Origin of the sequence: Lysinibacillus sp. FSL L8-0126 (assembly GCF_038630385.1) — a bacterium.
Taxonomy (GTDB): Bacteria; Bacillota; Bacilli; order Bacillales_A; family Planococcaceae; genus Lysinibacillus; species Lysinibacillus fusiformis_D.
Genome location: NZ_CP152028.1, coordinates 344,740 through 806,112, shown reverse-complemented (window position 1 = coordinate 806,112; position 461,373 = coordinate 344,740). Strand labels below are relative to the sequence as shown.

Here is a 461,373-nt window from a genome sequence, read left to right as displayed (position 1 = left end):
AAGTGATATTTATAAGGTCCTCAGCTCTGAAACACCCATTTACAATATCAAAAAAACGTATTGGAATAAAAAAAATCAAGAAGTGACCTATATAAGCAATATTTATCCGTTGCACTATGAAGGTGCTTTAGTGGGGGCTGTGGAATTTGCACGAGATATTACACAGCTTGAATATATGATGTATCAGCCATTAAGAAGATATGGCGCACCATTGACATTTGATATTATCACCGCTGTATCACCAGTCATGAAGGATGTTATTGAAAAAGCAAAGATTGTAGCGCTAAGTAGAATGCCTGTTGTCTTAATAGGGGAATCAGGTACAGGCATTGATATGGTGGCTGAGGGAATTCATCATGATCTAAAGGTTCAAAATGATATGTTTATTGCTTTAATTTGCCGTCGAGACGAAAAAACGGTTTTAAAGCAATTTGAAAAATATATTATTGAAAAGGAAAAAATCACTTTTTTTGCAGAGCGTATCGAATATTTATCGCTTGAAGCACAGGAAAAGATTGTTGAGCTTTTTAATAATCACCCAAATCATCAGCATGTTCTAATCGCTAGTGTTGGCAAAGACCCAATTGATTTAATTCAAAAGCAAGAGCTATCTAAAAAGCTGTATCGACTTTTTTCTGGCATCACAATATATGTACCACCTTTACGAGAAAGAAAAGAGGATATCATGCCCTTTATCGATGACTATTTCAAACGGCATCGTGATAGCTTTGGCTCATCAATTCAAGGGCTTTCAGAAGAAGTGCGTGAAACCTTTTTAAAATATGATTGGCCAGGTAATCTAAAGGAATTGGAAGTTCTATTGGATGAAATTACGTCGTTGATTACCAATGAAATGATTGTGGAGTCACATATGTTGCCTGTCCATTTCAAATGGAAAATCCAAAGCTCATGTGAGGAAACGGAAAAAGAAGTATCTACGAGTGACTTGTTTGTAATTAAAAATCAGCAGGATATCCGACCGTTAGACGTCTACATGAAAGAGGTAGAGGAGTACTATATTTCGAAGGCGTTAGATTTTCATCAGGGGAATATTTCTAAAACGGCTGCGGCATTGGGGATTCGTCGTCAAAGCTTACAATATCGCGTTAAAAACTATAAGCTCAATAAAAAAAGCGAAAACATTGATTAACGATGTTTTCGCTTTTATTGTTGATTTGATGGATAGACTCACTAAATTGATGGATAGAGCTATCTAACTGATGGATAGACTCCCAAAAGTGACGGATAGAACTATCTAACTGATGGATAGCATCTAGCTTGTAATGATTATTTTCCTTTTTTTGAAAGGCGACCAAGAGCAAATGCCGCAGCTCCTAAGCCGATTGCCATATTTGTTTTTTTATTAAACACTTGTTTTGTCACAAGTGCCACATTTTGTGGGCGTTCTGCTAAACGGCGCATAAAGTAACCGTACCAATCGTTACCAAATGGTAGGTATGTGCAGAAGTTATAGCCTTCACGTGCAAGATCTAGCTGCATTTCTTTACGGAAACCATATAGCATTTGGAATTCGAATTTTTCATTTGGAATATTATGTTGTTTCACAAATTGTTTTACATGGTTAATAACATTATGGTCATGTGTAGCAATCGAAGTAAATTTACCATGTAATAAATGATACTCGATTAGTTTTAAATAGTTGCGATCAATATCACCTTTTGATTGATATGCTACATTTTCTGGCTCTTTGTAGGCACCTTTAACGATTCGTAATCGGAAGTTTTTGTATTTCTCAATATTTTCTTCTGACTCGAAGAAGTAAGCTTGAATAACTGTACCTACGTTATCAAACTCTTTGTGTAGTTCCTCTAATAATTCAAAAGAGCTGTGTAAGCGTTCGTAGTTTTCCATATCGAAATTTACGAAAATGTTATATTGATGTGCCAGAGCCACGATTTCTTTTAAGTTTTCGTAGCAAAATGCATAATCAATATCTAAACCTAATTGAGAAGGTTTAAGGGAGATGTGAGCATCAAGCTTTTCATCATGAATAGCTTGAACAACAGCTAAAATATTATTTTTTGCAGCTGTTGCTTCTGATTTTTCGTAGACGAATTCGCCTAGATTATCGACTGTACATGAAATATTAGCATTGTTTAATTCTCTAATCGATTGCACAACTTCAGGTAAGCTTGTTCCAGCAACTACACTTTGAGCACCCATTTTTAGACCATATTTTTGTGCAGCGCTATTTAATAATTTGTTTTCTGATAAGTAAATGAAAAAATCACGTAATACCATCATATGCCTCCAAAATTGAAAATTTTAAATTCTTGGCGATTATAACACTTTTTTTGAAAAGTAAAATGGCTAGATTTTTAGAAAAATTTTTTTGAAGAAGCGATAAGGGGAGAAAACTATTGTATTGATTGACTTTTGAAAGTGAAAAAAACAAATAAAAAAATTTTTTCAATAAAAGGGACTTTTCAAAATAATAGTTTTGAATTATGTTGAAAGGTATGTGTATTACACAAAGCATGTAATTGTTAAGGGAATTTTCTGATATTTAATCAAGGTGCTCAATTGATTTTTGAGTCCTTTTGGTATTTTAATATAATGTTAAAAGTAATTATCTTTAGAAGAAATTCTAAGATAATTACTTTTTTATTTCCATTATAAATATCATATTAATAGTAGTTCATAGTAAAAAAAAAGTGGGTGTATTATAATAGAATGGTGTATAATCATGGATAAAATATGTACAATTTGTGAAGATATAGTTACTTTTGATTTGTAATACTGAAGGCAATATGACTACTTTAAACTAAGATAAGGTGGAAAGTATGGCAAGAGGCAGAAAATTTAATTCAAATGGAGAGCGAAGCAAACAAATCTTACTTGAAAAAGCGATAGAGCTATTTTCTGATAAAGGTTATTATCAGACAAAAATTAGTGACATTGTAAAGGCTGCCAATGTAACACAGCCTACTTTTTATCTGTATTTTAAAAGCAAGGATGCCCTTTATAATGATTTAAATATACAATTCCAAAGTGGATTTTTGGAAGCGCTGGAAAGTCAATCAACTGAAATTGTTGAAAACGGCTTAAAAGGATTTGTCACGCTGTTAGAGCAAAAGTTATTAAACTTGTTCGTTTATATTACGGAAAATCCCAAATTGACAAAAATCGGTTTTATCGAATCAGAGCAATCCCATATAGTGAAAAAACAACTGACACAGCAAATTATCCACCTAATTTATCTTCATGATTGCGACAAAGATTTGCAGATGTATAGTGTGGATATGAAAATAATGATAGACAGCTTAGTCGGATCAATGGAGCGACTCATCATAATTTATTTATTAGAGCAAAAAAGATTACCTGCTGATCTGGCAAATGATATTATACAATTATATTTTTGGAAAACAAAAAAAACGATATAAAAAATCCTCTCAACGATAAAATGTCTATCGATGAGAGGAATTTTTTTACTGGTTTATTTTTATATGCTGATAGTAGCCTTTTTGACCCTTGCTATTTGCATGAATAAGTAGCATATATTCTTGATCTGCTACTAAAGGTTTTGCTGGGGTAACGACAAGTGTTTGCCCTTCAACTTTAGCAGTTATAGATACTTCATTTGCCCCTAAAGCAACTAGTTGAACGTGATCTTTAGCAATTTGTGAAGAAAGAACTGCAGGGATTTTCACACTTACTTTTTCTTTTGTTGCATTACTCTTTGCAGTAGATAACTTTCTATATTTTGGATACTGTTCCTTTAGAGCATCAAAATGTGCTTGGAAAATAGGAGCTGATGTTGTTTGTATATTTGGCTTAACCCCTACTTCGTGAATAATCTGACTAGCAGGTCCTGTAAATTTACCGACTGTTAGCTTTAAATAACTTCCATCATGTAAGGTATAAAAGCCTTGCATAGCACCTTTTCCATAGGTTGTTTCACCATATAATATAGCCGCCTTTTGGTCTTTTAGTGAGGCGGAAAGCATTTCAGAAGCACTAGCACTATAGCGATTCACGAGAATACGAGTATTTTTTGGAAATTTTGTATTTTGGTGAACTGCTGGTATTGTGTAGGAGGCGTGTGCTTCCTCTAATAAATAGGCGATTTTAGCAGATGGGAATAATCCTGTCATTTCTTCCGCTGTTGTCACGTAACCCCCACCATTATTTTGTAAATCCAATATGAACGATGTTGCACCACGTTGTTTTAAGTCAATAAGCGCTTTTTTGACAAGCTGTGCGCCATCTTCAGAAAAGGAAGCCAACGAAATATAGCCAACATGCCCAAACAGTAATTCAGATTGTACATTTGGTAATGTGAATTTTTTTCGTGTAATAGTTTTAGTCGTTGTTGTTTCATTATTATGCTTGATTGTAACCTTCACTTGGGTCCCTTCATTACCGATTAAGAGGGAAGAGGTTTCTTGTGTAGAGCGACCAATAATAGATTCACCATTAACGGCAATGATGATATCTCCAGCCTTAATATCAGCTTCAAAGGCGCCGCTACCTTCAATTACTTGTAAAATATGAATCCCATCTTCGTGTTCTTCAATTATAACACCAATCCCAATTGTTGATAGGTTAATGCTATTCATATAATCCTCAAATTCTTGCTTTGTAAAATAAGTGGAATATGGATCAAGCATCTCCATGATTTCTGAGATGGACGTGGCTTTCTCTAAGTTTCCATCGATTGTTCCAACATAAGTATTTTTAATGATCTCCTTAATTTCCTTCATAAGCTGTTGATCATTACTTGCAGCATGAGTAGCCGTGAAAGGAATTAGAAAGAAGGCTAGAACAAATACAAACGACCACATTAATTTTTTCATTGGACACCTCTTTTCTAGAACTCGAAAAAGGAATGCACCATGCTCATTAGGTGTTTAATGGATGGATACATTTTACAATTGAGTATCTATTTTTTATTATACATGAGCTGTAGGAATTGTGGGGGGATTAAATAAGATAAAAGAATCTGCTTGTTATGAACAGCAAGCAGATTCCAATAAATTATTTTTTTATTTCGCTGAGGCGTTATTAGTTAGCTTATGAATCATAATGCCAATAAATGCGCCAACTATGGCTGGTAAAAGCCATCCTAAATTTTGCTCATACAGAGGCAATGCTTTTAGCATGTTTTCATACGGCGCGATTTCTACCTTCATTTCTTTTAAGCCACCGTAAAGGCTAACAAGGAAAGTTGGAATGAGCGCTAAAATATAAACAATTTGTCCACCTTTAAAGAAATGGTCCGCTAATGATAATACCATCAATACCATCGCCAGTGGATAAATGATTAACAGTACAGGTAAAGATGCACTAATAATTGTTGAAAGACCAACATTTGTAATAGCTGCACTAATAATAGTGAAGACAATCAAAAATGTCTTGTACGAGATTTTTGGGAAGAGCTTGTGGAAATATTGGGCATTAGCAGTTAATAAACCGACAGCCGTTGATATACAAGCTAGTAAAATAGTAGCAGACAAAATAATACTTCCAAAACTACCAAAAAGCACTTCCGCTGATTTTGCAATAATATCTCCGCCATTGGCAGAGGCACCAATTGCAGTGATACTTGTATTCCCAATATGACCGAGTGAGATATAAACAAAAGATAAACCTATAGCTGCAACCACACCAGCAAAAATCGTCGTATTAACTTGCTTTTTCTTATCTGTCATGCCCATATCACGTAAAGCTTGTAAAATAACGATACCGAAAACAAGTGCGCTTAAAACATCCATTGTTAAGTATCCTTGTACAAAGCCTTCAGCAAAAGGAGAGCTAATATATTTTCCTACCGCTTCCCCTGGTTCTCCCATTGGAGAGATAAAGCTTTTGACAGCGAGCAATAAAATAACAAGAAGCAGGGCAGGCGTTAAGATTTTTCCTACTCGATCGACAAGCTTCGAAGGGTTAATAGAAAGATAAAGAATTAAGGCAAAAAATAAAATAGATGTGATTAAAAGCGGCGCCCAATGCCCCTTCAACGCTTCAGGAAGGAACGGTACAATCCCTATTTCATAGGACACAGATCCAGTTCGCGGTACAGCGAAGAACGGTCCAATGGCTAAATAAACAATGGATGTAAAGATTACGCCAAAAGCAGGGCTAACACGATTGGCAAGCAGCTGTAAATCGCCTCCTGCTTTGGCGACAGCAACGATAGCTAATAGTGGTAAACCGACACCTGTTATTAAGAAACCGATCATAGCAACTGTGATATTTTCACCTGCTTGTTGACCTAATAACGGTGGAAAAATAATATTCCCAGCACCCAAGAATAAGGCAAATAATAGCAATCCTACTGCTAAATTTCCTTTGATGAAATGCAAGATGTTTTTCATAAGTATAAAAACTCCTTTAAGATTGAAAAGATAAAACTTTCTAAAAATTTTAAATACAGAAGTGTATGTTATCATAGGAACAAGAATCTGGCAATGAATATATTATTGCAATATAGTCGGATTTTGTCGTATTCTATAGGATTACTAAAATGTTTGAAAAATAGTCAGTATTTCCGATTTTTCATGAAGCAGTTATCTAGTATGATAGACACACAAGGAAATATTCTAGCACGAACGGAGGCAATTTGGTATGCAAAAGACAAAAAAATGGAGAATTCTTGTTTTAAGTACTATCGCAACTTCATTTTTAGCACTACAAACAGCAGAAGCAGCAACTTACACCGTACAAAAAGGCGATACTTTATCCAAAATCGCGCAACATCATCAAGTTACGATTGAGGATATTATGAAGTGGAATAATCTATCGAAAGATACGATTTTTGTAGCTCAAAAGCTTGAAATTCAAAAGCAAACAACGAGTGAGGGGACAAAACCTTCAACCCCATTAACATCTGTCAAACCTACTGCTGGCTCTCATACAGTGGCGAAAGGTGACACATTATCAAAAATTGCAAAGCAATATAATGTGTCAATTAAAGATATACAGGAATGGAACAAGCTTGAGAAAGACATAATTTACATTGGACAAGTATTAAAGATTTCTTCAGGAGCCGTGAAACCCGGGGGCGAATCTATACATAATAATGTGACTTCAGATACGGGCACACCATCCAAAGTGACAGATAAAGATCCTACAGCAAATGGACAAGCTATTTATAAAAAAACAGTTGAAGTGGCAAATACATTGGTTGGGACACCCTACCTATACGGTGGTAATACGCCAGTGGGTCTTGACTGCAGTGGATTTATTTTCTATGCCTTTAATCAAGGCGGATTAAAAATAGGAAGAACAAGTAGTGAGGGGTATTTTAATGGCAACACAACACTTGTGGAAAACCCAGTACCAGGAGATCTAATTTTCTTTGAAAATACATATAAAGAAGGTATTTCTCATATGGGCATTTATATTGGGGATAATAAATTCATCCACGCGGGCACAGATGGCGTAGAAATTTCAGATGTTACTTACACTTACTGGTCTTCTAAACTAGTAGCTTATAAACGTTTTGATAGTGTGAAATAAAAAAGGAGTGATTTTTGCTTACGCAGAAATCACTTTTTATATGACATAAACAAACCCCCTTCTTAACGAAAGAAGGGGGTTTTGATGTTATTGTGTAACACGCGCTGTCCAACGGGAGAGATCAGCATCATTTGCATCAACAAGCTCTGCTGGGAAAACAAATGTCCAAGGCTTAGTTGAGTTTGGTTGTACAGTTAAGATTGGGTCCATTTTAAATGAGCCTTTGGCAATTTGTTTGCCTGTTGCATCAATAATTTCTAATGGCAATTGTTCAAGATTAATTGCTTTATTGTGGCCATTGCGGATAAAGATCGATACATTTAAATTACCATTTTCAGCTAGCTTTGCCTGTAAACCTGTGAAGTTTACCTCTGTTTCGCCTAGCTCTGGTAATGTTTTAACGATTTTTTCAAGCTCCTCTTTTTGAGCTGCTGGTAATTGCTTTTCCCAAGATGGATCAAGCTCTAATTGGTGTCCGCGAAGGGAAACAAGGTTAAAGGCAATTTTCCAGCCTTCTTCAGGAACCTCATCAACTTTGATGGTAGACTTGTCAAATTCGAATACCCATGGACGAGCACTTTCTGCTGGAATTGTGCCAAGTGCTTTAAAATCGAATTTTTTAGATGCTACAAGCTCATCATTTTTATCCATAATGAATAGTTCGATTTCACCTAGCTCAATCGCTTGTGGTAAAGATGAACGGAAAAATGCACGTACTAACCATTTTCGACCACGACCTTCTTCAATACTAATAGAAGATAGAGATAATTGATTTGGTTTCAATGGTTCTAGCTCATTAGCAAGGAAGTTAAAGATATATTTTTGCTCCTGAGGTACGTCCCATTCTGGATGGAAAGAAAGCTTTGTTTCAACATCACGGTTTTCACCTTTATTTGTAGAAACAGTACCTAGCAAGTCTTTTGAGTCAATTGTGTTTTCTTGAACGATTTTGTCTGATTTTTTAAAGAATGAAAATAAGCCCATTATTGTTCCTCCTGCTGTGCTTCAATTGTTTTCATGAAGCTTGTAATTTCTATAATGATTGAACGACGTAGTTCTTGGAAATTTTTACCGAACAATTCCAGTCCTTCACGTTGGTAAATTCGCATCGGATCTTCTTGTTGATAATGACGTAAGCCTATTCCTTCTTTTAAATGCGCCATGGCTTCCAAATGTCTTACCCAGCCACTATCGATGTAGCTAAGCATAACTTGAGGGATAGCTTGAAGTATTTGCTCATTTTCAGAGAATTTTTCGATTTTATTGAGTAGTTCTAGTTCAGATGGTTCGATATCTGCTAGTATCTGTTTAATTCTTCCGACCTCACGATCGATTGTAACAGGCGTAATGAATAGTGAGTTTAATGTTTGCTCCATACGATCATACTCCCATTCGATAGAAGAAACATCTTCTGGTGCAGCATCACGAACAGCAAAATCAACTGTTTCACGTAGCATTTTTTTCAGCTCGCCCATTAAGTCTTCACCAGCTAAAATTTTGTCACGTAATCCATAAAGAACCGTGCGTTGATCATTAATAACATCATCTAGTTTTAAGTTGTATTCACGCATGCCGTATTGAGAACCTTCCACAATGCGCTGCGTACGATCTATAAGCTCCTGCACCTCTTTGTTTTGAATAATGCCATTTTCATCTGTGACCATTTTTGCAGAGAATTTTTCAACTTCTTCTTTTGCGTAACGACGGAACATATCATCTTCAATAGAGAGAATGAAGCGGCTTTCGCCTATGTCTCCTTGACGACCTGAACGACCACGTAACTGATTATCTACACGTCGACTTTCATGCTTTTCTGTACCCATTACATATAAACCACCAAGATCATGCACTTCTTCCCCTAGCACGATATCTGTACCACGACCAGCCATATTTGTTGCTACAGTAATACGACCTTTTTGACCTGCTTGTGAAATAAGCTCTACTTCTTGCTCTACGGTTTTTGCATTGAGTAATTGGAAAGTTAATTTTTCTTTTTTTAGATAATCAGCAACCGTTTCGGACTGTAAGATTGATGTTGTACCAATGAGAATTGGTTGACCTTTTTCATGACGTTTTTTAGTCTCAGCTGCAACATATTTATATTTTGCCTCTTGGGTGCTAAAAATAATATCAGGCTGATCGACACGTTGACGTGGACGGTTGGTTGGAATTTGCACAACTTCCATACCGTACACTTCTCGAATTTCCTTTTCCTGTGTTTTCGCTGTACCCGTCATCCCAGAAAGTCTCGGATACATACGGAAATAGTTTTGAATTGTAATTTGCGCCATTGATTTATTTTCATCCGTGATGGTAACGCCCTCTTTGGCTTCAATTGCTTGATGTAAGCCATCAGAGAGTGAGCGACCTTCTAAAATACGGCCAGTAAACATATCAACAAGCTCAATTTTGTCGTTTTTAACGATGTAATCTACATCACGTTTAAACATGACGTGTGCACGAACTGCTTGAATCACATAATGGAAAAGTGTTTGATGTTCTAAATCATACAGATTATCAATATTGAAGGCAGCCTCAACCTTTTCAATACCTTTGTCTGTTAAGGAAGTAGCTTTTGTTTCTTCATCAAAATCATAATCTTCCTCGACTTTGAAACGTTTGGCTAGCATGGCAGCAATTTGATGTAATTCGTTATTCGATGCCATTTTACCTGCGATAATGAGAGGTGTTTTGGCCTCATCAATCAGGACACTATCTACTTCATCAATAATGGCAAAGTGATATGGTCGTTGAACCTTATCTGCCAAGCTATGGGCCATATTATCACGTAAGTAATCGAAACCGAATTCAGTTCCAACACCGTATGTAATATCTGCGTTGTAAGCTAATTTTTTTTCATCTTGCTCCATCATCGGTACATTTAAACCAACAGTTAAGCCAAGGAACCGATGGATTTGACCAACTAACTCATAGTCTCGTTTTGCAAGGTAATCATTTACTGTGATAACGTGAACGCCTTTACCTTCTAATGCTCGTACATAAGAGGGAAGGGAAGCAACGAGTGTTTTACCTTCACCTGTAGGCATTTCAGCGATATTGCCTTCAGTCAATACAAGACCACCGATAAGCTGTACATCAAAATGACGCATACCTAATACACGCTTTGAGGCTTCGCGTACAACTGCAAAGGCGTCCGGGATGATTGATGTAATAGGCTCACCTTGTTCTAATTGATTTTTGAAAATAAAAGTCATTTCTCTTAATTCAGCATCTGACTTGTTAACATACGTTTCTTCAAGATTATTAATTTGATCTACTATTTTATAGTAGCGCTTTAATTGACGAGCACTAGTTTGCTCTTTGTTACTTTTGAAAATTGAGAACATGAAATATACGCTCCTTTAAAGTTGTCTACATGCTAGACACTTCATTATTTTATCAAATTTTGCGAATGGTGACTACAATTGACTGTATAGGAATCTATGAATGCTAAAATGTACAAAATATTTGTGAAATCGTGGAAAATGTTTAGAAAAAGTATATTTCAATGCTTGTTCATGCTATAATCAATTTGGATTTCAATGTAGATTATTTATTTGAGGAGGAGAGACATGCTTTACGTGTCTTTAATAGCAGCGTTCGTTGCATCCATTTTGTTAACTCCATTAGTGAAACGTTTAGCGTTTAGAATAGGTGCTGTTGATGCACCAAACTACCGAAAAGTACATGCTCGAATTATGCCAAGACTTGGCGGCTTAGCCATTTTCCTTGCGTTTATAATTGGTGTGACGATTTTATATTCATTTTTAATCCATACTAAACATGGTAGTCCCGAATCTTTGTTAGCAATCATTATAGGTGCTTGTATTATCGTTGCCACTGGTGTTATTGACGATATGCGTGAGATTTCTGCCAAGGCAAAGATGATTGGTCAGCTAGGTGCCGCACTAATTGTTGTTTTTGTAGGTGGAATTCAAATTGAAATGGTTAATTTACCATTCTTAGGTACATTAGACTTTGGTTTACTAAGTATCCCATTAACAATTATTTGGATTGTTGGGGTTACAAATGCTATTAATTTAATTGATGGCTTAGATGGCCTAGCAGCAGGTGTTTCTACAATTGCACTCATTACATTAGCAATCATGGCGTTTATTATGAGCAATATGTTTGTTTTAGCGCTAGCAGCCATTTTAGCTGTAGCTTCACTTGGTTTCTTATTTTATAATTTCCACCCAGCGAAAATTTTTATGGGTGATACAGGGGCATTGTTCCTCGGATTTATGATTTCCGTGTTGGCATTACTTGGTTTTAAAAATGTTGCATTCGTAGCTTTAATCATCCCAATTATTATTCTTGGTGTACCGATTTCTGATACATTCTTTGCGATTGTTCGTCGTGTACGCATGAAGAAGAAATGGTCTGATCCAGATAAATCTCACTTACACCACCGTTTACTGGATATGGGCTTTACACATCGTCAAACTGTATTAATTATTTATGGCATCGCGATGATGTTTGGATTAGCAGCGATCATCTTCTCTATGGCAAAATTATGGGGAGCTATTTTACTTGTAGCTGTTATTTTAACAGCCATTGAAATCTTTGTTGAGGTCATTGGGCTAGCAGGTAAAAACTATAGACCATTATTAAACTTTGTACGGATTTTCAGTAAATAAAACGAAAGCAATCATACATTTTGTATGATTGCTTAGACTGTAGATAAACTCAATTTTTTTGAGTTTATCTACAGTCTTTTTTTAATTAAAACCGTCGATTGATGCTAAAGGCGGGGGCGAGCTGCTTCCCTCGCTTTGTTATTGCCACTACTTCGCACCAATCAGCTTCTACATAAAATACTTCATCGTGAACGATTAGAGATGTTAACGATCGATTAATAAGTACCTAAGAAGCATTTAGTACGAAAATGAAAGAAATCGCAACGAATATGGCGTATTGCCAATATAAATCGAAGCCTTTGATTTGTGTTTAAGGTCCATGCATCACAATGTACAGAAAATAACTCATTCAACACCATATATTGGAATTATATTTAGAGGAAGCTGAACATTACGACATTCCTATGACAGCAAACCAATTTATGCAAAGCGCAAAGAGACGATTGAATGTGTCTTTGCGGACGCGAAGCAAAAGCATGGAATGTGATGGACAACGTTAAGAGATCTAAAAAAATTGTCTATGCAGGTGAGGCTTACTTTTGCTGCCAAAGAAACTGGCTACTTGGACGTGCAGCTTAAAAGAGCGCTTCTCAATGCCTTTCTTATTGATAAGCATAAATAGCAATTTTGAGTGAACTATTACTGACGGACATTACCATTATAATGTATAGGAAATGGAAAGGAGGAAAGCTAAAATAGGCTTGTTTAACTAGTTCATGACAGGGTAAATGAAAAGAGCAGTTTAATCTTTGGGGAAGTAATATAAAAAGCCCCTAGACAAGATGGCTTGTCTAAGGGCTTTGGAAAGTCATTACTGGTTATTCAACGGCTGAATTATCATCGCTTGCAGCACTGTCTGTTCCTGAAGTATTGCCACTTGTTAGGCTTGATGAACTTTCATTTCGTCCAAGATGGTTATTGAAGATTTCCTTCACTTCATCTACAGAATCCTGATTTAACTGATAATAATAAATACCAGTAGACATGTCATCTGTACCATCCAATGTTAAAGAGTCGATACGTGGAGCACCTTTTGATAAGTAAGATATGAAGGATTTCATTTCAGTGAATGTCATATCTGTTTTCATGTTATCACCAAGGGCTTTAATGACATCATCATACTTTGTGATGGAACCAACAGAAGCAACTTTTTTGATAATAGCTGAAAGAATTTCTTGTTGACGTTTACCACGCTCAATATCACTATCTTGCTTACGTGTTCTTGCAAGGGCAAGAGCCTCACTACCGTTTAAATGCTGTAAGCCTGGCTGTAAATTGATTGTGAATTTATCAAATTCATCTAATTCGTGTAAAGCATAAGGTACCTCTGCTTCAATACCACCGAGTGCATCGACAACGTCAATGAAGGCATTGAAGTTCATACGCACATAATAGTCGATTGGAATGTCAAATAGTTGTTCTACTGTTTCGATAGTAGTAAGTGTTCCACCCATTGCATGAGCATGAGTAATTTTATCTTTATAACCGACCTTAGGAATATAAACGTAAGAATCACGAGGAATACTTAACATTTTAATTGTATGTGTTTTGTTATTTAACGTAGCTAAAATAAGTGCATCGGAACGTGAGTTTTCAGAACCCTGTCCACGATTATCACTATCATCAACCCCGACAAATAAAATAGATACATTATCATGTACTGGCTCTACTTTTTCTTCTCGCTGAGTAGAAACCTGTCGACCTTCTAATTCCTCGTATGCTGAGTTTGCAGCATGCTCTACCTGTTTTGTAAGGTAAACACCATAAGCCGTTACACAAATCACCAAGCTGGCAACTAATAGTAGTGTAACTTTTATAATTAAGGAAGCTTTAGAAGATCTTTTTTTGTACGGTTTAACAGATCTTTTTTTCATATTAGATATATTCTCCTCTAATTATTGGGAATAATAATGCGATAAAGCTAAATTTTATTCAATTACAATAAAGCAAACGAATGGTCAATAAAAATAGCCTAACAAAAAAATTATACTATGCATATTTAGTTTCGACAATTAAAACTATTTATTTGACAATAAATTCTATAAATTGAGCATCTTCGAATGTAATGGATGCTTGTCCATTTGTGATTTCTGTAATCCAATTTCGGAACTGCTCTTCTTCCTCTTTTAACACAGAAGTAATGATTTCGACACCCTCTAAATACCGTATTTCCTCTAAAGAGTAAGATGAACCTCTTATTTCATTTTCGACTTTCCCTAGCCATGTGTAATCAATGGCTACCTTCATGAAATGATGGAGTTTACGTTCAACTACTTGTGCAGCAATGAGACCCTCTGTTGTCGCTTTCCCGTAAGCACGAATGAGACCACCGCCACCGAGCTTAATACCTCCAAAATAGCGAGTAACTACGACGACCGTATCTTTTAAGCCTTGTTTTTTTAAGACCTCTAACATAGGGACGCCAGCCGTACCACTAGGTTCCCCGTCATCATTCGCTTTTTGAATATGATCATGCTCACCAATAATATAGGCTGAGCAGTTATGTGTTGCATTATGATGCATTTTTTTTATACGATCTATAAAGGAAATTGCATCCTCTTCCGTTTCTGCACGTTCTATATAAGTGAGAAAGCGGGATTTGGAAATAACAATTTCGCTTTCACCATATCCTTTTACTGTTAAATAGTTTTCTCTCATCCGTATCAATCTCCTTTTAATTAGAGTTCTATTCTATAATTTTCGTGTAGAAAAAGCATTAAATTTTAGCATGGTAATGCTATAATGGGTGTAGACTATGGAATATATGAAATTGGTCTATTAAAATAGTGAGTAATCATAAGACATTAGACTGGGGAGTATACTATGTTTTCAAATGATACCTTCGATTTAAAGTCGCTTGATGACATTTTCAATCGAATGTTAGATACAATCATGAGCTCAAAGGATGACATCTTTATTATAAGTGAACAAAGCCGAAGAAGCTTTGAAGATATGCAAAAAGAGCTGGAAATTGTTCGAAAACAAATATCAATTGTAATTGATGAAGGCGATGCTCTGGAAAAAAGTACGCAGCTTGCTAAGCAAAGACTTGTATTAGTAAGTAAAGCTTTTGATAATTATACCGAAGAACAAGTTAGAGAAGCATATGAAACTGCACATGATTTCCAGGTAAAGCTCTCCGTTATTAGAACGCAAGAAAAACAGCTACGCGATAAAAGAGATGATCTAGAGAGAAGATTAAGAGGATTACTCGATACGATTGAACGTGCTGATCATATTGTCAATCAGGTAAATGTCATTTTGAATTACTTAACTTCAGATTTAAAAAATGTTGGTTTAGCGCTTGAACAAGCAAAAATGAAGCAAGATTTTGGGATACGTATTATTGCAGCTCAAGAAGAAGAGCGTAAGCGTTTATCAAGAGAGATTCATGATGGACCTGCTCAAATGCTTGCAAATGTACTAATGCGCACTGATTTAATAGATAGAACGTATCGTGAAAAGGGTATTGAAAATGCATTGGCTGAAATTGCTGATTTAAAGAAAACGGTGCGAAATGCTTTATCTGAGGTGCGACGTATTATTTATGATCTACGACCAATGGCACTTGATGATTTGGGAATTGTTCCGACATTAAAGAAGTATTTATCGACAGTAACTGAATATAATCCAGGTGTTGAAGTTCATTTCCAATCGAGAAGTACAGAAAAACGTATACCTTCAAATTATGAGGTATCCATTTTCCGATTAGTGCAGGAATGCGTAACAAATGCCATGAAGCATGGAAAATGTAAAGACATTTGGGTAAAGCTTGAGTGGTTAAAAGAAGCTGTCAATATCGTTGTGAAAGATGATGGCATTGGCTTTGATCCACAAGTAGTGAAAGACCATTCCTTTGGGATTTTAGGAATGAAAGAACGTATTGAAATTTTAAATGGTACAATCACGATTACTAGTGAAATCAATCGAGGGACAACGGTTTTATTTAAAATACCGTTAGAAGTAGAGTGATGCAATGTTGCAGAAATTTAGGGGGTAAAGACAAATGACAAAGATTATAATTGTAGACGATCACCAGCTATTCCGCGAAGGAGTAAAACGCATTTTAGATTTTGAAGATACGTTTGATGTAGTAGCTGAAGGTGATGATGGTACTGACGTGGTTACGTTATATGCTGAAAACGAACCAGATGTTGTATTAATGGATATTAACATGCCAGGTAAAAATGGAGTAGAAGCAACGTCAGAGTTAATCAATGATTTTCCTGATGCGAAAGTGATTATGCTGTCGATCCATGATGATGAAACATATGTGACACATGCATTAAAATCAGGTGCTCTTGGCTATATGTTAAAAGAGATGGATGCTGATGAAATCGTTGAAGCGATCAAAGTCGTTGCTAATGGTGGATCTTATTTACATCCAAAAGTAACAAAAAACCTAGTAGCTGAGTTCAAACGCCTGTCTGAACACGAAAATAAAGGGAACTTCCACCAAACAGAAATTCGTCGTCCATTCCATTTATTAACTAAACGTGAATGTGAAGTATTACAGCTATTAACAGATGGTCAATCAAACCGTACAATTGGTGAGACATTGTTTATCTCTGAAAAAACGGTTAAAAACCACGTTTCAAGTATTCTACAAAAAATGAATGTTAATGACCGTACACAAGCTGTTGTAACAGCCATTAAAAATGGTTGGGTGGAAGTACGATAAGTGCTAAAACTGTTTTTAAAGGCTACTTTCTATTGAAGTAGTTTTTAAAACAGTTTTTTATTGTTTTTTGGTAATTATTTATAAAGGTTTACGAAATCATGAAGAGGCTATTCACAATTTTGTAACATTGCTAAACGGGACTGTTTATACGTATAAACATGAAAACTAACAGAACGTGCAACATTTTACAAGCAAATGCGTCATAAGAAAGATGTAGCACCTAAATGTTGAAAAAGCACAACAAAATTCCTACTACAGCATTTATATGCTACAATATGCGCGGGAGGTTTTTTGATGTTAAAGAAAAGTTTTCTAGCAGTGTTAATCTTATTCGTATTAACTTTAACTGCATGTGGTAATAAAGAAGAGAAGATGAGTGACGAGGATCGAGAAAAAGTAATAGAAGATGGTACAGTAGGCTTTGAGATGATGGGTGGTAACGTGGAAAAAGCTGAAAATGTGCCAGCAGCAGATGAAAAGGCAATTTTAGCATCTTTCGATGAGTATATTGCTGCATTAAATGCTGAAGAAATCGAGCGTTATATGAAGACAATCTCGAAAAATCCAAAGGGTTTTAAATACGATGAAGAAAAAACATATGCAACAGAAGTATTCGATCAATTTGATATTAAGCGTGATGTAGAAAACGTAACGATTGCTAAATATGAACCAGAAGAGGCTCAGGTATTTGCCAACATGAAAATGCACTCTCTTCAGATTGAGACAAATGTTGAACACGAAAGTGCAGGACGTCAAGTAACAGTCTTTGTGAAGGAAGACGATGATTGGAAGGTTACAAGTGTCTTTTATATTGGTGATGACTCACAGTCTAGTACAGGCAACTAACAGGAGCTATCTTCATTCAATATAAGAATTGAGTGAAGATACGCCTACTATACATAGAAAATGAATGCGAAATGAATAACGAAAACGTGAATCTCACGTTCGTCATTCATTTTACATTCATTTCTTTTTGTTTTCATTCCGTATCCTGTGCGACAGCGAACAAACAACAACAATTGCACCAAGAAGAAATAGATTGTAAACTAAGAATCATAGGAGAGTGGACATGGATGAGGACGGCAATCGTAACAGATAGTACTGCATATCTTTCAGCTGAGGAACGTGCACGCTTAAACATTCACATGATACCTTTAAGTGTTAATATCTCAGGTGAACTATTTGCAGAAGAAGTAGACATCACAGCATCTGAGTTTTACGATAAGGTGCGTGGAGCAAAAGAATTCCCAAAAACAACACAGCCTCCAATCGGAGAATTTGTTGCTCTCTTTGACGAGCTAGCGAAGGATTATGACGAGGTTATTTCGATCCATTTATCAAGTGGTATTAGTGGAACATATCAAGGGGCAGTACAGGCAGGTGAAATGGTAGAAGGCATAAAAGTGCATGCCTTTGACAGTGAAATTTCCTGTGCGGTTCAGGGCTTTTATGTTTTAAAAGCTGCTGAAATGGCGAAAGAGGGCCATTCAGCGCAAGACATACTGGCGGCATTAGCGGACATGCAGCAGTATATCCGTGCTTACTTCATTGTAGACGACTTAGCTCATTTACAACGTGGTGGGCGTTTGTCTTCTGCGGCAGCCTTGATCGGCGGCTTATTACAAGTAAAGCCTGTTCTACATTTTGTAGACAAGGTGATTGTGCCTTTTGAAAAAATCCGAACACGTAAAAAAGCATTAAAACGTGTAGAGGAATTGCTAGCAGAGGATGCGAGAAAGTATGAAGCTATGGACGCTGTTGTCATACACGGCAATTGCCAAGCAGAAGCACAAGAATGGCTAGAGCAATTAGCAGAAGCGTACCCGAACGTAAGTTTTAAATTAAGCTATTTCGGCCCTGTCATTGGCACACATTTAGGTGAAGGATCGATGGGCTTAGGCTGGACAAAAAAATAAAATTTCTATGAGAAGGTCTCTACAGCAAAGTAGAGGCTTTTTTCTATGGAGGGAGAGAAATTATGAAATATAAAGGTTGGCTGTTACCACCAGCATTACGTGATTTCCATGAAGGTCGCATTTGGTTAAAAAATCATTCTCCATATTCATCAGCACATATTGATAACGCAATCGAGCGAAAATATTTTAATTTAATAGAAGGAATTCAAATGAAGCCAGTTATTCGTTGCAATCGCTGCCACAATACAAACCCGCAATTATTCACTCTATTTGATTGCTCAAAATGCCAGCAACAATGTTTATATTGTCGGCATTGTATCAAAATGGGGAGGGTGAGCAGCTGTACGAATTTGATGGTTTGGATTGGTCCTAAAGCCATTAAGACGTACAAGCATTTATTCAAATGGGCAGGGCAATTCACGGAACTTCAACAACAGGCTGCAAATGAAACTTTAGCAAGTGTGACAGCAAAGCGTTCGCATTTAATTCATGCAGTGTGTGGTGCTGGAAAAACCGAGCTGCTTTTTCCAACGGTTTATGATGCGCTAAAGCGAGGGCTACGTGTTTGTATTGCAACACCACGCACAGATGTAGTGTTGGAATTGACGCCACGCTTCCAGCAAGTATTCCCTGAAACTATTATTCATGCATTATACGGTGGTGTCTTACAACAACATGGCTATGCCCAGATGGTTATAGCAACGACCCATCAGCTTTACCGATTTGACAAGGCTTTTGATGTTATCATTGTCGATGAAGCAGATGCTTTTCCTTATACATTTGATGAAACCCTACAAAGAGCAGTAGGAAAGGCTAAAAAAGAACATGCTCCTATTGTATTTGTTACAGCAACCCCATCACCATCATTACTACATGCCTTTCAGCAAGAAAGCTACTCCTTTATTCCAAAACGCTATCACAATCATCCATTGCCAGTTCCTCAAGTGCGTGCTTTATGGGGCTATGATAAAAGCTTCCAGCGAGGTACAATCCCCAAAAGGTTAAAAAAATGGACAGAGGAACGTCTTAGCCAAAAGCAGCCATTTTTAATCTTCTTTCCAACAATCGCCTTAATGAATAGAGCAGAACCCCTTTTTCAGTTGCTAGATGAAAAGATAGTAGCTGTGCATGCAGCAGATTCGGAGCGAAAGGAAAAGGTGCTGAAGCTAAGAAATAAAGAAGTTCCAGGCTTATTAACTACAACTATATTAGAAAGAGGCATTACAATTAGCAATGTACAGGTGGCAGTAATCGGAGCAGAGTCATTGATTTTTACTGCCAGCGCTCTTATTCAAATTGCGGGTCGTGTTGGGCGGGATAGACAATTTCCTGCTGGTGAGGTCTTGTTCTTTCATCACGGCATCACAATAGAGATGGATGAGGCATGTGCAAAAATTGCTTTATATAATAGAAAGGGATTTCCCCAATGAATAAAATAGAATCGCATTGCTTAATTTGCTCGCAGCCGTTGACATCAACCATATCCTGGAAAATTCTGTTAACAAAGCAGTTTTCACCGACTATATGTGATAGGTGTGCTGCTCGCTTTGAACATTCACAGTCAGCTACAGCACTCTATCAGTATAATGACGCGATGAAAGATTACTTACATCAGTTTAAATTTCTTCAGGATGTAGCTCTTGCAAAAGTATTTCGACAGGAGCTTTATGCTCGATTTAGAAAAGAGAAAGCGATGATTCTACCAATTCCCATGCATCCCCTCAAGCAACAGGAGCGTACCTTCTCACACACAGAGGAACTATTAAAGGCAGCTTTTATTCCGTACATTCAGCTATTAGAAAAGACAACAACAGAGACACAAAGCTCCAAAAATAGAGAGCAGCGCATACATGTAGCACCTCTTTTTCGTGTAAAGGTAGGCTCACAAGTAGAGCATAAAGATTACCTTCTTTTTGACGATATTAAAACTACAGGAACAACCATTCAGCATGCCGCAGATGTGCTAATGCAGGCGGGTGCTAAAAATGTCCAATACTTCACATTAATTGAAGGATGAATTTTCCAACGTATTATGTATAATAGATGATGGGTATAGCATTCGTAGATAAGATTTCTTGAAAGAGGAGGAAAAGCAGATGGCTGAGGTTCGTAATTGTCCAAAGTGTAATGAATTTTTTAATTATACAGGGGTCCGAGAAGTATGTCATAAGTGTGCACAATCAGAGGAAGAGCTTTATCAAATCGTTTATCGCTTCCTTCGTAAACGTGAGAACCGTGCAGCAACAGTTGAGCGTATCGTAGAAGCAACTGGAGCAGAAGAGGAGCTATTGTATAAATGGGTTCGTAAAGGCCGCTTGCAGCCAGCCATGTTCCCTAACCTTGGTTATCCATGTGATAACTGTGGTCACCTGACAACCATAGGTAAGCTTTGTACAAAATGTCAAGATGAATTAAAGGCTGACTTACGTACATTTGAAGCAGCTAAGGAATTCCGCGACAGTGTAGAGCAACGCGATCGTGTAACCTATCACGCAGAGCGAAAACGCTAATAACGGGAAGTGTGTTAATTTTAAACAAAATTAGCACACTTTTTTATATGTGAAAACTTAACATTATGTGAGACAATCCGAAATAATAGGAAGATAAGATTTTTAGATGGGGGGTTTCAAAATGAAAATTACATCTTATGGAATTAATGCAGTAAACGCCTATAAAAACCAAGTACGTAACGTTAAATCAGATACAAACAAAGCATCTTTTGCTGATAAAATTGAGATTTCGAAAGCTGCTCAAGATATGAAAAGCGTATCAACATACAGTACAGAGCGAGCTGACCGCGTACAACAGCTGAAAAAAGACATTGATTCTGGTGAATACAAAGTAGATGCTCGCAAAGTAGCAGAGGATATGCTGAAATATTATCGTTTCTAGGGAACAGCAGAAAGGGTGTATAGCGATATGTCTGTAGAAGCGATTAATTCTACATTAACGATGCTAGAAAGAATGCATAAAAGTTTACTTGAACTAGCCTTGAAAAAAACAGAAATCATTAAAGCTGGTGATATCGAAGCTCTAGACCAATTGCTCAAGGATGAGCAGGCACACATAGCGGCCATCGATAAGCTCGAGCAACAGCGTCAGAAACAGGTAACGGACTACCTCGAAGCAAAGGGACTTGCTTCATCTGACAAAACGACTGTCGCAGATGTCATCGAGGCTGCTGACCAACAAGCTGACAAAGCAACCTTATCAGTAGTTCGCGATCGTTTACTGCAAATTATCACTGACCTACGAAAACAAAATGACTTAAATCAAAAACTTGTTTTCCAATCACTACAAATCGTCAACCTAACATTAGATGCTGTAAGACCTCGCACAGAGCAAATGAACTACTCTAGCAACGAGGTTCATGGCACAAATAACATAGCTAAAAAATCATATTTCGATTCACAAGCCTAAAAGGAGGAAGAAAAATGCGCTCAACATTTATGGGCCTAGAAGCAAGTAAACGCGGCCTCTTCGTACAACAAACAGCTTTATACACAACAGGACATAATATTTCCAATGCCAACACATTAGGTTACTCACGCCAACGAGTAAACATGCAGGCGACACCAGGTTTTCCAACAGCCGGCTTAAACCAACCAACTTATCCAGGACATCTTGGTACTGGGGTTGAAGCAAGTTCAATCCAACGTATTCGTAGTGAATTTATTGATCGCCAATATCGTCAAGAGACGAATAAGTTAGGTTATTGGGAATCTAGAACAAATGCCATTTCTCAAATGGAAGATGTTATGAATGAACCTTCGGAATTCGGTTTAGATAAAGCTTTCGAACAGTTTTGGAAGGGACTTGAAGATGTGGGGACGAAGCCTGCAGATGGTGCTTCACGTAAAGTAGCCATTAGTCGTGCGGAGCACTTAGCTGATTCTTTAAATTACCTTGATAAACAGTTAAAAATGATTCAGGGTAATCTTGGAAATGAACTTAATGTTTCGACAACTCAAATTAATACTATCCTTAAACAAATTGCTGCCGTTAATAAGCAAATTCAAGAGGTTGAACCTAGTGGGCATGTACCAAATGATTTATATGATGTGCGTGATACTCTAGTTGATAAACTAAATGAGTATATTCCAGTATCGATTGAACGTATTCCTTCTGGTGGTTTAGCATCAGAGGTTGCAGAAGGAAGCTTAAAAATTACTTTTAAAGGTAATGACGGTGTTATCAGAGATTTAGTAAACGGTAAAGATTTCGCTCAATTTACAGCGATGGGTACAAACGGCACGAAGGTGACTGGCGATGAAATTACAAATTCTTTCTCTGAACTACAATTAACAGGATTGGAATCTTTAGATGCGCATGAAGCGGGTGCTGTCACTAGTGCACAAACGGCAATTAAACAGCAAGACTTTGAAGCATCAAAAGGAAAATTACTTTCACTAATTAATTCGTATGGTTATCAAAGTGCGGGTGGCGATATTAAAGGATACTACACAGAAACTTTACAAAAATTAGATCAATTAGCCAATGCATTTATTAAAGAATTCAATGCGCAACATGCAAAAGGTTATACCCTTGAAGAAAAAGATGCGAATGGAAACATCATAAATCCTTCGAAACCAGGCGGCGTCTTCTTTGAAGGAACTGGTGCTGGTGGAATCAAGGTTAATGAAGATATCTTAAAAAATCCTAACCTTTTAGCAGCATCTTCTGACCCAACAGAAGAAGGAAATGGTAAGAATGCTTACGAACTTGCCAATATGCAACATAAATTATATGCAGATATAGATAATGCAAGCTTACAATCATTCTATCAAGCGATTGTTGGAAAAGTTGGTGTAGATGGTGAAGAGGCATTACGTATAGCTGCGACTTCTGAATCCCAACTTCTGATGGTATCTAATAGTCGCGATGCTGTAAGTGCGGTTTCTTTAGATGAAGAAATGACAAATATGATTACTTTCCAACAAGCGTATAATGCAAATGCACGTATGATTACGGTTGTCGATGAAACATTGGATAAAATTATTAACGGTATGGGCCGAGTTGGTTTATAACAATAGAATCAAGTAAATAATGACCAATTTATCAACCTACAAGAAGGAGGCTTTTTACAAAATGCGTGTAACACAATCAATGCTATCAAATAACATGCTACGAAATTTAAATAACAGCTATGGTAAAATGTCTAAGCTACAGGACCAAATAAATTCAGGTTCAAAAATTACTCGTCCATCCGATGATCCAGTTATTGCAGTAAAGGGTATGGGCTATCGTCGAGATTTAGCTAAGGTAGAGCAATACACTCGTAACACGATTACGGCAAGTAGCTGGTTGGATTCGACAGATGAATCTCTTAACCAGGTTGGTGAGCAAATGAAGCGAGTTCGTGAACTTGTTATTCAAGCTGCCACTGATTCAAATACATCAGAGGATCGTGACAAAATAAAAAAAGAAATTGACCAAATTCGCCAACAATTACAGGATGTAGGAAATACGAATATTGGTGGCAGTTACATATTTAGTGGAACTAGAACTAACGAGCCTTTATTTATTGGTGGAGTCATAAATCCGAATACTAATCAAGAAGGTGTAAAAATAGAAATTTATGATGGTATCCAGCTTTCTGTAAATACCCCAGGGAAAGATTTATTTAATAATATAGATGATATGATGGGGAAAATTTCGGATTTATTAGGCGACCCAACAAAAACAGGTGAAGAAATTGCTAGCATGCTTGGCGGGGTATCCTCAGCTACTACAAATGATGATATTACAGCCATGCATAATAAAGTTTTAGAAGCACAGGCAGATATCGGTGCACGGCAAAACCGTGTAGAAATGATGGAAAATCGACTAGGTATACGTGAGGTTAACGTCACAAAACAACTCAGGGATAATGAGTCTGTCGACTATGCAAAGGCCATTACTGAAATGGTTACACATGAATCTATTCATCAGGCTGCACTTTCAGTAGGTTCTAAAATCATTCAACAAACATTAGTGGATTTTATCCGTTAATATAATTTAGGCGTTTGGACACTTTGTTCAAACGCTTTTCTTGAAAGGAGAGCTAGTATTGTGAGGCTACCACAAATACAAATTCGTACAATCGATGCCAAAATTGATCTTCATATTGGTAAACCACAGCAGCATATTGAACAGCCAAAGGCGACACAGCGTATTGAACAACCAGCCGCTATTTTAGATATAAATACAACGAGAAGTGTTTTGAAAATTGACTCCTCACAGGCAAGAAGAGACATAGGAATGATTGGTCCTTTAGAATCAAGTGCAAATTACGCAGAAAAAGGAAAACAAGAGGCAATAAAAGGAATGGCACGCAGAGCACAAGAGGGACGTCAAATGATGGAGAACGCTGGAAAAGATCAAGGACGGGCAATAGTTCAAAATATAGCTAAACAAAACCACGGTCCACACCGTGTACAATTTAATGTCAAATTTGTACCATCCGTAGGATCAGTCAAAATTAATTACACACCAGGTACAACGGATGTCAATATTCAACGAAGAGAACCAGTAATTGACGCTAAAGTGAACAAACCTATACACGAATACACACCAGGAAAAGTAACTGGTACAATGATACAAAGACCAGATGTTGACATCGATGTCATCATTTAAAGGAGAGTTTATAAATGAAAATTGCTACTAAATTTTTAGGAGAAGTAGAAATTGGTGAACAAGATATCCTTACATTTGAGCATGGTTTACTAGGATTAGAAGAGGAGAAAAAATTTGTTTTGTTACCGATTGATGCAGACCTTCCACTTGCATTATTACAATCTGTTCAGAATAAAGAAATTGGTTTTGTCGTAGCCTACCCTTTTGCATTCAAACAAGATTATAGCTTTGATATTAGCGAAGAAGATCGTGAGCAATTACAAATTGAAAAGCAAGAAGATGTTCTTCCATATGCTATTGTAACATTAAAAGAAGCATTTCAAGACTCTACGATTAACTTGCTGGCACCTGTTATTTTAAATATAGAAAAAAAACGCGGTAAGCAAATCGTTCTTCAAGACAATAAAGCCTTTCCATTACGTTATCCAATGCTACCATTGGAAGGAAGTGCGAAATAATGCTAGTTCTTTCACGAAAAAAAGATGAGTCAATTATGATAGGTGATCAAGTTGAAATAAAAATATTGGCAGTTGAGGGTGACCAAATCAAACTGGGGATTGTTGCACCGAAAACGGTGAAAGTACATCGATCAGAAGTTTTTGAAGCAATCCAAGCGGAAAATAAAGAAGCCCTTTCTGTAACATCAAACTTTTTAGAGCAATTGAAGAAAAAATAATAAGAGATATATGTTTATTTTGAAATAATTACATAAAAAATAAAAAAACTTTCTAAAAAACTATTAAACATTTCCAACTAATTACGATATATAGTTTGTAAGGGGCAGGAAGTACATACATACTACCTAATCCGAAATTCCACACGGATGTGGAATAACACACTAAAAATTCAAGGAGGAATTCCAAATGAGAATTCAACACAACATTTCAGCTTTAAACACACACCGTAACCTTACTTTCAACAACACTCAAGCTTCTAAAAACCTTGAGAAACTATCTTCAGGTTACAAAGTAAACCGTGCGGGCGATGACGCTGCTGGTTTAGCAATCTCTGAAAAAATGCGCGGACAAATCCGTGGTCTTGATATGGCTACTAAAAACGCTCAAGACTCAATCTCTTTAATCCAAACTGCTGAGGGTGCTCTTAACGAAACTCACGCAATCCTACAACGTATGCGTGAATTAGCAGTACAATCTGCAAACGATACAAACGTAACTGCAGACCGTGGAGCGCTTGACAAAGAAGTTACAGCATTAAAATCAGAAATCGACCGTATCGCTAAAAACACAGAGTTCAATACTCAAAAATTATTAGATGGTACATTCTCTGGTAAAAAATTCCATATCGGTGCTAATGATGGCCAATCTATTACATTAAAAATCGGAACAATGGGTACAGCTGGTTTAAAAATTACTGGTAAAATTGATTCTCAAACAGCTGCTGACAAAGCAATTAAAAACTTCAACGAAGCTTTAGAATTAGTTTCTTCTCAACGTTCTGATTTAGGTGCTGTTCAAAACCGTTTAGAGCACACAATCAACAACTTAGGTGCTACATCTGAAAACTTAACAGCTGCTGAATCACGTATCCGTGATACAGACATGGCTAAAGAAATGATGGGCTTCACTAAGAACAACATCTTAATGCAAGCTGCTCAATCTATGTTAGCTCAAGCTAACCAACAACCACAAGGTGTACTTCAATTATTACAATAATTGATTAACTTTTAGCCTAAAATATTAAAAGCTTGAACGAAATTTCGTTCAAGCTTTTTTTAATAAAAAATTTAAAAATCCTTTTTTATACCGATATAATCAAAGAAGTAAGACACTTTTCTGTAAAACAAATATGATTTAATAACCCTTTTTTAAAAGAGAGCCTCACCAAGGTTAACCAAGGAGACGACTTTATGGAAGATTTAGATATAATTTATTTACAAACAAAAAATGATAAGCCAAATGCAAAAGTAAATGGGTATTTTTTACATAGTAATTACAATCCTGAAGCAGAAGCTGATAAATACATAGATAAGAACTATAAAGAAGGATATTTAAATATACTGTTTGGCTATGGACTAGGGTACATAGCTAATGCTATTGCAAAAAAATATGGAAACACTGATATTTTAGTGTATGACCCTTTATTTAGTAGTTTAAATATTGAGGGTAAAGATAAAATTGAAGGCGTTTTTTCTGATTTACAGGACTTTTATATGCGTTCAGAAGATTATATAGCTGATTTTGATCGTAAAGTCAATATACTGCTCTCACCTAATTATGACAAAATTTTTGACAAGGAATATAAAGAATTTCTAGACTTTATTCGTCATATACAAATTGAAGATATTGTGAATGAAAATACAATAAGATTTTTTGGCGATTTATGGCAGGAAAATTACATTATGAATTTATATTATGTTCATAAAGATCAGAGTTTAAAGGAACTTTACAATAAATATGATTGCCCAGTAATTTTAGCTTCGGGAGGTCCTTCATTAACAAAACAGTTACCACTGTTAAAAAAATTGAAAGATAAATGTTTGATAATTAGTGCAGGATCTACCATCAACTCTCTACTGGCAGCAGAAATTACACCTGACTATGTAGTAACAATGGATGGAGGAGAAAGTAATTATTTACACTTTAAAAACATTAAAAATAATGCTTTCGATTTGATTTATGGTTTAGGGAATGCATGGAAAATAGAACGAGATTTTAAAGGAAACCGCTATAGTTTTTGTTTTTATGGAGAAGATAGTATACAAAAACGTATTAAAGAAGGGCTAGGTAAGGATTTACCAATGCTATCAACTGGTGGTACAGTTGCTATAACTGCATTAGAAATAGCAAGTAAAATTAGTACAGGACCAATCGCAATTATTGGACAAGATTTAGCTTATACGAACAATAAATCCCATGCAGAAAATAATAATCATTATAGTGAGTTAACTGATGAATTTTTCAAGAAAGACATGACTTTTGAAGTAGAAGGATACTACGGGGAACCTGTAAAAACGAATCACCAATTTAACAGTATGAGGAAGAGTATAGAAAAATTATATATAATGTTGCACAAACAACATAAAATTTATAATTGTACCGAAGGTGGCGTAAAAATTAACGGTATCCCACAATTAGATTTTGCAACATTTTGTGAAAACTATATGTATCAGACAAATAATATTTCAAAATTGGAACTTAAAAATGAAATAGATAATAGCGTTGTCAATTATAAGCAATTTATGAGTCAAGAAATAGAAGTCTATTTAAAAATAAAAAAATTACTAGTAGAAGCGATTCAACTGTTAAAAGAAGAAAGAAATAATACGGTATTTTCAGCTAGTACATTAAAAAAACTAGATAAAATCGATTCTAAATTGAAAGAATATTACCCACAAGTAATTATGGAAAGAATCATTGACCCGATTACTATGGATGTGATGAGAATGACTATAGATAATAAACATTTAGAGACAGTAGAAAAATTTAAACAAATTCATAAACAAAATATGTATCTTTATGAAAATATTTTAGAGGCAACAGAAAAATCTTTAAAATATACAAGAATAGCATTAGAAGAATTCGGGGGTTGTTAAAATGGACAAAATAGAGATTGTAGATGAATATTACAAATATATAGCTAAAATTCCAGCAGGGTTACAATATATTGCTGATAGTTTAAGATCTGGCAATGTTCCGACAGCTTTAAATGAAATATTGAATTTTTCAGAGGGAATTACTTGGATAAAACAAATGGAAGAAATACTAACGGATCAAGGGGTTAATACAAATTTAAACAAACAACAATTAGAAGAGTATTTAAACCTTATAAATGAAGGTTTAGAAAAACAAGATTTTGTCCTTGTAGCTGATATTTTTGAATATGAAATGTTGCCATATTTTGAACAAATTATAGCTTGAAATTAATATCAATTAAGAGATAGTTAAAATAAGAACACTTTTTGAATGTACATTCTAATTCAAAGAGTGTTTTTTCGTCTATCTATTAAAATGAACATTTGCTAAGGAGGAAATGTGTAGAGTAAAAAGGAAAAAGTGAAATATGTACAAATAAAAAGTGGATATTGCATTAAAAATTATATTTATTTTTCAAAAGTAGAAATACGTTAAAATTATCCGATATAATATTTATATGATACATAATAAGGGGAAATACTAATGAGTGTTTTAAAAGATAAAGTGGTATTAGTAACAGGCGGTACAGGCTCTTTTGGTAAAAAATTCATCAGGAAAGCACTTACATTAGGTGTAAAAAAAATTATCGTTTTTAGTCGCGATGAGTTAAAGCAATATGAAATGAAGCAAGAGTTCCAAGATGAACGAATCCGATTCTTTATTGGTGATGTGCGGGATAAAGACCGATTATATCGTGCCTTTGATGGTGTGGATATTGTCATTCATGCAGCTGCTATGAAGCATGTTGATGCATGTGAATATAATCCTTTTGAGGCGGTAAAGACAAATATTCATGGAGCTCAAAATATTATTGAGGCAGCTATCGACCGTGGTGTAGAAAAGGTAATTGCGCTTTCAACGGATAAGGCATGTAGCCCTGTGAATTTATATGGTGCGACAAAATTAGCATCTGATAAATTATTCGTTGCTGCCAATGCTTATGTAGGAGAAAAGAAAACAAGATTTGCAGTTGTACGCTATGGCAATGTAGTAGGAAGTCGCGGTAGCGTAGTACCATTCTTTAAAAAGATTAAAGATACAGGTAAATTACCTATTACAGATGAGCGTATGACCCGTTTCTGGATTACCCTCGATCAAGGGGTACAATTCGTATTAGATAATTTGGAACGAATGTACGGTGGGGAAATCTTTGTGCCGAAAATTCCAAGTATGAAAGTTACAGATTTAGCAAAAGCGATTGCTCCTGAATGCGAAATGGAAGTTATTGGAATTCGCCCTGGTGAAAAACTTCATGAAGCAATGATTATGGAAGATGATGCTCGGCATACATTAGAGTTTGATACATATTATGTCATTCAACCTGAATTTTCTTGGTGGTATGCTGATAAGTTTGAAGGCGGTATTCCTCTACCAGACGGCTTTGCTTATACAAGTGATAATAATAAAGAATGGTTAAATGTTAAAGATCTAGTGAGAATGATAGGAGAAAAAGACATATAATGAATACTGAACCTCGGTATACAGTTGTTTATGGTATAGGTTACGCAGCAAAAGTTTTAATAAACTATTTGGATTGGTTTGAGAATATCCAAGTGGATTATGTCTTTGTAAGTCCAGGGCATAAGAAAGAACAGAAATATTGTTATCATAGTAAAAGTGGAAAAATGAGAAGTGTACCTATAGTTGAACTTAATGAAATAAGTTTACTAAAAGATAATGTTGATATTTATTTAACTGTAGTTTCCCATAATGAAGAAGTATTTAGTTCTCTTATGAAAACGGGTTATAAAAATATTGTAAATATACAGTCTATAGAGAACTATGAAGATCCATTTTTTGAAGAATATTTTAAAAAATTCAACATCGACCTTTCGAAAGAAATAATTGATTTTAATGGTATTCAAATATATAACCCTATACTATTTAATAGTGATTTAAAAGGTGCTTTTTTTGAAACAGTAGGGGATGAATTATCACCTAGCATTTTAAACGATTTTTCATTAGTAGTAGATGGTGTTTATGAGTTTGAAGATGTTCACCTCGAAGAAGGAGATTATATAATCGATGCCGGTGCAAATATAGGGTTATACTCTTGTTACGCAGCTAGTATGGGGTGCACAGTATATGCTTGTGAGCCAGGGAAAAAATCACTCGAGATATTAGAAAAGCAAAAAAAGATATATGACAATATTCAAATAATACCGTATGGTTTATCAGACCATCAAGGGTACATGGATTTATTTGAATCAGACACAGGAGTACTAGACTCTTTTTATATGAATCGTGGAAATGATCAAATAAGATCAGTTCCTATTGATACAATAGATAATTTGGTTGAAAAAAAGATGATTAAGAAAGTAGATTATATTAAGGCTGATATCGAAGGTGCAGAACGATATATGCTTATAGGGGCTCAAAAAACTTTAAAAGAAATGGAGCCAAAATTATCAATATGTACGTATCATTTCCCAGAAGATGCGCAAATTCTCGAAAAAATAATAAAAGATGCTAACCCAAAATATGTAGTTAAGCATAATTGGAGAAAACTATATGCGTATGTTCCAAAATGAATTAGTGGTGAATAATAATGAGTATGGAATTTAAATTATTAGATGAAGATAGTTTAGATTTAGTAATGAAATGGCGCACTAGTGAACACGTAACTAAATTTATGTATACGGATATCGAGCCTGATTTAAACAAGCAAAGAAAATGGTTTGAAAAGATAAACAAAGATTATACTCAATTAAATTGGGTTATCGTTTATAAAGATAGCCCTATAGGTTTAATTTCATTAAATAATATTGATTACATACATGAGAAAGCCAGTTCAGGCTTTTATATTGGTGAATTAGAATATTCTATTGTTTCAAGCCGTATCCTGCCTTATTTTCTAAATTTTTATTTCTTCGAAATGAAGTTTAACAAATTAGTAATTGAAGTTCTCTCTATAAATGAATCTATGTTGAAAATGGACTATCATTATGGATTTAGAAAAGTAGGTACGTTAACTCAGCATATAAAAAAAGATGGCGTATATTATGATGTAGAAGTTCTGGAAATCTTAAAAGATACGTGGATTAACAACTATCAAAAATATCATAAATTAAGGGCTCCATTCGAATTGAGAGGAAAAAATAGCAATGAATAATTTAAACAAGTATAACAATGTTTTTAAAGAGTGTTTTAATATTAACGAGGACCAATTAAATGAAACGTTAGTATATAACTCAATAGAAGAGTGGGATTCTGTAGGGCATATGGCAATGATTGCTGAATTAGAAGATGTGTTTGATATTATGCTTGAAACAGATGATGTGATTGAGTTTAGCTCATATACGATTGGTATAGAAATTTTAAAAAAATATGATGTTGAAGTATAAAGTAGGAGGTAGTTAGTATGCTTTTAAGCGGAAAAGTAGCGGTTATAACAGGATGTAATCGGGGAATTGGAAAAGCCATTACAACTGTATTTGCTAAACAGGGCGCTAATATAATTGCATGTGCTCGAAAAAGTACTGTGGAATTTGAAAGCTACTTAACTAATCTTCAAAACGAGACAGGTGTTCTAATAACACCTGTCTATTTTGATATTAGTAAGGAAGATGAAGTTAAATTAGCCATAAAAGAAATAAGAAATCTGTTCTCTACGATTGATATATTAGTTAATAATGCTGGGATAGCTGGGGATACAATTTATCAAATGACTACAATGGAAACACTTGAAGAAAAAATGAAAGTGAACTTTTATGGCCCTTTTTTATTGACTCAATATATTACGAAATTAATGAGAAAAAGTACAGCGGCATCTATTGTAAATATTACATCTATTGCAGCCGATGATAGTTACAAAGGGATGATTTCCTATACGGCAAGTAAGGCTGCATTTAACGCCTTTACTAAAACAATAGCGAATGAACTAGGTAATGTTAATATAAGGGTAAATGCTATTGCTCCAGGTTTTACAGAAACCGATATGGTATCAAATGCAATCACAAATAAAGAATTTTTGACACAACTACAAAGTCATTTAGCTTTAAAACGTTTAGCTAGACCTGAGGAAATTGCAAATAGTGTGTTATTTTTGGCATCTGATTTGTCATCCTATATTACTGGACAAATATTACGGGTAGATGGGGGACTTTTTAATGATTAATGCAAGCTTAGTAGAAAAATTAAAGAAACAAGCTAGTCATATGAGAATAAATGCTTTGAAATTAGCAAATGCTTCAGGGAATAATGCTGCTCACGTAGGCCCGGGCTTATCCATTATTGAAATTTTAGCTGTTTTGTACGGTCACACTATGAATATTAATAGTAAAAATTCTTTAGACGAAGGTAGAGACCGTTTTATTTTAAGTAAAGAACATGGGGTATTAGCTTACTATACTGCTTTATATGAGAATGGAATTATTACAGAGGAAGATTTAGCTAGTTTTATGAATACAGGTAGTGCCTTTTTAGGTCATCCAGTAATGAATCGTAAAAAAGGTATTGAATTTACAAGTGGTAGTTTAGGAATGGGCTTATCATTGGCTATCGGTGTTGCGATGGGATTAAAACGTAAGCAATTATCAAGTCATGTTTATGTATTATTAGGTGATGGTGAGAGTAACGAAGGGTCGATTTGGGAAGGGTTTTTATCTGCTCCACATTTTAAATTAGATAATTTAACAGTCATTATTGACCGGAATGGTATTCAGTTAGGTGGTAAAACGAACGATATTTTACCAATGAATCATTTGGAGAAAGTACTAGAAGAGATGGGCTGGGCTGTCTCCACTGTAGATGGGCATGATATTGAGGCATTAATAAGTGTATTTGATAGTGTTTCTCATAAACCTAGAGTAATAATAGCTAATACTATTAAAGGCAAAGGTGTTTCTTTTATGGAGCACAATATTGATTGGCATCATGCTGTGCTAACGGATAAATTATTTAACGAAGCGATAGAAGAGCAGGTGAAAGAAAATGAATAATACATTAAAAAATCATAAAATGTTAGCACGTTTAGGTCAACGAGGCACATTTGGAATGGTCATGTTAGAGAAGGCCAAAAAAAAGGAAGATTTATTGGTGATAACAGCAGATGTATCTATTCCAGCAGGCTTAGATCGTTATAGAAAGCAACATTCTGACAAATTTATTGATGTAGGAATTGCTGAACAAAATATGATTGGTATAGCCGCTGGTTTAGCCAGTGAAGGTTTTGATGTTTATACAACAACATATGCTCCATTCCATACGCTAAGATGTTTAGAACAAATTCGAATGGATATTGGTGAAATGAAACATCCAGTAAGAATGGTAGGATTATCTAGTGGTGTAGTATTAGGTATGATAGGTAATATGCATTGTAGTTTTGAAGATATAGCTGTTATTCGTGCTATCCCTAACATAGCAATTATTTCACCTGCAGATTCTTTTGAATTAGTAAAAGTATTAGAGGCTCTGGAAAGTTATCCCAATCCAGTATATCTTCGATTGACTAGTGGAGCGCCCTCTCCAATTATTTATAAAGAGGATTATAATTTTGAAATCGGAAAAACTATCTCAGTGAAAAATGGCGAAGATATCGCGATATTTGCTACGGGTTCCATTATAAGTGAGGCAATAAAAGCTGCAGAATTATTAGAATTAGAAGGCATTAATACTGAAGTAATTAATGTCCATACTATCAGACCTTTAGATAATGAAGGTATAAAAATGGTTATTAAAGATAAAAAGCTTCTTGTAAGTATGGAAGAGCATGTAATTGCTGGAGGGCTAGGTAGTGCCATATCCGAAGCAATAGCTATGGAGGTTAAAAAGCCTCCTCACTTAATGATAGGATTACCTAGTGATTATAGCAGAGCAGGAATATATGAAGAGATGCTAGACTATTACGGATTAACTGCTAATAAAGTTGCTAAAAGTATAAAGGAAACATTAAATAATATTTAATTATTTATTGGTGTGGTAGATGCTATCACACCTTTTCCTATAAAGAAGGAGCGAGCTTATGGAACTTTTTAATTTAGAGAGTAGTGATGTGGCGATTATTACAAATGAACAAACATATGCTTTTAGTGAAATTCCTAAAATTGAATTTCGTAGTACAAGCAAAGAGTTAATATTGATACTATGCCAAAACACAATAGATATTTTAGCTACTTATATTTCAGCTATGAATAGCAAGCATGCGGTTATGCTGATTAATGAAGGTATTAATCATGAATTACTAGCAAACATTATAAAAACATATCAGCCGAAATGGATTATTGGATTAAAGAGCCATGAAGGGTATGAAATAAATGAAAATCAATTAATAAGAACAAAAGAAATAGTAACCAATATTCATCCTGACCTTGCAATTTTATTAAGTACTTCAGGTACAACTGGTAGCCAAAAGTTTGTTCGTCTTTCCTATGACAATATTAGGGTAAATGCTGAATCTATTATAGAGTATCTAAAAATTAATCAAAATGAACGAGCAGTTATGAATCTACCACTTTCTTATTCATATGGCATGTCGATTGTGAATAGTCACCTTTTAGCAGGTGCTTCAATTTTATTGACTGATGAAAGCGTGATGGAGAAGTCATTTTGGGAACTTGTGAAAAAACATAAAGCAACTTCAATTGCAGGTGTTCCATTTACATATCAAATGTTACAGCGTATAGGCTTTACAAAAATGGAGTTACCTTATTTAAAGACAATGACACAAGCTGGGGGACGATTAAATGAAAAGCTTGTAAAGCATTTTGCAGAATATGCAAAAGAACAAAATAAGAGATTTTACATAATGTATGGTCAAACTGAAGCTGCACCACGTATTTCATATATTCCTTATGAAAAAGTATTAGAGAAGTCTAGCACAATTGGTATTGCTATTCCTGGTGGCAAACTTTCTATAGATGTAGAAACCGAGGAGTTAATTTATATGGGTGCTAATGTCATGATGGGGTACGCTGAGAATTTATCAGACTTAGCAAATGGCTATGAACTTAATGGGGTACTATATACTGGCGATACAGCAATCATTGATGAAGATGGATACTTTACAATTACAGGACGAATGAAGCGTTTTATTAAGTTATTTGGTTTGCGCATTAATTTAGATGATGTGGAGAAGAAACTTGAAGAAGAACTACAAATACCTTTAGCTTGTACTGGATCTGACGATAAATTAATTGTAGCTATTGAACAAGCTGATTATGTTGAAAAAGTAAAAGAAGCGATTGAACATTTATATAAGCTTCACAAAACGGCATTTAAAGTCAAGGTGATTGATGAAATTCCACGTTTTGTAAGTGGAAAAACCGATTATATGAAGCTAAAGGAGAGCTGTTTATGACGGTCCCTTATCATTTAGTACAGGCCGAGAAAGAAATTGAACTAGTAGTTAAATTAAATGAACTAACTAGATGGCACACTGAAAATTGTCATGAATATAAATCAATGCTAGAAAAAAGCAATGCATTACTAGAAGCAAGTTGTTTAGAAGAAGTACCATTTTTACCTGTGCAGTTGTTTAAGCTAATGAATTTAAAATCGGTTTCTCAAGAGAACGTTGTAAAAGTGCTAACATCAAGTGGGACAACGGGACAGCAAGTATCTAAAATTTACCTCGATAAAGAGACATCGATTGCACAGACAAAAGCACTTGTAGAAGTGATGAAACCTATTTTAGGTAATAGACGTTTGCCAATGATTCTGTTAGATACGAAATCTGTGCTAAAGGATCGAAAATCATTTAGTGCACGTGGAGCGGGAATTTTAGGGTTCTCTAATTTCGGTCGCAAACACTTTTATGCTTTAAATGATGATATGACATTGGATGTTGAAGGTTTACAAGCGTATTTAAAAGAATACGAAGGACAACGTATATTACTGTTTGGTTTTACATTTATGATATGGCAGTACGTTTATAAAGAAATAAGAGATAAAGGTTTAAATATTAATTTTGGTGATAGTGTACTTATTCACGGAGGTGGATGGAAAAAGCTTAAGGATGAGGCGGTTGATGCTTTGACTTTTAATCATCTTCTTAGTAAGCAATTAGGCATTCAAGAAGTACATAACTATTATGGCATGGTTGAACAGGTCGGTTCAATTTTTGTAGAGTGTAATGAAGGACATTTACATGCACCGAGCTATGCTGATGTGATTATTCGTAATCCGATTACGTTTAATGTTTTACCTGTAGGACAACAAGGTTTAATTCAGGTAGTGAGTGAATTACCAAAAAGTTATCCGGGTCATTCTTTATTGACAGAAGATTTAGGAACAATTCATGGTATTGATGATTGTCCATGTGGATGGAAAGGAAAGTATTTTAGTGTAGTTGGACGTATCCCGAAGGCAGAATTACGCGGTTGTAGTGATACTTTTCAAGGAGGTGTGCGTTTGTGAAAATATTTTGGCCAAAGAATGGGAATTTTGATAATGTACTATGCAACTTGAATAATCAAAAATTGAATCAACCTTTTGCTGAAGAAGTAATTGCTTTTACACAAAGTTTATCGAAGCGTTTTGTACGGATGCGATACATGCCTGAAGTTGTAGCACTTGGTTACTGGCTTCGAAAATCAAATATTAAGCAAATGCAAGCAGAGTTTGAAAAGGCTACTAAGGGAAAAGTAGTTCGTGGGCGAGGTACAGCTTTTCATATCGCTCCTTCAAATGTTGATACTATTTTCGTTTATTCATGGATGCTGTCACTTCTTGCAGGGAATCGCAATATCATTCGTATTTCAAGTAAAACGGAAATAAATGAGTTATTACAAGTGATTTTAGAAGAGTTACCTAATTATAAATCGTTAGCGGAACAAATAATAATTTGTACATATGGTCATGATGAGAGTGCAACAGAAATGCTCAGTCTAACATGTCATACACGTGTTATTTGGGGAGGGGATGAAACGGTAAAAGCCATTCGTAAAATTCCCCTTGCACCACTAGCAAATGAATTAGCATTTCCAGACAGATTCTCATTAGCCATATTAAACTCCGAAAAAGTTATGTTATTAGATGATGAGGCACTAGATGCATTACTTGAGCAATTTTATAACGATGTGTTTTGGTTTGACCAAATGGCATGTTCATCACCAAGACTTATCGTTTGGATAGGTGAGAAAATAGAATCTTTTTGGACGGCATTTGAACGTAAAATCCAGAAAAAGCAACATGAGTTATTAGCAGCAACGCAAGTATTGAAATATTCGACAAGTTTACAATTAGCCGCGGAAAATTATGTAGAAAAAGTAGTACCTATAACGAACTTTTCACGTATAAAGCTAAATGATGTGCCAAGAGATGTACGTGAAAAGCATTGCGGTGGTGGCTTGTTTTATGAGTATGAAGTTGAAAACTTAATAGACTTAGAACAAATTATAATCGATAAAGATCAAACAATTGCATACTTTGGTTTTGAGAAACCTGAGTTAAAGGAATTAGTAGAATCAATTTCTACACGAGGGATAGATCGAATTGTCCCAATCGGGCAAGCGCTAAATTTTGATGGTGTTTGGGATGGACAAAGTTTCTTAACATCGTTTACGAGGGAAGTAATAATTTTATAAATGGAGAGTTTAACTATGAAAACAATTGTAATTATCCAAGCAAGAATGGGCTCCTCTCGTTTGCCAGGGAAAATTTTAAAACCGCTTGGAGATGTAGATGTTTTAAGGTACGATATCACGCGCTGTCGTGCTATCAAAGGTGTTAATGAAGTTATTGTTGCGACAAGTACTTTAAAACAGGATGATGCAATTGCAAATTGGTGTGAACAGCAACAAGTTGCATATTTCAGAGGTTCTGAGGGAGATGTATTAGATCGCTATGTTCAATGTGCAAAGCAATACAAACCTGATTATGTGATGCGTGTAACATCGGATTGTCCATTTGTTGACTATGAAATGGCAAGTGATATTGTAGAATTAATTCTAAAAGAACGTAAAGATATCGTGTTAATTGACGGGCAATTACCTCGAGGATTAGCGGTAGAACTTATTTCATATGAAGCACTTTTATATATTCATAAAGTAGGGCTAGAATCTCGACATCGTGAGCATGTTACTTATTACGCCTATGAATTTGCTGAAGAATTTGAATCAGTTACATATAAAGCGCCAGCAAATCGTATTGCGCCAGAACTACGCATTACGCTAGATACAATCGAAGACTATAAACTGATTTATGAGGTGGCAAAGCATTTCAACAACCCATTAATTTCAAGTAAAGATGTGATTCAATTTTTAAAAGATAATCCTGAAGTTGCAAAACTAAATGCTCATATCGAGCAAAAGCCGGTGATTTAATGAAAGTCATTATTCGTACAGATGCATCTATTGAAATCGGTAGTGGTCATGTTATGCGTTGTTTGACAGTTGCAAAAAATTTGCGTGTGAATGGATGTGAAGTAATCTTTTGGATGCAAGATTTACCTGGAAATCTAATTGATTACGTAATCAGTGAAGGTTTTGGAAATATTTTTGAAGCAGAGCAAGCAGACATATATATCATTGATCATTATGGGATTGATAAAGAGTGGGAGTGCAAAATACGTGTATTTACAAAAAAAATTGTGGTAATTGATGATTTAGCGAACCGTAAGCATGATTGCGAGTTGCTTCTGGACCCTAATGTATTGCCAAATTTTGAATCACGATATGACGATTTAGTGTCTGATGCATGTATAAAGCTATTAGGTCCAAAATATTTAATTATGCGTGATGAGTTTATTGATGCAAGACGGCTATTGCGCAAGAGGAATGAACAAATTGAAAATTTACTCATTTTTATGGGCGGTTCGGATCCAACGAATGAGACGATGAAAATTTTGGAGGCACTTGAAGAATTTCAGTTTAAACATATTGATGTAGTTGTTGGAAATGGTAATGTTTTTAAGGAACAAATTCGGGAGATTTGTGAAGAGCGTGGGTATGACTATCACTGTCAAATTAATTATATGGCAAAGTTAATGCAACAGGCTGATTTTGCTATTGGTGCGGGGGGAAGTACAACATGGGAACGTTGTTATGTTGGACTACCTTCATCGAGTACTATTGTAGCTAATAATCAGAAAGAAGGGACAGAATTTGTTGCAGAACTTGGCATAGTTATTAATCTGGGATGGCATAAAGACGTGACATCGGAAACTTATAAACAGTTATTAAAAAATTTACAGATTAAAGATTTAAGTGAAAAAGGGCTTATTCTAACTCAAAATGAGCAACCAAATGAGTGGGTTTATAAAATATTGGAGTTGATAAAATGATTAAAATAGGAAATAGAGAAATTGGTCGTCATACGAAGCCATTTATTATTGCAGAAATGTCAGGTAACCATAATCAATCATTGGAAAGAGCATTACATTTAGTAGAGCTAGCCGCAGAAGCAGGTGTTGACGCTCTGAAATTACAAACATATACACCTGATACAATTACATTAGACGTTCATACAGGTGAGTTTTTCATCCAAGAAGATGGAAATCTCTGGAGAGGTAATTCTTTATATAATTTATATAAAGAGGCTTATACACCTTGGGAATGGCATAAGGAGATTTTTGCAAAAGCACAAGAACTTGGTCTCCTTGCTTTTAGTTCTCCATTTGATGAGACAGCAGTGGATTTCTTGGAAACATTGAATGTACCAGCATATAAAATTGCCTCATTTGAAAATGTAGATATCCCATTAATTAAAAAAGTTGCGCGAACAGGAAAACCAATGATTATTTCCACAGGTATGGCGACTGCTGCTGAACTAGATGAAGCAGTTCGTGCTGCTCGCGAAGAAGGTAATAATCAAATCATATTACTGAAATGCACTAGTACATATCCTGCTACACCTGCTAATTCAAATTTAGTAACTATACCACATTTGAAAGAAATGTTTAGTACAGAAGTAGGTTTATCAGATCATACAATGGGGGTTGGTGTATCGGTTACTGCAGTGGCACTTGGAGCAACGGTAATTGAAAAGCATTTTACAACATCTCGGGCTGAAGGAGGGGTTGATTCTGCATTTTCAATGGAACCACATGAATTAAAAATGTTAGTGGAAGAAACGGAGCGTGCATGGCAAAGTTTAGGGAATGTGAGTTATGGACCAACAAATGCGGAGAAGGAATCAGCAAAATTCCGACGTTCTTTATATATAGGCTCAGATTTAAAAGCTGGTGATATTTTAACAGAACAAAATGTTCGCAACGTTCGACCAGGCCTTGGTTTGCCAACGAAGTACTATGATTTAGTGATTGGTAAATCGATTAAGCGTGATGTAAAAAAAGGAACTCCATTAAGTTGGGATTTATTACTATGATTGATTCACCTCGATTTATCTCATATGGCAGTCAAAGTATAGATGAAGATGATATTCAAGCAGTTATTGAAACATTGCGTTCACCAAACTTAACTCAAGGACCGAAAATTGCACAGTTTGAGCAAGCTGTGGCAGCTTATGTTGGTTCAAAATATGCAGTAGCATTCTGCAATGGAACAGCAGCTTTACATGGTGCTTGTTATGCTGCTGGAATTGATGAAGGGGATGAGGTCATTACGTCTCCTATTACCTTTGCTGCAAGTGCAAACTGTGTACGCTATGTTGGCGGAACAGTTGTTTTTGCGGACATCGATGAACGTACTTATAATATTAACCCTGAACAAATACGTTCTAAAATTACATCAAAAACAAAGGCAATTATTCCAGTGGATTTTACAGGACAACCTGTTGATATAGATGTCATTATGGATATCGCAAGGAAGCATGAACTCGTCGTAATTGAAGATGGTGCTCATTCATTTGGTGCTAGTTATAAAGGGCGAAAGGTTGGAACACAGGCGGATATGACAATGTTTAGTTTTCACCCTGTAAAGCCTGTGACAACAGCAGAAGGTGGCATAGTTGTTACAAATAACGAAAATTATTATAAAAAACTAGTAAAGTTCAGAAGTCATGGAATTGAGCCAACAGCTTATGCTGAAGAACAAGGTGACTGGTATTATGAAATGACAGAATTAGGTTATAATTTTCGTATGACAGATTTACAGGCAGCCCTTGGTGTTTCACAAATGAAGAAACTTGATTATTTTATTAAGCGGAGACAAGAAATTGCTGCAAAGTACAATGAAGCATTAGGAAATGTGACTGGAATTACAATACCGAAGCAACTAGAGGATACTGAATCTGGCTGGCATTTGTACATGATTCAATTAGATGAAGCAAATCGGAAACAAGTATTTAATGCTATGCGAGCTGCAAATATTGGTGTCCATGTTCATTACATACCTGTTTATTGGCATCCGTATTATCAAAAGCTTGGTTATGAGCAAGGACTATGCCCAGTAGCAGAGGAATGGTATAAAAAAGCGTTAACATTGCCTATACATCCTCGTTTAACTGATGAAGATATTAACTATATAGTGAGTATATTAAAAGAATACATTTGATGAGGAAGTATTCTTTTAATATGAAGTTTATCATTTATATTAACTGTAGTTGAATAGAGTGAGAACAATTAATAGAAGATACCACTATCTATTTTTAAAACTATCAATAAATTATTCAAAAAAGAAAAGTAAGCATATGTTCAGATTAAAAAAATAATGTATATTAATATTAAATTATAAAAAGGGTGTAGGAAATGAGACCTATTTTAGTTCCTGAATATATAGAAGATTTTAGTTGTATAGGTAGTGCTTGTGAAGATACTTGTTGTGCTGGTTGGAATATAACAGTTGAAAAGAAAACATATCAAGCGTATCGTAAAGTGCGTCAGCCGGAGATGGCAGAAAAACTATTAAAATATGTAAAACGAAATCGTAAAGGTCATGATGACTCTAATTATGCAAAGTTCATTTTAGATGATAATAAAAACTGTCATATGATGTTAGAGGACGGGTTATGTAGTATTCATAAAGAATTAGGAGAAGAGTTTTTATGTAATACTTGTGCTGTTTATCCTCGATTCCTTACAAGTGTAGGGAATGTAACAGAAAAAAGTTTAACATTGTCTTGCCCAGAGGCAGCACGAATTGTTCTATTACGTAAAGATGGAATCGGTTTTATAGAGACAGAAGAACCAAAAAATACGCGTGGACTAATAAATAAGGACCTAAAATTAGAAAAACACCCTCATTTTTGGGATTTGCGTATTTTTACAATTCAGCTTCTTCAAAGTCGCCAACAACCTATTGAGATTCGTTTAATTATTTTAGGGCTATTCATACAAAAAATTGAACAATTAAAACCGAATGAATTGGAACAAGAATTACAAATGATAATGCAAGATTATCTAAATCGTTTAGATAACGATGAATATATTAAATCGTTAGAAGATATTAAGGGTAATTTAAATTTTCAATTGAATTTAGCACGTGCATTAATTCGCCTTCGTATTACAAGTGGTATTGCTTCAGAAAAATATATCACTATTCTTCATCAATTAATAGAAGGCTTAGCTTTGGAAGAGGATGAAGAAAAAGAATTACGTGATATGGAAGCAACAGTATTGAAATACAAAGAATCCTATACTAATATATATGAACCATTTATTAAAGAAAATGAATATATGTTTGAAAATTACATGGTGAACTATGTATTTAAAAATCTATTTCCCTATGATTGTAAGACATTCTTTGAAAGTTATATGATGCTTGTTGTCAATTTTACGTTAATTAAGTTGCATCTAATTGGTATGGCCGCTAAACAACAACAATTAACACAAGAAATGTTTATTGAATGTGTACAACAGCTTGCGAAGGTGATTGAACATACCCCATCTTATTTGCTAGATGTTCGTGAGGGTATGATGAATTTAGGTTATACAACAATGGGGCATATGTTTGTCATGATTAGTAAGTAGAGCTACCGTAATTTTTTATAAATGCTTTTTATAATAGTTAAAGATTCAAAGAAGCCCCTTATTCAGGTAAATATCATCTGAATAAGGGGTTTTTTTGAGAAAGGTATCATCTAAAGTAGTTTGCTGTAAAAAGGTGAAACATTTCTAAAAACTTCCGATACTAGATATAAGAATACGAAATGTTTGGGAGGTTACATATTATGCGTATTGCAGCTCAAGGACAATCTACAGATGTGGGAACTGCAACGTCATCAACATCTTCTAAGAAAGCTATTATAGAAGAAACTACGATGACTACTATTAAATCTCAGTTAATAACGCAATCACAAGGAGAAAAAATACCAGTTGCTGAGGGTCAAGAGGTATCTAAAGAAAAGTTGCAAAATGTAGTAGATACTGTGAATGAATTTTTGCAAATCAATCATAATGCTTCTAAATTTGTGTTACATGACGGTTTAGATCGTTATTTTGTACAAGTTGTTGATACCCAAACAGAAGAAGTCGTAAAAGAGATCCCTCCAAAAAAACTTTTAGACGCATATTATGAGATGCAAAAGTTATTAGGGATGATTGTGGACGAAAAAATATAAGAATATTTAGGAGGAAATATAATGGTAAATAGAATCGGCGGTTTAGCTTCAGGAATGGATATAGATTCAATAGTAAAAAAATTAATGAATGCGGAAAGAGCACCTTTAAACAAGTTATATCAAAAGAAACAAACGTACGAGTGGCAACGTGACGCATATCGAAGTGTTAATACAAAGCTAAAAACATTTGATACTTATATATCAGATAATCTAGTACTAAAAAGTCTTATTTCTAAAACGGCAGCTAGTTCTAATTCTAACTTAGTATCTGCAACTGCAACAGGAAGTGCTTCAGGAACACTGTCAATCGAGGGTGTTTCCCAATTAGCTACAGCAGCTCGTAAAGTTGGTGATCAAGTTAATGCTGTAGGAACTACGAAAATGTCCGATTTAGGAGCAACAGGAACTATAGAATTTAAAGCCATTCAAACCAACGGTCAATTAGCGAGTGAGGCAACAAAGATTGAAATTACTTCTGATATGACAGTTGATCAATTTATTAGTAAAGTGAATTCTAGTAATGCAGGAATTAGTGCTGTATTTGAAAATGGTCGATTCTCCTTTACTGCCAAAAACACTGGTGATGTTAAAGGTGATGATGAAATCAAAGTTGTAGGTGGTTTAGATATTTTCAACAAGTTAGGGTTTGCTGATCCTAATAAAGTTCAAAATACAGAAGGAAAAAATGCTATTTTCACTGTGAATGGTATAGCAACAGAAAGAACAACAAATACGTTTACGATTTCGGGTTATAATGTAACGTTAAAAGATACATTCAACGGCCTCCAAACGATTGCAGATAAATATAAAGCTGCTGTGGAAGAATTAAAAAATGCTACTACTAATTTAGCAAATAAACAAGCAAATCTTACTACAAAACAAAATGCTTATGGTGCTAGTGATATTAATAGCTATACAGCTAACCATGAAACTGCTTATAAAAATGCTTTTGGTAATACTTTATCTTTGTCACAACAAGTGCAATATAACAAACTTGGAAATAATGCGTGGAGAAATTTATCAACTGATGAAATAAATTACATTAAAAACCAATCATCTGCACAAGGTATTAAAGATAATCTAGATGGAAGCTCTTTAAGTGATGAAAGCAAAGCGAAATTAAAGGATTTATCTAATGATGTGTTAGATGTTTTATTTTCAAACAAAGATCAGCTTACAGATTTTAAAGCTCAAGCAGAGTACGAAAAGTATGGTGCAAAATTAAAAGATTTTGATCAAAATGCCATCGATGCATTAAAACGTTTCTCATATGACAGTAATGATTCAATTGATAAAATTCATAAAGATATAGATGATAATCCTGAATTTACAAAAGAAGTAAAAGATGCGTTAAAATCTTTAAGTAAAGATGATTTAACTAATTTAATAGCAACAGATTCAGCAACTTTAAAAACTTATCAAGAAAAAGCTCAAGCTGAGGATTTAAAACAAAAGTATAATCAATTTGGAGATGCGTTAATTAAAGGTTTGCAAGATGGATCTAAAAAGGTTGAGGATTTAACAGAAAAACAAAAAGAGGTTTGGAATAGCTTATCCCCAGAAGAAAAAGGTCAATTCTATGATTTGGCGGATCAGAATATTAAACGTTCAGAGTATTTAACTGCCGATGCTGAAGAGAAAGCAGCTCAAACTCGTTTAACAGAAGCAACTAATACCGAAAAGGCAGCAACAGCAGATGCAAATGCGGCAGGTATTTTAAAGGATGATGGTAGTGGTGGTAAAATCGTTGACGAAGATAAAGTAAATGCTGCTCAAAAAGCACAAGCAGTCACAATGACTTCCACAACAGATGTTGATGACATCATGGCTAAAATTAAGGAGTTTATCACTACTTATAACGGTTTTATCAAAGATTTAAATGATCAAACAAAAGAAACTAAATATCGTGATTATACGCCATTGACTAGTGAGCAAAGAGAAGACATGTCAGAAAATGAGATTAAGCTTTGGGAAGAAAAAGCGAAGAGTGGGTTATTAAGAGGTGATACTCTTATTCGTGAAGGGCTTTCGGGTATGCGTTCTTTAGTATATCAATCAAATCCTGGTATTGATTCAAAATATAATACCCTTTTCAGTATTGGGATTACAACATCAAAAAACTATAATGATGGCGGTACATTAGAAATTGATGAAACAAAATTACGAAAAGTATTAGAAGAAGATCCTGATGCAGTTGAAAAACTCTTTAAAAATAGTGAAGGTAAAAAAGATGATGTAGTAGATGGAAAAACAGTCGATACACGAGGTTATTTAGAAAAACTACGTGAATCGATGAAAACTTTTGAAATTACTATTGAAAAAAAAGCTGGACGTTCTACGATGACAGACGCTCAATATGCAATCGGAAATAACCTAATGGATACAGAAAGTCGAATTAGTACTTGGAAGAGAAAACTAGAGGATATAGAATCTCGCTATTGGAAGCAATTCACAGCAATGGAGCAAGCAATAAATAAAGCAAATCAACAATCCAGCATGTTCATGCAAGGCTGAGGCTTCTAATTAAGGTAGGAGAATAATATGCATCAAACAGATCAACTATTGCAAGTGTCAGCCAATTTATTTAAGCATTTAGGTGACATTCCAAATGGTGAAGAGCGTGACGAATACATCAACACAATCAATAGCATGTTGGACAAGCGTGAAACGATTATTAAAGGCTTGAAACAAGAAGGTTTTCATTTCAATGAACAAAATCGTATTCATCGTACACTGTTGGAACTAGATAATGGTATTAAAAAAAGATTAGCAGCTGTTATGGATGCAGTTAAGCAAGATATGGCAAACCTACAAAAAACGAAAAAAAGTGAACAGCAATATTTCAACCCTTACTCCAATGTTCGTGTGATGGACGGGATGTATTACGATAAAAAGAATTGACATTTTATCTTCATTTAGTGTGGTGGAAGCCGCAAGCTGAATGAAGATAAAGCTCCGGCGGACGTCAAGAATTTTAAAAGGATGAATTATGATCACACAATTCAAAATCCCGACACAATTACGCTTGGGCGTTATTGATCAAATAGCTTTTCTTCGTAAAATGGTTTAAACTAGTAAATAAGTAACCTTTCAAAGGAGTTGTCCTTTATTGGCAGCAAATTTAACAGCACAAAATGCGTATAAACAAAATAGTGTGACTACAGCTTCTCCTGGCGAATTGACGTTAATGCTTTATAATGGATGTTTAAAATTCTTGCATAAGGCGAAACAAGCTATTCAAGAGAAAAATGTCCAAGAAAAAAATACAAATCTTATAAAGGCACAGGCGATCATTGCCGAGCTAATGTCTACACTCAATATGGATATTGAGATTTCGAAACAAATGCTACCTCTTTACGAATATATGAATCATCGTTTAGTAGAGGCAAACATTCAAAATGATGTAGCGATTATTGAAGAAGTAGAAGGATTGGTGACGGAATTCCGCGATACGTGGAAGGAAGTTATTCGCATTACTCGACAACAGCAATTTGGTCAGGGAAACAGCGGACAAATTTAGACAAAATTAGAGACCATCATCAAAAGATGGTCTCTTTTCTATATGACAGGAATAATAACTAGAAATTAACACTAAATAGTCATAAATTAGGCTATTTGACGGTAAAATATGTTACTTATTCCCTCTAGCTGTAAGAAGGGCATCGTGTCATAATCAAAGCAATATAAATGTTTAACATAGTACTGGGGTGGGAATATGATCTTTAAGCGTCAAGAAGGTTTCCGATTTAAATTTGAGGAGCCTGTTCAAATAACTTTTGCTATTTATGAGAACGGAAGGGTCAATCATGGACAAACGGCTATGGCGGACTTGCTGGACATTAGTCCACGTGGGTTAAAGATGTTTACTGAAGTGGATTTAGGCGTGAATCCTCCACCATTGGATATCCATTTTGTGCTTGATACACAAGAGGTGCGGGCTTATGGTGAAGTTATTTGGAGCCGTCCGTTTGGTAGCGGCAAGCAATATGGCATTTATTTCAATGATCAGGCACGAGTAGAAGATTTGATTGTAGAAGAATTAAAGCTGCGACGTAAAAAGGAAGCGGCAGAAGCAAAAAAGCAAAGCAACCATTAATTTTATAAAATTTTTTTGTAAAAAAAAGAATTATTTTAGAGGAATTTCACACACTTGTGTAGAAAATAGATAGTATAGCAGTTATAAAGGAGGAGTTTACATGTTAAACTTTAACATTCGTGGTGAAAATATTGAGGTAACTCCAGCTATTCGTGAGTATGTTGAGAATAAAATCGAAAAAGTCGAACGTTATTTTAACGAAGATGTTAACGCCAATGCTAACGTAAATTTAAAGGTTTATAATGACAAGCAAACAAAAGTGGAAGTCACAGTTCCGATGAAGAACTTAACTCTTCGTGCTGAAGAGCGTCATAATGACATGTATGCTGCGGTTGATCTAATCGTTGATAAATTAGAGCGTCAAATTCGTAAGCATAAAACAAAAGTAAACCGTAAATTCCGTGAGCGAGAAGGTGCAGGCCTTTATTTTGCTACTACACAAGCAGCCGCTGATGCTACTACAGAGGAAGAGGAATACTCAATTGTACGTACAAAGCAATTTGATTTAAAACCGATGGATCAAGAAGAGGCTGTTTTACAAATGAATATGTTAGGGCATGATTTCTATGTCTTTACAGATGCTGAATCTAATGGCACAAATATTGTGTATAAACGTAAAGACGGTAAATATGGCTTAATCGAAACAACTTAAAACTTCATGATGACAAAGGCTCTCGCGATGGCGAGAGTCTTTTTTGTATGACTTTCTTCTGCAAGTAGGGTGACTGTTTGCATGAAACTGTTACACAATGGTAAAATGGAAGTTGAATCTATATAGGAAGTGAAAAACATTCATGGCAAACCTATTAAATAAATTATTTGATTTCAATAAACGTGAGTTAAAAAAATTAGAAAAAATCGCTGACCAAGTAGAGGGATTTGCTTCTCAAATGGAACAGCTTTCAGATGAACAATTACAAGCAAAAACAGAAGAGTTTAAAAAGCGTTATGCTGATGGAGAGCATTTAGAGTCGATTCGTGCAGAGGCTTTTGCTGTTTGTCGCGAAGCATCTAAACGTGTTTTAGAGATGTATCCTTTCCGTGTTCAAATCATGGGGGCTGCTTCACTGGATGAAGGTAATATTTCAGAGATGAAAACAGGTGAAGGTAAAACATTAACAGCTACTATGGCGGTTTATTTAAACGCGATTACTGGTAAAGGTGTACATGTTGTAACAGTCAATGAATATTTGGCTAGTCGTGATGCTGCTGAGATGGGACAGCTGTATAATTTCTTAGGTCTTACAGTAGGTTTAAATTTAAATAGCCTGTCAAAAGAAGAGAAGCGTGCGGCATATGAAGCGGATATTACTTATAGTACAAACAATGAATTAGGATTTGACTATTTACGTGACAATATGGTGCTTTATAAAGAAGAGCGTGTTCAACGACCGCTTCATTATGCTGTAATCGATGAGGTGGACTCTATTTTAATTGATGAGGCTCGTACGCCATTAATTATTTCGGGTCAAGCTGGGAAATCAGCACAGTTGTACAAACAGTCTAATGCTTTTGTACGCATGTTAAGTGCAGATACAGATTACACATACGAAGAGTCGACAAAAGGTGTTACATTAACAGATGCAGGTGTAGAAAAGGCAGAAAAAGCATTTGGGATCGACAATTTGTTTGATTTAACACATGTACGCTTAAATCATGCCATTAACCAATCGTTAAAGGCACATGTGAGTATGCATAATGATGTTGACTATGTTGTCCAAGAGGGCGAAATTGTAATTGTTGACGGCTTTACGGGCCGTTTAATGAAGGGCCGTCGATATTCTGATGGACTTCACCAAGCAATTGAAGCCAAAGAGGGCGTTGACATTCAAAATGAATCAATGACAATGGCTACCATTACGTTCCAAAACTATTTCCGTATGTACCAAAAGCTTGCGGGTATGACAGGTACAGCGAAAACAGAGGAAGAAGAGTTCCGAAATATTTACAACATGAGCGTTATTGCGATTCCAACGAATAAACCAATAGCTCGTGATGACCGTCCAGATTTAATTTTTGCTTCGATGGAAGGAAAATATAAAGCGGTGGCGGCCGATATTGCTGAGCGTCATAAGGCAGGACAACCTGTGCTTGTTGGTACAGTTGCGATTGAAACATCTGAAATTATTTCGCAGTTACTTGATAAACATAAAATTCCTCATAATGTCTTGAATGCGAAAAACCATGAACGCGAGGCAGAAATTATTGCAAATGCCGGTACTAAGGGCGCAGTAACGATTGCGACAAACATGGCGGGTCGTGGTACAGATATTAAACCAGGTGAAGGTGTACTAGAAATTGGTGGTTTAGCGGTCATCGGGACAGAGCGACATGAATCACGTCGTATCGATAACCAGCTTCGTGGACGTTCTGGTCGTCAAGGGAATCCAGGGGTTACGCAGTTCTATCTATCCCTAGAAGATGATTTAATGCGTCGTTTTGGCTCTGATAATATGAAGTCGATGATGATGCGCTTAGGCATGGATGATTCTCAGCCATTGCAATCAAAAGTTGTGTCGAGAGCTGTAGAATCAGCGCAGAAACGTGTCGAAGGTAATAACTTTGATGCACGTAAACGTTTATTACAATATGACGATGTGCTACGTCAGCAACGTGAGATTATTTATAAAGAGCGTTATGATGTATTGGAAACAGAGAATATGCGTGTACTCGTAGAGTCTATGATTCAAGAGACAATCGATAATGTTGTTGGTCTGTATACTCAGGGTGAGCAGAAAGATTGGAACTTAAAAGCAATTGAAGATTTTGTAGCGGCTAATCTGTTAGAAGAGGGTCAGCTTAAAGTAGCAGATTTCCAAGGCAAGTCTGCTGAAGACATTAATCAGTTGGTTTCGGATGCTGTTCATGCTCGTTATGATGAAAAAGAGGCAGAACTGACACCAGAGCGTATGCGTGAGTTTGAAAAGGTAATTTTATTACGTTCTATTGATACGAAATGGATTGATCATATCGATGCGATGGACCAACTTCGTCAAGGTATCCATCTACGTGCATATGGACAAAATGATCCACTTCGAGAATATCAACAAGAAGGCTTTGCTATGTTTGAGGATATGGTTGCGTCTATTCGTGAGGATGTTGCGAAATATGCAATGAAGGCAGAAATTCGCAGTAATCTTGAGCGTGAAGAGGTGGCGAAGGGCCAAGCGGTTAATCCGAAGGAAGAAGGCGGCTCAGCTCCGAAAAAACAACCTGTGCGTAAGTCTGAAAATATTGGTCGTAATGATTTATGCCCATGTGGAAGCGGCAAGAAATTTAAAAACTGTCATGGTGCAGGTCAATAATATATTAGTGAAAAAAATCATTTTAACTACATGTTGAAATGGTTTTTTTCTTTTGACATTATACTGTTTTAGGAAGAAATTTAGGAATAAAAGTCAGAATTTATAGACAATTGAAAAATATGGGTATACAATAGCTGTAATATTAGGATTTTAGTTCAGGGAAGCTCCCGTTATTATCCTAAATAAGAAGGTGCTATGAAGACTTAGACCTAGAAAGGGAAGGGGTGCTATGCATGATAATAAAGCAATTTTACGAGTCACAAACATCTGGAATGTACGAATATTGGTATATCCCTTTTTATTTTAATTGAAAAAACATAAAGTGTATAAAGGAGGACTATAGGTGCATAAAAAAGATATTATGAATAGTGAAACGATGATGTATATGCCTGTGTATGATTCCTTTGGAAATTTATGTACGCGGGTGATTGAGAAAAATAATGAATATCTATCGAAATTAGCACCAACGAAGTTAATGGACTATAACCTTCGTTATTTTGGTTCGAGTTTAAGAGGGGCATTTGATGGCTCGAAAATGATTTTAGGAAAGCTTAATAAAAATCCAATTGTAGTGGATGAACGATGTAATATTTTATGGTTTCCAAGTAAGTCTCCTCTACAACCTGAATGTATCTGGTTCGCCGTTCATCATATTGATGAATATATCGCTGTGGATAAAAAGAGAGCAAAAATAACTTTTACGAATGGCAAAGAACTGGTAGTGGATGTCAGTGTTAATGCGTTAGAATATCGTATTCAGAGAGCCTATTTATTAAAATATAGGTTAGAAAAACGAACAAAGCATTTGCTTGTTCAGTATGACCGTGTAAAGGTTTTTCAGCGTCTCGCTCTTAATATGCTAGAGGACGAGACACAGGATCATTGATTACTCCGAGAAAACAACTGCTAGATAGTATGTTTTCCTTTGTAAAAACGTTATAATGAAAAGATACGGAGCTTTGTGAGTGCAATGTTAGCTCCATTACTAACGTTCGGAGGATTTAACAATGATTGAATTAGCAGATGTACGCAATGTGTTAGACACTACAGCCAAAAAACTGGCGGACTTCAGGGGGTCTCTTTGACTTAGAAAACAAAGAGGCACGCATTCAGGAGCTAGATGAAATGATGCTAGAGCCTGGCTTTTGGGATGATCAGCAAGGGGCACAGGTGACCATCAATGAAGGCAATGGCTTAAAAGCAATCGTCAATGAATATAAAGATTTAGTGGAAACCCATGAAAATTTAGATATGACACTGGAGCTTTTACAGGAAGAGCCAGATGAAGAGTTACAGGAAGAACTAGGCAAAGAGCTAGCAGAATTCCAGCAAAAAATGGGGGATTTTGAGCTGCAATTGCTGTTAAGTGGTCCATATGATCAAAATAATGCTATTTTAGAGCTACACCCTGGTGCCGGTGGAACGGAATCTCAGGACTGGGGTTCTATGCTGTTACGTATGTATACAAGATGGGCGGAGAAGCGTGGATTTAAAGTGGAGACTGTGGACTATCTTCCTGGTGATGAAGCAGGGATTAAATCGGTAACATTGTCGATTAAAGGTCACAATGCTTTCGGTTATTTACAGGCTGAAAAAGGCGTGCATCGTCTAGTGCGTATCTCACCATTCGATTCGTCAGGTCGTCGTCATACATCATTTGTTTCTTGTGATGTTATGCCAGAGTTCGACGAAAATATTGAAATCGACATTCGCACAGAGGATTTAAAAATTGATACGTATCGTGCTACAGGTGCGGGTGGTCAGCATATTAATACGACAGATTCAGCAGTTCGTATTACACATATTCCGACTGGTACTGTTGTACAGTGTCAAGCAGAGCGTTCACAGATTAAAAACCGTGAAAAAGCGATGACGATGCTAAAAGGGAAATTATATCAATTAGAGTTAGATAAGCAGCAAGCGCAACTAGATGAAATACGTGGTGAGCAAAAGGAAATCGGCTGGGGCTCACAAATTCGTTCGTATGTATTCCACCCATACTCTATGGTGAAGGATCACCGTACGAATGAAGAAACAGGTAATGTTGGTGCAGTGATGGACGGCGATTTAGATCCGTTTATTAATGCCTATTTACGCTCGAAAATTGGCTAATACACAAATCCCCCAAGAGGTGTTCTTGGGGGATTTTCTAGTTAAAAGGGAGGGTGATATGGCGCATCTTGGCTAAGCTGCTTGCGCTCGTTCATGTAATATTTATAGAGCATCGATGCATTCAAAAACTGTTTACTAATCGAGGCATATTGAATAGGTAGTTCAATTGTTTTACCATTTTTTAATGTGACAACACACCCCGTCTGACTTGGTGTAATATTGATAATCGCGTGAAGTCCAATCCATATATTATGAATGGAGTTCGGGGAATAAGTTGGTAGAAAAATACAGGGATAGCCGTAGTCAAAGGCCACGACGATTGGTAGCTTATGTTGATTGCCAAAGAAACGTTTAGCCGATAGTTTTGCAGCTTCATAGGTTGAACCTAATGAGATACAAGATTTTCGAAGCACATGCATCGGTTTACGCGTGACGATCAGCTCATTGTGCTTATCGATAACATGAGTGAAAACCTTGGAGTTGTGCTGAATAGGTTGAAGCAAGTAAGTGTTGAATGAAATTAAGTAGCTATTGACAAAATTGCTAGTCATATAGAGAGAGCCTCCTTTTTCTGTTGATAACGGTAGTGTAGAACAAAATGAGAGTTTCAAAAAATAGACAAAGTAGCTGAAAACCCTTCAGAAAAGAATGAAATGCTTAGAGAATTCACTGCAAATGTCACGAGATTAATAGCTAATCCAAGTTATTTTCAATTCGTAAGCATTGCAATTTAATTTCAATTTTCATATAATTTAGAAAAGGATCGAGGTGAGATCGTTGGATAAATATTATTCGTACACAGATTTTCTAAAAGCCGTGGGTCAGTCGAAAAAAGTTGATGAGGCAGAGAAATTATTAAACGAGATTTATTTAGATTTATTTTTAAATCGTATCCAGCGTATGCATCGTCAAGAGCAACTCATGGTTCTGATAGACAGAGTACTCGATGAAAAAGATGAAAACGCATTTTACCAATACGCAGCCGAACTACATTCCTTGCAGCAAACAGAGGATGAATCATACTAACGAACCCGCTCTCCATGTCTATTGGAGAGCGGGATTTTTTTGTGTGCTTTGAAAACCCCCTGCTATGCAGGGGGTTCCGGAAAGCTTTTAGCTATGGACAATAAAAAAACTCCAAACGTACAATAAAGTCAGGTCTAGTCAACCGACTTCGTACGAAAGGAGCCACCATAAATGGATAACAAAAGTTTAGCACATACAACGTGGAATTGTAAGTATCATATCGTCTTTGCGCCAAAGTATAGAAGGCAGATTATTTATAGTCAAATTAAAGCAGATGTTGGAAGAATATTGCGCCAATTATGTGAAAGAAAAGATGTAGAAATCATAGAGGCAACAGCCTGTCCTGACCACATTCATATGTTGGTAAGTATTCCACCGAAATTGAGTGTATCTGCGTTCATGGGTTATTTAAAAGGGAAGAGTAGTCTAATGATTTTCGACCGACATGCGAATTTAAAGTATAAATACGGTAATCGTCAATTCTGGTGTCGAGGATACTATGTGGACACAGTCGGCCGAAATAAGAAAAAGATACAAGAGTATATAAAAAATCAATTACAAGAAGATATCCTGCAAGATCAAATGACGATGAAAGAATTCATTGACCCATTCACAGGAGAAGAAATCAAGAGAAAGAAAAAATAAGTAAGCCGCTTTAGCGGTTTGTGTGAAAACGGAGTGCGGTTGGCAGACCATTCAGAATGTCTTTAGACATGGGCCAGTACCCCAGCGTTTCACGCGCAGAGCAAACCACCAGTTATACTGGTGGTTCTGATTTGATTGAAGGAGAGCTGCTGGTTCAAAAAGTGAGAGTCTTCGCTTATAAAAGAGGGAGAGTTGCTCAGAAAGTAAGAACTCCTGCTCAGGAGTAAATCCGCTCTCAAAGCAAGAGCCCTGGCTCATAAAAGAATGCAACCCACGCCAAAAATCTGTTACCCCACTCACAAAAGCAGAAGCCCTCTACTGAAAATATTATGACTTCTACTCAAGAATCGAAATCTATTGAATAGATTAAGCTTGAAAATGTGTTGAAGCGGCTATTATGAGAGTAATAAGTATTCTTCGCTTCACGGTTATTCATTTAAATTTTAGGGATAAAAAAATTTTTACAAACATTCGTTCGTTAAATGTTCGAAATTTTAATATTGCTATGCTAAAATATATGTACAAATTGGAAGGAAAGGATGGGGACAGGTGTGCAAACATTTGATTTACAAGCGCCATATCAGCCTAACGGGGATCAGCCACAGGCAATTGCGGAATTAGTGGAGGGTGTGAAAGCGGGCAAGCGTCATCAAACATTACTTGGTGCTACGGGAACAGGTAAAACGTTTACCATTTCTAATGTCATCCAGCAAATTAAAAAACCAACACTCATTATGGCACATAATAAAACACTAGCTGGCCAGTTATATAGTGAGTTTAAAGAGTTCTTCCCGAATAACGCTGTTGAATATTTTGTCAGCTACTATGATTACTACCAACCAGAAGCCTATGTACCGCAGACAGATACCTATATAGAAAAAGATTCCAGCATTAACGATGAAATTGATAAGCTGCGTCACTCTGCTACTTCTGCATTATTTGAGCGTGATGATGTCATCATTATTGCATCTGTGTCCTGTATTTATGGTTTAGGTTCTCCTGAAGAATATCGAGAAATGGTTGTATCAATTCGCACAGGTATGGAAATTGAACGTAATCAGCTACTGCGCAAACTTGTAGATGTTCAATACGAGCGTAATGATGTCAGTTTTACTCGGGGAACATTTCGGGTACGTGGAGATGTAGTGGAAATTTTCCCAGCCTCACGTGACGAGCATTGTATTCGGGTGGAGTTTTTCGGTGATGAAATCGATCGTATTCGAGAGGTGGATGCCTTAACTGGAGAAATTTTATCGGATCGAGAGCATGTTGCTATATTCCCGGCATCCCACTTCGTTACACGAGAAGAGAAAATGCGAAAAGCGATTGAAAACATTGAAAAAGAATTAGAGGAACGTCTTGCGTTGCTACGTGCAGAGGATAAATTACTAGAGGCACAGCGCCTAGAGCAACGGACACGTTATGATTTAGAAATGATGCGTGAAATGGGCTTTTGCTCAGGGATTGAAAACTATTCACGCCATTTAACATTGCGTGGAGCAGGTGCCACTCCATATACATTGCTAGATTACTTCCCAGATGACTTTTTGCTTGTAGTAGATGAAAGTCACGTAACACTTCCTCAGGTTCGTGGTATGTACAATGGTGACCAAGCTCGTAAAGGTGTACTCGTAGAACATGGTTTCCGTTTGCCATCAGCACTTGATAACCGTCCACTACGTTTTGAAGAATACGAAAACCGAGTGCATCAGGCCATTTATGTTTCAGCCACACCAGGCCCTTATGAGCTGGAGCATACGCCGGAAATGGTTGAGCAAATTATTCGACCTACTGGATTATTGGATCCGTTAATTGAAGTGCGACCTATTGAAGGGCAAATCGATAATTTAATTGATGAAATTCAAGATCGAATTGCCCAAAATGAACGGGTTTTAGTGACAACATTAACGAAGAAAATGTCAGAAGATTTAACGGCTTACTTGAAAGAAATGGGCTTAAAGGTCGAGTACCTACATTCCGAAATTAAAACGCTAGAACGTATTGAGATTATTCGTGAGCTACGTAAAGGAACGTACGATGTACTCATCGGTATTAATCTCTTGCGTGAAGGGCTTGATATTCCTGAGGTGTCACTTGTAGCGATTCTTGATGCTGATAAAGAAGGATTTTTACGTTCGGAACGTTCATTAATTCAAACGATTGGTCGTGCTGCACGTAATGCAAATGGTCATGTCATTATGTATGCGGACCATGTAACAGATTCGATGAAAAAGGCAATTGATGAAACACAACGTCGTCGTGCATTGCAAATGGCTTACAACGAGGAGCATGGCATAACGCCTCAAACCATTATCAAGAAAATCCCAGATGTAATTCGTGCGACACAAGTGGCAGAAGAAGAAGAATCCTATGTGACAAAGGCTACGAAAGGCAAAAAGCTGACAAAGGCGGAAAGAGAACAGCTTTTGGCTTCCTTAGAGGTCGAAATGAAGGAAGCAGCAAAAGCGCTTGATTTTGAACGTGCGGCTGAGTTGCGAGATACAATATTTGAATTGAAGGTAGAAGGGTGAATGACTTGTGAAAAATACTGAAATTGTCGTGCAAGGTGCACGTGCTCATAATTTAAAAAATATCAATGTCACAATTCCACGTGACCAATTAGTCGTATTAACAGGTTTATCAGGCTCAGGAAAATCTTCTCTAGCATTTGACACAATTTATGCGGAGGGCCAACGTCGTTATGTTGAGTCCCTTTCTGCCTATGCCCGTCAATTTTTAGGACAAATGGATAAGCCAGATGTCGATGCAATAGAAGGATTATCGCCTGCTATTTCCATTGACCAAAAAACAACGAGTCGTAATCCACGTTCTACGGTTGGTACGGTAACGGAAATCTATGATTACTTACGATTACTTTATGCACGCATTGGTAAACCGATCTGTCCAAATCATGGCATAGAAATCACTTCCCAAACGATTGAGCAGATGGTAGACCGTTTATTATCATATCCAGAAAGAACAAAAATGCAGCTTCTTGCGCCGATGGTTTCTGGACGCAAGGGAACCCATGTTAAACTGCTAGAGGATTTAAAAAAGCAAGGGTTTGTTCGTGTGCGAATTGATGGGGAATTACGGGATTTAGATGATGCGATTGATCTTGATAAAAATAAAAAGCACTCGATTGAAGTAGTAGTGGACCGTGTTGTTATGAAGGAAGGTATTGCCTCACGTTTGAGTGACTCCTTAGAAACAGCTTTACGTTTGGCTGATGGTCGTGTACTTGTTGATGTGATGGAGTATGAAGAATTATTATTTAGTGAACATCATGCTTGCCCGATATGTGGTTTTTCTATAGGCGAGCTAGAGCCTCGTATGTTTTCATTTAATAGCCCGTTTGGTGCTTGCACAAGCTGCGATGGCTTAGGCTCAACACAGGAAGTGGATTTAGATTTAGTCGTTCCAGATTGGGATCGTTCCTTGTTAGAGCATGCTATTGCTCCATGGGAACCGACTAGTTCACAGTACTATCCACAATTATTAAAAGCGGTGTGTGATCACTACGATATCCCAATGGACGTGCCTGTGAAGGATTTACCAAAGGAAAAGATGGATAAGGTTTTATATGGCTCAGGAAAAGACAAAATTCACTTCCATTATGAAAATGAGTTTGGCAATGTGCGAGACCAAATGATTGAATTTGAAGGTGTTGTGCGCAATGTGGAACGCCGTTTTAAAGAAACAACATCCGATTATGTTCGTGAGCAAATGGAAAAATATATGGCACAGCAGCCATGTCCGTCCTGTAAAGGTTATCGTTTAAAGCCTGAGACGTTAGCTGTGAAAGTAGCAGATAAGCATATTGGTGAAGTCACACAATATTCGATTCAGGAAGCGGACACATTTTTCAAAGAGTTGGATTTAACTGAAAAGGATATGCAAATTGCTCGACTGGTTTTACGAGAAATTGAAGAACGATTGGGCTTCCTTGTCAACGTAGGTTTAGATTATTTGACATTGAGTCGTGCAGCAGGGACATTATCAGGCGGAGAGGCGCAACGTATTCGGCTCGCTACACAAATCGGCTCACGTTTAACAGGAGTTCTCTATATTTTAGATGAGCCTTCTATTGGTTTGCATCAACGTGATAATGATCGTTTAATTAACACGCTGCAAAATATGCGTGATATCGGCAATACGTTAATTGTGGTAGAGCATGATGAAGATACGATGTTGGCAGCCGATTATCTTATTGATGTGGGACCTGGAGCAGGTGTTCATGGCGGTCAAATTGTGGCAGCAGGCACACCACAGGAAGTTATGAAGAATGAAAACTCTCTAACAGGGCAATATTTAAGTGGTAAAAAATTCATTCCATTACCAGTGGAAAGACGTCAACCAAATGGTCGTAAGCTGTCCATTAAAGGCGCTAAGGAAAATAATTTACGTAACGTCAAAGTGGATGTGCCACTGGGTTTATTTGTAGCGGTGACAGGTGTGTCAGGCTCTGGGAAATCGACACTGATAAATGAAATTTTATATAAATCATTGGCACAGAAGCTGAATCGTTCAAAGGTTAAGCCTGGAGAACATAAAGAAGTGACGGGCCTAGATGAGCTTGAAAAAGTAATCGATATTGACCAATCACCAATTGGTCGTACGCCTCGTTCAAACCCAGCAACGTATACAGGTGTCTTTGATGATATTCGTGATGTTTTTGCGGCAACAAATGAAGCAAAGGTACGAGGCTATAAAAAAGGTCGCTTTAGCTTTAATGTTAAAGGTGGACGCTGTGAAGCATGTCGAGGAGATGGCATTATTAAAATCGAAATGCACTTCCTTCCAGATGTTTATGTTCCATGTGAGGTATGTCATGGTAAACGTTATAATCGTGAAACACTTGAAGTGAAGTATAAAGATAAGAGTATTGCAGATATACTTGATATGACGATTGAAAATGCAGTAGTGTTCTTTGAAAATATTCCTAAAATCCAGCGTAAACTACAAACGATTGTCGATGTGGGCTTGGGCTATATGAAATTGGGACAACCAGCTACCACTTTATCGGGTGGTGAGGCACAGCGCGTAAAGCTAGCCTCTGAGTTACACCGAAGATCTACAGGGAAATCCTTCTATATTTTGGATGAGCCAACGACAGGTTTACATGCCGATGATATTGCTCGATTGCTCGTCGTGTTGCAGCGGCTTGTTGAAAATGGGGACTCTGTGTTAGTCATTGAGCATAATTTAGACGTTATTAAAACCGCTGATTATATCATCGACTTAGGGCCAGAAGGTGGAGATAAAGGTGGCACTATCGTTGCAACAGGTACACCAGAAGAGGTAGTAAAAGTCGCTGGCTCTTACACAGGGAAATACTTAAAACCTATCCTGGAACGTGATCGTCTGCGAATGGATGCATTGCTAGTAGAAGCGTCTCAATCTTAACAGACCCAATTTATTCAATTTTGCAGTGAAACTTTTCATATGATGAATCGTATAAATAGTATAACGAACTGAGGGAGGCTATTTATTTATGCAAAATGAACGTCAACGAATTTTAGAACTTGTAGAAAAAGGAACGATTTCGGCACAAGAGGCGATTACATTACTAGAAGCATTAGAGCAACCTGGCAAGTCTACTCAAAATGTTATGGATGATGTGTCAAAAGAGGCGCAATCCTTTTCAACTGAAAAAGAAGAGTCACTATTTGAAGAAAAATCAAAAGATGGTGACAAGAAAAAAGATGATTTTATGAAATATTTCCAAGATGAAATGCAAGATTTTCGTAAGGATTTAACGCAAATCGGTTCTCTTTTTATGGATATGATGAATACCGCTGTTAAAAAGGTAAAGGAATTTGATGTAGCATCTCCATTTGGAGATAAAATTGAATTTACACATACAGAAGAAGTGGCAGCTGCTAACGTAGACAATGTTATTGTTGAATTGCCAAATGGTAATTTCTCATTGGAAGCAAGTGGAGGAGATACGATTCAGGTAGTTTGTAAGGTGAAAGCACCGCTGATGAATGAGAGCGAGGAAGAAACACGCAATCACTTTTTAGAGCAATTTGTTGTAAAAGAGGATGAGCGTTCACTTCGCATTTTAAGCCAATTAAAGCTTGTTCAAGTCAATGTAAAGGTGCAAGTACCTAAGGATAAACTTGAAAAATTATCTGTTCGTCTCATGAATGGTAGTGCGTCACTACAGGATATAGAATTTGAAGAATTAAAAGTTAAAACATTGAACGGAGCTATTAAAGGCACTAAGTTTAATTTTGGAAAAGCGGAAGTGGACTCTTCTAATGGTTCCATTGAATTAACGAATGTTCGTGGTAAGGATTTAGAGGCTGAAACATTGAATGGACGTGTTTATTTAGATGGAGCTTTGGATGAGGTAGAGGCGAAGTCTGTCAATGGACATGTAGTGGTAACAACTTGTTCCACAAATTCATCTAAAATAAAAGCTCAAACAGTTGCTGGAGCGGTGGAAATATATGTCCCACGTACCATTTCATTAAGTGGTAAAGTTGTGACGAATTTCGGGAAAGTAGATGTAGGCATTCAGGATGTTTCTAAAATGGAGTCACAGGACCAATTCCTATCCAAAGTAGTACGCTTTGATAAAGAAGTTGAAAGTGCAAATCGCTTATTTATCGAAGGCGAATCGAAAACTGGCGCCGTTTTAGTGCGCTACACAACAACGGACGAACAACAAATGTAACATGGGAAGCATTCAGGCGAAAGCTTGAATGCTTCTTGCGATTTCAAACAGTATTCGACTTGGTTTATCGTCGATTGCTGTTTTTATTTTTGTCATTTTTTTAATGATAATGGCAATGAAAGAACGAAATAGAAGGAACTGGCACGTATTGAAATGAAACTGTAATAAAAAAACAGAAATAGAGTGCTATAATAGTAAAAGAAATACCTCTTACATAGATGAGAGTTTTAGGTGGTTTAATCATGATAGAAATGAAAAATGTGACAAAGAAGTACCCAAACGGTGTAGTTGCGACAAATGGTATTTCCGTTAATATAAAGCAAGGCGAATTTGTGTATGTAGTTGGTCCAAGTGGAGCAGGTAAATCTACATTTATTAAATTGATGTATCGTGAAGAAAAGGCAACATCAGGGCAAATTATAGTCAATGGTATTGATTTAGCAACATTAAAAAATAAGAAGGTCCCTTTTTTGCGCCGTCAACTTGGCGTAGTTTTCCAGGACTTCAAATTACTACCTCGTTTGAATGTTTATGAGAATGTAGCATTTGCACTTGAAGTAATTGAGGAAAATCCAGATGAAATCCGACGTCGTGTGATGGAAGTATTAGAACTGGTGGGATTAAAGCATAAAGCAAGAATGTTCCCGAATGAGCTTTCAGGTGGGGAACAGCAACGAGTGTCGATTGCACGCTCAATCGTCAATGTTCCTAAAGTGGTGATTGCAGATGAACCAACAGGGAACCTCGATCCTGAAACATCGTGGGAAATCATGAATTTATTTGAGGAAATTAATGCTCGAGGGACAACCATTGTGATGGCGACCCATAACCGTGAAATTGTCAATACGATTCGTCGTCGTGTTATCGCAATTGAAGGCGGTTTAATTGTCCGTGATGAACACGGAGGTGAATACGGCTATGAAATTTAATACAGTAAAGCGCCACTTCCGAGAAAGTGTGAAATCACTTGGCCGAAATAGCTGGATGACCATTGCGTCTGTCAGTGCCGTAACAGTTACGCTTATACTAGTAGGCGTTTTTGCGCTTATTATGATGAATTTAAATAAAGTAGCGACTGATTTAGAAAACGATGTTGAGATTAAAGTTTTAATTGATGAGACAGCAGATGAAGCTGCAGAAAAAGCACTCGTCGAAAAAGTCAAAAAATTGCCTGGTGTGTCAGAGATGACCTATTCCACTAAGGAAGATGAGTTAACTAAGTTAGTAAAAGATTTTGGTGATGATTTTAAGCTATTTGAACAAAGCAACCCTTTACGTAATGTAATCTATGTAAAAGCTGCTGATCCCCAGCAAACAGCTAAAATTGCAAAAGCGATAGATAAATATGAGTATACGTATGACGTTATGTATGGCGAAGGAAAAGTTGAAAAACTATTTAACTTCTTAAATATTAGTCGTAATGTAGGCATCGTACTTATTTTAGGGTTATTATTCACGGCGATTTTCTTAATTTCGAATACAATTCGTATTACTATTATTGCTCGTAGAGATGAAATTGAAATTATGAAACTTGTAGGGGCTACGAATTCATTCGTACGTATCCCATTCCTATTGGAAGGTATGTGGCTCGGAATTTTAGGTTCGATTATTCCGATTGCGGTTGTCACAACCCTTTACCACAATGTATATAAAATTATTGCACCACGTTTACAAGGTGAGCTAATTCAATTACTTGATTTTTCTCCACTTGTGTATCAGGTGAGCGGTCTCCTGTTACTCATTGGCGTGCTTATCGGTGTTTGGGGAAGCTTTATGTCAGTGCGTAAGTTTTTAAAAATTTAGTCACAACGGATATTTGTGAAGAAGAAAAAGAATAGTCGAAGGGGAGTTCAATCGGTGAAAAGTAAGGCGAAAAAAACATTGAAAACACTTGCAGCAGCATCTGCTCTATTTCTTTTTATCCAAACTCCATCAGCATATGCAACAAGTTTATCGGATTTAAAAGAAGAAAAGAAACAAATCGAAACAAAGAAATATGATTTAAATTCATCCATTAGTAATAAGTCAAATGCCATCACGGCTAATCAAGAAAAGCAACAAAAAATCTTAGATCAAATTCAAGCATTGAACGCTGAAATCGACAAAACCAATAGTAATATTAAAAATGTTCAAGCAGATATTCATACAACAAATGAAGAAATAAAAAAATTAGAAGCTTCCATTAAAGAACTTCTGCATAAAATTGAAGAGCGAGATTTATTATTACAAGAACGTGCACGTGCGATTCAAGCTGGTGGCTCGGTAAGCTATTTAGATGTTTTGCTTGGATCTAATAGCTTTGTAGACTTCATTGATCGCTTCTCTGCAGTTAATGCACTATTAGAAGCGGATCGTCAAATTATTCAAGATCAAAAAGATGATAAACAACAGTTAGAAGAGCAAAAGCAAAGTGTAGAAGAAAAACGTCAAAAATTGGAAGGCAAGAAAGCTGAGCTTGAACAATTAAAGGCATCTTTAGATAGCCAAAAAGCTGAGAAAAATAAACTAGTTGACCAATTAGAAAAAGAGCAAGAAAAGCTCAAATCTGAAAAAGTATTACTTGAAAAAGAGTACTCAGAAGCATTAGAAGTAAGCCAAGAATTACAAGATCAAATCATTGCTGAGCAAAAACGTTTAGCTGAAATTGCTCGTCAACAAGAAGCAAAACGTAAAGCAGCTGCTGCGGCGGCAGCGGCTGCAGCAGCCAACAATGGTGGTGGTTCATCAGGTGGTACTGTGAACGCGCCTCAATCAAATGGTACTTGGATTAAACCAACGAACGGCCGCCTAACATCACCTTATGGCTGGCGTAATATTGGAGCTGGCCCTGAATTCCATTACGGTGTGGACCTTGCAAATGCAACAGGAACACCGATTTGGGCAGCGGCGGATGGTGTAGTTTCTTATGCAGCACCACTTAGTTCTTATGGTAATGTTGTCATTTTAACGCACTCAGTTGATGGACAAATTTATACAACAGTTTATGCCCATTTAAGTGCATTTAATGTTAGTGTAGGACAAGAAGTAACACAAGGTCAGCAAATTGCAGCAATGGGTAGTACAGGTCGCTCTACTGGCCCTCACTTACACTTTGAAGTGCATATTGGTCCTTGGCGAGGACAAGCTGTGGGCAGTGTAAACCCACTAAAATATATTCCATTGTAAAATAGAACAGCTATACATTAGAGAATTCTAGTGTATAGCTTTTTTTATTTCATCTATATCTTTAGAAGATAAGAACTCCCTCCTCTATGAGTAACGGCTATTATAAGATTCTATTTAATGTTATGATGAATATATACATAGTGGGGTATTTTTAACAGATGTTAATTTCTGAAGATTTTCTGAACACAGTGTGAAATATTCTTATTTTAAAAGGGTTCTATGCTATGCTGTATCTAACTTTCGGAGGAGGATTTGTTGGAGTGATTAATACAGAGTGGTACTCGATTCGAGCACTAACTTTACCAGCTACTGCAGTGGCTTTACTCATTACATTTTTTATAGTGTGGCTCATATTACGCGTGCAATTTTCAAAAAAATGGTCTGAAGTATATGCTGATGCGATTTTTACATTTCTCATTGTTTGGAAACTAAGCCTACTTGTGACTGATTTCAAAGCTGTTGTGAATAATCCAATGTCATTACTTTATTTCAATGGCGGTACAATAGGTGTTTATCTCGGCGTCATCGTAGTGTCCTTACAAATATGGAGAAAGCGGCACAATCTTCAGCTTGAAAAACAAGATATTATCCCTTGTAGCTGGGCTATTATTTTAACGCAATCTATTTACCAAATGATTGTCGTGCTACTCAATGACAACACTACATCGAGTGAAATCATTACATTAGTTGTGCTAAGTGTATTAACCATCATCATATTATGGAAACTAGCAGCGATGAAACAAGCTTTATTATTGTATACAGTTGGCTATTTGATCGTAGCTCTCTTCCAAACCCTTGGTATATGGCAAACAACTGTGGGTGTGAGTGTAGTACTACTTTGTTTGGGATTAGCCATTCAATATGAACGAATCAATGTGGGAGGTAAAGAATGAAAAAAAATATTGGGCTACTGATCGTTGTGCTATTAGTGATTGCGATGATTGGTACATATGTGAGACAACAAATTAACGAAGAACGTGCTATTGAAAAGTCTGCTCTTGGTAAGGATATGGAGGAGCTAGAAACGGGTTTAAAAAAAGGGGATATACCGCCTGATTTCACCTTAACAAGCTTAGACGGAGAAGATATCACATTAAGTGATTTGCGTGGAAAAAAGGTTGTACTAAATTTCTGGGCGACATGGTGCCCACCTTGTAAGGCGGAAATGCCGCATATGCAAAGTTTCTACGATGAGTATGCTAAAGAGAAAAACGTTGAAATTATAGCTGTCAATTTAACAAGTGCAGAACGGGATGTGACTGCCGATGCCAAAGTAGACACAGTGATGACATTTAGAGATAGCTTTGAGCTAACATTCCCCATTTTATTGGACCCAGACAATGACGCTGGCTTAGATTATCAAATCATCACCATTCCAACCACTTATTTTATTGATTCCAACGGCTATATCCAACGCGCCATCAGAGGACCAATGGATGTAGATATGTTAAATGATTATGTAGATGCACTAGATTAATTCATAAAAAATCTGTTCGTTTTCTATAGTAGAAACGAGCAGATTTTTTATTTTTATAAGAATTAAGGAAATACTCGCGGAGTCAGAGGAAATACTCGCGGAGTCAGAGGAAATACTCGCGGAGTCAGAGGAAATACTCGCGGAGTCAGAGGGAATACTCGCGAAGGCAGAGGAAATACTCGCGGAGCCAGAGGAAATACTCGCGGAGACAGAGGGAATGCTCGCGGAGGCAGAGGGAATACTCGCGGAGCAAAGGAAAATACTCTCGAAGCAACAACCAACACCCATGAGAAAAGTGAAATATTCTCTCTTCATAAATTTGAAAGGTAATCTTGTATGTTTGAAAAAATAGAGTCATACAGTAAAAGAGACGGAGGAGGGAAGAATTGCGCAAATTAACGGCCGGTGTCGGAGTCCTGCTTAGTAGTTTGGTGGTAGGTAGTGGTATTTACTTTGATTGGTTTTCTAGTGACGATAAAAAGGAGCTTGTTACGGAGGTTGATACAATTGGTGAAGCCATGACACTTATTGAAGAAAAATCAGTCTACAGCACAAAAAAGGATGCATTGGTGGAGGGGGCTCTTCGCGGTATGGCTGATGCCATTAAGGATCCTTATAGTACGTATTACTCCCAGGAAGAGGCCGAGCAACATCGGCAAATGCTGGCTGAGGAAAGGGTAGGTATTGGGATTGAACTAGCAGAAAATAAAGGGAAGTTTATTGTTGTGTCTCCAGTTCGTTCTTCACCTGCTGAGAAAGCTGGTATGCGTTCACTCGATGAAATTGTACAAGTTGATGGAGTGCGTGTAGATGGGAAAACGATGAGTGAATTAATGCATTTAATTCAAGGTGAAAAAGGGTCGAAGGTAACTATTGTTGTCTACCGTCCGAGTGAGGATAAACATATTAAGATGACAATGGAGCGTGCTGCAATCTCTAATAAAACGGTATCGAGTGAGGTTATAAAAGTAGAAGATACAACCATCGGCTATGTGGCTATCTCATTGTTTGGGGAAAAAACGGCCAATGAATGGGTTGCTGAAACGAGTAAATTGCTTCGTAAAGATGTTGAAGGTATTGTGATTGATGTACGTGATAATCCAGGTGGTTATTTACATAGCGTCGCAGCGCTACTGAGCACGGTATTGGACAATGGCAAGGTATTTGCATATATGCAAAATGCGGAAGGTGCTATGGAACCATTGAAAACGCAAACGAAAGGCTTTGATGAAAAATATGTAGCAACGATGAACAAAATCCCAATCGTTGTCTTACAAAATCAAGGTAGTGCTTCAGCGAGTGAAGTATTGAGTGGTGCTTTAAAAGGCTGGGGACGTGCTTCACTGATTGGTGTCAAGAGTTTTGGGAAAGGGACTGTGCAGGAATCTTGGGAGCTATCAAATGGTGGAGAGCTGAAATTATCAACTAATAAATGGCTGACACCAAAACGCGAATGGATTCATGGGCAAGGCATTGAAGCAAGTTTAGTAATTGAGCAAAATGAATTATTTGCTTTTCAACTACATCCACTAACAGGTAAATTTAAAGTCGGTGATATGAGTGAGGAGATCGCCTATTCACAAACTGCCTTACAGAAACTAGGCTATCAAATAGATCGTTTAGATGGCTATATGGATGAAACGACTGCAGAGGCCGTCAACCTTTATCGCAAACAGAAAAAATTAAAATTAGCAGAAGATGAATTTTATATGGATACAACTTTCTTCAATAGCTTAAATGAGACATTAAAAAATTATAAAGCGGATCGTCAAAATGACCAGCAATTCCAGATGGCCACTAGCTTTTTACTGCACACTATTGAACAATAAACCTATCTGACAGAACAAAAATAACATAATACAAAGCTTTCGATGAGTTTGTACTACGCAAGAGTGTAGTCGTTTGATACAATAAATTCATAGTATTCAAGATAGAAATGGCGGGTGTTCGTATGGTTAGTGAGATTTTAATAGAAATTGTAACAGCGATTGGCCGCTTTTTACTCAACCCATTACTGTATATAGTCATAATATTTGCTATTTTTTTAGGATATCGTCGTGTAAAACAGGAGCGTAAATATTTTAATAGACGTATTATTTGGGGCTGGACAGAGTTAATCGGACAATGGAAAGATGGATGGCTTTATGCACTGCTCATTTCTCTTATCAGTATTGTCGCAGGGCTTACTGTACCAAAAGAATTTTTAATCATTTTAATAGTAATTTCTATAGTAGCGCTAGTCCTGTACCTTATTAATGCACTATCGCCCATTGTGACAATGGGTATTGCAACACTTGTGATATGGGCCATGTCCTATTACAATTGGACATTTACTTGGTGGATATTTTCCTTGGAGGGGAGCAATTTAGAGGATGGCGCAATTGTTACGATTACCATTTTGGCAGGCCTTTGTGTTATCGCAGAGGGGCTATTAATCCGTCGTGCTGCCATGAAGGTATCAACGCCTTCCATAGAGAAAACAAAGCGGGGTATGCAGGCTATTGTCTATCGCACAAAAAATGTATGGGTATTACCTATTTTCTTTGTTATGCCTGGTGATGCTATATCGGCTGTATTGCCATATTGGCCACTGTTTACGATAGGTGATAGTAGCTTTGCACTTGTTTTATTCCCTCTTATCATTGGCTTTGCTAAGCTATCAAGAAAGGAATTACCAGTCATAAAATTACCTAAAATAGGGCGATCTGTCTTATTGCTTGGAGAGCTTATTTTAATAGGTGGCTTAGCTGCTTATTTTGAGCCGATGATCGGTTTCATCGTACTTGGTGTTGGGGCAATTATACGTATCATCATCTCTATCTACTTTGCACAGCAGGATAAAACAGATCATTATGCCGTTGCACCAAGTACAAAGGGTGCCATTATCGCAGCTGTTCTTCCTGATTCGCCAGCAGAAAAAATGGGCTTGCTTGCAGGGGAATGTATTCGTAAAGTAAATGGAAAATCTATTTTTACAGAGAATGAGCTATACGAGGCATTGCAATTAAATGCAGCACACTGTCGTCTAGAAGTGTTGGACCGCAACAATGAAATTCGTTTAACACAGCATGTGATTTACAGCAATGATCATTACCGTATTGGTTTATTACTAGCTGAGCCGAGGGAAATATAATGGATGTTTTTGGAAAAATGATATTAGCGCTATTTATACCAGCGATCCTTGTCTTATTGTTTACAAGAATTACCTATAATCGCTATGTTGCGCTGTTATTAGCGATTGCACTTATCGCAGCTTCTGTTTATGCAGGCTATACATCTTCGCCTATTATTTATGTGATGGATGCATTTTCATTAACCGTAGGCTTTTGGTTAGCTAGTAAAATGAAGAAATAAAAAGGTCAGTCCTCTCAAAGGGGATTGACCTTTTTACATGAAAAATCGAACAGCTGCCATAATGATTACGCCTGCAATGACAGTAATCGATAAACTTTTTGTGATAAGTGCAATAATAAGAGTTGGCACAAATGTAACAAAGACGGGCCAATCAAGAGTCACTACTTTCCCACTTTCAGTATCGAATAAGTTTTCAATTACAAGAGCACTTAAGATACAAACAGGTATAAAGCTGAGCCACTTGAGTGCAACATCTGGGAGTGTTACACTACGTACAAAAATAAATGGAATGACACGCGGCAGCCATGTAACAAGTGCACAGCCAATAATAAGCCAGACCATATAAGAAGTTGTTGTCATTTATCTGTCACCACCCCAATTGTTGCGACAATGACTGTTGCTAGAAGCACAGCTACATGTGAAGGCACTAGATAAGAAAGGCCATACATAATAACTGTCATATAGCCGATTAACTTGATATAATGCATGATTTTGCTTTTGCCAACACTGCTCAATTGCAGTACTAACAATGCAACAAACATGGCAATTAAAGCAAAATCTAGGCCCCATTTTTCGGGATTTGCTACCCATTGTCCTAAAAAGGCACCTGCAACACAGGAGAGAATCCAAAAAATGTAGGCTGTGATGTTAAGCCCATCCATCCATTTGCCGTATAATTTGCCTGTTTGCATTTGCTTTGTTACTGCGACACCAAAGGTTTCATCCGTTAATAATGTACCGAAACCAACATTTCTAAGCATAGAGTAGCGCGTAAAATGAGGTGCTAATGTTAAACTCATTAATAAATGGCGTAGATTAACTACAAAAATGGTTACAATGATAGCAGAGGCAGGGCTGCTTGTTAAAAGAAGTGCACAAAAAATAAATTGTGCAGATCCTGCATAAATAAGTATCGTTAACAGGGCAATTTCAAGGACAGATAATCCAGAAGCGGAACCTACAACACCGAATGCAAGTCCTATACTAATATAACCGAGTAAAGTAGGTACGCAATCTTTGACGCCCTGTAGAAAGCTGTCGTTGGAAGGGCTTATGGAATCATCATGATGAAGCTCTGTTGTACTTGTCATAAATAGGCCATCCTTTCTTAATCATTTCCATGTATACTATTGATGGAATTGTTTGATAGTTCTTGATGTTTATTAAAGTATACATATGTCTGATAAAATAAACAATAGAAATTGGTGATTAAAATGGAACAAATGAGTCGAAATTTAGCATTTCAATTAAAGAAAATTAGACAGCAGCGTCATCTAAGTCTAGATGACGTAGCTAAAGCGACAGGTGTTAGTAAAGCACAACTTGCACAAATTGAAAAGGGTGAGGCTAATCCAACTGTTTCAACAATTTGGAAAATCGCAGCTGGTATGCGCATATCATTCTCTTCATTATTACAGCCACCAACCGCTCATTACATGCGTTATAGCAGTAAGGATGTGCCGCATGTGGATGAAGATGAGGGACGCTATCGTGTCTACTCCATTATTCCGTATAATCCTGAGCGAGGCTGGGAATTTTATAAGGTTGAAATGGAGCCAGGGGCAATTAGTAAGAGTGAAGCTCATACAGAAGGGGTAGAGGAAACTGTAATGGTCATCAAAGGACAAGCAGTTATTTCTGCTGGGGATATGCATGAATTACTGGATGAAGGGGATACACTAGTATTCTCAGGGCATCAGCCCCATGAATATCGCAATACTTCGGAAGGGCTAACAATTTTTCATTTAATTTTACAGTATAAATAGAGGTGTCGATGTTGAGTGAATGGTTTACTGTAGAAAATATTGAACAGGTTGCGGCACAATATCGAACATTTGGCCCAATCATTGGTTTACTGCTACCATTTTTAGAAGCGTTTTTACCTTTTCTGCCATTAGTCGTATTTGTTGTAGCGAATGCAAGTGCATTTGGCTTATGGTTAGGGTTTTTATTATCATGGTTAGGTTCTGTAGCGGGCTCCTATGCTGTCTTCTTGCTTGTTCGCCATTTTGGCAAGCATCCAAGATTACGATTTTTAACAGGCAGTAAAAAAGTTCAGAAACTTATTAAATGGGTGGATATGAATGGCATCAGCCCACTTTTTGTCCTCCTCTGTTTCCCTTTTACACCATCTGTTATTGTCAATATTGTAGCAGGGTTGTCCCATATTCATAAAAAGTTTTACTTAGTCGTTTTATTGGCTGGAAAGTTCGTGATGATTTTAGGCATGAGTGTGTTGGGCTATGACTTAAAATCGTTATTGACAAGCCCCGTCAGATTGGTCATTGCTGCTGTAGCCATCGTAATTTTATGGTGGGTCGGCAAGCTGATAGAGAAGCGCTTGAACGCTCGTGTGGAAAGAGATTTGAAGCAAGCGCGAAAATTGACGAAAAATCAGGATCATCATGCTCGCTAACCAATTGTTTGTAGCCTCTTTAATTTTTAAAGAGGCTGTTTTTTTGTGTCATTATCTTCTCACATGAAGGTTGATAGATAGTATTTACTAGTTTTTTTCGATAGAATTTAAGATAGACGATTAAAGTTGCTGTAACATAGGTACGTTAACTAACTAGCAAAGGAAATGCTCAAAAAGAGTTTAAAATAATCAAATCATCAAAAGATTCACCCAAAATGGGCAAGTCAATGAGGAGGGGGAAAGAATATGTCATTGCGTATTGTTTCAGGACGTTCAGGAACAGGAAAATCCGCATTTATTCATCAGGAGATCATTGAACAGCTTAAAACGGAGCCATTGGGACATCCGATTTTCATAATTGTCCCCGACCAGATGTCTTATTCTACAGAATATGAGTTGACGAATAAGCATGGTTTACAAGGCTTGATCCGTGCACAAGTGATGACGTTTAAGCGTTTAGCGTGGCTGGTTTTACAGGAAACTGGCGGGATTGCTCGCAAAGAAGTGAATGGCTATGGCTATCGAATGCTCATTCGTAAACTTTTAGAGGAACAAAAAAATGAGTTTTCCTTATTTCGACAAGCAGCAGGAAAACGTGGCTTTACGGAGGAGATTGAAACACTTTTAAAAGAATTTAGCCGCTATAGCGTCAATAGCTCAGTCTTAGCAGAGGTAACGGAATCATTAAAGGCAATTGATGCTCCAAATACCCTACAGGCTAAAGCAAATGATTTACATGTAGTGTTACAGGCCTTAGAGGAACGACTAGGCACGACATATGTCGACAGTGAGGGCTATTATCCAATTTTAACAGAGCAATTGAAGTATGCTGATACGATGAAGCAAGCAACCATTTATATTGATGGATTTACCGCCTTCACTGTACGGGAGTTAGAATTAGTACGTGAGTTGTTAAAAGTAACTAAACAAGTAACAATTGTTCTTCCGTTTGATCATTCAGATGAAGCGTTTGATGAACAGGCACTATTCCATGAGGCGGCTTTAACAAATCAACGGTTGCATGACATCGCCAATGAAGAGGGCATCGATGTTGATGCACCATTACATTTTTACAATACTAAAAGGTTCCATTCTGAAGATTTGCAGCATGTGGAGGCTAAATTTACTGATTTGGTGCCTAAAACGAAAAAATCTTCTGGAGATGTGATGGTACTTGAAGCGTCTAATCGTCGAGCCGAAGTACATGCGATTGCCCGGGAAATAACAAAACTGACAAGAGAAGACGGTTATCGTTATCAGGATATAGTTCTTTTATATAGACAAGCAGAGTTATATGATCCACTTATTACAAGTATTTTCCAACAATATGAAATTCCTATTTTTACAAATACAAAAAAGACGATGTTACATCATCCACTAATCGAGCTAAGTCGTTCTGCACTAGAGGTCATGACGTCTACTTGGAAGTACGAACCTGTTTTTCGTAGTGTGAAAACAGATTTATTTTTCCCATTACATGCTGAGCTAACCATCTGGCGTGAGCGAGCAGATCGATTAGAAAACTATTGCTTGGCACAAGGCATCTATGGAGAACGGTGGTTTGAGGAGGCACGTTGGTTTTATAAAAAGTATCGTGGATTAGAATTCCATTCGCGTGTTCAAACAGATGAGGAACGTGCTATGCAGGCGGAAATCGAGGCTATTCGAGATGAAATTCGTCTACCGTTAAAGAATTTACAAGATAAGCTTGATAGTGCGAAAACGGGTAGAGATATTGCGACTGCATTATTTGAGCTAGTGGAGTCATTACAGGTTTATGATAAGCTTCAAGCAATGAAAGATCGTGAGATAGAGCGAGGTGACGCATTAGCAGCGAGTGAACATGAGCAAGCTTGGAACGAATGGATTGGTGTTCTTGACCAATTCGTCTATATGTTTGGGGAGCAAGAAATGACTTTGGAGGAAGCAGCTAAAATTCTTGATGAAGGGTTTGATACGCTAGAATTTTCTCGCATTCCGCCGACCTTAGATGAGGTCATGGTCGCTACTGTTGATTTAGCCAGATTGTCTAATATCAAAGTTACTTTTGTAGTGGGTATGAATGATGGTGTTTATCCAACTCGAATGGAATATGAGGGTTTATTGTCAGATACAGAGCGAGAATGGTTTAGCCAAATTGGCTACGAGCTTGCACCAACCTCCACCAATCGTTTATTACAGGAAAATTACTTATTCTACCGTGCTATTACAACACCATCTGACAAGCTGTATATGACATATCCTACGGCAGATGAAGAGGGAAAGGCACTGCTATCCTCTCTTTATATCAAGAAAATGATTGGCAATGATAAAACAGCTGGTCTATTAAGTGAAGTTGTCATTGAGCGAGTGGTGATGGATCCCATTGAATTACTTAACGGAGATGTTTTACCCTATTTACGCCACCCTCGTACGGCTTTAGCGCATCTGATGGTGCAGTTACGTCAAGCTGAGCATAGCCGTGAACTAGCACCAGAATGGCTAGCATTACAAAAATTTTATAAACAAGATCCGTATTGGGCACTCATTTTTGAGCGTGTCCTCTATCCGATTACCCATAAAAATGAAGCTGAGCCACTTGAAACATATATTACACAGGAATTATATGGTCAGAAGTTAACATCAAGTGTGTCACGAATCGAGAAATACTTTAGATGTCCATTTTCTCATTTCACTACGTATGGTCTACGTTTAGAAGAACGTGCTGAATACCGACTTGAAACCTTTGCGATGGGTGATTTATTCCACGAGGCATTGAAGTGGATTACAGAAGAAACACATCGCCAGCAGTTATCATGGATTCGTTTAACAACACAGCAAATTAAACAATTAGCACGACAAGCAGTAGAGCAAATTGTGCCTGTCTTTTCACATCAAATTTTATTGTCGAGTGCTCGTTATCGCTATATTCAGCGTAAGCTTATTCGCATTGTTGAGCGCACAATGACTGCACTGACACAGCATGCTAATGTATCCCACTTCAAGCCTATTGCTATTGAGGCGTCGTTTGGTCCAGGGCAGCATGAACAGCTACCACCGCTTGAAATTGATTTGACTAGCGGCAAGAAAATGTTTATGCGAGGACGTATTGATAGAGTGGATAGTGCAACAATCGATGATCGTTCTTATTTGCGGGTTGTCGACTATAAATCATCAGCTCGAGATCTGGACTTAAATGAGGTTTATTATGGATTGTCCTTACAAGTCCTTACGTATTTAGATGTAGCAATGGAAAATAGCTCTTATTGGCTACCTGGTCAAACTGAACCAGCTGGAGTACTGTATGTCCATGTCCATAATCCAATGTTAAAGCTAGATAAGGATTTAACAGATAGTGAAATAGAGGAAGATCGATTAAAGCAATATAAAATGAAGGGCCTACTGTCAGAAAATGCTGAGGCGATTTTATCGATGGACGAGCAATTAGAAGAAAGTAGTGGGTACTCAAAAATTATTCCTGTATATATGAAAAAGGATGGGACACCGTCTGAATCACAATCACGCATTGTTCCTGTCAATGATATGAAAAAGTTACAACATTTCGTTCGACGTAAACATCAGGAAGCAGGGAATGGCATTTTATCTGGTGATACAGCCATTAGCCCCTATAAATTAAAAGCCAAAACAGCATGTGATTACTGTCAATTCGCCGCAGTTTGTCAATTTGATCCTTCAGATGGTAAACAAAGCTATCGTCAGTTGGCGCAAGCGAAGCCGAATGACATTGTTGATAAAATTCGGAAGGAGATGGAGTAGCATGGCACAAACAATTCCTATTAAGCCAGCAGATGTCACATGGACAGATGATCAATGGAAGGCGATTTATGCTAGTGGTCAAGACACACTTGTTTCAGCCGCGGCAGGATCTGGGAAAACAGCAGTACTGATTAATCGGATGATTGAAAAAGTCATTGCTACCGAGAATCCTATCAATGTAGATGAACTATTGGTAGTGACCTTTACGAATGCTTCAGCCGCTGAAATGCGACATCGTATGTCAGAGGCATTAGAAAAAGCAATCGCAGAAAATCCAACATCTAATCACTTAAGACGCCAGCTTAGCCTTGTCAATAAAGCGCAAATTTCCACGTTGCACTCGTTCTGTTTAGCCATTGTGAAGCAATATGCATACTTGCTTGATATAGATCCAGGCTTTCGTATCGCCAATGAAGCAGAAATCGCTTTATTAAGAGATGATGTATTAACGGATGTTCTAGAAGATGCCTATGATGCTGAGGATGAGGCTCAAGTACAGGCTATTTATCGCCTTGTTGATAGCTTTACTTCGGATCGTGATGATCAAGCAATCGAAACGCTGATTAGTAAACTATATGATACGTCACGTGTACATGCAGAGCCTCAAAAATGGCTATGGAGTCTTCCTCAAGTATACGAGTTAGCAGAGGATGTAACGATTGATGATCTAGAGCTTTCTCAATATGTTAAATTGACCGTTCGCCATAGTTTGGAAGAAGCCTTCGTGTTAATTTCAGAAATGCGGGCGATTACATTACAGCCAGACGGACCGGCTCCTTATGCTGAAACGGCAGAAGTTGATTTTGCCATGATTCAAGAAGGGATTCGAATTAGCCAAAACGGTACATGGCAGGAGCTATTTGAATTTTTTGCGATGGTCAAATGGTCTACGTTAAAACGAGTATCCAAAGATGCATTAGTAGATGTAGAGTTACAGGAGCTTGCGAAGAAAAAAAGAGAAGCAGCTAAAAAAATAATGAATAAAATCAAAGAAACGTATTTTGTTCGTACACCTGCACGCCTACTTGAAGAAATACGATTAATGGCGCCAATAATTGCCACATTAGTAGACCTGACCGCTACTTTTAGTGAACAGTTCCGCCTAGCTAAGCTAGAACGGGGAATCATTGATTTTTCAGATTTAGAGCATTATGCGCTACAAATTTTGACAGTAGAAATAGATGGTGAACTTCAGCCTTCGCCAGTTGCATTAGATATGAAAAAACGTTTTAAAGAAGTACTTGTGGATGAATATCAGGATACGAATATGCTACAGGAAACCATTTTGCAGCTTGTCAAAACAGGGGAAGAGAGGGATGGCAACCTGTTTATGGTTGGAGACGTAAAGCAAAGTATTTATCGCTTCCGATTAGCTGAACCGAAGCTCTTTATGCGAAAATATAGTGATTTTTTGGAGATGCCTGATGTAACGGGAATGAGAATTGATTTAAATGCTAATTTCCGTAGTCGCAAAGAAGTGTTGAATGCTACAAACTATGTATTTGCACAAATTATGGGAGAGCGTGTTGGTGAGATTCTTTATGATGACAATGCATCATTAAAGCCAGCAGCACCTTATGATGAAAAAGAAATACCTGTTGAGCTTGTAGTGATGCATCCGCCACAGGATGAGGAAGCAACAGAAGAGCTTGAGGAAATGGGCAATGAAGCTACTACAGAGCTAGAAGAATTGAAAAAATCACAATATGAGGCGCGCTTTATCATTGATCGTATACGACTGATGATGGAAGATGGGACAACTGTTTATGATACGAAAACGAAGTCTGAGCGACCATTAAAGTATAGTGATATTGTGATTTTAATGCGCTCCATGACATGGTCGACAGATTTAGTGGAGGAATTTAAGCTGGCAGGGATTCCACTCTACGCTGAGTCATCTAAAGGCTATTTTGATGCGCTCGAAGTGATGATTATGTTAAATGTCTTGAAGGTAGTCGATAATCCCTATCAGGATATTCCACTAGCTTCTGTACTGCGTGCACCGTTTGTTGGTTTAACGGAAAATGAGTTGGCAAAAATTCGTTTAGCCGATCAGAAGGTACCGTTCTATGATGCTTTACGTCAATTTATTCGTAGCGAAGGGCATGGCGTGCAATCAACTACATTTGAAAAGCTTCAACGCTTTATGCTGGCCTTCGAAAACTGGCGAGATTTAGCTCGTCGTGGATCATTATCCGATTTAATTTGGAGGATTTATTTAGATACGCATTATTATGAAATGGTTGGTGCAATGCCAAATGGTAAGCAGCGTCAGGCGAATTTACGCATCTTACATGACCGTGCATTAATGTATGAAAAAACGGCCTTTCGTGGACTATTCCGCTTTCTCCGCTTTATTGATCGAATGCGTACGCGTGGGGATGATTTAGGTACTGCAAAATCAATTGGCGAAAAGGACGATGTTGTGCGTCTTGTGACGATTCACTCCTCAAAGGGATTAGAGTATCCAGTAGTCTTTGTTGCAGGAATGGGACGCCCGTTTAACAAAATGGATTTTCATCAACCTTATTTATTCGACCAAGATTTTGGACTCGCTGTCAAGGCTATTGACCCAGAAAATCGCATCACATATACATCTTTACCGTTTTTAGCGTTAAAAGAAAAAAAAGAGCTGGAAATGCGTGCAGAAGAAATGCGTGTTTTATATGTTGCCATGACTCGTGCGAAGGAACGTCTAATTTTAGTGGGCTCTGTGAAGAATTGGGAGAAAACACGTGACAACTGGCAGGATGCACAAAGTTTACCGATAGATGCGCCGCTACAGGAATATTTGCGAGCAAGAGCTAATAGCTATTTGGATTGGGTAGGACCAGCAGTGGCAAGGCATGCAGACTTTACTACAGTTGCTACCACTTCTTATAAGCCGTTAGAAGATCATTCACGCTGGTCGGTACAAGCGATCAACACAAGCCATTATTCATATGAAATACATGCGATGGATGAAGAAGTACAACAATGGCTCACGATGCCAGAGGACGAGGCATTACTAGATGAAATTACGTCACGCTTTCAAGCGCAGTACGCCTACCAAAGGTCTACAAAAAAACGTTCTAAAACGTCTGTTAGTGAGATTAAGCGCTTAGAAAACTTACAGCGCCAGGCGGAACCTGAATTTTACTTTGCCACACCTGCCAAGCAAAAAGCTACTTCCATTGCACCTCGACCAGCCTTTTTACAGGAACAACAGCTAACAGGTGCTGAAATTGGAACAGCTGTGCATACAGTGATGCAGCATGTCCCACAGTATGGCTTTGTTGAAATCCAAGATGTGAAGGATTTTGTAGAGGATTTAGTGGCGAGACAATTGTTAACTGATGCAGAGGGAAAAATGGTTCCACTAGCGAAGATTTTTCATTTTTTTGAGACAGAAATAGGGCAGCGGTTCAAAAAGGCAAAGCAAATACGCAGGGAAATGCCCTTTACCATTAGTAGAGTTGATGAAGATGGCGATGCTCAAATTGTACAAGGGATCATTGACTGCTTATTTGAAGATGAATATGGCTATTGGGTCTTGCTAGATTATAAAACTGACCGTATCCTGCCACATTTTGCACAGGAGCCTGCCCTGACAAAGGAAATACGAAATCGTTATGCTGTACAGCTTCGTGTTTATAGTGAGGCCATTGAATCAATTTTACACATCAATGTGAGCGATAAAGTATTATATTTATTCGATAATGAACAGGCCGTACAGGCATAAAGAACTTGTTATGGCAAAGCAGGGCAAGCCTTTTTTGCCTTGCTTGCACCATAGCATTTAGTCAAGAGGAGGCTATTTCGTGGAGTCAAAACCGACCATGTTGCAGGAACGAATGGCAACATTAGATATTTTACGAGGCATTAGTTTGGTAGGTATTTTACTTGTAAATATGTATACCTTTTATTTGCCAATGCCGCATATTGATTTGGCATCGTGGTTTACAACACCATCTGATATCGTTTGGCAAAAAAATATAGACATATATGTGCAGGGAAGCTTTTACCCATTATTTGCAATGCTATTTGGTTATGGGCTTGCCATGCAGTGGCAAAAAGCACAGAGCCGTGAACAAAATTTTTACACACTAGGTCTTCGCAGACTGTCTGTATTGTTTGTTTTTGGTTTTCTACATGCTGTGCTGATTTGGTGGGGCGATATATTAATGATGTACGCGTTCTGTGGCGTTTTTTTAGTGCTATTCCTACGCTTTAGTCCTATTTGGTTAGTAGCTAGTGCATTTATTATTAACGGTTTAATGCAAGTTTTTATGTTATTCGTTGTAGGAATTATTCTTTTTAATACCAAGGTAGATGATTATTTAGATATCGTATCTGTAGAGAAGGCTATTACGGCTTATGGTACAGGCAATTGGGTAGATGCCTTTATGCAACGCTTAACAGATTTATCGACGCAGGCAGGCATAGGGATGTGGTTTGCAGCACTGTTCACTATTTTACCGTATATGTTAATAGGTGCTGCAGCGTCAAAATGGCATCTAGTAGAACGAGCTAAAGAATTGAAATGGCTCTGGCTGACATTAGCGATCACGGGGTTGGTCATTGGTATCGGTGTTAAAAGTTTACCAATTATGTTTACAAGAACATATTTACTAGATTATTTAAAGGTATACATAGGTGGTCCAATTTTAGCAGTAGGGTATATCGGGGTCATTGTGTTACTTTGCTTAGTGCCAATTGTACCGAAGTTACTTAGTCCTTTTGCTAAAATTGGTCGTATGTCCTTAACGATGTATATTCTTCAATCTATTATAGGTACTTGTTTATTCTACCAATTTGGCTTTGGCTGGTACGGTAAAGTCACTGTGGAAACAGGGGTATTAATTGCTATCGGCATTATTGTTGTGCAAATGATCCTAGCTGAAGTTTGGTTATCTAAGTGGAAACAAGGACCATTAGAGGCGATATGGCGTAAATTAACGTATAAGCAAAACGTGGAATCACGTTAATATATGCCTCTTCACATGCATAATTTATGAAGATAGTACAACTTATAAAATTATTGTCGCAAAAGTAAGGCAATTTCTATCATATTGTTGTATTATGTAGAAAAAAGAAGGAGCTCTTAAAATCATGAAAATTTTATCATTCAAATTAGGTGGACATGTAAGCTTTGGACCAAAAGTAAAAAAAGAAGAAGCGGTATGGGATGTACTCGCTATTCAAAATGAACTTCAAGTTCTCCCTTCTTTTTCAAGTTCAATTGTGGATGGCATTGCTTTAGGCTTTGATTTCGTTGAACAGATTCGTAAATTAGTAGAAGCAGCAGAAAAATCAGATCGTGCCGATAGTTTTAAACGTGAATTTACAGATATCGAGTGGCTTTCACCAATTCCGCGTACACCCAAAAATATTATGTGTATCGGTAAAAACTATGATGAACATGCCAAAGAAATGGGTGCAGAAGCAGCACCAACAGATTTAATGGTATTTACAAAATCACCAACTGCTATTGCAGCGGATGGACAAACAATTTCCATTCATGCTGACCTTTCTTCCAAAATGGACTATGAAGGTGAGCTAGCGATTGTTATTGGAAAACGTGGTAAAAATATTCCTAAAAATTTAGCATTTGATTATGTATTTGGTTATACAATTGCTAATGATATATCAGCTCGTGATTTACAAGACAAGCATAAACAATTTTTCTTAGGTAAAAGCTTGGAAGGTACTTGCCCTCTTGGACCATACCTTGTGACAAAGGATGAAATTCCAAATCCACAAGACTTAACAGTGGTGACAAAGGTCAATGATGAAGTACGCCAAAACGGTTCTACGAAGGATATGATGTTCTCTGTTGAAACCTTAGTATCTATTCTATCTCAACATGTAACATTAGAGCCAGGAGATGTTATTTTAACAGGTACGCCTGCAGGAGTTGGAAAAGGGATGAACCCGCCACAGTTCTTAAAGGCTGGGGATACAGTAAAAGTATCTATTCAAGGCATTGGTACATTAGTCAACCATTTTGAATAATGACGATAACCATCCGCGTGAGTCTTTACTCCGCGGATTTTTTCTTTCTACACTCGATAGGCTGTGAGATGTCGAGCTATAATTGATGTAAATTATGTGAACACTGTTGTAATGTTTGAAACCCTTTCCATCGCATGGTAGGATAGAGTTTGATAGAAAAATGAATGAGGTGGGACAAACATGAGTTTTTTAACTAGCCAAACGCATTTGCATATTACTACGTGGGTTATTGCTATTGTTATCTTTTTAATCGCTGCACTAATGGGCAAGCAATCAAAGGGCTTACATATGGCTTTACGTCTATTCTACGTATTAATTATCATCACAGGTGGGGCATTATTCTTTAAATATCAGGCTGGAGACCCGATGATGTACGGACTGAAATTTTTATTCGGTATTTTAGTAATTGGTATGATGGAAATGGTATTAGTGCGTCAAAAGAAAAACAAACCAACAGGGATGTTTTGGGCATTATTCGCAGTATTCCTATTTATCACGCTGTTCTTAGGCTTTAAGCTACCATTAAACATTAATTTCCTAGCATAATAATTTCTTAAAGGTCGTGAAGTATTTGCTTCACGGCTTTTATTTTGCTAAAAGGGTGAATACGAGAGAACTGACACCTTTTTGCCCTAATTCATTTCGCATTTTCGTAAAATCTTTTGAAAAGATAGCGACGTGACAGTGTTATTTGGTAAAATGACGATGGATTGGTTTGAAAGAGAGGGAATAACAGTGAAATTTAAGAAGTGGATAAGTGCGACGGCTGCATCACTTTTATTAGCAACTTCATTCGTAAGTACTACACCAGTAGCGCATGCGGATGAAAAAGCGACAACATCGATAGCAGAAGAAAGCATCTTTGATTTACTCGTTGACCGTTTCTTTAATGGTTCGGGCACAAACGATTTTGATACAAATACGAAAGACCCTTCGAAATTTGCAGGAGGCGATTTTACAGGTCTGCAAGATAAGCTAAAATTTATTGGTGAGATGGGTTTTACAATTGTTTCTATTGGTCCTATTTTTTCTACAGAGAAATATGATGGATCACTACTTACAAGCTACACGACAATCGAACGTCATTTTGGAACAACAGAAGAATTCCAAAGTGTTGTAGAAGCCTATAAAGCTAAAAATATGTCCATCATGGTGGATTTCCCGCTCAATAATGTGAGTCCAAATCATGAATGGGCAAAGGACTCATCAAAAGCTGACTGGATTGCTTCTACGAATAATGGACAAGTACAATGGGATTTATCGAACAAAGCTGTGCAAGAGGCGCTCATTCAATCAGCCACTGAATTTGTTTCTACATATGATGTTGGTGGTATTCGTTTAACGAATATTGCAGAGGCTGATATAGCGTTTGTCAATGCGATGATTGCAGCATTAAAAGAGACAAAAGCATCTCTTTACGTGATTGCTAATGAAGAAAGTGATGCTGATTTTGATGCAACCTTCTCACCAGCAACAGCGGATATTTATCGTAATATTTTTAAAAACGTGGATATGGATTCGTCTAAATTAATGGAGCCTTTTACAGGAGAGAAGCCGACACAGATTATGGTGGATTCACTTGAAACCCATCGTTTTACATTCGATTCTGCGACTGAAAATATGTTTCCGCCTACACGCTTAAAAATGGCGATGGGTGCTTTATTTATGCTTCCTGGGATTCCCGTTGTACAATATGGTACAGAAATCGCCATGAATGGGGAAGCAAAACCAGATACACATCAGTTGTATAACTTTAAAACTGATGAAGAATTGATTGATTATATTAAAAATGTTCAATCCTTACGTAATCAATCTGCAACTTTACGTAAAGGTGATTTTGAAGTAATTACAAATGACAATGGCCTACTTGTCTTCACACGTACCTCTGACGAAGAAAAGTGGGTAATTATGGTGAATAATACAGGCAAAACGCAACGTGTGGACTTAACACCAGCGCAACTTGGTGAAGGGAAAATGCTGAACGGAATTTTACATGAGGAAAAAGTTCGTATAAATGAAAAAGAGGTTTATCCTGTTATTTTAGACCGAGAAATGGTTGAGATTTATCAGGTTCGCAATGATGAAGGCTTAAACATGCCCTACATGGTTGCCCTTGGTTTAGTGTGGGTAATCTTTATCGGCTTTGTTGTTATCATCATTAAACGAGGAAAAGTTCGCCGTCAAGAACAAGACGTCCAACAACCATAGCACAACGAAAAAGCATGTTAGGAGCAATCCTAACATGCTTTTTATTAGCCTTGATAGCTTTTGTTCGTAAAGAAGATTGCAATAGTGCCTGGTCCTACATGTGAACCGATTGCAGAGCCAATCATAGTAATTTGAACAGCTTGAGGAGAAAAACGTTCCTGAATAGAAGCCTTTACTTCATTGGCAAAGGCCACATCATCACTATGACTAATACCAACAATTTTATCCGTAAAGCTTCCGCCACGCTCCTGCATTAAATCTAACATACGATTAAGTGCTTTTTTACGACCACGTGACTTTTCAATAGGTATCAGCTTGCCATCCTCTACATTTAAAATAGGTTTAATGCTCAGAAGACCACCTAAAAAGGCACTGGCCTTGGATACACGACCACCTTTGGCAAGGTAATCTAAATCTTCTACTGTAAATAAATGCTCCATCTGAGGTGCATATGCACTCATTTTAGAGGCCATATCCTCTAAGGATACCCCTATATTTCGAAGGCGAACTGCTTCCTCTACAACTAGACCATGTCCTAGTGAAGCGCATTTAGAGTCGATAATGACTAATTTTAATGAAGGATATTGCTCTAATACTTGATTGCGAATCATTTGAGCAGTACTATATGTGCCGGATAATTCCGATGAAAAGGCAATATAGATGCCTTCTTCTTCATTTTTAGCTAGTTCCTCAAAGTGCTTTAAAAACAGCTCAGGTGACACTTGTGATGTTTTTGGTTGAGCACCTTGGCGGATGGCATCGTAAATCTCTTTGGAATCAATCGTAATGACATCTTCATATTCTTTGTTGTTCAATTGCACTCGTAAAGGGAGTAACACGACATCATTTTCTTCATAGTAAGACTTCGGTAGATCGCATCCACTATCCGTAAAAATCTTCATTCTCTTGTCCCCCTAATTTCAACTTACTCATCAAGTATTTTTAACTTTATTCAGTCGGTACTCACTTAAGATAAATGGAAGGGGTACCACTGAATAAAGTTAAACTGGTAAAAATGGAATGTTAACTTGAACTTACTACTTAACTATGATAATTTCAAGCGTTCAATGAGGATTTTTGCGATTCCATCATCATTATTTGTTGCTGTAATTTCATTGGCAATGTTTTTAAGACTTGGAATACCGTTCCCCATCGCTACACCAAGTCCAGCATATTCGATCATTTCTAAATCATTGTCTTCATCACCAAACGCGATGATACGCTCACGTGGAATACCTAAATCTTTTGCCACATGCGCAATACCCACAGCTTTATTTAAGCCGCGACGTACAATTTCAATAATATGAAGTGGCGCGCCCCATCGACGATGCTCAATAACTTCTGCGTGCACCGCCTGTAAATGGTCACGTATAATGACCGAATTCGCTTCATTTGCTTGAATTAATAAACTTGTGGGATTTTCCAAGAGATGTGTGTATAAATCCCCAAGTGTGATTTTGGGATTACCCATATTAAAAATATTTAAGATACGATCATCTTCTGTGTGTACATAAATATCATCTTTTACCTCAGCGATAATATTTTCATACTCGTAACTATTGATGGATCCAACAACATCATGTACAACACTTAAATCAATCGGTGTGTGCATATGTTGCCAAGATACATTTTTGGGATGATGTACATATGCGCCATTAAAATTGACAATGGGTGTAGTGAGCCCAAGTTCATGATAATAAAGATCACTTGCACGGTATGGACGCCCCGTTGCAATCATCACTTGATGCCCTAATTCCTTAGCCTGCAATAATGTTTTTTTCGTTTTTGCTGAGATTTGTTGTTGGTCTGTTAATAAAGTACCATCTAAGTCTAGTACGATTAAATGCGGTTTCATAGCTCGTTGCCCCTTTCCTATAGTTTGAATAGTATCTCTTTGTCTTTCATTCGTCAAAATTTTGTCACAGTGAAAAAAGTTTGCTAACATAAAGATGAGACAATAGTTGGGAGTGACAAAAATGTTTGTAGAAAAAGAAGTGTGGGGAAATATTCCTTTATTACATATACATACAGACAAGATGAATGAAGAAACCCCAGTAGTGATTTTTTTGCATGGTTTTATGAGCGCGAAAGAACATAACTTACACTATGCATACCAATTGGTGCATAAGGGGGTGCGTGTCCTATTACCAGATGCAAAATTTCATGGTGACCGTAGCGAAGGCCTTACAGAAATACAAATGAACTTGAAATTTTGGGATATTGTTTTAAATTCTATTCATGAAGTGCAACAATTATATGATGAATTAAGGAATAAAAATTTATTGGCCAGTCATAATATTGGCATAGCAGGTACTTCAATGGGCGGCATCGTGACCTCCGGCTGTTTAAAACTTTATGATTGGATAAAAACAGCGTCAATATGTATGGGTGCACCAGGTTTTATTAAATTAGGTGAATATCAATTGCAACAATTTGCAAAAAGCGGTATCGATTGGCCGATGTCAGAGGAAGATGTCCAAAAAGTGAATGAGCTCTTAGCTAAATATGATGTTAGTTTAACGCCAGAAAAATTCGCAGATCGTCCAGTTTTCTTTTGGCATGGAGAATTAGATAAAACAGTACCTTTCCAAGAAACGTATAAATTTTATGAGACATTACGGGAATACTATCAAGCAAGCCCTGAATATTTAAAGTTTATGGTGAACAAAAAGGCAGGACATGCAGTCCCACGTGACGGTATGCTAGCAGCAACAGACTGGCTTGCACAGCATTTGGCATAACAGGATGCATCTGCTATGATAAGGTTAACACTATGATGGAAGGAGAAATACGAATGGATCAAGATATGAAAGATAGCATGTTTGGTGCTTTAGAAAATGTAATTGACCCTGAGCTTGGGATTGATATCGTCAACTTAGGTTTAGTATATGATGTAGATTTAGATGATGAAGGTGTAGCAACTGTTACGATGACATTAACATCGATGGGATGCCCACTTGGGCCAGTTATTGTGGATCAGGTGAATACGGCATTAGGGGAACTTCCGGAAGTGAAAAGTACAAATGTTAACATTGTATGGAATCCACCTTGGTCAAAAGACAAAATGTCACGCTATGCAAAAATGGCATTAGGCGTACGTTAAAATTGCAACATTAAAAATCCCTGCTTATTTTATAGGCAGGGATTTCATGTTGTTGAAAAAAGATGATGTTCATAGTAGAAAAAGAACCTTTAGCAAGGCGAGAGGTTGATTTCCGTTCCACCAGCGTCCTTTCCAGGGGGCGTCCGATGAGCCGCTTCACTCACTGCGTTCGCTCCAGAGTCTCAACTGTGACGCTAAATCCCCTAGGAGTGACGCTGGCTCCACTCCAATCAACCATTCTGCAAAAATGTCTTTTTCTTATCTTTCATACGAGCCGTATTTGTATGATTAGAGAAAGGATAGCCTCTTATTGTCAATGTGGAGAAGTGATGAGTGACAACACCCTCCATAAAGAGTAATGAATACCTTCACTTTATTTGAAGATCTTTGCTAAAAAGAAATATTTTTATGGGTTGGAGTGGAAGGCTACTTGACTCCCGTGGGATAGCGAGACAGGCGAGCCCCTGCACGGAGGAAGCGGCTCGGCGCTCGCCCACAGGAAAGCAAGTAGCCTGCAACGGAAATCCATTTTCACCCTTCACAAAAATGCTATGGATGGTTTTGTTTTTCAACACGATAAAATCCCTGCTATATTTTATAGGCAGGGATTTCGTTTGTAACGAAATTAATCGATACGGCATATTTGTAATGGACAATTTTCACAAGCAATTTCATTTTTTAAAAATTGTAAATCATGAATTGTAATAAAGCCTTTATCAAAAGTGATAATATCGTGTTTTTTTAAATCATTCAACATACGATTAATCATTTCACGACTTGTTGCACACAAATTCGCAATTTCCGTATTTGTTAGCTGGAAATCAATAAAAATTGAGCCATTTTCTAAAGGTTTACCATACGTATTGGAAAGCCGAATGAGCGTTGAAAATAAAGCACCTTTTTTACCATTTAACACTAAATCACGCAAACGACTTTGATGCTTTAAGTTTTCTGTTTGCAACCACTTTATATATTCCACCATCACAGTAGGCTGATCTTCTAGTAAATGCTCCAATGATTTCCGACTTAACACATACATCGTAGAAGGCTCTAAAACCTTTGCAGTCATGGAATTATAGATTAGGTTACAAAACAATGACCCCTCTCCAATTATACTGTCAGGACCACAAATACGAATAGTTAATTCCTTGCCAGTTTCGGTTTCTTGGCTTATCGAAATCACACCAGATTGGATGTAATAAATTTCTTTTGCCCGTTCACCCTCTAGGAAAATTTTATTTCCTTTATTCACTTTGATAAAAACACCATGCTTTTGAAATAGATCTTTAATTTTTTCAAACATATTATCCATTAAAACCATATCTCCAACACATCGCTTTCTTTTTGTAATAAACGGCAATTATTACAAAAGGATAGTGGATTTTTCGATACTAAAACATAGAAACATACCATTATTATAACGTAAATTTCCAAAATCCGTGAAAAAATTTTAGTGCGATTTCTTTGCGAAGCAATGTCGATTGATGTAAAATAAAGTTAGTCAAAAAAGGTCAAACTTTTTTAAAAGAACAAGAATGGGTATAACAATAATAAGAAACATGATGGTAAAGGAGTGCTAGCTATGCAATTTCAACAAACAGATAACAAAAAACCACTAGAGCAATTTGGACGAAATTTGATTGAAGAAGTTAAAAACGGCAAAATGGACCCAGTTATCGGGCGTGATGAGGAAATTCGAAATGTCATTCGTATTTTAACACGCAAAACGAAAAATAATCCTGTATTAATTGGTGAACCAGGAGTTGGTAAAACAGCGATTGTTGAGGGTTTAGCACAGCGTATTGTGAAAGGCGATGTGCCAGAGGGCTTGAAAGAATGTGTGTTATATGAGCTAGATATGAGTGCTTTAATCGCAGGGGCAAGCTATCGTGGCCAATTTGAAGAGCGCTTAAAAGGTGTGTTAAAAGAGGTGAAAGATTCAGAAGGACAAATCATTTTATTTATTGATGAAATTCATACCATCGTCGGCGCAGGCAAAACAGACGGTGCTATGGATGCAGGGAATATGCTCAAGCCAATGCTTGCACGCGGTGAACTACATTGTATTGGTGCTACAACACTAGATGAGTATCGTATGTACATTGAAAAAGATCCTGCTTTAGAGCGACGATTCCAGCAAGTTCTTGTACGTGAGCCTTCGATTGAGGATACGGTTTCCATTTTACGGGGCTTAAAAGAACGCTTTGAATTACATCATGCAGTACGAATTCATGACAGAGCAATTGTTGCGGCAGCAGAACTGTCCAACCGATATATTACAGAGCGATTTTTACCTGATAAGGCAATTGATTTAATTGATGAGGCTTGTGCGATGATTCGTACAGAAATTGATTCGATGCCACAGGAATTAGATGCAGTGACACGTCGCATTATGCAGCTTGAGATTGAAGAACAGGCATTACGTAAGGAAAAGGACGAGGCAAGTAAAAAACGTCTAGAGCAATTGCGTGAGGAATTAACAAAATTAAAAGAATCCTCAGAGGGCATGCGCCAACAATGGGAAGCAGAAAAAGAAATGTTACACGATATTCAGAAAAAACGGGAAACATTAGATAAATACCGTCGTGATTTAGATGAAGCAGAAAGTAAATATGATTTAAATAAAGCTGCCGAATTACGCCATGGCAAAATCCCAACATTAGAAAAGGAAATTCAGGAACTCGAAAAACAGTTAGAAAACGGGGCAGAATCCCGCATTTTACGTGAAGAAGTAACGGCAGATGAAATTGCTGCGATCGTTTCCCGCTGGACAGGAATTCCTGTAACAAAATTAGTAGAAGGAGAACGTGAAAAACTTCTACGATTAAAGGATACATTACATGAAAGGGTAGTCGGTCAAGATACAGCAGTTCAATTAGTAACAGAAGCTGTATGGCGTGCACGTGCAGGTATTAAAGATCCGCATCGTCCGATTGGTAGCTTTTTATTCTTAGGTCCAACAGGTGTTGGTAAAACTGAGCTTGCTAAGGCACTTGCTGCGCAGTTATTTGATGCAGAAGATCACTTTATTCGAATTGATATGAGTGAATACATGGAGAAACATAGTGTGTCTCGTCTCGTTGGTGCTCCTCCAGGCTATGTAGGTTATGAGGAGGGCGGACAATTAACAGAAGCTGTACGCCGAAATCCATATTCCGTGGTCCTCCTAGATGAAATTGAAAAAGCGCATCCAGACGTGGCGAATATTTTATTACAAATTTTAGATGATGGCCGCATTACAGATAGTCAGGGACGTATGGTGAATTTTACAAATACAGTGGTCATTCTAACATCCAATATTGGCTCTAGTTATTTAATGGAGGCAAAAGAAGGCGATAATGCTGTTGAAGACTTAGTGATGACGGCCTTACGCCAACATTTTAAACCAGAGTTATTAAACCGTATGGATGACATTATCTTTTTCCATGCTTTATCTACAAAGCATTTTACTGCGATTGCTTGGAAGTACGTGGAGCAACTGATTAAACGTGTGGCAGAACAGGAAATTACTTTATCTGTCGAGCAAGAGGTTATTGATTGGGTAGTACAGCAAGGAGCGGATGCTCAGTTTGGAGCGAGACCATTAAAACGCTTTGTACAACGACATATCGAAACAGCAGTAGCTAGAGAACTGCTTCGTGGTGAGGTTTTACTAGGAGAAACTTTGCATGTGAAAATGCGTGATGGTCAATGTGTTGTGGAAAAATAACAGAAAAAACCTGTTCGGCAATATGCTGAACAGGTTTTTTCTAGATAAATTAATGATGGTCTGCAGCTTCTGGTGTAGGATCGTTTGGAATGATTGCTCCAATAATAAAGATTAGAATGGAGAATACAACGGAAACGATTGCCCCTGTTTTAAAATCGAATGGTACACCAAGTACAGAGCTGACTACGTAGTTTAACATAGAAACTAGTAGGAATGACCATATGAACGTTACGATATATTGCATTAATTTCACCTCAACCGAACTTTTTTCATTATAAGGTTTTACTCATATTCATTATCATATCATAACATAAATCGAAAAAAAAAGAACCTTTTATGTGAAACATGGCGAATTTGTCACAACAAATACAAGGATCTGGATTTTATATTCAACGGCCTATCGTAGCATTTGATTTGCAGAAGGTATGCTGATGTTTAATGATAGGAAGTTAGTGTGTGCTTTGTAATGAAGAGGAGTCAGGGAATTAGTCTCGATTAGGGTTTTTGTTCGTAACGAGTGCAGAAGTGCTCTAATTATAGTAGGAACTTGGCTCAGAGCTAGTAGATAGTGCTCCTAAGTAAGACACTCCGTTCATAAAAAGGTGGACAGTACTATGACGTAGAAGTTCACCCGCTCAAAAACGACGATAATGCCAAAACTCTCACCTAACCTAATAAAGAGTCAGCCCTCACCAAAAATAAAATCTCCGCCACGTCCAAAACACATTAATTTTAAATCACCTTGCGTCCTTCCTTTCGTATGCGTTATAATTATGACCAGTTACTAATAATTGATAGTAAGAAAGCTGAGGGGTTGCTATATGAACGCTGGTATTATAGGAATTGGCAAATATGTTCCTGAGAAGGTCGTTACAAATTTTGATTTGGAAAAAATAATGGATACTTCAGATGAATGGATTCGAACTCGAACAGGCATTGAAGAACGTCATTTTGCGGCAGAGGATCAGGAAACTTCAGATTTAGCAGTAGCAGCTGCTAAAGAAGCTATTGCAAAAGCGGGTATTACGCCAGAGGAAATTGGTTTAATACTTGTAGCAACTGTCACACAGGATCAAACTTTTCCAAGTGTAGCATGTATGGTTCAAGAACAAATCGGAGCAGTGAATGCGGCGGCGATGGATCAAGCAGCGGCATGTGCAGGATTTATATATAGCTTAGTGACAGCGAAGCACTTTGTAGAGGCAAATACTTATAAATATGTCTTAGTAGTAGGTGTAGAAAAACTGTCGAAAGTCATCGATTGGAAGGATCGTAATACAGCTGTTTTATTCGGTGATGGTGCTAGTGCAGCCATTGTTGGGCCAGTATCTGAAGGCAGAGGTATTGTATCATTTGAACTTGGTGCTGATGGTACAGGCGGTAAAAACCTTTATTTAACACAGCAAGACACAATTACAATGAATGGTCGTGAAGTGTTTAAGTTTGCTGTACGTCAAATGGGTGAATCGGCTGTTAATGTGTTAGAGAAAGCAGGATTAACAAAAGAAGACGTAGATTTTTTAGTGCCGCATCAGGCAAATATACGAATTATGGAATCTGCTCGTGAGCGATTAGAGCTACCACCTGAAAAAATGTCAAAAACGATTCATAAATATGGAAATACTTCAGCAGCATCTATTGGTATTTCCTTGGTAGATGAGCTCGAAGCAGGTAAGATTAAAGAGGATGACTTATTAGTCCTCGTTGGTTTTGGTGGCGGCTTAACATGGGGTGCCGTAGCCATGAGATGGGGAAAATAAGAAGGAAAAATGCTTGAGGGGAGTAAGACAATGAGTAAACGACGAGTAGTAATTACAGGAATTGGCGCAGTTACACCACTAGGAAATAGCATCGAAGAAACATGGGCTAACATCAAGGCTGGTAAATCTGGCATTGGTGAGCTGACACGATTGAATAAAGAACTTTTTGCAGCAAAAATCGCAGCAGAAGTGAAGGATTTCGATATTGAAAAATATATTGATCGTAAAGAAGCACGTAAAATGGATCGTTTTACGCACTACGCGTTAGCCGCTTCCATTATGGCAATGGAAGATGCACAATTAACAATTGATGAAGAGTTAGCTCCACGTGCAGGTGTATGGATTGGCTCTGGTATCGGCGGTATGGAAACTTATGAACAACAATTTTTAACATTCCAAGAGCGTGGCGCAAGACGTGTCAGCCCATTCTTCATTCCAATGATGATTCCTGATATGGCTTCAGGGCAAGTATCTATTCACGTTGGTGCAAAAGGTATTAACTCATGTTCTGTAACGGCGTGTGCTTCGGGAACAAACTCCATTGGCGATGCCTTTAAAGTAATTGAACGTGGGGATGCAGATGTGATGATTTCAGGTGGTGCTGAATCACCAATCGTTACAATGGCTGTGGCAGGCTTCTGTGCAAATACAGCTTTATCATTAAATCCAGACCCACAAGCCGCATGCCGTCCATTTGATAAAAACCGCGATGGTTTTATTATCGGAGAAGGCGCTGGTATCGTTATTCTAGAAGAGTATGAACATGCAAAAGCTCGTGGCGCTAAAATCTATGCTGAAGTTTTAGGTTATGGTGCAACAGGTGATGCGCATCACATTACGGCTCCAGCTCCAGAGGGTGAGGGGGCAGCACGTGCAATGACGCAAGCATTGACAGATGGTGGAGTTGATCCATCACAAGTTGATTATATTAATGCACATGGTACTAGCACACCTTACAATGATTTATTTGAAACACAAGCTGTTAAAACTGCTTTTGGTGATCATGCGTATAAACTTGCTATGAGCTCCACAAAGTCTATGACGGGTCACTTATTAGGAGCAGCTGGTGGTGTGGAAGCGATTTTCACAGCATTAGCCTTAAAAGAAGGCATTTTACCTCCAACAATTAATTTAGTAGATCCAGATCCAGAATGTGATTTAGATTATGTTCCAAACGAAGCGAGAGAAGCAAACATTCAATATGCGATGAGTAATTCTCTTGGTTTTGGTGGTCACAATGCCAGTCTTCTATTCAAAAAATATGAAGCATAATATATAAACTTAAAAAACGTCAGCCAAATTTAAACGGCTGACGTCTTTTTTTATAGTTTTGTGAATAAATGATAAGTAAGAAGAAATAGAAAGGATGCCTCTACTGTGTTTCGTCTCTTTTTATTTTTAGTAAGCTATGGCTTAATGATTCTCTCTGTAGGGAATCTCATATTGTATTTAAATTATCGAACATTAGGTTATTCCTGGAAGGTTGTTTTCAAATTTATTTTTCAAACAACGGAATTTTATATGGCGGTAGGAGCCTGCATTATCATTTGCGCTGTTGTGCTTGATTTAGGCTTTGATCGCTCCACAGACAAGCCATAAATTAGCGACGTGTGCGGCCGAGACCCATTGCATCTTCCATGCGTTTTAATGTAGCACTGGCAATCGCATTCGCCTTTTCAGCACCTTCATCTAAGATGACATCTAATTCAGAGGATTCTACTAAATGATAGAATTTTTCTTGAATTGGTGTTAGATGTTCGATAACAGCTGTTGCAACACCTTGCTTGAATCCACCATAACCAATTCCCTCATATTTTTTGACTAAATCTTCAATGGCTATACCAGAAATAGCCGATTCGATTGTCAATAAATTTGAGACACCTGGTTTATTTTCTACATCAAATGCAACAATACCATCAGAATCCGTAACCGCTGATTTAATTTTTTTCTCAATGTCCTTTGCCGTATCTAGCAAACGGATTGTCGCTTTCGTATTAGGGTCAGATTTACTCATTTTCTTTGTTGGCTCTTGTAAGGATTTAATACGAGCGCCTGCTTTTGGTAATTGAATTTCTGGAATTGTTAAAACGTCACCAAAGCGTTTATTAAAACGTTCTGCAAGGTCACGAGTTAGCTCGATATGCTGCTTCTGATCATCGCCGACAGGGACAATGTTTGTGTTGTAAAGTAGAATGTCTGCAGCCATTAACGGTGGATATGTTAAAAGAGCAGCAGAAACGCTTTCTTTACCATGTGATTTATCTTTAAATTGTGTCATACGTTCTAGCTCCCCGATAGACGCAACACATTGTAACATCCATCCTGCCTGAGCATGCGCTGGCACCTCTGATTGAATGAATAACGTAGATTTTTTAGGGTCGATGCCAGTAGCAATATAGGTAGCTGCCAGCTTACGAATGCTTTCACGTAATTCTTTAGGATCTTGGGCAACCGTGATCGCATGCTGATCAACGATACAATAAATAGCATTTCCTTCGTCTTGTAGTGCAGGGAATTGCTTGAATGCTCCTAAATAGTTCCCTAAAGTAACGATTCCTGTAGGCTGTACGCCTGAAAAAATAGTTGTCATTAAAAGTTCCTCCTCGAATCCAAATTCCGTGATGGTTGTCAGCGGCGTTTGCTCACTTTTCCACCTCACGATAAAGACAAAAAAACATCATGCGTCCTCATTAGATTTTTTCTAATGAAGGGACGAATGATGTTTTGAATCCGCGGTACCACCCAGCTTGCCTAAAAGGCCACTCAGCTTCGTAACGTGAAGGGACGAGCTCTGCTAATAGCTTCTAACAGCGTTCACAAAGCTAACTCGGAAGTCCATTCCATATGTCTCCACGATCTGTTTGCAGCAACCACAGACTCTCTAAACGTGAAATGAACATATGTACTACTCTTCGTCAGCGTTTTTCTCAATTTAAATTATTCAAATTGATTTGTTTGCAAAAAATTATATTATAAAGATTCCATTGTGTAAAGTCAGACTTTTGACGGTGGTTTTTTTCGAGAAAAAATTATATGCTTTTTTTGTTGTGTAATTTTGTTATAAATATAAATTTTTTTATTAAAATTGTGTTTAGGTGTACACGTCAAATTGACAATTTTCTCGTTTAATCTTTTTAAATGAGAACAACTAAGATACATGCTTGGATGTTTAAAATGCACTGAAAGTGGGAATGTTAGTAGTAGCACATAAGATAGAAGGAAATACGCTTTATTAAAAGCTGTATAAAGAGACAGAATAATTTGTGATGGGTTCAGTCTTTTTTTATTGGAACTATATTCAAATACAGCTGAGTGCTGTATAATGGTACTGTGTATTTTACTTTACATTAATTCTAATTTAACACTTTGGTTCTGGTTTATAGATAATGATTACAAAATGAAAGGATGTGTCAGAATGATCGTAACCCTATTTACATCACCAAGTTGTACCTCTTGTCGTAAAGCGAAAGCTTGGTTAGAGGAGCACGAAATTCCATATACAGAACGTAATATATTTTCTGAGCCACTAAGTATTAGTGAAATTAAAAAAATTTTACGTATGACAGAAGACGGGACAGATGAAATCATTTCTACTCGTTCAAAAATATTTCAAAAATTAAATGTGGATGTTGAAAGTTTACCACTACAACGTTTATATGAATTAATTCAGGAGTATCCTGGTTTATTACGCCGACCAATTATTTTGGACGAAAAACGTCTACAAGTTGGCTATAATGAAGATGAAATTCGTCGCTTCCTACCTCGAAAAGTTCGAGCATATCAGCTTCAAGAAGCGCAACGAATGGTGAATTAAACCTACTCATTTTGAATAATATATATTGTAGATGTTACAAATGTGGAATGCATGTTGTGACATCTATTTTTTTATGTTTTACTTATGTAAAACCTTCTATATGAAGTATAATAATTGATAGGGAAAAGTCATATATTTCCGTAAAAGTATGTTAAACTTGATTTAAGTTAAATAGTTTACTACAATTTCAATAATTCAAATATCTTCTGTGAAACGGTGTATATCCTTTTCATTTTATGACAGAACAGCATACAATAGAGTTAGAGACAACTGTGAACAAAAAAATCATGTTTGCGGTTCCTCGATGGTTTTACTGAGTGTGGTCAAAGGTTGAAAAACAAATGCAGTATGAAGGTTAAAAACAAAGAATAAAAGCATACTAATGAAACAAAACTGTTTTTCAGCATATGACAGTGAAGGGAGATGAGGTCTAGTGGACATCGAACGTGTAAATGAAAATACACTCAAGCTCTTTATTACGTATAATGATATAGAGGATCGCGGCTATAGTCGTGAAGAAATTTGGTACAATCGAGCAAAGGGTGAGCAACTTTTTTGGGATATGATTGATGAAGTAAACACGGAGGATTACTTTGATGTAGAGGGTCCGATTTGGATTCACATCAATGCATCTGAAGTAGGCTTAGAAATCATTGTCACACGTGCACATATTTTAAAAGACGGTGAAACATTAGATGGTCATTCGAGTTTTGATGAACACAAAGAAATGTTTGCACCATTCGATGAAGTTGGAGAAGATCTTCTTAGCCAGCTAACTCAACTTGGTGACATGGATGAGTCAGAGTTATTTATGGATACAGACATTTATGTTTATAAATTTAAAGATATTGATGAGTTAATCCCTGTCGCAAAACGAATGACAGACGAATTAGTGGATTCCTCATTATTCAAATATGAAGATTGGTACTATTTAGTTGTTGATTTCGGGAACGCAGATGAGGATTTAAATCGTCATGATCGAAATGCGGTCATCAAGGAATTTTTAACACCATCCAATTTAACCATTCACCGTCTAGAGGAGTACGGTGAAAAGATTATGGAATTTAATTGCTTTGAAACAGTTCGAAAATACTTTGCATAAGCATTAAAATACCTCATTTTTTAGACTGTAGTAAAACTCGTAAATTTATTGAGTTTTGCTACAGTCCTTTTTGTGTGCTTTGAAAACCCCCTGCTATGCAGGGGGTTCCGGAAAGCTTTTAGCTATGGACAATAAAAAAACTCCAAACGTACAATAAAGTCAGGTCTAGTCAACCGACTTCGTACGAAAGGAGCCACCATAAATGGATAATAAAAGTTTAGCACATACAACGTGGAATTGTAAGTATCATATCGTCTTTGCGCCAAAGTATAGAAGGCAGATTATTTATGGTCAAATTAAAGCAGATGTTGGAAGAATATTGCGCCAATTATGTGAAAGAAAAGATGTAGAAATCATAGAGGCAACAGCCTGTCCTGACCATATTCATATGTTGGTAAGTATTCCTCCGAAATTGAGTGTATCTGCGTTCATGGGTTATTTAAAAGGGAAGAGTAGTCTAATGATTTTCGACCGACATGCGAATTTAAAGTATAAATACGGTAATCGTCAATTCTGGTGTCGAGGATACTATGTGGACACAGTCGGCCGAAATAAGAAAAAGATACAAGAGTATATAAAAAATCAATTACAAGAAGATATCCTGCAAGATCAAATGACGATGAAAGAATTCATTGACCCATTCACAGGAGAAGAAATCAAGAGAAAGAAAAAATAAGTAAGCCGCTTTAGCGGTTTGTGTGAAAACGGAGTGCGGTTGGCAGACCATTCAGAATGTCTTTAGACATGGGCCAGTACCCCAGCGTTTCACGCGCAGAGCAAACCACCAGTTATACTGGTGGTTCTGATTTGCATTCATATTTAAGCTATCATCGGTTAATTGACCAGCGTTGTACAGGCCTCTCTGCTCATGCTGTGAAATCTGCTGAATGAAGATATATGAGACGGCATTTTTTAAATTTCAAGAAATAATTGCTTAATTTTTGTGAGGGCAAACCAACTCCATTATAGTTGACTAAAAAGGAGTTGATTAAATGCTGGTAGCTTATAACAACAAACAGCAGCTATTTCTCCCATATCAATATACGAGGAAAGCTTTACAACGATATAGGCGACAAATGAAATTTTTTTGTCCTCAATGTCTAGAACCAGTTCAATTGAAAGTAGGTCAACATAATATTCCCCATTTTTCACACTTCGCCAAAAAGCATTGTCCACAATTGTTCGCTGAAGGTGAATCTAAACTTCATCTCCAAGGTAAAATGCAATTATTTGAATGGCTCACAAAGCATGGATATCAAGTGGAGCTAGAGCCATTTTTAAAGCAGCTTGCTCAACGCCCGGATTTGCTCATTACAATAAATGATCGTCACTATGCAATTGAATTTCAATGTAGCACAATCTCCCATGAAAAATGGCAACAACGTACAGCTGGCTACGAAAAAAACGATATACAAGTAATTTGGCTTTTTCAAACGCCTCAAAGCAAAGATGCAATCAACGGCATCAGCAAAATTACCATTTCCCCATTGCTGCAAAAATCGTTTATGACAACTACATCAGATGTACCTTATTTAATGACGTATAACGCTAGGACGGCCCATTTTACTTATTGGACGAATCTTCTTCATGTACATGGGCATACTTTCATAGGTAAAGTTCAGACAATACCAGTCAATCAACAACACTTTCCTTTTTATATACCGAAGCAAATTACTCAAGAAGAATTTCAACAGTATTGGCAACTTTATAAACAAGCATGTAGGCAATTTGTATCTGCGCGTCTTTTATATAGTAAAAAGGGGGCGCAAGATTTATTTTTACGAAATTGCTATGAATTAAACTTTGCGTTAACTGCTATGCCTTCCTACATTGGAATCCCAGTGAAGGGTGGAGAAGCCATCTCCTTGTTTACTAGTGAATGGCAAACGATGCTGTTGCATTTTAGTAAACAATTAGGTCGACAGCCCTTTATGTTAACGAAGCAGGAGATTCACCATTTTTTAAGTAAGCATCAACTAGAAGTGACAACACAGGCGGTAAGTGCTGTCCTGTATTATGGACAGCTCTTGAAGCATATGACTCAAGAAGAGCAGTCGCTAGATATTTGTGAGCATGTATATGTACATTTATTTGCAATTGCCACAATATATTGAGAAAATATGAGAGTAAAAGGAAAAAAGCACATATAAAGGGGGCTGGCATACATGGCTAGTAACAGTAATCAGATTTTGGTTAGAAATGAAGTACCCGCAGAATTAACATGGCGCTTAGAGGATATCTTTGCAACAGATAAAGCTTGGGAAGAGGAATTGAAGGAAGTTGCAGAGCTTGCTAAACAAGCACCGAGCTATGCAGGTACTTTAAATAATGGGGCAGAGGCATTATTAACAGCTTTACAATATCATGATCATCTATATGAGCGTGCGATGAAGCTCTACACATATGCCCATATGCGCTATGATCAAGATACAACAAATAGCTTTTATCAAGATATGAACAGTCGCATTCAAACATTGGCAACTAGTATCTCAGCTGGTCTTTCATATTTAACACCAGAGATTTTAGCATTAAGTGAAGAAACAATTGAAGGCTACTTAGCAGAAAATCAAGACCTACAATTATATAAGCAATCTTTAAAAGAAATTACAATGGCACGTCCACATGTATTACCAGCTGAGCAGGAGGCATTGCTAGCGCAAATGTCTGAGGTAACGGGTACAGCTTCTAATACATTCAGTATGTTAAACAATGCGGACATGGTTTTCCCTTATGTGAAAAATGAAGAGGGAGAGGAAGTACAACTTACACATGGTAACTATATTAAGTTTTTAGAGAGCAAAGATCGCTCAGTGCGTGAAGGTGCATTTAAAGCTATGTACGAAGCATATGGCAAGTTTAAAAATACGTTCTCGGCAACGCTAACGGGTAATGTGAAGAAGCATAATGTGAGTGCTCGTATTCGTCATTATGATTCTGCACGCCATGCAGCCATGTCTAATAATTTCATTCCAGAAAATGTGTATGATCAATTAGTTGAAACAATTCATAAGTATTTACCAGCTATGCAGCGTTATATTTCGTTACGTAAGCAATTATTAGGTGTAGACGAATTGCATATGTGGGATTTATTTGCACCACTTGTTAAAGAAGTGGAAATGAAAGTCACTTATGATGAAGCGAAAGATATTTTAGTGAAAGCACTAGCTCCATTAGGCGAGGAATATCAAAGCATCGTCCAAAGTGGATTGGATAACCGTTGGGTTGATGTATTAGAGAATAAAGGGAAACGTAGTGGAGCCTACTCATCAGGCGCGTATGGTACGAATCCGTATATTTTAATGAATTGGCAAGACAATGTGAATAATCTATTTACATTAGCGCATGAATTTGGCCATAGTGTTCACAGCTATTATTCACGTAACAATCAGCCATTCGTTTATGGAGATTATTCTATTTTTGTCGCAGAGGTTGCTTCAACATGTAATGAAGAGTTATTAAATGACTATTTACTAAAAACAATTGATGACCCTCAACAAAAAATTTACTTATTAAATCATTGGTTAGATGGTTTCAGAAGTACGGTATTCAGACAAACAATGTTTGCAGAGTTTGAACATCTTATTCATCAAATGGATAAGAACGGTGAGTCATTAACAGCTGATCGTTTAACTGAGGTTTATTATGAACTAAACAAAAAATACTTCGGCGATGATATGATTGTAGATGAGGAAATTGGCTTAGAATGGGCTCGTATTCCACACTTCTACTATAATTACTATGTTTATCAATATGCGACTGGTAAATCAGCCGCTACAGCATTGAGTAAACAAATTTTAGAGGAGGGGGCACCAGCTGTAGAACGTTATATTAATAACTTCTTAAAAGCTGGATGCTCTGATTTCCCAATAGAAGTATTAAAGGCAGCAGGTGTTGATATGAACGTTGCTAAGCCGATTGAAGATGCATGTAAAGTATTTGAAGAGCGTTTAAATGAATTAGAAAAATTATTGTTGAATAACTAATTAAAAGGGCGGTGGGAATATTCCTACTGCTCTTTTTTATGTATTGTCCATGTTATTTCAAATGAAAGAATAATGATTTTTTTTGATTTCTAAATAGTTTAAAAGTGTGCATCTTGGAAAAATACTGTTTGTAATCGCTTTCTATTTGACAAATTTGTGAATCTAGTATTGGTTGCATTGCTAAATATATTATTCCATGATAGAGTAATTCTTGTGAAATAAATCACAAAACAAACATACACCCCTTTGTTTGAACGTGAACATTTCTCCCATCCCCTTTGTGAAAAAGAAGCGTCTCTATCGGTCGAGGATAGAGGCGCTTCTTTGTATTTTGCTTTATCTAACAAAATATCCATAGAATTTATGTGAAAGGTGAAAATGGATTACCGTTGCAGGCTACTTGCTTTTCTGTGGGCGAGCGCAAAGCCGCTTCCGCCTCGCTATCCCAAGGTAGTCAAGCCTTCCATTTCAACCGATAAAAATATTTCTCTTTAGCAATGGTTTTTAAATAAAGGGAAGATGTTCACTACTCATTTTATGGAGGAGCGGTACGCATCATTTCTTCACATTGAAAATAAGAGCCTATCCTTCCTCTAATTATGCTCGTATGAAAGATAAGGAAAAGACACTTTTGCCACATGGTGATTGGAGTGGGGCCAGCGTCACAACTGATACCTTGGGACGAACGCAGTGGGTGAAGTGACTCGGACGCTGGTGGTACGGAAATCTACCCCAGACTTTGTGAAAAAGTGTATTACTGCTATTGACATGATCTTTTTTCAACAACATGAAAAGGACTCCATCATGAAAGATTGGAGTCCCTGTCGTTTCTTGTATTATTTAAGACGCCATAACGTAGCGTGAGTTGTCTGGATTCGTTCGATTTTTTGTTGTAGCATGCGTTTCTTTAATTCACGCTCTGCTGCTTGCTCTGTAAATGAATAGATAAAAGCTATTTCATTTGTAGAAAGTGTATGGAATTTAGAAAATAAGTCCTCTATTGATGGTAATGGCTGACGGACAAGCTGTTCGTTCAGCATTTCTTGTAAAATATGTTCATAAACTTCATAGGAATAGCTACCGCTGACTTTTAGTCCTTCATCTTCAATACATTCATTGAAAAACACGATACTAGGGACTTCGTCAACTTCCATTTCACGTTTAATATATAAATCGCATTGGAAAGCTCGTGCTGCTTCCTTTGAGCCAAAGTCGACAGTGAATTCATTCATGTCTAGTTGAACATCCTCTGCAATTTTTAAAAGCGTTGCATAGGAGTTTACATCTTGGTGGTTTAGTAATACATATTCTTGTAGTTTCGACAAATAGCGTGCACCTGCACGTTTTCCCTGTAGTTCGGCTGCTTTAATAGCAATTGAAGGTAAGACAGGGTGATTAATATCAAGTTCGACTCCCGAGATACAACCTTTGACACGTTTACTTAAGCAATTTAAAGAAGTAAGCTCTGTGCTTAAAACAAAGCGCCACGTGAAATAGTGGTTGTATTCAAGCTGTAATTTACGAAGAGTTGCTTGCATACTGAAAGCTTCAGGGCAAAGTGGATCTACGAAAATATACAATTCAATAGGCTTGTTGGCAGTAGAAATCGTCGGCGTTGGCTCTTGCAGCAACATTTGAATATTATTCACGTAACAATTCCCCCTCATCGTCATTTGGCGTATTAACCATGTGATGAGCTGTTAATACTAAACGTTGATAATAAGTTTCACGGAACTTCCCTTCCAAACCTACCTCATCCATTGCTTCTGACATACACTCTAGCCAAGCTTGAGCACGGTCAGGTGTAATCGGAAAATTCATGTGACGTGCACGCATCATTGGATGTCCATGTTCCTCAGTAAAGAGATTTGGTCCACCTAAATACTGTGTTTGAAATTGAATTTGCTTACGGGCTGTCTCTGTTAAATCCTTTGGAAAGATTGGAATAAGATCAGGATGCTGAGCCACTCTTTTATAGAACGCGTGAATGAGTTCTGACAGTTTTTCAGCTCCCAGCTCCTCATAAGGAACAGTGTATTTTCGACTCATAGGTTATATGCTCCTTTAATTCTTCTTTATATCTTAAAGTATCATTTTATCGCATTCAGCAAGTGTTCAAACGACTGCTGAATCTAGAACACCGTCAAAAAGTACTACGCATGTGGCAATGAAAGTGTTGCCACAAAGCCCTCCGGCAGTTGTCGCAGGACGTGACTTTCTTAGGCTAACTTCTACTTTTCTGCTCGGAAAAATCTAGACACATCGTTAGCGGCAATTAAGCCGAAGCGTTATTGATATACTTGTCATCCTCAAAATGTGAATTTCTTGTGACTACCTTCATTCTATCAACGTCTTTTCGTTAACACAAACAAAGAGCTCTTTCGAATTGTTGTTCGCTAAAATAGCACAAATTTCACCACAATGGGTGAAATTTGTTGGAAAAAGTATGGATAAAAGGAAAGATGCGATTACACTGTGTAGTAATTCATCACTTTTTTGACATAATTCTGTGTTTCTTTGAAAGGAGGAATCCCTCCATATTTCGTAACGCGAGACGCGCCAGCATTGTAGGCTGCTAAAGCTAGTGTAGGGTCATTATTAAATTTATCTAGCATTTGACGCAAATATTTTGCCCCAGCCATAATGTTTTGCTCTGGGTCAAAAGCGTTTGTCACGCCTAAATATTGTGCTGTTGTGGGCATTAATTGCATTAAGCCCTGCGCTCCTGCATGACTCACTACAGTTGGATTAAAATTAGATTCTTGCTTGATGACAGCCGCAATAAGCTTTTCGGGTACCTGATAAGTAGCGGCAGCTTTTTCGATAATAGCGGCATATTGATTGGCTCCTGTTAGTGAATTGGCGTACGCTGTAGAGCCTATAACATCATCTGAAACATAAGAATCAAGCTTTGTGCCAGTATAGTTGTTTGCTAAAGCTTTTTTGACAGATTCAGGGATAAACACAGCATTAGAGCCTTGATAAAGCAATGATTCGAGTGAGCTACCTTCTGAATTATTGGCTAACATTGTCAGCTGATTGACGAAATCTGAATGATTTGCTGTTCCAGACGCAAATAAGCTAGACAATTTGGCATTGCTTGCTGTCGATGCTTCTCCTAATAATTCATTAATCATGTCAGAAAAAATAGAATTATTGTCTGTCAGATTGTTTGTTGATGCATTTTCGGTAGCTCCAAGTGTTTGCAATGCTTGAATTTCTAGTAAAGATTTTAGTGATTGAATATCCAAGGAGTCAGTCACCTTCCTTTTTATACTATTATGAATTTTGTGCTTGTAGAGCTTTCATAAAGCGGGCTATTTTTTTATCTGTAGCCTGTTTTTTAATTCCGTATTGCTGTAAAAATTCGTCGAAAATTGTATTTCCTTTTATTGCATCTTTTGCTTCATATTCTACCTCATAATCGTCGCACTGCAAATAGTAAGAATGGTCAAAAACAAGAAGCCCCTCTTTATAAGGAATTTCGACACGATCTGTAGTGAGTGAGCCAAATACTTGTAATTGTTCTAAAGGAATACTGTGGCTGGCTAATTTTTTTGCTACTTCTTGAGCAAAAAAGCCTTTACCATCAAGCATTTGCTGTGCCTGTACTGCAGTTAATTCATCTGTTGTTTCAAGATGAGCATGCTCGGTATTTTTCTCTTTGAGTGTACATTCGTAATAATCACCAATTTGTCTAATTCGCAGCCCGCTTTGCAGTTGACGAATGGCCTGTGTAGGCGTGTCAAAATAATGATTTACTTGTCGATGAATAGCATTTTGGCTAATGTGGAAGTCTTGTAACAATTGCTCGTATTGTTGTTTTGTTAATAGATTTTTAAACTCAATTTCAATTTCTTGTGTCATTTATATTCACCTATTTAATTTTTTATTTTTCATTCGTTGTTTCGCTTGATTTAGTATTTACACACTGCAACTATTTACCCTGTGTGATAAAATAAGAGGAAGAGTACAACGAAAAGGGGAACCGCAGTGCGTAAAATTTATACAATAGAAACATCGAATTTTGAACAAGATCAACTTCATTTTAGTTTAAACGACAATGAAGTAAATTTACAGTTAAAACCTGCTGGACAACTCATTGCAGATTCAGATGAGTTTGCATTTATTTATTTACTTGATGCAGGCGAAGACTATCATTACTTGCGTTTTCCACCGAGTAGTTGGGAGAATCTTGTACATATTTTACAAAAAAAGAAAGATCCAATACTACGAATAGGTGAAGAAGAGATTGAGCTGACAAATTTCTACGATGAATTGGAAATGCTCGTGTATAATATTGAAGGAAATTACAATTACGGGGCAGAATTTGTCCAAACCGTGGAACAACACTTTCAGGCAATTCTTGCTGAATAGAAAGACAAAACGAACAGACGGTGGTGTTCGATACCGAATGTCGGGAGGTTTTTACAATGGGACAATGGGAAATATTTTTAAGTCCTTATAAACAAGCAGTAGACGAGTTAAAAGTAAAATTAAAAGGCATGCGTTCGCAATTTGGTATTGTTAATGCCAATTCACCAATTGAATTTGTAACAGGACGTGTTAAGCCTTTAGCAAGTATATATGATAAAACATTAGAAAAAGGATTAGCTTTTGAGCCCTCTAAACAACTTGGTGATGAACTTGGTGATATCGCCGGGCTTCGGATTATGTGTCAATTTGTTGATGATATCGCAACGGTAACAGAGCTTATTCGTCAGCGTAAAGATATGCGTGTAGTGGAAGAACGCGATTATATTACACATAATAAGCCAAGTGGTTACCGCTCCTACCATATGATCGTGGAATATCCTGTTGAAACGATTCAAGGAAAAAAAGTAGTGTTAGCCGAAATCCAAATTCGAACACTAGCCATGAATTTCTGGGCATCTATTGAGCACTCTTTAAATTATAAATATAAGGGCATGTTCCCAGAGGAAATTAAAAATCGTTTACAAAGTGCAGCAGAGGCAGCATTTCGATTGGATGAGGAAATGTCATTGATTCGTAGTGAAATTCAAGAGGCACAGGCCTACTTTAGCGAATACAAAGAAGCATCGAATCCTAATTTACTAACAGAGAAGGAGCGTGACGCCCAATGAAATTTTCTATTCAATCACGTAGAGATGCACAATCTAACGAGCTAATGGAGCTAGCTAAAACTTATTTACAGGATTTTGGCTTAACTTATGATGAGGAAACACCAGAAATCGTTGTTTCTATTGGAGGAGACGGCACGCTTTTGCATGCCTTTCATCGATATTCTCATTTGTTAGACCAAGTAGCATTCGTTGGTATTCATACGGGGCATTTAGGGTTTTATGCGGATTGGAAGCCATCTGAATTAGAAAAATTAGTTTTATCCATTGCTAAAAAAGACTTTAATGTTGTGGAGTATCCACTTTTAGAAGTAAAAGTAGAGCATCACAATGCCGATTCGAATACGTACCTAGCGTTAAATGAAGCAACAATCAAATCGCCAGATGTAACACTTGTTATGGATGTCGAGCTGAACGGCAATCAATTTGAGCGTTTCCGTGGAGATGGTCTATGTGTATCAACGCCTTCTGGTAGTACGGCTTATAATAAAGCACTTGGTGGGGCAATTATCCATCCTACATTAGCGGCACTACAAGTCACTGAAATTGCATCCATTAATAATCGTGTTTTCAGAACAGTAGGATCACCATTAATATTACCAGCACACCATCATTGTGTGTTACGTCCTGTAAATGAACAGAACTTTAATATGACCGTCGATCACTTGCAAATTACACAAGGTGATGTCAAGGCTATTGCATTTAATGTAGCAAATGAAAAAGTACGTTTTGCCCGTTTCCGACCATTCCCATTTTGGGAGCGCGTGCATGAATCTTTCGTCGCTAATGAATAATATGGATACAAGGTTTACATTGCACTTTGTGGCTGATAAAGAGGGGCAATTATTACGAGAAGCCCTTCAGGAATGGCGTATATCCAAGAAAGCCTTAACCGCCATTAAGTTTGATGGTGGCTTATTAACAGTCAATGGTGTCGAACGTAATGTGAGACATGTCCTTCAAGAGGGTGACTATGTGGGAGTGACATTTCCTCCTGAGGAAAGAAGTGACGGTCTTGCTATTGAGCATGGTGATTTAACCATCGTATTTGAGGATGATGCAATCTTAGTGCTTGATAAACCAGCTCACCAGAGTACAATTCCCTCAAGAGAGCATCCAACCAAAAGCATTGCAAATTTAGTTTGTGGCTATTTTGAGCAACAAGGATTAGCTTCCACAGCCCACATAGTCACAAGGTTAGATCGAGATACATCAGGCTTACTCTGTATTGCCAAGCATGCGCACATTCATCATTTAACAGGGCTTGCTCAGCGTAGTAGAAACATTTCAAGGCAATATGAGGCGATTGTGCATGGCCATGTCGAACAAAATTTTCAATCCATTGTGGCTCCTATAGGGCGTAAAGTGACGAGTATTATTGAAAGAGAAGTACGAGAAGATGGGCAATATGCACATACAGATGTAACCGTGCTAAAGCGGTTTTTACTTGATGCTGAACCAGTGACATATGTACGATTGCAATTGCATACAGGACGTACACATCAAATTCGCGTACACATGGCGTACCTTGGGCATCCACTTGTTGGGGATGACCTTTATGGTGGAAGCCGTCATTTGATTGATCGACAAGCACTACACTGTGTCTCCTTAAGTATGGAGCATCCACTGACTGGTAGGCCATTACACTTTACAAGTATGTTAAATGAAGACATGCAGAGATTATTGAAGTAGTCTTTGATTGATAGAAAGGAGATGTTCGCACAAACGGGCATCTCCTTATCATTTTTGATGTAATAACAGTGTATAGGAAGTATCTTTACACCGACTTTATAAAATTAATGTATAGTAAAATAGAAATCGTCATGATTTTACGCTTAAAATCGAATTTTATAAAAATCTGTACACCGACTCTGATGGATAACTTAAAAAAGGGTTTGCAGAAAAGGTATAATACACTCTATTATATAGAAGGTAGATTTTACGGCATTGCCCGTAAAGATGATTGAAAGCTCGGAAGGAGGGGACAAGCATGATAGAGGAAAGAAATGAAAAGGATGATGTGCAATTTGATGAGGCACATCTACGAGGAATGCTCGAAGCACATAATATTGATGCATTCCGTGATGAGTTTTTAGAACTTCATCCATATGATCAGGCAACGTTTTACGAAAAGGTGGAACCTGATATAAGGAAGATCATCTATTCGTTCTTGTCTCCGACAGAAATGGCTGATATTTTTCAGGCAATCGATATCGAAGATGATGAATATAAAGCGTACCTAGCTGAAATGGATCCTTCATATGGGGCAGAAATGCTTTCGCATATGTATGCTGATGATGCGGCAGATGTCTTAAATGAGCTGGATTTGGCACAGCGTGAAAGCTATTTGGAAATGATGGATGAGGAAACGGCTGAAGAAATTAATGAGCTATTAAGCTACGATGAATATACAGCCGGTTCTATTATGACAACTGAATACGTTGCTATACCAGAAAATTCAACAGTGCGTTCAGCAATGGCCATTTTGCGTAAAGAAGCACCAGATGCAGAGACTGTTTATTATATTTTCGTGGTGGATGAAGAACACCGTTTGACAGGTGTTATATCACTACGAGATTTAATCATTGCTGACGAGGATACACGTATTCGATCCATTATGAATGAACGTGTTGTGATGGTACATGCAAATGATGACCAAGAGGAAGTCGCACAAATTATGAAGGACTATAATTTTTTAGCGACACCTGTTATTGATGATAAAGGGGAACTGCTCGGTATTATCACGGTCGATGATATTATTGATGTTATTGATGAAGAGGCTTCTGAGGATTACTCAAAATTAGCCGGTATTTCGGATATGGATAAGTTTGATGTAACACCTTTCCAAGCAGCTAAAAAACGTTTACCTTGGTTAGTAGTACTACTGTTTTTAGGTATGCTGACAGCCAATTTAATGGGGCAATTTGAAGATACTTTAGATAAGGTAGCCTTACTAGCTGTCTTTATTCCACTTATTTCAGGAACATCAGGGAATAGTGGAACACAAGCATTAGCCGTGGCGATCAGAGGTATTGCAACAGGAGACGTGGAAGAACATAGTAAATTCAAGTTACTACTACGTGAAGCAGGTACAGGCTTAATGTCAGGCGTTGTTTGTGGATTAATCGTTATTGGCATTGTTTATTTCTGGAAACATGAACTTGTTTTAGGAATGTTAGTAGGAGCAGCACTTTGTGGTTCTATTTTAGTCGCGACATTAGCGGGTTCCTTTATTCCGTTGTTAATGCATCGACTAAAAATAGACCCTGCTGTGGCATCAGGACCTTTTATTACAACTTTAAATGATATAACAAGTATTTTAATTTACTTAGGATTAGCGACAGTTTTTTTAAGTCAAATAGGCTAAGAACCAATTTACTTACTTTCGCATATTGTATGGAAAAAAGGGAAGTGAGTAAAGTGGATCGAGAGCCACGCTTGTTTATAAAATCACCATCATATTTTTTAAATATTTCTAAGGCGTTACATGAACTTGATTTGGATGAAAGTACATCCGTATATGTAAGGGACAACATTTTCGATGAGCAAACAGTTGATGGGAAAGAAGATATCGTAGAAGATGTACAAATAGATCCGTACTTACTAAAACAACTTCAATTTTTAGAAAAGCCATTTCGTCAGAGGGCCTATCAGCCATTATTAGTTTGCTTAAAAGATGGTAGAAAATTAACTGGAACTGCCTCAGAAGTACAGAGTGATTCTTTAATGCTAACATCATTAGAATTAAAAACACAGGAAATCATTCATTTTGAAGAGATACAACAAATACTGTGGCGTGGAAGAAAATTGCCAACATTATAAAAAAAGTGTACAGCAGAGGATGCTGTACACTTTTTTTTATGTGTGTGTGTCAAAGGTGAAAGAAATTAATCACAAATCCCTAAGTCAACATCAGCGATACATTGTACAGCGCAGAAACAAGATAAATCTACAGTAATACAGCTATCTGTTGAGTTCCAGTCATCTACTTTACAGATTTTCTTCATGTTTACGCAACAGCCGTCACGACTTAATAAGTCTACTGTACTTTCACTAGAGTCAAATGTACATAATGGCTCTAAAACACGTAAAGTTGCACAGCACTCATCAAACATATCTTCTACACGGAAGAATACGGATGTACAAATACAAGGATCTGCTGTTGGAGAGTTAAAGAATGCTTTGAAAGGAGTACCATCTTTTGTAATTAACATGAATACACGTGTATCTGCTTGAGAGCGTGCAGGACTAACAATTCCGCCTAGTGGTTCTAAGAAACAGTTCGCTGTACATGGAGAACACTCATCTCGCACCGCTTGATTTTGAATATCTAAAATAGCGCGAACTACGTCACAAACGCAGCCTGCTGAATGGATTGGTCCAATAGGATTTGTTGGCTTACCACAACCCATATTGTCACCTCCTTTCCTTGTTACTACTTCTACAATATGTACTTTTGAAAAATGGACTCGGGCTTTCGTATATATCTTCGAATGAATAGTTTTTTTATGTGTGGAGAAACTGTAAAGAAAAGGAGGGGAAAACATTTGAGGCTACTAGGAATGACATTACCTCTCTTAGTCGTTTTATCGCTGTTAAATGGTTGTGCTGAAAAAGAAAAATTTATTGTCTATGGGTCGCCACAAAATGAAAGTGAAGTCGAAGCCCTTATAAAAGAAGAAGACTATGTTGAACGATCAACGGTTATCCAATATGACGATAGTATGCTTGTTGCAGTACAAATCAAACCATGGGAAAAGTGGAAAAAGACTAAGCTAGAGAAAAAATTGCAAAAGAAATTTGATGAGAAATATCCAAACAAAGATGTATTTGTCTCAGCTGATTATAAAATTTTTTATGAAGCCAATAAAATAAAAAAGGATCAGATTGAAGATAATAAATTGAGCGATAAAATTACAAAACTAAAAGAGCTTGCAAAGGAGCAGACATAAATGGAAAAAGAACAATACCAACAGTTAGAGCAATATGTTACACCAAAGCCCCCTTATTTAAAGAATATAGCTAAGGCATTCTTTGTTGGTGGACTGATTTGTGCAATTGGTCAAGCTGTGTCCCTTTTTTACATTATTTTTTTCAATTTTACGGAAGCAACAGCAGGAAATCCAACTGTTGCCACAATGGTATTCTTTGCCATGATTTTAACGGGCTTGGGCCTTTATAAAAAAATTGGTCAATTTGCTGGTGCGGGCTCAGCAGTTCCAGTAACAGGCTTTGGTAATGCCGTTATTTCTGCGGCTATCGAACATCGATCAGAAGGGTTGGTACTGGGCGTCGGTGGCAATTTATTTAAATTGGCAGGGTCAGTTGTATTATTTGGGGTAGTATCTGCATTTTTCGTTGCTCTCATTAAATATATCCTTGTGACGATAGGAGTGGTTTCATGGTAATCGTTTTTCAATCGAAACCATCTCTTTTAGCTGGTGGAGTAGTAGCTGGCCCGTTGGAGAACCGCAGTATTTTTAGTCAGTATTTTGACTCGGTCTATGATGATGAACGATGGCAGATGAAAACAAATGAACAGGGGCATCGCAAAATGATCGAAGAGGCCTGTGAATTTGCTATGAAAAAATTGGGCATACAAAACGGAGATATTGATTATTTAATGGGTGGGGATTTGGTTAATCAAATGACACCGACCAATTTTGCAGCTAGAGATTTAGAAATCCCCTTTATTGGATTATTTTCAGCTTGTGCAACGTCTGTATCCTCTGCCATTATTGCATGCCTATTAACAGAGTTAGGTGTGGCTAATTTTTCATTAGCTGGTGCCTCAAGTCAGCATAATTCCATTGAACGTCAATTTCGTTATCCCATCAATTATGGTGCTCAAAAACCTCAAACTGCACAATGGACTGTGACAGCGGCAGGCTATGCCCTTATTGGAAAGCATCGTGAGGAGTATCCTTCTATAGAAGCAGCAACGATAGGCAAGTCAGTTGACTATGGCATGGATGATCCTTTCCATATGGGTGCAGCGATGGCACCAGCCGCCTTTCAAACGATTCAATCTCACCTACAGCAAAGAAACCAAAAAATTTATCATTATGATTTAATTTTAACGGGTGATTTAGGTCAGCTTGGATTAAAGCTGTTGAAAGGAATGCTTGTGGAAAATGGTGTGAAGAATGAAGAGCTAACGTTATTACGTGATGCAGGTGCCGAATTTTATGGACAGGATGAAGCATTCCAATCTGGTGCAAGTGGAGCAGGCTGTTCGGCGGCTGTTTTTTTTAGTTATGTTATTCAACAAATGCGCGCAGGGAGTTATAAACGAGTATTACTTGTGGCAACAGGGGCATTATTATCGCCGCTATCCTATCAACAAGGCGAGACGATTCCATGTACGGCACATGCGATAGAAATTACAATGAAATGAGGCAAAAACCATGGTTATGACATTTGTATTTGCATTTATTATTGGAGGCATTATTTGCGTCATAGGCCAATTATTAATGGATGTTGGCAATTTAACACCGGGACACACACTAAGTACGTTGGTTGTCCTCGGTGCCGTATTGGATGGTATGGGTTTATATGAGCCACTAATCAATTTTGCTGGAGCAGGAGCTACAGTACCCATTACATCCTTCGGGAATTCATTAACTCATGGGGCATTGGCGGAAGCAGAAAAGCATGGACTTGTTGGCGTATTAACAGGCATGTTCGAAGTAACAAGCTCAGGGATCAGTGCTGCTATCGTATTTGGCTTTATCGGTGCATTAATTTTTAAACCAAAAGGAAATATTGACTAGACGAATACCCCTCCCATTTTTACAACCGAAACATATTATAGGTTGTAGAAGGGAGGGGTGCTTTTATGGGATATCAAGGCTGGTCCTCACAACCTTATGGAAATAATGTTGGTGGGTGGAACAATAGCTATTGCGGAGGTTACTCTGGAGGCGGCAACAACTATGGCTATGGTTCTACGTTTGTTCTAATTGTTGTCCTATTCATTCTATTAATTATTGTTGGCGCTACTTACATCTAATTTGATGAACATAAAGGCTTTAGCTTCTATTTAGGACTATCTAAATAAGGTTAAGGCCTCCACCATTTGCGAAATGTTTCGTGCAAGACGCAAGGTCAATTTGAGTTTTAATGATAGGAGGGAAAACATGCATCGCTCGTTTTTTAATTCGATTGAGCAAAAAACAGGTGTATCGATGGATGAAATCTTCGCATTAGCCAATGCCATTCAACATGCGGATTTTACCAGTGAAAAACAAGTAAGAAAAATTGTAAGACGTGTAGCTAAAATTTCTAACAGATCGATTACGCAAGAGTTGGAAGATAAACTTGTACAATCTATTATTCAAGATGGCGCATCACTAGATTTAGATAAAATCACTAGAATGATGAAGTAGCGTATGGCATATCTACTTGGCAATGTAGCTTGTTACGATGGAGTAGATAAATGGTGGCAAGCGAATTCGTGTCTATTTAAAAAGGGTGTTACGACAATGCGCAATGCATATCGTAACACCCTTTGATTACATTTTTTTCTCCATAGCACGATGTGGAATACCTGCATCCATAAACTCAGGAGAGGTAACTGTAAATCCAAGCTTTTCGTAGAAGGGAATGGCATAGCTTTGTGCATGCAATTTTAATATTTCCTTGTTGATAGAAATGGCATGCTTCTCCATTTCCTTCATCATTAAAGCTCCTAATTTTTTACCACGCTGAGATTGTAAAATACAAACACGTTCAATTTTAGCTGTTGTGCCGTCAATACTACGTAAACGTGCTGCTCCTACTGGTTCAACGTTATCATACATAATGAAATGTGTTGCAGTGGCATCCACAGCATCACATTCTAGATGAAGCGGAACACCCTGCTCTTCAACAAATACCTTTTGCCGAATAGCAAAGGCATCATCGTGTTCTTGCTTTGTTTCAACAATTTTCACCTGATACAAGAATCACTCAGCTCCAGACAAACGGAATGTTTCATATGTTGTCCATGAGCCATCTTCTAATTGATATAAAAGATGGATGCGATCAATTGTATCCTTTTCATCAACGCCAGTCATGCGTAATTGTCCAAAGATATCGTCATGCTCAGAAGCTGACATTTTTTGAGCGATTGTAATATGAGGAACAAATACATGTTTCATTTCCCCATGAGGGATGTTGTCTTGAAGTTCATGTTGGAATGCTACTAATTGTTCAGTTGGTTCAATGCGGAAGTAAATCGCATTTGTTGTAGGGAAAAACGAACTTATGCGAGATGCATGAATGTTTAAAGGTGCATATTTAGCAGCAAGTTCATCCAATTGCTTGACGATGGTTTGAATTTCTTCTTCAGATGCATCGAAGCTGTCCTTTAACGTCATATGCGGTGTAATCTTTGCATAATGAGGATCATAACGTTTGCGATAAGTGTTTGCTAAATCTTGCAATTTTTTTGATGGAAATGCCACAATACCGTACTTCATAGTCCATTACCTCCCGAAAATAAACAATTTTTCTATTTAAGTATAACAGAAATTTCAATTTTCGTAATTTGAATCACCCAATATTAATTGAAATTTTCAATTAAAGCACGTCGAAGGTCTGGTTTCCAATATTTCCATGTATGATTGCCTTCGAACTCGTCATAAAATGTAGTGAACCCTTTACTAATCATGAGCTCATGTAATTGACGGTTAGGTGTTAAAAAGTCTTTGATGGTTTTATCCATTGTCACTACCTGATCTTCGCCCTTACCTACTATATGGTAGATAGAAATCGCGCCAGGATCTTTAAATTTTTCAACAGCCTGTAAGACATCCTCATCAACATATGGTGATTGTAAAATGACTTTGCCAAAGATGCTTGGGTACTTTAGGGCAGCCATTAAGGAAGCAGTGGCAGCCATAGAGTCTCCAATGACGCCACGACTCATACCCATTTGGTAAGTGGCATATTCATTGTCTAAATAGGGTACTAGCTCATGAGCTAAAAAGCGTAGATAGGCTTCGTGTTGCTCACCGCTTGGAATATATTTATGACGTCGATCTTTAATATCTTTGTAAGGAACAAATGCTATAATTAAATTTTCGATTTCATAGTCATCAATCAGTTCATCAGCTAGCTTTGTAATGCCGCCGAGTTGGAAATAATCTTTACCGTCTGATGCGATTAAAATATTGTATTTATAAAGTGGAGAATAATTTGCAGGAACATAAATATAGAGCTGTAATTCTTCCTGTAATGCTTCACTATAAAATGTTAAATCCTGTACTGTTCCCTTATCCAATGATGACACTCCTTCTTGTGTTTGTAACAAAATTGTACCATATTACGAAAGTAAAGGTATAATAGGTTGGGCTAGCTTTATACTAGCAATAAAAATCGAAATGAGGGTTAATTATGCATAATAAAAGTATTCGTGTGCACTCTGACGAAGTAGCAAAGGCAGCTCAAGCCGCGTTAATTCGTAGAGGTGTAGCGATAGAGGATATCGCAAAAATTGTTTACGAAATGCAAAAAACCTATAATGAAGGTTTAACACTGGAGCATTGTGTTCATTCTGTTGAACGTGTTTTACGTAAGCGAGAAGTACAGCATGCTTTATTAGTAGGAATTGAATTAGATGAACTAGCAGAGAAAAAATTATTATCTTCACCACTGCAACAAATTATCGAATCGGATGAGGGGTTATTTGGTGTAGACGAAACAATCGCACTAGGATCTGTTTTTACATATGGCAGTATCGCCGTTACCACTTTTGGTCATTTAGACAAGCAAAAAATAGGGATTATTAAAAAACTCGATACAGAACCTGGACATCATGTCAACACATTCTTAGATGATTTAGTTGGCAGTATAGCAGCTTCAGCGGCTTCACGTATTGCACACCGCATGCGTGATCTAGAAGAGGAAGGCGAAACATTTGCTGATATCGAGCCTGAAGAGCTAGGACCAAAACCAAAATCACATAATGAAATATAAAATGAGTTTCTACTATTAAAAATGAGCCTTCTCAATTTTGAGAAGGCTTTCATGTTGTTGAAAAAAGATGATGTCAACGACAGAAAAAGCAAATTTGCAAGGTAAGAGGTTGATTTCCGTTCCGCCAGCGCCCTTTCCAGGGGGCGTCCGATGAGCCGCTTCACTCACTTACGCTCGCTCCAGGGTCTCATCTGTGACGCTAAATCCCCTAGGAGTGACGCTGGCTCCACTCCAATCAACCATTCTGCAAAGTGTCTTTACTTTTTTTCATAGTAATATAGCGATTAAATAGCCCATTATTTTTAGAGGGAATAAGCTCTTATTTTCAATGTGGGGAAGTGATGTGTGACAACACCTCTCCATAAAGAGTAGTGAAGACCTTCGCCTTATTTGAAAACCTTTGCTAAAAAGGTAATACTTTTGTAGGTTGGAGTGGAGGCTACTTGACTCCCGTGGGATAACGAGACAGGCGAGCCTCTAAACGGAGCGATAGCGGAGGAAGCGGCTCGGGGCGCTCGCCCACAGGAAAGCAAGTAGCCTGCAACGGAAATCCATTTCTACCTTCCAATTGACTGTTATGTTTTTCAACACTAAGTGAGCCTTCTCAAATTTTGAGAAGGCTCAAATTAGTATTACTTATTATCGTTATATGCTTTTACAAATTCTTTTACTTTCTCGCTATCTGCCTCCAGTTTTAAACCAGTATCGATTAATGGAGATACTGTGGATACAGCTGGTTTTTTATTGCCTTGGTAATAGCTAATGAATTCGTCTTGGTTAATGGAGTATAGGATTGCTTTACGTAAATCTGCTGAATCAGAAACTGCACGTCCAGACGTATTCATTTGTAAGTAAGACACAGCATTACTATCTGCCGTATTTAATGTTAATTTAGCGTCTGATTTCACAATATCCAACTTCGTTTCTGGAACTGTTTGTAGAACATGTATTTCACCATTACGTAATGCAGATAGTGCACTATCAACATCAGAGATAAATCGAACATTAATTTTGGCGATTTTTGGTTCATATTCGCTACCTGCACGGTAAGCAGGGTTTTTCACGAATTGTGCTTCATAATCATTTTTCTTCACTAAAATGTAAGGACCACTTGCATATAGCTGATTGTTAAATGTTGCTGAACCTTCCGTTATAGTAGCTTGATCACCATAGGCAATGTCTTTATCAGGATCATAGCTAGCCACGTCATACGTATTAATGCTTGTTACTTGTTTTTCAGATACGATACCACCAGATTGGTGTGCTAAATAATTTAATACTTGTGGGAATGGAGTTGGCGTTGTAATTTTAACAACTTGGTATGCACCTGCTGCATTATGAACAGCACCTTTTTCCTTTGTTAATTGTGCTATTGAAGCAGGTAGGTTTTGTGATAATGCATCTAACACTGATTGCTCAGAGCCTGCTACTTTTTTGCTTTGTAATTCAGCTAAATCAGAAACGATTTCCACTGTTTCTATATTTTCATGAATGCTATAAGTACGATGATCTGGTACTGAATTAGCATCTTTTGCACGATTTAATGAGAAGACAACATCTTCAGCTGACACTAATTCACCTGTATCAACTGCTGCACCATCTTTCACAGCTGCAAAGTGGATATCATCACGTAAAATGAAGTAATATTCTTGATTACCTTCAGCCATTACATGGTTATAAGATAATGAACCATCTGAAACAACTTCATCTGTATCTGTTAAGTTAACAAGACGAACGTACATATTCGTGTTTAATGTATTGATGGAACCATCATTCCCTTTGATTGGGTCAAGTGAAGTAAGGGAGTTGATTGTTTGGTGTAAGATTAAAGGTTCTGTTGCATTTTTAGCCGCATCATTAAATTCAATTTTTTCCCAAACCTGTGCACGAGATTTTGGTAAAAGGACCGTTTTAGGATTTACTAATTCAGAGTAGATCCCTTGATATTTATTGGAAATATATAAAGGCGCAATATAAGCTTGATCGAATACTAGTAATTGCTCTAAATCTTTATATTTAGCTGCTGCTTCTTCACCAGTCAATGTGCTTGCTTCATCGATTAGTGCATCTAATTTTGAATCTGCAATAACACTGTAGTCACCGCCTGTTTTAAATAGACCACGTACAGCATAGTCAGGGTTCCCAGTTACTGTCGTCCAGCTTGAAAGAGCAAGATCATAGTTACCCGCTTCTTTTTGAGCAGAGAATGAACCGTAATCTGGTTGAATATTTAGTTTTACATCAAAACCATTTTTCACCAATTGGTCGCGTACAATATTCATATCTTCTTCAGCAGACGCCATTCCTAATACTTCAATGGCCACTTTGCCATTGCTCTTGTTATTATCTTTTGAATCTTTACTGCCTTCTACGTCAGTTTTTGTTTGTACACAGCCAGCTAAAGCTAGTACTGCAACGAATAAAAATACAAGTAATTTCTTCATAGTTACCTCCAATTAATTTGTTTTTGGATCTAAAGCATCTCGTAAACCATCTCCTAAGAAGTTAAAGGAGAGGACAAGAAGCATAATACAAAGACCTGGGAAAATCGCGACATATGAATGTGTCTCCAGGTACGTACTACCAACTTTTAAAATATTGCCCCATTCGGGAATATGTGGCTCAATACCAAGCCCTAAAAAACTTAAACTACTTGTTGAAATAACAGCTCCCCCAATCGTTAAGGTTGCTTTCACAATCATTGGTGCTAATGAATTGGGAACAATATGCTTGAAAATAATAGCAGCATCAGATGCACCTAAAGCTCTAGCTGATTCCACAAATTCAAAATTAGCAAGCTGCATAACATTAGCCCGCATTGTACGAGCATAGGTTGGAATTGCCCCAACACTCAGCGCAATAATGAGGTTCACTGTATTAGCACCAAAGGCAGCGATAATAGCAATAGCTAACAAAATGCCAGGGATAGCATATAAAACATCAAGGCTTCGCATGATGATATTATCAGTGGATTTTCCATAATAGCCTGACAAAGCGCCTAATGTTCCTCCCACAACTGCTGGAATAATCGTTGAGAAAAATCCGACGATTAACGATATTTGTGCACCAAATACAATGCGAGAAAATAAATCTCGTCCGTAATTATCTGTGCCTAGCGGATAGTCCAATGATGGTGTTTGCAGTAACGCACCATAGTTATTTTCTGTAGCAAAATCATAGTCAAAAGTCCAAGAGCTTGTGACGGACAATGAGAACATGAAAATAATGAAGAATAAGCCGAATACAGCCATCGTATTACGTAAAATCTTTTCCCATATTTTTTGCCACTTTTCTATAGAAGACGGATTTGCCTTTCGAGCCTTTTGAATCAGGCTATAGCCTAGTAATGTCGCAAATAGATTACCAGTGAAAGTTGCAAATAGTAATAAAACGCCAGGAATAATCATCCATTTAGGTGCCTCAGTAGCTGTCACATATTTCGTACATAAAATGGCCATCACGATATAAAATAGCGCTAGTACTAAGAAAACACCCATCGCCAGTAAAAAGGTATCCGTTACATATGGTTTAAATATATTCAATGCTGCAATACCAATGATGAATAATTGTGTAATAAAGGCATAGGCTGCAAAAGTATATTCTGCAGATTTTCTTTTCGACACAAGCATAAATGCAAAGGATGTTGAAAAAATATTGCCTGACAATATAGTGATTAACAATGGATAGCCCAGCACTCGAGTGTTTTTTTGAATGTCACCGTGCTTTGCTAAGTCCTTTTTAATTCGTAAATTGATGAAAGCAACATATGCCGTGGTAATAGCATAAATAACAAAAAAGAGTATAATAACTGGTCGCCAGCTATTGGTAGAAAAATTATAGCTATAGGTTAGAAACAAGAAAGAAAACAATAAGGAAAAGACAAAAGTGAAATGAGAATTGACATATTCCTGTGTAATCTTCAAGAGTAGTTTGACATGTAAGATGTTTTTCACAGGTGATCCTCCTTTAAGACTTCTTCATTTTCGAGCGAATGCGTGGATCAAAAAAGGCATACATGATATCAATCAATAAATTGACAATTGAAATAGTAATGGCAATATAAACAACGCCCCCAAGAATGGCCGGAATATCAGGGATAAATTGTTTATCGACGATATAGCTACCAATCCCACTAATGTTGAATACCTTTTCTGTTACAGATGCGCCTCCCAACATACCCCCAAAAAGAAGTCCAATCACCGTAATAATCGGAATCATGGCATTACGAATGGCATGTTTTGAAATGACTTTAAATTCATTTAAGCCTTTTGCTTTTGCTGTAATAATGTAATCCTCATGAATCACCTCAAGCATACTCGACCTTGTCATCCTAGCGATGGATGCTGTAATGGATGTTCCCAAGACGATAATGGGCATGATGAGTGATAACCAATTGTGAGGATTATAGGTCGCTGGAAACCATTGAAGCTTTAAAGCAAACGTTAAAATAAAAATTAAACCTTGCCAAAAGCTTGGGATGGATAAACCGATTAAAGCAATGAACATAAATGTATAATCCAAATATGAATTTGGACGAACAGCTGAAATAATACCGACTGGAATAGCAATGGCGATAGCCATTAACAATGACAATACGGCTATTTCAAGTGTGACAGGAAATTTTGTCGCAATGCTGTGGGTAATATCTTCTTTACCTGCAAAGGATGTTCCTAAATCAAATGTAAATAGGCCAGATAGTGCGTTCCAAAGCTGCGATAAATAAGGCTGATCTAAACCGTGAATACGATTAAAATTCGCAATCTGCTCGGGTGTTGCTTCAACTCCGAGTAGGTTTCTTGCTGGGTCAAATGGTGATAAATACAAAATAGTAAACACCAATGTAGCCACACCAACAATGACGATGAAGCTTTGTAAAATACGTTCAATAATAAATTGTAGGAACGGATTCGCAAATAAGATAAGTACTACATAAAATAAAACAGCTGGTAGAAAGGTAAGAGCGACAAAGCGTTTGTTTGTTAGTAGCTGATTAAAAAATTGGTTATACGTTAGTTGTTGTATGCCCTCTTTTTGTAAATCTTGATCCACTTGCTGTTGTAGTTTATTTTGAGTTAATTGCTTGGCTGTTGCTTGAATTTGTGACTGTAATACAGTCTCTTTAAAAAAGGTAGCTTTTGCTATTTCTTGTTGTTCAAAGTCCTTTTGCCAGTGAGCAACCAAAGCCTTCTCTAGGTAGTACTGACTACGTAATGCAAAAGCCTGATCATAATTGTTTGAATGTTTTCTTTTCCGATAGATAAAGTATGTAAAGGGATGAACTAAAATACTTAAGAAAAAAAGAATCAAATGGTAAGGCTTTTGATGCATTAGTTTTTGATAAACCGTAGAAAAGAAAATAAATTCCTTAGGTTTTAAATAATTTTTTGAAGTAACCATGCATTTCCTCCAAACGTAAATAAAATATTCAGCATCATATTGTATAATTCCTATCAGTATTGTAAAGTATGGATTATACTTGTAAGTAAGTCAATCACAAATTTTAAAAAGGATGGGTCGAATGAATGAAAAGCTTTTAGAAATCAATAATCTTCGCGTGTCCTTTATCACAGGGGAGACAGAATTCGAAGCTGTTAAGGACGTTAGCTTCCATCTAAATAAAGGTGAAACACTCGGAATTGTAGGAGAGTCTGGAAGTGGAAAAAGTGTAACGGCTCGTTCCATTATGCGTTTATTACCATCGCCGCCTTCATTTCTGAAATCTGGCACTATTGTGTTTAAAGGCCAAGAACTCACGGAATTAAGTGAAAAACAAATGGAAGGGATTCGTGGACAAGATATTAGTATGATCTTTCAGGATCCGATGACATCAACAAACCCTACCATTCGAATAGGAGATCAAGTGGCTGAAAGTTTAATCAAGCATCAGGCCATGTCAAAAACAGAGGCCTACCAACAAACAATTGAATTATTAAAACTGGTTGGTATTCAGGATGCTGAAGAAAGATATCGACAATACCCTCACGAATTCTCAGGTGGTATGCGCCAACGTGTGATGATTGCCATGGCACTTGCTTGTAACCCGTCCCTGCTTATTGCGGATGAGCCAACAACAGCACTTGATGTAACGATTCAAGCGCAAATACTGAAATTGATGCGTGATATGCAGAAAAAAATGGGGACGTCTATTGTTTTAATTACACATGACTTAGGCGTGGTTGCAGGTATGTGTGATCGTATCATCGTCATGAAAGAAGGAGAAATTGTTGAACAGGGCACAACGGAAGAGATTTTTGCGAATGCTCAGCATCCATATACCCAAAAATTATTGAATGCGCTACCAAAGCTGCATGAAAAAAAGCAGCCAAAAGAAATAGCCAATATTCAGTCAGGTATCGATCGTCATAAGCCATTGATTGAGGTGACACATCTGTCGAAGGAATTTTCACTAGGTCGTGGTCAAACGCTAAAAGCAGTCAATGATTTATCCTTCCATATATATCCTGGTGAAACATTGGGCTTGGTTGGTGAATCAGGCTCAGGAAAATCTACTACAGGTCGAACGATTCTTCAGCTTCATCAGCCTACAAATGGAGAGGTTTTATATCAAGGCATACCCGTAACAAGACTAACGAAAAAGCAGTTAAAGGCAATGCGTCGTCATATGCAAATTATTTTCCAAGATCCTTATTCATCGTTAAATCCTCGAAAAAAAATCTTAGATATTATCGGGGAAGCTCTGGATATTCATGGTCTAGTGAAGACACATGAAGAAAGACGACTACGAGTAGAGGAATTGCTTGAGCTTGTTGGTTTAAGGAAAGAACATGCTATGCGTTATCCTCATGAATTTTCAGGGGGACAACGTCAGCGAATTGGGATTGCTAGAGCATTAGCAGTCGAGCCAAACTTTATTGTATGTGATGAACCTTTATCAGCATTGGATGTCTCTATTCAAAAGCAGATTGTAGATTTATTAAAGGAATTACAGCAAAAACTTGGTTTAACATATTTATTTATTGCCCATGATCTGTCAATGGTGAAACATATTAGTGATCGTGTTGCGGTCATGTATGGTGGGAAAATTGTTGAATTGGCAGAAAGTGAAGAACTATATACTAATCCACAGCATCCTTATACCCGTGCATTATTACGCTCAATACCTATTCCAGATCCTGCAATAGAGAAGAAGAAATATAATGATGCCGAATATATCGAAGATAAAAAAGTACGCTATGAAGTAGAAAATAGTCAGCTAGTAGAGGTTTCTCCTAACCATTGGGTAGCTGTGACAATGTGATAGCTTGAATGTAGTAGCTTGATATTTTACAATAGAAACATCGTGCAACTTTTTGTTTTCCTAATGATGAGTTGCACAACTTATACCAAGCGTAGGTATAAGCAAAGATGATTAGTTGTGAGGGGCCTACTACATGAAAATGCAAGATATAAAAACATTAATAACAAGTGGTACGATTATTCTGGCTGTAGCATTGTACATGATATTTGGCAGATCACCTGCCGAAGATCAAGATACTAAAACAGTGACAGATCAGCAAGGAACTATTTCAATTGAACAAGTGGAAGAAAAAACAGGAAATAAACGCTTTGAGCTAGACTATATTAAAGCATATGATGGAGATACGATTCAGGCGACAATTAATGGTGAGAAACGAAAAATTCGTCTGTTAATGGTGGATACACCTGAAATGAATTACAACAAAGGCGATGCCCAGCCATATGCTGAACAAGCAAAAGATTACACGATTAATTTATTGGAAAAGGCTAAAAAAATTGAAGCAGTCTATGATGTTGGGCCAGAAACAGACAATTATGATCGCCTTCTAGCCTATGTTTTTGTAGATGATGTATTATTGCAGGAATCTTTATTAAAGGAAGGTCTTGCAGTTGTACGTTATATTCATAAGCCAAACAACACATTTGAAGATGCATTTAGAGCTATTCAACAAAAAACACAGGATGCAAAATTAAATATTTGGTCACATGATGACTACTTCCAAAATGATGGTTTCCACCCTGAAGTAGTTCAATAAACTAAAAATCCCTTTACTATACGCCTTTTAAAGGGCAATTTCAAAAAAGCTACTGTCTGTATTCTACAGGCAGTAGCTTATGTTGTTGAAAAAAGGTAATGTCAACGGCATAATAAGCAATTTTTTAAGGCGAGGGGTTGATTTCCGCTCCGCCAGCGTCCTTTCCAGGGGGCGTCCGATGAGCCGCTTCACTCACTGCGTTTCGCTCCAGGGTCTCCTCTGTGACGCTAAATCCCCTAGGAGTGACGCTGGCTCCACTCCAATCAACCATTCTGCAAAAGTGTCTTTTCCTGAACAAAATAGCCCATTATTTATATTATAAGAGAGGATAGCCTCTTACTTTCAATGTGGAGAAGTGATGTGTGACAACACCCCACCATAAAAGAGTAGTGAATACCTTCACTTTTTTGCTAAAAAGTGAACATTTTTATTTTATGGATTGGAGTGGAAGGCTACTTGACTCCCGTGGGAATAGCGAGATAGGCGAGCCCCTGCACGGAGGAAGCGGCTCGGCGCTCGCCCACAGGAAAGCAAGTAGCCTGCAACGGAAATCCTTTTTCACCTTTCACATAAATTCTATGGATGGTTTTGTTTTTCAACACTATGAGCTACTGTCTGTATTCTACAGGCAGTAGCTTTTTTAACCTAATTCTCTTAAAATCACCAAACCTAATTTTAGCATAATAAGATGTTGGGGTTTTCGTTAGTAGATGTATCCCAAAACAACTAGTTGGATTTGGTCGCTTTCCTTACTCAAAGGGAAGATTAACTAAAGAAGATGAGATGATTATTTCTAAATATATCGATTTCTTAGACTTAACTGATTTAGAGAATAGATATTTAGATGAACTTTCTGGTGGTCAAAGACAAAGGACATATGTAGCGATGGTTTTGTGTCAAGAAACTGAATATGTACTATTGGACGAGCCATTGAACAACCTTGATGTTGCTCGTTCTGTTCAAATCGTTTGCAGTAGCAACTGTCTGTTTTCCGTTCTAGCTTTTAAAATAATTTGTGTTAGTTTGCACACACTATCCTACAATAAAGGGATACAGTTTCAGCAACAATTGTTGATGGTCTTCCAATAATATCGAGCAATAGAAACAATGATGAGCCTAGTAACCTTATTTATATTCATTGGAGCAACGATAGTTTATAAAAGTAAATGAGGGTAGATCGTTACTGATTGAACTTTGCTAATAAATATAGTATTTGTTAGCATGAAAAAAGAAGTTGAACAAATTATAAGATTATTGTTGACAAGTTAAATGAAAATGATTATCATTATCATATAAAGAATATTCCTTGACTACAATACAGTGTAGCAAGGATGAACTTTAGCTACTTTTCTCCAGAAGTTTGCTAGTTCATGATTACGCTCCTGAAACCCCCCTCATTTTTTGGGAACGTGAAAATCTCAGACGACTCATCTATCATAGGTGAGTCGTTTTTTTATGTTTTGAGCATAAAAAACAGTCTGTGATAGTAACTCAACAAGCTGTCTCTCATTATTTTTATATAAAAGATACTGCAAAATTAATACTTCAAGCACTAATAAAATATATGAACTAGGTGGTCTACTGAGCTCATATAGTTTTAATTTTCAGGTACTATTTGATATTAGTCAAAATTGGATTATTAAAAACCAAAATATAGAGAGCATCGTTTACATATAGATGATTCATTTCGAAATTTGTTTATTTTTAGAAAAATATTTTAAGAAAATAGAGTAGTAGATTGAGCTATTGAAGAAGTGATATATTTTCTGAATTTTCGGATAGGTCAACTCATATACGTTTTATTTAATTTATACTAGCGAACAAAACCTAGGGTATTGACATATTAAGTGTTAGAATTATATATTTATTCCAGTTAAATTTTTGGAATATTCATTACATTTTTTTGCTTTAACTTGTACCTACAACGTGTTGACGTGTAGTGGTGTTGTTATGAATAGTTTAATTTGATTTGTAAACGTTTACGAAATACAGGGGAGCAAGGATAAGAGGGGGAATTACAATGAAAAAAATACGAATTGGTGTAATTGGAGCCGGTTTAAGAGGGGGCTTAGCACAATACTGGCATAAACCTACTGGAGCATCAGAAATAGTAGCATTAGCTGATATCTCTCAAGAACGTTTAGAAAAATTTCAGGAAAAATTCGATACACCATTATTTTTAACAAAGGATTATAAGGAATTATTAACAAGAGATGATATCGACGCAATTGCGGTTTTATCACCAGATTATCTGCATGAAGAACATATTATTACTTGCTTAAGTGCAGGCAAGCATGTATATGCTGAAAAACCATTAGCCATTACTGTGGAAGGGTGCGATCGAATATTAGATGCATGGAAAAAGTCAGGAAAGCATCTAATGGTTGGCTTTAATATGCGTTATATGAGTATGTATCAAACGATGAAAGGCTTAATTGACTCAGGAGCTATTGGAGAATTAAAGGCTATATGGGTACGTCATTTTGTTGGATTCGGCGGTTACTTCTACTACCACGATTGGCATGGTAATTCAAAAAATACAACATCTCTGCTACTTCAAAAAGGCTCACATGATTTAGATGTCATTCATTGGATTTCTGGGAAATATGCAACGAAAGTCTCTGCATTTGGTAGCTTAGATTATTATGGTGGAAATCAGCCAAATACGTTAACGTGTCCGACATGTGACCAGAAAAAAACTTGTCCAGAATATGTTGAACATACATTTACGGAATGTGCATTCCGTGAAGAAATTGATGTAGAGGATAATAATATGGTCATTATGGAATTGGAAGGTGGCATAAAAGCTTCTTACTTACAATGTCACTTCACACCAGACTATTCACGAAATTATACATTCATAGGTACGAAAGGGCGTATCGAAAATGATGATATCAATAATAAAATTTATTTAAAAACACGAAAATCAAATTCTTGGGAAGAACTTAGTGATGTTGTTTACGAAATGAAGCCTGAGGAAGGAAGCCATGGTGGGGCTGATCCAAAAATTGCCCAAGATTTTGTAGAACTCATTCTCTACAATAAAGAACCTTTAACAACGCCATTTGCAGGACGAATGAGTGTTGCGGTGGGCTGCGCAGCAACAGAGTCTATTCGTAACGGAGGCAAGGTTATGGAGATCATACAGGAATCTACCATTCTGCAACATTGATAAATTGGGGGTGTAATTATGACGCTTTTAGATAAAACAACTGTTGAGGACAAAACATCTAAAACACAACGTTTTTTCAAAAAGCAATCAAAAGTAAAGAAAAATCACTTGGTAGAGTGGAAAAAATCTATCAAAAAAAATTGGGAGCTTTATTTATTACTAGCTCCTGTCATACTTTACTTTTTGGTTTTTCATTACTATCCACTATATGGGGTGCAAATTGCCTTTAAGGATTTCATTGCTACAAAGGGAATTATGGGAAGTCCGTGGGTAGGGTTTAAGCATTTCGAACGTTTTTTTGATAGTTATTATTTTTGGCGCTTAATAAAAAATACGATAGGGATTGGTGTATTCACTTTACTTATATCTTTCCCAATACCAATCATTATTGCATTGCTATTAAATGAAGTGAAAAGTCTTCGTTTTAAAAAATTTGTACAGACAGTTATTTATGCCCCACATTTTCTATCAACAGTAGTCGTTGTGGGTATGCTGTTACTATTCTTAAAGTCTGATGGGATGATTAATCAAATAATTTTGTTATTTGGGGGTACACCAATTGATTTTATTTCAGAACCAGCATGGTTTAAATCAATATACGTACTATCTGATGTTTGGCAAACGATGGGATGGAGCTCCATCATATATATTGCCGCTTTAGCAGCCGTAGATCCAGCACAGCATGAGGCGGCAATGATAGATGGGGCATCAAAATTCCAAAGAATTATTCATATTAATATTCCTGCGATTATGCCGACTATTGTCATTTTATTTATCTTAAATGTAGGATCTGTCATGGCAATTGGATTTGAGAAGGTATTTTTAATGCAAAATGATTTAAATATGTCGGCATCGGATGTTATATCAACTTTCGTTTATCGTAGCGGGATTTTAGAAGCGCAATATAGCTTTTCAGCAGCTGTTGGCTTATTCAACTCTATCATTAATTTTATCCTCCTTATTATGGTTAATAAAATAGCTAAAAAAGTGAGTGATACAAGTTTATGGTAAAGGAGAGATTGAAATGAAAGAATCAAAGGGCGATCGTGCGTTTACACTCTTTAATTATATTTTTTTAACAATTGTAGCAGTTGTTGTTTTGTATCCACTTATTTTTGTTTTAAGTGCTTCCCTTAGTAATCCGGAGTACGTAATCTCGGGGGATATATGGCTATGGCCAAAGGAATTTACGGTGGAGGCCTACCAAAAGGTATTCCAAAATCCAGATATTATGAATGGATTTATCAACACATTGAAGTACACATTCTTTGGAACATTGTTAAATATAGTTATGACAATTTGTGCAGCCTACCCTCTTTCTCGTAGACATTTAAAAGGAAAAGGCTTTATTATGGCATTTATGGTTTTCACCATGTTTTTCAGTGGAGGACTAATTCCTACATATTTATTAATTCGTGATTTGGGCATGATTAATACTTTTTGGGTCATGATTATTCCGAACGCGGTAGCTGTATGGAACATCATTATTATGCGGACATTTTTCCAGTCCATTCCATATGAGCTAGAGGAATCTGCCATGATTGATGGCGCAGGGAACTTCCGTATTTTGTGGAGTATTGTTCTACCACTATCATTACCAGTTATGGCAGTCATGGTTTTATTTTACGCTGTAGGACATTGGAACTCTTATTTCCAAGCATTGATTTACTTGCAAGACCAAGATAAGTTTCCACTACAACTTATTCTGAGGCAAATATTAATTCAAGGACAAGCTGACGATATGATTAAAGCGACGTCAGAAAGCTTTTTAGCTCAAAAACTTAGCGTTGAAGGGTTAAAGTACGCAGTTTTAATCGTTGCTAACCTACCAATGTTAATGCTTTATCCATTCTTACAAAGATATTTTGTAAAAGGTGTCATGATTGGTTCATTAAAAGGTTAAAGAATAGGGGCGATTTTAAATGAAAGTGAAAAAAAAGCGTGTTTACGGTTTAGTAACAAGCCTGATGTTAGCTGCAAGTTTGCTAGGAGCATGTTCAGATAATAAAGATAATGGTGGAGAAAAAAGCGGTAATCTAGATCATTTGAATGCAACGGATATGCCTATTACAAAAGAGAAAATTGAAGTAGACGGTTTTGCAGCAAAGTTTTTTGCATCACAAGATTGGAACAAGCTAATGTTATGGGAAGAATACGAGAAAATGTCTAACATCCATATTAATTGGACAACTGTTCAGACTGAAGTATTAGCGGACAAAAAGAACTTACTTTTAGCTGCTGGAAATTATCCAGAAATATTTTTTGCATCAGCATTTTCAAAAACTGATTTAATCAAGTATGGACAACAAGGTGTATTCTTACCGTTGAATGATTATATTGATCAATATGCTCCAAATTTTAAAAAACTATTAGAAGAATACCCATCTGTAAAACAAGGTGTGACGATGGCAGATGGCAATATTTATGGCTTCCCAACAATTTACGATCCGAAGTTTTCATCACTTCGCGTCGGAGCTCCATGGATTAACCAGAAATGGCTTGATAATCTAGGTTTACAATCACCTGAAACAACAGAAGACTTGTATAACGTGCTGAAAGCATTTAAAGAGAATGATCCTAATGGCAATGGTTTACAAGATGAACAAGGCTGGGGAACTGGCTATGGTATTGAACAAATTATTTCTTATTTAAGAGGTTCATTTGGCTTGAATAAACAAGGAACGATGAATCTGAATTTAGACTTTAAAAAAGGAACTGAAGAATTCCGTTTCGTGCCAACGACAGACGAATATAAACAATTACTTGAGTTTTTAAATAAACTTTACAAAGAAGGTTTAATCAATAAAGATGTATTTACGACAGAGCCTCAGAAATTTGCGGCAGAAGCAGCTAAAGGGACGTTTGGTATGCTTAGTGAAGTAGACCCGAAAGAGTTATATAAAATAGATGGTTATACTGGTGCACAAGTTTTAGAAGGACCGAATGGGGATAGACAATTTACTGCGATGACTAATGGTCTTGGTAATTTAGGCATGTTTGTTTTAACAGATAAAGCGAAAAATCCTGAAGCGATGGTTCGTTGGATTGATCATTTATATGGTGATGAAGGAGCTAAAATGTTCTTTATGGGCTTTGAAGGTGTCACTTATGAAGAAAATGCGGATGGTACTATTCAATATGTAGAAAATATTACGAATAACCCAGATGGCAAAAACTTAGATCAAGCGATAAGTGATTATTTAACATGGCCAGGCGGCTATTACCCTGGGATTGTAACGAAAAAGTACTTCCAAGGTGCAGAGGCTAAGGAAAATTCTATTAACAATGCTAACCAAGTAATGCCATATGCATTGAAAGATGATGAAATTATTCCAGGATTGAATTACACAGTAGAAGAAAATGATCGAGTGTCAGCCGTTTTAACAGACATTCAAACGTATGTAAATGAAATGACGGCAAGTTTTATTACAGGTAAAGAAAGCTTCGATAAATGGAATGATTATAAAAAAACAATTGAGAAGATGGGCTTACAAGAATATTTGGAAGTAGCACAAGGGGCATATGACCGATCAAAATAATTAGATTTAGGATTTCCTTCAAGTTTAATAAGAAGGAGAAGGTCACATAAGCTAAATAGTCACTTTTGATTCCAAGCTTATGTGACCCTCATTCTATAAACCTTCTTTCTAATGACGTGTCTAGTTAGAGAAACCAACTCTTCACACTTAAAATGAAGCATGCACGATATATAGTTGTATGTGAATCGTAGGGAGGTAATGTACTTGGAATTTGAAGGGTGGAAAAGTAAATTGTACTGGGTTGTAGAGTGGATCACATTGTTAGCAGTGCTACAGATATTATGGACAGGCTTAACTTTGCTTGGACTTGTTTTATTTGGACTATCCCCAGCAACTGTTGCAATGTTTACTACTTTACGTAAAAGATTACTAGGAGAAGATGACTTAAAAAGATTAGTAAAAATATATTGGAATACATATAAAGTCGAATTTATTCCATCTAATAAAATAGGTATTATCTTACTGGGTTTAGGCTACTTTTTAATCATTAATTTTCAGATTATTATAACATTTAATGGCATACTTGGTTTACTTTTGCTAACAATGTTCATCACAATTAGTATGCTATTCGGTATTATTCTAGTGAATATATTTCAACTATATGCCCATTATAATTTACCATCATTACGTTACTTTGCTGCTTCCATCATATTTAGTATTGCGTATCCATTACAGATGATTAGCAGCATTATAGGGCTTGCCATACTATATAAAATTTATAGTTGGATTCCTGGCTTATTACCATTCTTCGGTGTTAGCTTAACTGCATTATTTTTAACTTGGATGTCATCTCATATATTTAAGAAAGAAATTGAAGCAGAGGAACAAACGAATCTACCACAGTATTCTGGTGGAGGGATAACCTCATGAATAAAATATGGATTATTAATGCTAATATCGTTTTGGAAAATCAAATTTTAAATAACGGATTTCTAGAAATGTCGGGAGGGAAAATTACAGTAATTGATCAAATGGATAATTGTCCTTCACTAGCTTCGATAGAGAATGTAATAGACTGTCAGCTAAAAGGTTATATAATCCCTGGAATGATCGATATCCATGTACATGGTGCTTTAGGACATGATTTTATGGATGCTGATCAAATTTGTTATTCGAAAATGGCGAAGTATTTAGCTAGTGAAGGCATAACAGCTTTTTTAGCAACAACGATGACAGCTCCTATGTCAGAGATTGAAGCTACTATTGAGGAACTTTCTTCTTATTATAAAAACCAACCTACAGCAGTAGCTGAAATGTTAGGAATTCATTTAGAAGGTCCATTTATTAATGGGGCAAAAAAAGGAGCCCAACCAGAAGAGTATATCTTAAAGCCAAATGTTCAACAATTTAATGATTTATACGATAAGTCTCAACAATCCATTCGTCTTGTCACATTTGCACCTGAGGAAGATAGCAATTTCGAATTACTAAAAGAATTGACTAGTAAGGGAATTATTGCATCTATTGGTCATTCTGACGCTGACTATCATATGGCAATCCATGCATTAAAAGCTGGTATCACTCATGCAACACATCTATTTAATGGTATGAGTGGACTTCATCATCGTGATCCAGGTGTTGTTGGAGCAGTGCTTTTAGCTGAAGATGTGTATGTTGAGGTAATTCCAGATAATATTCATTTCCATAAAGATTTACTACCAATGGTTTACAAAATGACGGGCTTAGATCGTTTATTAGTCATTACAGATGGTATACGTGCAAAGGGGATGCCAGATGGTATGTATAGTTTAGGTGGAAATGAAGTAGAAGTAATCAATAATCAATGTATTCAACGTAAAACAGGATCCTTAGCTGGAAGTGTGTTGAATATGAATACGGCAAGAAAAAACATAGAAGAGTGGCTTACACTTTCAATCGTTGAACAAATGCGTCTTGTTTCTTTGAATCAAGCAGTACATTTAGGGTTCGATAAGCGAAAAGGGTCTATTGCACTAGGAAAAGATGCAGATGTTGTTTGGTTGAATGAAGAAGGAGAAGTGGAGAAAACTTTTTGCTTAGGGAATCTTGCCTTTGAGAAGGGTTGATATATCAATAGGCATCTTTTTATATAGATGGTATATTGATTACAAAACCTAGAGAAGGAAGGAAAAAAGATGCATTTGTTAGATCAATCCAGTGTAATCCCATTGTATCACCAATTGAAACAAATATTATTTGCAAAAATACAATCAGGTGAATGGAAGCCAGGAGATAAAATTGACTCAGAAAACCAATTAATGGAAATGTTTCGAGTTAGTCGAAATACAGTAAAAAAAGCAATTGAGGAATTAGTAAAGGAAGAGAAATTATATCGTATACAAGGGAAAGGGACCTTCGTTTCGAAACCTAGACTTGAACAATCGCTTGGAGGATTTTATAGTTTTAGTCGCATGATTCAAGAAAAAGGTTTAAATCCAAGAGATGAAGTGCTAGAAATACAGAAGGTTTATCCCTCAACAAAGGTTAGGTCCAATTTAGCATTAGAGGAAAATGAGCAAGTAGTAGAAATGAAGCGTTTACGATTTGCAGATAATGAGCCTATTATTTTGGAATCATCATTTTTACCTTTAAGTATTATTAAGGATAGTGAAATATTAAAAGAAGTAACTACTTCCTCTTTATACAGCTTATTAGAACAACGGTTTAACATTATTGTTGTAAGGGCGCGAGAAGCTTTTGAACCAGTCCTTATTAATAAAGTTGAAGCGCCTTTATTGAAAACAGATGCTGGAAAACCAGCTTTATTACTAGAACGAACTGCGTTTGATACTTCAGGAAAACCAGTTGAATTCTGTATTTCGATTGTAAGAGGGGATCGTTGCCGATTTTATACAGAATTAAACTAATTGAGTAATTCCCTCTATTTTTTTATGTTATAGATTATACCAACAACCCATTGAGGGAGGAATTCTATTATGCCATTAGTGACAACTAAAGTTATGTTAGAAGATGCTTATAAAAATAATTATGCAATCGGTGCTTTTGGAGCACATAATTTGGAAATTATAAAAGCAGTAATTGCTGGTGCAGAAAAAGTAGGTGCACCTGTCATTTTGCAAACAACTTCGAGCACTTATAAATATGTTGAGATGCCTTATATGATTGCACTTGCAAAAACAGCAGCTGAACAGGCAAAAGTACCGGTGGCATTACATCTGGATCATGGTGAATCTTATAAGATTGTTATGGAATGTTTACGGGCAGGCTATACCTCTGTGATGATTGATGGTTCCTCCTTACCTTTTGAGGAAAATATCTTATTAGTAAAAAAAGTAGTAGAAGCTGCAAATGCGTTAAATGTGCCTGTTGAAGCAGAGCTTGGGACAATTGGTGGTGTCGAAGATCGTTTAAGTGTCCATGAGGATAATGCATTCTTTACTGAACCCAAGCAGGCTGAACATTTTGTAAAGGTTACAGGAATCCAGTCATTTGCTCCAGCTTTTGGTACAGCGCATGGTAAGTATAAACAAAAGCCAAAATTACAATTTGATCTTTTACAAGAAATTCATTGTTCTACAAATGTGCCCTTAGTCATGCACGGAGCATCTGGAGTGCCAGAAGAGGATGTGCGTAAATCTTTGAATTACGGCATTGCAAAAGTGAATTTTTCTACTGAGCTGAAGGATTTATTTGCTGAGCAATTAAGAGCTTATTTTAAGGATAATCCAACTGAAAATGATCCAAGAAAGTATTTCCTTCCGGCACGTGAATCTTTAATTAAGTTAGTAGAGCAAAAGATTGAGATGTTACAAAAATGATTACTACATTAACCTTAAATGCAGCCATTGACCAAGTATATGAGGTAGGTTCTTTAATGGTTGGTCAAACCAATCGTGTATCGCAGAAGTCACAACAAGGTGGAGGGAAAGGTGTTAATGTAGCTCGTGTTATCGTGGCACTTGGTGGCGATGTAATTATTGGCGGTTTCGTTGGTGGATTAAATGGTAGTAGAATAAAGGAACTTTTACAGGAAGAAAATTTACAAACAGAGTTCATACAAATACAGGAAGAAAACCGAATTTGTTTAACCGTTATTAATCACCAAAAGAAGGAAATGACAGAGCTTTTAGAGACAGGACCAACCATTTATGAATATGAATGGAATAAAATGTTAAATTGGGTTGAGGCACAAGCCGAACATGCTAGCTATTTTGTGTTGTCAGGAAGCCTACCTAAAGGTATCCCAAAAACGGCCTATGCGGAGATTATTCATAGATTAAAGCAAAAAGGGATTCGAGTTGCACTTGATACAAGTGGTGATGCGTTGAAACATGGTATTAAGGCAATACCCTCTATCATTAAACCTAATGAGGATGAAATGACTCAATTGATTGGTAAGCCAGTTCTAGCTCAGAAAGACTTAGTTCAAGCTGGTATAAAATTACAAGAATTAGGGATTGAACATGTGTGTTTTTCATTGGGCGAGCAAGGGGCTTTATTCGTTAATTCGTTAGGGGTTTACAAAGTGAACGCACCACGGATAAATGTTGTTAATACAGTTGGAAGTGGTGATGCCTTTTTAGGTGGACTTATTTATAAGCTCTCACAGGGTGCAGATCCTACAGAGGCATATAAATGGGCTGTTGCATGTGGCTCAGCGAATGCAGAAAATAAAGAGATTGCAAAAGTACAAAAAGTGACTGTTGAAAGTCTCTTAGCCGAGATACAAATAACTAAAATTAAAGAGAAGTAGGGATTTGTTTATGTACACTTACAATGAGATTATGGCACAAGGACAAAAGTTAGAAAAAACAAAAGACATTGTTCAATCAATTGCATTCAATAAAAATGCTGTAGATGTCGTTCTTTTCACGGGATGTGGAACATCATTTTATTTAGCGATTGCTGCAGCACGTTATTATCAAGCTGTAACTGGAGAGTTTGCTATTGCTGTACCAGCATCTGAGTTGTTTTTACACACAGAAACGTATATTTTAAAAAATAAAAAGTATCTTATCATTGGCATTTCACGTTCGGGGACAACTTCGGAAATCATTATGTCTTTAGAACATTTGAATGATGCGGAAAATATACGTACTATGGCAGTGACATGTAATGGGGACACACCTATGGCTAAATTAACTGATGAATTGATTGCTTTAAATGATATATCAGAAAAAAGTGTGGTAATGACTCAATCATTTTCTAATATGCTATATGCTCTCCAATTATATGCAGCGAAAATTAGTGGACGAACGGATATGATGAAACAGTTAGAGAAAATTCCTAGACTTGTTCATTCGGCATTAGGCAATGGAAAGCAATTAACACAGGTGACAGAAGATGTCTCAAAAAAGCGTTTTATCTTTTTAGGGTCTGGTGCTTATAATGGGTTGGCTAAAGAAGCGACATTAAAGCTAAAGGAAATGACGCAAACGGAATGTGAAAGTTACTCCAATTTAGAATTCCGTCACGGCCCTATCTCTATTGTCGATAAGGAAACGGTTGTTATTTTATTTACACAAAATGAAACGAAGGAATATGATCACGCATTAGTGAAAGATATTCAAAAGCTGGGAGGTTTCGTTGTTGTCATTGGTATAGCTTCAGAAGAATTAGAAGCAGATTTAATTCTCAAGTTATCAGAAGAAGTAGATGATTTAAATCGACTTGTTGAAGCTATTCCTTATTTCCAACTATTAGCTTATCAAAATGCAATATTTAAAGGTTGTGATCCTGATAAGCCACGTAATTTAACGCAAGTCGTAAATCTTTCATAACAAAAGCAGATGCAATGAAGAATAGACATATATATAACCTTTACTTTCTGAGAATTGCGAATTCGAGTAGATCATGTGGCGAAAACTGGTGGTGGAAAAATGCGTTATATTTTAGTAGCAGATGTTGGCGGAACAAAATTAGCAACGGCTTTATTCAATCAACAGCAACAGTTGTTAATCAAAAAAGAGGTACCAAGTGATGTTACAAATAGAGAAACTTTATTCCATTGTTTAATTAATAGTTTTGAAAAGCTATGTATAGAGCAAGAAGTCTCTATTAATGAGATCTCTAAGGTATGTATTGGTGTACCTGGTATTGTGGATGTTCAAAAAGGTCTAGCAGTTTATCAAAATAATATACCGTGGAGTAACTTTCCGATTTCTGAGCGTTTAATTGAATTTTTTCCATATGCACAAATATTGATGGATAACGATGTTAACATGGCAACCTGGGGAGAATACAATGCTAGAGGGTTCCGTAAAGAAGTGATGGTATATGTAACATTAAGCACCGGATTATCTTGTTGTACAGTTGTAAATGGCGAATTTATAAGAGGAACAGGATTAGCTGGTGAAATAGGTTTTAATATCGTTGGTAATGATGGAGAAACATTAGAAGAAAGTGTGTCAGGACCTGCTATAGAAAAGTTAGGAAGAGCGTTACTGGGGAATTCGGAAATTCGATTAAAAGATATGATGGAGCTCTATTACAAGGGAGACCTCATCATGAATAAGCTTTTGCAGCAATTAATCTACTGCATGGAAAAACAATTGCATCAAATGATTTTGATGCTTGACCCACATTGCATAGTGTTAGGTGGCGGCTTTTTTAATCACCATCCGAAAATCATAGAGCAGATTAAAGAGGTGATTCAGCAACGTTTGTTAAACACACCTTTTGAAGGGAAAGAGCAAATTATAGGCAGTAGTATTCGTAAAGGTGAGGCGGGACTGTACGGTGCAGCAATGAAATAAAAAGAGCAATCGTTTTTATACTTAATATTATATATTTCTACTTCAAAATAGCGGTACCGTTAGGGAAATAGGGATTTACATCGATAAAAAAAATCCAACTTCCTTATAGATTCTATTGAGAAATTTTTGACATGAAATGTTTCATTTCTACAAGACGGAGGTAATAGTTGACAACCTCATATAAAATAGTTGAGATAGCTTAGTGGCGAAATGACAGTGTATTTTTCCATCTAGCTATCTTTTTTGGTTATTTTGCTTTGTTTTATATAAAGTAATAGCAAAATAACATCCACCAAGTAAAATACGATTGTTGGATGCAGAAACACTGATGATCTTCTAAAATCGAATCAGATCAGTGAAGTTGGTTGAATCTAAAGTCAATCAATTATCGAGTATGGACTATGAGTGGGAGGTAAAAAAAGCGGGAAACAGACTCTTTGCCTGAATCCCTTTCTATGAGGATTAATATTTGCAGTACTTTTTGCTTCTAACGAATGCGTTTCTCTGTTTCTAAGTCAAAGAAATGTGCCCGAGACATATCAAATTGTAGGTGTGCAACTTGGCCTTGTGTAATTTTTGTATCAGAGTTAACACGTGCAATATAAGGCTGTCCATTTAACTGGGCATGTAACATCAGCTCAGCACCTGTTAATTCTGATACTTCAATATTTGCCTCGATGGACGAGAAGAAAGGCTCAGAAATGACAGAAGAATTTTCATAAATATGCTCAGGACGAATGCCAAGAATCAGCTCTTTTTGTAAGTAGCCTTGTTCTAATAATAATTTTGATTTTTCTGCTGGAATAGTTAATGAAATAGGACCGATCTGAATTCCTTCTTCATGGAAAACCCCTTTAAAAAAGTTCATGGATGGAGAGCCTATAAAACCGCCAACAAATTTATTTTCAGGTAAGCCATATACTTCTTCAGGTGTACCAATTTGTTGAACAATACCGTCCTTCATGACAACAAGACGCGTTGCCATTGTCATTGCTTCAGTTTGGTCATGTGTTACATAAATTGTCGTTGTTTTTAAGCGCTGATGAAGCTTGGTAATTTCTGCACGCATTTGTACGCGTAGTTTTGCGTCTAAATTGGACAAAGGCTCGTCCATTAAGAAAATATGTGCATCTCGGACGATTGCTCGACCAAGGGCAACCCGTTGTCTCTGACCACCCGATAAAGCTTTAGGCTTGCGATCCAAATACTTTTCTAAATCAAGAATGGCGGCTGCATTGTGGACACGTTCTTTAATTTGTTGTTTTGAAAATTTTCGAAGCTTTAAGCCAAATGCCATGTTGTCGTATACCGTCATATGAGGGTATAGTGCATAGTTTTGAAAAACCATCGCAATATCACGTTCCTTTGAAGGTACATCGTTCATTCTCTTGTTATCAATAAAAAAATCGCCTTCCGAGATTTCCTCTAAGCCAGCTATCATACGTAAGGTTGTTGATTTCCCACAACCTGATGGACCAACAAGTACAATAAACTCTCTATCCTGAACAGTTAGATTAAAATCAGATACAGCCGTTACACCGCCATCGTATATTTTATAAATATTATTAAGTATGATTTTCTCCATATTTAATCCCCTTTGTTCTTTTTTACAGTTTAAATAAAGTGAGGAAGAAAACCAATGTCTAAAATGCATAATGTTCAGTTAACTATTTTTGTGCATTTTGTAAAAATGACCAAAGATAACTAGCAAAGTAAACAAGTATTGCACCATCTAAATTTTTTATGTTAATATTTGTAATTTCCTGGAATTTTGATAAACGATAGGTTAATGTATTACGATGCATGTGCAATTTCTTAGATGTCAACGAAATATTTAAACCACATTCATAAAAAGTTTTAACAGTTTCAAGTAATTCTCTATCAGACTTTAAAGGTATAATAATTTGCTCTTCTAAAAATTTTAGAATAGAAGTAGGCAATTGTTGTGTTAGTAAAATAGGGAATATCGTTTGAAATGAATAATAAGGTTCAGCAAATCTTAAATGTAAACATTCCTTGAACCATTGTGCTTCTCTTTGGAATTTATATGGAAATTTCTTATCTATTTCATAAAATTCTCCAAGATATAATTGGATTCTGACATAAAAATCTGCTTCAATTGTACGAATAAGTGCAATAAAATCTTCTTTCTCATTCATAGAAAGACTCTTAGGTTCAATGAGTAAAAATTGATTTGTAGTAACTTGAATTAATATCGTATCTTCCTGAAAAAAATTATAAAGAGCTTCTTTTAAAGCCTCTAAAGGAGGGTTTTCATTTATAAAAGTAATTTGAATAACTCGAGCTTTATTAAAGGATAAATTGGATGGTATATCACCATTTGAATAGATAAATTCATACCAAGTATCCGATGCCTGAAATAGTGAAGAGGTAGCTTCAGTATAAAAAACAGTAAGCCATTGGTAGTCTCGCTGTGAAACCTCATGCTTTGAGATGGAAAACCATTCTTTTGTTTGGTGATGGTAGAAAATATAAGAGTCATATGATAGCTGAGTTGGCTTTGTTCGATAATAACGATATGAAGGAAACAATGCTTTGAGATTTAAGTTCATTAAATATTCCTCTTCTTTCGATATATAGTAAAAAATATAAAAAGCGCTAAATGAAAGTCATACAATTTTGTAAAAGACATAGGTTGGAAAAAAACAACGTTTATATAAGCATTTCAAAAGGGTTATAAAACTCCAAATATGTACAATCAAAAAATATGTGATATAAATTTTTCTCCTATTACTAGTAATAATAAATGCTAGGAAAAAAGTTAATAAGTAAAGCTTTGATTCATGGAGCATCACCTCAAAGGATTTATTTTTCATTTATCTATGTAGATAGAGTGCTTTATGTGAAATTAGTGGCTTTACTTCATTTAATTGTAAAAGAAAAAAGACTGTAGGCAAACTCTCAAATTTTTTGAGTTTGTCTACAGTCTGAATCCAATGACTAATGATGAGTAATTGGATCTTTTGTAGTTGTTATGCTTTTACATCTTTTGTCCAATCCGCGACTTTGTCTTGGTTGTTTTCAATCCATTTTTTTGCTGCTTCTGTGGCACTCATACCTTCCATAATATCGAACATCACACTTTCTATATCTTCGGAAGTCCAATGGAAATGATCAAGGACACGATAGGCATCGGGATCATCTTCTTTCAAGCCATTACGAGCAAATGTGCCAATATATTCTTCTGTCCCATATAAACCTTTTGGGTCATCTAAATATTTTAAATCGTATGCATTAAATATCCAGTGCGGTGACCACCCTGTAATGATAATTTCTTCATTATTAGTAATGGCTTGACTAAGGGCGGCTGTCATTGCACCTGCAGAAGAAGTAAGTACATTCCAGCCTTCTAGATTGTTATATTTCTTATAGGCATTTTCTGTCGTAGCCATCATATTAGCCCCAGGTTCAATGCCTGTAATTGTTTTATTGGCTTCAGTGGTTAAGTCTTCGATTGAATCGACATCCATATAGCTTGGAACAACTAAGCCAATTTTAGCCCCAGTTAGATTTTCACCTAAATTCTCTATTTTATCTTTGTATTTCTCTACTTGCGGAGCATGTGTTTGCGGTAACCAAGCAGATACCATACCGTCTACCTCTCCGTTTGCAAGTGCCTCCCACATAATGCCATTGTCGAGTGGCGTTAATGTTACCTCATATCCTAAATCCTCTAAAACTTGTCCTACTACGTGAGTAGAAGCTACTTCAGTATCCCATTCAACATAGGCTAGGTTGATTGTCTTTCGATCTTCTTTTTTAGATCCTGCATCTGCTGAACTACATGCAGTTAAAACGAGTAGACATAGTAAAGAAAAACCTATTTTCCATAATTTTAGATGTCTCATAAATTTCCCCTCTCTAGCAATTCTTATATTCTTGCGAAAATTAAAAAATCAATAAGTAACAACTTAATTTTAATGACAAGTTGTTACTTTTGTCAAATGGATGTTGTACAAATCATGAGGGGAATCATGGGATTAGCCGTGCAGTCTATATTGGGCTGCCCAAAAATCTTTCTATTGATCACATATGATAGGTGAAAATGGAAACGGTGATTTGAGGAGGCTTAGTATGCATTGGATTACCATTATTTTAATAGGAATTGCAGCGAATTTAGATAATTTGGGAATCGGCCTAGCTTATGGCGTCAAACAAGTTAAAATTCCGATTTTATCCAATGCTGTGATTGCTGTCATGTCAATGATTGTCACATACATCGCAGTAACAGCAGGCAGCACAGTTGTTGCGTATATTTCACCGCATACTGCCAATTTATTAGGCAGCTTGCTGTTGTGTATTATTGGGCTCTGGACTTTAATGTCCAATAATTTTTCTAAACAACAGATAGCTGGCAACCCTGAGTTATTTGATGAAGATAAAAACTTAGTGATTTCAACGCGAGAGGCAATGGCACTCGGCTTCGTTTTATCAGCGAACTGTTTAGCAGGGGGCATTGCTATTGGGGCAAACGGCATTTCGGCCCTTTGGACGGTCATATCGATTGGTGTGTTTTCGTTTATTACAGTGGGAGTGGGGAGTCAATGTGGCTCTTTACTATCAAAAACGTATATTGGTAAGCATTCAACTGCGATCTCAGGATGGCTGCTAATTATGATTGGCATTTTCGAGATTTTTGCTAAATAACATATGAAAACAATGGGTAACCTCCACACCATATGTAGATGGAGTATTTAATGTAGAAGTTGATTGGAACGAAGAGCAGCGACTCCAGCGGGAAAAGCGGGATGGACTGAACGGATGTTTTTTCTATGAAAGCGAAGCGACAGTAACGAAGCAAGGGAAGAAGCTCGACCCCGCCCGCGGAAAGCGTCCGCTCGTAGTGGAAATCAACGGCATTACTTTATTTCATCGAGTTTGTCTACAACTTGAGAATATAACCATATTTTGGTTATATTCTTTTTATTAGGAGGAAAATTTGACATATTGAGGACGAATTTGGTTTAACGGTTGACATACACTGGTATCAACGATTATTCTTGGGAGTAGAATCGTAATTGAGAATAATTTTCGTTTAGGTGAAAGTGCTTTCATGAGGATATTTTTTCAATTATGATGTTTTACTATGACCAAGGGAGGCGTGCAATACATGAAGAAAATGCTCATGTTGATCATGCTTGTTAGTATTATTGTCGTTAACTTAGGGTTGACACAAGCATCTGCTCAACTGGCTGATGGCACACATTCGATAAAATATCAGGTCAATAAACCTGACAGTAACTCTGCATCCATTGCCAACGATTATTTTGTAAAACCAGCAAATGTAACAGTGAAAAATGGTACTGCTACAGTACAAATTACTTTAAAAAGCAGTGCGTGGATTACGAAATTTCAACCACCTGGTGGAGCAACTGTTGTGAGTGAAGATAAAGCAGCAGATACTCGCACTGTACAATTCACAGTTAATGATTTATCAAAACCAGTAGTAACAGCTATGAAAATTGATATTGATGATATTAATTATCACCATGAATACAGTGTATCGCTTGTATTTGATGCCGTATCGACTGCTAGCCCAGCTGCTACAACGCAACAAGCAACACAAAATGAATCAAAGTCACCCCAAGCATCTACTACAGAAAGTCAAGTGCCGAACCCACAGACAGGTGACGCAACACCTTATCTATTAATTGTTGCTTTAGTGGGATCAGCATTTTTACTTTATAAAAAAAAATACCAAACAAAAACGGAGGGTCAATAAATGACTAAAAAACGTCAATCTCGCGCAACTAAAATAGTACTAGCTTCATTGCTAGCGGCATCTCTTTCAGTCCCATCTTTTGCATCGGCAGCAGAGGTAGTAACTACAAATACTGAAGTGAAGGCAGAAGCAACAAAAGCTGACAAAACGGCAGCAGTTATCAATTTCCAAATCTTCAAACCTGGTACAACAGAAGCACAACCTGCTATTAGCTCTCATCTAGTACCACAGGGTTCAATCGTTGAAAAAGATGGAAAATTTGAAGCGAATTTAACGATTACAGCTAAATCAGCACCAATGATTGCAGGTCTACAAACAAAGCAAGGTGATAAATTTGTAGATGCTACAGAAGTGAAAAATAGTGATGGCACAATTACATACAGTTTCCCTGTTGTTGTTGATGAAGTAAAATCAGCAAAAATCCATGTGGTTGTTCCTTCTGCAAATATGGACAAATGGTATGATTTTGATTTAAAAGCAGTGAAAGAAGTAAAAGAAGAAGTAAAAGTGGATGAAGTAGCTGTTACTGTTTACAAAAATGGTACAACAGAAGAATCTATGATGAAACAATATATTGCACCGAAAGTAGGCGTTTCTGCTAAAGACGGTAAAAATATTGTGACAATGACATTCCCTCAAGGCCAATATGTACATGGTTTTACTGTAGAGGGGAAAGAAGCAACACTAGTGAAACAAGATGATGCTACAAATGCACGCACATACTCATTTGAAGTAGCAGATTTAAAGAAACTTGTGAATGCTCAATTACACATCGTTGTTAATGAACCAGCACAAGGTGTGAAGTATGACTCGAATCATACAGTACAATTTAGTTTTGCTGTCGAAGGTGCAGTAAAGCCAGTTATAAATCCATTTAAAGATATTAGTAAAGATGCGAATAAAGAAGCCATCCTATCACTTTACAGCTTAGGAATTGTTAAAGGACAAGACAACTTTAATCCAAACAATAACATTACACGTTCTCAATTTGCCTTAATGGTGGCACGTGCATTGAACGTCTCTTCTACAAAAGATGCAGGATTTAAAGATACAGGTAAGCTTAGTGCAGAAGCTGTTCAAGCTATAAATGCATTAGCGGAAGCTGGGATTGTAAAAAAAGCAACAAACTTTAATCCAAATGACACATTAACTCGTCAACAAGCAGCTGTGATGATTTACCGCACAGTAACACATGTAGCAGGTAAAGAAATGAACTTTGGCGACCCAAGTCTTTCTTACTATGCTGATGGGGCAAAAGTGAAAGATGAAGAAGCGAAAAAGGCCTTTGCACTTCTATATGCAGGTAAAGTGATGACTGGTTCACCTACTGCAGATGGTAAAACAGTTATTGATGCAAATAGCCCATTAAAACGTTCACATATGGCAAAAATTTTAAATGGTTCATTGCAATACATCAACAAATAATGATCTTCACAGCAACTTCCTTTCTCATATTGATGGGGAAGGAAGTTCCTGTGCTTTTAAAGAAATGGGAGGCTATGATGCAATGATTCTAAAAAAAAATAACCTTTGCATAGTGGCTGTTTGTACAATTTTATTAATCTTTTTTTCTCCATTTATTTTTCTAGAAGCAGAAGCAGAGGAATCTGTTATTGCAGATGGTAGTTATCAAGTTGAACTAAGTTTTTCTCCGATCGAAGGCTTTGAAGGAAGTATTTTCAAACAAGTAGCAACGCTCGCAGTTAAGGATGGGCAATATCAATTAACGATGAAACTTGAAGAACTCAATCCTATACGAGATATTCATATCGAGCAGCAAGGCAATGAGCTTTCTTTTACACTAGATAAAATAGAAAATTTAGTTCAGTTTGATGTTTTAGCCTTACAACAACCAATTGTCCTAAAGGGCAATATAGAGCTTGCAACAGAAGAACAATATGCTTCGTTTTCCCAAGAGCTTCGCCTCAAAGTGCAGACACTGTCACCAAATATTCCACAAGGTGAAGGTAATGAAGAAGTGGCTGAGGGAATAAATTCAGAAGGAACAATGGGCCAGGAATGGTCATTGAATTATGAGTTAATGGTAGATGGTAAACAAGAGCCCTCTATTATGAATAGCTATGTGAATCCAGTGGCAAAGGTGATCGAAAAAGATGGTAGATACTACGCACAAATGACGATTTTACAATCAGCTTGGATCACAGGATTAACGGTAGATTATAAAGGACAGCAAGTTGAACCTAAACTACTTTCACTTTTAGATAATGTACGAATCGTGGAATTTGAGGTTGAAGATTTAACACAACCATTACGATTGTGGGTGAAGATCGATATTCCTGATATTTCTTATCATCATCAATATTTTGTTCAATTAGTATTTGATCCAGCACAGGTTGCAAAGATTTTAGATAAACCTTCAGAAGAAGTATCCTCCGAACCCAAAGACAGTGATAAAACAGCAGAAATAGTAGGAAAAGAGCAAGTGCAAAAGCAAGTGCAAACGCCGTTGGAACAAAACAATGTGAAGAAGGAAGCGAACTCGGCTACATCGACAGTACCCACTACCCAATCGATGCTTGTTGTACCACAGGAAGAAAAACTAGCATTTGATCGGACACTGGATGAATCAGTGGACGAAGCAGAGGAAGAGGCAGCAGAGGAAAACAAAAAAGAAGAGGTTGCCACTGATAAGGTAGTGAACCATTCTACGGCAAAGCAGCAGATCGAGCCGCTAAACATTGTAAAAATTATGTTGCTAATCGCTATTTGCCTTGTATCAGGTTGGTTACTCATTCGCCGTATTAAAAAAGCCAAAAAAGATCGTACTGAGCAGAAATAAGTAGGAGATGACATAATGAAAAAGGATTGGAAAATTGGGATACTGTTAATGACATTACTATCACTGCTTCTTGCTGCTTGTAGTGGCAGTGACAAACCAGCAACAAAGGATAAAACAGTTGCAGTAAGTGAACAAGTAGCTGAAGAGAGTGAGCAACGAATCATTGCTGGAACAGTTGTAGTGGCAGATATTCTAGATAAGTTGGAGCTTGACGCAATCGCAGTACCGGAAACGGAAAAGCAATTAGCCAAACGTTTTGAGGATTTGCCGACCATTGGTAATGCAATGGAGCCTGATATGGAAATTGTGAAATCATTGAATCCGACAGAAGTATTATCGGTATCGACTTTAGAGTACGATTTACAGGATAAGTTTAAACAGTTGAATATTCCTGTAGACTTTTTAAATTTACAAAGTGTTGATGCGATGTTAACGGAAATCACAACACTTGGTGAACGCTATGATCGTGTAGCACAAGCTGAGGAATTAGTGCAGGATTTACAGAAAAATATGGAAGCTGTTCAAGGTGTTGCTGCGAATAAAGAGGGGCCTCGTGTCTTAATTTTACTTGGTATTCCAGGAAGCTATTTAGTCGCAACTGAAAACTCTTATGCAGGGGATCTTGTTAAACGAGCAGGAGGAATCAATGTCATGGAAGGGCAAGATGCTGAGTATTTATCTTCAAATACGGAGCATTTACATAGCAGTAATCCTGATATTATTTTACGCTTATCACATGGTATGCCTGATGAGGTTGTGAAAATGTTTGATGAGGAATTTAAAACAAATGATATTTGGAAACATTTCGATGCAGTGAAAAACGGTAAAGTGTATGATTTAGAGGAAGAATTATTCGGGACGACAGCCTCCTTACAGGTACCTCAAGCTTTAGGACAACTGATGGAAATCTTCTATCGTAAATAGTAACTAGAATTGTCGCTCGTATGATGTATTACTACTCGTCATAGAGCGTTTTTCTTATCCTGAGAGAATATAAATATAAAAAAGGAAATCCAATATGACAAAAAGAATCGTCAGTTTTTTTATTGTAACTGTTTTATTACTAGTGACAATCGTTTATTCAGCTACAACAGGTAGTATAAAAATGGGCTTTTTCGAGTTTATAGGGGCATTATTTGAGGAAGGGAATAGCCAAATGGAGGCTATACGAGATTTAAGGTTTCCACGTATCATTGTGGCATTATTTGCAGGTGCAGCACTTTCAGTCTCTGGGGTGCTTTTACAATCCGTGATGCGTAATCCTTTGGCTGATGCTGGTGTCATTGGGATATCTTCTGGTGCAGCATTTGTACAGCTCTCTATCATTGCCTTTTTCCCCGCATTATTTTTTATGACACCTGTCTTAGCATTTATGGGTGGTGCATTGGCTTGTTCACTCGTATTTGCACTTTCGTGGAAATCCGGCTTGAGTCCACTTAAATTGATCTTAGTGGGGATTGCCATTAACGCCATGTTTACAGGATTAACAGAGGCACTTATTAGCTTAGGTGGTTCCTTGAATACGTCAGCTTCCAGTGTAATCGGTTCTAATTTAACGATGCGTACATGGAAAGATGTCTCTACGATTGTGACCTATGGGACAATCGGATTAATTGGCGCATTTGCATTATATAGTTGGTGTAATTTGCTTGTATTACAAGATAAAACAGTCAAAAGTTTAGGGTTTCAAGTAGCACGGGCACGCTTACTGATTGCCGCTGTCGCTGTTCTATTAGCGGCTGTTTCAGTTGTTGTGGCTGGAGTTATTTCGTTTGTGGGGCTATTAGTACCTCATATTGCACGCAGATTGGTTGGGCATGACCATCTTGTGCTTATTCCTTTTACAGCACTTGCTGGTGCCTTATTAATTTTAGTAGCAGACACGATTGGCCGGACAATTATTGCACCTATTGAAATTCCAGCCTCTACCATTATGGCAATCATAGGTGGTCCATTCTTAATATTCTTATTACGAAAAGAGTGACGAAACATGGATATACAAGACATCATTGTATCGCATGATAATACACGTAACCATTTAAATGGTGTTTCAACAACGATTGTCCAAGGGAAAATTACGACAATCATTGGCCCAAATGGCTGTGGGAAATCTACATTATTAAGTGTTATCTCTCGCCTTCATTCACCTAAATCAGGGAATGTCTCGTTAGAAAATAAAGATTTACTGCACTATAAGCCGAAAGAATTTGCTAAAAAACTGGCCATTGTGTATCAACAAAATGACATACCGAGAGATTTAACGATTGAAAAACTAGTTGGGTTTGGTCGTTTGCCACACCAAACAATGCTAAAAAAGAATCACGATGAGGACTCAAAAGCCATTGAATGGGCACTTGCCTGTACAAATTTACAGCATAAAGCTACAACAAGTTTAGAGGCGTTATCAGGTGGAGAGCGGCAGCGAGTGTGGATTGCTATGGCATTAGCACAACAGTCAGAAATATTATGTTTAGATGAGCCTACAACCTATTTGGATATATACTATCAAATAGAATTGCTAGAGCTGGTGAAAACATTAAACGAGCAGCATGGTTTAACGATTATCATGGTACTACATGATATTAATCAAGCCATTCGCTATAGCGACCATATTATTTTGATGAAGGAAGGTCAAATTTTTGCAGAGGGTGCGCCACGTGATGTGATTACGAAAGATATGATTAAAGAAGTGTATGGAGTGGATGCAATCTTTAATGAAGATAAACAGCTTGGCTACTATATGATGCCAATGGGAATATAAGAAGGTAATCCGATGAAGAAGAAAGTATCCAAGTTGCTAACACTGCTATATTTAGGCATATTTTTATTTTCTGTTTTTTCACTTGCAAAGTATCTATATACGTACTACGAAACGTCAAAATCATTAAAAGAAGTACAGGATATTTATCAGGCCACATTAGCAGCTAATGAAGAACAGCCAGCAGAACAAATCGAGGAGACAGAAACAACAAATGATGTATCAGCATTCACTATACGACCACAGTTCCTTGATTTATTGGCGATTAATCCTCAAATTATTGGGTGGATTTCAGTAGACGGAACAAAGCTGAATAATCCAATTTTACAAGCTGACAATAATGACTATTATTTAAATCATAACTTTAAAAATAAGGAGAGTCGTGCAGGCAGTGTTTTTATGGATTATCGAAATCAAATACTAGACATGAACAAAAATACGATTTTATATGGTCATGCCATGAAGAACGAGACGATGTTCGGTAGTTTAAAAAATTACTTAAAGCAAGACTATGCAGATGAGCATCCCATCCTATATCTTGATACCTTATATGAGGGCTATGATATTGAGGTTTTTGCTGCATATGAGACGACGATTGATTTCTATTATATTGAGACCGACTTTGCCAACAATGAAGCTTACCAAAACTTTATAGAGGAGATACAACAGCGATCTTCTATTCAGATGAATGTCGATCTAAGTCCAGACGATAAAATTCTGACGTTATCTACTTGTAAGGATGCGGTTTTAAGTGACGACCATCGCTTTGTCGTGCAAGGCAAGTTAGTCAAGCGTTGAGGGGAAGAAATGTAAAGGGTGAACCTTTAAGCTTGTTGGCAAGAATAGCTCCAACCTTGATTTTTCACAGCGAGTTGGAGCTTGCCTTCATCTCATTGTCACCTCTTCATATTTAAACCTTCATAAAAGCTTATATCAGTAGACAGAATGATCTCTACTGTCTGAAAGGATGTACCGATAATTTGGATATCCTTTTTTATTTTTAAAATTACTTGACGTAACTTTATTATTAATATATAGTAAGTTACATAAAGTAATTGATTGCTTTTCGTAATCATAATGTTTAACCAATCGAGTAACTACAAATGTTTATCCAATTCTGTTTTGGGTAACATAAATACTGTAGTTGCTTCATATTTTAAAATATATCTCGAAATCGAGATATAATCAACTTATTTGGAGGAATTTATAATGGCAAAATGGAACATTGATTTAGGACACTCAGCAGTAAACTTTCAAGTAAAACACATGATGGTATCAAAAGTTAAAGGCGTATTTGATAGCTATTCAGCTGATATTGAAGCGACAGACCTTGCAGACTTAACAACTGCTAACATTAACTTTACAATTGATCCAGCGAGTATTAATACACGTAGTGAGGATCGTGATAATCATTTAAAAGCAGAAGATTTCTTTGATGCTGAAAAATATCCAACAATTACATTTAAATCGACAAACATTGCTAAAAAAGCAGGAGATGAATATGCAGTAACTGGTGATTTAACAATTAAAGGCGTGACAAAGTCCGTAACGTTTGATACAGAATTCAATGGAAAAGGTACAAATCCATGGGGACAAGAAGTATATGGTTTTGAAGCTGAAACAACAATCAATCGTGAAGACTTTGGCCTAACTTGGAACGCAGCGTTAGAAACGGGTGGGGTTCTTGTTGGAAAAGATATTAAAGTAACTGTTGAATTAGAAATAAACCCAGCTTAAAAATAGATGATAGAGCATGCTTGAAGTAATTTTCAAGCATGCTTTTTATATAGAAAAATATAGACGTTTTTTAGTTAATCATTCTAGTAATACTATTCTGTTAGAAATTACCATCAAATAAGTTTCTTGCATATTTTTAGTAATTACTGCATATAAATCATCATATTGTTTTTGGGGGCGATAGGATGAATGTATTAGTGACAGGTGGCTATGGTTTTATTGGCAGTGCCGTAGGTAGGCGTTTTTTCGAAGAAGGTGCAACAATTTATATTATTGATAATTTAAGTACGGGTCATTTACGAAATGTTGACTTTGAGCATAAATCCTATCTTTTAAATGTAGAGGATGAGGTTTGTGAGCATCTTTTTAAAGAAATACATTTTGATGTAGTCATCCATTGTGCGGCACAAACGAGCGTACAACAATCCATCCAAGAGCCAGTAAAGGATATTTTGACAAATATCGTTGGGCTAAGCCAAATGCTTTTTTTAGCTTCTAAGTATAATGTACAGCATTTTGTTTTTGCTTCGTCAGCATCGGTGTATGGAGATAGTCATTATCCGCCATTAGAAGAAACAGATGTCTGTGAACCGATATCTATGTATGGACTCAATAAGAGCATTGGGGAAACCTACTGTGAGAAATGGCATAAAGATTATCGTTTACCTATTCTCATCTACAGATTTGCTAATGTTTTTGGTCCAAGGCAACAAATGCAGGGCGAAGCAGCAGTGATCCCAAGTATGCTAAAAAGCAGTATGGCAGGCAAACCTTTTACGATTTATGGTGACGGTGAACAAACACGAGATTTCATTTATGTCGATGATATTGCAGATGCTATTTACGCTGGTGTATCTGCCCGTTTGCAAGGCACGTATAATGTATCCACAAATGAAGCTTGGTCTATTCACCAAGTCATCTTACTGCTGCAACATTTAAATCACCCACTTGAAATTCAATATGCCCCTGCACGTGAAGGAGATATCGAACATTCATTTTTAAATAACGACAAATTAGCCAAGGCCATTGGCTGGAGGCCAAAAACTTCTTTTGCAGAAGGAATCGAACGTACATTGCATGCATTACAAAATGAAAAACTAGCAGAAATTCAACAAAATAGTGGCTAAAGGGCATTTAAATTATGTAGGCATATTACATCGTGTAATATGTCTTTTTCTATGTCTATAGTATAATAATTCATTAAAGAAATGGTTGTGGACGGAGGCTTATTGATGCTTGTAGATTTTAGAGTGAAAAATTGTTTAAGTTATAAAGATGATACGTTATTTTCAATGGTAGCGGGCAGCCGTCTGCGAAAATGGAAGGATACTCATACCATTCAATTTGATTCACTTCGACTTGTGAAAAGTGCATTTATTTTTGGACCAAATGGTAGTGGGAAATCCAATCTTTTTACGGCTATTAAAGTATTACGTACTTTGCTTTTTAATTTTGAAAATTTAAATAATGTTAAGCAGTTACGTTTACCCTATCAACCGTTTAAGTTAGGAAGACAGCAGGGCACACCAACAGAGTTTATGATATCGCTTTTTTTAGATGGTGCTCTTTATGATTATGAAATACAGTACAATGCTTCTCAAGTTCTCTATGAGCGTCTTGTGAAGACGAACAAGTCGCAAAAAGAAGAGCTGTTTGTCAGACAATGGGATGGTACACAATATTCATATGAAACAGCTCAAACGGGTGCACAGGAGCTGACAAAATATACACGTAACAATACGGCCTTTTTGTCTGTCTTGCATGTTTTTAATGATTCAGATGCTTTAAAGATATTCGATTGGTTTTTACATAAAATTCTATTTCTTGATGAAGCAAATCGGTTATCAAGTCATCCTCTAATTCGTAAACTTGAAGAGAAGCCCTTTAAAAAAGAAGTGATCAAACTCCTTAAAATTGCAGACCTATCCATTCAAGATGTCACGGCCAGACGTGTGGAACGTCGAGAGAAAAATACAATTGGTTATGAGTATGAATCGTCTGAGGTGATTCAAGAGGTAGATATTGACCTACATTACTTATCATTTGATGAAGCAGGTGCACCGATAGGAACGGAAACGATTAATTGGACAATGGATTCGAAAGGCACAGTACGAATGCTACATTTAGCATGCGTGATGGTGGATGCTTATAATAAGGGAAAAACGATTTTTATAGACGAATTCGATACGGCATTCCATGTGTCGATTTGTGAGTTTTTAATGGCCATTATGAACAGCAAACGCAATCGAAATAATCAATTTATCGTGACAAGTCATGAAATAGAATTGCTAGATCAGCCATTGCGTTCAGATCAAATTTGGTTTGTTAATAAAAGCTTTAAAAATGAATCAGAGCTTTACTCTTTATTTGATTTTGCAGATTTACAAAAGAAGCGTGGAGATCTTTCTTATGCGAAACGCTATATAAAAGGTGAGTTTGGTGCAATGCCTGTTATCAATGAGTATTTATCTGAACAATATTTAGAAGAAGCGGAGGTATCTGAGCCTTGAGAGTACGTCAACAAGGGAGCCGAACACTGCGTAAAACGATTTTAATTTATTGTGAAGGTGAGACAGAACGTATTTATTTTGAACAAATGCGTATATTAAAGCGCTCTAAAATGGTTAGTGTCAAAATAAAAAACGTTAAACGTTCAGCTATTAAGCTTGCTCAACATGCTTATCGAGATTCCAGCTATCAATATTTTGATGAGGTTTGGATTGTTTTTGATAAGGATGACTTAACCGAAAAGCAATTAGAGGAAGTCAATCAATTTTGCGAGGAAAAAAATATTCGCATTGCCTATACCAATGAAGCATTTGAATTGTGGCTACTCCTGCATTTTGAGGAAGTCGACAGTTCAGAAAAGTATCCTCGTGCTGTCTTGAATGACAAGATGGAACAGCATCTTGGCGTAAGTCGTTATTTCCGTCACAAGGCAGATGAATCCATTATTGCCCCCATCGCATTACGACATGAGGTAGCGATTAAAAATTGTACAGACATGATGGCTCTTCGAAAGACGGAGAGCCGCGACAACCCTTACTGTAACATACATGAAATGATACGATACATATTTTAAGCGTGAGTAGGTTTTCTATTTCCAAATAGAGACCTGCTTTTTTATTTTTACACAATGCATTGTCGAAATGAAAGCATGTTTATTTTTCCAAAACATATAGTGTATATGGAGCGAAAGTAGTAAATAGATGAAAGGGGATTGTGTGGATAACTCAAAGTCGAATCAACGCAAAAATCTAGAGGAGAATGCCAAGGATCAGCAACTAGAGCCATTCCGTGTCGAGAATGAAGGCACGAGAATGACAACCAATCAGGGGCTAAGGGTGTCCAATGATGAGGATTCGCTTAAGGCAGGCGTTCGTGGGCCAACAATTATGGAGGATTTTCATCTTAGAGAAAAAATTACCCATTTTGATCATGAACGTATTCCAGAGCGCGTCGTACATGCCAGAGGTTTTGCAGCACATGGCGAGTTTGAATTGTATGAATCCATGGCAGAGTATACGAAGGCGAAATTTTTGCAGGATCCGAAAAAGAAAACACCTGTGTTTGTCAGGTTTTCAACAGTGGTAGGGAGCTTAGGATCGATGGACACAGCTCGTGATGTACGCGGATTTGCAACGAAATTTTATACGGATGAAGGAAATTATGATTTAGTCGGTAATAATATTCCTGTCTTTTTTATTCAGGATGCCATTAAGTTTCCCGATTTAATTCATGCCGTAAAGCCTGAGCCACACAATGATATGCCACAAGCAGCCTCTGCACACGATACTTTTTGGGATTTTGTAGCCAATAATCAGGAAATTGCGCATATGGTGATGTGGGTGATGTCTGACCGTGCCATTCCGCGAAGCTTTCGTATGATGGAAGGTTTCGGCGTGCATACATTCCGCTTCGTCAATGACAAGGGAAGATCGAGATTTGTCAAATTCCATTGGAAGCCTGTACTCGGCGTACATTCTCTCGTTTGGGATGAAGCCCAGATAATTGCTGGGAAGGACCCCGATTTTCAGCGACGGGATTTATGGGAAGCCATCGAAATTGGCGATTATCCAGAGTTTGAGTTAGCTGTCCAAATTCTTGAACCTGAAGATGAATTTAAATTTGATTTTGATATTTTAGATGCGACAAAGCTTTGGCCAGAGGAAATAGTGCCAGTGAAGAAGATTGGCAAAATGACCTTAAATCGTAATGTGGATAATGTTTTTGCTGAAACAGAGCAAGTTGCCTTCCACCCAGGTAGCGTTGTACCAGGCATAGACTTTACGAATGATCCTCTGTTACAGGGACGATTATTTTCATACTTAGACACACAGCTAATCCGTCTAGGTGGACCAAACTTTGCAGAAATCCCCATTAATCGACCGATTTGCCCAGTGCATAACAATCAGCGGAATGGCTTTAGTCGACAGACCATTAATTTAGGAAGAGTGAGTTATCATAAAAATTCGCTGGCTAATAATACACCCGCCACTTCTACTGCAAGGGAAGGGGGATATGTTCATTATGAGGAAAAGGTTGAGGGACGCATCACAAGAGCGCGCAGTAAATCCTTTGATGATCATTTTTCACAAGCACGACTCTTTTGGAACAGTATGTCCCCGCCTGAAAAACAACATATTATAGAGGCATTTAGCTTCGAGGTAGGAAAAGTGAAGAGTAAATCAGTTCGTCAGCAAGTTGTGGATATGTTTGTCCATGTAGATAAAGCAATGGCTACAACAGTGGCAGACAATGTTGGCGTTAATCGCCCTACAGGAGAACAGTCCAAGGTCACAGCCTCCTCACCAGCACTTAGTCAAGCCAATACCATTAAATTGCCTTACACACTTAAGGTCGGAGTCTTAATTGGCGATGGCTTTGATGCAAATGAGGTCGGTGAAGTATTGAAATATTTAACAAGGCAAGGTGTACGCTACAGCATTATCTCCGATCGACTAGGTGTTGTGACAGGGAATAATGGGGTTCAATTAACGGCTACTGACACATTTATCACAACTGATGCTGTATTATTCGACTCGTTATATGTTGTTGGGGTAAAGGCAAGCAATCAGGCGAAATTCAATACTTATATCGTCAATTATATCAATGAAGCATATCGTCACTTTAAGCCGATCGGATTTGCTGCTACTGGCACAACTTTCTTCAATATGTCCAATGCAAACGTAGGCCCTGGCATTGTGTTAGCAACAGGTAACAAGGATTTCGCTAAAAAGTTCGTAGCAGCCATTGCCCAGCAACGATTTTGGCAACGAAATATCTATTAAATAGATTGGTGAGTAGCGAATACTTTCAGAACGAAGAGAAATACTCGCGGAACGAAGAGAAATACTCGCGGAACGAAGAGAAATACTCGCGGAACGGAGAGAAATACTCGCGGAACGAAGAGAAATACTCGCGGAACGAAGAGAAATACTCGCGGAACGAAGAGAAATACTCGCGGAACGAAGAGAAATACTCGCGGAACAAAGAGAAATACTCGCGGAACGGAGTGAAATACTCGCGGAACGGAGTGAAAACTCACGGAACGAAGAGAAATACTCGCGGAACGAAGTGAAAACTCACGGAACGAGAAGTGAAATACTCGCAAAAGGTAAGTAAATATTGTGCATGTCAAAAGGCCTTTCATTGAATGAGAGGCTTTTCCTCTGTCTGTCATTGCATTCAAATTTTGCGAATGATATGGTGATACATGAGGTGAAAATTATGGAAAAATTTGATATTGCTATCATTGGAGCGGGACCAGGTGGTTATGTGGCTGCCATACATGCAGCGAAACATGGCAAAAAGGTTGCTCTCATCGAACGGGATAAGCTAGGGGGAGCCTGTTATAATGTTGGCTGCATTCCTTCAAAAATTTTATTAGAGCATAGTAAGCTTGTACAGGAAATTAAACGAGGGACGAGCTGGGGAATTGCAGTGCCTCAAGTGGAAATTCATTTTCCTCGATTGATGCAGCGAAAAGATACAATTATTCAAGAGCTGTTAAACAATATTGAGCACTATATTGTCAGCAATCATATTACTTTATATCGTGGTGAGGCCTCTGTCGCAAAGGATTTAACGATTACAATTGGGAATGAGACGATAATGGCTACAGATATTATTTTAGCGACAGGCAGTAAACCATTTGTCCCCCCATTTGAGGGTTTAGCAACTTCGACCTATTTTACAACGGATACATTTTTTGATATAGACGAGTTACCAGCTCAATTAACCATTATTGGGGGTGGGGTAATTGCAGTTGAAATGGCCTTTAGTTTAGCGCCACTTGGTACAAAGGTAACGTTACTGAATCATAGTGAGGACATATTACAAACGGAAGAGGCTGAAGCAAGGCCGCTGATTCGAGAAAAAATGAAAAAACTTAATATCGAGCTTGTGACAGATTTCAAGTTTGAAAAGTTTGAAGGCAATAGCATCCATACATCTAAAGGTGCTTATACATATGAAAATCTCTTATTTGCAACTGGTCGTCGTCCCAATACAGAAATAGCTCAGCAATTAGGCTTAACTTTAGATGGTCGATTAATTGCAGTGGATGAACATTTACAGACAAGTCAGCCACATGTTTATGCAATAGGTGACTTAGTAGATGGTTATCAGCTAGCGCATTCTGCCAGTGCTGAAGGCATTTACGTTGTCGATTATATTGTGGGCAAACAGCCAACATCAATTGACCAAACTTCAATTCCTCGTTGCGTTTATACACATCCGGAAATTGCTACATTTGGTTTATTAGAGGAGCAGGTCACAATACCTTACACCGTAACCAAAATGCCACTACAGACAAATCCTAAGGCATTAATGGAGGGGAATACAGAAGGCTTTGTGAAGTTAATTGCAGCAGAGGAAAGTGGTCAAATTTTAGGTGCATGTGTTGTAGCCGATGGTGCCACAGAAATGCTTAATGCTATATTGGCAACAAAAAATGCAGGTGGTACAGCCCAATCACTTGCGCAGATGATCTTCCCACATCCAACGGTGTCGGAGCATATTGGAGATGCCGCAAAGGCTGTTTTTGGGAAAGCAATTCACCAATCATAAAAAAGCTATTGACATTCAGAGAATTTATGTTAGATTAATTTTATAAGAATACTTGGTATTAGAGTTGACTAGGCAACTAGAGGCTTCTATTTTACAAAACGGTAATCCGCCTGATTGTAAAATAGAAGCCTTTTTTAATGACAATGATTAAAAGGAGTGGGAAAAATGACAAAAGCAGTTATTTTGAATGGGAGCAATTCGAAAAATTCTAGAGTTACAGCCATTCATGAAAAGGTGGAAAATCATTTTATTGCGCGAGGAATAGAGGTACATTCCAATTATGTACATGAACTACCAGCTACCGATTTACTCACTGCCAATTTTGCCAGTAAGGAAATCCAAGCAGAAAATGCGCATGTTGAGGAAGCTGATTTTATTGTCATACTAACCCCTATTTATAAAGCTTCCTATACAGGTATTTTGAAGACCTATTTGGATTTACTGCCTCAAAAAGCCTTGCTTGGGAAGATCGTACTTCCTATTGCTGTAGGAGGTTCAATCGGTCATTTATTGGCATTAGAATATGCATTAAAGCCAGTTTTAGCTGTGCTTGGAGCAACATCAATTACCCATTCTGTTTATATTGTGGATAAACAAATTATTCGCCTTGAGGAAGGTGGCTTTGCGATTGAAGAAGAGGCTAGCAGCAGATTGGAAGCGGTGTTAGAACAATTGCAGAAAGTGTTAATCGTTAATTAACGTGGTAAAAGCGCATTATAGGGGCATCCTATAATGCGCTTTCTTTAATTGATTTCAACATTTTCTTCATTCTCCATAGGTATTGTAGAGAGATATAAAAAAGCTTCATCTTGCAATAGCAATAATTTTTCTTCACAAATTCCGTGTGATAATGGTCCAGAAAATATGGACTCCCACCATGTCCCAGTTGTTGTTGTCATTCATCTACGCCCCCATTTCAGTTTTAATATGTAGTTGTATATTTCCCGAGATAAAAAAACTAAAACATTTCATTTTCACATAAAGCCATTTCACCCCCGATGCAGAAAGAGGATTTTTGCCCTCCGATGTTGTATCGTATAGACAATGATAGTTTGTTTCAAAATGAAAAAACTATGTATGGCATTTTAAAAAAAGGGGTGCTTTATTGATGAATTTTACGTCACAAGATGTGGAAAATATGATTACAGAGCAGCGTCAATTTTATTTTTCTCGTGCAACAAAAAGTGTAAAGTTTCGAAAAGAACAATTAAAAAAGTTAAAAAATTCCATTTTAAAATACGAAAAAGACATCTTGAATGCGCTATATTTAGATCTTCGTAAAAGCGAATTTGAAGCATATGCAACTGAAATTGGCATTGTTTTAGATAGTATTTCATATATGGTAAAGCATGTAGAAGAATGGATGGAGCCAGAAGCAGTTAAAACACCGATACAATATCAAATGGGCAAAAGCTTCATTGTTCGTGAACCCTATGGTGTCACATTAATTATTGGACCGTTTAATTATCCATTTCAACTAGTTATGGAACCATTAATTGGTGCCATTGTTGGAGGGAACACAGCAATTGTCAAGCCGTCAGAAGCGTCTGTCCATACAGCAGCTATTGTGAAAAAAATAATTGAAGAAACGTTCCATTCCTCCTATGTACGTGTGGTAGAAGGTGAAAAAGAAGAAGTAACAGCTCTTATTCATGCGTCCTTTGATTACATTTTCTTTACAGGTAGTGTAGCTGTTGGAAAAGTGATAGCAAAGGCAGCAGCAGAACGTTTGACACCAATTGCTTTAGAGCTTGGTGGAAAAAGTCCAGCGATTGTCGATCAAACTGCAAACTTAGAAGTAGCAGCAAAGCGGATTGTATGGGGGAAATTTACAAATACTGGGCAAACATGTGTGGCCCCCGATTATTTACTTGTTCATAAAGATGTTTATGACCGTTTTATGAAAATCTTAAAAGAAACGATCCGATCGTTTTATGGCAAAAATCCTTTAAAAAGCCCTGATTACGGACGTATTGTGAATTTGAGACAATTCGATCGTTTACAACAAATTATCAAGGAAGAACGAGATGCCATTACATTTGGCGGCCGAATTGATCGTGATGATTTATATGTTGAGCCAACAATCATCGAGTATGTAAAATGGACAAGCCCATCTATGCAGGAAGAACTCTTTGGTCCTATTTTACCTGTTATGATGTATAATGAGTTACCACTGGCGATTCATCAAATTCGTCAATTACCAAAGCCTTTGGCGGCATATTTCTTCTCAGAACATGAAAAGGCCATACAATACTTTTTGGAGGAATTACCCTTCGGTGGTGGATGTATAAACGATACTATCACCCATGTTGGAAATTTACATTTACCATTTGGTGGTGTTGGACCATCTGGTGTGAAAGCGTACCATGGCAAAGCAAGCTTTGAAAACTTTACACATCCTAAATCCATTTTAAAGAAGTCCTCTAAGCTTGAGACAAATGTATTGTTCCCACCATATAAACAAAAAGTGAAATTTGTGCGGTCCATTATGAAATAGAAATTAGAAGGGAGATATCTTAGGATGTCTCCCTTGAAAAATAACCTCTTTGTCCTCAAAAAATCTTTCTAATTATGTCGAAAATCGTCGATTTGTGATTATAAATGAAAATTTCGAAGAAAACATAATTATTTCTTTAAATGAAAGCGTTTTCGTTGAAAAAACACATCTGAGGCATTTTATTTATCATGAAATAAGTAGTAAAATAAGTTCAATAGAACGTGGGGGTATTCATCTTGTCGTTTTTTGTCGAGTAATCAAAAATGATGATATGAGTGTAGAGATTGATTGGAGGACTATGAAATGTATGCAGAGGAATTGTTAAGCGCATTACCTTTGAAAAAAATAATTGGCGTGTTGCCAGATCAAGTTAGTGATATTGTAATTGACTCAAGAAGTGTGCAACCAAATAGCATGTTTGTTTGTATCAAAGGTTACACAGTGGATGGGCATGATTATGCGCAAAAGGCAGTGGATGGTGGCGCAACAATCGTTGTAACAGAACGTCAATTACCGTTAGGAGAGACAATTGCACAAGTGATTGTCAGAGATACAGATCGTGCGGTAGGCTTATTAGCCGCAAAGTTTTTTGATTATCCTTCTAAGGATATAACGATGATTGGAGTAACCGGAACGAATGGTAAAACATCCGTAACAGGAATTATTCAAAATATCATGCATGGTATGGGCGAAAAATCCGCTTTATCCGGCACAATCGGTTTTAATTTAAATGGTATTTTATATGAATCTGCCAATACAACGAGTGATGCTTTATCGACACAACAAATGATTTTCCGAGCAAAAATGGAAGGTTGTCGTTTAATGACGATGGAAGTTTCATCACATGGCTTAGCACTTGGACGTTTAGCAGGTGTTGATTATGATATCGCTATTTTCACAAATCTAACACATGATCATCTTGATTTCCATGGTACGATGGAGGAATATGGCCATGCAAAAGGCTTATTATTTTCCCAACTTGGACAAGATTTAGAAAAGAGCAAATTTGTTGTCTTAAATGCTGATGATGCTTGGTCAGAGCGCTATGCCGCAATGACACCATTTCCAGTGTGGACATATGGTTTAAAAAATGAAAAGGCCGATTTCCGTGCCATTAACTGTGAATATCACGACTATATGACTTTGTTTGATGTGGAAATGCCAGAAGGGATTTATCGTGTAAAAATGAATTTGCTTGGTGAATTTAATATTTACAATGTGTTGGCAGCTATGATTGCATTTTACGGTCGTGGGTATTCTATGGAGTCCATTATTGAGCAAATAGAGCAACTACCGCCAGTTAAAGGTCGTATGGAGAAAGTTTGTTCAGATTTACCTGTACAAATTTTTATTGATTATGCCCATACACCAGATGCAATTGAAAAAGCGATTGAAGCGGCACAGCCTTATAAAAAGGGTAAGCTGATTTTCTTAGTTGGAACAGGTGGCAATCGTGATAAATCGAAACGTCCTGCGATGGCTGAAAAAGCGTCTGCTGCAGAATATGTCATTTTGACGACAGATGATCCACGCTATGAGGACTATGATAGCATTACGGGCGATCTTGCCAAAGGGATGCTTCATGACCATTATGCTTGTATCGGGGATCGGGCAGAGGCAGTACGTCATGCCATTGAGGTTGCCGAACCAGGAGATATGATTATTTTTGCTGGTAAAGGTCATGAGGATTATCAAATTATTGAAGATACAAAATTTCCGCATAGTGATGCAGAAATTGCAATAGAAGCTGGCCGATTAAAATTTGTTTAATGAAAGATTAAATGTTAGGAAACCCTTTTAGTTGAACTAAAGGGTTTTCTTTTTTGAGATTTCATGTAAAAAGGTTGTACGAAAGGCAAGTCTTCTTTTATTATTATTAAGTATGAAAAAAGGAGAATGACGAGATGAATTCAAATTTAGAAAAAGATATACTATCACGTCGTACTTTTGCCATTATCAGTCACCCTGATGCTGGGAAAACGACGATTACAGAAAAGCTTTTACTATTTGGTGGTGCCATTCGTGACGCAGGGACAGTAAAAGGGAAAAAAACAGGTAAGTATGCAACGTCTGACTGGATGGAAATTGAAAAGCAACGTGGGATTTCGGTTACTTCATCCGTAATGCAATTTGATTATAATGGTTCTCGTGTGAATATTTTGGATACCCCTGGTCACCAAGATTTCTCTGAGGACACATATCGTACATTAATGGCTGTGGATAGTGCTGTCATGGTAGTGGATGCTGCCAAAGGGATCGAGGCCCAAACATTAAAGCTATTTAAAGTTTGTAAAATGCGTGGTATCCCTATTTTTACATTTATCAACAAATTGGATCGTCAAGGGAAAGAGCCACTTGAGTTAATAGAAGAGCTTGAAGAAGTACTTGGCATAAACGCTTATCCTATGAACTGGCCAATCGGTATGGGGAAAGAGTTCCTTGGTATTTACGATCGTTATAATAAACGTATTGAGCAATTCCGCACAGATGAAGCTGAACGATTCTTACCAATTGACGACAATGGAGAGCTTGCTGTGGAGCATCCAATGAAAGTTACTTCTTATTATTCACAAGCAATGGATGATGTTTTACTGCTAGATGAAGCTGGAAATGCCTATTCTGAGGAAAAAATTCGTCGTGGAGAATTAACACCTGTATTTTTTGGTTCAGCATTAACAAACTTTGGTGTGCAAACGTTCCTTGAAACCTATTTACAATTTGCACCGACACCTCAGCCTAGAATTACCGAAGATGAGCAATTTATTGATCCTGTTGAACATGATGAGTTTTCAGGTTTCATTTTCAAAATTCAAGCCAATATGAATCCTGCCCACCGTGACCGCATTGCCTTTGTACGCATTGTTTCTGGTAAATTTGAGCGCGGAATGAATATGACATTAGCTCGTACAGGTAAGTCATTTAAAGTGACTCAATCTACACAATTCCTTGCAGATGATCGTGAGACCGTAGATGAAGCGGTTGCGGGAGATATTATTGGGTTATATGATACAGGAACTTACCAAATTGGGGACACTGTTGTAGGTGGCAAGAAAACATTCCAATTTGAAAAATTACCGCAGTTTACACCAGAGCTATTCGTACGTGTAACAGCGAAAAACGTAATGAAATCAAAGCAATTCCATAAAGGGATTTTACAATTGGTACAAGAGGGTGCTATTCAATATTATAAAACGCTGCATACAGAGGAAGTCATTCTTGGTGCAGTTGGTCAATTACAATTTGAAGTGTTTGAGCATCGTATGAAAAATGAATACAATGTGGAAGTAAGAATGGAGCCAATCGGTTCTAAAATTGCACGATGGATTGAAAACGAAGAGGATGTTAAAGAGTCCATGTCTTCTGGTCGATCTATGCTAGTGAAAGACCGCTTTGATAATCTTGTTTTCCTATTTGAAAATGAGTTTGCCATGCGCTGGTTTGCTGATAAAAACGAAAACATTAAACTTTATAGCCTTCTATAATTACCAAACACGAATCGACAATTTTGCGATTCGTGTTTTTTTGCAAGGAAAATTGACACTGTTTGTAGAATATAGACAGTATTAGGAAATATATTGCACGACGAACTAATTGAAGGGGGCTTAGCTCATTTATAAATCGGCTATCCTAGAAAGGAAGAGGTAGAAAAAGGAGTTTGTTTATATGAATATTAGTCATTTTTCCATTAAAAGACCCGTCTTTACAATTGTTACGATGCTTTTTGTCATCCTGTTAGGCGGTGTTTCCTTATTAAAAATACCGATTACGTTAATTCCAGAGTTAAATCCCCCCATAGGTGTTGTTGTCACTTCTTATCCTGGGGCAAGTCCAACAGAGGTGAATGAGAAGATAACGAAACCATTAGAGGCTACACTTGCCACCTTACCTGGCATAAAAAAACTACAGTCAACCTCACAAGAAGGCTCTAATTTAATTATGCTTGAGTTTAATTGGTCCACGAATATGGAAGATATCCAACTCGATATTTTACAGCGAATTGATATGACACCGCTGCCAAATGATGCGGGCAAGCCTAGTTTTTTAAAGTTTGATCCGTCTCAATTTCCCATTATTCAACTATCATTACGTGCAGAAAATAATGATGTAGATGTACGTTTATTAGCAGAGGACTTAGAAAAAGAACTGCGACGGACAGAGGGTGTTGCAAGTGTAAATGTTTTTGGCAAGTTGATCGAGGAAGTTCAAATAATATTAGACGAAGCAAAGCTAGTGGAAAAAGGCTTAACACAAGCAGACATTATACAAATTATCCAAGCGAATAATGTATCTCTCCCTGGTGAACCTGTTTCAACAGATGATGGTAAGCTGTTAACAACACGTATTGTAAGTACATTATCGTCACCTGAAAGTATTGCAAGTTTGATCGTTTCAGTGAACCCGTTAACAGGTGAAGCGCTAACTGTGAGCGATCTTGCAACCGTAGAGAGGACAGAGCAACAATCTATTACGACAACTCGTGCCAATGAGCATCCAGCAGTCCTTATGTCCGTTTTACAGGAATCTGGCGCGAATACAGCAGAAGTTTCCAAAGCGTTTCAGCAAACATTAGATGAACTACTAAAGAAAGAGCAATATAAGGGAATCACGGCAGACATTCTTGTCGATCAAGGTAATTATGTAGATTTAGCCATTAATAACATTGGCTCTTCTTTAATTTTAGGTGGATTATTTGCGATGTTCATCCTATTTGTTTTTTTACGTAGTGTAAAGAGTCCAATCATTATTGGTATTGCTATTCCTTATTCGGTTATTGTGACATTTGTGTTGATGTTTTTTGCTGATTTTACCCTTAACATCATGACATTAGGTGCTCTTGCACTGGGCATCGGTATGCTAGTGGATAATGCCATTGTTGTTATTGAAAATATCGAAAGACATTTAGGGCTAGAAAAGGATCCTATCACTGCAGCGCAGGAAGGAACTAAGGAGGTTGCACTTGCTATTACGGCTTCCACGTTAACTACTATAGCCGTATTCATTCCTGTTATGTTTATCGAAGGATTGATTGGACAAATATTTACAGAATTCGCCCTAACGATTTCGTTCAGCCTAATCGCTTCTCTAGTAGTTGCGCTTACTGTCGTCCCAATGCTAGCAAGTCGTCTTTTAAAAATGAAAAATACCAATTTTTATGAGCAGCGCAGTAGCTCTAAATTTTACAACCATTATAAATCCTCTATTGTATGGGTATTACGGCATCGACTGCTAATTCTAATTTTCACGGTGATGTGCTTTGGTTTATCCTTATTTGGGCTGACTAGAATTGGTACAGAATTTTTACCACCTACCGATGAAGGATTCACATCTATAAGTGTCAATCTTGAAAAAGGTGTCGCTGTATCGGAAACAGAAAAGGTAGTGAAGCATATTGAGGAGCGCTTGAAGCAGGAAAAAGATGTGGATGTTTATGTTAGCTTAATTGGGGGTACGCAACAATCGCAAGCGCGTGGACAAACGAGCGCCAATCAAGCTGAAATGTATGTCAAACTAGTACCATTAGCAGAAAGGCAACGTTCCATTTTTGAATTTGTGGAAGAGCTGGAGCAAGATATAAAGGGAGAGCTTGGAGAGCAAGCTGATATTACATTTAATGTATCAACAGCAACGGGTTCGTCACCACATACATTAACGTTCCGATTAACAGACTCAGATGAACAAAGGCTACAGCACACTGTTAAAAAAGTGCAGCAAGAGCTACAAGCGATTCAAGAAGTAACAAAGGTTTCAACGGATCTAGACCAGACTGTGCCAGAGATTCAAATTGAAGTTGATCGAGAAAAAGCAAAAGACTACGGTTTTATCCCAGCACAAATTGCTCAAACCGTGAACCAAATGACAAAAGGACAATTAACGTCTCAACTACTTACTGAGGACGGCGCTGTATTACCTGTTTATACGGGTTTTGGACAGGTATTTAATACGAGTATAGATGCGCTAAAAGCCATGCAGCTTCGTTCTCCAGCAGGATTGTTTGTGAAATTAGAGGATGTTGCTACTGTATCTATACAAGAGGGACCCGTGTCCATTCGTCGTTCTGATCAGGCAGCAGCAGTAGCCTTTTTTGTAGATTATGAAACAAAGGAATCATTGGGCGGCATTTCGGCAAAAGTAGATAAAGCATTGACCCAAGTTCATTTACCGCCTGCTACTCAAATTGTTTTTAGTGGGGATCGAGAGCTTTATGATAGTGCAATTGACGATATGCTATTAGCAGTTATGCTAGCAATCGTACTAGTTTATATTGTAATGGCTGCGCAATTTGAGTCATTTAAATACCCGTTTGTCATCATGTTTACAGTCCCATTAATGATCATCGGTGTGGCGATTGCTATGTTCGCAACACATACTTTAATCGGTGTGACGTCTGTCATCGGTATTTTAGTGCTTGTAGGGATTGTCGTGAACAATGGCATTGTGCTTGTCGATTATATTAACCAGCTAAAGGCGAAGGGCATGTCTGCTTATGAAGCTATTTTACTGGCTAGCCAAGATCGTCTTCGACCAATTTTAATGACAGCATTAACGACTATTTTAGGACTGTTTCCACTAGCGCTTGGTATTGGTGAAGGGACAGAGATGAACCAACCGATGGGGATTGCGGTTATTGGAGGCCTTGTCACCTCGACATTGCTAACATTGTACATTGTACCGATTATCTATAGTTTAGTGGATAAAGAAACAAGAAAGATGCGCTAGATTTCAAGGGGGAATAGGAGATGAACGTTCATTTTTTTACTGGATTTCCTGGTTTCATTTCAAGTCAACTCATTCGGACATTATTCCAAAAGAGACAGACACAACAAGTGATTGCGATTGTGTTGGCAGGTGAAACCATTAAGGCAGAGCAGGAGAAAAGCAAAATAATAGAAGCTTTTCCTGACTGTTCAATTCATATTGTAGAAGGCGATATTACGCTGCCAAATCTGGGTTTAGATGATCAAATAATCAGTGGAATTGTACCGCAAATAGAAGTGCTTTGGCATTTAGCCGCTATTTATGATTTAGCGGTACCACGTGATCTTGCATGGAAAGTGAATGTCCATGGTACAACAATGGTCAATGATTTTGTGCGCACCTTACCGAATTTAAAACGCTATATGTATTTTAGTACAGCCTATGTGGCAGGCACACGTGAAGGGATACTGCGTGAAAATGAACTCATTCGGCCTCCAGCATTTAAAAACTACTATGAGGAAACAAAATATGAGGCCGAGCTTCGAGTTGAAGATTTAAAATCAGAAATACCACTTACGATTATTAGACCTGGGATAGTGCGAGGGCATTCAATGACAGGTGAAACCATTAAATTTGATGGACCTTACTTCTTTTTAAATTTAGTAGAACGAATAAAGGGTTTACCCTTTATTCCATACATCGGCCGATCGACATCAACGATTAATGTCGTGCCCGTTGATTATATTTTAAATGCCTCAGTTTTTGTAGTGAATGAACAAGGTGCAGAAGGCAAGACACTTCATTTAACAGATCCCAATCCTCACCCTGTACAGGAAGTATACCGTACTATGGTGAAATTAATAACGAATGTCTATCCAAAGGGACGTTTCCCATTTATATTAGCAAAGCTATCGTTACAAGTTCCTTTTATTCGAAAAAAACTTGGAGTTGAACAAGAAACGCTAGATTACTTAACATGGAATGCCACATTTGACACAGCTGAAGCACAGCAAATTTTACAAAAAGGTGGTATTACATGCCCTGATTTTATACAGACGATGCCAAAAATGATTGCCTTTTATTTAGCACATAAGGAAGAGAAGAGCTATCAAATTCAGATTAAGTAAAAACAATATAGATATTTTTGTCAGTTGTAAATGATAGTGCTATAATGATGGAAAGAAGATACCTTCGACAATTTGTCAAAGGGGAGTAGCTAACAGGAATGATATGTCCTGGTTTCACATTCGTCAAGACATGGTTATGACCATCGGGTGTGATAGTGAATGGCTCTATACGTAATGACGTGTAGATTGATGTACCATAAAAGAAATAGGTACGAATTTACTTAGCGAGACCTTTGCCTGAATTAGGGCAGAGGCTTTTTTCTTTTGTACTTTAGATAAAATGGTCGTTTTAGGGATAGAGCTTAGAGGAGGCACTAGAATGGAAGCAATTATATTACAATACGGCTGGGTGTTAATTGTCCTTGTTGTATTAGAAGGATTACTTGCAGCTGATAATGCGGTAGTGATGGCTGTGATGGTCAAGCATTTACCACAAGAACAGCAAAAAAAGGCGTTATTTTATGGACTATTTGGAGCACTGATTTTCAGATTTTCCGCCTTATTTGTTATTACAGTATTGGTAAACTATTGGCAAATCCAAGCAGTCGGTGCGGCCTACCTATTGTTTATGTCTGCGAAAAATATATATGATTTGCGTAAACATAAAGATGATGAAGAGGAAACAGCTGAAAGAGCAGAGAAAAAGGGTTCTGGATTCTGGTTAACGGTTCTTAAGGTTGAAGCAGCAGATATTGCATTTGCTATTGATTCGATGTTGGCAGCCGTTGCGATCGCTGTAACTTTGCCTCACTTAGGAAATTTTGATATTGGTGGCATCAATGGAGGACAATTTATTGTCATGCTTCTTGGTGGATTTATCGGTGTCATTATGATGCGTTTTGCAGCACAATGGTTTGTTAAAGTATTGAACGATTATCCTTCACTTGAAACGGCAGCATTTCTTATCGTTGGTTGGGTCGGTGTGAAGCTCGTTGTCTTAACATTAGCTCATGAAAAAGTAGGGATATTACCTGTAGAGTTTCCCCATTCAACTGCCTGGGAATTAACATTCTGGATAGTCTTACTAGGCATTGCATTTGTGGGCTACCTAGTGGGAGTTCGTCATAAAAAAAATAATTAGTATCTAAATGGGAGGAATAGTTGTTACTATTTCTCTTTCTTTTTTTATGTATCTTTTCTATACTATTATCTATCTAGTTGGGCATCATATGTGGGAGGAGTTGTTAAAGTGCCTTGGAAAAAATCATCAAATAGACTTGTCACACCATTTCAGGTACTTGTTTCTTATTACTTTATAGCTATAGCGATTTCCTTCCTGTTATTACGACTTCCAGGCGTTCATCAAGAGGGCGTAAGAATTTCCTTTTTAGACAGCTTGTTTACAGCAGTAAGTGCAGTTAGTGTCACGGGCTTAACAACGATTACTATTTCGGAAACCTATACAACCTTTGGGCTTGTGATGATTCTTGTTATTTTACAGTTAGGGGCCATTGGTATTATGTCACTTGGTACCTTTGTGTGGCTGCTAGTAGGGAAAAAAATTGGGATGCGTGAGCGTCAATTAATTATGATTGACCATAACCAGTATAATTTGTCCGGTGTTGTGAAACTAATTCGTGAAATCATAAAGATTTTATTTGGCATTGAAGTTGCGGGTACGATTATTTTAACGCTACATTTCACCAATTATTTTGATACATTAGAAGAAGCCTTTTTACATGGGATATTTGCTTCCATCTCTGCTACAACAAATGGTGGTTTCGATATAACTGGAATGAGCTTACTGCCATTTCATGATGATTACTTTGTACAAATGGTTACAATGGTACTGATCGTGTTAGGTGCTATCGGCTTCCCAGTATTAATCGAATTAAAAACGTTCTTGCTCAATCGACGTGAGAATTTTCGTTTTAGTTTATTTACTAAAATTACTACATCCACATACGCTATTTTATTTGTTGTAGGTGCACTTGTCATTTTACTTCTTGAATCTTTCCATTCCTTCAAGGAAATGTCCTGGCACGAGGCGCTATTTTCGGCGATGTTCCATTCAGTATCAACAAGATCGGCTGGATTGACAACATACGATGTTACGACATTTAGTGAAGCAACAGATATATTTATGAGTTTCCTTATGTTCATCGGTTCTTCGCCAAGCTCAGTTGGTGGAGGGATTCGCACAACTACTTTTGCCTTAGCTATTTTATTCTTAATTACTTTTGCTAGGGGAAGAGAAGATATTCAAGTATTTGGGCGAGAAATTCATTTAATAGATGTCTTTCGCTCATTCGTTGTTATTTTATTAGCATTTTTTATGGTGTTAATTGCTACACTTATCTTACTCATCACAGAGCCACAAGCATCACTGATTCAGATCATTTTTGAAATCACTTCAGCGTTCGGTACTTGTGGTATGTCGTTAGGAATCACCGAGGACTTATCTGTCATTGGTAAAATCATTATCATTATTTTAATGTTTATCGGTCGAGTAGGGTTAATTTCCTTCCTTTACACACTTGGTGGTGGGGGTAGAGGGAAAAAATCAAGCTTCCATTATCCAAAGGAACGCGTAATCATTGGGTAATTATACAGAAACGATGGTATATAAGGGCTTTGTAAGGGACAATCATTAGATTGCCCTTTTTTGCCCCCGAAAGTTCAATTTTCTAGATAATCACTGAATTTTTTGAGGGAACTTCTTTCATGTTCAGTGGTTACATGTAAATAGCTATTTGCAGTTATCTCTCTATTTTTGTGAGCAAGAATGGTACTAACAATGTTACATCTACATCAGCTTCTTACTTCATAACTGAGAGTGTGTATGCATCTTGAAATACTCATGCTAACTAGGGAGCATAACACATTACTATTAATATGATTCTAAAAAAATAATTACCCTATTTTGACCAATCAATACTAATATCTAGTTTCTAAATATTGGTATATTATAATAGTTTAAAGTAAAAGATTATTTTATGAATAAAACGAATTTACTGGTAAATATTATAAGTATAGTAAATGACTTTCTTCTATTATATATAGATAAAAAAGAAGTAATTTGTCGAAAACTGTCATTATAGGTGTATATACACTAGGGAAAACCTCTTGTTCGCGTCCCCTATCAAAAGTTAATTTTAAGGAATTAAAAAGTAATTGCCTTAATATAGGTAGTTCAAATACAATAAAAAACACATAAAAAGGCTACACGAATAAATGCGTAATAATGGGGAATGTTTTAGAAGAAAATGATACTTAATAAAGAACATTCCTGCGTATTTTTCATTAAAAAAGGTGAAAAATACGAAATTGTCATACAATTTTCAAAAAATTTAAAATTGTTTTTCCCGCATTTTTAAAATTTTTGTGGGTATTATTTACAAAATAGAACTAGCTTGTCTTTAAGGCATTTGCCCTAAACTTTTGGAGGGAGGCTATGAATACTTGACTAACTCATTTAGTTAGTCGAAGAAAGTACATATACAGTCATGTTATTTTTGTGAAAAGGATTTAAGAATTGTTTAAGAAAGAAAAAAACTAGTCCTGACTGTTAGCACAGGACTAGCTTTTATTATTAACTAGAGTGGATAGATGCAAAATATGGTTGCTGACCGTGACGGAAATAGGTTAACAGATAGCCATTTTTTTGTACAATTTTGCCATTTAGGAAATTGTGATAGTCAAGGCCATGAGGGATAATCAGTGTATGCTTAAACAACTCTTTCTCAGATAGCTTAAAGCTAGCAAATTCCTCGCCAGCGATAGTAGGATCTTCGCGTAATGCTTGATAAAGGGCTTTTTGTTGCTCTTCTGTTGGGCGTTCATTCCACCACAGCTTACGTGGTTGGAACTGCTGTGCCATTAGATAATCAAGCTGCATGAGACTCTGGATAATATTTAAATTCACGCCCTCCACAGTTTCTAAAAACATTAATAAACGGCGGAATAAATCTTCCAACTGATGGCCAATACGAGACCAACCTTTTGTTTCCCAATACGTCCCAAAGTTTTGGAAAAAATCAAATGGTGTGTCAAAGACCTCAGTAACTAAGTATTCAATCGTATGATCCATCCGATGGTCATTCCAATACTTCTCAAGAACATCCTCTGCATGTTTAATGCGTACGATATCATCAAAGGTTAGCACATTATTTGAAAAGATTTCGTAAGGAGAGACATCCACATAGGTATAACCAAACTTTTCCGCTTCTAATCGAAGGCCTGTACCACGTAAAAGCTTTAAAAATCCTAGCTGTAACTCTTCTGGTCTCATCGCAAAAACGTCATTAAACGTTTGACGGAAGCTTGCGTAATCTTCCTCTGGTAGACCAGCAATTAAATCTAAATGTTGATCTATTTTTCCGCCATCCTTCACCATTGTTACTGTTCGTTTTAGCTTTTCAAAGTTTTGACGACGTTTCACGAGTGTATTGGTTAAATCGTTTGTAGATTGTACGCCAATTTCGAAACGGAACAAACCTTTTGGTGCATTGTCATTTAAGAATTGAATCACCTCAGGGCGCATAATATCTGCAGTAATCTCAAATTGGAATACAACACCAGGTTTATGTTCATCAATTAAAAACTGGAACATTTCCATTGCATAGCTACGGCTAATATTGAAGGTACGATCCACGAATTTAATTGTCCGAGCTCCGTTATCCATTAAAAAACGAATATCTTCTTTTATTTTTTCACGGTTAAAGTATCGTACACCTACTTCAATAGAAGATAAACAAAATTGGCAACTAAATGGGCAGCCTCTACTTGTTTCGATATACTGAATGCGTTTACCTAAATGGGGAAGATCCTCCTCAAAGCGGAATGGACTTGGTAATTCACGCAAATCAATTTTAGGTGGCATAGCGTGAATTTTGACTTTTCCATCCTCTAAATAACAAATGCCTGGAACATCCTCTAACAAAATTTCACCGTGGAAATAGCGTAATAATTGTTTGAAAGAAGTTTCTCCTTCGCCCATGACAATAAAATCTACCTCGGGTATTTGACGTAACCAATGATGAGAATCGTAAGAAACCTCAGGACCTCCTAGCAAAATTTTAACATTTGGACAGACAGTCTTTAACATTTTTATAACGTGAATGGTTTCTTCTATATTCCAGATGTAGCAACTAAATCCAACAATATCAGGTTTTTTTTGGAATAAATCTGATACAATATTAAAAGCAGGATCCTTAATAGTGTACTCTGCTATAATTGGATTAAATTCTGGTAAAGCGGCGCCTTTAAGATAGCGCAATGCTAAATTTGTGTGAATATACTTTGCATTTAAAGTAGTTAAAATAGTATTCATGCAATAATCTTCCTTTCAACATCTTATTGTATCAGTCAAGTATCTGACATACAATATAATTCTTTTTACCTATTTATTTTGTGAACGGTTCGTGAAATAATTTAAAATACTTAAATTTACTAAATTTTGTAATAATAGAATCGTGCTGTCATAAAGTATAGTAAAGGCTCAAAATTCGATTTAGAGGTTTTTTACTCTTTTGAAAGGTTCGGTGAGAAAGTTGAAGCAAAATGATATTAATCAATGTTTTGGAAATCTTATGAAAAGTACTTCGTCACCAACACTTATACTCAATAAAGCAGGGAAAATTTTGAACGTTAATGAGGCTGCTATTAAACGTTTTAATCTTAATTTAACGTATATTGGCTATTTAGCTATGGACGAGCCATCTAATTTTAAATGGACTAAATTCGTCAAACAATTACAAAATGATTTACGTTCAGAAGAAATTTTTAATATTCGTACAACTGGAAACGACTATGAAATGCTGTCTTTTAAATGTTTTTATGATCCTAATACAGAAGAAATTGTTGCGCAAATTTCTACACTAAATGATGATGTTGCTCATAAATTATACATGAGTCAGGCGCATGAAAGATCACAATCTTTTAATGCATACGATTATTTACCTTATGCTGTTATTGTAAGTGATGCTAGCGGTATTATTCTTGGGCTTAATAAGTATGCGGAAATGTTTCTGAAAGTTGAAAATTCGCAGTTGCTCCATAAAGCACATCAACATATATTCGATTCATTTACATTGAAAAAGGGACAAATTACATCATACCTGTCTAAGCTGATGGGTGACAAGCATGCAAGTATTCATGTAGTCGATGAAACACAAGTAAGCAGAACTTGCTATTATGAAATTTCCAGTATTTTCGATGAATACAATAATATTATTGTCACGGTTATCAATGATGAAACAGAGAAAAAACAACTTCAGCATAAAGTCGAGCATCAGCAAGCATTAAATGTTGTGGGACAGATGGCTGCAAGTATTGCGCATGAAATTCGTAACCCATTAACTTCTTTAAAGGGATTTACTGAATTATTAAAGTTAAATGCTGATGATGAATCACGCATGTATCTCTCTGTTATTGACAGTGAGCTTCAACGGATGGAACAAATTTTATCCGAGCTTTTAGTGTTGTCTAAGCCAACGACGATGAAAGTTGAATTATTAGAACTGGATCATATTGTAAAGCAAGTCATTGAGTTTATGCTACCAGATGCACTCATGAAAAATATTATGATTCAGTACATTTCTCCTTCTAACCAAATTTATATCGGTGGCAACGAGAATCGCTTAAAGCAGGTGTTAATGAACCTAATTAAAAATGCAATGGAATCCATGAATAATGGTGGCACGATTACAGTTGAAATGGCGACAAATGACTGTGCGATTGTCGAGCTTATGATTAAAGATGAAGGGGTTGGCATGGACAGCACGACACTTCAAAACCTATTCCAGCCTTTTTACACGACAAAATCAACAGGGACAGGACTGGGCCTTGCTTTCGTGAAAAAGGTGATTGAAGAACATGATGGGGTAATAGGCGTTAATAGTGAACTACAGAAGGGGACATGCTTCCATCTGCAGTTCCCAATTTACACATTTAATCAACTTGATACATTGGAAGTATCCTCAAAAGATTCTGCTTATTTAGTAACGTAAATAGAGTAAAAATGGTGAGATAATTCACAATAAAACCTTCTAAATCATATAATGCTTTTGACAATGCTTTTCTAATATCGCTATAATGTCATATAAAGAGCGAAGTGAGAGGAAAAGAATATGAAGTCAGAAGATCTAAAACAATCTTTAAAATTATATATTGTACTATCGCGTGCATTGAAAGCGATCAATGAGACAACACATCAATTATTTCAGGATAATGGTTTAAACCCAACTGAATTTGCTGTTCTAGAGCTTCTTTACCATAAAGGGAGACAACCTTTACAGCAAATAGGCAATAAAATTTTGCTCGCTAGTGGGTCTATTACGTATGTCATTGATAAGCTTGAAAAGAGAGGCTATTTATTACGTGTTTCTTGTCCTTCAGATCGTCGTGTGACATATGCAGAAATCACTGGAGAAGGTGAAGCCTTTATGGCAGAGCTATTCCCAAAACACGAGCAGCATTTGCATGAATTAATGAGTGTGCTATCACCGCAAGAAAAGGAACAAGCAATTACGTTATTAAAGAAAATAGGCCTTTCTATTAAGGATTTATCTTATTAAAAAAGTTGTCTCATTGATTTGAGACAACTTTTTTATAATGGAAATAAAAGGACGATAGACAATGTCTATCGTCCTTATTGTCTTACTATTTTTTAGAGATAGTGGCTGCCATATTAAGCATAGCATCTGTTAAATCTTGTTTATCGTTATCGTGAATTGTTAATTTTGTAATGAGACCATCTTTTTCAAAAACAACCCCAATAACTTTCTCTGTGTCAAAGTCTACGACATAACCCTCGATATGTTGAACATTTTTAAATGCTGCTAATTCTTCAGTAGTTAAAGCTACTGTTTCGCCTACAGCATTCATATAATCTTGCATAGTTGTTTTCACTTCATCAAAGCTTGATTGTGATGCTTCAATTGTTTCAATACGCATAAACACTTCGTCATCATCATTAGATACTAACATATCTTTACCTGGTTCTTCCTGTGTCATTGTAAATCCTGGAAGCTGTTGTAGCTTGTAGGTTTGATTGACACTTTCAGACTGAGTGGCTGTTTCCGTTTTATTTTCGCCTTTTTGTACGTATTTCACATCTTGTTGTGGCTGTTTAGAAGTATCCTCTGTATTTGTATCATCTGATGCAGGAGTTTCCTCTTCTTCTTGTGATTCGCCTGCAGTTTCATCTCCAGATGGTTTTTGATCAACACCAGTATTGGATGGCTCATTTTGTTGAGCATCTGAATCCCCTGTTTTATCAGAGGTATTACAACCTACAACTAATACGGCTGTTAGTACTAATGCAAGAATTGAAAATAATTTTTTTTGCATAAAAAACCCTCCTTTTCTAAATTAAACGTTTGTAAAGATAAAATGTTTCCAAAATTAAATGTTATGATGTTAAAGGCAACACTAAAAATAATAATAGTACAAAAACGACATGAGCTACAATAACAAGTGGCATACTTTTTTTCCACTCATAGATGAAGCCCCAAATAATACTTGCCAAAAGTACAGCTATAACACCAAGTATAAAACCACTTAGAGCAATTGATATCGCACACAGTATGGCAGTTACTATAACAGCCAACGATGGACGCATAAAGCGTTTTAACTGCTGTTGGATATAACCACGCCAAAATAGTTCTTCACCTATGGCAACGATGAATACGAGTAAAACATAGTGCCAAATATTTTGTGGTCCATAGTTTGTTAAAAACTTTTGAACGGATTGTACTAAATTATTATTAATATATGGAGCGAGCCAGTAACCAAAGCGAATGATACCATATGTGATGGTACCGTATCCAATACCAAAGAGTAAAAATTGCCATGTAGGTAATTTATCTTCAATGGAGCCAGCTAAGATGGCGATGGCAATACATACTAATAAAGTAAATGCATACATGTACCAAAATACTGCTTGGTTAGCAAAGGTAAAAGCAAGCATGCCATAAACGAATAATAAAGAAAGGAGAAATAGTAGTGTTTGTTTCGAATTTGTTAGCATATTCGACCTCCATACTTTAATTTTATCAAAAAAATAGCCCCTTATCATCTATAAAGACAAATAGGGACTATTCGGACTATTAAGCTTCATTAGTATATAAAATTTTATAACGTTTATGATTGACGACCGTTTTCTCTTCAATCTCAAGGGAATCAAAATTCTCCATATATGTTAAATTAACAATCACCGAATTTTCATTTACCTTTTCGACAATACCTTGTAGACCATTTTTAAACTCGATAATATTTCCAACTTCAGCTATTTTCACAGACAGTCAGCTCCTTCATCGACTAATAATATACAGTTTGCATGAAAATTTGGGAAACGTAAAGCTTTTTTTAAATAATTCATAATTTATTACACAAAAGATGAAAAGAGAGGTATAAAATAAATGGAAAAATACGAAAATATGCTTAAACAATTACAAAACGGGGAAATAGAAAGTATTGAAATTCAAAAGGAAGATTTTTATGAATTTCGCGAAATACTTGTAAAGCATCCTTTATTTAAACATTATAGGGGTGAGGCCAAACAAAATGGACGGATTATATATACTTATACTGAACTTCCGAGAAGTTAAAATTTGTCGAACATTGTCGTAAGTTAATGCTGTAAGAAATAAAATATAAATGTATAATAATGGTATGATTATTTGTGTGTGGAGGGTTGTATGAATGGTCAATCTACTCTTGAAACAAATGGAACAAACTCGTGAGATGATGATTCGCTCAGGTGTAGAAAACGGGTTACAAAATGCAAAAACCATTCAACTGAGTCGCAGATTAGATCAGTTAATGAACACTTATTATAGACAGATGGCATTTGAGGAAGAAAAAGACCAAGAAAACTAAAAAGATTGTTCCAGTATTCAGAGTAAAAACATTTTAACATATATGTTTAAAATGCATTTCAATGGGGAATAACTTACTATGAACACAGCAACATTCTCATTTCCCCCTTTAGAGCAGTGATCCCCCAATCACTTGCTCTCTTTTTTTTCGCTTATTCGGTATATATGTCATACATAAAAAGTTTAGTACAAGTTATGGGAAGAGTTTGAATTATATGTTTCCTTCACCTAAACTGAAAAGATACAGAGTTTGGATTCTCACCGAGAGTGCAGACATTCTAAAATAAAGGAGCATGTACATATGACGAAGAAACGTATAGCATTTATTGGCACTGGTGTGATGGGTGCTAGCATCATTAAACATTTAATAAAAAATGGGCATGAAGTATCTGTGTTCACGCGGACAAAGGAAAAAGCAGAACCTCTTGTGGCATTGGGAGCGTCTTGGGCAAGTTCGCCAGCAGCAGCATTTAAAAATCGTGACATTGCCTTCACAATGGTTGGATATCCTTCAGATGTTGAGGAAGTATATTTTGGGCAAAATGGTCTTTTCCAAACAGCAGAGCAAGGTAACATTGTCGTTGATATGACGACTTCAGAGCCTTCCTTGGCAAAGAAAATTTATGAGCATGCCCTATCAATGGGTGTAGAGGCTTTAGATGCTCCTGTTTCAGGTGGTGATATAGGAGCACAAAATGGTACATTGTCCATTATGATTGGCGGCGATCAAGCTACCTATGATAAGGTATTGCCAATTATGAAGCATTTTGGGGGAAATATTGTTTATCAAGGTGAAGCGGGTGCTGGGCAACATGCAAAGATGTGCAATCAAATTGTCATTGCTTCAGGTATGATTGGAGTGTGCGAATCACTAGCATATGGTTTAAAGGCAGGATTAGATTTACCGACGGTATTACAATCGATCGCATCAGGGGCAGCTGGCTCATGGTCTTTAAGCAATTTAGCTCCACGCATGATACAAGAGGATTTTGCCCCAGGCTTTTATGTTAAGCATTTTGTCAAAGATATGAAAATTGCTTTAGATGAATCCAAAAAAATGGGCATCTCTTTACCAGGGCTTTCATTAGCATATGACATGTATGAGAAATTGATTGAAGAGGGCTATGGTGATAATGGTACACAAGTTCTTCTAAAGTATTATAAATAGTGGCGTGAATAGGAAACCTGAAGTCCCTTTATTTCTTGGGAGACTTCAGGTTTTTTAGTACTACTCTTTACCAAAAAGTTGAGAATCTAAAGAGAAGTTAGATGCTCCTGCTAAAGCAAAATAAAGGGCTATAGCGCCTAAAGCTAAATCTAATTCATAACCAGCCAATCCATCAGCTCCGATAAAGCCAATGCTTAGTTTTGCTGTAAAGATAGCAACGATCATTGTAATCGTTAGTAAAGCGCCAAAGATTCTAGTGGCTAAACCTAAAATAATGGCAATTCCGCCTACTAATTCAATAATCGCAACGATATACGCCATAAATCCTGGTATACCTAGACTATCAAAGAAGTCAGCTGTGTAGCTGATTCCACCTTGAAACTTTTGAAAACCATGTACGGCAAAAATAATGCCAAGAACGACACGTAAAATAGTTGAACCAATCATTTGCATAATAAAATAACTCCTTTTCTTTAACTTACATTTCGTAACCTAGTTTATTTTTAAAAATAACTTTTGTCAAGTAACTTAATGTATTTTTAGAATTGGTTTTTTAGAAAAAGTGCTATACTGTTAAATAGGAACTAACAACAATGGAGGCTAGTAGATTGGATCAAAAAAATATTTGTCCACGATTTGAAAAAGCACTCATGATATTAAATCATCGATGGAATACTTTGCTAATTTATCAGTTGCTCGATGGTCCACAACGTTATTCAACCATTAAAAATCAGTTGAATATTAGTAGTCGTGTTTTAACAGAACGATTAAAGGAGTTAGAGACAGAGCAAATCGTGTTACGTACAGTAATTCCTTCGACACCAGTTGTCATTGAGTATGAGCTTACGGAAAAGGGCTATGCTATTGCGCCAGTGCTAAAAGCAATTGAACAATGGTCTTCTGACTGGGTGACACTAAATGAAAAATGATAAAAAGGTATTCAAGTGAGGGGCTTGAATACCTTTTTATCGTGTTGAAATACAAACAATCAATAGAATTTGTGAAAGGTGAAAATGGATTTCCGTTGCAGGCTACTTGCTTTCCTGTGGGCGAGCGCCGAGCCGCTTCCTCCGCTACCGCTCCGTTTAGGGGCTCGCCTGTCTCGCTATCCCACGGGAGTCAAGTAGCCTTCCACTCCAATCTATAAAAATGTTTCTTGTTAGCAAAGGTTTTCCAATAAAGTGAAGGGTATTCACTACTCTTTATGGTGGGGTGTTGTCACTCATCACTTCTCCACATTGTAAATAAGAGCTTATCCTCTCTCTAATAATATAAATAAAGGGCTATTTTGTTCAGGAAAAGACACGGGAGCGAACGCAGTGAGCGCAGCGGCTCATCGGACGCCCCCTGGAAAGGACGCTGGCGGAACGGAAATCACCTCCCCTCACCTTGTCAAAAGATCTTTTTTTTGGTTTACACGGAAAACGATGGAAAATGAGTGTTCATTTATCGATCATTTGGCAGTTATTTTTCAATGAAATTGCTGTTATATTGTAAATAATATTAATTTTCTTTAAAAAAAGATATTTTTTATTACAGAGAGAGGTTAATTGATTATTATAGAAAATAGAGGGGAGGTTTTATATGAAGAAAGGTACAGCAATCGATGTACAGCATCGAAGTCAGTTAGCCATTTATTTATCATTGCCAATACTTTCATGGGCATTTTATGATTTTGCGAATACAATTTTTTCTTCAAATATAAATACAATTTTTTTCCCGTTTTACATGGATGAAGTGCTGGGTACGAATGAAGTCATGCAACAAGTAGCAAGCACCTTTATATCCTACGCCAATGCGATTGCAAGCTTGTTGCTCGTTATCTTTTCACCGCTTTTTGGAGTTTGGATTGATAACACTGGCTACAAAAAGAGGTTTATCGTATGGTTTGCATCTATTTCCATTCTTTTTACATTTATGATGGGGATCTTTGCAAATGTACAATCGACAACCAACTACTCAGGTGTCCCTCTTAGTTTATTTTTAGTAGTTGCAAGCTTTGTCATTGCAAAATTTTTCTTTAATTCAAGTCTAGTATTCTACGACTCTATGATGGGTGATTTAGGAACAAAAGAAGAGATGCCATTAATCTCAGGGTATGGAGTTGCAATTGGTTATTTGGGCACACTTTTCGGATTACTTGTATATTTATATGTTGGTAACAGCGATTTTCACCGAGCGTTTATTCCAACAGCTATCTTGTATTTATTATTTTCATTGCCATTATTTTTAATTAATAAAGATACACCTATTCCAAAAGCGCAGCGCAAGTCCATAAAGTTTTTAGACGGCTATAAAGAAATCATTCAAACTTTTAAGGATATGAAGCAATATAAGGCCATTTTTACGTTCATGATTGCTTATTTCTTTTTAAATGATGCCATTGCTACGACGATCGCCATGATGGCTGTTTATGCTACGGCAATTGTTGGATTTAGTTCTGGTCAGTTTATCGTTCTTTATTTGGTCTCTACGGTATCAACAATCATTGGTTCTCTTGCATTTGGCTATATAACGAAATCCATAGGAGCTAAACGTGCCATTACGATAGTTGCGCTCATTATGATTATCGCTTTAGTGTTCGCTGTTTTTGCCTCAGCACAATGGATGTTCTGGCTAGCAGGTAGTCTATTTGGGATATCTCTTGGATCCATGTGGGTGACATCTAGGACCTATATTATTGAATTATCACCATATGAGAAACGCGGGCAGTTTTTCGGCTTATTTGCCTTTTCAGGTAAAGTATCATCGATTATCGGTCCAGCCGTATATGGAACAGTGACATTATGGATGAAGGATTATGGCACCCTTGCTAGTCGTGTCGCGTTATCAACATTAATAGTGATGACAGTAATCGGCCTATTGGTACATCTAAAAGTTAATGATAAAAATGGAAATAGCAAGTAGGAGAAATGTATTGCCTATGATACAATTGAATTATAAATAGATGTAGAGAAAGGAGCGGGATTGCATTGGAACATAAAGGAATATTATTAGAAAGTGGCACAAATGAGCTAGAAATCGTTGAATTTGAAGTAGCAAACAATAAATTCGGCATCAATGTCATTAAAGTGAAAGAAATTATTCAACCGATACCAGTAACATTTATCCCACACGCGCACCCGCATGTAGAAGGAATTATTCAATTACGAGGTGAAGTATTACCGGTTGTAGATATGCTGCGAGTATTAGGAATTCAAGGTGCGGAGCGTAATCCTCAACAAAAATATATTGTGGCTGAATTCAATAAGCAACGTGTTGTTTTCCATGTAGATAATGTGACACAAATTCATCGTATTTCATGGAATCAAATTGAAAAGCCATCTGATATGTATCAAGGTGGGACATCACAAGTAATTGGCGTAATTAAACAAAATGAACAAATGATTCTATTGCTAGATTTCGAAAGAATTATGGTGGATATCAATCCTGAATCAGGAATTAGTGTGGAATCTGTTAAAAAGCTTGGTAAACGTGAACGTTCTGGAAAGCGTATTTTAATTGCAGAAGATTCACCATTATTACGCAAATTATTATTCGATACAATGAGCGAAGCTGGTTATGACAATGTAGAATTCTTTGAAAATGGTCGCGATGCTTATGAATACTTAGAAGGAATTGCGAATAGTGGTAGCGATATCGCAGAACATATTCAATTAGTGGTAACTGATATTGAGATGCCACAAATGGATGGTCATCATTTGACACGAAAAATCAAAGAGCACCCTGATCTTCAAAAGCTTCCTGTCATCATTTTCTCAAGTCTCATTACAGACGATCTTCGCCATAAAGGGGATCAAGTAGGAGCAGAAGATCAAATTAGTAAGCCAGAAATTGCAGAGCTCATTTTACGTGTTGACCAACTTATTCTGTAATGGTAATGACTTACAAGATACTTCACAATTTTAATAATGGGTATCCTAAAAGTAAAAATAAATGAAAGAAAAGTCGGATGCCTTAAAAGGGTGCCGACTTTTTTGTATAGGTCCACATTTTATGAACAAAATAGGCTTGGAGGATGTGATGATTTGAATGAACTAAAAACAGCCATTATTGATATCGGCTCCAATACCATTCGATTAGTATTATATCAGTATGATAATGAAGAGGGGCTTCGTGAGCTAGGAAATATTAAAACGGTAGCACGTTTGCGTACATATATATTGCCTTCAGGAGAAATGTCTGAAGAAGGTATTCAAGTGTTATCAGAAACTTTATTCACATTCAAAGCGATGCTAGAGGATTTTGAAATAACTGATGTCAAAGCAGCTGCAACTGCTGCTATCCGACAAGCCACTAATCGAGATCAAATTATAGAGGAAATGAAAAAACGAACTGGTATCCAAATTGAGCTTTTATCAGAAGAAGAAGAAGCCTATTTTGGCTATGTTGCAGTTGCCTATTCCATGGGTACAAAATCGGCCGTAACAATTGATATTGGTGGTGGAAGTACCGAAATTACGCTCTTTGAAAATAAAGAAATTCAGCAATCACATAGTTTTCCATTTGGGACAGTTTCTTTAAAGCAACGATTTGTAAAAGGCGACATTATGAATAGTAGTGAAAAAGTGGAACTCATTGCCTTTATTAAAGAGCAATTTCAAACACTCCCTTGGATACAAAATGTCGCATTACCTATTATCGCAATTGGTGGTAGTGCGCGGAATATTGTACAAATTCATCAGCAAAAGCATGACTATCCAATTGCAAGTGTGCATGGCTACGAAATGTCTAAGGCAGATTTGGATGATTTAAGCTCATTTTTAGGTCAACTAAGCTTTCAGGAATTGAAACAATTAGATGGGCTTTCATCGGATCGCGCAGATATTATTGTACCTGCATTAGAGGTATTTAGAGTATTAATGGAGGCGGTTGGTAGTGGGACATTCCAACTGACAAAGAGAGGTTTACGTGAGGGACTCATTTTTCAACGGATTTTGCAAACAGATGCACAGGCCTTTGATAAATACAATGTATTTGAAGGGAATGCAAGAAGATTAGCACGTCAGTATGGTCGAACTGAAATGGAAGTTGATTATTTAATGAATTTAGCAGACCAATTGTATCGTGAATGCTGTCATTTAGGTTATTTGCAATATCATCCAGAAGATTTGCATTTATTGTCGAAAGCGGCCAAGGTTTTTAATATTGGAGAGTATATTGAATTAAGCTCTTCCAGCCAACATACTTTTTATTTAATCGCAAATCAATCCATTGATGGTTTAAATCATTTAGAACGAGTAAAACTAGCACTTCTTGCATCCTATAAAAATAAAGATTATTTTGAACGATTTGCCGCTCCGTTTGCAACATGGATGGATCGTGAGGAATATCGCAAATTACGAGATTTTGGAGCGTTATTAAAATTTGTCTATGCGTTAAATGTGTCAAAGCGCAATGTTGTTCATGCCATTGAGATGCGCACAGAAGAGGATCATGTACAACTGGATATTTATGTGAAAAAGAATGCAGCTGCTGAAAAGTATCAAGCCAATCGCCATAGAAAACATTTAGAACGAGCATTAAAAATCCCAATGAGGATCAATTTTATTGAAGAAGGGTGGAACAATGGATGACAACTGAAGTAACGAAAAACGAGCTACATGAGGAAGACTTTTCAGAAAAACATAGTCGGTTATTAGAGGAGATTGCCAAGCCTCAGTACTATAATAATCGGGAATTGAGCTGGCTTGCCTTTAATGAACGAGTATTAGAGGAAGCGGAGGATATCAATAATCCTCTGCTAGAGCGTTTGAAATTTTTAGCTATATTTAGCTCAAATTTAGATGAATTTTTTATGGTGCGTGTTGCAGGGCTACAAGATCAAGTTCGAGCTGGCTTTCATAAACCTGAAAATAAATCTGGATTAACACCAAAGGAGCAGTTGGCGAAAATTGCAGAGCGTACACAAGCATTAGTTCGTCGACAGACAGAAGTTTATCGTCATTTAATCTATGATTTGCTTCCACAGCATAATGTACATATTGCAGATATGAAAGATTTAAACAGTGCACAAAAAGCATTTATCAATGAGATGTTTGCGGAAACAATCTTCCCAGTTTTAACCCCTGTAGCAGTAGACGCGTATCGTCCTTTCCCAACATTATTTGGTAAGACATTGAATTTACTCGTACTGTTAGAGCAGGATGAGACCGAAGTTGAAAGTCGGGAAAAAGTAGCCATCGTACAAGTCCCTTCTGTTCTAGACCGTTATATAAAAGTGCCATCCGAAGAAGGGAAAACAATTGTTGTTTTATTGGAGGACGTGATTGTAGCGCATATTGAAAAGCTATTTTATGGCTATAGTGTAAAATCAGCACAAGCTTTCCGTCTAACAAGAAATGCAGATTTAACGATCCATGAAGAGGGGGCTCGCGATCTGCTAGTTGAAATTGAAAAGGAACTAAAAAAACGAAAATGGGGCGTAGGGAGCCGTTTAGAAGTTCGAGTTGGAGAAATGAATGAGGAAGTACTTCAATATTTATTAGATGAATTTGAAATTGAAGAAACAGATGTGTTCCATATTGATGGGCCTTTGGATTTAACCTTTATGTTCTCTTTCGTTAAAGGTATTTCTGTTGGTCGCGAGCATCTAGAATATGAAAGCTTTATTCCACAGCCACCTTTAGATTTACAATCAGATGAAAATATTTTTGAAAAAGCTCTACAACAAGATATATTTTTCCATCATCCATATGAATCGTTTGCTCCAATTGTTGATTTTATTGCAGAGGCAGCGGTTAACCCAAATATATTAGCAATCAAGCAAACATTATATCGAGTAAGTGGCAATTCACCAATTATACAAGCATTAAAACTTGCGGCTGAAAATGGAAAACAAGTAACAGTGCTAGTTGAACTAAAGGCTCGTTTTGATGAAGAAAACAATGTACACTGGGCAAAACAATTAGAACAAGCAGGCTGTCTTGTGATTTATGGCATGAATAATTTAAAAACGCACTCTAAAATAACACTAGTTGTTAGTCGTCGTAACGGTAAAATTGAGCGTTTTGTCCATCTTGGGACAGGAAATTATAATGATGCTACTGCAAAAATTTATACGGATATGGGCATAATAACTACAGATAAAGAGTTTGGCATTGATGCGACAAACTTCTTTAACTACTTAAGCGGCTATACAGAAAAGCCTACCTTTAATCATTTAGTCGTGGCACCATTTGATATTCGAGATGAATTTATTCGTTTAATGGATGAGGAAATTGCTTGTCATAAAAAACATGGTAATGGTTTTATTAGGGCAAAAATGAACTCACTGACAGACAAAGACTTAATGATGAAGCTTTATGAAGCATCCATTGCAGGTGTAAAAGTGGAACTCATTATACGTGGTATTTGCTGTATTAGACCAGGTATTCCTGGTATAAGTGAAAACATTACAGTGACAAGTATTGTTGGCCGTTTCCTAGAACATTCTCGTATCTATTGGTTCCATCATAATGGAGAAAATAAAGTCTATTTATCGTCAGCAGATATGATGACACGCAATATGATTAAACGTGTAGAAATATTGTTCCCTGTATATGCAAGTGAAGCAAAAACTCGTATTATTGACATAATGAATGCACAATTAATGGATACTGCGAAAGCACGTATTCAAGACTCGAATGGTAAATACCATTACAAAGAGTTTGATCGTAGCGAAGATCCGTTAAATAGCCAGGAAGTTTTCTTAAAGGATGCATTAAAGCCTACGCTAGACGAAGAATAGAGCAAACACGCTACTTAGTGAGGGATAGAATGAAAAAATATAGAGAGAGTGTAGCGCCATTTGCAGATTATCAGCAGCTCATCCAACTGAATCCATTTGATGCAGTTGTCTGTTTGAAAAAAGTGGATACGGCCGTGTTTGAGGTTGTTGAATTTAATGATAAGCTATCTTTATTGCTTGAGTTACAGGATAGCTCAGCCAAGAACGCGGAGCATTTTTTTTCAGAGCCATGCTGGCTGCAATTGTCGGAACTGCTAAATCAAGATGTCAATCAACAACATGTCCTAACATTAGGTACTGATCTTCAAAAAAAAACATTTGTGATTCATGTACAGCACTTAGCTAATTCTATGGTTGCTATGATCCTTCGTGCAACACAAAGTGAAGTAGCACCATATTTACAATTTGTGGAGCAACATGTGAGCCCAGTGTTAACGACAGATATACAAGGTCGTATTATCCATCAGAACGTTGCTGCTACCTCTGTCTTATCTAGAGAGCAGCACAGCCTAATAGGACTAGATATTTTTTCATTATTAGAAAATAGATATAGCAATGAATTTAAATTATTATTTGCCAAAACCATTGAAGGTTCAGCTTTTGGCATGCCTAGGTGTTTATTAAAGGGCCAATTGCTAAGTAAAGAGCCTTTTTATTTAAGAACGCATCCAACTTATTATAATGGTGAGGTAATAGGGGTACATTTATTTGTCAAAGAAGCCAATTCATTTATGAATGATCATGAGGCATTTTATTACCTAGCGCTGATGGACGAATTAACAGGTATTTGGAACCGAAAGGCTTTTAAAGAACACTGGCTGCACCATTTAAATGACAAAAAGCAAGAACACAAGCAAGCTGCTCTAATTTTGGTTGATATTGATCGCTTTAAAAAATTTAATGAATCTCTTGGCGAGAGCAAGGGTGACGAGCTTATGCGTATGTTTAGTCATAGGCTTCGTGAGCTTTGTTACTCAAAATGCTCCCTTTATCGCTATAACAGTGATGAGTTTATCTTTGTGCTAAAAGATGCAACCATCCAAAAAATTGAGCATACCGCGAATGCAATCTTGGATGTTCTAAAACAGCCGTTTATGATAGATGGACAGGAATATTTTATTAGCGTGTCGATTGGCATTTCGCTTAGTCCAGCAGATGGAAGAGATTTAGAGACACTTGTACGGAAAGCTGATAAGGCTTTATTTTCTGCTAAAGAGCATGGCCGATCACATTACCGTTACTATCGTGAAGATATGACAGCTGTCTTTCCAAATGAAGCATTAATGGAGGCACATTTACGTCGTGCCATTGAATTTAATGAGCTGAGTCTCCATCTACAGCCACAAATGGATTTAGCAAACAATAGCATCAATAGCTTTGAAGCATTACTGCGGTGGAATAATCGTAAATTTGGTTTTGTGTCACCTGCACAGTTTATTCCGATTGCTGAGGCTTCAGGCTTAATAATCGAAATAGGTGATTGGATTATTGATGAGGTTTGTCGTTACCAAAGAGAATGGCAATCGAAAGGCTATCGTCCTGTACGGATAGCCGTTAATATTTCACCTAAGCAGTTTAGAAAAGAAAATTTCGCTCGAAAAATTAAAGCGGCTTTGAAGAAATATAGTGTACCACCCGAATTATTAGAGGTGGAGATAACCGAAAGTTCTATGACAAACGTTCATGAAACTTACTCGATTTTGACCGAGTTGAAGCAATTAGGCGTGTATGTGTCAGTGGATGATTTTGGGACAGGCTATTCCTCATTAAGCTATCTTAAGCGCTATCCAATTGATATCATTAAAATCGATCAGTCATTTATTGCAGATATTGCAAAAGATGACAAAAACGAAGCCATTATTAAGGCAATTATTTCGATGTCTCATAATTTAGGATTAGAGGTCATTGCTGAAGGAATTGAAGAGGCTTCACAAGTTGATTTTCTTAAACGTCATCGCTGTCAAAAAGGACAGGGCTATTTATATAATAAACCATTACCAGTGGAAACAATTGTTCAACAATATTTTGTTAGCTAATCAACGAGTAGCACTTTCATCGCCTAAAATGGGTGAAGTGCTACTTTTTTATTTATGGCTTTTAAGACCATCCAAGACAATAGTTGTGAATTGGGCCATTTCGGAAGCCAAATCGAAATCCTCACTATGAATTAACCAATCATAAACATTGGCACGCATACAGCGCCGAATAATTGCTTGTATGTTAGGAGCAGATACATCTTGTCTGAATTCCCCCTGTCGAATTCCTTCCTCAATATATGTATTCATAATTTGAAAGATTTTACGTTGTGGATTGATTAAGTAGTGATCTTGTTCTACTTGGTTTGTCATGGCAGCTGTATACACTGTGCGCAATAAATCTTTTCCTACAACTTTCGTTAAATAGTTCATTTGTTGTTGATAGACAAATAAAATTTTTTCACTTGCTGATAATGAAGGATCAATATTTTTTTCTACAGTGCTATAAAATTGATCCAGCTCCATAAATTTTTCTAATATAACATCATATTTGGATGGGAAATGTGTATAAAAGGTCCCTTTCGAAACATTGCAGGCTTTTGTAATTTGTTCAACAGAGACATGTTCAAAACCATACTTGTTAAATAAATCTAACGAGGTTTTTAATAATTTTTCCCGTGTTTCTAATGCCTTTTTCTGTCTGCTCGTTAATGATTCCATCGTAGCTTATTACCTCCAAAGTAAAGTATTGTAAAATATTTTTTGTAAAAATATTCTGAAAATATATTTTTTTTAATTGACGAGATGGAATTATTTTGATTATGATTTAATTGACCGCAGTCACTGACTATGGTCAACAAAAGTATCTCGTTATTAATGTTACGACAAAAAATAGGCGTTGGCTAGTGTATCATGCAGCTTGTCTGCTGAATTTTCAAAGATTGGGGGAAGTTTAAATGAAGGAGAAATTAGGTTTTATTGGCTTAGGCAATATGGGGTTACCGATGTCTATCAATTTATTAAAGGCAAATTATCAAGTGTATGGCTTTGATACAAATGCAAAGGCCATGGAGCAATTTAGAGCAGCGGGTGGCATTGGTGTGGAAACAGCAAAGGAAGTTGCACAGCAATGTGATGTGGTGATGACCAGCTTACCGACTCCACAGGTAGTAGAAATGGTGTATCAATCAGAACAAGGAATCATTCATCATGCTAAAAAGGGATGCTTACTCATTGATTTTAGTACAGTTAATCCCGAATTGAACGATTCATTATATAAAGAAGCAAAAGCCTTAGGGTTACGATATTTAGGAGCACCTGTAAGTGGGGGAGTAATTGGAGCAGTAAATGCTACTCTAACAATTATGGTTGGTGGTGACAAGGAAGATTATGAAAGTGCTGCAAAAATATTCGGAATAGTCGGTAAAAATAGTTACCATCTAGGAATTTCGTCAAGTGTAGGTACACGTATTAAATTATTAAATAATTTAATGATTGGATTTTATACAGAGGCCGTAGCTGAAACAATCATACTTGGTGAAAAGATGGGCATTCATGCTGATGTGCTGTATGAAGTGTTAAGTAATAGCTATGGTCAAAGCCGTATTTATGAACGCAATTATGTGGAATATATGAAAAACGATAATTATGAGCCAGGCTTTTCGACAAACCTACTATTAAAGGATTTAAAGCTAGCGAAAGAAATGGCAGACGAAGCAGGGGTATCGCTGCGAATCGGGGAAAAATTGGTGGATTTGTATAGTGAAATTGCTCAGCAAGGCTATGGTGAAAACGATATGTCTGCTGCTTATTTAAGTTTAAAAGAAACTGCTAAAATAGAACAATTTTAAGAGGAGGAAAAGAAAAATGACAACAGCACAAGAAATTCAAACATTAACACATTTTATTGGCGGACATTTAGTGGAAGGAAAAAGCGGCCGTTATGGTTCAGTATTCAATCCTACAACAGGTGATGTCATTGCAAAAGTACCACTTGCCACAATAGCAGAAACACGGGAGGCAATTGAGCAAGCACAAGCGGCATTTCCTAAATGGCGTGACACATCTGTGGCAAAGCGAGCAGAAATTGTCTTAAAGTTTCGAAACCTTATTACAGAAAATATGGAGGAGCTACTGCAAATTATTTGTACAGAAAGCGGAAAGACGCTTGAAGATGCTAAAGGAGAAATCACCCGAGGACTTGAATCTGTTGACTTAGCTATCGGTGCCCCACACTTAATGAAAGGGGAATACTCTGTTAATGTTGGCGGGCAAATTAATGCCTATTCTGCAAAATATCCATTAGGAGTAGTGGCGGCCATCTCGCCATTTAACTTCCCAATTATGGTGCCTTTAGCACAAACAAGTATGGCTATTGCTGTAGGGAATGCTGTTGTGTTAAAAGCATCAGAACGTGTGCCAATGACTGCATTGTTTGTTAGTGAGCTGTGGAAAAAAGCTGGGTTGCCCGATGGTATTTGGACAGTGATAAATGGTGATAAGGATGCCGTTAATGAACTTTTGGAAAACCCAACTGTGCAAGCCATTTCATTTGTTGGCTCAACACCGGTGGCGAAGTATATTTATGAAACAGGCTCAAAGTATGGAAAACGTGTCACTGCCCTTGGTGGTGGTAAAAACAATATGGTTGTGATGCCAGATGCAGACCTTGAACAGGTAGCAAATGCCTTTATTGGGGCAGCATATGGTGCAGCCTCTCAGCGTTGTATGGCAATATCTACGATTATGCCTGTAGGGAAAGAGACAGCAGACCGTCTAGTGGCGATTCTTAAAAAGAAAATCACTAATCTGAAGGTAGGTCCATATACAGACCCTGATGCAGATTTTGGCCCTGTCATTTCTCAACAATCAAAAGAGGCGATTCTTGCTGCAATTGAGCGGGGAGAAACTGAGGGAGCATCGGTGATTTGTGATGGCCGTGAACTTGATATTGTCAAAGAATCTAAAGGCTTCTATGTAGGACCTACATTATTAGATCATGTAAAGCCAGGGATGGAAATTTATGAGCAAGAGGTATTTGGACCTGCTCGTAATGTTGTACGTGTAGATTCACTGGAGGAGGCTATTACACTTATTAATAAACATGAGCTAGGCAATGGTGTCACAATCTTTACGAATGACGGGTTAGCAGCTCGTCAATTTACGACTGAAATAGATGTTGGCATGGTAGGTGTCAATGTACCAATTCCAATTCCAGTTGGCTACCATAATTTTGCTGGTTTTAAAGGCTCTCGTTTTGGTGAAGGGCATATGTTTGGTCCAGATCAGGCACGATTCTTTACAAAAACTAAGACAATTTCAGAGCGTTGGATGGCAGGTAATGCCTCTACAGCATCTACATTTGCATTCCCAAGTAATAACGACTAATACAAACAAAGAGCTGTAGATTCTTACAGCTCTTTTTCTTAAAAAAGGAGATGGAATGGTGTATGCAAGGAAAAACAGTTTTCATTACAGGGGCTGCTCGTGGCATTGGTCTTGCCATCGCCCAAGCATTTGCTAGGGAAGGAGCAAATGTAGTAATTACGGATAAAAATGAACAGCTTTTAAAGGAAGCGGTTGCTCAAAACCCTTCTTTAACGGTATATACATGTGATGTGACAGAAGAACAAGCTATACGAGAGGCTGTTGCATTTACGATTGAAAAATTTTCAACAATAGACATTTTAATTAATAATGCAGGATTTCAACATGTCTCATTGATTGAAGACTTTAAAACGGAGATTTTTGAGGCTATGCAAAAGGTCATGGTCGTTGCACCATTTGTGGCGATGAAATATGCATTACCACATATGAAGAACAATCAATTTGGTCGCATTATCAATATGGCCTCCATCAATGGGGTTATCGGGTTTGCCGGTAAGGCTGGTTACAACGCAGCAAAGCACGGTGTTATTGGGTTAACAAAAGTGGCAGCCCTGGAGGTAGCAAATGATGGGATTACAGTTAATGCCATTTGTCCAGGTTATGTGGATACAGAATTAGTGCACAATCAATTGAGCGATTTAGCGAAGACTCGAGGTATTCAAATAGAGGAAGTACTAGAACAGGTGCTTTATCCACTTGTACCGCAAAAACGGCTGTTGGATGTCTCTGAAATTACAGGGCTAGCTTTATATTTAGCAAGCGATATAGCAAAGGGGATAACTGGTCAGGCGATTCTTTTAGATGGTGGTTATACGGCTCAATAGCTTAGGAGGGTGAAATATGATTCAAACGAAAACAATCTTTACCGTTCATTCACCAGGAACCATTGTATATGGGCGTGATTCTTTTAAGGAAGTAGGGGACTATGCCAAAGCATTAGGCTCTAAGGCATTAATCGTTAGTGATCCAATCATGGATCGCTTAGGTTTTGTTAAGCAGTGTCATACCTTGTTAAAAATCCAAGGGATAGAGGCTGTTTCATACTTAGGAGTGACAACTGAGCCGGATGATACGTATGTAGCCGAGGGACTACAGCTGCTGCAGAAACACCACTGTGATGTCATTATATCTGTTGGTGGAGGAAGCTGTATTGATACGGCAAAAGCGATTGCGGTAGTAGCTACAAATGGTGGCTACATAGGAGATTATATGAAAATGGCCAAAGTTGCAGCGCATGCACCAATACCGCATATAGCCATACCAACCACAGCGGGGACAGGCTCTGAGGCCACAGATGCAACTGTTATTACGAATACAAAAACGGCTGTAAAAATGATGATTAAACAGCCAGCTTTTATGCCAACTGTTGCAATAGTCGATCCTGTTTTAACTATAACATCACCGCCTGCGATTACAGCAGCAACGGGAATTGATGCTTTAAGTCATGCCATTGAAAGCTATTTATCACGTTTAGCGCATCCATATTCGAATGTTCTTGCATTATCTGCCATGGAATTAATCGTCAATAATATACTTAAAGTTTATGAGCAAGGAGATGATGTGGATGCGAGGGAAGCGATGTCATTAGGCTCCATGCAGGCAGGGCTGTCATTTTCAAATGCTTCTGTTGCCTTAGTTCATGGAATGTCGCGTCCAATCGGTGCACTCTTCCATGTTCCACATGGCATCTCCAATGCGATGCTTTTACCAGCTGTATTGGACTATTCAAAAGAAGCTTGTATAGATCGTCTAGCGGATTTAGGACAGTTTTTTAATAAAACAAAAGAGTCGTATTCACAAGAGGAGCTAGCACAATTAGCCATTACGTCCATTAAGGTAATGTGTAGGCATATGAAGATTGGCAATTTAAAACATTGGGGAATAGAAGAACAAGCTTTTTACAATGCTATCCCTAAAATGGCTGAGGATGCTCTTGCAAGTGGCAGTCCTAGCAATAATCCGAAGATACCAACAAAAGAAGAATTAATGGAACTATATAAAATTGCCTATACGTATGAGTTTTAATGATTGTGAGAGTTATTCAAACTGCTGAATAGCTCTCTTTTTTTGAAAAAACAGAAAATATTCTAGTAATCTATAGAATTAATATGACATATTCGAGAAAATATAGTAAAATTCTAATGAATCATCATTCATTTTTTACTAAGGGGGAAATGGAATGTTACAGGGGAAAACGATTATTATTACGGGTGGATCAAGTGGTATGGGGCTTTATATGGCAAAGCAATTCGTCACTGAAGGTGCTAATGTTGTCATAACAGGGCGTGACGAAGAACGATTAGCAGAGGCTAAAAAATTTATTGCTGAGGCGGGTCCCTCTATTGAGACGTTTCAAATGGATGTGCGTGTACCTGAGCATGCAGAGGCCATGCTCGCATTTGCTATTGATAAATTCGGTCAGGTGGATGGGCTAGTAAATAATGCGGCAGGTAATTTTATTGTACGAGCTGAGGATCTATCTCCGAATGGGTGGAAGGCTGTTGTGGATATTGTGTTAAATGGTACATTTTTCTGTTCTTCAGTAATTGGGAATTATTGGATTAAAAATAATATAAAAGGATCTATTTTAAATATGGTGGCTACTTATGCTTGGAATGCTGGAGCTGGTGTTGTTCACTCAGCTGCAGCAAAAGCTGGTGTATTATCACTGACGAGAACGTTGGCTGTCGAGTGGGGAAAACAGTATGGTATTCGTGTTAATGCGATTGCACCTGGCCCAATTGAACGAACAGGTGGGGCAGATAAGCTTTGGGAATCCGAAGCAGCAGCAGCTCGTACGCTAGATTCAGTTCCATTAGGTCGTATAGGAACACCAGAAGAAATTGCTGATTTAGCTACGTTTATGATGTCTAACAAGGCAAGCTATATGAATGGAGAATGTGTAACACTGGATGGTGGGCAATGGCTCAATCAATATCCATTCTAAAAATATTTGCATAACAGTGAGCTGGGTTGACGCATACTAAGGGTAAAGAAAGGAGTGTTACCTATGGGTATGTGGTTAATTCCAGCTATTATTGCCATTGTGATCATTTCTGCAATTTCGTTTGTGTCTACGCTGAAAATTGCAAAAATGACCTCTGAACGGAAATCTGAAAATGATACACCGATTTCAGAAACAGTCGAAGAGTATGCCACGATGTTGAACCCCATTGTTTGGGTCTATGCGATTTTTTTGCTTTTTTTAGGGATTATGATTTTTTATTACTGGAGTAAGGCTGGTTATTAGATAGAAACCATCTTCATTCAGTTAAGTAGAAACTTGACTGAATGAAGATATACTTAGCTTTTGTAGGATAGACCAAAATAATTCATTGTTCATGAAAACTCTTCCCGACCTGGTCATGGTCATACATAGAAAAGTTATGATATGATGAAAGAGAAGGACTGTTCTCCACAGCGAGAACAGAAAAGGAGAAGAAGTTCATGATTTCAACTAACAGCAAAGACTTATTAGCAATGCCAATTAGTGAATTTATTATTTCCTCTGAAAAAGTTGCGCATGTACAAAGTGGAAATAGTGCAGAACATGCACTCCTTGTACTAACGCGTACAGGGTACTCGTCCATACCTGTATTAGATCTGAAATATCGACTTCAAGGTTTACTTAGCATGAAAATGATTACCGAATCGATTCTTGGTCTTGAGCATATTGAATACGAAAAGCTACCTGATATTAAAGTTGACTCTATAATGGACAAAGAAATTGCCGTATTGAAGTTGACGGATACGTTCCAGCGAGCTTTAGATTTAGTCATTAACCACGCCTTTTTATGTGTAGTAGACGAAGACGGTACATTTGCAGGGATCTTAACAAGACGTGTTATTTTGAAGCAATTGAAAAAATATATTTATCAAAAAGAGTAGTAGCTTAAGAGGGAACTCAGATGAAAATCATGAGGCCCTCTTTGCTTGTAGTGGAGGTTTAAAGATTGATGGCAACAGAGGCAGAAGTATTAAAAATTTTAGCTGAAGAACGCAATATGCGGAAAGCAGCAGAGCGTCTATTCTTATCCCAACCGGCCCTTTCTCAACGATTACAAACGATTGAAAAAGACTGGGGTGCACAGTTATTTATTCGCTCACAAAAGGGGCTAACTGCAACTCCCGCTGGAGAACAGGTGATTGCGTATGCGAAGGAAATGCTAGCTAAAAAAGAAGAGATTTTTGAAACCATTCAATCCTTAACAACAAAGGTCAACGGGACATTAAAAATTGCCTGTGCATCCATTGTTGGTCAAAACTGGCTACCTAAAATTTTAAAGGATTTTGTGTCAAAATATCCTGAAGCTAAAATATCACTGATGACGGGCTGGAGCTCTGAAATTGTCAAGGCACTCTATGAGGGCGAGGCACATGTAGGCATTGTACGTGGCCAAGTTGACTGGAAGGGAGAAAAGATTCACCTTTTCAGAGATACTCTTTATTTAGTGGACAAAGAAGTTAAGACCATTGAAGATGTGTTGAAGACAGACCGTCCATTTATACAATATAAAAGTGATTCTAACTACTATCAAGAAATTCAACAATGGTGGCAACAGCATTTTGCATCAAATCCTAGAAAACAAATTTTAGTGGATCAAATTGAGATTTGTAAGCAAATGGCCTTAAATGGCATCGGCTATGCTATTTTACCTTCCATTACTTTAAATGACCACGATGCCATTCATAAAATCCCGCTGTCCAATGATGAAAAGGAATTTGGGCTTACGCGAGATACTTGGTTAATTGGCTATGAATCCTCCTTTGAATTGAGACAGGTAGAGGCTTTTGTTGAAGTAGTGCAGGATCATGCACGTTGTTTGTTTGATTATACAAAATAGCCAAAAAGGCAATTCCAAGTCATGTCGGAATTGCCTTTTTGTATTCATTATTAAATCGCTTATTTCTTAAGAGTTTATGAATATTCATGAAGATATCATAAGAAATGGAACAAAATGCAATTTAAATCGTATAATTATGTAACCATCTATTTACATAAAAAGGAGTTGAGCTTTTGAAAAAGACAAAAATGACGGCACTGACCTTATTAGTCATGCTTGTAATTAGCTTTTTATTGCCTTCTACACAGGCAAGTGCTGCTGCTACATTAGAGGTCAAAGCAACAGCGGGTATTTCAGGTAAAGCTAAATATCAATCAGTGGTGCCACTACAAGTAACAGTAAAAAATAATGGTGCAGATTTTTCTGGAGATATGGCCATTAATTCTGCCAATTCTTATGAGGCTGCATCAGCAATCGTCGTTCCAATCGATATAGCAGCAGGAGAAGAAAAGACATTTACTTTCTATCAGGATGGGTTAGCTGACTATAGTTATTCGGACGCAGATTTATTTGCCTTTTATGAGGGAAGCATTGAGAAAGGAAAAAAGGTTGCCTATAAAGGAACTAAACGCCTACAATCTAATTTTTTAGATCCTTCAGCAACGTTTATTTATACATTAACAGATAAAAGTGATCGACTATCGGCCTTTTTACGTTTATCAACATTTGTTGTTCAAAGCAGTGTCGAAGTATTTAATATTAATCAATTAAAAGATTATACATTCCCAGAAGATTCACAGGGACTTGCTATGGCCAATGTCATTGTAGTGGATGAAGTGGCGATAGCCGATTTAACACAAAAACAACAAGAGTCCTTACTAAAATGGGTACAAGATGGCGGTACATTACTCTTAGGGGCTGCTGACCAAATTGATGCCACTGCAGGTATTTTGAAAGAGTATTTACCATTATCATTATCACAAGAGATGACTTCTATTTCTGCAGAGGCATTAACTAAATTATCGGGTGGAGGCATTTTTACACAGCCTATTTCGGTTTACTCGTCTACTAGTAGTGAAGGAAGTTTACCAGTACTAACAGAAAATAATACAGTGTTAGCAGCAAAGAAAAAAATTGGTAGTGGAGAAATTATTCAAACAGCTTTCTCTTTAGGTGATCAACCGCTTGCATCAATGGACGGCTATGCTGCCCTTATAGCTAAAATGATTGATATTCAGAACATTTCGCAGCAAGGGATGATGAGACAGGGGCAATCATCACTCGACCAAATTTCTTATGAGCTTCGTAACATTAATGAATTATTTCCATCCTTTGAAGTATCAGTAAGCTATATGCTAATTGTCATTATTCTTTATATTTTAATTATCGGGCCACTGCTTTACGTTGTTCTTAAAAAAATGGACAAGCGTGAGCATGCATGGTGGATCATTCCATCGATTTCAATTGTCCTTTCAATTGTTCTCTTTATTGTTGGAGCCAAGGATCGTATTGTTCAGCCACAAGTTCAACAATCTGCATTCTATAAAGTAAACGAAGATAGTAGTGTAAATGGTTATTATGTAGAGTCGATTCTAACAAATCGTAGTGGGGATTTTGTGGTCAATGCTGATCAAAATACGACTGCCATTGCTTTGAGAAATTACAATAATTTCACAGGGACGATGGGAGCTTTGCATGAATCTTCTTATATAAAAGAAAATGCTAACGGTTCGACGTTAACATTACGCGACTTAAGCTACTGGTCTGTGCAATCCTTTGGTGGAAAAACGTCAGCTCAAAATATGGGCAAGATGGATATTGATATAACATTGAAAAATGAAAAGCTAACAGGAACGGTTAAAAATAATTTCCCATTCACATTAAAAGATGTCACATTAATTTCTGGTGTGAAAGAAGTGAAGCTAGGGGATATTGAAGCGAATGGAACGTTACAGGTTAATAAGGAACTGAAAACAACGGTTCTTCAAAAACCATCGATATTCAATAATTATAATTATAGTTACCCATCGAAGAAGGATGAGGTAGACCCAATGCGTATTGAAAGAATGAAATCATTAGCATTACCGCTTGTAGAAAATGATAACCAGCCAATACTCACAGCTTGGACAGATCAAGCCCTTGTAGGAGTTGAACTAGAAACAAGTGCTAATATGTCACCGATTACTACGCTTGTTCAACCGTTTAAAGGAAAAGTGGAGCTATCAGGTCCATTTACAATGAAGCGTAATAACTTCACTTATACATTAGTACCACTTTCAGCAAGTGGACACTATGAAAAAATTGATGAATTGAACAATTGGTACCTATCTGATGGTTTATACGAAGTCACAATGGCAATGCCAGATCAATTTATGGATGCTGTTCAATCACTTAATGAGCTCACAGTTTCCAATAAGGATGTTGCACGTATGCAGATAGCGATCTGGAATAATGAAACTAACGTATATGAACCACTGGTAGATACAAAGCAAGTGTTTACGGATAAAATTTCAAAGTACTTTAATCAAGATGGAGAACTGCGAATGGAAATAAAATATGGTCCTGATCCATCTGGAGAACAAACGAAATTACCAGATATAGAGCTGAAAGGAGTGGCAAAATAATGATAGAAATTCGTGACTTAACGAAACGATATGGCTCCTTTACAGCATTAGATCATTTAAACTTGTCCTTAGAAGAAGGCGTTGTATTTGGATTTGTTGGTGCTAACGGGGCAGGGAAATCTACAACATTCTCTATTTTAGCCACACTATTGTCGCCAACTTCTGGTGATGCCTTGATCAATGGCAAAAGTGTTGTGAAGGAACCGAAGGAAGTGCGCAAGCAAATTGGCTATATGCCTGATTTCTTTGGTGTCTATGACCAGCTAAAAGTAGATGAATATTTAGATTTTTATGGTGCGAGCTACGGTATTCAGCTAGCAGAGCGTCAAGTGTTAATTCCACAACTATTAGAGCTAGTGAATTTAACAAACAAACGCTATGAATATGTGGATTTATTATCACGGGGGATGAAGCAACGCTTATGTTTAGCCCGTGCCCTTATCCACGATCCCAAGGTATTGATTTTGGATGAGCCTGCATCAGGTTTAGATCCACGAGCTCGTGTGGAAATGCGAGACATTTTACGGAATTTAAAATCCATGGGGAAAACCATTTTAATTTCCTCGCATATTTTGCCAGAGCTTGCTGAGATGTGTGATGAAATCGGCGTCATTGATAATGGCAAGCTAATTGCACATGGCAATGTAGCTGCGATTCAAGCACAACTACAGGGAGAAAAGCGTATTGTGATGAAAGTGACAGATCGACTCGATGCAGTACGTGCATTTTTGGAGGAAGATCCCCATATTTCTTCTATTGATGTCATCGACAATCGCTTAGAAATAGCCTTTAATTACCGTGGAACAGACGCAGAGCAAGTGTCATTATTAAAAAAGGCAATGCTTGCCGATTTACCGATTTATGCATTAAGTGAGGAAGAGAAAGATTTAGAGGATGTCTTTATGGCAATCACGAAGGGAGCGGACAATCAATGATGGAAAGATTCTATAATCCGGTACTCGTAAAAGAATTGAAGTTGCGCTTCCGTTCTTTTAAAAGCTTCTCAGGGTTAATGTTTTACTTAGCAGTACTGTGTATTTTCATTGCAGGATTTTTATTGCTTACGACTGAATTTACTGGCAGGGGCTTCTTTAGACCAGAAACAAGCTTTATGATGTTTGCTGTGCTAACCATTTTACAAATGGCATTAGTTCTTTTCATTACTCCAAGTTTAACTGCAGGTGCCATCAGTAGTGAACGTGAGAAGCAAACTTTAAATATTTTACTAACAACAACACAAAGTTCTACACAAATTGTTATTGGAAAATTATTATCCTCTGTAGCATTTCTAGTATTGATGCTGGTAGCAGGATTACCACTATATAGCTTAGTATTTCTATTCGGTGGTGTATCACCTTCACAGCTTATTTCTATATTTTTATTTTATTTAGTTACTGTAGTAGCAATAGGTAGTATTGGTGTGATGTTTTCAACAATTACAAAGAGAACCATTGTGGCCATGATTGCAACATATGGATCGATTATTTTTTTAGGTGGTATTACAGCATTCTTCTTCTTTTTAACAATGGCCTTTCATCAAATGGGTAATGCCATTGGTACAAGTACCTCCTTTATGACTTATTTTTGGGCGTCTATCAATCCAGGTGCCTTGATGTTGACGCTTATTTCACCAGAGATGGGTGATGCGTTAGCTGAGCTTTCTGGTATAGAACTACCTGTATGGATTATGTATTTAATTGCTTATGTATTGATTATTGTACTTTGTTTAACGATTGCAATTAAAAAATTACGTGCCAACATGAAAAGTAACCGATGAGGAGGAATTGGTATGGAGCGTCGTAAGCAGTTACGAAAATATATTCAGCGTGCAAAGTCGAGCTTAACTCTTGAAAGAAGTATTCCCATTGCACAGTACGGTTTGTTTTTGGCATTGCTTTCGAGTGCTTCTCTCGTTTTAATTTCCCGACTATTTGTTTGGCCATATTATCGTCAAATAGCATTAGGTGCATTCATTACTGTTATGGCTGCAACTACTGTTTACATATGGTGGAAACGTGTCAACGAAAGAGAGGCTTTGCATACTCTGGATCATTATTTTTCTCATAATGAGTTAGTGACAGCATTATCGTTTAAAGATGATCAGGACCCTCTTGTCCAATCTTTATTATCTAAAGCCATACAAAATGTTGAAAAAGCTTTTGCTGACTTTAAGGCTCGAAAGAAACATCTGTTTCGTCCAAAGGCATTTATCGGATTATTCGTCACAACAGTTGTACTAGCCATTCTTTATATGTTTCCAGCAGCGACGCAAATAGAAGCAATCGAGGTTGAAAAAGAGCAAGCTGTTATCGAAGATATGAAAAAGGAAGTTGCTGAACTAGAGAAAAAAGCACAAACAAAAGAAGTTAAGGAGCAATTGCAAGAGCTTCAAAATACTTTAAAAGAGGCTGAAACGGCAGAAGAGGCTTTACGGGAAGTTGTGAAAAAGCAAAAGGAACTAGCCCTAAAGGAACAGCAATTAAAGGATAAACAAACGGCTAGTCAAGATGGGGCAGAAGAAGAACAAAGCTTATCGAAGGAAGAGGTTGAGCAGCTAAAAGAGCTTGCTCAAATGCAGCAAGAGCTAACAGAAAATGCAAATGCTACTCAAACGGCTATGAGCAAGCTTGGTAAGCCAGCAAGTAATTCCTTACAAAATGCTATTGCTAGTGCCAATCAAAATGCAAGCAGTAACAAACAAAACAATCAACAGTCTTCTGGCAATGCCCAACCTAGCAATCAGCAAAGCCAAGCAAGTCAGTCTGGTCAAAATAATGCTCAAAGTGGTTCCAAACAACAAGGACAGGGGCAAGGGCAAGGACAGGGACAAGGGCAAGGACAGGGACAAGGACAGGGACAAGGACAGGGACAAGGACAGGGGCAAGGACAGGGGCAAGGACAAGGGCAAGGACAAGGGCAAGGAGCAGGAAGTGGCCAAGGCGGTCGAAATTTATTAACGACACCTAATCGAGTTGGCGGATCAAGTGAGACATCAGTAGATGGTGGAGCGTTAGGAGATGGTTCTCACGTATCTGAGCAACAGGGAAATGGGCCAATAACAAAGGGCTCCATTCGACCATATGAAGAAGTAATTGGCTCCTATAAAGACAGTTATTTAGAAAGCTCAGAGCGTTTACAATTACCAAAGGATTTACAAAATGTCGTGCAATCTTATTTCACGTCAATTGAGTCGCAGTAGGAGGAAAAGAAATGGCATTTACAGAGCAACAGTATGTAGAGATGAGCGCGAAATTACACCAAGTAAAAGAAGAAATTCATCGCTTCATTGTTGGACAGGAAGAAGCAATTGATTATACGTTGTATGCAGTTCTAGCAGATGGTCATGCCTTATTAGAAGGTTTACCAGGATTAGGGAAAACAATGTTAATCCGTACAATTTCTGAAGTACTAGATTTGTCGTTTTCGCGTATTCAATTTACACCCGATCTTATGCCTGCTGATATAACAGGGACAAGTATGATTGAACGGACGCCTGATGGCAAGCAACAATTTACATTTCAACCTGGGCCAATCTTTAGTCAAATGGTGTTAGCCGACGAAATTAACAGGGCAACACCGAAAACACAAAGTGCCTTGTTGGAAGCAATGGGAGAAAAAACGGTGACGATTTTGGGGGATACGAAAAAAATGGCGAAACCATTTTTCGTGTTAGCGACTCAAAATCCTATTGAAATGGAAGGAACCTATCCATTACCTGAAGCACAAATGGACCGTTTCCTTTGTAAAATTCTTGTACCGTATCCTGAAAAAAGTGAACTTATGGAAATTATGAAGCGAACGACAGGTGCGCAGGAAATTGGTTTACAGAAGATGATGAATACTGAGGGTCTTATGGAAGCTCAGCAAATGGTGAAAGAAGTAATGGTTGCCGATGAAATGCTGGAATTTGCCACAGATCTAGTGGTGGCTACGCATCCTGAAAGACCAGATGCTCTGGATGAAGTTAAACAATATGCCATGTATGGCAGTGGTCCACGTGGTTTGCAAAGCTTAATAAAACTAGCAAAGGCTAGAGCACTTATGAACGGACGTTTCCATGTTTCTGTAGCTGATATAAAATCTGTTGCAAAACCGGTTTTACGTCACCGAATGCTGTTGAATTATGAAGGGGAGGCTTCAGGGAAAACAGCTGATGATGTGATTGATGTTATTTTAGAAAAAGTTCAACAAGGTGTTAGCAAGTGACAGCAAAATACTTATTGCCCGAAGACTGGTTAGCAAAAATCAGTCGCTTTCAAGTAGCGACGGCCTCCAAACTACGCGGGCAGCATAAGGGTTCGCACCGTTCACAACGCTTCGGGGCTTCTCTCGATTTCTCAGATTTTAGAGAATACCATTTAGGTGATGATGTACGCCAAGTAGATTGGAACGTTTTTGCTCGAACAGATAAATACTTTATCAAGAGGTTTTTAGACGAGCAAGAGATGCGTGTACACATTTTACTCGATACTACTAAATCAATGGGGGAGAGCGCTAAGTGGCTATTTGCTCGTCAAATTGTGGCTTCCCTCGGCTTAATGGTGCTCGGTCGTGATGATCGTTTGTCTTTTTCGTTTGTCCAAGATGAGGTGAAACCACCGTTTCGACGGAAGGGTGCCGTGTATCGTCGAGCTTTTTTACAAGTAGTAACAGATATAGAAGAAGCGAATTATGCCAATCGATTTGCACAGGGTGCACTAAAAGCTATGCCTAAGGATAGTACCGTACTCTTCATTATTACAGATGGGTTAGAGCCAATTGAGGAATGGGAGCAGCTGTTAAAAAGGCTACCACGCTATGCTGGGGATGTTCGCATTTTGCAAATTGTTACGCAAGAAGAGTTATCACCAAATTATTTGGGGGATGTCCGCCTTCTTGATCGTGAAACAGGCAATGATGTCAATGTGACGATGTCTACTAAAGTATTAGACACCTATCATGCAAGACGATTATTACATGAAGAAGAATTTGAAGCCATTTGCCGTCGCTTTGGCGTTCGAAAATTACAATTGAAAGTGGAAGATGGACTGCAACATGCGATCTTTCAACAATTATTAAAAGCACATTGGATTAGGTGAGGTGAGCCGTATTGGGCTTTAGTCAAATTATATTTAGCTGGACGGCCATCATCCCGGTCATTGTCCTACTCTATTATTTCTTTCGTAAAAAATATACTGATCAAACTGTCTCTTCGACTCTATTTTGGTCTGAAATTATGCAGGAAACCCGTGTATCACCTTATTTAAAGCATTTACAAAAAAATGCCTTACTATATTTACAGCTGCTAGCCTTACTGCTACTTGTATTGGCGCTGATGAATCCATATGTGAAAAAATCAACCATTGTGGGTGCGCAAACGATATTTATTGTTGATACATCAGCCACGATGCTAGCAGGAAAAGATTCATCAACCTTTGACACACATAAGCAAGAAATGTTGACATTGATGGAAGAGTTGAATGGGCGACCTGTTACATTGATTACAACAGGTGCCGCTCCAAAAGCCGTTTTGCAGCAAGAAACAAATATGAATGACATTGAAAAAGCGATTAAAGATTTACAAGTATCCTATGAAACGGCTGAAATGACGAAGGCACTGGATGTTGCACAGGCATTTGTGGGTGATACACCGACTTCTATCTATGTTTTTACAGATACGCTTGATAAAAGGCAATTACCAATGGATAAAGATTCAGTGAAATGGCTAGTTAGAGGTGCTGCAAAAGACTTAACAAATATTGCCATTACACGCTTTGCTGCAACGACAGATGGTCAGGTTACGATGGCACTTGTACAGCTCCATAATGATACAACTGCTGAACAAAAGGTGACATTAGCGATACAAAATGCAGAGGGTGAAGAGCTGGTAGCAGAACATGTCGTTGTGCCTCCAAATGAAGCCATTACGAAAACCTTCAAAGATTTGCCCTTAGCAAAATCGATGACAGCTATTATTGATGCAAACGATGATTATGCCGTAGACAATCAACAAACCGTCTTACTACAAACGACTACTTCAAAAATTGTTGTTGATCAGGGTATGCATCAGTTGATACAAAAAGGTTTTCAAAGTGTCAGTAGCGGCGTGAAAATCGTTCCGTCTTTACAAGTAGCTGACAATCAGGATGCAACTGTCATCACAAACCAAACAGCCTTATTGGAGAAGATGGAGAAACCGCTAGTATTATTTGGACGTGATGATGCCGAAAAAGTGGAAGCAAGTGGTACAGTAAGTGCTAAAAGTGATGCATTATTTGCTTTTAGCGAACTAAAGGATATTTATGTTAGTGCTATTTATCCTGGATTTTCGGATTATGAAACCATTGCTTCTGTAGGAGATGAGCCGTTTATCCAACGCTCTCCTAAAGGGGATATCGTTGTTTTAGCGGATATTGCTGATACAGATTGGCCATTGCATCCATCATTCCCGCTATTTTTATGGAGTACTGAGCAACAGTTAACAGAATCAGTCGGTTCACTTGGTATTTTCACACCGAATGAACAGCGTGCAGTAGCCTTAGCGCAAGGAGACTGGAGTGTTTATTCGCAAGAAGATGAGTTTCTTTCTTCTATTACACAGGGCATGTTAATTGCACCAAAACAACCAGGTATTTATATGGTACGTTCAAATAATGAAGAAAAACAATTTATTGTGCAATTGCAAGCCCAGGAACGTGTTATTGAACAAGGAACAAGCTATACATTAGGCGACATTTCAGACAATGGGAAGGAAGAGGTATCGATGGCCTCCTTCGTACCTTGGTTAATTGTAATAGTTTTAATTTTGCTTGTTGCAGAGTGGGAGGTGCAACGACGTCGTGGATTTACGAATTGATACGCCATTAGTATTGTTGCTATTACTTCCATTGTTCTTGTATTTTGGATGGACTTATTTTCGAGAACGGCAGCGACTAAAAAAGAGTCATATTGTTGTGCTTGCTATTCGCATAGTAGCGATATGCTGTTTAGTTTTGGCACTTGCAGGGCCGTATTTATTATTACCGATAAAAGAAGAACAGATCGTGTATTTACTAGACCGATCTGCGTCTATGAATGGTACAGAAGATGAGATGGTTCAGTTTATACAGGAGAGCCTACAATCTAAAAAAGAACCCCAACTTGCAGGGATCTATTCTTTTTCTTCCACTTTACAAACAGAAGCCATTTTGTCTAAAGAATTAAAGGATGTACCGAAGCTTACAGAAATCAAAGCAACAGATCAAACGAATATTGAACAAAGTCTACAGCTTGCAACAGGCATAGTTGATCCAAAAAAAGCGACTCGCCTTGTATTATTAACAGATGGTAATGAGACAAAAGGAGATGCTTTAGAATTTGTCTCCAGATTGAAAGGTGCCAATATTAGTGTGGACGTTGTACCTTTTAGTCTACCAGTTGTCCATGATGTGTCGCTCAAAAGCTTTGTCTCTCCTCAGGTTGCTTATGTAGGAGAGCAGCAACAATTAGTAACAGAAATTCATGCAACAGTAGCAGGGCAAGGGGAGCTGTTATTATATGAAAATGATGAACTAATTCATCGCGAGGCAGTTGAGCTGACGGAAGGTACAAATGTGTTTACCTATAAACACGCAGCAACAGCTGAAGGACTTGTAAAATACGAAGCAGTTATTCAAGTTGGGCAGGATGCTATTTTTGAAAACAATAAATTAACAAGTGTCACAATGGTACAAAGTGAACCCCATTTACTCATCGTCAATGGCTATGAAACAGCTTCACCTATCGCGGCAGCACTTGGTAGTCAATCCATTGCCTATGATGTTGTCGATCCTAAAAGCCTACCAAATGAACTGTCCAGCTATTTACAATATAATGCGATCATTTTTGACAATGTGCCTGGTCATTTAGTTGGTGAGGCGAAAATGAGTGTGATTGAGCAAGCAGTCAAAAACTTTGGGGTTGGTTTCACGATGGTTGGTGGAGAAAATAGTTTTGGTTTAGGAGGCTATTTTAAAACGCCAATTGAAACGTTATTGCCTGTGGAGATGGAAATTAAGGGCAAGGAGCAATTACCTTCATTAGGGCTAGTCATAGTGCTGGATCGTTCTGGCAGTATGCATGGCTCGAAGCTAGAGCTAGCTAAGGAAGCAGCGGCACGTTCTGTTGAAATGCTACGAGATGAGGATACATTAGGCTTTATCGCCTTCGATGATCGTCCTTGGGAAATCATAGAAACCGCACCTCTTAAAAGTAAAGAAGAGGCAGTGGATACCATTCTATCAGTAACACCAGGAGGCGGAACAGAAATCTATAGTTCATTAGCTAAAGCCTATGAAAATCTCGCCGATTTAAAGCTTCAACGTAAACATATTATTCTTTTAACCGATGGGCAATCACAATCTGGGAATTATGAGGATTTAATTGCTGAGGGAAAAGAAAATGGTATCACTTTATCAACAGTAGCGATTGGACAAGATGCTGATGCTAACTTACTCGAAGCACTTAGTGATATGGGTAGTGGACGGTTCTATGATGTTATTGATGAACAAACCATTCCTTCTATTTTATCTCGTGAAACAGCTATGATTTCTCGTACCTATATTGAGGATAATCCGTTTTATCCAGCAATTTATAATGCCGCAGGATGGAATTCGCTATTTGCCAATGGCGTCCCTCAAATGAATGCTTATATTGGAACGACAGCTAAGCAAGGGACAACCGTAATTGCAGAAAGTGAGAAGGAAGATCCTGTGTTAGCACAATGGCAATATGGACTCGGTAAAACATTTGCTTTTACATCCGATTCAACGGGTAAATGGACAGGAGATTGGGCAAGATGGCAGGACTGGGGAACATTTTGGCAGACGCTTATTTCACAAATGTTGCCAAGCTATAATGATGTTGCCTATGATGTGAGATTAGAAGCTGATGGCTCCTTTATGATTACAGACCCTACAAATGAAGCCGCATTTTTAGACATTGTAGCGGTTAATGAAGCAGGGGAGGAGTTAGAAACACAGTTAGAAACCATTTCAGCCTCCCAAGTTCGAGCTGTTGTACAGGCCGAACCTGGATTGATTTTCTTCCGTATAGCGGATGAGCAGCAGGCCATTTATCAGGCAGGTCTAAGTGTTCCTTATAGTGCTGAGTATGAACTGCTCCCTGTTAATGAAAAACTGATTGAAGAGTTAACAAATCAAACAGGGGGAGCCGTTTTAAAAGAACCACAAGATGTGTTCCGTGACTTTACAACCAAAGGAGCGGATCGACAAAACATTGCTACATGGCTTCTTTTAGCAAGTATGCTTCTATTCTTTATGGATATTACCATAAGACGTTTTGGGTGGAGTTTCCTAACAAAAACGAATAAAAAAGAGCAGCCAATTGAGGAGAAACCTGTACAAGCAGGAGACACGAACGTAGCCCAACTATTAAAGGGTATGAAAAAACGATCATAATAGAGTGAAGGCAGTGCAAAATCATTCCATTTTGCACTGCTTTTTTAAATGCTTTGAGGTTTTAAAAAATGGTGGTTTCCGCTAGGAAAGGGGTGCAAAGGTGATTGACACAGTGCAGCCTTCGAAAAGTGCTTCTCGGGGGAGAGAGACGCTCATAAAGAAACGAACCCCGCTCAAAGACTAGAAAAGAAATCTTCTCGCACATCTTAAAGGATTTCCAAAATCAAAAAGCACTCAGCACCACTCAATAAAGCGAAGAATTAAAACTCTTTACTAGTACCGATTTTCGCAAAGTGCTAGCTACCATAACACCTAAGATGGCCCCGATGGTACTTGATGTTAAAAAGGCTGGCATGAAGAATAATGCGGCTACGGATGTCTCCATAAGCAATTTTGCATAGGGTACGGCAATAAGTGAAGCTAAAATACCAGTGCCAAAAACTTCGCCGAATCCTGCTAGCCATGATTTTCTACTGTATTTGTAGGCAAGGGCCGCACACAATGCTCCAATGACGCTACCAGGAATCGCTAAAAGAGAGCCTGTACCAGTAAAGATACGAATGATGGCTGTCACAAAGGCAACTAGAACTGATGGCACGGGTCCTAGTATAATAGCTCCTATTACGTTAACAGCATGCTGAACGGGGTAGGCGCGTGCGATGCCTGTTGGTATGGATACAAAGGTAGATCCTGCTACAGCAATCGCTACTAATAAAGCCATGATTGTCATTTTACGAATTGACATAAGGTTCACTCCTCCTGAATAAAATCATGAGGGAAATTAAAAGGCCGCTTCCTTTAAACAATAGGAAGCGGCCTTGCATAGACAATGACAATAGCAAGTAGCGCCACTTCCCTCCGCTAGTATGAACTAGATCAGGTTCAAAGGGTCCGTACATCATCATATACGTCTCAGCCTTTTAAAGGCTCCCCCAGTGGTAAATATCATTCAATTTTATTAACCAACATTAATGTAACATAATGTTAAAAATAGTCAATGATTTTTCTGACTATTTCGTATCAGGATGCATTAGATGAGGTGCTTTTTTCAATGTCCAGATGAGTGCAAGGAAGAAGCAGGCTAATAATATGATAGATCCGAAAATATATGGACTGTTCATATTCCAGTCAAATAGTAAACCTGCTAAGGCTGGTCCAATCATATTGCCAAGGCTCATGTAAGCATTATTCAAGCCCGCAGCAAACCCTTGTTCTTTCTCTGCAAGCTTTGAAATTAGTGTATTTACAGCAGGACGAATTAGTGTTGTTGCTGTAGAGAAAATAGTTGCTACAACTAATATAAGAGCGAAGCCAGATACAAACAATATTAAGAAAATAGCAACAGATGCAATAAATAAATTGACTAACACAACTTTCATTTCACCAAAGCGATTAAAAAGTGGTGTAATCACAAACATTTGTACAACTACCCCAAAAGCACCACCGACAACTAAAATAATCGCAATATCTACGGGTGTGTAATTAAACTTTTCTGTCACAAATAATGACAAGGTTGTTTGGAAGTTGGCAATTCCGAACGAGAACACGAGCATGATAATGAGCATAACGAAATAAGGCATATGTATGGAACGAGCCATTTGCTTCGCCAGATTTTCTTGCTTTTGCTTGTCATGTGAAGTGTTTGGTTTAGTAGATGGTAATAAAAAATAAGATAAAACAGATGCAAGTATGGCAGCAACTCCTGCCGTGAAAAATGGAAAATGTAAACTAACCTTTGCTAAGAAACCACCTATTCCTGGCCCTATCATAAAGCCCAGTGACATAGCAGCACCCAACATACTCATACCTTTTCCACGTTCCTCGTAGGTAGTAACGTCAGCTACAAATGCCATAATAGGAGGTGCAACAAATGCGGAACCTAGACCGCCTAAAAAGCGTGCTAAAAATAGCATCCAGACGTCTGTGGCTAGGCCAAAACCGATTTGTGCAAGACCTGTCACAATAAGACCGAAAATAATTAAATTTTTCCGACCATACTGATCCGAAAGATTCCCAGCAATTGGAGAAAATACGAATTGAGCTAAGGCGAACGTTGCAATTAGCATACCTAGAACTTGTCCTGCTGCACCAAAAATTTTTAAATACTCTGGCATGACAGGAATAATAATTCCAATACTCCCCATTGCGATAAACATATTAAACATTAAAATATATAAAGCCGCCTTATTGGACTTCTGCTGGGTCATCGAATGAACCCCCTTTTTATAATCAAATATACTAAAGTCTATCATAAGATATCCTATCATCATATCGGTTGAAAGTCTGAAATGAAACATACCTGCTAGTGCAGCAATACCAATCCACGATGTAGAAAAGAATAAACAGACAATAGGTGAAGTGCTGCCAAAAGCAGGAAGATAATAGAGAAAGATCTATCGACAAAATAAAAATTCATCGATAGACCTTTATATGCTTTAACGAATACTCATTTTAAATTCTAAAAACAATTCATTATATTTCCCTAAATAGTCTGGTCCTAAATTTTTGTAAACTTCTAATGTATCGCGTTGTTCTTCAGAAGGATAGTAGCGTTCATCAGAAACAACTTCTTCATCCATTAAGTCCATAGCAGCGATATTAGGCGTAGAGTAGCCTACATAATCGGCATTTTGTGCACCCGATTCAGCACTTAGCATGAAATTGATAAAGGCATGGGCACCGTCGATATTTTTCGATGTTTTAGGGATGACCATATTATCGAACCATAAATTCGAGCCTTCCTCAGGTACAGCAAAGTCTAGCTCCTCATTTTCATACATCATATCTGCTGCTTGCCCAGACCAAGTAAGGGCTACAGTGGCCTCATTGTTGATCATTAATGGTGTAATTTCATCTCCAATGATGGCTTTTACATTTGGTGCAAGTGTGATTAATTTATCAGTAGCCTCACGTAGTTCCTGATTGTCTAGTGAATTCAAGGAATATCCGAGACTGTTTAAGCCCATTCCAATGACTTCACGAGCACCATCTACTAAAAAGACTTTTCGTTTTAAGGATGGATCCCATAAATCATCCCAAGAAGAGAAATCTAAATCTCCCACAAGGCTTGGATTGTAGACAATGCCTACTGTTCCCCAGAAATAAGGGACCGAATATTTATTGTCATCATCGAATGGTAAATCTAAAAAGTAAGGATCGATATTTTTAAAATTAGGGATTTTTGTTTTATCTAAAGGAATCAATAAATTTTCTTCCTTCATTTTTTCTATCATATACTCAGATGGAACGGCAATATCATATGCTGTTCCACCTTGTTGAATTTTGGTCATCATCGCTTCATTGGAATCAAATGTCTCGTAGATGACATGAATGCCTGTTTCTTTTTCAAATTGTTTCAGCAAGTCAGGATCAATATATTCTCCCCAGTTAAAGATTGTTAACGTGTCTTTTCCACTTTTACCGCCGCCTGCACTTAAGGCGTCAGCCGCATAGAATAAAAGGGCTGAAACAACAAGGATGGCGATGGTAGCTTGAATTAATGACTTCATCGTTGTCCCTCCATTCTTTTACTCGTACGACTTGTAATGAAATAATAACCAACAACGACTAACACCGTAACAAAGAATACCAAACCAGAAATAGCATTAACCGTTAAAGAAATACCTGCACGGGCCATGGAGTAGATTTCTACAGATAATGTGCTGAAGCCATTACCCGTTACGAAAAATGTCACGGCAAAATCATCTAAAGAATACGTAAGGGCAAGGAAGAAGCCCGCAAAAATCCCTGGTTGAATATAAGGAAGAATGACACGCATCATAATATCCTTTTTCGTAGCCCCTAAATCTAATGCTGCATCGATTAAGGATTTATTCATTTCTAGTAGTTTAGGTAAAACCATTAGAACAACAATCGGTACACTAAATGCGACATGGGCTAACAAGACAGACGCAAAGCCAAGCTTAATGCCAACCATTGTAAATAAAATTAAGAAGCTAGCACCAATAATAACGTCTGGGCTGACGATTAAGACATTGTTTAAGGATAGTAAAGTATTGCGCATTTTTGAATCCTTGACAGTCACAATACCGATTGCACCTAGTGTGCCAATAATAGTAGAAATCAAAGCAGAAAGTAATGCCACGATTACAGTATTAATTAATATAACAAGAAGACGTGAATCTTCAAAAACAGCTTTATAATGCTCTAAAGTAAAGGATTCAAAGTGATTCATGGAGCCACCACTATTGAACGAGTAAAAGATTAAATAGAAGATGGGAGCATACAGAACGATAAAAACAATCGTTAAATAGACTTTAGCTGATGCAGATAGTTTGTTCATCGTACGCGACCTCCTTTATCTTTTTGTCCCGTAATGAGCATAATAATCACCATGAATAAAATTAAGAACACAGCAATAGTAGAACCCATCCCCCAATTTTGTGTTACAAGAAATTGCTGTTCAATCGCTGTACCAAGCGTGATGACGCGATTTCCGGCAATTAAGCGTGTAATCATAAACAGGGATAGCGCTGGAATAAAGACAACTTGAATTCCAGATTTAACGCCATCCATTGTTAATGGTAAAACGACACGGCGAAAAGTTGTAAAAGCAGAGGCACCTAAATCGCGTGCTGCATAAATAAGCGTCGGGTTTAATCGATCTAAGGAGTTGAAGATCGGTAAAATCATAAACGGAATAAAAATATAGACCGATACAAAGACAAAGCTAATATCCGTAAAGAGCATTTGCTTAGGATCGAAGCCAAATACTTCAATAAATGCATTAATTGGTCCATATAATCCAAAGATGCCGATAAAGGCATATGTTTTTAACAATAGATTAATCCAAGAAGGAATAATGATGAGCAGAAGCCAAAGCTGTTTATGCTTTGTCTTCGTTAAGAAATAAGCAGTTGGGTATGAAATTAATAAAGTAAAGAATGTAATTAAAAAGGCATACCAAAACGAGCTCAATGTCATCTTTAAGTAAACAGAAGTAAAGAACGCTTTATAGTTATCGAGCGTGAAATTGCCATGTAAATCAAGTAGGGAATAATAAACAACGAGGGCAATCGGCGCGATAACGAAAAAGGCAATCCATAACACATATGGAAATAACGCTGATTTCGATGTCTTAGTTTGCATCTTCATCGTCTCCATACGATTCTAATCGTTTATCGAACTCTTCCTCAGTTTCATTTAAGCGCATTACGTGAATAGCCTCAGGATCAAAGCCTAAGCCAATTTCTGTCCCTACTTCTGCTTTTTTCAATGAATGGACTAGCCATTCATTGCCATCCTTATCGTACGTCGATAATTCATAATGTACGCCTCGGAATAATTGTGTATCCACTTTCACCACAAGTTTCCCTTTATCGATAGTTGTCATTTCTAAATCTTCTGGTCGAATAACAATATCAATTTTTTCATTTGGTTTCATCCCTTGGTCGACACATTCAAAAATTTTGCCAGCAAATTCAACTTTGAAATCTTCAATCATCACACCTGGTACAATATTAGATTCACCAATAAAGTCAGCCACGAAGCGGTTAATCGGTTCATCATAAATATCCACTGGCGTACCTGATTGTTGAATTTGTCCTTCACTTAAAACAAAAATCTCATCACTCATAGCAAGTGCTTCTTCTTGATCATGTGTAACAAAGACAAAGGTTTTGCCAAGACGTTGCTGTAATTCACGCAATTCATACTGCATTTCAGTACGTAGCTTTAAGTCTAATGCGGAAAGTGGCTCATCCAGTAAAATGACTTCAGGGTCATTAACAATGGCACGCGCAATCGCCACACGCTGACGCTGCCCACCAGACATTTCAGAGATTTCACGGTTGCTGTAGCCTGCCAAATTGACAAATTTTAATGCCTCAGCCACACGTTCCTTTATTTCATTTTCAGGCAGCTTTTTAATGCGTAGTCCAAATGCGACATTTTCGAAAACATTTAAATGAGGAAATAGCGCATAATCTTGAAAAACAGTATTGACCTGACGTTCATTTGCAGGTACTGCATTAATTTTTTTATCGTGGAAAAATATATCTCCAGTCGTTGGTTCTGTGAAACCAGCAATAATTCGTAAAATGGTTGTTTTTCCACAACCAGATGGACCAAGGAGTGTATAAAATTTACCTTTTTCAAGCTCCAAGTTGATATTCTTTAAGACGACGGTACCGTCACTATAAGACTTTGAAACATTTTCAAAGCGGATAATGGAATTCGTTGTCATTGATGCGCCTCCTTAAGCTATAAATAAGAATCTGTTGCAACGAGTAAAATTTTAGTTTCATCTGCATGTGCATTGAAAATTTGATGATGATCTGTCGCGTCAAAATAAAGAGCATTGCCCTCACTTGCAATATACTGTTCATTCCCTAAAACAAGACGAATACGTCCTTTGACAACATAAATAAATGTTTCTGAGAGCGACGGCTCAAATTGCTTGAATTCGCCATCAGCAGCAAAGGTTAAGAAAATGGGTTCCATCTCTTTTTCGTTAGATGTAGGGATTAGCCATTGAATTTCATAATTTTTTTCTTCATCTGTATAGATAGATTGGTCTTCTTCTGTATAGACAACCTTTTGTTCAGGTGAGTCATCATCAAAAAAATCTTTAGGTGTTGAACCTAACACTTCCAAAATAGAAAATAATGTTTCAATAGAAGGTGAGTTTAAATCACGTTCTAATTGGGAGATATAACCTTTACTTAAATCTGTACGTTCTCCAAGTTCCTCTTGGGTAAGACCTTTTTTTAAACGAAGCGCTTTAATTTTTGCTCCTATTTGCATCTTTTCCCTCCTAGAAGAAGTTTAGCAATCATAAACTTTTGAAATACGAAGTTTACTTTAACGAAACTTTTAGTTTACTAAAACCATTACAATTATACATAATAATTTTTTTTTTGCAATCATTTTTCGTGAAAAAAATAGCTATAAAATGTTAAAAAAACAGGCATAAAGAAAATGGAGAAAAATTTTGTATAGGGTAGAATATTTTTGTTAAAAATAGTGAATAAATAGGCTGTAGCAGTCATTTCATTTGTGGATTTGACGATTTCTTGTCATGCCACTTCAAACGTACAAACGAGCGGAGTTTACTTGTTTGAAAAACTGCGGTTACTCTGCTATCGTAGAAGATGAGTTCGCTTGTGCGAATGGAATATATAAACTACATATTTATTCGGAGGGATTTATTATGGCAGAACGCATGGTAGGTAAACAAGCACCTGACTTTACAATGGAAGCAGTACTTTCAGACAAATCATTTGGTAAAGTATCATTAGAAGATATTAAAGCACAAGACAAATGGACAGTTCTTTTCTTCTATCCAATGGATTTCACATTTGTATGTCCAACTGAAATCACTGCGATGAGTGATCGTTATGACGAGTTCGAAGACTTAGATGCAGAAGTAATCGGTGTTTCTACAGACACAATCCACACTCACTTAGCATGGATTAACACAGACCGCACTCAAAATGGTCTTGGTGAATTAAAATACCCATTAGCTGCAGATACAAACCACCAAGTTTCGAAAGAATATGGTGTTTTAATTGAAGAAGAAGGTATCGCATTACGTGGTCTATTCATCATCAACCCAGAAGGCGAATTAAAATACCAAACAGTATTCGATAACAACATCGGCCGTGATGTTGATGAAACGTTACGTGTACTTCAAGCACTTCAAACTGGTGGTCTTTGCCCAGCAAACTGGCGTCCAGGTCAAGCAACTCTATAATCTAAATAGAGTCGAGTCATTATGGAACAAATTAAGAGTCCCCACGACAAGTTTGTGGGGACTTTTAACTGAATTTTTGTTTTTGAGAAGGGTTTTCAATTGTTATCGAACTAGTTGAAAACAACCTATATATTAGAGGAGGATTTTTATGAAACTTCGTGAACAAATGCCTGAGCTAGTAGGTGCAACGACTTGGTTAAATGGGGAAGTAACAAAAGCTGAATTAGTAGGCGAGAAACCAACATTAATCCACTTTTGGTCAGTAAGCTGTCATTTATGTAAAGAAGCAATGCCGGACGTCAACAATTTCCGTGATCAATTTAAAGATGAATTAAATGTTGTAGCAGTACATATGCCGCGTTCTGAGGCAGACACTGATTTAGATACAATCAAAGCAGTAGCAGCAGAACATGATATTGTGCAACCAATCTTTGTAGATAGTGAAATGAAACTAACAGATGCTTTTGAAAACCAATATGTACCAGCATATTTTGTGTTTGATAAAGATGGTCAGCTGCGTCATATGCAAGCTGGAGGAAGTGGCATGAAAATGCTAGAAAAGCGTGTCAATCGCGTGCTAGATGAGATGCGTAACGCTGAATAATAAAAAGAAGTTTAGACGGGGATCAAGATCCTCGTCTTTTTTGTTATCCAACATTGACGAATAGACTCTTGTTTTAACAATACATATGATAAAGAATAAGCTACAATGATGGTATAGTAGTTTTCGGAGGGATTTTTTATGATGAAAAAAGAGTTTGCGGTCATAGGGCTTGGACGTTTTGGAGGAAGTATTGTTCGTGAATTAATGAGTCAGGGTGCACAGGTGATGGCAATTGACCATTCTTCAGAGCGTGTAGATGAATTTGCCTCCATTGCTACCCAGGCTGTCATTGCAGATTCAACTGATGAATCGGTACTGAATTCATTAGGTATCCGTAATTTTGAGCATGTTATTGTAGCAATTGGTGAAGATATTCAGGCGAGTATATTAACAACGATTATTTTAAAGGAAATTGGTGTTGAGCAAATTACAGTAAAGGCTCAAAATGACTATCATGAAAAAGTTTTACGTAAAATTGGTGCAGATTTTGTCGTCCATCCTGAGCGAGATATGGGGATTCGTATTGCTAATAATATGTTATCTAATACAGTGCTAGATTATTTAGAGCTTTCGGATGAACATTCAATTATGGAGTTAAAGGCAAATGACGCGATTGCAGGATACTCCATTATGGATTTAGATATTCGAGCAAAATATGGCATTAACATTGTAGGAATCAAGCGTGGAGCTGATATTATCGTGTCTCCACAAGCAAGTGATAAGATTTTACTAGGAGATATTATGCTTGTGATAGGTGCTGACGTTGATATAAATCGCTTTGTTAAAAAGGCATTGAATGGGTAATGGCAAATGACTAAACGAAGATGGAGACTTGTTATTTTTGCCGCTGTTTTACTAATTGGTGCTTTTATCATGCAATATCGAGAAAAAAATGAAGATGAGGCAATCTCCTTAATTTTAGATCATGCCACAGAAATCGATGCAATTGAATTATTGCAAGGGGACCAATCTTTATTGCAAGCTACAGGAGATGAAGCAAAAGACTTTATAGAGAAACATCCATTAAGTCATGTAAGAGATCTTTCTAAAAAGGAAAGAACAATTTTTGAAGAAGAGCCAGCTTATCATATTGTTTATAAAATGAAAGAAAAGCCTCTTTATGAGGTGGAAATTTTAGAGGTAGCCATTCGTTCTGAGCTTGATGAAGAATTGCAACAAATGGTCTTCACCGTTGGCGATACACAATATTTGGTTTATTGGGCCAATGAGAAAAAAGCCCTCGAACAATCAACCAATACACAACGGTTACTCGAACAATTCGGACAATAACGCAAGTAGTGATTCAGCAATAAGGGCTGGTCACTACTTTTTTTATAAAAGTGGAAAGTAATATTTGGAAAAAATGTTTGATTTCTGTCTGATGGTTGAATTACACTTTGCATAAAGAAGGAGGTAGAAAAATGCAGTTTATAACAAGTAACTGTGTGATAGAGCCATTACAACCAGAACATTACAAAGCTATACATATGCTTTACTCCAATGAACAAGTTAGAACCTATCTTGGAGGTGTACCACAGGACAGCTATATAGAGGCATCCTTTAAAGACATGCTAGCAGCACCATTTCCTAATACATATTTATATATATCATTAAAGACGACAGGTGAATTTATTGGTCTTGTTTCTATCGATGAATACCATGATAAAGAGTTATATGAGCTTTCCTATCAATTTTTACCACAGTATTGGGGAAAGGGGCTAGCTTTTGAAGTCCTTACAGCGGTGATGGAGGAGGGCCTGAATTATTTAGATATATCATCGATTGTGGCAGAAACACAAACTGCTAATAAGGCATCTTGTCACTTACTCGAAAAGTTAGGGATGCACAAAGTACAGGTGTTAGAAAGATTTGGTCATGAACAAGCCCTGTACGAAATAAAGAAAAACCATAAAGAGTCAAGATAAATTATTGCACAATCAGCAGGTGGATTTTCGCGGCAAATCCCTTCATTTATCGCTGACTATATTTTGCATCAAATGAACGAATCAAAATATATTTTACTCAGCATGCCATCATTAAGAACGAATAATGCAGATTACTAAATTTTAAAGAGAGAGGAACTTTACATGCTAATACGAGAAGCAACACGCAAGGATAGTACACAGATTATAGCTGTTATGACAAATGCAGAGGCATCCAATCTTATGCTATTTGGCCCAGGTGAGCGAAAATTAGAGCCCGAGCAATTTGGAAGCTATATTGAAAAGCTATATCATAGTCACCATTCAGCTTTATTCGTGGCGGAAATGGAACAAAAGATTGTTGCTTATTTAATTTTACAGGGCAATGAACCATCTAGAATTGCTCACCGTGCTTATCTTGTAATAGGCATACATAGTGACTATCGAGGAAGGAAAATAGGGACGGCATTATTTAATCATGTAGAGGATTGGGCAAAAGTTAATGGTATCCATCGTTTAGAGTTAACCGTTATGGAAAATAATGAGGCTGGAATTGCTTTATATAAGAAAATGGGATTTGACATAGAGGGAATAAAGCGAAATTCCTTATATGTAGATGGTCAATATATCAATGAATATTATATGTCAAAGCTATTATAATTTGATAGGGAGAGGAATGTACGTATGACGACACAGATCAATATCGGCATTTATTCACCATCCTCACCAGCAACGGTGACGGCGTTGAAACGTTATGAACGTGCCAAATTGTTTCTAGAAGAGAAAAACCTTCAAATCGTAACAGGTTCTCTTACTGGCAAATCAGATTATTATCGCTCTGGTTCACCAAAGGAACGTGCGGAAGAATTAAATGAATTACTACGCAATCCAGATGTGGATATCATTATGTCTACAATCGGAGGGACAAATGCCAATAGTATGCTGCCCTACATTGATTATGAGGCGTTTCGTCAACAGCCCAAAATAGTCGTAGGTTATTCGGATGCAACAGCCATTTTACTTGCTCTTTATGCAAAGACAGGTATAGCAACTTTTTATGGTCCAGCGTTTGTCCCTTCTTTTGGCGAGTTTGAACCATTAGTAAATGACACCTTCAAGTTTTTTGAGGATTATTTCTTTAAACCGCAAGCACTACCTTATGAAATGCCAATGCCCTCTTACTGGTCAGATGAACCTGTTAACTGGCTCGAGAAGACGGTCGATAAAAAGCTCAAGAAAAATGAATGGTTAACAATTCAGGAAGGGGTTGTAGAAGGTAGGTTAATTGGCGGCAATGTAAATGCAATGTACGGTTTTATTGGCACGCCTTATTTCCCTGAAATTTTGGAAGGTGACATTTTATTAGTGGAGGACTGCTTAAAAAATGCTGCTATTGTTGAAAAGAATTTTGCTATGCTGAAATTGCATGGTGTCTTTAATAAAGTAAGGGGCATTATTTTGGGCAAACATGAATGCTATGATGATTTAGGAACGGGCAGACAACCCTATGATATTCTACTTGAACAGTTGGATGGAATAGAGATACCTCTATTAGCAGAGGTGGATATTTGCCATACACATCCTATGCATCCAATAGCGATAGGGAAACGAGTAAAGCTAGATGCAACAGCTAAAAAGATATATTGTGTAGAAAAATGGTTGTAATGATAAAGTCTTGCATATGGAGCAAGGCTTTGTTTGCTAAAGATTTCTATAATCATCATCAGTGATGACGTACATTTTCACATTTTGGTATTTTCCTTTAACAAACATACTTTTGCGTAAAATTCCTTCAAATTGCATGCCTGATTTCTCCATAACCTTTTAAGAGGCTATATTTTCTTCAAAACATCGCGCTTGAATACGTACTAAATTTATTTCCTTAAAGCCAAAGTCAATCAGTTTTTTTTGTTGCTTCTGTAGTGAATCCTTTATTCCAATAATCCTCCGAAAGTACATAACCAATTTCTGCATATTGATGTGTGTTGCTAATCGTAACAAAATCGATTGTACCAATTAGTGTACTTCGATGCCCAAAAGTAGGAGATTACCTTGCTGATAGCCATTTAATATTCGTTTTATAAAAGCTTTAGTATCCTCTAAACTTGTATGGGCCTGCCACGTCACATAGCGTGCCACATTTTCGCGAGAAGTGTAATCATACATGGCCTCTAAATTTAGTGGAGCAATAGGTCTTAAAAGTAGCCTTTCCGTTTTCAAAATAGGTATTGCATGTTTCATTTATTTCCCTCTTTAAATTACTATATGAAAAAGTCGACCCAATTTCCTAATACATTGGGTCGACTTTTTATCTTAATATCCTTAAAAGCTGTCTGGTGAAAAATCCTGCTAGCTTCACTTTATGGATAACGTTTAGCAGTAGCTGAGGAATCCTTTGTGTTGGATTTATGTTGTTCGTCTTTCACTTTTTCATTCAGTTCTTCAACAGGTATTGGATCGACTGTTTTCATATCCTCGTGTTGATCGAAAATGCTTTTTTTATCTGTATCCAGTACATCAGGGTTGTTTGTATAACGAGTTTTCGCTTGTTTTTTTTCAGTCATTCATTATCACCTCTTACTATAAGCTTTCACTTTTTTACTAGAGTTTAAACATATTAGTTTTAGGTGATATGTGGACTAATCGTTTGTTGGCTTACCAGCAGCTAACAAGACTTTACTTCCAAGTAAGAAAAATCCTTGAATGAAAAGTAATATTCCTGTCCCTATTAGTAGCCATTCGATGGCAATTATATCAGCTATTGGACCAAAAATAAGCATACCTAAAGGCATCATAGAGGTAGAAATCATGCTAAGAATACCAAATACTCGCCCCATATAATCACTTTCTACTTTTTCTTGTAATAACACCGTTGCGGGTGTATTAAAGATTGGCATAGCTATTCCTGTAACAGCCATTATCACGAGATACAGCCAAAAAACAGGAATAATTCCAAGAGCCATTGTACAAAGACCAAATAATAAAGCAGATAATGTCATGGTATGCACTTTATTTTTAAAGCCACCCCATGTCGCGATGGCAATACCACCGATTAACATACCAATGGCAAAGGCCATTTCGATGGCAGTCAAACGCCATACATCATCGCCAAAGCTACGTGTAACTTGCAAAGGTGTTAAAAAGGCAGCAGGTGCAGCGAGCAACATGAAAAAGGCAAAGAACAAGAATAATTGTTTTAAGAAAGCATGCTCTTTAATGTAGATGAAGCCTTGTTTCATATCACTAAAATAGCTTGTTGTCTGTGGCTGATTCGCTTTGGCATGTGCAGGAATATGCAGAAATAATAAGAAGATGGTGATGGCAATAGCAGCTGTCGTCACATCAATAAAGAAAATGGATTCGATTGAAGCCATCGTTAATAATGCCCCACTTGCCATGGGTGCAAGAATCATGATAAAAGCTTGAATACTGCTGTTTATCCCATTAACCTTCATTAAATGCTCTTCAGGCACAAATTGAGGTAAAATAGCGCCTACAGCAGGTGTTTGAATACCTGCACCAACTGCACGTACCGCTGATATAACAAATAATAGCCAGAGCTCATCATAGCCAGTTAAAAATAAAATAGCTAAAATTAACGTGGATAAGGCAATCATGCCATCTGCCAAAATAATAAGCCATTTACGATTGTAGCGATCTGCCCAAACACCAGCAATTGGTGCTAAGAAGAAGGTCGGTACAAAACCGCAAATAATCGCAATGGTCATCATGATGCCTGATTGCGTTGTAAGTGTGATATACCATGTAATGGCATATTGCACTAGAGCAGAGCCAAAAAGTGAAATGGTTTGACTGCTTAAAAAAAGTATCGTATTGCGTTTCCAATGATCCAAATTCGTCATCCCTTTCTAACAGTAGTGCCTGTGTGGAAAGTTGAAAGACAACAAAAAAGAGGGGGTGTTGCAGTCCCCTCTCTTCCTGTATTCCTAAAACAGACTAGACTAATCCCATTTCCCTTGCACAGCAGGCAAAGTGTACACATATTTAGTTAATAATGTGAAATCGTAGTCTGATTGAAGCTGTCATTAGGAATACCCTCCGTTCTATATAAGTTGTGTTGATTGTAGCATAAAGTTTATCTGCGCGTAAAGAACGAATCAAACACCTTAACATTTTAGGACCAGAGCTAATAACAAGGGAAATGATAGTAAAATAACAAATTGCCGAGAAAAGCATTTCACCGCTCTCTTGGCTGTTTTTTTGTTTTGATTATACAGATTTTAGAATCAACTAAAGTATTTGATAAAATGAATGACAACAAAAAGTATCATTTAATAGTGCTATTAATTTATAGATTTTAAGCTGCTTCTTCTTAAATAGACGGAAATACTTATGACCGCATTATTTCATTCATCCAGTGAAGTATCTTTGGAGACGTGCATTTAGCGAGAACCTATCATATACTAAAATAGAAAAATAGCAAATGGAGGAAATATGAGAAAGAATAATAGTAAATGGAAACTTATCACTTTTGTCGCGATGATTTTTGTGTTATGCCTATCGACAATTCCTGAAAAGACAGCGATGGCAAGCACGACACAGCCGAAAAGGGAAATGCGGGCTGTCTGGATTTCAACGGTTCTTAATATTGATATGAAAGCGGGTATGACTAAGGAGCAGTATACAGCTTGGACACGCCAAACATTGGATCAATTAAAAGCCAGCAAATTGAATACAGTTATTTATCAAGTAAGGCCAACAAATGATGCAATGTATGCGTCTGAGCTAGCGCCATGGTCATCCTACATAACAGGGAAAAAGCAAGGTACAAATCCTGGTTACGATCCTCTTGCAATTATGGTAGAGGAAGCACATAAACGAGGGATGGAGCTGCATGCCTGGATGAATCCTTATCGTGTAACAATGTCTGGACAAAAACTAACAGACCTTGCTGCCGATAATGTGGCAAGAACCCATCCAAACTGGGTTGTCAAATATGGCAAACAATATTATTTAAATCCTGGTTTACCAGAAGTACAAGACTATTTAGTGGAAACAGTAAGAGAGCTAGTAGCCAATTACGATATTGATGCAGTCCATATGGATGATTATTTTTATCCATATAAAATTGCAAATGAAGTCTTTCCAGATCAAGCAGCTTTTAAAAAATATGGTGGTTCCTTTAAAAAGGTGGAAGATTGGCGACGAGATAATGTCAACCAACTTGTAGAAAATCTATACACAGCCATTAAAGATACAAAACCATATGTTCAATTTGGTATTTCTCCATTTGGCGTATGGCGCAATAAATCACTGGACAAAACAGGAAGCGATACGCGAGCTGGTGTCAATAATTACGATGATTTATATGCAGACGTCAGAACATGGATTCAAAATGGCACGATTGATTACATTACACCACAAATTTATTGGTCAAGAACATTAGCTGTTGCGAAATATGGGACATTGCTAGATTGGTGGAGCCATGAGGTACAAACATATGCAAAAACACACCCTGTTCATCTATACATTGGACTTGCTGATTACAAGGTTGGCAATGACAGTGATGCAGCATGGAAAAACAAAATGGAATTACCAAGTCAAATACTAGCGAATCGTTCGGAAAAGGTAGCAGCCAAAGGGCAAATGCACTTCTCCTTAAAAAGTATTCAAAACAATAAACTGGGCTATGCAACGATTGTTAATCAACAACTATATAATTATACAGCACTGACACCAGGTACAACTTGGGATGATGACACTAGGCCGAATAAGCCGACTTTTGTACAAGTGACAAAGGGAGCGACTGGTCGCAAAATTGACATTATAGACGAAAATGAAACACAACCACGTAAGTATGTCATTTATCGTTTTGCAGGGAACAAAGAGGGTTCTTATAATGATCCTCAAAATATAGTGGATGTTGTTTATAATATGGATGGCATCACTGAATTTGTGGACAAGACAGCTCTTGCTAAGCAAAGCTACACATACGGCATTACGGCTGTATCTGCTGCAGGTGTGGAAAGCAAGGAAGTTTTTGTGGTGAAAGATAATCAGTAAATAGCTTATGATAAAAAAACAGCTACTCATGCAATATAACTGCATGAGTAGCTGTTTTTTATTAATTTTCTTCAATATCTTTACGGTTTTTCTTTAACATTTTAGACAGCATTTCATAGACAATTGGTACAACAACTAATGTTAATAGTGTTGAAGATAGTAAACCACCAATTACAGTAATAGCTAAGTCTTTCGAAATTAAACCACTGCCACCAGAACCAAGTGCCATTGGAATCATTGCCCCGATTGTGGCAATGGCTGTCATTAGGATTGGACGTAAACGTGTTGCTCCTGCTTCGAGGATCGCTTCACGCATGGCAAGACCATCATGTTCCATATGAATGATGCGGTCGACTAATACGATGGCATTGGTTACGACGATACCAATCAACATCAACAGACCCATCATTACAGATACAGAAATAGTTTGACCTGTAACGAATAAACCAATAAATGCTCCAATTACGGCGAATGGTAGGGAGAATAGAATAGCGAATGGAGCTAAACCTTCTCCAAATGTTACTACTAAGATGAAGTAAACAATGGCAATTGCCGCTAACATAGCAATACCAAGCTTAGTGAATGTTTCTTGCATATCGGCAGCAACACCCGCAACACCAGTTGTAACACCTTTTGGTAAATCTAATTTATCAATTTTCTTATCAGCAGCAGAAGTGGCTTTTGAAATATCGTCTCCGATAATCGTACCAGATACAGTTGCAAAGTATTCACCTTTTGAACGAGATAACGAGTTAAGTGTCGTACCTTCCTCGACATCAACTAATTCACCGATTGTCATGGTTGTGCCTAAAGCCGTTTTAATTTCAGTAGCTAAGACATCATCTAAGGAAGTAGCAGCTGCTTTAGCATCACGTTGAACGATCACATCAATATCTTTACCATCATTTTTAACGGTAGTTAATACTTCTTTTGTTGTATTCGAATTTAATGCCATCACGATTTGAGCTGTTGTTAAACCATATTGTAGGACATTTTTTTGTTCTACTTTTAGTACATGCTCTACGTATGGATCTTCGTTATCAGATTTAATATCTTCTAAGCCATCCACTTCTTTTAGGACACCTTCTACTTGTTTCACAGCATCTCGAAGTTTATCTAAGTCATCACTATATAATGTGTAGCTGACTTCGTTTGAAGACATAGACATAGAAGAGAAGTTTTGAGACTTCCATTCTCCTGATTGACCGATGTTGAATACATAGTCTTCTACTTCTTCACGAGCTTTAGGGAAGTCTTCCATATCTGGATCAAAGATAAGGTACATTAAGGCACCACCAGCGCCTCCACCCATCATCATTGCTGATGGATCAACATTATTTGCATCCGTTATGGAAACTTGTAAAATATTAACGTCTTTACGCTTCATTAATTCTTTTTCTACTTTTTCAACATTCGCTGCCGTTTCATCAGCTAGCTCTCCAGTTGAAGGAGTATACGTTAAGTACATTACTTTTTCTTCTTGTGATCCCATGAAACTAAAGCCAATAAGTGGTGTTAATGCAAGAGAACCAGCAAGTAGGGCAATCGCAATGATAGAAGTAATAATTTTGTGATTTAATGTTTTTTCTAAAATACCTCTGTACCAAGTAGCAAGTTTCCCAACTTCTTTATGTTGGCTTTCTGTTTTCTCACCGTATAATTTTTTACGGAATAAGAAGTGAGATAATGCAGGTACGATGGTGATAGCTACTAATAGTGATGCACCTAGTGCAAATGTCATTGTTAGGGCGAATGGCATGAATAATTCGCCTACCATACCACCTACGAAAATTAGTGGAGCAAATACCGCTACCGTTACTAATGTAGACGAAAGAATTGGTTTAAACATTTCAATCGTTGCTTCACGAATTAGGGCACGACCCGTAAGTTTTTCTTGTTTTAAGTGAATGCGTCGATAAATGTTTTCAACAACTACGATCGAGTCATCGATCACACGCCCAATTGCGACGGTAATCGCTCCAAGTGTCATAATGTTGAGTGTGATATCCATCCAGTTTAATAGCAGTAATGCCATGAAGACAGAAACTGGGATAGAAATAATTGAAATAATAGTTGATTTGAAATCGCGTAGGAATAGTAAAATGATTAAGACTGCAATAGCGCCACCAAATACTGCTTTTTCGATCATTGTAAATACAGAATCTTCAATTGGGGCTCCTTGGTCAAGGGAAATATCTACATTTAAGCCGTCTAATCGTTTTTCTTCATCTTTAATAAGGTCTTTTACTGCATTAACAACTGTTACCGTATTCGCATCCTGACCTTTCACGATTTGAATGGCGATGGCATCTTGCCCATTTGTACGTGAAACAGATTGTACTTTACCTTCTACTTCAATTTTAGCAATATCACCTAGACGAACGAAAGGTGAAGGATTTGTAGCTGAAGGTGTAACTGGAATTAATAAATCTTTTAGCTCATCAACAGATTGTACTTTACCATCTACTGAAACAGCCTGTTCGCCAACAGTAAACTGATATAAACCAAGTGACAGTGACATATCACTTGCCTGAATCATTTGTTTAACTGTATCCTCCGTTAAACCAAGTGCAGTCATTTTTTCTTCATCATATTTAAATGATACTTGTTCAATGTGCTGACCTGTGATGGTCGCAGAGGCAACACCATCAATTTTTTCAATTTTTGGAAGTAACACGTCTTCTACTGTAGAAGTTAAGTCTACAATATCTTCCTTAGAGCTACTTACAGATAAAGCAACTACTGGCATCATGTTCATGCTAATCGCCATAATAGTAGGCTCTTGAGCACCTTCAGGTAGTTTAAGATTATCTAAAGCTGCTTCTAATTGACGTTTCTTCTCATCCATATCAATTCCGTAGTCGTATTCTACTTGAACTTGTGCTACGTTGGAAGAGGATGTTGAGTAAACAGCTTTCACATCTTCTAAGCTTTCTATGGATTTTTCAAATGGAATGGAAAGCTCATTCATTACTTGTTCAGGCGTTGCGCCAGGATATACTCCCATGACAATTAAATATGGGATTGAAATATCGGGTATTGATTCCATTTTCATTCTTGTACCGGAATAAATACCAGAGACAGTGATGATAATTGTTAGTAACCAAACTGCCAATTTGTTTTTTAATACGAAATTAACTAAACCTTTCACCTTCACACCTACCCTTTATTGACTATCTAAATTCAATTATTTATACTAATGACTAATCGGTCATTTGTCAACGAAATGCATTAGGAGAGATTTAAAAATATGTTAAAAAAGCAATTAATTATGGAGAAAGCGATAGAACTATTTTCTGAACAGGGTTTTGAAGCTACGTCAGTTCAACAAATTACAGAACGCTGTGGAATTTCTAAAGGTGCATTTTATTTATCCTTCAAAACAAAAGATGAGCTCGTTATTTCAATGGTGGATTACTATTTACAGCAGTTCATTACAGATATTGACCAAGTAGTCAGAGGAACCTATAGTAAAGAAACCGTATTGGTTGAATTTTATAAAAGCATCTTTCAAGCATTCAAAGCACATTCTACATCTGCTCGTGTGTTCTTTAACGAAAAGGTCTTTCTAACAAAAAAAGAGCTATTTCATAAAATAACAGCGTATGAAGCAGAAATGTCGAAATCAATCATCTATATGCTTGAACAACTTTATCAGGATAAATTACAAGAAACGAAATATGATGTGATGTATTGTATAAAAGGATTTATGAAGAGTTATGCTGAGCTTTTTATTTTTTCAGATATGCCACTAGATTTAGAGCAGTTGGCAAAATCTTTAGCAGAGAAGACAGATATTATTGCACACCATACAACCATTCCTTTTATTACAGCAGATCTTGTGCCATTTATTGCAAAACCTTGTGAACAAGATGTTTCAAAAGATGCTTTACTACAATTATTGGAGCAAAATATTGATCCTACTGAGGATCCTATTGTAAAAGAATCCCTTATGCTATTGAGACAAGAAATAGAAAATCCTACTTACAGTAAAGCCATCATTAAAGGGCTAATAGAAAATCTACGTCAAGACACAGCCTATCATTGGATTGCTTATGTAAGCGCAAAATACTTTAATATTTAAACTACTGGATAGAATTGTTCACGTTATGTAGGTGAACAATTCTATTTTTTAGTGGGTGAGTGAGGGGACAGATTGCCAAGCCTCTAACGCACTATTAAAAGGGTCTTGAATCCATAATAGCCGTTCAAGAAAATCTTTGACTTCAATCGGTAATTTCAATTCTTGCTGCCAGGCTTGCTCTTTTCGTTTGCTTGGCTTGTAGTTTGAGTACAGTAAAAATAATAAAAAATGACCGACAAAATATAAATCGCTAATATGATTTTCTGCTCGTTTAGGATTTTCAATAGCAGAGAGGTCGATGTGCTTCTGATAAGTGGTAGCGAGACCAAAGTCAATAATATGCAATTGTTGATGGACTAGCAATATATTAGGAATACGTAAATCGCGATGAACAATACCATGATTGTGTAATTCAATAATTTGTTCTAAAAGTTGCTTTGTAATGGCAAGTGATTGAACAACTGTAAACTTGGCACCATCCTCAAAAATCAGTTGTTCAAAAGTTTGCCCATTGACATAGTCCATAATAAAAAATGGACTTTCTTGAATCGTTCCTGTTGAATGGATGGTAGGAACATAGGGCAGTGAAACTTGTTGGAGTATGTGTATTTCTTGTTTAAATTTTTGGATGGTTTTCTTGTGGTGACGGTGTTTGGGACGCAAGCATTTTAAGACAAATAGCTTTGATGAACAATCCTCAATCAAATATGCACGACCATATGCACCATAGCCAAGCAATTTTTTAAAAGAGAAGTTGGGATGTTTGCCAATGTAATGTGCTACAGCCTGATCGAAGCCTTTTTCGGATAGTCGCTTCCACCACATTAACTGCTAAAGAAACTCATTGAGCTGAAAAGACTACGTGAGCTTTTACGAGAGCCACGTTTATAATGCTTATGACCATAATAATTATGTCGTTTAGAATACTTGCGACGGCTACTCGATGAAGAATAACGACGTTTGGATTTACCATTGAGCAAGGAATGAAGAATTTTATCTAGCATAAAAAACGCTCCTTTAGATGTTGTTATAACTATATACGTAAAAATAAAAAAGGAGGTTTCAATATTTCAAAAATAAAAAAGAAGCTATGTAAACTTTACATAGCTTCTTCACAAGAGGTTAAACCTCCATAATAATCGGTAGAATCATTGGTCGACGTTTTGTCTTTTCGAATAGATACGGCCCTAAAACATCAGTTATTTCATTTTTCAATTCTGTCCATTGAGGTGTTTTGCCTTGAATCGTTGCATTCAGATGACGATTTAGCATTTTCTGTGCCTCGTTAATCATCGTACCTGATTCACGCATATAGACAAAGCCACGTGAAATGATGTCAGGACCTGAAACGATTTTTTGGTTTTCCATATCTACACTAACTACTACAATGACCAGACCTTCTTCAGAAAGGATGCGACGATCACGTAATACGATATTGCCGATGTCGCCAATACCATTACCATCAATATAAACATCTCCAGAAGGGATACGACCGGCAACATGCGCTTCATTGGCACTTAATGCCAACACATCACCGTTTTCCATCACAAATGTATTGTCGAGTGGAACATCGCAATCTTCTGCTAGATGTGTATGCATTTTTAACATACGGAATTCACCATGGATAGGCATAAAGAATTTAGGCTTCATTAAACGAAGCATCAGTTTTTGTTCTTCTTGTGAGCCGTGACCAGATGTATGGATATTGTTTAAAGCGCCGTGAATGACTTCTGCACCTGCGCGGAACAATAAATTGATAATTTTATTAACACTCACAGTATTACCTGGTACTGGGGAAGAAGAAAAGATAACCGTATCGCCAGGTTGTATTTGAATCTGACGGTGCGTACCATTGGCAATGCGTGATAGGGCTGCCATTGGTTCACCTTGAGAGCCTGTACATAAAATCATCACTTCGTTTGCAGGAAGTCGGTTGATACTTTGAGCATCGATAAATGTATCCTTTGGAGCGGTAATATAGCCAAGCTCACGACCAATGGTAATAGCATTGTCCATGGAGCGACCAAAGACAGCAATTTTTCTTCCGTATTTTATGGCAGCATCTGTGGCTTGCTGTAATCGGTGAATATTTGACGCAAATGTAGCAAAAATAATACGACTATCCACTTTACGGAAAATCTCATCGATACTCTTTCCAACTGTACGCTCTGACATTGTGAAATTAGGCTTTTCAGCGTTGGTACTATCTGATAGTAAGCAAAGCACGCCATCACGTCCAATTTCAGCCATCTTCGTTAAGTTGGCTGGCTCACCCACTGGTGTAAAATCAAATTTAAAGTCACCTGTGTGAACGATATTACCAGGTGGTGTTTTCACAACAACACCATATGCATCAGGGATACTGTGTGTTGTTCTAAAGAAGCTCACAGATGTTTTTCTAAATTTAATAACATCCTCTTCTTTAATTTCGATTAGCTTTGTTGTACGTAGCAAGCCATGTTCTTCTAATTTATTACGTAATAAGCCAAGTGCAAGCTTACCACCATAGACAGGGACATTTACTTGACGTAAAAGGTAGGGAATACCACCGATATGGTCCTCGTGTCCATGTGTAATAAACAGTCCTTTAATTTTGTCGACATTACGTACTAAGTACGTATAATCAGGAATAACATAGTCAATGCCGAGTAAATCATCTTCTGGAAATTTAATGCCAGCGTCAATTAAAATGATTTCATCTTGAAATTGAACGCCGTAAGTGTTTTTGCCGATTTCGCCCAGTCCGCCGAGCGCGAAAACAGCTGCTTGGTCATTTTTAACAAACTTCATGTTTGTTAAATTTCCTCCAAGACGAAGTTCGGGCTTGCTTGTTCGTACTCTAAATAGTTACCTTCAAGCAGTTGAACGAACTCGATGTTGTAGTTACGGTCTTTTAGCTTTTGACGTACTTCGCGTTCTGAAGCAGCTTCAAGGTATAGACTTTTAGTGTTTTCGCGAACTGGAATCTCATTTGCATTTTCTTGATAATAAACTTTGTAAATCATAGTTTGCTCTCCTTTAATTGCGTACAATTTTCTTGCACCTTTGACTACTACCACACACGTGCTACAAGAAAACAACGAATTTCCTTCATAAAGCCTTCATAAAGAAATGTACGTTTGTAATTCTTGTATCTCAAAGCTTCAGCTGTGCACTATGTTTTAAATTTATATAGGAAGTAGTGAGACAGTGGTTGCGTATAGCCAAATAAATGCATTTCCTTTATATTATCACGCAGTTCCTCTAAAATAAAGAAAAGCCCTTCAAATAATGAAGGGCAAATGTTAGGCAATTGATTTTTTTCCGAGTACGCCACGAAGTTGCTTCAACAATTTCCGTTTTAGTTTCTTCAGCATGGCACATCACTCCTTAGGATCATTATAATAAAAATTATTGTCTATGTAAAGTCATTTACCTTGAAAGGATGCTATTTATGGAAATGGTTAATAAAATGAACAAAATTTTGTTTTTTGATGTAGATGGTACGCTTTATAACAGTGAAAAAAAATTACCTGCATCTGCAAAAGAGGCGCTTTTGGCAGCACGTCGAAATGGCTATGAACTGGCAATTGCAACAGGACGAGCTCCGTTTATGATTGAGTCACTACTAGAAGAATTAGAAATTGATACGTATGTTACTTTCAATGGACAATATGTTGTATACAAGGGTGAAGTTGTCTATACAAATGGCATTGAAAAGGAAGAACTAGCAAAAATCATTGCCTTTGGTGAGGCTCGTAATGAACCAGTAGTATTTTTAGATGATAAACGTATGATTGCCTCTATTAACGATCATCATATGGTAGCTGAGAGCTTAGATACACTGAAATATCCATATCCAGCATTAGACTCTTCTTATTATATGCAGAACAATGTATATCAAACACTTATTTTTATGGAAGAAAAAGATGAATCTTTATATTGTGAGACATTCCCAAATGTTCAATTCATACGATGGCATCGCTATTCTTGTGATATTTTACCAAAAGGTGGCTCAAAGGCTGCTGGTATCGAAAAGGTGCTAGAAAGAATGGGCATCACTTTACAAGATGCTTTTGCTTTTGGAGATGGTATAAACGATATTGAAATGCTGCAAGCTGTTGGGACAAGTGTTGCCATGGGGAATGGTCATGAGAGAGTGAAGGCGGTGGCACATCATATTGCCGACCATGTAGATGAGGATGGTCTTGCAAAAATCATGCGCAAGCTAGCAATTATATAAAAAAAGCAACTAGTTGGAAAAATTTCAACTAGTTGTTTTTTTATTATGACTAGTTTTCCTCAATGTTGACGACTTTTATTTGAATGCTTTTATCGGAAAAATGCTGAATCGTCTTTTTAGAAAGTGCATTGTCTGTGATAATGACATCTATGTCAGTCAAAGGACAAACTTGAATCGCTACATCCTTATTAAATTTGGAGGAATCTGTAGCAACGTAAACTGTTTGGGAGATAGAGATAATTTGTTTTCTAGTAATTGCCTCATCCAAACTAAAATCAGAAATACCTTTTTCAATGGAAACGCCACTAGCACATATAAACGCTTTATTGATATTCAAATGTTCAAAGCGGAATAAAAACTCATTCGATGTCACTGATTTTTCGGAATGACGAACTTTACCACCGATTAGTATAACCTCAATATTAGAGCCGATTAGATCAAATGCTATAGGTAGTGAGTTTGTTACTACTGTTAATTTTTCCTTGTTCAATAAAAAGGGGGTCATTTGATAGGTAGTGGTTCCACTATCGACAAAAATACACTCCCCATTTTCCACGAGTGAGGCACAAGCTTTGGCAATGGCGATTTTCTCTGCTAACTGCTCATGAAGTCTTTGATCGATTATTCCCTCAACAGGCTCAATATATTTAATACCCCCATAAAACTTTTCAATTTTCTTATCATGCATCAGCTGTTGGACATCGCGGCGAATTGTTTCCATCGAAACATTAAATTCTTTTGTGAGTGTTACTAACTTAACAACCTTATGTTGTCTTACATACTGCAAAATTTGATGTTGTCTTTCTATCATATACATGTTATCACCTCTACTAGATATTTACTCAAAATAATCATAACTTTGTCAACACTTAGTCAGAATTTACTCAACATTTACACGAAAATGCATTTTCCTTTACAAATGGTCACTATACTAAAGCTAAGAACTGAGAGAGGTGACCAATTTGTTAGAGCTAAAAAATATCGCAAAAAGCTATAAAAATAAGAAGGTTTTAGTAGATATCAATGTAACCATCGAATCAGGTGAAATCATTTCGTTACTAGGGCCAAGTGGTTGTGGTAAAACCACCTTGCTCAATATCATCTTAGGGCTTGTAGATTCCACGGCTGGACAGCTTGTCTACAATGGACAAGATATATCCAAGCAGTCGATGCAAGAAAGAGGTTTTAATATTGTGTTTCAGGATTTTGCGTTATTTCCTCATTTAAATGCATACGACAATATCGTTTATGGTTTGAAAAATAAGAACGTGCAAATGTCGAAAGAGGAGATACAAGAATATATCGATTTTTTAGAGCTAACACCTCATCTGCAGAAAAAGATTCACGAATTATCTGGTGGGCAAAAACAACGAGTTTCCATTGCGAGGACACTTGTGATGCAGCCTAAAATACTATTGTTAGATGAGCCACTAAGTGCATTAGATGGCGTCATTAAGGAATCCATCAAGGAGCGTATTAAATCCATTGCCCGTGAATTTAAATTGACAACCATTATCGTGACACATGATCCAGAAGAAGCCCTCACATTATCTGATAAAGTCATGATTATTAATGAGGGAACAGTTGCTCAATTTGGTACACCTCATGAAATAGTAACAGCACCAAAAAATCAATTTATTGAGGATTTTATTTTAAGGCAGCTTCATATTAAGCGACATAACATCTATCAACTGTTTGGAGAAACATATGCTTAAAACGAATAAAATGATGAAATTGATTTTTCTACCGATTCTTATTTTTTTCCTATTCTTTTTAATTGTGCCATTACTTTATATGTTTTGGCAGTCTTTCAAAATAGGAAATGTGGTGACCATTCAAAATTATATAGATGCTTTACAAAATATCGAAATTCGAGAAGCCTTTATCAATAGCTTTAAAGTTTCTTTTGTAGCCTCAGTGATTACAACCATTTTAGCTTTTTTATTGGCCTATGCTGTTCATTTTACAACGATGCATCGCCATGCGAAAAAGCTTGTGCAAATAGGCATTACTTTGCCCATGCTTCTGCCAACCATCACCTATGGTTTTGTGCTGATTTATACATTTGGTAATCAAGGAATTCTAACGAAATTAGTGGGGCAACCCCTTTTTACAATTTACGGGTACAACGGTTTGGTGCTTGGTTACGTTTTATATACATTGCCAGTCGCTTTTATTTTAATGCAAAACTCCATGCAATATATCGACAAACGATTTTTACTGGTGTCCATGTTAATGCATGATCATTCACTTCGTCGCTTTTATCATACTGTATTCCGTCCAATGTTAGGTACGATTGGTGGTGCTTTTATTTTAACGTTTATTTTAAGCTTCACAGATTTTGGTATACCCGCATCTGTTGGTGGAAATTACACAGTGATTGCCACTGAACTTTATCAAGCGATGTTAGGCTCCATTGTCCATTTTGAGCGTGGCGCAGTGATATCAGTGTTAATGCTAGTACCTGCCGTACTTGGTGTTGCCCTATTAACAATTTTAGAGCGTTTCAATTTTCACTATAAACAAGGTGGGCGAAGTGACCTTGTAAAGCATCGTCTGCGTGACACGCTGTTTACTATTTATTCATTTGTCTGTGTGACGATCGTATTCATCATTTTTGCAACGATGTTTATTGTGCCTTTTACGAAAGGCTATCCATATAACTTCAGCTTTACATTAGAGCATGTTCAAAATGTACTAGCAGAGAAGGATTTAATAAAGGTATATGTCAATTCTCTTATCGTGGCAGTATTAACGGCTATATTAGGCGTGGTCATTACATTTCTGTCAGCGCTACTCAATGTTCGGACACCGTTAAAAGGAAGAAAAAGCTTAGATGTAGCCTCCATGATTACAAATACAGTACCAGGAATGGTGCTTGGATTGTCCTACTTGTTTTTCTTTAATGGAAGTTCATTAAAAGGTACATTTTTCATCATTGTTGCATGTAATATTGTTCATTTTTTTACGACACCTTATTTAATGGCGAAAAATTCATTACAAAAGATGGACCCTACATGGGAAGTGACAGCTGAGCTATTAAAGGATTCTTGGTTAAAAACCGTTAGACGAATTATTTTGCCGAATATTAGACCAACGATTTATCAAATGTTTAGTTACTTTTTTTTAAATGCTATGGTCACGGTTAGTGGTGTTATTTTCCTTGTCAGCACGAAGACAATGCTTGTCTCAACACGCATCAAAGAGCTTCAGCATTTCGCAAAGTACACCGATATTTTTGTACTATCGATATTTATTTTATGTACAAACCTCATTGTGAAATTAGGTTGTGATTATATAACAGCACATAAAGAAAAAGCGGAGGAGATATCAAAATGAACAAGTCAACAAGCATGATGTTAGGGACAATTAGTGCAGCGGGGGTTGTTTTAGCTGCGTGTGGAGGGGCTGCAGCTGATTCCAAAGAGCAAGTCATTATTTATTCAAATGCTGATGATGAAGCAATTGAAGTAATGGAATCCACATTAGATGATAAGGGCTATCAAGGTAAGTATTTAATCCAATCATTCGGTACTTCTGAGTTAGGTGGCAAAATGATGGCAGAAGGGACAGATATTGAAGCAGATGTTGTCACGATGGCTTCCTATTTTATAGAAAGTGCTCAAACCTCTAAAGCCATGTTTGTAGATATTTCTTCGGACTTAAAGCCACTTGATGGAGGAGTTACATATGCACTGCCGATTTTAGGCAATGTTGGCTCCATCTTTATTAATACAGAGGTATTGCAACAAAAAGGGCTAGCAGTACCGAAATCGATTAAGGATTTGACAGACCCTGCTTACAAGGAATTAGTATCCTTCCCAAATATTATGGATTCCTCAACAGGCTGGCTTTTAGTACAAGCCATTATAAAGGAATATGGTGACGATGAAGGACAAAAGGTGTTAGCTGATTTAATTAAAAATGCTGGCCCACATATTGAAAGCTCAGGTTCTGGCCCTATCAAAAAGGTGAAAACTGGTGAGGTTGCTGCAGGCTTTGGTTTACGTATTCAAGCGATTGATGCTAAAAACGAAGGATTGCCAATTGAATATATTGACCCGACAGAAGGAAACTTCACTTTAACGGAATCTGTGGCTGTTGTGGATAAAGAAGGTGATGAGGCTTTAGCTAAAGAAATGGCAAAGGTGATCGCAACGGAGGCTCGCAGTGGTTTATTGGAGCAATATCCTGTAGCTCTATATGAAGGGGAACAGGTAAAGGATGAGTATGTTCCAGCTTATTTAAAAAAATGGGATACAACATTAACGGTTGATTTATTAGAAAAACATCAAGCCTTCTTTAAAGAAGCGCAGCGATAAGGAGTTATAGCAGATGAGTAACTATAAATTATTGACACCAGGACCATTGACAACAACTGAAGCGGTAAAACAGGAAATGTTAAAAGATCGTTGTACATGGGATGACGACTATAAAAATGTGACACAAGTGATTCGCAAGCAACTTTTAGCGTTAGCTCATGTCGAGGAGCCTGAATATACTACGGTGCTGATGCAAGGAAGTGGAAGCTTTGTCGTAGAGTCTGTACTAACAACTGCGATTGGTGATAACGATAAAGTACTAATTCTAACAAATGGTGCTTATGGTGAGCGAATTGTTGAAATGGCTAACGTTTTAAAGTTACAACATGTTGTTTATAGTGTCCCTTACGATGAACAGCCATCCTCATTAGAAGTTCAAGCTTTTCTTGAAAAAGATGCAAGTATTACACATGTAGCCGTAGTGCATTGTGAGACAACTACTGGTATTTTAAATCCAATAAAAGAAATAGGAGAAGTTGTTCATTTATTCGATAAAACGTTTATCGTGGATGCGATGAGTAGCTTTGGTGGTGTACCGATGGATGTATCCAATTTGCATATTGATTTTTGCATTAGTAGTGCCAATAAATGTATTCAAGGTGTGCCAGGTTTTGGATTTGTTATCGCGAACACAAAAGCTTTAGAAAAATGTAAAGGACAAGCCCGTAGCGTAGCATTAGACTTGTATAGCCAATGGGAAGTGATGAAGCAAGATGGAAAGTGGCGTTTCACATCACCTACTCATGTAGTGGCAGCTTTTGCGAAGGCGCTTGAGGAGTTAATCGATGAAGGTGGAATCGATGCCCGCCATAAGCGCTATGCGCATAATAATCATATACTTCGCTCTCGTTTGTCAGTGCTTGGGTTTGAAGCGTACGTTTCAAAAGAGCTTCAATCACCTATTATTACAACATTTTTATTCCCACACAACGAGTTTACTTTTGAGCATTTTTATCAGGAAATGAAAAAAGAGGGTTTTGTCATCTATCCTGGTAAGTTGACTGATGTGGATACATTCCGTATTGGCAATATTGGTGATATTCATGAGGAAGATATGCTGACGTTATGTGAGGTCATAGAAAATTATATGGTGGTGAAAACGAATGAAAATTGAAACGGTTATTTTGGATTGGGCAGGGACAGCGGTAGATTTTGGTTGCTTTGCCCCTGTAAATGTTTTTTTAACGATTTTTGAAGATGCAGGTGTCACAGTTACACTGGAAGAGGCTCGTAAACCAATGGGTATGCTGAAAATTGACCATATCCGTACGATGCTAGAAATGCCAAGAATTGCTGATGAATGGCAACGTGTGCATGGACAAGCCTTTACAGAAGAAAATGTAAGTGCATTATACAAGCAGTTCGAAACAAAGTTAATGGAATCGTTGGCAACTTATACAGATCCTATCCAGCATGTGAAAGCGACCGTACAGCAATTGAGAGAAGCGGGAATTCGAATTGGCTCAACGACAGGCTATACTGATTCCATGATGGAAGTAGTGACAAGACATGCAGCTGACAAGGGTTATCAACCTGATTTTCTCGTAACACCTACACAGGTAGGGGATAAAGGACGACCATACCCATTCATGATTTTTAAAAATATGGAGGCATTAGGGTCAAAAGCAACAAAGCAAGTTGTGAAGGTTGGCGATACAACCTCAGATATAATGGAGGCCTTGAATGCAGGTGTTTGGGCTGTTGGTGTTATTATTGGAAGTTCAGAAATGGGACTTTCTGAAGCAGAGTTCCAAGCATTAACTGCTGAAGAACAACAGCAAGTGATAGCGAAAACGAAATGCATTTTTGAAGAAACTGGCGCTCATTATACGATTGAAACTATGGCAGAGCTACCTGCGTTAATTGAAACGATTAATGAACGTATAACTAGAATATAAACAAAACAAACCTCGGCAGATGTGGATAACTGCCGAGGTTTGTTTTTAGTCTCGCTCATATGGGATTGAATCTGGTATTTCGGCAAATGGATTTTTTTCATTAATTCGGTCATAAAACATAACACCATTCAGATGGTCTAATTCATGCTGAAATGCAATAGCCGGCAATCCTTTAAGGCGCATCTTTTTCTCTTCACCATCAATTGTTTTAAATTTTACTGTGATGCGTGCATGACGTGGCACATACCCAGGAATATTACGATCAACAGAAAGACATCCTTCTCCTGCTGATAGGTATGTGTTTTCGACAGAGTGGCTAACGATCTTTGGATTAATGGCCACAAAGCTTAATTGTTCGCCAGCCTCATCTTTTAAATGAAGGGCAAACATACGCTGTAAGCAATTTACCTGATTGGCAGCTAAGCCAATGCCACTACGCAAATTATATTTTTCGGCCATTTCAGGATCTTGGCTGTTGATTAAATATTGAAGCATATCCTCTGCAAGCTTTCTTGTTTCATCAGTTAAAGGGAATTTAACTTCCTCTGCTTTTGTGCGTAAAGTCGGATGACCTTCGCGGATAATATCATCCATTAAAATCATATAGTAATCTTCCTTTCAACTTTGTAGTGCCTTATTAATAAGTATACATCACGTCTTAAAACAATCACATGAAAAAAGACCTTATTTGAATATACTCAAAAAATTTTTCTAATGCTATTAGATTTTCGAGAATGGGGTATTCTACTAGGGGAATAGCTGTGAGAAAACGTATGAGCTGTACGGTGTAAATAAGGTGTTGTAATACAGAATTTGAATATTACTGATACAGTATAGGACAGCAATGTTTGATTGTTATTCTAGAAAAAATCTTTGTATAGAGCAGTAATAGATGATTGACCGACAGTATTTTATTCAGTATACTGAATTTCAAGAATAAGTTGTACTAGTTAAAAAGGTGATTTATTTTAATACAGCTGAAAGGGAGATGTGACAAATGAGCAAGAAAAACAATAATATTTTTGATGCTAAACAAACGCTAACTGAAATCGAAGATAAGTTTGAAATGTTTCAAATTTTGAATGAAGAAGGCGAAATTATAAATAAAGAGGCAGATCCACAATTATCAGATGAGGAACTAGTTGAACTAATGACACGTATGGTTTATACACGTATTTTAGATCAACGTTCAATCTCACTAAACCGTCAAGGTCGTTTAGGCTTCTACGCGCCGACTGCTGGTCAAGAAGCTTCGCAACTTGCTTCTCATTTTGCGTTAGAACAAGAAGATTGGATTTTACCAGGTTACCGTGATGTACCACAAATTGTATGGCATGGCCTACCTTTAGATAAAGCGTTTTTATTCTCTCGTGGACATTTTATGGGGAACCAAGTACCTGAGGGTGTAAATGTTCTAGCACCACAAATTATTATCGGTGCTCAATATATCCAAGCAGCAGGTGTTGCACTAGGTATACAAAAGCGTGGGAAAAAAGCTGTTGCAGTAACTTATACTGGTGACGGTGGTTCTTCTCAAGGCGATTTCTATGAAGGAATTAACTTTGCAGGTGCGTTTAAATCACCAGCAATCTTCATCGTACAAAATAACCAATATGCAATTTCAACACCTCGTGAATTGCAAACAGCTGCTAAAACAATTGCACAAAAAGGTGTGGCAGCTGGTTTACCAAGTATTTTAGTAGATGGAATGGATGCGCTTGCAGTTTATGTAGCAACGCGTGATGCACGTGAGCGCGCAGTTAATGGTGAAGGTCCAACATTAATTGAAACAATGTGTTACCGTTATGGTCCTCATACAATGGCTGGGGATGACCCAACACGTTACCGTACATCTGATACAGATAATGAATGGGCACAAAAAGATCCACTTGTTCGCTTCCGTAAATACCTAGAAGCAAAAGGTTTATGGGATGAAAAGAAAGAAGAAGCAGTAATCGAACGTGCAAAAGAAGAAATTAAAGAAGCAATTAAAAAAGCAGATGCTGCTCCAAAACAAAAAGTAACAGAATTAATGGAAAACATGTATAAAGGCGAAATGCCATCTAATTTAAAAGAACAGTATGAAATCTATAAAGAGAAGGAGTCGAAATAACCTATGGCACAAATGACGATGATTCAAGCAATTACAGATGCACTTCGCACAGAATTAAAGAATGATGAAAACGTTCTTGTATTCGGGGAAGATGTAGGTGTCAACGGTGGGGTATTCCGCGCGACAGAAGGCCTACAAAAAGAATTTGGGGTTGATCGCGTTTTTGATACACCATTAGCAGAATCAGGTATTGGTGGCTTAGCAATCGGTCTTTCTCTTCAAGGATTCCGTCCAGTTCCTGAAATTCAATTCTTCGGTTTCGTTTATGAAGTAATGGATTCAATCAGTGGTCAATTAGCACGTATGAGCTACCGTAGTGGCGGGGTATATAATGCACCAGTAACAATCCGTTCACCATTTGGTGGTGGTGTGCACACACCTGAAATGCACTCTGATAGCTTAGAAAGCTTAATGACAGCACAACCAGGATTAACAGTTGTTGTTCCATCAACACCATATGATGCAAAAGGTTTACTTATTTCATCTATCCGTAATGACAACCCAGTTATTTTCTTAGAGCATTTAAAACTATACCGTTCATTCCGTGAAGAAGTACCTGAAGAAGCATACGAAATTCCACTAGGAAAAGCAGATGTAAAACGTGAAGGTACTGATTTAACAATTGTGGCTTACGGTTTAATGGTTCATGAAAGCTTAAAGGCTGCTGAAGAACTAGAAAAAGAAGGACATTCTGTAGAGGTCATTGATCTACGTACAATTCAACCGATCGATGTGGAAACAATTATTGCATCAGTTGAAAAAACAGGTCGTGCAATCGTTGTCCAAGAAGCTCAAAAACAAGCAGGTATCGCTGCAAACGTAGTAGCAGAAATTACAGAGCGCGCAATTTTAAGCTTAGAAGCTCCTGTTCTTCGTGTGGCTGCACCAGATACTGTGTACCCATTCCCACAAGCTGAAGGTGTTTGGTTACCAAACTACAAAGATGTAATGGAAACAGCGAAAAAAGTTTTAACATTCTAATAAAGCTTCTAAACTTGAACAACAGTAACTAGAAAGGATGGGTACACATGGCATTTGAATTCAGATTACCGGATATTGGCGAGGGAATTCACGAAGGCGAAATCGTGAAATGGTTCGTTAAAGCTGGAGATACAGTAAAAGAAGACGATATTCTTTGTGAAGTCCAAAATGATAAAGCGGTAGTAGAAATTCCTTCACCAGTTGAAGGAACAGTTGAGGAAGTTTTAGTAGGAGAAGGAACAGTTGCTGTAGTTGGCGATGTCCTAATCCGTTTGGATGCACCTGGCTATGAGGACTTAAAGCTAAAAGGTGATCATCATGCTGAAGAAAAAACAGAAGCACAAGTTCAGGCAACTGCAGAGTCTGGTCAGGACGTAGAGAAAGCTCCTGCTAAAGAGGAAAAGGCACCAGAAAAAGCTCCTGAAAAAGCGGAGACAGTGATTGATGAAACAAAACGTGTGATTGCAATGCCTTCTGTACGTAAATTTGCACGTGATAAAGATGTTAACATCCGTGAAGTGAAGGGTACAGGTAAAAATGGTCGAATCTTAAAAGAAGATATTGAAAACTTCTTAAAAGGTGGTGGCTCTGTAGAGGCTGATACGGCAACTGTTGAATCAGTTGATGCAACAGTTCAGCAAGAGGCAGCAGCTCCAGCAGCACCTGTAGTTCTTGAAGGGGAATTCCCAGAGACTCGTGAGAAAATGTCTGGTATTCGAAAAGCGATTGCAAAAGCAATGGTACACTCGAAACAAACAGCTCCGCATGTTACACTTATGGATGAAGTCGATGTAACAGCTCTTGTAGCACATCGTAAAAAATTCAAAGATATCGCTGCTGAAAAAGGTGTCAAATTAACATATTTACCATATGTAGTAAAAGCACTTATTTCAACTTTACGCGAGTTCCCTGAATTTAACCGCTCATTAGATGATGCAACGCAAGAAATTATTCAAAAGCATTACTATAATATTGGTATTGCTGCTGATACTGAAAGAGGCCTATTAGTACCCGTTATTAAGCATGCAGATCGCAAATCTGTATTTGCAGTGTCTAATGAAATCAATGAGTTAGCGACGAAAGCCCGTGAAGGCAAGCTTGCGCCACATGAAATGAAAGGTGCTTCTATGTCCATTACGAATATTGGCTCTGCGGGAGGACAATGGTTCACGCCAGTAATTAATCATCCTGAAGTAGCTATACTAGGTATTGGTCGAATTTCAGAAAAACCTGTAATAAAAAATGGTGAAATTGTAGCCGCACCTGTGTTAGCATTATCATTGAGCTTTGATCATCGTATGATCGATGGAGCCACTGCACAAAATGCTTTAAATCACTTAAAGCGTTTGTTAAGTGAGCCAGAATTATTATTAATGGAGGCGTAACAAAATGGTAGTAGGAGATTTCCCAATCGAAACAGATACTCTTGTCATTGGTTCAGGTCCTGGAGGATATGTAGCAGCAATTCGTGCAGCTCAAACTGGCCAAAAAGTAACAATCGTTGAAAAAAATGTACTTGGTGGTGTGTGCTTAAACGTAGGTTGTATCCCATCAAAGGCATTAATTTCAGTAGGTCACCGTTTTGAGCAAGCTAAACATTCAGATGACATGGGAATCATCGCTTCTGATGTGAAATTAGACTTCTCAAAAGCACAAGCATTTAAAGACAGCGTTGTTAAAAAATTAACAGGCGGTGTTGAAGGCTTACTTAAAGGTAACAAAGTTGAAATTGTACAAGGTGAAGCTTATTTCGTTGACGCTAACTCAGTGCGTATCATCAATGGTGAATCTGCTCAAACTTACACATTTAACAATGTCATTATTGCAACAGGTTCTCGTCCAGTTGAAATTCCAACATTCAAATTCTCTGATCGCGTACTAAACTCTACTGGAGCACTTTCTTTACAAGAAGTTCCTGGTAAATTAGTTGTTATCGGTGGCGGATATATTGGTACAGAGCTAGGTTCAGCATACGCAAACCTAGGTTCACAAGTTACAATTATTGAAGGCGGAAAAGATATTTTAGCTGGCTTCGAAAAACAAATGACGCAAATCGTGAAAAAAGGCCTTAAAAAGAAAGGCGTTGAAATGGAAGTTAACGCATCTGCAAAAGGCGTTGAAGAAACTGAAAACGGCGTAGTAGTAACTTATGAAGTTGGTGGAGAAGAGAAGAAAGTTGAAGCTGACTATGTATTAGTAACTGTGGGTCGTCGTCCAAATACAGATGAAATGGGCCTTGCTGAAATCGGTGTTGAATTCGGTGAACGCGGTCTAATCAATGTTGACAAACAATGTCGTACAAATATTTCAAACATCTATGCAATTGGTGATATCGTTGCAGGTCCTCAGCTTGCACATAAAGCTTCTTACGAAGGTAAAGTTGCTGCTGAAGCGATTGCTGGTGAAAAATCAGTTGTTGATTATCTTGCTGTACCGGCTGTATGTTTCACAGATCCAGAAATGGCGACAGTTGGTTACAACGAAGAACAAGCGAAAGCAGAAGGCATTGAATACACTGCAGCGAAGTTCCCATTCGCAGCAAACGGCCGTGCGCTTGCATTAAACCAATCAGAAGGTTTCGTGAAGCTTGTTGCTCGTAAAGAAGATGGCTTATTAATCGGTGCTCAAATCGTAGGTGCTGGTGCATCTGATATGATCGCTGAGATGGGCTTAGCGATTGAAGGCGGCATGACTGCTGAAGATATCGCTTTAACAATTCATGCTCACCCAACATTAGGTGAAATTACAATGGAAACTGCTGAAGTATTACTTGGCAACCCAATCCACATTGTAGCGAAAAAATAATTTGAATAAAGGAGTGTAGAAAAAGCGGATGTTCATTCGCTTATCTACACTCCTTTTTTATTTACAATTGTTTTCTTAAATGCAGCTTGTCGTTGAATAAAATAAATAAAAGGTAATAACTTGAAGATGTGGCCCTATGGATATTAAATTTTACTTTATGCATAAAAAATAGTATTATAATTGATAATAATTATCAATTAAAAATGAAGGAATGGGTTACGATGAATGAGCGCTACCGAACATTTATTTTATTAGCACAATACAAATCATTTACTGAAACAGCGAAGCAGATGTTTTGTTCCCAACCAACAGTTTCTCAGCATATTCAGCAATTGGAAAGTGAATTAGGCTGCCAGCTGATCTCACGGAAAAAACGACAAATCGAGTTAACTACACAAGGCGAAATGGTGTTGGCTTATGCGCAGAAGATGCAGGAAATGGACCAACAATTGCGAATAGCAGTAAAGCAGACACAACAGGAAAATATCAAATTATATATAAGTCACTATATTGCAGATAGCTTTTTTGACGAGCTATTTGATAAAAATAATAGCACATATAAACAATATCCATATGAAATTAATAGCTATTGCTATGAAGATTTAAAAAGTAGTTTAGTAGAAAACCATGCCAAATTTGCTGTGATGCCGATTTATGATGCTGATAAGATTGTTCACGAGTCATTTGATATCGATATTTTATTTGAGGAAGAATTAGTATTAGTGATGACAAATGATCATCCTTTAGCAAGTCGTCAAATCATTTATACAAGAGATTTGAAAAACTTATCGATGCTATTGTCCCAAAGTTCTTATTTGAATCAGCATATTAAACAAGCTTTACATCAGAAGGCAGTACCTGTTTATTATATACAGATGACTAATTTTGAAATTATTAAGAAGGCTGTGCAGCAGGGTATGGGCGTATCCTTTTTACCTTATAAATCAATAGAGGATAGTCTAGATAAATTAACGTTTAAATATGTGAAAGGTCTATCTATTAAACGAAAAAATGGTATTGTATTTAACCGTAACCAAATTTTAAATGAGCAAGAACAAGCATTTTGTGAACGTATAAAGAAGAAATTGAAGATAGAGTCTATCAGGTAAGCTAAACTTATAATGGTAAATAAATCCTTTATAGTGTTTCTTCTATTATATTTATTAAAATATTTTCTAATTTAATCCAAGCAATATACGAAGCTTTTATTTACTGATTCGTAATTGTTTGGGTTTTTTTATCTTAATTGAGCCTCTATGCCAGCAGTATGGTAGCACTTGGAGGAATTTATATAGCTTTTTTGCGATGACTTCCAAGAATCATTTTTGATAGAATATCATCCTTCATTTGTAGGTTTATAGCATTCTATAAGAAAATGTAATAGTACAATAGGAGATTTTTATAATTCGAGAAAAACGGATAAGTGGACAGCGAAAATTAAAATCTTACACCTTACATGATATTGATAATCGTTATCAATGGTGATATAGTTCGAAATGCAAGGAGGTATGAAGATGTCAAAAGACTATATTGTTGTTCATCCATGTAATATTTTTTCTCAAGGCAAAGCAGATGAAAATTTTGAAATTGTAGATATGTATGATTTACCGAATATTGAGCTGTCTTCTTATAAATGTATGATAATTTTAGGGTTTGTCGATCAAGAATTTTTGCAAGAAAAGAAGCAAATTATCGCAGATTTTTTGGCAAGTAAAAAGATTGTATGCTTCTTCGGTAACTTAGTCACAAATTGGTTGCCAGGACAGCAGGCATTTATTGCAAAGGAAATTCGAAATCATTGGGATTATGACATCTCAATTGCGAAACAACACAGAATTTTTGCAGGTGTAAAGGAAGAAGATATGACAATAAATAAAGGTGTGAAAGGATTTTTTGCTCGTGGACATCATCCAGCACCTACAGATGCGGAAATTTTATTAACCTTGCCAGACGGTGAGCCTGTGACATTTATTGACCGAAGCTCAACAAATGGGACTATTTTTATGCATGCAGGTAATAATCTTTTAACTATTGGAGGCATGACACCGTCATCATCAAAAACAACCAGTCGTATTCCTACACAGCTAATGCAATGGGTACAAGAAGAATACATGTATTTAGCGGAAAGGAGTGTCAAGTAGTGCGTAAAATAGCTGTTATGTATAGTGGTAGTTCACAACATTGGCGTACATATAAGACATCTGAATTCGCTCAGTATATTGATCAATTGATTCCAGTGCGTCAGTTAGAGGAAGAAAATTTAGATGCCTTTGATGTATTAATCATCCCTTCTCAATCTCATACAGGATTATTAGATAAAAATATTCAAAAGATCTATGATTTTGCGAATACAGGTAAAGTAGTGGTCACATTTGGCCCTCAGCACAGAGATTGGTTGCCAATGCATAATTGGGAATCTAGGCCAACTAATTTTTGGTGGTGGCTAGAGCCTAATGCTGATAGTGGCTTGCGTTTAATAGAGGCAACGCATGATTTATTTAAGAATTACCTTACATTGGAGGATGCAACTTGGCATCAACATGGTGTGTACTGGCCAAGTGAGGGCTGTGAAGTTTTAGTATCGACAGATGATGGTGGGGCCGTCTTATATATTGATCGAGTGAACACAAATGGGATTTGGGTCAATACAACATTGGATCCAGATTATCATTTTGGATCTTATTTTATGCCGGCAACAGAACGCTTCTTACGAGGATTTTTACCTTGGCTAAAGAAAGGGCAAATATAAGGAATGCTAAGTGCGCAAAATGATTACTAATAGCTCTATTTGAGACGCAAGTGTTAGTAGTATGTTGGTTCAAGGTTTTGACAGGAAAGCTTGCCGTACATAGTGTAGAAAAATAAGCTTGTGGTATTAAATTAATTATTTTGGAATTTGCTCGTCATTGGTACGGAAATTTTTTGATAAAAGAAAGTAGGAGAACTAGTGGAACCTATTGCTTATGTTGGCATTGATATTCAGTTTACTCGATTAACAACTGAGGATCGTGAACGTGGCTTAGTATTTTTATATTTATATGATCTACCCTATGTTGATTTAACTGCCTATGCAGGAATAATTATCACAAATCATGTAGAAGAGCAATTTCTACTAGAACATAAAATGATTTTAGATGAATATTTGCTACAGGGTGGTGTTATCTTTTCACTGACAGAAATATCATTGCCATGGTTAGCAAATGTAGCTAATTGGAAACGCTCTCCTATTCCATTGAAAGATCGCGAAATCATGATTGAACAAGCTAATTGTTCTTTATTTAAAGGGATAGAGCCTTATGATATTAATTATCGAAAAGGTGTACGGGGCTTCTTTTCTCGTGGCTATTTTGAAGAATTACCAGCACATGCGGAAGTGTTAATTACAGATCAAAGTGATGTACCGATACTTTATGTTGATCGACACTCAACAAATGGCACCATTTTTGCAGGGGCAGGTACCGATATTTACAAGGTATTTATACATGAAGAAAATACATCGAAAAAGCTTAGTATGCAAATGCTAGATTGTATTCGTGAGGAAGCTAACCGCAATTATGCAAGTGGAGGTATGGGCAAATGATAGGGATTGTGACGAATGGCTTACCATTTCAAAATCGCTTTTTTGCAGAGCAAGAATTTCATTATTTATATGATGAAGTGCTACATATTCGCCACTTTCATCAATATGATTTAACAAAGTATGACACACTTATTTTATCTTGTCGCTTAGATATCCGTTCTTTAAAGCGGTATCAGTCACAATTACTGAAATTTGTTAATGCTGGCAAAAGACTGATTATTTTTGGTGAAATATTGGATTGCTGGTTTCCGACAATTGATTGGGAAGATTCTGAGGTCAATTTTAGTTGGTGGGTGAGAGATGGCGGTGATTTACCGATGAAAATGCAAAATAATGTGCATCCACTTTTTAAATACGTGACATTGCATGATATGAAATGGCATTATCACGGTTCTTTTTTACCACCACAAGGAGCGCAATCGTTATTAGATATTCCAAATGGACGATCTTTATTTTATGTAGATAATGTGAGTTTTAATGGAGAACTAGTTGTCACTACACTTGATCCGATGTTTCATATTGGACTAGGTTTTATTGATCAATCAAAGCCGTTTTTACATGGGATGGCAAAATGGTTAAGAGAGGAAGAAAAACATTGAAGAAGTATGGACTTGTCGCTGCTGTAGCACTAACAATGTTGCTGGCAGCTTGTAATAATAACAACGAAGAGACGCAAAATAATACTAAGCCTCAGGTGGAGCAACAATCATCAGAGTTACAAACGACAAAGGAAGAGAAGCTTGTAGTTGACCAATTAGGACGTGAAGTAACAGTACCAAATTCGATTGAGCGTGTTGTAATGGGAGGCATTCTTCCATACTTCTCTACTTGGTATGTAGCAACAAATTCTACAAAAGAAATTGCTGGTATGCATCCAAATTCGTATAATGCAGCAAAACATTCGATGCTAGCAAAAATGTCTCCAGATGTTTTAAAGGCTGATACTTCGTTTATTCAGAATGGTGAAGTCAATGTGGAAGAATTAATGAAAGTAAATCCACAATTATATATAGAGATTGCAACAGATGAGAAATCAATCCATAAAGTATCAGAGGCAGGTATTCCTGTGGTTGCGCTCAAGGCAATTGACGCAGCTGCGGCAGAGCCATTAGCTACCTTTAATAGCTGGTTAGAAATAACAAGTCAAATAACAGGCACAACAGAACGTGCTAATCGCTTCCTAGAGGAAGGCAAAAAAGTACAAGCTCAATTAGATGAAAAGTTAAAAACGATTGAAGAAAAAGATAAGCCTCGCGCGATGATGTTGTTTAGACATAATGAAAAGTCGATTACAATTGGAGGGAAAAACTTCTTTGGTAATCAATGGCTCAATGCGACGGGAGCAATTGATGTAGCTGAAAATGATATCCAAGGACAAAAAGAAGTCAATATGGAACAGGTCTATACTTGGAATCCAGATATTATTTTTATTACCAATTTTACAGAGACACAGCCAGCTGATTTACTTGAAAATAAGATAGCTGGGCAGGATTGGAGTCAGGTGAAGGCAGTTCAGGAGGGTAAAGTGTATAAGATTCCATTAGGCATTTATCGTTGGTTCCCACCTAGTGGAGACGCACCTTTAATGTTAAAGTGGCTTGCACAAAAAAATCACCCAGCGCTATTTGATTATAAAATAGAGGATGAGATTAAAGCATATTATAAAGATTTTTATGAATACGATGTGACAGATGAAGATATTCAAGCTATTTTAAATCCGTCTTCAGAAGCAGCTAAATATTAAGGGATGATTGGTAAATGCAAAACTGGAAAAAGATTATTTTATGGCTCCTCCCCTTGGTGATTGCCGTTATTTCTCTTGGTGTAGGACGCTTTGAGGTTGGTATCGAGCAGCTATTAAAGATTCTTGCTTCACAGATTTTCCCTATAGAGCCGACATGGACAGAGATGGAAGAAACGGTTATTATCAATATTCGCTTGCCACGTATTCTTCTCGCATTGTTAATTGGTGGAGGTTTAGCAATTGCAGGTGCTAGCTTCCAAGGAATGTTTGGTAATCCGCTAGTATCACCAGATATTTTAGGTGTTTCGGCGGGAGCTGGCTTTGGTGCTTCTCTTGGGATATTATTGTTTGGGCAAAATTTTGCCACACAGATAATGGCATTGCTTTTTGGATTAGGTGCCATCGGCTTTACGTTTTTAATTGCTGGCGCACGCAAAAATGCTCCTATTTTTATGTTTGTCTTAGCAGGTGTTATTACATCGGCACTGTTTAATGCGCTTATTTCGTTAACTAAATTTGTAGCTGACCCAGAGGAAAAGCTACCTGCGATTACCTATTGGTTGATGGGTAGCTTAGGAACGGTTACTTATAAAGATTTATATATAGGTGGACCACTGATTATTATCGGTATGTTAATACTTTATTTCCTAAGATGGCGATTAAATATTTTAACCCTCCCAGAGGATGAGGCAAAATCAATGGGAATTTCTGTAGTGCCTTTGAAATGGATGATTATATTTGGTGCCACTTTGATTACTGCGGTGTCTGTTGCGGTTGCAGGAATTGTTGGCTGGGTGGGTTTGATTATTCCACATGTTGCTCGTATGCTTGTTGGAAACAATAATCAGCATGTATTACCAATGTCGATTGCTATTGGAAGCGTCTATTTGTTAGTAATTGATAATTTAGCACGTTCTATAACAGCAACAGAAATACCTTTATCGATTTTAACAGCGATTATTGGTGCACCATTCTTTGCTTATTTACTGCGTAAATCTGGAGGTGGATGGGCGTGATAATTGAAGTGAAAAATGGCAATTTTTATTATGAAAAGCATCGTAAGAAATCCCAAAATCTTTATGTAAACAATATTAATTTTACACTGGAACCAGGACAAATTATGGCCATCCTTGGTCCTAATGGAGCTGGAAAGACAACGATGCTCAAATGTATTACAGGGTTACTAGAGTGGAAGCAGGGAGAAACCTATATAGATGACAAGCCATTGTCTACTGTCAAGCGTAAGGAGCTTTGGCAACGTATTGGCTATGTACCGCAAGCTCATAAAATGGTATTTGGTTTTACAATAGAAGAGCTTGTTGTGATGGGAAGAGCCCCTTTTATTAGTACATTGGCCCAACCATCAAAAAAAGATTTAGAAGCGGCGCATTTGGCATTAGATACAATTGGTATCGTCCATTTAGCAAAAAAATCATGCAATGAGGTAAGTGGCGGCGAGCTACAGCTGGCTTTAATAGCTCGCACACTGGTTGCCGATCCAGAAATACTTATTTTAGATGAACCAGAGTCACATTTGGATATTCAAAAACAAATTACTATTTTACAAACAATCAAGCAATTAGCGAGAGAACGTGGCATTTCTTGTATTATTAACACGCATTATCCTAATCATGCCTTTTATTTAGCTGATCGGGTCCTGATGACGGCAAAGGATAAGGGTGTTGTATATGGCGCTGTACGTGAAATAATGACGGAGGAAAGAATGCAGTCGTTTTTTGGTATCGAGCTAAAAAAAATACTGTATGAAGAAGAGAATTATGTGGTAGAAACAATGGTTCCACGTGCATTAGGTGCAGAAAAATAAGGAGTGCCGCTGGCTTGACTCCAATCAACCATTCTGCAAAAGTGTCTTTTCCTCTTTCATACTAGCCGTTGGGGACTAAATAACCCTTTATTTGTCTTATTAGAGAGAGGATAGACCCTTATTTTCAAGATGGAGAAGTGATGAGTGACAACACCCCTCCATAAAATGAGTAGTGGAAATCTTTTCTAAAAAGATAACCTTTTTATGGATTGGAAGGCTACTTGACTCCGATGGGATAGCGAGACAGGCGAGCCCACAGGAAAGCAAGTAGCCGGAAATCCATTTTCACCTTTCACAAACATTCTATGGATAGTTTTGTTTTTCCACACTATGTAGCATGTAGTTGTTTTCCCAACTACATGCTTTTTAGCTATTTTACTGTATTAGCTTGGTGCGTGAGTCGGCTACATTGATAATCAGGTAGTGGTATTGCCTTCAAATATTATTTCTATTATTTGCAAGCTCCTTTAATTATTCTGAATAATCGATAAATGGTATAATGATAGCATTGTAGAAAGTAAGGGAGGATTTCATAGTGGAGCTTAATTTAACTGGGAAAGTAGCAATTATTACAGGATCGAGTAAAGGAATTGGTTATTATACGGCCATGCAACTTGTCAAAGAGGGGGCTCATGTTGTACTTTGCGCACGTGGAGAAAAACAGCTACAGGTGGCGGCTGGATGTATTAAAAATGAAACGGATGTGGATGTTTTAATTGTTCCAGCTGATGTTACAAAGGAAAAGGATTGTAAGTATTTAATTGAGCGTACAGTAGAACATTTTGGACGCATTGATATTCTCATTAATAATGCAGGTACGGCTTCAGCGAATCCCTTTGAGTCAGTGAGTAGTGAGCTGTGGCAAGCAGATTTAGATTTAAAAGTATTTGGGGCTATACATTGCTCCAAATATGCTGCACCATATATGCGTAAGGCTGGTGCAGGTGCAATCGTTAATGTGACAGCGGTGATGGCTAAGACACCTCCAGCAAGCTCGCTTCCTACTACAGTTAGCCGCGCTGCGGGACTTGCTTTGACAAAAGCGATGAGCAAGGATTTAGGGAAGGATAATATTCGCGTAAATTCTGTATGTATTGGGCTTATTCGCAGTGATCAAATTGAAAAGAATTGGAAAAAGGAAGAACCTAATTTATCGTGGGAAGAATATTCTCGTATGGTAGGGAAAACTATTCCACTTGGACGTGTAGGTGATACGCAAGAAGCCGCTAACGTCATCACATTTTTAGTTTCTGATGCAGCAAGTTATGTTACAGGGACTTCAGTGAATATTGATGGTGGCTCTGGTCACGCATTATAAATAGGATAATCTTTTTTAGGAAAATAATTTTAATGATGTCTCATTAAATTATGATGAGACAACCCCTATATTTCTCTTAATTAAAAGAAGAAAGCCATCCGCTTTCTTTTTTTATATTATTTTCCTAAAATTATAATAGACAGAAAATTCTTGCAGATGTAGAATGAACGATATAGGGGGTGAAAAGTGGCGAAATGTTGAACGAAAATTTTGCTGCGCTATTGTTGCGAGTTATTCGTATCATTGCTCAAATTGGCATACTGACGATTTTTTATTACATGGGGGTGGGAATAGTAACATATTTACACATACCTCTTCCAGGAAGTGTTATTGGATTACTGTTATTAGCACTTTCACTCATTTTTAAAATCATTAAGGTGGAATATATTCAAGACGGTGCCAGTTTTTTAATTGGTATGTTAACATTGTTTTTCATACCAGCAACGGTAGGGGTTATTGATTATCCAGAACTCATGTCAGTCACTGGCCTGTTGATTATTTTAGCCGTTATTGCTAGTACATTAATCTCTATTTATGTCACGGGTTTACTGACACAAATCATTGAGAAAAAAGAATTGGCGAAAAAAGAAGGTACGGAAACCACTGTTGATGAAGGAAAGGGAGAGTTAACGGTTGATTGAAGCAATTGTTGTCCTAAGTACCGTCATTATGTTTGTATTGTTCACAAAGTTTTATCAGCGATTTCCACATCCCATCATGATCCCCTTGGTCACTACTACAGTGGTCAGTGTGATGATTTTACTTATATTCGATATTCCATATGCAACATATATGAGAGGTGGAGAATGGCTTCAGAAAATGCTTGGACCAGCAGTTGTCGCACTTGCCTATCCTCTCTATAATCAACGAGCTATTATTATAAAATATAAGTATTCTATTTTATCAGGACTTTTCATCGGTATGATTACAGGCTTAATGACAATTTTTGTATTACTAAAATGGATTGGTGTAAAGTCTAGCTGGATGCTGACGGCCTTACCTAAATCATTAACCACGCCTGTTGGGATGCAGGTAAGCGAAACGATTGGAGGTATCCCGCCTCTAACTGCTGTTTTTGTGATGATTGCAGGGTTTGTAGGGGCTATTATTGGACCATTCGTTATTAAATATGGCAAAATCAACTCTGCCGTTAGTAGAGGTGTGGCTGTAGGCAGTGCCTCACATGGTGTAGGTCTTGTAAAATTAAGAGAATATGGGGAACAGGAATTATCAGTTGGTTCATTATCGATGGGCTTAACGGCTGTTATTGGGGCATTTTTCTGTCCTTTATTTGTTTATTTATTTTTATAATCCAATTGTCGCTTTGTGCAAAAAAAGAGTTGTCTCAAAAACTATTTGAGACAACCTCTTTAGCTTTTTTCAATAATCAATTGAATCGTATGGGCTAGCCCAGTGTGTAGCATTCCTTCATGTCGAATTTGCTCACCTGTAAAAAAGTGGATAATTTTATATGCTTGACACCATTGAAGGACATCTAAAGGGTTATATAAAAAATCGAGTTGCTGTGGACCACCTGAAGCATAAGGGAGCTGATAAATGGAATATAACTCCATCATAATTCGCCCTCCTGGTTTGACTGAATCGATAATCTTTTGTATGACCGTTTGTTGTTGCTTTGCTGGAAAATGTCCAAATACCATAATGGCCGCATCATATTTATTAACGGGAAGCTCATCCAGCAGTAAATCGGCTAGCTTAGTTTGAACTGTCACTTGATGCTTCAGTGCTAATTGTTCAGTTTTTTGAAGGCCACTCTGTGCATAATCATAGGCAGTAACCGTATGTCCAGCTGTGGCTAAAAAAACAGCATTACGTCCTTCACCCTCTGCATAGGCGGCGATATTAGGGTAATCTTTCAAATAATATACATAATCTTTAATAAAGGCATTAGGTTGTTCGCCATAAACGTATTCTGCTCCTTGAAAACGTTGATCCCAAGTATTCATTTAGTTCACTCCCTTTTTTATATTGTAAATAATATAGATTGCTTATTCTAATTTTTAGCTTATTTAGTTGAAAGCTTGAAAAAGCAACTAGTCGTTATGAAAAGGCAAATAATCAATTCTCAAGTAATATTCAAGTACCATCTATATATGTAATTAATAATGATTGGGACAGGTAAAGAGAAATTTCTAAAGCAGCAATGATATCCAAGCATAGCAAAGCTCACTTGAGTGTTTTAGAGATAATGAAAAAGCTAGCTCTTCACAATGAAGAACTAGCTTTTAATTTTTAAAAAATAGGTTTTCGTTCTTTTATTACCCGAATTGTTTTCAATGTTGTATCCTCGGGTCCTTGTACTGGTAAACCTGCTTCAATATTCATTTGAATATAATGAATATTTTCTTGTGTAATTATTTCCCCGGGAATAAAAATCGGAATTCCAGGAGGATAGACCATAATAAATTCTGCACAAATACAGTTATCTGCTTCTGCAAGAGGAACGACTTCTGTATCGGCATAAAAGGCATCACGTGGTGACATGGCAAGAGCTGGGATTTCTGGTACATTCACTACAGCTTCTGTGATAGCCGCTTCAGAATCGAATGCTTTTGACATACGAGTGAGTGCATTTACTAAAAGATTAATTTCTTTTTTCGTATCTCCCAATGTCACTAAACATAAAATATTGTAAAGGTCAGACAGTTCCACTTCAATATTGGCATTATATCGTAACCATTCCTCAGCTCTATGCCCAGAAATACCTAAATCTTTTACACTGATAAGCAGTTTTAATGGGTCCATATCATAGGTCGCCGATGAATGTAATTTTTCCTTACCTGCACACTTTAAATGCGCTATTTGATTGATGCGTTTACGCGCATCTTTTGCTAAACGCAATGCATCGTCGATTAAATCATATCCATGAATGGCTAGCTGGCGACGAGCTGTGTCAAGCGAAGCGAGTAATGGATATGAAGTCGATGTCGTTGTTAGCATGGAAAAGACAGCTTGTACACGTTTCGCTGAAACAAGACCTTCACGGACATTTAAAATGGAAGTTTGCGTCATGGAGCCACCGAGCTTGTGTACACTTGTTGCTGCCATATCTGCACCTGCCTCCATTGCTGAATACGGTAGGTCATCATGGAATTTTATGTGTACACCATGTGCTTCGTCTACGACTACTGGAATCTGACGATCATGAGCGATTTCGACAATGCGCTTTAAATCAGCTGTAAAGCCAAAATAAGTTGGATTAATAACAAGTACAGCTTTTGTGTCTGGATAAGCATTCAACGCTTTTTCGACAGCTTCAGGCGATATGCCATGAGAAATTCCATATTCACTGTCGACTTCTGGGTGAATAAAAATTGGAATTGCACCAGCGAATACAATCGCCGACATAATAGATTTATGAACATTCCGTGGCACTAGAATCTTATCACCTGGGCCGACGACGGTCAGAATCATCGTCATGATGGCGCCACTAGTACCTTGAACGGAAAAGAATGTATGATCAGCACCAAAGGCTTCAGCTGCAAGGCTTTGTGCTTCTTTAATAGCACCCTTTGGTGAATGTAAATCGTCTAGTGGAGCAATATTAATTAAATCAATTGATAAAACGTTGTCGCCGACGAATTCTCGGAAAGCAGGGTCCATCCCTTGCCCTTTCTTATGGCCTGGAATATGGAATTGAATTGGATGTCTGTTCCGATGTTTAAGTAATACGTCGAACAATGGAGTCTCTAGTTGTGACAACGCAGGTACCACCTCACTTTATAATATCTAAGAAAACAAATGAATTATAGCACCTAACGACACGAAAAAATAGACTTTTCATAAAAATAAAAGGTTTTTTTCAGGATAAAGAGAAATTATTATCGAACGAAAGGGGAGGTACTATGAATTGGAATACACGTGTGACGGAGCTTTTGCAGGTTAAATACCCCATTATTCAAGGAGGGTTAGCCTATTTAGCATATGCTGATTTAGCGGCAGCTGTATCGAATGCTGGCGGTCTAGGGCAAATAACAGCCATGAGCTTACGAGATCCTGATTTATTACGAGCAGAGATCCAGAAAGTCCGAACATTAACAGATAAACCGTTTGGCGTAAACTTTGCGATTGGTCTGCATGGTATAGGCTTTGAGGAGATGGTGCGCGTTGCAGTTGAGGAAGAAGTACCAGTTATTACGATGACTGGAGGAAACCCAGCACCTATTTTTGAGTTGCTAAAAGGAACAGCTATCAAAAAATTGGTACTTGTAGCTGCTCGTAGACAAGCCCAAAAAGCTGAACAACTAGGAGCAGATGCTGTGATGGTTGTTGGTCAAGAGGGGGGAGGTCATCTTGGGCGAGATGACGTTGGCACAATGGTGCTAGTTCCTCAAGTGGTTGATAGTGTGAAAATTCCAGTCATTGCTTCTGGAGGCATTGGTGATGGGCGCGGTTGGCTAGCTGCACACGCATTGGGAGCTGAAGGCATTGAAATGGGCACACGCTTTATTGCCACAAAAGAATGTGTCGATGCATCAGAGGCTTATAAAGAGGCTCTGCTTGCTAGTACGGAGGCTGATACGACGATTATTAAGCGTTCTATCGGCGCGCCAGCACGAGCTTTACGTAATGAGTTTACGACAAAGATTTTAGAAATTGAGGAAAAAACACCAACATATGAGGCTTTAAAAGATTATATCAGTGGTTCAGCCAATAAGCGTTTTATTTACGATGGCAATCAAAATGAAGGCTTTGGCTGGGCTGGTCAAGTGACAGGAATGATTCACGATATCCCAACCGTAGCGGAACTCATCAATCGAATGGTTGCAGAAGCTGAAAGTATCCGGTTAAAATGGGGGCAATAACATAAAGGTGGTTTTGTCGAATGGAATATTCTTATCCGTTTTCAACTGATTGGTCCACAGAGGAAATTGTGGATGTCGTTCAATTCTTTGAAGGAATTGAGAAAGCTTATGAAAAGGGCATCAAGCGTGAAGTCATGCTGGCTAAATATCGTCGCTTTAAAGAGATTGTTCCATCTCAAGCAGAGGAAAAAACAATTTTTCGAGAATTCGAAGAGGCAAGTGGCTATATTAGCTATCCTGTCGTCAAACAGACCAAGGAAGCTGAAGATGGGATGATTATAAAAATTGTCCCTAAAAACGGGCGATAAAAAATGGATGTGAGCACAACTCACATCCATTTTTTAATTTTTTGTGTTAAAAAACGACATTTTGCATAAACTACATCAATAAAAATCATCATTAAATGAATCTAAGTAAAACTATTTTCCAACAATGACGTTGTAAAGAGGAAGTAAGCGATTAAATGTTTCCTCTGTTAATTGTTGTAACTCGCTAGCTGTTAGCTTTGTCGCTTGCTCTTTTGGAATGTGACGACCAACCAAGAACTCACCTTTTTTGACATCTCGCAGTCGTATAAGTAATGCTTCAAGCTTGTCTTCTTTTGCCTCTTCGAGAGAAATGGCCTCAGGGGACATATGATCACCTGACACAATAAAATCAGTAGGAAGTTGCTCCAATAAAGATTTATGGGCAAGTAAACGCTCAGCCATAACATTTTTTTGCGGTGCTTCATAAATAATAGCTAAGACGATGAATAAATGTGTGTGCCATAGACCAATCTGAAAGTGAGGCAATGATTTATAACCTCTTTTATAGGGAGCGAAGGCAACCCAACTATCCTTTGGTGGGTTGACAGTTCTTCGAGCATGTTTGGCAACATGAGGGAAGAATTCTTCACCTAGTTGGCTAGAGAAATAAGCAGAAAAGTCTTCTCCTAGCTGATTGAATTTTGGACGTACAAGGGAAGTTAAAGCATCCATTCTTTGTTCTAAACCGTCTATTGTAAAAACATTAAAGTCTTTGTTTGTCCACTTTGTTTTTGGCAATTTTATTTTACTCCTTTCGTTTTATAAGGTTTATTTTACGCTGATTTTGGGAAAAAATCTTATAACAAGAACTTTATCGAAATAAAAAAGTTTTTGTAAAAAAAATTAAAAAAGGAAGTGTTTTTTATGAAACCTATCGTAAAAATTATACGTAAAGTTGACATTGAAAAGCAATATGAACACATTTTACAATTAGAATTAGATTATGAATTAGCATCACTCTTTGAGGCGATGAATGAAAAAAATGATATTGAAATTGAAAAAAGTAAAAAACGTCTGGCTGAAATACAGATGGAACTTGAAAGCTTGCACGCCTATGCGTAATCAAAATTTAATACCTATTTAAAAAATCACTTGCTGAATATTCCGACAGCAGGTGATTTTTATTGTGACAAAGGGTAAAATAGAAATTATATCAAATTGCAGTCCTCTGTTTTTTTATAGTCGAAACAAATGGTTAAGTGATGGAAAAGGTATGAGGAGCATAAAGAGAGCGAGAGAGCCTTTTCTTATATTCGAAGGGTGGGTTTTGAGTGCATTTACAACAAATAGATGAATTTGCAAAAAGTATCATTTTTGAAGCTGGAAGACGTATTCGAGAGGCTTTTTCGTATAATCTAGTTATTGAGACAAAATCAGGTGCAAATGATCTCGTTACCAATATTGACCGAGAGACCGAATTATTTTTTATCGAGCAAATTAAAGCTTTTGATCCAACCCATAAAATTTTAGGGGAAGAAGGAATGGGCGAAAAGGTCGAATCATTAGATGGTGTTGTCTGGATTATTGATCCGATTGATGGCACGATGAATTTCGTCAAACAACATCGTCATTTTATGATTTCTATCGGTATTTTTGTAAATGGTGTTGGAAAGTTAGGGTACATATTTGATGTCATGCGAGAGGATTTATTTAATGCCATTGAAGGTCAAGGGGCATGGTATAATGATTCACCATTGCGTAAACTACAGTCTGTCTCAATGGAGGAGTCGGTCATTGGCATTAATGCACATTGGGTGGCACCCAATCGACATATCCACCATGAAAAGGTGATAGAAATGGTTCGCAAAGTGCGTGGTACACGATCCTACGGGTCAGCGGCAATGGAAATTGCATTTGTTGTTAGTGGCAAACTAGATGCATATGTCTCCATGCGACTAGCACCATGGGATATTGCAGGCGGAACCATCATTGCTCAGGAGGTTGGGGCAGTTGCAACAAATTTACATGGAGAAGGCTTTGATTTCCTCCATCAAGATACTTTTATCATCGCCAATCCTTCCATCCATAAAGAATTATTAGAAAAATATATTGTGCCGTACGATTAAATAAAAAGGAGCCGTCTAGTAACTAGACAGCTCCTTTTCATGTTGATTGCTTATTTTTTCAGTGGGTTTTCAACCAGCTAAATTAACATCTGCCAAGGCATACTTGATTAAAGTAAGCCTTGTGTACGTAGTTTACGCTTCATTTTAAAGGCTGTCATGAAAATGACACAAGTTGCCACAATACCTGCTATTGCACCAAATACACTACTAGCCGCAACAGAATAGCCGATAGAGCACATTGCTAGTACAGCTGCTAATGCATAGATAGCCATTACGATTTTTGCACGATTCATAGCCTAGCCTCCTATATAAAAAATTTGTAAATCAAATATATTTTTTAGAATGATGGAAATTCTAATAAGGACATTTCTATCCTTCTTGTGCTATAATATCACAGTTAAACATTCGAAAAAAGAATATGGAGTGGAATAATGACAAACTTACGTCAAGATCTTCGCAATATCGCAATTATCGCCCACGTTGACCATGGTAAAACTACCTTAGTCGACCAATTACTAAAACAATCAGGTACATTCCGTTCAAACGAACGTGTTGAAGAACGTGCAATGGACTCTAATGATATTGAACGCGAACGTGGTATTACGATTTTAGCTAAAAATACAGCAGTAAACTATGAAGGAACTCGTATCAACATCCTTGATACGCCTGGACACGCTGACTTCGGTGGTGAGGTAGAACGTATTTTAAAAATGGTAGACGGCGTTTTACTAGTTGTCGATGCGTATGAAGGTTGTATGCCTCAAACACGTTTCGTACTGAAAAAAGCATTAGAGCAACGCTTAACACCAATCGTTGTTGTTAATAAAGTAGACAAAGATTCAGCTCGTCCACTAGAAGTAGTGGATGAAGTGCTTGAATTATTTATCGAGTTAGGTGCAGATGACGATCAATTAGATTTCCCTGTTGTCTATGCTTCAGGTGTAAATGGTACAGCTTCTTTGGACGCAGATCCATCTAAACAAGAAGAAAATATGAAATGTCTATTCGAAAAAGTGATCGAGGCTATTCCAGCACCAGTGGATAACTCAGAAGATCCATTACAATTCCAAGTAGCTCTACTTGACTATAATGACTTCGTTGGACGTATCGGAATTGGTCGTGTATTCCGTGGAACAATTTCTGTAGGTCAACAAGTTGCACTGATGAAATTAGACGGTACAGTGAAAAACTTCCGTGTAACGAAAATCTTTGGTTTCTTCGGTTTAAAACGTGAAGAAGTAGAGACAGCAAAAGCTGGTGATTTAATCGCCGTTTCAGGTATGGAAGACATCAACGTTGGTGAAACAGTTTGTCCTGTTGAACACCAAGAAGCGCTTACACCATTACGTATTGATGAGCCGACTTTACAAATGACATTTTTAGTAAACAATTCGCCATTCGCAGGTCGTGAAGGGAAATGGGTTACTTCTCGTAAAGTAGAAGAGCGTTTACGTGCTCAATTACAAACGGACGTATCTTTACGTGTTGAAGATACTGATTCTCCAGATGCTTGGACAGTTTCAGGTCGTGGTGAGCTTCATCTATCAATTCTTATTGAAAATATGCGTCGTGAAGGTTTCGAATTACAAGTATCTAAACCGCAAGTAATCGTGCGTGAAATCGACGGCGTAAAATGTGAGCCATTCGAACGTGTTCAAATCGATGTACCAGAAGAAAATGTTGGTTCAATTATTGAATCAATTGGTGCACGTAAAGGTGAAATGCTTGATATGGTGAACAACGGCAGTGGTCAAGTTCGTTTAACGTTCTTAGTACCAGCTCGTGGTTTAATTGGTTATACTACTGAATTCATGTCGATGACAAAAGGTTTCGGTATCATCAACCATACGTTTGATTGCTACCAACCATTACTACCAGGTAAAATTGGTGGACGTCACCAAGGTGTACTAGTTTCAATGGAAACTGGTAAATCAACAACTTATGGGATGATGCAAATTGAAGACCGTGGTACACTGTTCTTGGAGCCAGGTACAGATATTTACGAAGGTATGATCGTTGGAGAAAATACTCGTGACGCTGATATCACTGTAAACATCACAAAAATGAAACAAAAAACAAACATCCGTTCAGCAAATAAAGACCAAACGAATGTTATTAAAAAACCACGTATTTTATCTTTAGAAGAAGCGCTTGAATACCTAGGTGATGACGAGTACTTAGAAATCACACCAGAATCTATTCGTCTGCGTAAAAAAATTCTTGATAAAAATGAACGTGAGAAAGCAGCGAAAAAATTACGTAACGCAGAACAATAATTTTCCGCTGACATGAAAGGAAGAGGAGTCTTGGATATTAAGTCCGCTTTATTGGGTGAACTAAATGTTATTCAAGTTGCTGCACAGACAAGTTCCGATGAAACAACAAGAGTTTATGGAAGAATGGCGGGTATAACTAGATTTTTATACGAAAATTTACCAAGCTATGAAATTGCAGGCTATGTTGTATTTCTTCTTGTATTTGCACTTTCTGCCATTGTCTATAAGTTAGGCTTTGCCAAGAAATTAAAACTATCTCAAAACATTATTATTTATGCGTTCCTATTTTTAGGTTGTATCATGCTAACGTTTTTTGCCCTATTCTTGCCAATGATTGAGGGTCTGATTGTAGCAGCCTTAATTTTAATCGTATATAAAACAAGATTATGGCGTGAAAAAAGAGAAGAGCAACAAGCTACCAATCAGTAACAAGTATGTATTTTATAATAAGAATTTTTATACAGTCTTAGCGATTATTACGCTAAGGCTGTTTTCTTTTGTATCAATTCTCGAGCTTGCTCGAAAAGTGCCTTCTCAAAAATATTATTTGATGTACCTGACGCTAAATAATTGCTAAATCAAAATAAATTGGTAGGCACCGAAATCTTCTAATGTGAATAAGTTAATGTCGATAGGCTTATTTTCATCACATCAAGGAGGAAAGGGAATGCGTGGGCTTACAAAAGGTTTGCTATTAGGTGTCATTGCTTTGTTACTCCTTTCTTTGACAGCATGTAATAAAGCAGAGCTAGAAAAAGTCAAAGTAGGAGAAGTAACTCGTTCAATTTTCTATGCGCCACAATATGTAGCACTTGAGAAAGGATTCTTCGAGGAGGAGGGTCTTTCTGTTGAGCTACAAACGATTGCAGGTGGCGATAAAACTATGACGGCGTTACTGTCAGACGGGATTGATATTGCTTTAGTTGGATCAGAGACATCTATTTATGTCACTTTACAAGGTGCTAATGATCCCATTCAAAATTTTGCACAGTTAACACAAACTGACGGTACTTTTTTAGTAGCAAGAGATAAAATGAATAATTTTTCGTGGGATCAATTAAAGGGCTCAACATTTTTGGGGCAACGTAAAGGCGGTATGCCTCAAATGGCAGGAGAATTTGTGTTGAAAAAACATGGCATTGACCCTGTAGATGATTTAACACTTATTCAAAATATTGATTTTGCCAATATTGCTACTGCTTTTGCCTCAGGTACTGGTGACTATGTACAATTATTTGAACCAACTGCGAGCGTCTTTGAGAAAGAGGGGAAAGGCTATATCGTAGCTTCGTTTGGAACGGAGTCTGGCAATCTTCCTTACACGTCTTTTATGGCAAAAAGTAGTTATTTAAAGGATGAAGCGAAAACGGTTCAGGCTTTTACAAATGCATTGCAACGAGCACAGGATTTTGTACAAAATGAGAGTTCAGCAGAAGTAGCAAAAATGATTCAGCCATATTTTGAAAATGTCGATATAGCGATCATTGAAACCGTGATTGAGCGTTACAAAGCGCAGGGCTCGTATGCTACTGACCCAGTTCTCGATGAAGGAGAGTGGGATAACTTGCAAACAATTATGGAGGAAGCAGGTGAACTTCCTCAACGAGTGGAATATGACAAACTTGTGAATACAACCTTTGCCAAAAAGGCTGCTGAGTAATATGGAATTTTTACAGCTGGAGAACATTCACCATAGTTATTTTTCAAACACACAGGCAAAGGAAGTATTACGTGATATTAGTCTAGCGATTCGTGAAGGAGAATTTGTGTCCTTTATTGGACCGAGTGGCTGTGGGAAAACAACATTATTATCAATTATTGCAGGATTATTTCCTGCAACTGAAGGCAAGGTCTATATAGATGGTGAAGAGCTATCAGCACATAATCAATCTAGCATTGGCTATATGCTTCAGCAAGATTATTTATTTCCGTGGAAGACCATTGAGGAAAATGTAACAATCGGTTTGAAAATTATGGAACGAAGCAATAAAACACATAAAGTGACAGCCAATGCACTGTTACAGGAAATTGGCTTACCACATGTCGGGAATAATTATCCACGAGAATTATCAGGAGGTATGCGACAGCGTGTGGCTCTTGCTCGCACATTAGCCGTAAACCCAAAAATATTATTATTAGATGAACCATTTTCCGCTTTGGATTATCAGTCGAAATTAAAGCTTGAGGATTTAGTTGTGGAGACCTTAAAAACGTATAAAAAGACGGCTATTCTTGTAACACATGATATTGGCGAGGCTATCGCGATGAGTGAGCGTGTCTTTCTATTTTCAGCCAATCCCGGGGCATTGCACAGAGTGTTTGAAATACCTGAAGCTCTTCGTGAGCTATCACCCTTTGATGTAAGACAGCATCCAGCCTATACAGATGTTTTCCAAACCATTTGGAAGGAGCTGGAGAGTCTTGGATAACACATTATTTAAACAATATCAGCAATTACTAAAAAAAGAAAAACGCTTTGTACGGTTATATCAGCTTATCATTCTACTGCTATTCTTTGGTGGGTGGGAGCTTCTTTCAAGACTAGAGTGGATTGATCGTTTAATATTTAGCTCACCGACGCATGTTTGGCATACATTTATTGAAAAAGTAAGTGATGGTACATTAACATTACATGTTGGTGTGACATTAATGGAGACGGTGATTGGTTTTATTGCTGGTACTTTACTAGGAACATTAATCGCTATAGTATTGTGGTGGTCTCCGCTACTATCAAAGGTTCTCGACCCGTATTTAGTAATTTTAAATGCGATGCCAAAAGTTGCGCTTGGCCCTATTTTGATCGTTGCGCTCGGACCAGGCTATTTTTCCATTATCGCCATGGGTGCATTGATTTCCATCATTATTACAACCATTGTTGTGTATACAGCTTTCAAAGGTGTCGATCCAAATTATAGTAAGGTCTTACAAACATTTGGGGCAACTAGATGGCAAATCTTTCGTGAAGTAATTTTGCCAGCTTCATTTCCTACGATTATTTCAACTTTGAAAGTTAATGTTGGCTTATCATGGGTAGGGGTGATTGTAGGTGAATTTTTAGTAGCTTCAAAAGGGCTTGGTTATTTAATTATTTATGGCTTCCAAGTATTTAATTTTAACCTTGTGCTCATGTCGCTTCTGATCATTGCGTTTTTTGCGACCATTATGTATCAAGTAGTTGAATTGGTTGAAAAAATAATTATTAAAAATAACGGATAAAAGAGGTTCTCTATAGTTGAGGTACTTCTCAGACTGTTGACAAAAGGAATCGAGTGTGAACTTCTCGATTCCTTTTGTCATTTTTGATACCTTTTTTTCCATTCGCAAAGATATGCTTCAAGGTTCCTCTGCGCTTTGCATAGATTTGTTTAATATTATAAGGATGTTGTAAATATTCAACTTCCGCTACCACGATTCCCCAATAGGACGTTGAATGAGTTTCTGATGATTATTACTTTTTGTTCATTGTAATAAGGCTTAGGCGAGGGCACTTAATACAAATCAAAGGATTTGGTTTATTTGGGTAATATTCCACATTGAATGTGGTTTCTTTCATAGTTTGGGCATGGAGCCAATGCCAAAGATAAATAGAATAAATGTAAGAAAACATACTTGGACGTCCATAAGCTGAAGGGAGTTTTTCTACTAAGTTAAACGACAATCGATAGCAGCCTCTAGTATTCATACTAAGTAAACTTTGGGTATTAATGGATCAATCGCTAATTGTTCACGTTTATTGGTTTGCTTCATGGATTATCACCACAAAGGTTTACTTTTCATCAATACATGTAGATGGAGTACTTTATGTAAAAGTTGATTGGAACGAATGGCAGTGACTCCGCCCACGAAAAGCGTCCGCCTGTAGTGGAAATCAACGGCTTTACTTTGTTTATTGTAAAAGAAAAAAGACTGAAGGCAAACGCTCGATTTTTTTGAGTTTGTCTTCAGTCTGAGAGGTGTCTTTATAGTTGAGGCACCTCTTTTTAATCTGTCATTTAGTTAAAATTCTTTATCCATTTGAGGTGAAGTACGATAAAAACGGAAATTGCCCGTTTCTATTCGTGCAAACGTATTTTCTTTAATACGATCATGACAAATTGTACACATATACGTATGAATTGGACGGTTACGTAACTTCTTGGCTAAAGGCAGATTATCATCTAAATTATCAATCGTATCGCAAATAACGCATTTTACGCGCATTGCATTCCCTCCTATTCAGCGCGAATGGCTGATATGTTTTTAATAGGATTGTCAATATTTGAACCATCTTTTAATAATACATGGATTGGGCCATCTTCTAAAAGAGGCTTGCCGTCTTGGCTATATTTTAATATTAGTGTTGAAGCTTCTTCAATTGTGAATGGGAATTCTTGTCCATCTTTGCATTCTAAAACGATTTTTGTCGCTTCAGGTTTAATTTCAGCATTCTTCAAGAAATGACTTAATTGGATACCAAAAGTACCTGTTTCCATTCCTTTACGGTCAAATTTACGCTCTGATTTTAATGTAGGTGGGAATGTGGCCCCCTCCATAATTTCACGAGACCAGTGAGCACCAACCTCACGCATATATTTGATGTCAGAATCTTCCTCAATGTTTTGTGTCGTAAAGTAAGTGTTTAAATCTAATTTACGATCGTCGAATATCCATACAGTGGGATCTAATGTTAGTTGGTATGAGACGGCACCTGTGATAGGAATTATTGTTTCCATAATAGAAATCCTCCTTAAATCTTGTATATCCATGACATAGTATAACGCTAATGCCTAGAGATAATAAAGAAATATAAACCGAATTCTCTATTTTCCAATGAAGACACTTGCATTTTTAACGACTAGAAGATAAACTTTATTAAGATAGAATCGAAGAAATATCAGATAATGGGGGCGTCCTCATGGATACGAAATCACAAACTTCTTTTCAAGAGAAGGCTTTGGAGCTATTAGTTGCTGATGCAGACAAGATTGCTCGCCTTATTCGAGTACAAATGGATCATTTAACAATGCCACAATGCCCTTTATATGAGGAAGTATTAGATACACAAATGTTCGGCCTATCACGTGAAATCGATTTTGCTGTGAAGCTTGGACTGATTGAACGTGATAAAGGCAAAGAAATTCTCGATTCACTCGAGAAGGAACTGTCTGTGTTGCACGATGCGTATACAGACAAATAAAAAGAAAAACTCAAACGCTTCTTTGCGCTTTGAGTTTTTTTACTAGAACGAGGTTTTCTAATGAGACAATACTTAAAACGATATGCACAAAATTTTGATTACCCCTTATTTTTTACGGTCCTATTATTAAGTTTATTTGGGTTAATAATGATTTACAGTTCAAGTATGATGGTAGCGATTGCGCAAAAAGAGCAAGCACCTGATTTTTTTTATCAAAAACAAGTTACCAATTTATTGGTGGCATTTATTGGTTTTATAGTGGCAGCCTTTTTCCCCTACAAGCATTATGCGAATAAGAACATTATGTTATTACTAACGATCATACTAGCGGTGTTATTCACATGGTTAAAATTGTTTGGTCACGGGGCAGATCAAGTAGGCTCTCAGAGTTGGATTGCTATTCCAGGATTAGGGAATTTTCAACCTTCTGAATATGCGAAACTATTTATTATTTTATATTTTGCAGCTGCTTTTTATAGAAAAGCGCAAAAACATACGTTTGAAAAGCTACAACCAACTGAAATTTTTTATCCCATTTTCCTATGGATTTTAGTGGTTGCTGGAGTAGCTTTCGAAACAGACTTAGGAGCAGTTATTATTCTGTGTGGAATAGCTGTATCTGTAGTAGCTTCAAGTGGCATTCCCTTTAAAACATTTTGGAAGTTCTTTGGTGTATTAGTAGCCTTCGGTACAGCAATCCTTGGTATCCTTTTGCTATTCAAGGGGGAACTACTAACTGATAACCGTAAAGGACGGATTCTATCTTATTTAAATCCGTTTGAATATGAGAGTGGTAGTGGTCACCAAGTGGTGAATAGTTATTATGCCATAGGCGGAGGTGGCTTAGAAGGACGTGGTCTTGGTCAATCGATTCAAAAATTAGGGTACTTACCTGAACCACAAACAGATTTTATAATGGCGATTATAATGGAGGAATTGGGAATATGGGGAGTTTTAATTGTCTTAGGTGGTTTAGGATTTATTGTATATAAAGGTTTTTCCATTGCATTACGAACAAAAGATCCGTTGGCACGCATGATTGCAGCTGGTATTGCGAGTTGGATAGGCTGGCAATCGTTTATTAATCTTGGGGGGATAACCGGGTTAATCCCGTTAACCGGTGTAACGTTACCTTTTATAAGCTATGGCGGTACATCTATAATCATTCTATCTTTAGCGATGGGAATATTAATCAATGTTTCTATGTTTGAAAAGGTAGAGAGGAAAAAAACACAATCATAAAGGGGGATATCTATGGAATCAATCAACAAAATTCTCGTAGCTAATCGAGGAGAAATTGCAATTCGTATTTTCCGTGCCTGTACGGAGCTGAATATCCAAACCGTTGCCATCTATTCAAGGGAAGATAGTGGTGCCTTTCATCGCTTTAAAGCAGATGAAGCTTATTTAGTGGGAGCTGGCAAGAAACCAATTGATGCCTATTTAGATATTGAGGGTATTATTGCCATCGCAAAAGATGCAGATGTTGATGCGATTCATCCAGGGTATGGTTTTTTATCAGAAAACGTGGAATTTGCACGTCGCTGTGAAGAAGAGGGGATTGTCTTTATTGGACCAACTTCTCAGCATTTAGATATGTTTGGGGATAAGGTCAAAGCACGTTCGCAAGCTATTGCGGCTGTGATTCCTGTTATTCCTGGTACAGATGGTCCTGTAGCCGATCTAGCAGAGGTAGAGGCATTTGCTAACGATTATGGCTTTCCAGTTATGATTAAAGCGGCACTTGGCGGTGGTGGGCGTGGGATGCGTCTTGTGCATACACCAGAGGAGCTTGCCTCTTCTTATGAAAGGGCAAAATCAGAGGCAAAGGCTGCTTTTGGATCTGATGAGGTGTATGTTGAAAAGGCCATCATCAAACCAAAACATATTGAAGTACAAATTATTGGCGATCAGCAGGGCAATATTGTGCATTTATATGAACGTGATTGCTCGATTCAACGTCGTCATCAAAAAGTGGTTGAGATTGCGCCATCCCATTCGATTTCACAAGAGTTAAGAAATCGTATTTGTGATGCTGCTGTGAAATTAATGAAGAATGTCTCGTACATAAATGCAGGGACAGTGGAATTTTTAGTTGCAGGAGAAGATTTTTATTTCATCGAGGTGAACCCTCGCATTCAAGTAGAACATACGATTACAGAAATGATTACAGGTGTCGATATTGTCCATGCCCAAATTAAGGTGGCAGCAGGCTATGGTCTACACAGTGAAGAAATTCATATGCCGAAGCAAGAGGATATGCCAATGATTGGCTATGCTATTCAGGCTCGTGTGACAACGGAAGACCCTGCTAATGACTTTATGCCGGATACAGGAAAATTAATGGTTTACCGTTCAAGTGGCGGTTTCGGTGTGCGTTTAGATGCAGGGAATGGATTCCAAGGTGCTGTCGTTACACCATACTATGATTCTTTACTAGTGAAAATCTCAACATCAGGCATGAACTTTAAAGAAGCTGCTGCGAAAATGGATCGTAATTTAAAAGAATTCCGTATTCGTGGTGTCAAAACAAATATCCCGTTTTTAAATAATGTCGTCACACATGAAAAATTTTTATCAGGTGCTTTTGATACAAGCTTTATTGATACAACACCAGAGTTATTTGAATTCCCTGTTCGAAAGGACCGAGGAACTAAGCTGCTAAGCTATATTGGGAATGTTACATTAAACGGCTTCCCTGGAGTAGAGAAAAAATCTAAGCCCATTTTTGTGCGACCGAACATACCTAAAATCGATCCACTTATTGTGCCACCAGCAGGTACAAAGCAAATTTTAGACACACAAGGGGCAGATGGCTTAGTACAATGGATTTTAGCACAGGATGATGTACTGCTAACAGATACAACATTCCGTGATGCTCATCAATCCCTGCTCGCTACACGTGTTCGATCACAGGATATGTATCAAATTGCTGATGCAACAGCTCGTATGATGCATCAACTATTCTCGCTGGAAATGTGGGGTGGAGCAACATTTGATGTAGCCTATCGTTTCTTGAAAGAAGACCCGTGGGAGCGTTTAGCCAAACTACGTGAGCAAGTGCCAAATGTGTTATTCCAAATGTTATTGCGTGGAGCCAATGCTGTTGGTTATACGAACTATCCTGACAATTTAATCCGTGAATTTATCGCCGAATCGGCAGCATCAGGCATTGATGTCTTCCGCATTTTTGATAGCTTGAACTGGATTAAAGGCATGGAAGTAGCTATTGATGCAGCGCGTCAATCTGGAAAAATTGCGGAAGCGGCGGTTTGCTACACAGGAGATATTCTGGACGACAGTCGTGCCAAATATTCGGTGCAATATTATAAAGATATGGCGAAAGAGCTTGAAGCAGCAGGTGCCCATATTTTAGCGATTAAAGATATGGCTGGTTTATTGAAGCCAGAAGCAGCTTATCGTTTAATTTCCGAGTTAAAAGAGACGACAAGTCTGCCAATCCACTTGCATACACATGACACAAGTGGTAACGGGATTTATTTATATGCGAAAGCCATTGAAGCAGGAGTAGATATCATTGATACAGCTCTTGGCTCTATGGCTGGCTTAACATCTCAGCCAAGTGCAAACTCTTTGTACTATGCGATGAAGGGCGGTAAACGCGAGGTACGTGCGGATATAGATGCTTTAGAGAAATTATCGTACTACTGGGAAGATGTACGTAAATACTATAAAGATTTTGAAAGTGGTATGATCAGCCCACATTCTGAAATTTATGTGCATGAGATGCCTGGTGGACAATATAGTAACTTACAGCAGCAAGCAAAAGCAGTGGGTCTTGGCGATCGTTGGGAAGAAGTAAAACATATGTATTCCCGTGTAAATCTACTATTTGGTGATATTGTTAAAGTAACACCATCTTCCAAAGTGGTAGGCGACATGGCACTTTTCATGGTGCAAAATGATTTAGATGAAAACACAGTGCTAACTCGAGGGCAAACGATTGATTTCCCAGATTCTGTTATTGAATTCTTCCAAGGCTATCTTGGACAGCCACATGGCGGATTCCCAGAGGCACTACAGCAGGTTGTGCTCAAAGACCGCCAAGCAATTACAGTTCGTCCAGGAGAGTTATTAGAGCCTATTCAGTTTGAACAATTAGAGACTGTACTGGAGGATAAGTTAAATCGTCCTGTTACGAAAAAGGATGTATTAGCCTATGCACTCTATCCAAAAGTCTTTGAAGAGTACGCGAAAACGGAAGAATCCTTCGGCAATATTTCGGTTCTAGACACACCTACATTCCTATATGGCTTAAAGCTAGGGGAAATTATTGAAGTCGAAATCGAAAAAGGAAAAACGTTAATTATTAAACTTGTTTCCATTGGTGAACCTCAGCACAATGGGACGCGTGTTCTGTACTTCGAGTTAAACGGACAATCTCGTGAATTGGTTATTCAAGATATGACTGTAGAGGTAGATGGTAATCTAGCTTTAAAAGCAGATCCAAGCAATCCAAATCAAATTGGTGCTACAATGCCAGGTACTGTGTTAAAAGTCGTTGTTTCCAAAGGTAGTCCAGTTAAACGCGGTGACCACCTATTAATCACAGAAGCAATGAAAATGGAAACAACCGTTCAAGCACCGAAAGACGGCGTTGTGAAAGAGGTTTATGCAAGTGCAGGGGATGCCATTTCAACAGGGGATTTATTGATTGAAATTGAATAAATAATCATGAAAAAGGTTATGAGATGCTATTTGAGTATCTACATAACCTTTTTCATTGTATTTAGACATTAAATCCTTTAAAATTTGATTAAGTAATCAAAAAAATAATTAATCAATCAAAAGGAGGATCTATGGATAGCCATAAAAACACGTTTATTCAGGAAGCTAGAAAGCAACAAATTATTGCAGCAACTATAACGACGCTAGATGATATTGGTTATGTCAAGGCAAGTTTAGCACAAATTGCTAAACGGGCTACTATCAGTACAGCATTAATTTCATACCATTTTGCAGATCGTCAAGATTTGATTGACCAAAGCCTGCAAGCGTTACTTGAACAATCCGCAACATTTATTTTGACAAAAACATATGCAGCCGATGATCCAGCTACACAATTGGCAAATTTCATAGAGGCAAGTATTGCTTATCAAGCGACACATCCGAAGGAGAATGCGGCATTATTAGAAATTATATTCAATGCTCGTACAGCTGAGGATGTTCCTTATTATAAAATTTCGGATGATGGTGAAGATCCTTTATTGAAGGCTTTATGTAAAATATTAGAGGATGGTAAAGAACAGGGGACATTTACTGTTGACTCTGTCCAGGTGATGGCAAAAGTGATTCAAGGTGCTATTGGTGAATATATGCTAATAGGGGGACCGATTTCGGTTGAGGCAGAGGAATATAGTCAAGAAGTAATTAAGATTATGTGGGCAGCAATGAAAGTAGAGGGACATAAAAATGCTTAAAGCACTATTTAATTGGATGTTTGTCATTGGTTTAATTCTATTAGGAGGTCGTCTTGTAACGGTTATTTGTCGATATTTCGATATTCCTTTTACAACATTTTTTAAAGACTATGCGCTAGTATCTATGATTATTTTAATTGTAGGAATTATAGGAACGGAGACCTTGAAGAAACAAAAATAAGAATCATAGAAAAAAGATTCGTCACATAATAGGTGGCGAATCTTTTTTGATGGCCTATTTCTTTTTTTCATTATAATTACTACGAGCAACTAACATGATCATGTAGCATAATAGACCGAATAAAAGGGAAATGAATAATGAATGCAGTAAAGCGACTGTTAAATTCAGTCTAGTGAGGACTACTAACATACCAGCAATCACTTGTAAAACTACTATAGTAAAGGCAATAACCCATCCATAGTAAATAACACGTTGATTTTTATATTCTTTCACAGCGTGCCAAGTTATGTATGCAATCCAAATGAAAATAATAAGAACAGCTAGTCGATGTCCCATTTGCACCCACTCGTACATGTTATTCGGTAGTGCGAAAGGTGTTTCATTATAGCAAAATGGCCAGTCAGGACAAATTAAGCTCGAATCTGTATGACGAACCAACGCCCCTGTATAAACAACTAAATAAGAATAAATTGTGACAGCAATTGTATGCCAACGTAACTTTTTACCAATAAATACGTTATCGGCATCAAATTTTCGATCGACCTCAAATACAATCATAGAAAGAAGAAGAACCGCAGCAAAGGAAATAAGAGAAATTCCAAAATGAAGTGCAAGGATGAAATCACCTTGTCCCCATAATACTTGAGCTGCTCCAATAAGAGCTTGCGCGATTAAGAAAAACATCGCTAAGAAACCTAATAGCTTTACTTCACGAATATGTCCGAGTTTACGCCATGTCCAAATGGTTAACACAAGAATTGAAATAGATACGACTCCAGTTACAAGACGATGTGAAAATTCAATCAGGACTTCTGGTGTAATCTCCTTTGGAATAAGAGATCCATTACAATCAGGCCAGTTTCGACCACAGCCTAAGCCACTATCTGTTTTGGTAACGAGAGCTCCACCTAGTAATATAAGGAGCATCCCTACTGTAGCGGCAACAGCAAACCACTTTAAATACCTGTTGTGTTGCATAAAATGAGTCACCTACTTTATCTATCAACATTACAAGAGCGTAATGTTTCTGCTACTAGATAATATCGAAAATACGTATAAAAAACAACTTGTAAAGAGAAGGGAGTAATAGATGTCGAATCCATTTCACAAATTGTTCATAATTTCGTGCTTTAACCTTCACAATTCATTTTAGAAAATGTTTTACTATAGATATGTTGTTTTTATTTATATTTCTAGACAAAACTAATTTTTACAACTTCATCTAAATTTCACTTAATGTCTAGAAATCAATCGCAAATTTCGCTATAGTTATTGTTAGCGGAATATGCTTACAAAAATGAAAGGAGAGGTATTATGTCAAACGGTCGTACACTGGCGGCTACTAGAAATACTGGCCCAGAAACAACATCTGTTGTAAAAGATTTCTTAGCACTAATAAAAATTGGCATCGTTAACTCGAATCTTGTCACAACGTTTACAGGGATGTGGCTGGCTTTTCAGTTTACTAGTAGACATTTCTTGCAAGAGCTTGATGTTATATTCTACACCATGCTGGGTGCGGCATTAATCATTGGTGGCTCAGGTGCAATGAATAACTTCATTGATCAGGATATTGATCCTATCATGAAAAGAACAAAAGCAAGACCGACAGTGACTGGCAGATTCAAGCCGAATTTTGTATTGACCATTGCCCTCTCATTTTTAATTGTAGGTGAAATTTTGTTATTTGCGGCATCGTTTGCAGCCGGCATGTGGGGACTAGCAGGAATATTTGCTTATGTCGTTCTGTATTCAATGTGGTCAAAGAGGAAGCATGTTAGTAACACGGTTGTAGGAAGTATTTCAGGGGCTATACCTCCAGTTATTGGATTTGCAGCGGTTGAACCTGCTTTAGGTCTAGGAGCACTTGCCTTATTTCTTATTATGTTTGCATGGCAGCCACCACATTTCTATGCGCTTGCTATGAAACGTACGGAGGAATATCGTGCAGCTAAAATACCAATGCTACCTGTAGTAAAGGGATTTAAACGTACAAAGTACTCAATGTTATTCTGGATTCTTTTATTATTACCGTTACCTTTCCTTTTACCAGAGCTTGGAATTGGCTTTTTAACTCTTGCCACTGCATTGAATTTGGGTTGGTTAATACTAGCTCTGAAAGGCTTTACAACAAAAGATGATATGAAGTGGGCAAATAAAATGTTTATTTATTCGTTGAATCATATGACCATACTATTTGTAGCCATCATAATATTTGCGCTGTTTAGCTAAAGTTAGGAATTCTTTCTTTTTTTTAAGAATTCATATAGACAGAACTAATGTCCTAGGAACACATGAAAATACAACAAAGAAAGAGGGGTTTAATTAAGCATGATGAAAGGGCTTAAAAAATGGCGTCTTTTTTCACTTCTAGCAGTGATGATGGTTTTCCTTTCAGGTTGTGGTGAAGATTATCTTTCTACACTAAAACCATCTGGAGAAGTAGGTAAACAACAATTAAATTTATTACTGTTAACTACTATAATTATGACGCTAGTAGTAGTAATCGTATCCGTTATTTATTTACTTGCATTCCTAAAATACCGTCGTTCACGCGTTGGTGAAAATGTTATCCCTAAGCAAGTAGAGGGTAGTCACACATTAGAAGTGATTTGGACAGTTATACCGATTATTTTATTATTAATTATCGCTGTACCAGTTGTTACAACTACTTATAAATTTGCAGATGTTGCTGCAATGGATGAGGTAGATGAAGAAGGGAATAAAACTGCCCTAACGATCAATGTAACAGCAAAATTATACTGGTGGGAATTCGAATACCCTAACCAAGGTATCGTAACGGCTCAAGAGCTAGTAGTACCAACAGGTGAAAAGGTTTACTTTAATTTAAAAGCTGCCGATGTTAAGCACTCATTCTGGATTCCTGCTGTAGGCGGTAAAATGGATACAAACGTAGAAAACTTAAACAAATTCTACTTAGTATTTGATAAAGAATCTAAAGATCTTAAAGATGGCGTATTTTATGGAAAATGTGCTGAATTATGTGGACCTTCACATGCATTAATGGACTTTAAAGTAAAAGCATTAAGCCCAGATGCATTTGACGCATGGGTTGATGCAATGAAAGCAACAGAAGGACAAATTGCTGACAAAGCTTCAACAGATCTTGGTGAAGCAACTTTTGCTAACAGCTGCTTAGGCTGTCACGCTATCTCAGGTTCAGGAGCAGGCGGTACACCAGGTCCAAACTTAACTACGTTTGGTGACCGTAACCGTGTTGCTGGTTTCTTAGAACACAATGAAGAAAACTTAAAAGCTTGGATTAAAAACCCAGAAGAATTTAAACCAGGTAACTTAATGATGAACGCTGAAGGCACTGCGCCTATTTACGGTGATTTATCTGATGAAGAAATTGAAGCTCTTGCAACTTATATCATGAGCTTATCAGTTGAAAAATAAATTTCGTTCTATGTAACAAATTTTGAGGGAGGTAAAAGTTGTGAGCTCATACACACAGAAAAAGGGCTTTGGAGCAACTGTCTGGGATTACATTACTACTGTTGACCATAAAAAGTTAGCAGTCATGTATTTATTAGCCGGCACATTGTTCTTCGCTATCGCTGGTTTTGAAGCGTTATTAATGCGTATTCAGTTAATGAAACCAAATAACGATTTCGTGTCAGCTGGTTTTTTCAATGAATTATTAACAATGCACGGAACAACAATGTTATTCCTAGCTGCTACTCCATTACTATTCGCATTTATGAACATGCTTGTACCATTACAAATTGGTGCGCGTGACGTTGCATTCCCGTTCCTTAACTCTTTAGGGTTCTGGTTATTCTTCCTAGGTGCTGTATTCCTTCACCTGTCATTCTTTATGGGTGGCGCTCCTGATGCGGGCTGGACTTCTTATGCATCATTATCTTTATATTCTCCAGGACATGGTATTGACTTCTATGTTCTTGGTTTACAAATTTCAGGGGCAGGTACATTAATTTCAGGTCTTAACTTCATCGTTACGATCATTACAATGCGTGCTCCTGGTATGACATTCATGCGTATGCCATTATTCACATGGACAGCTCTTGTATCAAGTGCATTAATTTTATTCGCATTCCCTCCATTAACAATTGGTTTATTAATGATGTTATTCGACCGTATGTTCGGTGGTAACTTCTTTGACCATACAATGGGTGGTAACACAGTAATTTGGGAGCACTTATTCTGGATCTTCGGACACCCAGAGGTTTATATCTTAGTATTACCGGCGTTCGGTTTATTCTCTGAGATTATTCCAGCGTTCTCTCGTAAACGTTTATTCGGATACTCTTCAATGGTATTCGCAACAATTTTAATTGGTTTCCTAGGGTTCATGGTTTGGGCTCACCATATGTTTACAGTTGGTCTTGGGCCAACAGCAAACGCAATCTTCGCTGTTGCAACAATGGCAATCGCGGTTCCAACAGGTATGAAAGTATTCAACTGGATCTTAACTATTTGGGGCGGATCTATTAAAGTTACAACACCAATGCTTTATGCACTTGGTTTCATCCCGTCATTCGTTGCGGGTGGTGTTACAGGGGTAATGCAAGCATCTGCACCTCTTGACTATCAATTACACGATTCTTACTTTATCGTTGCTCACTTCCACTACGTAATCGTTGGTGGTATCGTTACAGCATTATTTGGTTCAGCGCACTTCTACTGGCCAATTTTCTTCAACCGTATGTTAAACGAAACGCTTGGTAAAATTACTTTCTGGGTATTCTTTATTGGATTCCATTTAACGTTCTTCGTTCAACACTTCTTAGGTTTAATGGGTATGCCACGTCGTGTATTCACTTACATGGAAGGTCAAGGTTGGGATCAGTTCAACTATATCTCTACAATCGGTGCATTAATGATGGGTGTAGGGGTTATCTTAATGGTAATCAACTGCTTAATGTCTATTAAAGGCAAGCCAGCAGGTCGCGACCCATGGGGCGATGGACGTACTTTAGAATGGTCAATTCCACAACCAATTCCATTCTACAACTTCCGTCAAACGCCACTTGTACGTGGTTTAGATCCATGGTGGATTGAAAAACAAGAAGGTAATAAAGAAGTGACATTTGCTGAGCCAATCGGTGATATTCATATGCCAAATAACTCAGCGATTCCATTCGTTATTTCATTAGGTATGTTTATTGCAGCATTCGGTGCACTTTACAATCCAGATGCAGATAAACCATGGTCTATCTATGTATTAATCATTGGTTTAGCTATTACATTTGGGGCGATGATTGTTCGTTCAGTTAAAGACGATCATGGTTTCCACTTACACAAAGAAGAAATTCTTGAAATTGAAGAACATCTTTACGGCAAAGGAGGAAATAAATAATGGATTTCAATACTAAATTTACTCCTCATACTTGGCCAGATCATCCTGAACAAGCTACGATGGAAGGTAAAAATAAAGTCGTTGGTTTCTGGATTTTCCTTGCCTGTGAAGTTGTACTTTTCGCAAGTTTATTCGCTACTTATTTAGCGCTTAAGAACAAAGGGCCAGCTGGCATGGAGTTCACAACTCAAGGTTTATTTGAATTACCATTAGCATTTGCTATGACGATGTTATTATTAACATCATCACTAACTTCTGTTTATGCAATTTACCATATGCGTAACTTTAACTTTAAAGGGATGCAAACTTGGTTAGCCATTACTTTAGCTTTAGGTCTTGGATTCTTAGCACTTGAAATCTATGAATTCCAACACTATGTGCACCTTGGTTTTACATTTAACCAATCTGCATTCGCAACTGCGTTCTATTCTTTAGTTGGTACACACGGTTTCCACGTAACTTTAGGACTTGTATGGATTGCAACTTTAATGATCCGTAATGCGAAACGTGGTTTAAACTTGTACAATGCACCTAAATTTTTCGTAGCTGCTTTATATTGGCACTTTATTGACGTTGTTTGGGTATTTATCTTTACAGTAGTTTACTTGATGGGAGTGATCGGATAATGTCTTCACACGATACACCTATAGTTGCTAAGTCACAGGCACAGTATGAGTATGATCGTCATCATAATGCCGTTCATATGCGTAAACAAGTAATCAACTTTGCGATCATGATTTTCTTTACGTTTATCGCATTCGCAGTAGTTGCAGCTGATTTTTCTAAATACTTAATCATGCCATTCGTATTATTATTGGCTGGTGTTCAAGTTGTACTTCAGCTTTATTCTTTCATGCACTTAGAGGACAAAAAAACACACTTTGGTGGTGTTATTGGCTTCTTCATGTGGATGGGGATGTTAATCGCATTTACATTCTTCTTAGCATTTTTAACAATCATTTGGTGGTAATCACCAAAAGAGCACGTTCGTTAATTGTACGAACGTGCTTTTTCTTATGTTTTAAAGTTGTGAAGGTTTCAAAAAGAGACAAACACTGTTAAACTTAACATTTGTTCACCTTTCGTTCATTGCAGTATAGCTGTAAGCGTTTTATAATAGGAGTACTGAAGTTTAAAGGAGTGCGTTCTATATGCCACTTAGTATATTTGGTTTCCAAGCATTGTGGAGTCCCTATTTAATAGGAGTTCTTGTTTTTATAACGATTATCTATTTTTTAGTCACAGTAAAGTGGCGTAATGATTTTAAAGTAAGTGAACCTCTGAAAAAGGGAGAAGCCATTTATTTCGTGTTAGCCATGATTACTATTTATATCATTAAAGGTTCTCCAGTTGATTTAATGGCTCACATTATGTTTACCATGCATATGGTTCAAATGGCGATCTTATTATTGCTTGTTCCGATTTTCTTAATTAAAGGAATCCCTTGGTGGGTTTGGAAAGTTGCGATTGAAGCACCGGTTGTTAGAACGTTGTTTAAAGTACTGACATTACCAGTTGTTGCAGTCTTTGTGTTTATTGGTCTATTTTCCTTCTATCATTTGCCTTCAGTATTAGATTACATTAAATTAAATGAAACATTACATGGTACCTATACATTTGTATTATTTCTTTCAGCTATTTTTATGTACTGGCCTTTAATTCAAAATATGCCTAATAGTGCTAAAATGAAGCCTTTGCATAAATTAGCCTATATTATTGCAAATGCTGTGTTAATTACACCTGCTTGTGGATTAATCATTTTTGCTCCTAATGCAATGTATGAGACATATACAAATGGTGATGCCTGGTTAAAAGCAATGGAGCTGTGTGTACCAGCCTCTACATTATCAGGCTTATCATTATCAGGACCAGAGCTGTTTACAGACATGAAACCTGTTGCAGACCAGCAATTAGGTGGCGTATTAATGAAAATCTTACAAGAGCTTATTTTTGGTGTATTAATTGGGACAATCTTTACGAGATGGTATCGTTCTGAACAAAAAGATCCAGATAAAATTACGGCTGATGCATTAGCTGCACACCAAAAAAAATGGGAAAGTCAACAGCAACATTAATTGTAATATAGAAATTTACTTTGTATAAGGGGTTTTGACAATGGAATTGCAAATTTTGCCTACTATTAGTACATCGTTTATCGTCATTAGTGCTGTACTAGTAGCGATAGGATGGGGCTTAATTATAAAAAGAAATGTAGAGGGGCATAAGAAAGTAATGCTTGCTGCAGGTGTTGCGGCACTTATATTCTTTATTATCTATGCATCCCGTACAATCTTTATTGGAAATACGGCTTTTGGCGGTGGAGAACATTTAAAACCATATTATACGTTCTTTTTGATTTTCCATATTATTTTGGCGACATCTGGAGCCGTGTTTGGTATCGTTAGCATTATTTCGGGTTTGAAAACAAATATTAAGTTACACAGACGTATTGGACCAATCACAAGTATTATTTGGTTCTTTGTTGCCATCACTGGTGTACTTGTTTATTTATTGCTATATATTTTATTTGAACCAGGTGAAACAACATCCGTTATTAAAGCCATTTTAGGGTTTTAAAAAAAATCTCCCTCTTTATTATTGTAAAGGTGGGAGATTTTTTGTAGTTGGTTGAAATATAGAAAGTATCACTACAACAAGTAAAGGGCCTATTAATATCCCAAGAAAACCAAATATTTTAAAGCCGATAAACATGGCAATGAAGGTATTTAAGGAGGAAAGGCCAATTTTATCACCAATAATTTTTGGTTCAATCATTCTGCGGACTAGAAATTGCCCCACATTTAGTAACGTTAGAACGACAGCATATATATAGTCGCCTGCAAATACTTGATAAATGGCCCATGGGACTAAAAGGATAAATGAATCGAGAAAAGGGATAAAATCTAATACAACGAGTGATAAAGCTAACAGTATGGGAAATGGCGTTTTTAAATAATAAAATGCTGCGAAGGATATCGCAAAGATACTAGCACCAACAAGCAATTGTGCTTTTAAAAAGCCGAATAAGGCTAGTTTAACGCGCTGCCCAATAAAAATGGTTTTTTGATGATAGTGAAAAGGAAAGGGCATTAATAATTTCCGATTAATGGCTGGCAAATCTAAGAGCAACATATACAAGACAATCCAATAAACAAAAACATCAAATAAAAGGGAGGGGATATATGTTAGTAAAGTAGACAATACATTCACATTTGTTAAGGATATGGCGAATTTTTCTATAGAGGCTAAAGCATTTTCAATCATGAATTGAATTTGTAAAACGAGTTCTACAGGTAAATGATAGGTGTAGTTACTGAGCTTGGATTGCATTTGAATCCATAAGGCCGATAGTTGATTAAGGTACTCAGGAATATCGATGATAAAAGAAGAAAATTGTTTCCAGCTTATATAGAGTATAAGTGTACATAATAATAAAGAGATACTGAGAAAAAATAAAAAAAAGATGAAAACAACTATTTTACGTTTTTTTCGAAACCGTTTGCACATTCGAACAATAATCGGTTCTAAAAGTAACGCGGTTAAGTAGGCAAGGAGGATTGGTAACGATATAGAAATGAACCAGAGAAGCAGAAGCCCAATCGCTATGACGATTATGGGATGCCGAAAAAAAGGACGATTAAAAAAAGATAACATTTTTCTCACCTACATCCATGTAATAGATATAGGTAGTATGAGGAGAAAAAATTTTTTTACTCAAAATAAAAAAAGACTGGACCACCAGTCTTTTCATAAAATGAAGCTACTTACGCTATACTTGCTGTCACTTTAGTTTAATAAAGATTAGCGTGCGTTAACAGGTTCGAAGTTATTTTTATTTGTTGGCTCAATTGAGAATTGATCTAATTCTAATTTAACCTTTTTTAAGATTTCTTCACATTTTGTTACAAGATGTGCTGGGTAAACTTCATCATCCCCATATTCAACACCATGTGGGTAATAGTATTTACCTAGGGCTGGTTTCATTAACGTAAGGATGGCATCGTGTGCACCTACATCACCAGAAATGGCATATGCGAATACGCGTAGGTAATAGCGACCTTCACGAGTATCGAAACGTTTATCGAATGTCATACGTTCGTAATCCCAACCGCCATCACATTCTAAACCATGCTTTTTCATAATGCTGACAATTAGTTCTTGATCAGCTGTTAAATTTTCAAGGTTAGTATTTTCAAAATACATGTATAGTCCTCCTTTAGGTTCTCGTACAAAGTATACGCTCATTTTTATAATAGAGCATATTCGACATTGTTGCAATGACAACATTGTGTCAACCCAATTACAATTGATATAATAACTTACAATAATGGTGATGAAAAGGAGTCCTGTATGAAAGCTTTATTCCGCATTTTAATGGTTTGTGGCGCAATTGCATTAATTGGCTTTATGTTTTTCAATACCCCGAAGGAAAATGAGCCGTTAGAAGGACCAAATACCAATTCTAATATAATCCCTCAAACACAACTAAAGCAACAGTCTGCTGTAGGAGCAATGACACGTCCTCAAACAGGCATATCAACTTTGGTAGGAAAAGGCATTCAAACCGTTTTAGAGCAATATGGGGAACCAACGAGAAAAGAACCGTCTTCATTTGGCTATCAATGGTGGGTCTACAATAAAGATGTTGCTACGTTTTTTATGATTGGTGTTGAAAATAATATTGTAACGCAAGTTTACATAGCTGGACAAGAAATCGATGCATTTCCTTTTAAAGTTGGACAAAAACGCGATGAAATATACCGTATGACGATTATTGATTATGAGGTAGCGGCCACTGTGGGAGAAAATATTTTCATTTTCTCGATGAGTGAAGAAGATATGCAAACAAGGTTGCTTGTCAAATTTGATGGCCTTTATGCACAGCTTTATATAGATAGGGAGACAAGTGAGCTACAGGGAATACGTTATACAGACAGTGAAACACTTGTCCTTCATCAACCATATGAAATGAGTTATCAAGGTGAACTAGTGAGACGTACGCCACCGTCTTCATTTTTGCAGCAAGAAATCGATGTAGCTAGCGCCAAACAGCTTGATGATCTCTTAAATGTTACGAGGGTACATCATGAATTACCACCTTTAGCAATGGATGAATCATTAGAAGAAGCTGCAAAAATGCATAGTGAAGATATGAAGGTGCAAAATTTCTTATCACATGAATCTCCAACTAATGGAGATTTAAAAAAGAGATTACAGGCACATGACATCGACTATAGTGCAGCGAATGAAAATCTTGCCACTGCTTATTTTGATGCGATAGAAGCTATGCATGGTTGGACAAATTCGCCTGAACATAGGAAGGTGTTATTGGATGATCGATATACACGCGTTGGTTCCGGTGCTTTCGTAGATTATTATACGCAAATCTATATAGAGCCTACTGCACAGACGATGGATAGTGAAGAGCAAGATAGAAAAAAACAAGATATTGAAGAACAGGATAACGAAGAACAGAGAAATAAAGAACCAGATAGTGAGGACCCTGTAGAGAATACAGAGCAATCCTCCTCATCCTAACAACAGAATATCAGTTTGAAGACAAGCTCGAATAGCCGAGCTTGTCTTTATTTTTTTATAAGGTAGTACTTTCACTGTGGGCTTCTATATTTTTCGTCACACCGTTACAAACGCCGTCATATGATAGAGAACGGAAAGGGGGAATGAGGCTTGCAACTAGCTGAGTTATTAAAAGATTGGCCATGTAGTGTGACAGGAGGATCCATTCGAACAGAAATTACAGGCGTAGAAGATTATGCACAGGCCGTACAACCCGGCGACATTTTTATTGTACGAAAGGGCAAAAAAACATCAGGAAGTCGTTTTGTTAAAGAAGCGTTGGCACGGGGGGCTGCTGCCATTGTTTCGGAAGAAAGTATTTCTTTGCCGATTATGGATAAAGAAATTCCTTTTGTGTGGGTTCCGAATACAGCATTATTTTTATCGTATGCGAGTGCGAAGCTTGCTGCTTTTCCAGCAGAGGCTTTAACGGTTATTGCCATTACCGGTACAAATGGAAAGACCACGGTGAGCCATTTTGTTAGTCAGCTTCTAAATGCCTTACATAAAAAAGCAGCAGTTATTGGAACGGTTGGCTTTTTCATCAATGGCGAGAAACAACAAACGGCTTACGAGCAACTAACAACATTGCAGGCCAAAGAATTGCATCCGATATTAAAGCAATGTGTACGAAAAGGGGTTACACATGTTGTGCTAGAAGCTTCTTCAATGGGCTTACAGCAGCATAGACTCGACCATTGCGATATTGACTGTGGTGTATTTTTAAATCTATCAGAAGACCATTTAGAAGATCATGGTGGTTTAGAAGCATATAAACGTGCAAAAAAAAGATTAGCCGATTTATCCAAAAAGTTAGTATTAAATGGAGATGATAACTTTTGTCGTTCTGTAGGGATTTATGATAAGAAAAAATCCTGTTCATTTGGCTTTGATAATCACAATGATCTACATATTCAAATTGTCAGTGAAACAGTTGGAAAAACCGTACTTTGCTTACAAACAACAGCGAGTGAGCATATTGTGGAAATTCCTTTTGTCGGAAAATATCATGTACAAAATACTATTGCTGCCTTAATGGCTATATGGCGCCTAGGTGTCCCGATGGAAGATCTAGTTGGTCATATGTGGTCCTTAAAACTACCAGAAGGACGACTTGAGAAGATTGATAATCCTTTGGGTATAGAGGTTTATGTAGATTATGCGCATACAGCAGAAGCCTTACAAGCCGTTTTACAAACCTTTAATCGTTCCAAAACAATTTACCTTGTTTTTAGTTGTGGTGGAAATCGTGATAAGGCGAAGCGCTTCGCCATGGGAGCGGTAGCAAGTAAATACGCGGACGTTATTTATTTAACAACAGATAATCCACGAGATGAAGATCCAATCGTGATAAATGAAAGCATTATTGCAGGCTTTACAGAGCAACAATATTATGAAATTTACTTAGATCGGAAGCTTGCTATCCATCAAGCGTTAGCAAAGGCGAAAAAGGGCGATATTGTCCTTGTGGCCGGAAAAGGGCATGAACAAACACAGCAAATTAAAAATCAAAAATTGCCTTTTTCCGATCAACAATGCATCAAAGATTATTTTGCCAGTCTCATTACAGACGACGCTGAATAATAAAGAAAGATCCTGTAGCAATAGCCAGCTTGCGACCTGTCTCATCTTCGATATCACATTCCATGACGAGTGTTTGACGTCCTTTATGAACAAAACGACCGCGCGCAATCAATTCTTTATTCGTTGTTGTGGCAATATACGATAGATTCATATTCGTTGTAACCACATTATATCCCTCTGGTACAGAGCGTGAAGCAAGTCCGCCCATAGCTGCATCGGCAATTGTTGCAATAATGCCACCATGAGGCACCTTAATTGTATTATGAATAACTGGTGTAATAGGGATACGAACCTCACTAATTTCAGGCTCAAATTTACCTACCATATGTAGGGCAGCATTAAGATAACGACGATGAATGCCTTGCTGCTTCTCTCTTAGCCCATTTAAAAGATGTAATAAAACTTCTTCATCTTCCTCAGTACTTTCTTGTAAAATTTCAGCTAGTAATTGTTCTATCTGTCCTTTAGATGTTGTCATTAATTGGCAAACCTCTTTCATTAAAAGTATCAATAATGTAAAATTACCATAAAATCTGTTATGATGGGAAAGAGATTGGGGGAATTAAAAATGATGATGACCTCTGACTGGGTACTCATTTTGGATGAGACCGAAGCGCTTTGTGAGATGATTCTTTCCTCAGAACCTGCGATTGCGCTACAGCAAGCGTATGATGCAGTCTATAGTGATGCACAAATTGTAGAAGCTATTTACGCATTTAATCGCATGAAAGAGCAGTACGAAGATGTACAACGTTTCGGAAAATATCATCCAGACTACCATACAATCATGAAGTCAATTCGCCAACAGAAAAGGGCACTTGACTTGAATGAAAAAGTTTCAGCTTTAAAAATTGCTGAAAACGATTTTCAGGATTTACTCGATGAGATTAGCCTATTAATAGGTAAAACAGTCTCTGAAGCTGTAAAAGTTCCTGTTAGTAACCCATTCTTTGCATCTGGTTCATCTTGCGGAGGAGGATGTGGCTCGGGCGGCTCATGCTCTTGCTCAGCATAAAATACGATGTGTATGTTACACATCTCTTCTAGACTGTAGACAACTCCAAGTATTCACAGGAGGTTGTTTACAGTCTTTTTTCAATTGATAGGAGGAAACATACTTGAATGGCTGTCATCCCTGGTGACAGGATAGGAAAAAAGTTGTTTAGGCTGCTAAAAAGGTTCTAAATCAAGTAGCTTTATTGGATGGCCTTACAAATATCCTTTTATATTATAGTCTAGTTGGATCCGTGGTATGCAAGGTCAAAAGGATTGGATACTCGATTTGAGGATTATTAAGATTTAGAGGCTTTCCTCAGATTTAAGACAGGGAGTTGGCCCATTTTTAAGGAGCTATCGTGGGAACCATGACGAGTTAGTAACGGTTTCTGGGGAAGAAAACGAATACAGTAATTCTTCAATATATTATTGCTCATGAAATCCATCAGATTAGACAAGCCCATATCTGCTCATTATATAGGTAGAACATTCAAATGAAGGGAAGGCACGTAACTAGTGTCCTTCCCCTTTATGTTCGTATCATGATAACGACTCTTGTTCCTGTAATAATTCAGCAGCTATATCAGGGCGATCTGTAATGATCCCCTTGGCGCCATTATGGATTAATTTTTTCATCGTGTCGATATCATTGATTGTCCAATAGTGGACAGGTATGTTGAGATGATTCAAAAATTGAATAAATTTAGGTGAATCTAATGCGATAACGCCTGATTTAGGTGGGATTTGGAAAACATCAACTTTCGGATGATATAAGTGCCCAAATTGACTTGAGAAGGAGGCAAATGCTTTTCTCACATCTGATTCACCGGCACCAAGTGCTACTTGATTTTGGGCATATAAATTAAAACGATCGATTTGCTCACCATAGAAGCTTGTCACAACGACACGCTGTTCAGCGCCTAGCTCTTCGATTAAGCGCCAAAGTTTAGAAGGCATCAAACTTCCCTCATAAGTATCTGGAGCATCTTTAATATCAATATTGATGAGCATATTTGGATAAGTTTCAAGTAGCTCTCGTAATGTCACTACATTAATTTTTTCCTCTCGATATGGAAAAGCGCCATCCAAATCTTCAAATTGATAGCCGTGATTTAAGGCATTGATTTCTGCTAAGGTCATATCGGCAATGAGACCATAGCCATCCGTTGTACGATCAACTGTATCATCATGGAAAACAATGATTTCCTCGTCTTTTGTTAAACGGATATCAATTTCAAACCCATCGACTCCTAACTGTGCTGCTTTTTCAAATGCGATCATTGTATGCTCAGGTGCTAAAAGAGCCCCGCCACGATGCGCCAGAATGACGGGGCGATCAAATTGCAATGCTTGTTTGCCTTCACGTTGCTGTGGTTTAGAAATAGCTTTACTACCTGCCCAAGCCGCTGCACTTGCCGCAGCAATAGCAAGGGCAATTTTTGTTTTCTTACCCATATTCGTCCTCCTTAACAATTATCTTCATATAAAAAGTAATGGTGAATTCATTGTCAGTATTGATAATTAAAGTACCTACTAAAACTAATAGCTAGTAGAAGTGAATGATGCTTTTTTCATGCTGATATATGCAAAAGCAAAAAAATACGGAGCTATTACGCGGAGGCGTAAATGTTCCATGAAAACAACTAATTCATATCTCTACGATGTTTCTCGCAGTATGCTTTTCCATTATAACGGAAAATTGAGCTTTCTGTCAGCTAAACTCTGTTGCTATCATTTTCCGGTCTATGGTATTCTTTTATGTAAGAAATGAGGGAATCCAATATGAACGAACGACAAGGGCTAATCGTTTACGTCCATCAATTAAAACATGCTAAATCTCTTCGGAAATATGGTCATGTTCTTTATATTTCAAGAAGGCAAAAATACGTAGTGCTTTACTGTAATCGTGAGGACATTGATATGATGACAACAAAACTACAACGCCTTCCATTTGTGAAAGACGTTGTGGAGTCTTATCGTCCATTTGTGAAAACTGAATATGAAAATGCAAAACCAGATAAAGCAAAGGAATATGACTACAAAGTAGGTCTATAATCTTACGTCAATGCAGGTATATAGTTATTTAGTCTTAATATACCGATTAAGTATTGATAAAATAGTTTTGATTCCGAAAATATAGATGAGTGCTTTATTTCTACAACAACTGCTTTCCGATCGAGTTGTTCTATTTGTGCTTCAAACATTTTTTGTCGCATTGTAGGTTGTTCTTCATTATATGGGATGCCTTCTCGGCAAATATAGATAGGCATGAACTTACTTTCACCAACTGGTTTGAGAGCTACAGCTAATGAGATCACCTTTTTATCTTCTTTTGTAGATGTTAGTATAAAGGCTTGATGAAAGCGTTCCTGATTTGTTTTGATAATTTCGAGTAACTCGTAAACATCACCATAGCCTTCTCCTAATTCTATAAATTGTTGTGGCATAATAATTGCACATCCTTTCCAATACTCATAGTATCATGCTGCGGGAGGTCAAGCACATGAAATTTGCATTAAGCTTTTTTTCTATTTTAGCACTAATTATTACAGGAACGATATTTTTCCAGTATCATGCTTATTCATCTGATTTAGAAACAGGCATAGGGGATTTTCATTACTCTCAAGAAATAGAGATTGTCTATCGTGAAAATAGCTTAGATATTCGCCAGCATTTTAAAAATTTACCAAATCAAAAGGTGAAAATTAAATGGCCAGAAAAAGCGACAAATCCTAGTTGTTTTATCGAGAGCGAAAATAGCTGTGATCGTTTATCAGATGAGGTCTCTTATTTTGCCAAAGGGGAAACGAAATCACAATCTGTGTCATACATAATTCCAATTGAGGGCGGCTTAAAAAATAAGATGCTCCTTCAAAATGTTTTTGCTACACTAATAAATGGTGAAGCATCGTATTCAATTGTTCATATTTCTACAGATAGTAAAGTGAATGGACAGTGGATTACAGGTTTACCTTTAGTAGGGCAACAACAACTGTCTCTTGTGAATTACACAATGTTTAAAGGAAACGGTACCGTTCAAGATCTTTATTGGCAAGCAGGTAAACTTAAAGTACAAGAGCAAACACCGATTTTATCTATCTATGCACAGCAGTCAATTCCTAATGATTTCCTAAAATCATTAGAAAGCTTGCAGTTTTTGAATGATGAGCATATTGCTATTATTCAAGAAAAAAGTCCGGTAACAGCTCATGATGAAAGATTGTTATTTTTACCAACACTTACTGCACAAGCCGTTGAGCAGGAAGTGATTTTATCACAAATCAAATCACAATTTAAATTTGTAGATTCTCCAGAATGGTTGCCTGAAGTTGTGGCATCCTATTTAGTAAACGATTCAATTGGTGGAGACAAAACAAAGAAAATGGTTAAGACATTAAATGACTATATGACAGATAGTCAACAGCAAGCTTGGCAGGAAAAGCTGAAAAACCTTGGGGAAGAACCGCTTTCGCCTGATACATTGGACAAGTATTTATCACAAGCGTTAGATGCGAAAACATCTTATTTTACATTAAACGCAGCTCAGAAAGATGGAATATATCCGCTCTTATTTGAGGATGCTCGTGATGTGTATGTGGATGATGTATTAAAAGAAGACGTTCATGTTATTCTATATGAGGGTCAAGTGTTGTATACGGCAGATACGTTATTGCCTTATCTTGGCTATTCGGCTGAGGAAGGGAAGAATGGCTATTACGTAAATAGCGAGCATCGCACATTCCGATTCCCGAAAGAGCCTGGTTTCTATGTATTTAATCAGCGGAGATATGCAACAATTTCAGAGCCAATTATTAAAATTGCTGATCATTATTATGTGGAAGAAGCTTGGTTGCAACGTTTATTCCTAGTTGAACTACAAAAGAAGGACGAGCGAATTCAAGTATTAACACAAGAACAACAATAACTTTTGCAGCGGAGGGTCATCCTTTCGCTGCAAAAATACTTTATATGGATGAAAGTACGGTGATATGCTGTTATGAGAGTTGTAGCAGGAGAGCGCAAAGGAATGCCGCTAAAAGCAATAGCTGGAAATACGACAAGACCTACAACGGACAAAGTGAAGGAATCGATTTTTAATATTATAGGTCCGTTTTTTGATGGAGGAATCGCGCTTGACCTGTTTGCAGGAAGCGGTGGCTTGGGCATTGAATCACTAAGTCGTGGGGCAGAGCAAGCAATCTTTATTGAAAAAGATGCAAAAGCATTCCAAGTGCTACAAGAAAATATAAAAAAATGTCGTTATGAAGAAGATACAGAGCTTTTTCGTATTGATGCAAAGCGTGCTGTGAAAGCGCTGTTAAAACGTGATCTTACGTTTAAATATGTCTTTTTAGATCCACCTTACCATCAACAGGAATACTATGATTTAGTTCAGATTCTTGTGGACAATGATAAAGTTCAACGAGATGGTATTATATTATGTGAACATGCGAAAGAGGTACAATTGCCTCGAAATTTTGGTGAGTTTGTGTTAACAAGACAAGAAACATATGGCGGAACAATTATTTCTGTTTATCGCTGTACAGAGGAAGAGGGAGAATAAGTTGTCTGAGAAAATTGCTGTAGTTCCAGGAAGTTTTGACCCTGTCACATTCGGCCATCTTGATATTATCAAACGTGCGGCAGATGTGTTTGACATCGTATATGTAGCAGTATTAAACAATTCAGCAAAGAATCCGTTGTTTTCTGTAGAGGAACGCATGGCCTTAATGGCTGAAGTAACAAAAGCATTACCGAATGTCCGTATAGAAAGCTCTTCAGGTCTTTTAATAGACTATGCTAAAGAAAAAAAGGCGAAGGCCATTGTACGTGGTTTACGAGCTGTTTCAGACTTTGAATATGAAATGCAAATTACCTCTATGAACCGTTTTCTAGATGAAACAATTGAAACATTTTTCATTATGACGAAAAACCAATATTCATTCCTAAGTTCCAGTATAGTAAAAGAGGTTGCGAAATACGGTAGCGATGTTAGTGAGCTAGTTCCTACTTGTGTCGTAAAGGCTTTACAAGATAAATATGATTTTGCGCAATAATTATGCAGAGGATGTCAAAGCAAAGTGACATCCTCTTTTTGGTACATAGAGCGATCATTATTTCAGAAAAAATAGAGCATAAATAGTCGGAACAATGATTATGCTAAGGAGGCGGAATTTGATATAGGGTCTGACAGAAAGTTTTGCTGATTTTGCGATAACGAAGATTTGTAAGTGAATACTAATACTTTGCATCGTTAATAAAATGACAACTAGTAAGGTGATATGTGGAAGATCTGGGAAGGCTGTAACGGTCATTTTAAGACCATTCGTCACCTCAAGAATAGCTGCAAGAGAAAGTTCAATCGTATAGGGAAGTTTAGGGATTAGTTGATCTAGCCCCTGTTGGACAATGGTCTGAATGGTTGTGAAAAAGATGATGGTTGTACCAACTAACAGAATTGTTGGAGCTGTTTCTTTAATACTTTCTGAAAATGGTGCACTATACAGTGGTGTGTTGTGTACGGAAATAGTGGGTGGGTCAGTTTTGCGAAATAAGTAGTAGCCAATTACTAAGCAACAAATATTAAACGTATGTAGTAAACATAAAAACAACCATCCAAACGTATTACTGTGTAGTAAATCAAGACTTACAAAACCTAAAACGAACAGTGGACTTGGTGCATGACAAACAGCTAGTAGAAAATTTGCCTCTTTGGGGTGTAATTGACCACTATTTTTTAAATAAACAATGGTTGTTGCCCCTGTTGGATAGCCTCCAAGTGCGCTAATAATGTAGGCTTGTACGTATAATGAGGCCCTTTTCGTTTTAGTACGCATAGGGGCAGTTAAACGCAGAAGCCATTGTGTTAATACTAGATACGGCAATAAATACGGAAAAAGTGCTTCCATGAAAAGGTTAACGCCTAAATCAGTACCACTATGAGCGGTTTGTGGGAATAACAAGAGTAAGAGAATTAGAATTACGCAGAGCACTATTTGAATTGTAGCAAACATGTTATCAACTCGTTTCAACTTTTTGTCATTCACATAGGCAAATGCTAAAATCAATATATGTGAGAAAGGCAAAAACATGAACGTATGGTTTTGCAAGCGTCCTAGGAGGTGTTTTCAAGTGAAGAAAAAAATTGGTATTTATGCAGTGTTAATAGTCGTGATTTGTTTTATGATGTTATACCGACTAGACGCGTATATTATGAAACCTGGAAGTGCATATGATGTCAGTAAATTCGTGACGGTAGATAGCAAAGAGGCTGATAGTGTGGGGTCTTTAAGCTTAATGACTGTCGCGATGCAGCAAGCCACCCCATTTTCGTATTTGTGGGCTAAAGTTCAAAAATATCAAAAGCTAATGGATATTGAACAAGTACGCAATCCTTTAGAGGATGATGAGGAATATAATATTCGACAGTTAAAATTAATGTCTGATTCCCAATTTAATGCGAAATATGTAGCTTTCCAAAGAGCAGGATTAGAGACTAAAGTTCATTTTAACGGTGTATTTATATTAAATGTGTTAGATGGAGGAGCGTCTGATGGCATTTTAAAAGCTGGGGATGAAATTATCGAGGTTGACGGTCAAAAAATAACTAGTCAGCAAATGCTTGTTGACCTTTTAAAACCTAAACAGCTTGGAGATAAGGTAACAATACAATTTATACGTAATGAAGAGCAAAAACAGGAGACGATTACCTTACAGGAGATTCCGAATACACAGGAACATAGAGCAGGGTTAGGTATTTCTTATACGGAAAGTAAATCGATTGAAACAATGCCAAAAGTGACGATGAAAACAGAGGATATTGGAGGGCCCTCTGCTGGCTTGATGTTTACACTTGAAATATTGGACCAGCTTCTTGATGAAGATTTAACAAAGGGTTATGCTATTGCTGGTACGGGTGAAATGTTAGTAGATGGATCGGTTGGTAGAATTGGCGGGATTGATTATAAGGTCATTGCCGCTGATCGGGACGACATGGAAATCTTCTTCGCGCCCGATGATGAAATTTCTCAAGAAATGAAAGCGAAATACCCAGAGCTAGAATCTAACTATTCGACGGCTGTTAAAACGGCCAAAGAGATCAAAACTAAAATGAAAATCGTTCCGGTGAAAACGGTTGACGATGCCATTAGCTATTTAAAGCAACTACAGCCGAAATAATAGAGCGAAAAAGGGATGCTAGAATTTTACTAGCATCCCTTTTGATAGCCATTAACAACGGATAGGGGGTGTTTGATAATCTTTGGGAAGAGTCCAATCCTTTGTGCCTTGTTCGATACTTAAATTGTATAGCTCTGCTGCATGTATATCTATTGCTAACATTGCATCATTGGTAGCTGCCACTCGGCTAATTAAAGGTAATTGGATATCCTTTTTTTGCTTACCTAAATAAGCTTGCCCCACCGAGCTCATACCTAATAGCCGAATATAAGAGGGTGCTTCGAAACTTTGAAGCTGCTCTTTTGTAAACCCCGTGTATATATGTGTTATCATGCGTTGAAGGCGGGTCCATGTATAACGTTTAGATTTAATTTTTTCCATAAAGCTATTGAAGGAGGAGCTAGTTTTGGCTGCTTTCACAATAGCATTTTCAATTCCCTCTGTTACTTCTGCATAACGAGTCAGTTCTGAAGGCGTGTGTCTGATGATGGTAAACTGTAATAACGGCCAAAATGCTTCCCAGCTTGCAAATTGACTATACTGTTTATGCCAGTCTGTTAAATAACTATAAGTAGTCTCAGGAACAACATTTTGCACACTCTGTAAAGAATTTGTAGACGCAAGTGCTTTACGTATACCAGTGGCACTTGCAATCGATGTGTCTTCCTTTAATGCATCATGGTATCCTGCAGCTACGCGAGAAATAGTTAGTGGTTTGATGTGACTGTTAAGTGATTTCGCTGCTTCAAGATAATGAAAGCCTAGTATATTATTTGGCTGTGCGAGATCAATGTATGGAGCAGGGAACTTCTGAGAAAGCTGTTCATAGGCATAATGTAGGCTTTTCGGATAGCTTGCACCTGTTTTAAGGCTGTTTTTAATAAGCATGTCATATTCTGCACGGTTGTGGTCTATCAACTCATATGTGTTTAAAAAGGGTTGAATCGAGCCTTCTTCACTTCCGAAGGCAAATGAGTCACAGCCAACGGCGCTTAATAAGGAAATGGCACCTTTTGCGAAATCTGTGGCTGGTGCTGTACTATAGACGTAGGGCAGCTCAATAACAATATCTACACCACCAGCAAGCGCCATTTTAGTACGTGTCCATTTATCTACCATGGCTGGCTCTCCACGTTGTAAAAATGTGCCGCTCATAACAGCGATAACAAGTTCCGCCTGTGCTACTTTTTTAGCCTGTTTTAAATGATAAGCATGTCCGTTGTGAAAAGGATTATATTCAACGACAATTCCAACTGCTTGCATGCTTTTCCCCCTTATAATTTGTGTCATTATTTGAAACTGTTAGGAGCAAATACACTTCTCATAGTATTTAATTATAAGTGGGTTTTTAAGTGGTGACAAGAAATTATCTTGACATCTATTTTTACACATTATATAATCAACATTGTTGTCTCGAGGTGATTAAACGAATGAAATGGTCAATTCATCAATTATCTAAATACCGCCAAAACGGGATGCCAATCGATGCCTTTGTCCAGCTGGACGAAGTGATGGAGCGAAACCAGGATATTCGAGCAATTTCGCCCGTTCATGTAAAAGGGCTATGTACTTTTGGTGCATCGCAAATGACATGTCAGTTAACTGTGACAGCAACGTTAACACTGCCATGTGCTCGCACGTGGGAGGATGTTGAGTTTCCAATTGAAGTCGAAACAGTTGAAATTTTTAGCTGGATTGATGAAGATAAACGAGGAGACGATGACGGAGACATTCACTATATAGAAGGTGAAGTCATCGACATGAAACCAATTCTCGAGGAATTAGTATTGCTTGAGGTACCAATGCAAGTGTTCAAGGAAGATTCTGAAGGACAAGTGCAGGGCGGTAAAAACTGGTCTTATGCAACAGATGAAGACGTAAAGCTACACAAAAAAGCTGACGAACAAAAAGTGGATCCAAGACTAGCTTCTTTAGCTAAGTATTTTGATCAAACAGACGAATAGACGATCTGTAAGGAGGTGCCATCAATGGCTGTACCATTTAGAAGAACTTCTAAAACTGCAAAAAGAAAGCGTCGTACGCATTTCAAATTATCTGTACCTGGTATGGTAGCTTGCCCTAACTGTGGTGAGGCAAAATTATCACACCGTGTTTGCAAAGCTTGCGGACAATACAAAGGTAAAGAAGTAGTAAGCAAATAATACAGTGTTTGCTCACTTAAAAGGCTAGTAGAGAGACCATGGCTCTTTACTAGCCTTTTTGTTAGCTTGAAAAGACGGAATATTTCGCTGATTATGAAGTTCTTTACAATAGTAAAATAATTGTGTGATACAATTTATTCACAGGAATAAAGGGGGTAACAGTATGTCTTACACAATTGATAATCATGATGGCATTATGACATTTACCATTAACCGTGAAGAGAAGCGGAATGCTGTCAATGATGAGGTTATGAATGGTCTTCAAGAAGTCATTACATATATTCGTCAGCATGAAGATGTGCGTTTTTTGGTAGTGACAGGTGCAGGCGATAAATCATTTTGCTCAGGAGGGGATTTATCTGAGTTTCATTCACTGGAAACAGAGGATGAGGCATTTGGTATGTTAAGTAAGATGGGGAAAATATTATACGATCTTGCTACGTTACCTGTGCCCACTATAGCGCTTATAAATGGTACTGCTGTTGGCGGCGGCTGTGAAATTGCAACAGCTTGTGATTTCCGTTTAGTGGCAAGTCACGCGAAATGTGGCTTTATTCAAGGTACATTAGCCATTACAAGTGGATGGGGTGGCGGTACATATTTATTTGAACGAGGTTTACGCCATGATCGCGCGATGAAGATGCTAGTAGATGCAAAGCCGTATCCTGCACAACTACTATATGAAATTGGATGGGCGATGCGTGTATTTGAAGGCTCAAAAGAAGAGGCTTTAAATGATTTTATTGAACATATGCGAAAAATTCATCCTGCTGTTCATAAAGCCTATAAGGAAATTGAACTTCGGAAGTGGCGTGAACGCAATATGTATGAGCGTGTGATGGAGGAAGTTCGTACTTGCGCGAAGCTGTGGGAAAGTGAAGCGCATCACCAAGCAGTTAATAATTTCTTGACCAAGAAGAATAATAAGTAATGTATAAAGGCAGTGATGAGAGGGAAACATCATCACTGTCTTTTTTCATGCAATGATTCTATTTTGCCCACTTGTGCATATAGTAGTAAAAAATGCGAGGGTGATAGATTATGGAATTGAAAAAAAGAAAAGATCAATGGACAAAGGAAGACGATGAAAGACTAGCAGAAATTGTGTTGCATAATGTGCAAAATGGCAAAACACAGCTAGAAGCCTTTGAAATGGCGGCTGTAGAATTGGGTCGTACAAAGCAAGCTTGTGGCTTCCGCTGGAATAAAACATTGCGTGGTCAATATAGTCAGTCACTATTAGCTGTTCGAAATCAGCCCCAACAATCTATGCGAAGTCACTTGAAATTGGCATTGACAAGTTTTGACGAATTAACGGAGGCTTATCAAACGCTTGAGATGAAGCATCGTGAATTGCAAAATGAGCATGATAAGTTAGTGAAATGGCTACAACAGGGCTACTCATTGATGAAAGATTAAAGTTCTAAGTATGATGACTACATTATTTTTCTTTCCTGGCGATAAAACCCTTTCAGTGTATCGTCAACAATCGGTCTATCCTGTATAATAAAAGAACCTGCATAGAAGGTGCCTTAGAAGTAATCTGAGGCACCTTATTCTTATAGTTTTATTTTGGTTTAGCAATTGTTTTTTTGTGCCGAAAACATTCAAACGAAGGAGGGGTGGAGAAGATGGACGTAGCGGTAATTGGTGCAGGAGCGGTAGGTCAACTAACAGCGAGCTTTTTAGCGGAATCGGGTATGTCAGTAACGTTGGTTGCAAGGAGGCAGGAACAGGTCAATGAGCTAAATACAAAGCAGTTAACACGTATCAATGTTGATGGTACCAAAACTGTGCAAAATGTTGTTTCTACTACAGATTTGGCCACTCTACCACCACAAGATTTACTTGTGATTGCTGTTAAATATGGTCATTTGCAAAAGCTCTACAAACAATTTGCTGCATTATCGAGTGATATGCCATTGCTTTTTATGCAAAACGGCTTAGCGCATTTCGAGGAGGCACTCACCTTACCACAAAAAAATATTGCCTTTTGTTCAATTTCTTTTGGTGCTCAAATGATGGGGCAAGCAACAGTTCAACATAGAGGGGTGGGACACTGTAAACTTGCGGTAGAAAGAGGGGATCAACGGATCTTTCAAAAGCTATTACAATTACAAAATTCTTTGTTTCCTGTTGAGCTGGTTCGTAATGCTGAGCAAATGCTTTTTGAAAAAGCAGTGCTAAATAGCTTAATTAATCCATTATCAGCTGTATTGAAAGTGAAGAACGGTGAGTTGGTAACGAATCAACAGGCGTTTTTACTTATGGAAACTATTTATAAAGAGCTTACAGAAGCTTTTGAAGCTATTGAACAGACTATACCTTTTACTGATGTGGTAGACTTATGTAGGAAAACGGCCAAGAATACATCATCTATGCTTACAGATCGTCTACAGGGTCGAAAGAGTGAAATTGAAACAATTGTTGGTGTCATTCTAAACAAAGCTTTGGCTAACGGTCATAATTTACCTACTTTGCGTACTTTATATCACCAAGTACTTGCAATAGAGGAGAGCGGTGAACGAAGTTGAAAGACTTTTTACATATACTGATTAGTATCATCATTTTTTGTCCAATTGTTCTTTTTGTCATTGTTTATCTTGTTGGCAGAAAGGTTAAAATTCGCGGCACACATGCTTTTGGAGCAGCATCTGATGTGACGACATTGTGCTTGTTTTTTTCTGTTCCATTAGCTATTGGGGTGCTGTGGCGCGTGAATGTAGGAGCACTTTTAGTCATGCTTGCGATAATGATGGCTATGATTTTTACATATATTGATTGGAGAACTAAAAAGGAAATAGAAGTAAAGCCGTTACTAAAGAAAATTTGGCGTTTTTTATTTTTAATACTTAGTACAGCCTATGTAGTGATCTGGATAGTGGGGGTTATTCAATCCATTGTAGAATATTTACAGGTTGTCTAAGCATTTTCTTTTCATGTTGAAGCTATAAGCGTTAAAATAATAGCATCAAAATTAGTTATAAAAAATCATTCTTTATGAATGGGAATATTGATTAAATTCATAGATCTTAGTGCTATAAGCTTAGTTTAGTCATCTTGTGCTGTTGCTAGCTTATGTAATGATGAAAGATGGGCTAAAAACATTTAAGACATCATGTGCATAGTATGAATGGAATTAATTTCTCATTATGGAGTAAGAAAATGATTTAGTGAGTAGAGGAGTTTATGTTAAATGAAACTGGAGTCTATCCAAGTACCTATAAAAAATCATGTGCTAGCAGATTACTGGTCGCCAAATACCGCCATTCATCAATTTTTTGAGTATGAGTATAATGATCAAGCTTTTGAGGAAAGAGCGAAGCATTTAGCACAACATGCTCGAGACCAAAAAGAATTAACAGCCATCATTCGTCAATTTATGGAGCCGCTTGGGCTTTCTAACAAGGCGAATGAACATTTAGAACAACTAGAGCAAGGAGCTATGGTGGTAGTCGGTGGACAACAAGCAGGTATCTTAACTGGCCCTCTTTACTCCGTTCATAAAGCTATTTCAGTGATAGCATTAGCGAAAGAGCAAAGTGCTAAGCTTCAACAGCCTGTCATTCCTGTTTTTTGGATAGCTGGAGAGGATCACGACTTAGAAGAGATTAATCACACTTATACAGTACATGGAGAATTACTAAAAAAGCGTGCGTATAGTGAGCGCTCTAGACGTAAAACGATGGCTTCTGCAACAGTTCTAAATAAAGAGTTGATGACGCAATTGATTAATACAATTGTTCGGGATATTGGTGAGACAGAGTATACGGAAGCGTTGATGAAGCAACTAGTAGACGCGCTGAACGAAAGTGAAACATTTACAGACTTCTTTGCCTGTTTGATGAATCAACTATTCAAAGAGGAAGGTCTGCTGTTAATTGATGCAGCCAACTTCCAATTCCGTCAATTTGAAAGCAAATATTTTGCGCAAATTATCCACTACAATGAAGAAATTGCTAGAATAGTAACGGAACAGGAAGAGGAACTGGAGCGTGCTGGCTATGGTAAGCCTATTTTGGCGACATATGAAGCGGCCAATTTATTTTATGTAGAGGATGGAGAACGTCATCTTTTAGAAAGAAAAAATGAGCTATTTGTTAATTTAGCGGCAAATCTCAAATTTACACAGGATGAGCTGTTGGCAATTGCTGACAAGCATCCTGAACGTTTAAGTAATAATGTAGTGACTCGTCCGTTAATGCAGGAGATGACACTGCCTGTGTTGGCATTTGTTGGTGGCCCAGGTGAATTGGCTTATTGGGCAACACTGAAAAATGCATTTTCAGCATTAGATTTACAAATGCCGATTTTTGCGCCTCGTCTTCATATCACAATTGTTACACGTCACGCAGAGCAATTATTACGTGAGCATCAACTAACTGTGACGGATGTATGGGAAGGCAAAGCATTGCAGTTAAAAGAACGTTTTATTGCAGACGTGCAGGACAGTGAAGCAAAACGACAAATACAAGCTATGCAGCAGATAGTAACAGAAAAATATGAGGAGCTAGCTTCCTATTTAGAAAAACAGCATTTGCATTTAGAAAAGATCCTTGTGAAAAACCAAGAAAATCATGAGAAGCAATTTGATTATCTACAGCAAAAAATTGAACAAACTGTACTAAGCAAGCATGAAGCGACGATTCGTAAATTTATGACGCTGCAACATGAATTGTATCCAAATGATGGTTTCCAAGAGAGAACCTATAATCCATACCAATATATCAATGAGTTTGGACCTATGCTAATTACCGAAATGCTGAAACAAAATTACAGCATTGGTAAGCACCACTATTTACTCTATTTATAAATAATGAAATAAGTTCTTTTTACCTAATTATTTGTTTACCTCCATATGGATTTGGTGAATAATGTCGAGAAAAATAGTATATAAAGAGCTATCCTACTAAGGGTAGCTCTTTTCTTATGTCCTTTAGCATATATCAAAAAAAATCCTAAAGGCCAAATTGCATATTAAGTGATAAAATGTCAAGTTTTTTTTAAAAAAAGTGGAGGAAAGTGGGGGGATGTGGTACATTATTTAATAAAGTGGGGTGAGTAGTATGTTCATGGGAGAATATCAACACTCCGTTGATGCAAAAGGGCGAATAATCGTACCGGCAAAATTTCGTGAAGCTTTAGGCGAAACGTTTGTTGTCACAAGAGGTCTCGATAACTGTCTATTTGGCTATCCTATGAATGAATGGCGAAAACTCGAAGAAAAATTAAAAGGTTTACCAATGACCAAAAAAGATACCCGAGCATTTGCAAGGTTTTTCTTTTCTGGAGCAACAGAGGTAGAAATAGACAAGCAGGGGCGTATCAATATCCCAACTACTCTCATGCAACATGCACATCTTGTAAAAGAGTGTGTGGTGTTAGGGGTTTCAAATCGAATTGAGATTTGGGCAAAAGATGCTTGGGAAGCTTACTTTAGTGAGTCTGAACAATCTTTTAATGAAATTGCAGAAAATATGATTGGCTTTGATTTTTAACTTTTATAGGTATTACAACGCGATAGTTGTATGAGGTTAAGGCCTGAAAGGAGCGTGTGGTATGTTCGATCATACAACCGTGTTATTAAAAGAAACTGTTGATGGGTTGAACATCGATCCTGATGGTGTATATGTGGACTGTACGCTAGGTGGTGCAGGTCACAGTGAATATTTAGTACAACAATTATCAGATAAAGGTCGTTTGATTTGCTTTGACCAAGATACGACGGCCATTGAAAATGCGAAAATTCGATTAGCGCCCTATATTGAGCGTGTTACATTTATTCATTCGAATTTCCGTTATTTAAAAGAGGAACTAGTAGCTCATGGTTTCGAGCAGGTTGATGGCATTTTGTATGACTTAGGTGTATCTTCTCCACAATTAGATACACCTGAACGAGGCTTTAGCTATCACCATGATGCACCACTTGATATGCGTATGGATCAAACAGCAACGCTGACAGCATTTGATGTTGTTAATCATTGGGCATATGAAGATCTCGTTCGGATATTTTTCCGTTATGGGGAAGAAAAGTTTTCAAAGCAAGTGGCTCGTAAAATCGAAGAAGCTCGTAAAGTAGCTCCAATTGAAACAACTGGTCACCTTGTAGAATTAATTAAAGAGGGTATTCCAGCAGCGGCACGCCGAAAAGGTGGACATCCAGCAAAGCGCATTTTCCAAGCAATACGAATTGCTGTCAATGATGAGCTAGGCGCAGCAGAGGATTCATTAGTCGATGCGATTGATATGATTAACGTAGGGGGGCGCATTAGTGTCATTACGTTCCATTCATTGGAGGACCGCCTATGTAAGACAATCTTTAAGGAAGCGTCATCATTACCGGAATTACCACCAAACTTACCTGTAATTCCTGATGACATGAAGCCAACTTTAAAGCTGATTACACGAAAGCCAATTACTCCTTCTGATGAAGAATTGGCAGTCAATAATCGTGCACGTTCAGCGAAGCTTAGAGTGGTGGAGAAAATTAACGACAAAGGGCGTGAGTAAATGGCAGCAGTTCGTGTAAGGCAACAGCACCAACATCAACAAGTGCAACAACCGATAACACCACCTAGTCCACAACCCACTATCATACGTCGTAAAAAACCGAACCAGAAGTTTGAAAAGACAATGCTACTTGCTTTAGTTGGCATTATTATAGTTTTAGGAGTAATAGTGTTAAATAAACAAGCAGCTATTCAAACAACAAGTATAGACATTCAAAACATTGAATCAGAAGCAGAAGAGATTGCGAAACAGAATGTTGACTTGACGGTTCGTGTGAGTGAACTTTCTACATACGAAAACATATGGAAAAAAGCGAAAGAACTCGGTTTAACTCAAAATGAGAAAAATGTAAAGGTAGTGCCGGGAGAATGAAAAAAAAGAGATTTCGATTCCAATGGGGAGCCTTTCTATTATTAATTTTTTATGGAGGGCTCTTTTTTCTATTATTTACAAGAATGGTGACGATTCAGGCGACAGGGGAAGTAGAAGGACAAGAGCTTGCAGCGAGAGCCGCAGCGAAGTATGGTAAAGAAAGTGTACTTACAGCAAATCGTGGGAAGATTTATGATCAAAATGGCCAAGTAATTGCGGAAGATACATTAAGTTACCGCATAATTGCCATTGTAAGCGAAAAGGCTACGACAGATCCTAAGAAACCAAGACATGTAGTAGATTCTGAAAAAACGGCCGAGGTTTTGGCTAAGTATATTCCAGCAATGAAGGACAATGAAGAAGAGATTGTTAAAAAACTGAACAATCGATATAGAAGTGATGGCGAGCCTTTATACCAAGTTGAGTTTGGCAGCGCTGGACGAGGCATTAGTCACGAAGTCATGAGTAAAATAAAGGATGAAAAATTACCAGGAATCCTATTTGTCAGTGACTTAAAACGTTATTATCCAAATGGTGTATTTGCCTCCCATTTAATAGGCTATGCACTGAAAAAGGATAATGAAGATGGAACAGTTACAACAAAGGGAGAAATGGGCCTAGAGTATACGTACGATAAAGAGCTAACAGGCGTCAATGGCAAGATTAAATATGAGACGGATGCCTTCCATTACTTACTCCCAAATAGCGAGAAAATGGTGACACCTGCCAAAAACGGGAATGACATTTATTTAACGCTCGATAAAACAATCCAAAGCTTTTTAGAGGAAGCAATGACAAAGGTTGAACAGGAATATAACCCTGAATCTATGACAGCGGTCGTAGCAGATCCGAAAACAGGGAAAATTTTAGCGATGTCTCAGCGTCCTACGTTCAACCCTGAAACACGTGAAAGTCAAAATATGAAGTGGTTGAATGAGGTGATTGAGGAGACAATTGAGCCTGGATCAACGATGAAAACATTCACGCTTGCTTCAGCTATTGATACAGGAAAATGGACACCGAATGAATGGTTTATGTCAGGATCATATACAGTATTTGACCGTACGATTCGAGATCACAATAGATATGGTTGGGGACCAATTACTTATTTAGAAGGGTTCCAACGATCTGCCAATACGGGTATGGCCCATTTATTAACGAAGATTGGTGATGATGTCTTTATTGAATATCTGGACCGCTTTGGTTTTGGTCATAAAACAGGTATTGATTTACCGAATGAAGCGGCAGGTACTATTTTATCGAAGTATCCTATTCAACGAGTGACAACAACTTACGGCCAAGGTTCTACAGTAACGCCTATTCAGTTAATCCAAGCGATGACAGCAATTGCGAATGATGGAAAAATGATGCAGCCGTATGTTATTGATCGTATTGTCGACTCATCAACTGGAAAAGTTATTCAAAAGCACGAGCCCGTGGAAAAAGGACAACCAATTAAAGCTGATACAGCGAAACAAGTACGAGAAATCCTTGCTTCAACGTTAACCTCAGAAAAAGGTACGGCGAAGGATTTTATACTGGAGGATTATGAGGTTGCTGGGAAAACGGGGACTGCCCAAATTCCAAAAGCTAGTGGTGGATATCTTTCAAACCAATACCTCTATTCATTCTTAGGCTTGGCTCCTGTAGACGATCCACAGTTAATTGTCTATGTCTCAGTGAAAAAACCTAAGTTGAGCAACGAGCTTGGATCTGTACCAGTGTCAAAAGTATTTAACCCAGTTATGTTAAATAGCTTAAAGCATCTTAACATCAATCCAGATGATGTACAGCATGTCAATAAAGTTAGTATACAAGATTATACAGGTCAAAGTGCTGAAGCGGTGGAGGTAGAATTAGCGAATGATGGTTTACAGCCAATCATTGTTGGCGCTGGTGGTAAAATTATTGAACAATATCCAACGAACACTCAAAAACTTGTAAAAGGTAGTTTTATATTTTTAAAGACAGATGGCGAAATAACATTGCCAGACTTTACGAATTGGTCATTACGCAATTTACTTGTTTTTAAATCTATGACAGGGCTAGAGATGGAAATTTTCGGTGAAGGCTTTGTAGCGAGTCAAAGTGTATCCGCAGGAACTATCATCACTGATAGTTCACCGATTGTTGTCAAGCTCAAAACACCTGCAGAAAGCTTTGTGCAAGATGTTGAAGCCCCCGCTGAGGGTGAAGTTGAAGAAATAGAGGATGAATAATACTGAATAGAAGTCCACTTTATTTCATACGTTGTAAAAAACAAGGTGTGATGTCGAATGAAGTGGATTTCTATCCATTCTAAAAAGCGTTTACGTATTTTATATGTGTTGTTTATGTGTGTGGCTGTGGCAATTATTGTAAGACTGCTCTTTTTGCAAGTATTAGATCAAAAAGAACTGACAACGAAGGCAGAGGAGAATTGGGACCGAGAAATTCCATTTGCAAATGAACGTGGGCATATTACAGATCGAGATGGTGAAAGCATCGTAACCAATAAGCTAGCTCCAACCTTGTATTTCATGCCTTCACAAAGTAAGGATATTGAAGGGGCTGCAGAAAAAATTGCGCAAGTTCTGGAAGTAGACAAAGAGAAGCTACTAGAGAAAATGCAGAAAAAAGCCTATTTAGTGAAGTTAGCGCCGGAAGGGAAAAATATACCCTATGAAAAAGCGGTGGAATTACAAGGTATGCAAATTGAAGGATTATACAGTGGTGTGGACTATTCTAGGGATTATCCTTACGGCACACTCTTATCTCGATTTTTAGGCTTTACTGGCTATGATGCTCAAGGCTTAGCTGGGATTGAATATGAATATGATAAATTATTGCAGGCTAATTCTTCTGCGATTCGCCTCTTTACAGATGCAAAAGGTAATAATTTACCAAATGTTTCGAGTGCATGGAAAGCGGGAGAGGATGGTGCAACGATTGAGTTAACCATCGATGTCGATGTCCAGCAGGTTGTTGAGCGTGAATTGTCACAAGCTATGAAGCGCTATGAAGCTGACCAAGCATTGGCTATTGCTATGAATCCAAATAATGGTGAAATTTTGGCATTAGCCTCCTATCCGACTTTCCATCCAGCTGAATATCAATTAGTAGAGCCTGCGATTTATAATCGAAATTTACCTGTATGGATGACATACGAGCCTGGTTCAACTTTTAAAATTATTACCTTGAGTGCAGCCTTGGAAGAAAATTTAGTGGATTTAGAACATGATACTTTTTATGACCCAGGCTATACAATGGTTGCTGGTGCAAGGCTTCGCTGTTGGAAGCGTGAGGGGCATGGGCATGAAACATTTTTAGAGGTAGTTGAAAACTCCTGTAACCCAGGTTTTATAGAATTAGGACAGCGGTTAGGTAATGAGCGGTTGTTGCAATATATTAAAGATTTTGGTTTTGGTCAAAAGACAGGATCTAATATTGCTGGTGAAGCTTCAGGGATTTTATTTTCTAAGGAAGCCTTTGGACCTGTTGAGCAGGCCACCACTTCATTTGGGCAAGGGGTAGCCGTGACACCTATTCAACAAGTGCAGGCAGTAGCTGCTGCAATCAATGGAGGCAAGCTCTATACGCCATATGTTGTGAAAAAGGTATTTAATCCGAATACAGGGGAAGTTATACAAGAGACGGAGCCAGTTGTTAAAAATCAGGTGATTCGTGAGGAGACATCTGCCAAAGTACGAGGCGCATTAGAATCGGTAGTGGCGAATGGTTCAGGTCGACAAGCCTTTCGTGATGGCTTACGAATTGGCGGTAAAACAGGAACCGCACAAAAGGTTGAAAATGGTCGTTATAAAAGTGGAGAATATATCGTATCATTTATAGGCTTTGCGCCTGCAGACAATCCGCAAATTGTCGTCTATGTAGCTGTTGACAATCCGAAAAAGACAACACAGTTTGGCGGTGTTGTAGCAGCACCGATTGTTGGGCAAATTATTGAGGATGTTGCACCTTTTGTAGGTATTGAAAAATCGAAGGAACAGCTTGAAAAGGATTATCGTTATGGTGATCCAATTACTGTGAAGGTACCGAATTTTATTGGTCAAACAAAAGATGATATTGCCAAGCAATTTTATCCATTCCGCATAGAATGGCATGGGGAAGGGACCAAAATTGGTAACCAGTTACCTGAAGTGGATAGTGTTATCAAACAAGATGGTACCATTCATTTATATTTGGAGAACTAAAATAACTTTACCTTTAAAAAATGGGAAAGAACCACTATTATTATGAAGGGTAGTAATAAATAAATGAAAGTTTATGCTTTTTTCTTAAAGAAGAAAGTGAAACAAGATTTAAAGGAGATTTTTCAATGAAACTCGCAACAACACTTACCATTTTAGCTCTTGCTTTTATAGTAACAGTTATCCTGGCACCAATTAGTATTCCACTTCTTCGTCGTCTAAAGTTTGGGCAAAGTATTCGTGAAGAGGGACCAAAATCACATATGAAAAAAGCTGGTACACCAACAATGGGAGGAATCATTTTTTTAATATCTATCGTCCTTACAACTGTTGGTGTAGGTAGCTTTTTAGATTTATTAACGACACAAACCGTAGTACTTTTATTAGTATTAGCAGGGTTTGGTTTAATAGGTTTATTGGATGATGGTTTAAAAGTTGTATTTAAAAGAAATTTAGGTTTAACTTCTCTTCAGAAGTTGATTGGTCAAATTGTTATTGCTATTCTTGCTTATTTCCTGCTGTATGTAGGATCATTTGATACAACGCTCGCTATTCCGTTTACTGAGTGGACAATAGATCTTGGGGTATTCTATGTAGCCTTTTTAATTTTCTGGCTAGTAGGCTTCTCCAATGCCGTAAATTTGACGGATGGTTTAGACGGGCTAGTGGCAGGCACTGCTTCAATTGCCTTTGCAGCATTTGGCGTTATTGCGCTCTTCCAAAATCAAGCGGATATTGCACTATTTACATTTGCTGTAACAGGTGCTTTATTAGGATTTTTATTATTTAATGCCAATCCTGCCAAGGTATTTATGGGAGATACGGGTTCGTTAGCATTAGGTGGGGCATTAGCGATGGTATCTGTGCTAGTAAAGGAAGAATTCTTGCTTTTGCTAGTTGGTTTAGTGTTTGTTATCGAAACATTATCCGTTATTTTACAGGTAGGTAGCTTTAAGCTTCGCAAAAAGCGTATTTTTAAAATGAGTCCTATCCACCATCACTTTGAATTATCAGGTTGGTCAGAATGGAAAGTCGTGCTTGTCTTCTGGTCAACTGCTCTAGCAGTAGCATTGATTGCAGTCTTATCGGAGGCGTTCTAATGAAAAACTATACAGATTTACAACATAAAAAAGTACTTGTGTTAGGTCTAGCAAAGAGTGGTGTAGCCGCTGCTGAAATTTTACATGAGCTTGGCGCCTTTGTAACCGTCAATGATTCCAAACCATTTGATGAAAGTCCAGATGCACAAGGTTTATTACAAAAGGGGATTACAGTGATTTGTGGTCGTCATCCTGAAGATTTACTAGATGAAGGCTTTGAATTAGTAGTCAAAAATCCTGGGATACCATATAGCAATCGAATTGTGGCTGATGCCCTTCGTCGTGAAATACCTGTCTGGACAGAGATTGAGCTTGCTTATTTAATTAGCGATGCGCCATTTATTGGTATAACAGGATCAAATGGCAAAACCACAACGACAACTTTAATTTTTGATATGTTAAATAGTGGGAGTAAAAATCCTCTAATTGCGGGGAATATTGGGACAGTAGCCTGTGGTGTCGCAAAAGAAGCTAATAAAGATGACATCATTGTAACTGAATTGTCTTCATTCCAATTGATGGGAATAAAAACGTTTAAGCCAAAAATCGCTATTTTAACAAATCTTTATGATGCACATCTTGATTATCATGGGACATTTGACAATTATGCTGGAGCAAAGTTTGGTGTGACACGTAATCAAGATGATAGTGATTATTTTATTTATAATGCGGATCAACCGATTGTTGTTGGATATGCAGCACAATCGAATGCTCAAAAAGTTCCATTCAGTTCAAAGGGACGTACTACAAGCGGCATTAGTGCAGATGAGACAACGATTTATTGGCAAGGTGAGCCATATATGGAGCGTGCTCATATCGCCCTGCCTGGCAAGCATAATTTAGAAAACATCCTAGCAGCCGTTGCAGCTTGTATTTTAGTTGGCTGTGACAAGGCGAAGATGGAAGAGGTGTTAGCGACTTTTGGTGGCGTTCGTCACCGTACACAATTCGTTCGCGAATGGAATGGTCGAAAGATTTACAATGATTCTAAGGCAACCAACTGCTTAGCAACAAAGAGTGCTTTAGATGCTTTCCAAGCACCTATTATTTTACTCGCAGGTGGCTTAGATCGTGGACATTCTTTTGAAGAACTTCGCCCTTGTATGCAGCATGTAAAAGGTGTTGTTGCATTTGGAGAAACAGGCTTACGCTTTGTAGAATTTGCAAAGTCGTGTGGTGTCCAACAGACAGTCATTGCCCAAAATGTAGAAGACGCTGTACACTATGCAGCACCGATGTCGGCAGAGGGAGATATTATCTTACTATCTCCAGCATGTGCAAGCTGGGATCAATATGACAGCTTTGAAATACGCGGAGATGTTTTTATTGATGCTGTAATGAAGCTGTAATGAGCCTGTAACTATTTTAGAATATACTTGACTTGGAAGGATGGCATTACTGAGAGGTAAAGAAAGTTACTTATTGCTCGTCACAACTTTGATGCTATCAATAATCGGCATTGTTTTCGTCTATTCTGCAGGTACCTACTGGAGTGCCGTTCATTATAGTGGAAAAATGCCGTTTTATATGAAGCAAAGCATATACTTTGTGGTAGCCATTATCGTATTTTTAATCACGATTCGATTAAATATTTTGAGAGAGCAGTCCTTTTGGAAAATGGCCTATATATTTTCGTTAATTTTACTTGTTCTCGTACTAATTCCAGGTATTGGGCTTGTGAGAAATGGCTCGCAAAGCTGGATTGGTTTAGGTCCATTAACAATTCAGCCAGCAGAGCTAACGAAAATTACAGTCATTGTGTACTTGAGTCATATATTAGCGCAACATAAAACAGGAAAACCGATTGTTAATTGGCGCCATGGGGCGATTCTTCTACTACCCGTTGCCCTTATTATGTTGCAGCCTGATTTCGGCTCAGTATTTATTCTTGTTGTCTCTGTGTTTTTATTATTTTTTGTCGCTGGCTATCCTCTAAAACTGTACGCCATGATTATGCTAGTTGGTGTTGCTGGATTGGTAGGGCTCATTGCAACAGCACCGTATCGTCTAAAGCGTATAGAAGCATTTCTTGATCCATGGGCAGATCCCCTAGTAAGTGGGTTCCAAGCAGTGCAATCCTTAATGGCAATTGGTCCAGCAGGGATATTCGGTCATGGTTTTGGTCAAAGTCGTCAAAAATTCCTTTATTTACCTGAACCACAAAATGATTTTATTTACGCGATTATTTTAGAAGAAGTCGGATTAATTGGTGGCCTTGTCATTTTAGCGCTCTTTGTACTGACAATTTATGCAGGCTATAAATTTGCTGTACAGGCTAAAAATCGAACATCCTATTATGCGATTATCGGGCTTGTTACGATGTTGATGGTGCAAGCATTTCTAAATATAGCTGTCGTAATAGGTTTAGTGCCAGTAACGGGTGTTACATTGCCCTTTATTAGCTACGGAGGTACATCTTTAGTAACAATGTGGTTAATAATAGGTATTATTTATCAATTAGCGAAATAAATATAAAGGAGGAGTACTTTTTGGAGAAAGTAATCGATATAGAAGATCGCATACCTACGCTTAAAAAGCGACGAAAAAAGCGTACTAACCGGAAATTTATAGTGCTAATATTACTTTTCTTTATTGTGTTAGCAGTACTCCTTTATTTTCAATCTCCATATAGCAATATCAAGAAAATCACAGTTCATGGTGCTAAGCTAGCGAATGACGAATATTATTTGGAGACAAGTACCCTTGTTCCAGGTAAATCAATGTGGGGTTTCAAAGTGGAAGATGTTGAGCAGATTTTATTAAAGGATAAATGGGTAAAAGAAGCACATGTTAAACGTAACTGGCTACAAGGCGTTACAATTGAAATAAAAGAATGGAAAAAGGTTGCGTACTTAGCTGGAGACGGCACCTACTATCCTTTGCTAGAAAACGGCAAACGCTTTGAACAAACTGGTAATGATACACCAATTGATGCACCTGTTTTTATCGGGATAACCGGTGAAAAAACCATTAATAAGCTTGTTGAGCAGCTAGCGCAATTAAAGCCGGAAGTTTTGGCTTTAATTTCTCAAGTTAACACGAATAGTAATGATGCGAATCCAAATGCGGTCAAGCTTTATATGAATGATGGCTATGAAGTACGTGCTGTGATTCAGACGCTGGCGGAAAAGTTAGATTACTACCCCTCGATCGTTGCGCAAATTGCCAACTTAGAAAAAGGTGTGATCGATTTAGAGGTCGGTTCATACTATCGTCCTTTTAATGAGGAGTACAACAAGATAAGTATTGACTTGGAAGCAAGTGCAGATGGGGAAATGGTTAACCAGGAAGTGACGGAAGATGAACAACAAGAAGAATAGCAAAGGGAGTTTCTTTTCTAGAAAACAATTTGAATTACTAATTGTTTGTGTAACAACAGGATTTATCATAGGCTATTCATACAACCAAGCAAAAGACAATCGGGAAGCAGGCACTATTAATTCAGAGCTTTTTGAGCAAGAGGACTCTTATCGTGAGGAGTTAATCACTCAACAAGAACGCAATAAAGAGCTTACAGAAGAGCTAAATAATTTACAAGAACAGATTCGAAAGTATGAAAAATCATTTGCTTCAAATGAAAAGGATTATAAGAAGCTTGTTGAACAAGCAGAGGATTTACGTTTATTACTTGGTGAACTAAAAAGTGAGGGAAAAGGCATACGTGTAACTCTTCAAGATGGAGACTATGATCCGAAATCTTTGAATCCAAATGATTATATCGTTCATGAAAGCCATGTTTTTAAATTGTTGAACGAACTGAAAATTTCAGGTGCTCAAGCCATTGCTATCAATGGACAACGTGTTATGGCTAATTCCTATATTCGCTGTAATGGACCAGTGATAACAATTGATGGGACACAGCACCCAGCGCCATTTGTGATAGAAGCAGTAGGTGATTCAGAAACTTTAATGGCTTCTTTAAATTTAAATGGTGGTGTGGTGGATCAGCTATTAAATGACAATATTATCGTGTCATTGGAAGAAAATCAAAAGCTGACAATGCCAAAAGTAAAAGTAGAGAGTTAAGGACAAGCTTTATTGATCCTACTTAAAGTCTAACTTAGCCTCCAGATAAATAGACGATTGTAGTATTTACAATTCAAATATGAATTCTGCGGGGCATGCGATACGTCTAGGAGGGGCTATTTTGAAAAGAAATATGTACACCCGAATAACGATCGTGCTATTTATTATCGGTTTGATGATAGCGGTACAATACAATACCATACAAAAACCAGCTGAGCGAGATACACGAGATATTTGGGCAATAAGAGAGGAATTAGCACAAGAAAAACAAAGACATTCCGCATTACTGGCAGAAATTCGCTCACTTCATGAAGTAGTGGATCGCTATGAGCAATCTGAGAAAGTAAATCAGCAAGCAGCTTTAAATGAAACATTAAATCGTTTAAAGCTACAGGCAGGATTAACAGAAGTTATGGGGGCAGGCGTCATACTACATGTTGAACCTGCACCAGAATTAATTGAAATGGGGTATGAAATTAAAGAAATTTCACCCGATTTATTAACTCAGTTATTAAATACACTTTTTAAAAATGATGCTACGAGTGTTTCCATCGATGGCAACCGTGTTGTACAAACAACAGCCATTCGGGATATAAATGGTAAGACAACAGTGAATAGTATACCATTGTCTTCCCCTACTTTCGAGATTCATGTTGGGACAAGCAATTATAAAGCAGCACAAAAATTGTATAATTCACTACAAGCCTCAACATTTGTAGACTCATTTTATTTAGATAATTTTAATTTAGTGATTGAAGAGCCAACTGAGCAGTTACAAATTCCAGCATTTGATCAGCCATTGACAAATGATTATTTAGCAGAGGTAAAAAAAGGAGATTAATATATGTGGCTACCATTTTTAGGTTTGCTATTTGGACTTGCCCTTGGCTTGTTAACAAATATACAAATCCCCTCTATGTATGAAAATTATCTGTCAATAGCTGTTTTAGCAGCTTTAGATACATTATTTGGTGGTATTCGCGCGCAATTACAGCAAGTTTACGACGATAAAGTATTTGTATCAGGATTCTTTTTTAATATAGTTCTAGCAGCGGGTTTAGCCTTTATAGGCGTGAACTTAGGGATTGATTTGTATTTAGCAGCCATTTTCGCTTTTGGAGTACGTTTGTTCCAAAATATAGCAATAATTAGGCGTATATTACTAACCCGCTTAGATGAAAAACGTCACAAGAGAAAAAGAACTTCCATAGAATGAGAGAAAAATTGACCAAAATACTCGATTTGCTTAGACATTATGCCAAATTTACAATAGAATGAAAATAAGAGCATTTTTCAAGGAGGTGCAGCGAATTGAATCAGCAAGATTTATACATTTCACTTGATATTGGGTCCTCCTCTATCAAGGTATTAATAGGTGAAATGAGTGACGGGCAATTACATGTAATTGGCGTCGGAAATGTAAAATCGAATGGCGTTCGAAAAGGTGCAATTGTTGATATTGATGCAACAGTACAATCTATTCGAAAAGCAGTAGAACAAGCCGAACGAATGACAGGTTATCAAATTCATGAAGTCGTTTTAGGCGTTCCAGCTAACCAGACGATGTTACAGCTAGTTAAAGGTGTTGTCGCTGTGAATAGTGAAAATAGAGAAATTACAGATGATGATTTAGACAGAGTGGTAGAATCTGCACAAGTCATGTCGATACCTCCTGAACGTGAATTAGTTAACATCATTCCAAGACAGTTTATTGTAGACAACCTTGATGAAATTAAAGATCCTCGTGGTATGATTGGCATCCGCCTTGAGATGGATGCAACAATGATAACGACTTCCAAAACACTTCTACACAACGTTCTTCGCTGTGTAGAACGAGCTGGTTTAAGTATACGAGAAATATATTTGCAGCCATTAGCATCAGGCTACTTTGCATTAACTGAAGATGAAAAAAACCAAGGGACTGCCTTTATAGACTTAGGAGGCGGATCTACAACAATCACGGTATTTGAAGAGGGTTTGTTAACGCATACGGGTGTCATACCAGTTGGTGGTGATCATATAACGAAAGATATTTCAATCGTTTTAAAAACACCAACAGAACAAGCAGAGCAGATCAAACACCAATTTGGACATGCCTTTTATGACGATGCATCTGATGATGAAGTCTTTGAAGTGCCTGTTGTAGGTACAGATTCAACTGATCAGTACAGTCAGCGTTATATTTCAGAAATTATTGGCGCTAGATTAGAAGAATTATTGGAGTTAGTGATTGATGAGTTGGCGCGTTTAGGTGTTCGAGATTTACCAGGTGGCGTTGTTTTAACCGGTGGCGTTGCAAAGCTTGAAGGAATAGCCCAATTGGCACGTCAAATTCTACAAACGCGTGTAAGAATCTATACACCCGATTATATTGGCGTTAGAGAGCCTTCATTTGCGACGGCAGTTGGACTTATTCGTTACGCCTATTTAGAAGATGATTTTTACGGTAAGAGTACGAATACGCAACCTGTTGAATATGCAGCTGTAGGGGCTCAACCAGCTATAAATAAAAAGCAAGAGTATTCTACACCTTCAGAACCAAAAGAAAGCGTAATCGGGAAAGCAAAAAAATTATTTGATAAGTTTTTTGATTAACTAGAATGCGTAATGAATGATACAGAGTCGAGTTACCGTGGGAGGAAAAAGAGATGTTAGAATTTGATACAAGTGTTGATGAACTTGCAGTAATAAAGGTCATAGGTGTTGGTGGCGGCGGTAACAACGCGGTCAATCGAATGATAGAACATGGTGTACAAGGCGTTGACTTTATCGCAGTGAACACAGATGCACAGGCATTAAACTTATCCAAAGCGGAAATAAAGCTACAAATTGGTGCTAAATTAACGCGTGGACTAGGTGCAGGTGCAAATCCTGAAGTAGGAAAAAAAGCTGCTGAAGAGAGCAGAGAACAGCTAGAAGAAGTTCTTCGTGGGGCAGATATGGTATTTGTGACAGCCGGTATGGGTGGCGGAACAGGTACTGGTGCAGCCCCAGTTATTGCACAAATTGCACGTGAATTGGGAGCCCTTACAGTAGGGGTTGTCACACGCCCATTTACGTTTGAAGGACGTAAGCGCCAAACACAAGCAATCGGTGGAATTGGTGGCATGAAGGAATCAGTAGATACACTGATTGTGATTCCGAACGATAAGCTTTTACAAATTGTTGATAAATCAACACCAATGTTAGAAGCCTTCAGAGAAGCTGATAATGTTTTACGTCAGGGTGTACAAGGTATTTCGGATTTAATTGCAACACCTGGTCTTATTAACTTAGACTTTGCTGACGTGAAAACAATTATGTCTAACAAAGGTTCAGCATTAATGGGCATTGGTATCGCAACAGGCGAAAATAGAGCTTCTGAAGCTGCGAAGAAAGCAATTTCAAGTCCATTGCTTGAATCGTCAATTGATGGTGCTAAAGGTGTCCTTATGAACATTACAGGTGGTTCAAATCTAAGTTTATTTGAAGTACAAGAAGCGGCAGATATCGTAGCTTCTGCGTCAGATGAAGAAGTAAATATGATTTTCGGTTCTGTTATTAATGAAAATCTTAAAGATGAAATCATTGTTACAGTTATTGCGACTGGCTTCACTGAAGAAGCACTACAGCAACAACGTAATACAGCAAAACCGTCACTCAACATAAACAGACAATCTGCTCCACAACAACAGGCGCCGATTCGTGAACAACGACAAGAAACGCATGTTCAACAAGAGCAGCCACGTCAAAATCAGCAACATTATGCACAGGATGACATGCTTGAAGTACCTGCATTTTTACGTAACCGCAAAAATCGCGGATAAAACAAGCATAAATCTTCTAGAAAGCTCGTATTCTACTTAGGTAGGGTACGAGCTTTTTATATTGCATAACATGTTGTTCAAATGTGTAAGGAAACCATGTATTTTGTCAAAACATTTTCAGGAAATGATGCGATTGTTTGACAATATTTGTGGGAATAACGTGCTAACTTTGTAAGTAGGAGGCGGCTGTTATGTATGGAGAATGGCTGGTGCTCATTAATACGCTTTTTAATCTAGCAATACTCACGTTTACGGCAAGAGTAACAGGGGTCTTGGTGAAGAATTCAAGATTATTAATGAGTTCAATTTGTAGTAGTTTTGTAGCTGTCATTGGCGGTCAAATGCTGTGGACGACGATTCTTAGTTTTATATTGCTAATTGGTATAGCATTTCACTTCAAGATTCGAAGTTTTCAGAAGCAAGGTCCTATTGTATTAACAGCAACAATCGTTATTGGCGGTTTATTAACAGCTCTACAACCTTTTTTGAAAAATCTTTCTGTTACCCATTTTATTATGATTTGCTTTTTACTTGCAGTTTTAAATCTTATTGCATTCTACAAGCAATGGGGTTTTGTAAAGCTAGAACGCTTAAGTGGTCAATTTGTTTTTGATACAACTTTAAAAATTTTTGGGGCAACCATACCACTTTCTGCTTTTGTGGATACAGGTAATCAAGCTATTGAGCCATTATCAGGAAAGCCGGTTCATTTTGTTTCCTATACAGCTTTACGGCCACATTTACCTTCAGCGTTCCGTCAATCATTAATAGAATGGCAAGAAACAGATCCGTACAATGTATCCATGTTTTCAGAAGATTATCAGCGTTATATACGATTTATTCATGTTAATACGGTACAGCAGCAAACCGTAGTGCTTGGTTTTCGTTTTGATGAGTGGCATATAAAGGGGGAGCCCTCACAAGTGAAAACGAATGAATATATCGTTTTAACCAAGAAAGCTAAAAATTTTCCACATAGCACAGCAGCAATTTTACATTTTTCAGCGCTTTCAAATAACTCATAGAGGGGGAGAACTATTGCTTCTTAGGCTACTTGCTAGCTTGAAAAAATTATGGAGTAAGTTTCGGAGTCGTGAAACGTACTATATAGGGGGAAATGATTCATTGCCAGTGCCATTAAGTCGAGAAGAAGAAGTTACAGTCATTGCATCCTTTATGAACGGTGATTTACGTGCTAGAGACACACTAATTGAACGTAATTTACGTCTTGTTGTATATATTGCAAGACGTTTTGATAACACAGGCACGCCAATAGAAGATTTAATCAGCATAGGCTCGATTGGTTTAATTAAGGCGATTGAAACGTTCAATACTGATAAAAATATTAAGCTTGCAACATATGCATCACGTTGCATTGAAAACGAAATTTTAATGCATTTACGAAAAACAAGTCGTATGAAGGGTGAAGTTTCACTAGATGAACCACTAAATTCTGATGCAGATGGAAATGAATTATTACTGTCAGATATTTTAGGAACAGAAGAGCATATTATTCTTGATAATGTTGAGAAGAAAATTGAACGTCAGCATATGTTCCATGCGATTAATTTATTAGGTGCGCGAGAGCGGTATATTATGGAATGTCGTTTTGGTCTCAATGGAAAAGTTGAAATGACTCAAAAAGAAGTGGCAGATCATTTAGGCATATCGCAATCATATATTTCCCGATTAGAAAAGAAAATTATTCAAGATTTACGTGAAAATTTAAATCAACCGATTTCGTAGAAAGGGAAATTTAACCTGCCTAAAATTGGTCGCAGCTTTTGTGCATATTCTTGTTTCTCTCGGACAAACTGATGTCACGGTTTAGTCAGAGAATAACATCCGGAGGAATCGAATATGCGAACAAAAGTAGATCTTTGCGGCTTAGATACATCGACTTTGCCAATTTTAAAGCACGAGGAAATGAAGGAACTCTTCATCCGTTTACAAGCTGGAGAAACTGAGATTAGAGAAGAGCTTGTCATGTGCAATTTAAGGTTAGTGCTTAGTATTGTCGGTAGATTTGCCTATCGGGGTGAACAGGCAGATGATTTATTTCAAGTGGGCTGTATTGGGCTCATGAAAGCCATTGATCATTTTGATTTAAAGCATAATGTAAGATTTTCGACATATGCTGTACCAATGATTATTGGTGAAATTCGTCGCCATCTGCGTGATCATCATGCATTGCGTGTATCGCGCTCTCTAAGAGATATAGCTTATAAGGCAATGCAGGCAAAAGAGCAATGGATAACCGATAATTTGCGTGAACCAACGATTGAAGAAATTGCTGAGATGATTGACATGAAAAAAGAAGATGTTTTATTCGCTTTAGATGCCATTCAAGATCCAGTTTCATTACAGGAGCCCATTTATTCAGACGGTGGAGACGCTGTTTATATGATGGACCAATTACGTGATGATGATGTATCAGAGGATCAATGGGTTGCCTACGTGTCGGTAAAGGAAAGCTTGCAAAAGCTAGATGAACGTCAGCAAATGATCGTTGCAAAACGTTTCTATTATGGCGAAACGCAAACGGAAATCGCGAAGGAATTGGGGATTTCCCAAGCACAAATTTCACGTCTTGAAAAAAATGCTATTGAAACAATGCAAAAAGATTACAAATAAAAAAATGCGCATCGGATTATTCGGTGCGCATTTTATCTTCATTCAATGAACAAGTGATACATAAATATAAAGTAACAGCTAAGTTTGATGATAGAAATGAATGTACAAAAATAAAGAATAGAGGAGGTATGTCATTGCGTTTTTCATTATTACAGCAAAAAGAAGTGATTGAAGCAGGAAATGGGCGATTTATAGGTTTTGTAATAGATGCTGAAGTCTCAAAAGAAACGGGCTATGTGACAGCATTTTTGATTGCAGAGCCTCGTAAATATCTTGGTTTTTTTAAAGGGGAAGAGTCTGTAAGAAAAGTGTATATGAAAGATGTGCTTGTCGTTGGCAAGGATGTTATTTTAGTTAAAGCACTTTCCTAAGGCATATGTTAATAAAATTGTGGTGAATGTAAACTGACATAGGTCAGGCTATTCATTGATAAATCAAGCATTGCTTGTTACAATAAAAGAAACTATTGTTGTAAAGTTGGGAAAAACAGTGACAAAAATCTTAACAAATTTAAACAAACTACATGATTTAATAACAGCAGCAGAAAAAAAAGGCAATCGTCAGGGTGATAAAGTCCAAATAATTGCCGTAACGAAAGAAGTTTCTGTTGAAAGAACACAAGAAGCAATTGATGCAGGACTCTCTCATTTAGGAGAAAATAGACCTGAAGGCCTGCAACGTAAAATTGCAGAGATTCATGCTGATGTACATTGGCATTATATCGGGTCACTTCAAACACGTAAAGTAAAACAAGTCATTAACAGCATTGATTATTTACACTCCTTAGATCGTTTGAGTCTGGCAGAAGAAATTGAAAAAAGAGCAGATCGGCCAGTTAAATGTTTTGTACAAGTAAATGTTTCGGGTGAAGAATCAAAACATGGCTTAAGTATCGAAGAAGTTTTGCCTTTTGTAGAAGCGTTAAAGAGTTTTACAAAGATTCAAGTTGTAGGTTTAATGACCATGGCACCAAATACAGAAGACGAAGCAATCATTCGCTCTGTTTTCAAGCAATTAAAACAATGTCAACAGCAAATAGCCGAGCAAGGATTCGCACACGCACCTTGTACCGAGTTATCAATGGGCATGTCTAATGACTTTGAAATTGCGGTAGAGGAAGGGGCTACTTTTGTTCGAGTCGGAACGGCTCTTGTTGGAAATGAAAGAGGGGAACAGGATGAGCATGAAAAATAAAATTAAAAACTTCTTTTACCTTGAAGAAGAACTAGAAGAAGAAATCACGCAAGCTCCTATTCAGCAGCAACAGCCCATACAACAACAGCAACCGATTCATTCCGTAAAGCCTAAAAAAACGATTAAAGAGCGTAGGGCGCCTATTCAAGAAATTATGCCGCAAAGTTCAGCAACGCCTAACAACATTGTAAGCTTGCAGGCAGCTATGAGCTCTAAGGGAGCAAAAGTTGTTTTAATTGAGCCTAGAGTTTATGCAGAAGCACAAGATATCGCGGAGCATTTAAAAAATAAGCGTGCTGCAATTGTCAATTTACAACGTATTGAACGAGAGCAAGGTAAACGCATTATTGATTTTTTAAGTGGTACAGTCTATGCACTTGCCGGGGATATCCAACGTATCGGTAAAGATATCTTCCTTTGTACGCCAGATAATGTAGAAGTGACTGGTGAAATTACAAACTTTATTTTAGACGATAATTAATAGCGAGGATTGTAGTTTATATGACTTTTTTTATAATACTTGGTTATGTATCATTAGCATTTAGAATCTATTCATTTATGCTAATTGGCTATATTTTAATGTCTTGGGTGCCTGCCGCTCAAAATTCAGCCATTGGACGTATGCTTGAAAAAGTGTGTGAGCCGTATTTAGGGATTTTCAGAAAGTTCATTCCACCACTTGGAATGATTGATATTTCACCAATTGTGGCTATCTTCATGTTGAATTTTATTGAACGAGGGCTTGTTATAGTCATCCAGAAAATATTTCTTATGTTCGTTTAGCAGTAAATCCTCACTCTTAGGTGGGGATTTTTTATTTAGCAATGTTTTTGTACGGAAAGAGCAACGGTGGTTCAAAAAAATAGAGGGTGATAAAGGTTTATTTAACGGGTGTTCAAATATCCTTGTATAATGAGACTGCCCCAGTGGAAAAAAGAGCTTTTCAAGTAAATGTAAAAAAATTATACTCAATGATGCAAAGACGTCATAACTTGGAAATACTATGTTCATCCAGCCCACCAAGCATATAGAACTAGTGAAAGAGGAGACAACGAGATGGAACACTTAATTCAGCATTTTCGAAAAGATGAACAACCGTTTATTGAACAAGTAATAAGTTGGCAGCGTGAGGTAGAGGATCGCTATGCACCTAAGCTAACAGATTTTCTTGATCCCAGACAGCGTTTTATCGTGACATCTATTATCGGACAGGACGACACATTGAAAACGGCATGTGCAGGGTTATTTGACGGGGCAGAGAGACAGCGTATGCTTATTTATCCTGCTTACTATGAAGTTATGGAGGAAGACTTTCAGCTGACAGTATTTACAATTCACTATCCTATGAAATTTGTCCAGCTCCGGCATCCAGATGTGTTAGGGGCCTTGTTATCATTAGGCTTGAATCGTGGTAAATTTGGTGATATACGTGTCAATGAGCAGCAGGTGCAATTTGTAGTAGCACAAGAGGTAGCAGATTATGTTCGTTTGCATTTAACGGGTATTGGTAAAGTCAAGGTACATGTTGAATCTTTAAAGCAAGACGAGCCACTTCTCTTCAATGAGGATGAGTGGTTTGAGGAATCTCATACTGTTTCATCCATGCGTTTAGATGTGATTATCGCTACCATTTTAAATGTGTCACGTCAAAAGGCACAAGCTTTGATTACTGGGAATAAAGTACGTGTCAATTGGACAGAGCGAGATACAGTTGCCTTTGAATTACAAGAAGGGGATATTTTATCGATACGAGGGAGCGGTCGTGTGAAAATTATTATGACAGAAGGCCGTACAAAAAAGGATAAAATCCGTCTGCAAATCGGTCGATTGGCCCAAAAAAGCTGAAAGTGAAGTAAATTTCATTAATTTTTACTGCTAAGTTGTCGGAACAATTGTATAATAGAAATTACGAATGTACATGTAAAGGAGAGAAGGATTGTATGCCATTATCACCTATTGATATACATAATAAGGAGTTTACAAAAGCTTTCAGAGGTTATGCTGAAGATGAAGTAAATGAATTTTTAGACCAAATCATTAAAGACTACGAAATTTTGTTACGTGAAAAAAAAGAGGTTGATAAGCAATTAGAGATGGCCTTAGAACAGGCGAGGCATTTTAGCTCCTTAGAAGAAACTTTGCAGAAGTCCATTGTTGTTGCACAAGAAGCGGCTGATGAAGTGCGAAGAAATTCACAAAAAGAGGCTAAACTCATTGTAAAAGAGGCTGAGAAAAATGCTGATCGAATTGTCAATGATGCTTTAACAAAAGCTCGTAAGGTGACGATTGAAATTGATGAGCTTAAAAAACAATCTAAAGTATTCCGTAATCGTTTCAAGATGCTTGTTGAGGCACAGCTTGATTTGCTTAATGCTGATGACTGGGATCATTTGCTTCAATATGATATTGATTTAACAGAAATTCAAGCATCTGTTGAGGAAGCACAAGAATCTGAAGAGATGTAACTTTTCTTTTTAATGGTTGCACTCGACAAATGAAACTTGACGCCATTGTTTGAATTTCATATACTTTGTAATAGTAATTATTTTGAAAAGATATGCATACAGGCAGAGACGAAGACAGTATTTGTTAGGCGTAGTTAAGCGATTTGGGGACAGTGAGAGCCCAAACATGCAACTAACATTGAACATCACTTCTGAGCTAAATAGCTGAAAAAAGTAGGTTATTTCGTGATGCACGACGTTAACGTGCTTGAAAGAGGTAGTGCAATATTTTTGTGCTACAAGTAGGGTGGTACCGCGAGTAGAAGCTTCTCGTCCCTTAGTGGGATTGAGGGCTTTTTTTATTTGTTCGCGAATTGTTTGAGTTGCGTTTGCCAATAACTGTCCTAGAAGTAATTGTCTATATGCTTGGGTAAAATAAAGGAGGAATTTTAATGGTTGAATACAAAGATACGTTATTAATGCCAAAAACAGATTTCCCAATGCGTGGGAATCTACCGGCGAATGAGCCAAAAACGCAAGAAAAATGGAATGACATGGATATTAACAAATTACAGATGGAACGTACTGCCGATCGTCCAGAATATGTTCTACATGATGGTCCTCCCTATGCAAATGGTGATATCCACATCGGCCATGCCTTAAATAAAGTATTGAAGGATATGATTACACGTCATCGTTCAATGACTGGCTACCATGTGAATTATATTCCAGGCTGGGATACGCACGGTCTACCAATTGAACAAGCACTGACAAACAAAGGTGTAAAGCGTAAAGAAATGTCAGTAGCAGCATTCCGCCAACTTTGTGAAGAGTATGCATATGAGCAAATTGATAATCAACGTGCCCAATTCCGTCGTCTAGGCATTCGTGGTGATTGGGAAAACCCTTATATTACATTAAAGCCTGAATTTGAAGCACGTCAAATTGAAGTGTTCGGTAAAATGGCTGAAAAGGGTTACATTTATAAAGGCTTAAAACCAGTTTATTGGTCACCATCTTCTGAGTCTGCTTTAGCAGAAGCTGAAATTGAATATAAGGACATCAAATCACCATCAATCTATGTTAGCTTTGCTATTAAAGATGCGAAAGGCATTGTACCAGCAGATGCTAAATTTATTATTTGGACAACAACACCTTGGACATTACCAGCAAACTTAGGCATTTCTTTAAATCCTGAATTTATGTATGTTGTAGTTGCTGTAGCTAATAAAAAATTCATCATTGCCAAAGAATTATTAACATCAGTAGCGAATGCCCTTGGATGGGAAGACTATGAGGTTGTTCAAGAAGTAAAAGGGGAAGCACTTGATCGTCTTGTAGCGCAGCATCCATTTTATGATCGTGAATCTCTTATTATGGTAGGAGAACACGTAACTGCTGAAGCGGGTACAGGTTGTGTTCATACAGCTCCTGGACACGGGGAAGACGATTATCATATTGGTAAACAATATGGTTTAGGCATTCTTAGCCCTCTTGATAATAGCGGCTGTTATACAGATGAAGCACCTGGTTTTGAAGGCGTGTTTTATAATGATGCCAACAAACTTGTAACAGAAAAACTAAAAGAAGTAGATGCATTAGAAAAACTTGACTTCTTTACGCACTCTTATCCACATGACTGGCGTACGAAAAAACCTGTTATTTATCGTGCGACACCACAATGGTTTGCCTCTGTTGAAGCATTCCGTGGTGAGTTGTTAGAAGCTGTAAAAGCTACAGCATTTACACCAGCTTGGGGAGAAACTCGTCTTTATAATATGATTCGTGATCGTGGAGATTGGGTTATTTCACGTCAACGTGCTTGGGGTGTGCCGATTCCAATTTTCTACGCAGAAAACGGAGAGCCAATTATTACACCTGAAACAATTAGCCATATCTCAGCATTATTCCGTGAGCATGGATCCAATATTTGGTTCCAAAAAACAGCAAAAGAATTATTACCAGAGGGCTTTACACATCCAGGTAGCCCGAACGGCGAATTCACAAAAGAAAATGATATTATGGACGTCTGGTTCGATTCAGGTTCATCCCACCAAGGTGTACTTGTAGAGCGCGGCATGAAATATCCAGCTGATTTATACTTAGAAGGCTCTGACCAGCATCGTGGTTGGTTTAACTCATCTCTTATTACATCTGTTGCTATTAATGGCTATGCACCATATAAAGGACTATTAACACATGGTTTTGTTCTTGATGGTGAAGGACGTAAAATGAGTAAATCATTAGGAAATGTGATCATTCCACAAAAAGTAATGGATCAGTATGGAGCAGATATTCTTCGTCTATGGGTTGCTTCTGTTGACTATACAGCGGATGTACGAATTTCGATGGATATGTTAAAGCAAGTATCAGAGGTGTACCGTAAAATTCGTAATACATTTCGTTTCTTACATGGCAATATCGCTGATTTCGATCCAAAGAAAGATCGTGTTGCCTATGCAGAGCTTCGTGAGATGGATCAATATGTCTATATGCGTTTACAGGATGTCTTACAAACTGTTCGTGCAGCATATGATCGTTATGATTTCGCTGCTGTTTATCACATCGTCAATAATTTTGTCGCAGTCGAGTTATCTTCATTCTATTTAGATATTGCAAAAGATGTTGTCTATATCGAAGGTCACGACAATAAAGATCGTCGAGCGATGCAAACAGTTATTTACGATACATTAATGACATTGGTTAAAATCATGACACCAATCATCCCTCATACAACAGATGAAATGTGGTCTTATCTACATGCCCAAGGTATTGTAGAGGAAGTTTCTGTTCAATTAACGGACTTCCCAGAGGTAGATGTTCAAGAGAATTTTGAAAGCCTACGTACAAAATGGGAAAATATTATTGATGTACGTGACGATATCTTAAAAGCATTAGAGGAAGCTCGTAATGCTAAAACAATAGGTAAATCACTAGAAGCAAAAGTAACAGTATATGCCAAAGAGGATGTTGTAGCCTTATTGAATGATGTGAACATTGACTTTGCACAGCTTTCAATCGTTTCTGCTTTTGAAGTAGCTACTATTGATGAGGCGCCTGCTGAAGCTTTAGCACTTGAGCATGTATCCATTGTAGTTGAGAAGGCAACAGGGGAGAAATGTGAGCGTTGCTGGTCAATTTCTGAAACAATTGGTGCAAATGAGGCACATCCTACAGTTTGTGCGCGCTGTGCAGAAGTTGTAGAAAAATATTACGTTTAACGGAAATGAATAATAAGAATCTGCATTTCTATTGTAGATCATACGCAAGTCTCCTTGATGGGGGCTTGCTTTTTTTCATGGAGGTTTTGCAGATTCTTGTTAGATTATTTAAATAAAATTTCTGTCGTATTGCGATAGTCCGTTGGAGAGATTCCTACATATTTTTTAAAGGTTAAACTATAGTAATTAGGTGTATTAAAGCCACAGGTGGAGGAGATCTTTTCTACGGTATAGTCGTACTTCCGTAGAAAGGGTAAGCTCTTGATGAGGCGTGTAAAGGCAACATAGTCAACGAAATTACGACCAGTCTCTTTTTTAAATAGCCTGCTAAAATGTGTGGGACTAAAGCTTATATATTTTGCAACATCACGAACGGTCAATTGCTCATCATAATGTTCTTCAATATAATGAATGGCCTTTTGAAGCTGCACATGCTTTGTTAAATCTTCATAATATCTGATATGAATATTATCTATAGGTGGTTTTCTACGTGCTTTTCGTGCTTGACTATAGGACTCCTTTACGTGCATTGCGTCCTGAAACACTCCTCCAACCCCCATGAAAAGATGGATACAATAGTCCTTTTTAAGTGTCTCGATGACCTCCAATAGACATGATTCGCCTACTGTCCAATGTTTAAAAGAGTTATACTCAGTCGGAATTCTCATGAGAAGTAATAAGTAGCGTTCGAAATGTAAAAAAGATAAGGGTGCTTTATTGGCAAAATGCTGACGAAAAACATTTGTAATGTTACTGCTTGCGTCATGAGGAATAGCATCACTATCGATATAGCCCTGAATTAAGAACACAATATTAGGAATACAATTTGTTGATAAAAATGATGCAGATTGAATGATTTCTTGTTCATTATCAATTTCGCCACGTATAAGACGTTTCAAAAATGCTTCTCTGAACGGAGAGGTATGATGCTGGGACACTTGTTGTGATAGCTCAAGCATTGTGAGTGTACTTGCTTTCTTGTCCTGATAGGATGTGTACAGTTTTTTTACGATTCGTAAAAATTTTGATTTCTGTAATGGTTTTATGAGAAGTGCAGGTAAAACTAATTCAATTGCTATACCAGTCGAGTAGGTGAGGTGTTCTGTAACAATTGGGACAATTATACTATTAGGATAATTTCTTTTTAATCGATTAATCTTCACCCAATCAAATAACCGATTGACCTCATAGACAATAATGACCTCATCTTCTCGCTTAGGCACTTTACACTCCTCCAAAGCATTTGGTAAAACCTCTTTTAACCATTCACTCATTTGCTGTTTATCAAATGAGCTTTCCATATACCATACCACCTTTAAAATGCTACCAGCCTCCTACGAATGAAAAGATAAAAATATTTTAACTTAAAATAGCAATTATTTGTACTAATACAGCAAAATTTTATATCTATATTGTGGTTGAAATAGAATAAAATAATTGTAGTGCATAATAATTTGAAATTTCAGATAATTATTCGCTGATATGACAAAGGGGGAGTTAGCTTATGGCGGAAGTAGGCAGTCATGATTATGACTACGTGGAGGCAGGAACAATTGATGTGAAAGATCTACCGCCTCTAGATGCAACAACAAATAAAATTATGAAGGATGAATTTACAACAGGTTTAGGCTTAACGGTATTTTACTTTATTTTGATTTTTAGTATTCCTGTTATGAATTGGTTTGCTCCAGCATTTGCATTCAAGAAAATATGGGGCGGTATGACAGTCACATGGTTTGTGACAACGATTGTCATGATGGCTATGGCTTTTATTATTGCGTATGTGCATACGGCCATGTATGAGAAGCGTTTAAAAAAATACGATATAGCAAATAAGTAGGTGAAACAAAGGGGGAAGTGTTGAATGATGGAAGCTCTTTTAGAACCAAAGATGTTAATGACCGTTGCGTTAATGGGAACGATTGTCTACATTACGTATTTAACCAAGAGAAATGCAACAGCTTCGGATTTCTTTGTAGGTGGCCGAAGCTTTGGATGGTTTACAAATGGTTCTGCCATTGGCGGAGATTATTTAAGTGCAGCAACATTTCTTGGAATAGCTGGTTTAACATTTCAACTAGGTTATGATGGTGCTTATTATGCTTTTTGTTTCTCTATTGGATTAACATTATTAGCTATTTTCGTAGCGGGCCCTTTAAGAAGATTTGGTGCATTTACGGTTGCTGATTTTTTAGGTTATCGTTTTCATAGTAGCAGGGCTCGACTCGTAGCGGTTGCAGTCGTTTTAGCCATCTCAGGCTTTTATGCGGCTCCTCAATTACTAGGTGCTGCTCAAATATTAAGTATGTTTTTTGGTACTTCCTATGAATTTGGCATTATCTTTACATGTGTTGTCATGGTTTTTTATGTAGGGATAGGTGGAATGAAAGGTACGACAATCAACCAAGCTTTGGAGCTGTGGATTCGCCTTGGCGCATTTATTGTGATGTTAATTGCTGCAGTTTATGGTGGTTTGCATTACGATAAAATTTTAGCTGCCATCCATTCATTCAGTGGCCCTATTACAGGAACTTCTCCGTATGCCTTAGATGGTAATGATGTGAATTTTGATGGTGCCGCTTGGACAGGCACAGGCTTTTATTTCCCAACATTTTGGCAAACTATTAGTATGACCATTGGTTTAGCCTTAGGGACAATTGGGCTTCCCCATATATTATTACGCTTTTATACAAACCCAAGTGCTAAAGCAGCGCGTAAATCTGCGCTCATGGCTATTGGCATTGCTAGTACGTTTTTCTTATTAGCTGTTTATTTAGGTGTTGTAGGCCGATCTATTTTCATTTCGGGAACAGCTAGTGAGGAGGTAATGCGTGATTTAGTATTAGGTGGGAATAACATGGTCATTCCGACGACAGCCCTTGCGCTAGGTGGTAAATGGTTACTTGGTTTAGTAATTGCAGGTGCATTTGCAGCTATTTTCTCTAATCTTTCAGGGCTATTTATTACAAGCTCTGGCGCATTAGCCCATGATTTATATGCCAATATTATGAAAAAGGATATAACACAAAAACAACGTGTTGTAGCTGGTAAAGTGGCCATTGTATTATTAGGGATTTTATATGGAGCACTTGGTTTACTTGTCAAGGATGCATCCATCGGTCATTTAGTGGCGCTCGCCTTTACGGTTGCAGCAAGTACATTCACGCCAATCTTTATTCTCGGTATTTGGTGGAGGGGCATGACAGAGAAGGGTGCCATTGCAGGATTGCTCATTGGTCTTGGCGTGTCAATGTGGATGATCTTTTTACCAGGAACATTACCAAGTTTCTTGCAGTTTAAAATACCAGGTATTGTGACAGTACCGGTTGGCTTCTTATCTGTTATTATCGTGTCACTACTAGATCGTAAAGTTCCGGCTGATGTCAATGATTTCATGAAGCGAGTGCATTCGAAAGAATCTGAAACCGTTTAACTCAACAAGTCAGAGCTATTTCTATTGCTTAAAAAGTAAATAGAAATAGCTTTTTTATATTCTTGAAGGAGATTGGGCATCCGCCATCTTTTGATGTGATATTAGTTATTGTGATGGGTGCTGTTATGGTAGAATAGGTAAGATGTTGAGTGAACGGAGGAATGACTGTGTATAAATATTATGGATTGGCTGCTTTTGTTGTTTTATTAGATCAATGGACAAAATGGCTAATTGTGAAAAATATGGAGTATGCTGAACGCATTGCTGTGTGGGACCCATGGTTTGGCATTTTATCTCATCGTAATAGAGGTGCAGCATGGGGGATGCTAGAAGGGCAAATGTGGTTATTTAGTATCGTAACAGTTGCTGTCATTTGTGCCATTCTCTACTTTTATCATAAAGAGGCAAAAGGAAAGCCCGTTTTTCAAGTGGGTTTAATGCTATTACTTGGTGGCGCATTAGGAAACTTTATCGATCGTCTTTTTAGAGGAGAAGTGGTCGATTTTGTTGATGTTTTAATTCCAATTATTAATTATGACTTCCCTATTTTTAATGTGGCAGATGCTGCATTAACTATAGCTGTCGTTGTACTAATGATTGGTTTGATTATGGAAGATAAAAAAGAAAAGAAACAGGTGAAACAATGACGCAAGTAACATATACAATCGAAGAACAGCAGCAAGGAGAGCGCATTGATAAAGCACTTTCAAGCTTACAATCAGAGTGGTCACGTACACAAATTGGGAACTGGGTTAATGATGGGATTATCAAAGTGAATGGCGATGCTGTAAAAGCAAAATATAAAGTAAAAGCTGGTGATGTCATCTTGATTGATGTACCAGAAGTAGAAATTCTAGATGTAATAGCCGAAAAATTAGATTTGGATATTGTTTATGAGGATGCAGATGTCCTTGTTGTCAATAAACCAAAGGGGATGGTCGTTCATCCAGCACCAGGCCATATGTCCGGTACACTGGTAAATGGTTTAATGTATCAATGTAAGGATTTATCCGGTATTAATGGTGTGATGCGACCTGGTATTGTCCATCGTATTGATAAAGATACGTCAGGTCTATTAATGGTGGCTAAAAATGATACAGCCCATGAATCGTTAGTGAATCAGTTAGTGAATAAAACGGTGACACGTAAATATATTGCCCTTGTACACGGTCATATCGCACATGATAAGGGGACAATTGATGCACCGATTGGTCGCGATCAAAAGGATCGTCAAAAACAGGCAGTCGTTGATAACGGTAAACATGCGGTGACACACTTCCAAGTTGTGGAGCGTTTTGGTGATTATACACTAGTAGAATGTCGTTTAGAAACGGGACGTACACACCAAATTCGTGTGCATATGAATTATATCGGCTTCCCACTAGTGGGAGATCCAAAATATGGTCCGAAAAAGACAATAGACTTTGGTGGACAAGTTTTGCATGCTGCAACTTTAGGATTTGATCATCCTTCTTCTGGTGAATATTTGGAGTTTGAAACACCACTTCCAGTTGATTATGAGCAATTATTAAATGATTTACGAAATAGGCATTGACGAATAAGAAAAGAAAGTCTATACTAACCACAGTGAATGAACAACATAACTAAATATTCACCTTTAATAGCAGTCCAGAGAGGCTGAGAAGGGACATGTGATAGTGTTGCAAAAATTTGTGCTGCAAATTTTTCGACATGCTTTTTTCGACACGTATACAACCCCTCTCAGGCTATTCGCCTCGAGAGGTTTTTTTATGGACACATGGCTGACACTAGAGTAGAGAGAGGAGGAACGGATATGGCACAAAATGAATTATTAGATGGCCCATCAATGACAAGGGCACTCACACGTATTGCCCATGAAATTATTGAACGCAACAAAGGAATCGATGAATGTATTTTAGTTGGCATTAAAACAAGAGGTGCCTTTCTAGCCAAACGTTTGGCACAACGAATTGAAAAAATTGAAGGTAAACCTATTCGTACAGGGGAAATTGATATTACGCTATACAGAGATGATTTAACAACCAAACATGAAAACGAACAAGCACATGTAGAACAAGTTGATATTGAGTATGTAGTGAAAAATCAAAAGATCATTTTAGTAGACGATGTACTTTATACAGGACGAACAGTACGTGCAGCACTGGATGCTGTAATGGATTTGGGGAGACCTGCTCAAATTCAACTAGCCGTGCTAGTGGATAGAGGGCATCGAGAGTTGCCAATTAGAGCAGACTATGTAGGGAAGAATGTTCCAACTTCTGGCTCTGAGCGCATCATTGTCAACTTACAAGAAGTAGATGGAGAAGATTGCGTCATTATTTATAAAGAAGACGAATAATAAAGTGAGGAAACAATATGTCAAATGCAGTTTTAGATATTAAGGATAAACCAACTCCACTTCAGCTTGTGACATTAAGTTTCCAGCATATGTTTGCGATGTTTGGATCAACAATTTTAGTGCCACAGTTAGTAGGACTTAGTCCAGCGATTGCTCTTTTAACAAGCGGGATTGCTACATTATTCTTCCTATTAATTACGAAATTTCAAGTACCAGCCTATCTAGGGTCATCCTTCGCCTTTATAGCACCAATCATACTTGCGGCAGGCGGTTTAAATGATGATGGCTCGAGTGTCCACCCAGGCAATGCCATGATCGGTGCGATGGCTGTCGGGATTACGTATGGAATTGTATCCTTAATCATTTGGAAAAGTGGTTATAAGTGGATTATGAAAATTTTGCCGCCAATCGTGGTAGGTCCAGTTATTATGGTAATTGGACTTGGACTATCTGGTACAGCTGTGAATATGGCCATGAACGTCAATGGAGAGTATAGCTTTTTACACTTCTCAGCTGCTTTAGTTACGGTCTTTACAGCGATTATCTTTACGATTTTCTTTAAAGGAATTTTAAGCACTATGCCAATTTTGATGGGCTTAATCGTAGGGTATATTTACTCCATGATCGTAGACATCGTAGATTATACACCAATTGCCCAAGCAAAATTCTTCGCAATGCCTGATTTCTTAATACCAGGTGTGCATTATGAGTTTGAAATAACAACAAAAATTCTACTTATCATGGTACCAATCGTGATTGTAACAATTTCGGAACATATTGGTCACCAGCTAGTATTAGGAAAAGTAGTAGATCGAGATTATATTAAAGAGCCAGGGTTGCACCGTTCCCTATTAGGAGACGGACTTGGAACATTTGTGAGTGCTATAATCGGGGGGCCTCCGAAAACAACTTACGGTGAAAATATTGGTGTACTAGCTATTACTCGAGTGTACAGTATTTACGTTATTGCAGGTGCAGCAGTGGTTGCCATCTTACTATCATTCTTCGGGAAAGCAATGGCAGTGATTGCAACGATTCCAACCGCAGTACTTGGGGGAGTGTCCATCTTACTCTTCGGAATTATCGCAGCAAGTGGCCTACGTATGCTAGTAGATAATCATATTGATTTTGGTAATAGCCGTAACCTAGTTATTGCTTCAGTCATATTAGTCATTGGTATTGGCGGTGCCAAGTTTGTTATCTCTGAATCATTAAGTGTTGAAGGGATGGCACTAGCCGCGATTATCGGTGTGCTATTGAATGCGATTCTACCAGGTAAGAAAGAAGCAGATATACCCGTACAATACAATCAAAATAAAGATTCATAGTAGTACCTTTTAATGAATTGTCCAGAGAGGCAAAAAAAGGGAAGTTGTGGACAGGCTGAAGTAGGATGTATGTCTTGCTGTAGTTTGTCACGCCTCCTTATGCCTCGTTGATGACATCAACGGGGCTTTTACGTTATATACAGAGAACGTCATACATAGACGTTCACGATTCACAACCTAATGGAGGTCACATGATGAAGAACTTATTATCGATGGAACATTTAACAACAGAAGAGATTAACCAAATCCTAGATCTTGCGCAAGCATTTGAAAATGGTGAAACATCATCGTTATCTCGCCCATACAAAGTGGCCAATCTTTTCTTTGAACCAAGTACTCGTACAAAAACAAGCTTTGAAATGGCAGAATACAAAATTGGCTGTCATGTTATCCCTTTCGATGCAGGGTTTTCGAGTGTTACGAAAGGGGAAACGATGTACGATACTGTCAAAACGTTAGAAATGATTGGTTTAGATGCTGTCATCATTCGAGCTTCAGAAGATGAGTATTACAATGAGCTGCTGGATGGTATTAATGTAGCGATTATTAATGCAGGGGACGGTGCTGGGCAACATCCTTCACAATCCTTATTGGATCTTTATACCATCAAAAAAGAGTTTGGCTGTTTCGAAGGGTTGAATGTCACAATTGCAGGAGATATCTCTCATAGTCGAGTAGCCAAATCAAATGCAACAGCATTACAAAATTTAGGGGCAAATGTTCATTTCCTTTGCCCAGAAGAATGGTCTGGCGGTTTTGAAGCGCATCATTCATGGGATAATCTGATCGAAATAAGTGATGTCATTATGTTACTACGTGTGCAACATGAACGTCATAAAGTAAATAAAAGCTTCTCAAAGGAAGGTTACCATCAAGAGTTTGGTTTAACAATTGAACGAGAAAAGCAAATGAAAGAATCCGCCATTATTATGCATCCAGCACCCGTAAATCGTGATGTTGAAATTGCTTCTGAGTTAGTAGAGTGTGATCGCTCTCGAATTTTTGAACAGGTGCGGAACGGTGTTTACACACGGATGGCTATTATGGAAACCATTTTAAAGGGGAGAGAATAACATGACAAAGGTACTTCAAAATGTACAAATGCTAGATGAACAAGGTGAATTGAAGACAGTCAATATTGCAATGGCAGACGGAAAGATTACGGCTATTGGTCAGGATGTGACTGTAGCAGGTGCAGAACTGATTGAAGGACATGGTTTAATCGTGGCACCAGGTTTTATCGATGTTCATACACATTTACGAGAGCCAGGATTTGAGCATAAAGAAACCATTGCTACAGGCTCCGCCTCAGCAGCAAAGGGTGGCTTTACGACAATTTGTGCGATGCCTAATACAAAGCCAGTACCTGATTCGGTTGACAACATGCAGCTCATCAATGGGCTCATTAAGGACAGTGCTGTTATTCGAGTACTCCCATATGGTTCCCTAACAAAGGATATATCGGGCGAGGTTCGAACAAATATTGAAGAATTAAAAGCACATGGAGCCGTAGCGTTCTCAGATGATGGTGTAGGCATTCAGCTAGCCTCAACGATGTATGAGCAAATGAAAGATGCGGCCCAGCACGATATGGTTGTTGTAGCACATTGTGAGGACAACTCATTAATCTATGATGGTGTGATGCATGAAGGAAAGCGTAATAAAGAGCTTGGGCTTCCAGGGATACCTTCCATTTGTGAATCAGTACAAATTGCACGAGATGTACTACTAGCAGAAGCGGCAGGGGCACGCTACCATGTTTGTCACGTTTCTACGAAGGAATCGGTGCGTGCAGTAAGAGATGCGAAGGCAGCAGGTATTCGTGTCACAGCAGAAGTTTGTCCACATCATTTATTACTAGAAGAGATGGATATACCATCTGACGATGCAAATTGGAAAATGAATCCACCATTACGCGCAGCTGATGATAAGGATTCTCTACATGCAGCACTACTTGATGGCACAATCGACTGCATCGCAACAGATCATGCACCACATACAGTAGAAGAAAAATGCTGCGGTATGGTTGGCGCACCATTTGGTATCGTCGGTTTCGAAACAGCTTTTCCATTGCTTTATACACAATTTGTTGAAACAGGAAAATGGACTTTAAAGCAATTAATTGATTGGATGACAGTGAGAGCAGCTGAGATTTTTGATCTGCCATATGGCACATTAGCAGTAGGCGCTTCAGCGGATATGATTTTAATTGATATTCAAAAAGAACAAACAATTGATGCAGATGGCTTTGTATCAAAAGGTCGTAATACACCATTCAACGGCTGGGTGGCAAAGGGTTGGCCAGTACTAACGATTTTTGAAGGCAATATCGTATATCAGGAGGCAGAGTAATGAAAAAACGTTTACTAGTTTTAGAAGATGGCACAGTATTTACAGGTACAGCATTTGGTAGCGAGCGCGCTTCACAAGGTGAGGTTGTATTTACAACAGGGATGACAGGTTATCAGGAAACGATTTCAGATCCTTCATTCTATGGACAAATTGTTACATTGACATATCCTTTAGTTGGTAATTACGGCATTAACCGTGATGACTTTGAATCGATTACGCCAGCCATTCGTGGATTCGTTGTGCGTGAATTGGCTAAAAAACCTTCAAACTTCCGCTGTGATTTAACTTTAGATGACTATTTGACAGCAAAGGATATCCCAGGAATTGAAGGCATTGATACGCGAAAATTAACACGTATCATACGCAGTAAAGGATCGGTTAAAGCGATTTTGACGGCTGCTGATGAAGAAGTAAATGTGGATGAAATTGTAGCACAATTACAAGCGACACCAGCCATTACACACCATGTCCGTGAAGTATCTCCAAAAGCTGCTTATCCATCTCCTGGTCGTGGTAAACGAGTTGTCTTAATTGATTATGGTATGAAGCACGGAATCCTACGCGAATTAAACAAACGTGATTGTGATGTGTTGGTAGTACCTTATAATACACCAGCTGAGGAAATTTTAGCTTGGCATCCAGATGGTATCATGCTATCCAATGGACCAGGGAATCCTGAAGATGTTCAGGAAGGTATTGAAACAGTACGTAACTTAATAGGAAAAGTGCCAATGTTCGGTATTTGTTTAGGACACCAAATCTTTTCATTAGCTAGTGGAGCAAAAGCCTTCAAACTACCGTTTGGACACCGCGGTGGTAACCACCCAGTCAAAGACTTACGCACAGGACGTACAGATTTAACATCTCAGAACCATGGCTATGCTATCGACATCGATTCATTAAAAGAAACGGATTTAGAATTAACACATATCGCATTAAATGATGGAACATGTGAAGGTGTGCGTCATAAGAAATATCCGATTTTCACAGTGCAATATCACCCAGAAGCATCACCAGGACCAGAGGATTCAAACCACTTATTTGATGAATTCATCGAAATGATGGAAGTAGAAGCAGGGAAGGGGAAACAACATGCCTAAACGTACAGATATTGAAACTATTTTAGTAATTGGCTCAGGCCCAATCGTTATCGGACAAGCAGCAGAATTTGACTATGCAGGTACACAAGCTTGTCTTTCATTAAAAGAAGAAGGCTACCGTGTTATTTTAATCAACTCAAACCCTGCCACAATCATGACAGATACAGAAATTGCGGACAAAGTATATATCGAGCCAATTTCTCTTGATTTTGTCTCTCGTATTTTACGTAAAGAGCGTCCAGATGCGATTTTACCAACACTTGGCGGTCAAACAGGTTTAAATATGGCGATTGAGTTAGACAAATCAGGTATTTTAGACGAGCTTGGTATTGAAATTCTTGGTACAAAACTAGATGCTATCCATAAAGCAGAAGATCGTGATTTATTCCGTAATTTAATGTATGAGCTAGGTGCTCCAGTTCCTGAGTCTGATATTATTCATAACTTAGATGAAGCCAAAAGATTTGTTGCGAAAATTGGATACCCTGTCATTGTTCGACCAGCCTTTACACTTGGCGGTACAGGGGGCGGTATTTGCTACAACGATCAAGATTTAGAAGAGATTGTGACATCGGGTTTAAAATATTCACCCGTAACACAATGTTTATTAGAAAAATCAATTGCTGGCTATAAAGAGATTGAATATGAAGTAATGCGTGATGCGGCTAACAATGCCATTGTTGTATGTAACATGGAAAACGTTGACCCAGTAGGAATCCATACAGGTGACTCAATCGTTGTAGCACCAACGCAAACACTATCAGATCGTGAAAACCAAATGCTACGTAATATTTCGCTAGATATTATTCGTGCACTTAAAATAGAGGGTGGCTGCAACGTCCAGCTAGCACTTGATCCATATAGCTTTAATTACTATGTGATTGAAGTAAACCCACGCGTATCGCGTTCATCTGCACTAGCATCTAAAGCAACAGGTTATCCAATTGCTAAGCTAGCAGCTAAAATTGCAGTTGGTTTAACATTAGATGAAATTAAAAACCCTGTAACAGGATCAACATATGCTTGTTTTGAACCTGCACTTGATTATATCGTAGCTAAAATTCCTCGCTGGCCATTCGATAAATTCGAATCAGCTAAACGTAATCTTGGTACGCAAATGAAAGCTACTGGTGAAGTAATGGCATTAGGTCGCACATTTGAGGAAGCTATGTTAAAAGCGGTTCGTTCTCTTGAGACCGGTCAAGTACATTTAGAGTTAAAGCATGCTGAGGAAAATTCAGATTCTTGGATTGAAAAACGTATCCGCAAAGCTGGAGATGAGCGCCTATTCTTTATCGGTGAAGCTTTACGTCGAGGTGTAACAATTGAACAAATTCATGAATGGTCAGCGATTGATCTATTCTTCTTAAATAAGTTTAAAAATATCGTGGATATGGAACAAACACTTGCTGACCATAAAAATGATAAAGATGTCCTACGTACAGCAAAACGTTTAGGCTTTGCAGATAAGAAGGTTGCTGAGCTTTGGGAAACAACACCAGAAGCCATTTATGCTTATCGTAAAGAACATGGCATTATTCCAGTCTATAAAATGGTTGATACATGTGCAGCGGAATTCGAATCGGAAACACCATATTTCTATGGCACATATGAAGAAGAAAATGAATCTATTAAGTCAGAAAAACCTTCTGTTGTGGTACTTGGATCAGGCCCAATCCGCATCGGCCAAGGGGTAGAATTCGATTATGCAACAGTACACTCAGTATGGGCGATTCAAGAGGCTGGCTATGAGGCAATTATTATCAACTCCAACCCAGAAACAGTATCAACAGACTTCTCTGTTTCTGATAAGCTCTACTTCGAGCCATTAACAATTGAGGATGTTATGCATATTATCGATTTAGAACAACCAATTGGTGTTGTTGTTCAATTCGGTGGTCAAACAGCCATTAACCTGGCCGATAAATTAGCAGCAAATGGTGTAAAAATCTTAGGTACATCTTTAGAAGATACTGACCGTGCAGAAAACCGCGATAAGTTCGAGCAGGCTTTACGTGAATTAAACATTCCGCAGCCGCTAGGGGAAACAGCCGTTTCTACAGAGGAGGCTCTTGCCATTAGTGAGCGTCTAGGCTTCCCAGTACTTGTTCGTCCATCGTATGTACTTGGTGGACGTGCAATGGAAATTGTCTACAATCAAGATGAATTACAGCACTATATGGAAAATGCAGTGGAGGCATCTCCAGATCATCCTGTTTTAGTAGACCGTTACTTAACAGGACAGGAAATCGAAGTAGATGCTATCTGTGACGGCGAAAATGTTCTAATTCCAGGAATTATGGAACATATTGAGCGTGCAGGGGTTCACTCTGGAGACTCAATCTCTGTCTATCCACCACAAAAATTAACACAGGCACAAAAGGATACATTAGTTGATTATACAACTCGTCTCGCGAAGGGCCTAGGCATCATTGGCTTAATGAATATCCAATACGTAATTTCACAGGGCGAAGTATTTGTGATTGAGGTAAACCCACGTTCATCACGTACAGTACCATTCTTAAGTAAAATTACAAATATTCCAATGGCTAACATTGCAACGAAAGCAATCCTTGGAAAATCTATTGTAGAGCAGGGCTACCCAACAGGTTTAGCGCCTGAACAAAAGGGTGTATTTGTAAAAGTACCAGTGTTCTCATTCGCAAAATTACGTCGTGTAGACATTACATTAGGACCTGAAATGAAATCCACTGGTGAGGTAATGGGGAAAGATGCAACATTAGAAAAAGCCCTTTATAAAGGTTTAGTTGCAGCAGGTATGGAAATTCGTACAGAAGGTACAGTATTGTTTACTGTATCTGATAAAGATAAGGAAGAAGCGATTGCATTAGCAAAACGTTTCTCTACGGTAGGGTATCGCATTGTAGCTACTGAAGGTACAGCAAAAGCATTTGAAGAAGCAGGAGTACGTACAGATATTGTTGGCAAGATTGGTGCGAAAGGACAAACATTGATTGACCTTATCCAAAATGGTGAAGCTCAGCTTGTTGTCAATACATTAACTAAAGGGAAGCAGCCAGCTCGTGATGGCTTCCGAATCCGTCGTGAGTCTGTAGAAAATGGCGTACCTTGTCTAACATCTTTAGATACAGCAGAAGCAATGGTTCGTGTTATCGAATCCATGACATTTACAGCAGAACAAATGCCAAAAGCGGAGGTAGTACACTAATATGATACGTCAAGAGAAAATGACGGTCGTCTCTCAAAAGCAAATTGCGACAAACATTTTCGAACTGACACTTCATGGTGAACTGGTTCAGGAGATGACTCCTGGCCAGTTTGTCCATGTAAAGGTGTCAGATTCATTGGAGCCGCTTTTACGTCGACCAATTAGTATTGCAAATATTGATAAAGAAAACAATGAGTTTACTATGATTTATCGTGCTGAAGGACGTGGTACGAAAGTGCTGGCGACGAATCGAGAAGGTCAACAAGTCAACGTGCTTGGTCCAATAGGTAATGGTTTCCCAGTAGATGCGGTACAAGAGGGAGGCACTGCACTATTAGTTGGCGGTGGAATTGGTGTACCACCTTTACATGAATTATCCAAACAATTGAATGCTCGTGGTGTGAAAACCATCCATGTCCTAGGCTTCCAAACAGAGGATGTCTGCTTTTATGAGGATGAATTTAGTGCACTTGGTGAAACACATTATGTGACTGTGGATGGCTCGAAAGGTACAAAAGGCTTTGTAACAACTGTATTAGAGTCAAGTGCCCCAAAGTTTGATGTATTTTATTCCTGTGGGCCATTACCGATGTTAAAAGCATTAGAGGGCTTTTATCCTGAAAAAGTGGGTTATTTATCATTTGAAGAACGTATGGGCTGTGGTATTGGAGCTTGCTTTGCATGTGTATGTAAAACAACTGATGAAGTTGAAAAAGACTATGTTAAAGTATGCTCTGATGGTCCAGTTTTCCTGAAAGGAACGGTGGCACTATGAGTCGTTTAACCATTCAAATACCAGGCTTAGCGTTAAAAAATCCAATTATGCCAGCTTCGGGTTGCTTTGGCTTTGGCCGTGAATATGCACAGCTTTATGATTTGTCAAAACTAGGTGCTATCATGATTAAGGCAACAACGGTCGAAACACGTGCCGGTAACCCAACGCCACGTGTTGCTGAAACAGCGGCGGGGATGTTAAATGCAATTGGTTTACAAAATCCAGGCATTGAAAAAGTGATGAATGAAGAATTGACATTTTTAGAGAGCTATGATGTGCCAATTATCGCTAATGTTGCTGGTACTGAAACGGCAGATTATGTGGAAGTAGCGCGTCGTATTTCAGCAGCATCAAATGTCAAAGCATTGGAACTGAATATTTCTTGCCCTAACGTGAAGTGTGGTGGCATCCAGTTTGGGACAGACCCAGCAACAGCACGTCAGCTTGTTGAGGCTGTCAAGGCTGTGTCTGAAGTGCCAGTCTATGTGAAGCTATCACCAAACGTGACAAATATTGTGGATATTGCTTTAGCTGTTGAAGCAGGTGGAGCAGATGGTATTACGATGATAAATACATTGGTAGGTATGCGTTTAGATGAGCGTACAGGAAAGCCTGTCATTGCTAATGGAACAGGTGGACTATCAGGTCCTGCTGTTAAACCTGTAGCAATCCGAATGGTTTATGAGGTGTACAAAGCTGTCAATATTCCGATAATTGGTATGGGTGGTGTAACAGAAGCACAGGATGTCATTGATTTTATGTCTGCAGGTGCTTCAGCTGTAGCAGTAGGAACAGCAAACTTTGTTGACCACTTTGTCTGTCCAAACATCATTGAAGAATTACCAGCAAAGCTTGATGCATTAGGTGTAGAACATATAACAGAGATTATCGGAAGGAGCCATCGCTGATGAATACGAAACCAATATTAGCACTAGATTTTCCAGGAGAAAAAGAAGTGTTTGATTTTCTAAAACAGTTCAATGAGCCTCTTTTCGTGAAAATTGGTATGGAATTATATATGCAAGAAGGGCCTGACATTGTTCGAAAAGTAAAGGATTTAGGTCATGATATTTTCCTTGATTTAAAATTACATGATATCCCGAATACAGTAGGCTCGGCGATGAAGGGTCTAGCAAAACTAGGGGTAGATTTAGTCAATGTGCATGCTGCTGGGGGACGTCCTATGATGGAGGCAGCACTAGAAGGACTTGAAGCGGGTACACCTGCTGGCAAAGAACGTCCAGCATTAATAGCCGTTACACAATTAACATCAACAACAGAAGAACAAATGCAAGCAGAACAACAAATTGCTCTATCTTTACAAGAGTCTGTCTTACATTATTCAAGTCTTACAAAACAAGCAGGTTTACAAGGTGTAGTTTGCTCTGTACATGAGGCGAAGGCAATTGCAGAAGTGTGTGGAGATGATTTTCTACGTGTAACACCTGGAATTCGTCTAGCAGGCGGTGCTGCACACGATCAAAAGCGTATTGCCACACCAGATGGCGCAAAGCGTGACGGTTCATCACTCATCGTTGTTGGGCGTGCCGTAACTGGTGCACAGGATCCAGTAGCTGCATATAAAATCGTAAGTGAATTATGGGAGGCATAAATGATGACATTACAAAATGAAATTGCACACGCTATGTTAAAAGTGGGTGCTGTAGAATTAAATCCAACTGAATTATTTACATGGGCGTCTGGTATTAAATCTCCTATTTACTGTGATACTCGTTTAACAATCTCAGACCCAGTTATTCGTAAACAATTAGCAAATGGCTTAGCAGCTGTTATCAAAGAGAATTTTGGTGCAACAGAAATCGTAGCAGGAACAGCTACAGCGGGTATCCCACACGCAGCATGGGTAAGTGATATTTTAGAATTACCGATGGTTTATGTACGGTCAAAAGCAAAAGAACATGGTCGTGGTAATCAAATCGAAGGAAAATACGCAGCAGGTCAAAAAGTAGTTGTTGTGGAGGATATCGTTTCCACAGGCGGTTCTTCGATTACAGCAGTAGAAGCATTGCGTGCAGCTGGCTGTGAAGTATTAGGCGTAGTTTGTGTCTACACCTATAATCTTCCACGCGCTGAGCAAGCATTTGATGAGGCTGGCATTCAGTATGTATCGTTAACAAACTTCGATTATTTAATTGAAGCAGCAAACGAATCAGGTGCTATTAAAGAAGAAGATATTCCATTTTTAAAAGAGTGGCATGCGAAATTAAAGGCTGGAGAGTTATAATGAAAAGCTGTTCTATAGGTTATTTGACCTGTAGAACAGCTTTTTTCTTTCTATTTAAATAGGATGAGGGTATTTAAAATTGAATACTAAAACCATTAAAACGATGAATACCTGTCCCAAAACGTACTAGATTATTCTCACGAAGTGTCATAATTGCCCGTTTCACCTCCAATAAAATAGAAGGATCAAGACCTAATGTGTGATGTGAACCAAAAATTTTCGTAAGCGAAGGTAAGTTAGCTATTTTTTCTAAAGATTGAACTAAATCTTCGGGGGAAGTAGTTGGAAAAAATGCATAAATAGGTGCTTGATCATAGAGTAAGTCCCCTGTAAACAAATAACCATATTTATGATCCAAAATAGCAATATGGCCAGGCGAATGCCCGGGTGTGTGGAGAATTGATAATTTTCGGTTCCCCATATCTATAACATCCCCATCTTCTAAAAATCCAGAAGGCTGTCCCTGAAAAGGCTTGTAATTCGATGGATTAAACGTTTTAGGTGTAGGTAATGTAATATTACGTCCAATATCCTTTCTAATCTGTTCGATAGATAATTTAGGGATACCATTGATTAACCAATCAACTTCATCCTTATGAACATAAATATCATCAAATGCTCCATGGCTACCAATATGATCCCAGTGGACATGTGTTGTCATCACAGAAATGGGCAAAGAGGTTAATTGTTTACTAATCCTTTGAATATTATCAATGCCAAGACCTGTATCAATGAGAACAGCCCGTTTTTCTCCAAGCAATAAAAAGGAATGTACTTTTTCCCAATGACCATATTCACTTATAGCATATGTTTCATTATTGATTTCTTCTACTGTAAACCATTCATCATTAATTTTTGCCATCACAGACAACCTTTCCTTATGTTAATAATTTAATAAAACTTTGTCATTGGAAATTTTAACATAAAAACATGTAATTTCCTTTAAAAATATTCTAAATAGTATTTCTATATCGAAAATTGGAGAAAAAATCGGCAATCAGAGATAATTAAGAAGTATGGTAGATAGCTATAAACTAATAGCTATAAATTATTTTTTTAAAGTAATTTGAAATATTAGCACTTCAACGTCCAAAATTATTTATTGAAAACAAAAATGTGTGAAATATAACTTTTTCATAAAAAGTATTTTTTTTACTTTTCGCTTTAAAATACTGAATTAATTGAATTTTTAAGCATTTTATTTGCGCGAATAAATATAATGTGAAATATCATTAATTATATTTATATAATATTAATTTGTGAGAATTGTAACTTTGTAAAGAAAAAGTAAAATAATTCTTAACTTTAAATACTGAAATTACTATTTTTTTAAGGAAGAGGTATGGTGGAAATTTATATTTTGGTTTGTAATAATTTGAAAAAGGTACTTGCGTTTATACATGTTTTCTAGCTAAAATAATAGCACGGTTTAATTTTCAGATAATTCTATCAGCGGCTTACGCGTTTAAAGCGAAAAAATTATTAAAATTATACTAGCTATAATGAAAAAGAGAGGGGAAGAGAGAAAAATTAAATATGATTCTGATATAAAGTATCATTTGTATTTTCAGAATATTGAATAATAGAGGAGAGATTGTTTGAATACAGCAAAAGACTTATTAACAATTACAAATTTGTCTACAAGTTTTCGCATTAAAGATACATACCACGCTGCTGTAGATGATGTCTCACTTTCCCTTAAAAAAAATGAGGTATTAGCAATAGTTGGAGAATCTGGTTGTGGTAAAAGTACATTAGCGACTACTATTGTAGGCTTGCACAATGAAGTAAATACAAAGGTTTCTGGTGATATTTTTTATAATAATCAAAATTTAGCTCAATTGAATGACCAACAATTTAATAACTTACGTGGTAATGACATAGGATTTATCTTTCAGGACCCACTTTCAGCACTTAACCCTTTAATGAGAATTAACGAACAAATAGAAGAAGGGTTAATTTATCATACTAAGCTTTCAAAACAACAGCGAAGTGAAAGAGTATTAGAACTACTAAATCAAGTTGGGATTGCGAATCCAAAACGTGTCGCTAGACAATTTCCGCACCAGTTATCTGGTGGTATGCGTCAGCGTGTTATGATTGCAATTGCCTTATCATGTAAGCCTGCTATATTAATTGCTGATGAACCGACAACTGCTTTAGATGTGACAATTCAGGCCCAAATTTTGGACCTATTAAAAACATTACAGACTGAAACGGAGACAGGTATTATTCTCATTACGCATGATTTGGGTGTTGTAGCGGAGATGGCTGATCGAGTTGTAGTTATGTATGCAGGGGAAGTAGTGGAAGAGGCTCCAGTTCGGGAATTATTCAATAATCCAAGACATCCATACACTCGCTCGCTACTAAATTCAATTCCACAAACACATAGCGAAAATGAAAGACTCGAGGTCATTCAAGGGATGGTACCATCTCTAATAAATTTACCTCGAGAAGGTTGTCGTTTTTCAGGAAGAATTCCGTGGATTGATGCATCTTCACACGAAACAAAACCTCAATTACATGAAATTGCACCAGGACATTTTGTGAGATGTACCTGCTGGAAACACTTTCATTTTGAAGGTGAAGAAGGGGGCGGGGCTATATGAGCTTTATGCAGATTAAGGATTTAAATGTTCACTATCCAATACGTGGTGGATTTTTTAATACTATTGTCGATCGAGTATATGCGGTGGACGGCGTGACGATGGAGTTTGAAAAAGGGAAAACCTATGGATTAGTAGGTGAATCAGGATCCGGTAAATCGACTACTGGAAAAGCGATCATTGGCTTAGAAAAAATCACCTCTGGTCAAATTTTTTATGAGGGCGAAAATGTCACAAATCAACGAAGACAGCGTGATTCAGCCTATAACAAAGATATTCAAATGATTTTCCAAGACTCTCATTCAAGTATGAATCCTAGGAAACGTGTTCTTGATATTCTTGCAGAACCCATTCGAAATTTCATGAAGCTTAGTGATCAAGAGGAACGCAAACGTATTAAAGAGCTACTAGCTATTGTTGGGATGTCAGAGGATGTCTTACTCAAATATCCACATGAATTTTCGGGAGGACAAAAGCAGCGTCTTGGCATTGCGCGAGCGGTTGCATGTAACCCTAAAATGATCATTGCGGATGAGCCTGTTTCTGCGCTAGATCTATCTGTACAGGCACAGGTCTTAAATTTTATGAAAGATATCCAAAATGAATACGGTCTTACTTACTTATTCATTTCCCACGATTTAGGTGTTGTTAAACATATGTGTGATCATATTTCTATTATGTATAAAGGCCGCTTTGTGGAAACTGGTACAAGACATGATATTTATAAGAATCCACAGCATATTTACACGAATCGGCTTTTATCAGCCATTCCGAATATCGAACCAGAGACTAGGGATGAGCGCAAATTGATTCGACAAAAAGTAGAAGAGAATTATCAACAAGAGCAACATAAATATTATGATGAGCATGGAAAAGTCTATCCACTGAAATCCATTTCAAACACACATATGGTTGCAATGTCGGGAGGAATGTGAAATGTGGAAAACAATTGTTAGAAGAGTAATTTTAATGATTCCTCAAATGTTTGTATTAAGCTTAATCATTTTTATCCTAGCAAAACAAATGCCAGGTGATCCTTTTACGGGGTTAATTACTCCAGAGACGGATCCTGCAAGAATTGAGGAACTAAGAATTCAAGCGGGTTACTATGACCCTTGGTATGTACAATATTACCATTGGGTAATCAATGCCTTTCAGGGTGATTTTGGACAAAGCTATACATATAAACTTGCAGTGTCCACATTGATTGGCGAGCGTGCATTAAACACATTCTGGCTCGCTCTACTTAGTACCATTCTCGTTTATTTAATAGCTATTCCATTAGGAATGATAGCTGGACGTAAACAGGATACTTTGTACGATAAGTCGATTACTCTGTATAGCTTTATAAGCTATGCAATACCGACCTTTGTATTGGGTTTAATCTTCTTATATATCTTTGGATACCGTTTAATGTGGTTCCCAACGAGCGGAACAGTCGATGTAGGTGTAGAGCCTGGAACACTCGAGTATTATTGGAATCGCTTGTATCATTTAATATTACCTGCAATGACGTATGCAATTTTAGCTACAACGACGATTATTCAATACTTACGTTCAGAAATTATCGATGCCAAGACACAGGATTATGTTAAAACAGCACGTAGTAAAGGTGTACCGATGAAAAAAATCTATAGAAGACATATTTTCCGTAACTCCTTATTACCAATTGCAGCCTTCCTTGGCTTTACAATTACAGGTTTATTAGGCGGCTCGATATTCATAGAGACAATTTTTGGCTTCCCGGGCATGGGGCAATTATTCATCCATTCCGTAACAAGTCGTGATTATAGTGTTATTACAGCTCTTGTTATGCTTTATGGCTTCTTAGCGTTATTAGGTAGTCTATTGTCAGATATCATTATGAGCATTGTTGATCCACGTATCCGCATAGACTAACAGCTAAATTGAACGCATAAGGAGAGGTGAATAAAATGGATCAAAAAAATGATGTAGTGAAAGTTGAAAGTACTCCACCAACAGGAATTCAAGTGGTTATACGTGAATTTAGAAAAGATAAGTTAGCATTATTTTCATTTATAGGAATAACATTACTTATAATTGCGATATTAATTATGTCCTTTTTTATGAACCAAGATGAAATATTACGAATTAAATTATTAGAGCGTTTTACAGAACCTGGCGTTAATGGATATATCCTTGGGGCTGATGAAGCTGGACGTGATATGTATGGACAGCTTATTATCGGTGCGAAAAATTCTATTTTAATTGCAATTGCTATCACTCTTATTGCAAATGCTTTAGGGATCGCACTAGGTATAATAATGGGCTACTATGGTGGCTTTATTGATAATTTATTTATGCGTATCATTGATTTTCTTATGACATTACCGACATTAATGATTATCATTGTATTAGTTACAATTATTCCTAAATATGGTGTTTTAGAGTTAATTTTGATTTTAAGTGCCTTTCAATGGATAGGTACTGCACGTCTTGTTCGAAGTAAAGCTTTATCTGAAGGACGACGAGATTATGTAAGTGCCTCCAAAACAATGGGGACTAGTGATTTTGCCATTATGTTTAAAGGGATACTACCAAATTTAAGTTCGTTGCTAATAGTAGAGTTAACGTTAAACTTTGCAGGGAATGTGGGTATTGAAACAGGTCTATCATTTTTAGGCTTTGGTTTACCTCCTTCTACACCTAGCTTAGGGACATTAGTAAGCTATGCAACAAACCCGATAGTATTATCTACAAAATGGTGGATTTGGTTGCCCGCATCATTATTAATTTTAGTTTTGATGCTTGGTATAAATTATGTTGGTCAAGCGCTAAGACGTGCGGCTGACGCAAAACAACGATTAGGATAAAAGGGGAGGATTTACACATGAAGAAGAATTGGTTATTCCTATCCGTACTTTTTGCATTCATGCTAATTTTAGCAGCCTGCAATGGTGGTGGAGGCAGTGGGTCTGAAAAAGGCTCAGAAACAGATAATACAGAAAAGTCAGGTGAAACAGAAAAATCCGGTGAATCTGAGGCAACAAATGATTCGTTACTTCCAATGGAGGTAACAAATGAAGGAGACGCAATCCAAGGTGGTACTTTACGCGTAGGACTTGTAACAAGCTCTCCATTCCAAGGGATTTTCAACTGGGAGCTATACGAAGATGCTTATGATTCAGAAATTTTAGCATTTGCTTCAAATGTACTTTTTGAACAAGATGGCAACTTTATTGTTACAGACAAAGGTATTGCAAAATTAGATGTTGATGTTGATGCAAAAACAGCAACTGTCACAATTCAAGGTGATTACAAATGGTCAGATGGCACACCTTTAACAGCTGATGATTTAATTTTCCCATATGAGCTAATTGGTCATCCAGATTATACAGGTGTTCGCTATGATGATGATTTCAAAAATATTGTTGGCGCAGAAGAATACCATAATGGGCAAGCAGATACAATTTCTGGTATTACAAAAGTCGATGAAAAAAGCATTAAAATTCAGCTTAAAAAAGTATCACCAGCTATTTACTCCATTGGCGATGGTTTATGGGCGTATGCAGAGCCTAAACATCAATTAGAATCTATTCCAGTGAAAGATTTACTTGCTTCAGATGCAGTACGTAAAAATCCAGTTACACTTGGTGCATTTAAAATTGATAAAGTCGTAAATGGTGAGTCTGTACAGTTTGTAGCAAACGAACATTATTTTAAAGGTAAACCGAAAGTTGATAAAGTTGTACTTGAGGTTGTACCACCAACTTCAATTGGCGAAGCATTACGTACTGGAAAATATGATCTTGCAACATCATATCCAACTAATCAGTACGATAGCATTAAGGATCTACAAAACTTAGCATTATTAGGTCGACCAGAATTATCATATTCTTATATCGGCTTTAAATTAGGAAAATATGATACAACTAATAAAGTAAACGTATTTGATGAAAAGTCAAAAATGAATAGTGTTGAATTGCGTCAAGCTGTTGCTTATGCAATGGATGTTGAAGGTGTTGCAGAAAAATTCTATCAAGGATTACGTGAGCGCGGAAATTCTTTAATTCCACCAGTATTTGCATCATATTATGATTCAACATTAGAAGGCTATAATTATGACCCAGAAAAAGCAAAAGAATTATTAGATAAAGCAGGTTTTAAAGATGTTGATGGTGATGGTATTCGTGAAGATAAAGATGGTAAAAAATTCTCTATTCGCTTAGCTTCAATGGCTGGTTCAGAAACAGATGAAGCAATTGTTGAATATTTCCGTCAAAACTGGAAAGAAGTAGGGTTAGATGTACAATTAACTACTGGTCGTCTTATCGAATTCAATGCTTTCTATGATAAAGTTCAAGCAGATGATCCAGAAATCGATATGTACCAAGCTGCATGGGGAACTGGAACAAATCCATCTCCTAAAGGTTTATATGGTGAAGGTGCTGAATTTAACTTTAGCCGTTATGTATCTCCTGAATTAACAAAATTATTAGACGCTATTGACTCAGAAGAAGCTATGGATCAAGATACACGTACAAAAGCATTCAGAGCATGGCAAGAATATATGAGTGAAAAAGCAATGGTAGTACCGACTTTCTTCCGTACAGAAGTTATTCCTGTTAATAAGCGCGTGAAAAATTACAATGTGGAATATGGAAATTCTACAGAACTGCAAGATATTGAATTAACAGCAGATGCTCCAATAAAATAATTGGTATCGAAGAAGCAGTCTTTCTTGATAGAAGAAAGACTGTTTTTTTCAAAAAGTATAAACGCACTTTGCTTAAAATAAGGTAAAAGGGGTAAAGACATCTACACCTAGGAGAAAAGCGGAGAGCAAAAAATCCATCCACTGGAAACCTCCAATGGATGGATGTAATTAGTTTTTATCGATTAGCAACCCAAGTTTTTACTAAATCAGCAGTACCATAAACATAATGTTGGTCGCCTACTTCATGATAGGCTGCACTTTGGTCAACCTCTGTATGCTTGTACTGAATACGTTGACGGCGCTTCTCTGACATCGGATCAGGAAGTGGGATAGCTGATAATAAAGACTTTGTATACGGATGAACAGGATGATTGTAAATATCATCTGCTTTACCGATTTCCATGATTTTTCCACGGTACATTACAGCAATTCGATCACTGATGTATTTGACCATGGAAAGGTCATGGGCAATGAAAAGATATGTTAAGCCACGTTCTTTTTGTAACTCTTTTAATAAGTTAACAACTTGTGCTTGGATTGATACGTCAAGCGCAGAAATTGGCTCATCCGCAATGATGAATTTAGGATCTAGGCTTAATGCACGAGCGATCCCAATACGTTGACGTTGACCACCAGAAAATTCATGTGCATAACGATTCGCGTGCTCTTTGTTTAAACCAACAGCTTCAAGTAACTCTTGGATTTTCGCACGACGTACCTTTTTATCCTTGTAAAGGCCATGGATATCAAAGGCTTCACCAATGATTTCACCAGCTGTCATACGAGGATTTAAAGAAGCATAAGGATCCTGGAAAATCATTTGCATTTGACGGTTAAATTTCTTTAACTCAGTTTTAGATTTTTTTCCTTGGACATTCTCACCATCGAAAACAATCTCGCCACCTGTAATATCATATAATCGAATGATTGAACGACCAGTTGTTGATTTACCACAACCTGATTCACCCACAAGACCAAGTGTTTCGCCTTCATAAACATCGAAGCTAATACCATCTACAGCTTTGATCGGATTACTTGGTGAACCAAAATACTGCTTTAAATTTTTGATTTCAAGAATTTTTTTCGCACCAGCTTTAGTCATTTTCTTGTGCCTCCTTTGCTAAATACCCTTCAATACGTTTAGCAACTGCTTCAGGAAGAGGAATCTTTGGTGCATCAGGATGCAATAACCACGTTTTTGCAAAATGCGTTTCACTCACTTGGAACATTGGTGGTTCTTGTTCATAATCAATGGCCATTGCGAACTCGTTACGTGCTGCAAATGCATCCCCTTTAGGTGGGTTCGTAAGATCTGGTGGTGAACCAGGAATCGTGCGCAATAACTCATCCGTATCATTATCTAGATCAGGCATAGAACCTAGTAGACCCCATGTGTATGGGTGTTTCGGATTATAGAAAATATCATTAACAGTACCATACTCCACGATTTGTCCAGCGTACATTACGGCTACACGATCTGCAATGTTTGCCACAACACCTAAATCGTGTGTAATGAAAATGATAGATGTTTTTGAGTTTTTCTGGATTTCTTTCATTAGCTCTAAAATCTGTGCTTGAATTGTTACGTCTAGGGCTGTTGTTGGCTCATCGGCAATCAATAGCTTCGGATCAGCCGCAAGGGCGATGGCAATAACAACACGTTGACGCATACCACCTGAAAATTCATGTGGATATTGGTTATAGCGTTTTTCAGGGAAGGGGATACCTACCTGTGTTAAAAGTTCAATTGCACGTTTTTTCGCATCAGCTTTGGAAACTTTTTTATGTTGCAAAATTACCTCAGTTATTTGACGTCCGACCTTCATAGTTGGATTCAAACTTGTCATTGGATCTTGGAAAATCATAGCAATTTCATTTCCGCGTACTTTTGACATTTCTTTATCCGTTAACGGAACTAAATCACGACCATTAAATAAAATTTGTCCTGACTCATAAATACCGGGTGGCTGTGGAATTAGTTTCATTAACGCATTACTCGTAACACTTTTACCAGAACCAGATTCTCCTACTATAGCGAGTGTTTCACCCTCTTTTAAATCAAAGTTAACACCACGTACAGCACGGACAAGCCCTGCATAAGTTTTAAAGTTAATTTTTAAATCTTTTACTTCTAGAATTGTTTTACTCATTTCGGCCACCTCCTTATTTACGTAGTTTTGGATCTAGTGCATCACGTAAGCCGTCACCAACTGCGTTAAACGCAAAGATTGTTAGTGAGATAAATACCGCTGGGAAAATCAAGCGCCATGGAGCATTGGCAATGGCTTTATTTCCGTCAGAGGCCATTGTACCCCAAGAAGCTGTTGGAGCAGGAACTCCAAGACCAAGATAACTTAGGAATGATTCAGTGAAAATAGCAGATGGAATTGTTAAAGTCATCGTAACTAAAATAGCACCAAGAGCATTCGGAACTAAGTGTTTAATGATTAAATGGCCTGTACTAGCACCTAATGTACGAGCTGCAAGAACATATTCTTGGTTTTTAATAGATAATACTTCACCACGTACAATACGTGCCATGTTAATCCATCCAGTGATAGACAGGGCAATAATCATTGGGAATAGACCTGGTTGCATAACAACTAAAAGTACGATTACTACTAAAAGGTAAGGTACAGCTGTTAAAACGTCAGCAATACGCATCATAATATTATCAACACGACCGCCTGCTAAACCTGAAATACTTCCCCAGATAACACCGATAATTAAGTCAATAATCGCCGCTGCAATTCCGATAAATAGGGAAATACGAGCTCCTTCCCAAATACGAACGAAAATATCACGACCTAGATCATCTGTTCCAAACCAAAATTGTGCAGATGGAGGTGCATTGTAAACACCTAGTTGATCACTTGATTTATACTGAGAAAGCATTGGTACGAAAATAGCCATTAAAATAACAATGATTAAAATAATTATCCCAATGATGGCCATTTTGTTATGAGAGAAACGGAGAAATACTTCTTTCCAAAAGGAAACTGATTTATCAGCTAATTTTTCCGTTGCTTCATGATTGCCACCAACAATTTTGAACTTATCTTTTTCAATTTGCTGCTGTGTCATTATTTTTTCGCTCCTTTCAGTTTAATACGCGGATCAATCACACTATATAGTATATCAACGATTAATACCGCAAATAAAAGGATGATGGAATAGAACACAGTCGTACCCATAATGACTGTATAGTCACGGTTTGTAATACTTTGTACAAAGTGTTTTCCAAGTCCAGGAATAGCGAAAATTTGTTCAACAATGAAACTACCTGTTACCACACCAGCTGTTAATGGGCCTAGGTATGTTACAACTGGTAAAAGAGCATTTCGTAATGTATGGCGGAAAACAACTGTCCATTTTCCAATTCCTTTGGCACGAGCCATTTTTACATAATCACTATTGTTTTGCTCAAGCATACTTGAACGTGTTAATTTTGCGATAAAGCCCATATGTGAAAATGCAATCGCAAGGGCAGGTAAAATGCTGTAACCGAATCCTTTCCAGCCACTAACTGGGAACAACCCTAATTTAAAGGATAAGAAATACTGCATTAAACCCGCTAAAATAAATGAAGGTACTGAAATACCTAGCACCGCAAAGGACGTTGCCAAATAATCCGGGAACTTATTATGGTATAGCGCGGAAACTACGCCAATTAAAACTCCAAATCCAACTGCTAATAGCATAGCTTCAATCCCTAATGTTAAAGACACAGGGAAACTTTCAGAAATCATATCATTTGTAGAACGCGCTTTATACTTCATTGACTCACCGAAATTGAAAGAGGCCGTATCGATTAAATAATCTTTATATTGAATATACCAAGGGTTATTTAATCCATACGTTTCGTTTAACTTCTCCTCGATTTGAGGTGGAAAATTACGTTCACTCGCAAATGGACTACCAGGAGCGAGACGCATTAAGAAAAACGTAACCGTTACGATGACGAAAAGCGCGAGAAGTATATACATCAGCCTTTTCAAAATATATTTAATCACATAAAACTCCTCCTTCTATTTGTCAATTGTCAGACAAATATATGCCTTCGTATTTTAAAAAGAGCTGACTCGAGCCTAAGAGACTACGAGGCAGCTCTCTTTTTATAGAGCTTAATTAAACAATAGAATTATTCAGTAATTTTAACATCTTTAAGTTGAATGATACCGATTCTATCTGGAGACATATTTTGTACTTTATCATCTTTAACATATAAGTTAGTGTAGTAATAAATTGGTCCAACTGGGAATTCAGTCATAGCAATTGCTTCAGCTTGTTTTAAGATTTCAGAACGCTTTGCAGTGTCTATTTCTGAAATAGATTGTTTTAATAAATCTTTATATTGAGAGTTTTCCCAACCAGTATCGTTATTACCGTTGGCAGCAGTATCGTACATTTCTAAGAATGTATAAGCATCGTTGTAGTCAGCAATCCATCCCATACGACCAACTTGATAGTCTAATTGGTTAAGTTTTTCTAAATATACTTGCCATTCAGAGTTATCAAGGTTTACTGAAATTCCAAGGTTTTTGCTCCAACCTTCTTGGATAAATTGAGCGATAGCAGCATGTCCTTCACTTGTATTAAATGAAAGGTTGATACTGATTTCTTTTGGATCAGAAATACCAAGCTCTTTCATTCCAGCTTCAAGTGCAGCTTTTGCTCCTTCAATATCATTGTCTTTATAATAACCACGGTCTTCTTCAAAACCAGAAATTGCAGATGGAACCATACCTAGAGCAGGCTTTTGTTCACCTTTAGTAACGTTATCGATTAAGCTTTGGCGATCAATTGCTAATGTTAAAGCTTTACGAATGTTAGCGTTTCCAGTAATTTTATCTTTTGTATTAAATTTGTACCAATAAATAGCTGCATAATCCTCAATTTGTAATGAGCCATCAGTTTTGAAACCATCAATTGCATCAAGTGCTACTGTTTGGTATGGAGAACCTAAGTAGTCAATTTCTCCATTTTTAAACATTGTTACTGCCGTAGCTTCATTCTCAACCATGCCTATATTAACTGTTTCAAGGTCTACATTTGCAGCATCCCAGTAATCAGTATTTTTCTTAAGAACTATTGAGTCACTGTGTTTCCAAGTATCTAAAACGAAAGGTCCGTTTGTTACATAGTTTTCACCAGCATCAGTGTACCATTCATCATTACCTTCAACTACTTTTTGGTTAACAGGTGCGTACGTTTTGAAAGCAGTTAATTCTAAGAAGTAAGCAGTCGGATTTGCTAATGTAACTACTAAAGTTTTATCATCTTCAGCTTTAATTGCTACATCATCAACAGCACCTTCACCAAGATTGTAAGCTTCAGCACCTTTAATTGGGTAGAATACAGAAGCATATTCCGATAGATTTTCAGGATTTAAAGCCCATTTCCAAGCATATTCGAAGTCACCAGCAACTACTGGATCTCCGTTTGTCCATTTTGCATCACGTAAATGGAAAGTGTAAGTAAGACCATCTTCACTTACGTCCCATTTCTCAGCCATTGCTGGAGTTGATTTACCTTCTTTGTCTGTACGTGTTAAACCTTCAAAAATGTTAATTAATACTGCGCTAGATGTAGAATCCGTCGCAAGTTGTGGATGTAAAGATGGTGGTTCAGAAGCTACAACTAGGTTTAAGTCTTTAGAAGCTGTCCCAGATGAACCAGAATCTTTTCCATCGTCTTTAGATTTTTCAGACGAATCTCCACCGAAGCCACATGCAGCAAGTACTAAAGAAAATACTGCAAGAACTGTTAATAATAAAAACTTTTTGTTTTTATTCATGTGAATCCCCCTTATACAATTTTTAAGCCTTTTGTGAAGCTCCTATTTAATATACCAAAAAAATCATTGTGCACAAAATAAAAAAGATTCAAATTTATATAGTATTATCTGACATTTAATAGAGTGATAAATTTTTCTGATTTATCACTCTAATGGAATAGAGTGTTTATATGATAATATTTTGATAATTATCTATTTTGAATATCAAAAATAAATCAAAAATAAAAAAATGATTTACTATACCGAAAATTCCTATTTTTTTGATAATATTATCGATATTTGAAAAATGAATCAAAAGTCATGGATGTAATACCTTGAGGGATTTGTATAGATTTGTAGAAAATCTGTGTAAAACTAAGTGAATTAGTTTCTTTTGGAGGTAATTTCTTGTAATTTATGATCGCGAAACATGATTATTTTTATCTATTAATGATATATAAGAAACTTGTTTTGTAATTTTCTAGGATTAACCAATTGTGGATAGGAACAAGAAAAAATAGAGCAAATCTATGAAAAAAGGTACCCATTCTAAGGAAATTTTGGGTTTAACGAGAAGTGAATGATGATAATTATATTTTTTTGAAATAATTTACTAGCTAACTGACTATACATGCATATATGCAATGCTAACCTATTTTATTCATCCATTAATTAATGCAAGTATTGCTTGATTTTTGACCATATTCTCCCAAAACAGCCAACTATGTCAATGATGTTTTTTTAAGGATGTCATTTGTCTTGCTGACAAGGATTGATTATGCAAATAATTACTAAAAATCTGATTTTTAATTGATTGAAACCGCCTTCATTAGCTTTTCAGAAAGATATGCTTCTGGATTCATGAGGATAATATGTATGAAAATTACAAAAACAGTGCTCTCATATATATGAAATGCACTGTTTTTTAAGTTAAAGTTTGAAATGATTGATTTGATTCTGTAAATCTAAGGACTTTTCACTTAGATCAGAGGCAACTTGATTTATTTGTTGCATCGTAATAGATTGCTCCTTGCTTGCTGTAGCTACGATTTGAGTATTGTCTGAGCTAGTTGAAGCACCATGAGCAATTTCTGCAACAGAGGCGGCTACTTGTTCGGCACTGGCTGAAATTTCTTCAGAAGTAGCTGATATATCTTCTATTTGATCTGTCATCGTATTAATCGCTTTTACGATTGATTCAAATGCTTGCCCTGCATGTCCAATGGTTTTTACACCCTCTGTGACAGAGTGAAGCCCATCGAAAACTGCTTTTTCTACATTATGTGTATCTTCCTGAATTTCCTGTGTTAATGTAACAATTTGATTGGCTGATTGCTTGGACTCTTCAGCTAGCTTGCGAACCTCATCTGCAACAACGGCAAATCCTTTCCCATGCTCTCCAGCACGTGCCGCTTCAATCGCTGCATTAAGTGCCAATAAATTCGTTTGATCGGTAATGGCTGTAATGACAGCTGTGATTTGACTAATCTCTTCGGATTGTTTGCTCAACTTTTGAACAAGGGTATTGATTACTTGTGTTGATTCATGAATTACATTCATTTGTTGTTGAGCTTCTTCTACTGTGTTATTGCCATTTGTCGCTAATTCAAATGTTGTAACAGCATTATGATGTAGTTGTTGAGTTGCTTCCGCTATACGTTGAACACCTACTGCCGTTTCATCCATAGCATGTGCGCTTTCGTTGGCTGCAACTGTAGCGGCTACAGCTGCATTAGCTGTTTCATTTATACGCATTGTAATCTCGTCTGCAGAGGTAGTGATTTCTTCAGTTGAGGCAGAAAGTTCTTCTACGGAAGCTGTTAAATGCTCTGCATTATTTTGAATATGGGTTAATAAATTTTTTATATTTCCCTTCATTTCATTAAAAGCTGTCGATAGCTGACCAATTTCATCCTTTGAATAGTGAGTAAGATTTTCATGAAACAATTCACCGCTGGCAATATGGTTAGCTGCTTGAACTACCGATTTTAAAGGACGAGAAATAGTGCGTTGTATGTAGAATATTAGGAAAACACCTAGGGCAATACCAATAATAATTGCAATGACAGAAATAATTTGAGAGTTGGATACTGCCTGTTTCGATTCTTTTGTCACCGTGTCAAGCTGTTGTTTTTGATAGTTCCCAATTTTATCTGATATGTCCTGTATATTTCTATTGGCTTGCTGTACGTCACCATTGACCTTTTGCAAAGCTCCTTCAAGATTACCAGCTTCAAATAGTGCCAGTGCTTCTGTCGCCGACTTGTTAAAAGCATCATTATATGTAGCTAACTCGTTTGCATATGTTTCCATTTCAGCTGAATCCGCTTTTTCCGTTATTGCTTCTACATGCTTATCTAGCATACTTGCATATTTTGTAAAACTCTCTTTATTTGCTGGATTGTCTTCAATGATAATGGCACGAATGAAAAGTCCTTGCATGGCCATTTCAAATTGAATATCATCTGCTAACTCTACAAGAGCGACATGTCCTTCTAATGCATTTTCAATCTTTTTTTCAATGTTTGAAAATAGCAGGAACATAATCATTAATGAAATGATTAGCGTGAGAATAATTGTAAAGAAACCAAAGCTTAATTTTTTACCTACAGACATGTGGATACGCCCTTTCTGATGCTATTCAAGTTTTATATTTAAATATTGCTTTTCTGAAAGGGAGAAGTCAATAACTGATGGGAGAAACAGTTCAGATTATTCATATGTTTTTTTAATGTTATTATAATAAGGAAGATTGTCTGTAAAAAACAATGAAGATATGGCTGTTTTCATCGTTTTATAGTACGGATTACGTGTTTGTACTATAAAAAAGAAGAAACCGAGATGTTTTGTCTCGGTTTCTATCTTATGACTGTTTTTTTAACTGTAAAATGACAGCCTCATCAGGGTCAATATACAGTGTTTTCTGTTCAAAGTAAATGACAAAACCCGGTTTAGCCCCATTTGGTTTCTTGACCTGTCGAATTTCTGTGTAATCCACTGGCACAGAAGAAGATTCTCTAGCTTTAGAAAAATAAGCGGCTAATGTGGCAGCTTCTCGTAATGTTGTGTCGTCTGGTTCACTTGAATGGATGACAACGTGAGATCCTGGAATATCCTTTGTGTGCAACCAAATATCTGTGCGTTTTGCTATTTTAAACGTCAACATATCATTTTGCTTATTGTTTTTTCCAACAGAGATCGATACTCCTGTAGATGAAACATAGCGCTCTGGTTCTGGCTTTACTTGTTTTTTCTTTTTCTTGGCATGACGTAGTTTTAAGTAGCCTTGCTCTGCCAGCTCTTCGCGAATTTCCTCAATATCCCCTGGAGAAGCTTGCTGTACTTGTTGTGCCAGCATTTCAAAGTAGGCAATTTCTTCTGTCGTTTTTTCAAGCTGCTCTTGAACCATAACCAAGGCGTTTTTTGCCTTTGTATATTTTGTGTAATAGCTTTGCGCATTTTCAATCGGTGTTTTACGTTCACTTACTGGAATCGTAATCACTTCGCCTGTTTCACTATAGTAGTTTGTTACCGTTACCTCTTTGACACCTTTTTCAAAGGCATAAATATTTGCCATTAATAGCTCACCATAAAGCTGAAATTGATCAAGCTTGGAGGCACGCTCGTAGTCCTTCGTCAGCTTTTTCGTTTTTAAGGATAGTTTATCAATTTCATTTTGTAGCCAGCGCTCTAAATCACCTGCTTGTTGTTTCACACGGTCTCGTTCTGCACGTGCAAAAAATACGCGGTCGAGAAGCTCGTGAACATTAGGGTAGACAGTTACTTCTCCCTGCAAATGACTCAACTCAATAGGTGAGAAATACGTTTTGTTATTAGAAAGTACATACATTGGCTTCATACCACCGTTTGCAAAGGATGTCATAAATTCCTTGAAACAGGCTGGTGCATTAGATGCTGTTGTCATGCGGTACAATAATTCTTCAGCGTGAAGAGGCGAAAAACCGGCTAACTGTGTTACGATCTCTTTGGTCGTTTTTGCTTCAGCGAAAAACATTGTTAGCTCTTCATCTGTAACCGTTAATGGGTTCCATTTATTTTGTGTGGGTGGTGCAATATACGGTTGACCTGGTAACACAGTTCGGAAGCTATTTACGGATGGAGGTAAATGCTTTAAGCTATCAATAATTTTCCCCTGTTCTTGATCAATCAACAGTAGATTGCTATGTCTACCCATGATTTCAGCGTGTATTTCCCTTACAATAGGATCGCCAATTTCATTTTTACTGTGAATTTCTACTATTATAATACGATCAAAATCATGTTGTTTTATGGATGAAATAAAACCACCCTCTAAATGTTTACGCAAAAGCATACAAAACATGGGAGGCTCTGCTGGATTTTCAATCGTATGCTCCGTAAGATGGACACGTGCATAAGAAGAGTGGATGGAGAACAGTAGTTTTTGATTTTTTCCGTTTGCCCGCACATGTAACACAACTTCTTGTGCATTAGGTTGATGTATTTTTGTAATCCGACCAGTGACAAGCTGTTGTAGGTCGGCCGTTACTGAATAAGTAAATAAGCCATCAAATGCCATATGAATTCCTCTTTCCAACGATATCAAGCATCTTGGTACTTTCGTATTTTTTTCATGGTGTAGTTGCTTTCGCTATCTGTCAGCTCCGACAAATACACAATTTGTATGTTTATCATAGCATTTTTTAGGTGAATATTAAAATATAGCTTCAATTGTGGTAGAATTAGCTTTTATTCTAACCAATTTTTTTGGGAGAGTCGTCATAATCGACAGAGCTTATGTTATAATAATCCCAGTATGCAAAGAAAGGTGTGACGAACCTTGGTGCGTAGTATGACTGGTTTTGGCAGAGGTGTCACAACAACTAGAGACTTTCAATTAACCGTGGAAATGCGCTCGGTCAACCATCGTTTTTTAGAAATTAACGCAAAATTTCCGAAAGAATGGCTTGAAGCAGAAATTTTTGCAAAGAAACTAATTTCACAAGCTTTGTCACGCGGCAAAATTGATGTGATGGTATATGTGAAAGACTTAGAGAACGTAGAGCAATCTATTGAAATTAATTGGTCATTAATTGAAGCGTATCGTAAGGCAAAAGAGCAATTAGCAAGTAAAGTACCACTTGAAGAAAAATGGACGATGCAAGAGCTTTTATCGCTAGAACAGGCACTTGTACAGCAAAAGCCACAGCTTACACCAGAGGATTTGCTAAGTGCTGTTGAACAAGCGATTTCACAAGCAATTAAACAGCTCGTACAAATGCGGGAACGTGAAGGGCAAGAATTACAAGAAGTTGTTGTACAATATAAAGAACAGTTGATGGAACAAGTGAATCAGATTCGTTTGTGCTCTTCTCTTGCTGTTGAAAAATATCGTACACGATTAATAGAACGAATTGCTGAAGTCGCAGATGGCACATTGCTAGATGATCGTTTACTAGCAGAAGTAGCGATTTTTGCAGAACGCGTAGACATCTCCGAAGAATTAGACAGACTAGATAGTCACTTTAATCAGCTGGAGGAAACATTACTTGAAACCATTTCAGTTGGACGTAAATTAGATTTTTTAATGCAGGAAATACATCGCGAAATTAATACGATTGGTTCAAAAAATCAATCTACAGAAGCAGCTGTTGCTGTTGTTCAGGCGAAAACAATTTTAGAAAAGATGCGTGAACAAGTGCAAAACATCGAATAACTTGCACGTGTCTGTTATAAATTAAGGGAGATATAGAGAATAAATGATAAAAGAACGTGGATTATTAATTGTTCTGTCTGGCCCATCTGGTGTAGGTAAAGGGACAGTGCGAAAAGAATTATTTTCTCAGCCGAATACGAATTATGAGTATTCCATCTCGATGACAACACGAAATCCTCGCGAAGGGGAAGTAGATGGTGTAGACTATTTTTTCAAGACGCGTGAAGCATTTGAAACGTTAATTGAACAAGGTGGCTTATTAGAGCACGCTGAATTTGTTGGTAACTATTATGGAACACCACTAGCCTATGTGAATGAAACACTGGATGCAGGTCGTGATGTATTTTTAGAAATCGAAGTGCAGGGTGCAGCACAAATTCGTAAAAAAGCACCAGATGCCTTATTTATTTTTTTGGCCCCTCCAAGTTTAACGGAATTAAAAGACCGTTTAGTTGGGCGTGGGACGGAAACAGAGGATATCATTGCGAAACGCATAGCTACTGCAAGTGAAGAGCTTGAAATGATGAGCTTGTATGATTATGTTGTGGAGAATGATGAAGTGACGAATGCCTGTGATCGTATAAATGCGATTATTAAAGCCGAGCATTGTCGTAGAGAACGTGTTGAAAAAAGATATTTGTCAATGTTGAGAGGAGAATAAAACAATGTTATACCCATCAGTGGACGCTTTAAAAAAAGAAATCGATTCAAAATATTCATTAGTGAGCCTTGCTTCTAAACGTGCTCGCCAAATGCAAGAAGAGCAAGATACAGAACGTTTACACAAGTATGTTTCTCATAAATACGTAGGAAGAGCACTTGAAGAAGTAGCGGCAGGTGTACTTACGAAGGTATCACAGGATGAGTCCGCTGTGTACGAAGACGAAATTTAACATACATGTAACGTAGTTGGGTTACATGCATGCTAGTTCGCAGTAGATTTTGATTATACAGAATGCCGAGAGCTCCCAGGGAATCCTTCTTTGGGAGCTTATCATTTGAAAGGACGACACCTAGCATGAATAAAAATATTTTACTATGTGTTTCAGGTGGAATTGCAGTATATAAGGCTGTTGCGCTCGTTAGCAAGCTATCACAAGCAGGGGCCAATGTAAAAGTTATGATGACAGCTTCTGCTAGACAGTTTGTGAATCCATTAAGTTTTCAAGTGATGTCCAAAAATGACGTTTATTTTGACACGTTTGATGAAAAAGATTCAAGTGTGATTGCCCATATCGATTTAGCAGATTGGGCTGATTTGATTTTAGTGGCTCCCGCTACGGCCAATATGATTGGCAAATTAGCCAATGGTATTGCTGATGATATGGTCACAACAACCTTGCTTGCTACTACAGCCCCTGTCTGGATTGCACCAGCTATGAATGTACACATGTATGACCATCCAGCGGTAAAACGAAATTTAGATCGGCTATCAGCTGATGGATACCAATTCATTGAGCCTTCAGAGGGGTTTTTAGCATGTGGCTATGTCGGGAAGGGACGTTTAGAGGAACCTGAAAAAATAACGGCCCTAGTAAAGACTTTTTTTTCAGGACAATCCAAACCATTAAAAGGTAAAACCGTAATTGTGACAGCAGGTGCGTTGCAAGTACCATTAGATGAAAAGCATATGATTAGCCCACAGGCAAGTGGCATTATTGGACGAGCATTAGCGAATGAGGCAAGGATACGTGGGGCACATGTGATTGAAATTGAAAATAGCAATTTGTATGATGTTATTCAACAACTGGAAGCCTATAAAATCCAATATCCCCAAGCATTTTTTATACATGCAGCGAATGTACCAACCATCGACGAAACGCCGATTATTTCTGTAGAAGGAACGAATGCAATCACTTTCGGACAGCAAGTGCAAGGTAAACCAATGATCAATATACTTTCTGATAGCTGGATTGATTTTAGTGAAAATGCTCAGCTTAATGGACAATTTTTGGCTACGACAAATCCCCAGCTTTTTGCACAGACACTCTGGTCTCATATTACAAAGGATGAGGTGCAATGAGCTTTTTAATAGCAGAGGTCATTGTAGACGTCTCTACCTACCATGTAGACCGTCCCTTTGATTATCAAGTACCTCTCGAATGGGTAAACGTAATAGAATTAGGCTGTCGTGTGAAAGTGCCATTTGGTCCAAGAAATGTTTTAGGCTTTATCGTTGGCTTGAAAAAGGAAACAGATGTACCACTGAATAAATTAAAGGCTATCACTCAAATTTTAGACATGGAGCCGGTCCTGACAGAAGAAATGCTGCTAATGGCGAAATGGTTAAAGAACAACACGATTTGCTATGAAATAGATGCCTTGCAAGTGATGTTACCATCTGCACTTCGGGCTAAGTATGAAAAAATAATTAAATTACAACAGTCTCAAAGTCTACCAGAAGAAGTACAGTACATTTTTGGTAAACGCCAACAAGCCAACTTTAAAGAATTTGAGCGAGCAGGTTTACTTCCTTTACTAAAGCAGTTGGTTGCAGAGAGCATTGTTTCAATTGAGAATGTTGTGAAGCAGCAGGGCAATGTAAAAGAAATCCGAATGGTTCAAATTACAGAAGACCAGCAACTTGTAGAACAGGCTTTGGAACAGTCAAAAAGAGCCGTTAAACAACGTCTATTACTACAATGGATGTGTCAACATCTAGGAGAAATTTTATCACCCCAGCACATTTGTGAGGAAACAGGAGTCTCGATATCGGTATTAGAGGCAGTAATTGAAAAAGGAGCTGCCCAGTTTATTCAAGAGGAAGTTTTTCGTGATCCATTTACGAAGAAAGTTTCTCGTACACAGGCCTTACAATTAACAGAGGAGCAGAGGGGTGCTCTTCAAGCTATTACTACAGCTATAGAGCAGCAACAAGCGCAAACATTTTTGCTACATGGTGTAACAGGGAGCGGTAAGACAGAGGTTTATTTACAGGCTATTCAAAAGGTGCTAGATGAAGGGAAAGAAGCCATTATGTTGGTACCTGAAATCTCTTTAACACCTCAAATGACTGAGCGATTCCGCAGTCGCTTTGGTGAGATGGTTGCTGTTATGCATAGTGGATTATCTGTTGGAGAGAAGTATGATGAATGGCGTAAAATTCAACAAGGTAAAGTGAAAGTAGTAGTTGGTGCTCGTTCCGCTATTTTTGCACCCTTTACGAATATTGGTCTTATTATTTTGGATGAGGAACATGAATCAACGTATAAGCAAGAAGACTCGCCGCGTTATCATGCAAGAGATGTCGCCATATGGAGGAGCGAATTTTATAAATGTCCTATTATTTTGGGTAGTGCAACACCAGCTCTAGAGTCATTTGCCAGAGCTAAAAAGGGCGTATATACGCTACTCTCATTAACGCAACGTGCTTTACACCAAGCATTGCCGACTGTTTTTATTGCAGATATGCGTGAAGAGCTTCGTCAAGGAAATCGTTCGATGTTCTCAGACTCTCTTGCTGAGGCGATTCGTATAAGACTTGAGAAAAAAGAACAGATGGTGCTGTTTTTAAATCGTCGTGGTTATTCATCGTTTGTTCTATGTAGGGATTGTGGTACGGTTGTACAATGTCCAAATTGCGACATTTCCTTAACCTATCATCGGACAACGGAGAAATTAAAATGCCATTATTGCGGTTACGAGGAATCTGTTCCTAAAATATGTCCACAATGTCAAAGCGATCATATTCGTTACTTTGGTACAGGTACACAAAAAGTCGAGGAAGAACTTTTTAAACTATTTCCTGAGGCAAGAGTGTTACGTATGGATGTAGATACCACGAAGCATAAAGGGGCACATGAAGAAATCTTAGATACATTTGGAGCTGGACATGCAGATATTTTACTGGGGACGCAAATGATCGCAAAGGGTCTTGATTTTCCTAATATTACTCTTGTCGGTGTACTAAGTGCTGATACATCCTTGCATTTACCTGATTATCGTGCAGCAGAGCGCACATTTCAGCTACTAACACAGGTAAGTGGAAGGGCAGGACGACATGATAAGCCAGGGGAAGTAATTATTCAGACGTATACCCCTGAGCATTATGCAATTGAGCTAGCCAAAACGCAGGAGTATGAACCATTTTATGAACGAGAGATGTTTTTACGTCGTCGCTCCAGCTATCCACCTTATTATTTTGTAGCCCTTATTCAATTATCTCATGAAGATGTCATGATGGCTGCTGAATATGCTGGACGAGTGGCAGATTGGCTACGAGGAAATTTATCGAATCAAGTAGCCATTATAGGACCAACAACGGCAAGTATTGCTCGTCTCCAAAATAGATATCGTTATCAATGTTTGATAAAATATAAAATTGAACCAAATCTAATTCCAGTGTTACAGCGACTGCTTGCCATGTATCGAGCAGAATGGATTAAACAAGGAATATTAATGACGGTAGATTTAGATCCGTCTACTATATAGTGAAATTAACAGCAAGATTTTTTTACAATAGTAAAATGAACAATCAGCTATTGCACTAGCTTGAATACAGAAATGAGGAAATGAGAATGGCTATAAAAAAAGTAATCGAAAACCCAGCAAAAGTACTATCAACACCATGTGCAGAAGTGACAGAAATTAATGATGGAATCATTGCATTACTAGATGATTTATATGACACAATGGTGGAATATGATGGCGTTGGTATTGCAGCGCCACAAATAGATGTAGGCTTACGCGTAGCAATTGTGGAACTAGGTGAGGAACGCGATATTTTAGAAATGATTAATCCAACGGTTATTGAAACAGATGGAGCGGAAATAGATATTGAAGGTTGCTTGAGCTTTCCAGGGTTATATGGTGAAGTAGAACGTCCTAACTATGTTAAAATTGAAGCTTGTGATCGTGAAGGACGTGTATATGAATTAGAAGCAGGAGGCTTTGATGCCCGTGCCATCTTACATGAAATTGATCATTTAGACGGCGTGCTGTTTGATTCGAAAATCAAGCGTATTATTACAGCAGAAGAACTTGAAGAACTGTACGCAGAAGAGGAGGAATAAAATGACGTCTATAATTTTTATGGGGACACCTGACTTCTCAGCACCTATTTTGCGTATGCTACATGATGAAGGATACGATATTAAAGCAGTTGTGACACAGCCAGATCGTCCAGTTGGGCGAAAGCGTGTATTGACACCACCACCTGTGAAGGCTGCAGCTTTGGAACTTGGCTTACCAATTATTCAACCAGAAAAATTGCGCGGCTCTGAAGAGTTACAACAAATTCTTGCTCTACAGCCAGATTTAGTGATAACAGCAGCTTTTGGACAAATACTACCAAAGGAGCTATTAGATGCTCCTGCTTTTGGCTGCATTAATGTTCATGCCTCACTACTTCCAAAATACCGTGGAGGCGCTCCTATTCATCAAGCTATTATAGATGGCGAGAAAGAGACTGGGGTAACCATTATGTATATGGCAGAGAAGCTTGATGCTGGAGATATTATCTCTCAAAGAGCGATTCCTATTGAAGAAAACGACTATACAGGTGGCCTTTTTGAAAAGCTAAGCATAGTGGGTTGTGAGCTCCTAAAAGAGACACTTCCTTCTATTATAAATGGTACAAATAGCCGAACAGTCCAAGATGAAGCACTTGTTACCTTCGCCAGCAATATTTCGAGAGAGCAAGAACGCATCGATTGGACAAACGATGCTGCTACTTTATACAATCAAGTACGTGGTCTTCATCCGTGGCCGGTTGCTTATACAACTTTTGAGGATGGTAATTTTAAAGTATGGTGGGCAGCTATTGGTAAATGCAAGCATGAGACGAATCCAGGTACAGTTGTAGCGATTGAGAAAGATCATTTTGAAGTAGCTGCTGGCAACGGTACAACTTTAGCCTTATATGACGTGCAGCCAGCTGGCAAGAAGCGTATGACTGCAGAGGAGTATTTACGTGGTACAGGTTCTAAATTACAGATTGGGGACCAATTTAAATGAGTAAAAAAAGTGTAGTGATTTGGGATGGAAATGTGCGAGATGCTGCATTATCTATTCTATTAGCAGTTGATAAAAACCAAGCATATAGCAACTTATTGCTAAACGAAACAATTAAACGACATAAAATTGAGGCGAAAGATCGTGCCTTATTAACTGAAATTACGTATGGAACTTTACAGCATAAAATGACGCTTGATTTTTATTTAGAGCCTTTTATTCGTGGGTCAGTCGATCATTGGGTACGTTGGTTATTAAGAATATCGTTGTATCAAATTCATTATTTAACTCGTATCCCACCACATGCTGCTGTAAATGAAGCAGTGGAAATTGCCAAGCGTAGAGGGCATCGTGGTATTGCTTCGACGGTGAATGGGATTTTAAGATCGGTGTTACGTAGCGGCGTTCCTTCTACAGAGGATATAGCAGATCCAATGGAGCGACTTGCTATTGAAACAAGCCATCCCGAGTGGTTAGTGCAACGATTTGTAGCAAACTACGGTTTAGAGCTAGCAACAGCAATGTTGCATGAAAACAATGTGCCAGCTATGCAAACAGTGCGTGTGAATACAACAAAAACAACGGTTAAACAGGCTATTGCTGAACTAGAGGAAGAAGGATTAACAGTACAGCAAAGTGATTTAATGCCTGAATGTTTACGTGTAACCAATGGTCAACCTGCACGTACAAAAGTATTTAAAGAAGGTCACATTACTATCCAAGATGAAAGTTCAATGATACCTGCTAAAGTGTTAAATCCATCTCCTGGCATGCGTGTCCTTGATATGTGTGCAGCCCCGGGTGGAAAAACAACACATTTAGCCGAAATAATGAAAAATGAAGGATCTATTTTAGCGACAGACCTTCATCCACATAAATTAGATTTAATCGACCATAATACAGAACGTCTAGGGCTTGATATTGTTGAAACAGCCCCAATTGATGGACGGAAAGCACCAGAATTTTTACAAGCAGCGTCTTTTGATGCTATTTTAGTTGATGCACCATGTAGTGGGCTAGGGGTTATGCGACGTAAGCCCGATATTAAATATACAAAGCGAGAAGAAGATTTAGAAAATCTACAAAAAATCCAATTAGCTTTACTTGAGGCAGCAACTAAAGTATTGAAAACAGATGGAAAGCTTGTGTACAGTACTTGTACAGTCGATCTACAAGAAAATGAAGGCACAGTTCATGCCTTTTTAACAGCGCATCCAGAAATGGAAGCAATACAACTAGAGTCTTTACCAACAAAATTAGCGGAAAAGCAAGCTAATGGCATGCTTCAAGTCTTTCCACAAGACTTTGGCAGTGACGGTTTCTTCGTTGCCGCCTTTCGTAAAAAAGGAGAATCCAACTAATGGTGGATCAAGAGAAATTTAATGAACGTATTAACGATTTAGTTGATGAAGCGGAAGACAAGCCCGTCCGACGTGTCAAGAAAGAAAAACCAAATTTAAAAGAATCTATTTATTCTTTACAGCCATATCAGTTAGAAGAATGGTTAACAGAAAACGGTGAAAAACCTTTCCGTGCTACTCAAATTTTTGACTGGCTGTATAATAAACGTGTAAAGACATTTGAAGAAATGTCGAACCTTTCAAAGGGATTGCGTGATAAGTTAACAGCCAATTTTGCTTTAACAACACTATCAACCATTATTAAGCAAGAATCTAAAGATGGTACCATTAAATTTTTATTTCAATTGCAAGATGGCTATTCAATCGAAACCGTATTAATGCGCCATGAATATGGCAACTCTGTTTGTGTAACAACACAAGTAGGATGTCGAATCGGCTGTACATTTTGTGCTTCCACTTTAGGTGGTTTGAAGCGACATCTACTAGCAGGAGAAATCGTGGAGCAAGTTGTCAAAGTGCAGCAGACTTTAGATGAAGTGGGCGAGCGAGTATCGCATATTGTCATTATGGGTATTGGCGAACCTTTCGATAACTATGATGCGATGATGAACTTCTTAAAAGTAATCAACCATGAAAAAGGGTTAAATATCGGTGCACGTCATATTACTGTATCAACATCAGGGATTGTTCCAAAAATTTATCAGTTTGCAGATGAACAATTACAAATTAACTTCGCCGTGTCACTACACGCACCAAACCAAGAGGCACGTCAAAAGCTAATGCCAATTGCTCGTGCATACAAATTGGATGAATTAATGGAGGCTGTTCGTTACTATACTAAAAAAACAGGGCGACGAGTGAGTTTTGAGTATGGATTGATGTCTGGTGAAAATGATTCAGTGGAAATTGCAGAGGAGTTATCGGCATTAATTAAAGGAATTAAATGTCACGTTAACTTGATTCCTGTCAACTACGTACCAGAACGTGATTATGTTCGTACGTCTCGTAGTCAAATTTTTGCTTTTGAAAAAACCTTAAAGAAAAATGGGATTAACGTAACGATCCGCCGAGAGCAAGGCTCAGATATCGCAGCTGCGTGTGGTCAATTACGTGCTCAAGAGAGATCTGAAGAAACGAGGTGACCAGTGTTGGAATACACAGTCGAAAGTGATATTGGTTTAAAACGATCAATTAATGAAGACCGTGCTGCATTTTTTAAACGTCCTGACGGGCTTGCACTAGCACTTGTGGCGGACGGCATGGGTGGTCATAATGCTGGTGATGTAGCAAGTGATATGGCAATTAAACAGATGGAATCCTTTTTTTTACAGGCAGACGCACATCATTTTGTATCAACAACATCAAAAAAAGAATGGTTATTGCACACAGTTAAGCAATTGAATAAAACGATATATGACTATTCTTTATCACATGAAGACTGTAAAGGAATGGGCACGACGTTTATTGCGGTGTTAATAGAAGAGTATCATTGCTTCATTGCACATGTTGGGGATAGTCGTGTGTATTATTTCTTTGAAGATGGTGCACAACAAATAACAAGAGATCATTCATATGTAAATGTACTGGTAGAAAATGGCGAAATAAGTGAAGAAGAAGCTTTGACACACCCAAAGAAAAATTTCATTTTAAAAGCTGTTGGAACAGAGGAAACGCTAGAGCCAGACTTTTATGAAGTAGATTTAGCATCAGAATCGTATTTACTCATTTGTTCAGATGGCTTAAGCAATAAACTCACTGTCTATGAAATGGCTTCAATTATAACGTATCCAGATGCCATTGAAGAAAAAGGACGTAAGCTTGTAGAATTGGCAAATGCCAGCGGGGGAGAAGACAATATCTCCCTCGTGCTACTAACAAAAAAGGATGAGGAGGTGTAAGAATGCTTGTAGGTAAAAGAATTAGTGACCGTTATAAAATTTTGCAGCTCATTGGTGGCGGAGGTATGTCCAATGTTTATTTAGCGCACGATATGATATTAAACCGTGATGTAGCCATAAAAATATTACGCTATGATTTTTCCAATGAGGATGAATTACATCGACGTTTTCAACGTGAGGCACTGTCTGCTACAAGTCTTACACATCCAAATATTGTTAGTGTTTATGATGTAGGGGACGATGGCGATCTACATTATATCGTGATGGAATATGTTCAAGGAAAAACGTTAAAGCAGTACATACAAGAATTTGCACCAATTTCTCCTGCTAGAAGTGTGCATATTATGAAACAATTAACGTCTGCCATTGCAAATGCCCATGAAAATCATATTATCCACCGTGATATTAAGCCGCAAAATATTTTAATGGATGCGGAGGGTAATGTAAAAATAACTGATTTTGGTATTGCCATGACGTTAAGTGCTACATCGTTTACACAAACGAATTCAGTGTTAGGTACGGTGCATTATTTATCACCTGAGCAAGCCCGAGGCGGGACGGCTACTAATAAATCAGATATTTATGCACTTGGCATTGTGCTATATGAATTATTAACAGGTGAATTACCATTTTCTGGAGAATCAGCAGTTTCCATTGCACTCAAGCATTTACAAACAGAAACACCTTCTGTTCGTGCTTTTGATGCAACCATTCCTCAAAGTTTGGAAAATGTGGTGCTGAAGGCTACGGCTAAAGATGCTTCCCATCGTTATAATACAGTGGAAGAAATATATGATGATTTGGAAACAGTCTTATCACCAACACGAGTAAACGAACCAAAATTTGTCATACCTGTTGATAATGATACGACGAAAGCTATACCAATTATTAAAGAGCCTGTTCATAAAAAAGGCGAAGATTTAACCCAAACGAGAGTTATGGAACCGATTATGGAAGTGAAAACACCATCTCAAGCAAAGCCTAAAAAAACTGTTGAAAAACCAGCTCCTGTTAAGGGAAAGAAGAAAAATTGGCCAAAGTATGTTGCTGGATTATTGATTGCTGTGATTGTCATCTTCCTATTCTTTTTATTTGCAACAGATTCGTTTAGCCCGAAAAAAATTTCTGTACCTGATGTAACAAATTTAACTGTGGAAGAAGCTACAAAAAAATTAGAAGCAGAGGGGTTTGTTGTTGGTGAGGAGCATCAGGAGCGGAACCATGAGGAAATTGAGAAAGGTAAGATCATTGAAACAGATCCAGCAAAAAATGCATTGCGTGCAAAAGGCACAGAGATTGATTTAATCGTCAGCTTAGGTGTGGAAATGACGACTGTAGATAATTATGTTGGACAGAATTATAGTCAAGTGGAAGCTTTAATAAAAGGAAAGTATAAAGAAGTACTAAAAGAGGATGTCCCTTCTAATGAACCAGAAGGAAGAATCATTGAGCAAAGTATACCCCCAAATACTGAAGTTGTTGCGAAGGAAGAAACAATTACGTTTAAAGTAAGCCAAGGGGTTAGAATGATAAGGCTTGAAAACCTCAATAATTATACAAAAGCGGATATGGATGACTATGTGAGGAGAGTTGGCCTTAATTGGCGTATTTCACGTGAAGAATATCATGAGTCGATTCCTGCGGGCAGTGTGATATCACAATTGACAAAAGCGGGTACTATGGTGGAAGAAGGTTCCTTCATATCCGTTGTGATCAGTAAAGGACCAGCGAAAAAGCCTGATAAACCACTGGTCATACCTGTAGTCATTGAGTATAAACCTACAGAAGAGGGTATAGCTCAAAACATTCGCATTGAAATTCAAGATAAAAATCATACATTTTCTGAACCAGTAGAGTTTCCAATTTTAGATGATACACCTTACAATATACAGCTTGTTATTGAAGAAGGCAAAGATGCAAGTTATAGAATTATCCGTGACTCAGAAATAATCTTAGAAGACAAAGTTAAATATGAGGATGTCAATTAAGGAGGAATTGGATGGCGCAAGGCCAAATAAGAAAAGCATTAAGCGGTTATTATTATGTTTATGATGGTCATCAACTTATTCAATGTCGAGGACGTGGGGTCTTTCGCAATCGCGGAGAATCCCCGCTTGTTGGTGATATTGTAGAATATTCAACGGAAACAGAAGGATCGGATGGTACCATTCAAAAGATTTTGGAGCGTCAAAATGAATTAGTTCGTCCGCCAATTGCCAATATTGATCAAGGTATTTTAGTATTTTCCGTAAAAGAACCTAATTTCAATACCATTTTATTGGATCGCTTTTTAGTTGTTTTAGAATCATTCCATGTACATCCTATTATTTGTTTAACAAAAATGGATTTGCTGGAAAATGATAAACGTGAGGAATTACAGCAATATATCGTCGATTATCAAAACATGGGCTATACGGTTTTACAAACCTATAAAGATGAGGAAGAATTAGTTGAACGCCTACAGCCTATTTTAAAAGGAAAAACCACTGTATTAGCAGGTCAATCTGGTGTTGGAAAATCAACTTTGCTGAATACACTAATTCCTGAATTAAACTTAAAAACAGGCATCATTTCGCAAAGCTTAGGGCGAGGAAAACATACTACTCGTCATGTCGAGCTTATTGAGGTCTGTGATGGTTTATTGGCAGATACTCCTGGATTCAGTTCTTTTGATTTTGATGAAATTGATAAAGAGGAATTAGGCGCATGTTTTCCTGAAATGGTCAGAGTGGCGGATGATTGTAAATTTAGAGGCTGTTTACACTTGAAAGAACCAAAATGTGCAGTAAAGGCAGCAGTAGAAACGGGAGAAATTCGTGACTACCGCTACAAGCATTATGAACAATTTATGCAAGAAATTATGGATCGAAAGCCGAGGTATTAATGATGATACAAATAGCACCATCAATTTTAGCAGCAAATTTTGCAAAATTAGGGGAAGAAGTAAAAGAAGTAGAGCAAGCAGGTGCAACACTGATTCATATTGATGTCATGGATGGTCACTTTGTACCGAATATTTCATTTGGCTCAATCGTATTGGATGCTATCCGTCCATTAACGAATTTACCGTTAGATGTACATTTAATGATTGAAAATCCAGATCAGTATATTGAACAATTTGCAAAAGCTGGTGCAGATTATATTACAGTGCATGTTGAAGCATGTCGTCATTTACACCGAACAATACAATTAATTCGTTCGTATGGTGTAAAGGCTGGCGTAGTATTAAATCCACATACATCAATAGAGTCGATTCAACACATTTTAGAAGATATCGATATGGTATTGTTGATGACTGTTAATCCAGGCTTCGGTGGACAAAAATTTATTCATTCTGTTGTACCTAAAATTGAAGCATTATCGGCAATTATTAAAGAGCGGGGTCTAGAGATTGCCATTGAAATTGATGGTGGTATTACTGCTGAAACGATTGTTCCATGTGCACAGGCTGGAGCGACGATTTTTGTGGCAGGATCAGCTATTTATAGTAAAGAAGATCGAACAGCTGCACTCCAAGAGATTTTAGCGGCTGGTGAGGCAGCGATTAAGAGATGACGATAGTCGTTGTTTGTGCAGGTGGTCCAAAACAAGAGCTTTGCTCATTTTCATCGTTTCAACAACAGGATGTAGTATTTATTGGAGCAGATCGTGGTGCTTTATATTTACTGGAGCATGGGATTACCCCTCATGCCATTGTTGGTGATTTTGATTCCTTAACAGATGAGGAATATCAATTTGTGATGGCACAAACCAATGACCAACAACGTTTTCAGGAAGAGAAAAATGAAACAGACACGGATTTAGCTTTGCTTAAAGCCTATACTTATGCACCTCAAGAAATTGTCCTAACAGGTGTTACAGGTGGGCGCTTAGATCATTATGAGGCAGCGGTTCGTTCCATTTATCGACTCCAAAAAGAGCATCCTCAAATTGAGCTGAAGATTATTAATCATGCAAATATGTTGCAATTTTTATTACCTGGTACGCATACTATTTTTGCAGATGATCGATACCGATACTTGTCTTTTTTTGCTCATGAGGAACCGATTCAAAATGTGACATTACGGCAAGTAAAATATGAAACAACGAATGAGGAAATCTCTTTAGGAACATCACGATTTACAAGTAATGAAATAATAGGAACTTCAGGGTCTATATCTTTCTCGCATGGCATATGTTTAATGATAAGAAGCATAGATTAGCGTAAGGGGGAGAGAGTCCTGAAAGTATATACGTTCCAGCTGCCGAAATTCGTGAGTAGTATCACGCGTACGTGTATTAACCTATTTAAAAAAGATAAGAAAGTAAAAAAATCCGACTAATGTTAGTCGGATTTTTTACGTTAAGTATATTGAATACTGTAAAAAGAAAAAAATCGATTTGCGCCCAATGCGAAATCGATTTTTTAGAAGCGGCGATTAAACGCGCTCGATTTTACCTGATTTTAATGCACGAGCAGAAACCCATACACGTTTTGGTTTACCGTCAACTAAGATACGAACTTTTTGAAGGTTAGCACCCCAAGTACGTTTGTTAGCGTTCATAGCGTGGGAACGGTTGTTACCAGTACGAGCTTTACGTCCAGTGATTACACATTGTTTTGGCATGTTGTATTCCCTCCTTACTGTTGATGCTGAAAGATTATTATTTCAGTTCGGTATTTCACATACCATAATAATTTAACATACGATGGCGTTCAGTGCAATAGTTTTCACATATCCTTTCAAGAAAAAAACCTTTACAGGCAAAAATCAGTTAGTAAAAGAAGGGAAACTTAAGAAAAGAAGTATTACTACCCTTTTCCACGATAACCAAGTTTTGTCGATACACGTTTACCAGTATCAACTAAGCGCTCAATTAATGTATTAATATGATCTTGAGAGACATTAAAATTCACAAAGCCGATGCTCACTGCACCTATCACTTCACCAAAACCATCTTGTACAGATACCGCAATGGAGGAAGTACCAGCAGTTCGTTCTCCATGACTTATTGCATAGCCCTGCTGTCGGATGTTTTGAAGTTGTCCTTCTAATTCAGCAATTTCGTCTTTCGTTATTAGCTGTTCCAAAATTTCTTTTGACTGAGTGTCAGGCATAGAAGCAAGAATGGCTTTATTGGCTGCGCCAATATGCATAGGTATGCGAATGCCAAGTTGGTCATAAATACGAATCGGATTTGCAGCACTGTCTATTCTTTCTATAATAATTGTATCTAAACCAGCAGGCTTACTTAAATAGACACTTTCTTCAACTTCTCTTGCTAAGCGTTCTAATTCAGGCCTAATTTTACTAATATAATCCATCGTGTCATATACCTGTAAGCCAAGTTCCATCCATATTGTTCCGAGGCGATAATGCTTAGTCTGCTCATCCTGTTCAATCATACCTTGTTTAATCATGGCTTTTAAAATTCTATGTAAAGTACTTAGTGGTAAATCGCATTTTGTAGAAAGCTCTGAAATAGACAAGCTACGGTCATTTGCTTCAGATGCTAAAACCTTCGCAATCGTCATAGCTCGCTCTAATAATTGCATTTGCCCCACCTCCCTTCCTCCTATTTTATTTTTATTCTCCAATTACGTCTAGTTCCAATATTTTCGAGCGAATAGATGTCTATACAAAGATGTGTAAAATGAATCCTCGTACAATTGTTTTTCAATGGATAAATCAAATTTAGATTAAAGGAAAAATAAAAAGTTTTCTAAATATATTGACAGTATAGCATAAAACGAATATATTTTTCATATAAACTTTCCTCTTAACGGAAACGTTTTCCACTACACGGAAAAGGGGTGAAGGGAATGCATTATTGTTCATCAATGTATGCACCTTTGAAACACGTTATAGTAAAACATCCGAAAGATGCTTTCCGAAGCCAGGCACATCTTAGCGATGAATGGAAAACATTTAACTATTTATCTGAGCCTAACTATGAAGAAGCGCTAAGAGAATATGCTGAATTTATTAGGATTCTTGAAAAGTATGTTGATACGATTGATTATTTGCCTGCTAATGATGAAGTAGGGTTAGATTCGCTTTATGCACATGATCCAGTTAAATTCACACCAAATGGCGCCATTATACTGAAATCTGGCAAAAAATTGAGACAGCCAGAAGCAGCAGTATATAAGGCCTTTTTACAGGAGAAAGGTATTCCAATCATTGGGGAACTAACAGGAGAGGCGGTATCAGATGGTGGAGATCTTGTTTGGTTAGATGATCGAACACTCGTTGTAGGTAGAGGTTATCGTACAAATGATGAAGCTATCCATCAATTAAAGGAAATGACAGCGGATATGGTGGATGAGTTTATTGTTGTGCAGCTACCCCATGACTTAGGTGAAGCTGAGTGTTTACATTTAATGTCTTTCATAAGTATGGTAGATCGAGATTTAGCTGTTGTACATTCACGTTTAATGCCAGTATTTTTCCGACAACTGCTTATCGAGCGAGGTATCCAATTAATAGAAGTACCGAAGGATGAGTATGATGCACTGGGCTGTAATGTCTTGGCGCTTGCACCAAGAGTGTGCGTTATTCCTGAAGGGAACAAAGTAACAAAACAACAGCTACTTGATGCTAGTGCAACAGTGTTTGAATATAAAGGTGATGAAATTACTGTTAAAGGAACAGGTGGGCCAACATGCCTAACTTGTCCAGTAGTAAGAGGATAAAGGAGACGAAAATTATGTTTAAAAATGTTATTGTTAAAAATCCAGGAAATAGTTTTGTAAACGGTTTAACAACTAGTGATTTAGGTAAACCCATTTTAGAAAAATTGTTTGAACAGCATGAAAAGTATATAGATGCTTTGAAAAAATGTGGCGTTGAGGTTACACAATTACCAGCAAATGAAGCATTCCCAGATTCAACATTTGTAGAAGATACGGCAGTATTAACATCTGAATTTGCTATTATCTCAAACCCTGGAGCAGCTGCTCGTAATCGTGAAATCGAAGATATTGAACCAGCAGTGAAACCATTCTTTGAAAAAATTTACTATATTAAAGGCTCTGGAACGCTTGATGGTGGAGATGTATTACAAGCAGAGAAGAAATTTTACGTAGGGATCTCAGACCGTACAAATGAAGAAGGCGCACAGCAATTTAAAAAAATTGTTGAGCAAGAAGGCTATGAAGCGACTATTATTCCATTAAAAGAGTTCTTCCATTTAAAAACAGGGGTTGCCTATGTTGGGGATAATCGTATGGTGGTAGCTGGTGAGTTTGTCGATCACCCTGCATTTGAATCTTATGATAAAATCGTGATTCCTAAAGAAGATGAATATTCTGCTAACTGTATTCAAGTAAATGATTATATTATTATTCCAGCTGGCTACCCAGAAACAAATCGTAAATTACAAAATCTTGGCTATCAAACTATTGAACTTGAGATGTCTGAGTTTAGAAAACACGATGGTGGCTTAAGTTGTTTATCATTACGTTTTTAAGACATGCTAACATTGCCCAATCAATTTAAAAGGGAAAATTGATTGGGTACTTTTATTCTTTGATTATCTGAATATTTACACTATATGGGAAGTAGGGATGGATGTTGAATAAAGGGGATCAGCTTCACAACAATCAATTAAATCGATCGATGAAAAGCCGTCACTTATTAATGCTTTCACTTGGGGGTGTTATTGGAACGGGCTTATTTTTAAATGTTGGCTATACCATTAATCAAGCAGGACCAGGTGGTGCTCTAATTGGTTACTTGTTTGGTGGCCTAATTTTGTTTATGGTCATGAACTGTCTTGGGGAATTGGCTGTTTATATGCCAGTTACAGGCTCCTTCCAAACATACGCTACACGTTTCATTAGTCCTTCAGCTGGTTTTTCATTAGGCTGGATGTATTTTGTCGGGTCTGCCGCCACAGCTGGTGTTGAATTTACAGCTGCTGGGATTTTAATGCAACATTGGTTTCCAACTGTACCAATATGGATTTGGTGTGCTGTGTTTATGGTTCTTTTATTTGTCTTAAATGCTTTAACAACAAAGGGCTTCGCTGAAGCAGAGTTCTGGTTTGCTAGTATCAAAGTTGTTGCAGTCATAGCATTTATCATTATAGGTGGTGCGGCCATTTTCGGATTAATTCCATTAGCAGATCGTCCAACGCCACATCTGACAAATTTAGCACCTACTGGTTTATTCCCAGCAGGTATTTCTATTATTTTTGTCACAATGATGAATGTTATTTTCTCTTATCAGGGATCAGAGCTTGTTGGTATTGCAGCAGGTGAAACCGAGAACCCTGAAAAAAATATTCCAAGAGCGATTCGTACTATTCTTTTTAGAATTATAGTCTTTTATATTGCCTCCATTATTGTATTATCGGCGATATTCCCAGCATCAGAGCTTGGTCTTGTAGAGAGTCCATTTGTAACGTTGATGAATATAGCAGGTGTTCCATATGCAGCTAGTATCATGAATTTTGTTATATTAACGGCTATTTTATCAGTCGGCAATTCATGTCTGTATGCGTCAACACGTTTATTATTCTCTATGTCACAAGAGGGAATGGCACCTAAGTTATTTGGTCGATTGACTAAAAATAAAGTGCCTTTAAATGCGCTCATTTTTACAATGGCTTTCTCACTATTATCCTTATTAACAAGTGTAATGGAAGCTGATGCAGTATTTGTGTTACTCATGTCGGTGGCCGGAATCTCTGTCACAATCTCATGGATGGGGATTTGTGCTTCTCAACTAATGTTCCGCTATCGTTATGTAAAGTCTGGAGGAAATTTGGCTGATTTAAAATTTAAAACACCTCTATTTCCTTTAATACCTGTATTTTGTATTATCTTTTGTGTATTTATTTTAGTATTTTTAGCGTTTGATCCAACGCAAAGAATCGGTTTACTGTACGGGATTGGCTTCTTTATTGCCTGTATGATTTTTTATCAATTGAAATTAAAAAATGCAACAACGACAGATAGTAAAAGTGAAGAGTCACTAGAAATTCGTTAACCAAAAATTTAACGAATTGAGGCTAAAGGAGAGTTTGTATGAATAATTATATGTGGAATACACCTGAAAAACTGCGAGCATTGCTATGTGAAATTGTCAGTTGGGAAAGCAGGACATTGACAAAGGGTGAAAATGACTTTGCCTATAAATTAAAAGATAAATTGTTAACGCTTCCATATTTTGAAAAACATCCAGAGCTTATTGAATTACATGATGCAGGGCTTGGAAGAAATGCTGTTACGGCATTTTATAAGCACCCAACAGCAACAGAAACAGTGGTGTTAATCAGTCACTTCGATACAGTGCATACGGAGGAATATGGAGAACTAGAGCCACTAGCTTTTTATCCAGAGGAATTAACAAAAAAACTGATGGAGTCTAAATACAAAGAAGATTTACCAGAAGCGGCTAGAATTGATTTGGAGTCAGGTAATTATTTATTTGGTCGTGGCACAATGGATATGAAAATGGGACTTGCTTTACATATGCAGCTCATTGAAAAGGCAAGCTTTGAACAATGGCCAATTAATTTGATTTTAACTACTGTACCTGATGAGGAAGTAAACTCTGCTGGAATGCGAGCTGCTGTTGTGGAGCTTGTGAGACTTCGTGAACAACATGGGCTAACCTATAAATTATTTTTAAATAGTGAACCTTCCTTTTCGCAAGGGCCATCTGATACAAATGAATATATCTATTCAGGTACTATAGGGAAAATAATGCCAGCTGCTTTATTTTATGGCAAAGAGACGCATGTTGGCGAACCTTTAAAGGGCATGACCGCTAACTTTATTGCTTCTTATATGACACAGTACATGGAGTGGAATCCTCTTTTCCGTGAAACAGATTTGGGAGAAAGTACGCCACTGCCAGTTTCTTTACAATTAAAAGATTTAAAAATGGAGTATTCTACACAAACACCATATTGTGCGGCTGCACTGTACAATGTATTTTTATTAAAACGTACAGCTGCAGAAGTAATGGCTATCTTTGAACAAGTGGCATTACAAGCCATGGCTGCTTGTAATGAGCAATACCAAAAAGTTTGCACCCGAGAAAAAGTACAAGGGGTAGGGAATGTACAGGTTTTGCGATATGAGGCATTGTTGGAGCATGCTATCCATAAATTGGGTGAGGAGGAAGTGCGAACGATCAAACAGCAAGTTCTTCAGCATCACGCATGGGACGATCGTGAAAAATCTATACGTATTGTTGATCAGCTCATGATTCGTTGTCAGGAATTAGCACCAGCAACAGTTTTGCTATATGCACCACCTTATTATCCAGCAATTAATTCATCCAATCATCCACTTGTTATTCAATCGATTGAATTGATGAAGAAAACGGCTCAAACATTTGCTATTGAGGTGGAGCAGATTCATTATTTTAACGGGATTTGTGATTTAAGTTATGTTAACTACACAGATGATTCAAACGAGTGGTTAGCATTCGAACGTAACACACCTGTATGGGGAGATACGTATAGTATTCCGTTTAAAGAAATGTCTGCATTACAGGGGCCTGTATTAAATGTCGGTCCCTTTGGCAAAGATGCACACCAAAAAACAGAAAGACTGCATGTGGATAGTGCCTTTAAAGAAATGCCTGTTATGATCGACAAGCTTATTAAAAGTCTTTTTTAGTCAAATAAATTTTAAAATATTGAACTGAATATAATATAAACAAAGTTGATGCTATAAAAGTATCAACTTTTTTATTTATCAAAAAAATTTCGACCTACTTGTATTTTTCATTCTTTAGACGATACATATAGAACATTATATAACTGAAAGCGGACAATAGGAGCGAGTATTATGAAAAATCAAGAAAAAATAGCTTTTTCTATTCGCAAAGAAATGGTTCAGTCGAATTTAAAAGGGATGAGAACAGTTGCTTGGTCACTTATGTATGTATCGGCTATTATTTCCCTTATTCATTATGGAGAGGTTTTCTTTGTCAAAGCAGAAAGAGCCATGGTCCCCGTCTATATTGCCATTCATATCGCCATGTTTTATATAGATATAGCCGTATTGTTATTTGTTAGGGAAAAACGAATTCACATTACCTCTGTTAATATACAGAAGTATGAACACCTAGTTGTTATTTATATTTACACGATTATGCTATTGATTACGGCAATTTCGGTAATGGATGTTTATTTCTTTCATCATGCAGCATTATATGAGGTGATTTTAATCATTATTTGTACGGTATTTGCATTACCTTTACGAAAAATTAGTTGGATTATTTTACTTTCTGCACCAGCAATTATTGCGAGTACATATTTGAGTGTTGGCATGTCCAGTGAGAATATTAAAGTCATATTACCGATGTCTCTTTTAATTCCGATTGGTATCATAATTCAATATCAGACCTACAAGGTTCGAAAACAAATAACTACGCAGCATATTTTATTGGATGAAGAAATGATCAAAACGAAACAATTATCAGAGCTGCTAGCTGTTAAAAATAAAGCATTAGCAGAGCAAGCACTAAAAGATCCTTTAACGAATCTGCCAAATCGACGAGCATTTAATCAGCAATTGACTAAAATAGGACATCAGCTTCATCAACCACAAACATTAACGGTAATGATGATTGATATTGATTATTTTAAAAAGTTTAATGATTACTATGGACATATACAGGGTGACGCGGTCATTGTTAAAGTAGCCTCCTTATTGGCGGAAATTGCAGAGAAGTATCAGGCGTTTGTTGCTCGTTGGGGTGGAGAAGAATTTATTATGATTAGTCAGCATACTGAGAAGTTTGCTGAGCCTATATGTGAAGAAATTTTAAAGGAAGTGCGTGACTTAAAGATTCCACATAGGCAATCAGATATTGTTCAATACGTAACGGTTAGTATTGGAATGTGTCATGCTAACCTGACAATGTATGAGCATTTACAAACATGCTGTGATATTGCTGACCAAGCGTTATATTTAGCTAAGCAGAACGGACGAAATAACTATTTTCGTAAAATGGCAATTTTTGACGGAAAGGAAAATGCGTCTATTTGAAGTCAGAAAACGTTGCTATAAAGCCTTTCTATACTGCCTTAGGTTGCTTAAATTATAACGAAAGTGTTACAATATACTTTAGTCAAAAAGAGCCAAGGAGGCATTCCTATGTCAATTGAATTAAACAATGAATTCGGCCAAATTGATATTTCAACAGATGTACTTGCACAAATTGCTGGTGGTGCTGCTGTAGAATGCTACGGTATTGTTGGCATGGCATCTAAACATCAAATTCGTGATGGTCTAACTGATATTTTACGTAAAGAAAACTTCGCAAAAGGTGTTGTTATTCGACAACAGGACGACGATTTACATATAGATATGTACATTATTGTTAGTTACGGGACAAAAATTTCGGAAGTTGCTTACCAAGTGCAATCGAAAGTGAAATATACAGTAGATAAAACATTAGGTATGAGCGTAAAATCTGTCAATATCTTTGTACAGGGCGTTCGTGTAGCGAATTAAGAGGAGGAACTAAATCGAATGCAGTCTTTAGACGGTATAAAGTTTGCTGAAATGGTACAAATGGGTGCGCATCATCTATACCAAAATGCAAATTATGTAGATTCATTAAATGTATTCCCAGTACCGGACGGTGATACAGGGACTAATATGAACTTATCGATGACATCTGGCGCAAAGGAAACAGAACTTGCCGCTTCAGAACATATTGGTAAAACAGCACAGGCATTATCAAAAGGTCTTTTAATGGGTGCGCGCGGAAATTCAGGCGTTATTCTATCGCAATTATTCCGAGGCTTTGGGAAGTTTATTGAAAAAGAAGCAACCATTGATGCAAAAGGCTTTGCAGCGGCTTTCCAAGCGGGTGTTGATACAGCTTATAAAGCTGTTATGAAACCTGTGGAAGGAACTATTTTAACAGTAGCACGTGAGGCGGCAAAAAAAGGTGTAGAAGTGGCAGAAACTGAAACCGATATCATTGCCGTGATGGAAGCTTTTACAGCAGAAGCAAAGGCTTCATTAGATCGTACACCTGAATTGCTACCTGTTTTAAAAGAGGTCGGTGTTGTGGATAGTGGTGGTCAGGGCTTACTATTTGTGTATGAAGGGTTTCTAGCCTCTTTAAAAGGTGAGCCTCTTCCAGAGAAAAATGATGCGACCTTAGATGATTTAATCAATGCAGAGCATCATAGAGTACAGGATTTCATGAATACTGAAGATATTGAATTTGGCTATTGTACTGAAATAATGGTGCGTTTAGAAGAAGGGAAAGAACCTTTCGATGAGGAGCATTTCCGTAATGAATTAAATCCTTTGGGGGATTCTTTGCTTGTGATCTCCGATGAAGAAATTGCGAAGGTTCATATCCATTCTGAGCAACCAGGTTCTGTTTTATCAATCGGACAAAAATACGGTAGTCTTATTAAAATAAAAGTTGATAATATGCGTGAGCAGCATTCAGCGATTGTTGGTGAGGAGCATAGAGCACCAACGACTGCCAAAAAAGTAGAAAAACATCCGTATGCTATCGTAACGATTGCGATGGGTGAGGGTGTGGCAGAATTATTGCGCTCTATCGGTGCTTCATATGTCATTGAAGGTGGTCAAACAATGAACCCTTCAACTGAAGATATCGTTAAAGCCGTACAAGAAATCGGTGCAGAAAAAGTATTAATCTTACCGAATAATAAAAATATCGTTATGGCAGCAGAGCAAGCGGTTGAACTATTAGAGATTGACGCAGCGGTTGTTCCTACGAAGACGATTCCACAAGGGATGGCAGCGATTTTAGCGTTTAACCCTGAAGCAGCTGTTGATCTAAATAAAAAGACAATGTCCGATGCATTTGCTAATGTGAAGACAGGTCAAGTAACCTATGCAGTGCGTGATACATCTATTGATGGTGTGGAAATCCGTAAAGATGATTTTATGGCATTAGCAGAAGGTAAAATTGTCCTTTCTACACCAGCATTAAAGGATGCAGCAGAAAAGGTAATCATAGATTTAGTCGATGAAGATGCTGAGATAGTTACAGTGATCTATGGCGAAGATACAACTGAACAGGCTGCTTCAGCATTAGTAGCTTTCATTGAAGAGAACTATCCAGATGTAGAAGTTGAATTATTTGATGGTAAACAAGGGTTATATCCATATATTATTTCAGTAGAATAATTACATGCTACTTTGCTATTCCGTAAAGAAAGCAGTGCACAAAACGTGTACTGCTTTTGTTTATGCTACAAAGAAGAGGATGTATAATATTTAGTAAAAACGTGCTAAATATGAACAGCTAGATGTACGTGTCCAGAGGATAAAAAAATTGGAATTATTGGAATATTAACTGTTTTATTGATGTGTATATATGGTGTGGACAAAAAATAAGCCTATATAGTTACTATAAATTATAGTAGTGGTAATTTTCTGAAAGTTGATAAATTAAATGCTTTACTTTTATAGTAGCTATCAAGCATGATATAAGTAAAAATAAATATTATTATATGAATAGAATAGAGGGGTGTTTGTATGAAGTTTACTTCAGTATTTGATATTATTGGACCAGTCATGATTGGGCCTTCCTCCTCTCATACGGCAGGTGCAGCTCGCATTGGGCGTGTTGCAAGGGATTTATTTGGTAGACAACCTAAATGGGCAAAAATTCATTTATATGGATCATTTGCTGAAACGTATAGAGGACATGGTACAGATGTTGCGATAGTGGGGGGCCTATTAGATTACGATACATTTGATGACCGTATTAAAATAGCATTTGAAGAGGCCGAAAAAGTGGGATTAGAATATGAATTTATTCCCGAAACGGCTAATACGGAGCATCCCAATACAGCTCGGCTTGTCATTGGAGACGATGAAGGGGAAATGTCTGTAGTTGGTATTTCGATTGGTGGCGGAAAAATTGAAATCAGTGAAGTCAATGGTTTTAAGCTACGTTTAACAGGTGGTATGCCAGCAATTCTTGTTGTGCATGATGATCGTGCTGGCTGTATTGCCAATGTAGCCAATTGTTTAGCAATGCATGAAGTCAATATTGGGCATATGGAAGTTTCACGTATAGAACGTGGTTTAACAGCTCTAATGGTGATTGAAATTGATCAAAACATTGAAGATAAGGTGCTACAGCAAATATCTTTAATTCCACATATTACAAAGGTCTCTAAAATTAATAACTAAGGGGGTGTCCCAAAATGGACGTTTTATTTCATAATGTTCGTGAGCTTGTAGAACGAGCAGAGCAAGAAGGAAAATTAATATCAGAAATCATGATCGAACAGGAAATATTGATTACTGGCAGAACGCGAGAAGAAATCATCCAACAAATGGATCGAAATCTAACCGTGATGGAAGAAGCCATTGAACGAGGATTACAAGGTGTGCAATCAGTAACAGGTTTAACTGGTGGGGACGCCGTATTGCTTCAAAATTATATTGCGCAAGGAAAATCACTATCAGGTGATTTATTATTAGATGCTGTAAGCAAAGCCGTTGCAACAAATGAAGTAAATGCAGCGATGGGAACAATATGTGCAACGCCGACAGCGGGTTCTGCAGGTGTTGTACCAGGAACGCTTTTTGCAGTGAAAAATAAATTAAATCCAACTCGTGAGCAAATGATCCGTTATTTATTTACGTCAGGAGCTTTTGGGTTTGTGGTTGCGAATAACGCTTCCATTTCAGGTGCTGCTGGTGGTTGTCAGGCAGAAGTTGGTTCTGCTGCAGGAATGGCTGCTGCTGCCATTGTTGAAATGGCTGGAGGTACGCCACAGCAATGTTCGGAAGCATTTGCCATTACCTTAAAAAATATGCTTGGTCTTGTCTGTGATCCAGTAGCAGGTCTTGTTGAAGTACCATGTGTCAAACGTAATGCCATGGGTGCATCTAACTCGCTAGTAGCGGCAGATATGGCACTTGCAGGTGTAACAAGTCGTATTCCCTGTGATGAAGTAATTGGCGCTATGTATCGCATTGGACAATCCATGAGTCCGAATCTGAAAGAGACTGCACGAGGCGGTCTAGCGGCAACACCAACAGGAAAGGCTATTAGTAAAGCTATACTTGAAAATGGTGGCCTACAAAGTATTAAAGCTCTTCAATAAAACTGGTGAAACATGCTATCTAAAAAGGTAGCATGTTTTTATATTGGTTTAGTTGCGAATGATTTTAGTATAATAAAATAAGCACCCATTTTGTAAGGGGGGCTTTATCAGACGCTCCATTCCTTTGTAGGAACGCTCAAGGTAAATTAAAAGGAGTTTTTTTAGTGGAAATAACTAATCTACCATTTTTAACAAAACAAGCTATAGAGGATCGTCGTTATCTTCATCAATATCCAGAGCTTTCTGGACAAGAATTTGAAACAAGTCAATTTATTCGTAAACGATTAGAGCAGCTTCAAATTGAAATATTAGAGTATGATCCTCCTAGCGTAGTGGCTATGATTCAAGGAACAAAAGGTACGAAGACAATTGCCTTACGAGCAGATATAGATGCCTTACCAATTGTTGAAGAAGGTGATAAGCCCTATATCTCTCAAAAGCCAGGTGTGGCACATATGTGTGGTCATGATGGGCATACAGCGATTTTATTGGCAGTAGCACAATGGATAGCGATGAATAAGGAAAAAATCGAGTCAAATATTATGCTTATTTTCCAATCAGCTGAGGAAATCACACCAAGTGGAGCAGACTTTTTGATTCAAAATGGTGTTTTAGAAGGTGTCGATGCTATTTTCGGTATTCATTTATGGCAAGGTTTAGAAAAAGGGAAAATTGGCTTAACACATGGGCCAATGATGGCTTCGGTCGATGATTTTGAAATTGAAATTCAAGGTCATGGTGGACATGGTTCAATGCCACATGAAACGATTGATCCCATTTATATCGCGAGTCATCTAATGCAATCCTTTCAAAGTATTATTAGTCGAAATATAAATCCTATTGATGCTGGCGTTATTACAGTAGGAAATATTCAAGCAGGAACAACGTATAACATTATTCCAGAGACAGCAAAATTAATAGGAACGATTAGGGCATTAACTCCTGAAACAGTAGCTACCATTCAAGCGAAGATGGTAAGTTTAACAGAAGGGATTTGCCATGCTTTTGGGGCGAAAGGGACAATCGATTTTATTATAGGGACGCCTCCCCTTATCAATGATCCTCAGCAATCACGCTTCGTAGAATCTATCGTTTGTGAAAATTTTGGGCAGGATGTATTCGAGCTTGTTGATCCAGTAATGGGGGGCGAGGATTTTTCATATTATCTAAAGCATAGGCCAGGTGCATTTATTTTTGTTGGGATGGGTGGCGAAAAAAGCCAATATCCACATCATCATCCAAAATTTGATTTAGATGAAGATGTCTTTCCTGATGCCATTAAGCTTTTTATTGACATGATTTTGCAATATAAATGACAGACGTTTATAACCCTATCATGCATTGATGGGGTTTTTGCTTATGTGTAGAGGCTGCGAATTAATATATGATACATTAGATAGAGGAAGCTAGGATGGTTACATAAAGAGTACCACTTGAATGAAGGGAGTTGTGGGATAGGATGACTGAATTATTTAGCCATGTCAATGAAGTGAAAGGCATCGGGAAAGAAACAGCAGCACATCTTGAATCACTAGGCATCAATACAGTAGCTGATTTATTATGGACGTTCCCACATCGACATGAAGATTTTCGTTTAAAAGATTTAGCGCAAACACCACATAACGAACGCGTTACAGTTGAGTGCAAGGTAGAACGTGAGCCTACGATATTATTTTTAGGTCGTAATAAATCAAGACTTCAAGTAACAGTTTTGGCAGGACGTCACTTAGTAAAAGTTGTATTTTTCAATCAAGGCTATTTAAAGCAAAAGCTTGTACCGGGTTCCATTATTACCGTGACGGGGAAATGGGATCGTGGTAGACAAGTAATCAATGGTACAACTGTCACATTTGGGCCAAAAACAGATCAAGTAGACTTTGAGCCAGTGTATAGTCTGAAAGGTTTGATTCCACAAAAAAGATTTCGTAAATATATGCGACAAGTGTTAGATGATTTTGGTGCAGAGCTACCAGAGGCGATTCCATATTATTTACAGGAGTCCTATAAGCTTGTTCCGATACGAGAGGGCTTGGAGGGTATCCATTTTCCGCTGGATGCTGGGCATGCTAAACAAGCAAGAAGACGCTTTGCTTATGAGGAGCTATTAAACTTCCAATTGCGTATACAGGCATTACGTAAAACGCGGAAAGAGAGTGAGCGTGGCACAATCATTCAGTTTGATGTGCATAAACTACGAGCATTTATTGCTTCATTGCCCTATGAATTAACAAATGCTCAAAAACGAGTGGTTAATGAAATTTGTAAAGATTTGAAGGAACCACATCGAATGAATCGTTTGCTGCAAGGCGACGTAGGTTCTGGGAAAACAGTAGTAGCGGCAATCGGTTTATATGCAGCTGTGACAGCGGGCTTTCAAGGAGCCTTAATGGCACCAACTGAAATTTTAGCGGAACAGCACTTGGAGAACTTAAAAGAATGGTTTCAACCCTTTGATGTTCGTGTTGCTTTGTTATCTGGGTCAACTAAAACAAAGGAGCGACGTGGGATTTTAGCAGATTTGGCAAATGGTGATCTTGACATTGTCATTGGCACACATGCGTTAATTCAGCCAGATGTTATATTTCAAAAGCTAGGTTTTGTCATCACAGATGAGCAGCATCGCTTTGGTGTGGAACAACGTCGAATTTTGCGTGATAAAGGGGAGAATCCAGATGTCCTCTTTATGACAGCTACTCCTATACCGCGTACACTTGCTATTACTGCATTTGGGGAAATGGATGTATCGATAATTGATGAAATGCCAGCGGGCCGTAAACAGATTGAAACGCATTGGATGAAAAAAGAGCAACTCGGCTCTGTGATGTCCAAGCTAGAATTGGAGCTAGCGGCTGGAAGACAAGCTTATGCTATTTGTCCACTTATTGAGGAATCTGATAAGCTTGATGTTCAAAATGCTGTAGAAATTTATGAGCAACTAGCCACTTATTTTAAAGATCGTTATCAGGTCGGTTTAATGCATGGACGTTTATCAGCCGATGAAAAAGATGCGGTGATGCGCGATTTTAGTGAAGGAACAATTCAGCTTTTAGTTTCTACAACAGTTGTGGAGGTAGGTGTTAATGTACCGAATGCTACCTTTATGATTGTCTATGATGCTGAGCGTTTTGGCCTAGCGCAATTGCACCAGCTCCGAGGGCGTGTCGGGCGTGGTGAGCACCAGTCATACTGTATTTTACTTGCTGATCCTAAGTCTGATGAAGGGAAAGAGCGTATGCAGTCGATGACGGAAACGAATGATGGTTTCCGTTTAGCTGAAAAAGATTTAGAATTAAGGGGACCAGGGGACTTTTTTGGTAGAAAGCAAAGTGGTTTGCCAGATTTTAAAGTAGCTGATTTAGTACATGATTATCGTATACTCGAGACCGCAAGAAAAGATGCAACAGAGATGCTTGAAACAAAAGCGTTTTGGCAGGATGATGACTATCAATACTTGCGTAAAATGCTAGAAGAGTCGGGTGTATTACAGGGAGAGCGCTTCGATTAGTATTGAGGGCTTATGAGCATAGGAGAATGTGAGTACTTGATTTCAAAACAAGTCTTGCATTCTTTTTTTATACTCTATATACTGATATTAGTACCAAGTGCTAATAACAACTCAAAAGGTGGCGAATGATGTTGAGACGAACGAAAAAAGAGCGACAGCGACTACTATCTGAAACGATAGCTGAAAATCCATTCGTCACAGATGAACAGCTAGCAACACAGTTTCAGGTAAGTGTCCAAACAATTCGTTTAGATCGTATGGAGTTATCTATACCAGAATTACGAGAGCGAATTAAAGATGTTGCTTCTAAAAACTATGAAAATGAAGTAAAATCTCTACCGATTGATGAAGTCATCGGAGAAATTGTAGATATTGAATTAGATAATCGAGCACTATCGATTTTTGATGTACAAGAAGAGCATGTTTTTCAGCGCAATGGCATCGCACGTGGACATCATTTGTTTGCACAAGCAAACTCATTAGCGGTCGCAGTAATTGATGACGAACTAGCATTAACCGTACATTCCAATATTACATTTGTGAAACCTGTGCGTGCTGGAAATCGTGTTATTACAAAAGCGATTGTTATCGGACGAGATGATCTTAATCATCGTACAAAAGTCGAGGTAACATCTACCGTAAATGGTGAAACCGTTTTTGTTGGTGAATTTGATATGTACCGCACGAAAGGTAAAGGTGAGTAACAATGAAATTAGCGCTTGATGGAATGGGTGGAGACAATGCACCAAAATCAGTTGTTGAAGGTGCACTCTTAGCATTAGAGCAAATCCCAAATTTAGAAATCCAATTATATGGTCAGCAAGATAAGCTTGAGCCATTTTTAAAACAACATGATCGATTAACAATCATACATTGTGAGGAAATAGTAGAAGGAACGGATGACCCTGCACGTGCTGTTCGTCGAAAAAAGGATTCTTCAATGGCTCGCATGATGGAATCGGTGGAAGAAGGTAGAGCAGATGCTTGCCTATCTGCTGGGAATACCGGAGCGTTAATGGCAGGGGGCTTATTTAAAGTTGGCCGAATTGAGGGGATAGCCCGTCCAGCTTTGGCTACAACATTACCGACATTGGATGGTAAAGGCTTCTTAATGCTTGATTTAGGAGCAAATGCAGATGCACGACCAGAGCACTTAGTGCAATATGCGATTATGGGTGATATTTATGCTAAAAAGGTTGGAGGCTTACAAAAACCACGAATTGGCCTATTAAATATCGGTACTGAGGAAAAAAAGGGTAATGAATTAACGAAAGCTGCCTTCGAATTATTGAAGGAAGCTGATTTGAATTTTATTGGTAATGTAGAAGCGCGTGATTTGCTTGAAGGAGTAGCGGATGTTGTTGTAACAGATGGCTTTACAGGCAATATGGTGTTGAAGTCTATTGAAGGGACGGCTGGCGCTTTATTTTCAATGTTAAAAGAGGCATTTATGTCATCAACGAAAACGAAAATTTCAGCAGCACTCATGAAAAATAATTTACGTGACTTAAAAAATAAAATGGACTACACAGAGTATGGTGGTGCAGGGTTGTTTGGCTTACAAGCACCTGTAATTAAAGCGCATGGCTCATCGAATGCAAAAGCAATTTTTAGTGCGATTCGACAAGCTAATACGATGGTAGAGCATGCTGTTATTTCGACGATTACTGATACAGTACGTCACTTAGAAATTGATTAAACAAAGGGGATTATTCAAATGACGAAAATAGCATTTATTTTTCCAGGACAAGGTTCGCAAGTAGTAGGGATGGGTCAAGAGTTTGTTGAAAATGCAGCAGACAGTAAAGCATTTTATGATCGTGCAGATCAAGCTCTTCAATTTGAATTATCTAAGTTAATGTTAGAAGGTCCAGCTGAGGAGTTAACACTGACATACCACGCTCAGCCAGCACTTCTTACTACGGGTGTAATGGTAGCTGAAAAGCTGCGTGCAGCAGGAATTCAGCCACACTATGCTGCGGGTCATTCGCTTGGAGAATATGGTGCATTGGTTTTAGCAGGCGTAATGTCATTTGATGATGCCGTGTCTATCGTGCATAAACGTGGTCTTTATATGAATGAAGCTGTACCAGCAGGACAAGGAGCGATGGCAGCGATTCTAGGGATGGAATTAGAGGCATTGAACGCAGTTACAGAGCTGGTTTCAGCAGCGGGTGATTCTGTGCAGGTAGCCAATGTGAATTGTCCAGGACAAATTGTTATCTCAGGCACTAAAGAAGGTGTAGATAAAGCGATTATTGCTGCAAAAGAAGCAGGGGCAAAGCGCGCAATACCTTTAGTTGTGAGCGGTCCATTTCATTCTGAATTGATGCGACCATCCTCAGAAAAACTGCAAGCAGCATTAGCAGAGATTACTTTATCTGCACCTGAAATCCCTGTTATCGGCAATGTAATGGCGAAGGAATTAAAGGATGTACCAGCGATTCAGCAGGAGCTAGTTGAACAGGTATATAGTGCAGTGCAATGGGAAGCATCTATGCGTGAAATGATTGCACAAGGTGTCGATGTCTTTATCGAATGTGGACCTGGCAAAGTATTAAGCGGTCTCTTGAAAAAAATTGATCGTTCAGTTGCTGCTTATTGTGTCTATGATGAAGCATCATTAGAAGCGGTTTTAGAAGCGTCGAAGGAGTGGTCAATCAATGCGTAAATTAGAAGGTAAAGTAGCTGTTGTAACAGGAGCTTCAAGAGGGATTGGACGTGCTATTGCTGTAAAGCTTGCTGAGGAAGGTGCTAAGGTTGTAGTAAACTATAGTGGCTCACAGGCAAAAGCGGAAGAAGTCGTTGAGATGATTCAAGCAAACGGTGGGGAAGCCATTGCGGTGCAAGCTAGCGTTTCACAGACGGAAGAAGTAACCGCATTAATGGATGCCGCTGTGAAAACATTTGGTTCTCTTGATATTTTAGTGAATAATGCAGGTATTACTAGAGATAACCTGTTAATGCGTATGAAGGAAGACGAATGGGACGATGTATTAAATACGAATCTTAAAGGGGTTTTCCTTTGTACAAAGGCGGTAACACGTCAAATGATGAAGCAACGTGCAGGTCGTATTATTAATATTTCTTCCATCGTTGGTGTAGCGGGTAATGCTGGTCAAGCAAACTATGTTGCGGCTAAAGCAGGTGTTATTGGACTCACAAAAACGACGGCAAAAGAATTAGCTTCACGCAATATTTTAGTTAATGCGATTGCGCCAGGCTTTATTGAAACAGAAATGACAGAGCAACTACCAGAAGATATTAAAAAAGGTATGCTTACGCAGATCCCTCTTGCGAAACTTGGACAGCCAGAGGATATTGCCAAGGCAGTAGCTTTCCTTGCTTCCGATGATGCTAACTATATGACAGGGCAAACGCTTCATATAGATGGTGGTATGGTAATGTAATTTCGATTAGGCATATACGCTGATTTTTTGTATAATCATTTGAGGGGAGGTGAATCATTTGTCTACAGTATTAGAACGTGTAACAAAAGTAATCGTGGACCGTTTAGGTGTTGAAGAAAGCGAAGTAACACTTGAAGCTTCTTTCCGTGATGATTTAGGTGCTGACTCATTAGACGTAGTTGAACTTGTAATGGAACTTGAAGACGAGTTTGATATGGAAATTTCTGATGAAGATGCTGAAAAAATCTCAACAGTAGGTTCTGCAATTTCATACATCGAAAGTAAATTAAACTAATTTCGTTAAAACTTTATTTAGCGAAAATGGATCACCTTTATAGATGTGATGGTCATCATAATACACAATGGTATTTATGATAGCATGAATAAAGTAGAAATAGTTTGTCTGCTTTGACTTGATAGAAGAAGCAGCTTCAATGAACAAAGATGTATTCAAAGGGGACGAAATAGATCGATTTTCGATCTATTGACGTCCCTTTTTCATGTTAAAAATCGGGGGCATAATGTCTAAAATTTTTTTGAGCTGACGACTGGAGTTAACCAAAAATCATCCCACAAGCATTCAACTTTCATTTTAGAGGAGATCATTTTCTATGAATAAGATAAATTTTCGAAAAAATTTCCAAAACATTGTGTTTAAGCCGAAATACTTTTGCATAAACGCCTTGAAAAAGGTACACTAAAACGGTAGAAACTATTAGGAAGGCAGATTTGTTCAATGGCTATGAAAAGAAAAGGAACTATGCAGAAATCTGGCGTACTTCCTGAAAAAGTACGCAACCAATTCGAGCTGTTACAGCATGAATTAAATATCACTTTTATTAATAAAAATTTATTGTATCAAGCATTCACGCATTCATCTTATGTGAATGAGCATCGCCGTAAGCTATTTACGGATAATGAGCGTCTTGAATTTTTAGGAGACGCAGTACTTGAACTATCTGTTTCTAAATATCTTTTTGAGAAATACCCAAATATGAGCGAGGGTGAGTTAACAAAGTTAAGAGCTTCTATCGTTTGTGAGCCATCACTAGTTATTTTTGCGAATGAATTAGGCTTTGGACGCTTCGTGTTACTTGGAAAAGGTGAGGAATTAACAGGTGGTCGGGAACGCCCAGCGCTACTTGCAGATGTGTTTGAATCATTTGTAGGTGCACTCTATCTAGATCAAGAATTACAAACGGTCGTGTCGTTTTTAGAGCGTATCGTGTTCCCAAAAGTAGAAGTAGGTGCTTTTTCGCATGTGATGGATTTTAAAAGTCAATTGCAAGAAATGGTACAACAAACCAATAATGGACTTCTTCATTACGAAATAATCGATGAAAAAGGCCCAGCACATAACCGTACCTTTGTATCAAGCGTATTATTGAACGGGCAAGAGCTTGGTATTGGTCGTGGAAAATCAAAAAAAGAAGCCGAGCAGCAAGCTGCACAATGTGCAATGCGAATGATGCGTGAAGAAGCTGCAAAAGAGGAGGCTTAATAGATGTTCCTAAAACGACTAGAAGTGATTGGCTTTAAATCCTTTGCGGAGCGCATTGGAATTGATTTTGTACCCGGTGTTACAGCGGTTGTTGGACCAAATGGCAGTGGAAAAAGTAATGTCACAGATGCGATTCGTTGGGTACTTGGGGAGCAATCGGCAAAGTCGTTACGTGGAGCAAAGATGGAAGATGTTATTTTTGCTGGCAGTGACTCTCGTAAGCCACTCAACTTTGCAGAGGTAACACTTATATTAGACAATACTGACGAGCAACTTGCTTTTTCTTATACAGAAGTCAGCGTAACAAGACGCGTATACCGTTCAGGTGATAGTGAATATTTATTAAATAACCAACAGTGTCGCCTGAAGGATATTACGGACTTGTTTATGGATTCAGGGCTTGGGAAAGAGGCATTTTCAATTATTTCTCAAGGCCGTGTTGATGAAATCTTAAATAGCCGCCCTGACGACCGTCGTTCGATTTTTGAAGAGGCAGCTGGCGTTTTAAAGTATAAAATAAGAAAGAAAAAAGCAGAGCATAAGCTTGTAGAGACAGATGAGAATTTGTATCGTGTATTAGATATACTCCATGAATTAGACAACCGATTAGAGCCGCTTGAAATGCAGGCTTCTAGTGCGAGAGACTATGTCCAAATGTCTACCGAGCTAAAAGATTTTGATATTGCCATTCTTGTGCATGATTTTAAAAATTGTGCACAATCTTTGCATGCACTAAAAGCTGAATTTACCGAGCTGTCTGCAACTGAGCAACAACAAGCTCAAAATATTGCAACAATCGATATACAAACAACCAATATTCGCAAGTTATTAAAAGAACTTGATGATTATTTGGATGTTTCACAGGCTGATCTTGTCAATGCCACAATGGAGGTAGAGCGTTGGGATGGTCGTAAAGCACTAATGGCTGAAAAACGACAAAATGCTTCCAATCAACTACTGCAGCTGAATGCGACATTACAAGAAGCAAAAGAAGAAGTAGACGTACTGCTTGTACAAGAACAGGAGAAAAAAGAAGCATTTTCAGAGAAACAGCAAGCACTCTCCATACTCAAGCAGAGCATTAAACAGTTAGAACAGTCATTAAATCGTTCTGTTACGGAAATTGAACAAGAAATTGAAGAACAAAAAAATCGATATATTGATTCATTGAATGAAGAAGCAACTATTAAGAATGAATTGAAAAATATCGATCAGCAATTAGCGCAACAAAAGGCTATGGCAGCAAGAATGTCCAATCAAACTGATGAAATTGGACAAGAGCTTACGCAAATTGTTGCTGAGAAAGAAAAGCTAGTCGCTGAACACACTTCCACAACAAATGATTTGCAAGCTAAGCTTGAACAATATGAGTCGCTGCAAGTTCAGTTAAAAAATACAAATTCTTCCTTTGCTGAGAAACAGGATATGCTGTATAAAGCTTATCAGCATCAGCAGCAATTAAAGGCGAGAAAAGATACATTAGCTGAATTGGAAGCCGATTTTTCAGGATTTTTCCAAGGAGTTAAAGAAGTTTTGCTTGCTCGTGATAAAGGTGAATTACAAGGAATTGAGGGGGCTGTCGCTGAATTACTACAAGTTGAGGGGAAATACTCTCAAGCGATAGAAACAGCTTTAGGTGCAGCCTCTCAGCATATTGTCACAACGAATGAACGACATGCACAGCAAGCCATTCATTGGTTAAAGCAAAAACGAGCTGGACGAGCTACTTTTTTACCAAAAACCGTGATGAAGTCACGTAAAATTAATCCAGCTACGATCCAATTAGCGATAGAGCATCCAGCTTTTATTCAAATAGCAGATGCGCTTGTGACATTTAATGAAGATAATCGTACAATTGTTGAAAATCTTTTAGGGCATGTCATTGTGGCAGCAAATCTGGAAGGGGCCAGTCAAATAGCTCGATTATGTGGTTTCCGATACCGAGTGGTCACACTTGATGGAGATATTGTCAATGCAGGGGGTTCTTTAACGGGTGGTGCTATGAAACAGCAATCCTCACTCTTTACAAGAAAAGCCGAATTAGATGATTTAATCCTCAAGCTAGAGTCATTACAGGATTCCATTTATAGTGCTGAACAGGCTGTAGCAACCGAAAAAGACAAGCTTGCAACACTTCGAGATCAAGTAGAACAGTTAAAGCTTGAAGGAGAGCAATTACGAAAAGATGAGATGCAACAGGCTGGTCGTATCCGCGAGTTAGAGGTTGTTGAAAAAAGCTTATCAGCCCGAGTATCTTTTACTTCAACTGAAACTCAAGATGTAAAAACACGTGAGGAAGCATTGTTATCACAAAAGCAAGAGGCAATGGAGCGATTAAACGCACTCGCCGATGAGCTTGTCGAAATCAATGATACTGTCGAGCAATTAAGTAAGGTAAAGCTACAAGGTGAGACAGAGAAGGACGTATTACGAGAGCAACTAGCGGAAAAACGTTCACAATTAGCAGTAATGCAAGAACAAATGTCGCAAGTTCAAATTTCCACTGCTGAGCTAGCACTACAATTGAACAAAGCTCAACAAAAAGTTGAAAATATTTCTCAGGAAATATTATGGCTTCAATCCGATGAATCGACAAATCATTTAAGTGATGAAGAGGTTGAGGAGCAGGTAATCACATGGAAAGCGAGAAGAGATGCCTTACAAGAGACTATTTCTCGAAAGAAAGAGGAGAAGGTAGGGCAACAACAAGAACTCACAACATTAGAAGAACAACTGAAAGAAATGCAACGTATACATAAAGGATACCTTGAAGCAATACGTGCAAATGAGTTGAAACAAAGCCGTTTAGAATTTGAAATGGATAATTTCAAAGAACAACTCGAAGAAAACTATCAGTTAACATTTGAAGAGGCAGAGGAAGAAGCTCTTTCGATAGAAGACGAAGAGTTCGTACGACGCCGTGTGAAACTGTTGAAAAAATCCATTGAAGAGCTTGGTCCTGTTAATTTAGGGGCGATTGAGGAATATGAACGAGTACTTGAACGTCATACATTCTTAACTGAACAACGAGAGGATTTACTTGCTGCACAGGAAACATTGCATGAAGCCATTAAAGAAATGGATGAAGAAATGACATTGCGCTTTAGTGAAACGTTCTATGCAATACGAGAACAATTTAAACTTGTTTTCCGTGAATTGTTTGGCGGTGGGCAAGCGGATTTAGTGTTAATTGATCCGCAAAATTTACTAGAAACAGGCATTGAAATAGTGGCACAACCTCCAGGGAAAAAACTACAAAATTTAAGTTTGCTTTCTGGTGGTGAGCGAGCACTGACAGCAATTGCCTTATTATTCTCTATCCTAAATATACGACCTGTACCATTCTGTATTCTCGACGAAGTAGAGGCGGCTTTGGATGAGGCTAATGTTGTGCGCTATAGCCAGTATCTAAAAAGATTTAGCCGTGACACACAATTCATTGTTATTACACATCGTAAAGGGACGATGGAGGGAGCTGATGTCTTGTATGGTATAACAATGCAAGAATCGGGTGTATCAAAACTCGTATCAGTAAAATTAGAAGATGAACCCGTACTTGCGGAGCAAAGGAGCGAACAAGCATGAGTTTTTTTAAGCGTTTAAAAGATAAATTAATGGGAAATCCAGCCGAGGAAGAAAAACTAGAGGCGCTTGACAATGAGCAGGATGCTGATCTTCAAGAGCTAGATCTAGATGAAGCAAACGAAACGGCTGCTATTGAGACTGTTGATGTAGAAGTGGTTGAGCAAATAGAAGAATCTCCAGAGATGGAAATTGTGAAAGAAGCAGCAGTAGAACCTTCAACTGAAATAGAAAAAGAACAACCAGAAATACAGCCAGAAGTACAAGATCTGGAAGTACAAGAGCTAGCAGTTATTGAGGATACACCAGTAGAGGAGAAAAAGCCTTCTGCTTGGTCGATTACACAAAAATTCAAGGCTGGTCTTGAAAAAACACGTAATTCCTTTACTTCTAAAGTGAACGACCTTGTTGCGCGTTATCGTAAAGTGGATGAGGATTTCTTTGAAGAATTAGAGGATTTATTATTACAAGCTGATGTCGGATTTGAAACAGTTATGGAGCTAATGGATAAACTGCGTTTCGAAGTACAACGTAAAAATATAAAAGATACGAACGGTATCCAAGCCGTGATTTCTGAGAAGCTTGTAGAAATTTATGAGCAAGGTGAAGAAGATTTAATTGATCTAAATATGCAGCCAGATGGTGAGCTGACAGTTATTCTATTTGTCGGAGTAAATGGCGTTGGAAAAACGACAACGATCGGCAAACTAGCGCATCGCTTAAAAACACAAGGGAAAACCGTTGTTTTAGCTGCTGGTGATACGTTCCGTGCTGGTGCGATAGATCAATTACAAGTATGGGGAGATCGTGTCGGTTGTGAAGTTATCAAACAATCTGAGGGCTCTGATCCAGCGGCAGTCATGTATGATGCGATTCGTGCAGCCAAAAATAGAAAAGCCGATGTATTAATTTGCGATACAGCTGGTCGCTTGCAAAACAAAGTGAACTTAATGAATGAACTTGAAAAGGTACATCGTGTCATTTCACGTGAAATTCCAAATGCGCCACATGAAGTATTATTAGCATTAGATGCCACAACAGGCCAAAATGCACTTGTGCAAGCACAAACATTTAAAGAAGCAACGAATGTAACAGGTATTGTCTTAACGAAGCTAGACGGTACAGCTAAGGGCGGGATTGTGCTTGCTATTCGCAATAAGCTGCACATTCCTGTGAAATTTGTTGGTCTTGGTGAGAAAATGGATGATCTACAGCCATTTGATGCTGAACGATATGTTTATGGTTTATTTGCCGATGGTTTGGATAAAGAATTAGAAAATAATGAAGATTAACAGCGAACATCGCTGAGTAATTTTATAAAACGCTCGACTGTGTATAGGTGAATTGACTTGTTTAAAAGAGTAATACTTGCTAAAGGCGTAAAATATGCCTGCAAGCAGACATTTAAGCTTTTAGACAAGGAGATTACCTTGACACAGACGGGCGCTTTTCGTTATGATACAAATGACTAATAGCGGGAGGAGAAACATTCGATGCTACTTGAAAAAACAACACGCATGAACTTTCTCTTCGACTTTTATCAAGCATTATTAACAGATAAGCAAAGAAGTTATATGGAACTATACTATTTGGATGATAACTCTCTAGGAGAAATCGCTGAATCGTATGGAGTTTCACGCCAAGCTGTTTACGATAATATTCGTCGAACAGAAGCGATGCTTGAGGAATATGAAGAAAAATTATGTTTACTTGAAAAATTTCAACAACGTACCCAAATGCTGTCACAGCTTACAATGGGGATTACAGAGAAAAGTATGACAGATGAACAGCAGTTAGCACTTATTGAACAGCTGAAAGAATGGGATTAGGAGGCGAAAGCAATGGCTTTTGAAGGATTAGCGGAACGACTCCAAGGAACGATCCAAAAGATTAAAGGCAAAGGGAAAGTATCAGAGCAAGACGTTAAAGAAATGATGCGAGAAGTCCGATTTGCTTTAATCGAAGCGGATGTTAACTTAAAAGTAGTCAAAGAGTTTGTGAAAAAGGTAAGTGAGCGTGCTGTCGGTGTTGAAGTTATGCAAAGCTTAACACCAGGGCAGCAAGTTATTAAAATCGTACAAGATGAATTAACGGAATTAATGGGTGGCGAACAAAGCCCTATTAAGTTTAATACAAAGCCGCCAACAGTCATTATGATGGTCGGTTTACAAGGTGCGGGTAAAACGACGACTACAGGAAAACTGGCAAATGTCTTACGGAAAAAATTTAATCGTAAGCCGTTACTAGTTGCCGCAGACGTTTATCGCCCAGCAGCCGTTCAACAGCTACAAACATTAGGTAAACAGTTATCATTACCTGTTTTTGCTTTAGGAACCGAGGTATCTCCAGTAGAAATTGCTCGTCAAGCAATCGAATTGGCAAAGGAAGAGCATCATGATGTGGTGATTATCGATACGGCTGGTCGTCTTCATATCGATGAAGATTTAATGCAGGAATTAAAAGATATTCGTGCATTAAAAGAGCCAGATGAGGTATTCCTTGTTGTCGATGCTATGACAGGTCAGGATGCTGTCAATGTGGCAGAAAGCTTTAATGAGGCCATTGGTATTACAGGCGTTGTTTTAACAAAACTTGATGGTGATACTCGTGGAGGTGCTGCATTATCCATTCGTTCTGTAACGCAGAAACCGATTAAGTTTGTCGGTATGGGTGAGAAAATGGATGCGCTAGAGCCTTTCCATCCAGAGCGTATGGCGTCTCGTATATTAGGTATGGGAGATGTTCTGTCACTGATCGAAAAGGCGCAAGCAAATGTAGATGAAGCAAAAGCCAAAGAATTAGAAGAAAAATTCAAGTCCCAAACCTTTACATTTGATGATTTCGTTGAACAATTACAACAAGTCAAAAAAATGGGACCACTTGATGAAATTTTAAAAATGCTCCCAGGTGCAAACAAAATCAAAGGCTTGGATAATGTAAAAGTAGATGATAAACAAATGGGGCGTGTAGAGGCCATTATTTACTCGATGACCCCTGCTGAAAAGACCAACCCAGAAATCATAAATGGTAGCCGTAAAAAGCGTATTGCTAAAGGCTCTGGGACATCTATTCAAGAGGTGAATCGTCTCATTAAGCAATTCGATGAAATGAAAAAAATGATGAAGCAAATGACTGGAATGGCAAGTGGTAAAGGCAAGAAAAAAATGAAATTACCAGGCTTTGATTCATTGTTTAAATAATAATTTTTAGGTGTTAAGAAAAAACACTTTACAAACAACCTAAACATTGATAATATACTATCTTGTGTGAAACTTATTCGGAGGTGCTATTAAAATGGCAGTTAAAATTCGCTTAAAACGTATGGGAGCTAAAAAATCTCCTTTCTATCGTATCGTAGTTGCAGACGCTCGTTCACCACGTGACGGTCGTCAAATCGAAACAGTTGGTACTTACAACCCACTAACTCAACCAGCTACTGTAAACATTGATGAAGAGAAAGCTCTTAAATGGTTAGCTGACGGTGCAAAACCATCAGATACAGTGCGTAACCTGTTCTCAGAACAAGGTATCATGGAAAAATTCCATAACCAAAAATTCAGTAAATAATCGGGGGCGACGTCTTTGAAGCAGCTGATTGAAGCAATCGTTTTACCGTTAGTCGATTATCCAGAAGAAGTTCGTATTGAGACGGATGAAAATGCAAATCGAATTGTTTATAAACTTTTTGTTCATCCAGAGGATCGAGGGAAAGTCATAGGCAAGCAAGGGCGAGTAGCGAAAGCGATTCGTACAATTGTTTATTCAGCGGCAGGTAGTCACCATCAAAAGAAGACCTATGTCGATATATTGGATTAATAGAAAAGATTTTCACGCTCTTGCAACAAGTACAAATGAGTCCTGATAGGTGTGTTTACATGTCGCTTAGGAGTTCAAAGTGGCTTTTAGCATGAAACGTAAAATCTGGACAAAGAAGGAGGGAGCTTGTAGGTTCCTTCCTTTTTTTATCTTGTTTTAACAGCAGCATGTATCTAGTACTTCTGTTTAAGCAGAACAGAAAACTGTTATAACGATTACAGCTAAAGGGTATTGCTTATATTAATAATGACAAGACAAATCAGTCTTAGCTAAAACGACATTCTTCCAAGCGCATCTGTAAGCGGTGATAAATGAGCGAACGGTAGCTATTTATTGGGTGAGCAGGATGCTTTATGGAGAGAAGTTTTTTACGAGGTGAAAGTTGAATGGAATGGTTTAATGTAGGTCGTATTGTCAATACACACGGTATTCGTGGTGAGATACGTGTATTATCGACAACAGACTTTGAAGAAGAGCGTTTTGCAGTAGGAAATAAACTTGCTGCCTTTAAAAAAGACGATAAGAAGCCAACCTGGGTAACGATTGGTTCGGTGCGTCGTCATAAAAACTTTATTCTTTTAACTTTTGAAGGCATGAACAATATCAACTTGGTTGAGCCGTTTAAAGAAGGCATGCTGAAAGTAACAAAAGATCAAATGACAGATGATCTACTTGCAGAAAATGAATTCTTTTTCCATGAAATAATAGGCTGCACAGTTATTTCTGAAGAGGGCGAAACAATTGGTGTTGTGGCAGATATCCTGCAAACAGGAGCAAACGATGTATGGGTAGTTAAAGGCTCGAAGAAAGAGCATTATATCCCTTATATCGAAGATATCGTAAAAGATATTGATGTTGTAGATAAAAAAATTATCATCCATGTAATGGAAGGCTTATTATGATGAACATTCATGTATTAAGCCTGTTCCCTGATATGTTCTCAGGCGTTTTTGGTGCATCTATTTTAAAGAAAGCGCAAGAAAAAGGTGCTGTAAAGCTAGAGGTCACGGATATTCGTACATTTTCAGGGAACAAACACAAGCAAGTCGATGACTATCCATATGGTGGTGGTGCGGGTATGGTTTTAAAGCCTGAACCTATGTTTAGTGCAGTGGAGGCCATCACTGCTGGCAAACAACCACGTATCATTTTAATGTGTCCTCAAGGTGAACGATTCACCCAGAAAAAAGCAGAAGAGCTAGCACAAGAAACGGAGTTAGTGTTCTTATGTGGTCATTATGAAGGCTATGATGAGCGTATACGTCAGCACCTCGTGACAGACGAGATTTCCATTGGCGATTTCGTGTTAACAGGTGGGGAATTAGGCGCTATGACTGTTATTGATAGCGTAGTTCGATTGTTGCCTGGTGTCTTAGGGCAAGAGAATTCGCATATCCAGGATTCTTTTTCAACGGGTCTACTTGAGCATCCACATTATACACGACCTGCGGAGTTTCGTGGGATGAAGGTACCTGATGTTTTAGTATCGGGGAATCACGCTAGAATCGAGCAATGGCGAGAGGAACAATCGCTGAAAAGAACTTTTGAGCGCCGTCCTGACTTATTGGAGCATTATCCATTAACAGACAAGCAAAAATTGTATCTAGAAAAACTAAAAAACAATCATCAAGATGCTTGATTGCCTGCTCTATTTATGATAACATCTAATCTGTACTTCTATGTGAAGTGCTGAATTACGGTGTTCCGCTGTGGCATAGATTGCGTGCAAGAGCATCTGTCTAAGGAGAGAAAACAATGTCAAACATTATTACAGAAATTACAAAAGCTCAGCTTCGCACTGATCTACCAACTTTCCGTCCTGGTGATACTGTTAAGGTACACGTGAAAGTAGTAGAGGGTACTCGTGAACGTATCCAACTTTTCGAAGGTGTAGTAATTAAACGTCGTGGTGGCGGTATTAGCGAAACTTTCACAGTTCGTAAAATTTCTTACGGTGTAGGTGTTGAGCGTACATTCCCTGTACACACACCAAAAATCGCTAACTTAGAAGTTGTACGTCGTGGTAAAGTACGTCGTGCTAAACTTTACTACCTACGTAACCTACGTGGTAAAGCTGCTCGTATTAAAGAAATTCGATAATTATGACTTAAAAGTGAGGGGCTTGTGTTCAAGCCCCTTTTCTTTTTGCTTGTCATCTTTATTCACTATCATCTAAAATAGTGTTAGACAAGGGGGCAATTCTCAATGGAAAAACAAGTGAAAGAAAAGAATGAATTATGGGAATGGACAAAAGCACTATTAATTGCATTTGCGATTGCTGCAGTGATTCGATATTTTTTATTTACACCTATTGCAGTTGATGGAGAGTCCATGATGCCAACCCTTGAAGATGGCGACCGGATGATTGTGAATAAGATTGGTTATAAAATAGGTGAACCAAAGCGTTTTGATATCGTTGTATTTCATGCACCTGAACAAAAAAATTACATAAAGCGTGTAATAGGACTGCCAGGAGATACGCTGGAATATAAGGACGATCAATTATATATTAATGGTGAACCAATAGATGAGCCCTATTTAGATGCATATAAAGCGCAAATTGCTGGGGGGACCCTAACAGAAGACTTTACCTTAAAAGATATTGATGTTTCCGTGGATACTATTCCAGAAGGATATGTTTTTGTCATGGGGGATAACCGTCGAAATAGTAAAGATAGTCGTCATATTGGCCTTGTTGAACAAAAGGAAATTATTGGTAATACAAGTTTGATTTTCTGGCCATTTAGTGACATAAAAATTGTAAAGTAATGCAAGAAAGGGAGAGCTTAATCACTCCCTTTTTCTTTTAGTTTAGGAGGTATAGCTATGACAATACAATGGTTTCCAGGGCATATGGCGAAAGCCCGACGTGAAGTAACGGAAAAATTAAAGCTTGTCGATATTATATTTGAATTAATAGATGCACGTTTACCGCTATCCTCACGTAATCCGATGATCGACGAAGTGATTAACCAAAAACCACGTCTTTTAATTTTAAATAAAGCGGATATGGCAGATGAGCAAGAAACACGTAAATGGGTAGAATATTTTGCACAACGTGGTCATAAAGCCGTAGCCATAAACTCACTTGAGGGTAAGGGCTTACAGCAAGTAACAAAAGCGGCGCAAGAAATTTTAAAAGAGAAATTTGATCGCATGAAGGCGCGAGGTATGAAACCTAGAGCTATTCGTGCCATGATTGTTGGAATACCTAACGTAGGGAAATCCACACTGATTAATCGCTTGGCGAAAAAAAATATCGCTAAAACCGGAAATACACCAGGTGTAACAAAAGCACAGCAATGGATTAAAGTTGGTAAAGAGCTAGAGCTACTGGATACACCAGGTATTTTATGGCCAAAATTTGAAGATCAAGAAGTAGGCTTTAAATTAGCTTTAACTGGTGCGATTAAGGATACCATCACAAATATGGAAGATTTAGCTGTCTATGGCTTGCGTTTCTTATCCGATCATTATCCAAAGCGTATGGAGGAACGTTATGGTTTCGAATTTATCCATGAGGAGCTAGTGGATACTTTTGATCATATTGGCAAGCTACGCCGTGTATTTGGACCTGGCGGAGAAATTGATTATGATCAAGTAGCACAGCTGATTGTTCGAGATATACGCGGCTTACAATTAGGCAAACTGACCTTTGATTTTGTTGATGAACAGCTAAAAAAAGAGGCTGAACAATTATAAGTATTGAAACTGTCACATGTTCTTTTGTGACAGTTTTTCTTTTAGGAATGAATTTTCTTACCGATAATGACTATAGAGAGGAAAATAGTTTTCAAATGAAAGAGACTACATAAAAAACTGAACATGATATAGTTTTATTGAGTAGAAGCAAGAAGGAGCACTTAAATGAAAACCATTAAAGAAATTAACACTGCATTGAAAGGTGCAGAAGAATGGCAAGATTGGATGATAGAAATAGCAACGGATGAAAGAACAGGTGTACAGAAGGCGTGGCATACTTGGCAAAAACGACAAGATAAAAAACGTCAATTACTGCAAGAACATCAAACGAAAGTAGCATTTGATTTAAGCTATGGGAGTATCGATACATTGGTTGCGGGTGTAGATGAAGCAGGACGTGGACCATTAGCGGGACCTGTTGTGACAGCAGCTGTTATTTTACCTACAAATTGTGAGGCCCTTGTTGGTCTGAATGATTCAAAGCAATTATCAAAGGAGAAACGAAACGCCTTTGCAACGTTAATTAAAGAGCATGCCATTAGTTATTTTGTTCATTTCCAATCCGCTCAGCAAATCGATGCACTGAATATATACGAGGCAACCAAACAATCTATGAAAGTAAGTGTAGAATCATTGGCGACAAAGCCTGATGTAGTTTTAGTAGATGCTATGACATTACCCATTTCGATTCCTCAGGATTCAATTATCAAAGGGGATGCCAAGAGCTTAGCAATCGCAGCTGCCTCCATTCTAGCTAAAACAGCCCGAGACGATTATATGGAGCAACTAGACAAAGAATTTCCTATGTATGGCTTTGGGCAACATGCAGGCTATGGGACAAAGCAACATTTAAATGCATTGGAAGAATATGGACCAACAATTCACCATCGTAAATCATTTGAACCGATAAAATCAATGATTCAATAAAGCTACAGAATGGGACAATGACACGAGGGAGTAATTGATGAAAGGAGTATGTATATGTCAGCCACATCATTTAATCCGATTCAACTACAACAAAATGCCATGACTTCAGCAAATCAGCCACTTGCTTTAAAGCAGGGACAAGTATTTCACGGTACCATTAAGCAATTATATCCAGATCAAATGGCAGAAATACAAGTAGGTAATCAAAAATTTATAGCGAAACTTGAAGTACCGTTAAAGACGGGTGATGCCCATTTCTTTCAGGTAACAGGAACAAATCCACAAACCGAATTAAAAGTGGCTACAGGACCAATGGCACAAGCATCTTCTCCAAATCAACAAATCAATCAGCTACTAGAATCCATGAATTTGCCTAAAACAGCAGAGATGCAGCAATTGCTAGGACATTTTATGAAGGAACAGTTACCTATTTCAAAAGAGCAATTAATGCAGGCAGAAATGTGGCTAAAGGCATTACCAGAGGGCATTTCAAAAGCGGATGCACTACAGGTCATTCAAAAAATGATAGAGCTTAAAATGCCAATGACGAATGATGTTTTTCAAGCCTTACTAAGTGGACAAAAAACATCTGGTATGGCGATGACTATGGATAATTTTGCACAGCTTTTAGCAAGGGATACTACTTTATCTGAAGTGCTTAAGCAAAATTTGATGCAGCAGGTACAAGCGATTGCTAAACCTTTTGAAATAGAAACAGGCAGTCTGATTTTAGCTAGAGCGATACAGAGCTTAACAAATGATGCTGCTGCGATGAGTGAAAAAATGCAAGCCTTAACAATTTTAAAGGAAGCAGGCATACTGCCACAACAAGCAACATGGCAAAACTGGACGAATATCAATGACCCTAAAGCGGCACAACCAATGCAGCAGGCTGGCCAAGTTGTACAAACGATCCTTGCATCAAAGCCTGAAAATGTAAGTCAGCTAATTGAACAGTTGAAATCATGGACAACCAACCAAAATTTCTTAACAAATGAACAAAAACTACAGCTCAATCAGTTAATGGATCGTTTTAATCAATTACCAGTATCGAAGCAAACATTAGAAATTTTTGCTAAACAAATGCAGGAGCAGTTAATAAAAGCGTTTGCTCAAAATACTGCTGATCGTTTATTTACACAGGATGCTAATGCATTGTCTAGCAAGGAACATTTGCTATCTCTTATAAGGCAAGAAGCGACGACTCCATTACAAAATGAAGCACTGATGCGTAACCTTGTTAAAACTAGTGTTGAATCACCGCAACCGATGATTCAACAAATAGTGACACAAGCTGATGCACTTGTACAAAATTCGGTGGATAGTAAGGCGATGCAGCATGCTCTTAAAACGGTGTTAAAAAATTTAGGGATTAGCTATGAGGCGACATTGGGGAACAAATCAGCAGATATACAAATGATTACCCATCAATTAAAGCCACAGCTCCACACATTATTGCAGGAAAGTAATATTACACCACAATTGAGAGAAGCGGCAGAAATGTTGATGACGCGTATGAATGGTATGCAGCTATCTTCAGGAGAAAATGGCCATCAACATCAGCTCATTATGCAAGTCCCGCTTGAATTTTTCGGCAAAAAGATGGATGCAACATTACAGTGGAATGGTCGCATGAAGGAAGATGGCAAAATTGATGCCAATTATGCACGCGTATTATTTTATTTACAGATGGCATCCATGCAAGAAACGGTAATTGATATGCAGGTTCAAAATAGAGTAGTTACAGTAACGATATTTAATGAAAATTCGGATATTCAGCCACTTGCGGAGCCATTAAAGGCTGCCTTGAAAATGGGATTGGCAGAAAAGGATTATCAACTATCAGGTGTTTTTATTAAACAATTTGACAAGGGGCAAACAGAAAAAGGAAGTACTGTAGTAGAACAGCGAGAGGAGCAGAGTGGGGTGGATATCCGCGTATGAGCGAAGAAAAATTTACTCGAAAAGAAGCAATTGCACTTACCTATAAACTTGGACAAATGGATAGTCCGACTGTTGTAGCAAAGGGAAAAGGGAAAATTGCCGAGAATATTTTGGCACGTGCAAATGAGCATAATGTGCCGATTTATGAGGATCCTAACCTTGTGCAGTTGCTTGGTCAATTAGATTTAAACGAGTCTATTCCAGAAGAATTATATCAGGCGGTTTCGGAGGTTTTTGCTTTTATTTATCGTTTAGATCAACAACATGCGAAAAAATACAGAAAAAACGAAGTATTCTGACTGTTTTGCAAGCTGTTTTAGTACACAAAATAGAAAAAAGCGTCATAATAAGAGAGAAAATTCGAACTAAAGACAAAGTGTAGACTTTATCAGAATGTTTCGTTAGAATAGTCTATGTTAGTAAAACAATTCTATGCAAATGTTTGATGGGAGGATGTATTATGAATATCCATGAATATCAAGGGAAAGAGATTCTGAGAAAATATGGTGTAGCAGTACCAAACGGAAAAGTTGCTTTTTCCCCTGATGAAGCAGTAAAAGTAGCGAAAGAACTTGGCTCAAACGTAACAGTTGTCAAGGCGCAAATTCATGCAGGTGGTCGCGGTAAAGCAGGCGGTGTAAAAATCGCTAAAAATCTTGACGAGGTGCGCACATACGCAAAAGAGTTATTAGGGAAAATTTTAGTGACTCATCAAACAGGTCCAGAAGGAAAAGAAGTAAAACGTTTGTATATTGAAGAGGGTTCTGATATCCAAAAAGAATACTATTTAAGTCTAGTATTAGACCGTGCCACATCTCGTGTTACGATGATGGGATCTGAAGAAGGCGGTATGGATATTGAAGAAGTTGCGGAAACAAATCCGGAAAAAATCTTCAAAGAAGTAGTAGATCCTGTAGTTGGATTAACAAGCTTCCAAGCACGTCGTATGGCGTTTAATATGAATATTCCAGCAAACCTTGTGGGGAAAGCTGTTAAATTAATGTTAGGCTTATATCAAGCATTTATCGACAAAGATGCATCAATTGTAGAAATTAATCCACTTGTAGTAACTGGACAAGGTGATGTAGTGGCATTAGATGCTAAATTCAATTTTGATGCCAATGCATTATATAGACATAAGGATATTGTCGAATTACGCGATTTCGACGAGGAAGATCCAAAAGAAATCGAAGCATCCAAATATGATTTAAGCTATATTTCATTAGAGGGTAACATTGGCTGTATGGTTAATGGTGCTGGTCTTGCTATGGCAACTATGGATACAATTAGCTATTATGGCGGTAGCCCTGCTAACTTCCTAGATGTAGGGGGCGGTGCAACAGCTGAAAAAGTAACAGAGGCTTTCAAAATTATCCTTTCTGATTCAAACGTAAAAGGCATTTTCGTAAACATTTTTGGCGGAATTATGAAGTGTAACATTATCGCTGAGGGTGTTGTAACGGCTGCTAAAGAAATCGGTTTAGCTGTGCCATTAGTTGTACGTTTAGAAGGTACAAATGTAGAACTTGGAAAAGAAATTTTAAATGCGTCTGGTTTAAACATCGTTGCAGCGGATTCAATGGCTGACGGTGCACAAAAAATTGTGGGACTAGTAGGCTAAGGAAGGCAGGGAGAGAACAATGGCTGTATTTATTAACAAAGATACGAAGGTAATTGTACAAGGGATCACGGGCGAAACAGCTCTTTTCCATACGAAGCAAATGCTTGAGTATGGCACAAAAATCGTAGCAGGTGTAACACCAGGTAAAGGTGGACTTGAGATCGAGGGAGTTCCTGTTTTCAATACAGTAGCAGAAGCTGTAGCTGCAACAGGTGCTACAACTTCAGTTATCTATGTACCTGCACCATTTGCGGCAGATGCAATTTTAGAAGCTGTTGATGCTGAATTAGAATTAACGATCTGTATCACAGAGCACATTCCTGTCCTTGATATGGTGAAAGTTAAACGTTATATGGAAGGTAAAAAGACTCGCTTAGTAGGTCCAAACTGTCCAGGTGTTATTACAGCTGATGAATGTAAAATTGGTATCATGCCAGGTTACATTCATACAAAAGGCCATGTAGGAGTAGTTTCTCGTTCTGGTACATTAACATATGAAGCAGTACACCAATTAACGCAAGCTGGTATTGGTCAAACAACAGCTGTAGGTATCGGTGGAGACCCTGTCAACGGTACAAACTTCATTGATGTTCTTGAAGCGTTTAATAATGATCCAGAAACTTACGCAGTAGTTATGATTGGTGAAATCGGCGGTACGGCTGAAGAAGAAGCAGCTGAATGGATTAAAGCAAATATGACAAAACCTGTTGTAGGCTTTATTGGTGGACAAACTGCCCCTCCAGGAAAACGTATGGGTCACGCTGGTGCGATCATTTCTGGTGGTAAAGGAACAGCAGCTGAGAAAATTAAAGCAATGAACGCTGCTGGTATCGAAGTTGCAGAAACACCTTCTGTCATTGGTGAAACATTGATTAAAGTAATTAAAGAAAAAGGGCTATACGAAAAGTGTAAAACCCATTAAAATGGAAGATGTAGCTATTGCGGCTACATCTTTTTCATTATTTACACGCTGCTATCATATTTCATGAAACAAATTCCTACTTACTTATGAAAAAAACGACAATTTTATGGCAGATGTATAAATAATGATGAAAAGTTGTGTTGCATTATCATGCGGTCATTTAATTTCTTCTATTATAAAGGAGGTTTATTGAATGATCCTTGCAGTAGATACACAGAGATTACTAGCTTTGCATTATATATACCCGTTACCTCTTCAGAAACTTCAACAATTATTGTCCCCGGTAAATATGTTAAGCTCTTTTGAAGACATTCATCATGATGAGATAGCGAAAATTCTACAAATATCGGCACAAAAAGCATATCAGCTCTCTCAAAGTTTTCGACAAATTATGATAAAACCTTTTGGTGCTGCGTATGCACAGGCCAATATTTTCCCCATACCGTTTTATCATCCATATTTCCCGGCGCAATTATTTGAAATATCCAATCCACCTACTGTATTGTATGTGAAAGGTCAGTATTCTTTGTTAACAAATAACAAACAGATAGCTATTATAGGCTCTAGGAAGGCTACAGCGTATTCTAAGAGGGCAATGGACCTCATAGTACCGCCTCTTGTTCAAAGTGGCTATACGGTCGTTAGTGGGCTTGCTAGAGGTGCTGATACAATGGCACATAGAGCAACAATTGATATGGGTGGTCACACAATTGCTGTACTTGGACATGGTTTTAATTATCTCTATCCAGCAGAAAATCAGATTCTTGCTAAACAAATGGCAGAGCACCAGCTATTAATAACGGAATATCCCCCTCATATGAAGCCTGAAAAATGGCATTTCCCGATGCGTAACCGAATCATTAGTGGTTTATCCCGAGCTTTAGTTGTGACAGAGGCTGCCCTAAAAAGTGGTACGCTTATTACGACAGAGCTCGCATTAGAGCAGGGGAAAGATGTATTTGTGGTGCCTGGACCTATTGATGCGACACAATCTAAGGGGACCAATCAATTACTTTTAGAAGGTGCAATTCCAGTCATGAATGGTCATCAAATCGTTGAAACACTGGAGCTCTTTTCTAACAAAAATTGAAAAAAAGTTGCATTATCTTAAAATCTGTTATACATTTTGCAACAGGTAACTTAAAAAAATTAGTAATAGACCTCGCTAAGGGGGAGACATAGATGGCGGATTATTTAGTGATTGTAGAATCACCAGCAAAAGCAAAAACGATTGAACGATATTTAGGAAAGAAATATAAAGTAAAAGCGTCGGTTGGACACGTACGAGATCTTCCACGTAGCCAAATGGGTGTTAGTGCAGAAAATAACTTTGAACCTAAGTATATTACGATACGCGGTAAAGGACCTGTTTTACAGGAATTAAAATCTGCGGCTAAAAAAGTGAAGAAAGTATATCTAGCGGCCGATCCAGACCGCGAGGGAGAAGCGATTGCTTGGCACCTTGCGACTGCGCTAAATATTGATATTCACTCGGATTGTCGTGTGGTATTTAACGAAATTACCAAAGATGCGATAATAGATTCCTTTAAAAACCCACGTCCAATCAATATGGATTTAGTAGATGCACAACAAACAAGACGTATTCTGGATCGACTTGTTGGCTATAACATTAGTCCGATACTGTGGAAAAAAGTGAAAAAAGGTTTATCTGCAGGTCGTGTACAATCTGTAGCGCTACGTATGATCATTGATCGTGAAAATGAAATTAAAAACTTTAAACCAGAAGAGTATTGGACAATTGAAGGAACGTTTGAAAAAGGTAAAAAAACATTTGATGCGCTTTACTATGGAAATGGTAAAGAAAAAATTAAATTAACAAATGAGGCACAAGTAAAGGCAATATTAAAAGATGTAAAAGGAACAAACTTTGATGTTGTCAATGTTACGAAAAAAGAACGCAAGCGTAATGCTGCACCAGCCTTTACAACATCTTCCTTACAGCAGGAGGCAGCAAGAAAATTAAATTTCCGAGCTAAGAAAACGATGATGCTAGCTCAGCAATTATATGAAGGTATTGATATTGGGAAAAAAGAGGGAACAGTCGGGTTAATCACCTATATGCGTACCGATTCCACACGTATTTCAGATACGGCAAAAGCAGAAGCGGTTACTTATATTGAAGGAAAATATGGCAAAGAATTTATTGCAACAGATATAAAACAAACGAAGAAGGCTTCGAATGCACAGGATGCTCATGAGGCGATCCGTCCAACGAGTACAATGAGAACACCAGAAGAATTAAAAGCAGTTCTTAGTCGTGATCAGTTACGTTTATATCGTTTAATTTGGGAGCGCTTTATCGCGAGCCAAATGGCACCAGCAGTTCTTGATACAGTAGCTGTAGATCTTCAAAATGGTGATGTACTATTTCGTGCAAACGGCTCACAAGTTAAATTCGCAGGCTTTATGAAACTATATATCGAAGGTACTGACGATCAAACAGAGGAGACGACAAAGCTTTTACCTGAGATGGCAATTGGTGATCAAGTAAAATCGCTCGAAATTGAGCCTAAACAACATTTTACACAGCCACCACCACGTTATTCAGAGGCGCGACTTGTTAAAACTATGGAAGAACTAGGCATTGGGCGCCCATCCACATACGCACCGACCCTCGATACAATTCAGCGCCGTGGCTATGTTGTATTAGATGCTAAACGCTTTATGCCAACAGAGCTAGGTGAAATTGTACATCAACTCGTACTAGAATTTTTCCCAGATATCATAAACATCGAATTTACAGCACAAATGGAACAAGATTTAGATGATATTGAAGAAGGCAACCGTCAATGGAAAAGTGTTGTGGAAGAGTTTTATACAGATTTTGAAGTGCATGTAAAACATGCAGATGAAGCTATGGAAAAAGTTGTGATTAAAGATGAGCCTGCTGGAGAGGATTGCGAACTTTGTGGATCTCCTATGGTCTTTAAACTGGGTCGCTATGGTAAATTTATGGCTTGCTCAAACTTCCCAGATTGTAGAAATACAAAAGCTATTATGAAACCAATTGGTGTAAAATGTCCTTCCTGTGAAACAGGCGAAATTGTGGAGCGAAAAAGTAAAACAAAACGTCTATTCTATGGTTGCAATCAGTATCCAGAATGTGAATTTGTATCATGGGACAAGCCAATTAGTAGACCATGTCCAAAATGTAATGCATTATTAGTAGAGAAAAAGATAAAAAAAGGTGTGCAAATTCAATGTACGAAATGTGACTATGAAGAAGCACCAACTCAATGATAGGAAGATGGTAAGAAACATGACTGAACAAGTAGTAAATGTAATAGGAGCAGGTCTTGCTGGTAGTGAAGCTGCATGGCAAATTGCAAAGCGTGGGGTAAAAGTAAGACTTTATGAAATGCGTCCAGTAAAGCAAACTCCGGCACATCATACTGATAAATTTGCAGAGCTTGTTTGTTCTAACTCATTGCGTGCAAATGGTTTAACAAATGCTGTAGGCGTTATTAAAGAAGAGATGCGTACGCTAGATTCGGTTATCTTAAAGGCAGCAGATCAGTGTTCAGTACCAGCTGGAGGTGCATTGGCGGTAGACCGTCATGAATTTGCGGGCTATGTGACAGAGACTGTGAAAAACCATCCACTTGTGGAGGTCATTCATGAAGAAGTCACAGAGATTCCTGAGGGTATAACAGTTATTGCTACAGGTCCACTAACATCAAAAGCTTTAGCTGAAAAAATTCAAGGTTTAACTGGCTTGGATTATTTATACTTCTACGATGCAGCAGCACCTATTATCGAAAAAGATAGCATAGATATGGATAAAGTTTATTTGAAATCTCGTTACGATAAAGGAGAAGCGGCTTATTTAAACTGTCCTATGACAAAGGAAGAATTTGATCGTTTCCGTCAAGCCTTGATCGAAGCAGAAGTTGTGCCATTGAAGGAATTTGAAAAAGAAATTTACTTTGAGGGTTGTATGCCGATTGAAGTTATGGCAGCTCGCGGAGAGAAAACCATGTTATTTGGACCGATGAAACCAGTTGGTCTTGAAGATCCAAAAACAGGAAAACGTCCGTATGCGGTTGTGCAACTTCGTCAAGATGATGCTGCTGGTACCCTTTACAACATTGTAGGCTTCCAAACTCATTTAAAATGGGGTCCACAAAAGGAAGTGCTACAGCTAATTCCAGGGTTAGAGAATGTAGAAATTGTACGTTATGGCGTCATGCACCGAAATACATTCATTAATTCACCAAAAGTTTTAGAAAAAACATATCAGCTTCGTGAGCATAAGAATATTTTCTTTGCAGGTCAAATGACGGGTGTAGAAGGATATGTTGAATCAGCAGGAAGTGGATTAATTGCAGGAATTAATGCAGCTCGTTTAGCACTTGGACAAGAGCCTATTATTTTCCCATTCGAAACGGCATTAGGCAGTATGGCGCGTTATATAACAGAAGCACAGTCGAAAAACTTCCAGCCGATGAACGTTAACTTCGGTATATTCCCTGAATTACCACCTGGTCGTCGTTCAAAACCAGAACGTGCGGAAATGCATGCAACACGCGCAATAAGCTCAATTCGCAATTTTGTGAATTCACAAACAATTTAATTGCAAAAAGCCTCTAAAAGTTGATATACTCTTAGAGGCTTTTTCTTTTTGTAGACAAAATGCTTAATTAGACGTATTTTATTATTTTGTATGAAGATTTTCTCAATTTATAACTAATTACACTTGCTATATTATGAAGATAGGTTTAGTGTCAGTATGTATGTTTATTAATGAAATGAAAAACGATACAAACTTGTAAGAGATGACAAAGAAATATTTATCCGTTATATTACAAGTGTCAGTCATTTGAGAAAATTATTAATAAATCATTGGTGGTGAATCTTTCCATGTTAGTTTCGTCCCAAGATGCACTCGAACAGTTCATGCTTTACATCCAAGTTGAAAAGAACTTCTCTGTTCATACAGTGCGAGAATATGAATCAGACCTGCTAGATTTTTTAACCTTTTTACAAAGAGAGGGCATCGATGATTTAGCGAGTGTTGAATATATACATGCACGTCTTTATGTAACAAAGTTGTACGATGAGAAAAGAGCAAGGGCCTCTATTTCTAGGAAAATTTCCTCGATACGCTCCTTTTTTCGCTTTCTAAATAGACAGTACGGATTAGATGACGGAGCATTTCGTTCTCTTTATCATCCAAAAAAAGAATCACGTTTACCCAATTTTTTCTACGAAGAAGAATTGAAGCAGCTATTTGATGCGAATACTGGTGATGATTTGAAATCATTGAGAAATATAGCTATATTAGAGCTGTTGTATGCGACAGGTATTCGTGTAAGTGAACTGACTTCAATCCAAGTAGGGGATGTAGATTTTCATTATTCGATTATACGGGTAATGGGAAAAGGTCGAAAAGAACGAATTATTCCATTTGGTCAATTTGCGAGTTTAGCAATGCAGGACTACATAGAGCAAGCTCGTCCACGATTGATGAAAAAAACTAGTCACCAGCAGTTGTTTGTCAATATGCGTGGTGGGGAACTTACTCCTCGAGGGGTACGTCATATTTTAAACGAAATGATTGACAAGGCCTCACTCCATACGAAAATTTACCCACACATGCTTCGCCATACTTTTGCCACACATTTATTGAATAATGGCGCAGATTTGCGGACAGTGCAGGAGTTATTAGGTCACTCACATTTATCTTCTACACAAGTTTACACACATGTAACAAAAGAGCATCTTCGTCAAACATATATGAATGCCCATCCAAGGGCATAATAGAGCTAAGGAGGAAGGCAGATGGGACAAATTCATGCGACAACGATATTTGCAGTTCATCATAACGGAGGCTGTGCCATGGCTGGTGATGGTCAAGTAACATTGGGAAATGCAGTTGTGATGAAGGGAACAGCAAAAAAGGTCAGACGTCTGTTTAATGGGCAGGTCCTTGCAGGTTTTGCAGGTTCCGTCGCTGATGCATTTACACTTTTTGAGATGTTTGAAGGCAAACTAAATGAGTATAATGGTAATTTACAGCGTGCAGCAGTGGAAGTAGCAAAGCAGTGGCGCGGTGATAAAATGCTTCGCCAGTTAGAAGCGATGTTATTAGTAATGGATAAAACGACATTGCTACTCGTTTCAGGTACAGGGGAAGTCATTGAACCGGATGATGGCATTTTGGCTATTGGTTCTGGTGGAAATTATGCATTATCTGCAGGTAGAGCATTGAAAAAATATGCAGGTGAAACAATGACTGCTCGTGAAATTGCTGAGGCGGCATTAGAAACAGCTGCTGAAATCTGTGTATTTACGAATCATAATATTATCGTGGAGGCGCTGAACTAATGACGCAAAAAAATTTAACGCCAAGACAAATTACTGAGCATTTAGATCGTTATATTGTTGGGCAGAATGAAGCTAAGCGCGCTGTAGCCATTGCGTTACGTAATCGCTATCGTCGTTCGTTGTTACATGAGGATATGAAGGATGAAGTTATTCCTAAAAATATATTAATGATTGGACCAACAGGTGTCGGAAAAACGGAAATTGCAAGAAGAATTGCTAAGCTTACAAATGCTCCTTTTGTGAAAGTTGAAGCGACAAAGTTTACTGAGGTAGGTTATGTAGGGCGTGATGTTGAGTCAATGGTACGTGACTTAGTAGAAGCCTCACATCGTCTAGTAAAGGAAGAAATGATGGAGTCTGTTAAGGAACAAGCAGAAGAATTAGCAAATGAAGCGATTGTGAAACTTTTGGTGCCTTCTTTACGTAAGAAACAGGCGATGCAAAATCCGTTTGAAATGCTATTTGGTGGTAAAGAGCAACCAACGACTGATGATTCTTCAACAGATGAGGTTGAAGTACGCTCTAAGCGTGCACAAATTGCGATTGATTTACGTAACGGTAAATTAGAAAATGAGTGGGTTACTGTGGAGGTAACAGAACAAAATCCATCTATTTTTGATGCGTTACAAGGAACGGGAATGGATATGTCTGCGAATAGTGGCATGCAGGATATGTTATCCAGTTTGATGCCGAAGAAACAGAAAAAACGTCGTGTACAAGTGAAGGACGCCCGTCGTATTTTAACAGTTGAAGAAGCGAATAAGCTGATAGATGCAGATGAAGTGGCACAAGAGGCTATTACTAGAGCTGAGCAAACAGGTATCATTTTTATTGATGAAATCGATAAAATTGCTAGTAAAGAAGGCAATTCTTCAGCAAATGTCTCACGTGAAGGTGTCCAACGAGATATTTTACCAATCGTTGAAGGTTCAACTGTTACAACGAAATACGGTGCGGTGAAAACGGATTATATGCTGTTTGTAGCTGCTGGTGCATTCCATATGTCGAAGCCGTCAGATTTAATTCCTGAATTGCAAGGACGCTTTCCAATTCGTGTAGAGCTTGAAAAATTAACAAAACAGGATTTTGTACGTATTTTACAAGAACCAGACCAATCACTTATTTTGCAATATAAGGCATTGTTAGAAACGGAAGGCGTGGAAATTCATTTCACAACAGATGCTATTGAACGAATTGCTGAAATTGCTACGGAGGTTAATCAGGAAACTGACAATATCGGAGCTCGTCGATTACACACGATATTAGAACGTTTACTTGAAGAACTATCGTTTGAAGCTTCTGAAATTGCACCAGCAAGTATCCCGATCAATGCTGCGTATGTAGATCAAAAACTTGCGGGTATAGTAAAAAACAAAGATTTGTCACAGTTTATATTGTAAGAAAAAGCTAATTAGTATCATTCAATAATAAAAACCTTTAGAATATTTAATAAATACTCTTCGGATTATTTATAGGAGGAACATATAATGAATTTATTAGAAAAAACACGTAAAATTAACTCGATGCTTCAAGCATCTGCTGGTAAACCAGTAAACTTTAAGGAAATGGCTGATACATTAGGCGATATTATTGATAGTAATGTCTATATTTTAAGTCGCAAAGGGAAATTATTAGGTATTTCAATTCACCAACAAATTGAAAATGAGCGTATGAAAAAAATGTTCGAAGAGAGACAGTTCCCAGAAGAATACACACATAGCTTGTTTACGATCTCTGAAACATCATCAAATTTAGATATTAACAACGAACATACTGCTTTCCCAGTTGAAAACAAAGATTTATTCCAAAACGCTTTAACAACAATTGTACCGATTGTTGGTGGTGGTGAACGTTTAGGTACATTAATCCTTGCTCGTTTATCTTCACAATTTGAAGATGATGATCTAATTTTAGCAGAGTATGGTGCGACAGTAGTTGGTATGGAAATTTTACGTGAAAAATCAGAAGAAATTGAAGAAGAAGCCCGTAGCAAAGCTGTCGTACAAATGGCTATTAATTCACTTTCATACAGTGAGTTAGAAGCAATTGAGCATATCTTCGAAGAACTTGATGGCAATGAAGGCTTACTAGTTGCTTCTAAGATTGCTGACCGTGTGGGTATTACGCGTTCAGTGATTGTCAACGCATTACGTAAACTTGAATCTGCTGGTGTCATTGAATCTCGCTCTTTAGGTATGAAAGGTACTTATATTAAAGTGCTAAACGATAAATTCTTAAATGCTTTAGCAGAAATTAAAATGAAATAAATACTTCTTTAAGAAGATTCTGAAAGCGTCTAGGGTAAAACTAGGCGCTTTTTTTTGTGTATTAGCCCGTGAGGGAGAAGATTTTTGTGCTTATTTTTTTGCCATAAGTACAAAAATGCTGATTATTGTAGGTTCTTATTTCTTTCTTCCTAATGCTGTTCAAAAAATCGTCACTACCTTTAGCATATAAAAATGTAATGTGTGTTACTTTAGAAGAATGGTGAAAAACTTGTTCAAATATGTGTCACATTCATAGGCAAAATATGCTTGTGTTGATTGAACTAGTAAAATGGGACCTTTATTTAGTCAATATTTATAAGGCGATAAAGCTCAGAAAAAGGCATATTTAATACAAAAACCGTAAACACTGTCGAAATGGTGTAAAATAACTAGATGTCTAATAACCTTTGATAAACCTTAGAGACATAAGGGATGCAGAAGTTTTGTCATGGTTATACATTAGAAAAAATAGGGCGGATAGACTATTAAAAAGTGACAAAAGACAATAGACACTAGGTATCATCTTAATTACAATTGTATTATTGGATAAATTAACAAGTACATAAATTGAAATAAAATGAGGTGAACAGTTTTGAATTTATTTGGTGGAACTATTAGTAGCCTGGAAAACGGACTTTCCTATGCAACTTTGAATCATAAAACAATCGCAAACAATATTGCGAATGTCGATACGCCTAATTATAAGGCGAAAAATGTTAGTTTTAAGGATATGTTGGTAGAACAGCAAAGTATGTCTATTTCCGCATATCGTACTGACAGCAGACATTATGATTTCACAATTCGACAATCTACGCCTGGCGTTAATAATGTTGAGAACTTGCGATATAGAAATAATGGCAATGCTGTAGATATGGATGCTGAGCAGGCAAAATTAGCAGAGAATCAAATTTATTACAATGCTTTAATTGACCGTGTTAATGGAAAATTAAACACATTGAATACCGTTATAAAGGGAGGTAAGTAATAGATGTCTATATTTCATGGGATGAATACCACTGCCTCTGCTTTAACAGCGCAACGATTACGAATGGATGTTATTTCTTCCAATATGGCAAATGTGGATACGACTCGTGCTCGTCAAGTGAATGGGGAATGGGAACCGTATCGACGTAAGTCTGTGACGTTCGCAGCACAAGAAGGACAATTCTCGAAATTTCTGAATGTAGCCCTTGGTAAAAATGCGAAAAGTGGTGTTGGCAATGGTGTGAAAGTTTCTCGAATTTCAGAAGATCAAGAAACACCTTTCAAACTTGTTTATGACCCAACTCATCCAGATGCAAATGCAGATGGTTATGTGAATATGCCAAATGTGGATCCATTGAAAGAGATGGTAGATTTAATGTCAGCAACACGTTCCTATGAGGCGAATATAACTGTATTTAACGCAAATAAATCCATGCTAACAAAGGCTTTAGAGATTGGTAAATAAATAAGTAGAAAGGAAGATACATAATGACTATTTCGTCCGTTTCGCTAATGACACCTACTCAGGTTGTAAATGAAACAAATAAACTCAATACAACACCTTATGAAGCGCAACAAAGCTTCGCGAACTCGTTAAAAGAAGCAATAGCCAAAGTAAATGATCAGCAAATAACTTCTGATAAATTTACTCAAAAGCTAATTAAAGGTGAAGATGTGGAGTTGCATGAAGTGATGATTGCTTCACAAAAGGCGAGCATTACATTAAACGCAACAATTGAAGTTCGCAATAAGGTGATTGAAGCTTACCAAGAAATAATGCGAATGAGTGTTTAATTTTATTGTCTAGATAAGGAAACTCTTTTCAAACTAGATTAATAACCACTACTATAGTGGACTCATTATGTTCGCAAATTATTGATGGCTAGGTTATTCACTATAACCGGAGGATTCATAATGAATGAACGATTGACGAAAATAAAAAACGACACCAGTCAATTTTGGACAAGTCGAAGTAAAAAGCAAAAAATAGTTATGATTGGCTCCGTGGTAGGCGTCATCGCACTTGCAGCCATCGTGACGTTTTTTGCTTCGAAAACTACATATGTTCCACTTTATAAAGATTTATCAACAAGAGAAATTGGACAAGTAAAGGAAGCACTAGATTCCCAAGGTGTGAACTATGAAATTGCTCCAGGTGGAACATCTATTTTAGTGCCAGAAGAGCAAGTTGACTCCTTGTTAGTACAATTAGCTTCAGAGGGCTATCCGCAAACAGGTACAATTGATTACTCATTTGCTAATAGTTCAGGATTTGGTATGACAGATAATGAATTTAACCTCTTAAAAAAAGCAGCAACTGAAACTGAAATTGCTAAGCTTTTTAAAAATTTAGAGGGTGTAAAAGATGCCAAAGTAATGATTACAGTTCCTGAAGAAGGGGTATTCGTAACGGATGTGCAAGGCGAGGCAACGGCATCTATTGTTTTAAATACAGACCCTGGCTATAAATTTACAGAGCAGCAAATTACTACTATGTACAATTTGGTGTCAAAAAGTATTCCCAATTTAAAAACTGAAAACATCGTAATCTCTAATCAATTCTCAGAGTACTTTGATTTGAATGCTGCTACTACTGATGGTACTTCCACAGCGACAGCCGAAGGTCAATTACAAATGAAGAAATTAGTAGAACGTGATCTACAGCGTCAAGTGCAAAATATGCTAGGAACGTTGATGGGACAAGATAAAGTGATGGTTTCTGTTACAACGGATATTGACTTCAAGAAAGAAAATCGTGAAGAAAACCTTGTGACACCTGTTGATGAAGAAAATATGGAAGGTATCGCAATTAGTGCTCAACGAATTACAGAGCAGTATTCTGGTACAGGCGCAGCAGCTGCAGGAACACCTGAAGCTGAAACAACTACAGATAACTTCACAACGTATAACGAAGGTGCAACAGGGAATGGTGACTATGAACGTACAGAGGAAACGATCAATAATGACGTGAATCGTATACGTAAAGATATCCAAGAAGCTCCTTATAAAGTTCAAGATATTGGAATTCAAGTCATTGTTGAACCACCAACAGCGACAGATGCAGCGTCATTACCAGATGGTGTTCGTGAAGATATCGAGAAAATTTTAAGTACAATAGTTCGTACAACAATTTCCAAAGATGTGGCAGCAGAACTTACACAAGAGCAAATTGACGAGAAAGTAGCTGTTTCAGTACAACCTTTATATGGTAAGGCGACAGAGGTCGCTGATGAAAAACCAGTTATCCCATGGTGGGTTTGGGTCATTGGCGGTATCTTATTAGCTGTTATTTTATTACTAGCATTCTTTATTATCCGTTCTCGTAAGCGTGCGCAGGAAGAAGAAGAGCTAAGTATCCTAGAAGAACAAGAAGAATTAATGATTGATGATATTAATGAAGAAATTGAAACGGAAGCTACAATGCGTCGTAAGCAGCTTGAAAAAATGGCTAAAGAAAAGCCAGACGATTTTGCAAAGTTACTGCGTAGTTGGATTGCGGAAGACTAACTAGGAGGTTCGGCTGTGTCCAAGAAAGATAAGGAATTAACCGGAAAACAAAAGGCCGCACTCTTGTTAATTTCATTAGGGCCTGAGGTTTCAGCTTCTGTCTATAAACACTTAACAGAGGAAGAAATTGAACGTTTAACATTAGAAATTTCAAGTGTTAAAAAAGTAGAATCAAATGTCAAAGAAGAGATTATTGAAGAATTTCACAATATCGCACTAGCGCAAGACTATATCACACAAGGTGGTATTGGCTACGCGAAAACAGTATTAGAAAAAGCGCTTGGTGTTGAACAAGCGCAAACGATTATTAATCGTCTAACATCTTCTCTACAAGTGCGTCCGTTTGATTTTGCTAGAAGAGCTGATCCAGCACAAATTTTTAACTTTATTCAAAATGAACATCCACAAACAATTGCCCTGATTCTCTCTTATTTAGAGGCGGGGCAAGCGGGTGTTATTTTATCTTCACTACCACAGGAAGTACAGGCGGATATTGCTAAACGTATAGCAGTAATGGAATCGACTTCTCCAGAAGTAATTAGTGAAATTGAATCTGTATTAGAGCGTAAATTATCGTCAACAGTTACACAGGATTACACTGAAACAGGTGGTATCGATGCTGTCGTAGAAGTGTTAAATGGCGTAGATCGACAAACAGAAAAAACAATTCTCGATGCACTCGAAATACAGGATCCAGAACTTGCAGAGGAAATCAAAAAACGTATGTTTGTGTTCGAAGATATCGTTACACTCGACAATCGTTCCATTCAACGTGTTATTCGTGACTGTGAAAACGAAGACTTACTGCTTTCAATGAAGGTATCAAGTGAAGAAGTAAAAGATATTATTTTCCGCAATATGTCACAGCGTATGGCTGATACATTTAAAGAAGAAATGGAAATTATGGGACCTGTACGATTACGTGACGTAGAGGAGGCGCAATCTCGAATTGTTGCTGTTATTCGTCGTCTAGAGGATGCTGGAGAGATTATTATTGCTCGCGGTGGAGGAGATGACGTCATTGTCTAGAATCATCCGTTCTATTTACACCCAGTCTGATAGCGATAGTATTAAAGAAATCCAAATCCGAGATATGTTTGAACCGATTGAAGTAGACCAACATGAAGTCTCATCTCAGCATCAATTAACATTGGATGAAATAATGGCAGAGCGAGATCGTTTACTTGCAGAAGCTAGAGCTACTTTGCAAGCAGAACGTGAGATGTTTGAACAAGAAAAGCAATTACACTTCCAAGAAATTGAACACTTAAAGTTAAGCTGGGAAGAAGAGAGACCGAATCGAGTGCAAGAGGCGTATGATGAGGGGTTTGGGCAAGGCTATGAAGATGGTATGAACAAAGCCTCTGAAGCAATGGCCCAGTCACTTCAAACTGCGAATGAAGTTATGATTCAAGCGAAACAAAATGCACAAAAATATATTGAAGATCAAGAAGCGGTCATTTTAGAGTTAGGCTTAACTGCAGCAGAACGAATTATTGGCACCTCACTAGAGCAAGATAACGAACTGTTTGTGTCAATTGTGCGTCGAGGGTTGAAAGAAGCAAGGGAAATGAAAGAAATTAAAATTTATGTTTCCCCAACATACTACGCTTTAATTACCACTAATCGAGATGAATTAGCAGAAATGTTCCCGATGGATGTACCATTTATGATTTTTGTGAATGAAGATTTAGACAATGAAACAGATTGCTATATTGAAACAAATCATGGTCGCATTATGGTTAGTATTGATGAGCAATTGAATGAGCTTAGATTAAAGCTACATGAAATATTAGAGAGTAAGGAATGATCTTGATGAAAACGGCTCAATTAATCGAACATATTCCTCATATACCTACTTTTAAAAAGTTTGGTAGAGTAACTAGAGTTGTCGGCTTGATGATTGAGTCGCAAGGTCCAGATAGTTCCATAGGTGATGTCTGTAAAATTCATGTGGAAACTGTAAACAATGGTCACCAAATCATTTTAGCAGAGGTTGTTGGTTTTAAAGATGAGATAGTTGTCTTAATGCCATTCACCTCTTTACGTGAAATATCTATTGGCTGTCTTGTTGAAGGGACTGGTGCCCCTCTAGAAGTAAAAGTGGGCCCTGAGTTAATAGGAAAAGTATTGGATTCTATGGGGAATCCAATCGATGGCACCTTATTACCGAAAGGGTTAATGACCGTCCCTACTGAGCAAGATCCACCGAACCCACTGACTCGTCCACCAATTGACGAAAGACTCGAAGTAGGGGTGAAGGCGATTGATGGCATGCTAACAGTTGGTAATGGTCAACGTGTTGGTATTTTCGCTGGTTCTGGGGTCGGAAAAAGTACGTTACTAGGTATGATTGCTAGAAACACGCAAGCAGATTTAAATGTCATTGCGCTCATAGGAGAACGTGGTCGTGAGGTTCGTGAATTTATCGAACGTGATTTAGGCGCAGAAGGTTTAAGTCGCTCCATTGTTGTTGCAGCCACATCAGATCAACCAGCATTAATGCGGATTAAAGGCGCTTTTACAGCGACAGCGATTGCCGAATATTTTAGAAATCGAGGCTTAAATGTCATGCTGATGATGGACTCCGTTACACGTGTAGCCATGGCACAACGTGAAATTGGACTTGCCACGGGAGAACCACCGGCACAAAAAGGGTATACGCCTTCTGTATTTGCGATATTACCTAAATTATTAGAACGTACTGGTACTAATGAAAAGGGCTCAATCACAGCATTCTATACCGTTTTAGTTGATGGTGATGATATGAATGAACCAATAGCTGATACTGTGCGAGGGATATTAGATGGCCATATTGTATTGGATCGAAATCTAGCCAATAAAGGTCAATATCCAGCCATCAATGTTTTAAAAAGCGTAAGCCGTTTGATGAATCATGTTGCAGAGCCAGCGCATAAAAAAGCTGCTGAACGATTAAGGGAACTCTACTATACATATGACAAATCTGAGGATTTGATCAATATTGGAGCTTACAAAAGAGGAACTTCTAAAGAGATTGATGAGGCCATTCATTATGAACCGCTCATTACGCATTATCTTAAACAAGGCTATTTAGACAAAGTAACATTAGAAGAAAGTGTCAATGAGTTAATAACATTATCGAACGGTGGTGCGAAATAGATGGTCAGTTATGTGTATCGTTTTGAAAAAGTGTTAACAATTCGTGAGCAAGAAAAAAACGAAACCGAAATGGCTTATAAAGAATCTGTCCGTTCTTTTGAAGAAATAGCAACAAGATTATATGAATTACTTAAAAAGAAAGAAGACTTAATCGCATTTCAGCAGGAGCGTTTAACGATTGGCTCATCTATTGACGAAATTCATCATTATAGTCGTTTTATAGATAGTCTTGAGAAAACAATTGCAGATGTACAACAGAAAGTGATACAAGCTCGTGCGAAGATGAATTGGCACGAGGAAAAATTATTAGAAAAAAACTTGGAAGTACGTAAATTTGAAAAAATGAGAGAAAAAGATTTGAAGCTATTCCAGCAAGAGCAAGATCGTATAGAAAGCCTTTTTCTAGATGAAATTTCATTACAAACGTATAACAAGAGAGAAATCAGGTGATTTCATGGCAAAAAAAGACAATCGATTGACAGCGGAGTTAGTAGAAGTGCAGTCAAAGAAAAAAACAGGGGGCTTTCTAAAGTTTTTTACTTGGATTGTACTACCGATTATGTTTGTAGTAGCGGTTTTACTTGTTGTGGCAACGTTAATGAATACGAATGTCTTTGATTTAGGGAAAAAGGCAATAGGAAGTTTACCCTTTGTCCCATCAGAAGAGCAACAAGCTAAAGATGCTGCCATTAATAACGACTCTAAATTAGTTAATTTACAGGCAGAGATACAAGAAAAAGAAGCTGAAATTACACAGCTACAAAAAAAGCTTGATACAACAACAACTGAAAAAGAGAAGTTAGTGATAGAAAAAGAACAGTTGCAATTTGAAATTGAAAAATTGAATCGACAACAAGATGATGTAAAGCGTGACTTTAATGATATCTTATCAACGTTCGATAAGATGTCTCCGAAAGCTGCAGCACCAGTATTAATCAATATGAGTGATGCGGAGGCGCTACGAATTTTAACGAATTTAAAGCCTGATAAGTTAGCAGCCATATTAGAGAAAATGGATGCCAAAGATGCAGCAAAATATACGGAGTTAATGGCTAAACAATAAGATAAATGAAAGGAGGTGAAAGAACAATGGATGTAGCAATGATGCAAATGATCACTAAGTCTGTACCTAATAAAGCAGCAAAATCTTCAACCGTTAATAGTCCTGAAGGTAAGGTCAATGGAACTCCGAATAAAGAAAATGTATCGAATTTCGGGTCTGTTTTTAGTAAAATGATGTCGTCTTCAACGCAAACAAACCAATCTTCGCAGTCAACTGCAACAAAGGAGCTAGCCGATTTACAAGCGGTTTTAAATGCTGATTCAATGGAGGAATTACTAGATTTACTAGGAATCCCTCATGATGATGGGTTATTAATGCTTCAGCTTGGCGAAGACAATAAAGCAGTGGCAATGGATGAAATGCTTAATTTAGAAAATATACTAAATGCATTAGGTATTGATGAAGAGCAACTTCAAAAAATAGTCCAACAGCTGCTAGGAGAAGAGAAGGAAGCTAGTGATGTTTGGGAGCTACTATCACTAGTAGATGCCCAAGCGCCGATACTGCAGGCGCAAATAGGACCTGCTTTACAAGGTGAAGGACAAGTAACACCAAAAGACGCTACACAACTGCTTCAAGTATTGAAGCTAGCACAATTAGTCGGACAGAAAACGGACTTAACAACTTCACAAGAAAACTTATTAACAACGGTTAAGAGTCTATTAACAGCATTACAAACGCAAGTAGAAACTACACAACTAACAACAACCAAAACAACTGGAGCATTGCCATTACAAGGCTTTCAGCAAGTAGTTCAGCAAGTACAAGTGACGAAGCAGAGTGAGACAAGCACAAATGACATGGTTACACCGCAAACAGTTCAAACAAAACCGGATACATTCCATGTCACATTACCAACTGCCAAACCTGCGCAGTCTGAGGCTTTGTTAAAAGAAATGCAGGCTATTATGAATAGAGCACAAATTTCAAATGCACAAGGGATCACACGTTTAACGATTAAATTGTACCCAGAAAATCTTGGGACAGTTCGTATTGAACTTGTACAAAATGATGGCGTACTGACAGCTCGTTTACTAGCTTCTACAGCTCATGGACGTGAATTACTTGATAGTCAAGCACATCAGCTAAAACAAGCTTTTGTTCAACAAAACATTCAAGTAGATCGTCTTGATATAGCACAATCACTACAAGATGCAGATCGCCAGCAACGCGATCAAAGCTTCTTCAATAATTTCTTTAAGCAGCAACAGGATGAAGAGCAAGAACATAAAAATGAAGATGAAGATGAAGGACTATCCTTTGATGACTATTTAATCAATGAGGAGGTGTAATAATGGCAGATGCAACAAAAAATGTAAGCAATACATCCATAACGGATGATTTGTATTACTCGAATTATAAAAAACCAACGAAACAAACAGGTAATAGTGAGCTTGGCAAAGACGCCTTTCTACAACTTTTAATTACACAATTACAGCATCAGGACCCTACAAATCCTATGGATGACCGAGAATTCATTTCTCAAATGGCACAGTTTTCTTCTTTAGAACAAATGCAAAACATGACAAAGACAATGGAGTCATTATTGGCATCACAGCAACAAACACAGATGATGAATTATGCATCCTTTGTTGGTAAAGAAGTGAAATGGCATGAAATTACAGATAAAACAGATGAAAAAGGGGATCCTGTTGTAAATGAAGGAACAGGTGTAATTGAATCCTTGAAATTTGTAGATGGTAGTGTTGTATTCAAATTAACAGATGGAAAAGAAATAACGCCTGGTAATATTTCAGGAATACTAGGTGGCTCTGGAACAAATACAGATGGCGGTAATACTGTACCAGAATCTCCGCTTGTACAGGCAAGTAAACTGATTGGTAAAAATGTTACGTATAAAGATGGCGACCAAGAATTACAAGGTCGAATTGTCTCTGTTTCAAATAAAGATGGCGTTATCTATTACGTATTAGATAATGATAAAAAACTAACAGATAAAGATTTTACAGTAATTAGCGAATAAAGGTGGAGAAGAATGATGGATAAATTTTCAATTCATCGTGTACCCTTGCATCCATCTATTCGCACAATACAACCTAAGCCAATTCAATCGCAGCAATCCTTTAAAGCTCATTTACAGGAGGCTGCAAAGCAAGAACTAAAGGTGAGCAAACATGCGCATGAACGGATCATTGAACGTAAAATTGACATCTCTGAACAAGAATGGCAGGTAGTATCGGATAAGGTATTTGAAGCACACTCAAAAGGTGTCAAACAACCATTAGTCTTGATGGATCAAGCAGCTTTAATTGTCAGTGCTAAAAATGCTACTGTCATTACAGCAATGGATCGCACGGAGGCAAAACAACAGTTATTTACAAATATTGATGGCACGATTGTGCTGTAAAGGCTGGACCTTCTTATGTAAGGAAGCCTTGGTGATGCTGATTGATAGAGGCACACCTATAAAAAACGAAGGGAGAACGAAAACTTATGTTACGTTCTATGTATTCAGGTATTTCAGGTCTTAAAAACTTCCAAACGAAGCTAGATGTTATTGGTAATAACATCGCAAATGTTAATACTGTTGGCTTTAAAAAGGGGCGTGTTCTTTTTAAAGATTTAATGTCTCAAACACAAGCTGGTGCATCTGCAGCAACAGCTACACGAGGTGGTGTTAACCCACAACAAGTTGGTTTGGGTTCTCAATTAGCTGCTATTGATACAATACATGGTGGCGGCTCATTACAAGGTACTGGGCGTGGACTTGACTTAGGGATTGAAGGAGATGGCTTCTTCATGGTAGCTGACGCAAATGGAGCTCCAGACCCAGATAGTGGTTTTATTGGCGAAGAAGGTTTCAATAATACCCTATTTACTCGTAATGGTGTTTTCTATATGGATAGCAATGGCTATATAGTAAATGCTGATGGTAAATATCTAGTAGGAGTATCTGCTGGAGAAGAAATTGTTATGGAAACTGATGACGATGGTATCAATCCAGATGAAGCACCAGTCGCTTCTGGAGATGAAGGTGCTAACTTATTTGATGATGATGGTGTACTAGACCCAGACGATGGTGAGGTAGGGCCAATCCGTATCCCAACGACTGCTAAAGAAATTAGCATCGGAGCTAATGGTACGATTGAATATGTGGACCTAAACGGTGATCGCAAATGGGCAGGACAGCTAATTATGGCTAAATTCCCAAATGCGGGTGGTCTTTCTAAGGTTGGAGGAAACTATTACCAACAAACAGCAAACTCTGGTGCTGCCTATGCACAAGTAGCCACTGTTGCAGGGATGGGTAAAGTAGTACCTGGCACAGTAGAAATGTCCAATGTAGACTTATCGGAAGAATTTACAGAGATGATTGTGGCTCAACGAGGTTTCCAAGCGAATACTCGTATTATTACAACATCAGATGAAGTGTTACAAGAGCTAGTAAACTTAAAACGATAATGATTATATAGTTCTTTAATTCATAACAGGTGTTTGATAAAACATATTTTCATATGAGGGAGGGTCGGGCCGGCTCTCACGCTAGACCCGGCCCTATTTCAATGATCGAACTAACACGTCTTAATGGCAAAGCATTTACATTAAATGCTTTATACATAGAAACAGTCGAATCGTTTCCAGATACGACTATTACTTTAACAACTGGAACAAAAGTAATTGTTTTAGAGAGTGAAGATGAGGTGCGACAAAAGGTAACTGCCTTTTATAATAATATACAAATTTTATCCAACCCGCATCTACGAGGTGAAAAAGATGAAGAATAATAAAATGTTAACAATGATTATTATTTTGCTAGTAGCAGTCATACTGATTGGCGTTATTTTATTTGTATTGCTTACACAATTTAATAAGCCAACAGGAGCTGTTGAGCCATCCATTGATGAGATTGTAGAATCCTCTGTGGAGGTACCTGAAATCACGACGAATCTTGCAGATAACAGAGTTGTACGCTTGTCATTAAAAATTCAAACGACAAGTAAAGATGCTGCTACAGAATTAACAAAGCGTGTTTTCCAAGTGCAAAATATTGCCATTCAAGAGCTTTCTGAAATGGAGCAAAAGGATTTAGAGGGTAAGCAAGGGAAACAAATTTTCCAAAAATCATTAAAAACAAGGTTAAATGAATTGATGCAAGAGGGAGAAGTTCAGGAAGTATATTTTACCTCCTTCATCACTCAATAAAACAGAAACTGCTTGAAATGGAGGTGGGCAAATGGCAGGAGATGTGTTATCTCAATCCGAGATAGATGCGCTGCTTTCCGCTATATCAACTGGGGAAATGTCAGCTGACGATATAAAAAAGGAGGACGAGGGACGCAAGGTTAAAGTTTATGACTTTAAACGAGCACTTCGATTCTCAAAAGATCAAATCCGAAGTTTGACCCGAATACACGAAAACTTTGCACGACTATTGACAACCTTCTTTTCTGCACAGCTTAGAAGCTATGTACAGATTACGGTTGCATCGGTAGACCAAATACCATTTGAAGAGTTTGTACGTTCGATTCCGAATATGACACTCATTAATGTGTTTGAAGTGCCACCATTAGATGGTAATATATTGATGGAAATAAATCCGAACATTGCCTATTCCATGTTAGATCGTCTAATGGGCGGTAGTGGGGCAAGTCATAGTAATGTAGATAACTTAACAGAAATTGAAACAAAGATTATGACAAACCTTTTTGAACGCTCATTCGACAATTTACGCGAGGCATGGGAAAATGTTGCAGAAATTGATCCAATATTAGTGGAGCTTGAAGTAAATCCACAATTTTTACAAATGATCTCACCAAATGAAACAGTGGTCGTAATTTCGTTAAATACGATTATTGGTGAGACAAGCGGTATGATTAACATCTGTATCCCGCATGTTGTGTTGGAGCCTATTGTTCCAAATCTATCTGTTCGCTACTGGATGCAGACAAATACAAAAGAGATGTCTCCAGAGCAAACAAAAATGCTGGAAACACGTGTGAAACAAGCACAATTACCACTTTCAGTTGAACTGGGTCTGTCGGACATTACCATTGAGGATTTCCTTACAATGCAAATTGGTGATGTTATACAATTAGATCAAAAAATCGAAGATCCATTAATACTGAAAGTTGGAACATTGCCAAAATTCATGGTTCAACCAGGTAAGCAAGGCAAAAAATTAGCAATCCAGATTATCGACCCTTTGAAAGGAGGAGACGAAGATGAGTGATGAAATGCTCTCCCAAGAAGAAATTGAAGCGTTATTAAGGGGCGAGACGTTGGAAGATAAAAACAGCGACACTGCAGCTTCTTCAAATGATGAGACTAATGATTTAAGAGTTGAGGATTACCTTGATTCGTTTGCACAAGATGCATTAGGTGAGGTAGGTAACATTTCTTTCGGAAGTTCTGCTACAGCACTTTCTGCGTTATTAGGTCAAAAAGTAGATATTACTACCCCAAGTATTTCCATGATAAACCGTAATAAATTAGAAGAGGAGTTTCCTCATCCTTATGTGGCTGTACAAGTGGAATATACGATTGGTTTAACAGGTATGAATTTACTTGTTATTAAACAATCGGATGCAGCCATTATTGCCGATTTAATGTTAGGTGGCGATGGTTTAAATCCGAAGCCAGACTTAGGTGAAATTCAACTAAGTGCTGTTCAAGAGGCTATGAACCAAATGATGGGTTCAGCGGCAACATCGATGTCGACTGTATTTAATAAAAAAGTGGATATTTCTCCACCGACTATTGATTTAATGAATATTTCACAGGATGAAGGCCGTGACAATATTCCAGAAGACGATTTATTAGTTAAAGTATCCTTTAGACTACGCATTGGTAATTTAATTGATTCAAATTTAATGCAATTATTACCGCTTAAATTTAGTCAAAACATTGTAAAATCTCTTTTAGGTGAAACAGAGTCTATTGAAGAACCAGTAGCTGCAACGATTGCCCCTGAGGCACCATCAATTGCAGCGCCACCAGTTCAACAACAAGCACCTGTAACACCACCACCTGCACAACCAGTATATCAACAGCAGACAGCACCAACGCAGCAACCTATTTATCAAGAGCAACCACAGTTTACGCAACCAGCAAGACCTGCACAACCTGTGAATGTGCAACAAGCACAGTTTGCTAGCTTTGATCCAAATGTAATCTCTCAATCTGAAGCTAGAAATTTAAATATGCTACTTGATATTCCATTGCAAGTTACTGTAGAGTTAGGACGTACGAAACGTTCTGTTAAAGAGATTTTAGAACTATCGAGTGGTTCAATTATTGAGCTAGACAAATTAGCGGGGGAGCCTGTTGATATTTTAGTCAATAGTCGTTTAATCGCTAAAGGTGAAGTCGTTGTTATTGATGAAAACTTTGGTGTCCGTATTACAGATGTTTTAAGTCAAGCAGAGCGTTTAAATAATTTAAGATAGTTTCAATTGGAGGAGTTAACCATGTCTAAAAGAATTTTAATTGTAGACGACGCTGCATTTATGCGCATGATGATCAAGGATATTTTATCAAAAAATGGATTTGAAGTTGTTGGAGAGGCAGCAGATGGCTTACAGGCTGTTGAAAAGTACAATGAATTAAAACCCGATTTAGTAACAATGGATATCACAATGCCTGAGATGGACGGTATTGCGGCTCTTAAAGCGATTAAGGGAACAGATCCAAGTGCAACTGTAATTATGTGTTCAGCCATGGGACAACAAGCAATGGTAATCGATGCAATTCAAGCTGGCGCGAAAGACTTTATCGTGAAGCCTTTCCAAGCAGATCGTGTAATTGAAGCGATTCAAAAAGCACTGGGATGATTGTATGAGAATGTTAAAATCATTTCGTTTCACGATGATTTTCGCATTTCTTGTATCCTTCCTGTTTTTGTACCCGACACCAACTTCTGTTTATGCGGATGCTGATACGAATAGTGTCACTGATTGCATTGAAAACCCAGAAGCTTGTAATGGAGATACTACCGATCCAGCTGCTAAACAAGAAATAAATGTATCAGCAGCTGGAGATATATCTGCATGGGAATACATAAAAATGGTTTTGGCGCTTATTTTTGTTGTAGCTTTATTTTATGGATTGATGAAGTTTTTAAATAAACGAAATTTAAACTTCCAACGTAATCAAATGGTACAAAATTTAGGCGGTTTATCGTTAGGTGCTCAAAAGTCAGTTCAGCTTTTACAAGTAGGTAAATCATTGTATTTAGTAGGGGTTGGAGAAGATGTGCAACTGTTACGTGAAATTACTGATCCTGAAGAAGTTGAAGCATTGCTAGCACTCTATAACGAAAGGCAAGAACTTGCAACAACATCACCGTATATTGCAGAAGTACTTTCTAAGTTTAAGAAAAAAGAGCAAGTGAGTATGCACAATGAACAAAAGCAAGATTCATTTGGCAAACTATTTGAAAAAAAGATATCTGAAATAAAACAGGAGCGTAGTGATGAGATAGAGAGATGGAAGCAAAAGGAGAAGGATGATAAATGAATGATTTAATCAATGTTTTTTCCAATAGCGATCCAACCAACGTCTCTACATCTGTTAAGCTCCTACTGTTACTAACGGTTTTATCTCTTGCACCGAGTATCTTAATATTAATGACATCTTTCGCTAGAATTGTCATTGTCTTATCCTTTGTGCGGACGGCATTAGCGACACAGCAAATGCCACCAAATCAAGTGATTGTTGGTCTAGCACTATTTTTAACGTTCTTTATTATGGCACCAACTTTTCAAGAGGTGAATAAAGAGGCATTACAGCCGTTATTTGCTGAAGAGATTGGTTTAGAAGAAGCATATGATCGTGCTAGTGCACCATTTAAAGAGTTTATGAGTAAGCATACAAGGCAAAAAGACCTTGAATTATTTTTATCTTATAATCAAGCAGAAAAACCAGCATCAGTGGAGGAAATCCCACTAACAATGCTCGTCCCAGCATTTGCTTTAAGTGAAATAAAAACAGCATTTCAAATTGGTTTTATGATTTTTATACCATTCCTTGTCATCGATATGATTGTTGCGAGTACTTTAATGTCGATGGGGATGATGATGTTACCACCAGTAATGATTTCCTTGCCATTTAAAATCTTATTATTTGTTCTGGTCGATGGCTGGTATCTAGTCATGAAATCGTTACTACAAAGTTTTTAGGGGATGATACAGTATGACAGGTGAATTGGTTATTTCCATAGCAGAACGTGCCATTATGATTATCCTTCTAACAAGCGGTCCGCTATTATTAGTTGCTTTAATCACTGGTTTAGCGGTAAGTATCTTTCAAGCAACAACTTCGATACAAGAGCAAACATTAGCATTTGTACCCAAAATTGTCGCTGTCCTAGTGGCCATCGTATTCTTTGGCCCATGGATGTTATCTCAAGTTACTAGCTATGCGAGAGACATATTCGAGAATTTAACACGTTATATAGGGTGAGTCCATGAATGAATTAATTCCACATTTAACGGTTTTCTTATTAGTACTTGTGCGTGTTTCAGCATTTTTTGTTACGGTCCCCTTTTTTTCATATAGGACCATTCCGCCACAAGTCAAAATTACTCTCGCACTGGTATTAGCTTGGATGATGTACTATACAATTGATGTTGAGCCATTGGTCTTCAATGATGAATACATATTATTAGTGATGAAAGAAGCACTTGTTGGACTATTGCTTGGTCTTATGGGCTACATCATCATGTCTGCAATACAAATTGCAGGAAGCTTTATTGATTTTCAAATGGGATTTGCCATTGCCAATATTATTGATCCACAAACAGGTGCGCAAAGCCCATTAATTGGTCAGTTCTTTAATATGCTAGCACTTCTTTTTTTATTAGCGATTGATGGCCATCATATGATTCTGAATGGAATTTACTATAGCTATCAATTTTTACCGATGGATCAATTTCCAAGCTTTGCTAGTGAAAGCTTACCGAAATTTATTATGACGACTTTCACAGCCGTTTTCGCGATAGCATTTCAGATGGCTGCTCCTGTTGTGGCGACCTTATTTTTAGTCGATTTAGCTTTAGGAATAACAGCAAAAACAGTACCGCAATTAAATATTTTTGTGGTCGGTTTTCCGATTAAAATCGGAGTTAGTTTTTTAGTAATGTTTACAATGATGGCTGTGATGATTCAAGTTATTCAAAAGCTCATTACGATTATGATCTACGGTATACGGGATTTAATGGCCATTTTAGGTGGTGGATGATATGAAGCTACTACTAAGTTTAGATATCCAGTTTTTTGCAGGTGAAAAAACAGAAAAGGCAACCCCTAAAAAACGTCAGGATGCTCGAAAAAAAGGGCAAGTTGTAAAGAGTCAAGATATTTCTAGTGCCATTGTCATGCTTATGGTATTTATCTTTTTATTTTTCTTTGCTGGCTCCTTGCGTGATGAATTATTAGCTTTTTTTAGACAAACATTTATTCATAACATACGCATCGAAAAATTAACGATTGATAGTGTGATGCGTTTATTTACAGAAACATTGATACAGATGGCTTTTATTATTGTGCCCATCATGGCGATTGCTTTTGTTGGAGCTCTTGCGGGTAATTTCCTGCAGTTTGGCTTTTTATTTACATTAGAACCAATGAAATTTGATTTAAAAAAGATGGATCCTATTAAAGGGTTAAAAAAAATATTTTCTGTTAAGGCCATTGTTGAACTGCTGAAGTCGGTCTTAAAGATTGGCTTTATAGGAAGTGTCACAACAATTATTATTTGGACAAACCTACCAGAAGTTTTGGCTTTATCTTTTAAAAGTCCATGGATGACGCTCATTACAGTAGGGAAGCTTGTCGGCATAATGGGTATAGCCGCATCTTTAGTTTTACTTTGTGTATCCGTTCTGGACTGGATGTATCAAAAACATGAGTATGAAAAAAATCTTAAAATGTCTAAGCAAGATATTAAAGATGAATATAAAAATAGTGAGGGTGACCCGCTGATTAAATCCAAAATCAAACAACGTCAACGCGAAATGGCGATGCGTCGTATGATGTCAGAGGTGCCGAATGCAGATGTTGTTATCACCAACCCTACTCACTATGCGATTGCCCTCAAATACGATGAGGACAATATGGATGCCCCACGTATCGTTGCGAAGGGGACAGACTTTGTCGCCCAAAAAATTAAGCTGATCGCCAAAGAGCATGATGTCATAATGGTTGAAAATAGACCTTTAGCACGTGCGATGTATGATCAGGTAGAAATTGGTGATCAAGTACCAGAGGAATTTTTTAAGGCAGTAGCAGAAATACTCGCTTATGTTTACCGTATTAAGCGAAAAATTTAAAGCTTTTAAGTAGGAGGGACACAAATGAAAGTTCGCGATATTGGGGTTTTAGGTGCGGTTATTTTAATCGTTGCGATGCTCATCATCCCTCTTCCTCCGTGGATGTTAAGTTTCTTAATTGTCATTAATATTACATTAGGATTAATTGTACTGCTAACAGCAATGAGTATGAAGGAAGCATTGGACTTTTCTATCTTCCCATCGGTCATTTTACTGTTAACCTTGTTCCGATTAGGACTAAGTGTTTCCACAACCCGTGCTATTTTAGCAAATGGTGATGCAGGGTCAGTCGTTGAAACCTTTGGTGATTTCGTAGTTGGCGGGAATGTTCTTGTTGGTTTAGTTGTCTTCTTAATTCTAGTGTTAATTCAGTTTATTGTAATTACAAAGGGCGCGGAGCGTGTAGCTGAAGTAGCAGCACGTTTCACACTCGATGCAATGCCTGGTAAACAAATGAGTATTGATGCTGACTTAAATGCAGGGGTCATTTCCGAAAAAGAAGCACGTGAACGACGTGAAAAGGTATCGGGAGAAGCAGACTTCTATGGAGCGATGGATGGTGCCACAAAATTCGTAAAAGGGGATGCCATTGCCTCAATGGTAATGGTTATTATCAACCTATTATTTGGGATCATTATCGGGGTAGTGCAAATGGGTCTTCCATTTGCAGAAGCAGCAACTCATTTTTCTAAACTAACAGTTGGAGATGGTATTGTATCCCAAATCCCGGCTTTACTTATTTCAACAGCTACAGGGATTGTTGTAACCCGTGCCTCTTCAAAAGGAAGTCTTGGCCAGGATATAACAGGACAATTATTTGCTCAGGCAAAGCTTCTTTATGTAGCTGGTGGAACGATTATCTTACTTGGATTATTTACACCAATTCCAGATTGGATAACGATTCCAATTGGTGCGTCACTCATTACAGGAGCATATATGATGGGGCGTAAGAAGCCAGAGGATGAAGAGGAATTACTTGAAATTGAGGAAGAAGTGGCAACAGATGGCATGAAGAGCCCTGAAAATGTTGTGAATTTATTAAATGTGGACCCGATCGAATTTGAATTTGGTTATGGATTAATACCTTTAGTAGATGCTACACAAGGTGGGGATTTATTAGATCGTGTTATTATGATTCGACGACAGCTAGCATTAGAATTAGGTATCGTCATCCCAGTTGTTCGTATTCGAGATAATATTCAGCTGCAACCAAATGAATATCGAATTAAAATAAAAGGGAATGAAATGGCACGAGGCGAGCTCTTATTAGATCATTATTTAGCGATGAGCCCTGGTGATGATGACTCTATTGAAGGAATTGATACTGTGGAGCCATCATTTGGACTACCAGCGAAATGGATTACGGAGCAAGTGAAAGAAGATGCCGAAATGTATGGTTACACAGTTGTTGATCCACCAAGTGTGGTGTCAACACACTTAACAGAAATCATTCGAGCAAATGCACATGAGTTACTAGGACGCCAAGAGACGAAGCAGTTAATCGATCACTTACGCGAAACACATCCTATTTTAGTCGAAGAATTAACACCGACGCCTTTGTCTACTGGAGAAATCCAAAAGGTACTTGGCAAGCTTCTTCGAGAAAATGTGTCTGTACGTAACTTACCTATAATTTTTGAGACATTAGCAGACTATGCAAAATTAACGAGTGATACAGATATTTTAACGGAGTATGTCCGTCAAGCATTAGCACGTCAAATTACTGCACAATATGTTGGAGATAGTTCAGCATTAAAGGTGATTACGGTGTCAGGTAAAGTAGAAAAAATGATTGCTGATAGTATTCAACAAACGGATCACGGAAATTATTTAGCAATGGACCCTCAAGATTCTCAAACCGTTTTAGAGACTATTGCAGCAGAAGTAGAGCGTGTTTCCTTTATGGAGCAATCCGCTATCATTTTATGCTCTCCAGCAGTTCGTATGTATTTACGACAATTGACGGAGCGTTATTTCCCTCAAATTCCAGTTCTCTCTTATAATGAGCTGGATGCTTCAGTTGAAATTCAAAGTGTTGGGGTGGTGAATGTTCAATGAAAATGAAAAAATATTATGCATCATCCATACCAGAGGCGATGAAGCAAGTGCGGGCAGAATTAGGTGAGGACGCAGTCATTTTAAATTCAAAAGTAGTCATCACAAAGAAATTTTTCGGTATGATTAAAAAGAAAAGTTTTGAAGTGGTCGCGGGAGTTGATGTTATGGAGCCAAGTTATGTGGCTCCAGCACCAGCTGTACTACCTGTAGAAACAAAAGAAAATGCAAGGTTACAAGAGATTACAAATGCTATTCAAGCAAAAGTCCATCAAGAGCCAACACCACATGTTGCAGCAGTGCATGAGGATACTAGCATCTCTGAAGAATTGAGGAAGGAAATTGCAGATTTAAAATCTTTAATGCAATCGATGCATAAAAAGACCACCCAAGCTCAATATCCCGATGAACTCTTCCCCTTCATTGAATACTTAAGACAGCAAGAGCTAAGTGAAGAGCTCATCACAACGATAGGTGATGAGCTTTTTATGCATTTCAAAGAAGCGTCAGAAATAAATTTTTCACAATGTAAATTAATAACGAAAAATTTACTACGTAAGCAGCTAGAGGCCCTTCCTGTCGGAGGATTGTCCTATGAAAGAAAGTATATAAATGTTTTAGGCCCAACAGGAGTTGGAAAGACTACAACGATTGCTAAAATGGCAGCGCGAGCTGTGTTAGAAAAAAAGAAAAAAGTCGGCTTTATTACGACCGATACGTATCGAATTGCTGCCATAGAACAGCTAAAAACATATGCAGGTCTTTTACAGGCTCCAGTTGAAATTGCTTATAATGCGACCGATTTCGAGCAAGCAATCCAAAGTTTATCCCATTTAGATTTGGTGTTTATTGATACAGCAGGTCGCAATTATAAAGAGGTCAAGTATGTGGATGATCTCCAACGTCTCATTAAGTTCGATGATCAAGCAGAGTCTTACTTAGTCCTTGCTATGACAACGAAAGAAAAGGATATGGAGAACATTGTAGACCAATTTAAGCAATTACCAATTGAAAAATTCATTTTCACAAAAATTGATGAAACAAATTCTATTGGCACAATGATCAATTTAATGATTAAATATAATAAAGGACTTGCTTACTATACGAATGGTCAAGAAGTACCAGAAGATATTGAGGAAGCTGATTTAGAAGCAGTACTTAATTTGTTTTTTCAAGGTGAAGAAAAATGAGAGACCAAGCTGAAACATTACGCTTGAAAATGATGAGGCAGCAGGGCGAACTAGGTAGAGCCATCGCAGTTGTCAGTGGCAAAGGTGGAGTAGGTAAAAGTAACTTCACCATGAATTTTGCTATAACCTTGGCCCAAAAGGGAAAAAGAGTTGCCATTGTAGATATGGATATTGGGATGGGGAATATTCATATTTTAATTGGGAAAAATGCTTCTTATAGTTTGAAAGACTATTTAGAAGGAAATAAATTACTAGATGAGGTAATATTTGAAGGACCTTATGATCTAAAGTATATTTCAGGTGGGTCTGGTATGACGAGCGTTCTAGATTGGTCACAAAGTATGTTTGAGCGATTGATTCATGCCTTTGAACAGCTTCAAAAAAACTATGATTATATTTTATTTGATATGGGGGCTGGTGCGACAAATTGGTCATTAGACTTACTGACATCCATTGATGAAATTATTGTCATTTCAACAGCGGAGCCTACTTCTATAACAGATGCGTACTCCATGATGAAATATATTCATGTACGTGATCCAGAGAAGGAGTTTTACATTCTTTGTAACCGTGCTTTTAGCAAAGAAGAAGGAATTGAAACGAATGAACGTTTAAAAATAACGATGAAACGTTTTTTAGACAAAGAAATAACCATTCTAGGTTCATTACCTGAAGATCCAGTTGTGCGTAAGGCTGTGCGTGAGCAAGTACCATTCTCGCTTGCTTATCCAGACGCACTAATATCAAAGACATTACAACTTATAGTCGTTCGTTTTATGGAACATCGTGCAGAGGAAATACACGCACATGAACAAACAGCTAAAAAATTTTTATCGAAACTCAGAAGTATTTTCTCGAAAGGGCGTGATTAATTGGACTTTTTACATAAAAGCAAGCTATTAGTTGTGGATGATTCTGCTTTTATGAGAAAGCTAATTAGTGACTTTTTTGTTGGCAACTCTAAGGTGGAAGTAGTTGGAACGGCACGAAATGGAAAAGATGCGATCAAAAAAATACAGTCGTTGAAGCCAACAGTTGTGACAATGGATATTGAGATGCCTGAAATGAATGGGCTCGATGCTTTAAAAGAAATTATGATTCAATGTCCAGTTCCTGTAATAATGCTCTCGAGTACCACTCAACGTGGGACAGAAAATGCAATAGCAGCAATTGAGAGTGGCGCAGTAGATTTTGTCGCAAAGCCAAGCGGAACCATTTCTCTTGATTTACATAAAATCCAAAATGAGCTTGTTCACAAAGTAGAGCAAGCGGCAATGGTGCCGATTTCCAAACTGAAAAAACCTTCTGGTAGTAAAAAACAACAAGAACCAGTGACAAGAGCGAGTACCGTAGTAAAGGAGCCACAACAGCATGGACGAACACCAACTCTTATGAATGTTGCTGCTAGCAATGTAGCTACATCAAAGCCACTGGTAGAATGGAGTAAAGTTGGAAAGAAAATGGTGTTAATTGGTACATCAACCGGAGGACCTCGTGCACTTCAGGAGGTCATTACTAAAATTCCTAAGTCCATACAAGCACCTATATTAATTGTTCAGCATATGCCAGCTGGATTTACTAAATCACTTGCTACTCGTCTGGATCAGCTAAGTGAAATTGCTGTAAAAGAAGCGGAACAGGGCGATATATTGCAAAATGGAGTAGCTTATATTGCACCGGGTGGTTATCATTTAAAGCTGAGAAAAGTAGGAACGACTTTTGGCATTGTTCTTGATAATCAGGAAGCACCGAGATCAGGCCATCGCCCTTCTGTAGATGTAATGTTTGAAGATGTTAGTCAATATAAGGATTTTGATAAAGTGGCAGTCATTATGACTGGTATGGGCCATGATGGTTCTAATGGACTGAAAGCATTGAAAAAAAGTGGTAATGTCATAGCTATTGCAGAATCAGCCGAAACTTGCATTGTATATGGTATGCCAAAAGCAGCAGTAGAAACGCAACTTGTTGATGAAGTTGCAGATGTAGATGATATTGCACAAACAATAATGAAATATTTGCCTTAAAAGGGGTGTCCTCTTATGGAAGTCAATCAATATTTAGAGATGTTTATCGAAGAAAGTAAAGAGCATTTACAAGCATGTAGTGAACATTTATTAGAATTAGAGAAGAATCCAGATGATTTGGCCATTGTTGGGGAAATATTCCGCTCTGCCCACACGTTAAAAGGTATGTCTGCCACAATGGGCTTTGAAGATTTAGCGGATTTGACACATAAAATGGAGAATGTTTTAGATGCTATTCGTAATGAGAAAATCCATGTCACACCTGAAATACTAGATGTTGTCTTTGAATCTGTTGATCATCTAGAAGAAATGGTGATGGATATTGCGAACGGTGGAGATGGTAAACGTGATGTTTCATCAACTGTTGCTCAACTGAAGCGCATTGAATTAGGTGAGGAAGCAGTACCAGAAGTGGTAGCAACAGTGGCACCAGCAGTCGTTGCAAGTGTTTTAGAATATGATAGCTTTGAACAAACAGTTATTACACAATCATCTGAACAAGGCTTCAATGCATTTGAAATTGCAGTTACATTACGTGAGGATTGCCTATTAAAGGCTGCACGTGTATTTATGGTGTTTGAAATTTTAGAAAAAGATGGAGATGTCATTAAGTCCAGTCCATCTGTTGAAAAGCTTGAAGATGAACAGTTTGATCAACAATTCTATGTTGCTTTTGTGACAAAAGAAACAGCCGAAGATATGCAGAAAAAAATAATGAAGGTTTCAGAGGTTGATGAAGTCGTTGTGACAACAATTGACCTGAAGAAATTTAGTGAAAAACAATATGAAGCCCATCAGGAAGTAGCAGCAACAGCAGTGGTAGAAGCAGAACCAACACCAGCAGCTACGCCTGCGAAAGCTGAACCTGTTGCGGCACCAGCCAAAGCAGCAGCACCAGCTAAAGCTGATAAAGCTCATGCACCTGTAGGGAATAAAACGATTCGTGTAAATATTGAACGTCTTGATATTTTAATGAACTTGTTTGAAGAGCTTGTCATTGATCGTGGTCGACTACAATCGATCGCTACAGAAGTGAATCATGGTGAGTTAAATGAAACAGTAGAGCGCATGAGTCGTGTGATGGGTGATCTACAAACAATTATTTTAACGATGCGTATGGTACCAGTGGAAACAGTATTCAACCGATTCCCAAAAATGATTCGTCAGCTATCGCGTGACTTAAATAAAAAGATCAACCTAGAAATCATCGGTGCAGAAACCGAGTTAGATCGTACGGTTATAGATGAAATTGGGGATCCACTAGTTCACTTAATCCGTAATTCTGTGGATCATGGGATTGAGAATCCGACGGCTCGTCGTGCAAAAGGTAAGCCAGAAGAAGGAACAGTTGTCCTACGTGCGTATCATAGTGGAAACTATGTCTTTATTGAAATTGAAGATGACGGCGCGGGCATTAATCGTGAAAAAGTACTAGCGAAAGCTATTTCAAAAGGCATTGTGACACAAGAACAATCATATTCAATGTCTGATAAACAGATTAATGAGCTTATTTTAGCTTCAGGCTTCTCAACTGCCGATGTCATTTCTGATGTTTCTGGTCGTGGGGTAGGTTTAGATGTTGTGAAAACAACGATTGAATCACTTGGTGGTAATATTTCAATTGAATCTACACAGGATGTTGGATCTATCTTCTCGATTCAATTACCACTGACATTATCGATTATTTCAGTCATGCTGGTGGAGATTGAAAAAGAAATTTATGCAATTCCACTATCTTCTATTATTGAAACATCTATTATCCGTTCATCAGAGATTATGAATGCGCATAATCAAAAAGTAATCGACTTCCGTGGCAAGGTTGTTCCATTGGTATTCTTAGAGGAAATCTTTGAGGTTCCTCGTAAAGAGTCACAAGATGAAGAATTCCATTCAGTTGTAATTGTTCGCAAAGGTGAAAAACTTGCTGGTCTAGTAGTGGATTCTTTCATTGGACAACAAGAGATTGTCTTGAAGTCATTAGGAAATTACTTAACAAATATCTTTGCCATTTCAGGTGCAACGATTTTAGGTAATGGTAAAGTAGCCTTAATTGTAGATTGTAACGCACTAATTAAATAAGGTGAATGAATAAGAGAGGTGTAAAGTATGACAAACGCAGTGGAACAAGAAAGTATTAAAGTAATTGTCTTTCAGCTAGCAGATAAAGAATATGCAATTCCCGTGTCCCATGTACAAGGAATTGAAAAATTAATGCATATTACGCGTGTACCGAAAACCGTGAAATATGTGAAAGGTGTAATCAATCTACGAGGTGTTGTTACACCAATAGTCGATTTACGTGAACGCTTTGAACTACCTGTTTCTGAACATGAAGAAACAACACGCATTATCATTATTTCATTAGAAGATATGGAAGTAGGTTTTGTTGTAGATTCAGCGAACGATGTTATTGATATTCCAGCAAGTGCAATTGAACCGCAACCAGAGGTCGTTGGCTCACTTGAAGAAGAATTTATTTCAGGTGTTGCCAAAGTAGAGAAACGATTATTAATCTTGTTACATTTAGAAAAAGTATTAAATCCACTAAAGTAGGGATCGATAATGACATTTAATCAAAAGATTACATCGCTACATTTAGATGTATTAAAGGAAATTGGAAATATTGGTGCTGCGCATGCCGCGACAGCACTTTCCAATTTACTTGGGAAAAAAATTGATATGCGCGTTCCAAAGGTAGAAATGGTGTCCTTTAACGAAATGATGGAACTGGCTGGCGGATCTGAAAACGTTGTAGTTGGTATTTACCTTCGTATTGAAGGAGATGCTGAAGGAAGTATGTTCTTTATTTTACCTATCGAGCAAGCAAATCGCTTTATCCGTCGTCTTATTTTTGATGATACATTTGACTTTAAAAAACAACCAGTTTCAGAGCTAGGCTTATCAGCTATGCAAGAAATGGGCAATATTTTATCGGGCTCCTATTTATCTGCCTTATCGGACTTTACCAATTTGAAAATTTACCCAACAGTACCTGGTCTAAGTGTAGATATGTTTGGCGCTATTATCAGTATTGGTTTAATCGAATTATCACATGTAAGTGATAATGTTATTGTGATAAATACATCCATTTTTGAAGAAGGTGTAGAAGACCACGAAACGGTGAGAGGTCATTTCTTCCTGCTTCCCGATCCCGACTCATTCGATGCAATTTTTAAAGCATTAGGAGTTTCATGATGATGTTAAGCAGCAGTAGTGGACAAGTAATTAAAGTGGGAATTGCACAAATGGATGTAGTAAAGTTACCTAACACCATTCGAACTTCTGGTCTTGGTTCTTGTGTGGGCGTTATTTTATATGATGAGTCAAAAAAAATTGCTGGTTTAATCCATGTGATGTTACCAGATTCAAGCTTAGGTAGAGCTGAGTCAATCAATGTGGCAAAATTTGCAGATTCAGGTATTGCAGCAATGATAGATTTATTAAAATTAGAAGGCGTTCAAAAATTTAAACTAAAGGCAAAAATTGCAGGGGGGGCGCAGATGTTTCAATTTACATCTGACAAAGATACGATGCGTATCGGTCCCCGCAATGTAGAAGCAGTTAAACATGAGTTAAAGAGACATGGAGTACCTTTAGTGGCCGAGGATACTGGTGGAAATAGTGGTAGAACGATTGAATTTAATCCTGCAACGTCGATATTACATATTCGAACAGTTAACCAAGGAGTGAGCGAAATCTAATGTTTGGTTCTATTTTTTACAATCTATGGGGAGCATTAATTGCTTTTTCAATTTATTTTTTCAGTACATTTCAAAAACCATCTACTCCCCTTCGCATCATCATCAGCGCTTTTGTTGTAGCAATTATCGTCTTTATCGCTATGTATATAGTACGTTTTTTAATTGCTTACATCATGTTTACGCCAGAGGCTAATGAAGAAGTGGATGAAGATGGTCTAACAGATCATGAACTTGATGCTACTGATGGCGCAAAGCAAGAAGCTCCAGCAGTTAATTCAACGGTTGAATTTCAAGATGAAAATTCCGAGGAAATTGCTCAAGTAGTACGAACGATGATGAATCGAGAAGAAGAGCAACAAGTGAATGCGTAAAAATGAGTCGCGAATAGCGGCTCTTTTTTTATTGGGCATTTGAAGGCTTTATTATACGAGAAACTCAAAAGCTCAGGCTAGCTTATTAGCGCACTTTATTACAGGAGGAAAACCACCGCTTAATGAAGCAGATAAGCAAAAATGGTCAAAAGGAGGGGAAGGGCGAACATGGTATTAGTAATGGGCTGAAGCAATCGCTCGTAGATCTCAATATTCAATGGAAAAATTATAGCACGTTTTTGAAACGACAATTGGTGCATTGTGGATGCAATGTAGGTATTATAACCTTTTTGTTCAATGTCATAGTTATGATGCACCTTAGCATCGAATTAAATAGCGTCCTAAATTATAAGTTTAATTCTGTAGACAAATTTTAGAACTGTATCCAACTGTTCATCATAACAAGGGTACAGTTTTTCTATGAGATTAAAAAATTAAGGAATATATTAGAGAGTAAGAGAAACAAATGAAATTATAGTCGATTCTTGTTATAATATAGGAAAGATGGCAACTGCTTATCGAGTTTTTAACTATTCGAAGCTCACGTCTAGATTAGCTTTAATGTGGATTTTTTACAAAGATTAACCGAAAAATCCTGTTGAATGATTAATTTTATGAGCGCAAATAGTCAGTGGCAAACGGGCGCGTAAAGCGTTTTTAGAGAGGTGGATTTCATGACACAACCAATTCTGAACGATGAGCAAAAACTATGGAATCGCTGGATTCATGAGCGTGATCCAGATGCTGGTGATTTACTTATAAAAAAATATATTTCTTTAGTATCTTACCATGTCCAACGTATTGGTGCGGGTTTGCCAAAGAGCGTATCACGAGACGATTTAACGAGTTTAGGCATGGTAGGGCTTTTTGATGCATTAAATAAATTTGATATTAACAGAGATTTAAAATTCGATACATATGCTTCGTTTAGAGTAAGAGGCGCTATCATTGATGGTTTACGTAAGGAAGACTGGTTACCGCGTTCAGCGCGTGAAAAAGCCAAAAAATTAGATGCTCAAATTGAACAATTAGAGCAAAAATATATGCGTCATGTAACACCTGAGGAACTTGCGGAGCATATGGAAGTATCTGTTGAAGATGTGTATCAGACAGTGCAAGAGCATTTTTTTTCAAATGTTCTTTCCATTAATGAGCAACAGGATCAAGAGGAAGCGGACGGTAAGTCATTTGTCATCCGAGATGATACGACAAAAACACCTGAGCAAACTGTTATTAAATCGGAGTTATTAGGTGACTTAGCTGAGAATATTCAAAAGCTCAATGAAAAAGAACAGCTTGTACTTAGTTTATTTTACACAGAGGAATTAACTTTGACTGAAATTGGTGAAATGCTTGAACTGTCAACATCACGTATTTCACAGATTCATTCAAAAGCGCTATTAAAGCTACGAAAGCTATTATCAAGTGAAATGATTAATGCGTAAATATCCTTGAGGGAGAGATTCCAATGAGTTTAAAAGGTGTCGAATTACAAATTGCTATTCCAAAAACATTTGAAGCGGGGAAAATGGCAGATCAGGCACAGCAACAAGCATTAGCCCAACAGGCACACGCAAATGAAGCATTAAAAAAAGAAGTAGAGCGCAAGCAAAAAATTGTCAATACAACAGAAGGTATGGATGAAATTAGTGAGGATGAGGATGCAGGTGGCGAATATTTAACAGATATTCATAAAAAGAAGAAAAAGAAGCAGGGTCAACAAGAAAAACAGGCACAACATCCGTTTAAAGGGAATTTCGTGGATTTTAGTGGATAGGAGTTTACAATGACAACCATACTAATAGCGTTACTATTCTTTTTACAGCTACTTTCATTTTACTTCCTTATTATTTTAAATACAAAGTTAGCAAAATTTAAGGATTTAGAAAAGAAGCAAGAACGTTTAATGAGGGAAATGGACGATACGATTACGGCTTATTTAGCAGAAATGAAAGATGAAAATGACCGTCTTATTAAAGAGTTACAAAATGTCAAACAGCCCGAAATAGCGGCGAGTAGCTTGCAGCAAATAGAACAAAGTGTGACACCAATGGAACAGTCGTCTTCGGATTTAACCCAAGGGACTAAAAGTGATAGTTCGCTAAGTTTAGATAAAGATTCTCGTATCTACGTACCTAAAAAAATTGTAGCAAATGCTTATTCACGTCAGCAACATACTGGTGCAAAAAAGGCACAAGCAGTGCCATCTCCAAAAGAGGAGATGGCAAGTCTACCTGAAAAAGAAAAAATGCTGACGGTGGAACAGCAAGCGCTAGAATTAGCAAAGCAGGGAAAATCGGTAGAGGAGATAGCGAAACAACTGCAAAAGGGGAAAACAGAAATCGAGCTTTTACTGAAATTTCATCACTAAATTGTTGCGAATCAATCAAAGCTATGATATAGTTGCAAATGGTGTTATTACTACACACGCATTTTGATGTAGTAAGTGGTGCTCTAAGCTTAGGGTAGCTTGTTGCAGATGATAAATGCGGAGGATAAAAACCAAACATACTAGGAGGAAATTCACATGTCAGTAATTTCTATGAAACAATTACTTGAAGCTGGTGTACATTTCGGTCACCAAACTCGTCGTTGGAACCCAAAAATGAAGAAATATATCTTCGTTGAACGTAACGGGATCTACATCATCGACTTACAAAAAACGGTTAAAAAATTAGAGGAAGCTTATGACTTCATGCGTCAAGTTGGTCAAGACGGTGGTAAAGTTCTTTTCGTTGGTACGAAAAAACAAGCACAAGAAGCGATCAAAGATGAAGCTGAACGTTCAGGCAACTACTACATCAACCAACGCTGGTTAGGTGGTACTCTTACAAACTTCGGTACAATTCAAAAACGTGTTGCACGTATGAAACAAATCGAAAAAATGGAAGAAGAAGGAACTTTCGAAGTTCTTCCTAAAAAAGAAGTAATCCAACTTAAAAAAGAACACGAACGTCTAATCAAATTCCTAGGCGGTATCCGTGATATGCACGATCTTCCAGACGTAATGTTCGTGGTTGACCCACGTAAAGAGCGCATTGCTGTTGCAGAAGCTCGTAAATTAAACATCCCTCTAGTAGGTATTGTTGATACTAACTGTGATCCAGATGAAATCGACTACGTAATCCCTGCTAACGATGATGCTATTCGTGCTGTTAAACTTTTAACTGCTAAAATGGCTGACGCTTTAATCGAGTCAAAACAAGGTGAAGAAGAAGCTCCAGCTGTAGAAGCTGCTGCTGAGTAATTCACGTTTACAAAAAGGTGATAAGTGGCTCAAAACCCTTATCACCTTTTTTAGAACCTATCATTAAATAGTTCAACCAATTTGAGGAGGAAACACTAAATGGCAAACATTACTGCACAATTAGTAAAAGAATTACGCGAAAAAACTGGCGCTGGTATGATGGATTGTAAAAAAGCGTTAGTAGAAACTGATGGTAACCTAGAAGCTGCAATCGACTTCCTACGTGAAAAAGGTCTTTCTTCAGCTGCTAAAAAAGCTGACCGTATCGCTGCAGAAGGTACAACTTACATTTTAGAACAAGGTAACGAAGCGATTATCGTGGAAGTAAACGCTGAAACTGACTTCGTTGCGAAAAACGACAAATTCCAAGTATTAGTTTCTTCTTTAGCAGAGCAATTACTTGCTGCTAAACCAGCTTCAGTTGAAGCCGCTTTAGAGCTTACAAATGCTGAAGGTGTAAAAATTGAAGATCAAATTTCAACAGCTGTTGCAACAATTGGTGAAAAAATTACACTTCGTCGTTTCGAAATTAAATCAAAATCTGATGCAGATGCATTCGGTGCTTACTTACACATGGGCGGCCGTATTGGTGTATTAGTGACTTTAGAAGGTTCTACTGATGCAGCAGCAGCTAAAGATGTTGCGATGCACATTGCAGCAATCAACCCAACATATGTTTCTCGCGATGAAGTTTCTGCTGAAGAAGTTGAACGTGAGCGTAAAGTATTAACAGAGCAAGCTCTTAACGAAGGTAAACCAGAAAACATCGTTGCGAAAATGGTTGAAGGCCGTCTTGGTAAATATTTCGAAGACGTTTGCTTGCTTGATCAAACATTTGTTAAAAACTCAGATCAAAAAGTACGTGATTTCGTAGCTTCAACTGGTGGTTCAGTAAACGGCTTTGTACGTTACGCTGTTGGTGAAGGTATCGAAAAACGTGAAGATAACTTTGCAGAAGAAGTAATGAGCCAAGTTAAAGGTAACTAATTTCGCTTGCATTTGATTCTAATCAAATAATATCTAGATTATCTAGACTAAAATGGGGAACACAACATAGCGTGTTCCCTATTTTTCCGAAATGAACGAAAAACGGATATAATTTTCTATTCTGCCTTATTCACAACTAGCAATTATTGTTAGATATACTATAATGGAAAAGGGAATAGAAAGGTTTTAAATAAAGTCTTACGGAGGTTTACAATGAGTGTACCGCAATATAAACGAGTAGTTATTAAACTAAGTGGTGAAGCGTTAGCTGGAGAAGCGGGCTTCGGTTTATCACCAAAAATAATCAAGTCTGTTGCAGAAGAAGTAAAAGAAGTAGTAGATCTTGATGTAGAAGTTGCTGTTGTTGTAGGTGGCGGTAATATATGGCGTGGTAAAATAGGTAGTGAAATGGGAATGGATCGTGCTGCAGCCGATTATATGGGCATGTTAGCAACCGTTATGAACTCACTAGCTTTACAAGATGCTCTTGAAAAATTAGGTATTGAAACACGCGTTCAATCTTCTATTGTGATGACTCAAGTAGCGGAGCCATACATTCGTCGTAAAGCAGTTAGACATCTAGAGAAAAAACGTGTCGTTATCTTTGCAGCAGGGACAGGTAATCCGTTCTTCTCTACTGATACTACTGCCGCATTACGCGCAGCAGAAATTGACGCAGATGCGATTTTAATGGCTAAAAATAATGTCGATGGCGTTTATTCGGCAGATCCAAAAGTGGATGAAACAGCCATTAAATATGATACACTCACATACTTAGAAGTTATCCAACAAGGCTTACAAGTAATGGATTCAACGGCTTCCACTTTATGTATGGATAACGATATCCCGCTAATTGTTTTCTCAATTACGGAGCCAGGTAACATTAAACGTGCTGTACAAGGCGAAAAAATCGGAACAGTTGTTAGGAGGAACGTATAATGGCTAAACAAGTCTTAGAACAAGCAAAAGAAAAAATGAACAAAACAATCACAGCTTTCTCACGTGAACTATCATCTATTCGTGCAGGTCGTGCGAACGCATCTTTATTGGATCGTATCATGGTAGACTACTATGGGGCACCAACACCAATTAACCAACTTGCAGGTGTTTCTGTACCAGAAGCTCGCTTACTAGTCATTACACCTTACGATAAAACAATTTTAGGTGATATTGAAAAAGCAATTATGAAATCAGATATCGGGATTACACCAACAAATGATGGTTCGATCATTCGTTTAATGATTCCAGCGCTAACAGAAGATCGTCGTAAGGATCTAGTAAAGCAAGTGAAAAAAGAAGCGGAAGACGCAAAAATTGCTGTACGTAACGTTCGTCGCGATGCAAACGATGATTTGAAAAAACTTGAAAAAGCTGGCGAAATCACAGAAGACGATCTACGTGGCTATGGTGACGATATTCAAAAATTAACAGATGAATTCATTGTGAAAGTAGATCAAGTAGCGAAAGATAAAGAAAAAGAAATTTTAGAGGTGTAAACAAGACGTTTTACATGTCTATGATGGAACTTTTTGATGAGATGAAGGCGTCCTATACATAACAGGACGTCTTTTCGCTTTATTGTTCATAATCAATTGCTTTGTCATATAAAGAGCATACATGAAATGCGAAAAGATCATTAATAACAACATCATCGATTTTCTAACAAACTTATTCTTTATTATGTGTATAGTTCTAAAATAAGCTAGTACATACATAGTCAATTTAGAGGGAAAAAAAAGACAAAAAGCGCTTTTGTTTGTTATGATAGGTTAGTATACGTCCGATTAGTTGTAGTGGGGGAGTTAGCATGTTTAAAAAGCTATTAGGAAAACAAATAAATATGGATACACTATCATTGGAGGAGCGTGTGGCCCTAACTAAAAGCGAGCCGATTCCTGCCCATGTAGCGATTATTATGGACGGAAATGGACGTTGGGCGAAAAAACGTGCTATGCCACGAGTTGCTGGTCATCATGAAGGAATGAAGACCGTACGTAAAGTAACTAGGTTTGCGTCGGATTTAGGAATTAAAGTTTTAACCGTATATGCATTTTCCACAGAAAATTGGAAGCGACCAAAACCAGAGGTTGATTTTCTTATGCGTCTACCTGTTGAATTTTTAGGTTCTTTCTTACCAGAAATGATGCAGCGTAATGTACGTGTCGAAATGATTGGCGATCCATCCTTATTACCTGCTCATACGCAAAAGGCGTTGTATGAGGCAATGGAAGAAACAAAGCATAATACAGGGCTTGTCTTAAATTTTGCGCTGAACTATGGGAGTCGTTCTGAAATGGTCAATGCCATGAAAACGATGCTGCAAAAAGTGCAGGACGGTCAATTAACGATGCAAGACATAACAGAAGAATGCTTAACGTCTCATTTAATGACGGCCCATTTGCCTGAACCAGATCTTCTAATTCGTACAAGTGGTGAAGTACGATTAAGTAACTTTATGTTATGGCAGCTCGCCTATACAGAATTTTGGTTTACAGATACATTGTGGCCAGATTTTAGTGAGGAAAGCTTACTGGAAGCGGTGGAAAATTATCAGAAGCGTAATCGCCGTTACGGTGGGTTGAAGGGAGAAGAAACAACTTGAAACAACGAATTATCACGGCAATAATTGCAGCAGCACTTTTTATTCCGTTCGTTATTTATGGCAAAGTACCATTTACCATACTTGTGCTTGCAATGGCTATTGTCGGTTTTTATGAAATCTTAAAAATGAAAGGGATTTCCATTTTTTCTGTGCCTGGTTTTCTAGGGTTAATAACATTAGTATTACTTGTTATACCGAAAGATTGGAGTGAAAAAGTTGTAGAGACAATAGGCTATTCATCCAATTTAATGGTTGTTTATGGTCTAATGATGTTACTGCTGATTTACGTGGTCCTTGTAAAAAATAAAATAACCTTTGACGAAGTGGGCTTTATTTTATTGGGTGCATTTTATGTGGGGTTAGGATTCCATTATTTAATTGAAACAAGAAATGTTGGATTAGAGTATGTTGTCTATTGTCTATTAGTTGTTTGGACAACAGATTCAGGTGCCTATTTTGTAGGAAGAAAATTAGGAAAGAATAAGTTATGGCCTGAAATCTCACCGAAGAAAACGATTGAAGGTTTTCTAGGCGGAATTGTCATTGCGGTTATTTTTGCAGTTGGTATGCAACTCATTTACCCATTTGCAAATGGTTATATATCACTTGTTTTTGTCACGATTTTTGCCTCTATTATTGGACAAATGGGAGATTTGGTAGAATCAGCTATCAAACGTCATTTTGATGTAAAAGATTCGGGCAATATTTTACCAGGGCATGGCGGAATTTTAGATCGCTTCGATAGTCTATTATTTGTCGTGCCTCTCCTTCATTTTTTACATTTGTTTGGTAATTAATCTGTATATTAAAAGACATCTTGCTAAATCATTTGCTTAGATAGAAAAAGGGGACAATTTGTTGTGAAAAAAATTAGTTTATTAGGTGCAACGGGTTCAATCGGTTGGCAAACCTACGATATTTTAAAAGAACAACGTGATGCGTTTCAATTAGTGGCTTTTTCTTCAGGGAAAAACATTGAGAAAACACGAGAAATGATTGAAACATTAAAACCCGAGCTAGTTTCTGTGCAGCTAGAAGAGGATGCACGAGACCTTGCGAAAGATTATCCTGAAATCCAATTTACATTTGGGGCGAAAGGTCTTGTAGAAGTTGCTACACATCCAGACTCAACTGTACTCGTCAATGCTGTGCTAGGCAGTGTTGGTCTGGAATCAACATTAGCAGCTATTCGCATGGGCAAAACGATTGCCATTGCTAACAAGGAAACACTTGTTACAGCTGGTCATTTAGTCATGGCAGAAGCCAAAAAACATAAGGCCACGATTTTACCTGTTGATAGCGAGCACTCAGCCATCTTCCAATCAATGAATGGCGAAAATCCCAAAAATATTGAGCGTTTAATTATTACAGCTTCAGGTGGTAGCTTCCGTGATAAAACACGTGACCAATTACAACATGTGACGGTCGCAGATGCATTGAATCACCCGAACTGGTCTATGGGCGCAAAAATTACGATAGACTCCGCAACAATGATGAATAAAGGATTAGAAGTCATTGAAGCACATGTTTTATTTGATATGCCATATGATAAAATAGATGTACTTTTGCATAGAGAAAGTATTATTCACTCTCTTGTTGAGTATCATGATACTAGTGTGATTGCTCAGCTAGGCACGCCAGATATGCGCGTACCGATTCAATATGCTTTAAGCTATCCTGATCGTATACCATTACATAATGGTCAGCGACTAAATTTAGCGCAAATTGGACAACTACATTTTCAAGATATGGACTTTGAGCGTTATCCGGCTTTGCGTTTAGCATATGAGGCTGGTCGTACAGGTGGTACCATTTTGACAGCGATGAATGCAGCAAATGAAGCGGCAGTTGCAGCCTTTTTACAAGGGAAAATTACATTCCTTGAAATTGATGAGACGATTGAACGAGTAATGCATGCACATCAAAACATTGCAGTACCAGATTTACAAACGATTTTACATGTGGACAGTGAGACAAGAAAAATAGTGTTAGACATGGTAAAATAACGAAAGTACTGTATCGTTAACTAATCGCTATTAAAGGTGGGATATTATGCAAACAGCCATTGCATTTATTTTAATATTTGGGATGCTCGTCTTCTTCCATGAACTTGGACATTTCTTATTTGCTAAACGTGCAGGTATTTTAGTGCGTGAATTTGCTATTGGAATGGGTCCCAAAATTTATGGGAAAACGCATGGAGAAACAATGTATACTATTCGATTATTGCCTATCGGTGGGTATGTTCGTATGGCCGGCGAGGATATGGATGGCACTGAACTACAGCCAGGCTATCGAATAGGGCTAATTGTCGATGAAGATAATGTTGTGAAAAAAATTATTTTCAATCAAAGTAATAAGCAGCTACCAGATTTATTATTTTTAGAAGTTGAGCGTGCTGATTTAGAGAAGAATTTATTTGTAGAAGGCTATGATGAAGAAGAACGTCTAGTTCGTTATGACGTAGCAAGAGATTGTGTTCTTGTGGAAAATGGTCGTGAATTGGTCATTGCACCACATGATCGTCAATTTAATGCAAAAACAGTTGGTCAACGTGCGATGACAATCTTTGCAGGTCCTTTGTTTAACTTTATTCTTGCGTTTGTGATTTACTTGGTAATTGGGTTAATCCACGGTGTCCCAACATACGAGCCGATTATCACTGAAGTAGTAGAAAATGATCCAGCTGCACAGGCAGGAATGCTTGCGGGAGATAGAGTAACAGCCATTGACGGACAAGCCGTTGAAAAATGGCAGGATTTAGCCGCTATTGTTCAAGATCATCCAAACGAAGAAATTACAGTGACTGTGGAACGTGATGGACAATCTATGAACTTAAATATGACTGTGAAAGAAATCCAGCAGGATGGCGAAAAATATGGTCAAATTGGTGTGCGCTATGACAGTCCGAGAGAATTTAATCCATTAAAAGCTGTAGTTTATGGAGCACAAGAAACCTATAATATGACCATGAAAATATTTGAGCTTCTTGGTATGTTGATTACTGGTAAGTTCACAATAGATGCGCTTTCTGGACCTGTTGGCATTTATAAAGCAACAGAGCAAGTAGCCCAGTATGGTATTATGAACTTAATGAATTGGGCCGCAATGTTAAGTATTAACTTAGGAATTATGAACCTACTTCCATTACCAGCACTTGATGGTGGTCGTTTATTATTCTTTGGTTTTGAAGCTTTACGTGGTAAACCAATTGATCGTCAAAAAGAGGGAATTGTCCATTTCGTAGGAATTGTCCTACTGATGATTTTAATGGTTGTCGTGACATGGAACGATATTCAACGATTCTTCTTTTAAACCAATGACAGTTAAATGAAATTTCATTTTCTAGCTTTGAGCGCAATTACTATGAAACATTGCGCTCAAAGCTAAATTTGTTTATGCTATTGAGAGTATAAACTTATCTATTAAAAAAGGTGGAACACTGAATGAAGCAAAGTAAAACATTTATCCCAACATTACGTGAAGTACCTGCGGATGCTGAGGTAAAATCACATAAGCAATTACTACGAGCAGGGTTTATTCGTCAAAATACAAGTGGGGTATACTCGTATTTACCGCTTGCAAAACGTGTCTTAACAAAAATTGAAACAATTATCCGTGAAGAAATGGAAGCCATCAACTCTATTGAGCTTCTAATGCCTTCTTTACAATCTGCTGAGCTTTGGCAAGAATCAGGTCGCTGGGAAAAATACGGACCAGAATTAATGCGCCTAAAAGACCGTCACAACCGTGATTTTGCATTAGGACCAACTCATGAAGAAGTGATTACAACTTTAGTACGTGATGAAATTAAATCCTATAAAAAATTGCCGTTAACATTGTATCAAATTCAAACTAAATTCCGTGATGAAAAGCGCCCTCGCTTCGGCTTACTACGAGGAAGAGAATTTATAATGAAGGATGCTTATTCTTTCCATGCATCACGTGAAAGTTTAGATGAAACATATGAAGATATGTATCGTGCGTATTCAAATATTTTTTCCCGCCTTGGCTTAAACTACCGCGCTGTCATTGCAGATGCAGGTTCGATTGGCGGTAAAGGTACACATGAATTTATGGTGCTATCTGAAATTGGGGAAGATACGATTGCCTACTCAGATACTTCTGACTATGCAGCAAATATCGAAATGGCTGAAGTCATTGCGGATTATCAACCATCAGATGACGCTTTAAAAGAAGTTGAAAAAGTGGCAACACCAGAGCAAAAAACAATTGAAGAAGTATCAGCGTTCTTAAATGTAGAGCCAGCCAGTGTGATCAAATCTTTAGTGTTTGATGTAGACGGGGAGCTTGTGGTTGTCCTTGCACGTGGGGATCATGAAATTAATGATATCAAGCTGAAAAATGCACTTGATGCAGGTTCTGTGGAGCTGGCTAGTGAAGCAGCAATCCGTGAATTATTAGGCTGTGGCGTTGGTTCAATTGGGCCAGTGAAATTACCAGTAGACGTAAAGGTAGTAGCGGACCAAGCTATCAAATCTATCCGTAATGGTATTGCAGGTGCAAATGTAGATGGATTCCATTTAGTGAATGTCAACCCAGAGCGTGATTTTGCTGTGAATGACTACTTAGATATTCGTTTTATTAAAGAGGGAGATCCTTCCCCAGACGGACAAGGGTTTATTAAATTCGCAGAAGGTATCGAAGTTGGTCATATTTTCAAATTAGGTACTACATACTCTGCTAAAATGAATGGTACTTTCTTAGATGAGCAAGGGAAGGCTCAACCGTTTATTATGGGCTGTTACGGTATTGGGGTATCTCGTATTCTAGCTGCCGTGGCTGAGCACTTCCAAGATGATAATGGATTTACTTGGCCAATACAATTAGCACCATATGATATTCATGTTGTGCCAGTTAACACGAAAGATGAGGCGCAAGTGACATTAGCAGATGAACTTTACGGTTTATTAAAATCATATCGTTATGATGTACTTTTAGATGATCGTGCCGAGCGTGCAGGTGTAAAATTTGCAGACGCTGATTTAATTGGTTTACCTGTGCGTGTAACGGTTGGTAAAAAAGCATCTGAAGGTATGGTAGAAGTGAAATTCCGTCAAACTGGTGAAACATTTGAATGGAAAAAAGAAGAGGTCATTGATCGCCTTAACGAATTTTTCCGTAAAAACTAATGGCTTGTTAAGAGATCGGTTATAATTGGAAGT

The 461,373-nt window shown here is 37.6% G+C and carries 439 protein-coding genes, 3 pseudogenes, 1 riboswitch and 2 other annotated features (1 of these 445 only partly in view); of the genes and pseudogenes, 362 read left to right on the top strand and 80 right to left on the bottom strand.

The genetic code is table 11. From position 1 onward, the window contains the following. Window positions 1–1,150, top strand: partial view of a helix-turn-helix domain-containing protein gene (locus MHI34_RS03900; protein ID WP_036121141.1) — the 3' portion only. The gene continues 188 nt to the left of window position 1, outside the view; only the last 1,150 of its 1,338 coding nucleotides appear in the window; the start codon falls outside the window, past its left edge; it ends in the stop codon at window positions 1,148–1,150. Between the two features lie 137 nt (window positions 1,151–1,287). On the opposite strand, the gene MHI34_RS03895 is transcribed toward MHI34_RS03900, so the two are convergent. Continuing rightward, window positions 1,288–2,262 (bottom strand): proline dehydrogenase family protein, encoded by a 975-nt coding sequence (locus MHI34_RS03895; RefSeq protein ID WP_058843863.1) that lies wholly within the window; start codon window positions 2,260–2,262, stop codon window positions 1,288–1,290. 542 nt (window positions 2,263–2,804) lie between these two features. Here MHI34_RS03895 and MHI34_RS03890 point away from each other — a divergent pair. Then, window positions 2,805–3,404, top strand: a complete 600-nt coding sequence (locus MHI34_RS03890) for a helix-turn-helix domain-containing protein (protein ID WP_342504118.1) — start codon at window positions 2,805–2,807, stop codon at window positions 3,402–3,404. Window positions 3,405–3,449: 45 nt separating this feature from the next. Here the strand turns inward: MHI34_RS03890 and MHI34_RS03885 are convergent, their stop codons facing one another. Both MHI34_RS03885 and brnQ read right to left on the bottom strand, forming a co-directional pair. Further along, entirely contained in the window at window positions 3,450–4,817 is a 1,368-nt protein-coding gene (locus MHI34_RS03885; RefSeq protein WP_340812561.1) for a S41 family peptidase, read from the bottom strand. A gap of 189 nt (window positions 4,818–5,006) precedes the next feature. After that, window positions 5,007–6,338, bottom strand: coding sequence for a branched-chain amino acid transport system II carrier protein (gene brnQ, locus MHI34_RS03880; RefSeq protein WP_342504117.1), 1,332 nt, complete (start codon window positions 6,336–6,338; stop codon window positions 5,007–5,009). A 250-nt stretch (window positions 6,339–6,588) separates the two neighbouring features. On the opposite strand from brnQ, the gene MHI34_RS03875 reads away from it, so the two are divergent. Next, window positions 6,589–7,482: a LysM peptidoglycan-binding domain-containing protein gene (locus MHI34_RS03875; RefSeq protein WP_342504116.1), complete on the top strand. Its 894-nt coding sequence runs from the start codon at window positions 6,589–6,591 to the stop codon at window positions 7,480–7,482. Between the two features lie 87 nt (window positions 7,483–7,569). On the opposite strand, the gene MHI34_RS03870 is transcribed toward MHI34_RS03875, so the two are convergent. Both MHI34_RS03870 and secA2 read right to left on the bottom strand, forming a co-directional pair. Then, window positions 7,570–8,466: an accessory Sec system S-layer assembly protein gene (locus MHI34_RS03870; RefSeq protein WP_342504115.1), complete on the bottom strand. Its 897-nt coding sequence runs from the start codon at window positions 8,464–8,466 to the stop codon at window positions 7,570–7,572. Beyond that, entirely contained in the window at window positions 8,466–10,829 is a 2,364-nt protein-coding gene (secA2, locus tag MHI34_RS03865) for an accessory Sec system translocase SecA2 (protein WP_342504114.1), read from the bottom strand. Before secA2 ends, MHI34_RS03870 begins: the two co-directional genes overlap by 1 nt. 225 nt (window positions 10,830–11,054) lie before the next feature. On the opposite strand from secA2, the gene MHI34_RS03860 reads away from it, so the two are divergent. Continuing rightward, entirely contained in the window at window positions 11,055–12,122 is a 1,068-nt protein-coding gene (locus MHI34_RS03860; protein ID WP_036121117.1) for an MraY family glycosyltransferase, read from the top strand. 356 nt (window positions 12,123–12,478) lie between these two features. Further along, a pseudogene (locus tag MHI34_RS03855) lies at window positions 12,479–12,757 on the top strand (transposase); the annotation flags it as partial. Between the two features lie 183 nt (window positions 12,758–12,940). Here MHI34_RS03855 and MHI34_RS03850 read toward each other — a convergent pair. Together MHI34_RS03850 and MHI34_RS03845 are read right to left on the bottom strand one after the other, a co-directional pair. Then, the gene (locus tag MHI34_RS03850; protein ID WP_036121114.1) at window positions 12,941–13,996 is read right to left on the bottom strand and encodes an LCP family protein; all 1,056 of its coding nucleotides are present in this window, start codon (window positions 13,994–13,996) and stop codon (window positions 12,941–12,943) included. 148 nt (window positions 13,997–14,144) lie between these two features. Continuing rightward, window positions 14,145–14,780, bottom strand: coding sequence for a YigZ family protein (locus MHI34_RS03845; RefSeq protein ID WP_036121111.1), 636 nt, complete (start codon window positions 14,778–14,780; stop codon window positions 14,145–14,147). A 165-nt stretch (window positions 14,781–14,945) separates the two neighbouring features. Between MHI34_RS03845 and MHI34_RS03840 the strand changes: the two genes are divergently transcribed. From MHI34_RS03840 to prfB, 41 genes are all read left to right on the top strand, one after another. Further along, window positions 14,946–16,094: a sensor histidine kinase gene (locus tag MHI34_RS03840; RefSeq protein WP_036121108.1), complete on the top strand. Its 1,149-nt coding sequence runs from the start codon at window positions 14,946–14,948 to the stop codon at window positions 16,092–16,094. A 34-nt stretch (window positions 16,095–16,128) separates the two neighbouring features. Next, window positions 16,129–16,803: a response regulator transcription factor gene (locus MHI34_RS03835; protein ID WP_036121104.1), complete on the top strand. Its 675-nt coding sequence runs from the start codon at window positions 16,129–16,131 to the stop codon at window positions 16,801–16,803. A 294-nt stretch (window positions 16,804–17,097) separates the two neighbouring features. Next, entirely contained in the window at window positions 17,098–17,649 is a 552-nt protein-coding gene (locus MHI34_RS03830) for a DUF3225 domain-containing protein (RefSeq protein WP_036121101.1), read from the top strand. 227 nt (window positions 17,650–17,876) lie between these two features. Continuing rightward, window positions 17,877–18,719, top strand: a complete 843-nt coding sequence (locus tag MHI34_RS03825) for a DegV family protein (RefSeq protein WP_058843856.1) — start codon at window positions 17,877–17,879, stop codon at window positions 18,717–18,719. Between the two features lie 62 nt (window positions 18,720–18,781). Then, window positions 18,782–20,149 carry a DEAD/DEAH box helicase gene (locus tag MHI34_RS03820; RefSeq protein WP_271912389.1) on the top strand — a complete coding sequence of 456 codons (1,368 nt, stop codon included), beginning with the start codon at window positions 18,782–18,784 and terminating at the stop codon, window positions 20,147–20,149. Continuing rightward, complete coding sequence (locus MHI34_RS03815; RefSeq protein ID WP_271912390.1) at window positions 20,146–20,736, top strand: ComF family protein; 591 nt, start codon at window positions 20,146–20,148, stop codon at window positions 20,734–20,736. Before MHI34_RS03820 ends, MHI34_RS03815 begins: the two co-directional genes overlap by 4 nt. Window positions 20,737–20,815: 79 nt before the next feature. Further along, on the top strand, window positions 20,816–21,229 hold the full coding sequence (locus MHI34_RS03810) for a TIGR03826 family flagellar region protein (protein WP_271912391.1): 414 nt from the start codon (window positions 20,816–20,818) through the stop codon (window positions 21,227–21,229). A gap of 121 nt (window positions 21,230–21,350) precedes the next feature. Further along, window positions 21,351–21,611 (top strand): flagellar biosynthesis anti-sigma factor FlgM, encoded by a 261-nt coding sequence (flgM, locus tag MHI34_RS03805; RefSeq protein WP_036121087.1) that lies wholly within the window; start codon window positions 21,351–21,353, stop codon window positions 21,609–21,611. Between the two features lie 27 nt (window positions 21,612–21,638). Beyond that, window positions 21,639–22,139: a flagellar protein FlgN gene (locus MHI34_RS03800; protein ID WP_058843853.1), complete on the top strand. Its 501-nt coding sequence runs from the start codon at window positions 21,639–21,641 to the stop codon at window positions 22,137–22,139. 14 nt (window positions 22,140–22,153) lie between these two features. Then, window positions 22,154–23,746 carry a flagellar hook-associated protein FlgK gene (gene flgK, locus MHI34_RS03795; RefSeq protein WP_330493572.1) on the top strand — a complete coding sequence of 531 codons (1,593 nt, stop codon included), beginning with the start codon at window positions 22,154–22,156 and terminating at the stop codon, window positions 23,744–23,746. A gap of 61 nt (window positions 23,747–23,807) precedes the next feature. Continuing rightward, window positions 23,808–24,710: a flagellar hook-associated protein FlgL gene (gene flgL, locus MHI34_RS03790; RefSeq protein ID WP_089934776.1), complete on the top strand. Its 903-nt coding sequence runs from the start codon at window positions 23,808–23,810 to the stop codon at window positions 24,708–24,710. Between the two features lie 60 nt (window positions 24,711–24,770). Further along, a complete protein-coding gene (locus MHI34_RS03785) occupies window positions 24,771–25,334 on the top strand; it encodes a DUF6470 family protein (protein WP_036121075.1) in 564 nt (187 codons plus the stop codon). 14 nt (window positions 25,335–25,348) lie between these two features. Further along, on the top strand, window positions 25,349–25,792 hold the full coding sequence (gene fliW / locus MHI34_RS03780; protein WP_271912394.1) for a flagellar assembly protein FliW: 444 nt from the start codon (window positions 25,349–25,351) through the stop codon (window positions 25,790–25,792). Further along, window positions 25,792–26,010: a carbon storage regulator CsrA gene (gene csrA, locus MHI34_RS03775; RefSeq protein WP_089934782.1), complete on the top strand. Its 219-nt coding sequence runs from the start codon at window positions 25,792–25,794 to the stop codon at window positions 26,008–26,010. The genes fliW and csrA overlap by 1 nt, the downstream gene beginning before the upstream one ends. Window positions 26,011–26,197: 187 nt before the next feature. Then, window positions 26,198–27,007: a flagellin gene (locus tag MHI34_RS03770; protein WP_342504113.1), complete on the top strand. Its 810-nt coding sequence runs from the start codon at window positions 26,198–26,200 to the stop codon at window positions 27,005–27,007. A gap of 194 nt (window positions 27,008–27,201) precedes the next feature. Then, entirely contained in the window at window positions 27,202–28,887 is a 1,686-nt protein-coding gene (locus MHI34_RS03765) for a 6-hydroxymethylpterin diphosphokinase MptE-like protein (protein ID WP_271912396.1), read from the top strand. A gap of 1 nt (window position 28,888) precedes the next feature. Beyond that, window positions 28,889–29,212: a hypothetical protein gene (locus tag MHI34_RS03760; protein WP_089934787.1), complete on the top strand. Its 324-nt coding sequence runs from the start codon at window positions 28,889–28,891 to the stop codon at window positions 29,210–29,212. A 258-nt stretch (window positions 29,213–29,470) separates the two neighbouring features. Next, window positions 29,471–30,448 (top strand): UDP-N-acetylglucosamine 4,6-dehydratase (inverting), encoded by a 978-nt coding sequence (gene pseB / locus MHI34_RS03755; protein ID WP_271912397.1) that lies wholly within the window; start codon window positions 29,471–29,473, stop codon window positions 30,446–30,448. Beyond that, window positions 30,448–31,518, top strand: a complete 1,071-nt coding sequence (locus MHI34_RS03750; protein ID WP_340809943.1) for an FkbM family methyltransferase — start codon at window positions 30,448–30,450, stop codon at window positions 31,516–31,518. The genes pseB and MHI34_RS03750 overlap by 1 nt, the downstream gene beginning before the upstream one ends. A 17-nt stretch (window positions 31,519–31,535) precedes the next feature. Then, window positions 31,536–32,099: a UDP-4-amino-4,6-dideoxy-N-acetyl-beta-L-altrosamine N-acetyltransferase gene (gene pseH / locus MHI34_RS03745; RefSeq protein ID WP_271912399.1), complete on the top strand. Its 564-nt coding sequence runs from the start codon at window positions 31,536–31,538 to the stop codon at window positions 32,097–32,099. Then, window positions 32,092–32,331 carry an acyl carrier protein gene (locus tag MHI34_RS03740; protein ID WP_271912400.1) on the top strand — a complete coding sequence of 80 codons (240 nt, stop codon included), beginning with the start codon at window positions 32,092–32,094 and terminating at the stop codon, window positions 32,329–32,331. Before pseH ends, MHI34_RS03740 begins: the two co-directional genes overlap by 8 nt. Before the next feature lie 17 nt (window positions 32,332–32,348). Continuing rightward, the gene (locus tag MHI34_RS03735; RefSeq protein ID WP_089934796.1) at window positions 32,349–33,104 is read left to right on the top strand and encodes an SDR family oxidoreductase; all 756 of its coding nucleotides are present in this window, start codon (window positions 32,349–32,351) and stop codon (window positions 33,102–33,104) included. Continuing rightward, window positions 33,097–33,927: a transketolase gene (locus MHI34_RS03730; protein WP_089934797.1), complete on the top strand. Its 831-nt coding sequence runs from the start codon at window positions 33,097–33,099 to the stop codon at window positions 33,925–33,927. Before MHI34_RS03735 ends, MHI34_RS03730 begins: the two co-directional genes overlap by 8 nt. Continuing rightward, window positions 33,920–34,891, top strand: coding sequence for a transketolase C-terminal domain-containing protein (locus MHI34_RS03725; protein WP_089934798.1), 972 nt, complete (start codon window positions 33,920–33,922; stop codon window positions 34,889–34,891). Before MHI34_RS03730 ends, MHI34_RS03725 begins: the two co-directional genes overlap by 8 nt. A 58-nt stretch (window positions 34,892–34,949) precedes the next feature. Then, entirely contained in the window at window positions 34,950–36,284 is a 1,335-nt protein-coding gene (locus MHI34_RS03720) for an AMP-binding protein (RefSeq protein ID WP_089934803.1), read from the top strand. Further along, complete coding sequence (locus tag MHI34_RS03715; protein ID WP_089934807.1) at window positions 36,281–37,342, top strand: acyl-protein synthetase; 1,062 nt, start codon at window positions 36,281–36,283, stop codon at window positions 37,340–37,342. The genes MHI34_RS03720 and MHI34_RS03715 overlap by 4 nt, the downstream gene beginning before the upstream one ends. After that, window positions 37,339–38,511: an acyl-CoA reductase gene (locus MHI34_RS03710; RefSeq protein ID WP_089934811.1), complete on the top strand. Its 1,173-nt coding sequence runs from the start codon at window positions 37,339–37,341 to the stop codon at window positions 38,509–38,511. Before MHI34_RS03715 ends, MHI34_RS03710 begins: the two co-directional genes overlap by 4 nt. Window positions 38,512–38,526: 15 nt before the next feature. Continuing rightward, window positions 38,527–39,249, top strand: coding sequence for a glycosyltransferase family protein (locus MHI34_RS03705; RefSeq protein WP_101966440.1), 723 nt, complete (start codon window positions 38,527–38,529; stop codon window positions 39,247–39,249). Next, complete coding sequence (gene pseG, locus MHI34_RS03700; RefSeq protein ID WP_089934813.1) at window positions 39,249–40,208, top strand: UDP-2,4-diacetamido-2,4,6-trideoxy-beta-L-altropyranose hydrolase; 960 nt, start codon at window positions 39,249–39,251, stop codon at window positions 40,206–40,208. The genes MHI34_RS03705 and pseG overlap by 1 nt, the downstream gene beginning before the upstream one ends. Beyond that, window positions 40,205–41,251, top strand: a complete 1,047-nt coding sequence (pseI, locus tag MHI34_RS03695; protein WP_271912403.1) for a pseudaminic acid synthase — start codon at window positions 40,205–40,207, stop codon at window positions 41,249–41,251. The genes pseG and pseI overlap by 4 nt, the downstream gene beginning before the upstream one ends. Beyond that, window positions 41,248–42,378: a UDP-4-amino-4,6-dideoxy-N-acetyl-beta-L-altrosamine transaminase gene (gene pseC / locus MHI34_RS03690; protein ID WP_271912405.1), complete on the top strand. Its 1,131-nt coding sequence runs from the start codon at window positions 41,248–41,250 to the stop codon at window positions 42,376–42,378. Before pseI ends, pseC begins: the two co-directional genes overlap by 4 nt. Window positions 42,379–42,572: 194 nt before the next feature. Further along, the gene (fliB, locus tag MHI34_RS03685) at window positions 42,573–43,793 is read left to right on the top strand and encodes a flagellin lysine-N-methylase (RefSeq protein WP_271912407.1); all 1,221 of its coding nucleotides are present in this window, start codon (window positions 42,573–42,575) and stop codon (window positions 43,791–43,793) included. A gap of 200 nt (window positions 43,794–43,993) precedes the next feature. Next, window positions 43,994–44,383: a flagellar protein FlaG gene (flaG, locus tag MHI34_RS03680; protein WP_089934818.1), complete on the top strand. Its 390-nt coding sequence runs from the start codon at window positions 43,994–43,996 to the stop codon at window positions 44,381–44,383. A gap of 21 nt (window positions 44,384–44,404) precedes the next feature. After that, window positions 44,405–46,897: a flagellar filament capping protein FliD gene (gene fliD, locus MHI34_RS03675; RefSeq protein WP_271912410.1), complete on the top strand. Its 2,493-nt coding sequence runs from the start codon at window positions 44,405–44,407 to the stop codon at window positions 46,895–46,897. Between the two features lie 27 nt (window positions 46,898–46,924). Continuing rightward, window positions 46,925–47,284: a flagellar protein FliT gene (locus tag MHI34_RS03670; RefSeq protein WP_271912412.1), complete on the top strand. Its 360-nt coding sequence runs from the start codon at window positions 46,925–46,927 to the stop codon at window positions 47,282–47,284. A gap of 208 nt (window positions 47,285–47,492) precedes the next feature. After that, window positions 47,493–47,903 carry a flagellar export chaperone FliS gene (gene fliS / locus MHI34_RS03665; RefSeq protein ID WP_141904756.1) on the top strand — a complete coding sequence of 137 codons (411 nt, stop codon included), beginning with the start codon at window positions 47,493–47,495 and terminating at the stop codon, window positions 47,901–47,903. Between the two features lie 195 nt (window positions 47,904–48,098). Further along, window positions 48,099–48,479: a PilZ domain-containing protein gene (locus MHI34_RS03660; protein WP_036121003.1), complete on the top strand. Its 381-nt coding sequence runs from the start codon at window positions 48,099–48,101 to the stop codon at window positions 48,477–48,479. A 100-nt stretch (window positions 48,480–48,579) separates the two neighbouring features. After that, a complete protein-coding gene (gene raiA, locus MHI34_RS03655) occupies window positions 48,580–49,131 on the top strand; it encodes a ribosome-associated translation inhibitor RaiA (protein WP_036121000.1) in 552 nt (183 codons plus the stop codon). 142 nt (window positions 49,132–49,273) lie between these two features. Beyond that, a complete protein-coding gene (gene secA, locus MHI34_RS03650) occupies window positions 49,274–51,784 on the top strand; it encodes a preprotein translocase subunit SecA (protein WP_036120997.1) in 2,511 nt (836 codons plus the stop codon). Between the two features lie 343 nt (window positions 51,785–52,127). Then, a complete protein-coding gene (locus MHI34_RS03645) occupies window positions 52,128–52,670 on the top strand; it encodes a competence protein ComK (RefSeq protein WP_271912415.1) in 543 nt (180 codons plus the stop codon). A 124-nt stretch (window positions 52,671–52,794) separates the two neighbouring features. Continuing rightward, a protein-coding gene (prfB, locus tag MHI34_RS03640) for a peptide chain release factor 2 (RefSeq protein WP_101966489.1) occupies window positions 52,795–53,896 on the top strand; the annotation gives its coding sequence in 2 pieces (ribosomal slippage) (window positions 52,795–52,866 and window positions 52,868–53,896; 1,101 coding nt in all). A 41-nt stretch (window positions 53,897–53,937) separates the two neighbouring features. Here the strand turns inward: prfB and MHI34_RS03635 are convergent. Then, the gene (locus MHI34_RS03635; protein WP_036120991.1) at window positions 53,938–54,447 is read right to left on the bottom strand and encodes a competence protein ComK; all 510 of its coding nucleotides are present in this window, start codon (window positions 54,445–54,447) and stop codon (window positions 53,938–53,940) included. Between the two features lie 226 nt (window positions 54,448–54,673). Here MHI34_RS03635 and MHI34_RS03630 point away from each other — a divergent pair, with 226 nt between their 5' ends. From MHI34_RS03630 to MHI34_RS03570, 13 genes are all read left to right on the top strand, one after another. Then, on the top strand, window positions 54,674–54,922 hold the full coding sequence (locus MHI34_RS03630) for an IDEAL domain-containing protein (RefSeq protein ID WP_036120988.1): 249 nt from the start codon (window positions 54,674–54,676) through the stop codon (window positions 54,920–54,922). 171 nt (window positions 54,923–55,093) lie between these two features. After that, window positions 55,094–55,567, top strand: coding sequence for an IS200/IS605 family transposase (gene tnpA / locus MHI34_RS03625; RefSeq protein ID WP_271912593.1), 474 nt, complete (start codon window positions 55,094–55,096; stop codon window positions 55,565–55,567). 539 nt (window positions 55,568–56,106) lie between these two features. Beyond that, window positions 56,107–58,098, top strand: a complete 1,992-nt coding sequence (gene uvrB / locus MHI34_RS03620; protein ID WP_342504112.1) for an excinuclease ABC subunit UvrB — start codon at window positions 56,107–56,109, stop codon at window positions 58,096–58,098. 7 nt (window positions 58,099–58,105) lie between these two features. Then, window positions 58,106–60,973, top strand: a complete 2,868-nt coding sequence (gene uvrA / locus MHI34_RS03615) for an excinuclease ABC subunit UvrA (protein WP_101966437.1) — start codon at window positions 58,106–58,108, stop codon at window positions 60,971–60,973. Window positions 60,974–61,061: 88 nt separating this feature from the next. Further along, the gene (locus MHI34_RS03610; RefSeq protein WP_271912418.1) at window positions 61,062–62,252 is read left to right on the top strand and encodes a DUF4097 family beta strand repeat-containing protein; all 1,191 of its coding nucleotides are present in this window, start codon (window positions 61,062–61,064) and stop codon (window positions 62,250–62,252) included. Window positions 62,253–62,494: 242 nt separating this feature from the next. Then, complete coding sequence (ftsE, locus tag MHI34_RS03605) at window positions 62,495–63,181, top strand: cell division ATP-binding protein FtsE (RefSeq protein ID WP_036120973.1); 687 nt, start codon at window positions 62,495–62,497, stop codon at window positions 63,179–63,181. Continuing rightward, window positions 63,171–64,055, top strand: a complete 885-nt coding sequence (ftsX, locus tag MHI34_RS03600) for a permease-like cell division protein FtsX (RefSeq protein WP_036120971.1) — start codon at window positions 63,171–63,173, stop codon at window positions 64,053–64,055. The genes ftsE and ftsX overlap by 11 nt, the downstream gene beginning before the upstream one ends. A 54-nt stretch (window positions 64,056–64,109) precedes the next feature. Then, on the top strand, window positions 64,110–65,417 hold the full coding sequence (locus tag MHI34_RS03595) for a M23 family metallopeptidase (protein WP_249646027.1): 1,308 nt from the start codon (window positions 64,110–64,112) through the stop codon (window positions 65,415–65,417). A 260-nt stretch (window positions 65,418–65,677) separates the two neighbouring features. Then, entirely contained in the window at window positions 65,678–66,310 is a 633-nt protein-coding gene (locus tag MHI34_RS03590; protein WP_089934824.1) for a hypothetical protein, read from the top strand. After that, entirely contained in the window at window positions 66,307–66,894 is a 588-nt protein-coding gene (locus tag MHI34_RS03585; protein WP_036128486.1) for a redoxin domain-containing protein, read from the top strand. The genes MHI34_RS03590 and MHI34_RS03585 overlap by 4 nt, the downstream gene beginning before the upstream one ends. Window positions 66,895–67,280: 386 nt before the next feature. After that, complete coding sequence (locus MHI34_RS03580) at window positions 67,281–68,723, top strand: S41 family peptidase (RefSeq protein ID WP_089934825.1); 1,443 nt, start codon at window positions 67,281–67,283, stop codon at window positions 68,721–68,723. A gap of 122 nt (window positions 68,724–68,845) precedes the next feature. Further along, window positions 68,846–70,027 (top strand): PDZ domain-containing protein, encoded by a 1,182-nt coding sequence (locus tag MHI34_RS03575; RefSeq protein WP_036120958.1) that lies wholly within the window; start codon window positions 68,846–68,848, stop codon window positions 70,025–70,027. Next, window positions 70,027–70,248 (top strand): DUF2198 family protein, encoded by a 222-nt coding sequence (locus MHI34_RS03570; RefSeq protein WP_036120955.1) that lies wholly within the window; start codon window positions 70,027–70,029, stop codon window positions 70,246–70,248. The genes MHI34_RS03575 and MHI34_RS03570 overlap by 1 nt, the downstream gene beginning before the upstream one ends. 33 nt (window positions 70,249–70,281) lie before the next feature. Here the strand turns inward: MHI34_RS03570 and MHI34_RS03565 are convergent, their stop codons facing one another. Further along, entirely contained in the window at window positions 70,282–70,608 is a 327-nt protein-coding gene (locus tag MHI34_RS03565; protein WP_036120943.1) for an AzlD domain-containing protein, read from the bottom strand. Continuing rightward, the gene (locus tag MHI34_RS03560; RefSeq protein ID WP_051891627.1) at window positions 70,605–71,339 is read right to left on the bottom strand and encodes an AzlC family ABC transporter permease; all 735 of its coding nucleotides are present in this window, start codon (window positions 71,337–71,339) and stop codon (window positions 70,605–70,607) included. Before MHI34_RS03560 ends, MHI34_RS03565 begins: the two co-directional genes overlap by 4 nt. Window positions 71,340–71,462: 123 nt before the next feature. Here MHI34_RS03560 and MHI34_RS03555 point away from each other — a divergent pair, with 123 nt between their 5' ends. The 8 genes from MHI34_RS03555 (at window position 71,463) to MHI34_RS03520 (ending at window position 84,622) form a co-directional block, all read left to right on the top strand. Next, window positions 71,463–72,014: an XRE family transcriptional regulator gene (locus MHI34_RS03555; RefSeq protein ID WP_036120940.1), complete on the top strand. Its 552-nt coding sequence runs from the start codon at window positions 71,463–71,465 to the stop codon at window positions 72,012–72,014. 11 nt (window positions 72,015–72,025) lie between these two features. Further along, window positions 72,026–72,664: a TVP38/TMEM64 family protein gene (locus tag MHI34_RS03550; RefSeq protein WP_170829911.1), complete on the top strand. Its 639-nt coding sequence runs from the start codon at window positions 72,026–72,028 to the stop codon at window positions 72,662–72,664. Between the two features lie 246 nt (window positions 72,665–72,910). Next, the gene (gene addB / locus MHI34_RS03545) at window positions 72,911–76,420 is read left to right on the top strand and encodes a helicase-exonuclease AddAB subunit AddB (protein WP_342504111.1); all 3,510 of its coding nucleotides are present in this window, start codon (window positions 72,911–72,913) and stop codon (window positions 76,418–76,420) included. A gap of 1 nt (window position 76,421) precedes the next feature. Further along, window positions 76,422–80,141: a helicase-exonuclease AddAB subunit AddA gene (addA, locus tag MHI34_RS03540; RefSeq protein ID WP_342504110.1), complete on the top strand. Its 3,720-nt coding sequence runs from the start codon at window positions 76,422–76,424 to the stop codon at window positions 80,139–80,141. 79 nt (window positions 80,142–80,220) lie between these two features. Then, the gene (locus MHI34_RS03535) at window positions 80,221–81,387 is read left to right on the top strand and encodes a DUF418 domain-containing protein (protein ID WP_342504109.1); all 1,167 of its coding nucleotides are present in this window, start codon (window positions 80,221–80,223) and stop codon (window positions 81,385–81,387) included. 124 nt (window positions 81,388–81,511) lie between these two features. Beyond that, window positions 81,512–82,414, top strand: a complete 903-nt coding sequence (locus MHI34_RS03530) for a fumarylacetoacetate hydrolase family protein (protein WP_036120924.1) — start codon at window positions 81,512–81,514, stop codon at window positions 82,412–82,414. Window positions 82,415–82,594: 180 nt separating this feature from the next. Further along, window positions 82,595–82,960 (top strand): YisL family protein, encoded by a 366-nt coding sequence (locus tag MHI34_RS03525; protein ID WP_036120921.1) that lies wholly within the window; start codon window positions 82,595–82,597, stop codon window positions 82,958–82,960. Window positions 82,961–83,092: 132 nt separating this feature from the next. Continuing rightward, a complete protein-coding gene (locus MHI34_RS03520) occupies window positions 83,093–84,622 on the top strand; it encodes an alpha-amylase family glycosyl hydrolase (protein ID WP_230593788.1) in 1,530 nt (509 codons plus the stop codon). Between the two features lie 44 nt (window positions 84,623–84,666). On the opposite strand, the gene MHI34_RS03515 is transcribed toward MHI34_RS03520, so the two are convergent. Together MHI34_RS03515 and MHI34_RS03510 are read right to left on the bottom strand one after the other, a co-directional pair. Next, window positions 84,667–85,524: a DegV family protein gene (locus tag MHI34_RS03515; RefSeq protein WP_058843814.1), complete on the bottom strand. Its 858-nt coding sequence runs from the start codon at window positions 85,522–85,524 to the stop codon at window positions 84,667–84,669. 143 nt (window positions 85,525–85,667) lie between these two features. Then, the gene (locus MHI34_RS03510) at window positions 85,668–86,477 is read right to left on the bottom strand and encodes a Cof-type HAD-IIB family hydrolase (RefSeq protein WP_036120914.1); all 810 of its coding nucleotides are present in this window, start codon (window positions 86,475–86,477) and stop codon (window positions 85,668–85,670) included. Window positions 86,478–86,598: 121 nt separating this feature from the next. On the opposite strand from MHI34_RS03510, the gene MHI34_RS03505 reads away from it, so the two are divergent. Further along, window positions 86,599–87,363 (top strand): prolyl oligopeptidase family serine peptidase, encoded by a 765-nt coding sequence (locus MHI34_RS03505; RefSeq protein ID WP_342504108.1) that lies wholly within the window; start codon window positions 86,599–86,601, stop codon window positions 87,361–87,363. A gap of 53 nt (window positions 87,364–87,416) precedes the next feature. Then, window positions 87,417–87,725 (top strand): metal-sulfur cluster assembly factor, encoded by a 309-nt coding sequence (locus MHI34_RS03500; protein WP_036120908.1) that lies wholly within the window; start codon window positions 87,417–87,419, stop codon window positions 87,723–87,725. 625 nt (window positions 87,726–88,350) lie between these two features. On the opposite strand, the gene MHI34_RS03495 is transcribed toward MHI34_RS03500, so the two are convergent. Beyond that, window positions 88,351–89,037, bottom strand: a complete 687-nt coding sequence (locus tag MHI34_RS03495; protein ID WP_249646031.1) for a Crp/Fnr family transcriptional regulator — start codon at window positions 89,035–89,037, stop codon at window positions 88,351–88,353. A gap of 270 nt (window positions 89,038–89,307) precedes the next feature. On the opposite strand from MHI34_RS03495, the gene MHI34_RS03490 reads away from it, so the two are divergent. After that, window positions 89,308–91,434: an AAA family ATPase gene (locus MHI34_RS03490; protein WP_340812595.1), complete on the top strand. Its 2,127-nt coding sequence runs from the start codon at window positions 89,308–89,310 to the stop codon at window positions 91,432–91,434. 49 nt (window positions 91,435–91,483) lie between these two features. Here MHI34_RS03490 and MHI34_RS03485 read toward each other — a convergent pair whose 3' ends face one another. Beyond that, window positions 91,484–91,678, bottom strand: coding sequence for a YjzD family protein (locus MHI34_RS03485; RefSeq protein ID WP_004227469.1), 195 nt, complete (start codon window positions 91,676–91,678; stop codon window positions 91,484–91,486). A 577-nt stretch (window positions 91,679–92,255) separates the two neighbouring features. Here MHI34_RS03485 and MHI34_RS03480 point away from each other — a divergent pair. The 3 genes from MHI34_RS03480 (at window position 92,256) to MHI34_RS03470 (ending at window position 94,793) form a co-directional block, all read left to right on the top strand. Continuing rightward, the gene (locus MHI34_RS03480) at window positions 92,256–93,194 is read left to right on the top strand and encodes a beta-ketoacyl-ACP synthase III (RefSeq protein WP_089934871.1); all 939 of its coding nucleotides are present in this window, start codon (window positions 92,256–92,258) and stop codon (window positions 93,192–93,194) included. Between the two features lie 30 nt (window positions 93,195–93,224). Then, on the top strand, window positions 93,225–94,466 hold the full coding sequence (gene fabF, locus MHI34_RS03475; protein ID WP_036126666.1) for a beta-ketoacyl-ACP synthase II: 1,242 nt from the start codon (window positions 93,225–93,227) through the stop codon (window positions 94,464–94,466). Between the two features lie 105 nt (window positions 94,467–94,571). Further along, entirely contained in the window at window positions 94,572–94,793 is a 222-nt protein-coding gene (locus MHI34_RS03470) for a hypothetical protein (RefSeq protein WP_036126664.1), read from the top strand. A gap of 1 nt (window position 94,794) precedes the next feature. On the opposite strand, the gene trpS is transcribed toward MHI34_RS03470, so the two are convergent. Next, window positions 94,795–95,784, bottom strand: a complete 990-nt coding sequence (gene trpS / locus MHI34_RS03465) for a tryptophan--tRNA ligase (protein WP_036126679.1) — start codon at window positions 95,782–95,784, stop codon at window positions 94,795–94,797. 115 nt (window positions 95,785–95,899) lie between these two features. Then, window positions 95,900–96,122, bottom strand: a binding site (T-box leader). 490 nt (window positions 96,123–96,612) lie between these two features. Between trpS and spxA the strand changes: the two genes are divergently transcribed. The 5 genes from spxA to pepF all read left to right on the top strand — a co-directional run bounded on the left by spxA (window position 96,613) and on the right by pepF (window position 102,093). Next, complete coding sequence (gene spxA, locus MHI34_RS03460; protein WP_025116803.1) at window positions 96,613–97,008, top strand: transcriptional regulator SpxA; 396 nt, start codon at window positions 96,613–96,615, stop codon at window positions 97,006–97,008. A gap of 433 nt (window positions 97,009–97,441) precedes the next feature. Continuing rightward, window positions 97,442–98,110, top strand: coding sequence for an adaptor protein MecA (gene mecA, locus MHI34_RS03455; RefSeq protein WP_036126663.1), 669 nt, complete (start codon window positions 97,442–97,444; stop codon window positions 98,108–98,110). A gap of 202 nt (window positions 98,111–98,312) precedes the next feature. Next, the gene (gene tnpA / locus MHI34_RS03450) at window positions 98,313–98,786 is read left to right on the top strand and encodes an IS200/IS605 family transposase (RefSeq protein ID WP_036129052.1); all 474 of its coding nucleotides are present in this window, start codon (window positions 98,313–98,315) and stop codon (window positions 98,784–98,786) included. A 316-nt stretch (window positions 98,787–99,102) separates the two neighbouring features. Further along, on the top strand, window positions 99,103–100,224 hold the full coding sequence (locus MHI34_RS03445; protein ID WP_342504107.1) for a competence protein CoiA family protein: 1,122 nt from the start codon (window positions 99,103–99,105) through the stop codon (window positions 100,222–100,224). Window positions 100,225–100,275: 51 nt separating this feature from the next. Then, window positions 100,276–102,093: an oligoendopeptidase F gene (pepF, locus tag MHI34_RS03440; protein WP_058844598.1), complete on the top strand. Its 1,818-nt coding sequence runs from the start codon at window positions 100,276–100,278 to the stop codon at window positions 102,091–102,093. 836 nt (window positions 102,094–102,929) lie between these two features. Here pepF and MHI34_RS03435 read toward each other — a convergent pair. The 4 genes from MHI34_RS03435 to MHI34_RS03420 all read right to left on the bottom strand — a co-directional run bounded on the left by MHI34_RS03435 (window position 102,930) and on the right by MHI34_RS03420 (window position 105,960). Then, the gene (locus MHI34_RS03435; protein ID WP_036126658.1) at window positions 102,930–103,742 is read right to left on the bottom strand and encodes a DsbA family protein; all 813 of its coding nucleotides are present in this window, start codon (window positions 103,740–103,742) and stop codon (window positions 102,930–102,932) included. Further along, window positions 103,735–104,142 (bottom strand): hemoglobin, encoded by a 408-nt coding sequence (locus tag MHI34_RS03430; RefSeq protein WP_004227447.1) that lies wholly within the window; start codon window positions 104,140–104,142, stop codon window positions 103,735–103,737. Before MHI34_RS03430 ends, MHI34_RS03435 begins: the two co-directional genes overlap by 8 nt. Window positions 104,143–104,561: 419 nt before the next feature. Next, window positions 104,562–105,344: a lytic transglycosylase domain-containing protein gene (locus tag MHI34_RS03425; protein WP_342504106.1), complete on the bottom strand. Its 783-nt coding sequence runs from the start codon at window positions 105,342–105,344 to the stop codon at window positions 104,562–104,564. Window positions 105,345–105,372: 28 nt separating this feature from the next. After that, on the bottom strand, window positions 105,373–105,960 hold the full coding sequence (locus MHI34_RS03420; protein WP_036126653.1) for a CYTH domain-containing protein: 588 nt from the start codon (window positions 105,958–105,960) through the stop codon (window positions 105,373–105,375). 126 nt (window positions 105,961–106,086) lie between these two features. Here MHI34_RS03420 and MHI34_RS03415 point away from each other — a divergent pair, with 126 nt between their 5' ends. From MHI34_RS03415 to MHI34_RS03390, 6 genes are all read left to right on the top strand, one after another. Then, window positions 106,087–106,470 carry a hypothetical protein gene (locus tag MHI34_RS03415; RefSeq protein WP_036126652.1) on the top strand — a complete coding sequence of 128 codons (384 nt, stop codon included), beginning with the start codon at window positions 106,087–106,089 and terminating at the stop codon, window positions 106,468–106,470. Window positions 106,471–106,526: 56 nt separating this feature from the next. Further along, entirely contained in the window at window positions 106,527–107,198 is a 672-nt protein-coding gene (locus MHI34_RS03410) for a GTP pyrophosphokinase family protein (protein ID WP_036126650.1), read from the top strand. Next, window positions 107,195–107,989 (top strand): NAD kinase, encoded by a 795-nt coding sequence (locus MHI34_RS03405; protein ID WP_036126648.1) that lies wholly within the window; start codon window positions 107,195–107,197, stop codon window positions 107,987–107,989. Before MHI34_RS03410 ends, MHI34_RS03405 begins: the two co-directional genes overlap by 4 nt. A gap of 1 nt (window position 107,990) precedes the next feature. Then, window positions 107,991–108,887, top strand: coding sequence for an RluA family pseudouridine synthase (locus MHI34_RS03400; protein ID WP_036126675.1), 897 nt, complete (start codon window positions 107,991–107,993; stop codon window positions 108,885–108,887). 298 nt (window positions 108,888–109,185) lie between these two features. Then, a complete protein-coding gene (gene mgtE, locus MHI34_RS03395) occupies window positions 109,186–110,562 on the top strand; it encodes a magnesium transporter (RefSeq protein ID WP_036126643.1) in 1,377 nt (458 codons plus the stop codon). A 53-nt stretch (window positions 110,563–110,615) separates the two neighbouring features. After that, window positions 110,616–111,017 carry a hypothetical protein gene (locus tag MHI34_RS03390; protein WP_230593938.1) on the top strand — a complete coding sequence of 134 codons (402 nt, stop codon included), beginning with the start codon at window positions 110,616–110,618 and terminating at the stop codon, window positions 111,015–111,017. Between the two features lie 65 nt (window positions 111,018–111,082). Here the strand turns inward: MHI34_RS03390 and MHI34_RS03385 are convergent, their stop codons facing one another. Continuing rightward, the gene (locus tag MHI34_RS03385) at window positions 111,083–111,607 is read right to left on the bottom strand and encodes a CotY/CotZ family spore coat protein (RefSeq protein ID WP_008174263.1); all 525 of its coding nucleotides are present in this window, start codon (window positions 111,605–111,607) and stop codon (window positions 111,083–111,085) included. A 135-nt stretch (window positions 111,608–111,742) separates the two neighbouring features. On the opposite strand from MHI34_RS03385, the gene MHI34_RS03380 reads away from it, so the two are divergent. The 6 genes from MHI34_RS03380 to MHI34_RS03355 all read left to right on the top strand — a co-directional run bounded on the left by MHI34_RS03380 (window position 111,743) and on the right by MHI34_RS03355 (window position 114,583). Next, the gene (locus tag MHI34_RS03380) at window positions 111,743–112,147 is read left to right on the top strand and encodes a YhcN/YlaJ family sporulation lipoprotein (RefSeq protein ID WP_230593937.1); all 405 of its coding nucleotides are present in this window, start codon (window positions 111,743–111,745) and stop codon (window positions 112,145–112,147) included. After that, entirely contained in the window at window positions 112,148–112,603 is a 456-nt protein-coding gene (gene spoVAC, locus MHI34_RS03375) for a stage V sporulation protein AC (RefSeq protein ID WP_036126638.1), read from the top strand. Beyond that, on the top strand, window positions 112,597–113,592 hold the full coding sequence (locus MHI34_RS03370; protein WP_036126636.1) for a stage V sporulation protein AD: 996 nt from the start codon (window positions 112,597–112,599) through the stop codon (window positions 113,590–113,592). Before spoVAC ends, MHI34_RS03370 begins: the two co-directional genes overlap by 7 nt. A gap of 16 nt (window positions 113,593–113,608) precedes the next feature. Further along, window positions 113,609–113,968, top strand: a complete 360-nt coding sequence (gene spoVAE / locus MHI34_RS03365) for a stage V sporulation protein AE (protein WP_170829916.1) — start codon at window positions 113,609–113,611, stop codon at window positions 113,966–113,968. A 65-nt stretch (window positions 113,969–114,033) separates the two neighbouring features. Next, window positions 114,034–114,207: a YjcZ family sporulation protein gene (locus MHI34_RS03360; RefSeq protein ID WP_080717135.1), complete on the top strand. Its 174-nt coding sequence runs from the start codon at window positions 114,034–114,036 to the stop codon at window positions 114,205–114,207. A 127-nt stretch (window positions 114,208–114,334) separates the two neighbouring features. Continuing rightward, window positions 114,335–114,583: a stage VI sporulation protein F gene (locus tag MHI34_RS03355; protein WP_036126630.1), complete on the top strand. Its 249-nt coding sequence runs from the start codon at window positions 114,335–114,337 to the stop codon at window positions 114,581–114,583. 126 nt (window positions 114,584–114,709) lie between these two features. Here MHI34_RS03355 and MHI34_RS03350 read toward each other — a convergent pair whose 3' ends face one another. The 3 genes from MHI34_RS03350 to MHI34_RS03340 all read right to left on the bottom strand — a co-directional run bounded on the left by MHI34_RS03350 (window position 114,710) and on the right by MHI34_RS03340 (window position 116,460). Further along, complete coding sequence (locus MHI34_RS03350) at window positions 114,710–115,138, bottom strand: GNAT family N-acetyltransferase (protein ID WP_342504105.1); 429 nt, start codon at window positions 115,136–115,138, stop codon at window positions 114,710–114,712. A 3-nt stretch (window positions 115,139–115,141) separates the two neighbouring features. Next, window positions 115,142–115,657, bottom strand: a complete 516-nt coding sequence (locus MHI34_RS03345; RefSeq protein ID WP_036126625.1) for a YjcG family protein — start codon at window positions 115,655–115,657, stop codon at window positions 115,142–115,144. 83 nt (window positions 115,658–115,740) lie between these two features. After that, the gene (locus tag MHI34_RS03340) at window positions 115,741–116,460 is read right to left on the bottom strand and encodes an alpha/beta hydrolase-fold protein (RefSeq protein WP_058844600.1); all 720 of its coding nucleotides are present in this window, start codon (window positions 116,458–116,460) and stop codon (window positions 115,741–115,743) included. Window positions 116,461–116,573: 113 nt separating this feature from the next. Between MHI34_RS03340 and MHI34_RS03335 the strand changes: the two genes are divergently transcribed. Continuing rightward, window positions 116,574–117,155, top strand: coding sequence for a phosphatidylglycerophosphatase A (locus MHI34_RS03335; RefSeq protein ID WP_036126573.1), 582 nt, complete (start codon window positions 116,574–116,576; stop codon window positions 117,153–117,155). Window positions 117,156–117,787: 632 nt separating this feature from the next. On the opposite strand, the gene MHI34_RS03330 is transcribed toward MHI34_RS03335, so the two are convergent. From MHI34_RS03330 to MHI34_RS03320, 3 genes are read right to left on the bottom strand one after another with little or no spacing between them, the layout of a single operon-like run. Beyond that, window positions 117,788–119,599: an ABC transporter substrate-binding protein gene (locus MHI34_RS03330; RefSeq protein WP_342504104.1), complete on the bottom strand. Its 1,812-nt coding sequence runs from the start codon at window positions 119,597–119,599 to the stop codon at window positions 117,788–117,790. A gap of 12 nt (window positions 119,600–119,611) precedes the next feature. Beyond that, entirely contained in the window at window positions 119,612–121,108 is a 1,497-nt protein-coding gene (locus tag MHI34_RS03325; RefSeq protein WP_342504103.1) for an ABC transporter permease, read from the bottom strand. Between the two features lie 13 nt (window positions 121,109–121,121). Then, window positions 121,122–122,552, bottom strand: coding sequence for an ABC transporter permease (locus MHI34_RS03320; RefSeq protein WP_342504102.1), 1,431 nt, complete (start codon window positions 122,550–122,552; stop codon window positions 121,122–121,124). 121 nt (window positions 122,553–122,673) lie between these two features. On the opposite strand from MHI34_RS03320, the gene MHI34_RS03315 reads away from it, so the two are divergent. The 14 genes and pseudogenes from MHI34_RS03315 (at window position 122,674) to MHI34_RS03250 (ending at window position 138,573) form a co-directional block, all read left to right on the top strand. Continuing rightward, entirely contained in the window at window positions 122,674–124,413 is a 1,740-nt protein-coding gene (locus MHI34_RS03315; RefSeq protein WP_342504101.1) for an ABC transporter ATP-binding protein, read from the top strand. Between the two features lie 133 nt (window positions 124,414–124,546). Further along, window positions 124,547–125,167 carry a thermonuclease family protein gene (locus MHI34_RS03310; protein ID WP_101966422.1) on the top strand — a complete coding sequence of 207 codons (621 nt, stop codon included), beginning with the start codon at window positions 124,547–124,549 and terminating at the stop codon, window positions 125,165–125,167. Between the two features lie 720 nt (window positions 125,168–125,887). After that, a pseudogene (locus MHI34_RS03305) lies at window positions 125,888–126,136 on the top strand (ATP-binding cassette domain-containing protein); the annotation flags it as partial. 1,051 nt (window positions 126,137–127,187) lie between these two features. Beyond that, the gene (locus MHI34_RS03300; protein ID WP_058844174.1) at window positions 127,188–128,339 is read left to right on the top strand and encodes a Gfo/Idh/MocA family oxidoreductase; all 1,152 of its coding nucleotides are present in this window, start codon (window positions 127,188–127,190) and stop codon (window positions 128,337–128,339) included. Window positions 128,340–128,357: 18 nt separating this feature from the next. Next, window positions 128,358–129,350 (top strand): ABC transporter permease subunit, encoded by a 993-nt coding sequence (locus MHI34_RS03295; protein WP_036126514.1) that lies wholly within the window; start codon window positions 128,358–128,360, stop codon window positions 129,348–129,350. A gap of 13 nt (window positions 129,351–129,363) precedes the next feature. Then, the gene (locus tag MHI34_RS03290) at window positions 129,364–130,242 is read left to right on the top strand and encodes a carbohydrate ABC transporter permease (protein WP_036126512.1); all 879 of its coding nucleotides are present in this window, start codon (window positions 129,364–129,366) and stop codon (window positions 130,240–130,242) included. Between the two features lie 19 nt (window positions 130,243–130,261). Next, a complete protein-coding gene (locus MHI34_RS03285; protein ID WP_342504100.1) occupies window positions 130,262–131,878 on the top strand; it encodes an extracellular solute-binding protein in 1,617 nt (538 codons plus the stop codon). 198 nt (window positions 131,879–132,076) lie between these two features. Further along, window positions 132,077–132,748: a DUF624 domain-containing protein gene (locus MHI34_RS03280; protein ID WP_342504099.1), complete on the top strand. Its 672-nt coding sequence runs from the start codon at window positions 132,077–132,079 to the stop codon at window positions 132,746–132,748. After that, window positions 132,745–133,923, top strand: coding sequence for an N-acetylglucosamine-6-phosphate deacetylase (gene nagA, locus MHI34_RS03275; protein WP_342504098.1), 1,179 nt, complete (start codon window positions 132,745–132,747; stop codon window positions 133,921–133,923). The genes MHI34_RS03280 and nagA overlap by 4 nt, the downstream gene beginning before the upstream one ends. Window positions 133,924–133,992: 69 nt before the next feature. Beyond that, complete coding sequence (locus tag MHI34_RS03270; protein WP_342504097.1) at window positions 133,993–134,724, top strand: GntR family transcriptional regulator; 732 nt, start codon at window positions 133,993–133,995, stop codon at window positions 134,722–134,724. 69 nt (window positions 134,725–134,793) lie between these two features. After that, window positions 134,794–135,636: a class II fructose-bisphosphate aldolase gene (locus tag MHI34_RS03265; RefSeq protein ID WP_036126503.1), complete on the top strand. Its 843-nt coding sequence runs from the start codon at window positions 134,794–134,796 to the stop codon at window positions 135,634–135,636. Next, the gene (pfkB, locus tag MHI34_RS03260) at window positions 135,633–136,571 is read left to right on the top strand and encodes a 1-phosphofructokinase (RefSeq protein ID WP_342504096.1); all 939 of its coding nucleotides are present in this window, start codon (window positions 135,633–135,635) and stop codon (window positions 136,569–136,571) included. Before MHI34_RS03265 ends, pfkB begins: the two co-directional genes overlap by 4 nt. A gap of 10 nt (window positions 136,572–136,581) precedes the next feature. After that, on the top strand, window positions 136,582–137,598 hold the full coding sequence (locus tag MHI34_RS03255; RefSeq protein WP_342504095.1) for an SIS domain-containing protein: 1,017 nt from the start codon (window positions 136,582–136,584) through the stop codon (window positions 137,596–137,598). Window positions 137,599–137,697: 99 nt separating this feature from the next. Next, window positions 137,698–138,573 (top strand): ROK family protein, encoded by an 876-nt coding sequence (locus tag MHI34_RS03250; protein WP_342504094.1) that lies wholly within the window; start codon window positions 137,698–137,700, stop codon window positions 138,571–138,573. A gap of 487 nt (window positions 138,574–139,060) precedes the next feature. Here the strand turns inward: MHI34_RS03250 and ugpC are convergent, their stop codons facing one another. The 3 genes from ugpC to MHI34_RS03235 form a co-directional block, all read right to left on the bottom strand. Then, window positions 139,061–140,158 (bottom strand): sn-glycerol-3-phosphate ABC transporter ATP-binding protein UgpC, encoded by a 1,098-nt coding sequence (gene ugpC, locus MHI34_RS03245; RefSeq protein WP_036126498.1) that lies wholly within the window; start codon window positions 140,156–140,158, stop codon window positions 139,061–139,063. An 82-nt stretch (window positions 140,159–140,240) separates the two neighbouring features. Further along, a complete protein-coding gene (locus MHI34_RS03240) occupies window positions 140,241–141,146 on the bottom strand; it encodes a helix-turn-helix domain-containing protein (protein WP_036126495.1) in 906 nt (301 codons plus the stop codon). A gap of 420 nt (window positions 141,147–141,566) precedes the next feature. Next, entirely contained in the window at window positions 141,567–142,442 is an 876-nt protein-coding gene (locus tag MHI34_RS03235; RefSeq protein ID WP_058844167.1) for a glycine betaine ABC transporter substrate-binding protein, read from the bottom strand. 226 nt (window positions 142,443–142,668) lie between these two features. On the opposite strand from MHI34_RS03235, the gene MHI34_RS03230 reads away from it, so the two are divergent. The 16 genes from MHI34_RS03230 to ssuE all read left to right on the top strand — a co-directional run bounded on the left by MHI34_RS03230 (window position 142,669) and on the right by ssuE (window position 159,381). Continuing rightward, on the top strand, window positions 142,669–143,241 hold the full coding sequence (locus MHI34_RS03230; RefSeq protein ID WP_036126492.1) for a manganese efflux pump: 573 nt from the start codon (window positions 142,669–142,671) through the stop codon (window positions 143,239–143,241). Window positions 143,242–143,704: 463 nt separating this feature from the next. Next, on the top strand, window positions 143,705–144,316 hold the full coding sequence (gene isdC / locus MHI34_RS03225) for a heme uptake protein IsdC (RefSeq protein WP_231745045.1): 612 nt from the start codon (window positions 143,705–143,707) through the stop codon (window positions 144,314–144,316). After that, a complete protein-coding gene (locus MHI34_RS03220) occupies window positions 144,317–145,741 on the top strand; it encodes an NEAT domain-containing protein (protein WP_271912440.1) in 1,425 nt (474 codons plus the stop codon). An 82-nt stretch (window positions 145,742–145,823) separates the two neighbouring features. Beyond that, entirely contained in the window at window positions 145,824–147,116 is a 1,293-nt protein-coding gene (locus MHI34_RS03215) for an NEAT domain-containing protein (protein ID WP_342504093.1), read from the top strand. Window positions 147,117–147,131: 15 nt separating this feature from the next. After that, window positions 147,132–148,040: a heme ABC transporter substrate-binding protein IsdE gene (isdE, locus tag MHI34_RS03210; RefSeq protein WP_058844163.1), complete on the top strand. Its 909-nt coding sequence runs from the start codon at window positions 147,132–147,134 to the stop codon at window positions 148,038–148,040. Window positions 148,041–148,134: 94 nt separating this feature from the next. Then, window positions 148,135–149,100 (top strand): iron ABC transporter permease, encoded by a 966-nt coding sequence (locus MHI34_RS03205; protein ID WP_101966418.1) that lies wholly within the window; start codon window positions 148,135–148,137, stop codon window positions 149,098–149,100. Between the two features lie 6 nt (window positions 149,101–149,106). Continuing rightward, window positions 149,107–149,877, top strand: coding sequence for an ABC transporter ATP-binding protein (locus MHI34_RS03200; protein WP_342504092.1), 771 nt, complete (start codon window positions 149,107–149,109; stop codon window positions 149,875–149,877). 12 nt (window positions 149,878–149,889) lie between these two features. Next, complete coding sequence (gene srtB / locus MHI34_RS03195) at window positions 149,890–150,672, top strand: class B sortase (RefSeq protein ID WP_036126477.1); 783 nt, start codon at window positions 149,890–149,892, stop codon at window positions 150,670–150,672. 411 nt (window positions 150,673–151,083) lie between these two features. Continuing rightward, window positions 151,084–151,611: a YceI family protein gene (locus MHI34_RS03190; protein WP_036126475.1), complete on the top strand. Its 528-nt coding sequence runs from the start codon at window positions 151,084–151,086 to the stop codon at window positions 151,609–151,611. A gap of 185 nt (window positions 151,612–151,796) precedes the next feature. Continuing rightward, window positions 151,797–152,738, top strand: coding sequence for an NAD-dependent epimerase/dehydratase family protein (locus MHI34_RS03185; protein WP_036126473.1), 942 nt, complete (start codon window positions 151,797–151,799; stop codon window positions 152,736–152,738). Between the two features lie 105 nt (window positions 152,739–152,843). Then, window positions 152,844–154,121, top strand: coding sequence for an ATP-binding protein (locus MHI34_RS03180; protein ID WP_342504091.1), 1,278 nt, complete (start codon window positions 152,844–152,846; stop codon window positions 154,119–154,121). Further along, window positions 154,118–154,693 (top strand): RloB family protein, encoded by a 576-nt coding sequence (locus MHI34_RS03175; protein WP_036126467.1) that lies wholly within the window; start codon window positions 154,118–154,120, stop codon window positions 154,691–154,693. The genes MHI34_RS03180 and MHI34_RS03175 overlap by 4 nt, the downstream gene beginning before the upstream one ends. Window positions 154,694–154,820: 127 nt before the next feature. Beyond that, entirely contained in the window at window positions 154,821–156,902 is a 2,082-nt protein-coding gene (locus MHI34_RS03170; RefSeq protein ID WP_170829776.1) for a catalase, read from the top strand. Further along, complete coding sequence (locus MHI34_RS03165; RefSeq protein ID WP_342504090.1) at window positions 156,881–157,192, top strand: hypothetical protein; 312 nt, start codon at window positions 156,881–156,883, stop codon at window positions 157,190–157,192. Before MHI34_RS03170 ends, MHI34_RS03165 begins: the two co-directional genes overlap by 22 nt. Before the next feature lie 149 nt (window positions 157,193–157,341). Further along, the gene (lpdA, locus tag MHI34_RS03160; protein ID WP_342504089.1) at window positions 157,342–158,682 is read left to right on the top strand and encodes a dihydrolipoyl dehydrogenase; all 1,341 of its coding nucleotides are present in this window, start codon (window positions 157,342–157,344) and stop codon (window positions 158,680–158,682) included. A 165-nt stretch (window positions 158,683–158,847) separates the two neighbouring features. Then, window positions 158,848–159,381: an NADPH-dependent FMN reductase gene (ssuE, locus tag MHI34_RS03155; RefSeq protein ID WP_271912449.1), complete on the top strand. Its 534-nt coding sequence runs from the start codon at window positions 158,848–158,850 to the stop codon at window positions 159,379–159,381. A gap of 44 nt (window positions 159,382–159,425) precedes the next feature. Here the strand turns inward: ssuE and MHI34_RS03150 are convergent, their stop codons facing one another. After that, entirely contained in the window at window positions 159,426–159,581 is a 156-nt protein-coding gene (locus MHI34_RS03150) for a hypothetical protein (RefSeq protein ID WP_186436192.1), read from the bottom strand. A gap of 209 nt (window positions 159,582–159,790) precedes the next feature. On the opposite strand from MHI34_RS03150, the gene MHI34_RS03145 reads away from it, so the two are divergent. From MHI34_RS03145 to MHI34_RS03115, 7 genes are all read left to right on the top strand, one after another. Next, complete coding sequence (locus MHI34_RS03145) at window positions 159,791–161,179, top strand: aldehyde dehydrogenase (RefSeq protein ID WP_342504088.1); 1,389 nt, start codon at window positions 159,791–159,793, stop codon at window positions 161,177–161,179. Window positions 161,180–161,482: 303 nt separating this feature from the next. Further along, complete coding sequence (locus MHI34_RS03140; protein ID WP_036125930.1) at window positions 161,483–162,949, top strand: UDP-N-acetylmuramoyl-L-alanyl-D-glutamate--2,6-diaminopimelate ligase; 1,467 nt, start codon at window positions 161,483–161,485, stop codon at window positions 162,947–162,949. A 134-nt stretch (window positions 162,950–163,083) separates the two neighbouring features. Next, window positions 163,084–164,661 carry a peptide chain release factor 3 gene (locus MHI34_RS03135; protein ID WP_058845183.1) on the top strand — a complete coding sequence of 526 codons (1,578 nt, stop codon included), beginning with the start codon at window positions 163,084–163,086 and terminating at the stop codon, window positions 164,659–164,661. A gap of 181 nt (window positions 164,662–164,842) precedes the next feature. Next, window positions 164,843–167,896 carry an efflux RND transporter permease subunit gene (locus tag MHI34_RS03130; protein ID WP_342504087.1) on the top strand — a complete coding sequence of 1,018 codons (3,054 nt, stop codon included), beginning with the start codon at window positions 164,843–164,845 and terminating at the stop codon, window positions 167,894–167,896. Between the two features lie 20 nt (window positions 167,897–167,916). Beyond that, entirely contained in the window at window positions 167,917–169,002 is a 1,086-nt protein-coding gene (locus MHI34_RS03125) for an SDR family oxidoreductase (protein ID WP_036125870.1), read from the top strand. Between the two features lie 319 nt (window positions 169,003–169,321). Beyond that, a complete protein-coding gene (locus tag MHI34_RS03120) occupies window positions 169,322–170,083 on the top strand; it encodes a TerC family protein (RefSeq protein ID WP_036125867.1) in 762 nt (253 codons plus the stop codon). A 108-nt stretch (window positions 170,084–170,191) separates the two neighbouring features. Further along, a complete protein-coding gene (locus MHI34_RS03115; protein ID WP_036125865.1) occupies window positions 170,192–171,547 on the top strand; it encodes a potassium transporter TrkG in 1,356 nt (451 codons plus the stop codon). Between the two features lie 987 nt (window positions 171,548–172,534). On the opposite strand, the gene MHI34_RS03110 is transcribed toward MHI34_RS03115, so the two are convergent. Next, a complete protein-coding gene (locus MHI34_RS03110; RefSeq protein ID WP_036125863.1) occupies window positions 172,535–174,274 on the bottom strand; it encodes a radical SAM protein in 1,740 nt (579 codons plus the stop codon). Window positions 174,275–174,584: 310 nt separating this feature from the next. Between MHI34_RS03110 and MHI34_RS03105 the strand changes: the two genes are divergently transcribed. Together MHI34_RS03105 and MHI34_RS03100 are read left to right on the top strand one after the other, a co-directional pair. Next, on the top strand, window positions 174,585–175,952 hold the full coding sequence (locus MHI34_RS03105; RefSeq protein ID WP_244504793.1) for an ATP-binding protein: 1,368 nt from the start codon (window positions 174,585–174,587) through the stop codon (window positions 175,950–175,952). A gap of 120 nt (window positions 175,953–176,072) precedes the next feature. Further along, window positions 176,073–176,519, top strand: a complete 447-nt coding sequence (locus MHI34_RS03100) for a MarR family transcriptional regulator (RefSeq protein WP_036125858.1) — start codon at window positions 176,073–176,075, stop codon at window positions 176,517–176,519. A gap of 85 nt (window positions 176,520–176,604) precedes the next feature. Here MHI34_RS03100 and MHI34_RS03095 read toward each other — a convergent pair whose 3' ends face one another. The 3 genes from MHI34_RS03095 to MHI34_RS03085 form a co-directional block, all read right to left on the bottom strand. After that, the gene (locus MHI34_RS03095; RefSeq protein ID WP_058845178.1) at window positions 176,605–177,294 is read right to left on the bottom strand and encodes a hypothetical protein; all 690 of its coding nucleotides are present in this window, start codon (window positions 177,292–177,294) and stop codon (window positions 176,605–176,607) included. 61 nt (window positions 177,295–177,355) lie between these two features. Further along, on the bottom strand, window positions 177,356–177,973 hold the full coding sequence (locus tag MHI34_RS03090; protein ID WP_036125844.1) for a CPBP family intramembrane glutamic endopeptidase: 618 nt from the start codon (window positions 177,971–177,973) through the stop codon (window positions 177,356–177,358). 79 nt (window positions 177,974–178,052) lie between these two features. Beyond that, window positions 178,053–178,241 carry a DUF2187 family protein gene (locus tag MHI34_RS03085; protein WP_004224583.1) on the bottom strand — a complete coding sequence of 63 codons (189 nt, stop codon included), beginning with the start codon at window positions 178,239–178,241 and terminating at the stop codon, window positions 178,053–178,055. Between the two features lie 123 nt (window positions 178,242–178,364). Between MHI34_RS03085 and MHI34_RS03080 the strand changes: the two genes are divergently transcribed. The 3 genes from MHI34_RS03080 (at window position 178,365) to MHI34_RS03070 (ending at window position 179,991) form a co-directional block, all read left to right on the top strand. Then, on the top strand, window positions 178,365–178,553 hold the full coding sequence (locus MHI34_RS03080) for a hypothetical protein (RefSeq protein ID WP_036125841.1): 189 nt from the start codon (window positions 178,365–178,367) through the stop codon (window positions 178,551–178,553). A 94-nt stretch (window positions 178,554–178,647) separates the two neighbouring features. Next, window positions 178,648–178,824: an aspartyl-phosphate phosphatase Spo0E family protein gene (locus MHI34_RS03075; RefSeq protein ID WP_080717115.1), complete on the top strand. Its 177-nt coding sequence runs from the start codon at window positions 178,648–178,650 to the stop codon at window positions 178,822–178,824. Window positions 178,825–179,124: 300 nt separating this feature from the next. After that, window positions 179,125–179,991 carry an NAD(P)-dependent oxidoreductase gene (locus MHI34_RS03070; RefSeq protein WP_036125838.1) on the top strand — a complete coding sequence of 289 codons (867 nt, stop codon included), beginning with the start codon at window positions 179,125–179,127 and terminating at the stop codon, window positions 179,989–179,991. A 60-nt stretch (window positions 179,992–180,051) separates the two neighbouring features. Here MHI34_RS03070 and MHI34_RS03065 read toward each other — a convergent pair whose 3' ends face one another. After that, the gene (locus tag MHI34_RS03065) at window positions 180,052–180,444 is read right to left on the bottom strand and encodes a DoxX family protein (protein ID WP_036125836.1); all 393 of its coding nucleotides are present in this window, start codon (window positions 180,442–180,444) and stop codon (window positions 180,052–180,054) included. Between the two features lie 155 nt (window positions 180,445–180,599). On the opposite strand from MHI34_RS03065, the gene MHI34_RS03060 reads away from it, so the two are divergent. The 6 genes from MHI34_RS03060 to MHI34_RS03035 all read left to right on the top strand — a co-directional run bounded on the left by MHI34_RS03060 (window position 180,600) and on the right by MHI34_RS03035 (window position 189,756). Next, entirely contained in the window at window positions 180,600–180,920 is a 321-nt protein-coding gene (locus MHI34_RS03060; protein WP_036125834.1) for a helix-turn-helix domain-containing protein, read from the top strand. Between the two features lie 655 nt (window positions 180,921–181,575). Further along, window positions 181,576–182,898, top strand: a complete 1,323-nt coding sequence (locus MHI34_RS03055) for an MFS transporter (protein WP_058843413.1) — start codon at window positions 181,576–181,578, stop codon at window positions 182,896–182,898. Window positions 182,899–182,963: 65 nt separating this feature from the next. Beyond that, complete coding sequence (locus tag MHI34_RS03050; RefSeq protein ID WP_036125743.1) at window positions 182,964–183,866, top strand: chemotaxis protein; 903 nt, start codon at window positions 182,964–182,966, stop codon at window positions 183,864–183,866. A gap of 153 nt (window positions 183,867–184,019) precedes the next feature. Then, on the top strand, window positions 184,020–185,567 hold the full coding sequence (locus MHI34_RS03045) for a Ppx/GppA family phosphatase (RefSeq protein ID WP_036125740.1): 1,548 nt from the start codon (window positions 184,020–184,022) through the stop codon (window positions 185,565–185,567). After that, the gene (locus tag MHI34_RS03040) at window positions 185,564–187,720 is read left to right on the top strand and encodes an RNA degradosome polyphosphate kinase (protein ID WP_141904829.1); all 2,157 of its coding nucleotides are present in this window, start codon (window positions 185,564–185,566) and stop codon (window positions 187,718–187,720) included. Before MHI34_RS03045 ends, MHI34_RS03040 begins: the two co-directional genes overlap by 4 nt. 29 nt (window positions 187,721–187,749) lie before the next feature. Beyond that, window positions 187,750–189,756 carry a bifunctional diguanylate cyclase/phosphodiesterase gene (locus tag MHI34_RS03035; protein WP_036125735.1) on the top strand — a complete coding sequence of 669 codons (2,007 nt, stop codon included), beginning with the start codon at window positions 187,750–187,752 and terminating at the stop codon, window positions 189,754–189,756. A 48-nt stretch (window positions 189,757–189,804) separates the two neighbouring features. On the opposite strand, the gene MHI34_RS03030 is transcribed toward MHI34_RS03035, so the two are convergent. Then, complete coding sequence (locus MHI34_RS03030; protein WP_058843415.1) at window positions 189,805–190,416, bottom strand: TetR/AcrR family transcriptional regulator; 612 nt, start codon at window positions 190,414–190,416, stop codon at window positions 189,805–189,807. Window positions 190,417–190,652: 236 nt separating this feature from the next. Between MHI34_RS03030 and MHI34_RS03025 the strand changes: the two genes are divergently transcribed. The 16 genes from MHI34_RS03025 to MHI34_RS02950 all read left to right on the top strand — a co-directional run bounded on the left by MHI34_RS03025 (window position 190,653) and on the right by MHI34_RS02950 (window position 209,907). Further along, on the top strand, window positions 190,653–191,546 hold the full coding sequence (locus MHI34_RS03025; protein WP_342504086.1) for an NAD(P)-dependent oxidoreductase: 894 nt from the start codon (window positions 190,653–190,655) through the stop codon (window positions 191,544–191,546). A gap of 16 nt (window positions 191,547–191,562) precedes the next feature. Continuing rightward, window positions 191,563–193,083 carry a CoA-acylating methylmalonate-semialdehyde dehydrogenase gene (locus tag MHI34_RS03020; protein ID WP_342504085.1) on the top strand — a complete coding sequence of 507 codons (1,521 nt, stop codon included), beginning with the start codon at window positions 191,563–191,565 and terminating at the stop codon, window positions 193,081–193,083. Window positions 193,084–193,145: 62 nt separating this feature from the next. Next, window positions 193,146–193,907, top strand: coding sequence for a 3-hydroxybutyrate dehydrogenase (locus tag MHI34_RS03015; protein WP_342504084.1), 762 nt, complete (start codon window positions 193,146–193,148; stop codon window positions 193,905–193,907). A gap of 16 nt (window positions 193,908–193,923) precedes the next feature. Further along, window positions 193,924–195,108 (top strand): iron-containing alcohol dehydrogenase, encoded by a 1,185-nt coding sequence (locus MHI34_RS03010; RefSeq protein ID WP_036125723.1) that lies wholly within the window; start codon window positions 193,924–193,926, stop codon window positions 195,106–195,108. 154 nt (window positions 195,109–195,262) lie between these two features. Then, on the top strand, window positions 195,263–196,030 hold the full coding sequence (gene fadH / locus MHI34_RS03005) for a 2,4-dienoyl-CoA reductase (protein ID WP_058843419.1): 768 nt from the start codon (window positions 195,263–195,265) through the stop codon (window positions 196,028–196,030). A gap of 63 nt (window positions 196,031–196,093) precedes the next feature. Beyond that, the gene (locus MHI34_RS03000) at window positions 196,094–196,333 is read left to right on the top strand and encodes a hypothetical protein (protein ID WP_036125717.1); all 240 of its coding nucleotides are present in this window, start codon (window positions 196,094–196,096) and stop codon (window positions 196,331–196,333) included. A 197-nt stretch (window positions 196,334–196,530) separates the two neighbouring features. Further along, window positions 196,531–196,971, top strand: coding sequence for a cyclic-di-AMP-binding protein CbpB (gene cbpB, locus MHI34_RS02995; protein WP_036125716.1), 441 nt, complete (start codon window positions 196,531–196,533; stop codon window positions 196,969–196,971). A gap of 68 nt (window positions 196,972–197,039) precedes the next feature. Further along, complete coding sequence (locus tag MHI34_RS02990) at window positions 197,040–197,927, top strand: LysR family transcriptional regulator (protein WP_036125714.1); 888 nt, start codon at window positions 197,040–197,042, stop codon at window positions 197,925–197,927. Between the two features lie 173 nt (window positions 197,928–198,100). Beyond that, on the top strand, window positions 198,101–200,491 hold the full coding sequence (locus MHI34_RS02985; protein WP_036125712.1) for a hypothetical protein: 2,391 nt from the start codon (window positions 198,101–198,103) through the stop codon (window positions 200,489–200,491). Further along, a complete protein-coding gene (locus MHI34_RS02980) occupies window positions 200,491–201,426 on the top strand; it encodes an ABC transporter ATP-binding protein (protein ID WP_036125709.1) in 936 nt (311 codons plus the stop codon). Before MHI34_RS02985 ends, MHI34_RS02980 begins: the two co-directional genes overlap by 1 nt. After that, window positions 201,423–202,268: an ABC transporter permease gene (locus MHI34_RS02975; protein ID WP_036125707.1), complete on the top strand. Its 846-nt coding sequence runs from the start codon at window positions 201,423–201,425 to the stop codon at window positions 202,266–202,268. The genes MHI34_RS02980 and MHI34_RS02975 overlap by 4 nt, the downstream gene beginning before the upstream one ends. A gap of 12 nt (window positions 202,269–202,280) precedes the next feature. Then, window positions 202,281–203,690, top strand: a complete 1,410-nt coding sequence (locus tag MHI34_RS02970) for a hypothetical protein (protein WP_342504083.1) — start codon at window positions 202,281–202,283, stop codon at window positions 203,688–203,690. A gap of 11 nt (window positions 203,691–203,701) precedes the next feature. Next, complete coding sequence (locus MHI34_RS02965; RefSeq protein WP_036125553.1) at window positions 203,702–204,697, top strand: MoxR family ATPase; 996 nt, start codon at window positions 203,702–203,704, stop codon at window positions 204,695–204,697. Further along, on the top strand, window positions 204,694–205,569 hold the full coding sequence (locus tag MHI34_RS02960; RefSeq protein ID WP_340812613.1) for a DUF58 domain-containing protein: 876 nt from the start codon (window positions 204,694–204,696) through the stop codon (window positions 205,567–205,569). Before MHI34_RS02965 ends, MHI34_RS02960 begins: the two co-directional genes overlap by 4 nt. Before the next feature lie 11 nt (window positions 205,570–205,580). Beyond that, a complete protein-coding gene (locus MHI34_RS02955) occupies window positions 205,581–207,326 on the top strand; it encodes a BatA and WFA domain-containing protein (protein WP_342504082.1) in 1,746 nt (581 codons plus the stop codon). Next, window positions 207,310–209,907: a VWA domain-containing protein gene (locus MHI34_RS02950; protein WP_342504081.1), complete on the top strand. Its 2,598-nt coding sequence runs from the start codon at window positions 207,310–207,312 to the stop codon at window positions 209,905–209,907. The genes MHI34_RS02955 and MHI34_RS02950 overlap by 17 nt, the downstream gene beginning before the upstream one ends. Before the next feature lie 244 nt (window positions 209,908–210,151). Here the strand turns inward: MHI34_RS02950 and thiW are convergent, their stop codons facing one another. From thiW to MHI34_RS02915, 7 genes are all read right to left on the bottom strand, one after another. Further along, window positions 210,152–210,652 (bottom strand): energy coupling factor transporter S component ThiW, encoded by a 501-nt coding sequence (gene thiW, locus MHI34_RS02945; protein WP_342504080.1) that lies wholly within the window; start codon window positions 210,650–210,652, stop codon window positions 210,152–210,154. A gap of 91 nt (window positions 210,653–210,743) precedes the next feature. Beyond that, window positions 210,744–210,851: riboswitch (TPP riboswitch) on the bottom strand. Window positions 210,852–210,917: 66 nt separating this feature from the next. Continuing rightward, window positions 210,918–212,114, bottom strand: coding sequence for a tetracycline resistance MFS efflux pump (locus MHI34_RS02940; RefSeq protein WP_036125545.1), 1,197 nt, complete (start codon window positions 212,112–212,114; stop codon window positions 210,918–210,920). Window positions 212,115–212,342: 228 nt separating this feature from the next. Next, window positions 212,343–213,416 (bottom strand): ABC transporter substrate-binding protein, encoded by a 1,074-nt coding sequence (locus MHI34_RS02935; protein ID WP_036125543.1) that lies wholly within the window; start codon window positions 213,414–213,416, stop codon window positions 212,343–212,345. Then, window positions 213,413–214,210, bottom strand: coding sequence for an ABC transporter permease (locus MHI34_RS02930; RefSeq protein ID WP_036125540.1), 798 nt, complete (start codon window positions 214,208–214,210; stop codon window positions 213,413–213,415). Before MHI34_RS02930 ends, MHI34_RS02935 begins: the two co-directional genes overlap by 4 nt. Next, complete coding sequence (locus tag MHI34_RS02925; protein ID WP_058843427.1) at window positions 214,207–215,016, bottom strand: ABC transporter permease; 810 nt, start codon at window positions 215,014–215,016, stop codon at window positions 214,207–214,209. The genes MHI34_RS02930 and MHI34_RS02925 overlap by 4 nt, the downstream gene beginning before the upstream one ends. Further along, window positions 215,006–216,112 carry an ABC transporter ATP-binding protein gene (locus tag MHI34_RS02920; protein WP_036125536.1) on the bottom strand — a complete coding sequence of 369 codons (1,107 nt, stop codon included), beginning with the start codon at window positions 216,110–216,112 and terminating at the stop codon, window positions 215,006–215,008. Before MHI34_RS02920 ends, MHI34_RS02925 begins: the two co-directional genes overlap by 11 nt. Before the next feature lie 17 nt (window positions 216,113–216,129). Further along, a complete protein-coding gene (locus MHI34_RS02915) occupies window positions 216,130–216,672 on the bottom strand; it encodes an XRE family transcriptional regulator (protein WP_036125534.1) in 543 nt (180 codons plus the stop codon). A 406-nt stretch (window positions 216,673–217,078) separates the two neighbouring features. On the opposite strand from MHI34_RS02915, the gene MHI34_RS02910 reads away from it, so the two are divergent. From MHI34_RS02910 to MHI34_RS02880, 7 genes are all read left to right on the top strand, one after another. Next, window positions 217,079–217,621, top strand: coding sequence for a peroxiredoxin (locus tag MHI34_RS02910; protein ID WP_004224676.1), 543 nt, complete (start codon window positions 217,079–217,081; stop codon window positions 217,619–217,621). Between the two features lie 148 nt (window positions 217,622–217,769). Next, the gene (locus tag MHI34_RS02905; RefSeq protein ID WP_036125531.1) at window positions 217,770–218,225 is read left to right on the top strand and encodes a TlpA disulfide reductase family protein; all 456 of its coding nucleotides are present in this window, start codon (window positions 217,770–217,772) and stop codon (window positions 218,223–218,225) included. A gap of 141 nt (window positions 218,226–218,366) precedes the next feature. Then, complete coding sequence (locus tag MHI34_RS02900) at window positions 218,367–219,029, top strand: TrkA family potassium uptake protein (RefSeq protein WP_004224679.1); 663 nt, start codon at window positions 218,367–218,369, stop codon at window positions 219,027–219,029. Between the two features lie 6 nt (window positions 219,030–219,035). Beyond that, on the top strand, window positions 219,036–219,515 hold the full coding sequence (locus MHI34_RS02895; protein ID WP_089931904.1) for a hypothetical protein: 480 nt from the start codon (window positions 219,036–219,038) through the stop codon (window positions 219,513–219,515). Window positions 219,516–219,646: 131 nt separating this feature from the next. After that, window positions 219,647–220,150: a GNAT family N-acetyltransferase gene (locus MHI34_RS02890; protein WP_342504079.1), complete on the top strand. Its 504-nt coding sequence runs from the start codon at window positions 219,647–219,649 to the stop codon at window positions 220,148–220,150. Window positions 220,151–220,312: 162 nt separating this feature from the next. Next, entirely contained in the window at window positions 220,313–220,807 is a 495-nt protein-coding gene (locus tag MHI34_RS02885; RefSeq protein ID WP_058843512.1) for a GNAT family N-acetyltransferase, read from the top strand. Window positions 220,808–220,831: 24 nt separating this feature from the next. Further along, window positions 220,832–221,812: a S66 peptidase family protein gene (locus MHI34_RS02880; RefSeq protein WP_330493434.1), complete on the top strand. Its 981-nt coding sequence runs from the start codon at window positions 220,832–220,834 to the stop codon at window positions 221,810–221,812. A 229-nt stretch (window positions 221,813–222,041) separates the two neighbouring features. Here the strand turns inward: MHI34_RS02880 and MHI34_RS02875 are convergent, their stop codons facing one another. The 4 genes from MHI34_RS02875 to MHI34_RS02860 all read right to left on the bottom strand — a co-directional run bounded on the left by MHI34_RS02875 (window position 222,042) and on the right by MHI34_RS02860 (window position 224,010). Next, complete coding sequence (locus MHI34_RS02875; RefSeq protein WP_308221980.1) at window positions 222,042–222,140, bottom strand: GNAT family N-acetyltransferase; 99 nt, start codon at window positions 222,138–222,140, stop codon at window positions 222,042–222,044. 23 nt (window positions 222,141–222,163) lie between these two features. After that, window positions 222,164–222,388, bottom strand: coding sequence for a GNAT family N-acetyltransferase (locus MHI34_RS02870; RefSeq protein WP_342504078.1), 225 nt, complete (start codon window positions 222,386–222,388; stop codon window positions 222,164–222,166). Window positions 222,389–222,507: 119 nt separating this feature from the next. Then, entirely contained in the window at window positions 222,508–222,711 is a 204-nt protein-coding gene (locus MHI34_RS02865) for a hypothetical protein (protein ID WP_036125515.1), read from the bottom strand. Between the two features lie 75 nt (window positions 222,712–222,786). Beyond that, the gene (locus MHI34_RS02860; RefSeq protein ID WP_036125512.1) at window positions 222,787–224,010 is read right to left on the bottom strand and encodes an MFS transporter; all 1,224 of its coding nucleotides are present in this window, start codon (window positions 224,008–224,010) and stop codon (window positions 222,787–222,789) included. A 592-nt stretch (window positions 224,011–224,602) separates the two neighbouring features. Here MHI34_RS02860 and MHI34_RS02855 point away from each other — a divergent pair. Beyond that, on the top strand, window positions 224,603–226,171 hold the full coding sequence (locus MHI34_RS02855; RefSeq protein ID WP_036125511.1) for a family 10 glycosylhydrolase: 1,569 nt from the start codon (window positions 224,603–224,605) through the stop codon (window positions 226,169–226,171). A gap of 61 nt (window positions 226,172–226,232) precedes the next feature. On the opposite strand, the gene MHI34_RS02850 is transcribed toward MHI34_RS02855, so the two are convergent. Further along, on the bottom strand, window positions 226,233–229,322 hold the full coding sequence (locus MHI34_RS02850) for an efflux RND transporter permease subunit (RefSeq protein WP_342504077.1): 3,090 nt from the start codon (window positions 229,320–229,322) through the stop codon (window positions 226,233–226,235). Window positions 229,323–229,421: 99 nt separating this feature from the next. Here MHI34_RS02850 and MHI34_RS02845 point away from each other — a divergent pair, with 99 nt between their 5' ends. Next, window positions 229,422–230,255: a TetR/AcrR family transcriptional regulator gene (locus MHI34_RS02845; RefSeq protein ID WP_036125506.1), complete on the top strand. Its 834-nt coding sequence runs from the start codon at window positions 229,422–229,424 to the stop codon at window positions 230,253–230,255. A gap of 48 nt (window positions 230,256–230,303) precedes the next feature. Here the strand turns inward: MHI34_RS02845 and MHI34_RS02840 are convergent, their stop codons facing one another. The 4 genes from MHI34_RS02840 to MHI34_RS02825 form a co-directional block, all read right to left on the bottom strand. Continuing rightward, window positions 230,304–231,080 carry a protein kinase gene (locus MHI34_RS02840; protein WP_340812618.1) on the bottom strand — a complete coding sequence of 259 codons (777 nt, stop codon included), beginning with the start codon at window positions 231,078–231,080 and terminating at the stop codon, window positions 230,304–230,306. Beyond that, window positions 231,080–231,259 (bottom strand): hypothetical protein, encoded by a 180-nt coding sequence (locus MHI34_RS02835; RefSeq protein ID WP_101966408.1) that lies wholly within the window; start codon window positions 231,257–231,259, stop codon window positions 231,080–231,082. Before MHI34_RS02835 ends, MHI34_RS02840 begins: the two co-directional genes overlap by 1 nt. A gap of 118 nt (window positions 231,260–231,377) precedes the next feature. After that, on the bottom strand, window positions 231,378–233,045 hold the full coding sequence (locus tag MHI34_RS02830) for a ribonuclease J (RefSeq protein ID WP_036125500.1): 1,668 nt from the start codon (window positions 233,043–233,045) through the stop codon (window positions 231,378–231,380). Between the two features lie 5 nt (window positions 233,046–233,050). Further along, on the bottom strand, window positions 233,051–233,260 hold the full coding sequence (locus MHI34_RS02825) for a DNA-directed RNA polymerase subunit epsilon (protein ID WP_012293082.1): 210 nt from the start codon (window positions 233,258–233,260) through the stop codon (window positions 233,051–233,053). 446 nt (window positions 233,261–233,706) lie between these two features. Between MHI34_RS02825 and MHI34_RS02820 the strand changes: the two genes are divergently transcribed. Further along, window positions 233,707–234,477 (top strand): Cof-type HAD-IIB family hydrolase, encoded by a 771-nt coding sequence (locus tag MHI34_RS02820; protein WP_089932152.1) that lies wholly within the window; start codon window positions 233,707–233,709, stop codon window positions 234,475–234,477. A gap of 49 nt (window positions 234,478–234,526) precedes the next feature. Here the strand turns inward: MHI34_RS02820 and MHI34_RS02815 are convergent, their stop codons facing one another. Beyond that, window positions 234,527–235,294 carry a DeoR/GlpR family DNA-binding transcription regulator gene (locus MHI34_RS02815; RefSeq protein WP_244504794.1) on the bottom strand — a complete coding sequence of 256 codons (768 nt, stop codon included), beginning with the start codon at window positions 235,292–235,294 and terminating at the stop codon, window positions 234,527–234,529. Window positions 235,295–235,439: 145 nt separating this feature from the next. On the opposite strand from MHI34_RS02815, the gene MHI34_RS02810 reads away from it, so the two are divergent. The 5 genes from MHI34_RS02810 to phnX are packed head-to-tail and all read left to right on the top strand — an operon-like array spanning window position 235,440 to window position 240,697. After that, the gene (locus tag MHI34_RS02810; protein WP_036125494.1) at window positions 235,440–236,192 is read left to right on the top strand and encodes an ABC transporter ATP-binding protein; all 753 of its coding nucleotides are present in this window, start codon (window positions 235,440–235,442) and stop codon (window positions 236,190–236,192) included. After that, entirely contained in the window at window positions 236,185–237,816 is a 1,632-nt protein-coding gene (locus tag MHI34_RS02805; RefSeq protein ID WP_342504076.1) for an ABC transporter permease subunit, read from the top strand. Before MHI34_RS02810 ends, MHI34_RS02805 begins: the two co-directional genes overlap by 8 nt. Then, window positions 237,813–238,799 (top strand): extracellular solute-binding protein, encoded by a 987-nt coding sequence (locus tag MHI34_RS02800; protein WP_342504075.1) that lies wholly within the window; start codon window positions 237,813–237,815, stop codon window positions 238,797–238,799. The genes MHI34_RS02805 and MHI34_RS02800 overlap by 4 nt, the downstream gene beginning before the upstream one ends. A 13-nt stretch (window positions 238,800–238,812) precedes the next feature. Further along, window positions 238,813–239,913, top strand: a complete 1,101-nt coding sequence (locus MHI34_RS02795) for a 2-aminoethylphosphonate--pyruvate transaminase (protein ID WP_271912469.1) — start codon at window positions 238,813–238,815, stop codon at window positions 239,911–239,913. After that, window positions 239,903–240,697 carry a phosphonoacetaldehyde hydrolase gene (gene phnX / locus MHI34_RS02790; protein ID WP_036125486.1) on the top strand — a complete coding sequence of 265 codons (795 nt, stop codon included), beginning with the start codon at window positions 239,903–239,905 and terminating at the stop codon, window positions 240,695–240,697. Before MHI34_RS02795 ends, phnX begins: the two co-directional genes overlap by 11 nt. A gap of 45 nt (window positions 240,698–240,742) precedes the next feature. On the opposite strand, the gene def (MHI34_RS02785) is transcribed toward phnX, so the two are convergent. Then, window positions 240,743–241,300: a peptide deformylase gene (gene def / locus MHI34_RS02785; protein ID WP_036125484.1), complete on the bottom strand. Its 558-nt coding sequence runs from the start codon at window positions 241,298–241,300 to the stop codon at window positions 240,743–240,745. A gap of 394 nt (window positions 241,301–241,694) precedes the next feature. Between def (MHI34_RS02785) and pdhA the strand changes: the two genes are divergently transcribed. From pdhA to MHI34_RS02710, 15 genes are all read left to right on the top strand, one after another. Further along, entirely contained in the window at window positions 241,695–242,810 is a 1,116-nt protein-coding gene (gene pdhA, locus MHI34_RS02780) for a pyruvate dehydrogenase (acetyl-transferring) E1 component subunit alpha (RefSeq protein WP_058843438.1), read from the top strand. Between the two features lie 3 nt (window positions 242,811–242,813). Then, the gene (locus MHI34_RS02775) at window positions 242,814–243,791 is read left to right on the top strand and encodes an alpha-ketoacid dehydrogenase subunit beta (RefSeq protein ID WP_036125477.1); all 978 of its coding nucleotides are present in this window, start codon (window positions 242,814–242,816) and stop codon (window positions 243,789–243,791) included. A 47-nt stretch (window positions 243,792–243,838) separates the two neighbouring features. Further along, window positions 243,839–245,176: a dihydrolipoamide acetyltransferase family protein gene (locus MHI34_RS02770; protein WP_089931913.1), complete on the top strand. Its 1,338-nt coding sequence runs from the start codon at window positions 243,839–243,841 to the stop codon at window positions 245,174–245,176. 4 nt (window positions 245,177–245,180) lie between these two features. Further along, the gene (gene lpdA, locus MHI34_RS02765; RefSeq protein ID WP_036125472.1) at window positions 245,181–246,596 is read left to right on the top strand and encodes a dihydrolipoyl dehydrogenase; all 1,416 of its coding nucleotides are present in this window, start codon (window positions 245,181–245,183) and stop codon (window positions 246,594–246,596) included. A gap of 221 nt (window positions 246,597–246,817) precedes the next feature. After that, window positions 246,818–247,705 carry a LysR family transcriptional regulator gene (locus MHI34_RS02760; protein WP_051891703.1) on the top strand — a complete coding sequence of 296 codons (888 nt, stop codon included), beginning with the start codon at window positions 246,818–246,820 and terminating at the stop codon, window positions 247,703–247,705. Window positions 247,706–248,110: 405 nt separating this feature from the next. Next, window positions 248,111–248,737, top strand: coding sequence for a hypothetical protein (locus tag MHI34_RS02755; protein ID WP_089931916.1), 627 nt, complete (start codon window positions 248,111–248,113; stop codon window positions 248,735–248,737). Then, window positions 248,737–249,345 (top strand): hypothetical protein, encoded by a 609-nt coding sequence (locus tag MHI34_RS02750; RefSeq protein WP_058843442.1) that lies wholly within the window; start codon window positions 248,737–248,739, stop codon window positions 249,343–249,345. Before MHI34_RS02755 ends, MHI34_RS02750 begins: the two co-directional genes overlap by 1 nt. A 198-nt stretch (window positions 249,346–249,543) precedes the next feature. Beyond that, window positions 249,544–250,176, top strand: a complete 633-nt coding sequence (locus tag MHI34_RS02745; RefSeq protein WP_342504074.1) for a hypothetical protein — start codon at window positions 249,544–249,546, stop codon at window positions 250,174–250,176. Continuing rightward, complete coding sequence (locus MHI34_RS02740; RefSeq protein WP_036125464.1) at window positions 250,173–250,775, top strand: hypothetical protein; 603 nt, start codon at window positions 250,173–250,175, stop codon at window positions 250,773–250,775. The genes MHI34_RS02745 and MHI34_RS02740 overlap by 4 nt, the downstream gene beginning before the upstream one ends. Continuing rightward, window positions 250,772–251,920 carry an ABC transporter substrate-binding protein gene (locus tag MHI34_RS02735; protein ID WP_058843443.1) on the top strand — a complete coding sequence of 383 codons (1,149 nt, stop codon included), beginning with the start codon at window positions 250,772–250,774 and terminating at the stop codon, window positions 251,918–251,920. The genes MHI34_RS02740 and MHI34_RS02735 overlap by 4 nt, the downstream gene beginning before the upstream one ends. A gap of 14 nt (window positions 251,921–251,934) precedes the next feature. After that, window positions 251,935–252,936, top strand: coding sequence for an iron ABC transporter permease (locus MHI34_RS02730; protein WP_036125460.1), 1,002 nt, complete (start codon window positions 251,935–251,937; stop codon window positions 252,934–252,936). Further along, window positions 252,933–253,745, top strand: coding sequence for an ABC transporter ATP-binding protein (locus MHI34_RS02725; protein ID WP_330493438.1), 813 nt, complete (start codon window positions 252,933–252,935; stop codon window positions 253,743–253,745). Before MHI34_RS02730 ends, MHI34_RS02725 begins: the two co-directional genes overlap by 4 nt. Before the next feature lie 535 nt (window positions 253,746–254,280). After that, window positions 254,281–255,063 carry an SDR family oxidoreductase gene (locus tag MHI34_RS02720; protein ID WP_058843445.1) on the top strand — a complete coding sequence of 261 codons (783 nt, stop codon included), beginning with the start codon at window positions 254,281–254,283 and terminating at the stop codon, window positions 255,061–255,063. A 194-nt stretch (window positions 255,064–255,257) separates the two neighbouring features. Beyond that, complete coding sequence (locus MHI34_RS02715) at window positions 255,258–255,704, top strand: CidA/LrgA family protein (protein WP_051891702.1); 447 nt, start codon at window positions 255,258–255,260, stop codon at window positions 255,702–255,704. Then, entirely contained in the window at window positions 255,697–256,374 is a 678-nt protein-coding gene (locus tag MHI34_RS02710) for an LrgB family protein (RefSeq protein WP_036125423.1), read from the top strand. The genes MHI34_RS02715 and MHI34_RS02710 overlap by 8 nt, the downstream gene beginning before the upstream one ends. Window positions 256,375–256,433: 59 nt before the next feature. Here the strand turns inward: MHI34_RS02710 and MHI34_RS02705 are convergent, their stop codons facing one another. Together MHI34_RS02705 and MHI34_RS02700 are read right to left on the bottom strand one after the other, a co-directional pair. Beyond that, the gene (locus MHI34_RS02705; protein ID WP_141903378.1) at window positions 256,434–257,030 is read right to left on the bottom strand and encodes a class I SAM-dependent methyltransferase; all 597 of its coding nucleotides are present in this window, start codon (window positions 257,028–257,030) and stop codon (window positions 256,434–256,436) included. Window positions 257,031–257,316: 286 nt separating this feature from the next. Next, entirely contained in the window at window positions 257,317–258,786 is a 1,470-nt protein-coding gene (locus MHI34_RS02700) for an aminotransferase class I/II-fold pyridoxal phosphate-dependent enzyme (protein ID WP_058843449.1), read from the bottom strand. Between the two features lie 143 nt (window positions 258,787–258,929). Here MHI34_RS02700 and MHI34_RS02695 point away from each other — a divergent pair, with 143 nt between their 5' ends. Next, the gene (locus MHI34_RS02695; RefSeq protein ID WP_342504073.1) at window positions 258,930–259,889 is read left to right on the top strand and encodes a nitronate monooxygenase family protein; all 960 of its coding nucleotides are present in this window, start codon (window positions 258,930–258,932) and stop codon (window positions 259,887–259,889) included. A 20-nt stretch (window positions 259,890–259,909) separates the two neighbouring features. Then, window positions 259,910–260,197, top strand: coding sequence for a UPF0223 family protein (locus MHI34_RS02690; RefSeq protein ID WP_342504072.1), 288 nt, complete (start codon window positions 259,910–259,912; stop codon window positions 260,195–260,197). Window positions 260,198–260,308: 111 nt separating this feature from the next. Here MHI34_RS02690 and MHI34_RS02685 read toward each other — a convergent pair whose 3' ends face one another. Beyond that, window positions 260,309–260,935, bottom strand: coding sequence for a DUF1054 domain-containing protein (locus MHI34_RS02685; protein ID WP_036125380.1), 627 nt, complete (start codon window positions 260,933–260,935; stop codon window positions 260,309–260,311). A 126-nt stretch (window positions 260,936–261,061) separates the two neighbouring features. Between MHI34_RS02685 and MHI34_RS02680 the strand changes: the two genes are divergently transcribed. Together MHI34_RS02680 and MHI34_RS02675 are read left to right on the top strand one after the other, a co-directional pair. Next, complete coding sequence (locus MHI34_RS02680; RefSeq protein ID WP_036125378.1) at window positions 261,062–261,259, top strand: hypothetical protein; 198 nt, start codon at window positions 261,062–261,064, stop codon at window positions 261,257–261,259. Window positions 261,260–261,468: 209 nt separating this feature from the next. After that, window positions 261,469–262,263: an inositol monophosphatase family protein gene (locus MHI34_RS02675; RefSeq protein WP_036125376.1), complete on the top strand. Its 795-nt coding sequence runs from the start codon at window positions 261,469–261,471 to the stop codon at window positions 262,261–262,263. A 107-nt stretch (window positions 262,264–262,370) separates the two neighbouring features. Here the strand turns inward: MHI34_RS02675 and MHI34_RS02670 are convergent, their stop codons facing one another. Next, complete coding sequence (locus MHI34_RS02670; RefSeq protein WP_036125374.1) at window positions 262,371–262,556, bottom strand: DUF5325 family protein; 186 nt, start codon at window positions 262,554–262,556, stop codon at window positions 262,371–262,373. A gap of 138 nt (window positions 262,557–262,694) precedes the next feature. Here MHI34_RS02670 and typA point away from each other — a divergent pair, with 138 nt between their 5' ends. The 5 genes from typA (at window position 262,695) to MHI34_RS02645 (ending at window position 267,755) form a co-directional block, all read left to right on the top strand. Beyond that, window positions 262,695–264,539 carry a translational GTPase TypA gene (typA, locus tag MHI34_RS02665; protein ID WP_036125372.1) on the top strand — a complete coding sequence of 615 codons (1,845 nt, stop codon included), beginning with the start codon at window positions 262,695–262,697 and terminating at the stop codon, window positions 264,537–264,539. 30 nt (window positions 264,540–264,569) lie between these two features. Further along, the gene (locus tag MHI34_RS02660) at window positions 264,570–264,968 is read left to right on the top strand and encodes a YlaH-like family protein (RefSeq protein WP_036125369.1); all 399 of its coding nucleotides are present in this window, start codon (window positions 264,570–264,572) and stop codon (window positions 264,966–264,968) included. A gap of 238 nt (window positions 264,969–265,206) precedes the next feature. After that, window positions 265,207–266,199 carry an ABC transporter substrate-binding protein gene (locus MHI34_RS02655; RefSeq protein ID WP_058843452.1) on the top strand — a complete coding sequence of 331 codons (993 nt, stop codon included), beginning with the start codon at window positions 265,207–265,209 and terminating at the stop codon, window positions 266,197–266,199. 1 nt (window position 266,200) lies between these two features. Continuing rightward, on the top strand, window positions 266,201–266,968 hold the full coding sequence (locus MHI34_RS02650) for an ABC transporter ATP-binding protein (RefSeq protein WP_141903382.1): 768 nt from the start codon (window positions 266,201–266,203) through the stop codon (window positions 266,966–266,968). After that, window positions 266,961–267,755 (top strand): ABC transporter permease, encoded by a 795-nt coding sequence (locus MHI34_RS02645; protein WP_036125362.1) that lies wholly within the window; start codon window positions 266,961–266,963, stop codon window positions 267,753–267,755. The genes MHI34_RS02650 and MHI34_RS02645 overlap by 8 nt, the downstream gene beginning before the upstream one ends. A gap of 91 nt (window positions 267,756–267,846) precedes the next feature. Here the strand turns inward: MHI34_RS02645 and MHI34_RS02640 are convergent. The 3 genes and pseudogenes from MHI34_RS02640 to MHI34_RS02630 all read right to left on the bottom strand — a co-directional run. Beyond that, window positions 267,847–268,053: pseudogene (locus MHI34_RS02640) on the bottom strand (IS5/IS1182 family transposase); the annotation flags it as partial. 482 nt (window positions 268,054–268,535) lie between these two features. Then, the gene (locus MHI34_RS02635; RefSeq protein ID WP_036125360.1) at window positions 268,536–268,739 is read right to left on the bottom strand and encodes a YlaI family protein; all 204 of its coding nucleotides are present in this window, start codon (window positions 268,737–268,739) and stop codon (window positions 268,536–268,538) included. Window positions 268,740–268,750: 11 nt separating this feature from the next. After that, entirely contained in the window at window positions 268,751–269,251 is a 501-nt protein-coding gene (locus MHI34_RS02630) for a hypothetical protein (protein ID WP_036125357.1), read from the bottom strand. Between the two features lie 182 nt (window positions 269,252–269,433). On the opposite strand from MHI34_RS02630, the gene MHI34_RS02625 reads away from it, so the two are divergent. The 5 genes from MHI34_RS02625 to MHI34_RS02605 all read left to right on the top strand — a co-directional run bounded on the left by MHI34_RS02625 (window position 269,434) and on the right by MHI34_RS02605 (window position 275,337). Next, on the top strand, window positions 269,434–269,715 hold the full coding sequence (locus tag MHI34_RS02625) for a YlaN family protein (protein WP_036125355.1): 282 nt from the start codon (window positions 269,434–269,436) through the stop codon (window positions 269,713–269,715). A 60-nt stretch (window positions 269,716–269,775) separates the two neighbouring features. Then, the gene (locus tag MHI34_RS02620; RefSeq protein ID WP_101966399.1) at window positions 269,776–270,957 is read left to right on the top strand and encodes an FtsW/RodA/SpoVE family cell cycle protein; all 1,182 of its coding nucleotides are present in this window, start codon (window positions 269,776–269,778) and stop codon (window positions 270,955–270,957) included. Window positions 270,958–270,969: 12 nt separating this feature from the next. Further along, window positions 270,970–274,404 carry a pyruvate carboxylase gene (gene pyc / locus MHI34_RS02615; protein WP_342504071.1) on the top strand — a complete coding sequence of 1,145 codons (3,435 nt, stop codon included), beginning with the start codon at window positions 270,970–270,972 and terminating at the stop codon, window positions 274,402–274,404. 131 nt (window positions 274,405–274,535) lie between these two features. Beyond that, on the top strand, window positions 274,536–275,156 hold the full coding sequence (locus MHI34_RS02610; protein WP_342504070.1) for a TetR/AcrR family transcriptional regulator: 621 nt from the start codon (window positions 274,536–274,538) through the stop codon (window positions 275,154–275,156). After that, a complete protein-coding gene (locus MHI34_RS02605; RefSeq protein ID WP_036125343.1) occupies window positions 275,149–275,337 on the top strand; it encodes a hypothetical protein in 189 nt (62 codons plus the stop codon). The genes MHI34_RS02610 and MHI34_RS02605 overlap by 8 nt, the downstream gene beginning before the upstream one ends. Window positions 275,338–275,391: 54 nt before the next feature. Here MHI34_RS02605 and MHI34_RS02600 read toward each other — a convergent pair whose 3' ends face one another. Next, window positions 275,392–276,315 (bottom strand): heme A synthase, encoded by a 924-nt coding sequence (locus tag MHI34_RS02600; RefSeq protein WP_036125337.1) that lies wholly within the window; start codon window positions 276,313–276,315, stop codon window positions 275,392–275,394. Between the two features lie 336 nt (window positions 276,316–276,651). On the opposite strand from MHI34_RS02600, the gene cyoE reads away from it, so the two are divergent. From cyoE to MHI34_RS02565, 7 genes are all read left to right on the top strand, one after another. Continuing rightward, a complete protein-coding gene (cyoE, locus tag MHI34_RS02595) occupies window positions 276,652–277,569 on the top strand; it encodes a heme o synthase (protein ID WP_036125331.1) in 918 nt (305 codons plus the stop codon). 99 nt (window positions 277,570–277,668) lie between these two features. After that, entirely contained in the window at window positions 277,669–278,757 is a 1,089-nt protein-coding gene (gene coxB, locus MHI34_RS02590; RefSeq protein ID WP_036125330.1) for a cytochrome c oxidase subunit II, read from the top strand. 40 nt (window positions 278,758–278,797) lie between these two features. Beyond that, a complete protein-coding gene (ctaD, locus tag MHI34_RS02585; RefSeq protein ID WP_036125328.1) occupies window positions 278,798–280,681 on the top strand; it encodes a cytochrome c oxidase subunit I in 1,884 nt (627 codons plus the stop codon). After that, complete coding sequence (locus MHI34_RS02580; RefSeq protein ID WP_036125326.1) at window positions 280,681–281,307, top strand: cytochrome c oxidase subunit 3; 627 nt, start codon at window positions 280,681–280,683, stop codon at window positions 281,305–281,307. Before ctaD ends, MHI34_RS02580 begins: the two co-directional genes overlap by 1 nt. Beyond that, window positions 281,307–281,651 (top strand): cytochrome C oxidase subunit IV family protein, encoded by a 345-nt coding sequence (locus MHI34_RS02575; RefSeq protein WP_036125323.1) that lies wholly within the window; start codon window positions 281,307–281,309, stop codon window positions 281,649–281,651. Before MHI34_RS02580 ends, MHI34_RS02575 begins: the two co-directional genes overlap by 1 nt. A gap of 181 nt (window positions 281,652–281,832) precedes the next feature. Beyond that, a complete protein-coding gene (gene ctaG, locus MHI34_RS02570; RefSeq protein WP_036125321.1) occupies window positions 281,833–282,756 on the top strand; it encodes a cytochrome c oxidase assembly factor CtaG in 924 nt (307 codons plus the stop codon). A 40-nt stretch (window positions 282,757–282,796) separates the two neighbouring features. Next, the gene (locus tag MHI34_RS02565; RefSeq protein ID WP_036125319.1) at window positions 282,797–283,258 is read left to right on the top strand and encodes a DUF420 domain-containing protein; all 462 of its coding nucleotides are present in this window, start codon (window positions 282,797–282,799) and stop codon (window positions 283,256–283,258) included. Window positions 283,259–283,276: 18 nt separating this feature from the next. On the opposite strand, the gene ytvI is transcribed toward MHI34_RS02565, so the two are convergent. Then, complete coding sequence (gene ytvI, locus MHI34_RS02560; protein WP_342504069.1) at window positions 283,277–284,335, bottom strand: sporulation integral membrane protein YtvI; 1,059 nt, start codon at window positions 284,333–284,335, stop codon at window positions 283,277–283,279. Window positions 284,336–284,482: 147 nt separating this feature from the next. Beyond that, the gene (locus MHI34_RS02555) at window positions 284,483–284,884 is read right to left on the bottom strand and encodes a YugN family protein (protein WP_051891699.1); all 402 of its coding nucleotides are present in this window, start codon (window positions 284,882–284,884) and stop codon (window positions 284,483–284,485) included. Window positions 284,885–285,031: 147 nt separating this feature from the next. On the opposite strand from MHI34_RS02555, the gene MHI34_RS02550 reads away from it, so the two are divergent. Together MHI34_RS02550 and MHI34_RS02545 are read left to right on the top strand one after the other, a co-directional pair. Then, a complete protein-coding gene (locus MHI34_RS02550) occupies window positions 285,032–286,219 on the top strand; it encodes a CAP-associated domain-containing protein (RefSeq protein ID WP_058843457.1) in 1,188 nt (395 codons plus the stop codon). 150 nt (window positions 286,220–286,369) lie between these two features. Then, a complete protein-coding gene (locus MHI34_RS02545) occupies window positions 286,370–287,842 on the top strand; it encodes a UDP-N-acetylmuramoyl-L-alanyl-D-glutamate--2,6-diaminopimelate ligase (RefSeq protein ID WP_036125315.1) in 1,473 nt (490 codons plus the stop codon). Here the strand turns inward: MHI34_RS02545 and MHI34_RS02540 are convergent. Then, a complete protein-coding gene (locus MHI34_RS02540) occupies window positions 287,823–288,320 on the bottom strand; it encodes a PaaI family thioesterase (protein ID WP_342504068.1) in 498 nt (165 codons plus the stop codon). The genes MHI34_RS02545 and MHI34_RS02540 overlap by 20 nt on opposite strands. A 90-nt stretch (window positions 288,321–288,410) precedes the next feature. On the opposite strand from MHI34_RS02540, the gene MHI34_RS02535 reads away from it, so the two are divergent. After that, entirely contained in the window at window positions 288,411–288,857 is a 447-nt protein-coding gene (locus MHI34_RS02535; protein WP_036125306.1) for a YlbF family regulator, read from the top strand. 521 nt (window positions 288,858–289,378) lie between these two features. Here the strand turns inward: MHI34_RS02535 and MHI34_RS02530 are convergent. Continuing rightward, complete coding sequence (locus tag MHI34_RS02530) at window positions 289,379–290,293, bottom strand: glycerophosphodiester phosphodiesterase (RefSeq protein ID WP_342504067.1); 915 nt, start codon at window positions 290,291–290,293, stop codon at window positions 289,379–289,381. A gap of 327 nt (window positions 290,294–290,620) precedes the next feature. Between MHI34_RS02530 and MHI34_RS02525 the strand changes: the two genes are divergently transcribed. Next, complete coding sequence (locus tag MHI34_RS02525) at window positions 290,621–290,893, top strand: YlbG family protein (protein WP_036125303.1); 273 nt, start codon at window positions 290,621–290,623, stop codon at window positions 290,891–290,893. A 2-nt stretch (window positions 290,894–290,895) separates the two neighbouring features. Here the strand turns inward: MHI34_RS02525 and MHI34_RS02520 are convergent, their stop codons facing one another. Beyond that, window positions 290,896–291,285: a hypothetical protein gene (locus tag MHI34_RS02520; protein ID WP_036125301.1), complete on the bottom strand. Its 390-nt coding sequence runs from the start codon at window positions 291,283–291,285 to the stop codon at window positions 290,896–290,898. 56 nt (window positions 291,286–291,341) lie between these two features. On the opposite strand from MHI34_RS02520, the gene MHI34_RS02515 reads away from it, so the two are divergent. The 3 genes from MHI34_RS02515 (at window position 291,342) to coaD (ending at window position 293,895) form a co-directional block, all read left to right on the top strand. Continuing rightward, the gene (locus tag MHI34_RS02515) at window positions 291,342–292,763 is read left to right on the top strand and encodes an RNA polymerase II (RefSeq protein WP_342504066.1); all 1,422 of its coding nucleotides are present in this window, start codon (window positions 291,342–291,344) and stop codon (window positions 292,761–292,763) included. A 72-nt stretch (window positions 292,764–292,835) separates the two neighbouring features. After that, window positions 292,836–293,402: a 16S rRNA (guanine(966)-N(2))-methyltransferase RsmD gene (rsmD, locus tag MHI34_RS02510; RefSeq protein ID WP_058843462.1), complete on the top strand. Its 567-nt coding sequence runs from the start codon at window positions 292,836–292,838 to the stop codon at window positions 293,400–293,402. A 1-nt stretch (window position 293,403) separates the two neighbouring features. Further along, a complete protein-coding gene (gene coaD, locus MHI34_RS02505; protein ID WP_036125293.1) occupies window positions 293,404–293,895 on the top strand; it encodes a pantetheine-phosphate adenylyltransferase in 492 nt (163 codons plus the stop codon). A gap of 57 nt (window positions 293,896–293,952) precedes the next feature. Here coaD and MHI34_RS02500 read toward each other — a convergent pair whose 3' ends face one another. Continuing rightward, window positions 293,953–294,852: a hypothetical protein gene (locus MHI34_RS02500; RefSeq protein ID WP_230593889.1), complete on the bottom strand. Its 900-nt coding sequence runs from the start codon at window positions 294,850–294,852 to the stop codon at window positions 293,953–293,955. Window positions 294,853–294,970: 118 nt separating this feature from the next. On the opposite strand from MHI34_RS02500, the gene MHI34_RS02495 reads away from it, so the two are divergent. Continuing rightward, window positions 294,971–296,017, top strand: a complete 1,047-nt coding sequence (locus MHI34_RS02495; protein ID WP_036125288.1) for a SepM family pheromone-processing serine protease — start codon at window positions 294,971–294,973, stop codon at window positions 296,015–296,017. 51 nt (window positions 296,018–296,068) lie between these two features. Here the strand turns inward: MHI34_RS02495 and MHI34_RS02490 are convergent, their stop codons facing one another. After that, window positions 296,069–297,280: a nucleotidyltransferase gene (locus tag MHI34_RS02490; protein WP_036125284.1), complete on the bottom strand. Its 1,212-nt coding sequence runs from the start codon at window positions 297,278–297,280 to the stop codon at window positions 296,069–296,071. A 167-nt stretch (window positions 297,281–297,447) separates the two neighbouring features. Here MHI34_RS02490 and MHI34_RS02485 point away from each other — a divergent pair, with 167 nt between their 5' ends. The 31 genes from MHI34_RS02485 (at window position 297,448) to ileS (ending at window position 327,676) form a co-directional block, all read left to right on the top strand. Then, entirely contained in the window at window positions 297,448–297,981 is a 534-nt protein-coding gene (locus MHI34_RS02485; protein ID WP_036125282.1) for a YceD family protein, read from the top strand. Window positions 297,982–298,005: 24 nt separating this feature from the next. Then, the gene (gene rpmF, locus MHI34_RS02480; RefSeq protein ID WP_010858320.1) at window positions 298,006–298,179 is read left to right on the top strand and encodes a 50S ribosomal protein L32; all 174 of its coding nucleotides are present in this window, start codon (window positions 298,006–298,008) and stop codon (window positions 298,177–298,179) included. Window positions 298,180–298,342: 163 nt separating this feature from the next. Beyond that, window positions 298,343–299,110, top strand: coding sequence for an enoyl-CoA hydratase/isomerase family protein (locus MHI34_RS02475; RefSeq protein WP_058843463.1), 768 nt, complete (start codon window positions 298,343–298,345; stop codon window positions 299,108–299,110). Window positions 299,111–299,220: 110 nt separating this feature from the next. Beyond that, window positions 299,221–299,598, top strand: a complete 378-nt coding sequence (locus MHI34_RS02470) for a transcriptional regulator (RefSeq protein ID WP_036125273.1) — start codon at window positions 299,221–299,223, stop codon at window positions 299,596–299,598. 212 nt (window positions 299,599–299,810) lie between these two features. Next, complete coding sequence (locus MHI34_RS02465) at window positions 299,811–300,713, top strand: 2-dehydropantoate 2-reductase (protein ID WP_340812630.1); 903 nt, start codon at window positions 299,811–299,813, stop codon at window positions 300,711–300,713. Continuing rightward, on the top strand, window positions 300,710–301,105 hold the full coding sequence (locus tag MHI34_RS02460; RefSeq protein ID WP_036125267.1) for a DUF3397 domain-containing protein: 396 nt from the start codon (window positions 300,710–300,712) through the stop codon (window positions 301,103–301,105). Before MHI34_RS02465 ends, MHI34_RS02460 begins: the two co-directional genes overlap by 4 nt. Window positions 301,106–301,375: 270 nt before the next feature. Then, a complete protein-coding gene (bshC, locus tag MHI34_RS02455) occupies window positions 301,376–302,992 on the top strand; it encodes a bacillithiol biosynthesis cysteine-adding enzyme BshC (RefSeq protein ID WP_036125265.1) in 1,617 nt (538 codons plus the stop codon). A gap of 253 nt (window positions 302,993–303,245) precedes the next feature. Continuing rightward, complete coding sequence (mraZ, locus tag MHI34_RS02450; RefSeq protein WP_036125263.1) at window positions 303,246–303,677, top strand: division/cell wall cluster transcriptional repressor MraZ; 432 nt, start codon at window positions 303,246–303,248, stop codon at window positions 303,675–303,677. A 61-nt stretch (window positions 303,678–303,738) separates the two neighbouring features. Continuing rightward, window positions 303,739–304,689 (top strand): 16S rRNA (cytosine(1402)-N(4))-methyltransferase RsmH, encoded by a 951-nt coding sequence (gene rsmH, locus MHI34_RS02445; RefSeq protein ID WP_342504065.1) that lies wholly within the window; start codon window positions 303,739–303,741, stop codon window positions 304,687–304,689. Further along, a complete protein-coding gene (locus MHI34_RS02440) occupies window positions 304,690–305,061 on the top strand; it encodes a cell division protein (RefSeq protein ID WP_036125259.1) in 372 nt (123 codons plus the stop codon). Next, window positions 305,058–307,280 carry a penicillin-binding protein gene (locus MHI34_RS02435; RefSeq protein ID WP_051891697.1) on the top strand — a complete coding sequence of 741 codons (2,223 nt, stop codon included), beginning with the start codon at window positions 305,058–305,060 and terminating at the stop codon, window positions 307,278–307,280. Before MHI34_RS02440 ends, MHI34_RS02435 begins: the two co-directional genes overlap by 4 nt. Window positions 307,281–307,337: 57 nt before the next feature. Continuing rightward, complete coding sequence (locus tag MHI34_RS02430; RefSeq protein WP_036125256.1) at window positions 307,338–309,254, top strand: stage V sporulation protein D; 1,917 nt, start codon at window positions 307,338–307,340, stop codon at window positions 309,252–309,254. A gap of 125 nt (window positions 309,255–309,379) precedes the next feature. Then, window positions 309,380–310,351, top strand: coding sequence for a phospho-N-acetylmuramoyl-pentapeptide-transferase (gene mraY / locus MHI34_RS02425; protein WP_036125252.1), 972 nt, complete (start codon window positions 309,380–309,382; stop codon window positions 310,349–310,351). After that, complete coding sequence (gene murD / locus MHI34_RS02420; RefSeq protein WP_036125250.1) at window positions 310,351–311,700, top strand: UDP-N-acetylmuramoyl-L-alanine--D-glutamate ligase; 1,350 nt, start codon at window positions 310,351–310,353, stop codon at window positions 311,698–311,700. Before mraY ends, murD begins: the two co-directional genes overlap by 1 nt. Before the next feature lie 40 nt (window positions 311,701–311,740). Continuing rightward, the gene (ftsW, locus tag MHI34_RS02415; RefSeq protein ID WP_058843467.1) at window positions 311,741–312,820 is read left to right on the top strand and encodes a putative lipid II flippase FtsW; all 1,080 of its coding nucleotides are present in this window, start codon (window positions 311,741–311,743) and stop codon (window positions 312,818–312,820) included. Window positions 312,821–312,840: 20 nt separating this feature from the next. Then, window positions 312,841–313,671, top strand: a complete 831-nt coding sequence (locus tag MHI34_RS02410) for a cell division protein FtsQ/DivIB (RefSeq protein WP_036125245.1) — start codon at window positions 312,841–312,843, stop codon at window positions 313,669–313,671. Continuing rightward, the gene (locus tag MHI34_RS02405; protein WP_036125243.1) at window positions 313,652–314,377 is read left to right on the top strand and encodes a DUF881 domain-containing protein; all 726 of its coding nucleotides are present in this window, start codon (window positions 313,652–313,654) and stop codon (window positions 314,375–314,377) included. The genes MHI34_RS02410 and MHI34_RS02405 overlap by 20 nt, the downstream gene beginning before the upstream one ends. A 121-nt stretch (window positions 314,378–314,498) precedes the next feature. Further along, window positions 314,499–315,218 (top strand): DUF881 domain-containing protein, encoded by a 720-nt coding sequence (locus tag MHI34_RS02400; protein WP_058843468.1) that lies wholly within the window; start codon window positions 314,499–314,501, stop codon window positions 315,216–315,218. 3 nt (window positions 315,219–315,221) lie between these two features. After that, window positions 315,222–315,593, top strand: a complete 372-nt coding sequence (locus tag MHI34_RS02395; RefSeq protein WP_036125237.1) for a small basic family protein — start codon at window positions 315,222–315,224, stop codon at window positions 315,591–315,593. Window positions 315,594–315,688: 95 nt separating this feature from the next. Next, window positions 315,689–316,972, top strand: coding sequence for a cell division protein FtsA (gene ftsA / locus MHI34_RS02390; RefSeq protein ID WP_036125235.1), 1,284 nt, complete (start codon window positions 315,689–315,691; stop codon window positions 316,970–316,972). 53 nt (window positions 316,973–317,025) lie between these two features. After that, window positions 317,026–318,183 (top strand): cell division protein FtsZ, encoded by a 1,158-nt coding sequence (gene ftsZ, locus MHI34_RS02385; protein ID WP_058843469.1) that lies wholly within the window; start codon window positions 317,026–317,028, stop codon window positions 318,181–318,183. A gap of 191 nt (window positions 318,184–318,374) precedes the next feature. Then, window positions 318,375–319,208, top strand: a complete 834-nt coding sequence (locus MHI34_RS02380) for a sigma-E processing peptidase SpoIIGA (protein WP_036125177.1) — start codon at window positions 318,375–318,377, stop codon at window positions 319,206–319,208. Between the two features lie 13 nt (window positions 319,209–319,221). After that, window positions 319,222–319,929, top strand: coding sequence for an RNA polymerase sporulation sigma factor SigE (sigE, locus tag MHI34_RS02375; RefSeq protein WP_009373518.1), 708 nt, complete (start codon window positions 319,222–319,224; stop codon window positions 319,927–319,929). Between the two features lie 114 nt (window positions 319,930–320,043). Continuing rightward, a complete protein-coding gene (sigG, locus tag MHI34_RS02370) occupies window positions 320,044–320,817 on the top strand; it encodes an RNA polymerase sporulation sigma factor SigG (RefSeq protein WP_004227313.1) in 774 nt (257 codons plus the stop codon). A gap of 128 nt (window positions 320,818–320,945) precedes the next feature. Then, window positions 320,946–321,188, top strand: coding sequence for a YlmC/YmxH family sporulation protein (locus MHI34_RS02365; RefSeq protein ID WP_230593885.1), 243 nt, complete (start codon window positions 320,946–320,948; stop codon window positions 321,186–321,188). Window positions 321,189–321,306: 118 nt separating this feature from the next. Continuing rightward, on the top strand, window positions 321,307–322,011 hold the full coding sequence (locus MHI34_RS02360; RefSeq protein ID WP_036125178.1) for a YggS family pyridoxal phosphate-dependent enzyme: 705 nt from the start codon (window positions 321,307–321,309) through the stop codon (window positions 322,009–322,011). Next, window positions 321,995–322,492 carry a cell division protein SepF gene (locus MHI34_RS02355; protein ID WP_036125175.1) on the top strand — a complete coding sequence of 166 codons (498 nt, stop codon included), beginning with the start codon at window positions 321,995–321,997 and terminating at the stop codon, window positions 322,490–322,492. The genes MHI34_RS02360 and MHI34_RS02355 overlap by 17 nt, the downstream gene beginning before the upstream one ends. A 20-nt stretch (window positions 322,493–322,512) precedes the next feature. After that, window positions 322,513–322,794, top strand: a complete 282-nt coding sequence (locus MHI34_RS02350) for a YggT family protein (RefSeq protein WP_058843470.1) — start codon at window positions 322,513–322,515, stop codon at window positions 322,792–322,794. A 273-nt stretch (window positions 322,795–323,067) separates the two neighbouring features. Next, entirely contained in the window at window positions 323,068–323,856 is a 789-nt protein-coding gene (locus tag MHI34_RS02345) for an RNA-binding protein (RefSeq protein WP_058843471.1), read from the top strand. 95 nt (window positions 323,857–323,951) lie between these two features. Next, window positions 323,952–324,476 (top strand): DivIVA domain-containing protein, encoded by a 525-nt coding sequence (locus MHI34_RS02340; protein ID WP_036125171.1) that lies wholly within the window; start codon window positions 323,952–323,954, stop codon window positions 324,474–324,476. Window positions 324,477–324,572: 96 nt separating this feature from the next. Then, window positions 324,573–324,796: a binding site (T-box leader), on the top strand. A 111-nt stretch (window positions 324,797–324,907) separates the two neighbouring features. Continuing rightward, window positions 324,908–327,676, top strand: coding sequence for an isoleucine--tRNA ligase (gene ileS, locus MHI34_RS02335; protein WP_036125168.1), 2,769 nt, complete (start codon window positions 324,908–324,910; stop codon window positions 327,674–327,676). Window positions 327,677–327,780: 104 nt separating this feature from the next. Here the strand turns inward: ileS and MHI34_RS02330 are convergent, their stop codons facing one another. Further along, a complete protein-coding gene (locus MHI34_RS02330) occupies window positions 327,781–328,977 on the bottom strand; it encodes an AraC family transcriptional regulator (protein WP_036125166.1) in 1,197 nt (398 codons plus the stop codon). 203 nt (window positions 328,978–329,180) lie between these two features. On the opposite strand from MHI34_RS02330, the gene MHI34_RS02325 reads away from it, so the two are divergent. The 14 genes from MHI34_RS02325 (at window position 329,181) to pyrE (ending at window position 344,440) form a co-directional block, all read left to right on the top strand. Then, window positions 329,181–329,516, top strand: coding sequence for a hypothetical protein (locus tag MHI34_RS02325; RefSeq protein WP_036125161.1), 336 nt, complete (start codon window positions 329,181–329,183; stop codon window positions 329,514–329,516). Window positions 329,517–329,540: 24 nt separating this feature from the next. Next, the gene (locus MHI34_RS02320) at window positions 329,541–331,109 is read left to right on the top strand and encodes a cation acetate symporter (protein ID WP_036125158.1); all 1,569 of its coding nucleotides are present in this window, start codon (window positions 329,541–329,543) and stop codon (window positions 331,107–331,109) included. 167 nt (window positions 331,110–331,276) lie between these two features. After that, window positions 331,277–331,756, top strand: coding sequence for a signal peptidase II (gene lspA / locus MHI34_RS02315; protein WP_036125155.1), 480 nt, complete (start codon window positions 331,277–331,279; stop codon window positions 331,754–331,756). Further along, window positions 331,753–332,664 (top strand): RluA family pseudouridine synthase, encoded by a 912-nt coding sequence (locus MHI34_RS02310; protein WP_036125153.1) that lies wholly within the window; start codon window positions 331,753–331,755, stop codon window positions 332,662–332,664. The genes lspA and MHI34_RS02310 overlap by 4 nt, the downstream gene beginning before the upstream one ends. A gap of 240 nt (window positions 332,665–332,904) precedes the next feature. After that, window positions 332,905–333,450: a bifunctional pyr operon transcriptional regulator/uracil phosphoribosyltransferase PyrR gene (gene pyrR, locus MHI34_RS02305; protein ID WP_089931954.1), complete on the top strand. Its 546-nt coding sequence runs from the start codon at window positions 332,905–332,907 to the stop codon at window positions 333,448–333,450. A gap of 17 nt (window positions 333,451–333,467) precedes the next feature. Then, window positions 333,468–334,778, top strand: coding sequence for a solute carrier family 23 protein (locus tag MHI34_RS02300; RefSeq protein WP_058843474.1), 1,311 nt, complete (start codon window positions 333,468–333,470; stop codon window positions 334,776–334,778). Window positions 334,779–334,972: 194 nt separating this feature from the next. Further along, window positions 334,973–335,851, top strand: coding sequence for an aspartate carbamoyltransferase catalytic subunit (locus MHI34_RS02295; RefSeq protein WP_058843475.1), 879 nt, complete (start codon window positions 334,973–334,975; stop codon window positions 335,849–335,851). A 1-nt stretch (window position 335,852) separates the two neighbouring features. Continuing rightward, complete coding sequence (locus MHI34_RS02290) at window positions 335,853–337,130, top strand: dihydroorotase (protein WP_089931957.1); 1,278 nt, start codon at window positions 335,853–335,855, stop codon at window positions 337,128–337,130. Continuing rightward, the gene (gene carA, locus MHI34_RS02285) at window positions 337,130–338,230 is read left to right on the top strand and encodes a glutamine-hydrolyzing carbamoyl-phosphate synthase small subunit (RefSeq protein WP_036125049.1); all 1,101 of its coding nucleotides are present in this window, start codon (window positions 337,130–337,132) and stop codon (window positions 338,228–338,230) included. The genes MHI34_RS02290 and carA overlap by 1 nt, the downstream gene beginning before the upstream one ends. Continuing rightward, window positions 338,223–341,420 carry a carbamoyl-phosphate synthase large subunit gene (gene carB / locus MHI34_RS02280; RefSeq protein ID WP_089931960.1) on the top strand — a complete coding sequence of 1,066 codons (3,198 nt, stop codon included), beginning with the start codon at window positions 338,223–338,225 and terminating at the stop codon, window positions 341,418–341,420. The genes carA and carB overlap by 8 nt, the downstream gene beginning before the upstream one ends. A 1-nt stretch (window position 341,421) precedes the next feature. Then, entirely contained in the window at window positions 341,422–342,195 is a 774-nt protein-coding gene (locus MHI34_RS02275; RefSeq protein WP_089931963.1) for a dihydroorotate dehydrogenase electron transfer subunit, read from the top strand. Beyond that, window positions 342,192–343,103 (top strand): dihydroorotate dehydrogenase, encoded by a 912-nt coding sequence (locus MHI34_RS02270; RefSeq protein ID WP_036125043.1) that lies wholly within the window; start codon window positions 342,192–342,194, stop codon window positions 343,101–343,103. Before MHI34_RS02275 ends, MHI34_RS02270 begins: the two co-directional genes overlap by 4 nt. Continuing rightward, window positions 343,103–343,807 carry an orotidine-5'-phosphate decarboxylase gene (gene pyrF / locus MHI34_RS02265; protein ID WP_089931965.1) on the top strand — a complete coding sequence of 235 codons (705 nt, stop codon included), beginning with the start codon at window positions 343,103–343,105 and terminating at the stop codon, window positions 343,805–343,807. Before MHI34_RS02270 ends, pyrF begins: the two co-directional genes overlap by 1 nt. 3 nt (window positions 343,808–343,810) lie before the next feature. Next, window positions 343,811–344,440 carry an orotate phosphoribosyltransferase gene (gene pyrE, locus MHI34_RS02260; RefSeq protein ID WP_036125070.1) on the top strand — a complete coding sequence of 210 codons (630 nt, stop codon included), beginning with the start codon at window positions 343,811–343,813 and terminating at the stop codon, window positions 344,438–344,440. A gap of 73 nt (window positions 344,441–344,513) precedes the next feature. Here the strand turns inward: pyrE and MHI34_RS02255 are convergent, their stop codons facing one another. Then, a complete protein-coding gene (locus MHI34_RS02255) occupies window positions 344,514–345,302 on the bottom strand; it encodes an MBL fold metallo-hydrolase (protein WP_036125068.1) in 789 nt (262 codons plus the stop codon). Between the two features lie 736 nt (window positions 345,303–346,038). On the opposite strand from MHI34_RS02255, the gene MHI34_RS02250 reads away from it, so the two are divergent. The 5 genes from MHI34_RS02250 to MHI34_RS02230 are packed head-to-tail and all read left to right on the top strand — an operon-like array spanning window position 346,039 to window position 351,727. Further along, entirely contained in the window at window positions 346,039–347,052 is a 1,014-nt protein-coding gene (locus tag MHI34_RS02250) for an ABC transporter ATP-binding protein (RefSeq protein ID WP_089931966.1), read from the top strand. After that, window positions 347,049–347,984, top strand: coding sequence for an ATP-binding cassette domain-containing protein (locus MHI34_RS02245; RefSeq protein WP_089931969.1), 936 nt, complete (start codon window positions 347,049–347,051; stop codon window positions 347,982–347,984). Before MHI34_RS02250 ends, MHI34_RS02245 begins: the two co-directional genes overlap by 4 nt. A gap of 1 nt (window position 347,985) precedes the next feature. Continuing rightward, complete coding sequence (gene opp4B, locus MHI34_RS02240; RefSeq protein WP_089931972.1) at window positions 347,986–348,948, top strand: oligopeptide ABC transporter permease; 963 nt, start codon at window positions 347,986–347,988, stop codon at window positions 348,946–348,948. Between the two features lie 35 nt (window positions 348,949–348,983). Beyond that, the gene (locus MHI34_RS02235; RefSeq protein ID WP_036125031.1) at window positions 348,984–349,883 is read left to right on the top strand and encodes an ABC transporter permease; all 900 of its coding nucleotides are present in this window, start codon (window positions 348,984–348,986) and stop codon (window positions 349,881–349,883) included. A gap of 17 nt (window positions 349,884–349,900) precedes the next feature. Beyond that, complete coding sequence (locus MHI34_RS02230; RefSeq protein ID WP_089931974.1) at window positions 349,901–351,727, top strand: oligopeptide ABC transporter substrate-binding protein; 1,827 nt, start codon at window positions 349,901–349,903, stop codon at window positions 351,725–351,727. Window positions 351,728–351,902: 175 nt separating this feature from the next. Here the strand turns inward: MHI34_RS02230 and MHI34_RS02225 are convergent, their stop codons facing one another. The 7 genes from MHI34_RS02225 to MHI34_RS02195 form a co-directional block, all read right to left on the bottom strand. Beyond that, window positions 351,903–352,829, bottom strand: coding sequence for an ATP-binding cassette domain-containing protein (locus MHI34_RS02225; protein WP_036125026.1), 927 nt, complete (start codon window positions 352,827–352,829; stop codon window positions 351,903–351,905). Then, complete coding sequence (locus tag MHI34_RS02220) at window positions 352,822–353,877, bottom strand: ABC transporter ATP-binding protein (RefSeq protein ID WP_058843482.1); 1,056 nt, start codon at window positions 353,875–353,877, stop codon at window positions 352,822–352,824. The genes MHI34_RS02225 and MHI34_RS02220 overlap by 8 nt, the downstream gene beginning before the upstream one ends. A gap of 13 nt (window positions 353,878–353,890) precedes the next feature. Beyond that, a complete protein-coding gene (locus tag MHI34_RS02215) occupies window positions 353,891–354,811 on the bottom strand; it encodes an ABC transporter permease (protein WP_036125023.1) in 921 nt (306 codons plus the stop codon). Further along, window positions 354,811–355,740 carry an ABC transporter permease gene (locus MHI34_RS02210; protein WP_036125020.1) on the bottom strand — a complete coding sequence of 310 codons (930 nt, stop codon included), beginning with the start codon at window positions 355,738–355,740 and terminating at the stop codon, window positions 354,811–354,813. Before MHI34_RS02210 ends, MHI34_RS02215 begins: the two co-directional genes overlap by 1 nt. A gap of 128 nt (window positions 355,741–355,868) precedes the next feature. After that, window positions 355,869–357,524, bottom strand: a complete 1,656-nt coding sequence (locus tag MHI34_RS02205; RefSeq protein WP_036125017.1) for a peptide ABC transporter substrate-binding protein — start codon at window positions 357,522–357,524, stop codon at window positions 355,869–355,871. 909 nt (window positions 357,525–358,433) lie between these two features. Further along, entirely contained in the window at window positions 358,434–360,119 is a 1,686-nt protein-coding gene (locus MHI34_RS02200) for a methyl-accepting chemotaxis protein (RefSeq protein WP_089931978.1), read from the bottom strand. A 247-nt stretch (window positions 360,120–360,366) separates the two neighbouring features. Beyond that, window positions 360,367–362,061, bottom strand: a complete 1,695-nt coding sequence (locus MHI34_RS02195; protein WP_036125010.1) for an NFACT RNA binding domain-containing protein — start codon at window positions 362,059–362,061, stop codon at window positions 360,367–360,369. A 261-nt stretch (window positions 362,062–362,322) separates the two neighbouring features. On the opposite strand from MHI34_RS02195, the gene MHI34_RS02190 reads away from it, so the two are divergent. From MHI34_RS02190 to MHI34_RS02125, 14 genes are all read left to right on the top strand, one after another. After that, window positions 362,323–363,198 (top strand): YicC/YloC family endoribonuclease, encoded by an 876-nt coding sequence (locus tag MHI34_RS02190; RefSeq protein ID WP_036125007.1) that lies wholly within the window; start codon window positions 362,323–362,325, stop codon window positions 363,196–363,198. Between the two features lie 43 nt (window positions 363,199–363,241). After that, a complete protein-coding gene (gene gmk / locus MHI34_RS02185) occupies window positions 363,242–363,859 on the top strand; it encodes a guanylate kinase (RefSeq protein ID WP_036125005.1) in 618 nt (205 codons plus the stop codon). A 4-nt stretch (window positions 363,860–363,863) separates the two neighbouring features. After that, window positions 363,864–364,091 (top strand): DNA-directed RNA polymerase subunit omega, encoded by a 228-nt coding sequence (gene rpoZ, locus MHI34_RS02180; protein ID WP_036125003.1) that lies wholly within the window; start codon window positions 363,864–363,866, stop codon window positions 364,089–364,091. 125 nt (window positions 364,092–364,216) lie between these two features. After that, the gene (coaBC, locus tag MHI34_RS02175; RefSeq protein ID WP_058843484.1) at window positions 364,217–365,221 is read left to right on the top strand and encodes a bifunctional phosphopantothenoylcysteine decarboxylase/phosphopantothenate--cysteine ligase CoaBC; all 1,005 of its coding nucleotides are present in this window, start codon (window positions 364,217–364,219) and stop codon (window positions 365,219–365,221) included. Then, window positions 365,218–367,629 (top strand): primosomal protein N', encoded by a 2,412-nt coding sequence (gene priA, locus MHI34_RS02170; protein WP_036124935.1) that lies wholly within the window; start codon window positions 365,218–365,220, stop codon window positions 367,627–367,629. Before coaBC ends, priA begins: the two co-directional genes overlap by 4 nt. An 86-nt stretch (window positions 367,630–367,715) precedes the next feature. Then, complete coding sequence (gene def / locus MHI34_RS02165) at window positions 367,716–368,210, top strand: peptide deformylase (RefSeq protein WP_036124934.1); 495 nt, start codon at window positions 367,716–367,718, stop codon at window positions 368,208–368,210. A gap of 1 nt (window position 368,211) precedes the next feature. Next, on the top strand, window positions 368,212–369,153 hold the full coding sequence (gene fmt, locus MHI34_RS02160; RefSeq protein ID WP_036124932.1) for a methionyl-tRNA formyltransferase: 942 nt from the start codon (window positions 368,212–368,214) through the stop codon (window positions 369,151–369,153). Further along, on the top strand, window positions 369,150–370,511 hold the full coding sequence (gene rsmB, locus MHI34_RS02155; RefSeq protein WP_036124929.1) for a 16S rRNA (cytosine(967)-C(5))-methyltransferase RsmB: 1,362 nt from the start codon (window positions 369,150–369,152) through the stop codon (window positions 370,509–370,511). Before fmt ends, rsmB begins: the two co-directional genes overlap by 4 nt. Continuing rightward, the gene (gene rlmN, locus MHI34_RS02150) at window positions 370,511–371,653 is read left to right on the top strand and encodes a 23S rRNA (adenine(2503)-C(2))-methyltransferase RlmN (protein WP_036124927.1); all 1,143 of its coding nucleotides are present in this window, start codon (window positions 370,511–370,513) and stop codon (window positions 371,651–371,653) included. Before rsmB ends, rlmN begins: the two co-directional genes overlap by 1 nt. Before the next feature lie 6 nt (window positions 371,654–371,659). After that, a complete protein-coding gene (locus MHI34_RS02145) occupies window positions 371,660–372,409 on the top strand; it encodes a Stp1/IreP family PP2C-type Ser/Thr phosphatase (protein ID WP_058843486.1) in 750 nt (249 codons plus the stop codon). A gap of 2 nt (window positions 372,410–372,411) precedes the next feature. Next, window positions 372,412–374,397, top strand: coding sequence for a Stk1 family PASTA domain-containing Ser/Thr kinase (gene pknB, locus MHI34_RS02140; RefSeq protein ID WP_036124923.1), 1,986 nt, complete (start codon window positions 372,412–372,414; stop codon window positions 374,395–374,397). A gap of 11 nt (window positions 374,398–374,408) precedes the next feature. Beyond that, a complete protein-coding gene (gene rsgA / locus MHI34_RS02135; RefSeq protein ID WP_036124921.1) occupies window positions 374,409–375,293 on the top strand; it encodes a ribosome small subunit-dependent GTPase A in 885 nt (294 codons plus the stop codon). Window positions 375,294–375,295: 2 nt separating this feature from the next. Then, entirely contained in the window at window positions 375,296–375,964 is a 669-nt protein-coding gene (gene rpe / locus MHI34_RS02130; protein WP_089931982.1) for a ribulose-phosphate 3-epimerase, read from the top strand. Further along, the gene (locus tag MHI34_RS02125) at window positions 375,961–376,611 is read left to right on the top strand and encodes a thiamine diphosphokinase (protein ID WP_089931984.1); all 651 of its coding nucleotides are present in this window, start codon (window positions 375,961–375,963) and stop codon (window positions 376,609–376,611) included. Before rpe ends, MHI34_RS02125 begins: the two co-directional genes overlap by 4 nt. Window positions 376,612–376,827: 216 nt before the next feature. Here the strand turns inward: MHI34_RS02125 and rpmB are convergent, their stop codons facing one another. Both rpmB and MHI34_RS02115 read right to left on the bottom strand, forming a co-directional pair. After that, window positions 376,828–377,016 carry a 50S ribosomal protein L28 gene (gene rpmB, locus MHI34_RS02120; protein ID WP_004227417.1) on the bottom strand — a complete coding sequence of 63 codons (189 nt, stop codon included), beginning with the start codon at window positions 377,014–377,016 and terminating at the stop codon, window positions 376,828–376,830. Between the two features lie 185 nt (window positions 377,017–377,201). Beyond that, complete coding sequence (locus MHI34_RS02115) at window positions 377,202–377,945, bottom strand: IclR family transcriptional regulator (protein ID WP_058843516.1); 744 nt, start codon at window positions 377,943–377,945, stop codon at window positions 377,202–377,204. Window positions 377,946–378,212: 267 nt separating this feature from the next. On the opposite strand from MHI34_RS02115, the gene MHI34_RS02110 reads away from it, so the two are divergent. The 84 genes from MHI34_RS02110 (at window position 378,213) to MHI34_RS01695 (ending at window position 461,340) form a co-directional block, all read left to right on the top strand. Next, complete coding sequence (locus MHI34_RS02110; RefSeq protein ID WP_089931986.1) at window positions 378,213–379,085, top strand: arginine deiminase family protein; 873 nt, start codon at window positions 378,213–378,215, stop codon at window positions 379,083–379,085. A 14-nt stretch (window positions 379,086–379,099) separates the two neighbouring features. After that, a complete protein-coding gene (locus MHI34_RS02105) occupies window positions 379,100–379,861 on the top strand; it encodes an arginine deiminase family protein (RefSeq protein WP_036124824.1) in 762 nt (253 codons plus the stop codon). Window positions 379,862–379,962: 101 nt separating this feature from the next. After that, window positions 379,963–381,384, top strand: a complete 1,422-nt coding sequence (locus MHI34_RS02100; protein ID WP_036124822.1) for an amino acid permease — start codon at window positions 379,963–379,965, stop codon at window positions 381,382–381,384. 38 nt (window positions 381,385–381,422) lie between these two features. Next, window positions 381,423–383,027 carry a M20/M25/M40 family metallo-hydrolase gene (locus MHI34_RS02095; RefSeq protein ID WP_342504064.1) on the top strand — a complete coding sequence of 535 codons (1,605 nt, stop codon included), beginning with the start codon at window positions 381,423–381,425 and terminating at the stop codon, window positions 383,025–383,027. A 171-nt stretch (window positions 383,028–383,198) separates the two neighbouring features. After that, window positions 383,199–384,404: a diguanylate cyclase gene (locus MHI34_RS02090; RefSeq protein WP_058843491.1), complete on the top strand. Its 1,206-nt coding sequence runs from the start codon at window positions 383,199–383,201 to the stop codon at window positions 384,402–384,404. 108 nt (window positions 384,405–384,512) lie between these two features. Then, the gene (locus MHI34_RS02085; protein ID WP_004269431.1) at window positions 384,513–384,872 is read left to right on the top strand and encodes an Asp23/Gls24 family envelope stress response protein; all 360 of its coding nucleotides are present in this window, start codon (window positions 384,513–384,515) and stop codon (window positions 384,870–384,872) included. Window positions 384,873–384,890: 18 nt separating this feature from the next. Beyond that, complete coding sequence (locus MHI34_RS02080; RefSeq protein ID WP_249645910.1) at window positions 384,891–386,540, top strand: DAK2 domain-containing protein; 1,650 nt, start codon at window positions 384,891–384,893, stop codon at window positions 386,538–386,540. 351 nt (window positions 386,541–386,891) lie between these two features. Next, window positions 386,892–387,554, top strand: a complete 663-nt coding sequence (gene sdaAB, locus MHI34_RS02075; protein ID WP_036124814.1) for an L-serine ammonia-lyase, iron-sulfur-dependent subunit beta — start codon at window positions 386,892–386,894, stop codon at window positions 387,552–387,554. Between the two features lie 14 nt (window positions 387,555–387,568). Beyond that, a complete protein-coding gene (gene sdaAA, locus MHI34_RS02070; protein ID WP_249645909.1) occupies window positions 387,569–388,477 on the top strand; it encodes an L-serine ammonia-lyase, iron-sulfur-dependent, subunit alpha in 909 nt (302 codons plus the stop codon). A gap of 164 nt (window positions 388,478–388,641) precedes the next feature. Beyond that, window positions 388,642–389,793, top strand: a complete 1,152-nt coding sequence (locus MHI34_RS02065; RefSeq protein WP_249645908.1) for an amidohydrolase — start codon at window positions 388,642–388,644, stop codon at window positions 389,791–389,793. 143 nt (window positions 389,794–389,936) lie between these two features. Next, the gene (gene recG / locus MHI34_RS02060; RefSeq protein ID WP_036124807.1) at window positions 389,937–391,982 is read left to right on the top strand and encodes an ATP-dependent DNA helicase RecG; all 2,046 of its coding nucleotides are present in this window, start codon (window positions 389,937–389,939) and stop codon (window positions 391,980–391,982) included. 131 nt (window positions 391,983–392,113) lie between these two features. Further along, complete coding sequence (fapR, locus tag MHI34_RS02055; RefSeq protein WP_036124838.1) at window positions 392,114–392,686, top strand: transcription factor FapR; 573 nt, start codon at window positions 392,114–392,116, stop codon at window positions 392,684–392,686. Between the two features lie 2 nt (window positions 392,687–392,688). Continuing rightward, on the top strand, window positions 392,689–393,681 hold the full coding sequence (gene plsX, locus MHI34_RS02050) for a phosphate acyltransferase PlsX (RefSeq protein WP_058843495.1): 993 nt from the start codon (window positions 392,689–392,691) through the stop codon (window positions 393,679–393,681). An 18-nt stretch (window positions 393,682–393,699) separates the two neighbouring features. Then, window positions 393,700–394,653, top strand: coding sequence for an ACP S-malonyltransferase (gene fabD / locus MHI34_RS02045; RefSeq protein WP_058843496.1), 954 nt, complete (start codon window positions 393,700–393,702; stop codon window positions 394,651–394,653). Then, a complete protein-coding gene (gene fabG, locus MHI34_RS02040; RefSeq protein ID WP_058843497.1) occupies window positions 394,646–395,392 on the top strand; it encodes a 3-oxoacyl-[acyl-carrier-protein] reductase in 747 nt (248 codons plus the stop codon). The genes fabD and fabG overlap by 8 nt, the downstream gene beginning before the upstream one ends. Before the next feature lie 58 nt (window positions 395,393–395,450). Further along, entirely contained in the window at window positions 395,451–395,687 is a 237-nt protein-coding gene (acpP, locus tag MHI34_RS02035) for an acyl carrier protein (protein ID WP_036124798.1), read from the top strand. A gap of 441 nt (window positions 395,688–396,128) precedes the next feature. Further along, window positions 396,129–396,893: a ribonuclease III gene (gene rnc / locus MHI34_RS02030; RefSeq protein ID WP_036124796.1), complete on the top strand. Its 765-nt coding sequence runs from the start codon at window positions 396,129–396,131 to the stop codon at window positions 396,891–396,893. Between the two features lie 3 nt (window positions 396,894–396,896). Further along, entirely contained in the window at window positions 396,897–400,478 is a 3,582-nt protein-coding gene (gene smc / locus MHI34_RS02025; RefSeq protein ID WP_058843498.1) for a chromosome segregation protein SMC, read from the top strand. After that, entirely contained in the window at window positions 400,475–401,767 is a 1,293-nt protein-coding gene (gene ftsY, locus MHI34_RS02020; RefSeq protein WP_036124791.1) for a signal recognition particle-docking protein FtsY, read from the top strand. Before smc ends, ftsY begins: the two co-directional genes overlap by 4 nt. A 201-nt stretch (window positions 401,768–401,968) precedes the next feature. Beyond that, window positions 401,969–402,304 (top strand): putative DNA-binding protein, encoded by a 336-nt coding sequence (locus tag MHI34_RS02015; RefSeq protein ID WP_036124788.1) that lies wholly within the window; start codon window positions 401,969–401,971, stop codon window positions 402,302–402,304. 12 nt (window positions 402,305–402,316) lie between these two features. Further along, the gene (gene ffh / locus MHI34_RS02010) at window positions 402,317–403,675 is read left to right on the top strand and encodes a signal recognition particle protein (protein WP_036124787.1); all 1,359 of its coding nucleotides are present in this window, start codon (window positions 402,317–402,319) and stop codon (window positions 403,673–403,675) included. Window positions 403,676–403,769: 94 nt separating this feature from the next. Beyond that, window positions 403,770–404,042: a 30S ribosomal protein S16 gene (rpsP, locus tag MHI34_RS02005; protein WP_004269411.1), complete on the top strand. Its 273-nt coding sequence runs from the start codon at window positions 403,770–403,772 to the stop codon at window positions 404,040–404,042. A 15-nt stretch (window positions 404,043–404,057) separates the two neighbouring features. After that, window positions 404,058–404,291, top strand: coding sequence for a KH domain-containing protein (locus tag MHI34_RS02000; protein WP_004269410.1), 234 nt, complete (start codon window positions 404,058–404,060; stop codon window positions 404,289–404,291). 386 nt (window positions 404,292–404,677) lie between these two features. Beyond that, the gene (gene rimM, locus MHI34_RS01995; RefSeq protein WP_036124784.1) at window positions 404,678–405,193 is read left to right on the top strand and encodes a ribosome maturation factor RimM; all 516 of its coding nucleotides are present in this window, start codon (window positions 404,678–404,680) and stop codon (window positions 405,191–405,193) included. After that, window positions 405,193–405,930: a tRNA (guanosine(37)-N1)-methyltransferase TrmD gene (gene trmD / locus MHI34_RS01990; protein ID WP_036124836.1), complete on the top strand. Its 738-nt coding sequence runs from the start codon at window positions 405,193–405,195 to the stop codon at window positions 405,928–405,930. Before rimM ends, trmD begins: the two co-directional genes overlap by 1 nt. A gap of 116 nt (window positions 405,931–406,046) precedes the next feature. Further along, complete coding sequence (gene rplS / locus MHI34_RS01985) at window positions 406,047–406,391, top strand: 50S ribosomal protein L19 (RefSeq protein ID WP_036124783.1); 345 nt, start codon at window positions 406,047–406,049, stop codon at window positions 406,389–406,391. 105 nt (window positions 406,392–406,496) lie between these two features. Further along, window positions 406,497–407,060: a signal peptidase I gene (lepB, locus tag MHI34_RS01980; RefSeq protein WP_036124779.1), complete on the top strand. Its 564-nt coding sequence runs from the start codon at window positions 406,497–406,499 to the stop codon at window positions 407,058–407,060. A gap of 57 nt (window positions 407,061–407,117) precedes the next feature. Beyond that, window positions 407,118–407,993 carry a ribosome biogenesis GTPase YlqF gene (ylqF, locus tag MHI34_RS01975; protein WP_036124777.1) on the top strand — a complete coding sequence of 292 codons (876 nt, stop codon included), beginning with the start codon at window positions 407,118–407,120 and terminating at the stop codon, window positions 407,991–407,993. 165 nt (window positions 407,994–408,158) lie between these two features. Next, window positions 408,159–408,920, top strand: coding sequence for a ribonuclease HII (locus tag MHI34_RS01970; RefSeq protein WP_342504063.1), 762 nt, complete (start codon window positions 408,159–408,161; stop codon window positions 408,918–408,920). Between the two features lie 54 nt (window positions 408,921–408,974). Beyond that, window positions 408,975–410,864 (top strand): hypothetical protein, encoded by a 1,890-nt coding sequence (locus MHI34_RS01965; protein ID WP_330493452.1) that lies wholly within the window; start codon window positions 408,975–408,977, stop codon window positions 410,862–410,864. Beyond that, window positions 410,861–411,163, top strand: coding sequence for an EscU/YscU/HrcU family type III secretion system export apparatus switch protein (locus tag MHI34_RS01960; protein WP_058843501.1), 303 nt, complete (start codon window positions 410,861–410,863; stop codon window positions 411,161–411,163). Before MHI34_RS01965 ends, MHI34_RS01960 begins: the two co-directional genes overlap by 4 nt. 161 nt (window positions 411,164–411,324) lie before the next feature. Continuing rightward, the gene (gene sucC / locus MHI34_RS01955; protein WP_036124767.1) at window positions 411,325–412,485 is read left to right on the top strand and encodes an ADP-forming succinate--CoA ligase subunit beta; all 1,161 of its coding nucleotides are present in this window, start codon (window positions 411,325–411,327) and stop codon (window positions 412,483–412,485) included. A 19-nt stretch (window positions 412,486–412,504) separates the two neighbouring features. Continuing rightward, window positions 412,505–413,407, top strand: coding sequence for a succinate--CoA ligase subunit alpha (gene sucD, locus MHI34_RS01950; protein ID WP_054610302.1), 903 nt, complete (start codon window positions 412,505–412,507; stop codon window positions 413,405–413,407). 193 nt (window positions 413,408–413,600) lie between these two features. Next, entirely contained in the window at window positions 413,601–414,497 is an 897-nt protein-coding gene (gene dprA / locus MHI34_RS01945) for a DNA-processing protein DprA (protein ID WP_036124762.1), read from the top strand. 92 nt (window positions 414,498–414,589) lie between these two features. Continuing rightward, on the top strand, window positions 414,590–416,668 hold the full coding sequence (gene topA / locus MHI34_RS01940; RefSeq protein ID WP_036124760.1) for a type I DNA topoisomerase: 2,079 nt from the start codon (window positions 414,590–414,592) through the stop codon (window positions 416,666–416,668). Window positions 416,669–416,687: 19 nt separating this feature from the next. Then, window positions 416,688–418,001: an FADH(2)-oxidizing methylenetetrahydrofolate--tRNA-(uracil(54)-C(5))-methyltransferase TrmFO gene (trmFO, locus tag MHI34_RS01935; protein WP_058843502.1), complete on the top strand. Its 1,314-nt coding sequence runs from the start codon at window positions 416,688–416,690 to the stop codon at window positions 417,999–418,001. Window positions 418,002–418,288: 287 nt separating this feature from the next. Further along, window positions 418,289–419,188 carry a tyrosine recombinase XerC gene (gene xerC / locus MHI34_RS01930; RefSeq protein WP_036124756.1) on the top strand — a complete coding sequence of 300 codons (900 nt, stop codon included), beginning with the start codon at window positions 418,289–418,291 and terminating at the stop codon, window positions 419,186–419,188. 21 nt (window positions 419,189–419,209) lie between these two features. After that, entirely contained in the window at window positions 419,210–419,755 is a 546-nt protein-coding gene (gene hslV / locus MHI34_RS01925) for an ATP-dependent protease subunit HslV (RefSeq protein ID WP_036124754.1), read from the top strand. After that, a complete protein-coding gene (gene hslU / locus MHI34_RS01920; protein WP_036124752.1) occupies window positions 419,755–421,155 on the top strand; it encodes an ATP-dependent protease ATPase subunit HslU in 1,401 nt (466 codons plus the stop codon). Before hslV ends, hslU begins: the two co-directional genes overlap by 1 nt. Window positions 421,156–421,242: 87 nt before the next feature. After that, a complete protein-coding gene (gene codY, locus MHI34_RS01915; RefSeq protein ID WP_004229266.1) occupies window positions 421,243–422,022 on the top strand; it encodes a GTP-sensing pleiotropic transcriptional regulator CodY in 780 nt (259 codons plus the stop codon). 592 nt (window positions 422,023–422,614) lie between these two features. Then, complete coding sequence (gene flgB / locus MHI34_RS01910) at window positions 422,615–423,007, top strand: flagellar basal body rod protein FlgB (RefSeq protein WP_036124750.1); 393 nt, start codon at window positions 422,615–422,617, stop codon at window positions 423,005–423,007. A gap of 3 nt (window positions 423,008–423,010) precedes the next feature. Next, a complete protein-coding gene (gene flgC, locus MHI34_RS01905; protein ID WP_036124747.1) occupies window positions 423,011–423,472 on the top strand; it encodes a flagellar basal body rod protein FlgC in 462 nt (153 codons plus the stop codon). A 23-nt stretch (window positions 423,473–423,495) separates the two neighbouring features. Further along, on the top strand, window positions 423,496–423,801 hold the full coding sequence (gene fliE / locus MHI34_RS01900) for a flagellar hook-basal body complex protein FliE (protein WP_036124744.1): 306 nt from the start codon (window positions 423,496–423,498) through the stop codon (window positions 423,799–423,801). A gap of 120 nt (window positions 423,802–423,921) precedes the next feature. Further along, a complete protein-coding gene (gene fliF, locus MHI34_RS01895; protein WP_036124742.1) occupies window positions 423,922–425,514 on the top strand; it encodes a flagellar basal-body MS-ring/collar protein FliF in 1,593 nt (530 codons plus the stop codon). Between the two features lie 15 nt (window positions 425,515–425,529). After that, a complete protein-coding gene (gene fliG / locus MHI34_RS01890) occupies window positions 425,530–426,543 on the top strand; it encodes a flagellar motor switch protein FliG (RefSeq protein WP_036124740.1) in 1,014 nt (337 codons plus the stop codon). Beyond that, window positions 426,536–427,324: a flagellar assembly protein FliH gene (fliH, locus tag MHI34_RS01885; protein WP_036124738.1), complete on the top strand. Its 789-nt coding sequence runs from the start codon at window positions 426,536–426,538 to the stop codon at window positions 427,322–427,324. Before fliG ends, fliH begins: the two co-directional genes overlap by 8 nt. 5 nt (window positions 427,325–427,329) lie before the next feature. Beyond that, window positions 427,330–428,655 (top strand): flagellar protein export ATPase FliI, encoded by a 1,326-nt coding sequence (gene fliI, locus MHI34_RS01880; RefSeq protein WP_036124834.1) that lies wholly within the window; start codon window positions 427,330–427,332, stop codon window positions 428,653–428,655. Next, window positions 428,656–429,105 (top strand): flagellar export protein FliJ, encoded by a 450-nt coding sequence (fliJ, locus tag MHI34_RS01875; protein WP_036124736.1) that lies wholly within the window; start codon window positions 428,656–428,658, stop codon window positions 429,103–429,105. 4 nt (window positions 429,106–429,109) lie between these two features. Next, window positions 429,110–429,718, top strand: coding sequence for a hypothetical protein (locus MHI34_RS01870; protein ID WP_036124734.1), 609 nt, complete (start codon window positions 429,110–429,112; stop codon window positions 429,716–429,718). 26 nt (window positions 429,719–429,744) lie between these two features. Continuing rightward, window positions 429,745–431,010: a flagellar hook-length control protein FliK gene (locus MHI34_RS01865; protein ID WP_342504062.1), complete on the top strand. Its 1,266-nt coding sequence runs from the start codon at window positions 429,745–429,747 to the stop codon at window positions 431,008–431,010. Window positions 431,011–431,012: 2 nt separating this feature from the next. Beyond that, on the top strand, window positions 431,013–431,702 hold the full coding sequence (gene flgD, locus MHI34_RS01860) for a flagellar hook assembly protein FlgD (protein WP_036124730.1): 690 nt from the start codon (window positions 431,013–431,015) through the stop codon (window positions 431,700–431,702). Between the two features lie 15 nt (window positions 431,703–431,717). Beyond that, window positions 431,718–432,086, top strand: a complete 369-nt coding sequence (locus MHI34_RS01855; protein ID WP_058843517.1) for a TIGR02530 family flagellar biosynthesis protein — start codon at window positions 431,718–431,720, stop codon at window positions 432,084–432,086. Between the two features lie 86 nt (window positions 432,087–432,172). Then, window positions 432,173–433,141: a flagellar basal body rod protein FlgG gene (gene flgG / locus MHI34_RS01850; RefSeq protein ID WP_036124729.1), complete on the top strand. Its 969-nt coding sequence runs from the start codon at window positions 432,173–432,175 to the stop codon at window positions 433,139–433,141. 101 nt (window positions 433,142–433,242) lie between these two features. Further along, entirely contained in the window at window positions 433,243–433,464 is a 222-nt protein-coding gene (locus tag MHI34_RS01845; RefSeq protein WP_036124831.1) for a flagellar FlbD family protein, read from the top strand. Beyond that, window positions 433,454–433,882, top strand: a complete 429-nt coding sequence (gene fliL / locus MHI34_RS01840) for a flagellar basal body-associated protein FliL (protein WP_036124726.1) — start codon at window positions 433,454–433,456, stop codon at window positions 433,880–433,882. The genes MHI34_RS01845 and fliL overlap by 11 nt, the downstream gene beginning before the upstream one ends. 31 nt (window positions 433,883–433,913) lie before the next feature. Continuing rightward, window positions 433,914–434,909 carry a flagellar motor switch protein FliM gene (gene fliM / locus MHI34_RS01835; RefSeq protein ID WP_342504061.1) on the top strand — a complete coding sequence of 332 codons (996 nt, stop codon included), beginning with the start codon at window positions 433,914–433,916 and terminating at the stop codon, window positions 434,907–434,909. After that, a complete protein-coding gene (gene fliY / locus MHI34_RS01830) occupies window positions 434,902–436,125 on the top strand; it encodes a flagellar motor switch phosphatase FliY (RefSeq protein ID WP_058843505.1) in 1,224 nt (407 codons plus the stop codon). The genes fliM and fliY overlap by 8 nt, the downstream gene beginning before the upstream one ends. A 21-nt stretch (window positions 436,126–436,146) precedes the next feature. Further along, window positions 436,147–436,509: a response regulator gene (locus tag MHI34_RS01825; protein WP_004269288.1), complete on the top strand. Its 363-nt coding sequence runs from the start codon at window positions 436,147–436,149 to the stop codon at window positions 436,507–436,509. Between the two features lie 10 nt (window positions 436,510–436,519). Further along, the gene (locus MHI34_RS01820; protein ID WP_230593865.1) at window positions 436,520–437,194 is read left to right on the top strand and encodes a flagellar biosynthetic protein FliO; all 675 of its coding nucleotides are present in this window, start codon (window positions 436,520–436,522) and stop codon (window positions 437,192–437,194) included. After that, window positions 437,191–437,856: a flagellar type III secretion system pore protein FliP gene (gene fliP, locus MHI34_RS01815; RefSeq protein WP_036124231.1), complete on the top strand. Its 666-nt coding sequence runs from the start codon at window positions 437,191–437,193 to the stop codon at window positions 437,854–437,856. The genes MHI34_RS01820 and fliP overlap by 4 nt, the downstream gene beginning before the upstream one ends. A 13-nt stretch (window positions 437,857–437,869) precedes the next feature. Next, window positions 437,870–438,139 (top strand): flagellar biosynthesis protein FliQ, encoded by a 270-nt coding sequence (gene fliQ / locus MHI34_RS01810; protein ID WP_036124229.1) that lies wholly within the window; start codon window positions 437,870–437,872, stop codon window positions 438,137–438,139. A 4-nt stretch (window positions 438,140–438,143) separates the two neighbouring features. Continuing rightward, entirely contained in the window at window positions 438,144–438,917 is a 774-nt protein-coding gene (gene fliR / locus MHI34_RS01805) for a flagellar biosynthetic protein FliR (protein ID WP_141903467.1), read from the top strand. Window position 438,918: 1 nt separating this feature from the next. Continuing rightward, a complete protein-coding gene (flhB, locus tag MHI34_RS01800) occupies window positions 438,919–440,007 on the top strand; it encodes a flagellar biosynthesis protein FlhB (RefSeq protein WP_036124225.1) in 1,089 nt (362 codons plus the stop codon). A 24-nt stretch (window positions 440,008–440,031) separates the two neighbouring features. Beyond that, window positions 440,032–442,065 carry a flagellar biosynthesis protein FlhA gene (gene flhA / locus MHI34_RS01795; protein WP_036124222.1) on the top strand — a complete coding sequence of 678 codons (2,034 nt, stop codon included), beginning with the start codon at window positions 440,032–440,034 and terminating at the stop codon, window positions 442,063–442,065. Further along, the gene (flhF, locus tag MHI34_RS01790; protein WP_058843506.1) at window positions 442,062–443,252 is read left to right on the top strand and encodes a flagellar biosynthesis protein FlhF; all 1,191 of its coding nucleotides are present in this window, start codon (window positions 442,062–442,064) and stop codon (window positions 443,250–443,252) included. Before flhA ends, flhF begins: the two co-directional genes overlap by 4 nt. Further along, the gene (locus tag MHI34_RS01785; protein ID WP_058843507.1) at window positions 443,249–444,124 is read left to right on the top strand and encodes a MinD/ParA family protein; all 876 of its coding nucleotides are present in this window, start codon (window positions 443,249–443,251) and stop codon (window positions 444,122–444,124) included. The genes flhF and MHI34_RS01785 overlap by 4 nt, the downstream gene beginning before the upstream one ends. Continuing rightward, on the top strand, window positions 444,125–445,279 hold the full coding sequence (locus tag MHI34_RS01780; RefSeq protein ID WP_082673691.1) for a chemotaxis response regulator protein-glutamate methylesterase: 1,155 nt from the start codon (window positions 444,125–444,127) through the stop codon (window positions 445,277–445,279). 15 nt (window positions 445,280–445,294) lie between these two features. After that, entirely contained in the window at window positions 445,295–447,358 is a 2,064-nt protein-coding gene (locus MHI34_RS01775) for a chemotaxis protein CheA (RefSeq protein ID WP_036124212.1), read from the top strand. Window positions 447,359–447,385: 27 nt separating this feature from the next. Then, window positions 447,386–447,832 carry a chemotaxis protein CheW gene (locus MHI34_RS01770; protein ID WP_036124209.1) on the top strand — a complete coding sequence of 149 codons (447 nt, stop codon included), beginning with the start codon at window positions 447,386–447,388 and terminating at the stop codon, window positions 447,830–447,832. Window positions 447,833–447,841: 9 nt separating this feature from the next. Beyond that, on the top strand, window positions 447,842–448,474 hold the full coding sequence (locus tag MHI34_RS01765; protein WP_036124206.1) for a chemotaxis protein CheC: 633 nt from the start codon (window positions 447,842–447,844) through the stop codon (window positions 448,472–448,474). 2 nt (window positions 448,475–448,476) lie between these two features. Continuing rightward, the gene (locus MHI34_RS01760; RefSeq protein ID WP_036124234.1) at window positions 448,477–448,980 is read left to right on the top strand and encodes a chemotaxis protein CheD; all 504 of its coding nucleotides are present in this window, start codon (window positions 448,477–448,479) and stop codon (window positions 448,978–448,980) included. Beyond that, window positions 448,980–449,351 (top strand): hypothetical protein, encoded by a 372-nt coding sequence (locus tag MHI34_RS01755; protein ID WP_036124203.1) that lies wholly within the window; start codon window positions 448,980–448,982, stop codon window positions 449,349–449,351. The genes MHI34_RS01760 and MHI34_RS01755 overlap by 1 nt, the downstream gene beginning before the upstream one ends. A gap of 674 nt (window positions 449,352–450,025) precedes the next feature. Continuing rightward, window positions 450,026–450,796, top strand: coding sequence for a FliA/WhiG family RNA polymerase sigma factor (locus tag MHI34_RS01750; protein WP_036124200.1), 771 nt, complete (start codon window positions 450,026–450,028; stop codon window positions 450,794–450,796). 23 nt (window positions 450,797–450,819) lie between these two features. Continuing rightward, window positions 450,820–451,128, top strand: coding sequence for an RNA polymerase subunit sigma (locus MHI34_RS01745; RefSeq protein WP_342504060.1), 309 nt, complete (start codon window positions 450,820–450,822; stop codon window positions 451,126–451,128). 9 nt (window positions 451,129–451,137) lie between these two features. Continuing rightward, window positions 451,138–451,722, top strand: coding sequence for a hypothetical protein (locus MHI34_RS01740; RefSeq protein ID WP_342504059.1), 585 nt, complete (start codon window positions 451,138–451,140; stop codon window positions 451,720–451,722). Window positions 451,723–451,878: 156 nt separating this feature from the next. Continuing rightward, the gene (rpsB, locus tag MHI34_RS01735) at window positions 451,879–452,598 is read left to right on the top strand and encodes a 30S ribosomal protein S2 (RefSeq protein ID WP_004269262.1); all 720 of its coding nucleotides are present in this window, start codon (window positions 451,879–451,881) and stop codon (window positions 452,596–452,598) included. A 99-nt stretch (window positions 452,599–452,697) separates the two neighbouring features. Continuing rightward, window positions 452,698–453,585 carry a translation elongation factor Ts gene (tsf, locus tag MHI34_RS01730; protein ID WP_036124190.1) on the top strand — a complete coding sequence of 296 codons (888 nt, stop codon included), beginning with the start codon at window positions 452,698–452,700 and terminating at the stop codon, window positions 453,583–453,585. Window positions 453,586–453,798: 213 nt separating this feature from the next. Beyond that, on the top strand, window positions 453,799–454,524 hold the full coding sequence (gene pyrH, locus MHI34_RS01725; protein WP_036124188.1) for a UMP kinase: 726 nt from the start codon (window positions 453,799–453,801) through the stop codon (window positions 454,522–454,524). After that, window positions 454,524–455,081 carry a ribosome recycling factor gene (frr, locus tag MHI34_RS01720; RefSeq protein WP_036124184.1) on the top strand — a complete coding sequence of 186 codons (558 nt, stop codon included), beginning with the start codon at window positions 454,524–454,526 and terminating at the stop codon, window positions 455,079–455,081. The genes pyrH and frr overlap by 1 nt, the downstream gene beginning before the upstream one ends. 311 nt (window positions 455,082–455,392) lie before the next feature. Continuing rightward, complete coding sequence (locus MHI34_RS01715) at window positions 455,393–456,187, top strand: isoprenyl transferase (protein ID WP_036124181.1); 795 nt, start codon at window positions 455,393–455,395, stop codon at window positions 456,185–456,187. After that, window positions 456,184–456,984 (top strand): phosphatidate cytidylyltransferase, encoded by an 801-nt coding sequence (locus MHI34_RS01710; protein WP_036124178.1) that lies wholly within the window; start codon window positions 456,184–456,186, stop codon window positions 456,982–456,984. Before MHI34_RS01715 ends, MHI34_RS01710 begins: the two co-directional genes overlap by 4 nt. 63 nt (window positions 456,985–457,047) lie before the next feature. Then, window positions 457,048–458,193, top strand: a complete 1,146-nt coding sequence (gene dxr / locus MHI34_RS01705; RefSeq protein ID WP_058843508.1) for a 1-deoxy-D-xylulose-5-phosphate reductoisomerase — start codon at window positions 457,048–457,050, stop codon at window positions 458,191–458,193. A gap of 46 nt (window positions 458,194–458,239) precedes the next feature. Further along, a complete protein-coding gene (gene rseP / locus MHI34_RS01700) occupies window positions 458,240–459,502 on the top strand; it encodes an RIP metalloprotease RseP (protein ID WP_141903475.1) in 1,263 nt (420 codons plus the stop codon). A gap of 131 nt (window positions 459,503–459,633) precedes the next feature. After that, window positions 459,634–461,340, top strand: a complete 1,707-nt coding sequence (locus tag MHI34_RS01695; RefSeq protein WP_342504058.1) for a proline--tRNA ligase — start codon at window positions 459,634–459,636, stop codon at window positions 461,338–461,340. The last annotated feature ends 33 nt before the right edge of the window (window positions 461,341–461,373 follow it).

Bases quoted from the DNA above. Each gene is read 5' to 3' on its own strand.
- MHI34_RS03895 (WP_058843863.1), bottom strand. From the start codon at position 2,262: ATGGTATTACGTGATTTTTTCATTTACTTATCAGAAAACAAATTATTA.
- MHI34_RS03890 (WP_342504118.1), top strand. From the start codon at position 2,805: ATGGCAAGAGGCAGAAAATTTAATTCAAATGGAGAGCGAAGCAAACAA.
- MHI34_RS03885 (WP_340812561.1), bottom strand. From the start codon at position 4,817: ATGAAAAAATTAATGTGGTCGTTTGTATTTGTTCTAGCCTTCTTTCTA.
- brnQ (WP_342504117.1), bottom strand. From the start codon at position 6,338: ATGAAAAACATCTTGCATTTCATCAAAGGAAATTTAGCAGTAGGATTG.
- MHI34_RS03875 (WP_342504116.1), top strand. From the start codon at position 6,589: ATGCAAAAGACAAAAAAATGGAGAATTCTTGTTTTAAGTACTATCGCA.
- MHI34_RS03870 (WP_342504115.1), bottom strand. From the start codon at position 8,466: ATGGGCTTATTTTCATTCTTTAAAAAATCAGACAAAATCGTTCAAGAA.
- secA2 (WP_342504114.1), bottom strand. From the start codon at position 10,829: ATGTTCTCAATTTTCAAAAGTAACAAAGAGCAAACTAGTGCTCGTCAA.
- MHI34_RS03860 (WP_036121117.1), top strand. From the start codon at position 11,055: ATGCTTTACGTGTCTTTAATAGCAGCGTTCGTTGCATCCATTTTGTTA.
- MHI34_RS03850 (WP_036121114.1), bottom strand. From the start codon at position 13,996: ATGAAAAAAAGATCTGTTAAACCGTACAAAAAAAGATCTTCTAAAGCT.
- MHI34_RS03845 (WP_036121111.1), bottom strand. From the start codon at position 14,780: ATGAGAGAAAACTATTTAACAGTAAAAGGATATGGTGAAAGCGAAATT.
- MHI34_RS03840 (WP_036121108.1), top strand. From the start codon at position 14,946: ATGTTTTCAAATGATACCTTCGATTTAAAGTCGCTTGATGACATTTTC.
- MHI34_RS03835 (WP_036121104.1), top strand. From the start codon at position 16,129: ATGACAAAGATTATAATTGTAGACGATCACCAGCTATTCCGCGAAGGA.
- MHI34_RS03830 (WP_036121101.1), top strand. From the start codon at position 17,098: ATGTTAAAGAAAAGTTTTCTAGCAGTGTTAATCTTATTCGTATTAACT.
- MHI34_RS03825 (WP_058843856.1), top strand. From the start codon at position 17,877: ATGAGGACGGCAATCGTAACAGATAGTACTGCATATCTTTCAGCTGAG.
- MHI34_RS03820 (WP_271912389.1), top strand. From the start codon at position 18,782: ATGAAATATAAAGGTTGGCTGTTACCACCAGCATTACGTGATTTCCAT.
- MHI34_RS03815 (WP_271912390.1), top strand. From the start codon at position 20,146: ATGAATAAAATAGAATCGCATTGCTTAATTTGCTCGCAGCCGTTGACA.
- MHI34_RS03810 (WP_271912391.1), top strand. From the start codon at position 20,816: ATGGCTGAGGTTCGTAATTGTCCAAAGTGTAATGAATTTTTTAATTAT.
- flgM (WP_036121087.1), top strand. From the start codon at position 21,351: ATGAAAATTACATCTTATGGAATTAATGCAGTAAACGCCTATAAAAAC.
- MHI34_RS03800 (WP_058843853.1), top strand. From the start codon at position 21,639: ATGTCTGTAGAAGCGATTAATTCTACATTAACGATGCTAGAAAGAATG.
- flgK (WP_330493572.1), top strand. From the start codon at position 22,154: ATGCGCTCAACATTTATGGGCCTAGAAGCAAGTAAACGCGGCCTCTTC.
- flgL (WP_089934776.1), top strand. From the start codon at position 23,808: ATGCGTGTAACACAATCAATGCTATCAAATAACATGCTACGAAATTTA.
- fliW (WP_271912394.1), top strand. From the start codon at position 25,349: ATGAAAATTGCTACTAAATTTTTAGGAGAAGTAGAAATTGGTGAACAA.
- csrA (WP_089934782.1), top strand. From the start codon at position 25,792: ATGCTAGTTCTTTCACGAAAAAAAGATGAGTCAATTATGATAGGTGAT.
- MHI34_RS03770 (WP_342504113.1), top strand. From the start codon at position 26,198: ATGAGAATTCAACACAACATTTCAGCTTTAAACACACACCGTAACCTT.
- MHI34_RS03765 (WP_271912396.1), top strand. From the start codon at position 27,202: ATGGAAGATTTAGATATAATTTATTTACAAACAAAAAATGATAAGCCA.
- MHI34_RS03760 (WP_089934787.1), top strand. From the start codon at position 28,889: ATGGACAAAATAGAGATTGTAGATGAATATTACAAATATATAGCTAAA.
- pseB (WP_271912397.1), top strand. From the start codon at position 29,471: ATGAGTGTTTTAAAAGATAAAGTGGTATTAGTAACAGGCGGTACAGGC.
- MHI34_RS03750 (WP_340809943.1), top strand. From the start codon at position 30,448: ATGAATACTGAACCTCGGTATACAGTTGTTTATGGTATAGGTTACGCA.
- pseH (WP_271912399.1), top strand. From the start codon at position 31,536: ATGAGTATGGAATTTAAATTATTAGATGAAGATAGTTTAGATTTAGTA.
- MHI34_RS03740 (WP_271912400.1), top strand. From the start codon at position 32,092: ATGAATAATTTAAACAAGTATAACAATGTTTTTAAAGAGTGTTTTAAT.
- MHI34_RS03735 (WP_089934796.1), top strand. From the start codon at position 32,349: ATGCTTTTAAGCGGAAAAGTAGCGGTTATAACAGGATGTAATCGGGGA.
- MHI34_RS03730 (WP_089934797.1), top strand. From the start codon at position 33,097: ATGATTAATGCAAGCTTAGTAGAAAAATTAAAGAAACAAGCTAGTCAT.
- MHI34_RS03725 (WP_089934798.1), top strand. From the start codon at position 33,920: ATGAATAATACATTAAAAAATCATAAAATGTTAGCACGTTTAGGTCAA.
- MHI34_RS03720 (WP_089934803.1), top strand. From the start codon at position 34,950: ATGGAACTTTTTAATTTAGAGAGTAGTGATGTGGCGATTATTACAAAT.
- MHI34_RS03715 (WP_089934807.1), top strand. From the start codon at position 36,281: ATGACGGTCCCTTATCATTTAGTACAGGCCGAGAAAGAAATTGAACTA.
- MHI34_RS03705 (WP_101966440.1), top strand. From the start codon at position 38,527: ATGAAAACAATTGTAATTATCCAAGCAAGAATGGGCTCCTCTCGTTTG.
- pseG (WP_089934813.1), top strand. From the start codon at position 39,249: ATGAAAGTCATTATTCGTACAGATGCATCTATTGAAATCGGTAGTGGT.
- pseI (WP_271912403.1), top strand. From the start codon at position 40,205: ATGATTAAAATAGGAAATAGAGAAATTGGTCGTCATACGAAGCCATTT.
- pseC (WP_271912405.1), top strand. From the start codon at position 41,248: ATGATTGATTCACCTCGATTTATCTCATATGGCAGTCAAAGTATAGAT.
- fliB (WP_271912407.1), top strand. From the start codon at position 42,573: ATGAGACCTATTTTAGTTCCTGAATATATAGAAGATTTTAGTTGTATA.
- flaG (WP_089934818.1), top strand. From the start codon at position 43,994: ATGCGTATTGCAGCTCAAGGACAATCTACAGATGTGGGAACTGCAACG.
- fliD (WP_271912410.1), top strand. From the start codon at position 44,405: ATGGTAAATAGAATCGGCGGTTTAGCTTCAGGAATGGATATAGATTCA.
- MHI34_RS03670 (WP_271912412.1), top strand. From the start codon at position 46,925: ATGCATCAAACAGATCAACTATTGCAAGTGTCAGCCAATTTATTTAAG.
- MHI34_RS03660 (WP_036121003.1), top strand. From the start codon at position 48,099: ATGATCTTTAAGCGTCAAGAAGGTTTCCGATTTAAATTTGAGGAGCCT.
- raiA (WP_036121000.1), top strand. From the start codon at position 48,580: ATGTTAAACTTTAACATTCGTGGTGAAAATATTGAGGTAACTCCAGCT.
- secA (WP_036120997.1), top strand. From the start codon at position 49,274: ATGGCAAACCTATTAAATAAATTATTTGATTTCAATAAACGTGAGTTA.
- MHI34_RS03635 (WP_036120991.1), bottom strand. From the start codon at position 54,447: ATGACTAGCAATTTTGTCAATAGCTACTTAATTTCATTCAACACTTAC.
- tnpA (WP_271912593.1), top strand. From the start codon at position 55,094: ATGGATAACAAAAGTTTAGCACATACAACGTGGAATTGTAAGTATCAT.
- uvrB (WP_342504112.1), top strand. From the start codon at position 56,107: ATGGGGACAGGTGTGCAAACATTTGATTTACAAGCGCCATATCAGCCT.
- MHI34_RS03610 (WP_271912418.1), top strand. From the start codon at position 61,062: ATGCAAAATGAACGTCAACGAATTTTAGAACTTGTAGAAAAAGGAACG.
- ftsE (WP_036120973.1), top strand. From the start codon at position 62,495: ATGATAGAAATGAAAAATGTGACAAAGAAGTACCCAAACGGTGTAGTT.
- ftsX (WP_036120971.1), top strand. From the start codon at position 63,171: ATGAAATTTAATACAGTAAAGCGCCACTTCCGAGAAAGTGTGAAATCA.
- MHI34_RS03585 (WP_036128486.1), top strand. From the start codon at position 66,307: ATGAAAAAAAATATTGGGCTACTGATCGTTGTGCTATTAGTGATTGCG.
- MHI34_RS03575 (WP_036120958.1), top strand. From the start codon at position 68,846: ATGGTTAGTGAGATTTTAATAGAAATTGTAACAGCGATTGGCCGCTTT.
- MHI34_RS03570 (WP_036120955.1), top strand. From the start codon at position 70,027: ATGGATGTTTTTGGAAAAATGATATTAGCGCTATTTATACCAGCGATC.
- MHI34_RS03565 (WP_036120943.1), bottom strand. From the start codon at position 70,608: ATGACAACAACTTCTTATATGGTCTGGCTTATTATTGGCTGTGCACTT.
- MHI34_RS03560 (WP_051891627.1), bottom strand. From the start codon at position 71,339: ATGACAAGTACAACAGAGCTTCATCATGATGATTCCATAAGCCCTTCC.
- MHI34_RS03555 (WP_036120940.1), top strand. From the start codon at position 71,463: ATGGAACAAATGAGTCGAAATTTAGCATTTCAATTAAAGAAAATTAGA.
- addB (WP_342504111.1), top strand. From the start codon at position 72,911: ATGTCATTGCGTATTGTTTCAGGACGTTCAGGAACAGGAAAATCCGCA.
- addA (WP_342504110.1), top strand. From the start codon at position 76,422: ATGGCACAAACAATTCCTATTAAGCCAGCAGATGTCACATGGACAGAT.
- MHI34_RS03530 (WP_036120924.1), top strand. From the start codon at position 81,512: ATGAAAATTTTATCATTCAAATTAGGTGGACATGTAAGCTTTGGACCA.
- MHI34_RS03525 (WP_036120921.1), top strand. From the start codon at position 82,595: ATGAGTTTTTTAACTAGCCAAACGCATTTGCATATTACTACGTGGGTT.
- MHI34_RS03515 (WP_058843814.1), bottom strand. From the start codon at position 85,524: ATGAAGATTTTTACGGATAGTGGATGCGATCTACCGAAGTCTTACTAT.
- MHI34_RS03510 (WP_036120914.1), bottom strand. From the start codon at position 86,477: ATGAAACCGCATTTAATCGTACTAGACTTAGATGGTACTTTATTAACA.
- MHI34_RS03505 (WP_342504108.1), top strand. From the start codon at position 86,599: ATGTTTGTAGAAAAAGAAGTGTGGGGAAATATTCCTTTATTACATATA.
- MHI34_RS03500 (WP_036120908.1), top strand. From the start codon at position 87,417: ATGGATCAAGATATGAAAGATAGCATGTTTGGTGCTTTAGAAAATGTA.
- MHI34_RS03495 (WP_249646031.1), bottom strand. From the start codon at position 89,037: ATGGATAATATGTTTGAAAAAATTAAAGATCTATTTCAAAAGCATGGT.
- MHI34_RS03490 (WP_340812595.1), top strand. From the start codon at position 89,308: ATGCAATTTCAACAAACAGATAACAAAAAACCACTAGAGCAATTTGGA.
- MHI34_RS03485 (WP_004227469.1), bottom strand. From the start codon at position 91,678: ATGCAATATATCGTAACGTTCATATGGTCATTCCTACTAGTTTCTATG.
- MHI34_RS03480 (WP_089934871.1), top strand. From the start codon at position 92,256: ATGAACGCTGGTATTATAGGAATTGGCAAATATGTTCCTGAGAAGGTC.
- fabF (WP_036126666.1), top strand. From the start codon at position 93,225: ATGAGTAAACGACGAGTAGTAATTACAGGAATTGGCGCAGTTACACCA.
- trpS (WP_036126679.1), bottom strand. From the start codon at position 95,784: ATGACAACTATTTTTTCAGGCGTACAGCCTACAGGAATCGTTACTTTA.
- tnpA (WP_036129052.1), top strand. From the start codon at position 98,313: ATGGATAATAAAAGTTTAGCACATACAACGTGGAATTGTAAGTATCAT.
- MHI34_RS03445 (WP_342504107.1), top strand. From the start codon at position 99,103: ATGCTGGTAGCTTATAACAACAAACAGCAGCTATTTCTCCCATATCAA.
- pepF (WP_058844598.1), top strand. From the start codon at position 100,276: ATGGCTAGTAACAGTAATCAGATTTTGGTTAGAAATGAAGTACCCGCA.
- MHI34_RS03430 (WP_004227447.1), bottom strand. From the start codon at position 104,142: ATGAGTCGAAAATACACTGTTCCTTATGAGGAGCTGGGAGCTGAAAAA.
- MHI34_RS03420 (WP_036126653.1), bottom strand. From the start codon at position 105,960: ATGACACAAGAAATTGAAATTGAGTTTAAAAATCTATTAACAAAACAA.
- MHI34_RS03410 (WP_036126650.1), top strand. From the start codon at position 106,527: ATGGGACAATGGGAAATATTTTTAAGTCCTTATAAACAAGCAGTAGAC.
- MHI34_RS03405 (WP_036126648.1), top strand. From the start codon at position 107,195: ATGAAATTTTCTATTCAATCACGTAGAGATGCACAATCTAACGAGCTA.
- MHI34_RS03400 (WP_036126675.1), top strand. From the start codon at position 107,991: ATGGATACAAGGTTTACATTGCACTTTGTGGCTGATAAAGAGGGGCAA.
- mgtE (WP_036126643.1), top strand. From the start codon at position 109,186: ATGATAGAGGAAAGAAATGAAAAGGATGATGTGCAATTTGATGAGGCA.
- MHI34_RS03385 (WP_008174263.1), bottom strand. From the start codon at position 111,607: ATGGGTTGTGGTAAGCCAACAAATCCTATTGGACCAATCCATTCAGCA.
- spoVAC (WP_036126638.1), top strand. From the start codon at position 112,148: ATGGAAAAAGAACAATACCAACAGTTAGAGCAATATGTTACACCAAAG.
- MHI34_RS03370 (WP_036126636.1), top strand. From the start codon at position 112,597: ATGGTAATCGTTTTTCAATCGAAACCATCTCTTTTAGCTGGTGGAGTA.
- spoVAE (WP_170829916.1), top strand. From the start codon at position 113,609: ATGACATTTGTATTTGCATTTATTATTGGAGGCATTATTTGCGTCATA.
- MHI34_RS03360 (WP_080717135.1), top strand. From the start codon at position 114,034: ATGGGATATCAAGGCTGGTCCTCACAACCTTATGGAAATAATGTTGGT.
- MHI34_RS03355 (WP_036126630.1), top strand. From the start codon at position 114,335: ATGCATCGCTCGTTTTTTAATTCGATTGAGCAAAAAACAGGTGTATCG.
- MHI34_RS03345 (WP_036126625.1), bottom strand. From the start codon at position 115,657: ATGAAGTACGGTATTGTGGCATTTCCATCAAAAAAATTGCAAGATTTA.
- MHI34_RS03335 (WP_036126573.1), top strand. From the start codon at position 116,574: ATGCATAATAAAAGTATTCGTGTGCACTCTGACGAAGTAGCAAAGGCA.
- MHI34_RS03330 (WP_342504104.1), bottom strand. From the start codon at position 119,599: ATGAAGAAATTACTTGTATTTTTATTCGTTGCAGTACTAGCTTTAGCT.
- MHI34_RS03320 (WP_342504102.1), bottom strand. From the start codon at position 122,552: ATGGTTACTTCAAAAAATTATTTAAAACCTAAGGAATTTATTTTCTTT.
- MHI34_RS03315 (WP_342504101.1), top strand. From the start codon at position 122,674: ATGAATGAAAAGCTTTTAGAAATCAATAATCTTCGCGTGTCCTTTATC.
- MHI34_RS03310 (WP_101966422.1), top strand. From the start codon at position 124,547: ATGAAAATGCAAGATATAAAAACATTAATAACAAGTGGTACGATTATT.
- MHI34_RS03300 (WP_058844174.1), top strand. From the start codon at position 127,188: ATGAAAAAAATACGAATTGGTGTAATTGGAGCCGGTTTAAGAGGGGGC.
- MHI34_RS03295 (WP_036126514.1), top strand. From the start codon at position 128,358: ATGACGCTTTTAGATAAAACAACTGTTGAGGACAAAACATCTAAAACA.
- MHI34_RS03290 (WP_036126512.1), top strand. From the start codon at position 129,364: ATGAAAGAATCAAAGGGCGATCGTGCGTTTACACTCTTTAATTATATT.
- MHI34_RS03285 (WP_342504100.1), top strand. From the start codon at position 130,262: ATGAAAGTGAAAAAAAAGCGTGTTTACGGTTTAGTAACAAGCCTGATG.
- MHI34_RS03280 (WP_342504099.1), top strand. From the start codon at position 132,077: ATGTACTTGGAATTTGAAGGGTGGAAAAGTAAATTGTACTGGGTTGTA.
- nagA (WP_342504098.1), top strand. From the start codon at position 132,745: ATGAATAAAATATGGATTATTAATGCTAATATCGTTTTGGAAAATCAA.
- MHI34_RS03270 (WP_342504097.1), top strand. From the start codon at position 133,993: ATGCATTTGTTAGATCAATCCAGTGTAATCCCATTGTATCACCAATTG.
- MHI34_RS03265 (WP_036126503.1), top strand. From the start codon at position 134,794: ATGCCATTAGTGACAACTAAAGTTATGTTAGAAGATGCTTATAAAAAT.
- pfkB (WP_342504096.1), top strand. From the start codon at position 135,633: ATGATTACTACATTAACCTTAAATGCAGCCATTGACCAAGTATATGAG.
- MHI34_RS03255 (WP_342504095.1), top strand. From the start codon at position 136,582: ATGTACACTTACAATGAGATTATGGCACAAGGACAAAAGTTAGAAAAA.
- MHI34_RS03250 (WP_342504094.1), top strand. From the start codon at position 137,698: ATGCGTTATATTTTAGTAGCAGATGTTGGCGGAACAAAATTAGCAACG.
- ugpC (WP_036126498.1), bottom strand. From the start codon at position 140,158: ATGGAGAAAATCATACTTAATAATATTTATAAAATATACGATGGCGGT.
- MHI34_RS03240 (WP_036126495.1), bottom strand. From the start codon at position 141,146: ATGAACTTAAATCTCAAAGCATTGTTTCCTTCATATCGTTATTATCGA.
- MHI34_RS03235 (WP_058844167.1), bottom strand. From the start codon at position 142,442: ATGAGACATCTAAAATTATGGAAAATAGGTTTTTCTTTACTATGTCTA.
- MHI34_RS03230 (WP_036126492.1), top strand. From the start codon at position 142,669: ATGCATTGGATTACCATTATTTTAATAGGAATTGCAGCGAATTTAGAT.
- isdC (WP_231745045.1), top strand. From the start codon at position 143,705: ATGAAGAAAATGCTCATGTTGATCATGCTTGTTAGTATTATTGTCGTT.
- MHI34_RS03220 (WP_271912440.1), top strand. From the start codon at position 144,317: ATGACTAAAAAACGTCAATCTCGCGCAACTAAAATAGTACTAGCTTCA.
- MHI34_RS03215 (WP_342504093.1), top strand. From the start codon at position 145,824: ATGATTCTAAAAAAAAATAACCTTTGCATAGTGGCTGTTTGTACAATT.
- isdE (WP_058844163.1), top strand. From the start codon at position 147,132: ATGAAAAAGGATTGGAAAATTGGGATACTGTTAATGACATTACTATCA.
- MHI34_RS03205 (WP_101966418.1), top strand. From the start codon at position 148,135: ATGACAAAAAGAATCGTCAGTTTTTTTATTGTAACTGTTTTATTACTA.
- MHI34_RS03200 (WP_342504092.1), top strand. From the start codon at position 149,107: ATGGATATACAAGACATCATTGTATCGCATGATAATACACGTAACCAT.
- srtB (WP_036126477.1), top strand. From the start codon at position 149,890: ATGAAGAAGAAAGTATCCAAGTTGCTAACACTGCTATATTTAGGCATA.
- MHI34_RS03190 (WP_036126475.1), top strand. From the start codon at position 151,084: ATGGCAAAATGGAACATTGATTTAGGACACTCAGCAGTAAACTTTCAA.
- MHI34_RS03185 (WP_036126473.1), top strand. From the start codon at position 151,797: ATGAATGTATTAGTGACAGGTGGCTATGGTTTTATTGGCAGTGCCGTA.
- MHI34_RS03180 (WP_342504091.1), top strand. From the start codon at position 152,844: ATGCTTGTAGATTTTAGAGTGAAAAATTGTTTAAGTTATAAAGATGAT.
- MHI34_RS03170 (WP_170829776.1), top strand. From the start codon at position 154,821: ATGAAAGGGGATTGTGTGGATAACTCAAAGTCGAATCAACGCAAAAAT.
- lpdA (WP_342504089.1), top strand. From the start codon at position 157,342: ATGGAAAAATTTGATATTGCTATCATTGGAGCGGGACCAGGTGGTTAT.
- ssuE (WP_271912449.1), top strand. From the start codon at position 158,848: ATGACAAAAGCAGTTATTTTGAATGGGAGCAATTCGAAAAATTCTAGA.
- MHI34_RS03150 (WP_186436192.1), bottom strand. From the start codon at position 159,581: ATGACAACAACAACTGGGACATGGTGGGAGTCCATATTTTCTGGACCA.
- MHI34_RS03145 (WP_342504088.1), top strand. From the start codon at position 159,791: ATGAATTTTACGTCACAAGATGTGGAAAATATGATTACAGAGCAGCGT.
- MHI34_RS03140 (WP_036125930.1), top strand. From the start codon at position 161,483: ATGTATGCAGAGGAATTGTTAAGCGCATTACCTTTGAAAAAAATAATT.
- MHI34_RS03135 (WP_058845183.1), top strand. From the start codon at position 163,084: ATGAATTCAAATTTAGAAAAAGATATACTATCACGTCGTACTTTTGCC.
- MHI34_RS03130 (WP_342504087.1), top strand. From the start codon at position 164,843: ATGAATATTAGTCATTTTTCCATTAAAAGACCCGTCTTTACAATTGTT.
- MHI34_RS03125 (WP_036125870.1), top strand. From the start codon at position 167,917: ATGAACGTTCATTTTTTTACTGGATTTCCTGGTTTCATTTCAAGTCAA.
- MHI34_RS03120 (WP_036125867.1), top strand. From the start codon at position 169,322: ATGGAAGCAATTATATTACAATACGGCTGGGTGTTAATTGTCCTTGTT.
- MHI34_RS03110 (WP_036125863.1), bottom strand. From the start codon at position 174,274: ATGAATACTATTTTAACTACTTTAAATGCAAAGTATATTCACACAAAT.
- MHI34_RS03100 (WP_036125858.1), top strand. From the start codon at position 176,073: ATGAAGTCAGAAGATCTAAAACAATCTTTAAAATTATATATTGTACTA.
- MHI34_RS03095 (WP_058845178.1), bottom strand. From the start codon at position 177,294: ATGCAAAAAAAATTATTTTCAATTCTTGCATTAGTACTAACAGCCGTA.
- MHI34_RS03090 (WP_036125844.1), bottom strand. From the start codon at position 177,973: ATGCTAACAAATTCGAAACAAACACTACTATTTCTCCTTTCTTTATTA.
- MHI34_RS03080 (WP_036125841.1), top strand. From the start codon at position 178,365: ATGGAAAAATACGAAAATATGCTTAAACAATTACAAAACGGGGAAATA.
- MHI34_RS03075 (WP_080717115.1), top strand. From the start codon at position 178,648: ATGGTCAATCTACTCTTGAAACAAATGGAACAAACTCGTGAGATGATG.
- MHI34_RS03070 (WP_036125838.1), top strand. From the start codon at position 179,125: ATGACGAAGAAACGTATAGCATTTATTGGCACTGGTGTGATGGGTGCT.
- MHI34_RS03065 (WP_036125836.1), bottom strand. From the start codon at position 180,444: ATGCAAATGATTGGTTCAACTATTTTACGTGTCGTTCTTGGCATTATT.
- MHI34_RS03055 (WP_058843413.1), top strand. From the start codon at position 181,576: ATGAAGAAAGGTACAGCAATCGATGTACAGCATCGAAGTCAGTTAGCC.
- MHI34_RS03040 (WP_141904829.1), top strand. From the start codon at position 185,564: ATGACAACTGAAGTAACGAAAAACGAGCTACATGAGGAAGACTTTTCA.
- MHI34_RS03035 (WP_036125735.1), top strand. From the start codon at position 187,750: ATGAAAAAATATAGAGAGAGTGTAGCGCCATTTGCAGATTATCAGCAG.
- MHI34_RS03030 (WP_058843415.1), bottom strand. From the start codon at position 190,416: ATGGAATCATTAACGAGCAGACAGAAAAAGGCATTAGAAACACGGGAA.
- MHI34_RS03025 (WP_342504086.1), top strand. From the start codon at position 190,653: ATGAAGGAGAAATTAGGTTTTATTGGCTTAGGCAATATGGGGTTACCG.
- MHI34_RS03020 (WP_342504085.1), top strand. From the start codon at position 191,563: ATGACAACAGCACAAGAAATTCAAACATTAACACATTTTATTGGCGGA.
- MHI34_RS03015 (WP_342504084.1), top strand. From the start codon at position 193,146: ATGCAAGGAAAAACAGTTTTCATTACAGGGGCTGCTCGTGGCATTGGT.
- MHI34_RS03010 (WP_036125723.1), top strand. From the start codon at position 193,924: ATGATTCAAACGAAAACAATCTTTACCGTTCATTCACCAGGAACCATT.
- fadH (WP_058843419.1), top strand. From the start codon at position 195,263: ATGTTACAGGGGAAAACGATTATTATTACGGGTGGATCAAGTGGTATG.
- MHI34_RS03000 (WP_036125717.1), top strand. From the start codon at position 196,094: ATGGGTATGTGGTTAATTCCAGCTATTATTGCCATTGTGATCATTTCT.
- cbpB (WP_036125716.1), top strand. From the start codon at position 196,531: ATGATTTCAACTAACAGCAAAGACTTATTAGCAATGCCAATTAGTGAA.
- MHI34_RS02990 (WP_036125714.1), top strand. From the start codon at position 197,040: ATGGCAACAGAGGCAGAAGTATTAAAAATTTTAGCTGAAGAACGCAAT.
- MHI34_RS02980 (WP_036125709.1), top strand. From the start codon at position 200,491: ATGATAGAAATTCGTGACTTAACGAAACGATATGGCTCCTTTACAGCA.
- MHI34_RS02975 (WP_036125707.1), top strand. From the start codon at position 201,423: ATGATGGAAAGATTCTATAATCCGGTACTCGTAAAAGAATTGAAGTTG.
- MHI34_RS02970 (WP_342504083.1), top strand. From the start codon at position 202,281: ATGGAGCGTCGTAAGCAGTTACGAAAATATATTCAGCGTGCAAAGTCG.
- MHI34_RS02965 (WP_036125553.1), top strand. From the start codon at position 203,702: ATGGCATTTACAGAGCAACAGTATGTAGAGATGAGCGCGAAATTACAC.
- thiW (WP_342504080.1), bottom strand. From the start codon at position 210,652: ATGTCAATTCGTAAAATGACAATCATGGCTTTATTAGTAGCGATTGCT.
- MHI34_RS02940 (WP_036125545.1), bottom strand. From the start codon at position 212,114: ATGACCCAGCAGAAGTCCAATAAGGCGGCTTTATATATTTTAATGTTT.
- MHI34_RS02935 (WP_036125543.1), bottom strand. From the start codon at position 213,416: ATGAAGTCATTAATTCAAGCTACCATCGCCATCCTTGTTGTTTCAGCC.
- MHI34_RS02930 (WP_036125540.1), bottom strand. From the start codon at position 214,210: ATGAACAAACTATCTGCATCAGCTAAAGTCTATTTAACGATTGTTTTT.
- MHI34_RS02925 (WP_058843427.1), bottom strand. From the start codon at position 215,016: ATGCAAACTAAGACATCGAAATCAGCGTTATTTCCATATGTGTTATGG.
- MHI34_RS02920 (WP_036125536.1), bottom strand. From the start codon at position 216,112: ATGACAACGAATTCCATTATCCGCTTTGAAAATGTTTCAAAGTCTTAT.
- MHI34_RS02915 (WP_036125534.1), bottom strand. From the start codon at position 216,672: ATGCAAATAGGAGCAAAAATTAAAGCGCTTCGTTTAAAAAAAGGTCTT.
- MHI34_RS02910 (WP_004224676.1), top strand. From the start codon at position 217,079: ATGGCAGAACGCATGGTAGGTAAACAAGCACCTGACTTTACAATGGAA.
- MHI34_RS02905 (WP_036125531.1), top strand. From the start codon at position 217,770: ATGAAACTTCGTGAACAAATGCCTGAGCTAGTAGGTGCAACGACTTGG.
- MHI34_RS02900 (WP_004224679.1), top strand. From the start codon at position 218,367: ATGAAAAAAGAGTTTGCGGTCATAGGGCTTGGACGTTTTGGAGGAAGT.
- MHI34_RS02895 (WP_089931904.1), top strand. From the start codon at position 219,036: ATGACTAAACGAAGATGGAGACTTGTTATTTTTGCCGCTGTTTTACTA.
- MHI34_RS02890 (WP_342504079.1), top strand. From the start codon at position 219,647: ATGCAGTTTATAACAAGTAACTGTGTGATAGAGCCATTACAACCAGAA.
- MHI34_RS02885 (WP_058843512.1), top strand. From the start codon at position 220,313: ATGCTAATACGAGAAGCAACACGCAAGGATAGTACACAGATTATAGCT.
- MHI34_RS02880 (WP_330493434.1), top strand. From the start codon at position 220,832: ATGACGACACAGATCAATATCGGCATTTATTCACCATCCTCACCAGCA.
- MHI34_RS02870 (WP_342504078.1), bottom strand. From the start codon at position 222,388: ATGAAACATGCAATACCTATTTTGAAAACGGAAAGGCTACTTTTAAGA.
- MHI34_RS02865 (WP_036125515.1), bottom strand. From the start codon at position 222,711: ATGACTGAAAAAAAACAAGCGAAAACTCGTTATACAAACAACCCTGAT.
- MHI34_RS02860 (WP_036125512.1), bottom strand. From the start codon at position 224,010: ATGACGAATTTGGATCATTGGAAACGCAATACGATACTTTTTTTAAGC.
- MHI34_RS02855 (WP_036125511.1), top strand. From the start codon at position 224,603: ATGAGAAAGAATAATAGTAAATGGAAACTTATCACTTTTGTCGCGATG.
- MHI34_RS02845 (WP_036125506.1), top strand. From the start codon at position 229,422: ATGTTAAAAAAGCAATTAATTATGGAGAAAGCGATAGAACTATTTTCT.
- MHI34_RS02840 (WP_340812618.1), bottom strand. From the start codon at position 231,080: ATGTGGTGGAAGCGACTATCCGAAAAAGGCTTCGATCAGGCTGTAGCA.
- MHI34_RS02835 (WP_101966408.1), bottom strand. From the start codon at position 231,259: ATGCTAGATAAAATTCTTCATTCCTTGCTCAATGGTAAATCCAAACGT.
- MHI34_RS02830 (WP_036125500.1), bottom strand. From the start codon at position 233,045: ATGAAGTTTGTTAAAAATGACCAAGCAGCTGTTTTCGCGCTCGGCGGA.
- MHI34_RS02825 (WP_012293082.1), bottom strand. From the start codon at position 233,260: ATGATTTACAAAGTTTATTATCAAGAAAATGCAAATGAGATTCCAGTT.
- MHI34_RS02820 (WP_089932152.1), top strand. From the start codon at position 233,707: ATGAACAAAATTTTGTTTTTTGATGTAGATGGTACGCTTTATAACAGT.
- MHI34_RS02815 (WP_244504794.1), bottom strand. From the start codon at position 235,294: ATGTATATGATAGAAAGACAACATCAAATTTTGCAGTATGTAAGACAA.
- MHI34_RS02805 (WP_342504076.1), top strand. From the start codon at position 236,185: ATGCTTAAAACGAATAAAATGATGAAATTGATTTTTCTACCGATTCTT.
- MHI34_RS02800 (WP_342504075.1), top strand. From the start codon at position 237,813: ATGAACAAGTCAACAAGCATGATGTTAGGGACAATTAGTGCAGCGGGG.
- MHI34_RS02795 (WP_271912469.1), top strand. From the start codon at position 238,813: ATGAGTAACTATAAATTATTGACACCAGGACCATTGACAACAACTGAA.
- phnX (WP_036125486.1), top strand. From the start codon at position 239,903: ATGAAAATTGAAACGGTTATTTTGGATTGGGCAGGGACAGCGGTAGAT.
- def (WP_036125484.1), bottom strand. From the start codon at position 241,300: ATGATTTTAATGGATGATATTATCCGCGAAGGTCATCCGACTTTACGC.
- pdhA (WP_058843438.1), top strand. From the start codon at position 241,695: ATGAGCAAGAAAAACAATAATATTTTTGATGCTAAACAAACGCTAACT.
- MHI34_RS02775 (WP_036125477.1), top strand. From the start codon at position 242,814: ATGGCACAAATGACGATGATTCAAGCAATTACAGATGCACTTCGCACA.
- MHI34_RS02770 (WP_089931913.1), top strand. From the start codon at position 243,839: ATGGCATTTGAATTCAGATTACCGGATATTGGCGAGGGAATTCACGAA.
- lpdA (WP_036125472.1), top strand. From the start codon at position 245,181: ATGGTAGTAGGAGATTTCCCAATCGAAACAGATACTCTTGTCATTGGT.
- MHI34_RS02760 (WP_051891703.1), top strand. From the start codon at position 246,818: ATGAATGAGCGCTACCGAACATTTATTTTATTAGCACAATACAAATCA.
- MHI34_RS02755 (WP_089931916.1), top strand. From the start codon at position 248,111: ATGTCAAAAGACTATATTGTTGTTCATCCATGTAATATTTTTTCTCAA.
- MHI34_RS02740 (WP_036125464.1), top strand. From the start codon at position 250,173: ATGATAGGGATTGTGACGAATGGCTTACCATTTCAAAATCGCTTTTTT.
- MHI34_RS02730 (WP_036125460.1), top strand. From the start codon at position 251,935: ATGCAAAACTGGAAAAAGATTATTTTATGGCTCCTCCCCTTGGTGATT.
- MHI34_RS02715 (WP_051891702.1), top strand. From the start codon at position 255,258: ATGTTGAACGAAAATTTTGCTGCGCTATTGTTGCGAGTTATTCGTATC.
- MHI34_RS02705 (WP_141903378.1), bottom strand. From the start codon at position 257,030: ATGAATACTTGGGATCAACGTTTTCAAGGAGCAGAATACGTTTATGGC.
- MHI34_RS02695 (WP_342504073.1), top strand. From the start codon at position 258,930: ATGAATTGGAATACACGTGTGACGGAGCTTTTGCAGGTTAAATACCCC.
- MHI34_RS02690 (WP_342504072.1), top strand. From the start codon at position 259,910: ATGGAATATTCTTATCCGTTTTCAACTGATTGGTCCACAGAGGAAATT.
- MHI34_RS02680 (WP_036125378.1), top strand. From the start codon at position 261,062: ATGAAACCTATCGTAAAAATTATACGTAAAGTTGACATTGAAAAGCAA.
- MHI34_RS02670 (WP_036125374.1), bottom strand. From the start codon at position 262,556: ATGAATCGTGCAAAAATCGTAATGGCTATCTATGCATTAGCAGCTGTA.
- typA (WP_036125372.1), top strand. From the start codon at position 262,695: ATGACAAACTTACGTCAAGATCTTCGCAATATCGCAATTATCGCCCAC.
- MHI34_RS02655 (WP_058843452.1), top strand. From the start codon at position 265,207: ATGCGTGGGCTTACAAAAGGTTTGCTATTAGGTGTCATTGCTTTGTTA.
- MHI34_RS02650 (WP_141903382.1), top strand. From the start codon at position 266,201: ATGGAATTTTTACAGCTGGAGAACATTCACCATAGTTATTTTTCAAAC.
- MHI34_RS02635 (WP_036125360.1), bottom strand. From the start codon at position 268,739: ATGCGCGTAAAATGCGTTATTTGCGATACGATTGATAATTTAGATGAT.
- MHI34_RS02630 (WP_036125357.1), bottom strand. From the start codon at position 269,251: ATGGAAACAATAATTCCTATCACAGGTGCCGTCTCATACCAACTAACA.
- MHI34_RS02625 (WP_036125355.1), top strand. From the start codon at position 269,434: ATGGATACGAAATCACAAACTTCTTTTCAAGAGAAGGCTTTGGAGCTA.
- MHI34_RS02620 (WP_101966399.1), top strand. From the start codon at position 269,776: ATGAGACAATACTTAAAACGATATGCACAAAATTTTGATTACCCCTTA.
- pyc (WP_342504071.1), top strand. From the start codon at position 270,970: ATGGAATCAATCAACAAAATTCTCGTAGCTAATCGAGGAGAAATTGCA.
- MHI34_RS02610 (WP_342504070.1), top strand. From the start codon at position 274,536: ATGGATAGCCATAAAAACACGTTTATTCAGGAAGCTAGAAAGCAACAA.
- MHI34_RS02605 (WP_036125343.1), top strand. From the start codon at position 275,149: ATGCTTAAAGCACTATTTAATTGGATGTTTGTCATTGGTTTAATTCTA.
- MHI34_RS02600 (WP_036125337.1), bottom strand. From the start codon at position 276,315: ATGCAACACAACAGGTATTTAAAGTGGTTTGCTGTTGCCGCTACAGTA.
- cyoE (WP_036125331.1), top strand. From the start codon at position 276,652: ATGTCAAACGGTCGTACACTGGCGGCTACTAGAAATACTGGCCCAGAA.
- coxB (WP_036125330.1), top strand. From the start codon at position 277,669: ATGATGAAAGGGCTTAAAAAATGGCGTCTTTTTTCACTTCTAGCAGTG.
- MHI34_RS02580 (WP_036125326.1), top strand. From the start codon at position 280,681: ATGGATTTCAATACTAAATTTACTCCTCATACTTGGCCAGATCATCCT.
- MHI34_RS02575 (WP_036125323.1), top strand. From the start codon at position 281,307: ATGTCTTCACACGATACACCTATAGTTGCTAAGTCACAGGCACAGTAT.
- ctaG (WP_036125321.1), top strand. From the start codon at position 281,833: ATGCCACTTAGTATATTTGGTTTCCAAGCATTGTGGAGTCCCTATTTA.
- MHI34_RS02565 (WP_036125319.1), top strand. From the start codon at position 282,797: ATGGAATTGCAAATTTTGCCTACTATTAGTACATCGTTTATCGTCATT.
- ytvI (WP_342504069.1), bottom strand. From the start codon at position 284,335: ATGTTATCTTTTTTTAATCGTCCTTTTTTTCGGCATCCCATAATCGTC.
- MHI34_RS02555 (WP_051891699.1), bottom strand. From the start codon at position 284,884: ATGTATTTTGAAAATACTAACCTTGAAAATTTAACAGCTGATCAAGAA.
- MHI34_RS02550 (WP_058843457.1), top strand. From the start codon at position 285,032: ATGAAAGCTTTATTCCGCATTTTAATGGTTTGTGGCGCAATTGCATTA.
- MHI34_RS02540 (WP_342504068.1), bottom strand. From the start codon at position 288,320: ATGACAACATCTAAAGGACAGATAGAACAATTACTAGCTGAAATTTTA.
- MHI34_RS02535 (WP_036125306.1), top strand. From the start codon at position 288,411: ATGATGATGACCTCTGACTGGGTACTCATTTTGGATGAGACCGAAGCG.
- MHI34_RS02530 (WP_342504067.1), bottom strand. From the start codon at position 290,293: ATGGGTAAGAAAACAAAAATTGCCCTTGCTATTGCTGCGGCAAGTGCA.
- MHI34_RS02525 (WP_036125303.1), top strand. From the start codon at position 290,621: ATGAACGAACGACAAGGGCTAATCGTTTACGTCCATCAATTAAAACAT.
- MHI34_RS02520 (WP_036125301.1), bottom strand. From the start codon at position 291,285: ATGCCACAACAATTTATAGAATTAGGAGAAGGCTATGGTGATGTTTAC.
- MHI34_RS02515 (WP_342504066.1), top strand. From the start codon at position 291,342: ATGAAATTTGCATTAAGCTTTTTTTCTATTTTAGCACTAATTATTACA.
- rsmD (WP_058843462.1), top strand. From the start codon at position 292,836: ATGAGAGTTGTAGCAGGAGAGCGCAAAGGAATGCCGCTAAAAGCAATA.
- MHI34_RS02500 (WP_230593889.1), bottom strand. From the start codon at position 294,852: ATGTTTGCTACAATTCAAATAGTGCTCTGCGTAATTCTAATTCTCTTA.
- MHI34_RS02490 (WP_036125284.1), bottom strand. From the start codon at position 297,280: ATGCAAGCAGTTGGAATTGTCGTTGAATATAATCCTTTTCACAACGGA.
- MHI34_RS02485 (WP_036125282.1), top strand. From the start codon at position 297,448: ATGAAATGGTCAATTCATCAATTATCTAAATACCGCCAAAACGGGATG.
- rpmF (WP_010858320.1), top strand. From the start codon at position 298,006: ATGGCTGTACCATTTAGAAGAACTTCTAAAACTGCAAAAAGAAAGCGT.
- MHI34_RS02475 (WP_058843463.1), top strand. From the start codon at position 298,343: ATGTCTTACACAATTGATAATCATGATGGCATTATGACATTTACCATT.
- MHI34_RS02470 (WP_036125273.1), top strand. From the start codon at position 299,221: ATGGAATTGAAAAAAAGAAAAGATCAATGGACAAAGGAAGACGATGAA.
- MHI34_RS02465 (WP_340812630.1), top strand. From the start codon at position 299,811: ATGGACGTAGCGGTAATTGGTGCAGGAGCGGTAGGTCAACTAACAGCG.
- bshC (WP_036125265.1), top strand. From the start codon at position 301,376: ATGAAACTGGAGTCTATCCAAGTACCTATAAAAAATCATGTGCTAGCA.
- mraZ (WP_036125263.1), top strand. From the start codon at position 303,246: ATGTTCATGGGAGAATATCAACACTCCGTTGATGCAAAAGGGCGAATA.
- rsmH (WP_342504065.1), top strand. From the start codon at position 303,739: ATGTTCGATCATACAACCGTGTTATTAAAAGAAACTGTTGATGGGTTG.
- MHI34_RS02440 (WP_036125259.1), top strand. From the start codon at position 304,690: ATGGCAGCAGTTCGTGTAAGGCAACAGCACCAACATCAACAAGTGCAA.
- MHI34_RS02435 (WP_051891697.1), top strand. From the start codon at position 305,058: ATGAAAAAAAAGAGATTTCGATTCCAATGGGGAGCCTTTCTATTATTA.
- MHI34_RS02430 (WP_036125256.1), top strand. From the start codon at position 307,338: ATGAAGTGGATTTCTATCCATTCTAAAAAGCGTTTACGTATTTTATAT.
- mraY (WP_036125252.1), top strand. From the start codon at position 309,380: ATGAAACTCGCAACAACACTTACCATTTTAGCTCTTGCTTTTATAGTA.
- murD (WP_036125250.1), top strand. From the start codon at position 310,351: ATGAAAAACTATACAGATTTACAACATAAAAAAGTACTTGTGTTAGGT.
- ftsW (WP_058843467.1), top strand. From the start codon at position 311,741: ATGGCATTACTGAGAGGTAAAGAAAGTTACTTATTGCTCGTCACAACT.
- MHI34_RS02405 (WP_036125243.1), top strand. From the start codon at position 313,652: ATGAACAACAAGAAGAATAGCAAAGGGAGTTTCTTTTCTAGAAAACAA.
- MHI34_RS02395 (WP_036125237.1), top strand. From the start codon at position 315,222: ATGTGGCTACCATTTTTAGGTTTGCTATTTGGACTTGCCCTTGGCTTG.
- ftsZ (WP_058843469.1), top strand. From the start codon at position 317,026: ATGTTAGAATTTGATACAAGTGTTGATGAACTTGCAGTAATAAAGGTC.
- MHI34_RS02380 (WP_036125177.1), top strand. From the start codon at position 318,375: ATGTATGGAGAATGGCTGGTGCTCATTAATACGCTTTTTAATCTAGCA.
- sigG (WP_004227313.1), top strand. From the start codon at position 320,044: ATGCGAACAAAAGTAGATCTTTGCGGCTTAGATACATCGACTTTGCCA.
- MHI34_RS02365 (WP_230593885.1), top strand. From the start codon at position 320,946: ATGTCATTGCGTTTTTCATTATTACAGCAAAAAGAAGTGATTGAAGCA.
- MHI34_RS02355 (WP_036125175.1), top strand. From the start codon at position 321,995: ATGAGCATGAAAAATAAAATTAAAAACTTCTTTTACCTTGAAGAAGAA.
- MHI34_RS02350 (WP_058843470.1), top strand. From the start codon at position 322,513: ATGACTTTTTTTATAATACTTGGTTATGTATCATTAGCATTTAGAATC.
- MHI34_RS02345 (WP_058843471.1), top strand. From the start codon at position 323,068: ATGGAACACTTAATTCAGCATTTTCGAAAAGATGAACAACCGTTTATT.
- MHI34_RS02340 (WP_036125171.1), top strand. From the start codon at position 323,952: ATGCCATTATCACCTATTGATATACATAATAAGGAGTTTACAAAAGCT.
- ileS (WP_036125168.1), top strand. From the start codon at position 324,908: ATGGTTGAATACAAAGATACGTTATTAATGCCAAAAACAGATTTCCCA.
- MHI34_RS02330 (WP_036125166.1), bottom strand. From the start codon at position 328,977: ATGGAAAGCTCATTTGATAAACAGCAAATGAGTGAATGGTTAAAAGAG.
- MHI34_RS02325 (WP_036125161.1), top strand. From the start codon at position 329,181: ATGGCGGAAGTAGGCAGTCATGATTATGACTACGTGGAGGCAGGAACA.
- MHI34_RS02320 (WP_036125158.1), top strand. From the start codon at position 329,541: ATGATGGAAGCTCTTTTAGAACCAAAGATGTTAATGACCGTTGCGTTA.
- MHI34_RS02310 (WP_036125153.1), top strand. From the start codon at position 331,753: ATGACGCAAGTAACATATACAATCGAAGAACAGCAGCAAGGAGAGCGC.
- pyrR (WP_089931954.1), top strand. From the start codon at position 332,905: ATGGCACAAAATGAATTATTAGATGGCCCATCAATGACAAGGGCACTC.
- MHI34_RS02300 (WP_058843474.1), top strand. From the start codon at position 333,468: ATGTCAAATGCAGTTTTAGATATTAAGGATAAACCAACTCCACTTCAG.
- MHI34_RS02295 (WP_058843475.1), top strand. From the start codon at position 334,973: ATGAAGAACTTATTATCGATGGAACATTTAACAACAGAAGAGATTAAC.
- MHI34_RS02290 (WP_089931957.1), top strand. From the start codon at position 335,853: ATGACAAAGGTACTTCAAAATGTACAAATGCTAGATGAACAAGGTGAA.
- carA (WP_036125049.1), top strand. From the start codon at position 337,130: ATGAAAAAACGTTTACTAGTTTTAGAAGATGGCACAGTATTTACAGGT.
- carB (WP_089931960.1), top strand. From the start codon at position 338,223: ATGCCTAAACGTACAGATATTGAAACTATTTTAGTAATTGGCTCAGGC.
- MHI34_RS02275 (WP_089931963.1), top strand. From the start codon at position 341,422: ATGATACGTCAAGAGAAAATGACGGTCGTCTCTCAAAAGCAAATTGCG.
- MHI34_RS02270 (WP_036125043.1), top strand. From the start codon at position 342,192: ATGAGTCGTTTAACCATTCAAATACCAGGCTTAGCGTTAAAAAATCCA.
- pyrF (WP_089931965.1), top strand. From the start codon at position 343,103: ATGAATACGAAACCAATATTAGCACTAGATTTTCCAGGAGAAAAAGAA.
- pyrE (WP_036125070.1), top strand. From the start codon at position 343,811: ATGACATTACAAAATGAAATTGCACACGCTATGTTAAAAGTGGGTGCT.
- MHI34_RS02255 (WP_036125068.1), bottom strand. From the start codon at position 345,302: ATGGCAAAAATTAATGATGAATGGTTTACAGTAGAAGAAATCAATAAT.
- MHI34_RS02245 (WP_089931969.1), top strand. From the start codon at position 347,049: ATGAGCTTTATGCAGATTAAGGATTTAAATGTTCACTATCCAATACGT.
- opp4B (WP_089931972.1), top strand. From the start codon at position 347,986: ATGTGGAAAACAATTGTTAGAAGAGTAATTTTAATGATTCCTCAAATG.
- MHI34_RS02235 (WP_036125031.1), top strand. From the start codon at position 348,984: ATGGATCAAAAAAATGATGTAGTGAAAGTTGAAAGTACTCCACCAACA.
- MHI34_RS02230 (WP_089931974.1), top strand. From the start codon at position 349,901: ATGAAGAAGAATTGGTTATTCCTATCCGTACTTTTTGCATTCATGCTA.
- MHI34_RS02225 (WP_036125026.1), bottom strand. From the start codon at position 352,829: ATGACTAAAGCTGGTGCGAAAAAAATTCTTGAAATCAAAAATTTAAAG.
- MHI34_RS02220 (WP_058843482.1), bottom strand. From the start codon at position 353,877: ATGAGTAAAACAATTCTAGAAGTAAAAGATTTAAAAATTAACTTTAAA.
- MHI34_RS02215 (WP_036125023.1), bottom strand. From the start codon at position 354,811: ATGACACAGCAGCAAATTGAAAAAGATAAGTTCAAAATTGTTGGTGGC.
- MHI34_RS02205 (WP_036125017.1), bottom strand. From the start codon at position 357,524: ATGAATAAAAACAAAAAGTTTTTATTATTAACAGTTCTTGCAGTATTT.
- MHI34_RS02200 (WP_089931978.1), bottom strand. From the start codon at position 360,119: ATGTCTGTAGGTAAAAAATTAAGCTTTGGTTTCTTTACAATTATTCTC.
- MHI34_RS02195 (WP_036125010.1), bottom strand. From the start codon at position 362,061: ATGGCATTTGATGGCTTATTTACTTATTCAGTAACGGCCGACCTACAA.
- gmk (WP_036125005.1), top strand. From the start codon at position 363,242: ATGATAAAAGAACGTGGATTATTAATTGTTCTGTCTGGCCCATCTGGT.
- rpoZ (WP_036125003.1), top strand. From the start codon at position 363,864: ATGTTATACCCATCAGTGGACGCTTTAAAAAAAGAAATCGATTCAAAA.
- coaBC (WP_058843484.1), top strand. From the start codon at position 364,217: ATGAATAAAAATATTTTACTATGTGTTTCAGGTGGAATTGCAGTATAT.
- priA (WP_036124935.1), top strand. From the start codon at position 365,218: ATGAGCTTTTTAATAGCAGAGGTCATTGTAGACGTCTCTACCTACCAT.
- def (WP_036124934.1), top strand. From the start codon at position 367,716: ATGGCTATAAAAAAAGTAATCGAAAACCCAGCAAAAGTACTATCAACA.
- fmt (WP_036124932.1), top strand. From the start codon at position 368,212: ATGACGTCTATAATTTTTATGGGGACACCTGACTTCTCAGCACCTATT.
- rsmB (WP_036124929.1), top strand. From the start codon at position 369,150: ATGAGTAAAAAAAGTGTAGTGATTTGGGATGGAAATGTGCGAGATGCT.
- rlmN (WP_036124927.1), top strand. From the start codon at position 370,511: ATGGTGGATCAAGAGAAATTTAATGAACGTATTAACGATTTAGTTGAT.
- pknB (WP_036124923.1), top strand. From the start codon at position 372,412: ATGCTTGTAGGTAAAAGAATTAGTGACCGTTATAAAATTTTGCAGCTC.
- rsgA (WP_036124921.1), top strand. From the start codon at position 374,409: ATGGCGCAAGGCCAAATAAGAAAAGCATTAAGCGGTTATTATTATGTT.
- rpe (WP_089931982.1), top strand. From the start codon at position 375,296: ATGATACAAATAGCACCATCAATTTTAGCAGCAAATTTTGCAAAATTA.
- MHI34_RS02125 (WP_089931984.1), top strand. From the start codon at position 375,961: ATGACGATAGTCGTTGTTTGTGCAGGTGGTCCAAAACAAGAGCTTTGC.
- rpmB (WP_004227417.1), bottom strand. From the start codon at position 377,016: ATGCCAAAACAATGTGTAATCACTGGACGTAAAGCTCGTACTGGTAAC.
- MHI34_RS02115 (WP_058843516.1), bottom strand. From the start codon at position 377,945: ATGCAATTATTAGAGCGAGCTATGACGATTGCGAAGGTTTTAGCATCT.
- MHI34_RS02110 (WP_089931986.1), top strand. From the start codon at position 378,213: ATGCATTATTGTTCATCAATGTATGCACCTTTGAAACACGTTATAGTA.
- MHI34_RS02105 (WP_036124824.1), top strand. From the start codon at position 379,100: ATGTTTAAAAATGTTATTGTTAAAAATCCAGGAAATAGTTTTGTAAAC.
- MHI34_RS02100 (WP_036124822.1), top strand. From the start codon at position 379,963: ATGTTGAATAAAGGGGATCAGCTTCACAACAATCAATTAAATCGATCG.
- MHI34_RS02095 (WP_342504064.1), top strand. From the start codon at position 381,423: ATGAATAATTATATGTGGAATACACCTGAAAAACTGCGAGCATTGCTA.
- MHI34_RS02090 (WP_058843491.1), top strand. From the start codon at position 383,199: ATGAAAAATCAAGAAAAAATAGCTTTTTCTATTCGCAAAGAAATGGTT.
- MHI34_RS02085 (WP_004269431.1), top strand. From the start codon at position 384,513: ATGTCAATTGAATTAAACAATGAATTCGGCCAAATTGATATTTCAACA.
- MHI34_RS02080 (WP_249645910.1), top strand. From the start codon at position 384,891: ATGCAGTCTTTAGACGGTATAAAGTTTGCTGAAATGGTACAAATGGGT.
- sdaAB (WP_036124814.1), top strand. From the start codon at position 386,892: ATGAAGTTTACTTCAGTATTTGATATTATTGGACCAGTCATGATTGGG.
- sdaAA (WP_249645909.1), top strand. From the start codon at position 387,569: ATGGACGTTTTATTTCATAATGTTCGTGAGCTTGTAGAACGAGCAGAG.
- recG (WP_036124807.1), top strand. From the start codon at position 389,937: ATGACTGAATTATTTAGCCATGTCAATGAAGTGAAAGGCATCGGGAAA.
- plsX (WP_058843495.1), top strand. From the start codon at position 392,689: ATGAAATTAGCGCTTGATGGAATGGGTGGAGACAATGCACCAAAATCA.
- fabD (WP_058843496.1), top strand. From the start codon at position 393,700: ATGACGAAAATAGCATTTATTTTTCCAGGACAAGGTTCGCAAGTAGTA.
- fabG (WP_058843497.1), top strand. From the start codon at position 394,646: ATGCGTAAATTAGAAGGTAAAGTAGCTGTTGTAACAGGAGCTTCAAGA.
- rnc (WP_036124796.1), top strand. From the start codon at position 396,129: ATGGCTATGAAAAGAAAAGGAACTATGCAGAAATCTGGCGTACTTCCT.
- smc (WP_058843498.1), top strand. From the start codon at position 396,897: ATGTTCCTAAAACGACTAGAAGTGATTGGCTTTAAATCCTTTGCGGAG.
- ftsY (WP_036124791.1), top strand. From the start codon at position 400,475: ATGAGTTTTTTTAAGCGTTTAAAAGATAAATTAATGGGAAATCCAGCC.
- MHI34_RS02015 (WP_036124788.1), top strand. From the start codon at position 401,969: ATGCTACTTGAAAAAACAACACGCATGAACTTTCTCTTCGACTTTTAT.
- ffh (WP_036124787.1), top strand. From the start codon at position 402,317: ATGGCTTTTGAAGGATTAGCGGAACGACTCCAAGGAACGATCCAAAAG.
- rpsP (WP_004269411.1), top strand. From the start codon at position 403,770: ATGGCAGTTAAAATTCGCTTAAAACGTATGGGAGCTAAAAAATCTCCT.
- rimM (WP_036124784.1), top strand. From the start codon at position 404,678: ATGGAATGGTTTAATGTAGGTCGTATTGTCAATACACACGGTATTCGT.
- trmD (WP_036124836.1), top strand. From the start codon at position 405,193: ATGAACATTCATGTATTAAGCCTGTTCCCTGATATGTTCTCAGGCGTT.
- rplS (WP_036124783.1), top strand. From the start codon at position 406,047: ATGTCAAACATTATTACAGAAATTACAAAAGCTCAGCTTCGCACTGAT.
- lepB (WP_036124779.1), top strand. From the start codon at position 406,497: ATGGAAAAACAAGTGAAAGAAAAGAATGAATTATGGGAATGGACAAAA.
- ylqF (WP_036124777.1), top strand. From the start codon at position 407,118: ATGACAATACAATGGTTTCCAGGGCATATGGCGAAAGCCCGACGTGAA.
- MHI34_RS01970 (WP_342504063.1), top strand. From the start codon at position 408,159: ATGAAAACCATTAAAGAAATTAACACTGCATTGAAAGGTGCAGAAGAA.
- MHI34_RS01965 (WP_330493452.1), top strand. From the start codon at position 408,975: ATGTCAGCCACATCATTTAATCCGATTCAACTACAACAAAATGCCATG.
- MHI34_RS01960 (WP_058843501.1), top strand. From the start codon at position 410,861: ATGAGCGAAGAAAAATTTACTCGAAAAGAAGCAATTGCACTTACCTAT.
- sucC (WP_036124767.1), top strand. From the start codon at position 411,325: ATGAATATCCATGAATATCAAGGGAAAGAGATTCTGAGAAAATATGGT.
- sucD (WP_054610302.1), top strand. From the start codon at position 412,505: ATGGCTGTATTTATTAACAAAGATACGAAGGTAATTGTACAAGGGATC.
- dprA (WP_036124762.1), top strand. From the start codon at position 413,601: ATGATCCTTGCAGTAGATACACAGAGATTACTAGCTTTGCATTATATA.
- topA (WP_036124760.1), top strand. From the start codon at position 414,590: ATGGCGGATTATTTAGTGATTGTAGAATCACCAGCAAAAGCAAAAACG.
- trmFO (WP_058843502.1), top strand. From the start codon at position 416,688: ATGACTGAACAAGTAGTAAATGTAATAGGAGCAGGTCTTGCTGGTAGT.
- xerC (WP_036124756.1), top strand. From the start codon at position 418,289: ATGTTAGTTTCGTCCCAAGATGCACTCGAACAGTTCATGCTTTACATC.
- hslV (WP_036124754.1), top strand. From the start codon at position 419,210: ATGGGACAAATTCATGCGACAACGATATTTGCAGTTCATCATAACGGA.
- hslU (WP_036124752.1), top strand. From the start codon at position 419,755: ATGACGCAAAAAAATTTAACGCCAAGACAAATTACTGAGCATTTAGAT.
- codY (WP_004229266.1), top strand. From the start codon at position 421,243: ATGAATTTATTAGAAAAAACACGTAAAATTAACTCGATGCTTCAAGCA.
- flgC (WP_036124747.1), top strand. From the start codon at position 423,011: ATGTCTATATTTCATGGGATGAATACCACTGCCTCTGCTTTAACAGCG.
- fliE (WP_036124744.1), top strand. From the start codon at position 423,496: ATGACTATTTCGTCCGTTTCGCTAATGACACCTACTCAGGTTGTAAAT.
- fliF (WP_036124742.1), top strand. From the start codon at position 423,922: ATGAATGAACGATTGACGAAAATAAAAAACGACACCAGTCAATTTTGG.
- fliI (WP_036124834.1), top strand. From the start codon at position 427,330: ATGAAAACGGCTCAATTAATCGAACATATTCCTCATATACCTACTTTT.
- fliJ (WP_036124736.1), top strand. From the start codon at position 428,656: ATGGTCAGTTATGTGTATCGTTTTGAAAAAGTGTTAACAATTCGTGAG.
- MHI34_RS01870 (WP_036124734.1), top strand. From the start codon at position 429,110: ATGGCAAAAAAAGACAATCGATTGACAGCGGAGTTAGTAGAAGTGCAG.
- MHI34_RS01865 (WP_342504062.1), top strand. From the start codon at position 429,745: ATGGATGTAGCAATGATGCAAATGATCACTAAGTCTGTACCTAATAAA.
- flgD (WP_036124730.1), top strand. From the start codon at position 431,013: ATGGCAGATGCAACAAAAAATGTAAGCAATACATCCATAACGGATGAT.
- MHI34_RS01855 (WP_058843517.1), top strand. From the start codon at position 431,718: ATGGATAAATTTTCAATTCATCGTGTACCCTTGCATCCATCTATTCGC.
- flgG (WP_036124729.1), top strand. From the start codon at position 432,173: ATGTTACGTTCTATGTATTCAGGTATTTCAGGTCTTAAAAACTTCCAA.
- MHI34_RS01845 (WP_036124831.1), top strand. From the start codon at position 433,243: ATGATCGAACTAACACGTCTTAATGGCAAAGCATTTACATTAAATGCT.
- fliL (WP_036124726.1), top strand. From the start codon at position 433,454: ATGAAGAATAATAAAATGTTAACAATGATTATTATTTTGCTAGTAGCA.
- fliM (WP_342504061.1), top strand. From the start codon at position 433,914: ATGGCAGGAGATGTGTTATCTCAATCCGAGATAGATGCGCTGCTTTCC.
- fliY (WP_058843505.1), top strand. From the start codon at position 434,902: ATGAGTGATGAAATGCTCTCCCAAGAAGAAATTGAAGCGTTATTAAGG.
- MHI34_RS01825 (WP_004269288.1), top strand. From the start codon at position 436,147: ATGTCTAAAAGAATTTTAATTGTAGACGACGCTGCATTTATGCGCATG.
- MHI34_RS01820 (WP_230593865.1), top strand. From the start codon at position 436,520: ATGTTAAAATCATTTCGTTTCACGATGATTTTCGCATTTCTTGTATCC.
- fliP (WP_036124231.1), top strand. From the start codon at position 437,191: ATGAATGATTTAATCAATGTTTTTTCCAATAGCGATCCAACCAACGTC.
- fliQ (WP_036124229.1), top strand. From the start codon at position 437,870: ATGACAGGTGAATTGGTTATTTCCATAGCAGAACGTGCCATTATGATT.
- fliR (WP_141903467.1), top strand. From the start codon at position 438,144: ATGAATGAATTAATTCCACATTTAACGGTTTTCTTATTAGTACTTGTG.
- flhB (WP_036124225.1), top strand. From the start codon at position 438,919: ATGAAGCTACTACTAAGTTTAGATATCCAGTTTTTTGCAGGTGAAAAA.
- flhA (WP_036124222.1), top strand. From the start codon at position 440,032: ATGAAAGTTCGCGATATTGGGGTTTTAGGTGCGGTTATTTTAATCGTT.
- flhF (WP_058843506.1), top strand. From the start codon at position 442,062: ATGAAAATGAAAAAATATTATGCATCATCCATACCAGAGGCGATGAAG.
- MHI34_RS01785 (WP_058843507.1), top strand. From the start codon at position 443,249: ATGAGAGACCAAGCTGAAACATTACGCTTGAAAATGATGAGGCAGCAG.
- MHI34_RS01775 (WP_036124212.1), top strand. From the start codon at position 445,295: ATGGAAGTCAATCAATATTTAGAGATGTTTATCGAAGAAAGTAAAGAG.
- MHI34_RS01770 (WP_036124209.1), top strand. From the start codon at position 447,386: ATGACAAACGCAGTGGAACAAGAAAGTATTAAAGTAATTGTCTTTCAG.
- MHI34_RS01765 (WP_036124206.1), top strand. From the start codon at position 447,842: ATGACATTTAATCAAAAGATTACATCGCTACATTTAGATGTATTAAAG.
- MHI34_RS01760 (WP_036124234.1), top strand. From the start codon at position 448,477: ATGTTAAGCAGCAGTAGTGGACAAGTAATTAAAGTGGGAATTGCACAA.
- MHI34_RS01755 (WP_036124203.1), top strand. From the start codon at position 448,980: ATGTTTGGTTCTATTTTTTACAATCTATGGGGAGCATTAATTGCTTTT.
- MHI34_RS01750 (WP_036124200.1), top strand. From the start codon at position 450,026: ATGACACAACCAATTCTGAACGATGAGCAAAAACTATGGAATCGCTGG.
- MHI34_RS01745 (WP_342504060.1), top strand. From the start codon at position 450,820: ATGAGTTTAAAAGGTGTCGAATTACAAATTGCTATTCCAAAAACATTT.
- MHI34_RS01740 (WP_342504059.1), top strand. From the start codon at position 451,138: ATGACAACCATACTAATAGCGTTACTATTCTTTTTACAGCTACTTTCA.
- rpsB (WP_004269262.1), top strand. From the start codon at position 451,879: ATGTCAGTAATTTCTATGAAACAATTACTTGAAGCTGGTGTACATTTC.
- tsf (WP_036124190.1), top strand. From the start codon at position 452,698: ATGGCAAACATTACTGCACAATTAGTAAAAGAATTACGCGAAAAAACT.
- pyrH (WP_036124188.1), top strand. From the start codon at position 453,799: ATGAGTGTACCGCAATATAAACGAGTAGTTATTAAACTAAGTGGTGAA.
- frr (WP_036124184.1), top strand. From the start codon at position 454,524: ATGGCTAAACAAGTCTTAGAACAAGCAAAAGAAAAAATGAACAAAACA.
- MHI34_RS01715 (WP_036124181.1), top strand. From the start codon at position 455,393: ATGTTTAAAAAGCTATTAGGAAAACAAATAAATATGGATACACTATCA.
- rseP (WP_141903475.1), top strand. From the start codon at position 458,240: ATGCAAACAGCCATTGCATTTATTTTAATATTTGGGATGCTCGTCTTC.
- MHI34_RS01695 (WP_342504058.1), top strand. From the start codon at position 459,634: ATGAAGCAAAGTAAAACATTTATCCCAACATTACGTGAAGTACCTGCG.